This window comes from Sphingomonas sp. Leaf257, assembly GCF_001422185.1.
Lineage (GTDB): Bacteria > Pseudomonadota > Alphaproteobacteria > Sphingomonadales > Sphingomonadaceae > Sphingomonas > Sphingomonas yabuuchiae.
This window is the reverse complement of record NZ_LMMH01000001.1, coordinates 1-448,595: the sequence shown is the minus strand read 5'-3', so window position 1 is coordinate 448,595 and position 448,595 is coordinate 1. Positions and strand designations below refer to the sequence as shown.

At 65.6% G+C, this 448,595-nt stretch carries 453 protein-coding genes, 8 tRNA genes and 3 pseudogenes (1 of these 464 running past the window's edge); 248 read left to right on the top strand and 216 right to left on the bottom strand.

Going from position 1 to position 448,595, the window contains the following annotated elements:
• The 13 genes from ASF14_RS02225 to ASF14_RS02165 all read right to left on the bottom strand — a co-directional run.
• On the bottom strand, nt 1–2,540 hold the 5' portion of the coding sequence (locus ASF14_RS02225; RefSeq protein WP_056430787.1) for a M16 family metallopeptidase. 301 nt of this gene lie to the left of the window's left edge; only the first 2,540 of its 2,841 coding nucleotides appear in the window; its start codon is at nt 2,538–2,540; its stop codon lies beyond the left edge, outside the window.
• 27 nt (nt 2,541–2,567) lie between these two features.
• The gene (locus ASF14_RS02220; RefSeq protein WP_056430784.1) at nt 2,568–2,780 is read right to left on the bottom strand and encodes a hypothetical protein; all 213 of its coding nucleotides are present in this window, start codon (nt 2,778–2,780) and stop codon (nt 2,568–2,570) included.
• Between the two features lie 22 nt (nt 2,781–2,802).
• Nucleotides 2,803–3,933: a tRNA guanosine(34) transglycosylase Tgt gene (gene tgt / locus ASF14_RS02215; RefSeq protein ID WP_056430781.1), complete on the bottom strand. Its 1,131-nt coding sequence runs from the start codon at nt 3,931–3,933 to the stop codon at nt 2,803–2,805.
• Nucleotides 3,930–4,436 (bottom strand): EF-hand domain-containing protein, encoded by a 507-nt coding sequence (locus ASF14_RS02210; protein ID WP_056430778.1) that lies wholly within the window; start codon nt 4,434–4,436, stop codon nt 3,930–3,932. Before ASF14_RS02210 ends, tgt begins: the two co-directional genes overlap by 4 nt.
• A complete protein-coding gene (gene queA / locus ASF14_RS02205; protein WP_056430775.1) occupies nt 4,433–5,470 on the bottom strand; it encodes a tRNA preQ1(34) S-adenosylmethionine ribosyltransferase-isomerase QueA in 1,038 nt (345 codons plus the stop codon). Before queA ends, ASF14_RS02210 begins: the two co-directional genes overlap by 4 nt.
• The gene (locus ASF14_RS02200; RefSeq protein WP_056431388.1) at nt 5,467–6,249 is read right to left on the bottom strand and encodes a peptidylprolyl isomerase; all 783 of its coding nucleotides are present in this window, start codon (nt 6,247–6,249) and stop codon (nt 5,467–5,469) included. The genes queA and ASF14_RS02200 overlap by 4 nt, the downstream gene beginning before the upstream one ends.
• A gap of 274 nt (nt 6,250–6,523) precedes the next feature.
• A complete protein-coding gene (gene coaD, locus ASF14_RS02195) occupies nt 6,524–7,027 on the bottom strand; it encodes a pantetheine-phosphate adenylyltransferase (RefSeq protein ID WP_056430774.1) in 504 nt (167 codons plus the stop codon).
• Nucleotides 7,024–7,923, bottom strand: a complete 900-nt coding sequence (locus tag ASF14_RS02190; protein WP_056430771.1) for a polyprenyl synthetase family protein — start codon at nt 7,921–7,923, stop codon at nt 7,024–7,026. The genes coaD and ASF14_RS02190 overlap by 4 nt, the downstream gene beginning before the upstream one ends.
• A gap of 2 nt (nt 7,924–7,925) precedes the next feature.
• Nucleotides 7,926–8,165, bottom strand: coding sequence for an exodeoxyribonuclease VII small subunit (locus tag ASF14_RS02185; RefSeq protein WP_007406073.1), 240 nt, complete (start codon nt 8,163–8,165; stop codon nt 7,926–7,928).
• Nucleotides 8,166–8,212: 47 nt separating this feature from the next.
• Nucleotides 8,213–8,392 (bottom strand): hypothetical protein, encoded by a 180-nt coding sequence (locus tag ASF14_RS02180; protein ID WP_082442044.1) that lies wholly within the window; start codon nt 8,390–8,392, stop codon nt 8,213–8,215.
• Nucleotides 8,389–10,161, bottom strand: coding sequence for a sensor domain-containing diguanylate cyclase (locus ASF14_RS02175; protein ID WP_082442043.1), 1,773 nt, complete (start codon nt 10,159–10,161; stop codon nt 8,389–8,391). The genes ASF14_RS02180 and ASF14_RS02175 overlap by 4 nt, the downstream gene beginning before the upstream one ends.
• A 165-nt stretch (nt 10,162–10,326) precedes the next feature.
• On the bottom strand, nt 10,327–12,645 hold the full coding sequence (gene clpA / locus ASF14_RS02170) for an ATP-dependent Clp protease ATP-binding subunit ClpA (protein ID WP_056430765.1): 2,319 nt from the start codon (nt 12,643–12,645) through the stop codon (nt 10,327–10,329).
• A gap of 188 nt (nt 12,646–12,833) precedes the next feature.
• Entirely contained in the window at nt 12,834–13,028 is a 195-nt protein-coding gene (locus tag ASF14_RS02165) for a DUF1192 domain-containing protein (protein ID WP_056430762.1), read from the bottom strand.
• Between the two features lie 127 nt (nt 13,029–13,155).
• Between ASF14_RS02165 and ASF14_RS02160 the strand changes: the two genes are divergently transcribed.
• From ASF14_RS02160 to ASF14_RS02145, 4 genes are all read left to right on the top strand, one after another.
• The gene (locus ASF14_RS02160) at nt 13,156–14,163 is read left to right on the top strand and encodes an NAD(P)H-quinone oxidoreductase (RefSeq protein WP_056431385.1); all 1,008 of its coding nucleotides are present in this window, start codon (nt 13,156–13,158) and stop codon (nt 14,161–14,163) included.
• Between the two features lie 94 nt (nt 14,164–14,257).
• Nucleotides 14,258–14,962, top strand: a complete 705-nt coding sequence (locus ASF14_RS02155; RefSeq protein WP_056431382.1) for a hypothetical protein — start codon at nt 14,258–14,260, stop codon at nt 14,960–14,962.
• 157 nt (nt 14,963–15,119) lie between these two features.
• Nucleotides 15,120–15,797 carry a DUF1013 domain-containing protein gene (locus tag ASF14_RS02150; RefSeq protein WP_056431378.1) on the top strand — a complete coding sequence of 226 codons (678 nt, stop codon included), beginning with the start codon at nt 15,120–15,122 and terminating at the stop codon, nt 15,795–15,797.
• A gap of 114 nt (nt 15,798–15,911) precedes the next feature.
• Nucleotides 15,912–16,220 (top strand): hypothetical protein, encoded by a 309-nt coding sequence (locus ASF14_RS02145; protein WP_056430759.1) that lies wholly within the window; start codon nt 15,912–15,914, stop codon nt 16,218–16,220.
• Between the two features lie 192 nt (nt 16,221–16,412).
• Here ASF14_RS02145 and ASF14_RS02140 read toward each other — a convergent pair.
• A tRNA-Trp gene (locus tag ASF14_RS02140) sits at nt 16,413–16,488 on the bottom strand.
• A gap of 304 nt (nt 16,489–16,792) precedes the next feature.
• Here ASF14_RS02140 and rpsL point away from each other — a divergent pair.
• From rpsL to ASF14_RS02000, 28 genes are all read left to right on the top strand, one after another.
• Complete coding sequence (rpsL, locus tag ASF14_RS02135) at nt 16,793–17,164, top strand: 30S ribosomal protein S12 (protein ID WP_007406072.1); 372 nt, start codon at nt 16,793–16,795, stop codon at nt 17,162–17,164.
• Nucleotides 17,165–17,230: 66 nt separating this feature from the next.
• Entirely contained in the window at nt 17,231–17,701 is a 471-nt protein-coding gene (gene rpsG / locus ASF14_RS02130; RefSeq protein WP_042491196.1) for a 30S ribosomal protein S7, read from the top strand.
• A 147-nt stretch (nt 17,702–17,848) separates the two neighbouring features.
• Nucleotides 17,849–19,924: an elongation factor G gene (fusA, locus tag ASF14_RS02125; protein ID WP_056430756.1), complete on the top strand. Its 2,076-nt coding sequence runs from the start codon at nt 17,849–17,851 to the stop codon at nt 19,922–19,924.
• A gap of 132 nt (nt 19,925–20,056) precedes the next feature.
• Complete coding sequence (tuf, locus tag ASF14_RS02120; protein ID WP_056430753.1) at nt 20,057–21,250, top strand: elongation factor Tu; 1,194 nt, start codon at nt 20,057–20,059, stop codon at nt 21,248–21,250.
• Nucleotides 21,251–21,749: 499 nt separating this feature from the next.
• Nucleotides 21,750–22,058: a 30S ribosomal protein S10 gene (rpsJ, locus tag ASF14_RS02115; protein WP_007406109.1), complete on the top strand. Its 309-nt coding sequence runs from the start codon at nt 21,750–21,752 to the stop codon at nt 22,056–22,058.
• A gap of 284 nt (nt 22,059–22,342) precedes the next feature.
• The gene (gene rplC / locus ASF14_RS02110) at nt 22,343–23,077 is read left to right on the top strand and encodes a 50S ribosomal protein L3 (protein WP_056430750.1); all 735 of its coding nucleotides are present in this window, start codon (nt 22,343–22,345) and stop codon (nt 23,075–23,077) included.
• Nucleotides 23,078–23,080: 3 nt separating this feature from the next.
• A complete protein-coding gene (gene rplD / locus ASF14_RS02105; RefSeq protein ID WP_056430747.1) occupies nt 23,081–23,707 on the top strand; it encodes a 50S ribosomal protein L4 in 627 nt (208 codons plus the stop codon).
• Nucleotides 23,700–24,011 carry a 50S ribosomal protein L23 gene (locus ASF14_RS02100; RefSeq protein ID WP_042491181.1) on the top strand — a complete coding sequence of 104 codons (312 nt, stop codon included), beginning with the start codon at nt 23,700–23,702 and terminating at the stop codon, nt 24,009–24,011. Before rplD ends, ASF14_RS02100 begins: the two co-directional genes overlap by 8 nt.
• Nucleotides 24,012–24,015: 4 nt before the next feature.
• On the top strand, nt 24,016–24,867 hold the full coding sequence (gene rplB, locus ASF14_RS02095) for a 50S ribosomal protein L2 (RefSeq protein ID WP_042491179.1): 852 nt from the start codon (nt 24,016–24,018) through the stop codon (nt 24,865–24,867).
• Nucleotides 24,868–24,873: 6 nt separating this feature from the next.
• Nucleotides 24,874–25,152, top strand: coding sequence for a 30S ribosomal protein S19 (gene rpsS, locus ASF14_RS02090; RefSeq protein ID WP_037569384.1), 279 nt, complete (start codon nt 24,874–24,876; stop codon nt 25,150–25,152).
• Nucleotides 25,152–25,529, top strand: a complete 378-nt coding sequence (gene rplV, locus ASF14_RS02085; protein ID WP_042491177.1) for a 50S ribosomal protein L22 — start codon at nt 25,152–25,154, stop codon at nt 25,527–25,529. Before rpsS ends, rplV begins: the two co-directional genes overlap by 1 nt.
• On the top strand, nt 25,529–26,239 hold the full coding sequence (gene rpsC / locus ASF14_RS02080; protein ID WP_056430744.1) for a 30S ribosomal protein S3: 711 nt from the start codon (nt 25,529–25,531) through the stop codon (nt 26,237–26,239). Before rplV ends, rpsC begins: the two co-directional genes overlap by 1 nt.
• A 12-nt stretch (nt 26,240–26,251) precedes the next feature.
• Nucleotides 26,252–26,686: a 50S ribosomal protein L16 gene (gene rplP, locus ASF14_RS02075; protein WP_007406071.1), complete on the top strand. Its 435-nt coding sequence runs from the start codon at nt 26,252–26,254 to the stop codon at nt 26,684–26,686.
• Nucleotides 26,686–26,886, top strand: a complete 201-nt coding sequence (gene rpmC / locus ASF14_RS02070; RefSeq protein WP_007406063.1) for a 50S ribosomal protein L29 — start codon at nt 26,686–26,688, stop codon at nt 26,884–26,886. Before rplP ends, rpmC begins: the two co-directional genes overlap by 1 nt.
• A 12-nt stretch (nt 26,887–26,898) precedes the next feature.
• Nucleotides 26,899–27,171: a 30S ribosomal protein S17 gene (gene rpsQ / locus ASF14_RS02065; RefSeq protein WP_056430742.1), complete on the top strand. Its 273-nt coding sequence runs from the start codon at nt 26,899–26,901 to the stop codon at nt 27,169–27,171.
• 234 nt (nt 27,172–27,405) lie between these two features.
• Nucleotides 27,406–27,774, top strand: a complete 369-nt coding sequence (gene rplN, locus ASF14_RS02060; protein ID WP_007406105.1) for a 50S ribosomal protein L14 — start codon at nt 27,406–27,408, stop codon at nt 27,772–27,774.
• Nucleotides 27,774–28,091: a 50S ribosomal protein L24 gene (gene rplX, locus ASF14_RS02055; protein ID WP_007406132.1), complete on the top strand. Its 318-nt coding sequence runs from the start codon at nt 27,774–27,776 to the stop codon at nt 28,089–28,091. Before rplN ends, rplX begins: the two co-directional genes overlap by 1 nt.
• Nucleotides 28,084–28,665 (top strand): 50S ribosomal protein L5, encoded by a 582-nt coding sequence (rplE, locus tag ASF14_RS02050; RefSeq protein ID WP_042491169.1) that lies wholly within the window; start codon nt 28,084–28,086, stop codon nt 28,663–28,665. The genes rplX and rplE overlap by 8 nt, the downstream gene beginning before the upstream one ends.
• A 57-nt stretch (nt 28,666–28,722) precedes the next feature.
• On the top strand, nt 28,723–29,028 hold the full coding sequence (gene rpsN, locus ASF14_RS02045) for a 30S ribosomal protein S14 (protein ID WP_042491166.1): 306 nt from the start codon (nt 28,723–28,725) through the stop codon (nt 29,026–29,028).
• 12 nt (nt 29,029–29,040) lie between these two features.
• A complete protein-coding gene (gene rpsH / locus ASF14_RS02040) occupies nt 29,041–29,436 on the top strand; it encodes a 30S ribosomal protein S8 (RefSeq protein ID WP_042491163.1) in 396 nt (131 codons plus the stop codon).
• Entirely contained in the window at nt 29,436–29,969 is a 534-nt protein-coding gene (gene rplF / locus ASF14_RS02035; protein WP_042491159.1) for a 50S ribosomal protein L6, read from the top strand. The genes rpsH and rplF overlap by 1 nt, the downstream gene beginning before the upstream one ends.
• The gene (gene rplR, locus ASF14_RS02030; RefSeq protein WP_056430739.1) at nt 29,969–30,325 is read left to right on the top strand and encodes a 50S ribosomal protein L18; all 357 of its coding nucleotides are present in this window, start codon (nt 29,969–29,971) and stop codon (nt 30,323–30,325) included. The genes rplF and rplR overlap by 1 nt, the downstream gene beginning before the upstream one ends.
• 1 nt (nt 30,326) lies before the next feature.
• Nucleotides 30,327–31,046: a 30S ribosomal protein S5 gene (rpsE, locus tag ASF14_RS02025; RefSeq protein WP_082442022.1), complete on the top strand. Its 720-nt coding sequence runs from the start codon at nt 30,327–30,329 to the stop codon at nt 31,044–31,046.
• A gap of 6 nt (nt 31,047–31,052) precedes the next feature.
• A complete protein-coding gene (gene rpmD / locus ASF14_RS02020) occupies nt 31,053–31,229 on the top strand; it encodes a 50S ribosomal protein L30 (protein ID WP_042491154.1) in 177 nt (58 codons plus the stop codon).
• A 148-nt stretch (nt 31,230–31,377) separates the two neighbouring features.
• Nucleotides 31,378–31,908: a 50S ribosomal protein L15 gene (gene rplO / locus ASF14_RS02015; RefSeq protein WP_056430736.1), complete on the top strand. Its 531-nt coding sequence runs from the start codon at nt 31,378–31,380 to the stop codon at nt 31,906–31,908.
• A 158-nt stretch (nt 31,909–32,066) separates the two neighbouring features.
• On the top strand, nt 32,067–33,431 hold the full coding sequence (gene secY / locus ASF14_RS02010) for a preprotein translocase subunit SecY (RefSeq protein WP_056430733.1): 1,365 nt from the start codon (nt 32,067–32,069) through the stop codon (nt 33,429–33,431).
• A 44-nt stretch (nt 33,432–33,475) separates the two neighbouring features.
• Nucleotides 33,476–34,123: an adenylate kinase gene (locus ASF14_RS02005; RefSeq protein ID WP_056431372.1), complete on the top strand. Its 648-nt coding sequence runs from the start codon at nt 33,476–33,478 to the stop codon at nt 34,121–34,123.
• A gap of 319 nt (nt 34,124–34,442) precedes the next feature.
• Nucleotides 34,443–35,321 carry a tyrosine recombinase XerC gene (locus tag ASF14_RS02000; protein ID WP_056430730.1) on the top strand — a complete coding sequence of 293 codons (879 nt, stop codon included), beginning with the start codon at nt 34,443–34,445 and terminating at the stop codon, nt 35,319–35,321.
• Here the strand turns inward: ASF14_RS02000 and ASF14_RS01995 are convergent.
• Nucleotides 35,318–35,923: a DedA family protein gene (locus ASF14_RS01995; protein WP_056430728.1), complete on the bottom strand. Its 606-nt coding sequence runs from the start codon at nt 35,921–35,923 to the stop codon at nt 35,318–35,320. The genes ASF14_RS02000 and ASF14_RS01995 overlap by 4 nt on opposite strands.
• A gap of 127 nt (nt 35,924–36,050) precedes the next feature.
• Here ASF14_RS01995 and lepB point away from each other — a divergent pair, with 127 nt between their 5' ends.
• Nucleotides 36,051–36,869 (top strand): signal peptidase I, encoded by an 819-nt coding sequence (lepB, locus tag ASF14_RS01990; RefSeq protein WP_056431369.1) that lies wholly within the window; start codon nt 36,051–36,053, stop codon nt 36,867–36,869.
• Nucleotides 36,824–37,531, top strand: a complete 708-nt coding sequence (gene rnc / locus ASF14_RS01985; protein WP_082442042.1) for a ribonuclease III — start codon at nt 36,824–36,826, stop codon at nt 37,529–37,531. Before lepB ends, rnc begins: the two co-directional genes overlap by 46 nt.
• A 118-nt stretch (nt 37,532–37,649) precedes the next feature.
• Here the strand turns inward: rnc and ASF14_RS01980 are convergent, their stop codons facing one another.
• Nucleotides 37,650–37,871, bottom strand: a complete 222-nt coding sequence (locus tag ASF14_RS01980) for a hypothetical protein (protein ID WP_056430721.1) — start codon at nt 37,869–37,871, stop codon at nt 37,650–37,652.
• A gap of 138 nt (nt 37,872–38,009) precedes the next feature.
• On the opposite strand from ASF14_RS01980, the gene era reads away from it, so the two are divergent.
• Nucleotides 38,010–38,906 carry a GTPase Era gene (era, locus tag ASF14_RS01975; RefSeq protein ID WP_056430718.1) on the top strand — a complete coding sequence of 299 codons (897 nt, stop codon included), beginning with the start codon at nt 38,010–38,012 and terminating at the stop codon, nt 38,904–38,906.
• Between the two features lie 241 nt (nt 38,907–39,147).
• Here the strand turns inward: era and queG are convergent, their stop codons facing one another.
• On the bottom strand, nt 39,148–40,197 hold the full coding sequence (gene queG, locus ASF14_RS01970; RefSeq protein WP_056430716.1) for a tRNA epoxyqueuosine(34) reductase QueG: 1,050 nt from the start codon (nt 40,195–40,197) through the stop codon (nt 39,148–39,150).
• Nucleotides 40,198–40,238: 41 nt separating this feature from the next.
• On the opposite strand from queG, the pseudogene ASF14_RS01965 reads away from it, so the two are divergent.
• From ASF14_RS01965 to msrB, 3 genes and pseudogenes are all read left to right on the top strand, one after another.
• Nucleotides 40,239–41,149, top strand: a pseudogene (locus ASF14_RS01965) (ABC transporter ATP-binding protein).
• Nucleotides 41,146–42,372 carry an ABC transporter permease gene (locus ASF14_RS01960; protein ID WP_056430714.1) on the top strand — a complete coding sequence of 409 codons (1,227 nt, stop codon included), beginning with the start codon at nt 41,146–41,148 and terminating at the stop codon, nt 42,370–42,372. Before ASF14_RS01965 ends, ASF14_RS01960 begins: the two are co-directional and overlap by 4 nt.
• Nucleotides 42,373–42,537: 165 nt before the next feature.
• Nucleotides 42,538–43,032 (top strand): peptide-methionine (R)-S-oxide reductase MsrB, encoded by a 495-nt coding sequence (msrB, locus tag ASF14_RS01955; RefSeq protein ID WP_056430710.1) that lies wholly within the window; start codon nt 42,538–42,540, stop codon nt 43,030–43,032.
• 194 nt (nt 43,033–43,226) lie between these two features.
• Here msrB and ASF14_RS01950 read toward each other — a convergent pair whose 3' ends face one another.
• Together ASF14_RS01950 and ASF14_RS01945 are read right to left on the bottom strand one after the other, a co-directional pair.
• Nucleotides 43,227–43,739 carry a CHAP domain-containing protein gene (locus tag ASF14_RS01950; RefSeq protein WP_056431366.1) on the bottom strand — a complete coding sequence of 171 codons (513 nt, stop codon included), beginning with the start codon at nt 43,737–43,739 and terminating at the stop codon, nt 43,227–43,229.
• 206 nt (nt 43,740–43,945) lie between these two features.
• On the bottom strand, nt 43,946–45,802 hold the full coding sequence (locus tag ASF14_RS01945; RefSeq protein WP_056430706.1) for a M1 family metallopeptidase: 1,857 nt from the start codon (nt 45,800–45,802) through the stop codon (nt 43,946–43,948).
• Nucleotides 45,803–45,900: 98 nt separating this feature from the next.
• Here ASF14_RS01945 and ASF14_RS01940 point away from each other — a divergent pair, with 98 nt between their 5' ends.
• The gene (locus ASF14_RS01940) at nt 45,901–46,302 is read left to right on the top strand and encodes an HIRAN domain-containing protein (RefSeq protein ID WP_056430703.1); all 402 of its coding nucleotides are present in this window, start codon (nt 45,901–45,903) and stop codon (nt 46,300–46,302) included.
• A gap of 91 nt (nt 46,303–46,393) precedes the next feature.
• On the opposite strand, the gene ASF14_RS01935 is transcribed toward ASF14_RS01940, so the two are convergent.
• From ASF14_RS01935 to ASF14_RS01920, 4 genes are all read right to left on the bottom strand, one after another.
• Nucleotides 46,394–46,630 carry a hypothetical protein gene (locus ASF14_RS01935; RefSeq protein ID WP_056430701.1) on the bottom strand — a complete coding sequence of 79 codons (237 nt, stop codon included), beginning with the start codon at nt 46,628–46,630 and terminating at the stop codon, nt 46,394–46,396.
• 178 nt (nt 46,631–46,808) lie between these two features.
• A complete protein-coding gene (locus tag ASF14_RS01930; protein ID WP_056430697.1) occupies nt 46,809–47,429 on the bottom strand; it encodes a LysE family translocator in 621 nt (206 codons plus the stop codon).
• Nucleotides 47,429–47,809, bottom strand: coding sequence for a hypothetical protein (locus tag ASF14_RS01925; RefSeq protein ID WP_156360985.1), 381 nt, complete (start codon nt 47,807–47,809; stop codon nt 47,429–47,431). The genes ASF14_RS01930 and ASF14_RS01925 overlap by 1 nt, the downstream gene beginning before the upstream one ends.
• Complete coding sequence (locus ASF14_RS01920) at nt 47,806–48,480, bottom strand: EI24 domain-containing protein (RefSeq protein ID WP_056430694.1); 675 nt, start codon at nt 48,478–48,480, stop codon at nt 47,806–47,808. Before ASF14_RS01920 ends, ASF14_RS01925 begins: the two co-directional genes overlap by 4 nt.
• Before the next feature lie 128 nt (nt 48,481–48,608).
• Here ASF14_RS01920 and ASF14_RS01915 point away from each other — a divergent pair, with 128 nt between their 5' ends.
• Nucleotides 48,609–49,601, top strand: coding sequence for an adenosine kinase (locus ASF14_RS01915; RefSeq protein WP_056430692.1), 993 nt, complete (start codon nt 48,609–48,611; stop codon nt 49,599–49,601).
• A gap of 129 nt (nt 49,602–49,730) precedes the next feature.
• On the opposite strand, the gene ASF14_RS01910 is transcribed toward ASF14_RS01915, so the two are convergent.
• The 8 genes from ASF14_RS01910 to hisB form a co-directional block, all read right to left on the bottom strand.
• Nucleotides 49,731–51,269 (bottom strand): amino acid permease, encoded by a 1,539-nt coding sequence (locus ASF14_RS01910; protein ID WP_056430689.1) that lies wholly within the window; start codon nt 51,267–51,269, stop codon nt 49,731–49,733.
• A gap of 324 nt (nt 51,270–51,593) precedes the next feature.
• Entirely contained in the window at nt 51,594–51,971 is a 378-nt protein-coding gene (locus ASF14_RS01905) for a histidine triad nucleotide-binding protein (protein ID WP_056430687.1), read from the bottom strand.
• Nucleotides 51,972–51,988: 17 nt separating this feature from the next.
• Nucleotides 51,989–52,303, bottom strand: coding sequence for a phosphoribosyl-ATP diphosphatase (locus ASF14_RS01900; RefSeq protein ID WP_056430685.1), 315 nt, complete (start codon nt 52,301–52,303; stop codon nt 51,989–51,991).
• Nucleotides 52,304–52,335: 32 nt separating this feature from the next.
• A complete protein-coding gene (locus ASF14_RS21795) occupies nt 52,336–52,491 on the bottom strand; it encodes a hypothetical protein (protein WP_168371492.1) in 156 nt (51 codons plus the stop codon).
• Nucleotides 52,492–52,868: 377 nt separating this feature from the next.
• Complete coding sequence (gene hisF / locus ASF14_RS01895) at nt 52,869–53,630, bottom strand: imidazole glycerol phosphate synthase subunit HisF (RefSeq protein ID WP_056430683.1); 762 nt, start codon at nt 53,628–53,630, stop codon at nt 52,869–52,871.
• Complete coding sequence (hisA, locus tag ASF14_RS01890; protein ID WP_056430680.1) at nt 53,627–54,361, bottom strand: 1-(5-phosphoribosyl)-5-[(5-phosphoribosylamino)methylideneamino]imidazole-4-carboxamide isomerase; 735 nt, start codon at nt 54,359–54,361, stop codon at nt 53,627–53,629. Before hisA ends, hisF begins: the two co-directional genes overlap by 4 nt.
• A complete protein-coding gene (gene hisH, locus ASF14_RS01885; protein ID WP_056430676.1) occupies nt 54,358–54,963 on the bottom strand; it encodes an imidazole glycerol phosphate synthase subunit HisH in 606 nt (201 codons plus the stop codon). Before hisH ends, hisA begins: the two co-directional genes overlap by 4 nt.
• Nucleotides 54,960–55,547 carry an imidazoleglycerol-phosphate dehydratase HisB gene (gene hisB, locus ASF14_RS01880; RefSeq protein WP_056430673.1) on the bottom strand — a complete coding sequence of 196 codons (588 nt, stop codon included), beginning with the start codon at nt 55,545–55,547 and terminating at the stop codon, nt 54,960–54,962. The genes hisH and hisB overlap by 4 nt, the downstream gene beginning before the upstream one ends.
• Nucleotides 55,548–55,618: 71 nt before the next feature.
• On the opposite strand from hisB, the gene ASF14_RS01875 reads away from it, so the two are divergent.
• Nucleotides 55,619–56,104, top strand: a complete 486-nt coding sequence (locus tag ASF14_RS01875; RefSeq protein ID WP_042486441.1) for an SspB family protein — start codon at nt 55,619–55,621, stop codon at nt 56,102–56,104.
• 143 nt (nt 56,105–56,247) lie between these two features.
• On the opposite strand, the gene ASF14_RS01870 is transcribed toward ASF14_RS01875, so the two are convergent.
• Complete coding sequence (locus ASF14_RS01870; RefSeq protein WP_056430670.1) at nt 56,248–58,512, bottom strand: S9 family peptidase; 2,265 nt, start codon at nt 58,510–58,512, stop codon at nt 56,248–56,250.
• The gene (locus ASF14_RS01865; RefSeq protein WP_056431358.1) at nt 58,509–61,592 is read right to left on the bottom strand and encodes a glycoside hydrolase family 2 TIM barrel-domain containing protein; all 3,084 of its coding nucleotides are present in this window, start codon (nt 61,590–61,592) and stop codon (nt 58,509–58,511) included. The genes ASF14_RS01870 and ASF14_RS01865 overlap by 4 nt, the downstream gene beginning before the upstream one ends.
• Nucleotides 61,593–61,749: 157 nt before the next feature.
• On the opposite strand from ASF14_RS01865, the gene ASF14_RS01860 reads away from it, so the two are divergent.
• The 5 genes from ASF14_RS01860 (at nt 61,750) to ASF14_RS01840 (ending at nt 64,955) form a co-directional block, all read left to right on the top strand.
• Complete coding sequence (locus tag ASF14_RS01860) at nt 61,750–62,163, top strand: MerC domain-containing protein (protein WP_236696892.1); 414 nt, start codon at nt 61,750–61,752, stop codon at nt 62,161–62,163.
• Between the two features lie 16 nt (nt 62,164–62,179).
• Entirely contained in the window at nt 62,180–62,980 is an 801-nt protein-coding gene (locus ASF14_RS01855) for an acid phosphatase (RefSeq protein ID WP_056430667.1), read from the top strand.
• Nucleotides 62,981–63,057: 77 nt separating this feature from the next.
• Nucleotides 63,058–63,957, top strand: coding sequence for an ROK family protein (locus tag ASF14_RS01850; protein WP_082442020.1), 900 nt, complete (start codon nt 63,058–63,060; stop codon nt 63,955–63,957).
• A 192-nt stretch (nt 63,958–64,149) separates the two neighbouring features.
• Complete coding sequence (locus ASF14_RS01845) at nt 64,150–64,707, top strand: glycoside hydrolase family 108 protein (RefSeq protein WP_056430664.1); 558 nt, start codon at nt 64,150–64,152, stop codon at nt 64,705–64,707.
• Nucleotides 64,704–64,955 carry a 3TM-type holin gene (locus ASF14_RS01840; protein ID WP_056430661.1) on the top strand — a complete coding sequence of 84 codons (252 nt, stop codon included), beginning with the start codon at nt 64,704–64,706 and terminating at the stop codon, nt 64,953–64,955. The genes ASF14_RS01845 and ASF14_RS01840 overlap by 4 nt, the downstream gene beginning before the upstream one ends.
• Here the strand turns inward: ASF14_RS01840 and ASF14_RS01835 are convergent.
• The gene (locus ASF14_RS01835) at nt 64,949–66,181 is read right to left on the bottom strand and encodes an aspartyl protease family protein (protein ID WP_236696907.1); all 1,233 of its coding nucleotides are present in this window, start codon (nt 66,179–66,181) and stop codon (nt 64,949–64,951) included. The two genes, ASF14_RS01840 and ASF14_RS01835, sit on opposite strands and share 7 nt — an antisense overlap.
• Nucleotides 66,182–66,351: 170 nt before the next feature.
• Between ASF14_RS01835 and ASF14_RS01830 the strand changes: the two genes are divergently transcribed.
• Nucleotides 66,352–67,011, top strand: coding sequence for a SatD family protein (locus ASF14_RS01830; RefSeq protein WP_056430658.1), 660 nt, complete (start codon nt 66,352–66,354; stop codon nt 67,009–67,011).
• Between the two features lie 2 nt (nt 67,012–67,013).
• The gene (locus ASF14_RS01825) at nt 67,014–67,427 is read left to right on the top strand and encodes a hypothetical protein (protein WP_056430655.1); all 414 of its coding nucleotides are present in this window, start codon (nt 67,014–67,016) and stop codon (nt 67,425–67,427) included.
• 4 nt (nt 67,428–67,431) lie between these two features.
• Here ASF14_RS01825 and ASF14_RS01820 read toward each other — a convergent pair whose 3' ends face one another.
• Nucleotides 67,432–68,973, bottom strand: coding sequence for a CpaF family protein (locus tag ASF14_RS01820; RefSeq protein WP_056431344.1), 1,542 nt, complete (start codon nt 68,971–68,973; stop codon nt 67,432–67,434).
• A gap of 109 nt (nt 68,974–69,082) precedes the next feature.
• Here ASF14_RS01820 and ASF14_RS01815 point away from each other — a divergent pair, with 109 nt between their 5' ends.
• Together ASF14_RS01815 and ASF14_RS01810 are read left to right on the top strand one after the other, a co-directional pair.
• A complete protein-coding gene (locus ASF14_RS01815; protein ID WP_056430652.1) occupies nt 69,083–70,600 on the top strand; it encodes a S1C family serine protease in 1,518 nt (505 codons plus the stop codon).
• 493 nt (nt 70,601–71,093) lie between these two features.
• Nucleotides 71,094–72,650, top strand: a complete 1,557-nt coding sequence (locus ASF14_RS01810; protein ID WP_236696890.1) for a hypothetical protein — start codon at nt 71,094–71,096, stop codon at nt 72,648–72,650.
• A 276-nt stretch (nt 72,651–72,926) separates the two neighbouring features.
• Here the strand turns inward: ASF14_RS01810 and ASF14_RS01805 are convergent.
• From ASF14_RS01805 to ASF14_RS01755, 12 genes are all read right to left on the bottom strand, one after another.
• Nucleotides 72,927–73,002, bottom strand: a tRNA-Phe gene (locus tag ASF14_RS01805).
• 31 nt (nt 73,003–73,033) lie between these two features.
• A complete protein-coding gene (locus ASF14_RS20595; RefSeq protein WP_076714963.1) occupies nt 73,034–73,201 on the bottom strand; it encodes a DNA gyrase inhibitor YacG in 168 nt (55 codons plus the stop codon).
• Nucleotides 73,198–74,148 (bottom strand): hypothetical protein, encoded by a 951-nt coding sequence (locus ASF14_RS01800; protein ID WP_056430649.1) that lies wholly within the window; start codon nt 74,146–74,148, stop codon nt 73,198–73,200. Before ASF14_RS01800 ends, ASF14_RS20595 begins: the two co-directional genes overlap by 4 nt.
• Complete coding sequence (locus tag ASF14_RS01795) at nt 74,141–74,710, bottom strand: Maf family protein (protein WP_056430646.1); 570 nt, start codon at nt 74,708–74,710, stop codon at nt 74,141–74,143. The genes ASF14_RS01800 and ASF14_RS01795 overlap by 8 nt, the downstream gene beginning before the upstream one ends.
• Nucleotides 74,711–74,724: 14 nt before the next feature.
• Nucleotides 74,725–74,943, bottom strand: a complete 219-nt coding sequence (gene infA / locus ASF14_RS01790) for a translation initiation factor IF-1 (RefSeq protein WP_007403889.1) — start codon at nt 74,941–74,943, stop codon at nt 74,725–74,727.
• Between the two features lie 175 nt (nt 74,944–75,118).
• Nucleotides 75,119–77,095: an alpha/beta hydrolase family protein gene (locus tag ASF14_RS01785; protein WP_082442019.1), complete on the bottom strand. Its 1,977-nt coding sequence runs from the start codon at nt 77,093–77,095 to the stop codon at nt 75,119–75,121.
• An 82-nt stretch (nt 77,096–77,177) separates the two neighbouring features.
• Nucleotides 77,178–78,083: a thiamine-phosphate kinase gene (gene thiL / locus ASF14_RS01780; RefSeq protein ID WP_056430643.1), complete on the bottom strand. Its 906-nt coding sequence runs from the start codon at nt 78,081–78,083 to the stop codon at nt 77,178–77,180.
• 284 nt (nt 78,084–78,367) lie between these two features.
• The gene (gene nusB / locus ASF14_RS01775) at nt 78,368–78,823 is read right to left on the bottom strand and encodes a transcription antitermination factor NusB (protein ID WP_042490521.1); all 456 of its coding nucleotides are present in this window, start codon (nt 78,821–78,823) and stop codon (nt 78,368–78,370) included.
• A 163-nt stretch (nt 78,824–78,986) separates the two neighbouring features.
• Nucleotides 78,987–79,403 (bottom strand): aminoglycoside 6'-N-acetyltransferase, encoded by a 417-nt coding sequence (aac(6'), locus tag ASF14_RS01770; RefSeq protein ID WP_056430640.1) that lies wholly within the window; start codon nt 79,401–79,403, stop codon nt 78,987–78,989.
• Complete coding sequence (gene hisD / locus ASF14_RS01765; protein ID WP_056430637.1) at nt 79,400–80,695, bottom strand: histidinol dehydrogenase; 1,296 nt, start codon at nt 80,693–80,695, stop codon at nt 79,400–79,402. Before hisD ends, aac(6') begins: the two co-directional genes overlap by 4 nt.
• A complete protein-coding gene (gene hisG / locus ASF14_RS01760) occupies nt 80,692–81,354 on the bottom strand; it encodes an ATP phosphoribosyltransferase (protein WP_056430631.1) in 663 nt (220 codons plus the stop codon). The genes hisD and hisG overlap by 4 nt, the downstream gene beginning before the upstream one ends.
• A 182-nt stretch (nt 81,355–81,536) precedes the next feature.
• Nucleotides 81,537–82,250 carry a murein L,D-transpeptidase catalytic domain family protein gene (locus ASF14_RS01755; RefSeq protein WP_056430627.1) on the bottom strand — a complete coding sequence of 238 codons (714 nt, stop codon included), beginning with the start codon at nt 82,248–82,250 and terminating at the stop codon, nt 81,537–81,539.
• Between the two features lie 197 nt (nt 82,251–82,447).
• On the opposite strand from ASF14_RS01755, the gene ASF14_RS01750 reads away from it, so the two are divergent.
• The gene (locus tag ASF14_RS01750) at nt 82,448–83,050 is read left to right on the top strand and encodes a L,D-transpeptidase family protein (RefSeq protein WP_056430623.1); all 603 of its coding nucleotides are present in this window, start codon (nt 82,448–82,450) and stop codon (nt 83,048–83,050) included.
• A gap of 100 nt (nt 83,051–83,150) precedes the next feature.
• On the opposite strand, the gene ASF14_RS01745 is transcribed toward ASF14_RS01750, so the two are convergent.
• Together ASF14_RS01745 and ykgO are read right to left on the bottom strand one after the other, a co-directional pair.
• Nucleotides 83,151–83,810 carry an HAD family hydrolase gene (locus ASF14_RS01745; protein ID WP_056430620.1) on the bottom strand — a complete coding sequence of 220 codons (660 nt, stop codon included), beginning with the start codon at nt 83,808–83,810 and terminating at the stop codon, nt 83,151–83,153.
• Nucleotides 83,811–83,819: 9 nt separating this feature from the next.
• Nucleotides 83,820–83,945 (bottom strand): type B 50S ribosomal protein L36, encoded by a 126-nt coding sequence (gene ykgO / locus ASF14_RS01740; RefSeq protein WP_003046794.1) that lies wholly within the window; start codon nt 83,943–83,945, stop codon nt 83,820–83,822.
• A gap of 184 nt (nt 83,946–84,129) precedes the next feature.
• Here ykgO and ASF14_RS01735 point away from each other — a divergent pair, with 184 nt between their 5' ends.
• Both ASF14_RS01735 and ASF14_RS01730 read left to right on the top strand, forming a co-directional pair.
• Nucleotides 84,130–84,747: a DUF4136 domain-containing protein gene (locus ASF14_RS01735; RefSeq protein WP_056430617.1), complete on the top strand. Its 618-nt coding sequence runs from the start codon at nt 84,130–84,132 to the stop codon at nt 84,745–84,747.
• 4 nt (nt 84,748–84,751) lie between these two features.
• The gene (locus ASF14_RS01730) at nt 84,752–85,858 is read left to right on the top strand and encodes a M14 family metallopeptidase (RefSeq protein ID WP_056430614.1); all 1,107 of its coding nucleotides are present in this window, start codon (nt 84,752–84,754) and stop codon (nt 85,856–85,858) included.
• Nucleotides 85,859–86,003: 145 nt separating this feature from the next.
• Here ASF14_RS01730 and pgmG read toward each other — a convergent pair whose 3' ends face one another.
• From pgmG to ASF14_RS01715, 3 genes are read right to left on the bottom strand one after another with little or no spacing between them, the layout of a single operon-like run.
• Entirely contained in the window at nt 86,004–87,392 is a 1,389-nt protein-coding gene (gene pgmG, locus ASF14_RS01725) for a phosphoglucomutase/phosphomannomutase PgmG (RefSeq protein ID WP_236696889.1), read from the bottom strand.
• Nucleotides 87,382–87,651 (bottom strand): molecular chaperone DnaJ, encoded by a 270-nt coding sequence (locus ASF14_RS01720; RefSeq protein WP_056430611.1) that lies wholly within the window; start codon nt 87,649–87,651, stop codon nt 87,382–87,384. Before ASF14_RS01720 ends, pgmG begins: the two co-directional genes overlap by 11 nt.
• A 10-nt stretch (nt 87,652–87,661) precedes the next feature.
• Nucleotides 87,662–88,477 carry a division plane positioning ATPase MipZ gene (locus tag ASF14_RS01715; protein ID WP_056430607.1) on the bottom strand — a complete coding sequence of 272 codons (816 nt, stop codon included), beginning with the start codon at nt 88,475–88,477 and terminating at the stop codon, nt 87,662–87,664.
• 75 nt (nt 88,478–88,552) lie between these two features.
• On the opposite strand from ASF14_RS01715, the gene panC reads away from it, so the two are divergent.
• The 3 genes from panC to ASF14_RS01700 all read left to right on the top strand — a co-directional run bounded on the left by panC (nt 88,553) and on the right by ASF14_RS01700 (nt 90,090).
• Nucleotides 88,553–89,398, top strand: a complete 846-nt coding sequence (gene panC / locus ASF14_RS01710; protein WP_056430604.1) for a pantoate--beta-alanine ligase — start codon at nt 88,553–88,555, stop codon at nt 89,396–89,398.
• Nucleotides 89,399–89,473: 75 nt separating this feature from the next.
• Nucleotides 89,474–89,779 (top strand): hypothetical protein, encoded by a 306-nt coding sequence (locus ASF14_RS01705; RefSeq protein ID WP_056430602.1) that lies wholly within the window; start codon nt 89,474–89,476, stop codon nt 89,777–89,779.
• A gap of 71 nt (nt 89,780–89,850) precedes the next feature.
• On the top strand, nt 89,851–90,090 hold the full coding sequence (locus ASF14_RS01700; RefSeq protein WP_156360984.1) for a hypothetical protein: 240 nt from the start codon (nt 89,851–89,853) through the stop codon (nt 90,088–90,090).
• A 160-nt stretch (nt 90,091–90,250) separates the two neighbouring features.
• On the opposite strand, the gene topA is transcribed toward ASF14_RS01700, so the two are convergent.
• Nucleotides 90,251–92,854 (bottom strand): type I DNA topoisomerase, encoded by a 2,604-nt coding sequence (topA, locus tag ASF14_RS01695; RefSeq protein WP_056430597.1) that lies wholly within the window; start codon nt 92,852–92,854, stop codon nt 90,251–90,253.
• Between the two features lie 143 nt (nt 92,855–92,997).
• On the opposite strand from topA, the gene ASF14_RS01690 reads away from it, so the two are divergent.
• Complete coding sequence (locus tag ASF14_RS01690) at nt 92,998–93,522, top strand: hypothetical protein (RefSeq protein ID WP_056430594.1); 525 nt, start codon at nt 92,998–93,000, stop codon at nt 93,520–93,522.
• A gap of 6 nt (nt 93,523–93,528) precedes the next feature.
• On the opposite strand, the gene ASF14_RS01685 is transcribed toward ASF14_RS01690, so the two are convergent.
• The 3 genes from ASF14_RS01685 to plsY are packed head-to-tail and all read right to left on the bottom strand — an operon-like array spanning nt 93,529 to nt 95,712.
• Nucleotides 93,529–94,038 carry a GNAT family N-acetyltransferase gene (locus tag ASF14_RS01685; protein WP_056430591.1) on the bottom strand — a complete coding sequence of 170 codons (510 nt, stop codon included), beginning with the start codon at nt 94,036–94,038 and terminating at the stop codon, nt 93,529–93,531.
• Nucleotides 94,035–95,114 (bottom strand): DNA-processing protein DprA, encoded by a 1,080-nt coding sequence (gene dprA / locus ASF14_RS01680; RefSeq protein WP_056430587.1) that lies wholly within the window; start codon nt 95,112–95,114, stop codon nt 94,035–94,037. The genes ASF14_RS01685 and dprA overlap by 4 nt, the downstream gene beginning before the upstream one ends.
• Entirely contained in the window at nt 95,107–95,712 is a 606-nt protein-coding gene (gene plsY, locus ASF14_RS01675; RefSeq protein WP_056430584.1) for a glycerol-3-phosphate 1-O-acyltransferase PlsY, read from the bottom strand. The genes dprA and plsY overlap by 8 nt, the downstream gene beginning before the upstream one ends.
• A gap of 103 nt (nt 95,713–95,815) precedes the next feature.
• Between plsY and murI the strand changes: the two genes are divergently transcribed.
• Nucleotides 95,816–96,613 carry a glutamate racemase gene (murI, locus tag ASF14_RS01670; protein ID WP_056430581.1) on the top strand — a complete coding sequence of 266 codons (798 nt, stop codon included), beginning with the start codon at nt 95,816–95,818 and terminating at the stop codon, nt 96,611–96,613.
• A 97-nt stretch (nt 96,614–96,710) separates the two neighbouring features.
• Here murI and ASF14_RS01665 read toward each other — a convergent pair whose 3' ends face one another.
• Nucleotides 96,711–97,553, bottom strand: a complete 843-nt coding sequence (locus ASF14_RS01665) for a bifunctional transcriptional activator/DNA repair enzyme AdaA (RefSeq protein ID WP_056430578.1) — start codon at nt 97,551–97,553, stop codon at nt 96,711–96,713.
• A 221-nt stretch (nt 97,554–97,774) separates the two neighbouring features.
• On the opposite strand from ASF14_RS01665, the gene ASF14_RS01660 reads away from it, so the two are divergent.
• The 8 genes from ASF14_RS01660 to ASF14_RS01630 all read left to right on the top strand — a co-directional run bounded on the left by ASF14_RS01660 (nt 97,775) and on the right by ASF14_RS01630 (nt 103,837).
• A complete protein-coding gene (locus ASF14_RS01660) occupies nt 97,775–98,344 on the top strand; it encodes a F0F1 ATP synthase subunit delta (RefSeq protein ID WP_056431333.1) in 570 nt (189 codons plus the stop codon).
• Nucleotides 98,345–98,351: 7 nt separating this feature from the next.
• A complete protein-coding gene (atpA, locus tag ASF14_RS01655) occupies nt 98,352–99,881 on the top strand; it encodes a F0F1 ATP synthase subunit alpha (protein ID WP_056430575.1) in 1,530 nt (509 codons plus the stop codon).
• A 128-nt stretch (nt 99,882–100,009) separates the two neighbouring features.
• Nucleotides 100,010–100,885 carry a F0F1 ATP synthase subunit gamma gene (locus ASF14_RS01650; RefSeq protein WP_056430573.1) on the top strand — a complete coding sequence of 292 codons (876 nt, stop codon included), beginning with the start codon at nt 100,010–100,012 and terminating at the stop codon, nt 100,883–100,885.
• Nucleotides 100,886–100,911: 26 nt separating this feature from the next.
• Nucleotides 100,912–101,283 carry a hypothetical protein gene (locus ASF14_RS21200; RefSeq protein WP_156360983.1) on the top strand — a complete coding sequence of 124 codons (372 nt, stop codon included), beginning with the start codon at nt 100,912–100,914 and terminating at the stop codon, nt 101,281–101,283.
• Between the two features lie 50 nt (nt 101,284–101,333).
• Nucleotides 101,334–101,930, top strand: a complete 597-nt coding sequence (locus tag ASF14_RS01645; protein WP_056430570.1) for a hypothetical protein — start codon at nt 101,334–101,336, stop codon at nt 101,928–101,930.
• Nucleotides 101,930–103,402 (top strand): F0F1 ATP synthase subunit beta, encoded by a 1,473-nt coding sequence (atpD, locus tag ASF14_RS01640; protein ID WP_056431330.1) that lies wholly within the window; start codon nt 101,930–101,932, stop codon nt 103,400–103,402. The genes ASF14_RS01645 and atpD overlap by 1 nt, the downstream gene beginning before the upstream one ends.
• On the top strand, nt 103,402–103,584 hold the full coding sequence (locus ASF14_RS01635) for a hypothetical protein (protein WP_007405111.1): 183 nt from the start codon (nt 103,402–103,404) through the stop codon (nt 103,582–103,584). The genes atpD and ASF14_RS01635 overlap by 1 nt, the downstream gene beginning before the upstream one ends.
• Before the next feature lies 1 nt (nt 103,585).
• The gene (locus tag ASF14_RS01630; protein WP_056430567.1) at nt 103,586–103,837 is read left to right on the top strand and encodes an ATP synthase F1 subunit epsilon; all 252 of its coding nucleotides are present in this window, start codon (nt 103,586–103,588) and stop codon (nt 103,835–103,837) included.
• A 321-nt stretch (nt 103,838–104,158) separates the two neighbouring features.
• On the opposite strand, the gene ASF14_RS01625 is transcribed toward ASF14_RS01630, so the two are convergent.
• Together ASF14_RS01625 and ASF14_RS01620 are read right to left on the bottom strand one after the other, a co-directional pair.
• Nucleotides 104,159–106,330, bottom strand: coding sequence for a primosomal protein N' (locus ASF14_RS01625; protein WP_056430564.1), 2,172 nt, complete (start codon nt 106,328–106,330; stop codon nt 104,159–104,161).
• A gap of 249 nt (nt 106,331–106,579) precedes the next feature.
• Nucleotides 106,580–108,040 (bottom strand): sensor domain-containing diguanylate cyclase, encoded by a 1,461-nt coding sequence (locus ASF14_RS01620; protein WP_056430559.1) that lies wholly within the window; start codon nt 108,038–108,040, stop codon nt 106,580–106,582.
• 360 nt (nt 108,041–108,400) lie between these two features.
• Between ASF14_RS01620 and ASF14_RS01615 the strand changes: the two genes are divergently transcribed.
• The 9 genes from ASF14_RS01615 (at nt 108,401) to ASF14_RS01575 (ending at nt 117,042) form a co-directional block, all read left to right on the top strand.
• Nucleotides 108,401–109,093 (top strand): response regulator transcription factor, encoded by a 693-nt coding sequence (locus ASF14_RS01615; protein ID WP_056431327.1) that lies wholly within the window; start codon nt 108,401–108,403, stop codon nt 109,091–109,093.
• Nucleotides 109,090–110,445 (top strand): sensor histidine kinase, encoded by a 1,356-nt coding sequence (locus ASF14_RS01610; RefSeq protein WP_056430556.1) that lies wholly within the window; start codon nt 109,090–109,092, stop codon nt 110,443–110,445. The genes ASF14_RS01615 and ASF14_RS01610 overlap by 4 nt, the downstream gene beginning before the upstream one ends.
• Nucleotides 110,446–110,612: 167 nt before the next feature.
• On the top strand, nt 110,613–110,861 hold the full coding sequence (locus ASF14_RS01605) for a hypothetical protein (protein ID WP_056430553.1): 249 nt from the start codon (nt 110,613–110,615) through the stop codon (nt 110,859–110,861).
• Nucleotides 110,862–111,019: 158 nt separating this feature from the next.
• Nucleotides 111,020–111,388 carry a 30S ribosomal protein S13 gene (gene rpsM, locus ASF14_RS01600; protein ID WP_042486395.1) on the top strand — a complete coding sequence of 123 codons (369 nt, stop codon included), beginning with the start codon at nt 111,020–111,022 and terminating at the stop codon, nt 111,386–111,388.
• Nucleotides 111,389–111,483: 95 nt separating this feature from the next.
• A complete protein-coding gene (gene rpsK / locus ASF14_RS01595; RefSeq protein WP_042486392.1) occupies nt 111,484–111,873 on the top strand; it encodes a 30S ribosomal protein S11 in 390 nt (129 codons plus the stop codon).
• An 88-nt stretch (nt 111,874–111,961) separates the two neighbouring features.
• Nucleotides 111,962–113,026 carry a DNA-directed RNA polymerase subunit alpha gene (locus ASF14_RS01590; protein ID WP_056430549.1) on the top strand — a complete coding sequence of 355 codons (1,065 nt, stop codon included), beginning with the start codon at nt 111,962–111,964 and terminating at the stop codon, nt 113,024–113,026.
• A gap of 245 nt (nt 113,027–113,271) precedes the next feature.
• A complete protein-coding gene (gene rplQ / locus ASF14_RS01585; RefSeq protein WP_056430546.1) occupies nt 113,272–113,694 on the top strand; it encodes a 50S ribosomal protein L17 in 423 nt (140 codons plus the stop codon).
• 304 nt (nt 113,695–113,998) lie between these two features.
• On the top strand, nt 113,999–115,552 hold the full coding sequence (guaA, locus tag ASF14_RS01580) for a glutamine-hydrolyzing GMP synthase (protein WP_056430543.1): 1,554 nt from the start codon (nt 113,999–114,001) through the stop codon (nt 115,550–115,552).
• Nucleotides 115,553–115,776: 224 nt separating this feature from the next.
• On the top strand, nt 115,777–117,042 hold the full coding sequence (locus ASF14_RS01575; RefSeq protein WP_443025742.1) for a spinster family MFS transporter: 1,266 nt from the start codon (nt 115,777–115,779) through the stop codon (nt 117,040–117,042).
• Here ASF14_RS01575 and ASF14_RS01570 read toward each other — a convergent pair.
• Together ASF14_RS01570 and ASF14_RS01565 are read right to left on the bottom strand one after the other, a co-directional pair.
• Nucleotides 117,026–117,853 (bottom strand): undecaprenyl-diphosphate phosphatase, encoded by an 828-nt coding sequence (locus ASF14_RS01570; RefSeq protein ID WP_056430540.1) that lies wholly within the window; start codon nt 117,851–117,853, stop codon nt 117,026–117,028. The genes ASF14_RS01575 and ASF14_RS01570 overlap by 17 nt on opposite strands.
• A 93-nt stretch (nt 117,854–117,946) precedes the next feature.
• Nucleotides 117,947–119,875 (bottom strand): BCCT family transporter, encoded by a 1,929-nt coding sequence (locus ASF14_RS01565; protein ID WP_056430537.1) that lies wholly within the window; start codon nt 119,873–119,875, stop codon nt 117,947–117,949.
• Nucleotides 119,876–120,102: 227 nt separating this feature from the next.
• Between ASF14_RS01565 and ASF14_RS01560 the strand changes: the two genes are divergently transcribed.
• On the top strand, nt 120,103–122,856 hold the full coding sequence (locus ASF14_RS01560; RefSeq protein ID WP_056430534.1) for a TonB-dependent receptor: 2,754 nt from the start codon (nt 120,103–120,105) through the stop codon (nt 122,854–122,856).
• Nucleotides 122,857–122,920: 64 nt separating this feature from the next.
• Here ASF14_RS01560 and ASF14_RS01555 read toward each other — a convergent pair.
• Nucleotides 122,921–122,997 (bottom strand) — tRNA-Arg (locus tag ASF14_RS01555).
• An 81-nt stretch (nt 122,998–123,078) separates the two neighbouring features.
• Here ASF14_RS01555 and ASF14_RS01550 point away from each other — a divergent pair.
• The gene (locus tag ASF14_RS01550) at nt 123,079–123,813 is read left to right on the top strand and encodes a queuosine precursor transporter (RefSeq protein WP_056431324.1); all 735 of its coding nucleotides are present in this window, start codon (nt 123,079–123,081) and stop codon (nt 123,811–123,813) included.
• A 298-nt stretch (nt 123,814–124,111) separates the two neighbouring features.
• Here the strand turns inward: ASF14_RS01550 and purQ are convergent, their stop codons facing one another.
• From purQ to purC, 3 genes are read right to left on the bottom strand one after another with little or no spacing between them, the layout of a single operon-like run.
• Nucleotides 124,112–124,780, bottom strand: a complete 669-nt coding sequence (gene purQ, locus ASF14_RS01545; protein ID WP_056430531.1) for a phosphoribosylformylglycinamidine synthase subunit PurQ — start codon at nt 124,778–124,780, stop codon at nt 124,112–124,114.
• Nucleotides 124,780–125,010 carry a phosphoribosylformylglycinamidine synthase subunit PurS gene (purS, locus tag ASF14_RS01540; protein ID WP_042486357.1) on the bottom strand — a complete coding sequence of 77 codons (231 nt, stop codon included), beginning with the start codon at nt 125,008–125,010 and terminating at the stop codon, nt 124,780–124,782. The genes purQ and purS overlap by 1 nt, the downstream gene beginning before the upstream one ends.
• Complete coding sequence (gene purC / locus ASF14_RS01535) at nt 125,010–125,789, bottom strand: phosphoribosylaminoimidazolesuccinocarboxamide synthase (RefSeq protein ID WP_007405170.1); 780 nt, start codon at nt 125,787–125,789, stop codon at nt 125,010–125,012. The genes purS and purC overlap by 1 nt, the downstream gene beginning before the upstream one ends.
• Nucleotides 125,790–126,066: 277 nt before the next feature.
• Between purC and ASF14_RS01530 the strand changes: the two genes are divergently transcribed.
• The 3 genes from ASF14_RS01530 to ASF14_RS01520 all read left to right on the top strand — a co-directional run bounded on the left by ASF14_RS01530 (nt 126,067) and on the right by ASF14_RS01520 (nt 130,668).
• A complete protein-coding gene (locus ASF14_RS01530) occupies nt 126,067–126,456 on the top strand; it encodes a hypothetical protein (RefSeq protein ID WP_056430528.1) in 390 nt (129 codons plus the stop codon).
• 133 nt (nt 126,457–126,589) lie between these two features.
• Nucleotides 126,590–128,842 carry a DNA topoisomerase IV subunit A gene (gene parC, locus ASF14_RS01525; protein WP_056430525.1) on the top strand — a complete coding sequence of 751 codons (2,253 nt, stop codon included), beginning with the start codon at nt 126,590–126,592 and terminating at the stop codon, nt 128,840–128,842.
• Nucleotides 128,843–128,997: 155 nt separating this feature from the next.
• Nucleotides 128,998–130,668: a putative bifunctional diguanylate cyclase/phosphodiesterase gene (locus ASF14_RS01520; protein ID WP_236696888.1), complete on the top strand. Its 1,671-nt coding sequence runs from the start codon at nt 128,998–129,000 to the stop codon at nt 130,666–130,668.
• Here ASF14_RS01520 and ASF14_RS01515 read toward each other — a convergent pair.
• Genes ASF14_RS01515 through ASF14_RS01500 form a run of 4 tightly spaced genes read right to left on the bottom strand, consistent with a single transcriptional unit; the run spans nt 130,659 to nt 133,529 of the window.
• Nucleotides 130,659–131,819: a CCA tRNA nucleotidyltransferase gene (locus ASF14_RS01515; protein ID WP_056430522.1), complete on the bottom strand. Its 1,161-nt coding sequence runs from the start codon at nt 131,817–131,819 to the stop codon at nt 130,659–130,661. The two genes, ASF14_RS01520 and ASF14_RS01515, sit on opposite strands and share 10 nt — an antisense overlap.
• The gene (locus ASF14_RS01510; protein ID WP_056430519.1) at nt 131,807–132,400 is read right to left on the bottom strand and encodes a CoA pyrophosphatase; all 594 of its coding nucleotides are present in this window, start codon (nt 132,398–132,400) and stop codon (nt 131,807–131,809) included. Before ASF14_RS01510 ends, ASF14_RS01515 begins: the two co-directional genes overlap by 13 nt.
• Nucleotides 132,397–132,969, bottom strand: coding sequence for a DUF1285 domain-containing protein (locus ASF14_RS01505; protein WP_056430515.1), 573 nt, complete (start codon nt 132,967–132,969; stop codon nt 132,397–132,399). The genes ASF14_RS01510 and ASF14_RS01505 overlap by 4 nt, the downstream gene beginning before the upstream one ends.
• A 50-nt stretch (nt 132,970–133,019) precedes the next feature.
• Nucleotides 133,020–133,529, bottom strand: a complete 510-nt coding sequence (locus ASF14_RS01500; RefSeq protein ID WP_056430514.1) for a GNAT family N-acetyltransferase — start codon at nt 133,527–133,529, stop codon at nt 133,020–133,022.
• Nucleotides 133,530–133,640: 111 nt separating this feature from the next.
• Between ASF14_RS01500 and ASF14_RS01495 the strand changes: the two genes are divergently transcribed.
• Entirely contained in the window at nt 133,641–134,009 is a 369-nt protein-coding gene (locus ASF14_RS01495; protein WP_042486371.1) for a dihydroneopterin aldolase, read from the top strand.
• A gap of 5 nt (nt 134,010–134,014) precedes the next feature.
• Entirely contained in the window at nt 134,015–134,302 is a 288-nt protein-coding gene (locus ASF14_RS01490; RefSeq protein ID WP_056430511.1) for a Rossmann fold domain-containing protein, read from the top strand.
• Here ASF14_RS01490 and ASF14_RS01485 read toward each other — a convergent pair.
• The gene (locus ASF14_RS01485; RefSeq protein ID WP_236696887.1) at nt 134,278–135,171 is read right to left on the bottom strand and encodes a hypothetical protein; all 894 of its coding nucleotides are present in this window, start codon (nt 135,169–135,171) and stop codon (nt 134,278–134,280) included. The two genes, ASF14_RS01490 and ASF14_RS01485, sit on opposite strands and share 25 nt — an antisense overlap.
• Before the next feature lie 215 nt (nt 135,172–135,386).
• Here ASF14_RS01485 and ASF14_RS01480 point away from each other — a divergent pair, with 215 nt between their 5' ends.
• The 5 genes from ASF14_RS01480 (at nt 135,387) to ASF14_RS01460 (ending at nt 139,041) form a co-directional block, all read left to right on the top strand.
• Complete coding sequence (locus tag ASF14_RS01480; protein WP_042486331.1) at nt 135,387–136,070, top strand: energy transducer TonB; 684 nt, start codon at nt 135,387–135,389, stop codon at nt 136,068–136,070.
• Nucleotides 136,071–136,124: 54 nt separating this feature from the next.
• A complete protein-coding gene (locus ASF14_RS01475) occupies nt 136,125–136,919 on the top strand; it encodes a MotA/TolQ/ExbB proton channel family protein (RefSeq protein WP_056430507.1) in 795 nt (264 codons plus the stop codon).
• Nucleotides 136,920–137,019: 100 nt separating this feature from the next.
• On the top strand, nt 137,020–137,499 hold the full coding sequence (locus tag ASF14_RS01470; protein WP_042486325.1) for an ExbD/TolR family protein: 480 nt from the start codon (nt 137,020–137,022) through the stop codon (nt 137,497–137,499).
• A gap of 34 nt (nt 137,500–137,533) precedes the next feature.
• Complete coding sequence (locus tag ASF14_RS01465) at nt 137,534–137,959, top strand: ExbD/TolR family protein (protein WP_042486322.1); 426 nt, start codon at nt 137,534–137,536, stop codon at nt 137,957–137,959.
• A gap of 722 nt (nt 137,960–138,681) precedes the next feature.
• Nucleotides 138,682–139,041: a tetratricopeptide repeat protein gene (locus tag ASF14_RS01460; protein ID WP_056430504.1), complete on the top strand. Its 360-nt coding sequence runs from the start codon at nt 138,682–138,684 to the stop codon at nt 139,039–139,041.
• Between the two features lie 268 nt (nt 139,042–139,309).
• Here ASF14_RS01460 and ASF14_RS01455 read toward each other — a convergent pair whose 3' ends face one another.
• The 6 genes from ASF14_RS01455 to ASF14_RS01420 all read right to left on the bottom strand — a co-directional run bounded on the left by ASF14_RS01455 (nt 139,310) and on the right by ASF14_RS01420 (nt 146,474).
• Nucleotides 139,310–141,193 carry a helix-turn-helix domain-containing protein gene (locus ASF14_RS01455; protein WP_056430501.1) on the bottom strand — a complete coding sequence of 628 codons (1,884 nt, stop codon included), beginning with the start codon at nt 141,191–141,193 and terminating at the stop codon, nt 139,310–139,312.
• Nucleotides 141,190–142,182: an ATP-binding protein gene (locus ASF14_RS01450; protein WP_056430498.1), complete on the bottom strand. Its 993-nt coding sequence runs from the start codon at nt 142,180–142,182 to the stop codon at nt 141,190–141,192. The genes ASF14_RS01455 and ASF14_RS01450 overlap by 4 nt, the downstream gene beginning before the upstream one ends.
• A gap of 3 nt (nt 142,183–142,185) precedes the next feature.
• Nucleotides 142,186–144,351: a hypothetical protein gene (locus tag ASF14_RS21195; protein WP_156360982.1), complete on the bottom strand. Its 2,166-nt coding sequence runs from the start codon at nt 144,349–144,351 to the stop codon at nt 142,186–142,188.
• 20 nt (nt 144,352–144,371) lie between these two features.
• Nucleotides 144,372–145,271 (bottom strand): hypothetical protein, encoded by a 900-nt coding sequence (locus ASF14_RS01430; RefSeq protein WP_056430486.1) that lies wholly within the window; start codon nt 145,269–145,271, stop codon nt 144,372–144,374.
• 69 nt (nt 145,272–145,340) lie between these two features.
• On the bottom strand, nt 145,341–145,790 hold the full coding sequence (locus ASF14_RS01425) for a hypothetical protein (protein ID WP_056430483.1): 450 nt from the start codon (nt 145,788–145,790) through the stop codon (nt 145,341–145,343).
• A gap of 96 nt (nt 145,791–145,886) precedes the next feature.
• Nucleotides 145,887–146,474 carry a hypothetical protein gene (locus ASF14_RS01420; RefSeq protein ID WP_168371491.1) on the bottom strand — a complete coding sequence of 196 codons (588 nt, stop codon included), beginning with the start codon at nt 146,472–146,474 and terminating at the stop codon, nt 145,887–145,889.
• Nucleotides 146,475–146,558: 84 nt separating this feature from the next.
• Between ASF14_RS01420 and ASF14_RS01415 the strand changes: the two genes are divergently transcribed.
• Nucleotides 146,559–147,623 carry a hypothetical protein gene (locus tag ASF14_RS01415; protein WP_056430477.1) on the top strand — a complete coding sequence of 355 codons (1,065 nt, stop codon included), beginning with the start codon at nt 146,559–146,561 and terminating at the stop codon, nt 147,621–147,623.
• On the opposite strand, the gene ASF14_RS01410 is transcribed toward ASF14_RS01415, so the two are convergent.
• Together ASF14_RS01410 and ASF14_RS01405 are read right to left on the bottom strand one after the other, a co-directional pair.
• Nucleotides 147,603–148,610 (bottom strand): hypothetical protein, encoded by a 1,008-nt coding sequence (locus ASF14_RS01410; protein ID WP_056430474.1) that lies wholly within the window; start codon nt 148,608–148,610, stop codon nt 147,603–147,605. The genes ASF14_RS01415 and ASF14_RS01410 overlap by 21 nt on opposite strands.
• A 327-nt stretch (nt 148,611–148,937) precedes the next feature.
• Entirely contained in the window at nt 148,938–149,225 is a 288-nt protein-coding gene (locus tag ASF14_RS01405; protein WP_056430471.1) for an ArsR/SmtB family transcription factor, read from the bottom strand.
• 125 nt (nt 149,226–149,350) lie between these two features.
• Here ASF14_RS01405 and ASF14_RS21975 point away from each other — a divergent pair, with 125 nt between their 5' ends.
• The 10 genes from ASF14_RS21975 (at nt 149,351) to ASF14_RS20575 (ending at nt 158,577) form a co-directional block, all read left to right on the top strand.
• On the top strand, nt 149,351–150,109 hold the full coding sequence (locus ASF14_RS21975; RefSeq protein WP_056430464.1) for a hypothetical protein: 759 nt from the start codon (nt 149,351–149,353) through the stop codon (nt 150,107–150,109).
• A gap of 26 nt (nt 150,110–150,135) precedes the next feature.
• Nucleotides 150,136–151,014: a 3'-5' exonuclease gene (locus tag ASF14_RS01395; protein WP_236696906.1), complete on the top strand. Its 879-nt coding sequence runs from the start codon at nt 150,136–150,138 to the stop codon at nt 151,012–151,014.
• A gap of 497 nt (nt 151,015–151,511) precedes the next feature.
• Nucleotides 151,512–151,739 carry a DUF5818 domain-containing protein gene (locus ASF14_RS01390; protein WP_056430462.1) on the top strand — a complete coding sequence of 76 codons (228 nt, stop codon included), beginning with the start codon at nt 151,512–151,514 and terminating at the stop codon, nt 151,737–151,739.
• 128 nt (nt 151,740–151,867) lie between these two features.
• The gene (locus ASF14_RS01385; RefSeq protein WP_056430459.1) at nt 151,868–152,326 is read left to right on the top strand and encodes a helix-turn-helix domain-containing protein; all 459 of its coding nucleotides are present in this window, start codon (nt 151,868–151,870) and stop codon (nt 152,324–152,326) included.
• 28 nt (nt 152,327–152,354) lie between these two features.
• Nucleotides 152,355–152,702 (top strand): hypothetical protein, encoded by a 348-nt coding sequence (locus tag ASF14_RS01380; RefSeq protein WP_168371489.1) that lies wholly within the window; start codon nt 152,355–152,357, stop codon nt 152,700–152,702.
• A gap of 17 nt (nt 152,703–152,719) precedes the next feature.
• Nucleotides 152,720–153,160: a hypothetical protein gene (locus tag ASF14_RS01375; RefSeq protein ID WP_056430451.1), complete on the top strand. Its 441-nt coding sequence runs from the start codon at nt 152,720–152,722 to the stop codon at nt 153,158–153,160.
• A gap of 30 nt (nt 153,161–153,190) precedes the next feature.
• Nucleotides 153,191–153,580 (top strand): transcriptional regulator, encoded by a 390-nt coding sequence (locus ASF14_RS21185; RefSeq protein ID WP_168371488.1) that lies wholly within the window; start codon nt 153,191–153,193, stop codon nt 153,578–153,580.
• A gap of 109 nt (nt 153,581–153,689) precedes the next feature.
• Nucleotides 153,690–155,468: a VPA1262 family N-terminal domain-containing protein gene (locus tag ASF14_RS21180; RefSeq protein WP_156360979.1), complete on the top strand. Its 1,779-nt coding sequence runs from the start codon at nt 153,690–153,692 to the stop codon at nt 155,466–155,468.
• Entirely contained in the window at nt 155,465–156,871 is a 1,407-nt protein-coding gene (locus ASF14_RS21175) for a hypothetical protein (protein ID WP_156360978.1), read from the top strand. The genes ASF14_RS21180 and ASF14_RS21175 overlap by 4 nt, the downstream gene beginning before the upstream one ends.
• A 954-nt stretch (nt 156,872–157,825) precedes the next feature.
• Nucleotides 157,826–158,577 (top strand): IS5 family transposase gene (locus tag ASF14_RS20575; protein ID WP_443025743.1). Its coding sequence is split into 2 segments (ribosomal slippage): nt 157,826–158,156 and nt 158,156–158,577, totalling 753 coding nucleotides; the frame shifts between segments, so codons are not numbered across the junction.
• A gap of 13 nt (nt 158,578–158,590) precedes the next feature.
• Here ASF14_RS20575 and ASF14_RS21170 read toward each other — a convergent pair.
• Nucleotides 158,591–159,244 (bottom strand): hypothetical protein, encoded by a 654-nt coding sequence (locus ASF14_RS21170; protein ID WP_156360977.1) that lies wholly within the window; start codon nt 159,242–159,244, stop codon nt 158,591–158,593.
• Nucleotides 159,245–159,386: 142 nt separating this feature from the next.
• Between ASF14_RS21170 and ASF14_RS21790 the strand changes: the two genes are divergently transcribed.
• The 4 genes from ASF14_RS21790 to ASF14_RS22515 are packed head-to-tail and all read left to right on the top strand — an operon-like array spanning nt 159,387 to nt 162,746.
• Nucleotides 159,387–159,638 carry a hypothetical protein gene (locus ASF14_RS21790; RefSeq protein ID WP_168371487.1) on the top strand — a complete coding sequence of 84 codons (252 nt, stop codon included), beginning with the start codon at nt 159,387–159,389 and terminating at the stop codon, nt 159,636–159,638.
• Nucleotides 159,635–161,047 carry a His-Xaa-Ser system radical SAM maturase HxsB gene (gene hxsB / locus ASF14_RS01345; RefSeq protein WP_056430436.1) on the top strand — a complete coding sequence of 471 codons (1,413 nt, stop codon included), beginning with the start codon at nt 159,635–159,637 and terminating at the stop codon, nt 161,045–161,047. Before ASF14_RS21790 ends, hxsB begins: the two co-directional genes overlap by 4 nt.
• Nucleotides 161,044–162,126 carry a His-Xaa-Ser system radical SAM maturase HxsC gene (gene hxsC, locus ASF14_RS01340; RefSeq protein ID WP_056430433.1) on the top strand — a complete coding sequence of 361 codons (1,083 nt, stop codon included), beginning with the start codon at nt 161,044–161,046 and terminating at the stop codon, nt 162,124–162,126. The genes hxsB and hxsC overlap by 4 nt, the downstream gene beginning before the upstream one ends.
• Nucleotides 162,045–162,746 (top strand): peptidoglycan-binding protein, encoded by a 702-nt coding sequence (locus ASF14_RS22515; RefSeq protein WP_082442013.1) that lies wholly within the window; start codon nt 162,045–162,047, stop codon nt 162,744–162,746. Before hxsC ends, ASF14_RS22515 begins: the two co-directional genes overlap by 82 nt.
• Nucleotides 162,747–163,073: 327 nt before the next feature.
• On the opposite strand, the gene ASF14_RS01335 is transcribed toward ASF14_RS22515, so the two are convergent.
• The 5 genes from ASF14_RS01335 to ASF14_RS21785 form a co-directional block, all read right to left on the bottom strand.
• Nucleotides 163,074–165,332 (bottom strand): TonB-dependent receptor, encoded by a 2,259-nt coding sequence (locus ASF14_RS01335; RefSeq protein WP_168371485.1) that lies wholly within the window; start codon nt 165,330–165,332, stop codon nt 163,074–163,076.
• Between the two features lie 489 nt (nt 165,333–165,821).
• On the bottom strand, nt 165,822–166,709 hold the full coding sequence (locus ASF14_RS01330) for a hypothetical protein (protein WP_156360975.1): 888 nt from the start codon (nt 166,707–166,709) through the stop codon (nt 165,822–165,824).
• A complete protein-coding gene (locus ASF14_RS01325) occupies nt 166,706–167,080 on the bottom strand; it encodes a hypothetical protein (protein WP_056430425.1) in 375 nt (124 codons plus the stop codon). The genes ASF14_RS01330 and ASF14_RS01325 overlap by 4 nt, the downstream gene beginning before the upstream one ends.
• A 143-nt stretch (nt 167,081–167,223) precedes the next feature.
• Nucleotides 167,224–167,409, bottom strand: a complete 186-nt coding sequence (locus ASF14_RS21165) for a hypothetical protein (RefSeq protein WP_156360973.1) — start codon at nt 167,407–167,409, stop codon at nt 167,224–167,226.
• A gap of 540 nt (nt 167,410–167,949) precedes the next feature.
• Nucleotides 167,950–168,153: a hypothetical protein gene (locus ASF14_RS21785; protein ID WP_056430422.1), complete on the bottom strand. Its 204-nt coding sequence runs from the start codon at nt 168,151–168,153 to the stop codon at nt 167,950–167,952.
• Between ASF14_RS21785 and ASF14_RS01315 the strand changes: the two genes are divergently transcribed.
• From ASF14_RS01315 to ASF14_RS01295, 6 genes are all read left to right on the top strand, one after another.
• Nucleotides 168,140–170,329, top strand: a complete 2,190-nt coding sequence (locus ASF14_RS01315) for a S8 family serine peptidase (RefSeq protein ID WP_236696885.1) — start codon at nt 168,140–168,142, stop codon at nt 170,327–170,329. The genes ASF14_RS21785 and ASF14_RS01315 overlap by 14 nt on opposite strands.
• 38 nt (nt 170,330–170,367) lie before the next feature.
• Nucleotides 170,368–171,018 carry a hypothetical protein gene (locus tag ASF14_RS01310; protein WP_056430416.1) on the top strand — a complete coding sequence of 217 codons (651 nt, stop codon included), beginning with the start codon at nt 170,368–170,370 and terminating at the stop codon, nt 171,016–171,018.
• Nucleotides 171,015–171,143 (top strand): hypothetical protein, encoded by a 129-nt coding sequence (locus ASF14_RS22400; RefSeq protein WP_269083235.1) that lies wholly within the window; start codon nt 171,015–171,017, stop codon nt 171,141–171,143. The genes ASF14_RS01310 and ASF14_RS22400 overlap by 4 nt, the downstream gene beginning before the upstream one ends.
• Nucleotides 171,144–171,193: 50 nt before the next feature.
• Nucleotides 171,194–171,844, top strand: coding sequence for a hypothetical protein (locus ASF14_RS01305; protein WP_056430414.1), 651 nt, complete (start codon nt 171,194–171,196; stop codon nt 171,842–171,844).
• 11 nt (nt 171,845–171,855) lie between these two features.
• Nucleotides 171,856–172,287 (top strand): hypothetical protein, encoded by a 432-nt coding sequence (locus ASF14_RS01300; protein WP_056430410.1) that lies wholly within the window; start codon nt 171,856–171,858, stop codon nt 172,285–172,287.
• A 357-nt stretch (nt 172,288–172,644) separates the two neighbouring features.
• A complete protein-coding gene (locus ASF14_RS01295) occupies nt 172,645–173,370 on the top strand; it encodes a hypothetical protein (protein WP_056430407.1) in 726 nt (241 codons plus the stop codon).
• Here ASF14_RS01295 and ASF14_RS01290 read toward each other — a convergent pair.
• The 4 genes from ASF14_RS01290 to ASF14_RS01275 form a co-directional block, all read right to left on the bottom strand.
• A complete protein-coding gene (locus ASF14_RS01290; RefSeq protein WP_056430404.1) occupies nt 173,349–173,861 on the bottom strand; it encodes a hypothetical protein in 513 nt (170 codons plus the stop codon). The two genes, ASF14_RS01295 and ASF14_RS01290, sit on opposite strands and share 22 nt — an antisense overlap.
• A gap of 132 nt (nt 173,862–173,993) precedes the next feature.
• Nucleotides 173,994–174,782 carry a hypothetical protein gene (locus ASF14_RS01285; protein ID WP_156360971.1) on the bottom strand — a complete coding sequence of 263 codons (789 nt, stop codon included), beginning with the start codon at nt 174,780–174,782 and terminating at the stop codon, nt 173,994–173,996.
• A 207-nt stretch (nt 174,783–174,989) separates the two neighbouring features.
• Nucleotides 174,990–175,814 (bottom strand): hypothetical protein, encoded by an 825-nt coding sequence (locus tag ASF14_RS01280; RefSeq protein ID WP_056430398.1) that lies wholly within the window; start codon nt 175,812–175,814, stop codon nt 174,990–174,992.
• 5 nt (nt 175,815–175,819) lie between these two features.
• Nucleotides 175,820–176,536: a hypothetical protein gene (locus ASF14_RS01275; protein ID WP_056430395.1), complete on the bottom strand. Its 717-nt coding sequence runs from the start codon at nt 176,534–176,536 to the stop codon at nt 175,820–175,822.
• Between the two features lie 718 nt (nt 176,537–177,254).
• Here ASF14_RS01275 and ASF14_RS01270 point away from each other — a divergent pair.
• Genes ASF14_RS01270 through ASF14_RS01250 form a run of 6 tightly spaced genes read left to right on the top strand, consistent with a single transcriptional unit; the run spans nt 177,255 to nt 182,905 of the window.
• Nucleotides 177,255–178,685, top strand: a complete 1,431-nt coding sequence (locus ASF14_RS01270) for a hypothetical protein (protein WP_056430392.1) — start codon at nt 177,255–177,257, stop codon at nt 178,683–178,685.
• Complete coding sequence (locus ASF14_RS01265; RefSeq protein ID WP_056430388.1) at nt 178,675–179,511, top strand: hypothetical protein; 837 nt, start codon at nt 178,675–178,677, stop codon at nt 179,509–179,511. The genes ASF14_RS01270 and ASF14_RS01265 overlap by 11 nt, the downstream gene beginning before the upstream one ends.
• Nucleotides 179,511–180,785, top strand: a complete 1,275-nt coding sequence (locus tag ASF14_RS01260; RefSeq protein ID WP_156360970.1) for a hypothetical protein — start codon at nt 179,511–179,513, stop codon at nt 180,783–180,785. The genes ASF14_RS01265 and ASF14_RS01260 overlap by 1 nt, the downstream gene beginning before the upstream one ends.
• On the top strand, nt 180,785–181,753 hold the full coding sequence (locus ASF14_RS01255; protein WP_156360969.1) for a hypothetical protein: 969 nt from the start codon (nt 180,785–180,787) through the stop codon (nt 181,751–181,753). Before ASF14_RS01260 ends, ASF14_RS01255 begins: the two co-directional genes overlap by 1 nt.
• A 39-nt stretch (nt 181,754–181,792) precedes the next feature.
• A complete protein-coding gene (locus tag ASF14_RS22510) occupies nt 181,793–182,308 on the top strand; it encodes an SH3 domain-containing protein (protein ID WP_156360968.1) in 516 nt (171 codons plus the stop codon).
• A gap of 54 nt (nt 182,309–182,362) precedes the next feature.
• Complete coding sequence (locus tag ASF14_RS01250) at nt 182,363–182,905, top strand: thermonuclease family protein (protein WP_236696884.1); 543 nt, start codon at nt 182,363–182,365, stop codon at nt 182,903–182,905.
• Nucleotides 182,906–183,001: 96 nt separating this feature from the next.
• On the opposite strand, the gene ASF14_RS21970 is transcribed toward ASF14_RS01250, so the two are convergent.
• Complete coding sequence (locus ASF14_RS21970; RefSeq protein WP_056430381.1) at nt 183,002–184,243, bottom strand: SHOCT domain-containing protein; 1,242 nt, start codon at nt 184,241–184,243, stop codon at nt 183,002–183,004.
• 287 nt (nt 184,244–184,530) lie between these two features.
• Between ASF14_RS21970 and ASF14_RS01240 the strand changes: the two genes are divergently transcribed.
• The 3 genes from ASF14_RS01240 to ASF14_RS01230 all read left to right on the top strand — a co-directional run bounded on the left by ASF14_RS01240 (nt 184,531) and on the right by ASF14_RS01230 (nt 187,766).
• Nucleotides 184,531–185,445: an HNH endonuclease gene (locus ASF14_RS01240; protein ID WP_056430378.1), complete on the top strand. Its 915-nt coding sequence runs from the start codon at nt 184,531–184,533 to the stop codon at nt 185,443–185,445.
• Between the two features lie 104 nt (nt 185,446–185,549).
• Entirely contained in the window at nt 185,550–187,175 is a 1,626-nt protein-coding gene (locus ASF14_RS01235) for a methyltransferase (protein WP_082442010.1), read from the top strand.
• A gap of 189 nt (nt 187,176–187,364) precedes the next feature.
• Complete coding sequence (locus ASF14_RS01230; RefSeq protein ID WP_156360966.1) at nt 187,365–187,766, top strand: hypothetical protein; 402 nt, start codon at nt 187,365–187,367, stop codon at nt 187,764–187,766.
• 121 nt (nt 187,767–187,887) lie between these two features.
• Here ASF14_RS01230 and ASF14_RS01225 read toward each other — a convergent pair whose 3' ends face one another.
• A complete protein-coding gene (locus ASF14_RS01225) occupies nt 187,888–188,454 on the bottom strand; it encodes a hypothetical protein (protein ID WP_056430370.1) in 567 nt (188 codons plus the stop codon).
• Between the two features lie 53 nt (nt 188,455–188,507).
• Between ASF14_RS01225 and ASF14_RS01220 the strand changes: the two genes are divergently transcribed.
• Nucleotides 188,508–189,581 carry a hypothetical protein gene (locus ASF14_RS01220; protein ID WP_056430367.1) on the top strand — a complete coding sequence of 358 codons (1,074 nt, stop codon included), beginning with the start codon at nt 188,508–188,510 and terminating at the stop codon, nt 189,579–189,581.
• 62 nt (nt 189,582–189,643) lie between these two features.
• Nucleotides 189,644–189,850 (top strand): annotated as a pseudogene (locus ASF14_RS22505) (IS5 family transposase); the annotation flags it as partial.
• 175 nt (nt 189,851–190,025) lie between these two features.
• On the opposite strand, the gene ASF14_RS01215 reads toward ASF14_RS22505, so the two are convergent.
• Nucleotides 190,026–190,520, bottom strand: a complete 495-nt coding sequence (locus ASF14_RS01215) for an ImmA/IrrE family metallo-endopeptidase (protein ID WP_056430363.1) — start codon at nt 190,518–190,520, stop codon at nt 190,026–190,028.
• Between the two features lie 38 nt (nt 190,521–190,558).
• Nucleotides 190,559–190,879, bottom strand: a complete 321-nt coding sequence (locus tag ASF14_RS01210; protein ID WP_056430360.1) for a helix-turn-helix domain-containing protein — start codon at nt 190,877–190,879, stop codon at nt 190,559–190,561.
• Nucleotides 190,880–191,051: 172 nt separating this feature from the next.
• On the opposite strand from ASF14_RS01210, the gene ASF14_RS01205 reads away from it, so the two are divergent.
• The 7 genes from ASF14_RS01205 (at nt 191,052) to ASF14_RS01175 (ending at nt 198,605) form a co-directional block, all read left to right on the top strand.
• A complete protein-coding gene (locus ASF14_RS01205) occupies nt 191,052–192,182 on the top strand; it encodes a patatin-like phospholipase family protein (protein ID WP_082442009.1) in 1,131 nt (376 codons plus the stop codon).
• A gap of 11 nt (nt 192,183–192,193) precedes the next feature.
• The gene (locus ASF14_RS01200) at nt 192,194–193,231 is read left to right on the top strand and encodes a cyclic GMP-AMP synthase DncV-like nucleotidyltransferase (RefSeq protein WP_056430357.1); all 1,038 of its coding nucleotides are present in this window, start codon (nt 192,194–192,196) and stop codon (nt 193,229–193,231) included.
• Between the two features lie 19 nt (nt 193,232–193,250).
• Nucleotides 193,251–195,068, top strand: coding sequence for a ThiF family adenylyltransferase (locus tag ASF14_RS01195; RefSeq protein WP_056430354.1), 1,818 nt, complete (start codon nt 193,251–193,253; stop codon nt 195,066–195,068).
• A gap of 27 nt (nt 195,069–195,095) precedes the next feature.
• Nucleotides 195,096–196,529, top strand: coding sequence for a DUF2235 domain-containing protein (locus tag ASF14_RS01190; RefSeq protein WP_056430351.1), 1,434 nt, complete (start codon nt 195,096–195,098; stop codon nt 196,527–196,529).
• A 107-nt stretch (nt 196,530–196,636) separates the two neighbouring features.
• Nucleotides 196,637–197,350 carry a DNA/RNA non-specific endonuclease gene (locus ASF14_RS01185; RefSeq protein ID WP_168371484.1) on the top strand — a complete coding sequence of 238 codons (714 nt, stop codon included), beginning with the start codon at nt 196,637–196,639 and terminating at the stop codon, nt 197,348–197,350.
• Complete coding sequence (locus ASF14_RS01180; RefSeq protein WP_056430344.1) at nt 197,347–198,237, top strand: hypothetical protein; 891 nt, start codon at nt 197,347–197,349, stop codon at nt 198,235–198,237. The genes ASF14_RS01185 and ASF14_RS01180 overlap by 4 nt, the downstream gene beginning before the upstream one ends.
• Nucleotides 198,234–198,605 carry a hypothetical protein gene (locus ASF14_RS01175; RefSeq protein WP_056430340.1) on the top strand — a complete coding sequence of 124 codons (372 nt, stop codon included), beginning with the start codon at nt 198,234–198,236 and terminating at the stop codon, nt 198,603–198,605. The genes ASF14_RS01180 and ASF14_RS01175 overlap by 4 nt, the downstream gene beginning before the upstream one ends.
• Nucleotides 198,606–199,055: 450 nt before the next feature.
• Here ASF14_RS01175 and dcd read toward each other — a convergent pair whose 3' ends face one another.
• Nucleotides 199,056–199,610, bottom strand: coding sequence for a dCTP deaminase (dcd, locus tag ASF14_RS01170; RefSeq protein ID WP_042486309.1), 555 nt, complete (start codon nt 199,608–199,610; stop codon nt 199,056–199,058).
• Nucleotides 199,611–199,723: 113 nt separating this feature from the next.
• On the opposite strand from dcd, the gene ASF14_RS01165 reads away from it, so the two are divergent.
• A complete protein-coding gene (locus tag ASF14_RS01165) occupies nt 199,724–200,404 on the top strand; it encodes a MerR family transcriptional regulator (protein WP_236696883.1) in 681 nt (226 codons plus the stop codon).
• Nucleotides 200,405–200,904: 500 nt separating this feature from the next.
• Here ASF14_RS01165 and ASF14_RS01160 read toward each other — a convergent pair whose 3' ends face one another.
• From ASF14_RS01160 to ASF14_RS01150, 3 genes are read right to left on the bottom strand one after another with little or no spacing between them, the layout of a single operon-like run.
• Nucleotides 200,905–201,357 (bottom strand): cytidine deaminase, encoded by a 453-nt coding sequence (locus ASF14_RS01160; RefSeq protein ID WP_056430337.1) that lies wholly within the window; start codon nt 201,355–201,357, stop codon nt 200,905–200,907.
• Nucleotides 201,354–202,028: a GH25 family lysozyme gene (locus ASF14_RS01155; protein ID WP_056430334.1), complete on the bottom strand. Its 675-nt coding sequence runs from the start codon at nt 202,026–202,028 to the stop codon at nt 201,354–201,356. The genes ASF14_RS01160 and ASF14_RS01155 overlap by 4 nt, the downstream gene beginning before the upstream one ends.
• Nucleotides 202,028–202,510 carry a UPF0262 family protein gene (locus ASF14_RS01150; RefSeq protein WP_056430331.1) on the bottom strand — a complete coding sequence of 161 codons (483 nt, stop codon included), beginning with the start codon at nt 202,508–202,510 and terminating at the stop codon, nt 202,028–202,030. The genes ASF14_RS01155 and ASF14_RS01150 overlap by 1 nt, the downstream gene beginning before the upstream one ends.
• A 97-nt stretch (nt 202,511–202,607) precedes the next feature.
• On the opposite strand from ASF14_RS01150, the gene ASF14_RS01145 reads away from it, so the two are divergent.
• Nucleotides 202,608–204,101 carry a replicative DNA helicase gene (locus ASF14_RS01145; protein ID WP_056430330.1) on the top strand — a complete coding sequence of 498 codons (1,494 nt, stop codon included), beginning with the start codon at nt 202,608–202,610 and terminating at the stop codon, nt 204,099–204,101.
• A 29-nt stretch (nt 204,102–204,130) separates the two neighbouring features.
• On the opposite strand, the gene ASF14_RS01140 is transcribed toward ASF14_RS01145, so the two are convergent.
• From ASF14_RS01140 to ASF14_RS01105, 8 genes are all read right to left on the bottom strand, one after another.
• The gene (locus ASF14_RS01140; RefSeq protein WP_236696882.1) at nt 204,131–204,622 is read right to left on the bottom strand and encodes an STAS/SEC14 domain-containing protein; all 492 of its coding nucleotides are present in this window, start codon (nt 204,620–204,622) and stop codon (nt 204,131–204,133) included.
• Nucleotides 204,623–204,729: 107 nt separating this feature from the next.
• A complete protein-coding gene (locus ASF14_RS01135; RefSeq protein ID WP_056430326.1) occupies nt 204,730–205,467 on the bottom strand; it encodes a phosphoadenylyl-sulfate reductase in 738 nt (245 codons plus the stop codon).
• On the bottom strand, nt 205,460–205,918 hold the full coding sequence (locus ASF14_RS01130) for a DUF934 domain-containing protein (protein WP_056430324.1): 459 nt from the start codon (nt 205,916–205,918) through the stop codon (nt 205,460–205,462). Before ASF14_RS01130 ends, ASF14_RS01135 begins: the two co-directional genes overlap by 8 nt.
• On the bottom strand, nt 205,911–207,536 hold the full coding sequence (locus tag ASF14_RS01125; RefSeq protein WP_056430321.1) for a nitrite/sulfite reductase: 1,626 nt from the start codon (nt 207,534–207,536) through the stop codon (nt 205,911–205,913). Before ASF14_RS01125 ends, ASF14_RS01130 begins: the two co-directional genes overlap by 8 nt.
• A gap of 10 nt (nt 207,537–207,546) precedes the next feature.
• Entirely contained in the window at nt 207,547–207,843 is a 297-nt protein-coding gene (locus ASF14_RS01120; RefSeq protein ID WP_056430319.1) for a DUF2849 domain-containing protein, read from the bottom strand.
• Nucleotides 207,840–208,631 carry a uroporphyrinogen-III C-methyltransferase gene (cobA, locus tag ASF14_RS01115; RefSeq protein WP_056430315.1) on the bottom strand — a complete coding sequence of 264 codons (792 nt, stop codon included), beginning with the start codon at nt 208,629–208,631 and terminating at the stop codon, nt 207,840–207,842. Before cobA ends, ASF14_RS01120 begins: the two co-directional genes overlap by 4 nt.
• Nucleotides 208,632–208,693: 62 nt before the next feature.
• Nucleotides 208,694–210,124, bottom strand: a complete 1,431-nt coding sequence (gene astD / locus ASF14_RS01110) for a succinylglutamate-semialdehyde dehydrogenase (RefSeq protein WP_056430312.1) — start codon at nt 210,122–210,124, stop codon at nt 208,694–208,696.
• Between the two features lie 142 nt (nt 210,125–210,266).
• Nucleotides 210,267–211,643, bottom strand: coding sequence for a protein adenylyltransferase SelO family protein (locus ASF14_RS01105; protein WP_056430309.1), 1,377 nt, complete (start codon nt 211,641–211,643; stop codon nt 210,267–210,269).
• A 37-nt stretch (nt 211,644–211,680) separates the two neighbouring features.
• Between ASF14_RS01105 and ASF14_RS01100 the strand changes: the two genes are divergently transcribed.
• From ASF14_RS01100 to ASF14_RS01085, 4 genes are all read left to right on the top strand, one after another.
• A complete protein-coding gene (locus ASF14_RS01100; protein ID WP_056430306.1) occupies nt 211,681–212,541 on the top strand; it encodes an alpha/beta fold hydrolase in 861 nt (286 codons plus the stop codon).
• Between the two features lie 197 nt (nt 212,542–212,738).
• Nucleotides 212,739–213,875, top strand: a complete 1,137-nt coding sequence (locus ASF14_RS01095) for a glycosyltransferase family 4 protein (RefSeq protein WP_056430303.1) — start codon at nt 212,739–212,741, stop codon at nt 213,873–213,875.
• Between the two features lie 101 nt (nt 213,876–213,976).
• The gene (locus tag ASF14_RS01090; RefSeq protein ID WP_056430300.1) at nt 213,977–215,380 is read left to right on the top strand and encodes an NAD(P)H-dependent flavin oxidoreductase; all 1,404 of its coding nucleotides are present in this window, start codon (nt 213,977–213,979) and stop codon (nt 215,378–215,380) included.
• 6 nt (nt 215,381–215,386) lie between these two features.
• A complete protein-coding gene (locus tag ASF14_RS01085; protein WP_082442007.1) occupies nt 215,387–215,872 on the top strand; it encodes a hypothetical protein in 486 nt (161 codons plus the stop codon).
• A gap of 1 nt (nt 215,873) precedes the next feature.
• On the opposite strand, the gene ASF14_RS01080 is transcribed toward ASF14_RS01085, so the two are convergent.
• Entirely contained in the window at nt 215,874–216,065 is a 192-nt protein-coding gene (locus tag ASF14_RS01080) for a hypothetical protein (RefSeq protein ID WP_042486195.1), read from the bottom strand.
• 162 nt (nt 216,066–216,227) lie between these two features.
• On the opposite strand from ASF14_RS01080, the gene ASF14_RS01075 reads away from it, so the two are divergent.
• Nucleotides 216,228–216,590: a hypothetical protein gene (locus ASF14_RS01075; RefSeq protein ID WP_056430298.1), complete on the top strand. Its 363-nt coding sequence runs from the start codon at nt 216,228–216,230 to the stop codon at nt 216,588–216,590.
• 67 nt (nt 216,591–216,657) lie between these two features.
• Here the strand turns inward: ASF14_RS01075 and ASF14_RS01070 are convergent, their stop codons facing one another.
• Nucleotides 216,658–217,656 (bottom strand): 2-hydroxyacid dehydrogenase, encoded by a 999-nt coding sequence (locus ASF14_RS01070; RefSeq protein ID WP_056431302.1) that lies wholly within the window; start codon nt 217,654–217,656, stop codon nt 216,658–216,660.
• A gap of 123 nt (nt 217,657–217,779) precedes the next feature.
• Here ASF14_RS01070 and ASF14_RS01065 point away from each other — a divergent pair, with 123 nt between their 5' ends.
• Nucleotides 217,780–218,295, top strand: coding sequence for an SH3 domain-containing protein (locus tag ASF14_RS01065; RefSeq protein ID WP_082442039.1), 516 nt, complete (start codon nt 217,780–217,782; stop codon nt 218,293–218,295).
• A 167-nt stretch (nt 218,296–218,462) separates the two neighbouring features.
• Here the strand turns inward: ASF14_RS01065 and ASF14_RS01060 are convergent, their stop codons facing one another.
• Nucleotides 218,463–219,644 (bottom strand): acetyl-CoA C-acyltransferase, encoded by a 1,182-nt coding sequence (locus ASF14_RS01060; RefSeq protein ID WP_056430294.1) that lies wholly within the window; start codon nt 219,642–219,644, stop codon nt 218,463–218,465.
• Nucleotides 219,645–219,857: 213 nt separating this feature from the next.
• Between ASF14_RS01060 and ASF14_RS01055 the strand changes: the two genes are divergently transcribed.
• The 8 genes from ASF14_RS01055 (at nt 219,858) to ASF14_RS01020 (ending at nt 233,266) form a co-directional block, all read left to right on the top strand.
• Nucleotides 219,858–220,619 carry a prepilin peptidase gene (locus ASF14_RS01055; RefSeq protein ID WP_056430292.1) on the top strand — a complete coding sequence of 254 codons (762 nt, stop codon included), beginning with the start codon at nt 219,858–219,860 and terminating at the stop codon, nt 220,617–220,619.
• The gene (locus tag ASF14_RS01050) at nt 220,616–221,041 is read left to right on the top strand and encodes a hypothetical protein (RefSeq protein WP_056430289.1); all 426 of its coding nucleotides are present in this window, start codon (nt 220,616–220,618) and stop codon (nt 221,039–221,041) included. The genes ASF14_RS01055 and ASF14_RS01050 overlap by 4 nt, the downstream gene beginning before the upstream one ends.
• Before the next feature lie 99 nt (nt 221,042–221,140).
• On the top strand, nt 221,141–223,354 hold the full coding sequence (locus ASF14_RS01045; protein WP_236696880.1) for a BamA/TamA family outer membrane protein: 2,214 nt from the start codon (nt 221,141–221,143) through the stop codon (nt 223,352–223,354).
• Entirely contained in the window at nt 223,354–227,586 is a 4,233-nt protein-coding gene (locus ASF14_RS01040; protein ID WP_056430287.1) for a translocation/assembly module TamB domain-containing protein, read from the top strand. Before ASF14_RS01045 ends, ASF14_RS01040 begins: the two co-directional genes overlap by 1 nt.
• Nucleotides 227,587–227,627: 41 nt before the next feature.
• Nucleotides 227,628–228,797, top strand: coding sequence for an acetylornithine deacetylase (gene argE / locus ASF14_RS01035; protein WP_056430284.1), 1,170 nt, complete (start codon nt 227,628–227,630; stop codon nt 228,795–228,797).
• 301 nt (nt 228,798–229,098) lie between these two features.
• On the top strand, nt 229,099–230,412 hold the full coding sequence (locus tag ASF14_RS01030) for an EAL domain-containing protein (protein WP_236696879.1): 1,314 nt from the start codon (nt 229,099–229,101) through the stop codon (nt 230,410–230,412).
• Nucleotides 230,399–232,813 carry an ATP-binding protein gene (locus ASF14_RS01025; RefSeq protein WP_082442006.1) on the top strand — a complete coding sequence of 805 codons (2,415 nt, stop codon included), beginning with the start codon at nt 230,399–230,401 and terminating at the stop codon, nt 232,811–232,813. Before ASF14_RS01030 ends, ASF14_RS01025 begins: the two co-directional genes overlap by 14 nt.
• Before the next feature lie 66 nt (nt 232,814–232,879).
• On the top strand, nt 232,880–233,266 hold the full coding sequence (locus tag ASF14_RS01020; RefSeq protein ID WP_056430281.1) for a response regulator: 387 nt from the start codon (nt 232,880–232,882) through the stop codon (nt 233,264–233,266).
• Here the strand turns inward: ASF14_RS01020 and ASF14_RS01015 are convergent, their stop codons facing one another.
• Nucleotides 233,267–234,109, bottom strand: a complete 843-nt coding sequence (locus tag ASF14_RS01015; protein ID WP_201780515.1) for a class I SAM-dependent methyltransferase — start codon at nt 234,107–234,109, stop codon at nt 233,267–233,269.
• Here ASF14_RS01015 and ASF14_RS01010 point away from each other — a divergent pair.
• The 6 genes from ASF14_RS01010 to ASF14_RS00985 all read left to right on the top strand — a co-directional run bounded on the left by ASF14_RS01010 (nt 234,099) and on the right by ASF14_RS00985 (nt 238,633).
• Entirely contained in the window at nt 234,099–234,923 is an 825-nt protein-coding gene (locus ASF14_RS01010) for a ComF family protein (protein WP_236696878.1), read from the top strand. The genes ASF14_RS01015 and ASF14_RS01010 overlap by 11 nt on opposite strands.
• A gap of 31 nt (nt 234,924–234,954) precedes the next feature.
• Nucleotides 234,955–235,212 carry a glutaredoxin 3 gene (grxC, locus tag ASF14_RS01005; RefSeq protein ID WP_042486177.1) on the top strand — a complete coding sequence of 86 codons (258 nt, stop codon included), beginning with the start codon at nt 234,955–234,957 and terminating at the stop codon, nt 235,210–235,212.
• A complete protein-coding gene (locus tag ASF14_RS01000; RefSeq protein WP_056430278.1) occupies nt 235,209–236,033 on the top strand; it encodes a carbon-nitrogen hydrolase family protein in 825 nt (274 codons plus the stop codon). The genes grxC and ASF14_RS01000 overlap by 4 nt, the downstream gene beginning before the upstream one ends.
• Complete coding sequence (locus tag ASF14_RS00995; protein WP_056430275.1) at nt 236,030–236,461, top strand: DUF1178 family protein; 432 nt, start codon at nt 236,030–236,032, stop codon at nt 236,459–236,461. Before ASF14_RS01000 ends, ASF14_RS00995 begins: the two co-directional genes overlap by 4 nt.
• A gap of 69 nt (nt 236,462–236,530) precedes the next feature.
• Nucleotides 236,531–236,607, top strand: a tRNA-Arg gene (locus tag ASF14_RS00990).
• A gap of 142 nt (nt 236,608–236,749) precedes the next feature.
• The gene (locus ASF14_RS00985; RefSeq protein WP_330218770.1) at nt 236,750–238,633 is read left to right on the top strand and encodes a methyl-accepting chemotaxis protein; all 1,884 of its coding nucleotides are present in this window, start codon (nt 236,750–236,752) and stop codon (nt 238,631–238,633) included.
• 33 nt (nt 238,634–238,666) lie between these two features.
• Here the strand turns inward: ASF14_RS00985 and asd are convergent, their stop codons facing one another.
• On the bottom strand, nt 238,667–239,524 hold the full coding sequence (gene asd / locus ASF14_RS00980; RefSeq protein WP_236696877.1) for an archaetidylserine decarboxylase: 858 nt from the start codon (nt 239,522–239,524) through the stop codon (nt 238,667–238,669).
• 38 nt (nt 239,525–239,562) lie between these two features.
• On the opposite strand from asd, the gene ASF14_RS00975 reads away from it, so the two are divergent.
• Nucleotides 239,563–241,242, top strand: coding sequence for an aminotransferase class III-fold pyridoxal phosphate-dependent enzyme (locus ASF14_RS00975; RefSeq protein WP_056430268.1), 1,680 nt, complete (start codon nt 239,563–239,565; stop codon nt 241,240–241,242).
• Nucleotides 241,243–241,448: 206 nt separating this feature from the next.
• On the opposite strand, the gene ASF14_RS00970 is transcribed toward ASF14_RS00975, so the two are convergent.
• Complete coding sequence (locus ASF14_RS00970; RefSeq protein WP_056430265.1) at nt 241,449–242,072, bottom strand: hypothetical protein; 624 nt, start codon at nt 242,070–242,072, stop codon at nt 241,449–241,451.
• On the bottom strand, nt 242,069–242,722 hold the full coding sequence (locus tag ASF14_RS00965; protein WP_236696876.1) for a class I SAM-dependent methyltransferase: 654 nt from the start codon (nt 242,720–242,722) through the stop codon (nt 242,069–242,071). Before ASF14_RS00965 ends, ASF14_RS00970 begins: the two co-directional genes overlap by 4 nt.
• 553 nt (nt 242,723–243,275) lie before the next feature.
• Between ASF14_RS00965 and ASF14_RS00960 the strand changes: the two genes are divergently transcribed.
• Nucleotides 243,276–243,551 (top strand): hypothetical protein, encoded by a 276-nt coding sequence (locus ASF14_RS00960; RefSeq protein WP_056430258.1) that lies wholly within the window; start codon nt 243,276–243,278, stop codon nt 243,549–243,551.
• Between the two features lie 23 nt (nt 243,552–243,574).
• Nucleotides 243,575–243,829, top strand: a complete 255-nt coding sequence (locus tag ASF14_RS00955) for a hypothetical protein (protein WP_056430255.1) — start codon at nt 243,575–243,577, stop codon at nt 243,827–243,829.
• 49 nt (nt 243,830–243,878) lie between these two features.
• Here the strand turns inward: ASF14_RS00955 and ASF14_RS00950 are convergent, their stop codons facing one another.
• Complete coding sequence (locus tag ASF14_RS00950) at nt 243,879–245,030, bottom strand: hypothetical protein (RefSeq protein ID WP_056430252.1); 1,152 nt, start codon at nt 245,028–245,030, stop codon at nt 243,879–243,881.
• 132 nt (nt 245,031–245,162) lie between these two features.
• Here ASF14_RS00950 and ASF14_RS00945 point away from each other — a divergent pair, with 132 nt between their 5' ends.
• On the top strand, nt 245,163–246,257 hold the full coding sequence (locus tag ASF14_RS00945) for a fatty acid desaturase family protein (protein ID WP_056430250.1): 1,095 nt from the start codon (nt 245,163–245,165) through the stop codon (nt 246,255–246,257).
• A 209-nt stretch (nt 246,258–246,466) separates the two neighbouring features.
• Here ASF14_RS00945 and lptG read toward each other — a convergent pair whose 3' ends face one another.
• From lptG to hspQ, 15 genes and pseudogenes are all read right to left on the bottom strand, one after another.
• A complete protein-coding gene (lptG, locus tag ASF14_RS00940) occupies nt 246,467–247,564 on the bottom strand; it encodes an LPS export ABC transporter permease LptG (protein WP_056430247.1) in 1,098 nt (365 codons plus the stop codon).
• The gene (lptF, locus tag ASF14_RS00935; protein WP_172839621.1) at nt 247,561–248,760 is read right to left on the bottom strand and encodes an LPS export ABC transporter permease LptF; all 1,200 of its coding nucleotides are present in this window, start codon (nt 248,758–248,760) and stop codon (nt 247,561–247,563) included. Before lptF ends, lptG begins: the two co-directional genes overlap by 4 nt.
• Before the next feature lie 235 nt (nt 248,761–248,995).
• Nucleotides 248,996–250,915, bottom strand: coding sequence for an ATP-binding protein (locus ASF14_RS00930; RefSeq protein ID WP_056430244.1), 1,920 nt, complete (start codon nt 250,913–250,915; stop codon nt 248,996–248,998).
• A 75-nt stretch (nt 250,916–250,990) separates the two neighbouring features.
• Nucleotides 250,991–252,253 (bottom strand): serine palmitoyltransferase, encoded by a 1,263-nt coding sequence (gene spt / locus ASF14_RS00925; RefSeq protein WP_056430241.1) that lies wholly within the window; start codon nt 252,251–252,253, stop codon nt 250,991–250,993.
• A gap of 22 nt (nt 252,254–252,275) precedes the next feature.
• Nucleotides 252,276–252,521 (bottom strand): acyl carrier protein, encoded by a 246-nt coding sequence (locus tag ASF14_RS00920; protein ID WP_056430236.1) that lies wholly within the window; start codon nt 252,519–252,521, stop codon nt 252,276–252,278.
• Nucleotides 252,522–252,592: 71 nt separating this feature from the next.
• On the bottom strand, nt 252,593–253,489 hold the full coding sequence (locus tag ASF14_RS00915; protein WP_056430234.1) for an SDR family oxidoreductase: 897 nt from the start codon (nt 253,487–253,489) through the stop codon (nt 252,593–252,595).
• The gene (proB, locus tag ASF14_RS00910) at nt 253,486–254,586 is read right to left on the bottom strand and encodes a glutamate 5-kinase (protein WP_056430229.1); all 1,101 of its coding nucleotides are present in this window, start codon (nt 254,584–254,586) and stop codon (nt 253,486–253,488) included. Before proB ends, ASF14_RS00915 begins: the two co-directional genes overlap by 4 nt.
• Nucleotides 254,587–254,764: 178 nt before the next feature.
• A complete protein-coding gene (gene obgE, locus ASF14_RS00905) occupies nt 254,765–255,814 on the bottom strand; it encodes a GTPase ObgE (protein ID WP_056430224.1) in 1,050 nt (349 codons plus the stop codon).
• 61 nt (nt 255,815–255,875) lie between these two features.
• Nucleotides 255,876–257,480, bottom strand: coding sequence for a pilus assembly protein TadG-related protein (locus tag ASF14_RS00900; protein WP_056430220.1), 1,605 nt, complete (start codon nt 257,478–257,480; stop codon nt 255,876–255,878).
• Nucleotides 257,480–257,872, bottom strand: coding sequence for a TadE family protein (locus tag ASF14_RS00895; RefSeq protein WP_056430218.1), 393 nt, complete (start codon nt 257,870–257,872; stop codon nt 257,480–257,482). The genes ASF14_RS00900 and ASF14_RS00895 overlap by 1 nt, the downstream gene beginning before the upstream one ends.
• A 323-nt stretch (nt 257,873–258,195) precedes the next feature.
• Nucleotides 258,196–258,947: pseudogene (locus tag ASF14_RS20555) on the bottom strand (IS5 family transposase).
• A 362-nt stretch (nt 258,948–259,309) separates the two neighbouring features.
• On the bottom strand, nt 259,310–259,858 hold the full coding sequence (locus tag ASF14_RS00880; RefSeq protein WP_082442004.1) for a GNAT family N-acetyltransferase: 549 nt from the start codon (nt 259,856–259,858) through the stop codon (nt 259,310–259,312).
• Between the two features lie 180 nt (nt 259,859–260,038).
• Entirely contained in the window at nt 260,039–260,305 is a 267-nt protein-coding gene (rpmA, locus tag ASF14_RS00875; protein WP_042486007.1) for a 50S ribosomal protein L27, read from the bottom strand.
• Between the two features lie 43 nt (nt 260,306–260,348).
• Nucleotides 260,349–260,648 carry a 50S ribosomal protein L21 gene (gene rplU / locus ASF14_RS00870; RefSeq protein WP_007405484.1) on the bottom strand — a complete coding sequence of 100 codons (300 nt, stop codon included), beginning with the start codon at nt 260,646–260,648 and terminating at the stop codon, nt 260,349–260,351.
• A 147-nt stretch (nt 260,649–260,795) separates the two neighbouring features.
• On the bottom strand, nt 260,796–261,176 hold the full coding sequence (gene hspQ / locus ASF14_RS00865; RefSeq protein ID WP_042486005.1) for a heat shock protein HspQ: 381 nt from the start codon (nt 261,174–261,176) through the stop codon (nt 260,796–260,798).
• A 128-nt stretch (nt 261,177–261,304) separates the two neighbouring features.
• On the opposite strand from hspQ, the gene ASF14_RS00860 reads away from it, so the two are divergent.
• A tRNA-Ser gene (locus ASF14_RS00860) sits at nt 261,305–261,394 on the top strand.
• 250 nt (nt 261,395–261,644) lie between these two features.
• The gene (locus tag ASF14_RS22095) at nt 261,645–261,842 is read left to right on the top strand and encodes an Arm DNA-binding domain-containing protein (RefSeq protein ID WP_082442003.1); all 198 of its coding nucleotides are present in this window, start codon (nt 261,645–261,647) and stop codon (nt 261,840–261,842) included.
• Nucleotides 261,843–261,995: 153 nt separating this feature from the next.
• On the opposite strand, the gene ASF14_RS00855 is transcribed toward ASF14_RS22095, so the two are convergent.
• From ASF14_RS00855 to ASF14_RS00845, 3 genes are read right to left on the bottom strand one after another with little or no spacing between them, the layout of a single operon-like run.
• A complete protein-coding gene (locus ASF14_RS00855) occupies nt 261,996–262,718 on the bottom strand; it encodes a phosphocholine cytidylyltransferase family protein (RefSeq protein ID WP_056430207.1) in 723 nt (240 codons plus the stop codon).
• Nucleotides 262,715–263,812: an inositol-3-phosphate synthase gene (locus ASF14_RS00850; RefSeq protein ID WP_056430204.1), complete on the bottom strand. Its 1,098-nt coding sequence runs from the start codon at nt 263,810–263,812 to the stop codon at nt 262,715–262,717. Before ASF14_RS00850 ends, ASF14_RS00855 begins: the two co-directional genes overlap by 4 nt.
• A complete protein-coding gene (locus ASF14_RS00845) occupies nt 263,812–264,663 on the bottom strand; it encodes a CDP-alcohol phosphatidyltransferase family protein (protein ID WP_056430201.1) in 852 nt (283 codons plus the stop codon). The genes ASF14_RS00850 and ASF14_RS00845 overlap by 1 nt, the downstream gene beginning before the upstream one ends.
• 352 nt (nt 264,664–265,015) lie before the next feature.
• Here ASF14_RS00845 and ASF14_RS00840 point away from each other — a divergent pair, with 352 nt between their 5' ends.
• Both ASF14_RS00840 and ASF14_RS00835 read left to right on the top strand, forming a co-directional pair.
• Nucleotides 265,016–266,914 carry an AI-2E family transporter gene (locus ASF14_RS00840; protein WP_082442002.1) on the top strand — a complete coding sequence of 633 codons (1,899 nt, stop codon included), beginning with the start codon at nt 265,016–265,018 and terminating at the stop codon, nt 266,912–266,914.
• A complete protein-coding gene (locus ASF14_RS00835) occupies nt 266,911–268,053 on the top strand; it encodes a YihY/virulence factor BrkB family protein (RefSeq protein ID WP_082442001.1) in 1,143 nt (380 codons plus the stop codon). Before ASF14_RS00840 ends, ASF14_RS00835 begins: the two co-directional genes overlap by 4 nt.
• Nucleotides 268,054–268,224: 171 nt before the next feature.
• On the opposite strand, the gene ASF14_RS00830 is transcribed toward ASF14_RS00835, so the two are convergent.
• Complete coding sequence (locus tag ASF14_RS00830; protein WP_201780514.1) at nt 268,225–269,856, bottom strand: PAS domain-containing protein; 1,632 nt, start codon at nt 269,854–269,856, stop codon at nt 268,225–268,227.
• A gap of 349 nt (nt 269,857–270,205) precedes the next feature.
• Between ASF14_RS00830 and ASF14_RS00825 the strand changes: the two genes are divergently transcribed.
• From ASF14_RS00825 to ASF14_RS00795, 8 genes are all read left to right on the top strand, one after another.
• The gene (locus ASF14_RS00825; RefSeq protein ID WP_056430192.1) at nt 270,206–270,766 is read left to right on the top strand and encodes a sigma-70 family RNA polymerase sigma factor; all 561 of its coding nucleotides are present in this window, start codon (nt 270,206–270,208) and stop codon (nt 270,764–270,766) included.
• A complete protein-coding gene (locus ASF14_RS00820; protein ID WP_056430190.1) occupies nt 270,756–271,427 on the top strand; it encodes an anti-sigma factor in 672 nt (223 codons plus the stop codon). The genes ASF14_RS00825 and ASF14_RS00820 overlap by 11 nt, the downstream gene beginning before the upstream one ends.
• An 82-nt stretch (nt 271,428–271,509) precedes the next feature.
• The gene (locus ASF14_RS00815) at nt 271,510–272,061 is read left to right on the top strand and encodes a fasciclin domain-containing protein (protein WP_056430185.1); all 552 of its coding nucleotides are present in this window, start codon (nt 271,510–271,512) and stop codon (nt 272,059–272,061) included.
• Between the two features lie 210 nt (nt 272,062–272,271).
• Nucleotides 272,272–272,670: a VOC family protein gene (locus tag ASF14_RS00810; protein WP_056430181.1), complete on the top strand. Its 399-nt coding sequence runs from the start codon at nt 272,272–272,274 to the stop codon at nt 272,668–272,670.
• A 108-nt stretch (nt 272,671–272,778) separates the two neighbouring features.
• Nucleotides 272,779–273,231: a hypothetical protein gene (locus ASF14_RS00805; RefSeq protein ID WP_056430178.1), complete on the top strand. Its 453-nt coding sequence runs from the start codon at nt 272,779–272,781 to the stop codon at nt 273,229–273,231.
• A gap of 391 nt (nt 273,232–273,622) precedes the next feature.
• Nucleotides 273,623–273,784, top strand: coding sequence for a hypothetical protein (locus ASF14_RS21780; RefSeq protein ID WP_168371483.1), 162 nt, complete (start codon nt 273,623–273,625; stop codon nt 273,782–273,784).
• Between the two features lie 366 nt (nt 273,785–274,150).
• On the top strand, nt 274,151–275,779 hold the full coding sequence (locus ASF14_RS00800; RefSeq protein ID WP_056430175.1) for a hypothetical protein: 1,629 nt from the start codon (nt 274,151–274,153) through the stop codon (nt 275,777–275,779).
• A 112-nt stretch (nt 275,780–275,891) separates the two neighbouring features.
• Nucleotides 275,892–278,732 carry a TonB-dependent receptor domain-containing protein gene (locus tag ASF14_RS00795; protein WP_056431276.1) on the top strand — a complete coding sequence of 947 codons (2,841 nt, stop codon included), beginning with the start codon at nt 275,892–275,894 and terminating at the stop codon, nt 278,730–278,732.
• A 145-nt stretch (nt 278,733–278,877) separates the two neighbouring features.
• Here ASF14_RS00795 and ASF14_RS00790 read toward each other — a convergent pair whose 3' ends face one another.
• Nucleotides 278,878–279,549, bottom strand: a complete 672-nt coding sequence (locus ASF14_RS00790) for a prolyl hydroxylase family protein (RefSeq protein ID WP_056430172.1) — start codon at nt 279,547–279,549, stop codon at nt 278,878–278,880.
• Between the two features lie 118 nt (nt 279,550–279,667).
• On the opposite strand from ASF14_RS00790, the gene ASF14_RS00785 reads away from it, so the two are divergent.
• The 22 genes from ASF14_RS00785 (at nt 279,668) to ASF14_RS00680 (ending at nt 299,515) form a co-directional block, all read left to right on the top strand.
• Nucleotides 279,668–280,510 carry a type II secretion system protein N gene (locus ASF14_RS00785; RefSeq protein ID WP_056430169.1) on the top strand — a complete coding sequence of 281 codons (843 nt, stop codon included), beginning with the start codon at nt 279,668–279,670 and terminating at the stop codon, nt 280,508–280,510.
• Nucleotides 280,507–282,729 carry a type II secretion system secretin GspD gene (gene gspD / locus ASF14_RS00780; RefSeq protein WP_056430165.1) on the top strand — a complete coding sequence of 741 codons (2,223 nt, stop codon included), beginning with the start codon at nt 280,507–280,509 and terminating at the stop codon, nt 282,727–282,729. Before ASF14_RS00785 ends, gspD begins: the two co-directional genes overlap by 4 nt.
• Nucleotides 282,730–282,850: 121 nt before the next feature.
• A complete protein-coding gene (gene gspE / locus ASF14_RS00775; RefSeq protein ID WP_076717931.1) occupies nt 282,851–284,326 on the top strand; it encodes a type II secretion system ATPase GspE in 1,476 nt (491 codons plus the stop codon).
• 396 nt (nt 284,327–284,722) lie between these two features.
• Nucleotides 284,723–285,946: a type II secretion system inner membrane protein GspF gene (gene gspF / locus ASF14_RS00770; protein ID WP_056430163.1), complete on the top strand. Its 1,224-nt coding sequence runs from the start codon at nt 284,723–284,725 to the stop codon at nt 285,944–285,946.
• A 12-nt stretch (nt 285,947–285,958) separates the two neighbouring features.
• Entirely contained in the window at nt 285,959–286,414 is a 456-nt protein-coding gene (gene gspG, locus ASF14_RS00765) for a type II secretion system major pseudopilin GspG (RefSeq protein WP_082442037.1), read from the top strand.
• On the top strand, nt 286,414–287,022 hold the full coding sequence (locus ASF14_RS00760; RefSeq protein WP_191864573.1) for a GspH/FimT family pseudopilin: 609 nt from the start codon (nt 286,414–286,416) through the stop codon (nt 287,020–287,022). The genes gspG and ASF14_RS00760 overlap by 1 nt, the downstream gene beginning before the upstream one ends.
• Before the next feature lie 58 nt (nt 287,023–287,080).
• Nucleotides 287,081–287,536: a type II secretion system minor pseudopilin GspI gene (gene gspI / locus ASF14_RS00755; RefSeq protein WP_082442000.1), complete on the top strand. Its 456-nt coding sequence runs from the start codon at nt 287,081–287,083 to the stop codon at nt 287,534–287,536.
• A gap of 95 nt (nt 287,537–287,631) precedes the next feature.
• Nucleotides 287,632–288,312: a type II secretion system minor pseudopilin GspJ gene (gene gspJ, locus ASF14_RS00750; protein WP_082441999.1), complete on the top strand. Its 681-nt coding sequence runs from the start codon at nt 287,632–287,634 to the stop codon at nt 288,310–288,312.
• A 4-nt stretch (nt 288,313–288,316) separates the two neighbouring features.
• Nucleotides 288,317–289,294 carry a type II secretion system minor pseudopilin GspK gene (gene gspK / locus ASF14_RS00745; RefSeq protein ID WP_056430153.1) on the top strand — a complete coding sequence of 326 codons (978 nt, stop codon included), beginning with the start codon at nt 288,317–288,319 and terminating at the stop codon, nt 289,292–289,294.
• Entirely contained in the window at nt 289,294–290,376 is a 1,083-nt protein-coding gene (gene gspL, locus ASF14_RS00740) for a type II secretion system protein GspL (RefSeq protein WP_056430150.1), read from the top strand. The genes gspK and gspL overlap by 1 nt, the downstream gene beginning before the upstream one ends.
• Nucleotides 290,373–290,846, top strand: coding sequence for a type II secretion system protein GspM (gspM, locus tag ASF14_RS00735; RefSeq protein ID WP_056430147.1), 474 nt, complete (start codon nt 290,373–290,375; stop codon nt 290,844–290,846). Before gspL ends, gspM begins: the two co-directional genes overlap by 4 nt.
• Before the next feature lie 11 nt (nt 290,847–290,857).
• Nucleotides 290,858–291,568, top strand: a complete 711-nt coding sequence (gene gspN, locus ASF14_RS00730) for a type II secretion system protein N (protein WP_236696874.1) — start codon at nt 290,858–290,860, stop codon at nt 291,566–291,568.
• Between the two features lie 48 nt (nt 291,569–291,616).
• Nucleotides 291,617–291,693 (top strand) — tRNA-His (locus ASF14_RS00725).
• A 132-nt stretch (nt 291,694–291,825) separates the two neighbouring features.
• Nucleotides 291,826–292,872 (top strand): Glu/Leu/Phe/Val dehydrogenase family protein, encoded by a 1,047-nt coding sequence (locus ASF14_RS00720; protein ID WP_056430143.1) that lies wholly within the window; start codon nt 291,826–291,828, stop codon nt 292,870–292,872.
• A gap of 237 nt (nt 292,873–293,109) precedes the next feature.
• A complete protein-coding gene (locus tag ASF14_RS00715; RefSeq protein WP_056430140.1) occupies nt 293,110–293,565 on the top strand; it encodes an SUF system Fe-S cluster assembly regulator in 456 nt (151 codons plus the stop codon).
• Nucleotides 293,565–295,028, top strand: a complete 1,464-nt coding sequence (sufB, locus tag ASF14_RS00710) for a Fe-S cluster assembly protein SufB (protein WP_056430137.1) — start codon at nt 293,565–293,567, stop codon at nt 295,026–295,028. The genes ASF14_RS00715 and sufB overlap by 1 nt, the downstream gene beginning before the upstream one ends.
• A gap of 71 nt (nt 295,029–295,099) precedes the next feature.
• Complete coding sequence (locus tag ASF14_RS00705; RefSeq protein ID WP_056430135.1) at nt 295,100–295,510, top strand: endonuclease domain-containing protein; 411 nt, start codon at nt 295,100–295,102, stop codon at nt 295,508–295,510.
• 2 nt (nt 295,511–295,512) lie between these two features.
• Nucleotides 295,513–296,265: a Fe-S cluster assembly ATPase SufC gene (sufC, locus tag ASF14_RS00700; protein ID WP_056430133.1), complete on the top strand. Its 753-nt coding sequence runs from the start codon at nt 295,513–295,515 to the stop codon at nt 296,263–296,265.
• On the top strand, nt 296,262–297,341 hold the full coding sequence (locus ASF14_RS00695) for a SufB/SufD family protein (protein ID WP_056430131.1): 1,080 nt from the start codon (nt 296,262–296,264) through the stop codon (nt 297,339–297,341). Before sufC ends, ASF14_RS00695 begins: the two co-directional genes overlap by 4 nt.
• 139 nt (nt 297,342–297,480) lie before the next feature.
• Nucleotides 297,481–298,689, top strand: coding sequence for an aminotransferase class V-fold PLP-dependent enzyme (locus ASF14_RS00690; RefSeq protein WP_056430128.1), 1,209 nt, complete (start codon nt 297,481–297,483; stop codon nt 298,687–298,689).
• Nucleotides 298,686–299,159, top strand: a complete 474-nt coding sequence (locus tag ASF14_RS00685; protein ID WP_056430126.1) for an SUF system Fe-S cluster assembly protein — start codon at nt 298,686–298,688, stop codon at nt 299,157–299,159. Before ASF14_RS00690 ends, ASF14_RS00685 begins: the two co-directional genes overlap by 4 nt.
• A gap of 2 nt (nt 299,160–299,161) precedes the next feature.
• On the top strand, nt 299,162–299,515 hold the full coding sequence (locus tag ASF14_RS00680) for a HesB/IscA family protein (protein ID WP_056430123.1): 354 nt from the start codon (nt 299,162–299,164) through the stop codon (nt 299,513–299,515).
• Between the two features lie 205 nt (nt 299,516–299,720).
• Here ASF14_RS00680 and ASF14_RS00675 read toward each other — a convergent pair whose 3' ends face one another.
• Genes ASF14_RS00675 through thpR form a run of 3 tightly spaced genes read right to left on the bottom strand, consistent with a single transcriptional unit; the run spans nt 299,721 to nt 301,521 of the window.
• Nucleotides 299,721–300,383: an HAD-IA family hydrolase gene (locus ASF14_RS00675; RefSeq protein WP_056430120.1), complete on the bottom strand. Its 663-nt coding sequence runs from the start codon at nt 300,381–300,383 to the stop codon at nt 299,721–299,723.
• 10 nt (nt 300,384–300,393) lie between these two features.
• Nucleotides 300,394–300,930 carry a superoxide dismutase family protein gene (locus tag ASF14_RS00670; protein WP_056430117.1) on the bottom strand — a complete coding sequence of 179 codons (537 nt, stop codon included), beginning with the start codon at nt 300,928–300,930 and terminating at the stop codon, nt 300,394–300,396.
• A 39-nt stretch (nt 300,931–300,969) separates the two neighbouring features.
• Nucleotides 300,970–301,521, bottom strand: a complete 552-nt coding sequence (gene thpR / locus ASF14_RS00665; protein ID WP_056430113.1) for an RNA 2',3'-cyclic phosphodiesterase — start codon at nt 301,519–301,521, stop codon at nt 300,970–300,972.
• A gap of 123 nt (nt 301,522–301,644) precedes the next feature.
• On the opposite strand from thpR, the gene ASF14_RS00660 reads away from it, so the two are divergent.
• From ASF14_RS00660 to ASF14_RS00645, 4 genes are all read left to right on the top strand, one after another.
• A complete protein-coding gene (locus ASF14_RS00660; RefSeq protein ID WP_056430111.1) occupies nt 301,645–302,391 on the top strand; it encodes a Bax inhibitor-1/YccA family protein in 747 nt (248 codons plus the stop codon).
• Between the two features lie 76 nt (nt 302,392–302,467).
• Nucleotides 302,468–303,256: a transglutaminase-like domain-containing protein gene (locus ASF14_RS00655; RefSeq protein WP_056430108.1), complete on the top strand. Its 789-nt coding sequence runs from the start codon at nt 302,468–302,470 to the stop codon at nt 303,254–303,256.
• 54 nt (nt 303,257–303,310) lie between these two features.
• A complete protein-coding gene (locus tag ASF14_RS00650; protein WP_056430106.1) occupies nt 303,311–303,586 on the top strand; it encodes a hypothetical protein in 276 nt (91 codons plus the stop codon).
• A gap of 274 nt (nt 303,587–303,860) precedes the next feature.
• Nucleotides 303,861–304,418 (top strand): hypothetical protein, encoded by a 558-nt coding sequence (locus ASF14_RS00645; protein WP_056430102.1) that lies wholly within the window; start codon nt 303,861–303,863, stop codon nt 304,416–304,418.
• A gap of 72 nt (nt 304,419–304,490) precedes the next feature.
• Here ASF14_RS00645 and ASF14_RS00640 read toward each other — a convergent pair whose 3' ends face one another.
• From ASF14_RS00640 to ASF14_RS00630, 3 genes are all read right to left on the bottom strand, one after another.
• Nucleotides 304,491–305,222 (bottom strand): extensin-like domain-containing protein, encoded by a 732-nt coding sequence (locus ASF14_RS00640; protein WP_056430099.1) that lies wholly within the window; start codon nt 305,220–305,222, stop codon nt 304,491–304,493.
• The gene (locus ASF14_RS00635) at nt 305,222–305,980 is read right to left on the bottom strand and encodes an NUDIX hydrolase (RefSeq protein ID WP_056430096.1); all 759 of its coding nucleotides are present in this window, start codon (nt 305,978–305,980) and stop codon (nt 305,222–305,224) included. The genes ASF14_RS00640 and ASF14_RS00635 overlap by 1 nt, the downstream gene beginning before the upstream one ends.
• 58 nt (nt 305,981–306,038) lie before the next feature.
• Nucleotides 306,039–306,114 (bottom strand) — tRNA-Ala (locus ASF14_RS00630).
• Between the two features lie 248 nt (nt 306,115–306,362).
• Between ASF14_RS00630 and ASF14_RS00625 the strand changes: the two genes are divergently transcribed.
• Together ASF14_RS00625 and ASF14_RS00620 are read left to right on the top strand one after the other, a co-directional pair.
• The gene (locus ASF14_RS00625; RefSeq protein WP_056430093.1) at nt 306,363–307,661 is read left to right on the top strand and encodes a DUF2171 domain-containing protein; all 1,299 of its coding nucleotides are present in this window, start codon (nt 306,363–306,365) and stop codon (nt 307,659–307,661) included.
• Nucleotides 307,662–307,764: 103 nt separating this feature from the next.
• On the top strand, nt 307,765–308,748 hold the full coding sequence (locus ASF14_RS00620; RefSeq protein ID WP_201780512.1) for an NADP-dependent oxidoreductase: 984 nt from the start codon (nt 307,765–307,767) through the stop codon (nt 308,746–308,748).
• A 215-nt stretch (nt 308,749–308,963) separates the two neighbouring features.
• Here ASF14_RS00620 and ypfJ read toward each other — a convergent pair whose 3' ends face one another.
• On the bottom strand, nt 308,964–309,881 hold the full coding sequence (ypfJ, locus tag ASF14_RS00615) for a KPN_02809 family neutral zinc metallopeptidase (RefSeq protein ID WP_056430090.1): 918 nt from the start codon (nt 309,879–309,881) through the stop codon (nt 308,964–308,966).
• A gap of 130 nt (nt 309,882–310,011) precedes the next feature.
• On the opposite strand from ypfJ, the gene ASF14_RS00610 reads away from it, so the two are divergent.
• On the top strand, nt 310,012–310,797 hold the full coding sequence (locus tag ASF14_RS00610; protein ID WP_056430087.1) for a 3-hydroxybutyrate dehydrogenase: 786 nt from the start codon (nt 310,012–310,014) through the stop codon (nt 310,795–310,797).
• Entirely contained in the window at nt 310,794–311,408 is a 615-nt protein-coding gene (locus ASF14_RS00605; protein ID WP_056430085.1) for a DUF4893 domain-containing protein, read from the top strand. Before ASF14_RS00610 ends, ASF14_RS00605 begins: the two co-directional genes overlap by 4 nt.
• Here the strand turns inward: ASF14_RS00605 and ASF14_RS00600 are convergent.
• The 4 genes from ASF14_RS00600 to aceA form a co-directional block, all read right to left on the bottom strand.
• On the bottom strand, nt 311,360–312,004 hold the full coding sequence (locus tag ASF14_RS00600; RefSeq protein ID WP_056430082.1) for a hypothetical protein: 645 nt from the start codon (nt 312,002–312,004) through the stop codon (nt 311,360–311,362). The two genes, ASF14_RS00605 and ASF14_RS00600, sit on opposite strands and share 49 nt — an antisense overlap.
• Before the next feature lie 8 nt (nt 312,005–312,012).
• Entirely contained in the window at nt 312,013–312,972 is a 960-nt protein-coding gene (locus ASF14_RS00595) for a cation diffusion facilitator family transporter (protein WP_056430079.1), read from the bottom strand.
• Nucleotides 312,973–313,134: 162 nt separating this feature from the next.
• A complete protein-coding gene (locus ASF14_RS21775; protein WP_167345467.1) occupies nt 313,135–313,293 on the bottom strand; it encodes a hypothetical protein in 159 nt (52 codons plus the stop codon).
• Between the two features lie 25 nt (nt 313,294–313,318).
• Nucleotides 313,319–314,596, bottom strand: a complete 1,278-nt coding sequence (aceA, locus tag ASF14_RS00590) for an isocitrate lyase (protein ID WP_056431264.1) — start codon at nt 314,594–314,596, stop codon at nt 313,319–313,321.
• Between the two features lie 186 nt (nt 314,597–314,782).
• On the opposite strand from aceA, the gene ASF14_RS00585 reads away from it, so the two are divergent.
• Nucleotides 314,783–316,177 carry a helix-turn-helix domain-containing protein gene (locus tag ASF14_RS00585; RefSeq protein ID WP_056430077.1) on the top strand — a complete coding sequence of 465 codons (1,395 nt, stop codon included), beginning with the start codon at nt 314,783–314,785 and terminating at the stop codon, nt 316,175–316,177.
• 69 nt (nt 316,178–316,246) lie between these two features.
• On the top strand, nt 316,247–318,295 hold the full coding sequence (locus ASF14_RS00580; RefSeq protein ID WP_056430073.1) for a putative bifunctional diguanylate cyclase/phosphodiesterase: 2,049 nt from the start codon (nt 316,247–316,249) through the stop codon (nt 318,293–318,295).
• A gap of 28 nt (nt 318,296–318,323) precedes the next feature.
• On the opposite strand, the gene ASF14_RS00575 is transcribed toward ASF14_RS00580, so the two are convergent.
• The 3 genes from ASF14_RS00575 to ASF14_RS00565 form a co-directional block, all read right to left on the bottom strand.
• Entirely contained in the window at nt 318,324–318,683 is a 360-nt protein-coding gene (locus ASF14_RS00575) for a response regulator (protein ID WP_168371482.1), read from the bottom strand.
• A 69-nt stretch (nt 318,684–318,752) separates the two neighbouring features.
• A complete protein-coding gene (locus tag ASF14_RS00570) occupies nt 318,753–319,709 on the bottom strand; it encodes an aldo/keto reductase (RefSeq protein WP_056430068.1) in 957 nt (318 codons plus the stop codon).
• A 6-nt stretch (nt 319,710–319,715) separates the two neighbouring features.
• On the bottom strand, nt 319,716–319,913 hold the full coding sequence (locus ASF14_RS00565; RefSeq protein WP_056430065.1) for a hypothetical protein: 198 nt from the start codon (nt 319,911–319,913) through the stop codon (nt 319,716–319,718).
• Between the two features lie 101 nt (nt 319,914–320,014).
• Here ASF14_RS00565 and ASF14_RS00560 point away from each other — a divergent pair, with 101 nt between their 5' ends.
• Nucleotides 320,015–320,494, top strand: coding sequence for a DUF4126 family protein (locus ASF14_RS00560; RefSeq protein WP_082441997.1), 480 nt, complete (start codon nt 320,015–320,017; stop codon nt 320,492–320,494).
• A gap of 17 nt (nt 320,495–320,511) precedes the next feature.
• Here ASF14_RS00560 and ASF14_RS00555 read toward each other — a convergent pair whose 3' ends face one another.
• Nucleotides 320,512–320,964, bottom strand: a complete 453-nt coding sequence (locus ASF14_RS00555) for a nuclear transport factor 2 family protein (RefSeq protein WP_056430063.1) — start codon at nt 320,962–320,964, stop codon at nt 320,512–320,514.
• Nucleotides 320,965–320,990: 26 nt separating this feature from the next.
• Complete coding sequence (locus tag ASF14_RS00550; RefSeq protein WP_056431259.1) at nt 320,991–322,178, bottom strand: Gfo/Idh/MocA family protein; 1,188 nt, start codon at nt 322,176–322,178, stop codon at nt 320,991–320,993.
• A gap of 163 nt (nt 322,179–322,341) precedes the next feature.
• On the opposite strand from ASF14_RS00550, the gene ASF14_RS00545 reads away from it, so the two are divergent.
• The 9 genes from ASF14_RS00545 (at nt 322,342) to ASF14_RS00505 (ending at nt 331,189) form a co-directional block, all read left to right on the top strand.
• Complete coding sequence (locus ASF14_RS00545) at nt 322,342–322,695, top strand: c-type cytochrome (RefSeq protein ID WP_184104058.1); 354 nt, start codon at nt 322,342–322,344, stop codon at nt 322,693–322,695.
• Nucleotides 322,696–322,721: 26 nt separating this feature from the next.
• Nucleotides 322,722–323,762 carry a sugar phosphate isomerase/epimerase family protein gene (locus tag ASF14_RS00540; RefSeq protein ID WP_056431253.1) on the top strand — a complete coding sequence of 347 codons (1,041 nt, stop codon included), beginning with the start codon at nt 322,722–322,724 and terminating at the stop codon, nt 323,760–323,762.
• Nucleotides 323,763–323,831: 69 nt separating this feature from the next.
• Entirely contained in the window at nt 323,832–325,136 is a 1,305-nt protein-coding gene (locus tag ASF14_RS00535; RefSeq protein ID WP_056430057.1) for an MFS transporter, read from the top strand.
• Entirely contained in the window at nt 325,133–326,053 is a 921-nt protein-coding gene (locus ASF14_RS00530; RefSeq protein ID WP_056430056.1) for a hydroxypyruvate isomerase family protein, read from the top strand. Before ASF14_RS00535 ends, ASF14_RS00530 begins: the two co-directional genes overlap by 4 nt.
• A gap of 17 nt (nt 326,054–326,070) precedes the next feature.
• Nucleotides 326,071–326,892: a 3-keto-disaccharide hydrolase gene (locus tag ASF14_RS00525; RefSeq protein WP_156360959.1), complete on the top strand. Its 822-nt coding sequence runs from the start codon at nt 326,071–326,073 to the stop codon at nt 326,890–326,892.
• Nucleotides 326,889–327,473: a gluconate 2-dehydrogenase subunit 3 family protein gene (locus ASF14_RS00520; RefSeq protein ID WP_056430049.1), complete on the top strand. Its 585-nt coding sequence runs from the start codon at nt 326,889–326,891 to the stop codon at nt 327,471–327,473. Before ASF14_RS00525 ends, ASF14_RS00520 begins: the two co-directional genes overlap by 4 nt.
• Nucleotides 327,470–328,303, top strand: coding sequence for a sugar phosphate isomerase/epimerase family protein (locus ASF14_RS00515; protein ID WP_056430047.1), 834 nt, complete (start codon nt 327,470–327,472; stop codon nt 328,301–328,303). Before ASF14_RS00520 ends, ASF14_RS00515 begins: the two co-directional genes overlap by 4 nt.
• A 30-nt stretch (nt 328,304–328,333) precedes the next feature.
• Nucleotides 328,334–330,016 (top strand): GMC family oxidoreductase, encoded by a 1,683-nt coding sequence (locus ASF14_RS00510; RefSeq protein WP_056430044.1) that lies wholly within the window; start codon nt 328,334–328,336, stop codon nt 330,014–330,016.
• A gap of 144 nt (nt 330,017–330,160) precedes the next feature.
• Complete coding sequence (locus ASF14_RS00505) at nt 330,161–331,189, top strand: LacI family DNA-binding transcriptional regulator (RefSeq protein WP_056430041.1); 1,029 nt, start codon at nt 330,161–330,163, stop codon at nt 331,187–331,189.
• Between the two features lie 273 nt (nt 331,190–331,462).
• Here the strand turns inward: ASF14_RS00505 and ASF14_RS00500 are convergent, their stop codons facing one another.
• Nucleotides 331,463–332,482, bottom strand: a complete 1,020-nt coding sequence (locus ASF14_RS00500; protein WP_056430038.1) for a class 1 fructose-bisphosphatase — start codon at nt 332,480–332,482, stop codon at nt 331,463–331,465.
• Between the two features lie 238 nt (nt 332,483–332,720).
• Between ASF14_RS00500 and epsC the strand changes: the two genes are divergently transcribed.
• From epsC to ASF14_RS00460, 8 genes are all read left to right on the top strand, one after another.
• Nucleotides 332,721–333,677 carry a serine O-acetyltransferase EpsC gene (gene epsC, locus ASF14_RS00495; RefSeq protein ID WP_156360958.1) on the top strand — a complete coding sequence of 319 codons (957 nt, stop codon included), beginning with the start codon at nt 332,721–332,723 and terminating at the stop codon, nt 333,675–333,677.
• Entirely contained in the window at nt 333,674–334,414 is a 741-nt protein-coding gene (locus tag ASF14_RS00490; protein WP_201780511.1) for a gamma-glutamyl-gamma-aminobutyrate hydrolase family protein, read from the top strand. The genes epsC and ASF14_RS00490 overlap by 4 nt, the downstream gene beginning before the upstream one ends.
• Nucleotides 334,415–334,591: 177 nt before the next feature.
• On the top strand, nt 334,592–335,911 hold the full coding sequence (gene fucP / locus ASF14_RS00485; RefSeq protein ID WP_269083233.1) for an L-fucose:H+ symporter permease: 1,320 nt from the start codon (nt 334,592–334,594) through the stop codon (nt 335,909–335,911).
• Nucleotides 335,908–336,639: an SDR family oxidoreductase gene (locus ASF14_RS00480; RefSeq protein ID WP_056430035.1), complete on the top strand. Its 732-nt coding sequence runs from the start codon at nt 335,908–335,910 to the stop codon at nt 336,637–336,639. Before fucP ends, ASF14_RS00480 begins: the two co-directional genes overlap by 4 nt.
• Nucleotides 336,636–337,523, top strand: a complete 888-nt coding sequence (locus ASF14_RS00475) for an amidohydrolase family protein (RefSeq protein WP_056431240.1) — start codon at nt 336,636–336,638, stop codon at nt 337,521–337,523. Before ASF14_RS00480 ends, ASF14_RS00475 begins: the two co-directional genes overlap by 4 nt.
• A complete protein-coding gene (locus ASF14_RS00470; protein ID WP_056430032.1) occupies nt 337,520–338,548 on the top strand; it encodes an aldo/keto reductase in 1,029 nt (342 codons plus the stop codon). Before ASF14_RS00475 ends, ASF14_RS00470 begins: the two co-directional genes overlap by 4 nt.
• A complete protein-coding gene (locus ASF14_RS00465; protein WP_056430029.1) occupies nt 338,545–338,844 on the top strand; it encodes a UxaA family hydrolase in 300 nt (99 codons plus the stop codon). Before ASF14_RS00470 ends, ASF14_RS00465 begins: the two co-directional genes overlap by 4 nt.
• On the top strand, nt 338,841–340,076 hold the full coding sequence (locus tag ASF14_RS00460; protein WP_236696873.1) for a UxaA family hydrolase: 1,236 nt from the start codon (nt 338,841–338,843) through the stop codon (nt 340,074–340,076). Before ASF14_RS00465 ends, ASF14_RS00460 begins: the two co-directional genes overlap by 4 nt.
• Before the next feature lie 187 nt (nt 340,077–340,263).
• On the opposite strand, the gene ASF14_RS00455 is transcribed toward ASF14_RS00460, so the two are convergent.
• Nucleotides 340,264–341,388 carry a D-mannonate oxidoreductase gene (locus tag ASF14_RS00455; protein WP_056430026.1) on the bottom strand — a complete coding sequence of 375 codons (1,125 nt, stop codon included), beginning with the start codon at nt 341,386–341,388 and terminating at the stop codon, nt 340,264–340,266.
• Nucleotides 341,385–341,723, bottom strand: coding sequence for an L-rhamnose mutarotase (locus ASF14_RS00450; protein WP_056430023.1), 339 nt, complete (start codon nt 341,721–341,723; stop codon nt 341,385–341,387). Before ASF14_RS00450 ends, ASF14_RS00455 begins: the two co-directional genes overlap by 4 nt.
• Nucleotides 341,724–341,863: 140 nt before the next feature.
• Between ASF14_RS00450 and ASF14_RS00445 the strand changes: the two genes are divergently transcribed.
• Entirely contained in the window at nt 341,864–342,880 is a 1,017-nt protein-coding gene (locus tag ASF14_RS00445; protein ID WP_056430021.1) for a zinc-binding alcohol dehydrogenase family protein, read from the top strand.
• Nucleotides 342,881–342,956: 76 nt separating this feature from the next.
• Entirely contained in the window at nt 342,957–343,796 is an 840-nt protein-coding gene (locus tag ASF14_RS00440) for an IclR family transcriptional regulator (protein ID WP_056430018.1), read from the top strand.
• 6 nt (nt 343,797–343,802) lie between these two features.
• Here the strand turns inward: ASF14_RS00440 and ASF14_RS00435 are convergent, their stop codons facing one another.
• From ASF14_RS00435 to ASF14_RS00400, 8 genes are all read right to left on the bottom strand, one after another.
• On the bottom strand, nt 343,803–344,258 hold the full coding sequence (locus ASF14_RS00435) for a winged helix DNA-binding protein (protein WP_056430015.1): 456 nt from the start codon (nt 344,256–344,258) through the stop codon (nt 343,803–343,805).
• 77 nt (nt 344,259–344,335) lie between these two features.
• A complete protein-coding gene (locus ASF14_RS00430) occupies nt 344,336–345,523 on the bottom strand; it encodes an HlyD family efflux transporter periplasmic adaptor subunit (RefSeq protein WP_056430011.1) in 1,188 nt (395 codons plus the stop codon).
• The gene (locus tag ASF14_RS00425; protein ID WP_056430008.1) at nt 345,520–347,688 is read right to left on the bottom strand and encodes a type I secretion system permease/ATPase; all 2,169 of its coding nucleotides are present in this window, start codon (nt 347,686–347,688) and stop codon (nt 345,520–345,522) included. Before ASF14_RS00425 ends, ASF14_RS00430 begins: the two co-directional genes overlap by 4 nt.
• On the bottom strand, nt 347,685–348,938 hold the full coding sequence (locus ASF14_RS00420; protein WP_236696872.1) for a TolC family protein: 1,254 nt from the start codon (nt 348,936–348,938) through the stop codon (nt 347,685–347,687). Before ASF14_RS00420 ends, ASF14_RS00425 begins: the two co-directional genes overlap by 4 nt.
• A 196-nt stretch (nt 348,939–349,134) precedes the next feature.
• Nucleotides 349,135–360,600 (bottom strand): BapA/Bap/LapF family large adhesin, encoded by an 11,466-nt coding sequence (locus ASF14_RS00415; RefSeq protein WP_168371481.1) that lies wholly within the window; start codon nt 360,598–360,600, stop codon nt 349,135–349,137.
• A 183-nt stretch (nt 360,601–360,783) separates the two neighbouring features.
• The gene (locus ASF14_RS00410) at nt 360,784–361,761 is read right to left on the bottom strand and encodes a family 43 glycosylhydrolase (protein ID WP_056430000.1); all 978 of its coding nucleotides are present in this window, start codon (nt 361,759–361,761) and stop codon (nt 360,784–360,786) included.
• 49 nt (nt 361,762–361,810) lie between these two features.
• Entirely contained in the window at nt 361,811–363,193 is a 1,383-nt protein-coding gene (locus tag ASF14_RS00405) for a glycoside hydrolase family 27 protein (RefSeq protein WP_443025738.1), read from the bottom strand.
• Nucleotides 363,194–363,288: 95 nt separating this feature from the next.
• Nucleotides 363,289–365,574 (bottom strand): TonB-dependent receptor, encoded by a 2,286-nt coding sequence (locus ASF14_RS00400; protein ID WP_156360956.1) that lies wholly within the window; start codon nt 365,572–365,574, stop codon nt 363,289–363,291.
• 191 nt (nt 365,575–365,765) lie between these two features.
• On the opposite strand from ASF14_RS00400, the gene ASF14_RS00395 reads away from it, so the two are divergent.
• On the top strand, nt 365,766–367,253 hold the full coding sequence (locus tag ASF14_RS00395; RefSeq protein ID WP_056429997.1) for a sensor histidine kinase: 1,488 nt from the start codon (nt 365,766–365,768) through the stop codon (nt 367,251–367,253).
• Nucleotide 367,254: 1 nt separating this feature from the next.
• On the opposite strand, the gene ASF14_RS00390 is transcribed toward ASF14_RS00395, so the two are convergent.
• The 3 genes from ASF14_RS00390 to ASF14_RS00380 are packed head-to-tail and all read right to left on the bottom strand — an operon-like array spanning nt 367,255 to nt 370,129.
• Complete coding sequence (locus ASF14_RS00390) at nt 367,255–368,043, bottom strand: kinase (protein ID WP_082441993.1); 789 nt, start codon at nt 368,041–368,043, stop codon at nt 367,255–367,257.
• Complete coding sequence (locus ASF14_RS00385) at nt 368,033–369,004, bottom strand: 2-hydroxyacid dehydrogenase (RefSeq protein WP_056429994.1); 972 nt, start codon at nt 369,002–369,004, stop codon at nt 368,033–368,035. Before ASF14_RS00385 ends, ASF14_RS00390 begins: the two co-directional genes overlap by 11 nt.
• A 45-nt stretch (nt 369,005–369,049) precedes the next feature.
• Nucleotides 369,050–370,129 carry a PLP-dependent cysteine synthase family protein gene (locus ASF14_RS00380; protein ID WP_056431228.1) on the bottom strand — a complete coding sequence of 360 codons (1,080 nt, stop codon included), beginning with the start codon at nt 370,127–370,129 and terminating at the stop codon, nt 369,050–369,052.
• 64 nt (nt 370,130–370,193) lie between these two features.
• Between ASF14_RS00380 and ASF14_RS00375 the strand changes: the two genes are divergently transcribed.
• Together ASF14_RS00375 and ASF14_RS00370 are read left to right on the top strand one after the other, a co-directional pair.
• On the top strand, nt 370,194–371,258 hold the full coding sequence (locus ASF14_RS00375) for an SMP-30/gluconolactonase/LRE family protein (RefSeq protein WP_236696871.1): 1,065 nt from the start codon (nt 370,194–370,196) through the stop codon (nt 371,256–371,258).
• Between the two features lie 181 nt (nt 371,259–371,439).
• On the top strand, nt 371,440–372,285 hold the full coding sequence (locus ASF14_RS00370) for a fumarylacetoacetate hydrolase family protein (protein ID WP_056429992.1): 846 nt from the start codon (nt 371,440–371,442) through the stop codon (nt 372,283–372,285).
• A gap of 119 nt (nt 372,286–372,404) precedes the next feature.
• Here ASF14_RS00370 and ASF14_RS00365 read toward each other — a convergent pair whose 3' ends face one another.
• From ASF14_RS00365 to ASF14_RS00355, 3 genes are read right to left on the bottom strand one after another with little or no spacing between them, the layout of a single operon-like run.
• Entirely contained in the window at nt 372,405–372,671 is a 267-nt protein-coding gene (locus ASF14_RS00365) for a hypothetical protein (protein WP_056429988.1), read from the bottom strand.
• A 37-nt stretch (nt 372,672–372,708) separates the two neighbouring features.
• Nucleotides 372,709–373,497, bottom strand: coding sequence for an SDR family oxidoreductase (locus ASF14_RS00360; RefSeq protein ID WP_056429985.1), 789 nt, complete (start codon nt 373,495–373,497; stop codon nt 372,709–372,711).
• Between the two features lie 60 nt (nt 373,498–373,557).
• Complete coding sequence (locus ASF14_RS00355; protein WP_056429982.1) at nt 373,558–374,115, bottom strand: TetR/AcrR family transcriptional regulator; 558 nt, start codon at nt 374,113–374,115, stop codon at nt 373,558–373,560.
• Between the two features lie 98 nt (nt 374,116–374,213).
• On the opposite strand from ASF14_RS00355, the gene ASF14_RS00350 reads away from it, so the two are divergent.
• From ASF14_RS00350 to ASF14_RS00335, 4 genes are all read left to right on the top strand, one after another.
• Nucleotides 374,214–374,900 (top strand): DUF1349 domain-containing protein, encoded by a 687-nt coding sequence (locus tag ASF14_RS00350; protein WP_056429980.1) that lies wholly within the window; start codon nt 374,214–374,216, stop codon nt 374,898–374,900.
• A gap of 2 nt (nt 374,901–374,902) precedes the next feature.
• On the top strand, nt 374,903–375,454 hold the full coding sequence (locus ASF14_RS00345) for a sugar O-acetyltransferase (protein WP_056429976.1): 552 nt from the start codon (nt 374,903–374,905) through the stop codon (nt 375,452–375,454).
• On the top strand, nt 375,451–376,569 hold the full coding sequence (locus ASF14_RS00340) for an acyltransferase family protein (protein ID WP_056429973.1): 1,119 nt from the start codon (nt 375,451–375,453) through the stop codon (nt 376,567–376,569). The genes ASF14_RS00345 and ASF14_RS00340 overlap by 4 nt, the downstream gene beginning before the upstream one ends.
• Before the next feature lie 218 nt (nt 376,570–376,787).
• On the top strand, nt 376,788–378,869 hold the full coding sequence (locus ASF14_RS00335) for a TonB-dependent receptor domain-containing protein (protein ID WP_236696870.1): 2,082 nt from the start codon (nt 376,788–376,790) through the stop codon (nt 378,867–378,869).
• Between the two features lie 157 nt (nt 378,870–379,026).
• On the opposite strand, the gene ASF14_RS00330 is transcribed toward ASF14_RS00335, so the two are convergent.
• Both ASF14_RS00330 and ASF14_RS00325 read right to left on the bottom strand, forming a co-directional pair.
• A tRNA-Glu gene (locus ASF14_RS00330) sits at nt 379,027–379,101 on the bottom strand.
• A 123-nt stretch (nt 379,102–379,224) separates the two neighbouring features.
• The gene (locus tag ASF14_RS00325; RefSeq protein ID WP_056429965.1) at nt 379,225–380,598 is read right to left on the bottom strand and encodes a class II 3-deoxy-7-phosphoheptulonate synthase; all 1,374 of its coding nucleotides are present in this window, start codon (nt 380,596–380,598) and stop codon (nt 379,225–379,227) included.
• 195 nt (nt 380,599–380,793) lie between these two features.
• Here ASF14_RS00325 and ASF14_RS00320 point away from each other — a divergent pair, with 195 nt between their 5' ends.
• The 3 genes from ASF14_RS00320 (at nt 380,794) to ASF14_RS00310 (ending at nt 384,284) form a co-directional block, all read left to right on the top strand.
• Nucleotides 380,794–381,825 (top strand): M48 family metallopeptidase, encoded by a 1,032-nt coding sequence (locus ASF14_RS00320; protein ID WP_082441991.1) that lies wholly within the window; start codon nt 380,794–380,796, stop codon nt 381,823–381,825.
• Nucleotides 381,826–381,891: 66 nt separating this feature from the next.
• Entirely contained in the window at nt 381,892–383,748 is a 1,857-nt protein-coding gene (locus ASF14_RS00315; protein WP_056429963.1) for a methyl-accepting chemotaxis protein, read from the top strand.
• A 221-nt stretch (nt 383,749–383,969) separates the two neighbouring features.
• On the top strand, nt 383,970–384,284 hold the full coding sequence (locus tag ASF14_RS00310; RefSeq protein ID WP_056429960.1) for a hypothetical protein: 315 nt from the start codon (nt 383,970–383,972) through the stop codon (nt 384,282–384,284).
• Nucleotides 384,285–384,363: 79 nt separating this feature from the next.
• Here the strand turns inward: ASF14_RS00310 and cysS are convergent, their stop codons facing one another.
• Complete coding sequence (gene cysS / locus ASF14_RS00305) at nt 384,364–385,818, bottom strand: cysteine--tRNA ligase (protein WP_056429958.1); 1,455 nt, start codon at nt 385,816–385,818, stop codon at nt 384,364–384,366.
• Nucleotides 385,819–386,206: 388 nt separating this feature from the next.
• Between cysS and rpsU the strand changes: the two genes are divergently transcribed.
• Both rpsU and ASF14_RS00295 read left to right on the top strand, forming a co-directional pair.
• Nucleotides 386,207–386,413, top strand: coding sequence for a 30S ribosomal protein S21 (gene rpsU / locus ASF14_RS00300; RefSeq protein WP_007404630.1), 207 nt, complete (start codon nt 386,207–386,209; stop codon nt 386,411–386,413).
• A 144-nt stretch (nt 386,414–386,557) separates the two neighbouring features.
• A complete protein-coding gene (locus ASF14_RS00295) occupies nt 386,558–387,133 on the top strand; it encodes an FKBP-type peptidyl-prolyl cis-trans isomerase (protein WP_056429956.1) in 576 nt (191 codons plus the stop codon).
• Nucleotides 387,134–387,874: 741 nt separating this feature from the next.
• Here ASF14_RS00295 and ASF14_RS00290 read toward each other — a convergent pair.
• From ASF14_RS00290 to wecB, 4 genes are all read right to left on the bottom strand, one after another.
• Nucleotides 387,875–388,147, bottom strand: a complete 273-nt coding sequence (locus ASF14_RS00290; protein WP_236696869.1) for a hypothetical protein — start codon at nt 388,145–388,147, stop codon at nt 387,875–387,877.
• 161 nt (nt 388,148–388,308) lie between these two features.
• The gene (locus tag ASF14_RS00285) at nt 388,309–389,013 is read right to left on the bottom strand and encodes a metallophosphoesterase family protein (protein ID WP_236696868.1); all 705 of its coding nucleotides are present in this window, start codon (nt 389,011–389,013) and stop codon (nt 388,309–388,311) included.
• A gap of 126 nt (nt 389,014–389,139) precedes the next feature.
• Nucleotides 389,140–390,402, bottom strand: a complete 1,263-nt coding sequence (gene wecC / locus ASF14_RS00280) for a UDP-N-acetyl-D-mannosamine dehydrogenase (protein WP_056429950.1) — start codon at nt 390,400–390,402, stop codon at nt 389,140–389,142.
• A complete protein-coding gene (wecB, locus tag ASF14_RS00275) occupies nt 390,386–391,516 on the bottom strand; it encodes a non-hydrolyzing UDP-N-acetylglucosamine 2-epimerase (RefSeq protein ID WP_056429946.1) in 1,131 nt (376 codons plus the stop codon). The genes wecC and wecB overlap by 17 nt, the downstream gene beginning before the upstream one ends.
• A gap of 113 nt (nt 391,517–391,629) precedes the next feature.
• Here wecB and galU point away from each other — a divergent pair, with 113 nt between their 5' ends.
• Nucleotides 391,630–392,490 (top strand): UTP--glucose-1-phosphate uridylyltransferase GalU, encoded by an 861-nt coding sequence (gene galU / locus ASF14_RS00270; RefSeq protein ID WP_056429943.1) that lies wholly within the window; start codon nt 391,630–391,632, stop codon nt 392,488–392,490.
• Nucleotides 392,491–392,691: 201 nt separating this feature from the next.
• Here the strand turns inward: galU and ASF14_RS00265 are convergent, their stop codons facing one another.
• Genes ASF14_RS00265 through ASF14_RS00230 form a run of 8 tightly spaced genes read right to left on the bottom strand, consistent with a single transcriptional unit; the run spans nt 392,692 to nt 399,296 of the window.
• Complete coding sequence (locus tag ASF14_RS00265) at nt 392,692–393,048, bottom strand: hypothetical protein (RefSeq protein ID WP_056429941.1); 357 nt, start codon at nt 393,046–393,048, stop codon at nt 392,692–392,694.
• The gene (locus ASF14_RS00260) at nt 393,045–393,812 is read right to left on the bottom strand and encodes a HesA/MoeB/ThiF family protein (protein ID WP_056429939.1); all 768 of its coding nucleotides are present in this window, start codon (nt 393,810–393,812) and stop codon (nt 393,045–393,047) included. Before ASF14_RS00260 ends, ASF14_RS00265 begins: the two co-directional genes overlap by 4 nt.
• Nucleotides 393,809–394,252 (bottom strand): hypothetical protein, encoded by a 444-nt coding sequence (locus ASF14_RS00255; protein ID WP_056429936.1) that lies wholly within the window; start codon nt 394,250–394,252, stop codon nt 393,809–393,811. Before ASF14_RS00255 ends, ASF14_RS00260 begins: the two co-directional genes overlap by 4 nt.
• Nucleotides 394,249–394,698 (bottom strand): dUTP diphosphatase, encoded by a 450-nt coding sequence (gene dut, locus ASF14_RS00250; protein ID WP_056429933.1) that lies wholly within the window; start codon nt 394,696–394,698, stop codon nt 394,249–394,251. The genes ASF14_RS00255 and dut overlap by 4 nt, the downstream gene beginning before the upstream one ends.
• Nucleotides 394,695–395,882: a bifunctional phosphopantothenoylcysteine decarboxylase/phosphopantothenate--cysteine ligase CoaBC gene (coaBC, locus tag ASF14_RS00245; RefSeq protein WP_056429930.1), complete on the bottom strand. Its 1,188-nt coding sequence runs from the start codon at nt 395,880–395,882 to the stop codon at nt 394,695–394,697. Before coaBC ends, dut begins: the two co-directional genes overlap by 4 nt.
• Entirely contained in the window at nt 395,879–396,985 is a 1,107-nt protein-coding gene (locus tag ASF14_RS00240; RefSeq protein ID WP_056429926.1) for a hypothetical protein, read from the bottom strand. The genes coaBC and ASF14_RS00240 overlap by 4 nt, the downstream gene beginning before the upstream one ends.
• Before the next feature lie 15 nt (nt 396,986–397,000).
• On the bottom strand, nt 397,001–398,536 hold the full coding sequence (gene ubiB / locus ASF14_RS00235; RefSeq protein ID WP_056429923.1) for a 2-polyprenylphenol 6-hydroxylase: 1,536 nt from the start codon (nt 398,534–398,536) through the stop codon (nt 397,001–397,003).
• Between the two features lie 28 nt (nt 398,537–398,564).
• Nucleotides 398,565–399,296 carry a class I SAM-dependent methyltransferase gene (locus ASF14_RS00230; RefSeq protein ID WP_056429920.1) on the bottom strand — a complete coding sequence of 244 codons (732 nt, stop codon included), beginning with the start codon at nt 399,294–399,296 and terminating at the stop codon, nt 398,565–398,567.
• A gap of 79 nt (nt 399,297–399,375) precedes the next feature.
• Between ASF14_RS00230 and mutM the strand changes: the two genes are divergently transcribed.
• The 3 genes from mutM to dnaA all read left to right on the top strand — a co-directional run bounded on the left by mutM (nt 399,376) and on the right by dnaA (nt 402,546).
• Nucleotides 399,376–400,191 (top strand): bifunctional DNA-formamidopyrimidine glycosylase/DNA-(apurinic or apyrimidinic site) lyase, encoded by an 816-nt coding sequence (mutM, locus tag ASF14_RS00225; protein ID WP_056429918.1) that lies wholly within the window; start codon nt 399,376–399,378, stop codon nt 400,189–400,191.
• An 87-nt stretch (nt 400,192–400,278) separates the two neighbouring features.
• A complete protein-coding gene (rpsT, locus tag ASF14_RS00220; protein WP_042490304.1) occupies nt 400,279–400,542 on the top strand; it encodes a 30S ribosomal protein S20 in 264 nt (87 codons plus the stop codon).
• Nucleotides 400,543–401,019: 477 nt separating this feature from the next.
• Nucleotides 401,020–402,546: a chromosomal replication initiator protein DnaA gene (dnaA, locus tag ASF14_RS00215; RefSeq protein WP_056429915.1), complete on the top strand. Its 1,527-nt coding sequence runs from the start codon at nt 401,020–401,022 to the stop codon at nt 402,544–402,546.
• 129 nt (nt 402,547–402,675) lie between these two features.
• Here the strand turns inward: dnaA and ASF14_RS00210 are convergent, their stop codons facing one another.
• From ASF14_RS00210 to secB, 4 genes are read right to left on the bottom strand one after another with little or no spacing between them, the layout of a single operon-like run.
• Nucleotides 402,676–403,212 (bottom strand): hypothetical protein, encoded by a 537-nt coding sequence (locus ASF14_RS00210; protein WP_056429912.1) that lies wholly within the window; start codon nt 403,210–403,212, stop codon nt 402,676–402,678.
• Entirely contained in the window at nt 403,212–404,219 is a 1,008-nt protein-coding gene (trpS, locus tag ASF14_RS00205; RefSeq protein WP_056429908.1) for a tryptophan--tRNA ligase, read from the bottom strand. The genes ASF14_RS00210 and trpS overlap by 1 nt, the downstream gene beginning before the upstream one ends.
• Before the next feature lie 8 nt (nt 404,220–404,227).
• A complete protein-coding gene (gene murJ, locus ASF14_RS00200; RefSeq protein WP_056429906.1) occupies nt 404,228–405,805 on the bottom strand; it encodes a murein biosynthesis integral membrane protein MurJ in 1,578 nt (525 codons plus the stop codon).
• A gap of 13 nt (nt 405,806–405,818) precedes the next feature.
• On the bottom strand, nt 405,819–406,325 hold the full coding sequence (gene secB, locus ASF14_RS00195; protein ID WP_042490310.1) for a protein-export chaperone SecB: 507 nt from the start codon (nt 406,323–406,325) through the stop codon (nt 405,819–405,821).
• A gap of 488 nt (nt 406,326–406,813) precedes the next feature.
• Here secB and ASF14_RS00190 point away from each other — a divergent pair, with 488 nt between their 5' ends.
• From ASF14_RS00190 to ASF14_RS00180, 3 genes are read left to right on the top strand one after another with little or no spacing between them, the layout of a single operon-like run.
• Entirely contained in the window at nt 406,814–407,437 is a 624-nt protein-coding gene (locus ASF14_RS00190; RefSeq protein WP_056429903.1) for a Tim44/TimA family putative adaptor protein, read from the top strand.
• 17 nt (nt 407,438–407,454) lie between these two features.
• On the top strand, nt 407,455–408,822 hold the full coding sequence (gene mltA, locus ASF14_RS00185; protein ID WP_236696867.1) for a murein transglycosylase A: 1,368 nt from the start codon (nt 407,455–407,457) through the stop codon (nt 408,820–408,822).
• Between the two features lie 25 nt (nt 408,823–408,847).
• Nucleotides 408,848–409,375, top strand: coding sequence for a Smr/MutS family protein (locus ASF14_RS00180; RefSeq protein WP_056429900.1), 528 nt, complete (start codon nt 408,848–408,850; stop codon nt 409,373–409,375).
• Here ASF14_RS00180 and dapE read toward each other — a convergent pair.
• Nucleotides 409,353–410,468: a succinyl-diaminopimelate desuccinylase gene (gene dapE, locus ASF14_RS00175; RefSeq protein ID WP_056431217.1), complete on the bottom strand. Its 1,116-nt coding sequence runs from the start codon at nt 410,466–410,468 to the stop codon at nt 409,353–409,355. The two genes, ASF14_RS00180 and dapE, sit on opposite strands and share 23 nt — an antisense overlap.
• 111 nt (nt 410,469–410,579) lie before the next feature.
• Here dapE and ASF14_RS21135 point away from each other — a divergent pair, with 111 nt between their 5' ends.
• A complete protein-coding gene (locus tag ASF14_RS21135; RefSeq protein ID WP_156360954.1) occupies nt 410,580–410,750 on the top strand; it encodes a hypothetical protein in 171 nt (56 codons plus the stop codon).
• 100 nt (nt 410,751–410,850) lie between these two features.
• Here the strand turns inward: ASF14_RS21135 and ASF14_RS00170 are convergent, their stop codons facing one another.
• The 7 genes from ASF14_RS00170 to rpmH all read right to left on the bottom strand — a co-directional run bounded on the left by ASF14_RS00170 (nt 410,851) and on the right by rpmH (nt 418,179).
• On the bottom strand, nt 410,851–411,513 hold the full coding sequence (locus ASF14_RS00170; protein WP_056429898.1) for a glutathione S-transferase: 663 nt from the start codon (nt 411,511–411,513) through the stop codon (nt 410,851–410,853).
• A 98-nt stretch (nt 411,514–411,611) separates the two neighbouring features.
• Complete coding sequence (locus tag ASF14_RS00165) at nt 411,612–414,665, bottom strand: TonB-dependent receptor domain-containing protein (protein ID WP_056429895.1); 3,054 nt, start codon at nt 414,663–414,665, stop codon at nt 411,612–411,614.
• Between the two features lie 331 nt (nt 414,666–414,996).
• Nucleotides 414,997–415,671, bottom strand: coding sequence for a ribosome biogenesis GTP-binding protein YihA/YsxC (gene yihA / locus ASF14_RS00160; RefSeq protein ID WP_056429892.1), 675 nt, complete (start codon nt 415,669–415,671; stop codon nt 414,997–414,999).
• A complete protein-coding gene (gene yidC / locus ASF14_RS00155) occupies nt 415,668–417,365 on the bottom strand; it encodes a membrane protein insertase YidC (protein WP_056429889.1) in 1,698 nt (565 codons plus the stop codon). Before yidC ends, yihA begins: the two co-directional genes overlap by 4 nt.
• Nucleotides 417,366–417,383: 18 nt before the next feature.
• Nucleotides 417,384–417,596 (bottom strand): membrane protein insertion efficiency factor YidD, encoded by a 213-nt coding sequence (gene yidD, locus ASF14_RS00150; protein ID WP_042490341.1) that lies wholly within the window; start codon nt 417,594–417,596, stop codon nt 417,384–417,386.
• Between the two features lie 2 nt (nt 417,597–417,598).
• Complete coding sequence (rnpA, locus tag ASF14_RS00145; protein WP_428970642.1) at nt 417,599–417,985, bottom strand: ribonuclease P protein component; 387 nt, start codon at nt 417,983–417,985, stop codon at nt 417,599–417,601.
• A 59-nt stretch (nt 417,986–418,044) separates the two neighbouring features.
• On the bottom strand, nt 418,045–418,179 hold the full coding sequence (gene rpmH, locus ASF14_RS00140; protein WP_042490346.1) for a 50S ribosomal protein L34: 135 nt from the start codon (nt 418,177–418,179) through the stop codon (nt 418,045–418,047).
• 195 nt (nt 418,180–418,374) lie between these two features.
• Here rpmH and ASF14_RS00135 point away from each other — a divergent pair, with 195 nt between their 5' ends.
• Nucleotides 418,375–419,448, top strand: coding sequence for a YifB family Mg chelatase-like AAA ATPase (locus tag ASF14_RS00135; protein WP_269083231.1), 1,074 nt, complete (start codon nt 418,375–418,377; stop codon nt 419,446–419,448).
• A 303-nt stretch (nt 419,449–419,751) separates the two neighbouring features.
• Here the strand turns inward: ASF14_RS00135 and ASF14_RS00130 are convergent, their stop codons facing one another.
• Nucleotides 419,752–419,982 (bottom strand): DUF6771 family protein, encoded by a 231-nt coding sequence (locus ASF14_RS00130; protein WP_236696866.1) that lies wholly within the window; start codon nt 419,980–419,982, stop codon nt 419,752–419,754.
• A 228-nt stretch (nt 419,983–420,210) separates the two neighbouring features.
• Between ASF14_RS00130 and ASF14_RS21130 the strand changes: the two genes are divergently transcribed.
• Nucleotides 420,211–421,965, top strand: coding sequence for a calcium-binding protein (locus ASF14_RS21130; protein WP_156360953.1), 1,755 nt, complete (start codon nt 420,211–420,213; stop codon nt 421,963–421,965).
• Between the two features lie 17 nt (nt 421,966–421,982).
• Complete coding sequence (locus tag ASF14_RS21125; RefSeq protein WP_156360952.1) at nt 421,983–422,249, top strand: hypothetical protein; 267 nt, start codon at nt 421,983–421,985, stop codon at nt 422,247–422,249.
• 29 nt (nt 422,250–422,278) lie between these two features.
• Here ASF14_RS21125 and ASF14_RS20545 read toward each other — a convergent pair whose 3' ends face one another.
• The 5 genes from ASF14_RS20545 to ASF14_RS21115 form a co-directional block, all read right to left on the bottom strand.
• Nucleotides 422,279–424,471 (bottom strand): Calx-beta domain-containing protein, encoded by a 2,193-nt coding sequence (locus ASF14_RS20545; RefSeq protein WP_156360951.1) that lies wholly within the window; start codon nt 424,469–424,471, stop codon nt 422,279–422,281.
• Nucleotides 424,468–424,773, bottom strand: coding sequence for a hypothetical protein (locus ASF14_RS00120; RefSeq protein ID WP_056429882.1), 306 nt, complete (start codon nt 424,771–424,773; stop codon nt 424,468–424,470). The genes ASF14_RS20545 and ASF14_RS00120 overlap by 4 nt, the downstream gene beginning before the upstream one ends.
• Before the next feature lie 80 nt (nt 424,774–424,853).
• The gene (locus tag ASF14_RS21120; protein ID WP_156360949.1) at nt 424,854–425,030 is read right to left on the bottom strand and encodes a hypothetical protein; all 177 of its coding nucleotides are present in this window, start codon (nt 425,028–425,030) and stop codon (nt 424,854–424,856) included.
• Between the two features lie 130 nt (nt 425,031–425,160).
• Nucleotides 425,161–425,424, bottom strand: a complete 264-nt coding sequence (locus ASF14_RS00115; protein WP_056429880.1) for a hypothetical protein — start codon at nt 425,422–425,424, stop codon at nt 425,161–425,163.
• A gap of 17 nt (nt 425,425–425,441) precedes the next feature.
• A complete protein-coding gene (locus ASF14_RS21115; RefSeq protein ID WP_156360948.1) occupies nt 425,442–425,999 on the bottom strand; it encodes a hypothetical protein in 558 nt (185 codons plus the stop codon).
• Nucleotides 426,000–426,137: 138 nt separating this feature from the next.
• Between ASF14_RS21115 and ASF14_RS00110 the strand changes: the two genes are divergently transcribed.
• Together ASF14_RS00110 and ASF14_RS00105 are read left to right on the top strand one after the other, a co-directional pair.
• The gene (locus tag ASF14_RS00110) at nt 426,138–426,545 is read left to right on the top strand and encodes a lysozyme (protein WP_236696865.1); all 408 of its coding nucleotides are present in this window, start codon (nt 426,138–426,140) and stop codon (nt 426,543–426,545) included.
• Entirely contained in the window at nt 426,545–426,883 is a 339-nt protein-coding gene (locus ASF14_RS00105) for a hypothetical protein (protein ID WP_056429871.1), read from the top strand. The genes ASF14_RS00110 and ASF14_RS00105 overlap by 1 nt, the downstream gene beginning before the upstream one ends.
• A 47-nt stretch (nt 426,884–426,930) precedes the next feature.
• Here ASF14_RS00105 and ASF14_RS21110 read toward each other — a convergent pair whose 3' ends face one another.
• Nucleotides 426,931–427,878 (bottom strand): hypothetical protein, encoded by a 948-nt coding sequence (locus ASF14_RS21110; protein ID WP_156360947.1) that lies wholly within the window; start codon nt 427,876–427,878, stop codon nt 426,931–426,933.
• A 111-nt stretch (nt 427,879–427,989) separates the two neighbouring features.
• Between ASF14_RS21110 and ASF14_RS00100 the strand changes: the two genes are divergently transcribed.
• The 6 genes from ASF14_RS00100 to ASF14_RS00080 all read left to right on the top strand — a co-directional run bounded on the left by ASF14_RS00100 (nt 427,990) and on the right by ASF14_RS00080 (nt 431,023).
• Complete coding sequence (locus ASF14_RS00100; protein WP_056429868.1) at nt 427,990–428,253, top strand: hypothetical protein; 264 nt, start codon at nt 427,990–427,992, stop codon at nt 428,251–428,253.
• Nucleotides 428,250–428,600, top strand: a complete 351-nt coding sequence (locus tag ASF14_RS00095) for a hypothetical protein (protein ID WP_056429867.1) — start codon at nt 428,250–428,252, stop codon at nt 428,598–428,600. Before ASF14_RS00100 ends, ASF14_RS00095 begins: the two co-directional genes overlap by 4 nt.
• Nucleotides 428,600–428,758, top strand: coding sequence for a hypothetical protein (locus ASF14_RS21105; RefSeq protein ID WP_156360946.1), 159 nt, complete (start codon nt 428,600–428,602; stop codon nt 428,756–428,758). Before ASF14_RS00095 ends, ASF14_RS21105 begins: the two co-directional genes overlap by 1 nt.
• A gap of 263 nt (nt 428,759–429,021) precedes the next feature.
• Entirely contained in the window at nt 429,022–430,173 is a 1,152-nt protein-coding gene (locus ASF14_RS21100) for a hypothetical protein (protein WP_156360945.1), read from the top strand.
• On the top strand, nt 430,173–430,646 hold the full coding sequence (locus ASF14_RS00085; protein ID WP_056429861.1) for a hypothetical protein: 474 nt from the start codon (nt 430,173–430,175) through the stop codon (nt 430,644–430,646). The genes ASF14_RS21100 and ASF14_RS00085 overlap by 1 nt, the downstream gene beginning before the upstream one ends.
• Complete coding sequence (locus ASF14_RS00080) at nt 430,634–431,023, top strand: hypothetical protein (protein WP_156360944.1); 390 nt, start codon at nt 430,634–430,636, stop codon at nt 431,021–431,023. The genes ASF14_RS00085 and ASF14_RS00080 overlap by 13 nt, the downstream gene beginning before the upstream one ends.
• Here the strand turns inward: ASF14_RS00080 and ASF14_RS00075 are convergent.
• From ASF14_RS00075 to ASF14_RS00030, 13 genes are all read right to left on the bottom strand, one after another.
• Entirely contained in the window at nt 430,990–431,514 is a 525-nt protein-coding gene (locus tag ASF14_RS00075) for a hypothetical protein (RefSeq protein WP_168371479.1), read from the bottom strand. The genes ASF14_RS00080 and ASF14_RS00075 overlap by 34 nt on opposite strands.
• Before the next feature lie 57 nt (nt 431,515–431,571).
• Nucleotides 431,572–431,811 carry a hypothetical protein gene (locus ASF14_RS21095; RefSeq protein ID WP_156360943.1) on the bottom strand — a complete coding sequence of 80 codons (240 nt, stop codon included), beginning with the start codon at nt 431,809–431,811 and terminating at the stop codon, nt 431,572–431,574.
• Nucleotides 431,812–432,069: 258 nt separating this feature from the next.
• Nucleotides 432,070–432,291 carry a DUF5818 domain-containing protein gene (locus ASF14_RS22090; protein ID WP_082441989.1) on the bottom strand — a complete coding sequence of 74 codons (222 nt, stop codon included), beginning with the start codon at nt 432,289–432,291 and terminating at the stop codon, nt 432,070–432,072.
• 4 nt (nt 432,292–432,295) lie between these two features.
• Nucleotides 432,296–432,574 (bottom strand): helix-turn-helix transcriptional regulator, encoded by a 279-nt coding sequence (locus tag ASF14_RS00070; RefSeq protein ID WP_056429850.1) that lies wholly within the window; start codon nt 432,572–432,574, stop codon nt 432,296–432,298.
• Nucleotides 432,575–432,634: 60 nt separating this feature from the next.
• Nucleotides 432,635–432,934 carry a type II toxin-antitoxin system RelE/ParE family toxin gene (locus ASF14_RS00065; RefSeq protein WP_056429849.1) on the bottom strand — a complete coding sequence of 100 codons (300 nt, stop codon included), beginning with the start codon at nt 432,932–432,934 and terminating at the stop codon, nt 432,635–432,637.
• An 87-nt stretch (nt 432,935–433,021) separates the two neighbouring features.
• Entirely contained in the window at nt 433,022–433,501 is a 480-nt protein-coding gene (locus ASF14_RS00060; protein WP_156360942.1) for a hypothetical protein, read from the bottom strand.
• 1 nt (nt 433,502) lies between these two features.
• Complete coding sequence (locus tag ASF14_RS21090; protein WP_156360941.1) at nt 433,503–433,721, bottom strand: hypothetical protein; 219 nt, start codon at nt 433,719–433,721, stop codon at nt 433,503–433,505.
• An 87-nt stretch (nt 433,722–433,808) separates the two neighbouring features.
• On the bottom strand, nt 433,809–436,421 hold the full coding sequence (locus ASF14_RS00055; protein WP_056429847.1) for a right-handed parallel beta-helix repeat-containing protein: 2,613 nt from the start codon (nt 436,419–436,421) through the stop codon (nt 433,809–433,811).
• Nucleotides 436,418–437,173, bottom strand: coding sequence for a hypothetical protein (locus tag ASF14_RS00050; RefSeq protein WP_156360940.1), 756 nt, complete (start codon nt 437,171–437,173; stop codon nt 436,418–436,420). The genes ASF14_RS00055 and ASF14_RS00050 overlap by 4 nt, the downstream gene beginning before the upstream one ends.
• Nucleotides 437,174–437,253: 80 nt before the next feature.
• Nucleotides 437,254–440,541, bottom strand: coding sequence for a gp53-like domain-containing protein (locus ASF14_RS00045; RefSeq protein ID WP_056429837.1), 3,288 nt, complete (start codon nt 440,539–440,541; stop codon nt 437,254–437,256).
• Nucleotides 440,541–441,002 carry a DUF6950 family protein gene (locus ASF14_RS00040; RefSeq protein WP_056429833.1) on the bottom strand — a complete coding sequence of 154 codons (462 nt, stop codon included), beginning with the start codon at nt 441,000–441,002 and terminating at the stop codon, nt 440,541–440,543. The genes ASF14_RS00045 and ASF14_RS00040 overlap by 1 nt, the downstream gene beginning before the upstream one ends.
• A gap of 40 nt (nt 441,003–441,042) precedes the next feature.
• Complete coding sequence (locus ASF14_RS00035; protein WP_156360939.1) at nt 441,043–441,711, bottom strand: hypothetical protein; 669 nt, start codon at nt 441,709–441,711, stop codon at nt 441,043–441,045.
• Nucleotides 441,712–441,722: 11 nt separating this feature from the next.
• Entirely contained in the window at nt 441,723–442,325 is a 603-nt protein-coding gene (locus ASF14_RS00030; protein WP_056429825.1) for a hypothetical protein, read from the bottom strand.
• Nucleotides 442,326–442,410: 85 nt separating this feature from the next.
• Between ASF14_RS00030 and ASF14_RS21085 the strand changes: the two genes are divergently transcribed.
• Complete coding sequence (locus ASF14_RS21085) at nt 442,411–442,689, top strand: hypothetical protein (RefSeq protein WP_156360938.1); 279 nt, start codon at nt 442,411–442,413, stop codon at nt 442,687–442,689.
• 19 nt (nt 442,690–442,708) lie between these two features.
• Here the strand turns inward: ASF14_RS21085 and ASF14_RS00025 are convergent, their stop codons facing one another.
• From ASF14_RS00025 to tnpA, 4 genes are all read right to left on the bottom strand, one after another.
• Complete coding sequence (locus ASF14_RS00025; RefSeq protein WP_056429819.1) at nt 442,709–445,318, bottom strand: tape measure protein; 2,610 nt, start codon at nt 445,316–445,318, stop codon at nt 442,709–442,711.
• 821 nt (nt 445,319–446,139) lie between these two features.
• A complete protein-coding gene (gene tnpC, locus ASF14_RS00015; RefSeq protein ID WP_056429814.1) occupies nt 446,140–447,693 on the bottom strand; it encodes an IS66 family transposase in 1,554 nt (517 codons plus the stop codon).
• A 61-nt stretch (nt 447,694–447,754) separates the two neighbouring features.
• Nucleotides 447,755–448,102 (bottom strand): IS66 family insertion sequence element accessory protein TnpB, encoded by a 348-nt coding sequence (tnpB, locus tag ASF14_RS00010; RefSeq protein ID WP_056429811.1) that lies wholly within the window; start codon nt 448,100–448,102, stop codon nt 447,755–447,757.
• Nucleotides 448,099–448,461: an IS66-like element accessory protein TnpA gene (tnpA, locus tag ASF14_RS00005; RefSeq protein ID WP_236696864.1), complete on the bottom strand. Its 363-nt coding sequence runs from the start codon at nt 448,459–448,461 to the stop codon at nt 448,099–448,101. Before tnpA ends, tnpB begins: the two co-directional genes overlap by 4 nt.
• Between the last annotated feature and the right edge of the window lie 134 nt (nt 448,462–448,595).

Here is a 448,595-nt window from a genome sequence, read left to right as displayed (position 1 = left end):
GCCTGCCGCGTCGCCAGTTCGTCCTGCGGCACGGGCGCGGTGCCCAGCTTGCGCATCTCGGCATCGATCAGCCCGACGACGTCGGCGGCCGAGGGATTCTTGGTCTGGGTCCGCGCGGAGATCAGGCCGATGTCACGCCCCGTCGCCACCGAGCTGCCCGCGCCGTAAGCCAACCCGCGCTTGATGCGGATTTCCTGGTTGAGCCGCGAGGAGAAGCCGCCGCCCAGCACGGTATTCGCCACCGCCAGCGGGTAATAGCGGTCATCGGCGCGGCGGATGCCCGAACGTGCGACGACCACCCCGGCCTGTCCGGCATCGGGCATGTCGACGACGATGACGCGCGGCGCGGGGAAGGCGGGTTCGGGGGGCTTGGCCGTCGTCGCGGCGGCTCCGGCCACCTGCCAATTGCCCAGATAACGCTCGGCGACCTGTTGGGCCTGGGCGGGGGTCACGTCGCCGACCAGCAGCAGCGTCGCCTGACCCGGCTTCCAGCTGCGCGCATAGGCGGCTATCAGGTCGGCACGGGTCAGCCCCTTCAATGAGGCGGGCGTGCCCGACAGCGGCTGGCCATAGGGACGCGCGCCATAGACGACGCGGTCGGCGACCATCGCCGACAGCTGCGCCGGATTCTGCATGGCGACGTTCAGGCTGTCGATCGACTGGGTGCGGGCACGGTCGATCTCCTCCTGCTTGAACGCCGGGTTGGTCGCGACATCGGCCAGGATGGTCATCGCCGTGCCGAGCTGCGCCGAGGGGACGGTCAGGTCGATGGTCGCGCCGTCATCCGAGGCGCCCGCTGCAATCGATCCGCCCAGGCTTTCGACCGCGCGCGCGATCTCGGTCGCCGAGCGGGTCGTGGTACCCTTGGTCATCAGCTCGGACGACAGGCTGCTTGCGCCTGCCTTGCCAACCGGATCAGTCGCCGCACCGCCCAGCGCCACCAGCGACGCGGTGACGAGCGGCAAATCGTGCCGCTCGACCGTCACGACGCGCAGGCCGTTGGGCAGCGTGGTCGCAACCGGTTGCGGCAGGGTGGGGGCGATGGCCGCGCCGGGCGCGGGGGGCAGGATGCGCTGCCCCTCGGGGGCGGGCGTCACCACCTCGATATTGGCGGGCGGGGTCAGCGCCGCGGTCTGGACCGTCGGCGCGATCTCGATCGGCATCAGGCGGACATTCGCGGGGCGTTCGCTGTCGGGCAGGTAGCGGATGGTCGCGCTTTGGCTGTCCTTCAAATAGGCACGGGCAACGCGCTGGATATCGGCGGCCGTCACCTTCTGCACGGCGACGATCTGGCGGTCGGCGGCGCTGGGGTCGCCGTCGACGATGACGCTGTTGGCGATCAGACTGGCCTTGCCCTCGGCGGTCTCCCGCTGCTTGAGCGCGGCGGTCAGCAGCTCGTTCTTCGCCTCGGCCAGTTCGGTGGCGGAGACGGGGGCGTCACGCAGCCGGGCGACCTCCTTCTTCAACGCTGCCTCGCCCTCGGCCACCGGCTTGCCGCTCGCCATCATCGCATAGAGGACGATGTTGCCGGTCGACTGCTTGGTGTCGAGGAAGGTCGCGGCCGACTGGGCCAGCTGGTCGCGGTACACCAGATCCTCATACAGCCGCGAGCTCTCGCCCGCTGACAGGATGGCGTTCAACACCATCAGCGCGGGAGTATCGGCGCTGCGTTCGGGCGGGATATGATAGCTGATCAGGACAGCGGGCAGCGGCGTGTTGGGCTCGTAGACGGTGCGCGATACGGCTTGCGTCCGTGCCGGTTCCTGCACGGTGACGCGCGGGATCGCGGTCGCGGGCCGCTTGATGTTCGCGAAATACTGATCGACCCAACGGTTCAGCTGCGCGGGATCGAAATTGCCCGACACGACCAGCACCGCATTGTCGGGCCGGTAATAGGTGGCGTGGAAGGCGCGCACATCATCGATGCCCGCCGACTCCAGTTCTTCCAGGCTGCCGATACCCGGCCGCGCATAGGGGTGCGTCGTGTAGGCCAGCTTGGGGTAATAGATGGAGAACAGCTTGCCATAAGGCTGGGCGAGGGTGCGCTGGCGCAGTTCCTCCTTCACCACGTCGCGTTCGCTGGCGAAGCTCTTGGGCTCGACGACCAGCGCGGCCATGCGGTCGGCTTCCGCGAACAGCAGGCGCTGCAGATGGTTGGCGGGCACCACCTCGAAATAATTGGTGTAGTCGTCGGCGGTGGAGGCGTTGTTATAACCGCCGACATCCTCGGTCAGGCGATCCATCTGTTCGGGGACGAGGTTGCGCGTCGCCTTGAACATCAGATGCTCGAACATGTGGGCAAAGCCCGAGCGGCCCTTGGGATCGTCCTTCGACCCGACATCATACCAGACCTGGACCGAGACGTTGGGCGTCGTCGTGTCGCGAATGGCATAGACGCGCAGGCCGTTGGGCAGGGTGCGCGTGGCGAAGTCGATGGGCTTCACGCTTTCCGTGCGCGCCGGGCCTGGCGCGGTTTGCGCTCCTGCCAGCGAGGGAAGGGCGGCGACGCCGAGCAGAAGCGCGGCACGGAAAAGGCGCATGAAAACCCTCGTTTCAGTGGAAGCGGATTATTTGGACTTGTTGCGCGTGCCGTACAGCACCGCCGCCGCGATCGCGGCCGAACCGATGCCGACGCCCAGGCCGATCTTGCCCATCGGCCAGTTACGCGTCTTTTCCTTGATCGACGTGGCGGTCGCCTCAGCGGCGGCGGCGGCGTGATCCTTGGCCTCCTTGGCGGCGGCGAGGATTTCGTTGGGGGCGTCTTCGCTATGATCGGTCATGCTACTCTCCTACTCGACCCGATTATTCCTTGGCAGCGTAGCGCGCCCGGAAGTCGTCCGCAAAGGCCGTGAGGCGACCTTCGGCGATGGCGGCGCGCAGATCGGCCATCATCTGCTGATAGAACCAGATATTATGCTCGGTCATCAGCATCGCGCCCAGGATTTCGCCCGCGCGGACCAGATGGTGGAGATAGGCGCGGCTCCAGGTCGCGCAGACCGGGCAGCCACAGGCGGGGTCGAGCGGACCCTGATCCTCGGCGAAGCGCGCGTTGCGGATGTTGATCGGGCCGTTGCGGGTAAAGGCCTGCCCCGTGCGGCCCGAGCGGGTCGGCAGCACGCAGTCGAACATGTCGACGCCGCGCTCGACCGCGCCGACGATATCGGTCGGCTTGCCCACGCCCATCAGGTAACGCGGCTTTTCCACCGGCAGCTGGCCCGGTGCGAAATCGAGGCAGCCGAACATCGCCTCCTGCCCCTCACCGACCGCGAGGCCACCGATCGCATAGCCGTCGAACCCGATGTCGATCAGCGCGTCGGCAGAGGACTTGCGGAAACTCTCGTCCAGCGCACCCTGCTGGATGCCGAAGATCGCATTGTCCTCGGCATGTTGTCCGCCCGCGTCGAAGGCGTCGCGACTGCGCTTCGCCCAGCGCATCGAGCGCTCCATCGCGCTCGCCTGCACCTCGCGCGTCGAAGTCGTCGGGACGAGTTCGTCGAATGCCATGACAATGTTGGAGCCGAGCAGCCGCTGGATTTCGATCGAGCGTTCGGGGCTGAGCAGATGGCGGGTGCCGTCGAGATGGCTCTTGAACGCCACGCCGTCCTCGGATCGCTTGGTCAGCTCGGCCAGACTCATCACCTGATAGCCCCCCGAGTCGGTCAGGATCGGCCGGTCCCAGCCCATGAAGCCGTGCAGGCCCCCCAATCGGTTCACCCGCTCGGCCCCTGGGCGCAGCATCAGGTGATAGGTGTTGCCCAGGATGATGTCCGCGCCGCTTGCGCGCACATCGCCAGGCTTCATCGCCTTGACGGTGGCGGCGGTGCCGACGGGCATAAAGGCGGGGGTACGGATCTCGCCCCGCTTCATGGCGATGGTGCCGGTGCGGGCGCGGCCGTCGGTGGCGTGGATGGCGAAAGAGAAGCGGGCGGTCATTTTCTGTCTCGGGGTCGAAGCGGGCCGGTCGGGCCGTTGGCGTCAACGGGGGTGGTACGGATGGTCAGCGCCTCGGCGCGGCTGATCGCGCCGTCCTGGTCGCGGTCGAAGCGCGAGAACAGGCGCGAGAAATGGGCTTGGAGTTCGGCGAGGGTGATGCGGTTGTCGCTGTTCTTGTCGACATCGAACGGACTGGGCAGCGCGTTGCGATCCCCCAGCCAGCGCTCGGCCCAGTCGGCAAACTGGAGATAGCCGATCGACCCCTGATGCGTGGTATCGATCGCGTCATAGCTGCGCTTGACGCCCGCCTCCATCTCGGCGCGGCTGGTCTTGCCGTCGCCGTCGCTGTCGAGCGTCGCGATCATCATCGCCACAGGTTCGACCACCATGGTTGCGGGCGTCTGCGCAAAGGGTTTGGGCCGCGCGGTGACGACGACCGTATTGTCCGCCTCCTGTGCGGGGGACTGTGTCGCCTGCATCAGAAGCAGCGCGAACAGGATCATGCAGAGCGTTCCGGCAGCAACAGCGATGCGTCGCCATAGGAATAGAAGCGATACGCGTTCGCGATCGCATGGGCATAGGCCGCCTGCATCCGGTCCAGCCCCATTAGCGCCGAGACCAGCATGAACAGGGTCGAGCGCGGCAGATGGAAATTGGTCATCAGCCCGTCGATGCCGCGAAAGCGATAGCCCGGCGTGATGAAGATCGCGGTGTCGCCCTCGAACGGACGGATCACGCCGTCTTCGCCCGCCGCGCTTTCGATCAGGCGCAGCGAGGTGGTGCCGACCGCGATCACCCGGCCGCCGCGTGCCTTGACGGCGTTCAGCCGGTCGGCGGTGGCGGCGTCGATGCGGCCCCATTCGGCGTGCATCTTGTGGTCGACCGTGTCCTCGGCCTTCACCGGCAGGAAGGTGCCCGCGCCGACATGCAGGGTCAGCGTCGCATGCTCGATCCCCGCCGTTGCCAGTGACTCCAGCAGTTCGGGCGTGAAGTGCAGCGCCGCCGTGGGCGCGGCGACCGCACCCGGCTCGTTGGCGAACATGGTCTGATAGTCGTCGGCGTCCTTTTCGGTAACGCCCCGCTTCTGCGCGATATAGGGGGGCAGGGGCATGGTGCCCGCCCGCTCCAACAGCAGTTCGACGGGTTCCTCACCCGCGAAGTCGAGCGCGAAGCTGCCATCCTCGGCCCGGTCGCGCGCGGTGGCGGAGACGCCCGCGCCGAAGTCGATCACGTCGCCGTCGCGCAACCGCTTGGCGTTGCGGATGAAGGCGCGCCAGCGTCGCGTGCCTTCGCGCTTGTGCAGGGTCGCGCCGATCCGCGCCTCTCCCCGCACACCTTCCAACTGGGCGGGAATGACGCGGGTGTCGTTGAACACCAGAAGGTCGCCCGCGCGCAGGGCAGCGGGCAGGTCGCTCACCCGCTGGTCACGGGTGGCGTCACCGTCGAGAACCAGCATCCGCGCCGAGTCGCGCGGGGATGCGGGGTATAGCGCGATCCGCTCGGGCGGCAGCGCGAAGTCGAACAGGTCTACGTTCACTTGGTGGCCGTTGCCGCCTTCTTGGCCGGAGCCGCCTTGGGGGCGGGGCGGCGCGCCGGGGTGATGGTGACGGGCTTGGGCGCCGCGCCCGGCAGGGTCACGGGCGCACCCAGATTGGGGGCGGGGGCCTGGGGCATCGGCACATAGGCCGGGGGATTGTCCGCCGCGACATAGGCGTGAACGATCCGGCTCGGGTTCGCGGGCGGCTCGCCCCGCTCGATCCGGTCGACATATTGCATGCCGTCGATCACCCGGCCGAACACCGTGTACTTCTTGTCGAGCGCGAAGCGCGGCTGGAAGACGATGTAGAACTGGCTGTTGGCGCTGTTGGGATCGTCGGCGCGCGCGGCGGCCACCGATCCGCGGACGTGCGGCAGATAGTTGAACTCGGAGGGCACGTTGGGCAGGTCCGAGCCGCCGGTGCCGTCGCCCTTGGGATCGCCGCCCTGCGCCATGAAGCCGTCGATCACGCGGTGGAAGACGAGGCCGTCATAGAAGTGACGGCGGGTCAGCGTCTTGATCCGCTCGACCATCTTGGGTGCGACATCGGGGCGCAGCCAGATCGTCACGCGGCCGCCGGTCGACAGGTCGAGCAGCCAGAGATTCTCCTTGTCGGTGACGGGCGGCGGGGTGGCGCGGCCGGTGACATTGTCCTCCAGAACCTGCGCGGCCTTGGCGGGGGAGGTGAATTTCGGTTGGGCCTGGGTCTGAGCTTGCGCCTGCGCCGGAACGGCGATCGGGCTGGCCATCAACATGGCAAGAGCGGCGAGAACGCGCATCATATCTCTACGACAAGGGAAGGAATGGGGAGGCTGTAGAGCAAATCGCCCCTTGCGCCAATCTGAACCTTTGGATGTCGTCATCCTCCCCGGAACGGGGAGGGTGTGCGGGCTTTGACGTGCCCCCGGCACGTCAAGATGGTGCCGGGGGCACCATCTCGCTCGCACACATGCGCAGCATGGTGGAGGGGGCCGTCGGCTGGGGATGTCCTATGAGGAAGCCCCCCTTCCGTCAGGGCTTCGCTCTGCCACCTCCCCGCGAGCGGGGAGGATATCAGGAGCCCTTGCGGCCGATCTTCTCGACGCGCGCGACCACGTCCTCGCACACGGCGGGCGTCACGAACTTGGCGATGTTGCCGCCATACATGGCAATTTCCTTGACCAACCGGCTGGCGATGGGCTGCAGCGCGACATCGGCCATCAGGAAGACGGTCTCGACCCGCGGATTGATCTGCTGGTTCATGCCCGCCATCTGGTACTCATATTCGAAGTCGGCGACCGCGCGCAGGCCCCGGACGATGACTTTCGCGCCCTCGCGCTCGGCGAAATCCATCAGCAGCGAATCGAAGGCGACGACATGGATCTCGCCCGCGACATCGGCGACCTCGCGCCGGACCATCTCCATCCGCTCGTCCAGCGTGAACATGGGCGATTTGGACGGATTGGTGGTGACGCCGATCACCAGCCGATCGACCAGCTTCGCGCCGCGCCGGATGATATCCATATGGCCCAGCGTGACGGGATCGAAAGTGCCGGGATAGACGCCGATCCGGGTCATCGGTCACGCTCCACCACATAGGCCGCGATGGCGCGAAGCAGATCGGCCTCGGGGCCATAGTCGCGTAAGTGCGCGATCGCCTGATCGACCAGCATCCGGCATTGCTCCCGCGCGCGCTCGACGCCGAGCAGGCTGAGGAAGGTCGCCTTGCCCGCATCCTGGTCCTTGCGCAGCTTCTTGCCCGCCGCCGCCTCGTCGCCCTCGGCGTCGAGCAGGTCGTCGGCGATCTGGAAGGCCAGCCCCAGGTCATGGGCATAGCCGCGCAGATGGGTGCGACCCTCGGGCGGCACGCGACCCAGGATCGCGCCCGCCTCGACCGCCGCACAGATCAGCGCGCCGGTCTTCATCTGTTGAAGCCGGGTGACGGTGGCGAGGTCGAAGACCTGCCGCTCGGCCTCCAGATCCATCTGCTGCCCGCCCGCCATGCCGCTGGGGCCGGAGGCGCGCGCCAGGTCGAGGATCAGCTCGGAGCGGACAAAGGGATCGGCATGGGTCGACGGATCGGCCAGGATCTCGAAGGCCAGCGCATGGAGGCAGTCGCCCGCCAGGATCGCCGTCGCCTCGTCGAACGCCTTGTGCACGGTCGGCTTGCCGCGCCGCATATCGTCGTCGTCCATCGCGGGCAGATCGTCATGGATCAGCGAATAGACGTGGATCGCCTCCAGCGCGGTGGCGACCCATCCCGCGCAATCGCGGTCGACCGCAAACAGATGCGCGGTGGCGAAGACCAGCAGCGGGCGCAGCCGCTTGCCGCCGCCGATCGCGGCATGGCGCATCGCGGCATAGAGCGAGGCACGCGGATCGCCCGGATCGGCGAGCAGCTCGGCAAAGCGGCGGTCGATATCGTCTGCGACTTCGGCCAGGGCCTCGGGCAGGGTGGTGGCGGCGAGCGTCACCCTCAACCCGCCTGAAACGGGCGGGTGCCCGCGGCCTTGCCCTCGGCGTCGAGGCGGATCGCCTCGATCCGGGCCTGGGCGGCGTCAAGCCGTTCGGCGCAGCGTTGGCGCAGACGATCGCCGCGCTCATAGAGGCGGATCGATTCGTCGAGCGTCGCTTCGCCGCTTTCCAGTCGGCCGACGATCCTCTCCAATTCCTTGAGGGCGTCCTCGAACGTCAGTTCTTCGATGGGCGTATCCATGACGCCGCTATGCGTCACGCCCGGCGGGTTCGCAAGCAGCGTCGCGCTTAGCGCAGTCGGTTGACGGTCCAGGTGTAGAGAAACGAAACACCGAACAGGCCCAGGTCGAGCGCGGCCTGCACCCGGCGGGGCGAGCGGTCGGTGAGGTCGTGGGTGATGAGGCGGACATCGGCCGTGGGATGGCGATAGGCCAGCGCGATCAGCGCCAGCACCAGTCCAGCCATCATGATCCGCCGTTCGCGCACAGTCCCTTCCCCTTGCGCACCGTCTTACGATGCGGGCGGATTGCGGGCAATAGGCCGCTTGGCGGCGGCGCAAGGGGGATCGGGACACCCCAGCAGGCGCGGTCGCGCCCGCCGTCCTTGGCGGCGAACAGGGCCTGATCCGCCTCGCGGTACAACAGGCGCCAGTCCGATTCGTCGGCAATCGGGCCGGTGCACAGGCCGAAACTGGCGGTGACGGTCAGCCCCGAGGGATAGCTGGTGCCGCGCAGCCGGGCGAGCAGCGTCTCGGGGTCGGGCGCGCGTTCGGCATCGGCCAGCAGCGCGAACTCCTCGCCGCCGATCCGGGCGACCAGCATGTCGAGGCCCACCGCCTCGCCCAGCGTCCGGGCGAAGATGCGCAGCACCTCGTCGCCGCCGTCATGGCCCAGCGTGTCGTTGATCCGCTTGAAATGATCGATATCCGCCAGGATCAGCGTCTGCGGCCCGCTGCGTCCGATCGCCTGTTCCAGGAAGGCGCGGCGGTTGAACAGCCCGGTCAGCGGATCGGTATCGGCCAGACGCCGCGCCACCCGCTCGTCGGCGCGCGCCAGATCGCGCTCGCGGCTGAGCAGATAGATGCGATAGGCGACGCCCAGGCTGGCGATCAGCGCCTCGACGCCCATCGACAACACGGTCGACTGGTCGATCCAGGGCCGCCACTCGATCAGGTGCAGCGCATTGAGCACCCGGAACATCGCCAGCCCGATCGGCGTGCCCCAGGCGATGGCGAAGGCCCAGAGGAAATTGCTCCGCCGCCGCCAGGCCCGCGCCAGCACCGCGATCAGGAAGACCAGCAGCACCATGAAGCCCATCAGCACCGCCTGATCCAGCGCGATGATCCAGCGCGGGGCGAGCAGGGCGAAGGCGATGTTGGGAATGGCGATCAGGATGAAGCAGATCACCGCCATGCGGTCGAGCCAGCCTGCGAACACCTTTCGTTCGAAGAAATGGCGCGAGAAGATGACCAGGGTCATCGCGACCCCGCCCAGCATGATCGCGTTCCATCGATGTCGCTCGTTATTGTCCAGCCAGGGCAGCCACTGGCCGATCAGCCCCGAAGAGGACAGGGTATAGCCGGTGATGAAGAACAGCAGCAGGCAATAGACCGGCTGGAGCGGCTGGCGGAGCGCTGGCCACAGGGCCATGTTGTACACCGCCAGGCCGACCACGACGCCGATGATGACGCCATAGATCAGCCCGAGCGAGGACTCGACCGCCAGCATGTCGGCATGGATGCCGATCCGGGCGCCGCGCACGACGCCGCGCATATTGGCTGCTCCATGCGCCTCCCACAGGATCCGCACGGGCCGGGTCCCCTCATGGGGCAGGGGCACCGCGATCATCGGGCCGAGCAGCAGATAGGGGGCGGTCGTCGCGCTGGTGAAGGCGACGGTACGGATTTTCCCGTCGGCATACAGGATGTGCAGCGCCGTCGCGTCCTGCCAGGTGCTGGCGAAGCTGACGGCCAGGCGGTCGCGAAGGTCGCCCGCCACCGGCGGCAGCGGTTGCGAGAGGACCCAGAAATCGCCGACGCCATAGGCGGACTGGTCGCCGGTGCAGTCGAAACCCCGCGGCCGGGTCAGTTGCGTGCGGGCATCGTCGCCTGCCCGGATCGGGCGAATACAGGTGGTCAGGCTCTGGCCGACCTGGGCCTGGGCGTCCGCCAACGGCCACAGGACTGCCAGCACCGCCAGCAGCAACGCGCCTATCGTGATCGGCCAAGCGCCCTTCATGTGGTCCATCTGTCTGCGAAAGGCCGAAAATAGAGTTAACGGCGGCGTAACACAGTTTACATGTATCACCGCGCCTCATGGATGAGACAATCCAAAATGCACATGAAAAGGGCCGGGTGTCGCCACCCGGCCCTTCTTCAATCGTCACCATTTCGGTGCAGTCGATCAGCTTGCGTCGATCGCGGCGGGCTTGCCGCCCTTCTTGCGCGGCTTCTTGGGCGCGGCCGGTTCGATCGCGAAGGACAGCGCGCCGTCCTTCATCTTCACCGTCACTTCGCCGCCATGGACCAGCTTGCCGAACAACAGTTCCTCGGCCAGCGGCTGCTTGATCTTCTCCTGGATCAGGCGGCCCATCGGACGCGCGCCATACAGACGGTCATAGCCCTTTTCGGTGAGCCAGCTCTTCGCCGCCTCGTCCAGGCTGATATGGACGTGACGGTCGGCCAGCTGCAGTTCAAGCTGGAGGATGAACTTGTCCACCACCCGCGCCACGACTTCGGGCGGCAGATAGCCGAAGGGCACGATCGCATCCAAGCGGTTGCGGAATTCCGGCGTGAACATCTTCTGCACCGCCTGCTCATCCTCGCCCTCGCGGGTGAGGGTGCCGAAGCCGACCGTCTCGCGCGCCATGTCGGCGGCGCCCGCATTGGTCGTCATGATCAGGATCGTGTTGCGGAAATCGACCGTCTTGCCGTGGTGATCGGTCAGCTTCCCATTGTCCATCACCTGCAACAGGATGTTGAACAGATCGGGATGCGCCTTCTCGATCTCGTCGAGCAGCAGCACCGAATGCGGATTCTGGTCGACCGCATCGGTCAGCAGACCGCCCTGGTCATAACCGACATAGCCCGGAGGGGCACCGATCAGACGGCTGACCGAGTGACGCTCCATATATTCGGACATGTCGAACCGCTGGAGCGGAATGCCCAGGATCGTCGCCAGCTGGCGCGCAACCTCGGTCTTGCCGACGCCGGTCGGGCCGGTGAACAGATAGTTGCCGATCGGCTTGTCCGGATCGCGAAGACCCGCCCGGCTGAGCTTGATCGCCGAGGACAGGTTCTCGATCGCGGCATTCTGGCCGAACACCACGCGCTTCAGGTCGGTCTCCAGCGTCTCCAGCTGCTGGCGGTCGTCGGTCGACACGCTCTTGGGCGGGATGCGCGCCATGGTGGCGATCACGGCCTCGATCTCCTTGGGCGTGATCGTCTTCTTGCGCTTGCTGACCGGCACCAGCATCTGCATCGCGCCGACCTCGTCGATCACGTCGATCGCCTTGTCGGGCAGCTTGCGGTCGTTGATGTAGCGCGCCGACAGCTCGACCGCCGACTTGATCGCATCGGGGGTATATTTGACCTGATGGTGATCCTCGAACGCCGAGCGGAGCCCTGCCAGGATCTTGATCGTATCCTCGATCGTCGGCTCGTTCACGTCGATCTTCTGGAACCGGCGCAGCAGGGCGCGGTCCTTTTCGAAGTGATTGCGGAACTCCTTATAGGTGGTCGAGCCGATGCAGCGGATCGTGCCGCCCGACAAAGCGGGCTTGAGCAGGTTCGACGCGTCCATCGCCCCGCCGCTGGTCGCGCCCGCGCCGATGACGGTATGGATCTCGTCGATGAAGAGCACTGCGTGGGGCAGCTTCTCCAATTCGTTGACGACCGCCTTCAGCCGCTCCTCGAAATCGCCACGATACCGCGTGCCCGCCAGCAGCGCGCCCATGTCGAGCGAATAGATGACCGCGTTGAGCAGCACTTCGGGCACGTCGCCCTCGACGATCTTGCGCGCCAGGCCCTCGGCGATGGCGGTCTTGCCGACGCCGGGATCACCGACATAGAGCGGATTGTTCTTCGACCGGCGGCACAGGATCTGAACGGTGCGGTCCACTTCGGGCCCGCGCCCGATCAGCGGATCGACCTTGCCGATCTTGGCCTTTTCATTGAGGTCGACGGTGAACTGCTTGAGCGCGCTCTCCGCCTTGCCCTTCTCAGGCGCTTTGGCGGGCTTTTCCTCCTCGACGCCCTTGGGCGGGGTGGATTCGCTCGTCGCGCCGCCCTTGCCGACGCCGTGGCTGATGAAGCTGACGGCATCCAGGCGGCTCATGTCCTGCTGCTGCAGGAAATAGACGGCATAGGATTCACGCTCGGAGAACAACGCGACCAGCACGTTCGCGCCGGTCACTTCGTCGCGGCCCGAGGACTGGACGTGCAGGATCGCGCGCTGGACCACGCGCTGGAACCCGCTGGTGGGGGAGGGGTCGGTCGCCGCCTCGACCTTCAGCGCGTCGAGTTCGGTGTCGAGATACTGGGCCACCGTCGCCTTCAGCTCGCCCGTGTCGACATGGCACGCTTCCATCACCTTGGAAGCATGGTCGTCGTCGATCAGCGCGAGGAGGAGGTGCTCCAGCGTGGCATATTCGTGGCGCCGCACGGTCGCGGCTTCCAGCGCCTTGTGAAGCGTGGTCTCGAGCGCGGGGGCGAAAGATGGCATCTACGATACTCCTTCCGAAGCGTCATGGACTGACGCCTCGTTTCGACCAATGTCGGGACGGGGAGGCCCGGCATCAAGCGGGTGTAACGCGCGGCCGCTGAACAAAGCGTATCGCGCGAAGCAAAAAACATTGTGCGAAGAAGAGGGGACCGCCTCGGTGCGTGCGCGCCGGGTGAGGCCCATGCGCGTCACCGCTTGAAGAGCGCGTCGGCGCTGGCGCGGTGGAGCGTGGCGCGCTCCATGTGGCGGCGGGTCCGCGCGATCTCCTGCTCCAGCACCGCGATCCGCGTCTCCAGCTCGGCGAGCGACAGCGGATCGAGATCGGTCTGGACCAACGCGGCCAGGGCGTCGGGAAGGCGGATCGGAGAATCGTCCTGTTCCATAATGGGATGCAGCGTTGACCCGGTCGCCGCCGATGTCAATAACGGTGGGACGAGAGCCGATGATGGGGGATGGCAGCCGGTGCACGCATTTGGCGAGGGAATGGGGATCGGCGATATCCCGAAGACGATGACCGCCATCGACCCCGAAGGGGCGGGCGGTCCCGAGGTATTGGTGCCTGTCCGACGCCCGACGCCCCATCCGGGCGAGGGCGAGGTGCTGATCCGCGTCGCCGCCGCCGGGGTGAACCGGCCGGACGTCATGCAGCGCCAGGGTCTCTACCCGCCGCCGCCGGGCGCGCCCTCGATCCCGGGACTGGAGATTGCGGGCCAGGTCGTCGCGGTCGGTGAGGGCGTCGGACCCGAGATGCTCGGCCAGCCGGTCTGCGCGCTGATCGGCGGCGGCGGCTATGCCGAATATGCGGTGGCGGTCGCCGACCATTGCCTGACGGTCCCGCACGGCCTGTCGATGGTGCAGGCCGCCGCGCTGCCCGAGACGCTGTTCACCGTGTGGACCAACGTCTTCGAGCGCGCCTATGCCGACCAGGGCGACACGTTGCTGGTGCATGGCGGGACCAGCGGCATCGGCACCATGGCGATCCTGCTGGGTCGCCTCTTCGGGCTGACGGTGATCGTCACGGCGGGCTCGGACGAGAAATGCGCGGCGGCCGAGAAGCTCGGCGCGGCCAAGTCGATCAACTACAAGGCGGTCGATTTCGTCGAGGCGGTGAAGGACTTTACCGAGGGGCGCGGCGTCGACATCGTGCTCGACATGGTCGGCGGCGATTATGTGCCGCGCAACCTGAAATGCCTGGCCGAGGATGGCCGCCACGTGTCGATCGCGGTGCAGCGCGGCGCCAAGGCGGAAATCCCGATCTGGGAGATCATGCGCCGCCGCCTGATCCTGACCGGCTCGACGCTGCGCGGGCGGGACCGGGATTTCAAGGCGATGGTCGCCGACGAATTGTCGCGGCTGGTCTGGCCGCATGTCGAGGAGGGGCGGTTGCGTCCCGTCATCGACCGCAGCTTCCCACTGGTCCAGGCTGCCGAGGCACATCGCCGGATGGAAGCGGGCGACCATCTGGGCAAGATCGTCCTGACGATGGACGGGGCGGCGGACGGGGCCGCAGCCGACTGACCGGCAGGCCGGTCTTGATCCCGCTGCAAAAGATTGCAACGGATCGAGCGACCGGATCGGCCGTCTCCCCGTGCCGAGTCCATGGGGGATGGCGATGGTGCAGCATGGTGGCCGGATCGGGCTGGTTTGCATGGGTCTGGCGGCCGGATTGGCGATGGCGGCTCCGGCCCGGGCGCAATCGGCGCGCGAGCTGCTGACCCAGGCATCGTTCGGCGATTCCGACGAGGCGAGCGCGCTGCGCCGCGTTTCGAGTGCCTATACGGTGGCGGCCAACGCCCTGAAGCGGACGCCCGACGATCACGAGTCCCTGCTGATGCGGGCCACCGCGCTCGGCTACCGCGCCAAGCTGACCGGCAATCGCAGCGACGCGATCACCGCGCGCCGCCAGTTCGAGGCGCTGGTGGCGCAGAATCCGCGCGATGCCGAGGCGCAACTGGCACTCGGTGCCTGGCATATCGGCGCGGTCAAGAAACTGGGGTCGATCGTCGGCCGCGCGGCGCTGGGCGCGCAGCGGAGCGTCGGGTTCGCCTTGCTTGACCGGGCGATAGCATTGGGCGGTGACCGGGCGCTGTTTCCCGGGCTGTCGGCGCTGCTGCGGCTGGAGCTGGATCCCCGCGATCCGCGCGGCCGGACCCTGGCGGAGGCGGCGGTGCGAGCCGGGACGGTGACGCCGATCGACCGCATCCTGCAACGCGCCTGTGTCGCCGTCCTGGCCTCGCTGCGCGCCGGGGACGGGCCGAAGACGCGCGCGCTCGCCTCGCAATCGCTGCCTTTCGGGCGGTTCGACGACGACAACTGACCGGCTGGACGCGGGCGTCGCCAACGTCTATCGCGCCATGTCCCGGCAGTTTGTGGCAGCGCACCTTGCTCTCGGGGACGGCTTTCATTAGATTTGTCGCAGCTACGGCCGCTCCGGTGAGGGGCGGCCCTTTTATTTTCCGACTGGAGTGATCCCCGTGGCCCAGCCGCTCATGCCCCATGCGACCGCTTCCTGGCTGGTCGACAACACGTCGCTCTCGTTCGAGCAGATCGCGGATTTCTGCGGCCTCCACATCCTGGAAGTCCAGGCGATCGCCGACGACACGGCGGCGACCAAGCTGACCGGCCGTGACCCCGTGCGTGCGCACGAGCTGACCCAGAGCGAGATCGAGAAGGCGCAGGCCAACCCCGATTACCGCATGAAGATGACCAAGGGCCCCGAGCAGGTCCGCCGCACCAAGGGCCCGCGTTACACGCCGGTCAGCAAGCGGCAGGACAAGCCGGACGGCATCGCCTGGATCATCCGCAACCATCCCGAAATCTCGGACGGCGCGATCTCGAACCTGATCGGCACGACGCGCACGACGATCGCTGCGATCCGGGACCGCAGCCACTGGAACATCGCCAACATCACCCCGAAGGACCCGGTGACCCTGGGTCTGACCACCCAGCGCGAGCTGGACTCGGCGGTGGCGAAGGCGGCCAAGGCGACCGGCGGCAATGCCGATGCGCAGCCGACCGACACGCGCCTGGAGGGCGACCGCGAAGCCCTGCTCGCCTCGCTGCGCGCCGAGCGCGAGCAGCAGAGCCGCGACGTCGACTCGGTCGGCCATCATGACGATGTGATCGACCCGCACTCGCTGTTCCGCAGCTGAGCGCAGGCGACAGCCTGACGAAAAGGGGCGTCCACCTTGGCGGTGGGCGCCCCTTTTGTATTTGGGGGAACGGCGTCTCCCCAGCCCCGTTGAACGGGCCAAAGGAGACCATGCATGTCCGAGCAGGAAAAGCCCTTCGACCATGATCGTGGCCATAGCGGCCAAGCCTATCACCGCGACGACGAGCAGGCGATGGGGCGTGCCGAACCCTCGGGCAGCGTGACGACCACCCCGCCCGCACCGGGGGACGGCAATGCGGATACGTCGCTGCCGGACGACAATGGCAAGCGGGCCACCGTCGACTCGAAGACTGGTGAGGTGCATGGCAGCGGGGCAGGGGCCGGTGGCGGCAACCGCGGCGACGAGATCGACGAAGTGGACCCCGCGACTCCGCCGGGCGTGGGATCGCGACCGGTGAATTGATCAATCCTCCCCGCTCGCGGGGAGGGGGACCATGCGAAGCATGGTGGAGGGGGCGTGCCGCGAGGGGTGTCGCTTGTGGAAGCCCCCTCCGTCAGACCTTCGGTCTGCCGCCTCCCCGTACCGGGGAGGATAAATGCGCAGGTGCATTCGCCGCCTAAGCGGTGCGGGCAAATCCAACGATGTTAGGAAAAGTGGCAGGAGTGCACGGACTCGAACCGTGGGCCCTCGGTTTTGGAGACCGATGCTCTACCAACTGAGCTACACTCCTGCGAGGCGGCCGCCATTAGCCCGGCTGCGCCGTCGGGGCAATAGCCTGTTTTACTATTTTCGCGATTGGCATCGCCGACGCCCGTCGGCTCTTCCCGCGCCGACATTGACCATCGGCCGACTCCCGCGTATAGCCCGCCGCTGCACGAAGGGGATTTCTCGGGATTCGGGACTTATCCGTCGGGCAAGCTTGAACATTGCTGGATGCGAATAGGGCCGGGCGAAAGCCACGATGGCCCCTTTTTGTATTCCGAAGTGCTGTGATGGCTCCAGCAAAGTAACCTCATGGAAAGGTGAAGGCTTCAATGCCGACGATCAACCAGCTGGTCCGCAAGGGCCGCGAACTGCAGAAGGCCAAGTCCAAGGTCCCTGCAATGGAGCAGAACCCGCAAAAGCGCGGCGTTTGCACCCGTGTCTACACGACGACCCCGAAGAAGCCGAACTCGGCGCTTCGCAAGGTGGCCAAGGTCCGTCTGACCAACAGCCGCGAAGTCATTTCGTACATCCCGGGCGAAGGCCACAACCTGCAGGAGCACTCGGTGGTGCTCATCCGCGGCGGCCGTGTGCGCGACCTTCCCGGCGTGCGTTACCACGTGCTGCGCGGCGTTCTCGACACGCAGGGCGTGAAGGATCGCAAGCAGTCCCGCTCGAAGTACGGCGCGAAGCGTCCGAAGTAAGCCGGTCGGGCCTCAACTGAGGCTCCTCGACCATCAAAGGCTGAAGTTTTGTAAGGAAATACGAGAATGGCTCGTCGTCGTCGTCCCGAAAAGCGGGAAATTCTGCCGGACCCCAAGTTCGGAGATGAGGTCCTGTCGAAGTTCATGAATTCGGTCATGCTGGACGGTAAGAAGTCCGTGGCCGAAGCCATCGTTTACGGTGCTCTGGAAACCGTCGAGACGCGCGCCAAGCGCGATCCCATCGGCGTGTTCCACGATGCGCTGAACAACATTAAGCCGGGCATCGAAGTCCGTTCGCGCCGCGTCGGCGGTGCGACCTACCAGGTTCCGGTCGAAGTCCGTCCGGAGCGCGCCCAGGCTCTGGCCATCCGTTGGCTGATCGGCGCATCGCGCGCCCGTTCGGAAAACACGATGGCCGCCCGTCTGTCGGGTGAGCTGATGGACGCCGCGAACAACCGCGGCAACGCGGTCAAGAAGCGCGAAGATACGCACCGCATGGCGGAAGCGAATCGCGCCTTCTCGCACTACCGCTGGTAAGGGTCTTGCGGCGGACCGGATGTATGTCCGGTCTGCCGCAACCTTTTCAGGGTGCGGTGCCGGCGGTCTTCCGCTGGTCACGCAAACAGCCTATATAAGGGGGAGCCGGGCCAACCGGCTCCCCCCTACGCTTGAGGAAGATCGATCATGGCCCGCAGCCATCCGCTCGAGAAGTATCGCAACATCGGTATCATGGCGCACATCGATGCCGGCAAGACGACCACGACCGAGCGCATTCTTTATTACACCGGCAAGTCCTACAAGATCGGCGAAGTGCACGAAGGCACCGCCACCATGGACTGGATGGAGCAGGAGCAGGAGCGCGGCATCACGATCACGTCGGCCGCGACGACCTGTTTCTGGAATGACAACCGTATCAACATCATCGACACCCCCGGGCACGTCGACTTCACCATCGAAGTGGAGCGTTCGCTCCGCGTGCTCGACGGCGCGGTCGCCTGCTTCGACGGCGTGGCGGGTGTTGAGCCGCAGTCGGAAACCGTGTGGCGTCAGGCCGACAAGTACGGCGTGCCGCGCATGTGCTTCGTCAACAAGCTCGACCGCACCGGCGCCGACTTCTATTTCTGCGTGAACTCGATCATCGAGCGCCTGGGCGCGCGTCCGGCGGTCCTGTATCTGCCGATCGGCATCGAGGGCGGCTTCAAGGGTCTCGTCGACCTGGTCGAGAATCGCGCGATCATCTGGCTCGAAGAGTCGCTGGGCGCGAAGTTCGAATATCAGGACATTCCTGAGGAACTGGCCGAGAAGGCTGCGAAGTATCGCAGCGACCTGATCGAAATGGCCGTCGAGCAAGACGACGCCGCGATGGAAGCGTATCTGGAAGGCAATGAGCCTTCGGTCGCCGAACTCAAGGCGCTGATCCGCAAGGGCACGCTGGAAATGGCGTTCGTCCCCGTGGTCTGCGGCTCGGCGTTCAAGAACAAGGGCGTGCAGCCCCTGCTCGACGCGGTCATCGACTATCTGCCGTCGCCGCTCGACGTTCCGGCCATCAAGGGCGTGAAGCTCGACGGCGAGACGCCGGACGAGCGTCCTTCGTCGGACACCGAGCCCTTCTCGGCGCTGGCGTTCAAGATCATGAACGACCCGTTCGTCGGTTCGCTGACCTTCGCCCGCATCTATTCGGGCAAGCTCGAGACCTCGTCGCAGGTCCTGAACTCGGTCAAGGACAAGAAGGAAAAGATCGGCCGCATGCTGCTCATGCATGCGAACAGCCGTGAGGACATCCAGGAAGCCTATGCCGGCGACATCGTCGCGCTGGCCGGCCTCAAGGATACCACGACCGGTGACACGCTCTGCGCGCAGAACGCCCCGATCATCCTGGAGCGCATGGAATTCCCCGAGCCCGTGATCGAGCTGTCGGTGGAGCCGAAGACCAAGGCCGACCAGGAGAAGATGGGCGTCGCGCTCAATCGTCTCGCTCGCGAGGACCCCTCGTTCCGCGTGACCTCGGACGCCGAGTCGGGCCAGACCATCATCAAGGGCATGGGCGAGCTCCATCTCGAGATCCTGGTCGACCGCATGAAGCGCGAGTTCAAGGTCGAGGCGAATGTCGGTGCGCCGCAGGTGGCGTATCGCGAATACCTCAAGAAGCCGGTCGACATCGACTATACGCACAAGAAGCAGTCGGGCGGCACCGGCCAGTTCGGCCGCGTCAAGGTCAAGCTGACCCCGGGCGAGCGTGGTTCGGGCTTCGTCTTCAAGGACGAGATCAAGGGCGGTAACATTCCGAAGGAATATATCCCCGCGATCGAGAAGGGCTTCCGTGAAACCGCGGAAACCGGTTCGTTGGTCGGCTTCCCGATCATCGACTTCGAAGTCCTGCTGTATGACGGCGCGTACCACGACGTCGACTCGTCGGCGCTGGCGTTCGAAATCTGTGCCCGCGGCGCGATGCGCGAAGCGGCCCAGAAGTCGGGCATCACGCTGCTCGAGCCGGTCATGAAGGTCGAAGTCGTGACCCCGGAAGACTATCTGGGCGACGTCATCGGCGACATGAACAGCCGTCGTGGCCAGATCCAGGGCACCGACACGCGCGGCAACGCGCAGACGGTCGAGGCGATGGTCCCGCTGGCGAACATGTTCGGCTATGTGAACGCGCTCCGCTCGTTCACCCAGGGCCGTGCGCAGTACTCGATGCAGTTCTCGCACTATGACGAAGTGCCGCAGAACGTTGCGGACGAGGTCAAGGCGAAGATGGCCTAAGCGTCTCCCGCGCCCCCGGGCAACCAGGGGTGCGGACACGCTAGGGGCTGGCAATCGCTTCAAACACCCGCTATGGGGCCGCGTTCGCGTGGCCTCGGATGCGGCACCGAATTCGATTCAGAAGGTAGGAAAATGGCAAAGGCAAAATTCGAGCGGAACAAGCCGCACCTCAACATCGGCACCATCGGCCACGTCGACCATGGCAAGACCTCGCTGACCGCAGCGATCACCAAGGTTCTGGCTGACAACGTCGCCGGCAACGCGGCGGTGGACTTCGCGAACATCGACAAGGCGCCGGAAGAGCGTGAGCGCGGCATCACCATCTCGACCGCGCACGTCGAGTATGAGACCGAAGCGCGCCACTATGCGCACGTCGACTGCCCGGGCCACGCCGACTATGTGAAGAACATGATCACCGGCGCGGCGCAGATGGACGGCGCGATCCTCGTCGTTTCGTCGACCGACGGTCCGATGCCGCAAACCCGCGAGCACATCCTGCTCGCCCGCCAGGTCGGCGTGCCCGCGATGGTCGTGTTCATGAACAAGGTCGACCTGGTCGACGACGAGGAAATCCTCGAGCTGGTCGAGCTGGAAATCCGCGAGCTGCTCAGCTCGTACGAATTCCCGGGCGACGACATCCCCGTCGTCAAGGGTTCGGCGACCTGCGCGCTGTCGGGTTCGAACGACAAGTTCGGCAAGGATGCCGTTCTCGAGCTGATGAAGCAGGTCGACGAATACATCCCGCAGCCGGAGCGTCCGCTCGACAAGCCGTTCATGATGCCGATCGAAGACGTGTTCTCGATCTCGGGTCGCGGCACCGTCGTCACCGGCCGCGTCGAGACCGGCATCGTCAAGGTTGGTGAAGAAGTCGAGATCGTCGGCATCAACAACACCCGCAAGACGACCGTCACCGGCGTTGAAATGTTCCGCAAGCTGCTCGACTCGGGTCAGGCCGGCGACAACATCGGCGCGCTGATCCGTGGCGTGGCGCGTGACGAAGTCGAGCGTGGTCAGGTTCTGGCCAAGCCGGGTTCGATCACCCCGCACACCGACTTCCAGTCGGAAGTGTACGTCCTGTCGAAGGAAGAAGGCGGCCGTCACACCCCGTTCTTCGCGAACTATCGTCCGCAGTTCTACTTCCGCACGACCGACGTCACCGGCACCGTCGAGCTGCCTGAGGGCACCGAGATGGTCATGCCGGGCGACAACGTCGCTCTGGGCGTGAAGCTGATCGCTCCGATCGCCATGGACATCGGTCAGCGCTTCACGATCCGTGAAGGCGGCCGTACCGTCGGCGCGGGCGTCGTCAGCTCGATCGACAAGTAAGTCTTGGGCGAAAGCCTGAAACTTCTTTAGGAAAGGGCCGGCCCCGGCGACGGGGTCGGGCCGTAGGCGGGTGGGAAGGGTGAGGGTGTTCCGATTGCCCCCTCCGTTCGCACTGAGCGAAGTTGAAGTGCACGCCAGGCGGGCCGGTCAGAGCGTGGCCTTCGACTTCGCTCAGGCTGAAAGGAGGGTGGGTTTGCGGCAGTCGCCGCCCGGTTCCATCCCCTCCAACAAAAACCCGCATCCGCCCCTTGCGGCCCCCGGCCCATATGCGTATAGGCACACGCCTTGAGGGAATCGGCTGGCACCGGAAACACCGGAGTCGGCCTTTTGCTTTTAGTGAGGGCAGGGTGGTTCGCCGCTCCTGTCGTAACCCAGAGTTTGTTTCGGCCCAGGGTCGCCTTCACGGCGGACGGTCGGGTGCTTGGTCGGATAGCCGATCGCACTTGTCGTTCATCGTGACCGCGAGCCGAAAGCCCGCTCTTTCGCATCGGTAGGGATCATGGACAGCAATATCCGCATTCGTCTGAAGGCGTTCGACCATCGCGTGCTCGATCAGGCCACTGGCGACATCGCCGACACCGCGCGCCGCACCGGCGCCCTCATCCGCGGTCCGATCCCGCTTCCGACGCGCATCGAGAAGTTCACGGTCAACCGTGGTCCGCACATCGACAAGAAGTCGCGCGAGCAGTTCGAGGTCCGCACCTACAAGCGGATGCTGGACATCGTGCAGCCGACCCCGCAGACCGTCGATGCGCTGATGAAGCTCGACCTCGCCGCAGGTGTTGATGTCGAGATCAAGCTGGCGTAAGAGGGCCAGCGTTCCCGTGGTCGACGATTCCGTCCCACGGGATTTTGGCGTTTTCCGGTTCTGAAGCTACCAGGAAACGCGCCGAGGTCGCTCCCGCGATCCGGCACTCTTTAGGGATACCGCCCGGTGGTTTCGCGCAAGCGAGATGGTGCCGGGGCAGCGTCCCCCGTCTGACCGGCTTGCCGGTCGCCAGCCCGGGACGGGGGCTCGTTTCGCTTTAATCGGGCTGGATATGCCCCCCTTGAATGGTTCTTGGGGGCCTCTGTCGAGGAAGGAACAGGATCATGCGTACCGGCGTGATCGCGAAGAAGCTGGGGATGACCCGCCTGTTCCAGGACGATGGTCGGCACGTGCCGGTCACCGTTCTGGCGCTTGAAGGCGTACAGGTCGTCGCTCGCCGCGAGATGGATCGTGACGGCTACACCGCCGTCCAGCTTGGTGCAGGTGTCGCCAAGACCAAGAATGTTGCCAAGCCGCAGCGTGGCCACTTCGGCAAGGCCGAAGTCGAGCCCAAGCAGGTGCTGGTCGAGTTCCGCGTGAACGAAGACGGCCTGCTGGACGTCGGCGCGGAAATCTCCGCCGACCATTTCGTCCCCGGCCAGTATGTCGATATCCAGGGTCGTACCCAGGGTAAGGGCTTTGCCGGTGCGATGAAGCGCTGGAACTTCGGTGGTCTGCGTGCGACCCACGGCGTCTCGGTCTCGCACCGTTCGCATGGTTCGACCGGTAACCGTCAGGATCCGGGCCGCGTCTTCAAGAACAAGAAGATGGCCGGCCACATGGGCGACAAGAACCGTACGCAGCAGAATCTGGAAATCGTGTCGACCGACGTCGAGCGCGGCCTGATCTTCGTCAAGGGCTCGGTGCCCGGCTCGAAGGGTGGCTGGCTGATCGTCAAGGACGCGGTCAAGGTTTCGCGCCACGCGGACGCCCCGTTCCCCGCCAGCATCAAGGCGGCCGCCAACAACAATGCTTCTGCCGAGCCTGCTCCGGAAGCCACCGAGAGCCAGGAGGGCTAAGTCGTGAAGGTCAAGGTTCAATCCTTCGCCGGCACCGACGCCGCGGACATCGAGCTCAACGACGAGGTCTTCGGCCTCGATCCGCGCGCTGACATCCTGCACCGCGTTGTGACCTGGCAGCTGGAAAAGCGTCGCGCCACCGCGCGCGGCACCCGTGAGCGCGCCGATGTCGCGCGTTCGGGCAAGAAGCTCGGTCGCCAGAAGGGCGGCGGTGTCGCTCGTCACGGCGATCGTCGGGCCCCCGTCTTCATCGGCGGCGGTAAGGCGCACGGCGCCCGCGTCCGCGACTTCAACCCGGGTCTGAACAAGAAGGTTCGCGCTCTGGGTCTGAAGATGGCGCTGTCGAGCCATGCCAAGGCGGGTTCGCTGATCGTGATGAACGATCTGGCGGTCGCTGGTAACAAGACGAAGACGCTGCAGGGCGATCTGGCGAAGCTCGGCTTCGGCAAGACCGCGCTGGTCATCGATGGCGACGCCGTCGAGACGTCGTTCGCACTGGCCGCAGGCAACCTGAAGGAAATCAACGTCCTTCCGGCCGCTGGCGCCAATGTCTACGACATTCTGAAGCATGACACCCTGGTGCTGACGCGCTCGGCTGTCGAAAAGCTGGAGGCCCGTTTCCATGGCTAAGCAGCAGAAGGCGGTCGATCCGCGTCATTACGACGTGATCGTTGCGCCGCACATCACCGAGAAGGCGACGCTCCTGAGCGAGCACAACGCTGTGGTGTTCAAGGTCGCCCCCGGTGCTACCAAGCCCGAGATCAAGGCGGCGGTGGAAGCGCTGTTCGACGTCAACGTCACCGGCGTGAACACCATCGTCCAGAAGGGCAAGACCAAGAAGTGGAAGGGCGCTCCGTACCAGCGCTCGGACATGAAGAAGGCGATCGTCACCCTCAAGGACGGTCAGTCCATTGACGTGACGACGGGGATCTGAGCCGATGGCACTCAAGCATTATAACCCGACGAGCCCGGCCCGCCGCGGCCTGATCCTCGTCGACCGCTCGGCGCTCTGGAAGGGCGCGCCCGTCAAGGCGCTCACCGAAGGCAAGCGCAAGACCGGCGGCCGCAACAACAAGGGCCATGTGACCAGCCGCGGCATCGCGGGCGGCCACAAGCAGCGCTATCGCTTCATCGACTTCAAGCGTCGCCAGTGGGACGTCGAGGGCACCGTGGAGCGGATCGAATATGATCCCAACCGCACTGCCTTCATCGCGCTCATCAACTATGGCACCGACGAAGCCGGCAAGGTCGACCAGTCCTACATCATCGCGCCCCAGCGTCTCGCTGTCGGCGACAAGGTGATCGCGGGCAAGAAGACCGACGTGAAGCCTGGCAATGCCATGGAACTGGGCCAGATGCCGGTCGGCACGATCGTCCACAACGTCGAGATGAAGCCCGGCAAGGGCGGTCAGATCGCACGTTCGGCCGGCACCTATGTGCAGGTCGTGGGCCGCGACAAGGGCATGGTCATCGTCCGTCTGAACTCGGGCGAGCAGCGCTACATCCATGCGAACTGCATGGCGACCGTCGGCGCGGTGTCGAACCCCGACAACGGCAACACCAACCTGGCGAAGGCTGGTCGCAACCGTTGGAAGGGCCATCGCCCGCTGACCCGCGGTGTTGCGAAGAACCCGGTCGACCACCCGCACGGCGGTGGTGAAGGCCGGACCTCGGGCGGCCGTCATCCGGTCACCCCGTGGGGCAAGCCGACGAAGGGTGCGCGCACTCGTCACAACAAGGCGACGGACAAGATGATCATCCGTAGCCGTCACGCCAAGAAGAAGGGCTAACACGTAATGGCTCGTTCCGTTTGGAAGGGTCCTTTCGTGGACCTCCATCTCCTGAAGAAGGCCGAAGTGGCTCAGGATGCTGGCAACCGCGCAGGTCCGATCAAGACCTGGTCGCGTCGCTCGACCATCCTGCCGTCGTTCGTCGGTCTGACCTTCAACGTCTACAACGGTCGCAAGTTCGTTCCCGTCTCGGTGAACGAGGACATGGTCGGCATGAAGCTCGGTGAATTCGCGCCCACGCGCTACTTCCCCGGCCACGCTGCCGACAAGAAGGGTAAGCGCTGATGTCGAAGCCCGCATCCCCCCGCAAGGTCGGTGACAAGGAAGCGCTGTCGGTCGGCACGCAGATCCGTGGTTCGGCGCAGAAGCTGAACCTGGTTGCGGCGCTCATCCGCGGCAAGAAGGTCGGCGACGCGATGAACATCCTCGCCTTCTCGACGAAGGCGATGGCCGTCGACGCGCGCAAGATCCTGGCCTCCGCGATCGCCAATGCCGAGAACAACCACAACCTCGACGTCGACTCGCTCGTCGTCGCCGAGGCGTCGGTCGGCAAGTCGATCACCATGAAGCGTTTCGCGACGCGCGGCCGTGGCAAGTCCACCCGCATTCTGAAGCCGTTTTCGCGGCTCCGCATCGTCGTCCGCGAGCAGGAAGAAGCATAATGGGTCAGAAGAGCAATCCGATCGGCCTGCGTCTCCAGATCAACCGTACCTGGGACAGCCGCTGGTTCGCCGAAGGCCATGACTATGGCCGCCTGCTGCTGGAGGATCTGAAGATCCGCCAGTTCATCATGAAGACGCTGCCCCAGGCCGCGATCTCGAAGGTCGTCATCGAGCGTCCGGCCAAGCTGTGCCGCATCTCGATCTTCGCGGCGCGTCCGGGCGTGATCATCGGCAAGAAGGGCGCCGACATCGAAAAGCTTCGCAAGAAGCTGGGTTCGATGACCTCGTCCGACGTGTCGCTGAACATCGTCGAGATCCGCAAGCCCGAGATCGACGCCAAGCTCGTCGCTCAGGGCGTGGCCGACCAGCTGGAGCGCCGTATCGCGTTCCGCCGCGCCATGAAGCGTGCGGTGCAGTCCGCGCTCCGTCTGGGCGCCGAAGGCATCCGTATCACCTGCGGCGGCCGTCTGGGCGGCGCGGAAATCGCGCGTACCGAATGGTATCGTGAAGGCCGCGTTCCGCTGCACACGCTGCGTGCGAACGTCGACTATGCCGAAGCGCAGGCGCACACCGCTTATGGCGTGTGCGGCGTGAAGGTGTGGATCTTCAAGGGCGAGATCCTGGGCCATGACCCCATGGCGCAGGACCGGCTGATGATGGAGGCTCAGACCTCCGGCGTGCGCCCGGCGCGCGACGATCATCGCCGCTAAGGATCAAAGAACATGCTGCAACCAAAGCGCACCAAGTTCCGCAAGGCCTTCAAGGGCCGCATCCACGGCGATGCGAAGGGCGGCACCAGCCTGAACTTCGGTTCCTATGGCCTGAAGGCCATGGAGCCGGAGCGTATCACGGCTCGCCAGATCGAGGCGGCTCGCCGCGCGATCACCCGTCACATCAAGCGCCAGGGTCGTCTCTGGATCCGCATCTTCCCGGACGTCCCCGTCTCGTCGAAGCCTGCCGAAGTCCGCATGGGCTCGGGTAAGGGTTCGCCGGAATTCTGGGCCGCCCGCGTGAAGCCGGGTCGCATCCTGTTCGAACTCGACGGTGTCGACGGCCCGCTGGCCGCCGAGGCATTCGAGCGCGCGGCGATGAAGCTGCCCATCAAGACCAAGGTCGTTGCCCGCCTGGGCGACACCTCGCACCTCGGAGGCGAGTAATGGCCAAGACTGAATATACCGGCCAGAGCGACGACCAGCTCGTCGAGGCGCTGGGCAACCTGAAGCGTGAGCAGTTCAACCTGCGCTTCCAGGCGGCCACGAGCCAGCTCGAAAAGCCCAGCCGGGTCAAGGAAGTCCGTCGCGACATCGCGCGGATCAAGACCATCCAGGCGCAGCGCACCGCTGCGGCTGCCAAGTAAGGACCGAGACACATGCCGAAGCGCGTGCTGACCGGGGTGATTGTCTCGGACAAGACCGACAAGACGGTCGTCGTCAATGTGGAGCGGAAGGTTAAGCACCCCCTCTACGGCAAGATCATCCGTCGGTCGAAGAAGTACCACGCCCATGACGAGGCGAACGAGTACAAGGCCGGTGAGACGGTGCGGATCGAAGAGACCGCCCCGATCTCGAAGCTGAAGACCTGGAAGGTCGTCGAGCGGGTGGATACCCACATGACGCCGGAACGGGCCTCGGCCGAAGGCTGAACCCTTTGACTTCGGGCCCCGTCCCTCCGGATCGGAGGGGCGGGGTTCGGATTTGAAGGCGCCCTTCGGGGCAAAGAGCGGATTGGTCGAAAGCGGCGGGGCGACTCGCTTGCCTTTCGAGCCAGGAGTGGCTATGGGGCCTCTCCCCCTGGTGCGGACACCCGCGCCGGGGGTCGTTTTTTAAGGCGGGGTAGGGTCGGTATCCTCCCCCAGAAGAGAGAAGGAAGCGGATCCATGATCCAGATGCAGTCCAATCTCGACGTCGCTGACAACAGCGGCGCGAAGCGGGTGCAGTGCATCAAGGTGCTGGGCGGCTCGAAGCGCCGTACGGCATCGGTCGGCGACATCATCGTCGTCAGCGTCAAGGAAGCGCAGCCGCGTGGCCGCGTGAAGAAGGGCGACGTTCACCGCGCGGTGATCGTGCGTACCGCCAAGGACATCCGTCGCGCCGACGGTTCGGTGATCCGTTTCGACGGTAACGCCGCCGTGCTGGTCAACAAGAACGAGGAGCCGATCGGCACCCGTATCTTTGGCCCGGTCGTGCGTGAGCTTCGCGGTAAGAAGCACATGAAGATCATCTCGCTGGCGCCGGAGGTTTTGTAATGGCCGCTGCACGCATCAAGAAGGGTGACAAGGTCATCGTCCTGTCCGGCAAGGACAAGGGCAAGACCGGCACCGTGTCGCTGGCGATGCCGAAGGACGGCAAGGTCGTCGTGGACGGCGTCAACATCGCCACCCGTCACCGCAAGCCGACCCAGGCGAACCCGCAGGGTGGCCTGGAGCGCACCGCTGCTCCGCTGCACATCTCGAAGGTTGCGCACGTGACCGCCGATGGCAAGCCGACCCGCGTCCGTTTCGAGACGCAGGATGGCAAGAAGGTCCGCGTGGCCGTCAAGACCGGGGAGAAGATCGATGGCTGATTACAAGCCCCGCATGAAGGCTATCTATGATGATAGCATCGTCAAGGCGATGACCGACAAGTTCGGTTACAAGAACGTCAACGAGATCCCCCGGATCGAAAAGATCGTGCTCAACATGGGCGTGGGCGAAGCGACGCAGGACAAGAAGCGCGTCGACCAGGCCGCCTCCGAGATGGAGCTGATCGCGGGTCAGAAGCCCGTCATCACCAAGGCCAAGAAGTCGATCGCGCAGTTCAAGCTGCGTGAAGGCATGCCGATCGGTGTGAAGGTCACGCTGCGTCGCGAGCGCATGTACGAGTTCCTGGACCGCTTCATCACGATCGCGCTGCCGCGCGTTCGCGACTTCCGCGGCCTGAACCCGAAGTCCTTCGACGGTCGCGGCAACTATGCCTGCGGCATCAAGGAACAGATCATCTTCCCCGAAATCAACTATGACCGCATCGACAAGGTGCGCGGCATGGATGTGATCGTGACCACCTCGGCGAAGACCGACGACGAAGCGCGCGAGCTGCTCCGTCTGTTCGGCTTCCCGTTCCCCAAGGAAGACGCTGCCGACGAGAAGAAGGCGGCGTAACCGGACTGCCCCCTCTCCACGCCGGGGAGGGGGTCCTTACAGAAAGAGCTTAAGTCCATGGCGAAACTGAGTTCAATCAATAAGAACGAGAAGCGTCGCGCTCTCGTCAAGAAGTATGCGGGCAAGTACGCGAAGCTGAAGGCGATCGCGAACGACCAGAGCCTCGATGAGACCGAGCGTCTGATCGCGCGCCTCAAGATGGCCGAGATCCCCCGCAACGGCAATCCGACCCGTATCCGCAACCGTTGCGAGATCACCGGTCGCCCGCGTGCGTATTACCGCAAGTTCCGTCTCGCTCGCGTCATGCTGCGTGAACTGGCCAACAAGGGCCAGATCCCCGGCGTCACCAAGTCGAGCTGGTAAGGACCATTGGAGATGGCAGTGACCGATCCCCTGGGTGACTTGCTCACCCGCATCCGCAACGGCCAGCGCGCGCGCAAGGACTCCGTCCTGACGCCTGCGTCGAAGCTGCGCGTCCGCGTGCTCGACGTGCTTCAGCGCGAGGGCTATATCCGTGGCTACAGCGAAGAGCAGATGGGCCCCGCGGCCGGCATCCGCATCGAGCTGAAGTATTTCGAAGGCCAGCCCGCGATCAAGCATGTCGCGCGCGTGTCGAAGCCCGGCCGCCGTATCTATTCGGGCGCGCAGGACCTTCCCCGCGTTCGCAACGGCCTGGGCATCACCATCGTGTCGACGCCGCGTGGCGTTCTGTCGGACGCCGAAGCGCGTGAGCAGAACGTCGGTGGCGAAGTCCTGGCGGAGGTGTTCTGATGAGCCGCATCGGTAAGAAGGCGGTCCCGGTTCCGGCCGGCGTCACCGCGACCATCGCCGACAAGGTGCTGAGCGTGAAGGGTCCCAAGGGCACCCTCTCCATGCCGCTCGCCGACGAGATCACCTATGACGTCCAGGCGGACGCCATCGCGGTGCAGCCTGCCAACGCCACGAAGCGCGCCCGCGCGTTCTGGGGCATGCAGCGCACCATGGTGCAGAACCTCGTCACCGGCGTGACCGCAGGCTTCTCGAAGAAGCTGGTCATCACCGGCGTCGGCTACCGCGCCGCCGCGCAGGGCAAGACCCTGAAGCTGCAGCTCGGCTACAGCCACGACGTCAACATCGACGTGCCGGAAGGCCTCGAGGTGAAGACGCCGGACGCCACCACCGTCGAAATCAGCGGTGCGGACAAGCAGAAGGTCGGCCAGCTGGCCGCCGAGATCCGCCGCTGGCGCAAGCCCGAGCCGTATAAGGGCAAGGGCATCAAGTACGACGGCGAGTTCATCTTCCGCAAGGAAGGGAAGAAGAAGTAATGACCAAGGGTCTCTCTCTTTTCGAGAAGCGCCGTCGGCGCAACCGTACCGCGCTGCGTGCGCGTGCGGGCACCCGTCCGCGCCTGTCGGTGCATCGCTCGGGCAAGCACATCTATGCCCAGGTGATCGACGACGAGGCAGGTCGTACCGTGGCTTCGGCCTCGACGCTGGAAAAGGACGCACGCGGCCAGTCGGGCGCGAACGTCGCAGCGGCGACCGAAGTCGGCAAGCGCGTGGCCGAAATGGCCAAGGCCGCCGGCGTCACGCAGGTCGTTTTCGACCGTGGCGGCTTCCTGTTCCACGGTCGCGTCAAGGCGCTGGCCGAGGCGGCACGCGAAGCGGGATTGGAGTTCTAATATGGCTGACGAGAACAACGTGGCCGTTGCCGGTGCCGAAGGCGCCGCGCAGGACGCGACCCAGGGTCGTGGTCCCCGGGGCGGCCGTGGCCGTGGTCCGGGCGGTGGTGACCGCGGCCGTGGCGGCCGTGACGGCAACCGTGGTCGTCGCGACGACCGTCGCGGTGGACCTGAGGAGCAGGGCGAAGAGCTGATCGAAAAGCTCGTCCACATCAACCGCGTCTCGAAGACCGTGAAGGGCGGTAAGCGTTTCGGCTTCGCCGCGCTCGTCGTGGTCGGCGATGGCAAGGGACGTGCGGGCTTCGGTCATGGCAAGGCGCGCGAAGTGCCGGAAGCCATCTCGAAGGCGACGGCTGCCGCCAAGAAGGCAATGGTCCGCGTTCCGCTGAAGGACGGTCGCACGCTGCATCATGATGGCAACGGCCATTTCGGTGCGGGCCGCGTGACGGTGCGTTCGGCTCCGCAGGGTACCGGCATCATCGCCGGTGGTCCGATGCGCGCCATCTTCGAATCGCTCGGCGTTGCCGACGTGGTGACGAAGTCGGTCGGTACGTCGAACCCGTACAACATGATCCGTGCCACCTTCGAAGCGCTGGGCGAGCAGACCTCGCCCAAGTCGGTGGCGCAGCGTCGTGGCAAGAAGATCGCCGACCTGCTGGGTCGCGGTCACGGTGCCACCCAGCAGACTGCCGAGGCGGAAGCCGCGGCCGTCGTGGAGTAAGCGACCATGGCTACCATCAAGATCAAGCAGACCGGTTCGCCGATCCGCCGCACCAAGGACCAGCGCGCGACCCTCGTCGGCCTGGGCCTGAACAAGATGCACAAGGTCTCCGAGCTTCAGGACAGCCCTGAAGTCCGCGGCATGATCCGCAAGGTGCAGCACATGGTTCAGGTGGTGGACTGAGGCTTGTCGTAAGACAGACTTACATCCGTCACATTGAACAGTGACAAACACGGGGAAGGGGGCTATGCGGCCCCCTTCCTTTTATCTAGCGGCCGCGATTCTCAACGATCACGGCCATGCGCGAAACAAGCGAAAGCGAGTGCAAATCATGAAGCTGAACGAACTTTTCGACAACCAGGGTGCCCGCAAGTCCAAGATCCGCGTCGGTCGCGGTATCGGTTCGGGCAAGGGCAAGACCGGTGGTCGCGGCGTCAAGGGTCAGAAGAGCCGTGAGGGCGTGTCCATCGCGGGCTTCGAGGGCGGTCAGATGCCGCTCCATATGCGTCTGCCGAAGCGTGGCTTCAACAACATCTTCGCCAAGGACTATGCCGAGGTTAACCTGGGCGCGATCCAGAAGGCGATCGACTCGGGCAAGCTGAAGACCGACGGCACCATCGATCACGCCGCGCTGAAGGCCGCTGGCCTGGCGCGTGGCGGCAAGGACGGCGTGCGTCTGCTCGGCAAGGGCGAGCTGACCACCAAGCTGTCGTTCGTCGTGCAGGGCGTGTCGGCTTCGGCGCGTGAAGCGGTTGAGAAGGCCGGTGGTTCGGTCGACGTGCCGCACCTCGTGCCCGCCGCTGAGAAGGCCGCCGCGAAGAAGGGCCAGGCCCGCGCCGCGAAGCTCGCCGCCAAGGCCTGAACCGGATAGGATCCGCCGCTGTCGAACGGCTTTGCGCCGGGGTGACAGCGGCGGATTTTGCATCCGGGTTAGACAAGCGCGTCTTCGCGCCTATATGAGCGGCGGGGCGGTTCAAAACGCATCCCGCCGTTTTTCGTTTCCAGGATAACGCAACAGCTATGGCATCCGCAGCCGACCAGATGGCGCAAAGCATCAGCCTGGCGAAATTCGCCAAGGCCACCGACCTCAAGAAGCGGCTGTGGTTCACCATCGGCGCGCTGATCGTCTTCCGCCTGCTCAGCTATGTTCCGCTGCCGGGCGTCGACCCGACCGCGCTGGGCCTGCTGAGCCAGAAGACCACGGGCGGCGTGCTCGACTTCTTCAACACCTTCTCGGGCGGTTCGCTCAGCCGCATGTCGCTGATCGCGCTGGGCGTGATGCCGTACATCACGGCCTCGATCGTCGTGCAGCTCGCGACCTCGCTGAGCCCGCAGCTCGCCGCCATCAAGAAGGAAGGCGAGAGCGGCCGCAAGAAGCTGAACCAATATACCCGCTACGGCACGGTGCTGCTGACCGCGATCCAGGGCTATTTCATCGCCGTGGGTCTCGAGACGCTGGGCGCCAGCCAGGGCATCCAGGCGGTGATCGAGCCGGGCATGACCTTCCGCATCGCGGCGGTCATCTCGCTGATCGGCGGTACCATGTTCCTGATGTGGCTGGGTGAGCAGATCACCAGCCGCGGCATCGGCAACGGCGTGTCGCTGATCATCATGGCGGGCATCGTCGCGCATCTGCCGACCACGCTGGTCAACCTGCTTGAAGGCGGCCGTACCGGCAGCATCGATCCGGTCCGCCTGATCGGCATCATCGTTGCGGTCGTCGTCCTGATCCTGTTCATCTGCTTCATGGAGCGTGCGCAGCGCCGCATCCTGATCCAGTACCCGAAGCGCGCGACGCAGCGGGGCATGCAGGCCGATCGCAGCCACCTGCCGCTGAAGATCAACACGGCGGGCGTGATCCCTCCGATCTTCGCCTCGTCGCTGCTGCTGATGCCGCTGACCATCTCGCAGTTCGCGGGTCAGCGCGTCGCGGGCGAGAGCCGCTGGGGCGACTTCATCATCAGCCTGAACCAGTATCTGCAGCACGGCAGCCCCGTGTACATGCTGCTCTACGGCGCGGGCATCATCTTCTTCTCGTTCTTCTACACCGCGGTTGTCTTCAACCCGGAAGAGACGGCGGACAATCTGAAGCGCTATGGCGGGTTCATCCCCGGCATCCGTCCGGGCAAGAACACCGAGACCTATCTCGACTATGTGCTGACCCGCATCACGGTGCTGGGCGCGGCCTATCTGACGATCATCTGTCTGCTGCCGGAATATCTGGTCTCCGCGCTCCAGATCCCCTTCTATCTGGGCGGCACCAGCCTGCTGATCGTCGTCAACGTGACGATGGACACAGTGACCCAGATCCAGAGCCACTTGCTGGCGCATCAATATGGCGATCTGATCAAGAAGGCGAAGCTGAAGGGCGGTCGCCTGCGCTGAGGCGCAGGCGGATTTCAGGGTAAAGAGGGGAGAGAGACGTGGGCGTGAACATCATCCTGCTGGGACCGCCGGGCGCGGGCAAGGGAACCCAGGCGCAGCGGCTGGTGGCCAATCGCGGCATGGTGCAGCTGTCGACCGGCGACATGCTGCGCGCGGCGGTCAAGGCGGGCACCCCCGTCGGCCTCCAGGCCAAGGCGGTGATGGACGCGGGCGAGCTGGTGTCGGACGCGATCGTCTCGGCGCTGATCGGCGAGCGGTTGGACGCGGCCGAGGCGGAAGGCGGTGCGATCTTCGACGGCTATCCCCGGACTGAGGCGCAGGCCGAGGCGCTGGACGTGCTGCTGGCCGAGCGCGGCAAGTCGCTCGACCATGTCATCGAACTGGCGGTGGACGAGGATGCGCTGGTCGAGCGGATCACCGGCCGCTTCACCTGCGCGTCGTGCGGGGCGGGCTATCACGACAGCTTCAAGCCGACTCAGGTCGAGGGCGTCTGTGATGTCTGCGGTTCGACCGAGTTCAAGCGCCGCCCCGACGACAATGCCGAGACGGTGCGCACGCGCATGGCCGAATACCGCGCCAAGACCGCGCCGATCCTGCCGCTCTATGAGGCGCGCGGCATCGTGACGCGGGTCGACGGCATGGCGGCGATGAACGCGGTGGGGGCGGAGATCGACGCGATCCTCGATCGCTGATCCAAACCAGAATGTTTGAAGAGAGGCGTTCCCGAAAGGGAGCGCCTCTTTTTCCGTTCTGGGTGGGCGCGGAGCCGTACGCAAAGCCCCTCTCCCGGCAGGGGGGAGGGGTTGGGGGGGGCGAGGGCCCCAAGCCGAATGCTCGGTGAGACCCCGATGCCCTCCCCCATCCCCTCCCGCCTGCGGGAGGGGAGCGTTCCGAGGACAACGCGGGCCCCAGGCTTTTGACGAATGTCGCAGCCTGGCCTTCGACTACGCTCAGGCTGAACGGAAGGGGGAAGTGGTTCAATCGGCCGTGATAATCCCCTAGACCCGGCCCATGACCGCGCTGATCGCCGACTATTACCGCCACCTCACGGTCGACCTGCGCCGTTCCGACCACACGGTGCGCGCCTATGTCGCGACGGCGGAACGGCTCTGTGGTTTCCTGTCGGCCCATTGGGGCGAGGCCGTCGACGGGCCTGCGCTGTCCCGCGTAACCGCCGCCGACCTGCGCGCCTTTCTGGCCGCGCGCCGGGGTGAGGGGCTGACCGCCGCCTCCACCGCGCGGGAACTGTCGGCGGTGCGAACCTTCCTCCACTGGACCGGCGTCGAGCCGCCCCCGTTGAAAGGCCCCCGCCGCAAGCGGAGCCTCCCGCGCCCCCAGTCCCCCGCCGACATCATGGCCCTGGGCGAGGACATGGCGGAGAATGCAGCAGAGCCATGGATCGCGGCACGCGACTGGGCGGTCCTGCTGCTGCTGTACGGCGCAGGGCTGCGCATCGGCGAGGCGATGGCGCTGACCGCCGACATCCTCCCCCTGGGCGAGACGATCCGCGTGCTGGGCAAGCGCGGCAAGACCCGGATCGTGCCGCTACTACCCGAATTGCGTAGCGCGATCGAGGACTATGCCCGCCAGTCGCCTTATCCGTTGATTCCGGGTGAGCCGCTGTTCCGGGGTGCCAAGGGCGGGCCGCTATCGCCCGCGATCATCCGCCGATCGGTGCAGGGTGCGCGCGAGCGGTTGGGGCTTGGCGGGCGGACGACGCCCCATGCGCTGCGCCACAGCTTTGCCACGCATCTGTTGGGGCGCGGTGCGGATTTGCGTCAGCTACAGGAACTGCTGGGTCATGCGAGCCTCAGCTCGACGCAAATCTATACCGCGGTCGATGCCGCGCACCTGCTCGACATCTACCGCACCGCCCATCCGCGAGCCTAGCGTTCCCCGCGTGGCTTCCAGGTGAAGACGCGCCAGAGATAACCGCCGACCATCAGCACGGTCATTGCGATGGCCGCGGGGCCGACATAGCGGTTGATCGCCTCGAAATTGGCACCCAGCCACAGGCCCGCATAGGCGAGGATCGCGTTCCAGATCGTGCTGCCCGCAAAGGTCCAGATCAGGAACTTGGCCAGCGGCATCCGCGTGATCCCGGCGGGCAGCGAGATCATCGTGCGGAAGGCGGGCATGAAGCGGAACACGAACACCACCCATCCGCCATGCCGTACGAAGAACAGGTGCAACCGCTCGACGTCGCGCCACTCCATCGTCAGCCAGCGGCCATATTTGTCGACGAAGGGGCGGAACCGCTCATAGCCGATATAGCGGCCGACCGCGTACCAGGCGTAATTGCCGATCGTGGTCCCGGCCGTACCCCACAGGATCAGCGGGATCATCGCCATGTCGCCGCGCGCGACCGCCATGCCGCCCAGGCCCATGATGACCTCGGACGGGATGGGCGGCACGATATTCTCCAGCGCCATCAGCAGGAAAATACCGAAATAGCCGCCCCAGGCGATGAGGTTGAGGATGAAATCGGTCATGGGTGAAGGGATGTACCGATGAAGGGGAGGGCGGTTCCCCCTAAAGCTGCCCGGAGGGGAGGGAAAGAGGCCGGGCCGCCCGCTGGCGACACTTGACGACGGGGGCGGCTTGCGCGAACCCGACGCGATGGCCGACACCCCGCAAAAATCACCTGAAACGTCGCCGGAGAAGTCGGAGACGAAGGACACGTTGCGCTTCTTCCTGAAGCTGGCGCTGTTCGTCTTCATCCTGCGCAGCCTGATCGTCACGTCCTTCGTGATCCCGTCGGAATCGATGCTGCCGCGTCTGCTGATCGGCGATTATCTGTTCGTGACCAAGTGGAATTACGGCTATTCGCGCTGGTCCTTCCCCTTCGGCCTGCCGCTGCTGCCCGGCCGTATCCTGGGGCGCGACCCGGCACGCGGCGATGTGGTGGTGTTCCGCTCGCCCGAACCGGACGATCATGACGTCATCAAGCGGGTGATCGGCCTGCCCGGCGACACGATCCAGGTGCGTGAGGGGCAAGTGTTCCTGAACGGCCGTGCCATCCCGAAGCAGCGGATCGCCGACTTCATCCTGCCGCTGACCCCCAATTTCGATGCGAACAAGTGCGGGCCGTTCCTCGACACCGTCTCCGGCCAGCCGGTGTGCCGCTATCCCCGCTTCCATGAGACGCTGCCGAACGGCAAGAGCTATGACGTGCTCGACCAGGGCAATTTCCCTGAGGCCGATGATACCGGCGTCTATACCGTTCCCGCCGACCACGTCTTCCTGATGGGCGACAATCGCGACGACTCGGCGGACAGCCGCTTTGCCCCGCCGCGCGGCATGGGCATGATCCCGATGAACCGGCTGGAGGGCCGCGCCGCCGTCACCTTCTTCTCGACCGACGGCTCGGCCGAATGGATCAAGCCCTGGACCTGGGTGTCGGCCGCGCGCTGGAACCGGATCGGAGAAGGGTTTTGAGCGCCGTCGATGACTGGCTCGCCGGAATCCTGGGTCGCGCGCCGAGCGATGCGACACCCTTCCACCGCGCGCTGACCCATGGCAGCCAGGCCGCCGAGAATTACGAGCGGCTGGAGTTTCTGGGCGACCGGGTGCTGGGCCTGATCATGGCCGAATGGCTGTGGGAGCAGTTCCCTGCCGAGCCCGAGGGGCAGTTGTCTCGCCGCCTCAATTCTCTGGTGACGGGCGCGGTCTGCGCCGATGTCGCGCGTGACCTGGGTGTGCGCGAGCATCTGCGGCTGGGCAAGCAGGCGCGCGACGACGGCGCTTCGGACAGCGACAATGTGCTGGGCGACGTGATGGAGGCACTGATCGGTGCCTGGTATCGCGAGGCGGGGCTGGAAGCGGCGCGCGCCTTCATCCGCAAGGCCTGGGGCGACCGGGTGCATTCGCAGGGGAAAGCCCCGCAGCATCCGAAGTCGGCGCTTCAGGAATGGGCGGCCGCGCATAATCGCAAGGCGCCGGAATATGTGGTGGTGGACCGTTCGGGCCCGCATCATGCACCGCGCTTCACGGTGGCGGTGCGGATCGGCCGCACGGCGGAGGTGACGGCGACGGGGGCCAACAAGCAGGAAGCCGAGACGGCGGCCGCGAAGGCGATGCTGGCGAAGTTGAAGGCTTGAGGGATTCCCTTGGGCTTCGACTTCGCTCAGCCTGAACGGCTGTTGTCCATAATCCCCAAACCCCGTTCAGCCTGAGCGAAGTCGAAGGCCACGCCCCGACCTCGCCCAGTCACCGGACTCAACGCCCCTTGGCGGCCGCCGCTTCCTTCTTGGCCTGTACCTTGGCGCGGTGATGGCCGATCGCGCAGCCCGCGGCGGCACCCAGCACCGCATGGCCCTTGCCGACGAAATGCCCGCCGACGCCGCCCACGGCCGCGCCCTTCAGGCAACCCTTGGCCGAGGCGGGGCCCGCGACGGTCAACAGCGCCGCGGCCGACAGGGCGGTGAGAAGGGTCTTCATAACGTCTCTCCTTGCACGCGAAATCGTGGCCGGAAAAATGCGCGCGAAGCCGTGGCCGTTCCGTGATCCGACCATTACATTCCGTCCATGTGGGCCGGACGTTGCGGGAAGGGGGCGGGACCTGTACCGCTGGCGGTCATGACTGAACAACGTTGCGGCCTCGTGGCCGTCGTCGGCGCGCCCAATGCCGGCAAATCCACCCTCGTCAATGCCCTGGTCGGCCAGAAGGTCGCGATCGTCAGCCCCAAAGCGCAGACGACTCGGGCCAAGCTGCTCGGCGTCGCGATCGAGGGGGAGGCGCAGATCCTGCTGGTCGACACCCCCGGCATCTTCGAGCCCAAGCGCCGCCTGGACCGCGCGATGGTCGCCGCCGCCTGGGAAGGCGCGGAGGGCGCCGACATCCTGGCACTGGTCGTCGACGGCAAGGGCGGCATCGGCCCCAAGATCCACGCCATCGCCGAGTCGATCGCTCACCGGCCCGAGCCCAAGCACCTGATCCTCAACAAGGTCGACATTGCCGACAAGGCGCGCCTGCTGACCCATGCGGAAAAGTTGAACGAGGTCGTGAAGTTCGACGAAACCTGGTTCATCTCGGCGCAGACGGGGGATGGCTTGCCCCAGCTCAAGACCCGGCTGGCCTCGCTCATGCCGGAGGGGCCATGGCATTATCCCGAGGACCAGGTGTCCGACGCCACCGAGCGGGCCTTGGCGGCCGAGGTGACGCGCGAGCAACTCTATCTCCAGCTTCACGCCGAGCTGCCCTATGCCAGCGCCGTCGAGACCGAGGCGTATAAGGAGCGCGAGGACGGATCGGTCGAGATCCACCAGCAGATCCTGGTCGAACGCCCGACCCAGCGTGCCATCGTGCTGGGCAAGAACGGCGTGCGGATCAAGGAAATCGGCGCACGGTCGCGGGCGCAGTTGTCCGAGCTGCTGGGGCAGAAGGTGCACCTGTACCTGCATGTGAAGGTCAAGCCAGGCTGGGACGAGGATCGTTCGGTCTACAAGGATATCGGGTTGGATTGGGTGGATTGATTTTTGGGGTTGGGTCTCGGTGAGACACCGGTCCCTCCCCCATCCCCTCCCGCTTGCGGGAGGGGTGCGTTGTCGGGCGAACGTTAAGCGTAAACCGCGAAGTTAGGATGTGTTGAAGCGCACGTAGGTGCCGCTGGGCACACCCCTCCCGCAGGCGAGTTTCAGGTCGGTCATGCCCCCGGCATGACCTAAACGATGCGGGGCATCGTTTACCTGAAACTGGGATGGGGGAGGGCACGGGCTAGGCGATAGACCCGCCAAGCCGCCCCAAAGCCCACTCCGCCGCCTCGACGACCACCGGATCGCCGTCCCCCAGCAACCCCCGCAACACCGGCACCAGCTCCGCCGCTCCGCTATTCCCCGCCGCGATCGCGGCATTGCGCACCATCCGGTTGCGCCCGATCCGCTTGATCGGCGAGCCTGAAAATACCTGCCGGAACTCGGCATCGTCCAGCGACAGCAAATCCCCCAGCTCCGGCGCGGTCAGCTCGGCGCGGGGATGGAACGCCATGTTCGCCTGCGCCGCCGCCGCGAACTTGTTCCACGGGCACACCGCCAGACAGTCGTCGCAGCCATAGATGCGGTTGCCCATCGCCACCCGGAATTCCTCCGGGATCGGCCCGGCATGTTCGATCGTCAGATAGGAAATGCACCGCCGCGCATCGAGCTGATACGGCGCCGGAAACGCGTCGGTAGGACAGGCCCGCTGGCATGCGTCGCAGCGCCCGCACGTGTCGCGCGCCACCGCATCGGGCTCCAGCGCCAGCGTGGTGTAGATCGCCCCCAGGAACAGCCAGCTGCCATGCTCACGGCTGACCAAATTGGTGTGCTTGCCTTGCCAGCCCAGCCCGGCCGCTTCGGCCAGCGGCTTTTCCATCACCGGGGCGGTGTCGACGAAGACCTTCAGGTCGCACGCCGCCTCCTGCGCCAGCCAGCGGCCCAGCGCCTTCAGCTGGCGCTTCACGACATCATGATAGTCCGCCCCCTGCGCATAGACCGAAATGCGTCCAGTCCGCCCCTGATCCGCCAGCCGCATCGGGTCTTCGGCGGGGGCATAGCTGACGCCGAGCGAGATGATGCTCCTCACCTCGGGCCACAGGCTGGCGGGGCTCTGCCGTTGGTGTGCGCGGTCGGCCATCCAGATCATCGATCCGTGGCGTCCCTCGGCGAGCCATTGGTGCAGCCGCTCGACCGTCTTGGGGGCGGCATCGGCATGGGTGATGCCGATCGCGGCAAAGCCCAGTTCGGCCGCCTTTGCCTTGATCCGGGTTTCCAGCTTGTCTTGCGCCACATACGCCCGCTACCACAGGCGATCAGGGAGGGACAATCAGCGTGGATAATCAGTGGGCGGTCACCGCCTCGGGCCTTGCCAAGCGGTTCGGCGACCGGCGGGTCGTCGATGGCGTCGACATCGCCGTACCGACGGGGGCGGTGTACGGCGTGCTGGGCCCCAATGGCGCGGGCAAGACGACGACGCTGCGCATGCTGCTGGGCATCATCGAACCCGATGAGGGACAGCGCAGCCTGCTCGGCCATGCCCATCCGCGCGATGCCAGCGATCTGGTCGGCTATCTGCCCGAGGAGCGCGGGCTCTATCCTGCGATGAAGGCGCGCGATGCGATCGTCTTCATGGGCGCTTTGCGGGGGCTGGACCGCGCGACCGGGCGGGTGCGGGCGGACGAACTGCTCGAACAGGCCGGGCTCGGCCATGCCGCCGACAGCAAGATCCGCAAATTGTCCAAGGGCATGGCGCAGCTCGTCCAGCTGCTCGGCTCCGTCGTCCACCGCCCGAAGCTGCTGGTGCTGGACGAACCCTTTTCGGGGCTGGATCCGGTCAACCAGGAACGGCTGGAGGCGCTGATCCTCGGCGAGCGCGACCGGGGGGCGACCATCCTGTTCTCCACCCATGTCATGGCCATGCCGAGCGGCTTTGCGACCGGCTGGCGATCATCGCCGGGGGCCGCCGCCGGTTCGAGGGGACGGTGGACGATGCGCGGGGCACGCTGACCGCCCGTGTGCGCTATCGCCCGCGCGACCCGGAGCGGGTGCTGCCCGAGCTGTTGCCCGCCGATGCGGTGCGCGAAGGCGCGGACTGGCGCTTCCCGATGCCCGAGCAGGGAATCGAGCCGATATTGGGCCGCCTGCTGACGGCAGGGGCGGGCATATTGAACCTGTCGATCGAGCGGCCCAGCCTTCACGAAGCCTTTGTCCGCATCGTCGGCGAACAGGAGATGGCGGCATGAGCCAGACCCGCCGGTTGATCCGCCAGACGATGACGATCGCACGCCGCGATTTCATCGCCACCGTCTTCACCCCCATCTTCCTGCTGTTCCTGTTCGCGCCGCTGATCATGGTGGCGTTCAGCACCATCGGCGCACTGGGCGCGGCGCAGGCGGCGGACCATGGCGCCGACCGGGTGCGGATCGTCGCGATCGTGCCCGATGCGACGGCCACCGCCTTTGTCACCGCCGACCGCCAGTCGCGCACGATCTTCCGCCGGGACGAGGAGCCGCCCGAGCTGGTGACGCTGCCCCCCGCACGCGATCCGGCCGCGCAGGCGCGCGCCGCGTTCGAGTCGCCCGACTATGACGCGACCGCCGTGCTCTATGGCCCGCTCGACCGGCCCACCATCCTGTACGGCGCACGCGGGCAGCGGGCGGCGGATTATCTGGCGGTGCTGGCGACCGGCGCACTCTCGGCCGAACGGCTGGGTGGCGAACTGCCCAAGGTCACCCCCCGCAAGCTGGCCTTCTCGCGCCAGCGCGCGACGCTGGGCGGACAGAATCAGACGGCGTCGCTGGCGGTCTTCGGCGTGTTCTTCCTGACCCTGTTCCTGGCGGGACAGGTCGTCGGTACCATGGCCGAGGAACGGTCGAACAAGGTCATCGAGGTGCTGGCTGCCGCCGTGCCGCTGGAGGCGGTGTTCCTGGGCAAGCTACTGGGTATGTTCGGGGTGGCGGTGCTGTTCATCGGCTTCTGGGGCACGGTGCTGGGCCAAGTGGCGAGCCTGTTGCCACCCGCCTTTGCCGGGATGGTCGGCGAATTGTCGCCTGCCGTGGGCCTGCCGATGTTCGTCATGCTGTTCGTCGCCTATTTCACCATGGCGTATCTGCTGCTCGGCTCGGTGTTCCTGACGATCGGGGCGCAGGCCTCGACCATGCGCGAGATCCAGATGCTCTCGCTGCCGATCACCATCATCCAAGTCGGCATGTTCACCCTGACCTTGAGCGGGCTGTCGCAACCGGGCAGCTGGCTGGCGCTGGTGGCCGAGGTGTTTCCGCTCTCCTCGCCCTTTGCGATGGCGGGCGTGGCGGCGGCGAGCGATGCGCTGTGGCCGCATGCGGTGGCGCTGGCGTGGCAGGCCTTATGGGTCGCGCTGTTCGTGACGCTGGGCGCGCGGCTGTTCCGGCGCGGCGTCCTGCAATCGGGCAGCACGCGACCCTTTTGGCGACGCAAGGGAGCGTAAGATTTTTCCTCCCCTGTAAGGGGAGGTGGCAGAGCGAAGCTCTGACGGAGGGGTGTCCACACCAGCGGTGACACCCCTCCACCATCCTTCGGATGGTCCCCCTCCCCTTACAGGGGAGGAATGTTGAAGGCTTGCCGGTGCGGGCCATCTCCCTATCTTGGTTCGATGACCGCATCCCCTTCCGATCGCCGCCATTTTCTCTCGTTGATGGGACTTGGCACCTTAGGTGTCGGGCTGTCCGCCTGTGGCCGTCAGGCCGAGGCGGCGGAACGCTTTCCGGTGGCGATGAGCGATGCCGCGTGGAAGCAGAAGCTCGGCCCGGCGGCCTATGACGTCCTGCGGCGCGAGGGGACCGAACGGCCCTATAGCAGCCCGCTCAACAACGAGCATCGCAGCGGCGTCTTTTCCTGCAAGGGGTGCGCGCAGCCGCTGTTTTCGTCGAAGACCAAGTTCGAGAGCGGCACCGGATGGCCGAGCTTCTGGGCGCCGTTGCCGCGGGCGGTGGCGACGGAGTCGGATCGGTCGCTGATGATGGAACGGGTCGAGGTGCATTGCAGCCGTTGTGGCGGGCATCTGGGCCATGTCTTCGACGACGGGCCCAAGCCGACGGGCAAGCGTTACTGCATGAACGGCGTGGCGATGACGTTCCGGGCGGGGTGACGGCTGGTCCGTCGCTCCGGTGACGGTTTCCCTTGGCCTTCGACTGCGCTCAGGCTGAACGGAGGTTTGAGGGGCTTGTCTTGCCGTAGGCCAGGGGGGCAGGCGGGGTGCTTCGCCACGGTCGTTCACGCTGAACCAAGTCGAAGCGCACGTTCTGCGCTATGCGCTGGGCCTTCGCGCCGCCCGGCAGGAAATTACTGGATCGGCGCTGCGAAGGTCAGGATGCCGTTGACGCGGCCGCTGTCGCGCGAAGCGATCTGGGTGGCGGGCAGGTCGGCGACGCCGCTCTTGTGGCCCGAATAGATGAAGCCCTTGGTCGGATAGGCCGACGTGCCCAGGCCGCCATTGGGGCCGTACCAGACCTTGACCATCGACCAGTCGTTGTTCGGCGAGACGTCGACGGCGCGGACGTCGCGCTCGATGCCGCCGCGACGCGACCAGTTGGCATGGGTCAGGAGGACTTCGCGGTCGCTGACGACCTTGCTGACCATGGCGACATGGCCGACGCGCATCCGGCTGGTGGATTCGAAGGCGAGGACCGAACCCTGTTCCGGGGTGTGGCCGCGCTGGTAGCGGCCCTCGGCCTGGCCCCACCAGGTGTTGGCATTGCCGTGAAGATCGATGCCCGAAATCTCGCGGGCATAAGGGGCGCACTGCCAGAACTGCGCGGCAGCGGGGGTGGCCATCATCAGGCCGCACGTTGCCATCAGCGCGAATCGCACTGCGAATGCCTTGAACTTCACTGGACCCCCCGGTCGGAATGTCGGTGTGAGTGTCGATTAACCGGGGCTAAACATGTTGGAAAGCGCCGCGGGAACCATATCCGGTGAACGGTGTTTCGGCGGCGATGACCTGAAAAATCGGCGGCGAAACGAGTTTTTCGTTCCTCGTTTCGCCGCTCTCATGGCTCGGTTTATCGTCCGAGCAGGCGATCCACCGTGACCTGCGTCACTGCGTGATAGCCCGGACGCGCCTTGTCATAGATTCGCTTGGCCAGCGCCTGGCCCCATTCGCCCTGTCCCTGAAGCTGCTGAAACAGCGGCGCGACGAACTTGCGGCGGCCCTGCGAGGTCAGGAACTGCTCGGCTGAGGCCTCGGCGGGCGGATAACGATTGGCGAGCGCGAGGCGGAGCCAGGCAAAGCGGATTTCGCTATTGCCCGTCTCGTTCCAGTGGAACCGCTCGTCGAGCGCGGCAAGGCGTCCGGCCGATAGCTGGCGGGGCAGCTGGTCGAGGAAGCGGACATATTCCTGTGTCGTGACCTTGTCGGGCACCGCCGAGACGGGGCCGCCAGCCGCGAACGCCTTTGCCGCCGCGTCGATCGCGGGGAAGGCGTCGGAACGGACATGGACGGCGTTGGCGGGGATACCCGGCTGATAGACCCACTGGTCGACGCCGATCTTTGCGTCCTCGCCGGGCTTGAGCAGGTTCTTGCGCAGATCGGCCAGGAAGCCCGCGCTGGTCTGCGGCTGGAAGGCGTGGCGGTCGAAATAGCCGCGCAAGTAAGCATCCCAGCGCGCTCGGCCGACCACCGACTCGATGGTGCGCAGGAAGGTCGCGCCCTTGTCATAGGCGATCTGGGTCATGCCGTCGTCGGGATCGCGCTTGGCATCCAGATCGAGGTGCAGCTTGGTGTCGGGCGACTGCGGGCCGCCTGCCTCTTTCACCGCATTCATCATGTCGGTCCAGGCCAGGTCGGCCTCCATGGCGGCGCGGCGCTTGCCGTACATCGACTCCATGATCCGGTTCTCGAAATAGCTGGTGAAGCCTTCGTTCAGCCAGAAATCGTCCCAGGTCGCGTTGGTGACGAGATTGCCCGACCAACTATGCGCCAGTTCATGCGCGATCAGGCTGACGAGGCTGCGGTCCCCCGCCAGCACGGTCGGCGTCGCGAAGGTCAGCATGGGGTTCTCCATGCCGCCGAACGGGAAGCTGGGCGGCAGGACCAGCACGTCGTACCGGCCCCAGCGATAGGGACCGTACAGCCCCTCGGCCGCGGTGACGAACTTGTCGAGCCCGGCAAACTCCCAGGCCGATTTGTCGAGCATCGCGGGCTCGGTCCAGATGCCCGTGTTGGCGCTGAGCGGCTTGAACTTCAGGTCGCCGATGGCCAGCGCGATCAGATAGGGGGCGACGGGCTTGTCCATGCGATAACTGGCGGTGTGGCGGCCGTCATTGCACGGCGTCTCGCCGGTCCGCTCGCCGCTCATCACGACGGTCAGCGCGCAAGGGGCGTTGACCGTGGCGTCCCAGGTCTGGCGGATACCAGGCGAATCTTGGGTCGGAATCCAGCTGCGGTTGAGGATCGCCTCGCCCTGGCTGAATAGATAGGGCTGCTTTTTGCCCGCCGTCTGTTCGGGCGACAGCCATTGCAGCGCCTTTGCGCCAGGCGCCGAGGCATAGGCGATCTTGATCGTGCGGTTGCCGTTCAGCGTGATGGTCAGCGGCGCGCCATGCACCTTGTCGACCGCGCCGACCGTGTAGGGCAGGGGGCGGTTCTGCGCGTCGGTGACGGTGACGATGCGCAGGCCGTTATCGTCGACGATCAGCCGCTTGGCATCCGGTTTGGCATCGACCGACAGGGTCGCGATCCCGCGCATCACATGGGTGTCGAAATCGGCATAGAGGTTCAGCGAGACATGGGTGACCCGCGCTTCCAGGGGCTGCGCATAGCTGTGAACGTCACGCGCATCGGCGGAGGTCAGGACCGGCGCGACGTTCGGGGAGGGGGATTGGGCGGCGAGCAACATCGCCAGGGCGGCCAGGGACATGGGCACTCCGAATGGGACAGGATGATTGCACCATAGCCGGATTGCCGATGAATGGGAGGGCTCTGGACGCAGGGGCTTCGCATAACCAGTTAGGCGGCATGGACGAATTGACGCTGGCCGTGGTCGGAATCGACTTTCCCAATGAGGACAAGGCGCGGAGCAATCGGCGATTCGAGCTGCTCGCTTCGGCCATCGGCGATCCGGTGAGCCTGCGACCCGAGCCGCGCAACCGCCATGATCCCCATGCGATCGCCGTCTTCAGCGCCCGCGATGTGCAGGTGGGTTATCTCTCCGCCGAGCGAGCGCCGCTGGTCGGTGCGCGGATGCGGCGTGGGGAGGACGTACAGGCGGTATATCAGGGGCTGAAAGGCTCGGTGGCCTATATCCGGGTGCGTTTCGGCGGCGGTACACCGACCATCCCCCGTACGGCCGAGCCTCTGCCGGAGAAAGAGGAGGATGATTTCTTCCCCGATCCCGACGGCCCCGAATGGGGGGCCTGAAGCGGGCCACAAAAAAGGGAGCCGAAACCGGCTCCCTTTCCATCCGCCTGAGCGGTGATGGTCCGGGCGGGATTGCTCCCGCCCGCGACAATCAGTTGCTGTCCGCGCTGTCGTCCTTGACGACGGCGACGACGCCGATCGCGACGACGCCAGCGGCGATCAGAGCCGCCAGGATGCCGCCGCCGGCCAGCTTGTTGCCCTTGGCGGTCGGAGCCGAAGCGCGAACCGACTTCGAAACCGACAGGCTGGCAGCCGGGTTGGTCGGCGCAGCGGCGACCGGAGCAGCAACCAGAGCCGTAGCGGCGACAGCAGACAGGAACTTCATCATAATCAATCTCCCATGGCGAACGACCGCCAAGACGCGGTGGTGTTCATCGTCCCAATAGCGCAAAAGCGTGGCCGCGTAAATTTGTTCCCGCACTGCATCATTTTTTAGACGAGGGCGTGGAACAAATGTCGCAGTCGTTAATCAGGATGCGATCGTTTCTGGGCCTAAATGATCGGGATCAGTGACGAATGGCGGCCGTTGCCACTCCGGCGAAAATCAATGCTCCACCGCCTGCCCGCTGTGCCCAGGCTTGTGCCCGTGGCGAGCGCAATAGTCCGCCCGCGCTCGACGCCGCCCATGCATAGCAGCCGTCGGTCAGCGCCAGCACCAGCACGAACGTTACCACCAATATCCCGGCCTGGGACCAATAGGGGCGATGGGGGTCGATGAACTGCGGTGCGAAGGCGGCGAGGAACAGGATGGTCTTGGGATGGAAGGTGCCGACGCCCAGATTGCCCAGAAAGGCGGCGCGCGGCGAAATCAGGCGAGGGCGAATCGCCACCGCATCGGCATTGCGTGCGCGCCAGAGCCCTATGGCACCGACCGTGATCAAATAGGCGGCACCCGCCCATTTCAACAGCCCGAACAGAAAGGACGAGGCCGCCAGCACCGCGCCCATGCCCAGCAGGCTGGCGGTCGAGGCGGCCAGATTGCCGAGCATCAGCCCGCCGACCGAGGCAAAGGCGGTCCGCCGTCCCGATCCGATCGCATAGCCCAGGATCGCCGCGACGCCGGGACCGGGGATCAGCCCGATGACCAGGGTCGCCGCGACAAAGGCGAACCACAGGTCGGGGCGCATCAGCGTCCGCCGTCGCGCCGGGTCAGCGCCGCGACGCAGCTCGCCCGGTCGATCGAACTGCCATCGGGCTCGCGCGCGTCCAGATAGGTGACGCGCGGCTCGGCCCCGTCCTTGGGATAGAGATAGGCGTCGAGGACGCAGAAGCTGCCCAGGAACTGCAATTTGCGCGCGGCCCCTTCACGGACATCGGCATCGGGCGTGCCGAACAGCTTGGTCAGCCCGGCGGCGTCCTGTCCGATCACCCGCTCCAGCCCGACGCTGGTATAGGGGACCGGCACCGGGGCCATGCCACCGCTGCGCACCGGCGCGGCGGTCTGCGGCACCGTACAGCCCGCCAGCAATGTCAGGCCCAGCAGCGGCAGCGCGATGAGGCGGGTCACGCCTGTCTCCTGTGAAAGAAATGGGTCGCCATGCTCGCCCCCAGGACGGGCGCGAGTAGATTGAATCCCGGAACCACGAACAGGGTGGCGACGGCAAGCCCCAGCAGGAAGCGCGCAGGCCCGGTCGCCTTGCGCCAGCGACGCATGGCGGCGCGGTCCATGTGCCGCGCCGCCGCCATGTCGCCCAGGTCGCGCGACAACAGCCAGGCATTGACCAGCAGGAACGCCGCCGCCGTGCCGATGCCGGTTACGAGCAGCACGATGTACAGGGGCAGCAGGATCAGATTGACGGCAATGACCCGCGCAGCCGAACCCAGACCCATGGCCGTGCCGCGTGCGAAGGAAACCGGCCTGCCGCTCGCCAGCGCATGCGGGTAATGCCGCGCCTCGACCGCCGCGACGATATCGTCGGCGAACACGCCCACCACCGCCACCGCAACCGCGCGAAAGGCCAGCCACAGCGCCAGCAGTTCGACGACGAAGGTAAAGGCGGCCGACCAACCGTCCGCCTGTGCGCCCAGCCATCCGGTCAGCGCCGCGCGCATGCCATACCACAAGCCGACGCCCGCCAGCGCGAAGACGCCCAGCGTCACGCCCAGCGAACGGATCAGCACCCGGCGGATCGCCGGATCGCCCAACTGGGCGAGCGACAGGAAAAAGGCGCGGATCATGGCTCTTCGATGGCGCGGGCGGCATGGGCAAGTCAATGCGGTACGGGGCCATACGGCGGCTCCCTTGCGCAGGGGTAGCGTGCTGACTAGGGCGGCGACATCACAGCTTGTTTCCCGGAGTCCGTATCTTGACCAACCCCACTTACGACGTGGTGGCGATCGGCAATGCCATCGTCGACATTCTCAGCCCGGCCGAGGATGATTTCATCGCCGAGAACGGCATGACCAAGGGCGCGATGCAGCTCGTCTTTTCGCCGGAAGAAGCCGACGCGCTCTATGCCAAGATGGGTCCCGGTCGCGAGATTTCGGGCGGGTCGGCCGCCAACACGCTGGCGGGCATGGCCGCGCTGGGCGGCAAGACCGCGTTCATCGGCCAGGTCGCCGACGATCAGCTGGGCGAGGTGTTCAGCCACGACATCCGTGCGGCGGGCGTCAAGTTCGACACGCCGGTGCGTCCCGGCCAGCCGACCACCGCACGCTGCATGATCTTCGTCAGCCCCGATGGCCAGCGGACGATGAACACCTTCCTCGGCGCCTCGCACTATCTGCCCGCCGAAGCGCTCGACAAGGCGCTGATCGCCGATGCGGCCTATCTGTATATCGAGGGCTATCTCTGGGATCCGGAAGAGCCGCGCGCCGCGATGCGCGCCGCCATCGACGTCGCCCGCGCGGCGGGCCGCAAGATCGCCTTCACCGCCTCGGCCGAGTTCGTGATCGACCGCCACCGCGCCGATTTCCACGCGCTGATCGACGGCGGCATGATCGACGTGATCTTCGCCAACGAGACCGAGATCGTCGCGCTGACCGAAACGGCGGATGTCGAGGCCGCGATCGCCTCGCTGAAGGACAAGGTCGAGACGCTGGTCGTCACGCTCGCCGAAAAGGGTGCGCTGGCGCAGCGCGGGGACGAGCGCGTGACCGTGCCCGCCCATCCGGTCGACAAGGTGGTCGACACCACGGGCGCGGGCGACCTGTTCGCGGCGGGCTTCCTTTATGGCCAGACGCACGGCCATGACCTGAAGGCCTCGCTGACGCTGGGCGCGGCCTGCGCGGCCGAGATCATCAGCCATTTCGGCGCCCGGCCCCAGGTCGACCTGAAGGCCCTGGCCGCCAGCCTCTAATCCCGATCCTCCCCAAGCTTTGCTTGGGGAGGGGGACCATCCGAAGGATGGTGGGGGGGGCAGGCCCCAAAGCAAAAGGCCCGGAGGATCGCTCCTCCGGGCCTTTTTTGTGTCTCGGCGAAAGCCGGATCAGCGATCGAGCGGCTTGGCGACCTCCGGCTGCATCGCGGGATCGTCCACCACATCGACGATGCCACGCCCGACATGGCTGCGCTTGCGGCTGTAGAGGAAGTAGATCGCCAGACCCACCGCGCCCCAGCCGGGCAGGACCAGGATCGCGACCAGCGGCAGCGAGAAATACAGATACGCGCAACCGATCATCGCGGCGGGCGCGACGATGAACACGGCGGGGGTGCGGAACGGACGCTTGCGGGTCGGATCGGTCTTGCGCAGCACCATCACCGACAGCGCCACCATGAAGAAGGCGAACAGCGTGCCCGAGTTGGAATAGTCCGCCAGCTTGCCGACCGGCAGGAAGGCCGAGGCGAGCGTCGCGGCGATGCCGGTCACGATCGTAACCACGTGCGGCGTGCGATAGCGGGGATGCACCGAGGCCAGCTTTTCGGGCAGCAGGCCGTCGCGCGCCATGGTGAAGAACACGCGGGTCTGGCCGAACATCATCATGAGCACGACCGACGGCAGCGCCAGCGTGGCGGCTAGGCCGATCAGATTGCCGATCTTTTCCCAACCGATGGTGCGCAGGACATGCGCCAGCGCTTCACGCGAGCATGACAACGGCTCGGTCGCGCCGCTGGCGACGATCGCCTTGCACTGCGCGGCCAGTTCCGACGTGCCGGGCGACAGCACGACACCGGCGGCGTCGCGCACCGGCTGCGCGCCCAGCGGSGAGCCGATCGCGCCCGCCGACACCAGCAGGTAGAAGACCGTGCAGAACAGCAGCGAGGCGATCAGGCCGATCGGTACGTTGCGCTGCGGGTTCTTGGTCTCCTCGGCGGCGGTCGACACCGCGTCGAAGCCGACATAGGCGAAGAAGATCGATGCCGCGGCCCCCGCCACGCCGGTCAGGCCGGTCGGCATGAACGGCTCGAAATGCGCGCCGTTGATGACCGGCACCGACAGCGCGATGAACAGGGTCAGCGCGGCGACCTTGATCGCGACCAGGATCGCGTTGAACCGTGCACTCTCGGTGGTGCCGATGACCAGCAGCCAGGTGACGAGCAGCGAGATGATCACGGCGGGCAGGTTGATGTAACCGCCCGACGACGGGCCGTTGACCCATTCCATCGGTATGTCGATGCCCAGCAGGTTGCGGAGCTGCCCCACCACATAGCCCGACCAGCCGACGGCGACCGCCGACGCGCCGACCGCATATTCCAAGATCAGCGCCCAACCGACCATCCAGGCCAGCAGCTCGCCCATGACCGCATAGGTATAGGTATAGGCCGAGCCCGCGACCGGCACCATCGAGGCCAGCTCGGAATAGCACAAGGCCGCCACCGCGCAGACGAAGCCCGCGAGCACGAAGGACAACATCATCCCCGGCCCCGCCTTCTGCGCGGCTTCGGAGGTGAGAACGAAGATGCCCGTACCGATGACGGCGCCGATACCCAGCATGGTAAGCTGGAACGCGCCTAGCGATCGTTGCAGCCCCTTCTTCTCGGCGGTCGCCAAAATGGCGTCCAGAGGCTTAACGCGCCCGAAAATCATGAATGTCCAATCCCCCCGAGGGAAGGGCGGCCCCGACTTGGGACACGCCCGGCGTTTGGTGAATGATCCGGGAAGTTAGCTGCAATTTTATTACGCGCAATCCCTAAGGTGCGTGGGATGCGGTCGGGGGAGGAGAAAGGCGGTGATTGCCGCCACCTTCTACCGTCAGCACTGAGGAATGGGATCACCAATCCATCTCGCGGTAAGCCCCTCCCGTAAACGGGAGGGGTTTGGGGAGGGATGGGGTCTCACAGAGATCATCGCGCGTGGCTTTCCCTCCCCCATCCCCTCCCGTTTACGGGAGGGGAGCGGCCAGCGGCAAGGTCAGCGTGCGAGCATCGGGCCGAGCGGCTTGCCTGCCAGGATATGGACGTGGAGGTGCGGCACTTCCTGCCCGGCGTCCGGCCCGATATTGGCCAGCAGCCGGTATCCGGGCTCGACCGCGCCTGCCTCACGCGCGACATGACCGACGGCCCTGACGAAACCGGCGATCTCCGCCTCGCTGGCGCGGCCTGCGAAATCGTCCCACGACACATAGGGGCCGCGCGGGATCACCAGGATATGGGTCGGGGCGTGCGGCGCGATGTCGTGGAAGGCGACCGCCCATTCATCCTCATAGACCCGCCGGGATGGGATTTCGTCGCGCAGGATCTTCGCAAAGATATTCTGGTCGTCATAGGGCAGGGTGGCGTCGATCGGCATCGAAACTCTCCAGGGGGTCAGCGGGGCCGGGTGGCCTTTTCGTCATGGCCCGACACGCCCTCGCGCCGCGCCAGCTCGGCGCGAACGTCGTCGAGCGTGTGGCCGGTATCGGCGAGCAGGACGATCAGGTGGAACATCAGGTCGGCGGCCTCGGACACGATCTTGTCGGGCTGGGCCATGGCGGCGATGACCGTCTCTACCGCTTCCTCGCCCAGCTTCTGCGCGATCTTCGGTCGCCCCTTGGCGAACAGGCTGGCGGCATAGGAGGTGGCGGCATCGCCCGCATCCCGGCGCGCGCGGATCGTGGTTTCGAGGCGGTCGAACATGTCCATGACGGCGTGGGTGGCGCGGGGAAGCGCTGACGTCAATCCTTGCGGTTGCGGCGGCGCATCAGGTGGCGGAGCAGCCAGACCGCGCCGATCGCGAAGACGAACAGGCCGATGTCGGACCATTCGGGATGACGGCGCGGCTGCGGCGCTCCGGTGTGGGCGGTGGCGGCGGTCAGGATGGCGAGCGGCATGGAGGCGGTTTAGCAGCGTGTCGGGCTTGGGTCATTCGGGGGTTTTGATTCACGCGAGGCCGCGAAGAATTTGGGTTCGCGCGGAGGCGCGGAGACGCGGAGAGTCCGGTTGTGGGGTTGGCAATTGGCCGCCACACAGCCGGTTCAAGTCTTCCGCTCGCAACCTCCCCCCTTCCGTTAACGCTGAGCGAAGTCGAAGCGCACGCCCGGCGCTCTGCCCAGTGGCGCGGTTATCCCTTGGCCTTCGACTTCGCTCAGGCTGAACGGGGATTGGGGCGCTTGCCCTATCGATCGGGAGACGTTCTCCCGGTCAGATACGCAGGCCACCGTCCACCCAGCTACCAAAGCGTCCGCGTCTCCGCGCCTCCGCGCGAAAATCAATGCGCCCGAACCGGTACCCCCGCTGCCGCCAGCGCCCGATGCGCATCGGCGATCGACGCGTCGCCGAAGTGGAAGATCGACGCCGCCAGCACCGCCGAAGCGTGCCCGTCGCGCACGCCCGCGACCAGGTCGTCCAGCCCGCCGACGCCGCCCGATGCGACGACCGGCACGCTGGTCCGGTCGGCGATGGTACGGATGAGTTCCAGGTCGTATCCGCCCCGCGTCCCGTCGCGATCCATCGAGGTGACCAGCAACTCCCCCGCACCCAGTTCGGCCAGACGCAGCGCGTGTTCGACCGCATCGATCCCGGTCGCGCGCCGCCCGCCATGGGTGAATACCTCCCAGCCATCCGCTGTCCGCCGCGCATCGACACTGGCGACGCAGCACTGGCTGCCGAATCGCTCTGCGATGTCGGAAACGACCTCCGGGCGGCTGACGGCGGCGGAATTGACCGCCACCTTATCCGCACCGGCCAGCAGAAGCGCGCGCGCATCCTCCGCCGTGCGCACGCCGCCGCCGACGGTCAGCGGCATGAAGCACACCGCCGCCGTCCGCCGCACCACGTCCAGGATGGTGCCCCGCGCCTCATGGCTGGCGGTGATGTCGAGGAAGCACAACTCGTCCGCGCCCGCCGCGTCATAGGCGCGGGCCTGTTCGACCGGATCGCCCGCGTCGATCAGGTCGACGAAGTTGACGCCCTTGACCACCCGGCCATTGGCGACGTCCAGGCAGGGGATGACGCGCGCGCGGACGGTCATACGGCCGCCGCCACCGACAGCGCCGCCGCCAGATCGAGCCGCCCGTCATAGAGCGCGCGGCCGGTGATGACGCCTTCCACGCCGTCCTGATGATGAAGCGCCAGCATATGGATATCGCCGATCCCCGCCACGCCGCCGCTGGCGATGACCGGGATACGCACCGCCCGCGCCAGATCGACGGTGGCGGGCACGTTGCAGCCCTTGAGCATCCCGTCGCGGCCCACGTCCGTAAAGAGCAGCGAGGCGACCCCCGCATCCTCGAACCGGCGGGCGAGGTCCTCGACCGACACGTCGGACACATCGGCCCAGCCGCGCGTCGCGACCATGCCGTCCTTGGCGTCCACCGCGACGACGATGCCGCCGGGATAGGCCTTGGCCATGTCGCGCACGAAGTCCGGATTCTCCAGTGCCGCCGTGCCGATCACGACGCGCGAGACGCCCAGGTCGAACCAGCGCTCGACATTCTCCGGCTTGCGGATGCCGCCGCCCAGCTGGACATGGCCCGGAAAGGCTTTGACGATCGCCTGCACCGCCTCGCCATTGACCGACTCGCCCGCAAAGGCGCCGTCCAGATCGACGACATGCAGGTGCTGCGCGCCCGCTTCGGCGAACAGCATCGCCTGATGGGTGGGGTCGTCACCATAGACGGTGGCGCGGTCCATATCGCCCTCGGCCAGGCGGACGACCTGGCCGCCCTTCAGGTCGATGGCGGGGAAGACGATCAGGCTCACGGATGCCACTCCAGGAAACGGGTGAGAAAGGAGAGGCCATAACGCTGGCTCTTCTCGGGGTGGAATTGCGCGCCGACCACCGTGTCGCGGCCGATCGCGGCGGTGACGGGGCCGGCATGATCGGTGGTCGCCAGCACATGCTCGCCGGTAAAAGCATAGCTGTGGAGGAAATAGGCCTCGCCAGGCACGATCAGCGGATGATCGCGCAAGGGGCGGACATCGTTCCAGCCCATATGCGGCACCTTGGCGGCAGAATCGGCGGGGGCGAGTCGCGTCACCCGGCCGGGGATCCAGCCCAGGCCCCGATGCTCGCCCATCTCGTCGCCGGCGTCGGCGAGCAATTGCATACCGACGCAAATGCCCAGGAACGGCCGCGCGCGGGTGAGGGCGGCGTCGCGCAACGCCTCCTCCAGTCCGTCGACGGCGCGCAGGTTTGCCGCGCAGGCCCCGAATGCCCCGACGCCCGGCAGCACGATCCGGTCGGCCCTGGCGATCACATCCGGGTCGGCGGTGATGACCACATCGCTCGCCCCCGCCGCGCGCAGGGCATTGTCGACCGAGTGGAGATTGCCCGACTCGATGTCGATCAGCGCCAGCGTCACAGCATGCCCTTGGTCGAGGGAATCGCGTCGGCCTTGCGCGGGTCGATCTCCACCGCCATGCGCAGCGCGCGGGCCAGGCCCTTGAAGATGCTTTCGGCAATGTGATGGTTGTTGTGGCCGTGCAGCAGCTCGACATGGAGCGTGATGCCCGCCTCCTGCGCGAAGCTGTGGAACCAGTGCTCGATCATCTCGGTCTGAAGCGTGCCCAGCATCGGATTGGTGAACGGCACCTTCCACACCAGCCAGGGCCGCCCCGAAATGTCGAGCGCGGTGCGGGTGAGCACCTCGTCCATCGGCGACAGCGCCTCGCCGTAGCGGTAGATGCCGCGCTTGTCGCCCAGCGCCTTGGCGAAGGCCTGTCCGATCGCCAGTGCGCTGTCCTCGGTCGTGTGGTGCCCGTCGATATGCAGGTCCCCCTGAACCTTGACCGACAGGTCGATCAGCGAATGCCGCGACAGCTGGTCGAGCATATGGTCGAAAAACCCGATGCCGGTGGCGTTCTGATAGACGCCGGTGCCGTCGAGATTGACGGTGACGTCGATGACGGTTTCCGCGGTGGCGCGGTGGACAGTGGCGGTGCGCATGGCCTCCCCATAAACACCTATCCGTCCCATGCAATCTTGACCCGCGATCAAAGGCCGCTAGTCCAAGGGATATGACCGAAGGATTGCCCGACAGCCTCATCCCCTATGACGACATCGTGCAGGAGGCCCTGCGCGCCGTGGTGGGGCGTGTGCTCGGCCCGGTGGCGGAGACGGGGCACCTGCCCGGCACGCACCATTTCTATATCACCTTCAAGACGCAGGCGCCGGGTGTCGACATCCCGCAGCGGCTGGTCGAGCGATTCCCGGACGAGATGACGATCGTCCTGCAGAATCGCTTCTGGGACCTGACGGTGGACGAGAATCGCTTCTCGGTCGGCCTCAGCTTCAACCAGGTGCCGTCGAAGCTGGTGATTCCCTATTCGGCGATCACCCGTTTCCAGGACCCCGAGGTTCAGTTCGAACTCGGCTTCCACGTCGCCGACGATCCGCAGAGCGATCCCGATCCGCACGGCTCGGCCGAGAATGACGAGCCGGTCGCCAAGCCGGTAGAAGACGGCAGCAACGTCGTCGCGGTGGATTTCAAGCGGAAGAAGTAAGGGGTTCCCATAATTCCTCCCCTGTAAGGGGAGGGGGACCATCCGCAGGATGGTGGAGGGGTGTCCCCCTCTCGATAGCGGGACACCCCTCCGTCAGGGCTTCGCCCTGCCACCTCCCCTTAGAGGGGAGGAATGGGAGAGGATCACTCCTCCCCGCGCAACGCCTTCAGGAAAAAGGCATATTGCCGCCGCATGGCATAAGCCACCGGCCCGGTGCTGCGCCCCGCCGTATGCTCCCCGCCGGGGATGACCAGCAGGTCGAAATCCTTGTCCGCCTTGATGAGTGCATCCACCACCTGGGTCGTGCTGGCAGGGTCGACGTTGGAATCCTGTTCGCCGACGACGAGCATCAGCTTGCCCTGTAGCTGCTTGGCGTGGACCACGCCCGAGGCGTCGAGATAACTCCGGTCGACCGGATAGCCGAGCCACTGTTCGTTCCAGTCGATCTTGTCCATCCGGTTGTCGAAACACCCGGCATAGGCGACCCCGGCCTTGTAGAATTCGGGGTGGAAGAGCAGCGCATTGAGCGTGCTCTGCCCGCCCGCCGAGCCGCCATAGATGCCGACACGGGAAATATCGACGCCGGGGTCCCTGGCCGCCAGCGCCTTCATCCAGGCGATTCGGTCGGGAAAGCCGCTATCGGCCAGGTTCTTCCAGGCGACATCGTGGAACGCCTTGGAGCGATTGGCGGTCCCCATCCCGTCGATCATCACGACGACGAAACCGAGGTCGGCGAGCTGCTGCATCCCCATGACCTTGTCGCCGCCGGAGAAGCCGCCGAACGGCCAGAACGCCTTGGGCACGAAACTGTCGTGCGGGCCCGCATAGATATTCTCGATTACCGGATAGCGCTTGGCGGGATCGTAATCGCGCGGGCGGACGACGAGGCCGTAAATATCGGTCTTGCCGTCGCGGCCCTTGGCGGCGAAGCGTTCGGGCGGTCGGAATCCGGCGGCGGTCAGTGCGGTGATGTCGCCTTTTTCTAGCGTCTGGATCAGGCGACCGTCGCGCGCGTCGTGCAGTTCCATCGTTTCCGGCAGGTCGGTGCGCGAATAGACGTCGACATAGGTCGCCATGTCGGGGGCAAAGCGGACCTCGTGGGTCGCGTTCTCGGTTGTCAGGCGCGTCAGGTTGCGGCCGTCGAAATCGACCCGGAACCAGTGTTTATAATAAGGGTCCTCGCCGGGGACGAAGCCGCTGGCCGAAAACCAGATTTGCCGCTTCTCGTCATCAACGTGCACGATGTCGCGGACCAGCCAGTTGCCCCTGGTGATCTGGCGCACCACCCGGCCGGTCGCGCCGTCGACCAGATAGAGATGCCGCCAGCCGTCGCGCTCCGAGGCCCAGAGGATTTCACGGCCCAGACCCTTCACGTCATGCGACCAGATGCGGTCGCGGAAGACGAAGGTCTTGGCGGTCTCGGTCACGGCGGCGTGCGCCCGGCCGGTATCGGCATCGACCGCGATGATCTTCGTCTCGCCGAAGCCGCGCTTCAGGTCGTTGAAGGCGAAGCTCTTGGCGTCGGCGCGCCATTCGGGGGCGGAGAGGGTGTAAGCGCCCGCGAACAGGCTCGGGTCGATGTCGGTGCGCGTCCCGTCCGAAACGCGGAACAGCACGGGTGCTTCCTGATCAACGGCATCGCCGGGCTTGGGATAGAGTTGCTGGACGACTTGCGGCTGGACCTTGCCCGGCGGCGCGGCGAGCACACGCGTGACCATGCGGGCATAGCCGGGGCGGACGCGCTGAAGCGCGATGTGCTGGCCGTCGGGGCTCCAGGCGATGGTTTCGGGGTCGTAGAAATCGGCGGGGCTGCCGTCCTGGGACCGCCAGACCTCCTTGCCGCCATTCGCGGCCCGCACGACCAGATTGTCGTCGAGGACCAGCGCTTCCAGCCTACCGTCTGGTGACGGGCGGGGGTGGTTGTCGGCGGCTACGCGCAGGTCGCGCACCACGCCGAAGCCACGCGGACGGCTGGCGTTTTCGGGCGGGATGACTGCGCAGACCGGCTGGACGAGGGTGCAGCGATAGACGGTATCGTCATAGCCGATCGAGAAGCGGATCGCCGAACGGTCGGGCGTGTAGCTGAAATGCTCGAAGGGCAGGCGCAAGGGGGCCACGGACTCGCCCATGACCCTGGCGAGCGCGGGCGCCAAGGCGGCGGCGTCGAAGGCGGGGGCTTTTGCGCGGGTGGCGGCGTCCACATCGACGAATGCGAAACCCCCCGCCACGGTCTTGCGATAATGGAAATGCCGCCCATCCGCGTCCCACTCGGCGGGCGAGGCGATGTCGTGGGTCAGCCATTGCCATTGGTCGCGAAGCGCCAGCGACGTGGCGATCCGGTCGGGCACGGTCTGCGCGGCGACCGGCGTCGTGGTCAGCAACAGGGCAAGGGTGAACAGTCTCTTCAACGCGCCGCTCCGATGGTGAAGCTGTAGGTCAGCGGCTGGAGCGCGATACGGTAAGGCATATGCGCGCGGCCATCGAGGTTCCAGCCGGTATCGCCGCCGACCCCGACCTGGGCGGCGTCGATCAGCAGCGTACCGTTGCCATGCGGGCGGATGTCCGAGCTATGCGCCTGTGCGGGCGGCTTCATCGCGAGGTCACTGTACGGGAAGGGCAGGGCGTTGACCGACAAGGGCTGCGCGCCCGTGACGCGAAGACCCGTGCCGGTGCCGGTCAGCTGAATCCAGCGCACATCGGTCTTGTTGCCGCTCTCCTGCGGCCGGGCATAGTCATGGAATTGGTCCGCCAGCTTGCCGTCCCAGCGCGCGATCATCGCGCCGGTCTTGCGGTCGGCATAGCTTTCCCACGGACCGCGCCCGAACCAGCTGACCTGCGTGAATTCCTGTCCCGGCGTCGCGAAGGCGAGGCCGACGCGCAGCGGATCGGGAAGCGTCATGCGCAGCGGCACGAAGCGCACCGTCGCGGTCGCCGCGCCGTCGGGTGCCATGGTCCAGCGGGTCTGCATCTTGACCGATCCGACGCCCATGTCGTGATCGACGATAATGGCATTGCCCTCCTGCCGGATGGCGTCGAGGCGGCGATGGTCGGAGAAATATTGCCACATCGCATGGCTCTTGGGCACGCCCGCGCCCACGTCATTGTCGGTCGGCGAACGATAGAAATTGGGCGTGCCGCCGGTCAGCAGTGTCTTTCCGTCACGGGCGTAACGGCGGACGAGGCCGGTCGTCCGGTCAATCTCCAGCACGGCATTGCCGGCCTTCAGCGTCATCGCATCGGCGCTTTCTTCGGGGACGACAGACCCGGCAGGGATGGCGGCGAAGGCGGGGGCGGAGAGCGCGAACTGTTCCCAGCCGATGACCTGGCCTGCGGGCAACGGCGGAATCGCACCCGCTTTGGTCCGTGCGCGCAGGATCAGCGAGCGTTCGGCGGTGGCGTCCTTCGCAGGCGGCAGGGTGAAGGACAGCGGCGCGGTCTGGCCGGCGGCGACGGAGGGCGTCGCGATGCTGCCGCGCGCCGTCTCGACGCCATTCTCCAGCACCGTCCAGTCCAGCGTGAAGCGTGACAGATCGATATGGTCGTGGCGGTTGACCACCTGCCAGCCGCCGCCCTCATGAGTGAAGTGGATCGGCGACTGGACATGCGCCATCTCATAATATTCGGGATCGGGCGTCCGGTCGGACTGGATCACGCCGTCGCCCACGGGGCTGTCGTCGCCGTGCAGCCCGGCATCCTTGGGATCGGGATCATAGTCCAGGCCCTGCCCCCAATAGGGGCGCCCATCCTTGTCCTTCAGCATCATCGTCTGGTCGACCCAATCCCAGACAAAGCCGCCTTGCAGCTTGGGATATTTGCGGAAGGTATCCCAATAGCCTTGGAAGTCGCCCAGGCTGTTGCCCATCGCATGGGCATATTCGCACAGGATCAGCGGTTGGGTGAATTCGGGGCGGGTGGCATAGTCGGCCAGCTTCTCGACATCGTCATACATGGGGGCGAAGATGTCGACATAGGCGTTGGTCGGGTGCCGCCAGCCGCTCATGCTGTAGCCCAGGAAGTTGATCAGCCGCGTCTTGTCATGCGCGCGGACCCACTTCGCCGCCGCCTCGAAATTCGGTCCGACGCCGCTCTCATTGCCCAGCGACCAGAAGATGACCGAGGGGTGGTTGCGGTCGCGCTCGACCATCCGCTGCACCCGGTCGAGATGCGCGGCTGCCCATTCGGGCTTGTGGCCCAGGTTCAGGGTCGGATCGCCCTTTTCCTGGGTGAGGCTCAGATAGCCGTGGCTCTCGATATTGGCCTCGTCCATCACGTACAGGCCATATTCGTCGGCCAGATCATACCAGCGCGGGTCGTTGGGATAGTGCGAGGTGCGGACCGCGTTGATATTGGCCGCCTTCATCAACTCGATGTCCTTGCGCATCGTTTCCTCGGACACGATCCGGAAGGTACGGGGATCATGCTCGTGGCGATTGACGCCGCGGATCATGATTCGCTTGCCGTTCACCCGGACTTCGCCGCCCGCCACCTCGACGGTGCGGAAGCCGATGCGGCGGCTGGTCGCCTCGATCAGCTTGCCCTTGTTGTCGAGCAGCTCGACCAGCAGCGTGTAGAGATTGGGGTCCTCGGCGCTCCAGGGCTTCACGCCTGGCAATTCGGCGGTGATCGTCGCGCTGGTGCCGCTGGGAGTCGCGGTCCGGGTCAGGACCGTCCGTTTGCCGTCGAGCAGCGTCGCGCGCACGGCGGTCGCCTGTGCCGCACCCGCCAGATCGACCTGGGCCGCCAGCGTGCCGTCGCGATAGTCATGGGTCAGCCCGGCGTCTACGCCCAAGTCACGGATATGCGTCTGGGGCGCGGCATAGAGGGTGATCGACCGCTCGATCCCGTTGACGCGCCAGAAATCCTGATCCTCCAGATAGCTGCCGTCCGCATGGCGATAGAGTTCGATCGCGATGACATTCTTGCCCGGTTTGGCGGCGCGGCTGATGTCGAATTCGGTGGGGAGCTTGGAGTCCTCGGAATAGCCGATCTTCTGGCCGTTGACCCAGAGATAATAGGCCGCGCCCGCCGCACCGATGTTCAGCAGCAACCGGCGTCCGGCAAAATGCGCGGGCACCGTGAAGTCGCGGCGATAGGAGGCGACCTCGTTCAGCCGGTGCTCGATCAATGGTTCGTTGCGGGGAAAGGGATAGCCGCTGCCGACGAAGACCGGGCGGCTCAAACCCTGTGCCTGGAGGATGCCCGGCACCGCCACTTCGCGCCAGCTCGACACGTCGCGGGCCGGGTCTTCGAAGCCGAGCGGCCGCGCCTCGGGATTGGGGGACATATGCACCCGCCACAGGCCATCAAGCGAGAGGTGATAGCGTGACTTGGCCACGTTACCGGCCAGCGCGGCGGCACGCGACTCGAATCCGGCAAAGCTGGTGTGCATCGGTTCCGCGCCGATATGGTTGACGGCGGGGTTCTCCCAATCGGGCCGGGCGGGGGCGGCTTGGTCGGGGACGGCCTGGGCGGCCGCGGCTCCTGCCATCAGGACGGACATGCTCGTGCTCAGCCAAAGCCTGGTGCCTGTCTTCATCCTGTCCTCCTGTCCCGTATCGCGGGCAACGCTATATTATACGGAATACGAATGCAAAGCCTGGCAATGACGCCTTGCCAATTATGATACAATGTATCAATAGGCGCTCATGGTCGATGATGCACCCCTGTCTCGCAGCCATCACGGCCGGTTCCGGCATATGGATGCCCTGGCCATCTCGGCCTCGACCTTGTGCCTGATCCATTGTCTGGTTCTGCCAGTGCTGATCGCCTTTCTGCCCGCCATCGCCGAATGGGCCGATCTGGGCGAGGTGTTCCATATCGTCATGCTGGCGCTGGCCGTACCGCTCAGTGGCCTGACGCTGTTTGGCGGATGGCGGCGGCATCGGATCGTTTTTCCGATGATTGTGGGCATGTTCGGCCTGATCCTGCTAATGCTCGGGCTGGCGTTCGAGGGGCAGGGGATGGGAACCGCGCTGACCGTGGCGGGCGGGCTGGTGCTGGCCGTCGCGCATGTCGCCAATCTGCGCGCCACCAATCTTCACCGACTTATGACCCTGTAACGAGGACGTGGTGCCCATGTCGAAAGCCGTCGCCCGCGCCATCGCCGCCGCGTTGATTGCGGTAGCCTGTACCGCCGTCATGGCCCAGCCACGGGAAGGCGACGAGCCGTCCCGCTATCTGCCCGCCACCGGCTTCGACCTGCTGGCCATATTGCCGCCCGCACCTAGGCCGAACGATGCGCGGGGGCAGGCCGACCGGGCGATCTTCCGTCAGACCCGCCGGTTCGTCGGCTCGCCCCGCTGGGCGATGGCGACCAACGACGTGAAGCTGGGCGAGGCCGATATGGCGCGCGATTTCTCCTGCGCGCTGGGGATCGCACTGACGCCGCAGAACGCACCTGCGACGATGCGCCTGATCGACGGCGCAGGCTCCGACACCGCGCGCGGATCGGGCATCACCAAGCGTTATTACAAGCGCCAGCGCCCCTATCTGATCGATCGCGGCCCGACCTGCCAACCGGCGAGCGAGTTGCAGGGCAGCTACGACTATCCTTCGGGCCACACCACGGCGGGGTGGACCTGGGCGATGCTGCTGGCCGAGATCGCCCCCGACCGCGCCGCGCCGATCCTGGCGCGGGGGCGGGCTTTTGGGGAAAGCCGGATCGTCTGCGGCGTGCACAATGCCAGCGCGGTCGAGGCGGGGCGTCTGTCGGCCACCGTAACGCTGACCGCGCTGTCGCAGGGCCCGGCCTTCCAGCGCGACCTGGCCGCCGCGCGTGCCGAAGTCGACGCGCTGCGCCGCGACCCCGCCACCCCCCGCCCCGACGCCGCCGCCTGCCAGCGCGAGGCGGCCTTGGTAGCCCAACCGATTTTCTGATCCCCGCCCCTTGACCACCCGGCGCGGTTTCGCGCAGGCGCGCAGCGATTAAGCAAAGCGTCTGGCGGGAGAATGGAATGACCGAGGCACAGGATCGGATCGTCGCAGGGGTCGAATTGGGCGGTACGAAATCGATTGTGTTGATCGGGCGCGGGCGCGACATCCTGGTGTCCGAGCGCCTGCCGACCACGACCCCCGCCGTCACCCTGGCCGCTTTGCGCCAGCGCCTGACCGAATGGCACGAGCAATATAAGCCGGAGGCGCTGGGCATCGGCAGCTTCGGCCCGATCGCGCTCGACAAGACCGATACGGACTATGGCCATATGCTCGCCACGCCCAAGCCGGGCTGGGCGGGCGCGGACGTGGCGGGTGCGCTGTCCGAGGGCTTTGGCGAGCGCGTTGCGATCCATACCGACGTAACCGGCGCGGCGCTGGCCGAGGGGCAGTGGGGCGCGGCGCGCGGCTTGGCTGACCATGTCTATGTCACGGTCGGCACCGGCGTCGGCATGGGCATCATCGTCAACGGCCAGCCGGTGTCGGGCCGGATGCACCCCGAGGCGGGGCATGTCCGGGTCCGCCGTATGGCGGGCGACGATTTCGCGGGCGCCTGTCCGTTCCATGGCGACTGCCTGGAAGGATTGGTCGCAGGCCCCGGCATCGCGGCGCGCGTCGGCCGCCCGGCGCAGGAGCTGGCGGCGGACGATCCCGCCTGGACCTTCGTCGCGGATGCACTGGCGGAGAGCTTTGCCGGGCTGTTCCTGACGCTGGCCTGCGGTCGTATCGTGATCGGCGGCGGCGTGGGCGTGGGCCAGCCGCAGCTGCTTGACATGGTGCGTGCCGCGACGGTCGAAAAGCTGTCGGGCTATCTCCCCTTCGTCAACGCGGCGGAAGTCGCCAACCGCATCGTCCATGCCCAGCTGGGCGACCAGGCCGGGCCGCTCGGCACGCTGGCGCTGGCACGGACGGTGCTGGACTGACGCCATCATTCCTCCCCTGCAAGGGGAGGGGGACCAGCGAAGCTGGTGGAGGGGTGTCCCGCTATCGAGAGGGGGACACCCCTCCGTCGCGCCGCGCGCGCCACCTCCCCTTGCAGGGGAGGAATCTTAGAAAATGCTGTCCTACAACGAACCGATATGGTTCCTCCTTCCCCGTAACGGGGGGAGAGCATCATGGGGCAGGGGGACGAAGCACGCGTCGATGCGATGATCGCGCAGGTCATCGCGCGCGAGGGGGATTATAGCGACCATCCCGCCGATCGCGGCGGCGCGACACGGTTCGGCATTACCGAGGCGGTGGCGCGCGCCGATGGCTATGCGGGGCCGATGCGCCGCTTGCCGCTGGGCCGGGCCGAGGCCATTTATCGCCGCCTCTATTGGACCGCGCCCGGCTTCGACCAAGTGGCGGCGCGCGCTCCCCGGCTGGCGGAGGAGCTGTTCGACACCGGCGTCAATATGGGGCCGAACGTCGCGGCCGCGTTCCTGCAACGGGCGCTGAATGCGCTTAATCGCGGGGCGCGCGACTATCCCGATCTGACGGCGGACGGGCGGATCGGAGCGGTGACGCTGGCGGCGCTCGACGCCTTTCTCCGCCACCGGGGCGCTGCGGGCGAAGTCGTGCTGCTCAAGGCGGTCGAGGCATTGCAGGGCGAACGCTATCTGACGCTCGCCGAGCGACGTCCCGCCAATGAGGCGTTCCTCTACGGCTGGCTCGCGGACCGGCTGTCATGAGCGGCGAGCCGGACACCGACCTCTGGACCCGCCGGGCGCGACCGACTTTTCTTTATGTCATGTACGCGCTGCTGCTCTGGAGCATCCCGATGGGGCTGCTGGCGGGCGTGCGGCCGGGCATGGCGGCGGCGATGGTGCGCGGCATGGCACAGTATCTCGCCGCTATCCCTGAGCCGCTCTATGCGCTCTTCGGCACCGGCTATCTGGGCTATACCGTCGCGCGCGAATGGGGAAAGTCGCGTCAGTAGAAGCGCTTGAGCGTCAGCGTCCGGTCCTGTCCGTCACAGGTGCGTAAACGCACCACCGTGCCCGGCTTGCCCACCGTCCAGCGGGCGACGGGGCTGTCGACATAGTCGCGCGGAATGGGCTGTCCGTCGATGGCGCAGATCGTGTCGCCCTCACGCCAGCCGCTCGCCGCCGCCGGGCCGCCGCGCATGACGTGCAGCACGCGCAGGCGGTCGCCCGCTACGCCCATCAACAGCCCGGCGGTCGATCGCTGGGCGGGCATGTCGGCCTGGGGGCCGGGCTTCAGGATCATCCGGCCCGCGCCGGGGTCGAGCAGCACGCGATAGCGTTGCAGGAAGCCCGATCCGATCCGCCCGGCCGCGCCGACCGATTCGCTGAATCCCTGGGCCGGTTCGACCCTTACCTCCACCTCATGCGCGGTCAGGCTGCCCAGCCGCACGCTCGGCACGATGGCCAGGTCGTTGATCGTCGGCCCCGCCAGCCCGAAGCCGATCGCGGTGGTGGTCGGCAAGCCGGTCAGCTTCGCCGCCCGCCAGCCCGCCTGGGTAACGGTCAGCGCGGAGCCGTCGCCGGTATCGACGATGACCGGGGACAGCTTCGCCGCACCCAGGCCGACCATGCTCTCATAGACGCGCCGCTCGGTCGACACGGTCAGCGGGGCGGTCGCGCCCGTAAAGGGCATGCGACCTGACGGGATCAGGCGAAACCGCTTGGCGGCATAATCGATGTCGAGCGCGTGCGGCGCCAGCAGGTCGCGCCCGACCAGCAGGTCGACCGGCGTCGTATCCCCGGTCGCGAGCGCAGGCAGCGGCGCGACCACCACCCCGCCGCCCTTGCGGGTCAGCCCGCCCAGCGACAGGCTGCGCGTCGGCATCCACCCGATCGCCACCGCCCCGCCGATCGCGCTGGCCTGTCCCCCGGGGCGTATCTTGGCCTTGGCGGCGATGGGTGAGGCCTGGGACAGCAAGGTGAAGCTGACCCCGGTATCGAGGATCGCGCCGACCTTCTGCCCGTCGATGGTCATGGCGAAACGGATCTGGTTGCCCGGCGTCAGCTGAAACGGAATCCACCGCTCCTCGGCATCCGGCGCAAGCGTCGAAACCCCCGGATCGCGCGCGGCGGCGGCGACGACATCCTCCTGCGCAGCGGCCGCCTTGGGCTCGCGGGGCGCCATCATCGCGGCGGTCAGCAATAGGGGGACGGGAAGCAGATAGAGCAGGAAACGCATCACGCCCCAACGCCTAGCGAAGCGCGAAGCTGCGCGCGAGGTGGGCTCCTTCGTCGATAAGGAGGTGAACGCCTATTTTAACCCAATATCGGGCTAATATGGATTTTATCCCATTTCTGAGCTAAAGATGAGATTATCCCGATTTTGGGTGAAGGCTGCAGGAATTGGTTATGTCTTTCTTCGCCGTTCTGATGGGGGATCTGGTCGATAGCGAAGAATATGAGGACGCTCGATATCTCCATTCCGCCTTCAATAGCGCGGTTGAACGACAGAAGGCACTGCTGGCCGATGACATGGCATCGCCGCTGACGATCACCTTGGGCGACGAATTTCAGGGGCTGCTGCATTCGCTGGATGCTGCCGCTAAGGCCGCGCGGAACATTCGGTTCGACCTGATGCTTCACGATATCGATTGCCGGTTCGTCATCGGCATCGTTGATATTAAGACGCCGCTCAACTCGGAGCGGGCCTGGAACATGATGGGGCCGGGTTTCGCGGCCGCGCGCGAACGATTAGGCGAGAAGCGATCACCAAACCGCTACCGATTCTCCATTCCGCAGGACGCTCTTCTGGAAACGTTGCTGGAAGCCATCGGTGGAAGCTTGAGCGCCATAGAGCGCAAGTGGTCCAGGGTGCAACGCGACGTCATCATCACCTTGTCGGAAGACGTGTCGGTCGCGGAGCTGGCGCAGGCGCGAGACGTCGGGATCGCGAATATCTACAAGGTGCGCAGTGCCGGTGAATATGATCGCTACATGACCGAATGGGATGCGGTTCACACGGCGCTCGCGGAACTGGATATCCGCTACGGGCTGATGGGGGCGGACTGAGGATGCATGTCATTCTTTACACTGGCGTCGCGCTGATCGCGCTGATCTGGCTGGGCAACGAGATATGCCGCGGTATTTTCAGCCTGACCGGACTGAAGGATTCCATCGCCCATCTCCCCACGCCGGTGCATAGCGCGGGGCGCTGGATCGGAGCTCTGGAGCGGCTGATCCTGGCGGTCGGCATCATCGCGCACAGCTGGGAAATCCTGGCCGCCGTCATCGCGCTCAAGACGGTCGCGCGGTTCAAGGACATGGACGAGCGTGCCTTCGCTGAATATTTCCTCGTCGGCTCGCTATTCAGCATCGTCTGGACGATGCTCGTCACCAGCGCCTGGCTGGCCTATGATCACAAGGTCGGCGGCGACGTCCGCCACCATGCCGAGCAATGGATGGGGATCGAGTCCAAGAAGGATTGATCTTCTATAGACACGCCTCCAGCAGCGCCTTGTCGAAGCCGAACTGCTTGGCCTTGTCCAGCGTATAGGGGCGCAGGCCCGATGAGCGATATTCGCCGATGATCTTTCCGTCGGTGCCTTCGTCCAGATATTCGAAGGCGAACAACTCCTGCGTCACGATCACCGGGCCTTCCATGCCGATCACCTCGGTGATGTTGGTCACGCGGCGGCTGCCGTCACGCAGGCGCTTGACCTGGACGACCATGTCGACCGAGTCGGCGATCTGGCGGCTGATCGCCTCCTTGGGCACCTTGATGTCGGACATCATCACCATATTCTCCATGCGGGCCAGCGCCTCGCGCGGGGAATTGGAGTGGAGCGTGCACATCGACCCGTCATGGCCGGTGTTCATCGCGGCGAGCAGGTCGAAACATTCCGACCCGCGGATTTCGCCCAGGATGATCCGGTCGGGTCGCATGCGCAGGGCGTTCTTGACGAGGTCGCGGATGCTGATCTCGCCCTGGCCCTCAAGATTGGCGGGACGGGTTTCCAGCGGCAGCCAGTGCGGCTGTTGCAGGCGAAGCTCGGCCGCGTCCTCGATCGTCAGCACGCGCTCGCCCGGGTCGATCATCTTGGACAGGGCGTTCAGCATCGTCGTCTTGCCCGAGCCGGTGCCGCCCGAAATGACGATGTTGAACCGCGATGCCCCAGCTATCTTCAGCAGCGTCGCCATGTCCTCGCTCATCGATCCGCCGTTCGCCATCATGTCGAGCGTGATCGGCTTGGCGGAGAATTTGCGGATCGAGATGGCGGTGCCGCGAAGCGATAGCGGCGGCACGATCACGTTGACGCGGCTGCCGTCCTTCAGGCGGGCGTCGGCCAGCGGCGTGGTCTGGTCGACGCGGCGGCCGACCGAATTCACGATACGCTGCGCGACCTGGAACAGATGCTCCTCGTCGCGGAAACGGATACTGGCCAACTCCAGCCGACCCTTCCGCTCGACATAGGTCTGCTCGGGCCCGTTCACCATGATGTCGGTGATGTCGGCGTCGGCCAGCAGCTCCTCAAGCGGTCCCAGGCCCAGAAGCTCGTCGACCAGCACCTTTTCCAGCGCGAACTGTTCGCGCCGGTTGAGCGTCAGCTTCAGCTCGGCCAGCACCTCGCCGATGATCGGGCGGAATTCCTCGGCCAGCTCGTCCTTGCCCAGCGTCGCGGCGGCCTCCGGATCGACGCGTTCGAGCAGGCGGGGGAGGACCTGTTCCTTGATGCGGTGGATCGACGCCTCGAACCCTTCGCCGCGCGCCGGGGTCGGATCGATGGAAGCGGCCTGGCGCTCGGCGAGGCGCTGCATCGCGTCGGCGGCGGTGCCGGGCGCGGCGATCGCGCCTTCCAGTGCGGATAGCGGCGGGAATTGCGAGCCGCCGCCGACGGGGGCGGGCGAATCGGGATCGGGGCGCGTGGTGGAACCGGAATTTGGGCCGGGGCCGTGCATCGGACGCGCGACGCCGAAGGCCGGGCGCCCACCGCTTGCGCTTCCCAAACCCTGACGGCGACCGAACGCACTCATCCCGACATTCCCCATGGCATCCGGCGATTCCCTAAATGCCAAGATTTACCATATGCCTAACCGATCCCGGTTGCAGGCGGTGGAAAGGGCGGGATATGGCCCTGTCCCGATGCTCAGCCGGTTCGTCCTTGCCGTCCTCCTGACCCTGGTCGGACTGTCGCCCGCTCTGGCCGGGGCAGACGATATCGCCGCGACCGCGCGCGGCGTGGTGCGGGTCGTCACCATCGCGATGGTCGACGACCAAGTGGCCGGGTTCGGCCATGGCTCGGGCTTCGCGGTGGCGCCCAACCGCATCGTCACCAATGCGCATGTCGTCGAACTGGCCGAACGCTATCCCGACAATGTCGTGATCGGCGTCGTGCCGTCGGAGGGCAGCAAATCCTATCAGGGCCGGGTCATCGCCTATGACTCGCGCCGCGACCTGGCGCTGATCGAGGTCAGCGAGGCGAAGCTGCCGCCCGTCGCCCTGTTCACCGGCCCCGTGACCGAGGGGGATCAGGTCATCGCGCTGGGTTATCCCGGCAATGTCGACCTGGCCACGGCGCAGTCGGCAGCGGACTATATCCGCCCGCTGTCGCCCGTCCGGTCGCAGGGCGTCGCCTCGGGCCGTCGGGCGCTGACGGGCATCGAGGTGCTGCTCCACACCGCCAGCATCGCGCGGGGCAATTCGGGCGGGCCGCTGCTCGATCCGTGCGGGCGGGTGATCGGGGTCAATTCGGCGCTGACCCGCGCCGATGACGGCGATTCGACCTTCGGCTTCGCGATCGCCGATACCGAACTGATGGCGTTCCTGCGCGAGGCGAAACAGCCCTATGCCTCGGTCGGCGTTCCGTGCACCTCGATCGAGGAGCGGCTGCGCGAGGACAGCGCGGCGGATGCCCGCGCCGTGGTCGAGGCGGCCGCCGCCAAGCGCGAGGCGGCCAATGCGGCGGCGCTGCGCCGCGAGGAGGCGCTGAACGCCGCGCGCGGTGAGGCCGAGCGGCTGCGCGAGAATGTGATGGCGGTGGCGGCTTTGCTGCTGGTCGGCGGCGCGCTGGCGGTTGGTGGTGCCGGGCTGCTGGAGTCGCGCGGGTCGCGGCGGGCGGCGATCTGGACCGTGTCGGCGGGCGGCATCGCGATCGTCGCGGCGGTGGTCGTGTTCCTGCTGCGCCCCTCCGCCGAGATTCATCTGCCGCGCGAGACCTTGGTGACGGCCGCGAGCGCGAATGCGCCCGGCACGGCGATCGGCCCGATGATCTGCACGCTGATCCCCGATCGCAGCCGGATCACCGTCTCCTCGACCGCCGAGACGCGGCTGGACTGGGGTGCCAAGGGCTGTGCCGATGGCCAGGTCCAGTATCTGGAGGGCGAGGGCGGTTGGCAGAGGATCATCGTGCCCGAGGACGAGCCGACCGTGACCGTCGCTCGTTTCGATCCGGTCACGCGCACCTATACCCAGACCCGCTACATGCTGCCCGCCGCCACGATGGATGCGATCCGCAAGCTGCATCAGCCCAGCACGCCGAACGCCTGCGTGAAGACCGACAAGGCGCTCCAGAATCTGGAGGGCGAACAGGCCCAGATCCGCCAGCAATTGCCGCCGCTGCCCAACGAAAAGCTGGTCTATAGCTGCCGCTCGGCCCGCTGAGTGTTCAGGGCGGGATAGCATTCATCCCCGCCTCCTTCCGTCTCCCCTGGACAGGGGAGAGGGTTAGCAAAGCTTGCCAGCCTGCTGGTTAGACCGTGATGACATGAGATGGACTCACCCCTCCCCTTCAGGGGAGGGGCCGGGGGTGGGGCACCTCCGCAAGCACGCCGTCTGTGGCGAGGCCCCACCCCAACCCCTCCCCTGAAGGGGAGGGGCTCGGCTTGGTTCAACGCAATGTCATCACGGTCCAGCGCAGCCTGGGGTGAGGGGCCGAGCGAGCCATCAGCTTGCGCGCTCCGCGCTCCACCCCTCGCCCAGCTCCGACTAAGTCTTTGCTTTCGCAGAGACCAAGTCTGCGCAACCCTCTCCCCTCGTGGAGGCGAGAGGGAAAGGGGGAGGTATATGACTGCCGATAGGGCCGAAGAGGCTTGCGCCGCCGCCACCGTTTCGACGACATAACGACCCTGATCGATGCGGCTTGGGAGGGCCGGAGATGACCAAGGGGGCAATGGGCGCGCGCCGCTGGATGGCGGCCGCGACGATGACATGTCTGGGCCTGTTGGCGGCGACGCCCGCCCAGGCCGAATGGCGCGAGGCGCGGGCGAAGCATTTCATCCTCTACGGAAACATGTCCGAAGAGGCGATCCGCGCCATGGCGACGCGGCTCGAGCAGTTCGACGGTGCGCTGCGCTATCTCTACGGCAAGCCCGAGATCGACGGGCAGGAAAGCAATCCCGTCACCGTCTATGTCCTGCCCACGGTGTCGGCGGTGCGGCGGCTCTATGGCAAGGGCGGCGACCATATCGCCGGTTTCTATCAGGGCCGGGTTTCGGGCTCGGTCGCCTTCACGCCGATGCGGAGTGACGAAGAGGGCCCCAATGCCCTCCAGCCGCAACAGGTGCTGTTCCACGAATATGCCCATCACTTCCTGCTCGGCAATTCGCAGGTCGCCTATCCGGCCTGGTATTCCGAGGGCGCGGCCGAGTTCGTCGGGACCGCGCGATTCGAGCGCGAAGGAATCATGCTCGGCGTCGCGGCCCAGCATCGCGCCTATGGCCTGCTCGACGCCGCCAAGCTGCCGATCGAGACGCTGTTCGATTCGTCGCGCCGCAAGCTGAGCGATATGGAAACCGAACAGGTCTATGGCCGGGGCTGGCTGCTGACCCATTATCTGATGTTCGATGCGACGCGGGTGGCGAATTTCAACCGCTATCTGATCCTGCTCAATCAGGGGAAGCCCAGTATCGATGCGGGCAACGAGGCGTTCGGATCGCTCAAACAGCTGGATCGCGAGCTAGGTCGCTATTTGGGCCAGAGCAAGATTCCCGGCATGCTCGTCCGGTTCGAGCGGCTGCCCAAGACCGATGTGTCCGTTCGCGTGCTGAGCGCGGGCGAACAGGCGATGATCCCGTCCCGGATGCAGTCGGATCGCGGCGTCAATCGCAACACGGCGGGCGAGGTCTATGCGCGAGCTTCGACCGTGGCGGCGGCGTTTCCGCAGGACGCGGTCGCGCAGGGCTGGTTCGCCGAAATGGCCTATGACGCGGGCCAGGATCAGGCGGCCGAGGCGGCGGCCGATCGGGCGCTGGCGGTGAAGCCCGACCTGCAACAGGCGCTGCTCTACAAGGGGCTGCTCCATCTGCGTCGCGCCGCCAGCGACAAGAGCAAGGACCCCGCGCGGTGGAACGAGGCGCGCAGCTGGATCATCCGTGCCAACCGTGCCGATCCCAACGCGGCCGAGCCGCTGGCGGTCTTCTACAGCAGCTTCCGTATGGCGGGCGAGCGTCCGCGCGAATCGGCGGTGAACGGGTTGGAACGGGCCTTCGAGCTGGTGCCCCAGGATCAGGGGCTGCGCTTCATGCTGGCCAGCCAGCAGATTGCGGCCGGACAGATCGACCAAGCGAAGCGCACGCTACGCCCACTTGCCTATGATCCCCACGCGCGACCCGACAACCCGGCGGCGACACTGCTCGCGCTGCTCGACAGCGGCAATCAGGATGCGGTGAAGGCCGCGCTGGCCAAGGCATCGGGGGAGGACGGCAAGGAGTAGCGCGGTTTGCGTATCCGGCCCTCCGTTGCGCAGGCCGATCCATGTCCCTGGGGCGGCCTGCGCTGTGCCGATTTGGCTTCTCGCATATCGATCAACGGCTGCCGCGACGCGGGCGCCGACCTGGATGGTCTTGGCAAGTGTGCCGGTAGCTCTGCCTGACGCGGATCGATGAACCGGAAAGAATGGGCGTAGCGCAGAAAGCCACGGGCATAAGCCCGGCCAAATAAAACAGTCCGCCACAAGCGAGCCGTCAAAACACCATCAATGTAGGAAAAATGGTGCCCAAGGGCGGGATCGAACCACCGACACTGCGATTTTCAGTCGCATGCTCTACCAACTGAGCTACTTGGGCCCACACCGCGATTGCGATTGGAGGCGTGCCTTTACGGGTGGCTTTCTCCTATGTCCAGCCCTTCTTCATCATTTTCTTTGACCGGGATGCGATAACCTTCGCCCAGCCATTGCAGAAGGTCACGATCCTTGCACCCGCGCGAGCAAAAAGGGGCGTGGTCCGGGGCGGTCGGCTTGTCGCAAATCGGGCAGGTGGTCATGAGCGTTCCAGTTGCAGGGGACGGCCGGTGCGGCGCTCCAGCGCCTCGCGCCAGGCGGGATTGGCCATCAGGCGTTCATGGACGGCGCCGGATACGCGATAGGTCGGCGCGGGGCCGGGCGGCTCGCGCTCCCATTGCCGCAGCAGCGCGCGGGCACGGGCGCCGATGGGGTCGATGGCCAGACGCTCGGGGATCGAGGCGCGGGGGCGCGGGCGGACGATCTGGAGAAAGCCGAAGCCGTTGACCGCCGTCCGCTCGAAGGGGAGGGGGAGGGCGGCGTCCAGCGCCTCCGCCACCGCCTGGCGCGGGCCCTTGCCCTCCAGCGTGGGGAAGTCGATGCCGATCGACCCGCCGATGCCGTGGCGCAGGATGCTTTGCGCCACCGCGCGGGCCGCGGCGATCGACAGCGGTTCGTGCGGGGGGGATCCGTCGACGTCGAACAAGGTCATCGCCGGGGTCGGGGTCATGCGCAGTACGCCCGCACCGAAACCGATCTCGCCGGTCGCCGCCTCGTCGAGCAGTTCGGACCAGCCCGCCGCTTCGAGGTCGTCGGGTTGATGTGGCAGGATCTCACGCACGGGAAAGCCCGTCGCGGCGATTCGTGCGCGCAGATCGGGGCCGGGGGCGGCGCACGCGTCTTCGGGGGCGAGCTGTGCCTTGGGCAGCTTGGCGCGGCCGCGCTCGGGAATCGCCTCGCGCGTGACGATGACGGTCAGCGCCGCCCCCTGCGTCATGCCCTTCGGCACCGGCGACAGCAGCACGTCGCCGCCCTGATTCAACGTCACTCGCCCCTGTCGACCGGGGAGCAGCTCGACCAGCCGCCCCTCGGTCACCGTGCCGACGGTCAGTGTGCCGGTCAGCTCGGTCGCGGCCTGCACGATGCGGCCATCCTCGACCAGCGCGGCACGGGCCTCGCCGATCCCGGCCTCATAGAGCCATTCAGACAAGCGGCAGCCCGGCGGCCTTCAGCAGGGCGCGGGTTTCGAACAGCGGCAGGCCGATGACGCCGGAATGCGACCCTTGCAGGAAGCGCACGAACGCCTCGGCGCGGCCCTGGATGGCATAGCCCCCGGCCTTGCCCAGCCCTTCGCCACACGCGATGTATGCGTCGATTTCGTCGTCGGAGAGCGGCTTGAACGCCACGATGGTGTCGGCCAGCCGGGTGCGCGCCTTGCCGGTGGCGTCGATCACGCACACGGCGGACAGTGCATGGTGCCGCCGCCCGGACATCAGGCGCAGCAGCTTGCGCTGGACGTCCTCGGTCTCGGCGGGGGGCAGGATGCGACGGCCCAGCGCGATGGTGGTATCGCCCGCGACGACGATCTCGCCGTCCGCACGGTCAACCGCATGCGCCTTTTCCACCGCCAGCCGCAGCGCATAAACGCGGGGCAACTCGGCGGGGCGGGGGGCTTCGTCGATATCGGGCGAGGCGACTCGGTCGGGCACGACTCCCAGCCGCGCCAGCAGATCGCGGCGGCGCGGGGAGGAGGATGCAAGGACGAGCGGCATGTGGGGCCGGTCGCTCACTTGAAGCGGTAGGTGATCCGGCCCTTGGTCAGGTCGTACGGCGTCAGCTCGACGAGCACTTCGTCGCCGACCAGCACGCGGATGCGGTTCTTGCGCATCTTGCCCGCCGTATGCCCCAAGATCTCGTGATCATTCTCGAGCTGGACGCGGAACATCGCGTTGGGGAGGAGTTCCACCACGCGGCCGCGCATCTCGAGCAGTTCTTCCTTGGCCAAAAAATACCTCGGTTCGTCGTGTTATAGGGTATGTCGAAGAGGCGCCGCCATAGCCGCAATGGGCCGAAAAGGAAAGGCACGCCGAATCAGCCCTCGATATGGGGTTGGTGAGGGGGCGGGGGCAAGATGTTTGCCTCGCTCAATTCCTCCCCTTGCAGGGGAGGAATGAACCCCGTCACGCCGGGTTATATTTTTCCAGGAACGCGGCCATCGCCTTCAGGAATTCCAGCCGGTCCTCGGCGCGGGTGAAGTGGTGGTCGGCCAGCGGCTGTTCGATATAGTTCACCGGCTTACCCGCCGCCTTCAGCGCGGACACCATCATGCGCGACTGGTTGACCGGGACTCGTTTGTCCTCCTTGCCGTGGACGATCAGCAGGGGAATCGCCATGTCGGCCGCGCCGAAGCGGGGCGAGACGGCGTGATAGTCGGGGGCCTGTTTCTGCAGCCAGTCGGCACGCGTCTTGCCGAACAGGAAACGTGAGTCGTACCGCTTCATTGCCTGAAGATCGGACACACCCGCATAGGACACCGCACAGCGATAGAGCGCACTGTTGCGCTGGGCCGCACGCATCGCGGCATAGCCGCCATAGGAGGCCCCGACCATGCAGGCGCGCTTGGGGTCGGCGATGCCTTCCTTGGCCAGCCAGGCGACCGCATCGTCCAGATCGTCCTGCATCTTCAGGCCCCATTCGCCCTGCCCCTTCTTGGCGAAGGCGGTGCCATAGCCCGAGGAACCGCGATAATTGGGCTGGATCACCGCATAGCCCAGTTCGGCCAGATACTGGCTCCACCAATCCCAGCTTTCGGCGTCGCGGGCGAAGGGGCCGCCATGCGGCATGACGATCAGCGGCAGATTCCTGGTCCCGCGTCCGCGCGGCATGGTCAGGATCGCCTCGATCGAGGTGCCGTCACGCGCCGGATAGCGCAGGGTACGCACGGGCGACAACCGCTGGCCCTTTAACTGGGGATTGGCCCAGGACAGGAACTGCATGTTGCCGTAATCGGTATCCCAATAATAGAGCGACCCCGCCGAGGACGGGCTGCTGACCGTCACCAGGAAGCGGGTGCGGGCGGTGTTCCAGGACACGATCTCGGCGCGGCGCGGCGCCACCGATTTGTCGAGCGCCGCCTGCAATTCCTTGATCCGCGGATCGGTCCAGGCGTCGTGATAATATTGGTCGGTGTAGCGGATCGCCGAAATATCGTCGCCCGAAGCGGTCTTGATGATGCCGTCGATATCATAGCCGGTAACGGTGCTGAGCTTGCGACCCAGCTTCAGGTCGGGCAGCGAAACCTCGTACAGCGCGTCATATCCGTCGCTGTCATCGATCGCCAGCGCGGTGCCGTCGGTACGAAAGACGCTGGGCACCAGTACCGATTCGTCCTTGCGGCCATTGGCGCGGGCGATGGTGCGGAAGGGCTCGGCGTTGGACTGGCGATAGAGGATGCTCTTCTGACGGGTCTCGTCGCTATAGCGGACGCCCATGCGCAACTGGCCCTGGCCATCGGCATACCAGTCCCACACATCGGTCTGCCCGTTCGCGATCCGCTTGACCCGCCCGGTCGAGACATCCGCTTCGTACACGGAAGGATAGACCTCGGACATGGAATAGATGCCGGTCGATTTGGCGAACAGCAGGCGCGGGGTGCCGTCATGCGCGGTCCACAGCACCTCGTCGGCGCGGAAGCCCGAATTGTCCCAGTCGATCTTCACCATCTTCGTCATGTCGGCGCGGACGCCGATCAGGCGGGTGACATAATATTCCTCGCCCTGGATCGTGTCCTGGCTGCCCAGTCCGACGACCAGCCATTCGTCATTGACCCAGCGCCACCAATTGACGTCGACCTTGTCGCTGAGCGCGGCCAGCGCGGTCTTTCCCTGGCCTTTGATCAGCGGGGCGACCATCAGATATTGCTTGCCGTTCAGGGCGCGCTTGCCCGCGATGCGGGTGCCGTCGGGCGACAGGGCAGGCCCCTCGAACTCGGGCAGCGCGGCAAAGGCCTCGACCGACAGGGGGCCCGTTGCGGCGGTTGGGCTGGCAGGAGCGGGCGGTGGGGCGGCCGTTATTTGGCCCGCATCCTGCGTCATGCCCGTCAGCGTCATCAACGCGAGCGCCGTCACCGACGCGCCCAGCTTCCTTACCCCACGCATTCCCGATCCCCCCATGTCGGCACTACTCCCCAGGGGCCGAACCGATCCAGATTAACAGCGTAGCGAAGGGAGGAAAGGGGGTTCAGCGTTCGGGGCGGTGCTCATAGCCCCAACGGGGCGGCAGCGGGATCGGCTTTCCCGAGTCGGTCAGGGTCAGGCCATCGCCGGGCGCGAAACTGCCGACGCGCGTGGCGGCGACCGGCGGTGTGATCCCGGCGGGCAGGGCGAAGAGCAGTTCGTAATCGTCCCCGGCGGTCGCGGCGGCCAGTCGTGCTGCCCGGTCCGTGCCGCCGAACGCCCGCGCCTCTTCGGACAGCGGGACCGTATCGAGCGCGACCGTCACCGCCAATTCGCTGGCCCGCGCCATTCGGCCCGCGTCGATCAGCAGGCCGTCCGACACGTCCATCATCGCATGGACGACGGGGCCGAGCGCGCGGCCCTCGGTCAGGCGGGGATAGGGGCGGCGATAGGCGTCGCGCAGCGCGATCGGCCCATGGCCCGCCTGCGCGATCGCCAGGCCCAGACCGGCATCGCCGATCGTGCCCGTGACCCACAGCGCGTCCCCCGCTTTGGCGCCATCGCGGGCGGGGGCGGCGGCATCGCGACCGAAGGCGGTGAGCGTCAGGCTGCGCGGTCCCCGCTTGGACACCGTATCGCCGCCGATCAGCCGCGCGTCGAAATGGTTCAGGACCGCCGCCAGACCATCCAGAAAGGCGCGGTCCCAGACGGGATCACCCAGCGGATAGTTGAGCAGCACCCCCTCGACCAACGCCCCCTTGGCGGCCAGGTCGGACAGGTTGGTGGCGACCAGCTTCCACGCGATATCGGCGGGCGGGTCGTGGGGCAGGAAATGCACGCCTTCGACCAGCGTGTCGGTGGTGACCACCAACGGCGCGGCGGTCAGCACCGCACTGTCGTCGATCAGTCCGCGCGCACCGGGATGCAGCGGCATCCGGCGCAACGCGGCAATGAAGTCCGCCTCGTTCATCGGGGCGGTCGGGCGTCAGGGCATGATGGCATGGTTTTGACCCGTCGTGATTGCCCTGCGCCGTTCGTCGGCGAGGAGCGACGCGCGGCGCGGGCTGGTGGCCCGTGCAAGCGGCGTGACGACGTCCGGCGGGGGGCGCAGGGCAACCGCTCCGCGGCGGGCCGAAATTGGCCTGTAGCGTCGTCCCTCGTCAGTCACGGGGGCAAAGCCCCGCTCCTTCCTCGCTCCTACCCACAAGCCAATTTCGGCTCCGTCACGACGGGGCAAAGCCATGCCATCATGCCCTAGGCCCGCGCGACCTTGGCGATCGCGTCGAGCAGGCCGTTGACGAAGCCCGATTCGCGCTTTTCGTAGAAGGCGTGAGCGACATCGACATATTCGCTGATGACCGCGCCGACCGGCACGTCATGGCGTGCGATCAGTTCGTAGGTCCCGGCGCGCAGGATCGCCTTCATGGGCTTGTCGAGACGGTTGAGCGTCCAGCCCTTGGCCAGTTTGCCCTCGATCATCACGTCGATCTCGCCCAGGCGCGCCTGCACGCCCTTCACGACATCGTCGAAGAAATCGATATCGGCATCGGCATATTCGACATCCTCGATGGTCGCGCCGATGCGGTGATTGTGGAATTCGTGGAGCAAGGCCGCCAGCGGGGTCTGTTCCATGTCATGCTGATAAAGCGCCTGAACGGCGGCAAGGCGCGCGGCGGCGCGCGCCTGGGTACGGGCTGGAGGACGAGTCATTGGCGGGCCTTTACCGGGCTGTCGTCAATCCGTCACGTGTTTTGGGTGAGGGGGCGTGGACGTGGCCTTCGACTTCGCTCAGGCTGAACGGGGTTTTGGTATCCAGCCCGGTTCCCAACCTCCATTCAGCATAGGCGAAGCCGAAGGCCAAGGGCCGGACCTTTCACAATTCCCGACGGAAATACACCACCCGCTCGGTCTCCGCGAACCCCAGTGCCCGGTGCATCGCATAGCTGTCGACATTGTCGATCTCGGCATCGGAAGCAAATTCCGTATACCCTCGCGCCCGGCCCCAGTCCGCCACCGCCGCGACCAGCGCCCCGGCGACGCCCTGTCGGCGATGGTCGGGATCGACGAACAGCCCTTCCAGGAACAGCACCGGCGAGGTGTCGCAGCCATTGACGTAATCATGCCGGACCGCCGCCTCGGCAAAACCGATCACCCGGCCATCCTCCAGCGCGACGAAATTCCCGTCGCTTTCGGGCAAGTCCGCCGGATCACCCGCTTCCTTGCCCCAGAGCGCCGCCCGCAACGCCCGCCATCCTTCCCGATGCTCCGGCGCGGCGGGCGCGACGATCATCGATTGAGCCGCAGCCGCAGCGCCACCGACTTGGCATGGGCCGGAAGCCCCTCGGCATGGGCCAGCGCCACCGTCGCGGGGCCGAGTTCGTTCAGCGCCGTCTCGGTCAGGCCCAGGAAGCTCGTCCGTTTCATGAAGTCGAGCACCGACAGCCCGCTGGCGAAACGCGCGCGGCGGCCCGTGGGCAGGACGTGATTCGGCCCGGCGACATAATCGCCGATGGCTTCCGGCGTATGGCGGCCCAGAAAGACCGAGCCTGCGTGGCGCAGCCGGTCGAACAGCGCTTGCGGATCGTCCACCGCGAGTTCGAGATGCTCGGGCGCGAGTCGGTCGACCAGCGGCATGGCGGCCTCCAGCAAATCGACGACGATGATCGCGCCGTTCGCATCCCAGGCGGTCCGCGCGACGCTGGCGGTCGCCAGTTCGGGGATCTGCCGGTCGACGGCTTCGGCGACACGGGTCGCGAAGTCGGCGTCATCGGTGAACAGGATCGACTGGGTGACGGTGTCATGCTCGGCCTGGCTCAGCAGGTCGGCGGCGATCCAGTCGGGATCGTTCCGGCCGTCGGCGACGACGACGATCTCGGACGGGCCCGCCACCATGTCGATGCCGACCATGCCATAGACCTGGCGCTTGGCCTCCGCGACCCAGGCATTGCCGGGGCCGGTGACGACATCGACCCGCTGGATGCGCCCGGCGCCATAGGCCAGCGCGCCCACCGCCTGTGCGCCGCCGACGCGCCACACCTCGTCCACGCCCGCCAGATGCGCGGCGGCGAGGACCAGATGGTTGATCTCGCCCTTGGGCGTCGGGGTGACCATCACCAGTCGCTCGACACCGGCCACCTTGGCAGGAATCGCGTTCATCAGCAGCGAGGAGGGATAGGCCGCGCGTCCGCCGGGGACATAGATTCCCGCCGCATCCACCGCCGTCCAGCGCGCGCCCAGCCGGACACCCTGCGCATCGACATAGTCGGTGTCTGTCGGCTTCTGCTTTTCGTGATAGGCCCGGATGCGCGCGGCGGCGAGGTCGAGTGCGGCGCGCAGTTCGGGCTCCAGCGCCTCATAGGCCGCACGGCAATCGGCGGGCTCGATCCGCCAGCCGGTCTCGGCCAGGTCATGGCCGTCGAACTGCTTGGTGAAGGCCGCGACCGCCGCCTCGCCATCGTCGCGGACCGCGCGCAGGATCACCTGCACGTCGCGCGCGACATCGGCATCGCTTTCGCGCCGGGCATCGACCAGTTCGTCAAACGCGGCGGCGAAGCCCGGTTCCTGCGTATCGAGACGGATCATGCGGCGTGCCTTTCGGCCACGGCGCGGCGGAAGGCCTCGACCAGCGGCACGACCTGCGCGCGCGTCTTCATCGCGGCGCGGTTGACGACCAGGCGCGAGGTGACCTCCTCGATCACCTCCACCTCGACCAGCCCGTTTTCCTTCAGCGTACGGCCCGAGGACACCAGGTCGACGATGCGCGGCGCCAGGCCCAAAGTCGGGGCCAGCTCCATCGCGCCGTTCAGCTTGACGCACTCCGCCTGTACCCCACGCGCGGCGAAGTGGCGGCTGGTGATATGCGGATATTTGGTCGCGACGCGGACATGGCTCCACCCACGCGGATCGTCGCTCTCCGCCATCGCGGCGGGCTCGGCGACCGAGATGCGGCAATGGCCGATCTTCAGGTCGACCGGCGCGTAAAGCTCGGAATAGCCGAATTCGGACAGCACGTCCGATCCGACGATGCCCAGCTGCGCCGCGCCATGCGCGACGAAGGTGGCGACGTCGAAGGCGCGGACGCGGATCAGCTCGATGCCGGGGACATCGGTGGCGAAGCGCAGCGCGCGGCTGTCCTTGTCGGTGAAGGCCGGTTCGGGCCGGATGCCGGCGGCGGCGAGCAACGGCAGCGCCTCGGCCAGGATGCGTCCCTTGGGGACGGCGATGATCAGCGGTTGGGCCATGAGGATCGGGGGCTTAACCCCCGCCACCCGGGATCGCAATTCTTATCCTCCCCGGTACGGGGAGGGAGACCATCCGCAGGATGGTGGAGGGGGCGTGCCGCATAGGACGTCCTACGTGGCGATCCGCCCTCCGTCAGGCCTGCGGCCTGCCACCTCCCCGTGCCGGGGAGGATTTGAGACCGTTACACCTTGGCGGCGTAGATCATCCGGCCGGGGCCGAGATTGGCGAACACGCGGTCCAGGTCGTTCTCGCCGACCGCGAAGCAGCCCTGGCTGCGGCCCAGCATCCCGTGGCTGCGGATCATGTCGCGATTGGCGTACCAGGCCGAGTGGATCACGATCGCGCGGCCCAGCGCATTGTCGTTGGTGGGGTCCAGCCCGACCAGACGCTGCGACCGGCCATGCTTGCCGACATAATAATTGTCGGTCAGGAAGGCGCCCTCGCTGCTGGCGTTCGAATTGAACGCGTTGGAGAAGCGCTGGACATAGCCGCTGTGCGACGGGTCCGACCCGCTGCCGTGCGAGACGAGCAGCGAGGTGCTCTTGCCGCTGATCAGGTCGACCAGGTGGAGGCGCGGTTCGGACGAGCCGACCGCGAAATCGACGATCGCCATCCGGTCGCGCTGCCGCACCTGCGAACCATGTTTCTGCAGCGAGGCTATCGCCTGACGCAGCAGCGCCGGACGGACGACCCGCGACGAGGCCAGGATCGCCTGCGGCACTGCCGGAACGGTCGGACGGCTTGGGATCGGAGGCTGGCGCACCGGGCGAAGATCGCCCGCCGTCAGCCGTCCCCGGGCACTCACCGCCCCCGGAACCGCCAATGCCCCGGCGAGCACCAGCGCGTTCTTCAACAGCGCGCGCCGACCCGGCGCCGCGTCCAAATTATCGTGCATTTTGGTCCTTCAACCCCAGAATTCCCGCAAGACCTATGTAGCAAAGGTCAGGCCATTTTTCTGCCCATCGGCCCATCGGTTGATCGCTTGGTTCCATCGATTCAGCGAAAGTTCCGTCGCATCGCAAAAATTTTCGCTTGGCACCAATTGTTGCTTGACGGGTTTAATATTTTGTGAACTCGCCAAGGAAAAGGGATATGAAGGCTCTCGCTTTTGCCGCCCTGCTGGGTGCTACGACGCTGGGTTTCGCCGCACCGGCTCTGGCCGAGGACGGGCCGGGGACCGCCACGGTGGCGCAGGCCGCCGCCGCTCTTGCCCCCAATCGATTCGTCTGGGCCGACCCGCAGATGACAGCGGTCTATCCGATCGCGCAGCCGGTGACGGTGGTGGTCAGCATTCCGATGCAGCGCGCCTATGTCTATCGCGGCGACACGATGGTCGCGGCGGCGGCGGTGTCGACCGGCAAGGACGGCAAGGATACGCCCGTCGGCGTCTTCCCGATCCTTCAGAAGCGCGAGATGCATCGCAGCAACCTGTATAATTCGGCTCCCATGCCGTTCATGCAGCGCCTGACCTGGGATGGCGTGGCGCTTCATGCGGGCAACAATCCCGGTTTTCCCGACTCGCATGGCTGCATCCGGCTGCCTGCGGCCTTTGCGAAGAAGTTGTTTTCGATCACCTCGGTGGGGACGACTGTGATCGTCACCGATCAGATGGTCGGGGATCATTTCGACCCGGCGCTCATGGAGACGGAGGCCAGCCAGGCGAACGAGGCGCAATTGGCGTCGTTGTCGCGGTAAGGTTCGGGCGTGGCCTTCGACTACGCTCAGGCTGAACGGGACTTGGTATTAAAGGCCGTTCACGCTGAGCGAAGTCGAAGCGCACGGGCCAACTGGGCGGCTAGGTCACCAACCCCAATGCCCGAAGCTGAGGCCGAAGCGTCGCTTCGTCGGTGAAGTGCAGCGCATGAATGCCCAACGCCGCTGCCGCATCGATATTCGCACGATTGTCGTCGATGAACACCGCCTCCCCCGGCTCCAGCCCGAATCGGGCGAGCGCGAGGCGGTAGATGGCGGGATCGGGCTTCACCAGTTTTTCGTCGCCCGACACCACGATGTCGCGGAATCGATCGAACAGCACCGATTCGCGCGCACGGAAGGGCGGCCAAAATTCATGGCTGAAGTTCGTGATCGCGAACAGGGGCACACCCGCCGCATCCAGTTCGGCGACAAGTTCGTGCATCCCGGCAATCGGATCGCCGATGCTGTCGCTGAAGCGCGGGCCCCAGGCGGCGATCAGTTCCCGATGCTGCGGGTACAGCGCGATCAGCTCCGCCGAGGTGTCGGCGAAGTCGCGGCCCGCATCATGCTGGAAATGCCACTCGGTGGTGACGACATCGCGCACAAATGCATCGAGCGCCCGATCGTCTGCGATCAGGCGCCGATACAGGATCCGGGGATCCCAGTCGTAAAGCACACGACCGACGTCAAAGATGACGGCGGTCGGCCGATCGGCGCGCGTCACGGACTGTTCGTCCGTCACGTTCGATTCGATCGGCATCAGGGCTGATTAGCCCTGGCGCGCCTTGAAACGACGGTTGGTCTTGTTGATGACATAGGTGCGGCCGCGACGGCGGATCACGCGGTTGTCCCGGTGACGATCCTTGAGCGACTTCAGGGAATTGCGGATCTTCATGATCGATTCGCTTCTTTTGAACTGGAGGGTGATCTGGAAAGCGTCGCCGCCTAGTGGCAACCGGCACTTAAGTCAAGGTTCCGGCATGACGGATGGGTCATGATCGCCGCGCCCTCTTCCGCCGCCGGATCATCCCTCATATGTCATGCGTTGCCCATCCGTAACATCTCAAGGTCTTCGACGCATGAAAGCCCGCTCGCTCCTGATCCTCGCGGCTGCCGCCGGAACGCTGGCCGCCTGTTCCACCACGGGCGGGCGCCTGCCGCCGACCGAGGTAATCCGCTATCACCTGGGGCAGCCGATCGCGCGCGGCACCATCCGGGTCGAGCCGCTGTCGGCCACCGGCCCGGCCAGCATCGAGTTCAAGACCTATGCCGCCGCGGTCGAGACCGCACTTCTGCGCAACGGCTATTCGCTGGCGCAGGGCGATGCGCAGCCCGACTTCATCGCGACCGTGAACTTCACCCGCGCCAACCGGCTGGGCCCGCCGCGACCCTCGCCCTTCTCGATCGGTCTGGGCGGCGGCAGCTTCTCGGGCGGTCGTGGCGGCGGCGTGGGGCTGGGCGGGGGGCTGAGCTTCCCGATCGGCAAGAGCCAGCCGCAGGAGATCATCGGCACCGAATTGTCGGTCCAGATCAAGCGCCGCGTGGACCAGTCGCCCATCTGGGAAGGCAGCGCGCGCAACATCGCGCCGGTTCAGGCCCTCGCCAAGCTGGACGCGCAGGCGCAGGCCGCCAAGCTCGCCGATGCGCTGTTCACCAAATTCCCCGGCGAATCGGGCCGCACGATCGAGGTGAAGTAAGGCGATGACCCTGACCATCAATGCGTCCTTCGATGGCGGCAACATCCGCGTGGTGGCGATCGAGGGCGACCGGGTCGACCTGGAGATCGTCAAGGACAAGGATTCCGACTTTTACCAGTGGTTCTATTTCCGGGTCGGCGGCGCGAAGGGACGGACGCTGACCTTCCGCATCCTGAACGGGGCGGATTCGGCCTTCCCCGATGGCTGGCCGAATTATCAGGTCCGTGCCTCGACCGACCGGCAGGAATGGCGGATGACGCCGACCCGCTATGCGGGCGGCGTGCTGGAATGGCAGTGGACGGGCGAGTCGGACGTCGCGTGGTTCGCCTATTTCGAGCCCTATACGATGGAGCGTCACCACGATCTGGTCGCGCGAATCGCCGCGAAGGGCGTTCATCACGAAGAGATCGGCCAGAGCCTGGACGGTCAACCAATCGACTATTTCCGCTTCGGCTCCGGCCCGAAGCAGGTGTGGCTCTATGCCCGCCAGCATCCGGGCGAATCGATGGCCGAATGGTGGATGGAGGGCGCGCTCGACTGGCTGACCGGCCCGGCGGCCGAGTCGCTGCTGGCGGCGGCGACGGTCCATGTCGTGCCCAACATGAACCCCGATGGCACGCGACGCGGGCATCTGCGCACCAATGCGGCGGGTGTGAACCTCAACCGCGAATGGCACGAGCCGACGCCCGAGCGCAGCCCCGAAGTGCTGTGCGTCCGCAATCGCATGGACCAGACCGGCGTCGACTTCGCGATCGACGCGCATGGCGACGAGGCGATCCCGGCCAACTTCATCGCCGGGTTCGAGGGTATCCCGAGCTGGACCGAGGAACATGGCGCCAAATTCTATGAATTCGGCCGCCGCCTGGCCGCGCATACGCCCGATTTCCAGACCCAGATGGGCTATGAGAAGTCGAGCGCGGGCAATGCCAACCTCGCCATGTCGACCAACCAGCTCGCCGAGCGATTCGGTGCGGTGTCGGTGACGCTGGAAATGCCGTTCAAGGACCATGCCCCGAACCCGGACCGCGTCCATGGCTGGTCCGGCGAGCGTTCGGCCAAGCTGGGCGTGTCTTGCCTGGAGGTGCTGTCGGAGATGATCGGGGATATCTGATCGGGGTTTTGGGGAGCCCTTGCGATAGGGCTCCCCTTGGCCTTCGACTTCGCTCAGGCTGAACGGCGGTTGGGGCAAAAATGTAAACCCCCTCGCTCCGTTCAGCCTGAGCGAAGTCGAAGGCCACGTCCCGAGCCTCGCCAAATTACCGGCGTACCCCCTGCGCCGCCAGATAGCCGTCCAACTCCGCCAAGACCCGCTCCAGTCCGGCTCTATCCCCGGCCTCGGCGCGCACGGTCAGTGCAGCCTGCGTGTTCGACGCCCGTAGCAGCCACCAGCCGTCCGCCGTCCGCACCCGGACGCCATCGGTATCGTTGACCTCGGCTCCATCCCGAGCGAGCGCCGCCGCCACCCGGTCCACGATGGCGAACTTGTCCGCCTCGGCCACCGTGATCCGCGTCTCGGGAATGTCGACCATCAGGGGCATCGCGCCGCGCAGCTCGGTCATCGAACGACCCGCCAGATGGACGCTGCGGATCAGGCGGATCGCCGCATAATGGGCATCGTCGAATCCATACCATTCGCCCGCGAAGAACATGTGCCCCGACATCTCGCCGCCTAGCGGGGCTGCGGTTTCCAGCACCTTGGTCTTCATCAGGCTGTGGCCGGTCTTCCACATGACCGGCCGTCCACCCAAGCCCTCGATATGGTCGAACAGCGCCTGGCTGGCCTTCACGTCCGCGACGATCGGGGCGCCCGGATGCTCGGTCAGGGCAGGGCCCGCCAGCAGCATCAAAATCTGGTCGCCCCAGATCACCCGTCCCTGTCCGTCGATCGCGCCGATCCGGTCGCCATCGCCGTCGAAAGCGAATCCGAAATCGAGGCGTCTGTCCGCCACGAGTCGCTTCAGCGCGTCTAGATTGGCCTCGACCGTCGGATCGGGGTGATGATGCGGGAAATGACCATCCACATCGGTGAACAGCGTATGATGCTCACCCGGCAGGCGCTGGACCAGCTTTTCGATGACGGGGCCCGCCGCGCCGCTGCCGCAATCCCAGCCGATGCGGTATTCACCGCCCGCATAACCGGCCAGCAGCCGGTCGACATAGGCGTCGAGGATATCGACCTGCTCGACGCTTCCCGCACCCTCGGTCCAGTCGCGCGCCGCCGCCATGCGCGCCAGGTCTTGGACATCCTCGCCGAAAAAGGGGCGATGGCGCAGCACCATCTTGAAGCCGTTGTCGTCGCGGGGATTATGGCTGCCCGTTACCTGTACGGCGCCGTCCACCCCTAACGTCGCTTCGGCGAAATAGACCATCGGCGTGGGGCTCAGGCCGATGCGTACGACATCGACACCGCTGTCGGTCAGCCCGTCGACCAGCGCGGCCTCCAACATAGGGGAACTCAGCCGCCCGTCGCGCCCGACGACGACGCGGGTGCCGCCCGCCCGCCGGATCCGTGTGGCGAAGCCGCGCCCGACCGCATAGGCCGCGCCCTCGTCCAGCGTCTCGGGCACGGTGCCGCGCACGTCATATTCGCGGCAGGCGCTGGGGTGGATCGCAGCGATTCGCCCGGCCCCAGGATCAGGCGTCACGGCGCGCCAGCAACAGGTCGCGCGCGGCGTTCACCCGCCGCGTCAGGTCGGCCGAGCCGCCGCGATCGGGATGGACCTGCCCGATCAGGCGACGATGCGCCTGGCGAATCGCCTCGGCATCCGCGCCCGGCGGCAGGTCTAGAATCGCCAGCGCGTCCGCCTCGTCACGCGGCAGCCGGGGCGCGAGTTTCGGCTTGGTCGGGCGTGGCATGTAACGCCACACCAGCCAGATGACCGCCAGCGCGATCAGCCATTTCATGCGGCCCCCATCATGCGGCGGCGTCTGCCTCTTTGGCTCCTGCTTCCGCTCCGCCTTCGGGTAGTTGCAACGCGGCCATCATCTCGCGCAGTTCCTGACGCGCGGCGACATGGCCCAAGCCCATTGCGCCGAATTCCTTGGCGTCGATCATGGTCAGGCCGTTGGGGAACATCTCACGATAGATGACGCGCTCGCCCAGGCCGGGGATCACGCGAAAGCCGACGCGGCGCGACAGGTCGGTCAGCGCGTCCGACACGCGGCGCATGTTGCGCGCCTCGATATGCTGCAATCTGTTGCGCAGCACGACCCAGTCGATGGTGGTGCCGTCGGCGCGCGCCCGCTGCTTGCGCGCATCCCAGATCAGCTCCGAATAGAAGCTGGGACGCGTGACCTGGAACGTCTCCGGGTCGACCTGTCCGATCAGGTCGAAGTCGACGAAACTGTCGTTCATCGGCGTGACCAGCGTGTTGGACAGGGCCGCCGCCGTCCGCGCGAAATGATCGTCGCGCCCCGGCGTGTCGACGATCAGGAAATCGGCATCCTGCGACAGACCGAACCAGAGTTCCTCGAACCCTTCCTCGGTCTGGCTGGTATGAGTCGCATGGGCCGGCATGGGCAGCTTGTGCCCGGTGCGCTTGATCGTCTCGGCCCGATTGTCGAGATAGCGGCCCACCGTGCGCTGGCGATGATCCAGATCGAGGCACGCCACGCGTGCACCCTTGGCGGCCAGCGCGATCGCCACATGAACCGCCGTCGTCGATTTGCCTGTGCCACCTTTTTCATTGGCAAAGACAATCACGTGCGTTGAAGATAGCCGTTCCGGCAACTCGTCGCTTCCTTATTGATCCCCGTTGCCACCCTACATAGAAGCCCTCGGCGTGGGGAACGAGGGGTAAAATCAGTGCAAGTCATTCGGGATCGCGAAGCCTTGGTAGAGGCACTCGCCGCGTTGCGTGCCGAGGGCGCGCGCGTGGCGCTGGTGCCGACCATGGGCGCGCTCCACGCCGGGCATATCGCGCTCGTCGAAGCGGCGAAGCGGCCGGGCACCAAGGTCGTGGCGTCGATCTTCGTGAATCCCAAGCAGTTCGGCGCGGGCGAGGATCTGGGCCGTTATCCCCGGCGCGAACAGTCCGACATCCGTATGCTGACCGAGGCGGGCTGCGACCTGTTATGGATGCCCGGCGTCGAGGTGATGTATCCCGAGGGCCATGCGACCTCGATCCGCGTCGACGGCGTCAGCGAAGGGCTGGAGGGTGCATCGCGCCCGGGCCATTTCGACGGGGTCGCGACGGTCGTCGCCAAGCTGTTCAACCAGGTCGGCCCCGACGCGGCCTATTTCGGTGAGAAGGATTTCCAGCAGCTGGCGGTGATCCGCCGCATGGTCGCCGATCTCGACTTCCCCATCGACGTGGTCGGCGTGCCGACCCAGCGCGACGATGACGGCCTCGCGCTTTCGTCGCGCAACATCTATCTCGACGAGGAACAGCGGGCCAAGGCAGTCGCGCTGCCGCGCGCGCTGGGTGTCGCGGCCCGGGCCATCGGGCGGGGCGAGGACGCAGCGACCGTTTTGGGCGATGCCCGCGCGACCCTGACCGCCGCCGGGTTCGAGGTGGATTATGTCGAGCTGGTCGACGCGGTAACACTTTCACTCGATTGCACCGTAGAGCGCCCGCGCCGCCTGGTGGCCGCTGCCCGTATGGGATCGACCAGACTGATCGATAATATCGCTGTCACCGACCTGTCATGAGTTAACCAATTTGTGACCGTTATGGCCATACACCCAGTGTCGGACGCAGAGGGGGTCCGAACAGAGGGGCAGGATATGGCCAATAGCAGCAAATCCGCACAATTCCTGATGGAAAGCCGGTTCGCCGATCAGGTGGCGACCGACGATGGTGCGACGATGTACGACCTGGGGGTCGCCTATTCGACCGGCTCGGGGGGCAAGCGCCTGGACCTGGTCGAGGCGCACAAATGGTTCAACCTGGCGGCGGTCGCGGGCTTCCTGCCGGCGCAGATCGCCCGCGCCGAAGTGGCGGGCGACATGACCGCGCGCGAGATCGCCGAGGCGCAGCGCCAGGCACGCGCTTTCCTTTACGGCAACATGCCACAGATGCGCGCGGCCTGACACCACGCTAACGCAGCATGGCCATTGGTGGTCGTGATGACGGGATGTGTGGGACAATGACGGAACAAGGCGTGAGCGATGGCAAGGTGACCGTCAGCTTTTGGCGTCTCGCCGTTCACCTTGGGGTCACGATAGCCGTCAGCCTGTCTGTAACGATCATGCTCGAACGCTATGCTGGCTTGCCGCGCTGGATGGTAGCCAATAGCTCTCATGGCCGGTCACTGGCCGGAATCATCGGATTGGCCGTCGCGCTGCTCTTTCGTCGAGGTTTCGCCAAGCTCTTGCCGTTGGTGGAGCAGACGAACTCCTGAGGCGCGACATATATCGGGCGTCGAGACTGCCCTTGATATGTCAACCGCCACCAGGTTTGGTGAAAAGCGCCGGATAGACGCGGCCTGAACCGGCGGACCGCCGCGCGCTGATCCGCCCGAACGGGGCGGGCCGGGATCAGCTCACGGGATCATATTCGACTCAGGCTTCGCTCGCCTTCTTTGCCGGGGCTTTCTTGGCAGGTGCCTTTTTGGCGGGTGTCTTCTTCTCGGCGGTCTTCTTGTCGGCCGTTGCCTTGGCCTTGGCAGGCGCCTTTTTCGCCGCCGCCTTCTTCGCGGGCTTCTTGCGTGCCGGAGCGGCCGCCGCGCGCGCGTCGATCAGTTGCGCGGCTTCTTCCAGCGTCAGCTGATCCTTGTCGACCGTCTTGGGGATGGTCGCATTCGTCTCGCCGTCGGTGACGTAAGGGCCGTAGCGCCCCTCCATCAGCTTGATCTCCGCCTCGGTGCGCGGATGCTTGCCGAGCACCTTGAGCGGCTCGCGCGACGCAGTGCCCCGCGCGGCACGTCCGCCGCCCGCCGCCGCTTCGGCCAGCTTGACCACGGCGGCGTTCATGCCCGTCTCGAACACATCGGCGGTCGAGGTAAGGCGCGCATATTTGCCGCTATGCGCCAGATAGGGGCCATAGCGCCCGATCGACGCGGTGATCGGCTCGCCCGTTTCCGGGTGGTTGCCGATGGTGCGCGGCAGGCTGAGCAGCTTGAGCGCCCATTCCAGGTCGAGATCGACATCCTTGGGGATGGAAGCGCGCTTGGCGTCCTTGCCTTCGCCCAGCTGGATATAGGGGCCGAACCGCCCCGACTTGCGCTCGACGGGCAGGCCGGTTTCGGGGTCCTGGCCGAGCGTTTCCGGCCCGGTGTCCTCGCCAGCCCCTTCGCCGCCCTGGGCGAATCGGCGGGTATATTTGCACTCCGGATAGTTGGAGCAGGCGATGAACGCGCCGAATCGGCCACCACGAAGGGCGAGCTTGCCTTCGCCGCAATTGGGGCAGAGGCGCGGATCCGATCCATCCGCCTTCTCGGGGAACAGATAGGGTGCCAGGAACTGATCCAGTTCGGCGGTAATCGCCGAGGGCTGCTGCTCCATCACTTCCGAAGTGCGCGGCTTGAAGTCGCGCCAGAAGGCGTCGAGCACCGCCTGCCACTGGGCACGGCCGCCGGACACGTCGTCCAGTTCCTCTTCCAGCTCGGCGGTATAGTCGTAGCCGACATATTTCTCGAAGAAGCGCTCAAGGAACGCCGTCACCAGTCGTCCGCTCTCCTCGGCGAAGAAGCGGTTCTTCTCGACGCGGACATAGGCCCGGTCCTTCAGCGTCTTGATGATCGAGGCATAGGTGGACGGACGCCCGATGCCCAGTTCCTCCATCCGCTTGACCAGCGAGGCTTCGGAGAAGCGCGGCGGCGGCTGGGTGAAGTGCTGCTCGGCCTTCACTTCCTTCTTCGCAGGCGCATCGCCCTCGCGCAGGCGGGGGAGGCGGCGGGCTTCCTCGTCCTGGCTGTCGTCCTGGCCTTCTTCATACAGCGCCAGATAGCCGGGGAAGAGCACGACCTGGCCGGTGGCGCGTAAGGTATGGCGGCCGGTGCCGTCGGCCATGTCGATGGTGGTACGCTCCATCCGTGCCGACGCCATTTGGCTCGCCAGCGCGCGCTTCCAGATCAGGTCGTAGAGGCGGCCATGATCGCCCGAACCGGCACGGTCGCGGCTGAAATCGGTCGGGCGGATCGCCTCATGCGCTTCCTGCGCGTTCTTCGCCTTGGACTGGTACATGCGCGGCTTGTCGGGGACGTAAGACCCGTCATAGCGCTCGGCCACGGCCTTGCGCGCCGCCGAGATGGCCGATCCGTCCATCTGGACGCCATCGGTCCGCATATAGGTGATCGCACCGTCCTCATAGAGCTGCTGCGCGATCCGCATGGTGTGATCGGCCGAGAAGCCCAGCTTGCGCGCGGCCTCCTGTTGCAGCGTCGAAGTGGTGAAGGGCGGCGGCGGGTTGCGCGTCGCAGGCTTGGTCTCAACCGACTGGACCTGGAACCGGCCCGCCTCGACATCGGCCTTGGCGCGGGTCGCGTCGCCCTCGTTACCGATCGACAGGCGGTCGAGCTTCTTGCCATCCCACTGGACCAGGCGCGCGACGAAGGGCGTGCCGTCCTGTTCCATATCGGCCGTCACCGACCAATATTCCTGGGGCCGGAACGCTTCGATCTCGCGCTCGCGCCCGACGATCAGGCGCAGCGCCACCGACTGGACGCGGCCCGCCGACTTGGCGCCGGGCAGCTTGCGCCACAGCACCGGCGACAGGGTGAAGCCGACCAGATAGTCGAGCGCGCGGCGCGCGCGGTAGGCGTCGATCAGATCGGTATCGAGCTCGCGCGGATTCTGCATCGCGTGCAGGATGGCGGGCTTGGTGATCGCGTTGAACGTCACCCGCTCGACCTTGTCGGGCAGCGCCTTGCGGTTCTTCAGAACCTCCTGCACGTGCCAGGAAATCGCCTCGCCCTCGCGATCAGGGTCGGTGGCCAGGATCAGGCGGTCGGCCTTCTTCGCCTCGTCGGCAATGGCTTTGAGCTGACGCGCCTTGTCCGCGTAATTCTCCCACTCCATCGAAAAATTCTGGTCGGGGTCGACCGAGCCGTCCTTGGGCGGCAGGTCGCGGACGTGACCATAGCTCGCCAGGACGCGGTAGTCCGAACCCAGATATTTCTCGATGGTCTTCGCCTTGGCAGGCGATTCGACGATGACAAGCTGCATGAGTGGTAAAACTACGTCCCTTACGTGTGTACGCGAGGATGGGGAGGGGGCGGGGGGAGGTCAAGCCGCATAGGCAAGGCCGTCTTGTCGGCGTAACGATCAATGCCTAGCCGTGATCCGGGGATGGGACGAGGAGGGGTGTGATGATGATTCTGGCATTGTTGATGGGTGTGGCGGACGCCCAGCCCGTGACCGAACATATCGCGCCGCCAGTCCCATCCGATTTCGTCCTGGGCTTTGCCGGACGAGGCCCGGCGCCGATCCGCGAATATGTGCCACGCGGGCAGACGGTCGAACGCTGGACCCGGATGGTCACGGTCCTGCAACTGGGCTGGAAGCCGGGCATGGGGCCGCGCCGCTATGCCGAGCTCTGGGCTCAGTCGATGCAGCGGGCCTGTCCCGGCACGACGGTGGGCGAGATGCGGGATACGCCGCTGGCCGGGCATGAATCGGTGACCCTTCGCCTCGACTGTCCGCGCAACCCGCAGACGGGCCAGGCCGAAATGGTGATCGGGCGCTATGTGACTGGCGGCGAACAGCTCCACAATGTTCAGGCTGCCGTTCGGGGCCCCGTGACGCCGCAGGCCATTGCCTGGGCCGAAGCGCTGGTGGCCGCAGCGACGCTGTGCGCCACCGGCGATAGTAGGGCGCTTTGTGGCACGGACTGACGGTTGTCAGGGGCGGGCGCGGATCAGGCGATGGACCTGATGGTCGCGATATTGGGGTTCGTCGTGCGAGCGATAGCCCAGCTTCTCCGCCAGCCGGATGGATTGCTGGTTGGCGGGTGAGATCATGCACTGGGTCGCGGGCGGTGCATGATGCTCGTCCATCCAGCGATGCGCGGCGGCCGCCGCCTCATAGGCATAGCCCTTGCCATGGGCGGCGCTGGTGAAGACCCAGGCGGCCTCCGGCATACTGTCCAGCCTGGGCGCGACCTCTCGCCGGAAATCCATGAATCCAGTCTCGCCGATATATTGCCCGGTCGTCCGATCCAGAACGGCGAACATCCCGTGGCCGAACACCGACCAATAGCCGATGAAGCGCAGCAATCGCATCCACGCTTCCTCGCCGGTCATCGGCGCACCGGCGTGGCGGACCACCACCGGATCGGCGACCATCGCGGCATAGTCGTTGTAATCCCCAACCTCATAGGGACGCAGGGTCAGGCGTTCGGTCTGAATCATGTCAGCGCCACCCGCCCGCCCGCATGGCGCTCCAGCCGTCCGGCCAGTTCCAGCTCCAGCAGGATCGTCTGGACGATGGCGGAGGGGCGTCCGCTCTGGCGGATGAGTTCGTCGACCGTCACCGCGACCGGGCCGAGCAGATCGCTCACCCGCTGCCGGTCGCCATCGCTGGCATCTTGCGGCGGCGGGGGCGTGTAGCGGCTCTCGGGCGCGCGGACCATGCGGGCGTCGATGGGGCGAATTTGTTCCAGGATATCCCCCGCCGACTGGATCAGTGTCGCGCCCTCGCGGATCAGCATGTTGCAGCCTTGCGCGCGCGGATCGGCGGGGTGGCCGGGCACCGCCATGACCTCGCGCCCCGCCTCGCCTGCCAGCCGCGCGGTGATCAGCGAGCCGGAGCGCGGCGCGGCCTCGACCACCACCGTGCCTTGCGCCAGCCCTGCGATGATCCGGTTGCGCGAGGGGAAGTGGCGCGCCAGCGGCTGCGTGCCCGGTGGCTGCTCGGCGATCAGCAGGCCGCGCGTGGCGACCTCCTCCTGCAACCGGGCGTTTTCGGGTGGGAAGGCGATGTCGATGCCGCTGGCGATGACGCCGATCGTGCCGCCCTCGAGCGCGCCGATATGCGCCGCCGTATCGATCCCGCGCGCCAGTCCGGAGGTGACGGGCACGCGCTGCGCCGCGAGGTCCTGCGCCAGCCCGCGCGCGAAGCGGCACGATGCGGCCGAGGCGTTGCGAGCGCCGACCAGCGCTACGCCGCCGCGCTGTGCCAATCCCATGTCGCCGCGTATGATCAGTGCGGGCGGGGCGGTGTCGAGTTCGGCGAGCAGCGCGGGGTAATCGGGCTCACCCAGCATGACATGACGCGCGCCGAGCCGTGCGACCGCCTCGATCTCGCGCGCGATCCCCGCCGGGTCGGCGGCCCTGGGGGCTTCGCCGCCGCCGCGCCGGGCAAGGTGGGGCAGGGCGTCGAGCGCGGCCTGCGCCTCGCCGAATCGCGCCATCAATTGTCGCCAGGTGACGGGTCCGATGCCATGCGTCCGCAGCAGCCGAAGCTGCGCGAACCGGGCGTCAGTCACGCTTCTTGCCGATACGGGGTTCGGTCCCGGCCAGCAGGCGCTCGATATTCGAGCCATGCTTCCAGACGACGATCAGCGCGAGTGCGATCAGCAGCAGCACCAGATCGAACCGGCCCATCGCCGCCGCCGCCAGCGGTACGCTGACCGCCGCCGTCATCCCCGCCACGGCCGAGATGCGGATGGTGGCGAGCAGGCCCAACCAGACGACCGCATAGACGACACCCAGCGGCCAGTAGAGCGCGGTGACGACACCCATCAACGTCGCGACACCTTTGCCCCCGCGAAACTTCAGCCAGATCGGGTAGCAATGCCCGACGAATGCGGCCGCCGCCGCCAGCACTTCCTCACCGGGCAGCCAGTGCCGGACGAGCAATACGGCGGCGACACCCTTCAGCATGTCGAGGATCAGCGTCGCGGCAGCGAGTCCCTTGCGGCCGGTGCGCAGCACATTGGTCGCGCCGATATTGCCCGACCCGATGCTGCGCAGATCACCCGCCCCAGCGGCGCGGGTCAGGATGATGCCGAACGGAATCGACCCCAGCAGATAGCCGATCAGCAAGGCCCAGGTCGGCGGCCCCCAGATGATTTCGGTCGGCAATAGTCTTCCCCTGTGCTCCGGGACAGACATAGAACATGCGTGCTGGCCTGTCCAATCCGGCGCGGCTCTGGTTTCGGACGCGCACGGCGCTTATGAGGCGGGGATGAGCGATGCGCGTCCCATCCTGTTCTTCGATTCCGGTGTGGGCGGGCTGTCGATCGCGGGGCCTGCACGCGCCGCCTTGCCGACCGCGCCCTTCGTCTATGTCGCCGACAGTGCGGGCTTTCCTTATGGCGAGAAGACCGAGGCGGAGATTGCGGGCCGGGTGCCCGCGCTGCTCGGGAGACTGGCGGAGCGGTATCGGCCGCGCCTGATCGTGATCGCGTGCAACACGGCCTCGACCATTGCACTGCCCGCCGTGCGCGCGGCGCTGGACCTGCCGGTGGTCGGCACTGTGCCTGCGATCAAACCGGCGGCGGCGATGAGCGAGACGCGCACCATCGGCGTGCTGGGCACGCGCGCGACGGTGCGGCAGGCCTATGTCGACGATCTGGCGGCGCGCTTTGCCGGCGATTGTCGGGTGGTCCGGCACGGCTCGGCCGAACTGGTGGAACTGGCCGAGGCAAAGCTGCGTGGCGAGTCCCTTTCCTCCCGAGCCTTTGCGGCGGTGCTGGGCGGCTTGTTCGGGCAAGAGGGCGGCGACGCCATCGACGTCATCGTCAATGCCTGCACCCATTTCCCGCTGGTCGAGGCCGAACTGGCGGCGGCGGCCCCTCGGTCGATGCGTTTCGTCGACGGCGGGCCTGGCATCGCGCGGCGAATCGCGTTCCTGACAGAGGGACAGGACTGGCCCGCCTCGGCGGGCGAGGGCGTGGCGGTGTTCACGCGGCTCAGCGACCGGGAACATGCGCTGGCGCCCGGGCTGGCGGCGCGGGGGTTCACGCGGATCGAGGCTCTTTGACGGCCCTTCGTTCGCATTGAACCGACGAGGGGCGCGCGCCAAGCCCGGCTAACCCAAGCCAAGTCGGGGCGTAGATGACGTACGAACTCCCGGTCGGTCATGCCCCCAGCAGCGCCCGCGACACCGCCTCGATAAAGGCGGTACGCCGCGCGGGTTCGGCAAGCTGCGGGTCGGGAATGTCGGTCGCGGTGACGATCCGGGTGATCTGGTCGCGTCGGGGTTCGTCCGCCGGGCGGATATCGGCGGCGGGCAGCGACCGGACCAGCGCCTGTTCGTCCTCCTCGAAGGCGATCCGGGCGATGCCCCGGTCGGTCGTCGCGACCAGCAGCGGCCCCATCGGCGAAGGCGCGATGGTCCAACCGACGCTCACCCCTTCGCCGCCACGCCGCCATTGTCCCGGCGCCATACCCAGCCGCTGGTCGCTGTCCGCATAGAAACGGCTGGGGGCGGCATAGCCTGCCTCGTACAGTGCGGCGGTGATGCTGGGTTCGGCGGCCAGCGCCTGTGCGGCACGGGCCGAGCGACGTGCCCTGGCATAAGCGGCGGGCGTCACCCCGGTCGCGCGCTTGAACAGCCGGTGGAAATGATGCGGGGTATAGCCGACCTGCGCCGCCAGCGTTTCGAGCGACGGCGGGGCTTCCGCCGCCTCGATCAGGGCGATCGCCGCCGCCACCGCCTGCCGGTCGCGCGTCACGGCATCGGGCAGGCAGCGCAGGCAGGCGCGGAAGCCTTCCGCACGGGCGGCCTGTGGACTGTCCAGGAACCGGACATGCTCGCGTCTGGGGCGCCGGGCCGCACAACTCGGGCGGCAGTAGATGCCCGTCGTCTTCACCGCGACGACGAACCGGCCGTCGGCGGACCGGTCGCGCGCGACGAAGGTGGCCCAGGCGGTGTCTTCGTCGATGGCGTTGCGGGCGGGGGCGGGCGGGGTGTCGGTCATGGCCGGACGATTGTGGCAAAATCCATTGTGGCTTTCATCCCACGGCTTGCGGCCAAAGCTCTCACGCTTGCGTCACCAACCTGTCATAACATGTGCCACGCAGCTTGCATCCAAAGGTTCCCGATGCTAACCGCCCGCCAACCCATCGGAGGCGCGTTTTTCGCGCCCCGTTCCCCATGGGGCCAACCCGTTCGTTGTTCGAGGAATTCGCATCCGTGGAGATGTCCGGCGGTACTATAAGCGGCACAGGCGGCATCCAGGCGAGCCTGGGTGGACGTTATGCGCTCGCGCTGTTCGAAACGGCTGAACAGGGCCGTTCGATCGACACGATCGAGGCGAGCCTCGTGACCCTTCGCGATGCGCTGGCCGCCGATAAGGATCTGGTCGCGCTGACCAAGAGTCCGGTCGTGGCGCGCGGGGCCGCCGTCAAGGCGATCCTGGCGGTCGCCGACACGCTGGGCCTCGACGGGGTGACCAAGAATTTCCTCGGCGTCCTCGCCGAGAATCGGCGCCTCTCGGCGCTGCCGCAGATCATCCGTGCCTTCCGCCAGCTGGCCAGCCGCCATCGCGGCGAGGTCGCGGCCGAAGTGACGAGCGCCCACCCGCTGACGGAAGGACAGGTCGCCCAGCTGAAGCAGCAGCTGCGCACCCGCGTCGGCCGCGAGGTGTCGGTCGACCTGTCGGTCGATCCCGACCTGCTCGGCGGGCTTGTCGTCCGCATCGGTTCCCAGATGATCGATAGCTCGATCCGCACCCGTTTGAATGCGCTCGCCAGCGCGATGAAAGGCTGACGTTCCCATGGATATCCGCGCCGCAGAAATCTCCAAGGTCATCAAGGACCAGATCGCCAATTTCGGCACCGAGGCCCAGGTCAGCGAGACCGGCCAGGTGCTGAGCGTCGGTGACGGCATCGCGCGCATCTACGGCCTCGACAATGTCCAGGCGGGCGAGATGGTCGAGTTCGCCAATGGCGTGCAGGGCATGGCCCTCAACCTCGAAGCCGACAATGTCGGCGTCGTGATCTTCGGCTCGGACGCCGAGATCAAGGAAGGCGACACCGTCAAGCGCACCGGCACCATCGTCGACGTGCCGGTCGGCCGTGGCCTGCTGGGCCGTGTCGTGGACGGCCTGGGCAACCCGATCGACGGCAAGGGCCCGATCGAGGCGACCGAGCGTCGCCGCGTCGAGGTGAAGGCACCGGGCATCATCCCGCGCAAGGGCGTGCACGAGCCGGTGCAGACCGGCCTGAAGGCGATCGACGCCCTCGTTCCCGTCGGCCGTGGCCAGCGCGAGCTGATCATCGGCGACCGTCAGACCGGCAAGTCGGCCGTCGCGATCGACGCCTTCATCAACCAGAAGACGGTCAACGCCGGCACCGACGAGTCGAAGAAGCTCTACTGCATCTACGTCGCCGTGGGTCAGAAGCGCTCGACCGTGGCGCAGCTGGTCAAGACGCTCGAAGAGAATGGCGCGATGGAATATTCCATCGTCGTCGCCGCGACCGCGTCGGAGCCCGCCCCGCTTCAGTTCCTCGCGCCCTACACCGGCACCGCGATGGGCGAGTATTTCCGCGACAACGCGATGCACGCGCTGATCGTGTTCGACGATCTGTCCAAGCAGGCCGTCGCGTACCGCCAGATGTCGCTGCTGCTGCGCCGTCCGCCGGGCCGTGAAGCGTACCCTGGCGACGTCTTCTATCTGCACAGCCGTCTGCTGGAGCGTGCGGCCAAGATGAACGACGCCAACGGCGCCGGTTCGCTGACCGCGCTGCCGATCATCGAGACCCAGGCGGGCGACGTGTCGGCCTACATCCCGACCAACGTGATCTCGATCACCGACGGCCAGATCTTCCTCGAAACCGACCTGTTCTTCGCGGGCATCCGCCCGGCGATCAACGTCGGTCTGTCGGTCAGCCGCGTCGGCTCGGCCGCGCAGACCAAGGCGATGAAGAAGGTGTCGGGCTCGATCAAGCTGGAGCTCGCCCAGTATCGCGAAATGGCCGCCTTCGCGCAGTTCGGCTCGGACCTCGACGCCTCGACGCAGAAGCTGCTGAACCGCGGTGCACGCCTGACCGAGCTGCTCAAGCAGCCGCAGTTCTCGCCGCTGCCCTTCGAGGAGCAGACCGCGTCGATCTTCGCGGGCACGAACGGGTATATCGACAATGTGCCGGTGGCGCAGGTCGTCCGCTACGAAGCGGCGATGCTCGCCTATCTGCGCAACGATCACGCCGATGTGCTGGCGATGATCCGCGACACCAAGGATCTGGGCGACGAGGCCAAGGGCAAGCTCAAGGCCGCGCTCGACCAGTTCGCGAAGATCTTCGCGTAAGACGGCATGTAAGCCCTCTCCCCTCCGGGGAGAGGGTTGGGTGAGGGGCGCCAGACAGGCCGTCTCATCCGTGGCAGCCCCTCACCCCGGCCCTCTCCCCCGTGGGGAGAGGGAGAAGAAGGACTAAGATGGCGTCCCTCAAGGCCCTCAAGATCCGGATCAACTCGGTCAAGTCGACCCAGAAGATCACCAAGGCGATGAAGATGGTCGCCGCCGCCAAGCTGCGCCGGGCGCAGGACGCGGCGCAGAACGGCCGTCCCTATGCCGAGCGTCTCGAAGCGGTGATGGCCGGTATGGCCGCACGCGTCGGTGGCGTCGGTGCGTCGCCGCTGCTGGCGGGCACCGGCAAGGACGATGTCCAGCTGCTGGTCGTCGCCACCTCGGAGCGTGGTCTAGCGGGTGCGTTCAACACCAACATCGTCCGCGCCGCGCGCCGCAAGGCCGAAGAGCTGACCGCGCAGGGCAAGACGGTGAAGTTCTACCTCGCGGGCAAGAAGGGGCGCGTGCTGAAGCGCTTCTTCCCGAACGCGATCCTCGCCGATCACGACATGAGCGCGATCAAGGCGCCCAAGTTCGACGACGCCCGCGAAATCGCCGACGACCTGATCGCGCGGTTCGAGCGCGGCGAATTCGACGTGGCGCATCTGTTCTACTCGAAGTTCGTCTCGGCGCTGGTGCAGGACCCCGTCTCGCAGCAGTTGATCCCCGTGCCGATGCCCGCGCCCAGCAAGGGTGAGACCTCGGTCGAGGCGGTTGCCGAGTTCGAGCCGAGCGAGGAGGACATCCTCGACGCGCTGCTGCCGCGCAACGTCGCGGTGCAGATCTTCCGCGCGCTGCTGGAAAACCAGGCCGGTTTCTACGGTTCGCAGATGAACGCGATGGACAATGCCACGCGCAATGCGGGCGACATGATCCGCCGTCTGTCGATCCAGTATAACCGTACGCGTCAGGCCGCGATCACCACCGAGCTGGTCGAGATCATCTCGGGCGCCGAGGCGCTGTGACAAGCATTAAACCCATAGCGAGGGAGTTGAGGAAGCTCGGCATTCAAGCCGAGGTCGGCGTCTCGTCGCATGGGGACTATCCTGCGGTTTTCTTTGCGAACGGAGCGGTTAAGACCCAGCTTACGTTTTTGGTCGAGCAGGGCAGCGCTGAAGCATACGAGGGGTTTATCTTTGAGTCGCTTTTTCCAAATCCAGTTGGATTGGATGAAGTTGATGCAAACGACTGGAACTCCGAATTTTATTATGCCACGATGGCACTCGGTGATGGTGTAGTAAGCTTTTCCCGGATGTATCCGATACCTTCATCGGAAAATAGCATTGAATTGCTCGGTAAGCTTGTAGGTCATTGGATGGCATCTCATTCGGAAATGATCCGAGTGGTGCTTGGTAAAAGCTGAAAGAATAACGTGGATTTTAAGTATTCTTTTGCAACGGGTGGTTTGGCGCTGTGCTAAAGCGTGCGCTCCTTCTGGGCCTGACGGTCGCTCTGGCCGGATGCGGCCAGGCGTCCGACCAGCCGAAGGACGCGCCCAAGGCTTCGCCGACGCCGTTCGTGACAGGCGGCTGGGCGACCGTGTTCGCCCATGCGCCCGAGACGGTCAGCCTGCTCGACCGGATGGGCTTTCGCATGAGCGGTTACGCGCCCGTCCAGGGTGCTACCCGCGCGATCGCCCAAGCCACCCCGATGGCCGATCCGTCGGTGTCGCCGGTCAATATGGGCAATCTGATCGTCGAGGGCGACGCAGCGCGGCTGAATGAAGTCCGCTTCTCGCTCGACCTCGTCAATCTCGATACCAGCCCGTTCGCCAAGACGCAGTTCATCCGCTGGGTGACCAAGCCGATGGATCAGCTGGGTCTAGACGGCAAGGATGCGGTCACGGCCGCGATCCAGAATGAAAGCGCCACCACCGGCCACCTGACCGGCGCCGATTACCGTGTTACCCGTGACAAGATCGACGGTGGCCGCCGTCTGGTCGTAACCTTTACCCGCCCCGAAGCCCGCCCCGAAGCGATTTCGGGCTCTACCGAACCAAGGAAGCAATGATGGCAACCGCCGCTGAGGACATCCGGCCGACCACGGCCACCAACAATGTCGGCACGATCGCCCAGGTCATCGGCGCGGTCGTCGACGTTCACTTCCCCGATCACCTGCCCGCGATTTTGTCGGCGCTGGAGACGGACAATAACGGCACCCGCCTGGTGCTCGAAGTCGCGCAGCATCTGGGCGAGAACACCGTCCGCACGATCGCGATGGACACGACCGAGGGTCTGACCCGCGGCCAGACCGTGACCGACACCGGCGCGCAGATCCGCGTGCCCGTCGGCCCGGCGACGCTCGGCCGCATCCTGAACGTCGTCGGCGAGCCGATCGACGAGCGTGGCCCGGTCGCCACCGACCTGCGCGCGCCGATCCACGCCAAGGCGCCCGAGTTCATCGAGCAGTCGACCGAGAGCGCGATCCTGGTCACCGGCATCAAGGTCATCGACCTTCTCGCTCCTTACGCCAAGGGCGGCAAGATCGGCCTGTTCGGCGGCGCGGGCGTCGGCAAGACGGTTCTGATTCAGGAACTGATCAACAACATCGCCAAGGGCCATGGCGGCACCTCGGTGTTCGCGGGCGTCGGTGAGCGGACCCGCGAGGGCAACGACCTGTATCACGAATTCCTCGACGCGGGCGTCATCGCCAAGGACGCCGAGGGCAATGCGATCAGCGAGGGCTCGAAGGTCGCGCTGGTGTACGGCCAGATGAACGAGCCGCCGGGCGCCCGCGCTCGCGTCGCGCTGTCGGGTCTGACCATCGCGGAATATTTCCGCGACCAGGAAGGCCAGGACGTGCTGTTCTTCGTCGACAACATCTTCCGCTTCACCCAGGCGGGTGCGGAAGTGTCGGCGCTGCTCGGCCGTATTCCGTCGGCCGTGGGCTATCAGCCGACCCTGTCGACCGACATGGGCGCGCTGCAGGAGCGCATCACCTCGACCAACAAGGGTTCGATCACCTCGGTGCAGGCCGTGTACGTGCCCGCCGACGACTTGACCGACCCGGCGCCGGCCACCTCGTTCGCCCACCTGGACGCGACGACCGTGCTCAACCGTGCTATCTCGGAGCTGGGCATCTACCCGGCCGTCGACCCGCTCGACTCGACCAGCCGCGTGCTTGAGCCGCGCATCGTCGGCCAGGAGCATTATGAGACGGCCCGTGCGGTCCAGTCGCTGCTTCAGCGCTACAAGGCGCTGCAGGACATCATCGCGATCCTGGGCATGGACGAGCTGTCGGAAGAGGATAAGCTGACCGTCCAGCGCGCCCGCAAGATCCAGCGCTTCCTGTCGCAGCCCTTCCACGTCGCGGAAGTCTTCACCGGCATCTCGGGTAAGTTCGTCCAGATCGAAGACACGATCCGTTCGTTCAAGGCGGTGGTCGACGGCGAGTATGACCATCTGCCGGAAGCGGCCTTCTACATGGTCGGCGGCATCGACGAAGCCGTCGCCAAGGCCGAGAAGCTGGCGCAGGAAGCCTGATGTCCGCGCCGCGCCGCGAGGACGCGGTCAACGATGTCTGTCCCTGGTCGGGTAAGCCGATCAGCGACGACGGGTTGACGGTCTATCGCGGCGCGGTGGTCGGCTTCTGCAATCCTGGTTGCCGGGACAAGTTCGACGCGGCCATCACCGCGTTCGACCGCGCGATTGAAACGAGACCCTGACATGCTGCACTTCGAACTCGTGACCCCCGAAAAGCTCCTCCGCTCGGAGGAGGTGCATATGGTGGTCGTCCCCGGCACCGAGGGCGATTTCGGCGTGCTGGAAGGCCATGCGCCTTTCATGTCGACCGTTCGCGACGGCGCGATCCAGGTTTACCGCACCGAAAAGGGCGAGCCGGAATCGATCCAGATCCGTGGTGGCTTCGCCGAGGTGGGGCCCAAGGGCCTGACCGTGTTGGCGGAACATGCGGGGTAAGGGTGTTTCGCCTTTCTACCGGGTTTTGAGACGGTCGCGGCGGTAGCTGCGGCCGTTTTCGTTTGTGGTGAGGGCGGGGCGTGGCCTTCGACTTCGCTCAGGCTGAACGGGGCGAGGGGAACAGGGTCTTACACCAACATCCGTTCAGCCTGAGCGAAGTCGAAGGCCAAGGGAAAACCCGTCCCCATGCGGTAAGCCCCTCCCGCTTGCGGGAGGGGTTTGGGGAGGGCAGGGAGTCTCGCAGAGACTTACGCCCGCGGCCTTTCCCTCCCCCATCCCCTCCCGCTTGCGGGAGGGGCGTGTCTGGGGCGATCGGCGCGCTTACAAAAAGCTGTACGGATCCACATCCACCGCGACGCGCACCTTAGCCGACCATTCCAGCCCGCCCAGCCACTCGCGGATCACATCCTGCACCGCCAGCGCCCGCCGGGCATGGACCAGCAGCCGAAACCGATGCCGCCCCCGCAGCATCGCCAGCGGCGCCGGCGCGGGGCCGAAGACGTGCATCCCGTCGACCTTGGGCGCGGCCCGCGCGATCATTCCGGCCGCCGATTGGGCCGCGCCCTGATCCTCCGAGGACACGATGATCGCGGCATAGCGGCCGAAGGGCGGCGCATCCGCATCGCGGCGCGCCTCGGTCTCGGCCGTATAAAAAGCCTCCGCATCGCCCGTCACCAGCGCCTGCATCACTTGCGCCTTGGGGCTGTGCGTCTGGATGAAGACATGCCCCGGCTTGGCCCCGCGCCCGGCACGCCCCGACACCTGCCGGATTTGCTGGAAGGTCCGTTCCGCCGCGCGCAGGTCGCCGCCGTCCAGCCCGAGGTCGGCATCGATCACGCCCACCAGGGTCAGGTTGGGGAAGTGATAGCCCTTAGTGATCAGCTGCGTGCCGACGACGATATCGATATCGCCCGCCTCCATCCGCCCGACGAACTCGGCCGCCTTGGCGGGGGACCAGATGGTGTCGGAGGTGACGACCGCGATCTTCGCTTCGGGAAACAGCGCCGTCGCCTCGTCGGCGATCCGCTCGACGCCGGGGCCGCAGGCAACCAGCGTATCCTCGCCGTCGCATTCGGGGCAGGCGCGCGGCGTGGGCAGGACATGGCCGCAATGATGGCAAGCCAGCCGCCGGACCAGCCGGTGTTCGACCATCCAGGCGGTACAGTTGGGGCATTGAAACCGATGCCCACAGGTCCGGCACAAGGTCAGCGGGGCATAGCCGCGCCGGTTGAGATAGAGCAGCGACTGTTCGCGCTTCTCCAGCACCTCCTTCATCGCCGCGACCAGCTTGGGCGCGATCCAGCGGCCGCGCTCGGGCGGGTTCTGGATCAGGTCGATCGCCTCGATCGTCGGCATCTGCGCGGGTCCGAAGCGGCCTGGCAGCTTGACCTCGGTATAGCGGCCCAGCGCGACCTGCTGCCGTGTTTCGATGGCGGGGGTGGCGGAGGCGAGGATGACCGGGCAGGGCTCGAACTTGCCGCGCATCACCGCGACGTCACGGGCGTGGTAATGAACGCCGTCTTCCTGCTTGAAGCTGGTCTCATGCGCCTCGTCGACGACGATCAGCCCAAGATTGCGATAGGGCAGGAACAAGGCCGAGCGCGCGCCGACCGTCACCAGCCCCTGGCCGCTGGCGATGGCCCGCCAGGCGCGGCGTCGCTGCGACGAGCGCAGGCCCGAATGCCACGCCACCGGCTCGCAGCCGAAGCGGTCGTGGAACCGCTTGAGGAACGGCTCGGTCAGTGCGATCTCGGGAAGCAGGACCAGCACCTGCCGCCCCTCGGCAATCGCCTGCGCCACCGCCTCGAAATACACCTCGGTCTTGCCCGATCCGGTGACGCCGTCGAGCAGCACCGGCTGGAAACTATGCGCGGTGACGCCCGCGACCAAGATGTCCGCCGCCGCGCGCTGGTCCTCGGACAGGGCGGGGCGGTGATGGTCGGGATCGGGCAGTGGGAAGGGGCTGTCGATATCGACCTCGACGCCTTCGATCGCGCCGTTCTTCACCAGCCCCCGGATCACCGCGTCGGAGACATCGGCCATCGTCGCCAACTCGCGGATCAGACCCTGGCGGTCGCCGATCCGCTCCAGCGCCTGTGCCCGCTGCGGGGTCAGGCGGTCGGGGACATGGCCGGTGACGCGATATTCGGTGACGGTCCGTGCGCCCTCCAGCGCGGAGGTGGACGAAAGGGCCATGCGCACGACGGCAGCGGGCGGCGCGAGATAATAGTCCGCCGTCCATTCGATCAGCCGCCGCAGCGCATCGGGCAGGGGCGGCGCATCGGCGACGCCCAGCAGCGGGCGCAGGCGATTGTCACCGACCTCGGCGTCGGAGGGCATCCGCTCAGGCTCCCACACCACCCCGAGCAATTGGCGGGGCCCGAGCGGCGCGACGACGATCGACCCCGGCTCGACCGTCATCCCGTGCGGCACACGATAGTCGAGGGGGCCGAGCGCGGAGTTCAGGACGAGGACGCGGGCGCGCGAAGACATGGACCCGCTATATGGGGCGGCACGGTGGCGAGGGAAGGGGCCAGTGCTACGCGGTCCAGGGCGGATCGACATTTGAAGACACGTACTTCCCTCGCCCCTCGCAGAGGGGAGAGGGTTGCGCAGACTTGGTCTTTGCGCGAGCAAAGGCCTAGTCCCAGCTGCGATAGCCAGTAAACTGGCAAGCTCCGCTAACCCTCTCCCCTGTCCAGGGGAGAGGGGAGGATAAAACAAGACGCGTGCCGATTTGACCTAACCCGCCCGCCGCCGGTCGCCGCGTCGGCGTTCGCCCACCCGGTCGCGCTTGGCACCATAGAGGCGGCTATCGGCATGGTGCATGAAATCGCGGTTGGTCCGGCAATCCTCGGGGCGCAGCGTCACCGCGACCGTGCCAGCACAACTCATGGTCAGCTTGTCGATGGTGATCGTGATGGTCAGCAACGCCTCGATCCGCGCGCGCAGGGCGTCGATATCGGTCAGCAGCGCAGGGTCGCGGACGATCAGTCCGAACTCGTCGCCGCCCAGTCGCGCGACGAAGCTGCCGTCCAGCCAGTCGGAGCGCAGGCGTTGGCCGACGATGCGCAGCACCTCGTCCCCCGCCGGGTGGCCCAGCGTGTCGTTGATCAGCTTGAAGCCGTCCAGATCGATCAGGACCAGCGCCAGCGGCTCGCCCTTGCCGACGGACTCCGCGATCGCCGCCTCCAGCGTCCGGTCGAAGGCGGCGCGGTTGGCGAGCAGGGTCAGCGCGTCGGTATCCGCATTGCGGCGCAGCTGGGTTTCCAGCGCGTGGCGCTCGGTCACGTCTTGGAACATGCCGACCAGTCCGTGCGGCTCGCCGTCCAGCATCTCGCGCTCGCCCATCACGCGGACCCGTCGCTTGCGGCCCAGCGCGGTGATGAAGTCCAGCTCGATGTCGAACGGATCGCCGGTCCGCACCGTCTGCGCGATGGTATTGCGCAGCACCTCGCGCGCGGCGGGCGGGTAATAGGACAGGCCTTGGTCGACCGTGAAATGCTGGCCGGGGTTCAGTTCGTGAATGCGGTATACCCCCTCGGACCACATGGCCTGACCGTCAGCCAGGGTGATCCGCCACGATCCGATCATCGCCAGCCGCTCGACCTGGCGGACGGTGCGATCCTTGGCACGCAGATCGGCGGCCTGTCGCTCGCTGAGTTCGGCCATGGCGTTGGCACGTCGGGCGATGGCGCGGGCGGCGATCAGCGCCTCGGCCAGCCGCGCCAGATGGCGCAACGTCTGTTCCCCCGCCGGGCTCAGCGAGCGCGGCATGGCGTCCATGACGCAGAGCGAGCCGATCGCCTGGGGCGAGCCGTCCAGATCGGGCACACGGATCGGCATCCCCGCATAGAAACGCGTCCCCGCCTCGCCCGTCACGAACGGATTGACCACGAAACGCGGATCGCGGCTGAGGTCGGGGACGATCGTCACATCGCTTGAGTGGATGGTATGATCGCAAAAGGCGACGTTGCGCGGCATCTGTCGGGGCAGGTCGCCGATCGCCGACTTGACCCAGAAACGGTCCCGGTCCGCCAAGGTCAACGCCGCCACCGGGCAGCCGAGCATCTCGGCGGCCAGCGAGACGAGCGCATCGAACTCCGCCTCCGGCTCGCTGTCGAGCAGCGCATGCGCCTGGAGCGTGGCCAGGCGGCGTTCCTCGTCGAACGGCGCGGGGATGGTAAGGGGGGCTTCCATCATGATGTGCGGACCATAACCAAAAGAGTTTTCAGAACCTTAAAAATGGACGGAAGCATAAGAATTTATTCGGCTTTTTGTGTGATCGAAATTACAGAACGCGACCGGCCGAACCGCGGATGGGGTGGATGACGCATTTGTCACATTGTGGTCACCCCGGGGTATCCCGACGGGATGTAGCCCTTTGCCCCACGGAGTTCGAAGAGCTCGGCACCCGACACTCCCGGGGGTGCCGTCGCGGCCGGCGGGAAGAGCGCTTCCCGCCGGTCTTTCCTTGGCGGCAGCAGCGGTGAGCCGGGATCGAGCGACCTCGCGATGCCGCCGCAATGATGAATGTCGCCCAATGACGGAGCAGACGAGCCGATGAGCCGCAAAATCCTGATCGTCGAAGATGACGCCTCGACCGCCGCCTATGTCGCCAAGGGGCTGGCCGAGGCGGGTTATGCCGTCGAGCAATGCGGGGATGGCCGCGATGGCCTGTTCCTGGCGAGCGAGGGCATATTCGACCTCATCATCGCCGACCGGATGCTGCCGCGGCTGGACGGGCTGGCGATGGTCAGCGCGATCCGCGCCGCGGGTATCTCGACGCCGGTGCTCGTGCTCTCGGCGCTCGCCACGGTCGACGACCGGGTCGACGGGCTGAAGGCGGGCGCGGACGATTATCTGTGCAAGCCCTTCTCCTTCGCCGAGCTGTCGGCGCGGATCGAGGCGCTGGTCCGCCGCTCCGACCGCGCCGCGTCCGAGCCGACCCGCACCAAGCTGAGCGTCGGCGATCTGGAGATCGACCTGCTGGCGCGCACCGTGACGCGGGCGGGCAAGATCATCCCGGTCGGCGCGCGCGAGTTCAACCTCCTGGAGTTCCTGGCGCGTCATGCGGGCCAGGTCGTCACCCGCACGATGATGCTGGAGAAGATCTGGAACTATCATTTCGACCCGGGATCGAACGTGGTCGATGTCCATATCGGGCGGCTGCGTCGCAAGCTGGAAGAGGGGTTCGGCAGCCCGATCCTGCATACGGTGCGCGGCGCGGGCTATAGGCTGGCCGTCGAAGGGTGAAGCCCCGGCTGACGATCTCGGCGCGGATCGCGCTGCTGTCGATCATCCTTGCGCTGGTGTCCAATCTGGCGCTGGTCGGCTTCATCTGGAAGCAGACCAGTGCGGATGCGGTGGCGGCGCTTCACCGCGAGATCGTCGAACAGGCCGATGCCCTGCGCGCCGTATGGCGGACCGGGGCGCTGCCCGCCCTCGCCGATGCGATCAAGGAAGCGCGCGAGCCGGGTGACGTGTCGCTGGTGCTGGCGATCTTCGATCCGCAGGGGCACCGGATCGCGGGCTATGCGCCGCGCCATCTGGCCGTGCCGCTGGCCGACACGCCGTTCCGCATCGCGGTGCTGGGCCGCGACGGTGTGTGGAACGCGCGGGAGGCGGGGTATACGCTCCATCCCATCGGCCATGACTGGCTGCTGGTCGGGCGTCCGCTCGACCTGATCGAGGCGCAGCAGGTGGCGATCGAGCGCGCGCTGGCGCTGGCGGTGTTCCTGTCGCTGATGCTGGGGGTGGGCACTGGGCTGGTGCTGGCGCGCTATGTCACGGGGCGGCTCAATACTATCGTCGCGGTGATCGATGCGGCGGGCGAGGGCGACCTGACCCGCCGCGTGCGATTGGTCCGCGACGGCAATGACGAAGGCGACGCCTTCGACCGGCTGGCCGAGCGGCTGAATGCGATGCTCGGCAAGATCGAACAGCTGATGGCCGAACTGCGCGTCGTCACCGACAGCCTGGCGCACGACCTGCGCTCGCCGCTCGCCCGCCTGCGCACCAAGACCGAGCAGGCGGTGCTGATCGCCGACCCGGCGCAGCGCGAGGCGGCGCTAGGCGGTCTGCTGGTCGAGACCGATCTCATCATGCGGATGCTGACCATGGTGATCGAGATCAGCCGGTCCGAGTCGGTGACGCGCGACCGCTTTACGTTGGCCTCGCCGGTCGAGCTGGTCGAGGAGATCGGCGAACTCTACGCCCCGGTCGCCGAGGAGGCCGGATTGCGTTTCCTGATCGACGTGGAGGCGCGCCCTGCGCCCTTGCCGCTGCACCGCGAGCTGATGAGCCAGGCGCTGTCCAACCTGATCGACAATGCGCTGAAGCACGGCGCGTCGGGCGGTGAGGTGACGCTGCGGCTGCGCGAGGGGGCGGAGGGAATCATCTTCCAGGTCGAGGATCACGGCCCCGGCATCGCCGAGGCGGACCGGGCGCAGGCGTTGAAGCGCTTCGGGCGACTCGACACTGCCCGCACAACTCCGGGGGCCGGGCTGGGCATGGCGCTGATCGAGGCGGTGGCAAGGTTGCACGGCGGACGATTCGATCTGGCCGACAATGCGCCCGGCCTGATCGCGCGGCTGGTGATCCCGTAAGCTGTTCCTCCCCTTGCAGGGGAGGTGGCGCGCGCAGCGCGTCGGAGGGGTGTCCCCCTCTCGATAGCGCTACACCCCTCCGTCAGGCCTTCGGCCTGCCACCTCCCCTGCAAGGGGAGGAATTACTATGACTTGCCCCGCTGCCTCAGCGCTTTACACCCCGGCGCATGGACACGCTTTCCCTGTTCGGCCTGCTCGCCGTTTCCTTCACCTTGGTCTGCTATGCGATGGAATCGGGGTCGCACTGGTGGACGCTGGGCTTCTGCCTGGGGTGCGTCGCGGGGTCGGCCTATGGATTTCTCCAGGGCGCCTGGCCGTTCGGCGTCGTCGAGATCGTGTGGGCGGTCGTGTCCTTCCGCCGCTGGCTGACGCTCAAGCGGCTGCAATCGGCGAAGTTTGTGGAACCGATCGCTTGACAGGGTGTTGCGCGGGGCCTAACTGACCGTCCTTCCAACACCCCCGGTTGAACGACGCGCGCGTTACGTGCGTCGCCATTCCGCGTGGCGGAACCATCGCGTTGAGATGGAGCATGTGCGGCCATGCCATGCTCCGTGGAGCTAGGAGAACAAGTTTCATGGCACGTATTGCGGGTGTCAACCTCCCGACCAACAAGCGCGTATTGATCGCGCTGACCTATATCCACGGCATCGGTCCGGCCAAGGCGAAGCAAATCACTGCCAAGCTGAACATCGCCGCTGATCGTCGCGTCCAGGACCTTTCGGACCAGGAAGTGCTGCAGATCCGTGAGACCATCGACGCCGATCACACGGTGGAAGGCGATCTGCGTCGCGAAACCGCGATGAACATCAAGCGCCTGATGGACCTGGCCTGCTATCGCGGCCTGCGTCACCGCAAGGGCCTGCCGGTCCGCGGCCAGCGCACGCACACCAACGCGCGCACCCGCAAGGGCAAGGCTAAGCCGATCGCAGGCAAGAAGAAGTAATTCGTCCGGGGGACGAATTACTCCGCCGGAGGCAGGCTTGTGGCTGACCGCCCGCCGCTCTCCGCATCAGGATACTAGGTCAGGACTTTCATTCAATGGCACGTGAACCGCAGCGCATTCGCCGTCGCGAGCGCAAGAACATCACCGCCGGCGTCGCCCATGTGAACGCCAGCTTCAACAACACCATGATCACCATCACCGATGCCCAGGGCAACGCCATTTCGTGGTCGTCGGCCGGCATGATGGGCTTCAAGGGCTCGCGCAAGTCGACCCCGTATGCGGCGCAGGTCGCAGCGGAAGACGCGGGCAAGAAGGCCGCCGAGCACGGCGTCCGCACCCTGGAAGTCGAAGTGAAGGGTCCGGGTTCGGGCCGCGAGTCGGCGCTGCGCGCGCTGCAGGCGGTCGGTTTCCAGATCTCCTCGATCCGCGACGTCACCTCGATCCCGCACAACGGCGTGCGGCCTTCCAAGCGTCGCCGCGTCTGATGCTTCCCATGGCCGGCTGACGAGTCGGCCATGCCTCTCTCCATGGCTGGAACCGTCCCCGTTCCGGCCCACAACTCAGGGGAACCACGTGTCTGTCAACGCAAAGAACTGGCAGGAACTGAAGAAGCCCAACGCGCTCGAGAAAAAGGGTGGCGATGGCAAGCGGAAGGCGACGTTCGTTGCCGAACCGCTGGAGCGTGGCTTCGGCCTGACGCTGGGCAACGCGCTTCGCCGCGTGCTCCTGTCGTCGCTCCAGGGCGCGGCGGTGACCTCGATCAAGATCGAGAACGTGCTGCACGAGTTCTCGTCGCTCGCCGGTGTGCGTGAAGACGTCACCGACATCGTGCTGAACGTCAAGCAGCTCGCGATCCGCATGCAGGGCGAAGGCCCCAAGCGTCTCCAGCTGTCGGCGACCGGTCCCGCCACCGTCAAGGCCGGCGACATCGCCGTGTCGGGCGACATCGAGGTCATGAACAAGGACCTGGTGATCTGCCATCTCGACGAAGGCGCGACGTTCAACATGGAACTGACCGCCGACATCGGTAAGGGCTATGTCCCCGCCGCGTCGAACCGTCCGGCCGATGCGCCGATCGGTCTGATCCCCGTCGATGCGCTCTACTCGCCGGTCCGTCAGGTGTCGTACAAGGTCGATCCGACCCGCGTCGGCCAGGACCTGGACTATGACAAGCTGACGCTCTCGATCGAGACCGACGGCACCGTCACCCCGGAAGACGCCGTGGCCTACGCCGCGCGCATCCTTCAGGACCAGCTGGCGCTGTTCGTGCACTTCGACGACTCGGCGCTCACCCGCGCGGCCCCCGTGGGCCAGGCGGCGATCCCCGCCGCCGGTGGCGAGCCGCAGAGCGATGCGCAGCAGATCAACCGTTACCTTCTCAAGAAGGTCGACGAGTTGGAACTGTCGGTGCGTTCGGCGAACTGCCTCAAGAACGACAACATCATCTATATCGGCGATCTGGTCGGCAAGACCGAAGCCGAGATGCTGCGCACTCCGAATTTCGGCCGCAAGTCGCTGAACGAAATCAAGGAAGTGCTGTCGTCCATGGGTCTGCGCCTGGGCATGGAAATCCCCGGCTGGCCGCCCGAGAATATCGAGGAAATGGCCAAGAAGCTGGAACAGGAGATCATGGGCTGAGCCGCACGCGGATAGCGACGCTATCCGCGAGACGGCGCAAGCCCGGCCGGCGGGTCGCCGAAGGGCGACCCGTTCGACGTCAGGATCGCGGCTTTGCCGTGATCCGGTCCGGCTCTCCAGCAGCTTTGCTGACCCGCTCCCCGGTGAAAGCCGGAGGGCAACAAGACAGGCGAAGGTGACGGCCTTGACGGTCACCGGCTCTGGGGTTCCGTGACACGGCCCCTTAACGAACGAAGGAACTACCCATGCGTCATCGCGTCGGCGGCCGTAAGCTGCAGCGTACCTCGGCTCATCGTACCGCGCTTTTCCGCAACATGTCGGCCGCGCTCATCAAGCACGAGCAGATCACCACCACCGTCGCCAAGGCGAAGGAACTGCGTCCCTACGTCGAAAAGCTGGTGACCCTGGCGAAGAAGGGCGGTCTCTCGAACCGTCGTCTGGCCCATGCCCGCCTGCTCGACGACGCGCAGCTGGTGAAGCTGTTCGACGTTCTGGCGTCGCGTTATGCCGATCGTAACGGCGGCTATACCCGCATCATCAAGGCCGGCATCCGCGCGTCGGACGCCTCGCCGATGGCGATCATCGAGTTCGTCGATCGCGACGTCTCGGCGAAGGGCCAGGATTCGGGTCCGGTCATGAACGAGGAAGATTTCGACGAAGCTGCGTAATTTACGCGCTTCTCGAAGACCTTCGAGGAAGGGCCGCTCCAGCGATGGGGCGGCCCTTTTTCGTTGTCCCATTCCCTCATTCTCCGCTCCCCCTCCCGCAGGCGGGAGGGGGCCGGGGGGAGGGCAGGGTGTCTCACCGAGACCATCGCCTGTGGCATGCCCTCCCGCCTGCGGGAGGGGCGTGCCAAGTATCGCGTTCCGACGTAGCGACAGCGTTGCTAGCTTATTCATTGCCGCTATCCACACCACGCAAAACACGTCCGCCCCGGTAGCTTTTCGCAAAAGACATCGCTATCGGACCGCCATGGAGCACCCGGACAGCATCCTCATCGTCGATTTCGGCAGCCAGGTCACCCAGCTCATCGCGCGCCGCGTGCGCGAGGCGGGGGTCTATAGCGAGATCGTTCCCTTCCAATCCGCCGCAGAGGCGTTCGTGCGGATCAACCCCGCCGCGGTCATCCTGTCGGGCGGCCCCGCCTCGGTCGTCGACGAGAATAGCCCGCGCATTCCGCAGGCGATCCTCGACAGCGGCCTGCCAATGCTGGGCATCTGCTATGGCCAGCAGGCGCTGACTGAGCAGCTGGGCGGCAAGGTCGAAAAGGGCGACAGCGGCGAGTTCGGTGAGGCGTTCATCACCGTCGAGGGCGAATGCACCCTTTTCGACGGCCTGTGGGCGACGGGCGAGCGGCATCAGGTGTGGATGAGCCATGGCGACAAGGTCACGGCGCTGGCGCCGGGCTTCCGCGTGGTCGCGACCAGCCCTGGCGCGCCCTATGCGATCATCGCCAATGACGAGCGCCGCATCTATGCGATGCAGTTCCACCCCGAAGTCGTGCACACGCCCGACGGCGCCAAGCTGATCGCCAATTTCGTGCGCCATGTCGCAGGGGTCTCCGGCGACTGGACCATGGCCGAGTTCCGCGCCGCCAAGATCGCCGAGATTCGCGAGCAGGTTGGTGAGGGCCGGGTGATCTGCGGCCTGTCGGGCGGGGTCGACTCGTCGGTGGCCGCACTTCTGATCCACGAGGCGATCGGCGACCAGCTGACCTGCGTGTTCGTCGATGGCGGTATTCTGCGCCAGGGCGAGGCCGAACAGGTCGTCAGCCTGTTCCGCGGCCATTACAACATCCCGCTGGTCCATGTGGACGCGCAGGACCTGTTCATGGACGGTCTGGCGGGCGTCACGGACCCGGAGGCCAAGCGCAAGTTCATTGGCAAGACCTTCATCGACGTGTTCGAGGCCGAGGCCAAGAAGATCGGCGGGGCCGAGTTCCTGGCGCAGGGCACGCTCTACCCCGACGTGATCGAGAGCGTCAGCTTCACCGGCGGCCCGTCGGTGACGATCAAGAGCCACCACAATGTCGGCGGCCTTCCGGCGCGCATGAACATGAAGCTGGTCGAGCCGTTGCGCGAGCTGTTCAAGGACGAGGTCCGCGTGCTGGGTCGCGAGCTGGGGCTGCCCGACGTGTTCGTCGGCCGCCACCCGTTCCCCGGACCTGGCCTGGCGATCCGCATCCCCGGCGAAGTGACGCGCGAGCGTTGCGACATCCTGCGCAAGGCGGATGCCATCTATCTCGAAGAGATTCGCAAGGCGGGTCTGTACGACGCGATCTGGCAGGCCTTTGCGGTGCTGCTGCCGGTGCGCTCGGTCGGCGTGATGGGCGATGGCCGGACGTACGACTCGGTGCTGGCGCTGCGCGCGGTGACCTCGGTCGACGGGATGACCGCGCAGGCCTTCGACTTCCCCGGCGACTTCCTGCCGCGCGTGACGACCCGGATCATCAACGAGGTGAAGGGCATCAACCGCGTCGTGTACGACTATACCAGCAAGCCGCCCGGCACGATCGAGTGGGAATAACCAAGGCTCGCGGCCCCGCGGGGCGGGGCTGCGGCTTGGTTATTCGGTGCCGCAAGGCACCGCGGATGTAGAGGCCGTTTATTCCTCCCCTGTAAGGGGAGGTGGCAGGGCGCAGCCCTGACGGAGGGGTGTCACCATTCGCGAGGGTAGACCGTTCCCACGAACCGGGACACCCCTCCACCATGCTGCGCATGGTCCCCCTCCCCTACAAGGGGAGGAATGCAATGATGCCGATCATAACCCAATCCACCCGCCCTCGGCTTGTGCTGGCGATGCTGCTGGTCGTCTATATCTTCAACTTCGTCGACCGGCAGATCCTCGCGATCCTCGCCGCGCCGATCCAGCAGGAGTTGGGGCTGAGCGACCGGCAATTGGGGCTGCTCGGCGGGATCGCCTTCGCCCTGCTCTATTCGACGCTGGGCGTGCCGCTGGCGTGGCTGGCCGACCGGACGAGCCGGAGCCGGGTCGTCACGGGCTCGCTGATGCTGTGGAGCGGCTTTACCGCGCTGTGCGGGCTGGCGACCGGCTTCTGGCAGATATTCCTCGCGCGGCTGGGCGTCGGCATCGGTGAGGCGGGGGGCGTTGCGCCGTCCTATGCGATCATCAGCGAGTATTTCCCGCCGCGTCGCCGTGCGCTGGCGCTTTCCGTCTATTCGCTGGGGATTCCGCTGGGATCGGCGGCCGGTGTGCTGGCGGGCGGCTATATTGCCGCGCGGATCGACTGGCGGACGGCCTTCATCGCGGTCGGGCTGGCCGGGATGCTGATCGCGCCGCTGGTCCGGCTGATCGTTCGCGACAAGCCCAGGGCTGCCCCGGTGGCGAGCAAGCCCGCCTTCGCCACGGTCGCGCGCACCCTGGCGGGCAAGCCGTCCTTCTGGCTGTTGTCCTTTGGCGCGGCGAGCGGCTCGATGATCGGCTATGGCTTGGCCTTCTGGTTGCCCAGCCTGATGCGACGCAGCTTCGGGCTGGACCTGATCGCGACCTCGCATTTCCTGGCGGGGCTGCTGCTGATCGGGGGTGTGGGCGGCATCGTGGCGGGCGGCTGGCTGGCCGACCGGCTGGGCGCGCGGGATCGGGCGTGGTTCGGCTATGTCCCCGCCATCGCCTATCTGATCAGCATTCCGCTGTTCGCGGGCGGCATGCATGGCGGGGATGTGCGCATCGCCTTTGCGCTGTTCCTGCTGCCCCAGGCGCTGTCCTATGCGTGGCTGGGGCCGGTGCTGTCGGCGGTGCAGCATCTGGTGGCGCCGCCCGAACGCGCGACGGCCGCCGCGCTCTTCCTGCTGATCAACAATCTGATCGGGCTGGGCGGCGGCATCTATGCGCTGGGGGCGCTGTCCGACGCGCTGATCCCGCTCTATGGCAGCGACGCGTTGCGCCATGCGATGCTGGGTGGCCTCAGCCTTTACGCGGTCGCGGCGCTGCTGGTCGGGCTGGCGGGCCCGCATCTGCGCCGCGACTGGGTGGAGCCGCTCACCGCGCCGGAATGACGTTCCAGGCGAGCATCGCGAAGACCGTCGCACCCGCAACGATGCGATAGATCACGAAGGGTAGATAGCCGCGCGTCGATACCAGCCGCAGGAAGACGACGATCACGCCGTAACCGCTGACAAAGGCGATCAGGGTGGCGAGCAAGGTCGGCCCCGGTCCGAACGTCCCGAACCGTCCCCAGCTATCGGCCAGTTCGAACAGGCCCGACGCCAGCACCGCCGGGATCGCCAGCAAGAACGAGTAACGCGCCGCCGCCTCGCGCGTGTAACCCAGCAACAGGCCCGCGCTGATCGTCCCGCCGGAGCGCGACACGCCGGGGACCAGCGCCATTGCCTGCGCAAAGCCCAGGATCAGGCCGTCGCGCCATCCCAGCCGCTCCAGCGGCTTGCGCTTCGCCCCGATCCTGTCGGCCGCGCCCAGCACCAGCGCAAAGACGATCAGCATCGTCGCGGTGATGCGCAGGTCGCGCAGTCCCCCTTCGATCTGATGCTTGAACAACAGGCCGAGGACCGCGATCGGCATGGTGCCGAGGATCACCAGCCAGCCCATGCGCGCGTCGGGTGACAGGGTGGCGGGACGGCGGATCACCGAACCCAGCCAGGCCATGGCGATGCGCCAGATATCCTTGCGGAAATAGAGCAGCACCGCCGCTTCGGTGCCGATCTGGGTGATGGCGGTGAAGGCCGCGCCGGGATCGTTCCCGGAGGGGAGCAGGGCGCCCGCGATGCGCAGATGCGCGCTCGACGATACCGGCAGGAACTCGGTGATGCCCTGCAACAGGCCCAGGAACAGCGCTTCCAACCAAATCATTATGAGTACGAACCTTTATGTGCGGTGCCCGCCATAGGCCGGGGGACGATCAGGGGGCACCCCGAAAGTCGCGCGGCCCGTCATTCCGCCGGATCAGCCGTCCTTGCGAGGCGCCTCGGCCAGCCGCCAGCGCTCCAGCTGGGTCAGCACATCGTTCGCGATCTGCCCGACGGTAAAGCCGGTCAGGTCGCGGAAACCCGTTTCGCCATTGGTCTGCGCGGCCAGCATCCAGGCGAGGCTGCGGCGACGCTCGGGCGCCTCCAGCGCGGTATAGGCGGGCAGCGGGCGCGAGCGGGGGGACAGGCGATAGACGAACGGGCGACCGTCGCGCGCGGTGATCGTGAGTTCGACCTTGTCCTCCGCGCTGTCCAGCTGGCTGGCGGTCCAGCCTTCGGCCTCCAGCGCCTCCTTGACCGATTGCAGCGCCGGTTCGCCCTGCGCTTGAAGTTGCGCCAGGATGTCGGTGCGGCGGGCGGGCACGATCAACCGCTTGATCCGCTCGCTGATCGCCGGGCCGTCACCGGGCAACGTCACCCCCGCCAGATCGGCATTGGTCTGGCGCACCAGCCCCACCGCGAGCAACAGCATGATGAAGCAGAAGGGCAGGGCGGCCAGCAGGGTCGCCGACTGCAACGCGCCCAATCCGCCCGCGACCAGCAATAGCGTCGCCGTGGTGCCCAGCAGCACGCACCAGTACATACGCTGCCAGCGGGGCGTCTCCTCGGTGCCGCCCGAGGCCAGCGTGTCGATGACCAAAGCGCCGGAATCGGCCGAGGTCACGAAGAAGAAACCGACCAGGACGATGGCGAGCGTCGAGGTGACGCTGGCGGCGGGCAGATATTCGAGGAACTTGAACAAGGCGGTCGACAAATTCGCCTGCACCGCGTCCGCGATCCCGCCATGCGCACCGCCGAGATCCAGCGAGATCGCGGTGTTGCCGAACACCGTCATCCACAGGAAGGTGAAGGCGGTCGGCACGAACAGCACGCCGATCACGAACTCCCGGATCGTCCGTCCGCGCGAGATGCGGGCGATGAACATGCCGACGAAGGGCGACCAGGCGATCCACCACGCCCAATAGAACAGCGTCCAGTCCGCCATCCAGGCGCGCGGCTCATAGGCATAGAGGGTGAAGGTGCGCTTCACGAAATGATCGAGATACAAGCCGAAATTCTGGACCAGCGCGCGCAGCAGGAACAGGGTCGGTCCGACCGCCATCACGAACAGCATCAGCAGGACGGCGAGCACCAGGTTCAGCTCGGACAGGCGGCGAATGCCCCGATCCGCGCCGCTCAGCACCGACAGGGTGGCCGCGCCCATCACCAGCACGATGACCGCGATCTTGACGGTCAGCGTGTCGGGCACGCCATATTCGTAATTCAGCCCCGCCGTCATCTGCGACACGCCGAAGCCCAATGAGGTCGAGACGCCGAACACCGTGCCGCACACCGCGAAGATGTCGATCGCATCGCCCAGCGGGCCGTTGATCCTTTTGCCCAGGATCGGCGACAGGCCCGACCGCAGGGTCAGCGGCATGTCCTTGCGATAGGTGAAATAGGCCAGACTCATGCCAACCAGCGCATAGATGGCCCAGGCATGGACGCCGTAATGGTGGAAGGTGATCGCCATCGCCTCGCGCGCGGCCAGGATGGTGCCGCTGGGCGCTTCGGGTGGCGAGATATAATGCTGGATCGGCTCGGCGACCGCGAAATACATCAGGCCGATACCCATGCCCGCCGCGAACAACATGGCCAGCCACGACAGATAGGGAAAGTCCGGCTCGGCATCGTCCGGCCCCAGCTTCAGCTTGCCCGCAGGGCCGAAGCCCAAGGCCAGCACCACGACCAGGAACGCCGCGACCGCCGAGATATAGAACCAGCCGAACGTGTCGATCGCCCAGGCCTGCGCCGCCTTGAACGCGGCATCGGCGGTGCCCGGCATGGCCAAAGTCGTCACCAGCAGCAGCGCGATGATCCCGGAGGCGCCCCAGAAGACGCGCGGGTTGATTTCACTCTTCATCATATTAATGGGTTAGCATTGGTGGGCCGGAATGGCGAATGGGCGGCCCGAAGCAGGCACGGCCCGGGATCGGGCCACAGCGTGCGGCGACCGGGAGAAGAGGGTGGGGAGACAGCCATAATAACGGTCGAAATGGTCGTAAGTCCCTGTATCGGCGTCCGGCTTAACCGACCGGTATGATTGTTCCGTTATGCCCTGGATCAACGACATAAGATTCTGGGGAGTACGTCATGCGACTATGGGGGCTGCTGCTGGCATCGACGGCGGCGTTGGCGGTAACGGGAACGGGAACGGCTTCGGCCCAGGGTTTGCGCGGGGTGGCATCCGCGCCCGCGCCGAAGGACAAGCCGGACGAGAAGAAGCCCCAGGCCGAGTCGCCGAATAACGGGGATATCGTCGTCACCGCCACCCGCCGCTCGCAACGGCTGTCCAGCGTGCCGATCGCGGTCAGCGCCTATGGCACCGTCGCGCTGCAGAATTCGGGCGCGACCGATATCCGCCAGATGACCCAGTTGGCGCCCTCGCTGCTGGTCAGCTCGACCGGCTCGGAGGCGAATGCCACGGCGCGGATTCGCGGCATCGGCACGGTGGGCGACAATCCCGGCCTGGAAAGCTCGGTCGCGGTCTTCATCGACGGCGTCTATCGCAGCCGCACCGGCTCGGGCCTCAACGATCTGGGCGAGGTCGAGCGTATCGAGGTGTTGCGCGGGCCGCAGGGCACGCTGTCGGGGCGCAATTCCTCGGCGGGTGCGATCAGCATCTACACCAAATATCCCGCCTTCAAATATGGCGGCTATGGCGAGGTCAGCTACGGCAATTACGATGCCGTGCGCGTCGCAGGCGGCGTGACCGGTCCGGTCATCGGCGACACGCTCGCCTTCCGGATCGACGGCGTCTACAACAAGCGCGACGGCTTTCTGTACGACGTCGTCAACCAGACCGACTATAACGACCGCAAACGTGCGTTCGTGCGTGGCCAGCTATTCTGGAAGCCGACGGACGATTTCTCGATCCGCCTGATCGGCGACTATACGCACCGCGACGAGAAGTGCTGCGGCGCGGTCTATATCGACACGCGCGAGAAGGTCGATCCGACGCCGGGCGTGCCGGGCGATGCGGCGATCGCCCCGCAGAACCGCATCGTCAACATCCTGCGCAGCCTGGGCGGCGTCCTGCCCAGCGCGGGCGATCCCTATAACCGCCGGATCGCGCAGACGCCGGGCCACGCCTATTCCAACGTGACCGAGGATTATGGCGTGTCGGCCCGCGTCGGCTGGGACATCGGCAAGGTCCAGCTGATCTCCATCTCCGCCTATCGCGAATATAAGGCGGGCGGGGCGGGCGATGTCGACTATAGCAATGTCGACATCATCGATCGCCCGAATAACGGCCTGGCCTATCGCCAGTTCAAGACCTTCACCCAGGAAACACGGCTCAGCGGCTCGATCCTGAACAACCGGCTCGACTGGCTGGTCGGCGGCTATTTCGCGCATGAAGACCTTCAGGTGTCGGACAATCTGACCTTCGGCTCGCAATATGGCGCCTTTTCCGCCTGCCGCGTCGTCGCGACGATCAACCCGACGGCGGCGTTGCAGAACCCCGCCAATCCGGGCTGTCTCAGCGCGGCGGGGCGTGCCGTCCTGACCGGTGCATTGGGGCCGACGCTGGTCGGAACGATCGACCGGCTGAGCAGGATCAACAATGTCGGCTCGCTGCGCGATCTCTATGACCAGACCAGCACCAACTATGCCTTCTTCACCCACAATATCTTCCGTGTGACTGACACGCTGAGCCTGACCGGCGGCCTTCGCTACACCAACGAACGCAAGAGGCTGCGCGCGAGCTTCGAGAACAACAACACCGCTTGTCCGTTGCAGCAGGCCGCGCTTCATCCGTTCCTGCTGAGCGGCAATCCGACATTGGCCAATCTGGCCGGGGGCATCGTGACGTTGAGCTGCAACGGCAATTCCTCGTCCGCGCTGACCGGGCTGCCGCTGTCCGACTCGATCAGCGAGGGGCAGTTCACCGGCACTGCCGTGGTGTCGTGGAAGCCGGTGGCCAGCACGCTGGTCTATGGCTCCTATGCGCGCGGCTACAAGGCGGGCGGCTATAATCTGGAGCGGTCGGACCTGACCCCGAACGTGTTCGGGACGCCGACGGCGGCGTCGGTCACCAATTTGCGCTTCGACCCCGAAACGGTGAACGCCTATGAGCTGGGCGTGAAGTTCACCTCGCGCACCTTCACGCTGAACGCCGCCGCCTTCCGCTCGGAGTTCAAGAACTTCCAGCTGAACACCTTCAACGGCACCGGCTATATCGTCCAGAATATCAGCGCGTGCGGCAGCGACCTGGGCGGGGCCGACCGCGACGACTCGCCCAATACGGGGCGCTGCACCGGCAAGGTGAAGGCCGGTGTGGTGACGCAAGGGATCGAGCTGGAAGCGGGCATGTACCCGACGCGCGACGTCACCTTCAATCTGGGCTATACCTATGCCCATACCAACTATGCCCGCAACCTGGTCGGCAGCGACGCGGGCGAGCCGCTCAGCAACGCGCTGTTCCTGCTGCCCGGCAGCATGATGTCGAACGCGCCGCGCCATGTCGTGACCAGCTCGGCCAGCTGGACGCCGCCGATCGCCGGGACCGGGCTGACGGCGTTGTTCTATATCGATGGCCGCATGACCAGCGACTATAATACCGGCTCCGACCTGTTCGTCGAAAAGAAGCAGGACGGCTTCTTCCTGATGAATGCGCGCATCGGCCTGCACGGCAAGGACCAGCGCTGGGCGCTGGAATTCTGGGGCCAGAACATCCTCAACACCAACTATCAGCAGGTCGCCTTCAACATGCCCTTCCAGGGTTCCGGCAGCCTGTCGCAGGTCCAGCGTTTCGGCGCGCCGACCTATGCGACCGCCAATACGCTGTTCGGATCCTATCTGGCCGAACCGCGCACCTATGGCATGACGCTGCGCACGCGCTGGTGACGGCCATCCGGGGGGAGGGCGCGCGTGACGCTCTCCCGCCAGGGTTCGTCCAGTGATGGATGATTGGCGCGCCCGGAGGGATTCGAACCCCCGACCGAGGAGGTAGAAGCTCCTTGCTCTATCCAACTGAGCTACGGACGCGCGGATGGCGGTGTCCCTAGCGTGGTTTGCGTGGGTTGGGAATGGCGATAAATGTCGCCGCTCACGGTGAAAGGGATCGGTATGGGCGTGGAACGGGTGGTGGCGGACCGCGACATGGAACGCGGCGCGTTTCGCTGGTTCGACTTCGTCATGGCCGCGTTCGTGACCATCCTGTTGCTGTCCAACGTCATCGGCGCGGGCAAGGTGGCGGTCATCGAATTGCCGCTGGTCGGGCAGTGGCCGTTCGGGGCGGGCATCCTGTTCTTTCCGCTGAGCTATGTCATCGGCGACGTGCTGACCGAGGTCTATGGCTATGCCCGCGCGCGGCGGGTGATCTGGGCGGGGACGGCGGCGGTGTTGTTCATGGCGTTCATGAGCTTTGTCGTCGTGGCGCTTCCCCCGGCACCGACCTGGACCAATCAGGCCGCCTATGAGGTGATCTTCGGCCAGGTGCCGCGCATCGTGCTGGCCAGCGTCTGCGCCTTCTGGGCGGGCGAGTTCGTCAATGCCTATGTGATGGCGCGGATGAAGCTGTGGACCGGCGGGCGGCACCTCTGGTCACGCACCATCGGCTCGACGCTGGTGGGGCAGGGGGTGGACAGCCTGATCTTCTATCCGCTGGCCTTTTGGGGAGCCGAAGGCTGGACGACGCATCTGGTGGTCGTGGTGCTGTTCACGCAATGGGCGCTGAAGGTGGGCTGGGAAGTGCTGCTGACGCCGGTGACCTATCTGATCGTCGGCTGGCTGAAACGGGCCGAGGGGGTGGATGTGTTCGACGAGGGCACGGACTTCACGCCGTTTCGGGCGCGGGTTTGAGTTGGGTTCACGCGAAGACGCGATGACGCAAAGGGTTTGAGATTGGTTTGCGCAGAGGCGCGGAGAACGCAGAGGTGTCGTATCCGGCGGCAGCCGGCCTATGTCTGCCACCGGGCGCGGTAGAAGGGATAAGGTTTCCGCGAGGCCGGACACCTCCGCGTTCTCCGCGCCTCCGCGCGAACCAACATCTTCTTCGCGGCTTCACGTGAATAAAAAAGGGGAAGCGAGTTGCCTCGCTTCCCCTTTCCAAATGCCATCCCGTGGCCTTCGACGTCATTCGGGCTGAACGGGGATGGGGTCAGGCCCCCACCATCTCCAGCAGGCCTTCGAACAAGCGGCGGCCATGGTCGCCGCCGTGCGCGGCTTCGATGCGGCGCTCGGGGTGGGGCATCATGCCCAGCACGTTGCGCTTCTCGTTCAGCACGCCCGCGATGTTGCGGGCCGAGCCGTTGACGTCCTCGGCATAGCGGAAGGCCACGCGGCCTTCGCCTTCCAGGCGGTCGAGCGTGTCGGCATCGGCGAAGTAGTTGCCGTCATGATGCGCGACTGGGATGCGGATCGTCTCGCCCTGTTCGTACAGGCGGGTGAAGGCGCTGTCGGTGTTCGCCACCTCCAGGTTCACGTCGCGGCACACGAAGTTGAGCGAGCGGTTGCGCATCAGCGCGCCGGGCAGCAGGCCGGTCTCGGCCAGCACCTGGAAGCCGTTGCACACGCCGAACACCGGCGTGCCCTTGTTCGCCGACTCCACCACCGCGCGCATGATCGGCGAACGGGCCGCGATCGCGCCGCAGCGGAGATAGTCGCCATACGAGAAGCCGCCCGGCACGCCGATCAGCCCCAGCCCCTCGGGCAGTTCGCTGTCGCCGTGCCAGACCATGGCCGGCTTGACGCCCGTCACCGCCTCCAGCGCGACGGCGAGGTCGCGGTCGCAGTTCGAGCCCGGAAAGACGATCACGGCGGTCTTCATCAGGCGCGCTCCACCCGGTAATTCTCGATCACGGTGTTGGCGAGCAGCTGGCGGCACATCTCGTCGATCTGCGCGTCGGTCGTCGCGTCGGCGACTTCCAGCTCGATCAGCTTGCCTGCGCGCACGTCATTGACGCCCGCAAAGCCCAGGCTCTCCAGCGCATGGTGAATCGCCTTGCCCTGCGGGTCGAGCACGCCGGGCTTCAGGGTGACGAAAATCTTCAGCTTCATTACTTGCCCCGGCTCTTGCGGTGTTCTTCCAGATCGAGGACGGCGGTGTCGCCCCCCTCGGGCAGCAGGCCCAGACGGCGCGCCACTTCCTGATAGGCCTCGACCTCGCCGCCCAGATCCCGGCGGAACCGGTCCTTGTCCAGCTTCTCGTTGGTGGTCATGTCCCACAGGCGGCAGCCATCGGGGCTGATCTCGTCGGCCAGGATGATGCGACCGAAGTCGTTGTCCCAGATGCGGCCGAATTCCAGCTTGAAGTCGACCAGGCGGATGCCGATCGCGGCGAACATGCCCGACAGGAAGTCGTTCACGCGGATCGCCAGGTCGGCGATGTCGTGCATCTCTTCCTGGCTGGCCCAGCCGAAGCAGGCGATATGCTCGTCGGTGACCATCGGGTCGCCCAGCGCATCGTCCTTGTAATAATATTCGATGATCGTGCGGGGCAGCTTCACGCCCTCTTCGATGCCCAGCCGCTTGGAGAGCGAGCCGGCCGCGACGTTGCGCACCACGACCTCGATCGGCACGATCTCGACCTGACGGATCAGCTGCTCGCGCATGTTCAGGCGGCGGATAAAGTGGGTCGGAACGCCGATATGGTCGAGCATGGTGAAGACATGCTCGGAGATACGGTTGTTCAGCACGCCCTTGCCGTTGATCGTGCCCTTCTTCTGGGCATTGAACGCGGTGGCGTCGTCCTTGAAATACTGGATCAGCGTGCCGGGCTCGGGGCCCTCGTACAGGATCTTGGCCTTGCCTTCGTAGATTTGGCGGCGGCGAGCCATGCGGCGGTCCCCTGAAATGAGTACAGCCCCGGCGCCCCCATGCTGAGGCCCGAGGCGGGATGGCGCGCCTATAATGGAAGGGGCGCGGCGGCGCAATGGAGTTGGGCACCATATGGGCATGGCCTGATGGACGGTATCGCCAAGGATGACGGCGCCGTCATCCGCAATACATGATGAACAAATTTTGGAAGGTGGATTAAAGAATTTTAAGGTGGAAAGTAACGGAAACCGATCGGATAGATCACGGGTTCTGGCTATGCTTGCAAAGGAGGTAGTCATGAACAAGCTGATGATCGGTGTTGTTGGTGGAGCCCTGATGCTGACGGCGGGAACTGCCGTGGCGCGCCCCATGCATGCGGCGCACCAGCCGCAAATCTGGGAGCAGGCGCGTATCCCGCTCGCCAATGGCATGGAGGCCGTCGCGGTGGTGAAGAACGGTGACACGGAGCGCACGGTCGCCTGCCGCGATACGGCGGATGTCCTTGCGACCTTCCGTCCCGAAGTCGTCGCCTTCCAGCCGGTGCGTGGGCCACATGGCAAGGTGAAGACCGATGAGGATATCGCCGGGGTCGAGACCTTCACTCCCGTGGCCTTCCAGAACTGCACCGTGGCCGCGGGCGATCACTTCCAGCAGGATGTGACCCAGGCGCAGGCGAGCCAGGCGTGACCCCGGTCCATTTGCCGGAGAGGAAGCGGGCGTGATGAGAGTCGCGCCCGCTTTGCCGTATCGTTAGTAATCGTTCCCGATTTGATCCGCCCGATTGCCCCGGCCCCACGGGCTTGCTAGAAGCTGGGCTTCCATGGCGATCGATCTCCGCGACAATCCTCCCGTCGGCATTCTGGACGCGCCCTTCGACAGCGCATTGTCGGAGCGGTATCTCGTCTATGCGCTGTCGACGATCACCGCGCGCTCGTTGCCCGATGTGCGCGACGGCCTTAAGCCCGTTCACCGGCGTCTGCTTTGGGCGATGCGGCTGCTGAAGCTCGACCCGGCCTCGGGGTATAAGAAGTGCGCGCGCGTCGTCGGCGACGTCATCGGTAAATACCATCCGCATGGCGACCAGTCGGTCTATGACGCGATGGTCCGCCTCGCGCAGGATTTCGCGCTGCGGTATCCGCTGGTCGACGGGCAGGGCAATTTCGGCAATATCGACGGCGATAATGCCGCCGCCTATCGCTATACCGAAGCGCGGCTGACCCAGGTCGCGATCAACCTGATGGACGGGCTCGATGAGGACGCCGTCGCCTATCGCCCGACCTATAATGGCGAGGAGCAGGAGCCGGAGCTGTTCCCCGGCCTGTTCCCGAACCTGCTGGCGAACGGCGCGAGCGGCATCGCGGTCGGCATGGCGACCAGCATCCCGCCGCACAATGCCGCCGAACTGCTGGAGGCCGCGATCCTGCTGGTCGATCGGCCGGACGCCGATGACGATGCGATCCTGGCGCTGGTCAAGGGGCCGGACTTCCCGACCGGCGGCATGGTCGTCGATGCGCCCGCCATATTGCGCGAAAGCTATACGACGGGGCGGGGCGGCTTCCGCGTCCGCGCGCGCTGGGAGATCGAGCGCGAGAAGGGCGGCGGCTGGCAGATCGTCATCAGCGAAATCCCCTACGGCGTCGCCAAGGGCAAGCTGATCGAACAGATCGCGACGCTGATCAACGACAAGAAGCTGCCGATCCTGGCCGATGTGCGTGACGAATCGGATGCGCAGGTTCGCATAGTCCTCGAACCGCGCGCGCGCACCGTCGATCCGCAGGTGCTGATGGACGGGCTGTTCCGCTTCTCCGACCTGGAGACGCGGGTCAGCCTGAACCTCAACGTGCTGGACAAGGATCGCACCCCGCGCGTCATGAGCTTGCGCGAGGCGTTGGCCGCCTGGGTCGAGCATCAGTTCGTCGTGCTGCGCCGCCGCTCCGAACACCGTCTGGGCAAGATCGCCGACCGGATCGAGCTGCTCGATGGCTATCTGGTCGCCTATCTCAACCTCGACCGGGTCATCGAGATCATCCGCACCGAGGACGAGCCCAAGGCGGTGATGATCGAAGAGTTCCGCCTGACCGACCGGCAGGCCGAGGCGATCCTCAACATGCGGCTCCGCTCGCTCCGGCGGCTGGAAGAGTTCGAGATTCGCGGCGAGCGCGACAAGCTCGACAAGGAACGTGAGCAGCTGACGCTGCTGCTCGGCTCCGAACAGCGTCAGCGGACGCGGATGAAGAAGGATCTGGGCAAGATCCGCGACCGCTATGGCCCCGAAACCGCTTTGGGCGCGCGCCGCACGCTGATCGAGGAAGCCGCGCCGACTCGCGACATTCCCCTGGAGGCGATGATCGAACGCGAGCCGATCACCGTCATCCTCTCGCAGCGCGGCTGGATCCGCGCGATGAAGGGGCATGTCGACCTCGCCTCCGCCGACACCGCCAAGTTCAAGGAAGGCGACGGCCCGGCCTTTGCCTTTCATGCGCAGACCACCGACAAGTTGTTGCTGGCGGCGGCGAACGGGCGGTTCTTCACGCTGGCGGCGGACAAGCTGCCCGGCGGGCGCGGATTTGGCGAGCCGGTGCGCGCGATGATCGATCTCGACGGATCGATCGGGATCGTCGGTTTCCTGCCGGCGGCCCGCGCGACCAAGCTGCTGGTCGCGGCGTCGGACGGGCGCGGCTTCATCGTGCCGACTGCCGACACCATTGCCGAGACGCGAAAGGGAAAGACCGTGCTGACCCCGCGCGCCGGGTCCTTGTTGAAGGTCGTGCGTCCGGTCGGGGCCGAGGACGATTATGTCGCGGCGATCGGCGACAACCGCAAGCTGCTGGTCTTCCCGCTGACCGAGTTCGTCGAGCTGTCCCGCGGCACCGGCGTCCAGCTCCAGCGCTATCGTGACGGCGGGCTGTCGGATGCGACGACCTTCGTCTTCAAGGATGGGCTGAGCTGGCCGATGGGCGGCGATACCGGGCGGGTGCGGACCGAATCCGACCTGTCGGCCTGGCGCACCGCACGCGGGGCGGCAGGGCGGATGCCGCCGACCGGCTTCCCGCGCGACAATCGGTTCGATTGAGCCACCCGTACATCCTTCCCTGCGGGAAAGGGCGAAATCAGTCGCGGATCATGTCGATCCAACGGTGACGCCGGAGGACTCTGCCACACGACGTTAACCGTAAAATTCTTGGAATTTTAGGCGCTCTTAACGTTCGCGGGTTACGCGGATGAGTGATGGCAACGATCGCTCATCCGCTGCAACGCTCTTCGAACCGGAATTTCGGGTCGCTGACGTCGTGCGCGATCAGCATCATGGCAATTCCGGCGGCCGAAATCCTGATCGAGAAGGGCGTGCCGGTCGTGGCCGCCAGCAACGATGCCTATCGCCGCGCCGCACTGAACGACTCGCGGACCCAGGCTGGCCTGCTGGCCGAGGTGGCCAAGCGAATCGACGGGTTCCTGGCGTCGAACCAGGCCTCGATCGAGTTTCCGCTGGCCGTGGGCGAGGTCATCGACTGCCGCTATTTCCAGGCGACCCTGACCCACGCCGCCGAAGGGGATGGCGAAGGCTATGTGCTGATGCTGGTCGATCATACGGCACAGCACCACACCGAACGCAGCCTGCGTCGCGAAATGATGACCGACAGCCTGACCGGGCTGCCCAACCGACAGGGTTTCGGCGACCTGATCGAGGCGATGGTGGCCAACGGCCAGCGCCATGCGGTGCTGGTGATCGATCTGAACCGGTTCGGTCGGTTGAACGCCTGTATGGGCTCGCTGGTCGGCGATGAACTTCTGATCACCGTGGCACGCCGCCTGAAGGGAGCCCTGCGGTCCCGCGACTCGATCGGGCGGATCGGCGGTAACGAGTTCGGCATCCTGATGTTGATCGACGGCACCGAGGATGAGGCGCATATCCTTGCCGAACGGATCGACCGGGCCCTGCGTTCGCCGTTCCGGCTGACCGACTATGAGGTCAATGTCGAGGCCTCGGTCGGCATCGCCTTCAACCAAGGGCTGGACGAGGACGCCGAGGAGCTGATCCGGCACGCCCAGTTTGCGGTCAAGCATGCCAAGGCGGCGGGGCGGACCGAGGTCTATCATCCCCAGGCCTTCACCATCGCGCGCGCCCAGTTCGCCATGGAGACCGCGTTGCGCCGCGCGATCGAGCAGGAGGAACTGCACCTCGCCTATCAGCCGATCTGCGATCTGAGCACCGGCCGCATCGTCGCGTTCGAGGCGCTGGCCCGGTGGCGCGATGCCGAGGGGCGTGATCATTCGCCGGCCGATTTCATCCCCGTGGCGGAAGAATCGGGGCTGATCGTGCCGCTCGGTCGCTGGGCCGCGAACCAGGCGCTGCTCCAACTGGCGGACTGGGACCGGCGGGCGGGCGGGGACTGCGGCGTGCGCATGTCGGTCAACGTCTCGGCGATCCAGTTGCAGCGCGACGACATTCCCGCACTGATCGAATCGGCGCTGGCCAGGGCTGGCGTCGCGGGCGAGCGGCTGATCCTGGAACTGACCGAAAGCGCGATCGTGGGTGATCCCGACCGGGTCAGCGCGATCATGAATGCGCTGAAGAAACTGGGCCCCACCATCGCGATGGACGATTTCGGCACCGGTTATTCCAGCCTGGCCTATCTCCAGAAACTGCCGATCGACATATTGAAGATCGACCGCAGCTTCGTCTCCGGCATGCTGGCCGACCGCGACAAGATCGCGATCGTCCGCGCGATCCTGGGCCTGGCGCAGGCCTTGGGCATGAAGACCACCGCCGAGGGGATCGAGGCGGTCGAACTCGGGCAGACGCTGGCCGCCCTGGGGTGCAGCCATGGACAGGGCTATTATTATGCCCGCCCGCTCGATCCCGATGCCGCCTGGGCGATGATCGCCGATCAGGCCTGAGCCACCGCCTCGTCGGCGATGCGGCCGACTCGTTCGGCATCCGGAAAGCCTTCGGCGATCCACTGAGTCTCGATCCGGCGGAGCAGCCGCGCCACCTCCGGCCCCTTGCCGATCCCGCGTTCGACCAGTGCACCACCGGTCAGTGGCAGGGCAGGGGGCGTCCAGTCGCGAATCGGCTCGATCGATTCGCCCGCCAGCAACAGCCGGTCGATCGCGCTCACCAGCCCCGCGCGATAGGCCAGCGCCCGCGGTCCCTCGTCGCCCGATCCGGCGGTCGCGGCGATCAGCCGCTTGCGGTCGCTATTGGACAGTTTCAGCCGCGCCCCGACATTCTCGGCGGCTGGCGGAGGTAGCAGGGCGGCGAGTCGCCGGATCGCGTCGGGCGCGATTCCCGCTGCGTCTTCGCGCTCGGCCAGCCGGGTCAGCCGTTTCACGCCCTCTGCATCGATCTCGGGGATGACCGCGCGGAAGATGCCATGCTCGACCATCAGCGCGACCACCGGCACGGCGCGGGCGGCGACCAGCAGTTTCAGCAACTCCGCCGCGATCCGTTCGCGCGACAATGCCATAAGGTCGTTGGCGCGCGCGGCACAGGCGGCCAGCCCGGCCTCGTCGACCGCCTGGCCGAAGCGCGCATGGAAGCGGAAGAAGCGCAGGATGCGCAGATGATCCTCCGCGATCCGCTGCAACGGATCGCCGATGAAGCGCACCCGCCTGGCCTTCAGGTCATCCAGACCGCCGAAATAGTCGAACAATTCGCCGGTCGCGGGATCGGCATAGAGCGCGTTCATCGTGAAGTCGCGCCGCGCCGCATCCTCGCGCCAGTCATCGGTGAAGGCGACCACGGCATGGCGGCCATCGGTCGACACGTCGCGCCGTAGCGTCGTGACCTCGACCGGGCCCTCGGGCAGCACGGCGGTGATCGTGCCATGCGCGATGCCGGTCGGCACCGGCTTGAACCCGCTGTCGCGCACCCGGTCGATAACGGTTTCGGGCGACAGCGGCGTCGCCAGATCGATATCGGCAACGGCCAGGCCCAGCAGCATGTCGCGCACCGCCCCACCGACGAACCGCGCCTCCAGCCGCTCGGCCAGCGCGATCAATGCGGGTCGGTCGGCCCAGGGTGCGGTGCCGGGCGTCATGCCGCCCATTGCATCCGCCGCGACAGGTTGACGATCATCGCGGCAGTCGCGCCCCAGATGCGCCGGTCGTTCCATAGAATCTCATAGAAATGGCGGGTGCGACCGCGCCACGGCGCGCTGACCCGGTGGTGATGGGCAGGATCGAGCAGGAAGGACAGCGGCACCTCGAACAGGTCCGCCACTTCCGCCTCGGCGGGGGTCAGTGTCAGATCGGGCGGGATGACGCCGACGATCGGCGTCACCTCGAACCCGGTGACGGTGCGATAGCGATCGGCCAGCCCGACGACCGTGACGGTGGCGGGCGAAAGCCCGATCTCCTCCTCGGCTTCGCGCAACGCGGTCGCGACCAGATCCACGTCGCCGGGATCGGCGCGGCCGCCCGGAAAGGCGATCTGCCCGGCATGGTTGCGGAGCGTCTCGGTCCGCTGGGTCAGCAGCACGCCCGGCTCGGCGCGATCGGTCACGGGCACGAGCACGGCGGCGGCGGTGGGCGTCGCCATGATCTCATGCGGCTCGACGCCGTCGCCGGTCAGCAGGTCGGTCGCCGGTATCCGCGCCATCGCCGCTGCCAGCCTTTCGGCCAGCGTCATGCGGCGGGCGACGCCGTCAGGGGAAAAAAGACGCCGTCGCTCCACACGCCGGGCGCTTCGCCCTCGCCCGCCAGCGCGCGTTCGGCCAGTTCGTAATAGACCGGCCGCGCGATGAGCGCCTCCAGCCCGTCCCGGACATGCACATAGGGGCGGGGGCCGTCCTCGCCCTCCACGAAGCGCAGGCCATGGTGCGGCCCCGCCGCGACCAGTTCGCCGGTGTTGAGCTGGAATACCAGGCGACCGTTTTCACCCTGTCCTTCGGCCTTCAGCGCGGTGACGACGAAGGGTGCGTCCTCGACCGCGATGTCGAGCTTTTCGACCGGCGTGACCAGCACGTGACGGCCATCGGGCTCCCGCCGCAAGATGGTGGAGAACAGGCGCACCATGGCGGGCCGGGTGATCGGGCTACCCTGATGGTACCAGGTGCCGTCGCGCGCGATCCGCATCTCGCTGTCGCCGCAATGGCTGGGATGCCATTGCGAGACGGGGGGCAGCTTCTGCGCCTCCATCGCCTGGACGATTTCGGCCAGGCTCAGCGCGGACAGATCGGGGGGCGGTGCCATCGGCATGATAGACCCGAGTTAGGGATGCGGGGCGGGCAGGTAAAGGCCTGCGCGATTCAGACCTGCCCCGGATCGGGGCCGAGTATGCCCGCAAGCGTCGGCACATCCGGTCCGCGCGCCAGCAGCCGGTGCCGCTCGACCGGGCCGGGCAGTCGCCAATCGGCGGTGTGCTCGGCGGAGAAACCGAAGAAGCGGCCATAATATTCCGGGTCGCCGATCAGCATCATCGCGCGGTCCAGCCCCTGTGCCGCCGCCGCGTCCAGCATGTGATGCAGCAATTCGCGCCCGATCCCGCCCTGCTGGCGATCCGGATCGACCGCGACCGGACCGACCATCACCATCGGATGCACGCGACCATCGTCTTGGGTCAGCGCGACCGGCCAGCACTGGATCGACCCGATCAGCCGATCCTCCTCGACCGCGGCGAAGCACAGCGAGGCGATCGGCCGGACGCTGCCCCGCACCTTATAGGCGGTGCGCGCCTGCCGTCCGGGCGGAAAGGCGCGGTCCAGCAGTGCCTCGACCGCCTCGGGTGCGACCGCGTCGAGCGGGACAAGGGCGGTCATCACAGGCAAGGGGCGAAGTCCGGTGGTACGGGGAGGGGGACGCGCGCCCTTAGCGCGACGGCGGGGGGATGCAAGCTTTCCTTCGGCGTGCGCTCTGCTACAGGCGCAGGAATGGAAGACCGTCTCCAGCTCGAAGTCCACGACCTCGAAGTCCAGGTGCTGACCGGCATCTACTCCGAGGAAACGCACCTGCCGCAGCCGCTGCGCATCTCGCTGACCGTCGATCTCGACTGTCCGGCGCGCTACACGCCCGACAGCCCGCTGACCGAGTCCAAAAACTATCTCGACCTGAAACATGCCGCGACCCAGTTGCCCGAAGGCGTGCATTTCACACTGATCGAAGGGGTTGCCGACCATATCTGCGACACGCTGTTCCTTCAGGACAAGCGGGTCCGCCGCGTGCAGGTGAAGATCGTGAAGTTGGCCATCGCCGAGGATGGCGAGGCGATCGGCATCACCCTGGTCCGCCACCGGCGTTGAGCCACATGACGGCGCGACGAGTCGATCTGGCGCCCGACGCCGATATCGCGGGCGTCGTCGCCGGGTATCCTGGCGAGGATCTGGTGCTGGTGATCCGTCCCGGTCGCGACGCGCTATCACAGGCGATGGTCGAGGCGGCGATCGCCCCGCTTGCCATCGCGGCGGCGCCGGGCGCACGGATCAACGCGGTAATCCCGGCCGAGGGGGCGGCGGACGAAGCGGTCGCCGCGGCGGTCGATTATCTTGCCGCCGCGCACGCGGTCACGGGTCAGTCGCTGACCGTCGGCATCTGACGCTCGCGCCCGCACGGGCCGAGCTTCTGCAAGATGAACCGATAATCCTCGCGCGCGGCCTGGGCATTTTCCGGCCCCAGCGAGGCGGTGCTGCGATCGGGCAGCGATTCCGGCAGCGCGCAGGCCAGCCGATACCAGAGCAGCGTGTCGCGCGCCGGGGGCGCGGCGGATTCGTCGACGATCTCGCTCAGCGCCACGGCATAGCGCCGCTCCTCGCCGGGGCGACGCAGTACGGATAGCGAGACGGGCCGGTTGTTGGCGGTCGTCAGGAAAATTTGCGTCTCGCCTTCGCCGGGCAGGCTGCCGGGCACGTAAAAGGCATTGCCGACGCCGGTGATGACCGGCGGCGCGTCGGTGGACAAAGCGTCGCGGACGATGGTCCGGCTGCGTTGCTCGGTATCGGGCGTCCAGGGCAGCTGCGCATCGGGTGCGACGAGTTGAAGCTGGTCGGCGGCATTGGGCACCCGGCGGGCATAGATCAGCACCCGCATCTTCTTGAGCTTCGGCGCACGGCCCCGCGCATCGGTGGCGGCGTCGAACAGATAGCCGACCCGTGCGGGCAGGCCGCCCGCGCCGCGGATCAGTGTGCCGATATCGGCCTCTATATAGAAACGCTGATGGCCCGGAGCGACCCCGGCGGCCTCCGCGCCCTTGATCGCGGTCGCCGATCGGATGGTGGCATCGGCGATGACCGGGGCCGACAGCACCAGGTCGGCGAGGTCGGCATAGCCCGGTCCTGTTTGCGCTAACATCGAATCACCCGGCCGGGCCGACGGCGCGGTCGCCATCTGGGCGGGCAGGGCGGCGGCGAACAGGGGAATCGACAGCGTCAAAGCGCCAGCGCGAATGGCGTGGGACAGGGGATTCATAGCTTCGCGCTACTCCTTTGCTCATTAACGGTACAGAAATAATTTCGTCATGCGCAGGTTGTACGTTTATTACGTCCGACAAACTGATTGCACCGCGCCAGCCGTCACGATAGGGTCCAAGGCTCTGCCGCATGCCGAAAGAGCATGGCAGGAGTTTCCCACGTCCCCACGCTACGGCGAGGCGAAACTGGCAGACTGAGGAGTTTCGTTGCTGAATGGCCTATACTGACCAGAAGATGTCCGGGGGCAAGGTGGTCGCGATCGTTATCGTCGTGCTCATCCATGCTGCTCTGGGCTATGCCTTCGTCACGGGGCTGGCTTACCAGTACGTGAAGAAGGCGACCGAAAAGCTCAACACGTTCGACGTGCAAGAGCCGCCACCCCCACCCCCGCCGGAGGAACCGCCGCCCCCGCCGCCGCCGGAACAGCCCAATGTTCCGCCGCCGCCGACGACGGTTGTGACGCCGCCGCCGATCGTCAACGTGCCGACCCAGGCGCCGACGATCGCGACGACGACCGTGATTCCGCTGAGCCAGCCCACTGCGCCGCCGGCCCCGCCTGCGCCGCCGTCGCCGCCCGCCCCGCCGGCCCCGCCTGCGGTGTCGAAGGCTGCTGGCCTGAAGGGCAATCCGGGCCAGTTCTTCGGTCCCGACGCTTATCCGCCTTCGGCCCAGCGCGAAGGCGCGGAAGGTCGCGTGGTCGCCAAGCTGACGGTCGGTACCGACGGACGCGTCACCGATTGCGTCGTGACGACGAGCAGCAACAATCGTGCGCTCGACGATACGACGTGCCGGATCGCGAAGGCGCGCGTGCGCTTCTCGCCCGCGCTCGACCAGAACGGCAACGCGATCACGTCGTCCTACACGCTTCCGGTACGCTGGCAGCTGCCGCAGGAATAACGGCTCAGGCCACCTTTAAAAATTTAACGCTTTAGTCAGAGGACCTAACCAACCATGCTCACCACCATCCTCGCCGCGGGCGGCGCCGCGGCCGGTGCCGAAAACCCCTACGGTCTCGGCCAGGCTCTCAAGGAAGGCGGCCTCATCTCGCAGTCGGTGTTCACCATCCTCTGCTTGATGTCGATCGTGTCGTTCTACATCCTGTTCTCGAAGCTGTTCGAGCAGCAGAAGATCATCAACCAGGCGAAGCGCGTCCGTCAGGGCTTCTGGTCGGCGAACTCGCTGCGCGAGGGCTCGGCCAAGCTCGAGAAGAACTCGGCCTACAAGCAGATCGTCGACGACGGTCTGGCCGCGCAGGACCAGCACTCGAAGCTGACCGATCCGGTCGAAGCGCATGACTGGCTGCACGGCTCGCTGGCGCGTTCGGAAGCCGCGATCAACTCGAAGCTGGGCGGCGGTCTCGCCTTCCTCGCGACCGTCGGTGCGACCGCGCCGTTCATCGGTCTGTTCGGTACGGTTATCGGTATCTACCGCGCGCTCATCAAGATCGGCTCGTCGGGCCAGGCCTCGATCGACGCCGTGGCCGGTCCGGTCGGTGAAGCGCTCATCATGACCGCTCTGGGTCTCGTCGTCGCCGTTCCGGCGGTGCTCGCCTTCAACTGGCTGCAGCGTCGTAACAAGGGCATCGCGGAAGACCTGTCGTCGTTCTCGAACGACGTGCTGGGCTTCCTGGCCTCGAACGGTGCGGTTCGTCCGGCGGTTGCCGGTGCGGCCAAGCCGGCCGCCGTCAAGGCTCCGGCTGGCACCACCACCGCCGGTCAGGCCGGTGGCGTTCAGACCCGCGCCTGAGCTTAAGGGGGCGGGGCGGCGGTTTTCGGACCGTCGCTCCGCCACCCCCCGCCGTCCATTTCGGGGCGGCGCAAGAATGCATGGATAGGATAGCTCTCTCATGGCGATGAGCGTTGGCGGTGACTCCGCCGAGAAACCGATGTCGGAGATCAACACGACGCCCCTCGTGGACGTCATGCTGGTGCTCCTCATCATCTTCCTGATCGCGGTTCCGGTCGTGATTCAGACCGTTCCGCTGAAGCTGCCGAACGTCCGCTTCGATCCGACCACGACGAAGCCGGAAAACGTGTCGCTCTCGGTCACCAGCGAGAATGGCCAGTGCAAGGTGTACTGGAACCTGACCCCGGTCAGCTCGGACGAACTGCGCACCCGCGCGGTCGAAAAGCTGAAGGCCGAGGTCGAACGGCTGGGCGGTGTGGGTAACATCACGCCCGACCAGCTGCCCGAAGCGCATATCCGTGGCGACGTGAACACGCCGTACCGGTGCATCGGCGGCACCATCTTCACGATGCAGCAGGCCGGTTTCGCCCGGGTCGGCTTCATCTCCGAGCCGCCCCCCGGCGGCAACCCCCGCGCCTGATCGGCCGGGCGGACAGAATAGGAGTTAGCACGCCATGGCAATGAGCGCCGGATCTGATGATGGCGAGCCCATGATGGACATGAACACGACGCCGTTGATCGACGTCATGCTCGTGCTCCTCATCATGTTCATCATCACCATCCCGATCCAGACTCACGCGGTGAAGGTCGACCTGCCGGTCAACTCGAACACGCCGCAGACCGTCGTGAACACCGATAAGAACAAGATCGGTATCGACGCTGCCGGCACGGTCACCTGGAACGGTGCCCCGGTCGACGAGGTGACGCTGCGCCAGTTCCTGGACCAGAGCGCCGCGATGAACCCGGAACCGGAACTGCACTTCCAGCCGGCCCCCGACGCCAAGTACGCCAAGGTCGACGAGACCCTGGCCGTGATCAAGCGTTCGGCGGTGACGAAGCTCGGCTTCATCGGCAACGAGCAGTATCGCAACGACTTCTGATCCTTTCGATCAGGTCGGTGATGAAATGGGGCGGTCTCTCCGGAGGCCGCCCTTTTTCGTTTGTGGTGAGGTGGGGGGGCATGGTGATGGTGTCCCGTGGCCATCTACTGCGCTCAGGCTGGACGGAGGGTGGGCCTGTGGCTGATGTTAAGCCCACGCCCAAGCCCAAGCCCAAGCCCAAGCCCGAGCCTGAGCCTGAGCCCTAAGCGGGATGACGTGAGTTAGACCCACCCCTCCCCTTCAGGGGAGGGGCAGGGGTGGGGCGCTCCCGCGAGCGAGGCGTTCGTGGAAAGGCCCCACCCCAACCCCTCCCCTGAAGGGGAGGGGCTCACATTGACTTAAGGCTTTGCCATCGAAGCCTAAGCCTGTGCCCCACCCCATTGCATGGTTGATAGGATCGTACCCTACTTACGCTCAGCCTGAGCAAGTCTACGGCCAAGCCCCCCGGTACCCCCTCATTCGCAATGCATGATCATCGCCAGACGGGCGGGTCGCCGAGGCGTCCTTACAAACCAGCCCGTTTTGTCCTGAACCCGCACATAGCCAGGCACATCAAACGCAACGGGCGACCATCGCCCCCACTCGAGGCAAACGCTCCGCCTCCCAAAATGCGACCTCCCACCCACTTCCATCGCCCCAAAATTGCGCATCTTTCCCCGCTTGCGCACGTTTCACAAAAGTGACACTCTCAAGTCACAAAAGTGAAACATAGGAGATGAGATATGCGTGGAATGTTTTCGGTGTTGCTTGTGGCGGCGGCGGGCGTGGCAGCCCCGGCCATGGCCCAGGACTCATGGCCGCAGCGCACGGGGTTTCAGGAAATCGCGGCGGGCAATTTCACCGCCGCAGAGCGGACGCTTCTCGAGGAACGTCGCACCGATCCGAACAGTCCGGAGCTGATGCTCAACCTGGCCGCGGTCTATGCCAAGACCGGCCGCGCCGCCGATGCGCGCGCGCTGTATGACGCGGTGCTGCAGGAAAAGGCTATTGCGATGGATATGCCGTCGGGCGCGATCCTGTCGTCGCACACCGTGGCCCGCACGGGTCTGCGCCATCTGCCGCAGACGATCGCCTCGCGGTAAATCGATAAGGGCACGTCCGGATGCCGAGGCGTCTGGACATGCCCGACCGGCGTGGCGCGGACCGATAGGATACCGCGACAGCCCGCCTCTTACTAAATTCCCGCCTAAGAGCTGACAGGAACCATCTTCGGGCGGCTCGCGCTGTTACCGTTGGCACAACCTTGAAATGACATTGTAGGTTCGTAGAATCATCGATCCGTTGAGCACCGCTGACATGGGTATCGCTATCAAGCCCGTCACCTTAGCTCAATGGGCATGGTTTCCCCGATTATCGAATTTGAAACACGGCATCGACCGCCTCTGACCTCTGCCAAAGACCGTGAAGGTTGTTGAAGCCCTCCGCTTTAAGCCTGTTGTTTACGTGCTCGGGCGATGTGCGCGCGCGTCGCGCGATCTCAGCAGGAGAAACTCGCTCTCGCGCCAAGCGTTCGACCTCGATCCTCGGGATAGTCATCGCACGCAGGCCAGTAGAGCGGATCAGGACACCCGCTGATGCCAGCCGTACGACGTGACTCGGTATGACGTTGAGCAATTCAGCTGCGTCACTGGTCGACATCTCGTCGACGAATGAGCGATGGTCTGGCGAATTAGCTGTCAGGGGCAGGGCGACGAAGGCATCCAGACTTCCTCTCTCTACAAGCAGATGGTCAACATCCACGTTGCCGTTCAACCAGAACCGTATGCGGCCATTGAGCAGTTCCTGGAAAATGTCGGACCACGGCTTTGGTCCGCCCCCTATGCGGCGACTTTCCTGTCCGATAGGCACGGCGCTTTTAGGAACGGTACGCCGGGCTGCCCGGCGGTCAAGACGGCTGACGAACTCGTTGAAGATCGAGGCGATTGCCTGCGGTCTTCGCATCAGGACGGCGAGGACAGCATCTTCGTGACGGGCTAGCAGACGCGCTCCGATCAGCTGCTCGACTGCGTAGAACGGAAGCCGGAGTCGGCCAGCGATGGTGCTAACCGGCATCGCGTCAGCCCAGCATACCGCGGCGGCATCGATCTTGGCGGCAGGATAGATGTAAGATTCCATGATGCCGTGCGATGCGACGATCAGCCCTTCGACGATGCCAAGCGTTCGAAGCGCAACGGCAGCGGAGCGAAACCCAGGCAAAATGCGGTCTGCTTCTTTACCCGTATAGAAGCGCTGGTCGCCACCAGCCGTTCCCACCCGGGGCGGTTCGAAACGCGGGAATGCCTCTTGGACGAGATCGCGTTGATCCTCGAATCTAGAATCCCCCCAGGCGATGCGCTGAATCCTCCGTCGCAAATTGCGGCGGCCGATGTCTTCTTCGGAGGAGCGTTCAATCTGCTCCTCTGCCCACGCCGTTATGCCATGCGGCCAGCTTCGCAGGAGTTCAATTCCGCGGCAAGCTGTTCGAGCGAGTTGTTCGGCGGGAAGACGTCCGGCACGCGTTTGCCAAGCGCGCTTTCCTTGTTCGTCGCTACAATCCAAACCGCATCGCATGGCGAAGCGGGCCAGCGCTCCAGACGACATGTCTCGCAGGCGCGTTGGCATTGATAGGATGGCGTTCGTACGTTCCGCGGGTTGCATCGATAGGAGTGAGGCGAACAGGCGATAGTCGTCGGCAAGTTCGGGGAGAAGTGCAGGAAGTTCGCTCGGTGGGACGACCTCAAGGCAATGTTCGCAGCGATCGATGCCAGCACTTTGGATCCAACCGAGGGCCGCGCCGCATCCAGGACATTCGTCTATGATTCGTTCGAGCGTCTCGGGGCAGTAGGGTAACACCGACAGCATCCAATTCTGACGATGATAGTTCGCGATCTGAAGTCCGCCGGGAGCGATGCGCCTTCGCTTCAGTTCGAGATGACTGCTCGGCACGACAAGGCCATCGAAGTCGATGAAGTGCTGAAGTCGACGGTCGCCGGGCTCGATGAGACGACGTCCCGCCTGTGCGGTAAGCCTCTCCGGGGCACAGCGGAGCACGTGGGCGATGCTGCCGAGAGCAGACGTTGGCGCAAGCTGAGCAGCACCGGCGTATCTGCTTAGCCCGACCTCCCTCAGCACTACGTTGAGCCTGACGAGGTGGTTTTCCGCGATGGCCCGTGCGATCGCGCCGGGTACGCTTTCGTTCTCCGCCACTTCGAAGTCGAAGCGCAAGCGGCGCAGAGAGGGGTAGCTATCGGTCACGCGGGCTTCCGGGAGAAGGGGTCTTCGGTAATCCACCCGGCTCCGATCGCGAACTCCCTCGTTGCGCGGCTGAGGTCGTATGCCTCCACCCTGTCGGCACCGCGGCAGGCCGCATCCGAAGCGGCGATTCCGACGAGGCGCGAAACCCGACCGACGTGCCCCCCTGATACGGCGAGTAGCGCGTCGAGCGTGGCATGCTCGGCGAGATTCGATGTCAGGAGGAAGACGCCGCTCGACACGAGAAGGGCGTCGATGCCAACGCAGAACTTCTTGAAGAGCCTCGCGTCTCCCTTGCTGAGTTTCGGATCGAGCGGGGCCAGTTCGAGAGGTCGGCCGAGACGGGCAGCGAGCTTGCCGTTGGCGCGGAAGAAGGGGATCGAGTCCTCGTCGCCGACGAGGACGAGCGGAACGATGCCGCGGTCGAGGAAGACCTTGAGGCGATCGGTCACCTCGCCCGCATCGGTCGCCTTGCGCTTCAGGTGCTGCACCTCATCCGCGATCAGCAATTCGACGCCCAATCGACGGACGAAGTCGGAGATCCGATTCTCCAGTACCTTGGCGCTGACGTTCTCGTTCCAGAACTGATCACCCATGTTGCGGAGCACCTCCTGATAGAAGCCCTTCAGGGTCATCCGTCTGTCGAGTTCGACGATGACGACCTGATAGGGGTTAGGATCCAGTCCCAGCTCCTCGCGCTCTTTCGCCATCTCAGTCTTCAGGCGCGCCATCGTCCGGCTCTTGCCCGCCTGCGAGTACTGGCTGAGGCGCCTGCCGGAGAGGGGACGGCCGAGCCGGTCTCGGGTATCGTTGCGGTAGCGCAGGAGCTCGTCGATCACGGCTCGCTGTGGAGCGTGTTCGATCCACTCGTCCTCGAGCAACCGGGCCGCAAGCGACGACCGGCGCTGCACATCGGCGTCGCCGTTCATCGCCTGCCGCGATCCGGTGATGGGCTGGGGCGCAACGCCCAAGGGATCCCTCCTGGTCGCCATGCATCACTCCTCCTCGTTGTCGGACTCATCGTCCCAAATGCTCGTGGGGCGCCCTTCAGCATCACCCTCGCCGATGCCGGCACCGCGGTCGCCGATTGGATAGTGCGGATCCGAGCGGTTGGGCGCATGGACGTCGTCGTCTGGGTCGTCGTCCTGTCGTGCGCGTCGTTCGGCGGCCGTCTGGGGCGGTGCCCTCGGTACGTCCTCGCGATCCGCGCCGCTGGGCCCGGTCGGGACAGTAGCATCGAGCAGGTCGTCGTAGGCCTTCGACCGGCCGAGAGCGCCGGCCGCCACCCGCATCTCCTCGTGCTCCAGCAGCGCCACCGTCGCGGCCCGGGCGCGGAAGGCCATCTTGGGCATCGCGGTCGCCTGATCCCGCAGCAGTCGATTGCGGACGCGCAATCGGTCGACCGGGCGGCTACCGCCGCCCTTGCCGGAACGCAGCATGCGTTGATATTCGTGGTGCTCCCAGCGCGTCAGACCGGCGGAGTAATCCGGGTCCGTCGAATAAAGGCGATGATACTCGCGGTTTTCGGGATCATAGACGTCGATGTAGTCCAGGTCCGAATCCCATACGCGAGCGGCCATTTCACAGCGGCCGGTGACTTCGAGACGATCCGCGAAGGACACGCGTCGCAAGTTGGCGTTCAGCGCCCTTTCCACACCGCGCTCGTTCCAACGGTAGCGCAGGTTGTCGAATTCGATCCCGTTGGTCGTCAGCACGACACGTACCGTGCGACACAGATGTCGCTCGATCTCCTCAGTCGGCATGCCGCGCGACCGGCGAACAGCCAGACCCTCCAGCAGCACCTGCATGGGCGAGCGCCATCCTAGCGCCTTCTTCGGTCGCTCATTCCAGGCATGCCTGGCAGCTTCTATCATGAAGACGTACTGTGCTCTGGTAACGTCCGCGCTGGTCAGGGGGTCATAGCGAGGGTCCCGGGCCGGACCGGGACCAAGTATGCGACCTTTGAGGTGGGAAACGGCGCCGTGGAGGAAACGGTGGTAGCGCTCGTGCTTAGCCTTGGCGTCGCTGTGATACCCCTCCGGCAGTTCGAGATAGGAGACTATGTTGACGAGGCTCGGTACCATCGACGGTGGCAGCAGGGCCTTCTCGTTGTCGGGATGCAGCTGGCTCGGTATTCCGAAGCAAAGCGCGCGGTCGGGCTCTACCGCCAGCTCCTCTTCCGTAAGTTGCGGCTTCGCCATCAGACCGAGGAGTGCACGTTCGGTGGCCTCGGGACGGAACGGTCCCGTGAACACAGATCCCTTGAAGACGAAAGTACTGCGCCAATCCATGGCGAATACGCCCTTCATCCGGGCGGCGGGAATTTTCCAATCGTCGGAATACGTGCAGACGTGCTTGAAAACGACGCCGTCCAGCGTCACGCGCTCCATGACGTGCTCTGCGCCGACCGGCTCGCCAACTGCCCCGTAGTATTTTTCCGCGGCGAAATCTCCGTAGCGGGCTGCGTAGCTCCGTCGGTTCTGCAGAGCGTTTATACGGTTCCGCACGCATTCGAGTGAAGGTGGCTCATCGCCGATGTCGGTGGCACCGGACGCCTTCAGATCGTCCCAATCGGCCACGACACGTGCCGCGGCGTCTGACTTGAAGGCGTCGCGTTCCATCGTCCAGAATCCGGCTGCCTTTTCGTGGACGAGCAGGTCCACGCGCGTCGGCAACTGCGACGCCCCCCTTTCGCGGCCGGCAGTGGATACGAGATTGCCGATCCGTCGATAAGGATCCGCAAGGAGCAGTCCCATCCATCGTATGAGGGCACGCCACTTCGGGCGCGTACCGGAAGCCGGTGCTGGATCCTGCCTGATGAAGGCCTCGACGCTTTGTTGGCTCCGGGGAACGCCGGCTGCGATGGCCGCCGTCGCCCAAGCATGCCGCCACGCGGACTTCGGGTCGCGCGCGACGCAAGCGGCGCGGTCCAGTCCGAGAAACTGGGCCTTGGCACCACCGAGAACGGCGCGGGGATCGTCGACATCGCGCAGCCGTCCCGCCCGGTTCTCAGCGATCATCCAATCGATGTCAGGTGGCACGAGGAGGCCTGCGGGTCCGATCGGCAGCAGTACCGGCTCTCCGTCTTTGTCGACTATGTTAAGCGTCCAACCGCTCGTGCCGAGCAAGGTGAGTGCACGGTCCTCGTGCTCGAGCCGCATGGGGGACGGTAGGCCCAAGGTCATTCGTCACCGTCGCGACGAGCGTGATGCGCAAGGAACGCGCGGAGCCGAACAGGTGCGCGCACGGGGGGAATGTCGACCCCGGTGTCCGGCATCTCAGGGAGCACCGGATCGATGCGGACTATGCGCCGTACGCTCATCGCGTGAAGCCTCGCTTGAGCCAGGCGCTTCGGACCGCCCAAGGCCTCCAGTACGATGCCGAGGGGGGCGGTGCCGCCTTCGCGGAGGATGGCCTCGCGCGCGGCCGTGACGTCACGGACGTCATCGAACGTCGTGTTGCGATCGTCGAAAATTTCCTTGAGGGTGCGGTGGAGCCTGGTCCCGACGAGGTCGGATGCGACCTCGCGCCTGAGAACGACCCCATGGGCGACGAGCACTTCTTCCGCCTCGTCGAGGAGGTCGGCCGTGTCCGGCACGTCGAAGAACCTTCGGTGACCCTTGTATTCCGTGAAAACCACGGAATGGTCCTCCATCTCGAAGCCAGCATCCAGTGTGATTTGGCGGGTGCGGCCGTGATCCCGGCGCCAAATAACGCGCAGCGGTTGGAATTCGAGATCGAGACGTGACGTGAGCGCTTCGGCCTCGACCCATGCGGCCGTCTCGATGGGACCCTCATGGTAGACCGCGCGCTTGGATTTGGCGCTGAAGCCAGCGGTCTTCCCGAAGGGGCCACCGTAGTTGAACGCTATGCGCAGCTGTCCGACGTCCGGGGCCGCCAGTAATTGCGGATCGTGCCATTGCTCGACGATCGAGCGCTTCGGCTTCCGAGCGTCGTTAACCGGGGTGTGCGGGAGCCAGCGCGGTTCTCGCCGCGGACGTGGACGGCGGCATTCCCACGGGTGCGGAATCCGGATGCGAGGCGGAATGTCGTCGTATTCATCAGTTACGAACTGGCGCATCTCCGTCCTCCCTTCACATAGGCGGAGCGGACGTGACGTCCGCCCAGATGACACCGATCAGCGCGGCGATCAGTCGATCCCGTCGTCGGTCGACTCAGACGGGGTGGGGGCAACCCGGTCGGCCAGATGGCGGATGTACTGGGCACCGGTCATGAGCAGGCCGCGACGGCACAGCGCGACGATCTCCCGACGTTGCCAGAAATTTGTACGGCGCTTCTCTGCCGAGTTGTGATTTGCTTCGAAGGGATAAGGGCGGGAGGGCACCGTCGCTCTCGCAGCCGGTACGGGTTTCGGCTCGGCCAGGATGGTCACTTGACCGCACGCGATGGCCTTGATGAATCTCGCACGCTCGACGCGCAGCGTCCTTATGGATGAGACACCGTCGTGCAGCGGGATCTCGGCAAGCGTGATGGGGAGGAGGGACGACGTCGGGACGTCGATGCTGAAGAATTTTCCAACCGAGTGGCCGATGGATCCATTGGCGGGGAGGGTGTCGGTGATGATGTCGTCGTCGCTCATTCTGGCTTCCTTCCGGGCTGGGCGCGGGTCATCGTTCCGGCAGATGCGCAATGCTGCCGGCGTCGTCAGGTCACGTCATCTGGCTGTTCTGGACGGTCAGTCCGGAGGGTCGGGTGACGATGGGCGGGGCTGTGTCCCGCGGTTGCGCATTCGCCTCCAGCGCCGAAGCGTATGGGCGGAGTCGTGCGGTCCGTGCATGGCTACGAGATCGGGAGTCCAATGGCGATGGAGCCAAATCTCCATGCATTTGGTGCCCAGAGGGATATCCGCCGCGTCGAGCATGTCGCACTGAAGCGAAATGCGAGCCGCCTCGACATCGCGGGGATGGCACTCGGATCGATCTTCGCGCTCGGCCATTGGCATCACCTTGGCATGACCTGAGCGGGTCAGGTCGATCCAGAGCGAGAAGGGCGGCAGTCGCAGGTCGCCAGCGGCACCTTCTTCCACCAGATAGATCACATTGGTGCGGAGGTGCGCCATCATGAGCCGGCCATCGACATGGGCGAGCACCCGGTAAAGCTCGTCGTACAGACGGACCAGGCGTCCGGCCGCCGGAACAGCAGGAACCTCGGCTTCCAACGGTGCATTCGGGGAGAATATGACCGTCATCCTGGCGATCGTGTACCCGGGGACGGGCCACACCGGCTCGCCGGGAGAGGGTGTTGATGCAGTCGGATCACTCATGGTACGCGAGATCTATGAACGACTATAACCGAACACAATATCAAATCGTACAAAATTACAACCGAACACGAAGGTGGCTGCGACGTGGATGATACAGGACTGATCGATCGCCTCTGGCCCGACGGTATTTCGGACGAGGAGCAGGCTTTTCTCGCGAGCCTGTCGCCGCATCAGCGAGAGCGATTGATGGAACGCCTGCGGGCGATTGAAGCCGCGACACGCGAGGGTGCGGATCTGAACGCGATCGCTGGACGGCTCCCGATGGGACGCACCGCCTTCTACGAACTGCGGCGGCGATGGACGTCCGAGCGCAGTCTGAGGGTGGTCGCCCCTTGGGGGACACGGACACGCCGGCCGAAATTCGGCCTCCCGGCCAAGAGAAGCGACATCGCAGAGGGCGGAGAAGCTGAGGACGGCGACGGCGGCACGAACCGACCATCGCTACCTACCGCCCGTCGTCTCGCACGCGAGCGGACCAGAGCCCTTGCCAGCCGTCCTTCCGTCCTGCGGGCGAACTTCGGTCGTAACTTCGCTCTGGACGTGTCGGGTGTCGACATCATCGTGAAAGGTGAACGGGGGTCATCGTGGCTGACGTGCGCGTTTCTGCTAGAGTGCGCTAGCGGCCTTATCCTCTCGGCGGGTGCCGGATCTGCCGAGGCATCGCCTTCGCTGGCGAAGGTGGTGCGGAATGGCATGACCGTTGCGACCGAACTGCGTCTCGATGTGAAAGAGCCATCCTTCAGCGTCGTGATGCCGGAGCCGCAGGATGGGGAAATGTACCAGTGGCTTCAGAATCGGCTTCGACTATCCGAGATCTTGGGTGAGGACAGGCTCTCATTCACCGGACCGCGCCGCTTCGGTAACACTCTCCTTGAGGTGGTCGGCGATCGCATCGACAAACTGATGCTCAGGCCGCGGGCGGGCACCAGAAGCGGTGCGCCGACGGCGAAACAGGTCGCTAACACCCCCTCGCCAACGGCGGAGGAGATCGAAGTCCTTCTCGACGTGGCTGTAAGACGCCACAACCAGCCGATCGAGAAGCGCCTAAAGCGGCTTGGTCTGATCGGGAACGGCGATCCCAAGCCGTTGATAGATTTACTCAATCGGGCGTTTCCTGTTGCTCCAAACCTATCTGATGAGCGTCGATAGGTCGTCGTAAAGAGCATGACGCATCGAACGCGAGAGACGCGATAGGGGAGCATCGTCGCTGATAACGATCAGTTTCGATCTGAGGTGTTCCTCGGCGGCCCGCAGGTCGATCACGCCACCGCTTCCTCGACGCTTTTCCGGCGGCGTATGTATGGCGCGGGGTCTGAACCGCACGTCTTTCAAATCCTTTCCGAGGAGGTCTGTCGTGCGCGTTCCGCGCGGCATGGTCTTCAGATCGCGTCCCGAACGAATCAGGCCGTGCCGATCCAGGCGCGCGAACAGGTCCGGCCAGCCTATGTCACCGTCCCTGTCGATTGCGATCGGAAGAGCAACCGCCTTGGCATCGCTCGCTGCCGTTTCGCCGATGCGCTTCAGGCCGTCCAGCAAAGCCGCCGCCGTTGATGTCGGAGTCCCACCTACCGGATCCAAGGCGAGTCCGATCACCGCCCGATGCTCGAGATCCAGCAGTAGGGTCGCGATCGGCATCGTGTCGGTGCCCTTCCACGGAACGCGCATGTCGACTACGCAATGGTCGATGGCGAGGCCTGCGCCCGCGGGCAGTCCCTGCAGCCGGTGACGTCTGGCGGCCGCCAGGGCCGCTCTCACGGTGGGACGACTCGGCAATGCCGCACCCATTGTTGCCGCATGCTGGTAGATTCGGTTCAGAACCCGTTCGAGGATGGGTTCGTCCGCCATGCCAGCTTCCGTTCCGCGGACGAGGGCCAGCTGAGCGTCGTCGAGTCCCTTCGGATGCCGATACCCACCTCTGCGGCGGATCGCCCCCGCCAAGGCCTCCGGTGCCTTCCGCTCGCTCCAGACGCGAACAAGTCTGTAGAATTGTGTGACGCCGATTCCCAGTTCGGCCGCATGCGCTTCGGCAGATCGTCGGCCCGGCTCTTTCAAAAAGTTCTCTACTACTTCGATCTTACGTGCGATCTCAGTCCGACGATCCGGATCCACGAGACTCAGGTCGGGCGACGGCACCATCTTTACTCCAGCAAGCCGAATTGGCTGCCGCCCTCCTTCAACATTGGACGCCCCGCCGGGGCGTCGGTCACGAACACGTGTCAGTCCTTCATCACACCACCTACCAACCGACCCAACCGTCGAGCAAAGTCCCCGGCGGAACGCTGATGTCGGTTCGATCGTGCAGTCGTTTCTCGGATGGCGAGACCTGCGAAGGCATTCGCGCGTTTCGCCTCGCCATTTTCCACTTAGGCGGGTGGCGGGGGCCAAGTCTGATGAAGCATCCTGTCCCGAATGCGGGGCCGAGTGCCGCCGAATTTCACGCCTGTGGCGCGACGGACTAACCCGTCATGGCCGCAGGAGGGCTACCTTCTGAAAAGCCAGTGCGGTCTCTGCAAGCCGGTCGCTATCGATCGAGTAGACGACATCGCGACCGTGCTTCTGGCTGCGTACTAGGCCCGCCGCCACGAGGGGCTGCAGATGATAGCTGACCAGGGTGCGCTGCATGCCTTCGTCTTCGGCGAGCGCCGTCGGACCACGCCCTGATGCTCCCGCCCGGACCAGCTGCCGGAACAGAGCGAGCCTCGTCGGATGACCAAGGGCGGCAAGGCCGAAGCAAAGAGATTTATCATCCATGCGCCAGATATATTTGGCGTTTTACAAAATGCAAACGAGCGTAGAAGGAAAAATACGACAAGAAATCTTGACGCATTTTTGATCAGGCCTATCTTTCGGCGGCGGGTCCATACCACCCGCGGTAGGTGGAGATCGTCACGATGGTGATGCAGCAGATCGATCTGGTAGGGTCCAAAACGGCGACCACGAAGCCGTGGCATGACGTGATCAAGGCCCCCTTGAGCCGGTGGGACATCGATCCGCTGGAGGCGGACGCCGCTGACGACGAGGTGGTCGTGACGACCTGCCGCCGTCTCCTGCGCCTCTCCATCGCGGCGACCGAAGTGGGCGCGCGCTTCGCTCTGGACGGCATGGAGCATGATCCAGCGGCGTGGATGATGACTCCCCGCACGGTCTTCGATGACCGTTGCCCGATCGACGCGTGCCAGGATCTGGACGCCTTCAACCGCAACGTCGTCCTGCACGGTCTTGGTCTTGGCCTGGATGCCGATCCAAGCTACGTCGACGATCTTCTTTCGGACGACGACACGGGCGACATCAATGACCCGCGGATGGATGATGTAGTCATCCCGTTTCCGTCGTCCCGAAAATTCAAGCTGTTGACCTGTTGGGTCGACGCCCAAGTGGGCGACCGGCGGCTCCTCGCCTTCTGCGCGCTCGTGACCGACCGCGAAGACGATCTGGTGGAGCGAGTGGCCGATCGCTTCGGCACTTCGGCTGCTACGACTGCCAATTATCAAGTCGGCTTCGACCAGACCACGGCGCTGGCCACCGCCATGATCAGCCCCGCGATGGCGGACATGCTCCTGCTGGTAGCGCAGGATCCGTCCTCTTCCTTGGCTGCGGGGCTCGACGTGTGCCTGGAACAGCGTTTCGCCGCGTGAGGGCTCCCCGTTCCGACTTGATCGGCGTGCCGATCGAACCCGAAGTCATCGCGCGGGCGCTGGATCGGCACGATGACTATCGGGTCCTTCGCCGCATCAGGCGAATGGACCGGCGCCCGACCCGGATCGACAGGAGCAATTCGCTGGTCGGGGTGGCCATCGACGTCGAGACCACGGGGCTCGATCATTCACGACACGAGGTCATCGAACTCGCCATCCAAAGATTCCGTCTCGATGCCCAGCATCGGATCGTCGAGACCGGACGTCCGCGGACGTGGCTGGAGCAGCCGTCCGAGCCGATCCCGCCAAGTATCACCAAGGTCACGGGTCTTACGGACGCCGATGTGGCCGGACGGGCGATAGCCGACGGAGAAGCTGGCTGCATGATTCTGACGGCCGATTTCGTCGTCAGCCACAATGCGGCGTTCGACCGACCCTTCCTCGAAAAACGGCTCCCGATGGCGGCCGGGCGCCCTTGGGCCTGCACCCTGGCCGACGTCGACTGGAGGGAGCTGGGCTACGAGGGACGGACGCTGTCGGCGCTGCTGGGTCGGATGGGATGGTTCTACGACGCCCACCGCGCCGAGGTCGATGTCACCGCTCTGCTGCATCTCCTATCCCATCCGCTCGACGACTTCGGGGGCACGGTGGCTGGACGTATGATCGGCAATGCGAGGAAGCCAACGTGGATCGTCGACGCGCAGGACGCGCCGTTCTCCGCGCGAGAAGTGCTGAAGGAACGCGGCTACCGTTGGAATGCGTTACGGCGTGTCTGGTCGGCGCAGATCGCCGACGACCGCGCAAGGGAGGAGGCGGACTGGGCTTCCCTGATGCTGTATGGCGGTCGGCGAAAACCCGAGATGCGTAGGGTCACTTGGATCGAACGCTACGCGGCCGGTTCTTGACGTTCCCAGCGGGCTGCTTCGAAGGGGTCAGGGTCTTTGGGTATGCACGCAGTCATTTTCGTCGAAGACGATGCAGTAGCTGGAATGCGATCTTCGAGCACATCGAGGGAAATGATCAATGAGACTCCTCCTAATCATGGGAGAAGTGTGCCCAGCTCCACGATAGCCGATGATAGCACGATTAAAGTCATCGGCCGCTGATCTATCGCCACTTTCTGCATACAGATCCATTCTGCTGCGCAGAAATCCCCCGAAGGCCGGGGTGATCACGTAGGGGAAGAAGTCTTGGCGCCGCCGGGGAATGCTGAGCAATTTCATTTTTATCTCCGAGGAATATCAAGTGGCCTGGCTCTCATTCCGCCTTGTCTGATGATTGTTTTATTTGCCGGGGGCGTCGCGCATGATCGGGTGAGGTGGTCAGAATGTCCCGACGGACATTCGCATGTCCGTCGAGTTTATGGCAGATCATCTTCGCAGGGCTGTGCAGGGACGACAAAATGCCGATGGGAACCAAGTATCAGGTTGTCGGCCGGCTGAATTTCGACGCCGCTGGCTATCTTCTTCGTGTGGATGGCGGTGGCACGTGGCGTCTCGACCTCGGTTTGCGATCATGGTGGCTGGCGCGCCGCTGGGGCGGCGAGCGAGTGGTCGTCTTCGGGATGAGGGAGGGCTTCGATACGCTCAGCGTGAAGCGGATCGAACGATGCGATCCACGGCAATCTTAGAGAACATGGAAGAGGATGGATTATTGAGCGGTGTGCGAAGCGCCCGGAACGCCATCACGATCACGGTTACCCGTACGTGAACCAACCGAATCGGTGCTTTCCAAGTTCGTTACCGCTAAGCAGGACATATGCTTAACCGCCTCAGTGATCGCCAGAAGCAATGTCTAGTCGGCGTCGCCGCTCATAAAACGAGCAAGGAGATCGCGGCAGATCTCGGAATCTCTCCGAAGACAGTGGACGGCTACATCGCCGATGCGGTGGCGCTGCTCGGAGCGCGGAATCGTCAGCATGCGGCGACGACCTTTATGGAACTTTCTGAGGTAGTTAGTAATCCCGTAGTTTTACCGGGGGAACCGATCCGGGTTGAGCTGGACGAACCTCCGGTGTCAGCACTCGTCACACAGTCTGACGACGTCCGGGTCACATCCCGGGGTTTGGAGCGGCTCCGGCCCTTCCATCGCCTGGGTGTGATCATTGGCGTGGCGTTGGCGCTTTCCATGGGTCTCGGACTCAGCGCCATGGCTGTGGTCGGAGGGATCGCGATATACGATCCCGCCCGATCATCTGCTGATCGTTCGGAGCGTTGAGCTCCGACAGTATGTGACGGGGGATAATGTGGGGAACGAGGTAACAAGTGTTTTCTATGCGCGCCTCAAGGCGGCGGAATCCGCATCCGATGCCGCTCTGCAGGAATATGCACAGCTGTTGCTCGACGCACAGAGAGCCAGCGCGCAATTGGATCTGACCTTCGGCGAGCCGCAGTCGGTCTTCGCGGACATCAACGAGGCGATGGCGCATCATCTTCGAGGGCGTCATCATCTCGCGCGGGCGCACTCGAAGTCTCTGGAGATCGTCGAACGGAAGGGCCATTCCGTGACCTCCTGGGGCGATACAGTGCCGACCTACGACGAGGCGCGGGATGCGCCTGCTGGAACGGTCGTCGCGATCCGTTCGGCCGCCTGAACAGGACGACGGCGTCCATGCTAAACGTCGTCGTCTTCTATGCCGGTCTCATCGGGCTGCTCATCTATTCGATCAGATGCGGCGGGCGTCCCGAACGCTGGATCGCTGGAATTCTTGGAGCGTCGGCCATCGTCGACACGATGATGGTGAATGCCGGGCGGGGGGTGTTCGTCGCCCGAGAACCAGGGATTCTGCTTCTCGACGTCATCACGCTGACCGCGGTGACGGCCGTGGCACTGAGAGCAGAGCGGATATGGCCGATGATCCTCGCCGCATTCCTACTGGTGGGGGTCGAGCTTCAGATCGGCGTTTGGCTCGCCCCAGTGATACAGCGGCAGGTGTACAAACTCGCGCACGCCTACAGCGCCTATCCCGTCATGCTGATCCTTTTGATTGGCATCGTACGCCACCGTAACAGGACGCGCGATGTGCCGGAGCGGGATTGGACAGTTTTCTGAGAGCAAATTGACATGCGGAATGGAACGGAATTGCTCGACATGGCCAATCGCCTTCGCGCGATTGCCGGAGCCGGAACGACAGTGAACGCAGGTTCGTCACCATACGATGTGGCGACTACTTTGCTGGGCATCAGACGTCATCGCGATGCGGTGATCGGCAGCGGCTATTTCGGCGAGCCGTCATGGGACATCCTGCTCGATTTGTTCGTGAATGAACAGAAGGGCCGCCCCATCAGTGCAACATCGGCCTGCTTGGCGGGGGGCGTGCCGCCTACCACCGCTCTGCGACATCTCGTAAGGCTCACCACGGACGGATTGATCTGCTCGACCCCTGATCCTGCGGACGCACGTCGACGATACATATCGTTGACGAGGAAATCGCGCGAGATGATGCATTTCGTGCTGTCCGGGCAATCATAGAGGGGCGTTCCTGCCCGACACATGAATGAATGTGGGCTGAGGTTAGCCAAAGATGAGTATTGGCGGATCGACCCTTTTTTAAATAATTTTGATTAGAAATCGGGCATCATTGATCATCCCGAATGGCATGATTTGGGACTTAGCTGGCGTTCCGCAGCTTCGCGTCGAGCGTCTGATGTTGCCAGTAGGCGATATCAAGCATTTTTTCATTATGTTCATTTATCCGGGGGTGCCCAGACTCGTGACTAAAATTTCTCAGGCCAAAGGTGGTCTCCAAACGGCGCGCGTTGAACTAGAAAGGCTCCTTACTGGCGGGGTGGTCGGCGAATTCGACCATATTGAACTCATTGAGGTAATAGGGACACCAACCAAGAAATCGTCAATCAATGTCCTATCCATCGCTGTTCTTGGAGAGAAAGGGCACCTTAGCGGCAACGAACGTCCGGAGTTTCTGACCGGGCGCATCACTATTGAGGGCTTTTCTGGTTGGTCTTTTGGCGTTATCCGTACGTTGCGCTCGGTCAACGCGCTCGACGCAGCACTTGATCACCTCGCGTGCACCGGAGACTGGACATTAAGCGGCAAGAAGCTTTGTACGGGCGAGTTGAAGGCGGAGCCTCAGATGTTCGCCCCTCCGGATGGAAGCTTCGCAGTACCGCTTAATCGCGTTCTCAAAAACAATTTCTGGGCAGGATCACATGTGTTCCGCCTGCACGATTGTATAAAAGCACCTCTTGCTCCGTTTTTCCTAGATCGACGGCGCCTTCAAGCTTTGTCAGATGCGGTCGAAGCAGTCGTTCCTATCGCGTTCGCTGGACTTTCCGATCTTCTTGGTGACGTGCTAATCCAAGTCCCAGTCACGGGACTCGTCGCAGAATTTCGTTCGGGTGCCGGGGCAAGCGAATCGACCGCAACTGTCGACTGGCGTCCCGGCATACCGCCTCGCACGCTTGCCGCCGCAGCACGCACCCGCTGGGATGGACTGCTAACTGGGGCTGCGATCGCGCGCGAGTTCGATTGCGGCACGACCATGCCGATCGACGCTCACCGTCAACCGCTCGAAGGGGAGATCTGGGATGCTTCGACGGGTATGTTGCTGGCCGCATCCGCTCCAACATCGACACTCAAGAACGCCCATCTCGCGATCCACATCGTTGAGCACGAGCCTCGGGTCTTCGATTCGATGGATGCGGACGGGCAGCCGACGTCTGCCCGTATTACTCTGATCACGACCGAGAACAGCACCGTAGGAGATGTCGTGGACGCAGACGCCAACAGTTGGCTCGGTAAGCGACAAGATCTCGAAGAACGTCGGCGTCTCGATAACACGCGCGATTTCATACAATATCGACCCCGTGCGGGTTGTATCAAAGAGCGTGAACGCGGACTCGCTGACCTTCGCTTCCTGATCGACGAACATGGAGAAAAAGGTGTTGATCTTTGGGATCCCTATCTCACAGCGACTGACCTTCTCCAGACCCTGTTTTGGTGCAAACATGTTGGTGCACCACTTCGCGCGCTGACCGATGGTCGCGACCCACCACGTCTTAAGGCACCACTGATAGGCCCTCCAGCGCCCCAAGCGCCTCCTTTTCGCGACCGTCAAAAGGCAACGCTGATACGAGACAGCGGCAATCATCAAGGACTTCACTTGATATATAAGACGCGTCATGGCCCAAAAGGTTGGGCATTTCACGATCGCTTTCTGATTTTCCCTAATCAAGAAAGTGGCCCCCTTGCCTGGTCGCTCGGGACATCGATCAACAGTTTCGGGACCGCCCACCACATTCTTCAGCGAGTTTCGAACCCGGCGCTTATAGCAGGCGCGTTCGAGGACCTCTGGTCTGCCCTTAACGAGTCTGAACATGTTGTATGGAAATGCGGATGAGCGGATACGAGAAAGCAATTGGTCAACTTATTCGCGTTTGGGACGGGCAGGTGACGCAGCCGACCTCGCTTGAAGCACTGGTCGGGACTGTCAGCATCTCGAACGGATCAGGGTGGCTCTCCCAAGTCCAGGCCGCCTTGCTCGCGGATCTTGGCGACGTTCCGTCAGCAATCGCTGGGATGGCCTCAGCTGATGCTTCTGCGGTGCAGGCGCTGGCACGCCGGCTCGGTTGGACCATATCAGCGCTCGCAGACTGGGATAGCAGGGCGGCAAATCCTGCCGAACGGATCGAGATCGTGTTGGCTTCCGTGGCCGCTTGGGACCAAGACGGGGCATTCTGGCGAGCAATGCGTCCTCGCTTCGATCGCCATCCAAAACTTCGTGCCGCCTGTGAGGCCGTCTTGAACAGCCGAGCCACAGAAGTTCGATATTTGGATGGGGTGTCGATCTGGGAACGCGAACATTACGTGGCGCTCGTGAATTCAGAGCGACGGCAGGACTGGGCAGAGGTTGCCAGTCGGGCCGCCTCGTTCAGACAACTGCCGGTTCTGGATCCGGCCGCTCGAGAAGCCATTCTTGCGCTCTTCCATCTCGATCGGCCACGATTAGTACGATTGTCGCAAGGCATCGATAGCTGGATGCGGGCCCACGTTATTGGGGAACCACTGGTGCTGGCCGATGCTCTTCGCCTCGCCGCAGCAAGCCGAAACAGCTATTTACATTTTGCGATTTTGGATCGGATTGCCAATCGCGAGAAACGTCCTCTATCGACAGAGGAGACACAGTTACTTCGCAACTTTCTCCTTATGTTGGCACGTGACGGCATCGGCTGGCCGACTTGGCTAGCCGTCTGCAATCGTTATCCGGTGCGCCATGCCCATATCCATGCGGCAATCGCAGCAGCTCTGGCGCGCAGCGACAAGGCTGCATTGCGGGCATATGTGGAAAGTATCGAACTCGGGACCGTCGACGCAGATAGTCGGGCGATCGTCACCGCTTGCCTTACGCATTTCCGGCGGCTTGCGAACCCCACCAGACGTAGCCAATTGTGGCGCTACGCTCACGATCGTTGGCTGGCTTGGAATTTCGGAGAAAGCGAAGGACAGAACCTGACAGCAATTGCGCAATCCGTTCTTGATTACGCGGTCGTCGGATGGTTTGTGGAATGCGAAAAACCGGAGAATCCCGATTTAGAGTTCGCGCGCGGCCTAGCTGAAAGCGAGGTAAAATGGCATATTTCAGCCAGTGCGGCCGCCTCGCAGTTCTTCCGACTGCTCTCAAGGCATCATCTCGCCAGTCAGTCGCAAGGACGGTCGGCGGATGACTCGGTCTGGCTGTCCGACATCTCCCCGAGATTTCCTCCTGCGGCAGACGCCTTTGTTCGACGCCGTTATGGCACGTGAGCATTCAGATCCGTTGCGATCGCCCCCATCAGTCTTGGAAACATATAGGACCGCCTAGCTTCGGCACTCGCTGTCGGCCACCTGAACGGTGGCGATAGGGAACATCGCCGCTCGATCAAACGAATGGCCGATTGCGGTGCGACCAGACGCTACTGGTACAATATCGGAACGATGATGTGGTTGCTTGTTGACGTTTCGCGAGGTCATCACCGTGGCGTTCCCAAGGAGCATGCTGTACATTCAGATGGGTCAATAAACGACCCGAGGATAGCTTAAATGCTGAAGTCGATTCCCACCGCCATCGCGCTGGCTTCTGTGATGGCAATTCCCGCGAACGCAGCTCCGTGCCGTAACGCGAAGGGGAAATTTATCAAGTGCGACACGGCCAAGCCGAAGCCCATGAAGTGCAAGGACGCCAAAGGACGTTTCGCCAAGTGCGGTAGCGCAGGCGCTACACCCGTGAAATGAATCGGAGTGGGGAAAGCGGGAGTCAGTGCCGCTCTTTTCCTCCGTTCCAAACGCGATTTTCACTTGCAACAACTTACTGATGCGGCAGAGGCGATCCACGTCGTCATTTACGGTCGTGCTTGGGATGCGAGGGGTGCTTATCAGGGCGGCAGTTCTCGAAGGCGCGGGATTTTCCTGAGAGGGCTTTGTAAAGACCGAATGCATAGGGGAGGGGGCCAACCTCGATTTGGCGCGTTCGCTGATGACACGCGCATTGGACATCTTGGATCGGGCGGGAGATCTAAGGTGCGTACCGCATCTGCAGCACGCCCTCGACGTGCTGGACGGCGACACGATCCGTGAGCCGACGCATGATGAGATCGAGCGGATACTGGGAATGCCGAAGGAGGCATCCGAAATCTAGGGCCGATCGACATTCAGGATTCCCAAATGGCGTGAAGGCTGATTCATAGGGATCCGTGTTGTGGCGCAGGGCAGATGATGGGGATCAAGCGGTACGAGTTGAGCGAGGCGCAATGGTCGCGGATAGCGTCGCTGGTTCCCGGCAAGACCGCTGACCCTGGCCGGACGGGTGCGGACAACCGCTTGTTTGTGAACGGATGTCTTTGGGTACTGCGCTCGGGCGCACACTGGTGTGACCTCCCGGAGCGGTACGGCAAGTGGAAGACGGTCCATCGACGCTTCAGTCGCTGGTGCCACGCCGGCGTTTGGGAGCGGGTGTTCGAGGCGCTGACGGCTGACCGCGACAACCAGTATCTGATGATCGACAGCACCATCGTTCGCGCGCACCAACAGGCGGCGACCGGAAAAGGGGGGCCAAGGATCAGGCGCTGGGGCGTTCCCGAGGCGGACTGACCACCAAGATACACATGCTCGCCGACACGTTCGGCCGCCCCTTGCGCTTCCGTATTACGCCCGGCCAAGCCAGCGACATCGCTTCGGCATCAGGCTTGCTCGAAGGGCAGCGCGGCAAAGCGGTGCTTGCCGATAAGGCGTATGATGGCAACAAGTTACGTGGCCAGATCGCAGCGATGCACGCCGAGGCGGTGATCCCGTCCAAGCGCAACCGCAAGGTCGCCATCCCGCACGATGCGGGCATCTACAGGCATCGCAACCAGATCGAGCGATGCTTCAGTCGCCTCAAACATTTCCGACGCTTCGCCACTCGCTACGACCGCCGCACCATCCACTTCGTCGGCTTCGTTCATCTCGCCGCCGCCATGATCTGGCTACGATGAATGTCGATCGGCCCTAGGGGGCCTTTGCGTCTCCTCCTTCTCCGCCGTTCGTCACGGCACCATCTGGAACGGCGGAGGTATTGTCGATGTCCGGGCCATCAGCAGGGGCGCGCTTGGCCGGTGGCACTCGCCGCTGAATTTCTGCCAGCCGCGTGTCGGCATCATCGGCCGAAGCTCCGGCACCGGTCGTTGCTGCGAGATATCTGGCAGCCGCCACCTCGCTCTGGAAATAGGCGATCTCCTTCTCCATGCCGTTCACCTCGTCCTCCGGAACGGATGCGACGCCCTTCAGATCGGCGGCGCCGCAGGTGTCGAGCAGGCGCCAGCTGAAGGCATTAGACAGGGCGTCGTAGCAGTTCTGGCTGTAGATCATGGATCCCGACAAGCCCTCGGACGCGAAGGCCTTGCCCATCTCGGCGATACCTTCTCGTACTGCTGGCGAACTCAACGGCTGGACTGCGGGTGGAGTCTGAGCGGCCACGGAGGACGTCAGTGTCTTGATCGCAGGATCGGAGGCCGCGACTTCCGCCGGTGTCCGCGGCGAAGTCAAAGAGCATTTCGACACGTTCACCAAAACGACCAGCGTCCCGATAATGCCGATTGTCCATGCGACTCCACGGCTCGAGCTCTTCGCCGCCGCGCCGGTCGACCTTCGGTTCATCGCCATCCCCCACTGTCCTGACGATTGAACATACATGCTCTTCGGCGTGCCTCAACTCGCGGAATTATTTCGAAAATGGATGTGATGCTTATTGTGGTGCATCTTAGCTCGTCCTAGTCTCGTACGATCACGCCAAGGGGAGAGGGCGTTGCAGGGGGAAGTCCGCGTAGCGGAAATTCGGGTCGACATCATCGATCTGCCGGAAATGGCGCAGCATCGTCTCGCGACTATCGATCCATCGATAGCGATCGAGCGCGTCGATGGTGGCTTTGCGCTTCGTTCCGAGACGTCGACGCATGAGCGCATCGGGGATGCTTGGCTGTGCGTCATGACGAACGAACGCCTTCTTCAAGCGACTGCCGAAGCACGCCGCATCGTGTTGGCGGAACTCCTTTCATGACGTTCGCTCCAATTAGGGTCCGGCCAGCGAACGGAGAGGGAATGCTGCTCGTCGGTGATGCGGGCGATTTCGCGCTGGCCGAGCGGTCGATGGTCGAACGCCTGTGCGCCGACGCGCTGACGGACGATGATCGCGACGCCTTGAGCCGCGAGGGTCTTCTGATCGACGATGGCGATCCTCTGGGGCGGGTGGCACATGCCTACGGCGTCGCGGAACGGATAGGGCACGCCGGTGCCCTCGACTATCTGATCCTGGTTCCCACCCTCCGATGCAACCTCAGTTGCAGCTATTGTCAGGTCTCGCGTGTGGCGGAGCGCAGCACGGGCTTCGACTGGAACGAGGCGACGTTGGCTGCGGTCCTTCGCTTGATCGATGGCCTGGAGACCGAGCGGGTGAAGATCGAATTCCAGGGCGGTGAGCCGACCTTGAGGCCGGACCTGATCCGTGCAGTGATCGATCGATGCGAGCGGATTCCGATCCGGCAGTTCGTCATCTGCACCAATTTGCAGCGCATTGACGAGGAAGTGCTGGCACTCTTCGACCGGCCCGATGTCTTCATCAGCACTTCGCTGGACGGTGACGCCGCCACGCATGCCAGGCAACGGACCGTCGATGGAGCGACGACCGACGCATTTCTCGCCAATCTGCGTTTCGTGCTGGATCGGTACGGTCCGACCAAGGTTTCAGCGTTGCCCACGGTCGATCCCGCCCGCCTGCCGGACATGGACGGGCTGATCGACAGCTTTGCGGCCTACGGCATCGATGGAGTCTTCCTGAGGCCGATCAACTACCAGGGCTTCGCGCGCAAGCGTCATGCCGAGGTCCGGGAGCTGGACGCCGTCTGGCGTGATTATCACTCAGCCTTTGTCCGGCGGTTGATCGAGCGGAACTGGGAGGATCGAAGCCGGGTCCTCGAGGAGACCTATTTCAGCATATGCCTTCGGCGGGTGTTCCAACCGGGAGCCGACCGGCACGTTGATCTGCGTGATCCCAATCCCGTCGGGGTCGACTACGCCGTCGTCGATCACGATGGTCGGGTCTATCCCACTGACGAGGCGCGGATGCTGACGCGTTCCGGCGTGATCGACCTGGCGATCGGCGACGTCTTCGATGGTTGGGAGACCGAGGCCAGGGACCGTCTCAATGCGCACGCGACCAACCGTTTCGATCCGACCTGCATGGGTTGTGCATATCAGCCCTTCTGCGGACGCGATCTCGTCGACGATCTCTCGCGCTATGGGCGCATCGACTTGCCGCGCCACGAAACCGAGTTCTGTCGCAGGCAGCTCGCGATGTTCGACCTCGTCTTCGAGCTGATCTATTCCGCTAACCCCGCCGTCCGGTACTCGTTGGCACGCTGGCTCCGCTTGCCTGGCACGCCCGCCGAGTTCGGAGTGCGTCTGTCGTGATCCGCCTCACGCTCCCCGCGGCGTCAGACGCCGAAGCCCCCTATGTCGCTCGACTGAACACCGGCCGCGGCGGGGTGGAGGAAGCCGATGCGGCGCTCGTCGACGAGGATGCCGAAGGCGTGACGTATCTCGGACGTCACGGCGTATTGGCCATCGATGGTGCCTCGGCGACAGAGCTGGACGGCGACGTCGTCATCGTGGATCCGGTCGGAGGACGCGCGGAGCGGATCCTACGACGAGGATCGGGCCACAACACGCTGCTCGTGACTGAACGGTGTGACCAGCTGTGCCTGATGTGCTCTCAACCGCCGAAGAAGACGCACGTCGACCGGTTCGCACTCTTCGAGCAGGCCTGTCTTCTCGCCGAATCTGACAGCCTTATCGGCATCTCGGGGGGCGAACCGACACTCTACAAGGACGACCTCCTCGGCATGCTGGAACGCGTGCTGGCCGAGCGTCCGGACCTGGAGTTCCATGTTCTGACCAACGGCCAGTTCTTCGATGACGACGATGTCGCGCGCTTGCGGGATGAGCGGTACGCTCGCGTCAGTTGGGGCATTCCCATATACGCGGCCGACGCCGCGCTGCACGATCGTATCGTGGGCAAGGACGGCGCGTTCAGCAGGCTCGAGAAGAGCATGGCCGTGCTGGCACGAGCCGGCGCGCGCATCGAGCTGCGTACGGTGCTGGTTGCCGACAACGCGGACGCGCTGACCCGGCTGGCCAGGTACGTCGCCAAGCGGCTGCGGTTCATCGAGGTCTGGTCGATCATGCAGTTGGAGAACATCGGGTTCGCGCGTGCGCGATGGGCGTCGCTGTTCGTCGAGCATGCCCGAGACTTCGGTCCGATCGGCGACGCGATCGACCATGCCGCCCTTCACGGTATCCGCGCCCAGCTCTTCAACTTCCCCCGCTGCACCGTGCCGGAGCCCTGGCGGGATCTGGCACGCGCATCGATATCCGATTGGAAGCGCCGCTATGCGGACGCGTGTGCACCATGTCGCGAGCGGGACGCGTGCAGCGGGTTCTTCGAATGGCATCCCATTCAGCAGGCCGAGGACGGAGTAACACCGCTTTGAAACGCATCAGGTTCCTCATCCCCAGCCTTCTGGCCGCAGGGTTCGGCTACGGCGATCCGGCGCAGGCAATGTACGTCAGGACGACGTCGGGTCCGCGTGACGATCCTGACAGATCGTCGCTGCTGGACGTGTTCCGCCAAGATCATACGGTGATCCTGGCGGATCATAGAAGCCATCGCAGTCATTCCAGTCATTCAAGCCATCGATCCGGCTATGGCGGTGGTGGACACTACAGTCACACCAGTCACCGTTCGAGCACCGGGGGCAGTTACATCGGTGGCTCGGCCGCACCGGCGCGATCGATATACACGCCGCCGCCGGTTCGGTCGGAACCGATCGCCCCTCCGGCACCATCGCCCTTGTTCTCGCCTACCGAGCGGGCCGCCCCCGTCGAGGCTGAACCCAAGACACTATCGGGCAGGACTAAGCGGTTTGCCTCCATCGTCCGACGGGTACAGATCGCATTGATGGCACGGCAGCTCTACGATGGCGCCATTGATGGGGTTGTCGGTCCAAAGCTGAGGGCTGCGCTGCGCAAGTTTCAAGGGCAGCGCTCTCTCCCGGTGACAGGAACCATCACGCCACAGACACTGGATGCGTTGATGGTCTCAAGCGAATAGAGGCGGCGTCTTCGTCACTCTCTTGCATGACGCACTGGCAGGTGCTGGAAGTGTTGAAATAGAAGACATCTGCCCTGCTGGCACGTCATTCTAAGTGACGATGACGTACACGTCGCCTGATCGCTCGAGGGTCACGTCGGTCAGGGAACTACGTGTATCCGGAGGTCAAACGCTTCGCATTGTGTCGATGAATGACGTTGTAGTTAGAGTGCGCATGCTGGACTGGCTTCGTACGTTCTTCAGCCGCTAATTGACGATCCTACACACGGCATGAGGACGCATACACAGTGGTGGGAGCCGCGCCCGCAGACTTCTGCCACAGTAGCGCTAAAAGATTTTTCGAAGGCTGAACTTCAAGGAGCGACCAAGGGGTTCGAGGAAGCCAGGTTGGACGTTGAACGGTGTCGATCCGTTGTCGTCCCGCACGGCGGGCCTGCTGTTGAACAGATTATCGACGTTGAAGCCGATCCGTGCCCCCTTGAGCCAGCCCGGCGCGCTGGCGCCTCCGAACTGATCGGCGAGGTTCGCAAAAAGTTCGAGATCCATGCGGCCATAATCGGAGAACCGCAAATTCCCCGCCGCGCCGTCCGCCGTGGCGGCTAGGCCGCGCACATATGTCCCGCTCTGCCAAGTCGCCGTAATCCGCGCACCGAGTCCGCCTTTGAAGACGCCAGCCTGCGCCTGGACCTCGTGATGCGGCCGGCCACCGCGGTTGTCGATCGCAGACCCGTTGAGGAGGTCGAGTACCTGTGCACCCTCCCGGACGGTGATTTCGTCCCGGAAGCGCCATGTGTGATAGATGCTGAAGATCAAGCGGCTCGTCAGATTCTCTACACGCCGCGCTGCTGCGCTTCCGGCTTCTGGCCTGATAACCCTGGCGCCCGGCGGCAGTGCACCCTGCAGGCCCGCTTCGCCACCCCCTATCACCCGGACGTTCGCGTTCTGCAGCCCCGGGGGCACCGCTCCGAGCGGTCTTGTGAAGTTCAGGCCCCAGCGCATCTGATCCTGCGACGAACGTTCGAAGTTGAGCGGCCTGGTGTCGATCCGGAGCAACCTGCCGTCCGAGTCCCGGACGAACCGATCGGGAAGCGCCGCTTCGATGTCCGGCGTGACGATCGGAAAGACGGCGATCGGATCGTCAGTGCGTGTTCGGATATAGTTGATGCTGACGGTGAAGTCGGTCGCACGAAGTGGCTGGAGATTGAGCGCCAGCCTGGTGACATGACGATTGTCGGGGCGCAGCGCTGGATTTCCGCCGAATACGCGCGTCACATCGACCGCCTCGCGCCGCGTGAAATCCAGCGTGCGAACATTCGGCGTCACGACGAGCGGTGCGCCGAGTTGCTCGACCGTCGGCGCGCCGTCCTCGTCCGTCACCGATGCGATGAAACTGATCCCCCTGAGCGGCGACCAGTTAAGCCCATAGCCGAACGTTCGTAACATCCCGATGTCTGACAGGTCCTCGACTTCAAGATTGGCGTTGACGGAAAGGCTGCCGAGCCCATCCGCGCGTTTCGGCCGCGCACGGGTGATGGGAAGGTCGAGGCTCGCCTGCACGGCGGTCCGATCGCGCGAGAGCTTGGTCCGCCCGTCATTGCCCGACAGCGATGATCTGGCGCTGAAATCGCGAAACTCGACGCCACCCCGCACACTGAGCGACGCCGGGCCGGCCGGCAGCTTCAACGGGGAGCCGCTCACCAGCAGATCGGCGTTTGTGAAGGAATTGACCGAACGCGCCACGTCCCGCGTTCCCGCGATGCGGCCCGGATCGGTGAAGGTGTCCGCCGTTGCGCGATCGTAATTGCCGGTGAGGGTCCAGGACCATTGTCCAGCCGATCCGCTTGATACGGTGCCCAGATGGAAGACGCTTGCATCCGTGTCGCGGGTGAGGGGGCGGTCCCCGGCCAGACCGAAAAGGCTGCGGGTGTTGTTTGCCTGCAAGCGACCGTTGAGTGTCGACGACACGCCTTTCACGACGTTTCCGCTGACGGTGCCGGTCAGGGCGAACTGTTCGGTGCGGGGCAGCAGGGTTCGGAAACGCCCGTCGTCCACGATGCCGGGATCGCGCACGATGTCGCGCTGGCTTTCCAGCAACGCCGACGCGCGATTATATTCGCCGTTCAGATTGAACCGCGTGTCGTTCCTGATCCGAAGATAGGTTGCGTCGCCGCCCGAGGTGTCGCGCCCTCCGTCCGTCGACGTGGCGTGATCGATCTGGCCGACACCTGCGGCGTATCGCGCGAAGGTGACGACATTGACCACTTTCTGATCGGCCGGGAAGCCGTACCTCAGCGAAAGCTCCTCGGGAAAGATCTCCATCCTCTCGATCGCCTCGGTCGGGAACTTGGCGATCTCAAGGAAGCTGGAGATTCGCTTCCCGTTGAGCAGCACGACCGGGTCGCCATCCTCTCGCCCCCTGTCACTGCTGACCTGCGGTCGGATCGCTTCGAGGAGATCGCCGATGTTGTTTACCCCGAGCGCCCTTATGTCGAGCGGGCTGAACGATCGCTCCGGTGGAAGGCTGCCCAGTACCGATCCGCGTGCCCGCTGACCGGAAACAACTACGTCGCCGTCGGGGCCGTTCACCGCCTTTCGTTCGACGCTAGACTGTGGGGGCCGGGGCGGCGGGGTGGGGGCGGGTGGTAGAGGTTCCTTCCTCAGCTGCTCCATGACTTCGCGCTGGATTTCGGGTGACATCGCCCCGCCATCGGCACCGCGGAACTCGATCACGGGCTCGGAGCGTTCCGCTAGAGTTGCGCTTTCAGCCGGGACCGACTTGGATGACGAAGGAGTTGGTGGAGAAGATCCCTCCTGCGCCTCAGCGGGAAACGATGCCACGCTCGTGAGGAGTCCCGCAGCAAGGAGGCAGCGTCGCCGAGACGCGCCGCGCGGCAGACTGAATTGCATTACGCGTTGCTCAGGTGGCGAAGCATGTCGGGTGGCGCGGTCCATCATATTGTGCACGACGTTGGAGAGCGATCGCGACGTGCGGTCGAGAACGCGATCGCCATCGGGGTCTGCCAAACGGCGGCGCGACCTGTCGATCCGTTTCTGCTCATGAGACATGGTGATCTGTCAGCCGCCGTTCGGGCTACCAGTCGCAACGGCGTACCGGGCATCCGACTGGATCCAGCTGCGCAGATCGGCATCCAGGGCCCCGAGCGAGGCCGATCCGTTGCGCTGGCCGCTACGGGCCAGGACCCAAGCGTCCAGGCGCTCGCCCCTGCGGAAGGCATCTGCCAGTTTGGCGACGACGGCAGGCGATCCCGTTCGCGCTACGAGATAGTCATAGAAGGCGCGCGTCATGGCGTAGAAGCGAGGCGTGTCTGAAGAGGCGGCGAGTCTGATGCGGTATGCTGGGCCATCGGACGCGACGGCTGATGCCGGAGACTCTGTCAGTTCGGGATGGACCATGGTGAGGAAGCGATCCATGGGTATGAGCGACCCGCTCCTTGCAAGACGCGCAGCCTCGCGACGGCGCATCGCGGTCACGTCGGTGCCTTCGAAGGCGATGGCCGCCATCTCGTCGAGCCAGTCGGGCGCATCGCCTCCATATTGACCCTCCCTCGAACTCGGAACGAGGTGGCGAATGAAGAGATCATGCCCGATCTCGTGGCGCAAGGCGTGGCTCGGCGGGACAGGCCGGCCGCCTGGCGCGGTGTTCTCGAAGGCCCAGCTATAGATCGGTGATCCGTTGCTTGCGATGCTGACCCACCGCGCCTTCCCGTGCGATCGCGCCGTTATGCCGAAGCGCACATGCGGCAGGAGCAGCACGTCACGAGCGGCTGCCTGCGCCGCGCGACCCTCTCGGAGCGCGGTCTCGACAGCGGTTGCAGCCACCTCGACGTGACCGAACGATGCCTTCCTGATGACCATCGCGCCAGGCTGTGCGGCATGAGCCGGCGCGATTGACGGAGCCAGCGCGACCAGTGCGATAGCCACCCGCCCCAGGGTCATGGTCACGATTTCCGCGTCGCCGTGAATGGAAGGTTCTTGCCGAAGATCGCCACGTCGCCGGTCATGGCCTTGTTCGCCTTGTCGACCTCAAGGCGGAAGGCAACCGGCGGCTTTGCTTCGATGCCGAACCGCACCGTGTTTCCCGATACGGCCAAGGACTGCATCGGGACCCATTTGCCGCTTCTCGCCGACATGTATCGGCCCGACCAGCTGCCACCCTCATGCTTGAACTCAAAGGTCCACTCCGTGGAGGCGAAAGATCCCGCCCAAGTACCCTCCACCAAGCTGCCGGCATGATTTTGCGCCGCGACGGCCGACGCGGACCCCGCCAGGACGACCATGGCGGCCACAGGCGCGAGACACGACTTCGTGAACATGGGATGCTCCTCAGATGATCGCGCGCCGAACCATAATGCGTCGTCGATCGGAAAGGTGGAATGCGCCTGATGGAAGCAACCGGGACGATGGCGTTGCGCGCATCCGTCCCGGCGCCCGCTGATCCGCTGTCTAGCGGATCGGCTTAATAGTAACCGCCACCCAGGTCGGTGACCTCGTACACGTCATAGACGTGGCCACCGCTCTCGAAGGAGCCGATATATTCGACATAGGAGTGCTTGTTCTCGACTGCCGCAGGTGCGGCCTGCGCGGCAGCGAACGGCAGCACCGAAGAGAATACGAGGCTTGCAGCAAGTACAATACGCTTCATAATTTTTCTCCCGTGTCGGGATGCGTGGAAAGACATCTGTCACCGCCCGACATTGTGAAATCATCATGACGCAAGTATGACGTCAACGATAAAAATATCCGAATTGGAAATTATTACCCATGGTGTCACGTTGCGAGCAAAATGATCCATTTTGATTGCTTTTCATGTGATGATCTCGCTTTAAAGATGAGCGCGTAAGCAACCTGATTGATGCTCCTCCGACGTCCATGTGTTGTAGAAGAACTGTCGGAGAGCCAGCCGATTAGGTGCAGTTCGAGGGACGAGCCCCATTGATCACCGGTGACATGGCGTTCCGTGACCGTCAGCGGCGTGCGGTTACCAGGAACCGGCACATTGTCGTTCGAAAAGAGACTCGTGCCGTATCCTGTGGATTGATCGTGTTAACACTCTCCGGTTAGAGGGTGTCCGTTCGCCAGCAGGCGGACCGAGGCGTCAGAACCTCGCAACGACAGCCGATGCCCGGCCCGAATTCCATTCGGCCGGGGAGCGGGCGTGCATGTCCAGGGCTTCCTCGGAGGTCTAAAGACGCTCGCGCCTGTCTCGTTGCAGGTTCTGAATCCCCGGCTTTTGGGCCGGCACCGCCTCGTTAACAGGGGCGGTGCCGCCGGCTGGCAAGCCGATCGGCACCGACGCGAACGGGGACTCGCGCGTGGGTGAACTCATCGGATGCCGCAGCAGGCGGCTCGCCATCATCAGGAATTCGGCCTCCGTGACCACGGCCATGCTGCTCGCCGCTTGCGGTGGCGGTGGCGGCGTCAACTCGGCTGGCGGAGCTGCGCCGGCTCCCACCCCATCGGTGACGCCCACTCCGGTGCCCACACCCACGCCGACCTCGGCAGCGGATACGGCGGAGTACAGGGCATCGGGTGCCGTGGTCGGCATGAAGGCGGCCTATGCCTATGATCGGGGCATAACCGGCAAGGGCGTCACCATCGCGGTCATCGACACCGGCATCAACGTCGGCGAGGCCGAATTCAAGGGCCGCATCTCGGCGGACAGCAACTCGTTCGACCAGAAGATCGCCCGCTGCGGCACCTGCGACGCCGAGATCGTCCGCTACGACCTGAAGGACAACAACGGTCACGGCAGCGGTACCGCGTCGGTGGCTTTGGCGGCCCGCGACGCCAAAGGCATGCAGGGTGTGGCGCCGGAGGCGACCCTGCTCGCGCTCAAGATCGCGGGTCCGGACATGTCGAACGTCAGTCCGACGTCCGGCCCCGTTCCCGAGGGCGGCGGTCCGAACTCGGCGCTCATCGCTCCCGCGATCACTTACGCGGTCGAGAAGGGCGCGTTCGTCATCAGCATGAGCCTGAACGGCTTCGCAGGCGGCCAGATCGCCGTCGAACAGCGCAAGGCGATGGATATGGTGCGCACCAGCGACCGTCTGTTCGTCCAATCCGTCTCGAACGACGTCGGCCAGGACAGCTTCGCGGGTCAGGTCACCGAAAACATGGTCGGCACCGACATGACCAACAAGGATTGGTTCCTGTTCGGCATCCGCGTCGACCGGAACCTGCAGGCCCCCAGCGGCAACGGCACCCCCGGCGCACTGACGGATCGTACCCTCGCGGTCGTCGCATCGAACATCGACGTCGTGGGCAAGGACGGCTCCATCACGACCGTCACCGGCAACAGCTTCGCCGCGCCGGCGATCGCCGGTGCGGCGGCGCTACTCAAGCAATATTGGCCGCAGCTCGGCGGCAAGGCGATCAGTCGAATCCTGCTCGACACGGCCACCGATCTCGGCGCTCCGGGCGTCGACCAGCTATACGGAGTGGGGCTGCTCGACGTCGGGAAGGCGATGCAGGCGCAGGCGCCGGCCAGTTCCTTCGTCGCTGCGCAGACGGCGCTGGCGAAATTCTCCTCGGTGACCATGTCGGCACCGTTCGGCGGCACATCCGTGATCGGTCGCAGCGTCGGCGGCATGACCGTGTTCGACCGCTACGGCCGGGACTACCGGATGACGGCGGCGACCGGCGTCCGCACGCGCGGCACGGGGCTGCTGGCCGGCGGCATGCTAGCGCCGATCGACCCGCCGTGGCTGACGTCCGCCTCCACGGGCACCGACGCTCGTCTCGGCTTCACTTCCACCGTTCCGGACTATTGGCGACAGATCCGCCCGAACCGACCGGCGATGGTCTCGTTCTCGCCCGCCCCCGGCCAGTCGGTGACGTTGGGCGCGAACGTCGTCGTCGGCGGAAGCGGTGGCGTTGCCGGATCCCCGCTACGCGCGGTCGTCGCGGCCCCGGTCGGCATGTCCTCGGCCTGGTCCGGCAACGGCTGGTCCGCCGGATTCTCTTCCGGTTCGTCGCGCGACGGACTGGCATCGTTGCGCTCCGCCTCCTTCGCCATGCCGTCCGGCTTCGGCTTCGAACTTTCCCATCTTGCCGAACGCGGTCGCGTGCTGGGCATGAGCCAGGACGTCGGTGTTGGACAGCGTGGGGCGAGGACCACCATGGCCTCGCTTACGATGCGGCGCATGGTCGTCGGCATCCCCGTCTCCGCACGCGTCACCGCCGCCACCACCAAGGTGGAGGACGGATCGGACACGATGCGCTTCACCGGTCCGGTCATCGGCACCGCCTTCGCGGTCGAGGGTGCACACGGTCTGTTCGGCGGCACGGCGACGTTCGGCCTGTCCTCGCCGCTCCGCGTCGAACGCGCCCGCGTCATGATGCTGATGCCTGTCTCCTACGACCTCGTCTCCGGCACGCTGACGACCAGGACCGGGGCCGTCGATCTCACCCCGGACGCGCGGGAGCTGGACCTCGAGTTCGGATGGTCCCGTGCGCTGTCGCCGAACTCCTCGGTCCGGTTCGGCGTCGCCCATGCCTTCGATGCCGGACATGTCGCCGGTGCCGTCGACACCGCCGGCTTCGCGACCCTGACCATCCGCTGACCATACCCGATCGGAAAGGAAAACCACGTATGTCACCGATGAACCACACTCTCCCACCGCTCGTCGGCACGGTGGCGGCCGTGCTCGTGCTGTCCGCCTGCTCGGATACAAAGACGCCGAACGATGCGAACTTCCGCAAGGCGCTGGAACCGGTGGCGGGCGACATCTTCTGCCGCACGATCCCGATCCAGCGCATGAGCCTGAACGACGGCCTGACGCAGCCCTTTCCGATCATCGTGCCGGTCGCTCCCGTTGAGGGGGCCGACCCCGATGACGCCCGGAGCCGCACTTTGATCGAGGAGGCGGCACGCGACGGCCTGCTGACGCGCACCGAACTGAACGCACCGGCGAAGCGTGCCGACTTCACCCTGCCGCTGACCCGGCAGGCGCTGTTCAGCTACACGCCGACGGACCGGGGCAAGGCGTACTTCCGACCGGTCGAGGCGAAGACGTCGAGCGGCATGCGCGCGTTTCCGGGAGTCTGTGCCGCCAGGGGCGAGATCGTCGACGTGGTCCGCTGGACCGATCCGGCCGACGCCCTGGGTCGCACGGTGTCGCAGGTCACCTTCACCTATCGGGGTGTCGAACCGTTGCCGGCCCTGCCCGAGAACGTGCGCTCGAAGATCACTCAGCCCGAGGAACGGATCGTCACGCTCGTACGAACGAACGACGGCTGGGAGGCGCTGTGACGGACCGACGGGAAATGCCGACTGAGGATATCCCACGATGGTTCGGCACCGCCCGCGCCTCGGATGCTCGCCACGTCGCCGATCCCGCCGCCATCGTCTGCTCTGCCGCCCCGTTGATGCGCTGAAGCGCACCTCCTTCCGATCTTCATCCACCATCTTCCGAAAGAAGCACGCTATGATCCCCACCATCGCCGTCCTGCTCGCCGCTGCCATGCCGATGCCGCCGGTCGCGCCCATCAAGTCGGCGGCTACCGGTATGAGTCCGTTGAGGATGGACGTCGCGGGCGTCCGCCTGAGCATGCCGATTGAGCAGGTCCGGACCGCGCTCGCGTCCGCGAACTACACCTGCAAGCCGTTCGGCAACGAAGCCGACTTCGCCGCTCGCGTCGCCGCCGAAGTCAAGGACCGGACCCGTGCACGCGGTCCCGTTCCCTACACCACCGGCACGATGCAGTTCGATTGCCGTGGGCCGAATGGCGAGGGCCTGACGATCCACTTCGCTCAGGTGCAGTCGGGCTCCATCGTCGACGACTTCTCGCTCCGCATCGACGGCAGGACGGTGGATCTGCCGGCGTTGCGCAGGCAGCTGGCGGCCAAATTTGGACGTCCCATGGTGGGCACCGAGCTGCGGGGATCGTGGTGCGACGCGGGCTACCGCTGCGGCGAGAGCATCGTCTTCAGCGAGGGGCCGACGGTCATCATCGACACCTCGAACGCCGTCACGATCAACGCCGCCCGCGGCACCCGCGCCGAGAAGGCGGACGATGCCGCCGTCATGGCTGCGGCCGACCGGCTGGTGCCAAAGAAGACCGGCGCGGCGTTCTGAACGGAGGGAATATGCGTTTTAAGGCCCTGCTCATGACGATGGCATGCCTCGCTACGGCGGCAACGTCGATTGCCGCGAGAGTGAAGCGGAACGGACCGCTTCAAGCCACCACGATGCGCGATTGGCGTGCGGCGGGCATGGACGGGACCGGCTGCTACTGGTCGGCCCGACGGAACGGACCGGTCCTTTTCGCCGCCAACGGACGTAAAGGCATGACGCGAGTTGCCGGGCGCGTCGTCGTACTGGAACCCGCAACCCGCGCCCAAGAGCTTTTCCCTTTCACCTATGACGCTTGGAGGAGCCCCGGGCTAACCATCAGGGTTCTGGACACAGCCGTCGTCCGTACCATGGGTTACGAGACGGTGACCACGAACGCGACCCTAGTTGTCGATTTGCGGGGACGCATTACCCGCGCCAAGGGTTCGATGATTTGCGGTTCGTGAACAGGCATCTCCCTCCTCCAACGTTGTTGCGTTATGTGCAGCAGCGTCTTCGAACGTGCCCGACGCAACCATTCGCGTTGGTCAACCTCGCTTCAGTCCGGGCGTGTCGGTTCGCTTCCGGACCGCTCCGAACGACAGTTGACCCGGTTATCGATCGTTCGGCGTTCAAGGGATACGATCCGATCGGTGCGGCGCCGCTTCAATGCAGACACTATGATCGCCAGCACCAGCAATGCGCATAGCAGCAATGGAGATGATCGAAGCGCTCGACGTGGAGTTTGGTCGACGAACACTCGACAGAATGGATATCAGTCGACGATATGCAGTGGTTCAAAATTTCTAGGATCGGATCGGTGGATGCAGTATGCTGAGGTTCGCGGTCGGGAGATGTCGATCCGAGAGTTCTGCCACAAGCCCGAGGATTTCAGGAGCAATCCAGGAAAAATTTACTGCCTAGAGTGCCGCGTTGTCGTGACGGCCAAGGCGATCAACTCCTTGGCGGTTCCTGCGCACTTCTCCCATCCACCAAGCCCGCAGGGCCTGTCCGATCTTGACGATTGTTCTCGTGCGGCTCGAAGCCGTAGGTTGCGCTGGTTTGGAGAGGAGGATCGCGACAAGCAGCGCGGGCTTCGCGTCCGACGGGCCTTCTTCGAAGAGGGGGCGATAAAAGCGGCTTATGCTTTCTGTCGTAAGTGCGTCGGAAACGGAAACCTGCCGCTGATTAAGTTCGAGGAGATGATCCGTCGAGCGGATCGCCTCGACATCTGGAGCTATGCTGGAATCGAGGTCTGGTGCGTGCCCCACATCCTCCTTCTGCTAGCCGACTTCGCCGTCGATACGAACCAAGCATGTCATTTCGCGTTGGTGAAGACCTCGAAGATAAGCGCGATCTGGCACGATCCAAAGCCGGTCCGCATCAAGAAATTGTTCTCTGATAGTGGTAACCAAGCAGAGAAAATAGCGGGTCTTCCGAACCCTCATCCCATAACAAAGTGCGACGTAGCGAACGTCGATACTTCATGGATGAAATCAAATTTTTCGAAAAAATTGGTAGAGAGCGGTCACCGTCGGCGCTCGACTTGATCCCGGAACCGGTAGGCATCGAAAGGAGCGAAATCTAGTTGGTGGTTGGAGCTGGGCTGATCCGGCCACGCCGCCGACGGATCATAATTGACAATCATTTGGCAGAGAGCGTCTATGGCCTTGGTGAAGCTTGGAGCGTTGGCAGACGTCACGGAGTCACCCAGTGAATAGACCAAACTGTATCGATGTTCTTCCACAACGGCCTTTCGGAACGTCTTTAGGTTCGGCTCGTCGGAACCTTTGCTCACGATCGCATCCGAATGGATCATTAGGATCCGCCACTTTTTCGCGTCCTTGTCGAACATGACGTGGCCAAAAATGTGTCCGGGGTCGGCGTGCGAGATGGCGACGACGATTTCGGGTCGTTGCGACACTGGCGATGATGTGATCAACTGGACTATCATAGGATCCATCGTACATGCGGCATTCGATCGAAGGGCGGCTAAGATCAGCTCCTCAGCGCGCATCAACTCTTCTTGGGGGTCTTTCATCTCAAATCACCTCTCGGACACGAGAGTCACCCTTTATCTTCGTTGAATTCGCGGGGGGCGAACGGATCGAAGGAGATCTACGATCCGATTCGGACGAGAGGCCTTCCGCGAGACTGATCAGCCACCGCATCTTCAGCGTGACGAGGTGGACGAGGGAATGAGGACTGCGCCGTCTGGACGGATCGCGCAGCCTCGCAGATTTGCCATGTGGTCGCCCGGATCGCCAACATCTATGAAAGCGGTCGAGCCTATGGTGATGACGAGCCGGTCGGCCGGGCATTTTCCGTTCCAAGACGACACGTGCGTGTGGTCACCGACGATGCCGTCGATCGCATCGATCAGTTGCCTGCTCATACGACCGACACCGGACCGGCGTGTTCCCGATACGAAGTTCATTTCCGTCGATCCGCTCGCGTGGCCAGTGAGCCGAAGTTGAATGTGATGACGGCCGGTACCGCGCGACCGTACGATCGCCTGCGACCAGCGGTTGTCGAACTGCTGAGCCACGGCTCTGATCAGATGCGAGAGATCACGCCGTATGCCGGTCGCGTGATCGGTCGAGCCGATGGTCTCCGGATCGGACAGGCGGTCACGCCAGTGCTCAAGGCTGGACAGGACGTCGTCGACGCCGCTGACCAATGACGGAGATCGAGGGAGGAGAGGGCCGGTCAGCATCAACGTATCGGGGAGCGGTCCCTCGATCGCTCTTGCCGTTATCATGCACCATTCGCCGTCGATCGAGACGTGCACCTGTTCCAGTTCACCGCGCGAGCCGACCGCTCGGATGGCGATGGCCTCGAACCCGCACTGGATTCGCCCTACGATGCGGCAGTCATCGGCGATTGTCCGCCGTGCTTCCTCGATGACGCGCATCACTCGTTCGCGGGTCGTCTCGTCGATGTGCAGCAGCCATTTGCTCATGTCCGGCTCCCAGGTCGGTGTGACTCGTCGCGGTTGGGTGGATCTCGGCAGCGAGAGAGGTGCCCACATCCCGGCGACCGCGGCCTTGCGCTCCTGTATGAGGTATGTCGGACCGACCGGCTCGCAGAGGGCGTGAAGATCGCATTATGCCCTCTGCGAGCCGGTGGTCTGCATGTCGGGCGATGCAGTCATCGCCTCTTTCCCGGATCAGCTCGTCTCGTTGCGCCAGGGCCAGGTGACGAACGGTGCCTGATGGTCACGCTCTGCGATCCATTCCGTCATCACCGCGAGGAGCTTGTGCGTCAGCTTGGTCGAGTCGTATTGGCTTGCGAGATCACCCCAGGCCTGCCAGCGGTCGAGGTGCCGACAGAGCCAGTCGTAGAAGCCGTCACGCTGGTTCCTGGTCGAGAACCCAAGCGTCCATACCGTCTGCAGGACCGGCACCGGACCATCGCTACGTTTGGCGAGCACGATGGTCGGTCTGCCCGCCTCGTCGCAACGGAGGAAGGCGGCATCCCAGCGACGGGCCTCCCGCTCCAGCCGTTCGAGCCGCACTTCCCGATCCTCGGGGCCGAGGCCGAGTTCGCGGAGCATCGCGATCGTCGCAGCGGACGGCCGGTTGCGGCGGACATCGTAGGGCCGGGTCGCAGCCAGCATGAGCAGCACCGACCAGCCTTCAGGCGTGAGTTCACCTACGCCTTCACCATTCCGCGCCAGAACCGCTAGACCCGTCGATGCAAGCCAGAGGTGGAACATGCGCTGGAACAGCCTATTGCCTTCGAATAGATCGGCGAGCTGCTGACGGTATCCGGGCTCCCTTCGCACGGTGGCGGCGAGCACGGCGTGGACGAGTTCGAGCACTTCGGCCGGCGGCTCGCCGTTTTGGGTGGGCATGCCGAGGCGGCCGCACCACAGCGCGGCACGCAGCGATGGCCACGTCTCGCCCGTCGCGTCGTTGACGTAGACCGAGCCGGTCGATCTGCCTTCGATGCGATGCCAGTTGCCCCAGGGCAGTTCGGGATCGATGTCCATGATCCTCACCCCCTCGTCCGGTAGGGATCGTGGCTGGACGCCGACGGGCCGGGATCGGCATCGCGCGGATCGCGTCCCTCCTCGATGGCCTTCAGTTGGGCGGCGAGGCGGACGCATTCGCGATAGACGTAGGCTTCGGTCCTGTAGATGGGTTCCACGCCACCGATGAGCCGCTCCTGTCTCTTCTGGCGGTCGTAGCTCGCGTCCGGCAGAACGTCGCCGATCTGATTGCAGGAGAAGCCGAACCACCATGCGTCGGCGTGGCCCTTTGCAGCCTCGTTCTCGTAAACCGTCTGCCTGTGCGATCGCGATACGACGCGTTCGCGCTTCTCCCGGCCGGACGGATGGCAGATCGAAACCTCTTCCGGTTCGGAGGCCCGGCAGGCAGCGGCGTAGTCGATTCCGCCGTGCACGCCGATGAGGAGATCATTGAGGGAACCGGTGCCGCGACCGAACATCGGATGACCGGGCTGGACCGACACGTATCCGGCGAGATACTTGCCGAGCGGCGAACGGCGCATGATGCAGCCGTAGCCGGTGGGCATGTCGGTCCAGCTGATCTTGTCCGCCTCCTCGCTCCACGGTCCCGATCCGACGGGATGCACCGCCGGCACGTGGAAGACGGCATCGACCTGAACGAGGTCGCCGCCGCCCGCCATCGTCCGGGTCATGGACCGGGGGGCGTCGGTGATGGTGATCTCGTTGCGGCTCTTCTTCGGCATTGGCATGTCCTTCCATCTCGTTGTCAGGCTTCGACGAGATGTGCAGACGTGGCTTCTTATCCAAACGATAGAGCGGATCAGTTTGCCAGGAACGAGGATCAGTTTGTCGGCGCCGTCGCTCCGATCACGGACTTGGCGGATCGGCTTGGCTTTACCGCTATGATCGCGACTGAAAATTGTGAGGTTGTAAGCCGTCGCGGTCGGTAACCGAAAGTTTCGGTCGAACCCGGGAAACACTTTTCCGATCGATCCCGTGAGCGAAATCAGGGCCACCCTTTCGCAGGAGCACGCGCCGCGAGTTTGGAGACGGGCCGATCCAGGTCAAGCGGATGGCGATGCTCACGGGCGTCAACTCGCGCACGGTCAGGAAACAGCTGCAGTCGGCCAACGGCCCGAACGGCGCGGGGCTGGTCGTCCTTATGCGGCACTCCGAGCAGGTGACGAGCGCGGTGCTGGGCCTCGCGGACAGGCGCGAGACACGCCGCGGGTTGCGGAGGAAGGCATGCGGCGCCATCTGCGCGCTTCACTGCACGCGATTCTCGGCCACCTATGTCTGGACTGACCGCGATCTGGCCGCTGGCGGCCGATATCCCGCACTCGTCCGGATCGGGTGTGTCGATCTGACCAGTGGGGACACTTTGCAACCTTGCCGCCGGTCCGTCCTCTGCTATCAAAGACTTGCGGTCCGCGATGGGGGAATTGGCCGCGGGGGGATCAGGTGCTCGACAGAATCGGAGCGTTTCTGGGCCGGACCGGCGAGTCCAGCCATGCATACGACGTGTCCACGGAGACGTTCGTCCAGCCGCGTCTCGACCGGTTGGCGACCGACCTCCACCTCGAGCGCGACGGACTTTCCCGCGGTGCGGACGAGGAGCCCTCGAACGAACGCACGGAGTTCGACCTCGTGGAGACGCGGATCGTCGATAGGATCGAGAGGGAGCGCGCCAACGCGGACAACCAGTTCCGCGATATGATGAACACCTACCGCGACCGCATCTTCGATCTCGAGTTCGACACCAAGGTGAGCCAGATCCGTTCTGCGGCTGACATCGGCGTGGCGGCGATCGAGGGCGAGGCGGCGAAAGGCGTGGATCGGCTCAACCCGCTGCGTCGGGACATGCTCGAAGCGGAGCGTCATCTGACGACGTTCCGCCAGAAGCACGGAATTGATCGACCGGCCGACTATCCACGCACGTCGGGTCAGCGGTGGTTCCTGTATGGCGTCCTGTTCGTCGTGCTGATCGTCGAGATGCTTCTGAACGGCGTGTTCTTCGCCGAAGGCAGTCCGCTCGGGCTTGTCGGGGGCTGGTTCCAGGCGGCCATCTTTGCCGCACTTAACATCGGTATTGGTTGGGGGGGCGGCCGGGTCGGCACGACGCTCGTCTGGCATCGGTTCGTCGCACTGCGGATCGTCGGCTGGGCGGTACTGGCATCCTATGTCGCGGCGGCGACGTTCCTCAATCTCATGGTCGCTCACTACCGCTCGGCGTTCTCGGTCGATCCGGAACATCCAGGGGCCGTCGCGATGCGAACCATCCGGGACGGTGCCTTCTCCGGACTCGATGCGGCGTCGCTGACGATGTTCGCGCTGGGTGGCGCCTTCTCGATCATCGCCCTCGTCGATGGGCGTCGTATGGGAGACCCCTACTTCGGCTATGACCGCCCTTCGCGGGCGTTCGACGAGCGGCGTCAGGACTATCTCGACGACCGGCAGGACCTCCTCGACGCGATCCGCGCAGCCTACGAGGATGCCCACGACAGCATGAATTCCGAGCATGACGATCTGACACGCCGACGGTCGGAGAGCCGATCGATCCACGAGGCGATCGCCCGGACGACGCGCGGCTACGACGCCCATCTTGGTTTCCTCGAGCGGCTCGGAAACGATCTTCTCGGTATATACCGCGAGGCGAACCGGAGAGCCCGGTCGACGCCGGTGCCGGCGCACTTCAACCGCAGGTGGGAGATGCCGCGCGGCGCGTCGCCGTCCTATGGCGAGATCCGATATTCCGACGAGGAGGTTTCGCGCATCACTTCGGAAGCAAAGGCCGAGCTGGACGCGCAGTCCGATAGGCTCAACGAGGCGCACGAGCGGGCCATGACGCGCCTCCGTTCGCTTGACGACCTGGAGGCCTCGAATGTCCCGTGATCGCCGACCGCCGGCACGCAATCGGCGCAGAGAGCGCGAGACCGGCCAGTTCAGGCGGGGCGTCGCACTCTTCGTCGTCGGCGTTCTCGTCCTGCTCGGCATCGGCGGTCTCTACCTTTACGCTGGCCGGTCCAATCCGGCCCTGGATACCGATACGCTGTGTCCCTCGGGTGGCCCGACGGCCGTGACGGCCGTTGTCGTGGATGTGACCGATCCGGCGTCGAAGGTGACGCAGGCCGCGATCAGATCGCGGGTCCTCGCCGCGGCGGACGACCTGCCGCGATTCGGCATGCTCAAGATATTCGCGGCCGGGTCGGACGAGAGCGCCCTGCTCCAGCCGCTGTTCGCCAAATGTAATCCGGGCACGAAGGCCGACGTCGATCAGCTCACCTCTTCACCCGAACTCGTCCAAAAGCGTCATGACGAGCAGTTCGAGCGCCCGCTGGCGAAAGCGCTCGACGGCGTGCTCGACGTGCCGAAGTCGGATGCGTCGCCGATCCTGGAGGGGGTGCAGGCTGTGACGGTGGCGGCGTTCCCGCCGGCGACGTCGAGGCTGCCTCGCCGACTGCTGGTCGCGTCGGACCTGATCCAGAATTCGCGGGCCTACTCGATGTATGGTGGGCCGCTGGACGACCGGGCGGCAGAACGGGCCGGTGAGGCGATACCGGCGCAGCTGGAGGGGGTGAACGTCGAACTGCTGGTCATCAGGCGCGAGGCTCAGGACGCGCTGCAGGTGTCGCCGGCATTCGCGGACTTCTGGGAGGGGTGGTTCGGCACCTCAGGTGCGAGGGTGCGGCGGTCAACGCCGCTGCCGGGGAGGAACTGATGCGGATGAAGGTGGAGGAGGGCACCGCGACGGTGCAGGCGGGAGCCTTTCTCGCGGCGGCTCTGGCTGGCGCGGCGTCGATCATGCTGCTGAAGACGTTCGGCGTGAGGCAGATGTTTGTGACCATAGCGCCCTGCCTAGTGATGGCCGCATATGCCTCCCTGATCGTCCGTCGATACTACCGTGCGCGGGCCGACCAGATAGGCGACAACCTCTATTACTTGGGTTTCATCTTCACCCTAGTCAGCCTCTCGGTATCCCTCGCCCAGTTCTCAGCAGGGGGGACGGCGGAGGAGATCGTCGCGAACTTCGGCGTCGCGCTGGCCACGACGCTGGTCGGCGTGACGCTACGCGTCGTATTCAGCCAGATGCGCAGCGACCCTTTCGAGACGGAGAAGGAGGCGCGGCTGCAGCTCGCGGAGGCCTCGCGGCGACTGAAGGTGGAGATGATGAACGCGAGTGCGGAGTTCGGCATGGCCGCGCGGGCGAGCCGACAATCGGTGGCCGACGCCATCGAGGAGATGCGTGAGAAGCTGGGCGCGACGCTCGACGAGGCCGGCGGCAGACTGCGCGACGCGGTGTCGCAGAGCGCGGAAGGGCTTGCCGGAGCCTCGAAGGGACTGGAATCCCAGCTGGGCGGCGCAGCGGCCAGGCTGTCGGAGGCGAGCGATGCGCTTCGCGGTGCGCTCGATGCGTCTCAGTCCCGCTGGGACGACGGTCTGCGCGTCTCGATGGAGCGCAACACCGAGTTCAACACCGTCGGACGGCGCCTTTCCGCGGCGGTCGACCGGTTGGCCAAGCGCATGGAGGAGGGCGTCGGCCCCATCGACGGCGTGGAGCAGAGGTTCGCGGCGCTGTCTTCGGCGGCCGAGGGGCTGGAGGCACGCCTTGCGGGCGCGAGGGAGCAGCTGGACCGGGGCCTCGAGACAGTGGTCGCCATGGGCAGGGAGACGGTCGACGCCGGTCGGGTCGCGGCGGAGGCTTCGGCCGCGCTGCAGGCGCAGGCGGCGGGTCTCGAACGCGCCGTTGCGGCCATAGAGCGCGCGGAGATCGCGGCGGAAGCCATGGAGGCTCAGCCGGTGCGGATCAGCGAGGCGCTTGGCGACGTGGAGGAGCAGGTCCGGTCGGTGATCGACCGCGCGACAGCGGCGATGGAGCGGGTTGAAGCGGCGAATGCCGCACCGCCGCCAGCGGAGCCTTTGAACGATGAGGCTTCCCTCGTTCAGCCATACGTTCCGCCGGTGCACACCCTCCACGAACGGCCGCCCGCTTGATGGCGTTCGGAACCGACCGCTCCGTCGAAAGGGACAATGCGACATACCGCAAGGGTCTGGTGCTCGGCCTCACGCTGGCGGAGCTCGGCATCCTCGTCATCTTCGTCCTGCTTCTGGCATTCGGGGCAGCGCTGCTGGCGAAAAACCGCGAGATCGCCGGCCTGAAGCGCGCGGTGCCGGAGGAGCGTGCTGCGTCTCGAGTCGAGCGGATGCTGAGGGAGAAGGCGGCCGATCCCGCGGCTGCGCGGTCGCTGGCGCGCGAGCTGGTGGATACCGCCGTGCGGCAGGACGCGGTCGTGGAAGCCGAGCGTCGGTTGGGGCAGGCCTCCGCCGCAGTATCGAAGGCGGAGCAGGCCGCGAGCGAATCCGAAGAGACTGCTTCGCGGAGTGGGATCTCCGTGGCGGATCGGACCGATCCGGATCGCGACATGGAGCGGCGCGGAGAGGATCTGCGCCGTCGCATCGCGGACATCGCGGCCGAGCGGGATGCGCTCAAGGGGACCCTGGCGGATCTGCCCTCCGGCGAACGGGCGGTCGCAGACCGCGTGCTCTCGACCAGATTGGAGAACGAGCGCCTGAAGGGGAGCATGGCCTATGCCGCCAGACGCCTCGAGGCGCTCGGCAAGGGCTCGGAGAAGCCGGCCTGCTGGGCGACGCGCACGGGGTCACCGGAATACATCTTCGACGTGACCCTGACGTCCGGCGGAATCGTGACGCGGGACCGGGCGCTTCCGAACCGGCGCGCAGAGCAGGTGCGTCTCCCCCTTTCGAACATGGCCTATGGACGGGTTCTGCAGGGGCCTGGATTCCAGGCAATGACCAAGCCGCTCTTCGACTGGGGCGAGGCCCACGGTTGTCGTTTCTTCGTAATGGTGACCGACCGCACCGGCGCCTCGGAAAAGCGCCGCTACAAGACGCTTCTGCTGTGGGTGGAGGGGCATTTCTACAAGTATGAGAACCGGGCGTGACGTCCGGCATCGAGGGGACGCGCATGAGGGGCACTGCGAATGTTTCTGATGGCGACCGCACTGCTCTGGGCGGTCGGCGCCCACGCGGCTGTCGTCGGTGGGAACGACGTTAATTGCCGCATGGCGCCGCGGACAAACGCTATGGTCGTAGGGACGCTGCGGCGCGGAGAGGATGTGGCTGTCGTCTCGACCGAGGGCGCGTGGACCCGCGTCGACCCGCCGCGTCTTGCGGCGTGCTGGGTGCGAAGCGACCTGCTCGTCTCATCCTTGGCCACGTATGACACGTGGCCTGCTGCGCGAGCCGCGGGGCGGAAGTGGGCAGGCGCGAATATTGACCGCTCGTATGAGCGTGGTCTCGGCATCCATCGCGCCCCCAGGAGCCAGCACGTGGCGCGATCCGCCCGGTCCGCACGATCGGGAACGCGTTGCAGCCGATCCCGGGGGCTGTATGACGGCGGCGGCAGCTGTCCATGCGGCGGGGGTGGCGTCTGCGTCGGTCCCCGCGGCGGCCGCTACTGCATCACGAGCGGAGGCAACAAGCGCTATGGCGTCTGACGACACCCTCATCCTGCCAATCGATGTGGTTGCGCCGATCCCGGCGTCGAGCGTGTGAGCCGTGCCCTGCTGGCAATGGTGTTGATAGGCACCTTGTCGCTCGGCACCCTGATCGGCGTTTCGGTGCCGCAGGGCGTAGGTGGCGGACCGGCTGAGACTTCGATCGCGCCGCACGGGCCGTCGAGATCCCCTCCGCCCGTCGAGGCGGACCCGGCAGCTCCGATGGCCATGGTGGGGGAGGCGACGTCGGACGGCGCGAAGTTCACGATATGCCATGTCGGTGGCGGGACGAACTGCGTTGTGGACGGCGACACCGCCTGGATCGATGGGGAGAAGGTGCGGATCGCTGACATCGACGCGCCGGAGACGCATCCGCCAAGATGCGGGTCGGAGGCGGAGCTCGGCGACAGGGCGACCAGGCGCCTGGCGGAACTCATGAACGCCGGCCCGTTCGAGCTCCGCCGGTCGGACCGCGATGTCGATTTCTACGGGCGGCGTCTGCGCGTGCTTGTCCGCGACGGCCGGTCGCTGGGCGACCAGCTGGTCGGGGAGGGGCTGGCGCGACCGTGGGAGGGGCGGCGGCGTCCCTGGTGCTAATCGCGTCGATGGAATCTTACGCTCGTGCCCATCGGTCTCGCGGCCTGCGTCGACGCCGCCCCGATCACATCGCCCCTTATCTACGTACGATTCGGATCACGGCCTTGGTGCCGTCAGCAGCTTTGCCTTGGCAGCCTGGAACTCCTGTTCCGTCAGCGCACCGCTCGCCTTGAGCTGGGCGAGCTTCGCCAGCTCGTCGCTCAGCGAAGGCGCGGCCGCCAGCGACGACGGAGCGCCCGAAGGAAGCGTCGCGGTGGCGAACGAGGCCGGGGCCTGCGGAAGCAGCTTGGCGGAGTTGCCGCACTGAGCGGAGACGATGTCGTAGTCGCGTCCCGAACCCATGTCGGCGTAGAGCGTGCCGCCGGACTGGTCCATGACGACTACGAAGGCGGTCGATCCCGTGTAGCCGCCCATCCGGTTGCGTGCGTTGACGAGTCCGCACGTCCAATAGCCTTCGATGCGCTTGCTCAGAAGCGGCTTCCAAGTCCCGTAGAGGAAGCCCCGCGGCCATTCGATGCGTGCGGAATCCGGGTCGATGAGCCGAGCGCGAAGCGCCTGCTCGCCGTTGCGACGGAACAGGTCCCAGTCGGGTTCGGACTTGGCGAAGGTCGTCTCGTCGCCCGGCCACCGGCTCGCGAGATCGGCGATTTCCCGGAACCGCGTGGCACCCACGCTCTGCGTGATCGAGGCCTGCATCGCGCGAAGGTTCTGAGCGACGCGGACTCGTGATGCTGGAAGGTAGGTCGCATCCTCGACCGCCATGCGCATCGCCTGAAAGTTGGCTTCGCCGATCACGGTGTCGTCTGGCTTGCGGGACAGGGCCGCACACCGCGCGCGCAGCGCCGCTCCGCCGAATCCCAGGTTCACAGGACGCTCGAAGGTCGCGGCGCAATCATCGAACCTGCCGGCGGCCGCCTGGTCCAGCCCGAGCACGTATGCCTCCATGACGGGTCGGCTGTTGACGCAGGTGATCTGGATGGCGCGCGTGCCGCCGCCGCGGCTGACCGTTGCCGGAATGTTCGCGTCGGGCGCGACGGTGCGGAGCACGGCGATCACGTCGTTCGGGGTCTTGTCGGCAAGATCGACGCCGTTGACCGAAAGGACCCTGTCGCCCGGCACGAAGGAGGATCCCGGGAAGGTGCGCGTGACGACGTTCTCGCCTTGGATCTCGGCGTTCGTGGCGCAGCGGTCCTTGGGCTCGCCGGCGGCTCTAAGCAGCGCGACCGAAGACTTCGCCTCGGTCTTCAGCTGGTTCCTGTCCTGGGCGGTGGCCGCCGACGACGCGGCGATGGCGGACAAGGCGCATGCCGCTCCGAAGATGTTGATCGAACGTCGCATGTCGTCTCCCCCGTCTCGCCGTCCCCACGGCGAAGCCATGCAATCGCGGGTGGTGCAGGCGCTTGTCAACACGCGACTGACCGTTTGGCGTTTGCAAAGACGGCATCGCCGGGTTCTCGATGCCGTCGCATCCAACGAGCATGGTGCGCACGCTGAGCAGGCATCTTCGTTCTCGATCGCTCGGGCCTCGGTCCGGCCCGGATATCGTCCAGCTGCGAAGGTTGCCCTTGCGCGGCAGCTCCTCTTTGCCTGATGTTCTCGAATGATTTCGCTGGGAGGTGCGTCACGTGAAGGGGGTGTTCGAAATCAGCGGATCTTCGCGTTACGACGACCTCATCGCCGAGCGCTATCACTTCCCCAGCGTTTACCTGCGGGCTGCCACGGCCTGCGTGCAAGACTGGATCGTCTATCGCGAAACGGGTTCCGGCGGCGGTCGGAAGGCCTACGTCGCCACCGCATTCGTTGATCGGATCGACGCCGACGCCGCCTCAGCCGGCATGCACTATGCGCGCGTGTCGCGGTTCGTCGAGTTCGACCGGCCCGTTCCCTACCGCGATGACGGTGGGCGCTTCGCGGAGCGCATGCTGCGCGATCTCGAAAATCCGGCGTTTGCGGGACGGGCGCTTCGCGGTCGGTTCGTGCGACCGCTCGACGGGCCGGACTTCGCTGCGATCGTCGATGCCGGCCTATCCGACACTCTGTCTCCACAGCGCGCGGTTCGTCTGGAACTCGACGCGGATCATATCGACCCAGCCACCGCAGCGCTGCTGTCGTCCGAGCCTTCGGAGCGGCGGGTCGAGCAGATGCTGGTCAACCGGAAGATCAGGGATGCCGCGTTCCGCGCCCACGTGCTCCAAGCCTACGGCGACAGATGCGCGGTAACCGGTCTGCGCATGGTCAACGGAGGAGGAAAGGCCGAAGCGCAGGCCGCGCACATATGGTCCGTTGCGGACGGAGGGCCCGACGTCGTGCAGAACGGCATCGCACTTTCCGCGACGGCGCACTGGCTGTTCGACAGACATCTCATCAGCATCGGGGAGGGCTTCGACCTGCTGGTTTCCCATAACAAGGTGCCGTCGGAGCTCGTCCGGCTGTTCCCGTCGTCCGGCGTGCCCATCGGGTTGCCGGAGGATCCGAGACTGCGGCCGCACCCTGAATACGTCGCTCGGCACCGTGCTCGGTTCATGGGAGACGCCGTCTGAACGAGAGCGACCGTGTCATCGCCGCCTATGACGCGGCGGCCGGGGACCTTGCAGCCCGCTACGACGGGCTGGCAGGAGGCGCCTCGTTCAGCGGCATCAGCGCTTTGTTCCCATCGCGCGGCCTCGCGCTGGACGTTGGCGCCGGTTCCGGGCGTGACGCCCGATGGCTGCGTTCGCTCGGCATGTCGGTCGTCGCTGTCGAGCCGGCGGCCGGCTTTCGCCGACACGCCTCCGCAAACCCCGACGATGACATACGCTGGGTGGACGACCGTCTTCCCTCGCTGGACCGCGTCCACAGACTCGGGCTCGGCTTCGATCTGATAATACTGTCAGCAGTGTGGCAGCACGTCGCGCCAGCGGACAGGCAGCGCTCGTTCCGTAAGCTCGCGACCCTGCTGAAGCCGGGCGGCGTTCTGGCGATCACGCTCAGGTCGGGTCCGTCTCCTTCCGACCGCCCTATGCACGCAACGTCGGCCGCAGAAGTCGAGGGGCTCGCGCGATCGGTCGGTCTCGAGATCCTGAAGGTCGAGACCGCCTCAGACCTGCAGGGTCGAGCGGATGTGACGTGGTCGTCGGTGGCGATGCGCATGCCTGATGACGGAACGAGCGCGTTGCCGCTGATCCGCGGCATCGTGCTGGGAGACGACAAGTCGTCGACCTACAAGCTGGGCCTGCTTCGGGCAGTCGCCCGCGTGGCGGAACACGCCCCCGGTGCGGTGGCGCCCGTAGCCGGCCAAGCCGACGCCGTGGATCTGCCGCTTGGTTTGGTCGCGTTGTTCTGGATACGCATGTATCTCCCGCTCGTGCGGCTGGGGCTGCCGCAGGCCCCGAACAATCGCGGTCCCGACGGGCTCGGCTTCGCGAAGAACGGGTTTCGTCGGTTGCTGGCGGACGGCGTGGACGCGTCAGACCTTCGCGTCGGCGCCGTCTTCGATGCGGAGCGCGGTTCCGCGTTGGTGTCGGCGTTGTCGGAAGCCGCTTCGACGATTGCGAACATGCCCGCGAACTTCACCCGTTTCCCCAACAGCGATCGCCGCGTTTTCGAGGTGGTGCGTGGTGGTCGCTCGCGTGCGGGCGGGTCGGAACTGACAGTCGCCGGATTGCGGCGCTGGGGTGCGATCGTGGTCCCGGGAGGACTCTGGCGCGCGCTGTCGCGGCACGGACCCTGGATCGATCCAATGCTCGTAGCGGAGTGGGCTCGGCTGACGCGCGGCTATGCGGATCGGATGAGCATTCCAGTCGAAACGGGCATCGTCGAGGCGGCGCTGGAATGGCGGGAACCGGTTCGGACTACTGCGATCGCGCGACTGGCTGCGGATCGGATCTTGGCGGAGGGCCGGCAGATCGAGTGCGTCTGGACCGGCCGGCCGCTTTCTTCCGTCAGGCTCGATGTAGATCACTGCCTTCCTTGGGCCGCATGGCCTTGCGGCGACCTGTGGAACCTCGGGCCATGCGATTCCCGGGTCAATCGCCATGAGAAGCGGGACCGGCTGCCCTCGGCAGAGCTGCTTTCGCAGAGCCGTGAACGGATAATGCGCTGGTGGCAGGACGCCTACCTGTCGGATCCGGCACTCGCCGCGCGGTTCGGCAGGGAGGCGCTTGGCTCGTTGCCCGTGTCCGATGCTTTGGACGCCGCGGAAGTCTTCGCGGCTCTCGACTGGCGCCGACTGCGGCTCGCGCAGGACCAACAGCTTCCGGAGTGGTCTCGCCAGTTGCAGGATGTGACGTGAAGGCGGCGGGGCGCATGAGCATTTCGTGTGTTGCGGCTCAGGACGTCATCTCTGATCTGCGGTTTCGCAGCGGAGGCGGCGCCCGACGCGGGATGTGACAAGATCCTCCCAGGAACGTCGGATAGTTATGAAAAGCGAGGACATGTGGGAGATCATGATCCCACGACCGGGCAGGAAAAGGAGCTGACGATGCCGCGCACCTGGACGAAGACGGATGCGTTCGCGCATTTCGGCACGACGCTGACCAATGCACGATGGAGTTGGTCGGGCATCGCGCTTGACGGCTCGGTGGTTGCACTGGTCCTATGGCAGGACGTGGTGAAGGGGCGCGACGGCCGCTTGACCTATTTCGACAACGAGGATCTCGATGCCGAATGGCGGCGACGACCGGGACACACGGAACGGGTGCGTCATCTCGCGATCTGCCGGGACCGGCACGATGGTCGCTTCCGGGCCGTGATCGCTCGCGCCGTGGACGTCGCCGCAGACCCGCGCGACATCGCGTCCTGTCATCCGCAGGAGGGCGTGTGGTGGAGACTCGACGAGTTCGACGAAGCGACCGGCGCCTTCCGTGCGCACGTCGAACGCTGATCCAAGGGCAGCATCTCACCGCTTACCTGTGCGCTCCGCAACATTCGGTATCTCCGACACCCCATGCGTCGGTAAGCCGGGATACCGGGGCGACCGCCCATGCGGCAGTCCGTCGTCATGACTACTTGAACGGGTCTTTTGGAATGTGGGAAAAGCGATCGCGTTCACGCTGTTTGGCGGCTTCGTCACCGCGAAGGTAGGTCCAGCAGCGATTGAAGGCTTCCACGGCGGCGCCGGAACCCTTGAGGCTCAGGCTATCAACGGTCACCGCTCCCTTCGTCACCTTGAAGTTAGAGCTCTTCGCGAACAGCGGCAGGAATTCGCTAGCCGGGAACGCCGACATCAATCCCTTTCGGATCCTGTCCTCGGTGCCGATTGCCTTACGGTCGTAATACGATCCGCCCAACAGGTATTCGACTTCGTATTCCTCGTCCTTCTTGATCGACCAGTTGTAGTTGTCCACGATGACCACGATCATTTCGGGATTGCTGAGGTAGCGGAACAATAGCAGCCGCGTGTCGCCCGACCCCTCGTATTCCTCCAGCATGCCGCAGAAACCGCTGTTGGGTTTTTCCGCATCGCTTTCCTGAGCGGATATGTCGAAGCCGCCCGCGTTTCCGAAGTCGCGCGCCATCGCTGGCGACACGACAGTCACCGCCGCAACGGTCGCTGCCAGCCAAAACTTCATCTTTTCCAAGGTCTCTGCCCCACCCAAGAGTGAAGGCTCGCTATAGCAGGTAGTTGATCGGCCGCCAGAACTGGGCGATCATTCCTTTGAAGGGCTTTATGGGGTCGAGACTGGGGGATGTCGTGACGAGCAACAAGAATCTTGGATTGGCGGGCGCCGCAGTGCTGATCGTGGGACTGTTCTGCCCGATCGTCACGCTGCCGTTTCTTGGCAACGTCAACATCTTCAATGATGGCACGAACCTGATCGCGTTGGTGCTGCTCGCTATCGCCGTCATCGGCGGCGCCATGGCGCTCAACGGACGCGAACACGACACGTTGTGGCCCGGTGTCGCGGGAGCCGTGATACTCGTCTACCACTTTGCCACCCTGCAGTACCGATTGTCCCAGATGCGCAGCAGCATGGACGAGTTGAAGGACAATCCGTTCGCTGGCCTCGCTAAGACGGCGGTCGGCGCGATTCAACTTCAATGGGGATGGCTCGTGCTCGCAGCCGGCGCAGGCCTGCTGGTCTATGCGGGCATCAGGGCACGTCGGGAGCTGGAGCAGCCACTGACCGCGCTTCCGGACAGTCCGGCGAAGACGGTCGCCGGCATCTCGACCCTGCTGGCAGTCGGCGTGATCGGCTGGACCATCGCGGGGGGCAGCATCAAGACGGCAGGCAGCGATACCGGCCAGAATGCGTCAGGCCTGTCGAGCACGATATCGGATGGCGTGGGATTGCCAAGCGTCGAAGCGGAAGGGCCGGGCCCTGAGGAGGCTGCGTATATCCGGAACAATCTCAAGCTCTACGGCCTCGAGACCAAATACTATGAGAGCATGTTGGACGGACGCGTTCCCGGTGTGGATTTCAAGATCAAGAACAACGGTGGCCGCACGCTGAACCGGGTGAAGGTCAAGGTGGTGTTTCAGGATTCTCAGGGAAAGCCGATCGCAGAAGAGGAATACAGCCCGATATGGGTAGTTGAAAACAGCTATTCCAGCGATAACAATACGCCGCTGCGTCCGAACTACATATGGCAGAACGAGAAGGACCACTTCTACAACGCCAAAAGCGTTCCATCCGAGTGGGCGGAGGGGAAGGCCACAGCAACCATCACCGACATCGAGTTTGCGCCGCGTAAGTGACGACGTCCAAACTTGTCGATTTGCGGAGTCGAGCGTAAGCGGCTTCGAGGCACAGCGACGCTAATGGGCTGCGCTGGCGAGATGCGACCAGCGAGTATGGACCGAATAAGAAGCTGTATAAACGGTGGAAGCGTTGGGGCGAGGCTGGCGTGTTCACGCGAATGGTGTAAGGTCTAGCTACTGCTGGCGCCGAGCCGCAGACGGTCATGATCGATGCAACCTACCTAAAGGCATACCGCACGGCATCGAGCCTGCGAGTTAAAAGGGGGTTTTGGTCGCATGAAGGACTGGCGCCGCGTTGCCCCCCCCTACGACCGCTGCCCAACCGCCTTCTTCTCGGCCATCACCCTCGCTGCCACCGGTAACTTCTGGCTGTGATCAACAAGTCCTGACCCTATTAACGGCGACCTCCCATATACGGGCACGTTGCGCGCCGAAGGCTACTCAATACGGAGCGAAGCGGCGATAGACGTTGGCGAGGCGCAGGCTCATAGCATGGGCGCTTACGTTAAAGCGCGTCGCGAGCTGCTTCACCTGTTGATCATCATCGATCGCGTCGACCCCGCCGCAGGCGTCCAGCATGCGCTTGGGCATCAGTAGGGATGCGGCGAAGAAGTTCGCCTCGATCTCCTCGACGTCCCTCGCCAACGATGACGCGTCGTTGCGATAGTTGACGCGATACCCGTGATCCACGTGCTCCACGATCCCCTCATGCAGCAGGAAGTGGCCGAACTCGTGTGCGATGGTGAAGCGCTGCCTGACGGCCGGATGACTGCCGTTGACCCCGATGATGCTGCTACTTCCGTTCCGGACCAGAAGTCCTGAAACGTCTTCGAGATCGCCCTTCTGAAGACTGATCCCACGGCGGTGGATCATGGCCTCCACTGGGACCGGTGGCGCATCGCCGATGCCGTCCGCGTCAAGCAGTTCGTCGACCATCCGCTCGATTCTGCCGTAACGGGCGCGACGGAACGTACTCACCGCGAAACACTCCCGCCGATGGGTGTCAATCGTGACAGGAGCGCCGTTGCCCGTCCGTCCCCAACGCGTACATCAGTTCGAACGTCGTGCTCGCCATTCACGGCACCGGCGATCAGCAGTTCACACGCATCCGTCTTCAGCGCTCTCGCGACATCCACCAACTGGTGCAGCAGTATCGCCTGCCCACCGTTCTCGATATTCGTGATGGAACTTCTGGAAAGACCGGTCTCCGCAGCAAGCATGGCTTGCGTGAGCCCGACTACCCCGCGCCGCGCGCGGATGGCCGCGCCTACCCGGGCATAGATGTCAGCCGCCATGAACCATCTCCCGCATGCGGGGGTAATGAATCATGCCAAGGTGGAAGTCAAACACCTTGACGCGCCCGAAATCAACGAAATTGCTATCTTGGGCTGTAGTGGCGTTGCCAATCTGGTTGTCATTATTCTTAACATCGCGTAAATCCGACTGGGAAGCGGCAGGAGCGATTCGGTGGCTGAAGATCGGCAGGATGACACGAAGCGGCCCTATCGCGTGCTGAGCCTCGATGGCGGCGGAACGCGCGGGATCTACACCGCGGCGTTCCTCGACCGGCTCCTCGACCAGCATGCGCGGCGGACAGGACGAGGCCCACTTGATCTCGGCCTCGGCTTCGATCTCATCGTCGGTACCAGCACGGGAGCGATCGTCGGCTGCGCCGCCGCGGTCGGCGTTCCCATGGTGCAAGTCGTGCGCCTGTACCGGGAACACGGGCGAGCCATTTTCCCTCACCGCATCACCGGTCGCGCCAGCGTCCTCCACCGTGCGTTCGCCGGACGACGCTATGTGCGCGAAGGCGACAAGGCGCTGCGGCAGGCACTGACCGAGGTGCTCGGCACCACGACGATGATCGACGTCTACCGAGACCGTGGCATCTCGCTGTCCATTCCGGCCGTGAGGATGAGCAACCACAAGGCGTGGGTCTTCAAGAAGACCCCGCGCAGCGGCGTGAGGGACGACAACTATCCGCTCGTCGACGTCTGCCTGGCGACCAGCGCGGCACCCATCTATCGTTCGCTTGCTGAGATCGACGAGCCGAACGGCTCCGGCGTCAAACAGGTGTTCGCTGACGGTGGTCTATGGGCCAACAATCCCATCATGGTCGGTCTGACCGACGCGCTCACCGTCGCAGCACCCGATCAGCCTATCGAGATCTTCTCGCTCGGCACCTGCCCCCGCCCCGAAGGAGAGCATGTGACCGGCGATGCCGCGCATCGATCCATGATGGAGTGGCGATTCGGAGCGGACGTGGCGCCGCTCGGCATCGCGGCGCAGGAGTTCGCATACGACAACATGGCCAGGTTGCTCGCCAACGCGATGAGCCAGTGCGGCCGACAGGTTCGCCGCGTGCGCTTTCCCAATAGGGAGGTGCCGGCCGGAATGATGCCGTTCCTCGGTCTCGACGACGCCCGTGACGAGGCTATGGATCGCCTCGTCGCGCAGGCGCACACGGACGCGGATTTGACGCGCAGCAACTGCGACGATCCGCGGAACGGGGAGGGGGCAATGATCCGCGCCCTGCTCGACGATCTGCCCGATGCCGCCGGTCAGGCGCATCCTTCCCCCGCCCATGCGGCCAACTGAGGAATAGACCGGTGTTCGACTGCTCCAAGGACGTGCGCGCTTTCCACGACAAGCAGGTGGTCCTTTCGCAGGCGGAGCAGACCGCCATGCGTGACCGGCGCGATGCGAACCGCCGCCGCCTCCGCAAGGGACTGGCCGACAACGGCAACCCTGCGCCGATCGAGTTCGTCAAGCAGGGCAGCTACGCCATGAAGACGATGCTCCAGCATCCGCAGAACGATTACGACATAGACGACGGGGTGTATTTCCGGAAGGACGATCTGGTCGGCTCGCGAGGCGCCGCGATGTCGGCGCTCGACGCACGATGGATGGTGCGCGACGCATTGGACGACGGCAGCTTCAATGATGCACCCGAGGTGCGACCGAACTGCGTCCGGGTGTTCTATGCGGCCGGATTCCACGTCGACGTCCCCGTATATCGTCGCGTCGATACGAACGGATCCTATTCTTATGAGCTGGCGTCGGGGGCCGGGTGGCGACGGTCCGATGCTCGCGATGTCACGGCGTGGTTCGATCGCGAACTGAACGCCAGCGGGCAGACCTATCTGCTACGCCGGCTGGTGCGCCACGTGAAGAAGTTCGCGCGAAGCCGGTCGAGCTGGTCCGGACGCATCTTGAGTGGTTTCGGCATTACCGTGCTGGTCGTCGAGAACCGGCACCTCGACGTGGCGCGCGACGACCGCGCCGTCCACGAGACGATGCGCGCCATCAAGCAGCGGCTCGACTGGAACCTCGTCGTCTCCCATCCGGTGACGCCCGGCGACACCATCACCAGCGGCGATTCCGACGGTAAGGCTTCCTTCCTGCGATCCAAGCTGGACGAGGCCCTCGGCTGGATGGAGCCTTTGTTCGAGGCGGACTGCACCCGCGAGAAGGCGCTGTCGTGCTGGGACAAGGTCTACAATACCGATTTCTTCAGCGCCCGCTACAAGGAGGAACGCGCCGCGGCGTTCGCCTGTCGCGTCGGCATCGGGTCGGCCGCCCTCATGGCGCTGGAGGCCCCCACCGCCGCGGCGGTAGTCGGCGCCGGTGGTGGACGGCATGCCTGACAGAGGCGTCCGCGGCCAGATGACCTCCGATGTCGCCGTCCAGCTCGTCGATGAGAGGCTCGCCGCCGATCTGGGGATCGTCCCGGAGCGTCTCGATGCGGGTCGGCTGCGGGCGGCTTATCCGCGCCGGGCCTTCGTCGATGGGTGGCGAATCCCCGTGGACTGTTCGGACGGCCAGACGCGTCGGGTCGATCTTCTGATCGGTTCGGCATTCCCCGCAGCATATCCCCGCACCGCGCTGGTCGACCGTCCCGACGACCTGGAATGGCCTCACGTCGAAGGCGATGGCGTGATGTGCCTCCTGCCGATCCACGCTGAAGTGGATGCCGGTGATCCGGCGGCCGTCGCCGTCAATCTGCTCGCCCGATCCGCCCGACTGATCGAGGAGCTGCTTTCCGGCGACATCGTCGAGCGCGACTTCCGGGAGGAGTTCCTCACCTACTGGTTCTACGGATCGGACTTCGGAGCACCGAAGGTGCGCAGCCTGCTCCGCCCCGGCGGACCGTCCCGCATGGTGCGGGTGTGGCGCGATCGGGCAGGCGCGATGACGGTTGCGGAGGATGCGGCGACGCTCGAGCGCTGGCTCGCCAACCTTTCCGGTTCCCCGCATGCCCGCAAGACCTGTCGGCATGAACCCGCAGCGCTGGTCTGGCTGCCGACGCCTCCTGTGCCGGCCGACTACCCGATCATCGGTGCAGACGTTGTCACCCTCGCTGCCACCGCGGGTCCGGGGGCTTCGGGCATTGTGGAGGAGCTCGCGGCAGCCACGGTCGATAACGCGCTGGTCGTCTTCGGGGCGGAGGGTCGCGGCGGCGCAGGGCTGATCGCTGTGGAGACGACCGTGGCGCATAGGCGTAGCGGCGCACGCGGCGGCACCGAACATCCGTTGACCCAAGGGTTCAGGGCGGCGCCTCTCCCTGCCGGCGTGGCCGCCTCGCGCATGTTCTCCGCGGCGCCGGTGCGGCGCCTTCAGGTCGATCGCGCCGATGCGAGATGGATCCATGGACGCGGCAGGGATCCCAGGCTCGAACGGCTCATCGCGTCCACCGTCGTTGTGATCGGGTGCGGGTCGCTCGGCTCATCCGTCGCCGCCAGACTGGCCCGTGCCGGCGTCGGGCGACTGCACCTCGTCGACAACGACGCGCTGGCATGGTCCAATGTCGGTCGACACGAACTGGGTGCCGATTGCGTCGGGTTCAACAAGGCGAAGGCGCTCGCCGAACGCCTTCGTCGCGAGTTTCCGCACATGGATGTGGCGGGGCACGATTTGGGAATGCACGTACTGCTCTCCCACCACGAGCGGCTGCTGATCGATGCCGATCTCATCGTCGCAGCGACAGGAAGCTGGGGAGCGGAAGGCGCACTGGACAGGTGGCATGTGGCGACAGGACGCAACGTTCCGATCGTCTATGGTTGGCTGGAGGATCTCGCGCTCGCGGCGCACGCCGTGACCATATCCAAGACCGGTGGATGCCTGCGCTGCGGCTTCGGTCCAACCGGTGTTCCGCTCCTTCCTGCGTTGGATTGGCCATCGGGCCGCACCGAGCACGAGGAGCCGGCATGCGGCAATCACTACCAGCCCTACGGCGCGGTTGAGCTCGGTTTCGCGGTCGATCTGGTCGCGACGACATCCCTTAACGCGTTGCTTGAAAGGCCAGCGGAATCGGTCGAGCATGTCTGGCTGACCGCTCGAGCCAACGCGGTCGCGGCGGGAGCGACGCTGGCCGAGACGCTGACGCGCCGTTCAAATCAGGTGCCGCTCGGAGGCGGACTGGTGACCGCGCCTTGGCCGAAGGGCTGCGAGCACTGCACGAACGCTATCAATTTGGCGGCTTGAGACGAAAACAGAATGGAGGGGGCATCAATGCCGAAGAACATAGTGGTCTTCTCCGATGGCACGGGCCAGGACGGCGGCGTCCGTCCGGAGCAGCGGATGAGTAACATCTTCAAGATGTATCGCGCATCCAGGCCGGGACCCGACAGCTTGGTCGATCCCCGCGATCAGGTCGTCTTCTATGATCCTGGTCTTGGAACGGAAGCCGGGGCCACGGGGCTGACTTCGGTCCGTCGCTGGATCGCGAAGCTGCTGGCGTCGGTGACGGGACGCGGCATCACCGTCAACATCGCAGACTGCTATGAATTCATCATCAACCACTACCGTCCCGGCGACCGCATCTGGCTGTTTGGCTTCAGCCGCGGCGCGTACACCGCCCGCAGCGTGGCGACCGTCCTTCGACTCTGCGGCGTCCCTACCCGCATTCCGGAGGGGGACCTGCCCCGCTTCCGGCTGCGCGTGAGGGAGATCGCGGATCAGGCGGTCATCCGGGTGGCTGAGTATGGTGCGGGCCATCCGCGCGCGCGATACGAGGCCGAGCGCGAAGAACTCGCCCGTCGCTTCCGCATCGAACACGGATCGGACGTCAACGGCGAGGCGAACGCCGCGCCCTACTTCATAGGCGTATTCGACACTGTAGCCTCGCTCGGCGCGAAGGGGCCTTTGCGGATCGCGCTTGGTGCGGTTCTCGCGCTCTTGACGGCGGCTTCCGCCGCAGCGGCGGCGACGATAATCCATCGGCTGTTCGACACCGGTTGGACTGCCTCATTCATCGTCGCGGCCGCGATTATCGTCCTGGTCGGGGCTTGGCTTTATCTCCGGACAGCCCTCAAGACCTTCAAGCCGTCCGCAGCGGGAGGACGCAGGACCTTCCACTTGGCGCAATGGAGCGGACGCGACTACGACAAGCTGCTTGGCCGGGCGGTCGTCCATGCGCGACATGCGATCGCCATAGACGAGAACCGTGCGGATTTCCCTCGGGTGCCTTGGGGGCCCGGCAAGGGCGTGGAACGCCGCCCGGAAGTCGAGGGTGAACCGAAGCCGTTCGTCCAAATGTGGTTCGCGGGCAACCATTCGGACATCGGCGGCAGTTATCCCGAGGCGGAGTCGAGGCTGTCCGACATAGCGTTGGAGTGGATGCTGGAGGAGGCGCGCTCCGTGCGTCATCCGCTGATCGTCGACGATACCCGCATCCACCTGTTCCCTTCGGCGCATGGCGTCCAGCATGATGAGGTGGTGGGTATGTCCGACACCGTGCGAAGCCGCACACCGTTCTGGCTGCGTCGGCTCACGCGGTCGATCACCTGGAAGGTACAGCCGCGCGACCCGAAGGACACCGCCACGATGCATCCGAGCGTGTCCGAGCGCTTCGCTCTTGATGCCGTGCCCCGGCAGGGTGCCGATGGACCATATAGACCCGATGTGCTGCGGACGCACGAGCTCTTCCGGGATCATTACCTATGATAAAGTGGCCTTTTCGATCACATTCCGTAGGCAGGCCGCTCCTCCAGGCGAGATCGTGGATTGCGACGGCGGTCTTTCTGGTCGGGGTGACCGCATCGACCCCGACCATGGCTGGCCAGTCGGAACTGCACACCTTCCACTGTCTCCACGGATGCCCGATCGGAGCCGCCGACATCGACGACATCGTCGTGCGAGAAATCTACACCTTGGCATCCAACGACCTGACGAAGATGGCGGACTGGGTCGCCTACCGCGTGACTCCGTCCTCGATCGGACCGTCCGGTGAACGCAAGTGGACGGCGGATCCATGGCTCGATCCCGACGAGACGCTGGAACCGGGAGACTATGACGGCGCGCCCAAGGCGCTGGGAATTGACCGTGGGCACCAGGCGCCGCTCGCCGGCCAATCCGGCACGCCGTTCGCCGCCGACACCAACATCCTCTCCAACATCACGCCGCAGGGTGCGGCTTTGAACCAAGGGGCGTGGCAGCGGCTGGAGGCGCGGGAGAACGACCTCGCCCGCAAGGAGAACATAGGGGTCTACGTCCTGACGGGGCCGTTGTTCGAGCGTGTCCTCCCGCCGATGCCGAATGCCGACGAGCGTCATCGGGTCCCATCGGGCTACTGGAAGGTGATAGCGACGCAGGACGGTCGCCTCGCCGCCTTCATCATGGACACGGTCGCACCGAGGACGCTCGACCATTGCGACGCCAGGGTGACGCTGGACGAGGTCGAACTCCGATCACGCCTCGGTCTGTTCCCACGCCTCACGGCCCGGTCGTTCCGGAATCTCTCGTCCGAACTGGGGTGCGTACCATGATTTCGATCCCGTCCGGTGCGAAGCTCCGCATCGTCGTCTGCCTGCTGCTGCCGACGGTTCCGAGCGGCTGCGCGACGGCGCCTTCCGCCGACCTGACGGGATTCGGCCGCGCGGCATCGACCCTGCAGACGGACACGACCACGACCTTTGCGGAGGCCAATCGACTGACCCGATCGGTCGAAGTGGACCGCTTCGTCCGGTCCGGCGCGATCGGCCTGTCGGAGCGGCGCTTCCCGGCGGCTGTTCCACCCGAGGTCGCCGCCAAATGGCGCGGCGCACTCGGCGATCTCGCCCGCTACGGAAACCTGTTGGCGACCCTGACCGGGCGCGGGCGGGGCGGCGTCCAGACCGACGCCTTCCGCGAACTGGGTGTCCAGCTGAACGCGGGTCCGACCGCAGCCGGCCTCGATCCCGGCGTGTCCGCCGGATTCGTCACCCTAGCAGGCGCGCTGGTCGATCTCCGGGCGCAGTCCAGCGCTCGCGACATTCTTCGACGCACCGACCCGGAAGTCCGGACCCTTCTGACCGCGATGGCGGACGCCGTCGGCAGGAACGATTCCGAGGGGTTGCGGGGCACGGTCGCCTCGAACTGGGCGATGGCGCTCTCTGTGCATCAGCGCGCATACGCCGCTGCCGCCACGGAGAAGGCTGATGCCCGTCAGCGACAGATCGTGTCCGACTACCTTGCCGGCATCGACAGGCGGGACGCGCAACTCGCGGCACTCGCCGGGCTGCGCGCGTCGCTCCTTGGCTTGGCCGACGCGCACACCGCCGCCGCCAACGGTTCGCGGCGCCCGTTCGGTGAGGTGCTGAAGGACATCAACGATCGGCTGGATAGGACGGAAACCACCTACCGGGCGATCGAGAAGGCGGGAGACGCGAGATGAACAGCGATGATACCATGGCGGTCGGCCCCGGCGACAATCCCGACCTGCATGCGATGCACCGCGATCTCGTCGCCCTCGTCCGTCGGCTAGAGTGGGCGATCGATTCCGCCCCGGACGCTGCCGCGATCGTCGCCATCACCGAGCAGATGGCCGAGGTGAACGCACGCGTGACCTCGACGGGCCGGGTGCTGCTCGCGCGGCAGACGGATGAGATTGCACGTCATGCCAAGGCGTTTTCCGATGCAGTCCCCGAGATAGAGAGGGAGATCGACGCTCTCCGGGACTGCGAGCGCATGGTCGCGGCTGTGGCGGCGCTGCTCGGCACCGTCGACGAGGCGGTGCGCATCGCCAAGCTCACGTGCCGATGAGATCATCCAACGGCGCCGACGCCCCCTGAGGGCGGAGGAGACGAGAGAGGCGGCAAATACCCTATCCGTCATGATGGAGGAGGTTGACCCAAAGCACTTAGTGCGACTGAAGAGCCTTTGCAGCTGAACGCTCGAGCGAGGGCAGACCCGCATGGTCAAGTAATTCTGCCGCGACTAATTCCATGCTTTCGTCCGGTCCGAGCCGATGACGCATTGGCTCGGGAGTTCGCGCTTTCGGACTTCGCGCTCCACAAGACCCGTCACGCGCACGGCATACCGGCGCCTCGGCTTGGCTGGCGGGCGAAGCGTAAGTGTAGTCCACCACGCGTCGCGGACGGTAGTAAATCGGTTCGACGGCGCAGGACAGCCTCGAGCCGTATGAAAGTGGCGGAAATTCGCTGAATGTCAGTGTAAGGTTGTGCGAGTGTCAATGTAAGGTTGTGCGAATGGTTACAGCCGAGGCAACGTCACCCCGCGCTGGCCCATATATTTGCCCGCCCGGTCGGCATAGCTGGTCTCACAGGGCTCGTTACCCTTCAGGAACAGGAACTGGCAGGCACCCTCATTGGCGTAGATCTTGGCGGGCAGCGGCGTGGTGTTGGAAAATTCCAGCGTCACATGGCCTTCCCAACCCGGCTCCAGCGGCGTGACGTTCACGATGATCCCGCACCGCGCATAGGTCGACTTGCCGAGGCAGATGACCAGCACGTCGCGGGGCACCCGGAAATATTCTACCGTCCGCGCCAGTGCGAAGCTGTTGGGCGGGATGATGCAGCAGTCGGTCTTGCGGTCGACAAAGCTGTTCGACGCAAAGTCCTTCGGGTCGACGACCGCGCTGTCGACATTGGTGAAGATCTTGAACTCGTCCGCCACCCGCGCATCATAGCCATAGGACGACAGGCCATAGCTGATGCAGCCGTCGCGACGCTGGCTCTCGACGAAGGGTTCGATCATGCCTTGGGTCTGCGCGGCTTCGCGAATCCAGCGGTCGGACAGGATCGACATCTTCATTTCCTTCAGGTTTGGCCGCTCATCGCCGGATCGCGGGGGGAGGGCAAGCGGCAACCGCCAAAAAGGGTGTTGCGGTTGACGCAACGTCAAGCGGTACGGTGCGGCCCATGACCGCCATGCTCGACATTGCCGAGATTGCCCGTGCGACCGGGCTGACCAGCCGGGCGCTGCGCTTTTACGAGGCGCGCGGGCTGATCCGGCCGCTGCGCAGCGAGGGCGGGCGGCGGATTTTCGGCGCAGGCGAGTTGGAGCGGCTGCACGCCATCGTCGCGCTGAAACGCGCAGGCTTCACGCTGGCGGCGATCGGACAGATGCTCGACCGGCCAGGCGCGGCGCTGGGGCCGATGATCGCGGCCCAGGCAAAGGCGGTCGAGGCCGAACGTCGGGCACTGGCCGAGACCGCCGCGCTCCTGACATCCATCCAGTCCCGCATCGATGCCGGCGAGCGCATCGACGTCGCGACGCTGTGCTCGCTGATACGAAAAGGGAATGCCATGACGACGACACAATGGAAATCGGTGGTCGACCGCCATTTCACCGAGGAAGAACAGGTGCATTGGCCGACGCGGATGGAGGCACTCGGCCCCGACTTCGATCAAAAGGCCTATCAGGCGCGCTGGGCCGATCTGGGCCAGCGGATCGCGGCGGTGCTGCCGATGGACCCGGACTCGGAGGCGGCACGAGGCTTTGTGCGCGAATGGTTCGCGCTGCTGGCGCCGTTCCGCGCGGTGGCGTCACCGGAGATGTGGGCGGGCGCGACTCGGCTGCATGAGAATCGCGCGGATTGAGATGGACAGGCCGATCCCGGCTTTTCGGCCGATGTGTGGCAGTTCATTCAGGCCGCCGGTGCGGCGATGCGGGCGCGGGGCGAAGAGCCGGGGGGCTGAGGCGGTTTCTTCACGCGAAGCCGCGAGCCCGCGAAGAAGGATGATGTTCGCGCGGAGGCGCGGAGACGCGGAGGGGGCGTATCCGATCGTAAGCGATGCCGGTTATCGCCAAGGCTCGGGAGCCTGAAAATCTTCTTCTCCGCGCCTCCGCGTCTCCGCGTGAAAAAAATCTTCGCGTCTTCGCGTCTTCGCGTGAGAAATCAGCCGTGGCAGCAAGCTATGTGTTCGCGGGAAGCCGCCAGATTCCAAGATTGGTTCGCGCAGAGGCGCGGAGGCCGCAGAGAGGGAGTGTGAAGTTATTGGCGATGCCCAGCTATCGCTGAAAATAGAGGAGATCCAAACTTCTTCTCTGCGCTCTCTGCGCCTCTGCGCGAACAAGATATCCGCGCTTTCGCGCGAATTCAGCCGATCCCCAAATCCGCCGGACCGAACGCGTCGGGAAGCAGTTCCGACAAATGATAGGTCCGCACCGCGTCGCCCTCGGCCGCGCCGCAATGGACGGGCAGGTCGCGGCCACCCATCTGCGCGGCTTCGTTGATGACCTGGCGACAACGGCCACAGGGACTGACCGGGGTGGTGCCGGTCGGCACGCCCGCAGCGTCCATCGCGCCGCCGATCACGCCGACCGCGACGATCTCGCGCAGTCGCCCCGCCGCCGAGGCGGTGGCGATCGCGACGGTTTCGGCGCAGAGCGACAGGCCGTAGCTGGCATTCTCGAAATTGGCGCCCGTGATGACCGAGCCGTCCTCCATCAGCAACGCCGCGCCGACCGCAAAGCGGCTATAGGGCGCATGGGCGTTGCGCGCGGCGTCGCGGGCGGCCGTGATGAGGGCGTGAGGATCGATGGCATTCATGGTGTAACGACGTCCCAGTTGACGGGGCCTTCCACCCCCTCGACCCGGCGGAAATCGCTGGCACGCCACATGCGCCAGGGGCGCGCGGCATAATCGGGCTTGAACAGATTGCCGATCGCCCAGACCGAACGGTCGAGCGCGGTGGTGATGTCATATTCGCGCTCGAACGGTTTGGACACGCGCAGCATCACCGGCTTTCGCGTGTGCGTCTCGACCATCGCCACGAAGCGGGTCAGGTCGGCGACCAGCTGCGCACGCTCGGGCCGGGCGGCGCAATCGTCGTGAAAGGACAGGTCGATCGCGGTGGGCAGCGCATCGCCCGCGCGCGGCACGAAGATGTTGAAGGCGTCTGCCTGTGCCGCAGCAGGCTGGCACAGCGAATAGATATGGACCGCGCCGCGCCGCATCCCCGCCTCGGGCAGGGCGTCCCAATTGCCCTCGAACGACGGATCGCGCCGGTCGGTGCCCGAAGTGGCGACCAGATAGGCGAAGTCTGCGCCGTTCGCGCGCAGGGTGCGCCATTCGACGGCAGGCGGGTTCTCGGGCAGGTCGATGCCCTGCAGCGCATAACGCTCGGTCGGCGGCTGCCAATGGGTGGCCCAGTGCCGCCCGCCCGCGCTGATCGCGCCAAGGGCCAGCAGGCCCGCGCCGATTTTCCAGAGAATCGCCATCAGTTGCGGATATGCAGGACGCAGAGCAGCGTGAACAGACGGCGCGCGGTGTCGAAATCGACCTCGATCTTGCCGGTCAGCCGCTCCTTCAGCATCTGCGCGGCGTCGTTATGGATACCGCGCCGGGCCATATCGATCGTCTCGATCTGTTGTGGCGTGGCGGCACGGATCGCCTGGTAATAGCTGTCGCAGATCGCGAAATAGTCCTTGATCGGCCGCCGGAAACGCCCGAGCGCCAGCACCAGCGTCTCGATATGCGTGCCGTCCTCGCGGTGCATATGGATGCCGAGTCGTCCTTCTTCCGACTCCAGCTTGATGCGGTAGGGCCCGGCATAGCCATCCGCCTGCGGTCGCTGCGGCGCGAAGTAATTTTCCTCGATCAGGTCGAAGATCGCGATCCGCCTTTCCTGCTCGACATCGGCCGAGCGCCAGCCCAGGCTGCGCTCGTCGAGATCGATGGATATGATCCGGGGATCGGCCATGGGACGGGGATAGTCGCGAAGCGCGTGCGCCGCAAATCCCCCGCTGATCGACGCAATGCGTTTTGCTCCGACGCCACTCCGCGCTAACGCCGACGAAATGGCCACCCTCGCATTCCAGAACCCCGCTGCCGCCACCGAGCCGCAGCAGCTTCCCCGCAATATCGAGGCGGAGGCCGCGCTGCTGGGCGCGATGATGATCGACAACCGGCTGGCCGACGATCTGGTCGACCGGCTGGACCCGGAGCACTTCTTCGAGCCGGTGCATGGCCGTGTATTTTCCGCGATCAAGAATCTGCGCGCCACCGACATGCTGGCGACGCCGGTCACCCTGCGCCCCATGTTCGAGGCGGACGAGGGGATGAAGGCGCTGGGCGGCCCGTCCTATCTGGCGCAGCTGACGGGTTCCGGCGCGGGCCTGATCGGCGCGCGGCAGTTCGCGACGCAGATCTATGACCTGGCGATGCTCCGCGCGCTGGTGACGGTGGGCCGCACGTTGGTCGACCGGGCGATGGACACCTCCGAAGAGGTGAACCCGCGCGCCCAGATCGAGCTGGCCGAGAATGAGCTGTTCAAGGTCGCGGCGGATGGCGGTTCCGAGAATGCGGTCAAGAGCTTCTCCCAGGCCACCACCATGGCGGTCAAGAATGCCGAGCGCGCGCTCAATTCGGGCGGCCATGTCTCGGGCATCACCACGGGTCTCGACTCGGTCAATGCCAAGATCGGCGGTATGCACCGCTCCGACTTGATGATCCTGGCGGGCCGTCCGGGCATGGGCAAGACCTCGCTGGCGACCAACATCGCGTTCAATGCGGCGCGCCGCTGGATGCGCGACATGCAGGACGGCATCCCGCCGTCCGAGTCGGTCGGCGCCAAGGTCGCGTTCTTCAGCCTCGAAATGTCGGCCGACCAGCTGGCGACGCGTATCCTGGCCGAGCAGTCGGGGATCAGCTCCGAAGCGCTGCGTATGGGCAAGATCAGCCGCAACGAGTTCGCCCAACTCGCCGCCGCCGCCGCCGAGCTGGAGCAGTTGCCGCTGTTCATCGACGATACCGGCGGCCTGACCATCTCGGCGCTGCACACCCGCGTCCGGCGGCTTCAGCGGCGGCTGAACAACGAACTGGGTCTGGTCGTGGTCGACTATCTCCAGCTGCTCACCGGCTCGGGCAAGTCGTCCGAGGGCAATCGCGTGCAGGAAATCTCGGAGATTTCGCGCGGGCTGAAGACGCTGGCCAAGGACATGAACGTGCCGGTGCTGGCGCTGTCGCAGCTGAGCCGTGCGGTCGAGCAGCGCGAGGACAAGCGGCCGATGCTGTCCGACCTTCGCGAATCGGGCTCGATCGAGCAGGACGCCGACATGGTCTGGTTCGTGTTCCGCGAAGATTATTACATGATGCAGCGCGAGCCCAAGCGCCCGATGGAAGGCGATGACGGCAAGGTCTTCGAGGACCACGCGAAGTGGGCGACCGAGGTGGAGCGGGTGTACGGCCTGGCGGAACTGATCGTCGCCAAGCAGCGTCACGGTGCGACCGGCAAGGTCGTGATGAAGTTCGACCCGACGATTACGCGGTTCACGGATTTCGCGGGGTATTGAGCGGAGGCGGGTTAAATCCCGTCGTCCGTTCAGCCTGAGCGAAGTCGAAGGCCAAGGGAATCCCGCGCCGCTTGCTTTGGGGCGTGCACTTCGACTTCGCTCAGTGCGAACGGAGGCGGGGGCTGGGGTGACGTGAGGCGACGGCCCCCAACCTCACCCTGCGGCGCGAAGAGCCAGGCACGGGCTTCGTCCTTGCAGGTGAAGAAGCGGAATTCGTCGTGATCCTCGTTGGCGCGTACCGCCTGAAACTTCGTCAGCGCGCCTGAGGTGTAAACCGCGACGCGGCCCGACCGGACTGCGGGGTTTTGCATCATCCGGGCAAAGGCGGCGACGACTTCCTGACTCTGCACCATGGCGTTGGTCAGGTCGCACAGGCTGACGGGCGTGCGGCCGGCGGCGCGGATGCGGCGGACCGTCTGTTCCAGCTCGCGGGCGAAATCGCCCAGGGTGTCCAGGGTCCAGAACCCGTGCGTCGCAACCTCGAAATAGCCGCGTTCCAGGTTGACCGTCACGCTATACATCTCGTGCTCCTTCATCCTGTCCGGCGACCTTTGGTCGGGGCGCGGTTAAGAGAGGATGAGGGGAAATGGTTACTCCTGGCCGTTCCGCTCCACAAATGCCGGGCGTTTTATGCCGCCGAAACAGGCCGATGGATGCCGCACTCGATCTTGTCGAATCCGCGCCAGCGCCCCGCGCGCGGGTCTTCGCCGGGTTTCACCTTGCTGGTGCAGGGTGCGCAGCCGATCGAGAGATAGCCCTCCGCCTCCAGCGGATGGCGCGGCAGGTCGTACGCGGCGAAATAGCCGTTCAGCGCCGCCTTGTCCCAGTCCGCCAGCGGGTTGAGCTTCAATCGCCCGTCCTCGACCTCGAACCGGGGCAGCGCGCGGCGGGTGCCCGCCTGGAAACCCTTGCGACCCGAGATCCACGCCTCGAACGGCGCGAGGCCGCGCGCCAGCGGCTCGACCTTGCGCAGGTCGCAGCAGCCATCGGGGTCGTATCCGTGGCGGATGCCCTCCGGATCCTTGGCGGCCAACAGCGTGGCGTCGGGCTGGATGACGCGGACGTCCAGCAGGCCCAGCCGCGCGACCAGCGTGTCGCGGTACGCCAGCGTCTCAGGAAACATCTTCAGCGTGTCGGTAAAGACAACCGGCGTCGCGCGATCGGCGCTTGCGACCATATGCAGCAGCACGGCGGACTCGGTGCCGAAGGACGACACCGCCGCGATCTGCCCGTGCAACTCGCCGGTCAGCAGGGTGCGCAGCATGTCCGGCGCGGGCACGCCAGCGAAGCGCGCTTCATACGCCGCCGCATCCTCGTCCGTATAGGTCGGCCGCACGTCGATCCGGTCGAGTGCACGCTCAGCCATGGCGTAGCTTCCACACCGGCACGCGGGCGTCGGCGGCCTTCTGATAGGGCTGGGGGTAGAGCGCGAGCAGCTTGGTCAGCGTTGCCGCATCGACCGGCTTTTCGGGCGCGAAGCTGTCGAAGCCGCAGCGGCGCATGTGCGGGATCTGGTCGACCAGCACGTCGCCCGCCGCACGCAACTCGCCCTCGAACCCCGCCTCGCGCAGGATGCGCGCCGCCGAATAGCCGCGCCCGTCGCGGAAGGTCGGGAAGCTGATCTCGACCAGCGCGATCTGTCCCAGATGCTCCAGCAGCTCGCGCGCATCGTCGCCCGCCTCCAGCCGGACGGCGGTGGCGTTGGTCTGGCCCAGAAAGGCGTCCAGCGTCACCGCCGGTTCGTCATGCACCACATCGTCGCGGAAACGCAGCAGCGTCTCGCCCGCGTTCGTGTTAACGGTGATGGGATCAACCATAGATCGCTTCCTTGAACGGCTGCATGCCGACGCGGCGATAGGTGTCGAGGAAGCGCTCGCCGCCCTCGCGCAATGCGACATAGCGGTCGGTCACGCGCTCGATCGCGTCGACCACGCCGTCCTCGTCGAAGCCGGGGCCGGTGATCTTGCCGAGCGAGACGTCCTCCGCCCCCGATCCGCCGAGCAGCAGCTGGTAATTCTCGGTGCCCTTCTTATCGACACCCAATATGCCGATATGCCCGGCATGATGGTGGCCGCAGGCATTGATGCAGCCCGAAATCTTCAACTTCAACTCGCCCAGCTCGCGCTGCCGCCCGGCGAAACGCTCGCCGATCTTCTGCGCCAACGGGATGGAGCGGGCATTGGCCAGGCTGCAATAATCCAGGCCCGGACAGGCGATGATGTCGGAGATCAGGTCGAGGTTCGCCTCGGCCAGCCCGGCGTCGCGCAGCGCGGTCCAGATGGCGTACAGGTCGGCCTTGCGGACATGCGGCAGGACGATGTTCTGGGCGTGGGTGACGCGCAGCTCGTCATGGCCGTACCGCTCCGCCAGGTCAGCCATCAGGTCGATCTGGTCGGCAGACGCGTCGCCGGGGATGCCGCCGATCGGCTTCAGGCTGATCGTGACGATGGCATGGCCCGGCTGTTTGTGCGCCGCGACATTCTGATCGAGCCAGACCGCGAAATCGGGGTCGGTGCGGTCGACCGTGTCCGGCGCATCGCTGGCGAAGTCGGTTCCCGCGAACATGGCGGTGATCCGCTCCAGCTCGGCGAGCGGCGGGTCGATGCCGAGGTCGCTAATGGCGGCGAACTCCGCCTCCACCTGCTCGCGATAGGCATCGACGCCGATCTCGTGAAGCAGGATCTTGATCCGCGCCTTGTAGATATTATCGCGGCGGCCATAGCGGTTATAGACGCGTAGGCACGCCTCGAGATAGCTCATCAGATGGTCGGCGGTGATGAAGTCCTTCACCTCATGCGCGATCATCGGCGTACGACCCATGCCGCCGCCGACGAAGATCTTCGCGCCCAGCACGCCGTCGCGCGTCAGCAGCTGGATGCCGATATCGTGCAGCCGCATCGCCGCACGATCCTCGTCCGCCGCGATCACCGCGATCTTGAACTTGCGCGGCAGGTAGGTGAACTCGGGGTGGAAGGTCGACCATTGCCGCAGCAGCTCGGCCCAGGGACGCGGATCGGCGACCTCGTCGGCGGCCGCCCCGGCGAACTGATCCGACGAGATGTTGCGGATGCAATTGCCCGAGGTCTGGATGGCGTGCATCTGCACCGTCGCCAGTTCGGCCAGGATGTCGGGCGCATCGGCCAGCTTGATCCAGTTATACTGGATGTTCTGGCGCGTGGTGAAATGGCCGTAACCGCGATCGTATTTGCGCGCGATATGGCCCAGCATGCGCATCTGGCGGCTGTCCAGCGTGCCATAGGGCACCGCGACGCGCAGCATATAGGCATGCAACTGGAGATAGAGGCCGTTCATCAGACGGAGCGGCTTGAACTGATCCTCGGTCAGCGCACCCGACAGGCGGCGTTCCACCTGGTCGCGAAATTCCTCGACACGGGCATCGACGATGCTCTGGTCATATTCGTCATAGCGATACATGGCGGTTCTCTCAGATAACCCAGGCGCCGGCATCCGCGTCGGCGGGCTTCAGCGTCAGGTCGGGGCGCACGGTGGGGCCGAGCGCGCGGATACGGTCCTTGATATGGGCGGGGCGGGGGCCCTGTTCGGTCGCCTCGGCATCGATCAGATAGGGGACGTTGACCCGGCGCGCGCCTTCCTCGGCGCGAAGGATCGCCTCGCCTTGTCCGCCGACATCGACCGCGTCCTCGATATGACGCGACCAGTCGCGCCCCGTCCACCAGACGACATCGCCGGTACCCAAGTCATTGCCCGTCAACAGCTTCATGCGCTCATTCCTTCCGCCACGCGGGCCCAACGCGCGAGCTTGTCTTCGGCATCCGACAGGGTCACGACTTCGCCGACGACGATGATCGCCGGGCTCTGCACCGCCTCGCGCTCGACCATCGCGCCGAGATCGGCGAGCAAAGTGCGGATGGCGCGATGCCCCTCCAGCGTGCCGCGCTCCAGCACCGCGACGGGCATGTCGGGGGCGACGCCGTCGGCCATCAGCTTGTCGGCGATGCCATTCGCGGTCGCCACGCCCATATAGATGACCAGCGTGCGCCCCTGGCCCGCCAACCCGGACCAGTCCTGATCGGTCAGCCCCTTGCACTGGCCCGCGACGAAGGACACGGCCGAGCTGTGGTCGCGGTGGGTCAGCGGCAGCATCGCCTCTGCCGCGCAACCGAGCGCCGCCGACACGCCGGGGATCACCTCGACCGGCAGGCCGGCGGCACGCACCGTCTCCACCTCTTCGCCGCCGCGCCCGAAGATGAACGGGTCGCCGCCCTTCAGCCGTACGACGATCGCACCCGTCTTCACATGCGCGACGATCAGCGCGTTGATCGCGTCCTGCGACAGCGTATGCCGCGCGCGCCGCTTGGCCACCGAGATGCGCTGGGCCTGAGGCGGCGCGAGGTCGAGGACGCGGGGATCGATCAGCCCGTCATGCACGACGACATCGGCGGTCTTCAACGCCTCGACCGCGCGCACGGTCAACAGGCCCGGATCGCCGGGGCCTGCACCAACCAGGATCACGCGGCCACGCGCGGTGGGATCGAGAAGACTAGCCATGCTCCAAAGATGATCCCCCCGACCACAATCGACAACCGAGCGATGCTTGGGGCGGCGGTAGATCAGCTATGCGGGCGCAGGCCGATCGGGATCGTGGCGGCGGCGCTGTCGCTTTCGGCGCTGGCGACCGGATAGGCGCAGTAATCGGCGGCGTAATAGGCGCTCGGGCGGTGATTGCCCGACCAGCCGATGCCGCCGAACGGGGCGCTGGAGGCCGCGCCGTTGGTCGGGCGGTTCCAGTTGACGATCCCGGCGCGGATGCCGGTCCAGAAGGCGTCGTACCGCTCGCGCGAGGGCGAGATCAGCGAGGCGGACAGGCCGTAACGGGTGGCGTTGGCCTGCGCGATGGCGTCCGCGAAGTCGGATGCGCGGGAGACTTGCAGGACTGGGCCGAACAGCTCGTCGTCGGGACGCTCGGCGACGGTGCCGACGTCGAGGATGGCGGGGGTCAGAAGCGGCCGGTCGGGTGCGACTCGCTCTAACGGTCGGATGGTCTTCGCGCCGCTCGTCACCAGTTCCTCGACCCGCGCGAGCAAATGGTCCGCCGCGTCATTGTCGATCACCGGCCCCATGAAGGGCGCGGGCTCGTCATGCGGCGCGCCGAGGATCAGCCGGTCGACCAGCCCGGTCAGCGCCGTCATCAGCGGATCGAACAGCCGGTCCTCGACGATCAGCCGTCGCCCGGCGGTGCAGCGCTGCCCGGCGGTGGTATAGGCCGACTGGACGATCAGCGCGGCGGCGGCGTCGAGGTCGGGATCGTCCCACACGATGATCGGGTTGTTGCCGCCCATTTCCAGCGCCAGGATCTTTTCCGGCCGCTCGGCGAACTGGCGGTTGAGCGCCAGGCCCGTGCGCGCCGAGCCGGTGAAGAGCAGCCCGTCGATATCGTCATGCCCCGCCAGCGCACGGCCCTGATCCGGTCCGCCGATCAGCAGCCGCACGACTCCATCGGGCACCCCCGCCGCATGATAGCATTCGACCAGGAACGCGCCCGTCGCCGGAGTCTTCTCCGATGGCTTGAACACCACCGCATTGCCCGCCAGCAGGGCTGGCACGATATGGCCGTTGGGCAGATGGGCGGGGAAATTATACGGCCCCAGCACCGCCAGCACGCCATGCGGCCGGTGACGCAGCGCCATGCGCCCGCCGCCCGGCTGCTCGGTGAAACGCTCGCCCGCGCGCTCGGCTTGCGCGGTGATCGAGATCGCAACCTTGGCGATCACGGTGTCGACCTCGGTCCTCGCTTCCCAGAGCGGCTTGCCCGTCTCTCGCGCGATCAGGTCGGCAAAGGCGTCGGCGCGGCCCCGCACGATTTCGGCGAAGCGGCGCAGCGTCTCGATCCGCTTGGCCAGTGGCGTCGTCGCCCAACCGGCCCATGCCGCCCTGGCGGTAGCGACCTCCGTACTGGCATCGCCGATGGGAAGCTCGGCGATCAGCGCACCGGTCGCGGGTTCATGGGTCGATAGCGTTTCGATCGTGCGCGGTGATGACATGGCATGGATCCAGACAAGCCCCTCTCCTTCAGGGGAGGGGTTGGGGTGGGGCCTCTCCACCGATGCCAGGTCTGGGGCGGGCGCCCCACCCCCGGCCCCTCCCCCGAAGGGGAAGGGGGAGTCAGGCCCTTGTGATGCGATGCTAGGCTGCCGCAACCGGGTCGGCAAGCGCCCGCCCCATAGCGCGCACCCGTGCGACCTTGGCGTGGAGCAAGGTCCAGTCGTCATGCTCGGCGATGGGGCCCCAGATCGACTCGACCTCGTCGATCAGCATCGATTCCGGTTCGCCCTGCCAATAGGCATCGTCGCGCGCGCGGCGTGGGGCATAGGGCTCGATCAGGTCGCGAAGCGCGTTCCAGCTTTCGTCGTAATGATCCGGCACCTGTCCGCCGAACAGATCGAAATAGACACGGTCGAGGCTCGCCTGGCTGTCCCGCAACACGCGCTCGAAAGTCTGGACAAGCGCGCGGTCCTCGGTGCCGCCGCGCGGTGTCAGCCCCAGCCGCCAGAGGATCGCGGTCACGATCTCTGTCTGATAGGTCGTGGCAAAGCCTTCCAGCGCGGCGATCAGCGGATCGCTCTCGGCGATCAGGCGCAGGCTGGAGGCGAGTTGCATCACGTCCCACTGGATCGCCTCGGGCTGGCGGGCGAGCGCGTAGAGGCCGCTATGGTCGAAATAGGCGGCGGTGAACTCGGGGTCCCAAGTGGGGGCGAACCGCCAGGGACCATAGTCGAAGCTCTCGCCGGTCACGTTGATATTGTCGGAATTGAGCACGCCGTGGACGAACCCCGCCGCCATATAGCGCGCCGCCAGCGTCGCGGTCCGCTGCGCCACCAGGGTCAGCAGTCGGACGGGATCGTCCGAATCCTCGCCGTAAAAGTGGCGAAGGACATAAGCGACCAGCCGCCGCATTCCCGCTTCGTCGCGTTCGAAGGCCAGCCGCTGGAAACTGCCGATCCGGATATGGCCATGGCTCATCCGCACCATCACCGCCGAGCGGGTGGGGGAGGGTTCGTCGCCCCGGTGCAGCGCCTCGCCCGTCTCGATGATCGACAAGGTGCGCGAGGTGGGGACGTTCAGCGCCTCCAGCATCTCGGTCGCCAGGATTTCGCGGACCCCGCCCTTCAGCGTCAGGCGACCATCGCCGGAGCGGCTGTACGGCGTCTGCCCCGACCCCTTGGTGCCGAGTTCGAGCAACTGGCCATCGCGGGCCGTCATCTGCGCGAAGGTGAAGCCGCGCCCGTCGCCCAGATCGCTGTTGTAATGGCGGAACTGATGCCCGTGATAGCGCATCGCGAAGGGCCCCGGCAGCGTGCCGGGCAAGGGCTGGAACCGGCCGAGATGCGCGGCCCATTCCGCATCGGTCAGCGTCTCCAACCCGATCTCGGCCGCCGCCCGGTCGTTGCGGAAGCGGATGATCGTCTGCGGGAAATCGGCGGGCGTGACGGGATCGGCGATGAAATCGGCGATCCCGGTCAGGGCGGCCGAAGGGCGATAGGCTTGCGGGGATACGGGCATGCCGCGATATGGAGGCGGCACCGGAGGACCTTCAAGCATGATCCCTCATGAGAATCGATATTGGTGGTCGAAGGACGGCCTGCGGCTCCATGCACGGGATTATCCGGGGGACGATACGCTGCCCCCGGTCATCTGCTTGCCGGGCCTGACCCGCAATGCCCGCGATTTCGAGGGGTTGGCCGAGGCGCTGGACGGCCGCGCGCGGGTCATCGCGGTCAGCTTCCGGGGGCGGGGCGAGAGTGCCTATGCCAAGGACCCGATGAGCTATGTGCCGCTGACCTATGTGCAGGACGTCGAAGCGATGCTGGACGAGTTCGGCATCGGGCGCTTCATCGCGGTCGGCACCTCGCTGGGCGGGATCGTTACCATGGTGCTGGCGGCGACCGCGCGCGGGCGGCTGGCGGGCGCAGTGCTGAACGATATCGGGCCGGAGATCGAGGCGGCGGGGCTCGGGCGTATCCGCGGCTATGTCGGCAAGGGGCAGAGCTTTCCCACCTGGCTGCACGCCGCGCGCTGCGTCCAGGAGAATAACGAGGACGTCTATCCCGGCTGGGGCGTCGAGGACTGGCTGGCGATGGCCAAGCGCACGCACCGCCTGACCAGCGCGGGGCGGATCGTGCTCGATTACGACCTCAAGATCGCCGAGCCGTTCCGCGTGCCCAATACCGAGGGCGGGCCGGACATGTGGGCCGCCCTCGATGCGCTGAACGGCGTGCCGACGCTGGTGGTGCGCGGCGAGCGGTCGGATATCCTGAGCGCCAGTGTCGCCGAGCGGATGGTCGCCCGGCTGTCGCCGTCCGAACTGGTGACGGTGCCCGGCGTCGGCCACACGCCGCTGCTGACCGAGACCGAGGCGCTGGCGGGGATTGGCCGCTTGCTCGACACGGTGGCGGGGTAAGACCGGCAAATTCCTCCCCTGCAAGGGGAGGGGAACCAGCGAAGCTGGTGGAGGGGTGTCCCCGGTCGCGAGCGATCCCTAACCTCTCCAACCTTGACACCCCTCCGTCAGGCCTTCGGCCTGCCACCTCCCCTTGCAGGGGAGGAAAATGGCGCGGGCGGTTTTCATGTGGCCCGCCGCCCGCTAATCCGGCGGGCATGGCCCGTCCGCTGAACATCCTGCATCTCCACTCCTCCTTCTCGCTGGGCGGCAAGGAGGCGCGGGCGGTCGCGTTGATGAACGCCTTCGGCGATGCCGCCAGGCATACCATCGTCTCGGGACTGCCCGACGAACTGGGCGCGCGCGATGCCATCGCCAAGGGCATCCGCTACGAGATCGCGCAGGATGCGCCGCCGTTGACCGGCAAGCCCTCGGTCAAGCGGTACGAGGCGATTGCGGGTTATATGCGCCGCTTCGACCTGGTGCTGACGTATAATTGGGGTGCGATCGACGGGGTGATGGCACGCCGCGTCTATTCCAAGGGCGCGCCGCCGCTGGTCCATCACGAGGACGGTTTCAATGCCGACGAGGCGCGGGGCCTCAAGATCGAGCGCAACATCTATCGCCGCATCGCCCTGTCGGCGGCGGACGCGCTGGCGGTGCCGAGCCATATCCTGGAGGGCATTGCGCGCCAGACCTGGAAACAGCCCGCCGAGCGCGTGCATCGCATCCCCAACGGCATCGACACCCGGCTCTATGCCCGCGATCCCGATCCCAAGGGCATTCCCGGTTTCGTCCGCCAGCCCAAGGAGATCGTCGTCGGCGCGCTGGCAGGACTTCGGACGGTCAAGAACCTGCCAATGCTGGTCCGCGCGATGGGCGGCATACCCAACCGTTTCCGGCTGGTGATCGTCGGCGAGGGGCCGGAGCGGGCGAACATCATGCAGGCCGCCGCCGCCATGGGCATCGCCGACCGGCTGGTGATGCCGGGCTTCCTGGAGCGGCCGTACAACTACATCCGCCATTTCGACATCGTCGCCTTGTCCTCGCTGTCGGAACAGGCACCGATCGCGGTGCTGGAGGGGATGGCGGCGGGCCTGCCCATCGCCTCGCTGCCGGTGGGCGATGTGCCGATGATGGTGTCCGAGCCCAATCGCCAGTTCATCGCCGACGCGCCCAATGAGGTGCGCCTGCGCGACGTGATCCAGGCGCTGATCGCGCATCCCGAGTTGCGGACCCAGGCGGGGGCGGCCAACCAGGCACGGGTGCGTGCCGAGTTCGACCAGGCGCAAATGGTCGCGCGCTACAAGGCGCTCTACGAACAGGTGCTCGGACGGCCCGGCGCGCTTGGCTGAATGTCGTGGCGGAGCCCGGCACGGAGGGGTGCCGTTAATTCCCCTCGCATAGCGATCCTAACACGCTATATGAAACCCTTTCGGACCAGTAAGGTGAAGACGTGTTCAAAGGCCTAAGCCCCATCCTGTACAACGGCCGCGAGGTTTGGCCGCTGATCGAAGGCGGGAAGGGCGTTGCTGCGACCAATCACGCTTCTGCCGGTGCCTGGGCGGCGGCGGGCGGCGTCGGCACCGTGTCGGCGGTGAACGCGGACAGCTATGACGCCGAGGGCAAGATCATTCCCCAGATCTACCGCGCGCTGACCCGGCGCGAGCGGCACGAGGAACTGATCGAATACGCCATCGAGGGTGCGGTCCAGCAGGTGAAGCGCGCCTGGGACATTGCCGGTGGCAAGGGCGCGATCAATATCAACGTGCTGTGGGAAATGGGCGGCGCGCAGCGGGTGTTGGAAGGCGTGCTCGCGCGCACCAAGGGTCTGGTCGCGGGCGTCACCTGCGGTGCGGGCATGCCCTATAAGCTGTCCGAGATCGCGGCGCATCACCAGGTCAGCTATCTGCCGATCGTGTCGTCGGGCCGCGCCTTTCGCGCCTTGTGGAAGCGCGCCTATTCCAAGGCGTCGGAATGGTTGGCGGCGGTGGTCTATGAAGACCCCTGGCTCGCCGGTGGCCATAACGGTCTGTCCAACGCCGAAGACCCGTTGCAGCCGCAGGACCCCTATCCGCGCGTGAAAGCGCTGCGTGACACGATGCGCGAGGGCGGTATTTCGGACGAAGTGCCGATCGTGATGGCGGGCGGCGTCTGGTATCTTCGCGACTGGAACGACTGGATCGACAATCCCGAGCTGGGCAAGATCGCATTCCAGTTCGGTACGCGTCCCCTGCTGACCCAGGAAAGCCCGATCCCCGAAGAGTGGAAGCAGCGTCTGATGACGATCGAGCAGGGCGATGTCCTGCTCCACCGCTTCTCGCCGACCGGCTTCTATTCCAGCGCGGTGCGCAATCCCTTCCTGCGCAGCCTGGAGGCTCGTTCGGAGCGCCAGATCGCTTTCTCGACCCAGGAAGCGGGCGATCATGTCTTCCAGCTCGATGTGGGCGTGAAGGGCAAGAATTTCTGGGTGACGAAGGGCGACCTGCTGCGCGCGCGCGAATGGTTCGGCGCGGGCTTCACCATGGCGCTGAAGACGCCCGACAACACGCTGGTGTTCGTGACGCCGGAAGAGGCCAAGGAAATCCGCAAGGATCAGGCCGACTGCATGGGCTGCCTGTCGCAGTGCCTGTTCTCCAGCTGGGCGGACAGCGAAACCAATTCGACCGGCCGTCTGGCCGACCCGCGCAGCTTCTGCATCCAGAAGACGCTGCAGGAGATCGCGCATGGCGGGGATGTCGAGCAGAATCTGATGTTCGCCGGGCACGCAGCCTATAACTTTAAGCGCGATCCCTTCTACTCGAACGGGTTCGTGCCGACCGTGAAGCAGCTGGTCGACCGCATCCTGACCGGGGACTGATCCATCATGATGACGCCGGAACTCTGCGCGACGTTGCACAGCGTCGCAGGGGCGATGGCGTCATTCCCCGATGGCTGGTGGATCATCGGCAGCGCGGCGCTGACGTTGCACGGTATCGATGCCGGTCCGGTCGACGATGTCGAGCTGCTGATCGAGGCCGGGCTGGCCGATGCGGTGTTCGATCGGCTGGGTATCGTGCCGATCCTCTTGCCGCCTGATCCGCTGTTTCGCTCGACGGCCTTTGCGCGGTGGCAGGCCGCACCGGTTCCGGTCGAGGTGATGGCCGGTCTCGATGTCGCCGTCGCCGGATGCTGGCAGCGCGTCGAACCCCGCACGCGTCAGCGGATCATGAAATCCGATGGGCCCCTGTTCGTGCCCGACCAGCAGGAATTGCTCGCACTGTTCCGCCTTTTCGGGCGGCCCAAGGATGCGCCGCGTATCCGGGCGCTGATGGCAGAAGCGGCGGGGAAGGCCGCCGCTCCCGCACGATAGATTAGTCGGCGACTGTCCCGACGACCGCGCCCGCCGTGCCGCCGACCGCCGCGCCACGCTCGACACTGCCGCCCGTCGCCGCCGCCACGCCTGCGCCGCCCGCACCACCGATGGCGGCGCCCTTCAGCGTCGAGCAGGCCGAGATCGACATCGCCGCGGCCGCCAAGGTGAAGGTAATTGCTAGCTTTTTCATGGTGGTAGCTCCCGTTAAATGACAGGAGGGGAATGCAATCTCGAGGCAACGGTTCCGCATTGCAACAATTTGACATGGATCAGGGGCGGCTCTTCTCGGCAGCCTGTCACCATCGTCGAGTGCAAGGTTGATCCGGTTCATAGGCTGTGTCAGTCGCACGTCATGCAACCAGATATCCGCGCGATCATCGCCGCTTCGTCCCATGCGCTCGTGACCGGCAGGAAGGTGGCCGGTCTTTATGACCAGGCGCAGGACCGGCACCGCCGCATCGCGGCGGAGGCTCGGGGCGAGCATCTGCAGGGGCTGGACGGCGACCGGAACGTGAAGTTCGGCGGCACGCTTCCCGAACTGCGTGAAACCGGAACGGGGGCTGCGATCTATATGGAAATCGCCGATGGCGAGACGAAGGGCTTCGACCGCAGCAGCTCGGGCCACTTCACCTGCCGGATCGAGGATCAGGTCGTCCAGCTTTACGATCACGCCGACAGCGCATGGTTCACCTTCGTCGTGCAGGCCGCCGAATAATCCCAGTCAGCAATGCTCTCATCCCTTTCCCCTTTTGAGGGGAGAGAGAAAACAGTGCTGATCGCGTCTATAGCCACCCCTCCAGCACCTGATCCGGCGGGCGGTGGCCATCGGCCCAGCTGCGGATATTGGCGATGACCTTTTCGGCCGAGGCGATGCGGCCCTCCAATGTAGCCGAGCCCATATGCGGGGTCAGCACGACATTGGGGAGGGCGAGCAGGCGCGGGTCGATCTCGGGTTCGTGGCGCCACACGTCCAGCCCGGCCCCGGCCAGTTGCCCCTTTTCCAGCGCCTCGACCAGCGCGTCCTCGTCGACGATCCCGCCGCGACTGGCGTTGATGAGATAGACGTGGGCACGCATCAGCGCGATGCGGCGGCGATCGATCAGGTCGTGGCTGTCGGCGTTGAGCGGCGTATGGATCGACACGATGTCGACCGCGCCCAGCATCGCATCGAGATCGTCGTGCCAGGTCGCGCCCAATTCCTGCTCCACGCTGGCGGGCAGGCGGCGGCGGTTGTGGTAATGGATCGACAGGCCGAAGGCGCGGGCACGCCGTGCGACCGCCTGGCCGATCCGCCCCATGCCGACGATGCCCAGCGCCTTGCCGCCGATCCGGTGGCCCAGCATCCCACCGGGGCTCCAGCCTTTCCACGCGCCCGAACGGACCAGCTTTTCCCCTTCGGGCAGGCGGCGCGGCACCGACAGGATCAGCGCCATCGTCATGTCGGCGGTGTCCTCGGTCAGCACGCCGGGCGTGTTGGTGACGATGATGCCGCGCGCCCGCGCCGCCTTCAGGTCGATATGGTTCACGCCCGCGCCGAAATTGGCGATCAGCTTCAGGCGCGGTCCGGCATTCGCGATCAGGTCGGCATCGATCGGATCGGTGACGGTCGGGACCAGCACGTCGCAATCGGCCATGGCGGCGGCCAGTTGCTCGCGGCTGAGCTTTTCGTCGCTCTGGTTGAGCTGTGTCTCGAACAGCGCGGCCATCCGCTCCATCACGGGATCGGGCAGTTCGCGGGTGACGACCACCCTGGGGTTCAGGCAGCGGCGTGGATCGACCATGACCATCGGATTGCGGCAAGCCTGCGGGTCCGTCAACCGGCGATCGCGCGCCCGAACATGGTTGAAGCGGCCCCCCGGCTCGGCGTAGAGCAACGCGCAGGCGAGCAAGTAAAGGTACGGATGATGCGCAGGTCCATGGCCGGGCTGGCTGTTTTGGCGGCGACGCTGGCGAGCGGAATGCTGGCGGTGGGGCCACTTGCCCCGGTGGCGAAGGCCGCGACCGAGAAGCGGGCATTGCCCTATTATGGGTCGATCGGCGCATCGGTGGCGCGGATGCGGACCGGCCCGGCGCGTACCTATCCCGCCAGCTGGAATTACCGCCGCGCCGACCTGCCCGTGAAGGTCGTCGCCGTGTTCAAGGAATGGCGCAAGGTCCAGGACCCGGACGGCACGGAGGGCTGGATGCTGGCCGTCCTGCTGCGCAACACGCGCACCGCCATCGTGCGCGGCACCGAGCCGCTGCCGATGCGCTCGGCCCCGGATGAGGGCGCCAAGACATTGTGGCGCGCGGCTCCCGGCGTGGTCGGGCGGATCAGCGAGTGTAACGGCGGCTGGTGCCGGTTCGACGTGAAGGGGCAGGCCGGGTTCGTGCCGGTGGGCTCGATCTGGGGTGTCGAGCCGGGTGAGGTTCTACCGTAAGGCACTTGGCACGCCCCTCCCGCAGGCGGGAGGGGATGGGGGAGGGGACGGCCGCAGGCGATGGTCTCGGTGAGACTCCGTGCCCTCCCCCGACCCCTCCCGCCTGCGGGAGGGGAGTAAGAAGAAGGATGCCCTCCGGCCTGCGGGAGTGGAGAAAGAAGGGGAACTTACATCAACTCCACCGCCATCGCGGTGGCTTCGCCGCCGCCGATGCAGAGCGACGCGACACCGCGCTTGGCGCCCTTCGTCTCCAGCGCCGACAACAGGGTCGCCAGCACCCGCGCGCCGCTGGCGCCGATCGGATGGCCCAGCGCACAGGCGCCGCCATGGACGTTCAGCCGGTCGTGCGACAGGTCCATGTCCCGCATCGCGATCATCGCCACCGCCGCGAACGCCTCGTTGACTTCGTAGAGGTCGGCGTCGCCGGTCGCCCAGCCCGCACGCTCCAGGGCCTTGCGCATGGCAAAGACCGGGGCGGTGGTGAAGCGGGCGGGGGCATGGGCGTGGCCGGCCTGCGCCACGACCCGTGCGATCGGCGTCACGCCCAGCGTCTCGGCGACACTTAGACGCGTCATCACCAGCGCGGCCGCACCGTCCGAAATGGACGAGGCGTTCGCCGCCGTGATCGTGCCGTCCTTGGAGAAGGCGGGCTTCAGCGTCGGAATCTTGGCGGGGTCGCCCTTGGCGGGCTGTTCGTCGAGCGTGATCCGTTCCTCGCCCTTGCGGGTCTTGACCGTGACAGGCACGATCTCGCGATCGAATGCGCCCGAGCCCTGCGCCGCCTTGGCGCGTTCCAGCGAGGCGATGGCGAAATCGTCCTGCGCGCCGCGCGTGAACTGATATTCCTGCGCGGCTTCCTCGGCGAAATGGCCCATCAGGCGACCGCGCTCATAGGCGTCCTCCAGCCCGTCGAGGAACATGTGATCGTAGAGCGTGTCGTGCCCGATCCGCGCGCCGCCGCGATGCTTGTGGCTGAGATAGGGCGCGTTGGTCATGCTCTCCATGCCGCCCGCGACGATCAGGTCGGCCGATCCCGCCGCCAGTGCTTCCGCCGCCATGATCGCGGCCTGCATGCCCGACCCGCACATCTTGTTGACCGTCGTCGCCTCGACATGTTCGCCAAGGCCCGCAAAGATCGCCGCCTGGCGCGCGGGCGCCTGGCCCAGCCCGGCGGGGAGGACGCAGCCCATATGGATACGCTCGACAAGCGCGGCGTCCACGCCCGCGCGCTCGACCGCACCCTTGACGGCGGCGGCACCCAGCTGGGTTGCGGACAGGCCCGACAGGCTGCCCTGGAACGAGCCCATGGGGGTGCGGGCATAGGACAGGATGACGATGGGATCCGTCATGGCATACTCTCCGATTAGGTCTGTTTTGATGTCGTTGTTTGGCGCGCGCCTTACGCCTTTTGCCCGGGGCGCGCAAAGGGGTTAGGGGGCCATGGAAGCCCCTCCTCTTCGGGGGAGGGTTTGGGGCGGGGCGTCGCCACGCGCGTTGCGTTCGTGGAAGCGCCCCACCCCCGGCCCCTCCCCTGAAGGGGAGGGGAGATATAAGGGATCGGGATGACGTTCGGGGCGGCATCGGCTTTATGGGCTGCGATCTATGGCGTGGCGGGGGCGATTATCGGGTCGTTCGTCGCGGCGCTGGTGCTGCGCTGGCTAGACGAGCGGTCGGTGCTGACGGGGCGGTCGGCCTGCGACCATTGCGGCAAGACGCTTCGGGCATGGGAGCTGGTCCCGGTTGTCAGCTTCGTCGCGCTGCGCGGACGGTGCGCGCGGTGCCGCCAGCCGATCGATCCGGTGCACTGGCGGATCGAGGTCATCGCCGCGCTGATCGGCGTATCGGCGGGCTGGGTCGCGGGGCCGGATGGCTGGACGGGGGCGCTGTTCGGCTGGACTCTGCTGGCGCTGGGCGCGTTGGATGCGCTGGCCTTCTGGCTGCCCGACCGGTTGACCGTGTGGCTGGCGGGGGCGGGGGTGCTGACCGGGGTGCTCGGCCATGCACCGTTGCTGGTCGAGCGGATCATCGGCGGAGTGGTCGGCTTCGGCGCGCTCTGGGCGATTGCCGAGGGTTATCGCCGCTGGCGTGGGCGTGAGGGGATGGGGGGCGGCGACCCCAAGCTGCTGGGCGCGATCGGGCTGTGGCTGGGCTGGCGGATGCTGCCGGGCGTATTGCTGGCGGCATGCGTCATCGGGCTGGGCTTCGTCGCCATGCGGCATCTGCTGGGGCAGCGGGCGAGCGGGCAGGACATGGTGCCGCTGGGATCGCTGCTGGCCCTGGCGGCTTACCCGGCCTGGGTGTTGATGATAGGAATGGCCGCATGATGCTTCTGTCGATCCTCGCTTTGGCACAGGCGACCCCGACCGTGCCCGCGCCCCCGGTTCTGGATGCCCTGCCCAAACAGGCTCTGCCCCAGCGCGGCTGCGCGGCCTATCTCTGGGCGGTGCAGGACCAGCGTTTCGTTGCCATGGTCGAGCCGGGTCGGCTGCGCATCATGCTGGACGGCAAGCCGACCGACCTGACCGCAGCCGAGGCCGGGGGCGGCGCGACGCTGGGGCTGGCGAGCACGACCCGTTATGCCGGGGCGGGCGCCACCGCGACACTCGACATGACGATCACCCAGCGCGAAACCTTGCAGGATGGGGCGATCGTCTCCGATGCCAGTATTCGCCTAACGCGTCGAAATCAGGATGAAATCATCGTGCCCGTCGGCGGTCTGGTCGGGTGTGCGCCTGCCGAGCGGTGATCACCCGAGGGAACTTCAGGGCTTCTGTCGGCGTTATGGTGCGGTGGGGGATCATTCCGAATTGCGGAAGAGCCCTGTCGGAAAGGGGCTTTTGACGGCGTGGCGGAACGGATCGGCAGACACACCTGGCTTGCGTTCGCGCTGATCGCTCCCACCCTTTTTTCCTCCCCGGTATCGGCACAGCTGTCCAAACCCGGCACCGCCCCCGCACAAGGACCGAGCCTGCCGCAGGACCAGCGCGAGGGTAGCGCCGACCCGCAGGGCAATGCCCCGATCGTCCCCGATGCGCAGTTCAACGCCGCGCTGCCCCCGCTGAGCGGCGACATCAACGCACCGCTGGAGCCCATGTCGGCCATGGCGAAGGACCAGCTCCCAGCGCAGGCTATTCCTTCCCCGCAGACCGCGCCGCCGCTGCCGAGCGCGCAGACGAACCAGCCGCTGGCGACCGGCGAGACGATCGGCGCCATCGCGCCCGAAGACCCGCAACTCGCCCAGCCGCTGACCCCGTTGAGCGGCTTCGACACGACGCCGCTCGACACCATGGCCGATGCCAAGGGCCAGCGCGCGCCCGATATCCGTTATGACATGGAGGTGCGCGGGCTCGCCGAGCTGAAGCTGGACGACGAGTTCAAGGGGCTGTCGGCGCTGCGCGAGGGCAAGGGCAAGGCGGCGAACGCGACCCAGGTCTCGGCGCGGGCGCGCGAGGACGAGCAGCTGGCGATCCGGCTGATGAAGTCGCTGGGCTATTACGACGCCACCGCCATATCGACGCTTCAGCGCGAAGGGGCGGAGGACGGCGAGACCGGGCGCCTGAAGGTCGTGCTGACTGCGACGCCGGGGCGGCTCTATCGCCTGTCGTCGATCACGGTGAACGCGCAACCGACCGTGCCGACCGACCTGATCCGCTCCAACCTGCCGCTGAAGGTCGGCGACGCGATCGAGGCGGCGCGGATCGAGGGGGCGGAGGCCAATGTCAGCCTGGTCCTGCCCCAGCGCGGCTATCCCTTCGTCAAGGTGGGACAGCGCGACATCCTGCTGGAGGATCAGGGGCCGGAGCCGGTCGGCGCCTATACGCTGCCGGTCGATACCGGGCCGCGTTCGTCCTTCGGCAAGCTGACGACGGTGGGCGATACGGTCTTCGACCTGAATCACCTGAACGTCTTCCCGCGCTTCGACGAGGGGCAGCTGTACGACTCGCGGCTGACCGACGATTTGCGCAACGCGCTGGTCGCCACCGGCCTGTTCAACGGCGTCGCGGTCGAGCCGAAGCGGACCGGCCGGATGAATCCCGACGGTACCGAGCAGATCGATCTTCAGGTCACGCAGACCAAGGGGCCGAGCCGTACCCTGTCGGGGGAGGGCGGCTATTCGACCGGCCAGGGCGTGCGGTTGCAGGGCAGCTTCACCAACCGCAACGCCTTCCCGCCCGAGGGTGCGATCATCGCCTCGGTCATCGCGGGTACGCAGGAACAGGGCTTGAGCGGCACCTTCCGCCGTTCCAATGCCGGGCGGCGTGACCGGACCTTCCAGGTCATTGCCTCGGCGAGCCACCAGAATTACGATGCGTTCGATGCGTTCATCGGCACGGTCGCCTTCCGTTGGAGCTATGACTCGACGCCGATCTGGCAGAAGAAATTCACCTATGCCTTTGGCGGCGAGCTGACCGGCACCAACGAAAGCGTCTACGACTTCGCGCTCGGCGACCGGCGGCGCGCGACCTTCGGTATCGCGGCGATCCCCGGGCAGGTGGTGTTCGACCAGTCCAACGATCTGCTCAATCCGACGCGCGGCTATCGCCTGAAACTGAACCTCAGCCCCGAAACCTCGGTACGCGGGGCGGTGCGGCCCTATGCGCGGACCATGATCGAGGGGACCTTCTATTATCCCTTCAACGACAGCCTGGTGATTGCGGGTCGGGCGCGGGCGGGCGCGATCTTCGGGATCGACCGCGATGACCTCGCCCCGTCGCGGCGCTATTATGGCGGCGGCGGCGGGTCGGTGCGCGGGTACGGCTTTCAGCGGCTGGGGCCGCTCGATCCGCAGGGTAATCCGGTCGGCGGACGCAGCCTGAACGAGTTCGCGCTGGAGGCGCGCTATCGCTTCGGCAATTTCGGCATCGTGCCCTTCATCGATGCGGGCAACAGCTATGAAAGCACGCTGCCGACCGGCAAGGACCTGCGCTTCGGCGCGGGCATCGGCGGGCGCTTCTACACCAATTTCGGGCCGCTGCGCGTCGACGTGGCGACGCCGCTGAACCCGCGACCGGGTGACGGCAAGGTCGCCCTGTACATCTCGATCGGGCAGGCCTTCTGATGGCGGACGAACAGACCATGGCCGCCGAACCCGTCAACGAGACGGTCATCGTCCGTCGCCCCTTGTGGCAGCGCGTGCTCAAATGGATCGGCATCGCGATCCTGGGGCTGATCCTGCTGGTCGGGGCGATCCTGCTGGGCATCAACACCGATCCCGGCCGCCGCTTCGTCGCGGACCAGCTGGGCGGCTATACCACCGCCTCGGGCCTGAACATCAAGGTCGGGCGGATCGAGGGTTCGCTCTATGGCCGGATGAACCTGGTCGACCTGCGGGTCAGCGACCCCAAGGGCGTGTTCCTGTCGAGCCCGCGCCTCGCGGTCGACTGGCGGCCCTTTGCCTATACCAAGAACCATGTCGATGTCCGGTCGCTGACCGCGGACCTCGTCACGCTGGCGAGGCGGCCCGAGCTGAAGCCGACGCCCAGCGATCCCAACGCGCCGCTGCTCCCCGATCTCGACATCGATGTGAACCGTCTGGCCATCAAGCGCTTCGTGATCGGTGCGCCGGTGACGGGGCAGCGTCACATCCTGGCGATCGACGGCAAGGTGCATATCGCCGACCGCCGTGCGCAGGTCACGGCGAGCGCGGATGCGCTGCGCGGGCCCGGTATCGCGGGCGGCGACCGGCTCCGCCTGGTCCTCGATGCGGTGCCCGATGCCGACCGGCTGGCGGTGGACGTCAAGCTGACCGCGCCGACCGGCGGCGTCGTCGCCTCGATGGCGGGGCTGAAGGCGCCGATGACCGTGACCGTCGACGGACGCGGCGGGTGGAAAGCCTGGCAGGGGCGTGCCATCGCGACGCTGGGCGGCGGCGAGCTGGCCAATCTGAACGCCACGGCGCGCGATGGTCATATCGAGGTTCGGGGCGTGACCCGCCCCGGCCTGTACCTCGAAGGCCCGGTCGAGCGGCTGACCGCGCCTGCGCTCCAGGTCGCGATCGACACCACGCTGAACGAGCGGCGGGCGGACACGCGGATGAAGCTGCGTTCCTCGGCGCTGCTGGTCGATGCGGGCGGGCTGATCGATCTGGCCAAGAGCCAGTTCGGCAATTTCGCGGTCGATGCCAAGCTGCTGACGCCCGGCGCCATCGCGCCCAATCTGACGGGCCGCGACGTGCTGGCGCGCGTGGTGCTGAACGGGGCGTTTGCGACGCCCACGGTCGACTATAAGCTGCGCGCCGCCGCGCTCGGGTTCGGCGAAACCTCGGTCCAAAATCTCTATGCCGAGGGTCTGGCGAAGGTAAATGCCGACCGCATCCTGGTGCCGGTCAAGGCGCGGGCGAAGCGGATCGCGGGGCTGAACGCCGCTGTCGGCGGGTTGACCACCAATGTCGCGATCCAGGGCGATTTCGCGATCGCCATGCCCAATATCCTGTCGGACAATCTGCGCATCCGGTCGGACAATATCGATGCGACCGCGGTGGTCGTCGCGAATCTCAATACCGGCCGCTACACCGGCGCGCTGAAGGGCCGGGTCAACAATTACCGGGTCGAGAGCATCGGCATCATCAACCTGACGACCGACGCCAATCTGGTGGCGACACCGGGCGGCTTCGGGATGAAGGGCCGGGTGGTCGCCCGCACCTCGCAGATATTCAACGAGGGCGCGCGCAACTTCCTGGGCGGCAATGCGATCGTTCGCGCCGATGTCGAGTATAGCCCGCAAGGCATCGTGACCTTCAGTGGCCTGAGGCTGGCCGCGCCGCAATTCCGCGTGATGCGGGGCAGCGGGCGCTACAATCCCGCCAACGGCGCGCTGGCGGTCGAGGCGGATGCCTATTCCAACCAGTACGGCCCGATCACCGCACGGGTGACGGGATCGCAGACCAATCCGGTGATCGTGCTGCGCGCGGCCAGGCCGGGCGTCGGGGTCGGCCTGGCCAATCTCCAGGCGCGGGTCGTGGGGCAGAACGGCGCCTATGCCGTTAATGCCAGCGGTGACACCAATTACGGTCCCTTCACCGCCAATGTGCTGGTCAGCACCGGGCGGCAGCTGGCGGTCGACATTCGCAGCCTGGTCTTTGCCGGGATCAACACGACCGGGCGGCTGGTGCAGACGGCGGCGGGGCCATTTGCGGGGACGCTGCAATTTGCCGGGCAGGGGATTAACGGCCGCGCCCAGCTGTCCGATCAGGGCGGCAACCAGCGGGCCGATATCGCCGCACGGGCCTATAATGCCCGTGTGCCCGGCATGGTCGACTTCACCATCGGTCGCGCCATCGTCAACGCCAGCGTGGTCATGCTGCCGGGCGCGCCGCAGATCGTCGCCGACGCGCAACTGGCCGACACCCGCTATGGCGAGGTGGTGATCCAGTCGGCGCGGGCGAAGGTCAATTATACCGGCGGGCGCGGCACCGCGCAGGCGGTGCTGACCGGATCGTCGAGCATTCCGTTCAATATCGCGCTCAATGCGCAACTTGCGCCGAACAACTATCTGGTCGCGGCCAAGGGGCAGGCCAACGGCATCAATTTCCGCACCGCCAACCCCGCGCGCATCCAGAATGTGAAGGGCGAGTGGCAGGTGACGCCGACCCGGATCGACTTCGGGCGCGGGTCGGTGCTGGTCGCGGGGTCCTATGGCAATGGCCTGAAGGCGCAGGCGCGGCTGGACAAGCTGCAACTGTCGATCCTCGATGCCTTCGTCCCCAATCTGGGCATTTCGGGCGAGGCGAGCGGCGCGTTGGACTTTGCGCAGGCGCGCGACGCCAGCTTCCCCGCCGCCGAGGCGCGGCTGACCGTCGCCAATTTCCGGCGCACCGGTCTCGCCGCCGTGTCGGAGTCGGTGGACATCGTGTTCGCGGGTCGTCTGGTCCCCGATGGCGGCGAGGCGCGCGCGCTGATCCGGCGCGGGCAGATGGTGGTCGGCCGTATGGTCGCGAACCTGCGTCCGCTGCCGCCGGGGAATGGCGGCTGGGTCAACCGGCTGATGCAGGCGCCCCTGTCGGGTGGCATCCGCTATAACGGTCCCTCGGCGGTGCTGTTCTCCTTTGCGGCGCTTCCCAACCAGCAGTTGAGCGGCCCGATCGCGGTCGCCGCCGATTTCGGCGGGCGCGTATCGTCGCCGCAGCTCAACGGCCTGATCCGCGCCGACAACCTGACCTATGACAATGAGGCATACGGCACCCGCCTGACCAACATGCAGCTGGCGGGCCGCTTCAACAACGACCGGCTGGAGATCACCCGGTTGCAGGCCAAGGCGGGCGAGGGGACGATCCAGGCGCAGGGCTCGATCGGCCTTGCGGCGGACAGCGGCTATCCCGTCGACATCCGCGCGCAGCTCAACAATGCGCGGCTGGCCGACAGCGATGCGCTGGCCGCGACGACCAGCGGCACGATCCGCCTGACCCATGACCGCGACGGCGGGCTGATCCGGGGCGACCTGACGGTGCCCAATGCGCGCTATCAGATCATCCGCCAGGGTCAGGCCGAGGTGCCCGAGCTGACCGGCGTGCGCCGTCGCAGCGAGATTCGGACGCCGCGTCCGACCGACCGGCCCGCGCCCGCCGCACCGCCGGGGCTGTTCCGCCTCGACCTGCGGGTGCGGGCGGACAACCAGCTGTTCGTCTCCGGCATGGGGCTGGAGTCCGAATGGGAGATGGACCTGCGCATCGGCGGCACCAGTGCGGCGCCGACGATCAATGGCGGGCTCGACCTGGTACGCGGCACCTACAGCTTTGCCGGCAAGCGGTTCGAGGTGAATCGCGGCACGATCCGCTTCCGTGGCGGCGCGCTGACCGATCCGGACATCAACATCCAGGCGACGACGACGACCGACGGCATCACCGCGGTCATTAACGTTACCGGCACCGGCCAGCGTCCGCAGATCAGCTTCACCTCGACGCCGACCCTGCCACAGGATGAGGTGCTCAGCCGGTTGCTGTTCGGGACCAACCCCGAGAACCTGTCCGCGACCGAGGCGATCCAGCTGGCCGCCGCGCTCAATTCGCTGCGCGGGTCGGGCGGCGGCGGGCTGAACCCGCTGGGCAAGCTGCGCTCGGCGACCGGGTTCGACCGGCTGCGCGTGCTGGGTGCCGACGAGGCGACCGGCCGGGGCACCAGCCTGGCGGCGGGCAAATACATCACCGACAATATCTATGTGGAGATCGTCACCGACGCGCGCGGCTTCACCGCCACCCAGTTGCAGATCGCGCTGACCCGCACGCTCAGCCTGCTGACCCAGACCGGTTCGTTCGGCGGATCGGCGGCGAGCCTGCGCTACTCGCGGGATTTCTAAGCGGGGTTTCGCAGAACTGTAACATCCGGCAGGATGCTCGCATGACCCCCGAGCATCTTGCCGCCGAAGCTACCGCCATCCTGGCCGACCTGATCGCGATCGACACCACGTCGCGCGAATCGAACCTGGCGCTGATCGACTATGTCGAGCGGCATCTGGGTGGAATCGGCGTCACCGGGCGGCGGGTGTTCAACACCGATGGCGGCAAGGCCAATCTCTACGCCACGGTCGGCCCGATGGAGCCCGGCGGCGTCGTCCTGTCGGGGCATAGCGACGTGGTGCCGGTCGACGGCCAGCCCTGGACCAGTGATCCCTGGCGGTTGACCCGGCGTGGCGACCGGCTGTTGGGGCGGGGGACCTGCGACATGAAGGGGTTTCTGGCGCTGTCGCTGGCCTTGGCGCCGCATGTCGCGCGGGGCGGCATGACGCGGCCGCTGCATCTGGCCATTTCCTATGACGAGGAAGTGGGGTGCCTGGGCGCGCCGTCGATGATCGCCGAGATTGCGCGCGAGCTGCCGTCACCCGCCGCCGTGGTGGTGGGCGAGCCGACCGAGATGGTGGTGGTCAGCGGGCATAAGGGGATCGCGACCTGGAACGTCACGGTCACGGGGCATGAGGCGCATTCCAGCCTGATCCATCTAGGCGCCTCGGCCAACATGGTGGCGGTGCGGTTGATGCAGCAACTGGCCGATCTCGCCGACCGGCTGGCGGGGGAGGGCGATCCGCATGGGCCCTTCTGCCCGCATCACGCCACTCTGACCATCGGCCAGATGAACGGCGGTACGGCGGTCAACATCCTGGCGCGCGAGTGCCGCTTCGCCTTCGACTTGCGCACCCTGCCGGGGCAGGAGCCGGAGGCGATCCTGGCGCCCTTCTTCGCGGCGTGCGAGGCGGCGGATGCGGAACTGCGCGCCCGCTTCCCCGAAGCCGGGGTCCGGGTCGAACGACGGTCACGCACCCCCTCCTTCGCGCCCGAGCCAGATGGTCTTGCGGAGCAACTGGCGCGGCGCTGGGCGGGCGATAACGGCCCAGCGCGGGCGGTGCCCTATGCGGCGGAGGCCGGGCAGTTTCAGGGGGCGGGTTTCTCGACCGTGATCTGCGGTCCGGGCTCGATCGCACAAGCGCATCAACCGGACGAATATATCGAGGTGCAACAGATGGAACGCGGTGCCGCGTTCATGCTGCGGCTGGCAGATGATCTGATCCGTTAACGGACGCGATCATTACTTGGGTTAGTCAAAAATCATGAGGCGATCGACGGCGTTAACTCCGCCGCGATCGCCCCATGACTTAACTTGGATTACCAAGGACGCATCGTCTCGCCGTGAATCAGCGCCAGAATGAACTTCAGCATGGGTTTTCTCCCTCGAAAGCACCCTTTTGAGTGCCCTGAGATGGTTAATTCGGCATTAACCATTAAGCAATGGGTAAGCGACGAACGGACAAATAGTTGGATTGGCGGGGCTAACGGGGTTAACGCCTTGTTTAATCCCCGACCCTAGTGTCGCGGGCGTGAAGAACGGCCCTCCGTCCGCCGCGCCTGACGCGTCTCCGTCCACCACGGTGCCCGCCGCCGCCCATGGCGATTCCCAGTGGCAATCGCTGGTGCTGATCGGCATCGGCAACTTCACCCTGCTGCGCCGCCAATTGGGCCGCACACTGAGCGCCACGCTGGTCGAGGCGGTTGCCGAGCGGGTCGCCCAATATGTCCCCGACGCGATCGCCCGACCGACGGCCCCCGCCCAGGTCGAGGTCATGGTCCGCGCCGAGACCCGCGAGTCGCTGGATTCGCATCTGGTGACGCTTTCCGAGGTACTGGGGCATCCCTTCGCGCTGCCGGATGGCGAATGTCGAATCGAACCCGTGCTGGGCGCCGCCGTCGCCGCCGTGCCGCATGACGACGATATCCGCCTGCTCGAAGAGGCGGAGCAGGCCTTGGCCGATGCGCAGGTCGAGGGGCGATTGGTCGTGCGTGAAATGGCGGTCCCCACCGGACGGCTCGACCGCATCGCACTGGCGCATGAACTGACCGGCGCCATCGCCAGGGACGCGCTGTTCGTCGAATATCAGCCCAAGGTGCATGTCCGCCAACAGCGGGTCGCAAGCGTCGAGGCGCTGCTGCGCTGGCGGCACCCCAGCTATGGCCTGATCAGCCCGGTCGAATTCATCCCGGTCGCCGAAGAATCGCGGATCATCGGCCCGCTGACCCTGTGGATCCTGCGTCACGTCATCGCCGACCAGCGTCGTCTGGCGGCGGCGGGCCACCCGCTTCGCATCTTCATCAATATCTCGGGCATGTTGCTGGGCGACCCGCATTTCGTGCGCGAGGCCTGTGCGCTCGTCCTCGACAGCGGCGCATGCATCGGATTCGAGATCACCGAGACCTCGGTCATTCGCGATCCCGACAGCGCGATGGCCAATCTCCAGGCCTTTGTCGACATGGGCATCGCGGTGGCCATCGACGATTACGGCGCGGGGCTTTCCTCGCTGTCGTATCTGAAGCAGCTTCCGGCGTGCGAGCTGAAGATCGACAAGCTGTTCATCACGCAATTGACCAGCAGCAACCGTGACCCGCTGATCGTGCGCTCGACGATCGATCTGGCCCATGCGCTGGAGATGGAAGTGGTCGCCGAGGGGGTGGAGACGCCCGCGACGCTGGCGCTGCTCAGCGTCATGGGGTGCGACATGATCCAGGGTTACCTGATCAGTCGTCCGATCGGGCTGGAGGCGTTGATCCACTTCCTGGACGAACAGGCGCATCAGGCTGTGACGGAACTGGCCCGGCCGACGCCGTTGGCCCGGTTGGTGACCCGTGCGCGCGCTTAGGATCGCGCTGGTCATTGCCGGATTGCTGGTGGCGGCGGCGGAGGTCCGTGGCCAGAGCAACGCAACCGCCCTTCAGCCCGCCTTCGACCGGGCGGTCGATACGGCCAAGGCCGAGATGCTGCGCGATCCGGCGCGCGCCATGCAGGAGGCCGAACGAGCACGCCTGCTGGCCCATGGCATCGGCGATCCGGGGCAGCGATCGCTGGCACTCGCCACGGCCGACTGGCTGCGTGGCGAGGGGGCCAGCCGCCTCGGGCAGCATGAGGCGGCAAAGGCCGCCATCGCCGGTGCGTTGCGCACGGCCCGGCAAAGGGCGCCGCAATCCGACCTTTACGGCAATCTCCTGCTGTCCGCCGGGGGGCTGGACACCGATGGCGGCCGGATCGCCGACGCGCTGAGCACCTATCAGGCCGCCTTTCGCATCTTCCAGCATCTGAACGACATGCGCGGACAGGCGCGGGCGCTGGTCCAGATCGCCAATCTCTATCTCGACGCAAAGGATTATGTCTCGGCGTTGCGCTATCTGGAGCAGGCGCGTGCCATCTATCGCGGCGACGACGCGCTGCGCATGGTCATCCTGAACAACCGCTCGGTCACGCTGAGCGAATTGGGACGGATCGACGATGCCCTGGACCAGCTTCGCGAAGCGGCGAGCCTGGCCCGTAAGATGGACAGTCCGACATTGCTCGCACAGGTCTGGCGCAACATGGCGCGCTCGGAATTGCGCCGGGGCCATGTCGCGGCGGGGGAGGGGGCTATCGCCCGTGCCCGGCGCGCCGACCCGTCCGACCAACGCGCCCTGGATGCGATTGCCGCTCAGGCCGCGTTCCAGCGGGGGCGGGCGGCCGATGCGGCGCGGCTGATCGATCATAGCTTTGAAAGCGTCGATCTCACGGAAACCCCGGTGGCGCAGCGCGATGCGCATCAGAGTGCCTATCGCATCTATCAGGCGGTCGGGCGGACCGCCGATGCACTGCGCCATTTGCAGGCGCTGAAGCGGATCGACGACGAATCGACACGGCTCGCGACCTCGACCAACCTCGCCCTGATGGGCGCGCGCTTCGACTTCGCCAATCAGGAGCTGCGCATCGCGCGGATGAAGGCGGCGGACCTCCAGCGCAACATCGCGTTCGAGCGGGCGCAGTTGCGGACCGAGCGTTTCATCCTGATCGGCTCGGTCGCGGGCATCATCGTGGTCTTGGCGCTGCTCGGCATCTGGCTGGTGACGCTGGGCCGCAGCCGCAACCGCATCCGCGCCGCGCATGGCGAACTGGCCGTGACCAACGATCAGCTGGAAAAGGCGCTGGCGGTCAAGACCGAGTTCCTGGCGACGACCAGCCACGAGATTCGCACTCCCCTGAACGGCATATTGGGCATGACGCAGGTCATGCTGGCCGATGCCGCGCTGGCCAGCGAACAGCGCGAGCGGGTGGAGGTGATGCACGGCGCCGGGCTGACCATGCGTGCGCTGGTCGACGATCTGCTCGACGTCGCCAAGATCGAGCGCGGCAAGCTGACGCTGGAGCATACGCCCTTCGATCTGGCGATCACGATCCGCGACGCCTCCCGCCTGTTCGAGGGGCAGGCGGCGGCCAAGGCGATCGGCTTCGCGGTCGATCTGGACGATTGCCCCGCCACGGTGGTGGGCGACCCGGCGCGTATCCGGCAGATCGTGTTCAACCTTTTGTCCAATGCCCTGAAATTCACCAGCACCGGGCAGGTCCGACTGGTCGCGCGTCGGGACGCGGACGGGGTGTCGGTCAGCGTCATCGACTCGGGCATCGGCATCCCGCCGCACAAGCTGGAGGAGATATTCGAGGCGTTCCGCCAGGCCGATGCCAGCACTACCCGCCAGTTCGGCGGCACCGGGCTGGGGCTGGCGATCTGTCGACGGCTGGCGCGCGCCATGGGCGGCGACGTGACGGTGGAGAGCGAGCAGGGCCGGGGATCGCGCTTCATGCTGACCGTGCCGCTGACCGAGGTCGAGTCTGCGGCCCGGCCGGAGCGTCCACTGGTCCTGATCCTCGACCGCAACCCGATCCGCCGCGCCATGTGGAAGCAATTGTGCGCGCCGCACGCGCAGGTCGCCTTTGCCGCAACCGCCGGGGAGGCCGCGTGTCGGCTGAGTGACGGCGGCGTCACGCAGATGCTGATCGACGACAGCGCGATCCGGGATGAGGGCGTCATCGCCGCCCTGGCCCGGATCGTGACCGCCAGCGACCGCCCTATGCCCGTCCGCCTGTTGTGGCCGGAAACGGAACCGATGGAGGGGAACGAGTTCCTTGATGAGGGATTGATCGAAATCATCGTCAAGCCGATCACGGGGGCCGAGCTGATGCGGAAGATGTTCAACACCTCACCGCAAACCGCCGCCCAACCCCTTGTAACGCAAGCGGCATGATCGTTAGGGCGCCATAATGACCGCGATGACATATGCGATCCGGCGGGACGGGCGAAGGGGACGGGGATGAACGTCCTTTTCATCGAGGACGACCGGATGAATCGCCGCGTCGTGCGCGACATGCTGGACGTGGCAGGCGCGAGCATGGCGGAGGCGGAGAATGCCGAGCTTGGCCTGGAGATGATCGACCGCGATCACTATCACATGATCCTGATCGACCTGCGCATGCCGGGCATGGACGGCATCACCGCCATTCGCCACATCCGCGCGCGGGGCGACCAGAAGGCCGAGGTGCCGATCATCGTGGTGACCGCCGACAGCGGCGTCGACCTGCGCGAACGCTGCCTGAGCGCGGGGGCCGACGACGTGATCGTGAAGCCGGTCGCGATGGATCAGCTGTTCGAGGCGATGGGCCGTATCCTGGCGGGGGATCGCGGCGCGATCATCGGCTGATCATTTGCCCGCCTCGGGCTTGGGCTTCAGCGCCTCGGCCAGCGACGCGGTCGCGCTGCCGCGCTTGGCGGGCACCGGCTGCGACGGGTCGGGTGCCCAGCCGGTCAGGAAGACCAGGTTGAACTGTTCGGCCACGCGGCCATCGGGATCGGCCATCTCGGCAAAGGCCGCCGCCGCCGCCGCCAGCGCGTCCCGCCCGATCGAACGCCGCTCGGCCAGCAGGTTGCTCGCTCCCATGCCGCGCAGATCGCCCAGCAGCCGCCCGAAATCGCGATAGCGGACCGCCAGCGTCTCGATATCCGCGACCGGCAGTGTGAAGCCCGCACGCATCAACAGGTCACCGGCCGACCGCACATCGACCTGCGGATGGAGCCGCGCGACCGGCCGCTCCGACTCGGCGACGCGCAGCGCCGCGCGCAGGCGGGGCAGCGATCCGCCGCCGACGAACGCGCCCAGGAACAGGCCATCGGGGCGCAGTACCCGGCGGATCAGCGTCAGCGCGCCGGGCAGGTCGTCGATCTGGTCGAGCACGCCGGCACTCACCACCAGGTCGAAACTGCGATCGGCGAAGGGCAGGCGGTCCTCGTCGCCCTGCACGCCCCGCGCAGCGCGGGCAAAGGCGAAGCCGGGGTCCAGCCGCGCCACCCGCGCCCCCGGCGGGGGCGGGAAGCCGCCGTCGAAACAGCCCAGGTCCAATATGTCGTGGAATGGCCGGGTGACGGCATCCAGGCGCTCGGCAAGCCCGTCGAGCATCGCGGCGCGCAGGAAATCATGCTCGGCGAAATCGGGCTGGGCACGGTCGCGGCGCAGGCGGCGGGCGCGACGGTCGAAGATGGTGGACATGCTCACCCGCGCACTTGTGCGCGCTCGCGCGATCGGGGACAAGGCACAGCCGATGGGGGCGGGATCGAAACAGACCGGATTTGCGATGGAGCGGGGCCGCGCCGTGCTCGCCGCCCCGCTGCTGGCCCTGGCGCACTGGGCCTTGCCGCCGCGCTGCCCGGGCTGTGCCGAGCCGGTCGAGGCGGATCATCGTTTCTGCGGGCCGTGCTGGGGGCAGTTGCGGTTCCTGGACACGCTGGGCTGTACGGGTTGCGGAATGCCGCTGGGCGGGCTGACGGGGCGATGCGGGGCATGTCTGGCGGATCCGCCGCGTCATGCGGGCGTCCACGCGGCCGTCGCCTACGGCCCCATCGCGCGCGAACTGCCGATCCGGCTGAAACATGGCGGGCGGATCGGTGTGGCCGAGACGATGGCGGGACCGATGGCGCGGCGGATGCCGCCGGGGGCGAACCTGCTGATCCCCGTTCCGCTTCACCGTTGGCGCTTGTGGCGGCGCGGCTTCAACCAGGCGGTGCTGATTGGCGAGGGCGTGTCGCGGCGCAGCGGGGTGCCGATGGCGCGGCAGGTCCTCCAGCGGGTACGCGCGACGCCGCTGTTGCGCGGACTGTCCCCCAAACAGCGGCGCGCGGCGGTGACGGCGGCGTTTCGCGTCACCGACCCAGCGGCGGTCAAGGGGCGGCATGTCGTGCTGGTCGACGATGTCTATACCACCGGCGCGACGGCCGGGGCCTGCGTCCGGGTGTTGCTGGCGGCGGGGGCGGCATCGGTGGCGATCCTGTGCTGGGCGCGGGTCATCGAAGGGGCGGGCGATTGACAAGCGGCGTCGCGCGACACACCTGAAGGACATGGCAAAGGTCGAAATCTACACCAAGGCGTTCTGCCCCTATTGCACGCGGGCCAAGGCGCTGCTCGCCTCCAAGGGCGTCGAGCCCCAGGAATATGACATCAGCATGGGCGGGCCCCAGCGTGCCGAGATGATCCAGCGCGCGAACGGTCGCACCACCGTGCCGCAGGTCTTTATCGACGGACAGCATATCGGCGGCTCGGACGATCTGGCGGCGCTGGACAAGCGCGGAGGGCTCGACCCGCTTCTGGCGGCATGACCAAAATCGCGGTGTTGCAGATGACGGCGGGGATCGATCCCGCCGCCAATGCCGGGGTTCTGGAGCGTGCCATCGCCGAGGCGGCGGCGAAAGGCGCGGCGATGCTGTTCACGCCGGAGATGTCCGGGCTGATCGACCGCGATCGTGCGCGGGCGGCGGCGCATCTGGTGTCGGAAGGCGAAGATCCGGTGCTTGCCCGCGTGCGCGCGGCGGCGGCGGCGCATGGCCTGTGGGTCCATCTCGGCTCGCTGGCGGTGCGGCAAGCGGACGGGCGGTTGGCCAATCGCGGCTATGTCATCGACGAGCGTGGCGACATCCGCGCCCGCTATGACAAGATGCACCTGTTCGACGTCGACCTGCCCAGCGGCGAAAGCTGGCGCGAATCGGCATCCTATGCGCCGGGCGAGCAGGCCGTGGTGGTCGATACGCCGGTCGGTCGTCTGGGCCTTGCCATTTGTTACGACCTGCGTTTCCCGGCGCTGTTCGCCGCACTGACCGAGGCGGGGGCGACGATCCTGTCGGTGCCCGCCGCCTTTACCCGGCCGACCGGCGCGGCGCACTGGCATGTGCTGCTCCGCGCCCGCGCGATCGAGGCGGGGGTGCATCTGGTCGCCGCCGCCCAGACCGGCGAGCATCAGGACGGCCGCGCCACCTATGGCCATTCGCTGGTCGTCGGCCCCTGGGGCGAGGTGCTGCTCGACATGGGCGAGGCGGCGGGGCTGCGCTTTGCCGAGATCGATCCGGCGCTGGTCGAATCGGTGCGCGAACGCCTGCCCGCCATCCGCCATCGCCGTGACATTCCGCCGGTGGTGGTGGCATGATCGTCTTCGATCTGCGCTGTGCGGGCGGCCATGTGTTCGAGGTCTGGTTCGCCTCCTCGACCGCCTATGCCGAACAGCGCGACAAGGCGCTGGTCGAGTGCCCGCTCTGCGGCGACCGCAGCATCGAGAAGGCGGTGATGGCGCCGCAGATCGCCGCCAAGGGCAACAGCAAGCCCGATCTGCCCAGCCCGCAGGCGATGAAGGCTGCGCTCGAACATCTCGCCCAGGCGCAGGCGAAGATGCTGGAGACCTCCACCTGGGTCGGCGGTGCCTTTGCCGAGAAGGCACGCGCCATGCATGAGGGCGAGGCGCCCGTGACGCAGATTCACGGTCAGGCTAGCTTGGCAGAGGCCAAGGCGCTGATCGAAGAGGGGGTGCCGGTCGCCCCCTTGCCCTTGCCCGTGGTGCCGCCCAAGCTCGCCAACTGACCGGCCATCGTGCCCGTCAAACCGCTCTGGACCACGCCGCGCCCCGCCTGTATCACCCGGCCTGCATGGGGCCCCGTAGCTCAGCAGGATAGAGCATCAGATTCCTAATCTGAGGGCCACTGGTTCGAATCCAGTCGGGGTCACCATGCAAGATGTCGGCCGCGTCCGTGAAAAATCGGCAATCATAACGATTGCGAAACGGCTTTCCGGCAAGTCAATCGACAATCATGCCATGAAACGCGATCTTAAGAGGTCGATGCGATAACCGCCTCATATTCCGGGTGGTGCATGATGAAAAACCTCAAGATCAGCGGCAAATTGTTCGTGGCGTTCGGCATCCTTGCCACCGCCCTGGTCGTCACGATGGTGCTGTCCATCATGAGCCAGCAGCATCTGAACAGCGTAGCCGAGAATCTGGGGCGCGTTCGCCGCGACAAGCTGGTCGCCATTTCGCAGATCAACACCGCGACGTCCGACTACCGCGTCTCCGAGGCGACGGTCGTTCTTTCGACCGAACCCGATCAGATCGACGCCGCCTATCGCGACCTTCAGGAACGGTCGCAGATGATCGCCAAGAGCGAAGCCTTTCTGGACCGGGCTTTGTCATCGCCCAAGGCGATCGAACAATTCCGCAGCTTTCGAGACCATTGGGGTCAGTTCGAGCAGCAGTCGCGCAAGACGATCGATCTCGGCCGTCAGAATCTGAATACGGAGGCGCTGGCCAGTTTCCGGGCCAGCAAGCGTATGTATGATACGGCGAACAAGGACGCCTCCATCATGACCGACATTCAGGTCGCTTTGATGGACAAGGAAATGAACGAGGCGAATCAGGACTATATCTGGTCGCGTAATGCCTCGATCGCCATTTCGGTGCTGGTGCTCGCCCTGACGGCCTATCTGCTGATGACCCTGATCCGCGGTATCGCCAATCCGCTGGCGGCGATGACCACCGCGATGCGGCGGCTGGCGGCGGGGGATCTGAACACCAGACTGGAGGTCGAACCGCGTCGCGACGAAGTGGGCCAGTTGGCCGACGCGATGGTCTCGTTTCGCGACCAGCTTGTCGGGGCGGAGCGCGCCAAGGCCGAACAGACCAGCCTGATCGTCAGCAGCATCGGCAGCGGCCTCGACGCGCTGGCGCAGGGCGACCTGACCAAGCGGATCGAGGCGGACCTGACCGGGCCGTTCGCAAAGCTGAAGCAGGATTTCAACAACGCGATGGACTCGGTGTCCGCCACGCTGACCGCCGTGAACGCTAGCGCGCAGGGGATCACCAACGGCGCCGCCGACATCCGCGAGGCGTCGGACGACCTGTCGCACCGCACCGAGCAGCAGGCGGCCAGCCTGGAGGAAACCGCCGCCGCGATGCACGAGATCACCGAGACGGTGCGCGAGACGGCGGAAAACGCCAAGCGCGCCAATCAGGCGGTCACCGAAACCCGTACCGATGCCGACCAGTCCACGGACGTGGTGCGTAAGGCCGTCGAGGCGATGCATGGCATCGAACGCTCGTCGCATGAGATCAGCGAGATCATCGCGGTAATCGACGGCATCGCCTTCCAGACCAATTTGCTGGCGCTGAACGCCGGTGTCGAAGCCGCGCGCGCCGGTGACGCGGGCAAGGGCTTCGCGGTCGTCGCCTCCGAGGTGCGGGCGCTGGCGCAGCGTTCGGCCGACGCGGCCAAGGACGTGAAGGAGCGGATCACCGCTTCGACCCAGCAGGTCGATACCGGGGTGCAACTGGTCGCGCAGGCGGGCAATGCGCTGACCCGCATCACCGGGCGGATCGGCGAGATCAACGCGCTCGTCTCCGACATCGCCTCGGCCGCGGCGCAGCAGGCGACCGGCCTGCAGCAGGTGAACACCGCCGTCGCCGAGATGGACGGCGTGACCCAGCAGAATGCCGCGATGGTCGAACAGGCGACCGCCGCTGCTCGCAGCCTGTCCGAGGAAACCGGCCACATGACCCGCGAGGTCGGCCGCTTCCGCCTGATCGACGGCGGCATGGTCGCGCGGGCTCCGGCGCCGGTGGTCCATCACTCGCCGGTCCACCAGCTTCAGGCCCGGGTGGCGCAGGCGACTCCCCGCATCGCCCCCGCTCCGCGCGTCGCCCGCGCATCGAGTGCCGCCGCGGCGGTCGTGGTCGACGACGGCGACTGGTCGGAATTCTGATCCCCCCAAAGGGGGGGCGGCAAAGCCTGTTCGTTACAATTGCCCGACGATCGTCCCGGCGCGGATCGCTTGTCCCTCGACCAGCGATCCCGCCAGTGTCATGCCCCTGGGCAGGAACAGGATGATGGTCGAGCCATGCTCGAACCAGCCCATTTCCTCTCCCTTGCCGATGCGGGCGGAACAGGCGGTGCGGCCGGGGCCGTGGTCGCGGAGTGTCGCAACGGTATCCAGGCAGTGGAGGCGGATGCTCGCCACCAGGATCGCCGCGACCGGCACGATCAGCAGCGGCTGGCCCGAGATCAACATCCGCGCCTCGATCACCGCGCGTTCGTTGCGGCAGAACAGGCGCTCGACCCGTTTCAACGCGATCGGATTCACGTTCCAGCAGTCGCCCGACAGATAGGTCACGCCCTCCACCACGATATCCGTCGGCGCATGGAAACGATGATACATGCCGGCCGTCAGCCGCAGGGTCAGGAAGGATCCATCGCGGAAACGCTCCACTAGTTCGGGATCGGGGATCAGGTCACCCAGCGTATAGGGGAAGCCCTTTACCTGATAGAGCCGGTCGCCCTCGATCCGGCCATGTGCGCCGACCAGTGCGTCGCAGGGGGAGGCGATGGTATCGGGGTCGCTGTCGAAGACGCGCGCGCCGTCGCGCAAGGGGCGGACGAAACCGTCGCGCAGGGATTTGAACCGGGTCGTGCGCGCATCCGACAGGTCGACGCCTGCGAAGAATTTCCAAAGCGCCAGGCTGGGCCTGGCGATCAGCGGATGCTCGATCCGGGCAAGCCACCCGACCAGTTTCGTCGCGAATCGACGCGGCAGGCGGTTGGTGACGAGGAAATTGATGTCCTCGTTCAGGAAGAACCGCATGATGGGTCCGCGCATTGTCATGCCTCCGTCATGGGTACGCGGTCAAAGGCCGCATGAACCCGATTCTCACTGGCCTGCTGGCCGCTTCCGCCGGTGCCGTTGCCCTGACGAAGGGGCATCGGCGGCTGACCCTGTCGCGCGCCAAGCATCCGGGGCTGGGCGGGCATGTCCGCATGGCCAAGCGGATTGCCGGGCAGATCCCGTTCTACAGCTATGGCGAGGACCGCTTCTTCCGCGTCGACGATGCGCCGCACGCGATTGCCGACCAGCGGCGCGCGGGGTTCGAGCGGTTGGGCGCGCTCTTCGCCGAACGCTATGCGAAGACGCTGGCGCTGACCCGCGAGACGCGCGGCGGCCTCTCCGACCTGCAATTCACCGGCGCGTACCGCGTGCCGTTCCAGTTCCGCGAGAAGGTGCGCACGACGCTGGCCACGGGCGCCTTCTATCAGCGATCGGAAGGGCCGATGCTGGTCGATCTGGACGGCAACCGGCTGATCGACCTGACCGGCTCCTACGGCGTCAACCTGTTCGGCAACGGCTTCTACAAACGGACCATGGCCGAGGGGGCGGCGATGGTGGCCGATCTGGGCGGGGTGCTGGGGTCCTTCCACCCGGTCGTCGCCGACAATGTCCGCCGCCTGACGACCCTGACGGGCATGGACGAGGTGTCGTTCCACATGTCGGGCACCGAGGCGGTGATGCAGGCGGTGCGGCTGGCACGTTACCACACCAGGCGTCCGCGCCTGGTGCGCTTCGCAGGGGCCTATCATGGCTGGTGGGGCGATGTGCAGCCCGGCATCGGCAACCCGGTGCCCGCCGACCGGACGCTGACGCTGGCCGACATGTCCGAGCGCACGCTGAAGGTACTGGCGACGCGCAAGGACATCGCCTGCGTGCTGGTCAACCCGCTCCAGGCGATGCATCCCAATGGTTCGGCACCCTCCGACGGGCAACTGGTCGATGGCGGGCGCAAGGCGGGGGCGGACCTGGCCGCCTATCGCGAATGGCTGCACCGGCTGGCCGAGACCTGCCGCGCGAACGGCATCGTCCTGATCTTCGACGAGGTGTTCATGGGCTTCCGCCTGGCAAAGGGTGGGATGCCCGAATATTTCGGGGTGAAGCCCGACCTGATCACCTATGGCAAGACGCTGGGCGGCGGCCTGCCGGTCGGCGTGCTGTGCGGCCCGGCGCATCTGATGAAGCGCTGGCGCGAGGATCGCCCGGTCGACATCTGCTTTGCGCGCGGGACCTTCAATTCGCACCCCATGGTGATGGGGGCGATGAACGCCTTTCTCCAGCGGCTGGAAACGCCTGAGGTGGCCGCCTTGTATGACGGGCTGGACGAGCGATGGAATACGCGGGCCGCGATGTTCAACGCACGGATGGCGGAGGCGGGACTGCCTCTGTCGGTCGCGCATGTCCAGACGATCTGGACCATCCTCTATTCGGTCGCCTCGCCCTATAACTGGATGCTGCAATATTATCTCCGGGCGCACGGCTTGGCGTTGAGCTGGGTCGGGACCGGGCGGCTGATCTTCAGCCTCGACATCGACGACACCCTGTTCGCCGATATTTGCGACCGCTTCGTTGCAGCGGGACAACAGATGCGTGACGATGGCTGGTGGTGGACCTCGCCCGATGCACCGCAGGAGTTGAAGGCGGCGAACAAGGCGATCCGGCGGCGGATATTGAAGGAGTCGCTGGCGGTTAGGTTGGGGCGGGGGAAGGGCTGACCTCTCGCATCGTAAAAGCCCCTCTCCCGGCAGGGGAGGGGGTGGGGAGGGGCAAGGGCCACGGGAGTTGGTCTCTGTGAGACTCCGTGCCCTCCCCCAACCCCTCCCGCCTGCGGGAGGGGAGCGGCAAGAGGAGAGGGCTGGATACAAAATGGGCGGCAGTTCTTTGGAACCGCCGCCCTGTCCGTCAAAGCGAAAGCCGCGCGTTACGCTGCCTTCAAATCCTCGAAATCATCGACATCGTGATGATCCATCCGCTCGCCCTTCATCAGGCGGCGCGGCGCGCTCTTGTACATCTTGAAGTCGTTGAACGGGTCGGTGACGATCTTGGTGGCCCAGACCAGGCCGGTCTCCAGATCGCGCGCGACCCAGAGCTGCATCACCCGCACGAAGATTGCGCTGACGCCCAGGCCCAGCCAGCCGATGCCGACATGGCGCAAATAGCCCATGAAGCCGTCCGGATATTCCAGCGTGCCGAACAAAGTCGGCTGGATCAGCAGCACGACCGGGATCGCGCCCCAAATGGCCATCAGCACATATTTGCGCGCCAGATTGTAGCCGACCTTGATCTCTTCCTTATGCTCATGCGTCGCCTTGTTCACATGATCATAGCCCTTGGGTTCGAAGAAGAAGTGCCCCGCCTGGCGGCTGGTCATCGCCACGCCCCAGGCGAGCAGGCTGGCCACCGCCGGGTCGATGAACAGCAGGACATAGGCGGTCAGGAAGGTACAGGCGCTGACGAAGTGCAGGCTCTGATTGACCAGACTGTGATGATAATAACGATGATCGTCCCACCGCTGTTCGGCGAGCTGCGCGCGAAAACCCGTCATTGGACATGTCCTTGGAGGGAAGGCTGACGCTTGGCGAAGCGGACCAGCGAGAAATGGCCGAGCGGGGGCAGGGGGCGGCTTTCGACCAGCTCCACATCGCCGCGCGTCGCCGCCCAATTGGTGTAGCGCTCGAACGGAAAATCGGTGCGGAAGCCCAGGCGGCTGGTGATCGGCATCAACGTCTTTTCGATCCGGCCGCGCAGGCCATCGCCTGCACCCACCCGCGTCGCGATCACGATCTCGCCGCCGGGGCGACAGATGCGGGCGAACTCGTCCAGCGCCTTTTCCGGGTTCGGTACGGCGGTGATGACGTACTGCGCGACCACCACGTCGAAGCTGTTGTCGGCGAATTGCAGCGCCTCGGCATCGCCGTAAGCGATCTGCTCGACATGGGAGAGGTTGCCGCGCTTCACCCGTTCGCGCGCCTTATCGAGCATCGGCTCGGACAGGTCGACGCCGACGATACGGTTCGCCCGCGAATATTGGGGCAGCGAAATGCCGGTGCCGACCCCCACCTCGATGATGCGACCGCCGATGCGTTCGGCGGCGACGATGGCGGCGGAACGGCCTTTCTTGAAGACGGGGCCGAAGACCAGATCATAGACAGGCGACCAGCGATCATAGGCCTTGGTGACGCTGGCGGTACTCATCTGCGTTGCCATCGAAAGGGGCATCCCGTTGAACGACGATGCGATCCCTGTTTGCAGCAGGCGGTGACAGTTTCACGACAAATCAGGCTTCGCTTGCGAGATTTTCGCAATAGCGCAACGAATATGTCATCATTCGTGCATGAATATGTCGCACATGTTGGATAGAGGTTAACATAGAGGTGCTGTCTCCTTGTGACGGCGACCTGATCTAAACTGCACGCATGCCGCGGAATGCGGATGCCCTGATCCTCTATACTTGGTTGATTTGAATATATTTGGTGCTGCGACTCGGCTGTTCCGAGTTGGTGGGCCCATCCGCCAATGGTGACGGCGGCCCATCGTACGGCCATGGCGGCACGGGATGACCCGATTTTTCGGCAGGCCATAACGCATGGTGCGTTTTGCCATTCGCTTGGCGTTTTCTGCCACGCATTGGCATTACACACCGGTGCAAAAATTGCTAAGCCATTGAAAAGTGGTGTTTCATGTGTATGGCATGACTAATGCAGTAACTCACATGCCGGGGTGATCCGGCATAAAGGGAGTTACCACCATGTTGCTGACACTGCTGATCGCATCGACCCTGTCCGCCGCTCCGGCCCGCCCGGCCGTCGAGCCCGCGCCCATCACGCCGAACGCCGTCACGCTGAACACGGTCGCCGTCGCGACGAGTGGTGCGGAGCCCTCGGTCATGCCGTCCAAGGCGACGCGCTACTGCGTCGTCGCGCAGATCACCGGCTCGCACCTGCCGATCAAGGTCTGCCGCACCGCCGACGACTGGATCGCGATGGACGGTCAGATCCCCACCGGCCGCATCGCGCGTCGCTGATCCTCGAAAAGCGGAGACCCATCATGATGTTCGCCCTGCTCGCCGCCGCTGCCGCCCTGGCTGCCCCGTTGCCGCGCGAGGAAGCCGCCAGGCCCGCCGCCACCGCCGTCGAAACCGCAGCCTTGCCGACCGCGCCGACGGCCGCCGCCAAGCCGACCCGCTATTGTTTCCTGAATGTCGAGGAAGACCATATCATGCGCGGCAAGGTCTGCATGACGCGCAAGCAATGGCTGTGGCGCGGTGTCGACCCGCTGACCTATATCGGCCGCACCAAGTGAAGCACGGGAAAAGGGGCCGCCTTTCCAAGGACGGCCCCACCCGGCGCGATCAGACCAGATCGCGTGAATAGACGTTGTAGATCTTGTTGACGTCGCTCTTGATGGTCTCGGCGATCGAACGCATCCCCTGATTGTCGTCGAGGACCCAGCCGATCTCGCCGCGCGACGCGCCATATTTGGTGACCGAGGCCTGGCGGATATATTCGATCATCATGAAGGCGAGCTGGCCTGCCATGCGCGACGCCTGAAGCTCCTTGACCACGCCCATCAGCGGCACGCGCATCGTCCGCACCTTGGGCGCGCGCAGCCACAGCAGCAGCTTGGCCCAGCCGAAGGGGAGCAGGCTGCCCTTGAGCGGCTTGATCGCCTCGTTCAGATCGGGGAGCGTAATCATGAACGCCACAGGCTTGCCGTCCAGCTCGGCGATGCGGATCAGGTCGTTGAAGACGATCGGCTTCAGCTTGACGCCGACATCCTTGATCTCGGGCGGGGTGAGGGGGATGAAGCCCCAGTTATCCGACCAGGCATCGTTCAGGATGCTCAGGATGATCGCGGCCTCTTCCTCGAACTTGGCCTTGTTCACCTCGCGCACGCGAATGCGCTCGTTCTTTTCGCCCGACTTGATGATCCGCTGGACGATGGGCGGAAATTCCTGCGTGATGTCCAGCTCATAGGTGAAGAGCTGCTTGACGACGCCGTAACCGGCCGCCTCGATCCAGCCCTGATATTCGGGGCGCGCATGGCCCATCATGATCGTCGGGTCCTGGTCGAAGCCCTGGACCAGCAGACCTGGCTCTTCCCAGACCGATTGCGAGACGGGGCCGATCGCACGGGTCATGCCCTGCTCGCGCAGCCAGCCCTCGGCGGCGGCGAGCAGCGCCCGGAACACGTCCTGGTTCACCGCATCCATCAGGCCCCAGAAGCCGACGCCCGGCCCGAAGCCCTTGGACGGCTCCATCTCCAGCGCCAGCGTGTCGAGATGCGCCGAGATGCGGCCTACGACCTTGCCATTCTCCTCCGCCAGGAACAGCTGCGCCTTGGCATGGCTGTACCAGCCATTCTTCTCCGGCGTGATCAGTCCCAGCGCCTCGCCCTTCAGCGGCGGAACCCAGTGGGGATCGTCGGCGTAAAGGCGAAAGGGGAAGTCGACGAAGATCTTGCGATCCGACTTCGAAGAGATGGGGCGGATGGAAACGGTCATGGGGTGCGGTCCGGCAATGATTTTGCCATCGTTCCTAACCGTCCGCGTCGATCATAGCGAGTGAGGATTCCGTCATGGCAAGGCGTGGGAATGCCACCGTGTCGCCACTATGTGGGGGCAAAGGATAGAGCTATGGAATCGACGCTTTCTTTTGAACGGAGTGCGCAGGCCGTCGCAGCGGCCCCTTCCGTGCGTGTCCCGATTGCGGACGACAAGGCGATGCTGCGCGCCGCCGCCGAGCTGACCCGCGACCTGATCGCGCCGCGTCCCGGCCTGTACTGGGGCGACATGGTGGGCAGCGCACTGGTCGGTTATGCGGCGCTGGCCGTGGCGGTCATGGCATCGTCGACGGGCGTGGTCGTGGTGGCCTCGGTCGTGGCGGTGCTGGCGCTTTATCGCGCCTTGCTGTTCATCCACGAAGTCAGCCATATGAAGCATTCGGCGCTGCCGCGTTTCCGCGAAGGCTGGAACGCGCTGGTCGGCGTGCCGCTGCTGACGCCCGCCTTCATGTATGAGGGGGTGCACAACCTCCATCATGCCAAGACGCGGTACGGCACGGCGGATGATCCCGAATATCTGCCGCTGGCGCTGATGAAGCCGTGGACGCTGCCGGTGTTCATCCTGGTGTCGGCGCTGGCGCCGCTGGGGCTGCTGATCCGTTTCGCCATCCTGTCGCCGCTGTCCTGGGTCATCCCCGGCCTGCGCAAGATCGTCGTCGAGCGCTATTCGGCACTGGCGATCAACCCGCAGTTCCGCCGCCGCATGCCCGAGGGCGAGGCGCTGGTCCGCTTCAACCGCACCGATGCCGCCGCCTCGATCTGGGCGATCGCGCTGATCGCGATGGTTGCTACGGGCGTGATCCCGGTGCGCGGTTTTGCGATCGGCTTTGCGATCGGTTCGGCGGTCGCCGTGCTGAACCAGGTCCGCACGCTCGTCGCCCATCTCTGGGAGAATGAGGGCGAGCAGATGACCGTGACCGCACAGTATCTGGACTCGGTCAACGTGCCGCCACCCGCGCTGTTGCCGGGCCTGTGGGCGCCGGTGGGATTGCGCTATCACGCGCTGCACCACCTGCTGCCGTCACTCCCTTATCATTCGCTGGGCGAGGCGCACCGCCGGATCAGCGCGGCGCTGACGCCGGAATCGCCCTATCACAAGGCGAGCTACAAGGGCCTGCCGGGGCTGGTCGCGAAGATCGGCCTGAGCTCGATCCGCCGGGGGAAGTGATTTTTCCCCGCTGGGCGAAGGACGGGGCGTGCGCTTCGACTTCGCTCAGCAGGAACGGGTTTCGGGCTTTTTTCTCCCTCCGTTCAGCCTGAGCGAAGTCGAAGGCCAAGGGAATACCTCCGCCAAGCCGCTATGCCTGACCCGTGCACTTCGACTTCGCTCAGTGCGAACGGACGGTGGGATTGAGGCCGGCTAGCGAGCCTACGCCCCTATTCCTCGGTCCGGAACAGCACCGCTTCGCCGATTAGGAAGAACAGCAGGATCGGTGCCCAGGCCGCGAGGAAGGGGGGGTAGGCCCCCAGATCGCCCATCGCCATCGAGAAATTGTCCGCCACGAAATAGGCAAAGCCCAGCGCCATGCCGATCACGGCACGCACGAACAGCTTGCCCGACCGCGCGATGCCGAAGGCCGCGACCGCGCCGAGCAGCGGCATCAGCATAGCGGACATCGGCGCGGACAGCTTGTGCCACAGCGACCCCTCCAGCGACTTGGTCGGCCGTCCCGCTTCCTGCAGGTCGGTGATCGCGCTCGACAGCGCACCGAAGGACAGATTGTCGGCGCTGACGCTGGCCAGCGTCAGCTGCTCGGGCGACACGCCGCGCCCGACGATCAGTGAGGGATAGTTGGTGAGCTTGCCCGACTTCACCTCGAAGCGCGTCGCCGGGCCGATCTGCCAGCCATCGCCCGAGCGCATGCCGCGCGGAGCCCGCACGATCGCCTGAAGGCTGCCGCCCGCGCGGTCATACAGCGTCACGCCGCCCAGCTGGGTCTTGGCGCCCCGGCCCTGGATCAGATCGACCGAGATCAGGTCGTCGCCGTCACGCACCCAGACATTGGCCCGGTCGCCGCTGTCGATGGGCAGGGGGCCATATTGCACCTTCTGCCAGGCCGACAATGTCGCGCTGGCGCGCGGCACGATGCGGTCGTTGAACGCGAAGCTGAAAGCCGCCACGCCCGCGCTGGCGATCAGTAGGGGGGCGAGCACCTGATGCGCCGACATGCCCGCCGCCTTCAGTGCGATGACCTCGGAATTCTGGTTCATCGTGAAGAAGGTCAGGATCGTGCCGAGCAGCACCGAGAAGGGCAGCAGGAACGAGATGATCTGCGGCGCGCGCAGCGACACGTATCGCCACACCTGCGCCTGTCCGTTGCCCGGCGCGGCCAGCACCGCACCGGATTCGCTCAGCACGTCGAGCGTCTGGAGCACCAGCGCCACCGCGAACAGGATGGCGAAGGTGCGGATCAGGAACATCTTCGCCATGTAGATGGCGATCGTTCTCGACGGGAAAATGTTGGACAGGCTCATGCCGTATAGGCCTTTTTACGGCGGCGGCCGGGTATCCAGCGTCCGATCGCCTTGGCCAGCTTGGCCACCCCGCGCTCCAGCGCGCCGATCGGCTGGCCGCCGGGCACATAGGCGGTGACATAATACATCCACAGGACCAGCCCCGCGAACACCGCGAATGGCCCCCATAGCGCCAGGATCGGGTTCACCCGCCCCAGCGCGCCGATATCGGCGGCATATTGGTTCACCTTGAAATAGGTGACCAGCATCACGATCGACAGAAACACGCCCAGCGCCGAGGTCGATCGCTTCGGCGGTATGCCCAGTGATACCGCGAGCAGCGGCAGGAGGAACATCGTCACCACCTCCACCACGCGAAAATGGAATTCGGAGCGGCTGCCTGCGCGGGCCTCGGCACTCTGCGCCTCCTGACCGTGGCGGGCCAGTTCGGGCAGGGTGAACTCCAGGTCGCGGCCGCCGCGCTGGCGGAAATTGTCGAACTTGGGCAGGTCGATCGGCAGGTCATGGCTGGAGAAGGTCAGCACGCGGGGCGCCTTGAACTCGGGCCGGTTGTGGATCAGCGTGCCGTTGGTCAGGCGGAAGATGATGACGTTGGGGTCGTCGGTCGCCAGGAAGCGCCCGCGCGCCGCCGTCACGCCGATCCAGTCGCCCTTCGACGTGTTGGCGTGGACGAAGATGCCCGACAAGTCGCGGCCATTCTCGCGGCTTTCCTCGATGCGCAGGGTCATGCGGTCGCCCAGATGGGTGAACTCGCCGACCTTGATCGACGCCCCCAGCGCGCCGGTGCGCAGTTCGTAGCGCAAGCCCTCGTAATAATAACGCGCGACCGGCTGGATATAGCCGACGATCGCCAGGTTCAGCGCGGCGAGCACGATGGCGTACATGTACGGCACGCGCAGCAGCCGGGTGTAGCTCATGCCCACGCCGCGCATCACGTCCAGCTCGGACGAGGTGGCGAGGCGACGGAAGGCAAGCAGGATGCCCAGCATCAGCCCGATCGGAATGCCCAGCCCCAGATATTCGGGCAACAGGTTGGCGAGCATCCGCCACACCACGCTGATCGGCCCGCCTTCGGTCGCGACGAATTCGAACAGGCGGCGGATGCGATCGAGCACCAGCAGCATCGCCGAGATGAGCAGCGTCGCGAACAGCGGCAACGCGATCAACCGGGCCATGTAGCGATCGATAGATTTCATGCCGGGGACATCACTCGCGCGATAAAACGGCCATGGCTATACGGGGGTGGGCAGGGCGCGTCACCCCCTTCGTTTTTTGAGGGGTTTCCCTTGAGTTGGTCTTTGGTGTGGCGTGGGATTCCCTTGGCCTTCGACTGCGCTCAGGCTGAACGGAGGTGGTGTTTCGGTCTTGATACAAAAGGCCGTTCAACCTGAGCGCAGTCGAAGGCCACGCCCAACCCTCGCCCCAAACCTCTCAAGCCGCGGCGCTGACCGGCCCTTCCGCCCGCTTCAGCGCCGCCGCCACCGCGCGTTCCAGTCCGGCCAGCGTGAACGGCTTGCGCAACACCTCATGCCCCTCGAACCCCGTGGCCTGCGCATCGCCCGCAAAGCCGGTGACGAACAGCACCGCCAGATCGGGATGGCTCGGGCGGATCGTGGCGATCAGCTCGGGACCGGTCAGATGCGGCATCAGCACGTCGGACACGATCAATCGGATGCTCGGATGCCGCGCCAGCAGTCCTTCCGCCTCGCGCGGATCGTTGCAGGGGATCGGGTCGTGGCCCAGTTCGCGAAGCGCGCTCATCGTCGCGGCCAGCACGCGGGGATCGTCCTCGACCAGCAGGATGCGCAGCGCATCGTTCGCCTCGGCCTGGGTTTCGGCCGCAACCGGCGCGGCCTCGACCGGCAAGGCGGGGGCGGGGGCCGAGTGGCGGGGCAGATAGAGATTGACCGTCGTGCCCTTGCCCGGCGCGCTCTGGATGGTCACGTCGCCGCCCATCTGGCCGACCAGCCCGAAAATCTGGCTGAGCCCCAGCCCGGTGCCCTTGCCTGCGGGCTTGGTGGTGAAGAAGGGCTCGAACACCCGTTCGATGACCTCGGGCGTCATGCCCTCGCCGGTATCGGCGACCGACAGCACTACATAATCGCCCGCCTCGCCGCGCGGTAGGGCATGCGGCCCCATCTTCATCTCGGCGGTACGGATGGTCAGCTCGCCGCGCCCGTCCATCGCGTCGCGGGCGTTGACCGCCAGGTTCAGGATCGCATTCTCCATCTGGGTGCGATCGCCGAACAGCGTCCATCCGGTCGTCCAGTCCTGGATCGTCACCTTCACCCCGTCGCCCAGCGTCCGGTCGAGCAGGTCGCGCATCCCCTCGACCAGGCGGCGCGGTACCAGCGTTTCGGGGGCCAACGCCTCTTCGCGGCTGAACATCAGCAGGCGGCGGGTCAGCGCGGCGGCGCGGTGCGCGCCTTCGGTCGCGCTTTCCAGATGGCGCGCCATGTCGTCCGGCGATCTGGTCCGGCGGGCCAGTTCGAGCCCGCCCAGCACGACCGCCAGCATGTTGTTGAAGTCGTGCGCGATCCCGCCGGTCAACTGGCCCAGCGCGTCCATCTTCTGCGCCTGACGCAGCTTGGCTTCCTGAACCTTCAGTTCCTCTGTCGCGACTTCGACCGCGCTGGCCAGTTCCTCGGCCCGGGCGCGTTCGGCGCGCGCTTCGGCATGGGCCTTGGCTCGCTCGCTGACCGCGCCGACGATGATCCAGGCCAGCGCGATGCCGCCCAGCACCAGCACGATGCCGAATACCACCAGCCCGCCCGCGATCCGGTTCGAGTGCTGGATCGTCTCCTCGGCAGCTTCGGAGCGTTGTTGCAGGAGCACCCGCTCGCCATCGGTCAGCCGGGCGAGCAGATCGTTGATCTTCAGCAGCGCCTCGGCCTGGCGGGCCTGGTAATAGAGACCATAGGCCTGACGGTTGAGGTGATAGGTGGTCGACAGCGCGATCGTCGACAATTCACGGCCGCGCGCGCCATAGGCCTGGCGAAGCTGGTCCATCAGGCGTTGCTGCTGCTGGTCCTCGATCATCCGGTCCAGCCGGTTGAGCTGTACCCCCGCCGTCGTCCATTCGTCCTGATAGAGCTGGCCCAGCTTGCGGTCGCCCGAGATGACGTAGCGGCCCAGCGACGCCTCGGACCGGGCGATGGTGCCCGCCAGCGTGCGGGCGGCGATCATCACGTCATAGCTGTGGCTCTGCCGTTCCAGTGCGCGGTCGCGCTCGCGATTGGCGTGGCCCAGCGTGACGACGAGCATGGCCAACGTCACCGCACCCGCCACCGCCATCGCGATCAGCGCAAAGGTCCGCCACCGGCCGACCCCGCCAAGCTCGTCCTGATCCATCACGGGCGCGACGCTATCCTCGACGGTCGGATATTGTAAAGTCGGGCCGACACTGCACTCGGCCCGACCATGGGGTCAGGCGATGACGCCGACCGCCTGACCGGCGGCGCGGAACATGCCCAGCACCGTCTGGATCTGTTCCGGCATATGCTCGGCGCAGATCGAGCAGCGCAGCAGATAGGTGCCCGCCGGGGTCGCGGGCGGACGCGCCATGTTCACATACAGCCCGCCATCGAGCAGCGCCTGCCACATGATGACTGCCTGTTCCTGATCCTCCAGGATGACGGCGACGATCGCGCTGTCGCAATTCTCGGTGCCCAACTTGAAGCCCATCGCCTTCAGCCCGCCGTGCAGCGCGCGCGCATTCGACCATAGCCGCTCGCGCTTTTCGTGCGCGGTCATCAGCTTGCGGATCGAGGTCGCGGCGGTCGCCACCACCGAAGGCGGCAGCGAGGCGGTGAAGATGTACGGGCGGCAGGCCAGGCGAACCGCCTCGAACTTCGGATGGTTGGACACGACGAAGCCGCCGACCGTCCCGACCGACTTGGAGAAGGTGCCGACGACGAAATCGACCTGGCCTTCCAGCCCCTGCGCCTCGTACACGCCGCGCCCGTTGGGGCCGAAAAAGCCCATCGAGTGCGCCTCGTCGACCAGCACCATCGCGCCATGCTTCTTGGCGACGGCGACCATCTCCTTCAGCGGGGCGATGTCGCCCAGCATCGAATAGACGCCCTCCAGCACGACCAGCTTGGCGGGTTCCTTGGGCAGCCGGCCGAGCCGCTTGTCGAGATCCTCGACCGAATTGTGGCGGAAGCGAACGATCTCGGCATTGCCCTGCTGGCAGCCGTCATAGATGGACGCATGACTGTCGGCGTCGAGGATGACATATTCACCCTTGCCCGCCAGCGTCGAGATGATGCCCAGGTTCGCCATATAGCCGGTCGAGAAGACGATCGCGCCGGTCGTGCCGTAGAACTCGCGCAGCGCCTGTTCGACGTCCATATGGTCGTGGAAGGTGCCGTTGAGCATCCGGCTGCCGTTCGTGCCCGAGCCGAACTTCTCCAGCGCGTCCTTGCCCGCCGCAATGACGTCGGCGTCGAAGGTCATGCCCATATAATTATAGGTGCCGAGCAGGATCGTGTCCTTGCCCCGGATCACGGCCTCGGTCGGCGACTTCACCTGTTCCATCACGATCGCGAAGGGATCGGTCACGCCTGAGTCGAGTAGCTTCTGCCGCTCGGCGATCAGGCCGTCGAACTTGGAGAGCAGGTCACGCTCGGGCGCGATTTCGGGCGCTTCGGCGGGCAGGGCGTGGGGCTGGGCAGCGGCTTCGGTCATGTCGGTGTCCGTTTGAAGGCGATCAGGCTTGCTTCAGCTTTTCGACCGCGTCGACCAGCTGGCCGACATTCTCGATCTCGGCCTGCATGTTCATCGTGATGATGATGTCGAACTCGTCCTCGATCGCGGCGACGAAATCCATCACGGTCAGGCTGTCCCACTCCAGGTCGCCCTGGAAGGTCGTCGCCTCGGTCAGCGCGACGCCCTTCTTGTTGAAGGGCGCGATCTGGGCCGCGACGGTGTGGAAAATGGCTTGGCGGTCGCTCATGATGATCCTTTCAGTCGGGCGCCCAGTGGCACCCAAATGCGGCGGCTTTTCGACCACCCATATGTTCGCTGCTATAGCAAGCCGTTGGCGCGATACCACCGTGCCGTATCCGCCAGCCCCTTGGCGAGCGGTATGGCGGGTTCCCACAGCGCCGGGTCGGGGCGCAGCGCGGGGTCGGCGGTCCAGTCGGGGTGGCAGAGATAGCCGACCCGGTCGGCGGTCAGCTTGGCGCCATTCCCGCGCAGCTTGCGGTCGATCTTGGCGCCCAGGCTCAGCAACCCCTTGGGCAAATGCAGCGTCATCACCCTCCGCCCTACCGCCGCACCCATCGCCTGGGCGAGTTCGGCATGGGTCAGGACCTGGCCGTCATCGACCTCCAGCACCGCGCGGGGGCCATCGGTGGCGACCAGCGTGGTCAGCAGCCGCGCGAAATCCTCGACCGCGATCAATGACAGCTTGCCCGGCGGCGGCATGAAGGCGAGGCCGAGCCTGGCGGTGCGGAACACGTCCAGCCACTCGGTATCGTGCGGGCCATAGATGCCGCTCGGCCGGACGATGGTCCAGTCGAGGCCGCTCCCCGTCACCACATCCTCGGCCTGTCGCTTGGACCAGCCATAGACGGACAGATCGGGCTCCCGCGCCGACAGCGAGGAAACATGGACGAAGCGCTGGATCCCGGCTGCCTTCGCCGCCTCGACCATCGCGCGCGTGCCGTCGATATTGCCCGCGACAAAGCCTTCGCGGTCGGGCGCGTTCACCACGCCCGCGATGTGCAGCACGGCGTCGGCCCCCTCGACCAGCGTGGCGAGGCTGTCGGGCTTGTCGAGCGCCCCTGCGATCCAGGTGATCCCGGCGCGCGACGGCTGCGCCCGGCGGGTCAGCGCGCGCAGGGTCAGGCCGGACCCGGCGGCACGGTCCACCACCGCGCGACCGACAAAGCCGGTCGCTCCCGTCACGGCGACGATCATAGCAGGGCCAGATGGTTGCGATGGATCAGCGCGGCGCGCGGGGCGTGACCCAGTATCTCGGCCTGCTGGTCCGAGCGGGTGCCGATCAGCGCGCGCGCCTCGGTCGAGTCATATTCGCTGAGCCCCCGTGCGATGGTGCCGTTCGGCCCCTCGATGGTGACGAGGTCGCCGCGCGCGAAATGGCCCTGCACGGCCGTGGCGCCTGCCGCGAGCAGGCTGTTGCCCTCGGCCAGCGCCCTGGCCGCGCCCGCATCGACCGTGATCGCGCCGCGCGCGGTCAGCCCGCCCGCCAGCCACGCCTTGCGGGCAGGGGCGCTTTTCTCGGCGACGAAGATGGTGTGGCGCGCAGGCGTCGACAGCGGATGGTCGATCCGCCCCGATGCGATGGCGAGATGCGCGCCAGCGCTGACCGCGATCCGCGCGGCGGCGATCTTCGACACCATGCCGCCCGATCCCATGCCCGAGGCGGAGCCGCCATCGGCCATGCCGCTGACCGCATCGATCCGCTCGACCCGCTCGATATGGCGCGCATCCGGGTTGGTGTGCGGGTTCGAATCGTACAGCCCGTCCACGTCGGAGAGCAGCAGCACGCCGTTCGCGCCCGCCGCCTGCCCGACCCGTGCGGCGAGCCGGTCATTGTCGCCGAAGCGGATTTCCTCGGTGGCGACGCTGTCATTCTCGTTGATGACCGGCACCACGCCCAGACCCAGCAGCCGGTTCAACGTCGCGGCGGCGTTCAGATAACGGCGGCGATCCTCCAGATCGTCGAGCGTCACCAGCATCTGCGCGGCGGTCAGGTTTTCCGCGTGCAGCAGTTCCGCCCAGGCCTGGCTCAGCGCGATCTGGCCGGTCGCGGCGGCGGCCTGCGCATCCTCCAGGCTCGCCCGGCCGCCCTTGGGCAGGCCCAGGCGACGCGCGCCCAGCGCGATTGCGCCGGACGAGACGATCGCGATCTGCTGCCCGGCGCGTACCCGTGCGGCGATGTCGGCGACGAGTCCGGTCAGCCAGTCGCGACGGACTTCGCCCTCAGGCGTGACGAGGAGGGCCGAGCCGACCTTGACGATCAGCCGCTGGCAGATGGTGGGGGGGAAGATCATTGTGGGGCGGAGTGCCACGATTGTCGGTCTCTGCGAGGCTCTTTTCCCTCCCCCGGCCCCTCCCGCCTGCGGGAGGGGAGAAGAAAGCGCGAATAGCTCGCCAAGTATCGCTCCCCTCCCGCAAGCGGGAGGGGATGGGGGAGGGCAGGGTGTCTCACCGAGCCCGCCACCCGACGCATCAGCCCAGCGGCGACCACGTGATCTCGTCCTCGCCCTGGTCGTTCTCCGGCACCGCATCCGCCCCCGGACCCATCTGCTCCAGCAGCTTGTCGAGCACCCAGTCGACACCGATGCCCGCCGCGCCCGACAGCGGGATCACGTCCGCGCCGCTCGCCTCGGCCAGTTCGGCCGACAGCGCCTCGATCAGTTCGTCGTCGAGCGTGTCGATCTTGTTGAGCGCGATGATGTGCGGCTTGTCGATCAGGCCCGCGCCATAAGCCTCCAGCTCGTCGCGCACGATGCGATAGCTTTCGGCCACGTCCGCGTCATTGGCGTCGACCAGATGCAGCAACACCCGGCACCGCTCGATATGTCCCAGGAAGCGGTCGCCGATCCCGGCCCCGTCCGCCGCACCCTCGATCAGGCCGGGAATGTCGGCAACCACGAACTCGCGCTCGCGATGCCGCACCACGCCCAGCTGCGGCCGGGTGGTGGTGAAGGCATAGGCGCCAACCTTGGCCTGCGCGTTGGTCACGGCGTTGATGAAGGTCGACTTGCCCGCATTGGGCAGGCCGACGAGCCCCGCATCGGCGAGCAGCTTCAGGCGCAGCCAGACCCATGCCTCTTCGCTGGGCCAGCCGGTGCCATGCTGGCGCGGCGCGCGGTTGGTCGAGGTCTTGTAGGTGGCGTTGCCGCGCCCGCCGTCGCCGCCGCGCAGGAACACCTCGCGCTGGCCGACCTTGGTGAAGTCGAGCAGCACCTCTTCCTTGTCCTCGGACAGGACCTGGGTGCCGACCGGCACCTTGATGACCAGGTCGTCGCCACCGCCGCCGGTGCGGTTCGAGCCCGATCCGCCATGCCCGCGCGGCGCCCGGAAATGCTGGGTGTAGCGGAAGTCGATCAGGGTGTTCAGGCCCGCCACCGCCTCGAAGACGATGTCGCCGCCCTTGCCGCCGTTGCCGCCGTCGGGACCGCCATATTCGATGAACTTTTCACGGCGGAAGGATACGGCGCCGGGGCCGCCCGCGCCGGAACGGACGAAAATCTTGGCCTGATCGAGAAAATGCATGGCGCCGCCTTTACCGCTGACCGCGCCGACTGACCAGCCCGGCCGTTTATGACGGGGACGATCAGGCGACCAGCGTGGCCGCGCCGCATCGCACGCCGTTGACCGTCACATCCGCCTGGCCGACACGCAGGCCCAGCAACTCGCTCACATCGCCGATCAGCGTATCGAGTATCGGGGCGACCGGCGTCAGCGCCGCCCCGACGATCCCGGTCAGCCCCGACAGGTCGAACCCCTCCAGCCGCAACGTCACCTGCTGGATCAGCGACGCGGCGATCCCGCGCACCGCCGAATTGGCGGTGACGGTCCTGGTCGTCCGCTGGCTGATGTCGTCCTGATCGAAACGAACCTGTTGCCACGCGCTGTCGCTCGCCAGATCGAGCTTGGCATAGCCCCAGACCCGCGCCAGCAGCAGCTGGAGCAGCACGGTCTGGCCGGTGATGGGCGAACGGCTCATATCGTCGAAGCGGTTCTGGTCGACCTGGGCGATGGCCAGCGTGCCGGGGGAGGGAAGGGTGTCGATCGTCACCGTCTGCACGGGACCAGCGCAGGAGACACTGTTCAACCGGGCCTTGGCCGCGGCGGTTTCGACGAAGATCGGCAGGCGGATATTGGCGAGCAGGGGAACGCCGATCTCGCTGTCGATCAGGAATCGTTGCTGCGCGGTCCGCACGATGGTCGAGCCGTCCTGCGCCACCGCCAGCCATGGCGTACTGGCCGGGCGCTCGCCGATCGCCACCAGGATCCTGGTCGACAGCAGCCCCTTGATCGAACCGCCCAGGTTCAGCGCGACCTGTCGCTGCCCGTTGGCGACCGACAGCGATTCGCGCAGCATCACATAGGCGTCGACCCCGATCAGATTGCGCGACGGCACCCTGGACGTATTCCCCATCGGCCCCAGGTCGATCAGCCGGGTCAGCGGGACCTTCGATCCCGGTACGCGCAGCGCTATCCGCCGCAATATGCCCGCTGCATCCGGCTTGCCGGTCGCATCGGCCATCGCCCCCAGCAACTGCGGCAGCGTGACGTCGGCGGCCAGAATCGTGTCGAAACTGGCGCCGGTCAGGCCGATCTTCGTGCCCAGCCCCTGAATCATGGGCAGCAGGTCGACCTGTGCGCCCACCAGCGCCTGATAATCGCCGATCGACAGCGACAGGTCGCTGCCCGCCAGTCCGTTGAGCAGCGCACCGGGCAATCCGCCTGACACGTTGACCAATCGGGTGCCGAGCGAAAAGGCGGCCATGTCGATTCGCCGCGCCACCGCTCTGGCGGAGACGGGCGCGGTGTTGCGCCCGGTGAGTACTCGCCCGAAGAATAAGGGGACGGGGCGGCTGAGCACGACACGCAACGCTCCGGCATCGGCGCCCGGCATGAATCGGTCCTGCGGCGCGATCGCGGCATCCGCGCGGTAGCGACCCGGCGTGATGGTGCTGGTCACGTCGCTCAGCCCATTGGCGGCGAGCAGACGGCGAATCGCTTCATCGCGCCGATCGGGGCTGGAGGAGGCCGCCGCCAAAGCACCCTCGTCGGCGATGCCCTGCAAGCGGCGCTGCGACAGGGTCAGCATGCCGATATCGACCCCCAATGCGGAAAAGCCGATCAGCGCCATGGTCATGATCGCGGTCAGGATGCTCACCGCGCCGCGCCGATCGCCCCAAAGCCTGCGCATCACAGCCCGCCGATCATCGCGATACCCTTGGCGGTCATCGTGCGGCCCGGGGTGGGGACGAAGGGCAGGTTGAGCAGCGGATCGGACGTGGCGTCGTAGCGGATCGACACGGTCATCATATTGTCGACCTCGACCGCGTCCACTTGCCCCCGGCTGCTGCGCAGAATGCCGGTCGAATCGATCATCCGCTTGGCGGTGTCGACGGCGATGCCCTTGCGCTCGGTGGCGCTCATGCCCGCCAATGCGGCGCGGGCGGCGTCGTTCGCGGCCTGCTGAACCAGATGCGCGGTCAGGAAATATTCGCCGAAGCTGACGATCCCCATCAGCATCGTGAGCAGGATCGGCAGGACCAGCGCAAACTCGATCAGCGCCGCCCCCCGTGGGTCACGCAAGACTTGGGGCCGAACGACGCAGCAACGGTGCGACACGGACCGGGCGATAGAACAAAACACCGAAGGTTCCCCTTCCTGCGGTAGAATTCAAGTTCTGCCCAAGTAGAGTGCTGAATCCTTATCGGTCTATTACCATGTCGTATGGGCCATCAATTTCGACATTATAATGTGGATCAGTGGCCATATTGGCCTGGTACAGGCGGTTCCATTATTTGGTCATGACCGATATGGGCATGACGCTGGCGTAACGAAATCAAGAGGCCGCGAATCGCGGCTTTCGACCGCAATGCTGTGATCGACCTGAAATTAGGGCTGAGACTCAATCAGAGCCAGAAAGCGATCGCGGTTGCGATGGCTACGCCTGAGAGGAAGTTGTCGGCGAGTTTGTCGTAGCGTGTGGCGACACGGCGGAAGTCCTTGAGGCGACAGAAGGCGTTTTCGATCAGGTGGCGACCGCGGTATCTGTCCTTGTCGTAGCGGATGGTGCGTTTTCGGTTTCGTCGTCCGGGAATGACGGGAACGGCTCCGGCGTCACGTAGCGAACGGCGCAGCCGGTCGGCATCATAGCCTTTGTCAGCAAGGAGGTAACGCATTCGGCCGGCCCGTTCGAGAAGCGTCGGCGCCGCCTTTACGTCGCTGACATTGCCGGCCGTCAGCATCAACGCATAGGGACGGCCGATAACGTCGGTGAGCGCATGGATCTTGGTCGTCCACCCGCCACGCGAGCGACCGATCGCCTGGATCTGGTTCCCCCTTTTCCACCGAAGGCCGCGCGCTGCGCCTTGATGTAAGTGCTGTCAATCGCGGTGCTTTTCGTCACCACGCCAGCATTCACCAGCGCGTCGAGCAGCTTCAGCCAGAAGCCACGGCGCGACCATCGATTGAACCGGTTGTAGATCGTGGTCGACGGCCCGTAATCGGCCGGGCAGTCACACCAGCGGCAGCCGACCTTCAGCACATGCACGATCCCGGAGATCACCCGCCGGTCGTCCACCCGTCGCGCGCCGGGCTGGTTCTTCGGCAGATGCGGCTCGATCGCCGCCCACGCCTCATCCGACAACCAGAACAGCGCCATGCCTCACTCCTCCTGATCCACGCGCCAGTGAATCAGGAAAACCATTATTCCTCAAGATGCTGATTGGGTTCAGGCCATAATTGGGATCAATGGCGCCCGAATGTCGGGAGTTGTCGAGCATGATTGTTCGTTGTGCGCCTCGCACAAGCGCGGCTGTCATCTCCACACCCCGGACGCCGATCCTTGGGCCGTGTAAAGCAAGCGGGTGGCAAGGTTCGGGCTGCCTGGCCGGACATATCCGGCCAGCCGCAAATCATATGACGCCATCTCGTGGCGACGCCGCGCTGGCGGCCAGCGACTTGGTTGTCCCGGCTCTGCCCGAATCCCTCCCTTCAGGAGCGGGGATTCGGGCAACGCGTCATTCAGGCTGCGAGCGGCATCGCGGGATTTCGCTCGTCTTCCAGGTCCAGCGCATAATGGAGACTGGGCGACAGCGTGTTGCGCCCGGCCGAGGCGCGGGCCATGCGGTGGCCGGTGGGACGGAAGCCGAGCTTGGTCAGCACCCGGCCCGAGGCAGGATTGTCGGCAAAGTGCCACGCCCCGAGTCGCGCGATGGGCAGGGCATGGCGCGCCATGGCGATGACCGCATGACCTGCCTCGGTCGCATAGCCGCGACCCCAGGCCGCCGGTGTCAGCCAATAGCCGAGTTCATGGCCGGTATCGCCCGCGATGATCGCGATCCCGCCGATCAATTCGGGCGCGCCGCCACGATCGAGCGCGGTGATCAGGAATTGCGGTTCGGTCGGGCCGCAGGGCCGGGCCAGCCACTGTTCGGCATCGCCGATGGTATAGGGATAGGGAACGCGCGCCGCCATGCGGGCGACGGCTTCATGGCCGATGGCCTGGGTCAGGGCGGCGGCATCTTCCGGCCAGGCTGGCCGTAACAACAATCTTGGGGTCCGCGCGAACATCACTCGACAACTCCTCGTCGCGTCGGGCGCTTGCCACACGCCCATGACGGGACGGCGACATTGGCCCAAACGGTGGAGGGAGCATGAAAAAAGGGAGCCGGGGTGACCCGTCTCCCTTTTTTGCTGGTTCCTGCGCGGAACCCGGGTCACCCTGGTGGGCAACCCGGCGCGGTTGCCCGATTATTCGGCCGCTGCGGCCAGTTCGACCGAGCAGAATTTACGGCCGAGCTTGCCTTCGTGGAACGCGACGCGGCCATCGACGAGCGCGAACAGGGTATGGTCCTTGCCCATGCCCACGTTGCGACCCGGATAGAACTTCGTCCCGCGCTGACGCACGAGGATGTTGCCGGCGATGGCTTCCTGGCCACCGAACTTCTTCACGCCAAGGCGACGGCCGGCCGAATCACGACCGTTACGCGACGAACCGCCTGCTTTCTTATGTGCCATTGCGAACTACTCCTGGATTTCGTTGGGGTGGCGCGGCTGAAATTCAGGCGCCGACCGACACGATCTTCAGGATCGTGTGCTGCTGACGATGGCCGTTGCGACGACGATAGTTGTGGCGACGACGCTTCTTGAAGACGATGACCTTGTCGGCCTTCGCCTGAGCGATGATCTCGGCGGCAACGGTGATGCCGTCGACGGCCTTCAGCTCCGAGCCTTCGCCCGCCAGCAGAACGTCACCCAGCGTCACCGACGCGCCGGCTTCGCCCTCGATCTTTTCGACGACGATCTTATCTCCGGCGGCGACGCGATACTGCTTGCCGCCCGTGCGCACGACTGCGAACATGGCTGTTATCACTTCCCAAATACATGGCTCCCGCGCGGGAATGCCCGTCGGGAAAGAACGGCCAGCTAGGCAAAGGTGGCCGGATTGTCAACCGGGGATTCGCATTTTCGGGCCACGAACCGGCCCCGCCAGCACGCCCGAAAGGCCTTAGTGCCGGTGTTCGCGCTTCAGCAGATAGCGGCCATCGGCATAGCCCGTGAACAGGCCCGCAATGGCGGGGTGCTCGATCGGTTCGTCGCTGTCGTCGTGCAGCAGGTTCTGCTGGCTGACATAGGCGACATAGCTCGATTCGGCATTCTCGGCGAGCAGGTGATAGAAAGGCTGGTCCTTGGCCGGACGAATCTGTTCGGGGATCGCGTCATACCATTCGTCGCTATTGGCGAAGACGGGGTCGACGTCGAAAATGACGCCGCGAATATCGAACATGCGATGCCGCACGACATCCCCGATCGCGAACCGCGCGGTTGCGATCATCGGAGCCTCCACGTCCAGGCGCGAGGTGAGGGGGAGGGTGTCGGTCAGGTCCATGCCCCATGATTTAATGTCTTTGTCGCGCCGCACAAGTTTAGGCGCTTGCAATGCGCAAAAAGCTGATCTAACAGCGCGCCTCCAATCGATCAGCCCCGGCGGTTTCCCACCGCCCGGATCGTCCTCGCGGAGAGGTGGCAGAGTGGTCGAATGCACCGCACTCGAAATGCGGCGTACCGGCAACGGTACCGAGGGTTCGAATCCCTCCCTCTCCGCCATTGACGCCCCCTCAGCGGCTCGCAAAAATTCTCTCAGATCCGCTAGAAAAAGCCGAGAATCCACCGGCTTTTCGTTCCGCTGAATTCCATGTGATCCCACGCCATTCCGCGAAATGTGTGGGGTAATGTGGAGCGTCGTGCGATGGGGAAGCTCACCGCAACCAACGTCCGGGCACTGAGTGAACCGGGTCGATATTCCGATGGCGAAGGCCTGTTTTCCAAACGGAACGGCCAGGAGTAGGGCCGCTGGCTGCTTCGAGTGCAATCTGGAGGCCGGCGCAGGGATATCGGCTTGGGCTCGTTGCAAGCCGTTTCGCTTGCTGATGCCCGAGAGGCAGCGCTCCTGATCCGGAAGAAGATCGCGCAAGGCATCGACCCCGTCGCGGAGCGGAAGCGGGGGCGACAGGTCATTCCGACGCTCCGAAAACGCCCCTTGACCGCTGCATGATAGAAGCCACCAACTTTGCGGTTGGATAGACAATTTCAGCTTTGGTGCTTGGGGGCGGGCTATCCGAGTGCCCTGCGCTCGCGCTTCCTTTGTCCTTTCGTCACATCCCGGATGCGGCGGGCGGCTTGGCGGTAGCCGCTATTCGCGCCGATTTTAGGCGTCGTCTGTGCCGCCACGACTTGTGGTGAGCCATGTTTCTGCGATGCGCCATGCCCGTTCGTCGTCCACATCGATCCATCCAAGATCGCTGCAATCGCGGATGCCAGCAGCTTGGTCGGATGCCAGGCACCGCATTCCTTCGGTCAGAGAGGGTTTTTCCAATCCGCGGAGTGCGTCGAACAGACCCTTGCCGACAGCGAAGACACCCGTATCGAAGCAATCATATACCGCGAGGCCCTTGCCAATGCCGGTCAAGCGGTCGCCATCCGTTTGAGCGCACGTCACATCGTCCAGATCGATCCAATCGTGATCGATTCGACGGTCGATTCCGAGCGACGCACCACCCCCCGTATCGGCGTGGATCATTCGCCGATAGAATTCCGGTTCGACCAGATGGTCGCACATCGCAAGGATCGCCTCCTCACCGTGCAGCAGTGGTTCCGCTGCGAGCAACGACGAGCCGTTGGGATAGCGATGATCTTTTACCCGTACTGTTTCGACTTTGATCGGCCAGTCTTCCGCCGCGACATAGGCTTCGATCGTCTCTGCTTCATAGCCGACGACCACGACCGTTCTGGCCAGCCCCGCCTGCGCCATGCCAAATACGGCATGGGCAAGCAGTGTCCGCCCGCCCACGCGGCAGAGCGGCTTGAGTGGGGCGACAGCGCGAAGGCGGGAGCCTTCGCCTGCCGCGAGAACAATACCGGTTTCGATCATTCCGCCGCTACGGCAATGAATTCGTCGACCGCCTGCGCCGCAAGGTCATCGGTCATCTGAATACGCGGATGCTTGCAGAAATAGGCCGAGGCCGCGTCGATCGGTCCCGCCAAGCCGCGGTCCTTTGCCAGCTTGGCGCACCGGATCATATCGATGGCGACGCCCGCACTGTTCGGGCTGTCCTCGACGGACAGGCGCAACTCCAGGTTCATCGGCACACCGCCGAACATCGTGCCTTCCATCCGCAGGAAGCAGATCTTGTTGTCATTTTGCCAAGGCACATAGTCGGACGGGCCGATATGAACATTGTCGTCGTCCAGCCGCTCCGCAGCGACCGACTGCACCGCCTCGGTCTTCGAGATTTTCTTCGAGGCAAGACGGCGATGATTGGACATGTTGAGGAAGTCGGTATTGCCGCCGGTATTAAGCTGGTAGGTCCGCTCCAGCTTGACGCCGCGCTTGGCGAATAGATCGGTCAGCACGCGGTGAACGATGGTGGCGCCGAGCTGCGCCTTGATGTCGTCGCCGATGATCGGGACACCAGCCTTGGTGAAGCGGTCCGCCCATATGGGGTCACTGGCGATGAATACGGGAATGTTGTTCACAAACGCCACACCCGCCTCGAGCGCGCATTCGGCGTAGAACTCACTGGCGGCCTGCGAACCCACTGGCAGATAGTTCATCAGCACATCGGTCTTGGTCTCGCGCAGGGCCGCGACCACTTCCGCTTTGGACGCCTCCTTTTCATGCGCGAGCAGGAATGTCCGATGATCGTCATAATCCGACATATGTTCGGCGACGCCGTCAAGAACATGCCCCATCTGCACCTTGGTCCCCGTGGGAGGCACGGCTTCGCAAAAGACGGTGGTGCAATTGGGCTTGGCGAAGATTGCCTCTGCTACGTCCTTGCCGACTTTTCGTTGGTCAATATCCCAAGCTGCAACGACTTGGATATCGGTCGGCTTATACCCGCCCAAGTCCCAATGCATGAGACCGACCGTTTCGTTTGCACCCTCGCGATAATAGGAAAGCCCCTGCACGAGAGAGCTGGCGCAGTTGCCTACCCCGACAATGGCAATATTAATGGCCGGCATTAGCTTTTGCTTCCTTTTATATCTGGGAAATAGTTTTCCGGCACTGTGAGGCGATTTTCGACGGTGCGATGCTGGAAAAGTCCAAGGATGAGGATGATGTTCAGTGGGATAAGCTCAAACCACCAGAACAGGCGTGGATTACCAAAAAGACAGGCAAGGAAAATGGCATAGACCCGCACATTGGCGGACAACAGACTCATCAGCCGCATGGGCCTGACGGCCAGGGTGGCATAGGTCGCCGCGAGCTCAGAGGGAGCTTGGTGCTGCCCCAGCGCGTGGTCGAACCGCGCCGCCACGCGATCCAATAATCCCCAGCAATGATCATAAAGTTGGACAAGCGGATTGCGGCTCGGTGCAGGGCTGACGATCTTTGCCACCGCATCCCGGCGCCGGTGAAAGCGGGCTCGCTCGCTCTCGTACATATTGGATTGGACCATATGTGCGATGCCTGCGGCGACCGCCAAGGCCCAAGCTTCCAACGTGCCGATGGAGAAGGCCAGCGAGACATAGATCAGGACGAAAACGCCATGGTCGCACAACCCATCCAGCGCGCGTCCGAGCGGACTGGCTGTGCCTGTGGCCCGCGCGATCATCCCATCCATCCCGTCGGAGACAAGCCAGCAGACGGACAGCAGCAGGCCGACAACGGCAAAAGGCCATATTTCCCACTGGCTGTAGGCCAGCGCAGCCGATGTGCCCAAAGCCAGCCCGGCCAGCGAAACGGCGTTGGCGGAGATTCCACGCTTGATGAACCAGGGCACAAGAAATCGTGCCGCTGGATGAATAACCCAGAGATTTGTCGGATCTTCTATCCGACGGTCCCGTGACGTGTCAGGGATGGCAAATGTCATTAACTCGTAATGTATGAGCTTAGGTGCCTGACTTGCAAGCGATTTGCAACGAGCCCGTCACGCGTCCGATCAGGCCGGTCGTTGGGGCGGGCTGGGGTTGGCGGTCAGCTCTGCGGTACAAAGGCGGGCCCGATGGATGGCGCCGTCCTGCCGTCCCTAGCGGAACAAGCAGCGGCCGGTCTGCGATCGATGAAAGCCCGCTTGCCGGGGGCGGTTGGGGACCTCCAACCGTAATCGGGTCTTCACGCCGTGTCAGGGGCAGAGATAAAGATGTCGTTTTCCCAGGCCCGATTGACGATCTCGCGGACCGAACCATGCCAGCGTGAGTTTGCCCATTCCGAAGGGAATGCAAATGGGAATCGGGACGGGGAAGGCGGTAGAGGCAAGCGGCGTCGCTGCGGCGAAGGTACCCAGCAGGGATGGATTGTTCGGCCTCGCGGTCGCCGTGGTGGTGGTCGCTGGGCTATTCCTTGCGAAAGGCGTTCTGGTTCCCATCACCCTGGCGATCCTGTTGTCTTTCGTTCTGTCGCCGATCGTCCTGTTGCTGCGTCGTTTGCGGGTGCCGAAGGGTTTCGCGATTTTCGTGGCTGTGCTGAGTGCCTTGGGGGCGCTGGGCGGGATCGGCACGTTGGTCGGTACCCAGGCCGCGTCACTGGCCGACAAGGCACCGAGCTATGTCGCGACAATTCAGACCAAGATCGATGGCGCTAGCGGGTATCTGACGAAGCGCCTCCCGTTCCTGCGCCCGACGACCACCCCGGCGGTGGCGGCCGCCGATCCGAATGTCCAGCGCGGGACCAAAAGCCATCCCGTGAACGTCCGTGTCGTCGAAGAGCAGACGCCGGTCCTGGAGGAGGTCGGTGCCTATCTGAGCCCGGTGATGGCGCCGTTCGAGACGTTCGTGATCGTGCTCGTCGTTGCCGTCTTCATCCTCATGCAGAAGGAAGACTTGCGCGACCGCCTGATCCGATTGTTCGGCTCGTCTGATCTGCATCGTACAACAGCGGCAATGGATGAGGCCGGGGCGCGCCTGAGCCGCTACTTCCTCTCGCAGCTTGCCGTGAATGCCAGCTTCGGCCTGACGGTGGGCATCGGCCTGTGGCTGATCGGCCTGCCTGTACCGGCGCTGTGGGGCATCTTGGCGGGCGTATTGCGCTTCGTGCCCTATATCGGGGCGTTGCTGGGCGCGGCGCTTCCCTTGGCTGTGGCGGCTGGTGGGGACCCGGGCTGGTCTACTATGCTCATGGTCGCGGCGCTGTTCCTGACGCTCGAACCGCTGATCGGCTATGTCATCGAACCGCTGCTTTACGGCCACTCTACTGGCCTGTCGCCGTTGTCGGTCGTGTTGGCAGCCGTGTTCTGGACCTGGATCTGGGGACCGGTTGGTCTCGTGCTGTCAATGCCGCTCACCTTGCTGCTGGTCGTGCTGGGCCGACACATTCCGAGCCTTGAGTTTCTGGACGTGCTGCTCGGCGATCGTCCAGCGCTTACACCGGTGGAGCGTTTCTATCAGCGCATGCTCGCAGAAGACCCCGACGAGGCGCTGGAACAGGCGGAGAGCCAGCTCGCGACCCGCTCGCTCACGGCCTATTATGACGAGGTCGCACTGGCGGCTCTGAAAATGGCGGCCGCGGACGTCGAACGTGGTGCGATTACGCGCGATCGCGCCACGAGGGTCGTCGATTCGATGCTCGTGCTAGTCGACGAACTCCAGCAGCAGGACGATACCGCCGCCCCTCCCAAGGCGGGTGGCGGCCTGCTGACCCCGCTGCCCAACAGCGACGCGGGGTTTCAAGAGACGGCGCCGCCCATGCTCCCCCGTGCGCCGGCAGCGTGGCACGCCGACGGGAGTATCCTGTGCATCGCCGGCCGCGGCGTCCTCGACGATGCGGTCACGGCTATGCTCGAGCAATTGCTCGCCAAGCGCGGCTTTGGCGTCAACCGCGTTTCGCACGAAGCAGGATCCCGGGCCAATGTCGACCGGCTCGATGCCTCGCAAGCACGCTTGGTCTGCATCTCCTACCTCGAGATCGGCGGATCCCCCTCTCACCTCCGCTATCTGGTCCGTCGGATCCGATCGCGGGCGGGCAACGTCCCAATCCTCGTCGGCCTTTGGCCGGAAGGCGAGGCGGCGCTGACCGATGAAGAGATTCAACGAACCTTGGGTGCAGATTTGTATGTCGGCAGCCTCGGCGCTGCGGTGGAAGCGTGTCTTGATCATGCCGGCAGCCATCTGGAGCAGGCAGCATGACCGCGCCGAAAGCACGCGCTGGCCGGGGCGCGCGGTCGCCATTGGAAGTGCCGGCGAACGGATGGCTCGCGATCGCGCAACGCACTTGGAAGGAAATGGACGAGGACAATATCGGTATCATCGCAGCCGGCATCGCCTTCTATGTCTTCGCCGCGATTGTTCCGACGCTAGGCGCGGTCGTCCTGAGCTACGGGCTGTTCGCCGACGCGGAGACGGTGCGGCAAAATGTCGAGGCGGTCTTTGCGTCACTGCCGCGTGATGCCGCCTCGATCATCACCGATCAGCTGCTGACGGTGTCCGATAGTGCGAAGGACAAGCAGGGCATCGGCTTGATCATCGCGTTGGCCTTGGCTTGGTACGGGGCGACGAAAGGTTCGTCTGCGATCATAACGGGCCTAAACGTCGCCTATGATACGGAAGAAACCCGCGGTTTTGTCCGGATTAACCTGCTCCGTCTCGGGATTGTCGCGGGCGGCGTGCTAATGATTTTCCTCGCGGTCGGAACGACCACGCTGCTCGCATTCCTCGGGGGCTTGGTCCCTGACGCGCCGGGAGTGATGCTGGTGATAATCCGGATCGCGGGGTATCTCGTGCTCGCGTTGCTCGTCGTGACGGCGTCTGCGGTGCTCTTCCGCTACGGTCCCGACAATCGCCAACCTCGCTGGGTCTGGCTGTCCCCAGGCTCAATCGGCGCGACGCTGCTATGGCTGGCCGGGACTGCGGCCTTCGGCTTCTACGTATCGCGTTTCGGTAACTATGGGGCGACGTACGGGTCGCTAAGCGCCGTGATCGTAACGCTCACATGGCTCTGGCTGACCGCCTATGTCTTTCTGTTGGGTGCCGAACTGAACGCAGAGCTTGAACGACAGGTCGAGGGCGAGCCTGTTGCGGGCCAGTTCGTGAACGACGACCGTACCGACTTGTCGTCCAATCGCGCGAGCCTCGCGACGCCAAAGGACGAAGGCTTTGAAGCGGTTAAGCCAGGCAGCATTTCTGTTGCCCCCCGGGAGGGCCGGAGGGAGGCGCATATGGGGTCCGGTATGCAAGGCAATACCAGATTGCTTACGTTGGCTGTCGTAGCAGTTGCCGCATTTGCGACATGGCGGCGAGGGGGCCGCACGGTGGCAGGCCGTCATTAGATCATGGGGTTGGCGGTAGCGCATACCGTCATCTCTTTTTCTGCGATCGGCCTATTCCATCCAATGCGCGACGATATGCGCCGGTGAGTGCTTTAGGTCGGCACAAAGTTGGGTCTAAACGTCTGCTCAGGGGTCCGTTTTTCATTCAACATGTTGGATTGATGCCGCAGGCTAATCCCCGCCGGACGCGCTGCCGCGGTTGAGCGCCTGACGAACACGGTCGAGCAGGTCGCTTCGTCGGTACGGCTTTCCAAGAACGTCTATGCCAGCGCGCATCGGTCCTTCGGCCACGAGCTCCTCATTATATCCCGTCGTCATCAGAACGGGTAGATTTGGTGCGCGTCGTGCGACCTCTCCAGCCAAAACGATCCCGTTGATGCCGCCCGGCATGATCAGATCGGTGAATAACAGATCGAGCGTCCCGGACGGCATCCCCTCAAATAGTTCGAGCGCAGCCTCACCGGTTTCGGCGGTCGATACACGGTAGCCCACACCCTCGAGGATCTCGCGTGCCAGCGCGAGCACCTCGGCGCTGTCTTCGACGATGAGAATATGAGCACCGGAACGGGCGTCGTCCGTGTGAGCCGAAATGGTCGCGTGCTTTGTGCCGGGATTCTCCGGCTGATCTCCGGTTGCCGATGGGAACAGCATCCGTATCGTCGTCCCCTTACCAGGGGTGCTGTCGATCTCGAGCCGTCCCCGAGACTGCTGAACGAAGCCGGAGGCCATGGCGAGGCCTAGACCGGTACCTTTACCGGTTCCCTTCGTCGTGAAGAAGGGCTCGGTCGCGCGATCCGCCACATGCTGGGGCATGCCCTGACCCTGGTCGCGGATCTCGACGACGACATAATCGCCTGGGGAGAGTTCACGGGCGGCGGCATCGCCGTCGAGTTGCAGCTTGCTGGTGACGATGTCGATCAGTCCACCGTTCGGCATGGCGTCGCGAGCATTGATCGCGATGTTCAGCACCGCCATTTCGAATTGCTCGGGATCGAGGACGGCCCGTGGTAGGCCGCGCCGCAGCGTCAACTGCAGTTCGGCTTGCTTGCCGAGCGAACTCTCTAGGACATCGCAGAAGCCGTTGATGGTGGCGTTGATGTCGACCGGTCGCGGATCGAGGCGGGTCTTTCGGGCGAATGCCAGCAGCTGTCCCGTCAGCTTGGCACCTTTCTCGGCCGCCGTCCGGGCGCTTTGAATGTAGCGACACAGGCGATCATCTTCAGCGCGTGCGGCAGCCAGCTCCAAGTTACCGTTCACGACCTGAAGGAGGTTGTTGAAATCATGTGCAAGCCCGGCAGTCAGCTGGCCTACGGCCTCCATCTTCTGCGTTTGCAGCAGCGTCCTGTCGTTTTCCCGGCGGCGGGTGACGTCGATCTGACTGGCAAAGAAGTAAAGCAGCTTGCCGGAGGCGTCGTGGATGGGACCAATGAACACCGCATTCCAGAACGGGGTGCCGTCGCGCTTGTAGTTGAGCAGTTCGAGCGCGATGGACTCCTGGGCTTCGATCGCGTCCCTCAACTTTGCGACTTCGCTGCGGTCGGTCTGCGCGCCTTGCAGGAAGCGGCAGTTGCGCCCCACTACCTCCTCCTTCTCGTACAAAGTGAGGTCGAGAAAGGCGTTGTTCGCGAAGACGATCGGGTTGTCGTCCTGGTGCGGGTCCGTGATAACCATCGGCATACGCGTCATTTCGATGGCCGCAAAGAAGACGTTGCCACGGTCGTCGAGGCCGGGGCGGGTTATGGTGGCTTCCTGCCAGTGATGCACGCCAGAGGTTTCGATCGGCTCACGCGCGCCGACGTCCATGCTACCGTCCGCAGGCGTGCCGGCACTTTGACCCTTGCCCTCCCCGTTTGCCTCATTGGCTAGATCGTCTCGGCCCACCACCTGCTCCCACCTCTGTCCCTCGATCCGGAAACAATCCGAAGGCAAGTTAGGGTCCCTAGCGACGGACTGTAGCAGAGCGGAGGTCGGCCTGCGCTTCCAATCGCGAACGGTTAGCCTTTTCTACCCTTCGAACGAAATGGTAACGAAGGCGTAGGCTGCGACCGGTCGACCACCGCGTCGCGCATGATCGGCGAGCGGCACGGTATCCTCGATCCGAACCACGCGGTTGCTTGCGGATGAGCGCTTCGGTATCCCGTCAGCAGTGACGATGAACCAACCTGACGCTCGGCAGGAGCTTGTCAAAGCCCTGGTCGCAACCGGGCGCGAGGATCGTGCCGCTTTCCGCGAACTTTATGCCCTCACGTCCGCGAAGCTTTTCGGCATCTGCCTTCGTATATGTCGAGAGCGACAAGCGGCGGAGGACGTTCTGCAAGAGGTCTACGCCATCATCTGGCGACGTGCCGGTGCCTATGAGCCGGGGCAGACCAGTCCGTTTGCCTGGCTTGCCACGATCGCCCGCAATCGCGCGATCGATTATCACCGGGCCCTTGGTCGGCGCCCGACCGCGCCGTTGGACAACGTCGCCGAGCCCGTCGCCCCAAATCGTCTGGCACTCGAGAACATGCTGCTCGACGAGGAGGAGCGCAAACTGCACGGCTGCATGGATCGCCTGAGTGAAACGCAGCGCGACGCCATTCGAACGGCCTTTTTCGAAGGGATCACCTATGCCGGGCTCGCCGATGTCCTCGGGGTTCCGACGAGTACCATAAAAAGCCGGATCCGGCGCGGCCTCGAACGGCTCAAGGAGTGTCTCGACGATGACATCTGACGAGACCGATCTGACCGCGGCCGAACTGGCGCTTGAGGTCCTCGACGGCGACGAGCGGAGCGCTGCGTTGCGTCGGATGCTGGACGATCCGGCCTTTGCACGGGATGTCGCCCGGTGGAGACGGCATCTGGCCGCCTTGTATCTCGAGGTCGAGCCGGTCGCGCCAAGCGCCGATCTGGAACGCCGGATCCTGGCGGTCGGCGACAATGACAATCACCGTACCGGACCTTGGCGGGCGATCGCGGGCATTGCCGGTCTGGCGGCTGTGATCCTGCTGACGGTCGTCGTAACCCGTCCCGATACGCCAACGGCCGTACCGCATGCCAGCAAGCCTGCTCCCTTGCTCTTCGCCGTCCTCACGCCCGAGCGTGCCGCGCCGATCACGATATTCTTCGATCCGGCCACCCGCACCCTGAAGCTGCGCGACGCGCCGTCCGTGAAGAGCGGGCAGGATGCACAGCTATGGGCGATCGGGGGCGACGGGGTACCCCGCGCAGCGGGCCTGCTGCCTCGTGGAGGCGGGCCTGCCCTGAAGATCGCTCCGCAGGTCGCGGTCGTTCCCGGGACCACATTGGCGATATCGATCGAGCCGCTCGGGGGATCGCCGAAGTCGACACCGACGGGGCCGGTGGTGGCTGCCGGGAAGCTGGCCGAAATTTAAGGGGTCGCGCCGCGTCGCTGCGTCCAACGGGCTGTTGGCGTCGTAATCCGAAAGCCGCGCTCCATGCGGCTGGAGAGATCTGATGACCCTGATGATCCGTGGTGCGATGATGGCTGTCGCGCTCAGCGTCGGTGCCGCCGCCGGTGCTGCCCCGCGCAACCCGATGGTCGGCGGTGCGGCGATGTACCCCACGAAGACGATCGTGGAGAACGCCTCGCAGTCGAAGGACCATACCACCCTGGTCGCCGCGGTGAAGGCGGCCGGCCTTGTCGACACGCTTTCCGGCTCGGGCCCTTTCACCGTGTTTGCGCCGACAAACGCGGCATTCGCAAAACTGCCCGCTGGCACCGTCGACACCCTGGTGCGGCCCGAGAACAAGGATAAGTTGACGTCGATCCTCACCTATCACGTCATACCCGGCCGGATTACCGCAAAGGATATTGCCGCCAAGGCAAAGGCGAATGGCGGGACGGCGACCTACACCACCGTTGAGGGCCAGCCGATCATGTTCAAGAAGGCGATGGGCGGCTGGGCCATCATGGACGCCAAGGGCGATACCGGCCGCATCACCACTGCCGATGTCATGCAGTCGAACGGCGTCGTGCATGTAATCGACACGGTGATGATGCCATAAGGGCGGCAGATCATTCCCATGGGTGGGGCGGCACATGGTCGCCCCACCCATGCGACGGAGGGGCAGTCTGTCACGCCGGCTCGAAGGCGCGAATTAGCCCTCATCGCTTATGCACTCGAACGACGGCGCAGGTGAAGGTGCTGGTCAATCTTGCGCGCATGGACCAACATTTTCGTCGCAGGCCACTGGCATACCGGTAGGAGACGATACGTGCTGTTTCACACGATGATTGGTTCGAACGACATTGAACGGTCGAAGCGCTTTTACGATACTGTGCTGGGAACGCTCGGCATTGGGGAGCCGATGCGGAACGTGGCCGATAGCGGCCACATCCGACTGATCTATCGGGGTGAGAGCGGAACCGCCTTCATCGTCACGCAGCCGATCAATGACGAACCGGCGACCGTTTCAAACGGCAGCACGGTCGCCTTCCAGTGCGATTCTCCCGAGCAGGTCAGACAGTTTCACGATGTCGCCGTGGCAGCCGGGGGTATGTCGATCGAAGCGCCGCCCGGTCCTCGTCATACGGCATCCATGGGAACGATCGAACTGGCCTATGTTCGCGATCCGGACGGCAACAAGCTTTGCGGCATTCACTTTCCGGGGTGATCGATAGGGCATTTGGCTTGCCACGAATGTCGACGGCGAGCCCATGTCCCAGCAGATCTTCCCTTTCCTCAGGCAAGGAAACCGCCATGACACATGGAAACATGCCCGATGTTTTCTAATCGACATTTCAACTTGCAGCGCGTGGGATTCGCCAGGCTGGTCGAGGACCATATCCTTATCGAGTCGAGCATATCGGCCCTGCTGGACGATTTGAGGGACGAGGCCGCATCCCCCCACGAACTATCGGTTCAACTTGACGCCCTGGCCGTCATCATCCGCAAGCACCTGCGTGAAGAGTCCGACGTCATTCAGAATATACGCCTGGAAACATTACCCGATACATGGCGAGCGACCTGGATCGAAGGTGAGGCCGCTCTCCTGCAGCTGAAGGTCGATTGGAGTGATTTCCTCGATCACTGGACCGAATGCCGTATTGCCAACGATATGCCGGGGTTTTCGGATGCTGCGAGTGCGATCCTGGCCCGATTGAGCGATCGCGTCAAAACCGAAACCCAATGCTTTTACAAAACGGCCTTGTCCACCGGCGGTATCGAATACTAATTCTGAAGTTCTTGAATACGGTTTTATTCCGCCGATCATCGACGAAGCCATCCTTTCCCCGCGCTTGTTTTCAGCGGGGTTGGCGACCATCGGCTCTGACATGGTCGATGACAGAATCGCGCAGCTATCACGTTCGCTGATCGCTACCGGTCATAGCGGGTGGCGACGCGGTGCCAGTCCCCGGCCTTCGCCGGGGCAGGGTCTTGAGGCGGCCGAACATGATCTCGATGCGGCTGCCGCGCCGGTAGCCTTCCAATCTCCATCGACGCCCCAGACAAAGCTCGGTTTCGTCCTGGGTCGCACACGGGCGACCCGTACCGTGCTGAAGACAAGGGATGTTCCGGAACGTGCATACCGCGTCGCGCATTGGCTCTCTCATAGGAGAGCAACCATGGCCGACCCGATCAAACCGACGACCGAGACCCGCGATCCCAATCTGTCGACCGAGCATCAGCGCGACGGCGATGCCCGCCGTCCCAGCGATACGCTCGACCGCGGCCAGCCCAGCACCGAGGGGCAGGATGCGCCGAAGCGAAAATCCTCGCTGACCTGATTCTTCGGGAAGGGGCAAAGGGACGCCCCGTTCATTCCGTAGTGACACAGTGCCTGAACGGGGCGCCGAGGACGTGCGGAAGCTCGACCTCTCAGGCCCAGTAACGTGCTTTGGTGACAAAAGCTGCGCCTTCCTTTGCGCCGAGCAAAATAAAGCGGCCGGGAAAGGGTGTGGCAACCTGTTGGATGACTGCCGATGTCACGAAAGTGACTCATATCTGTCACGGAAGTTTCTCTCAAACTGCATCTTCGCGTCATGAGACGCGCCTAACGCCCGGGCCGGGATCGACAGGGGGACTTGTCTTGAGTCGGTCATCGGGCGGCGTTCGCCCGGCTTAGCAACGATAAGATCGGGAGTTTTTCGGCGATGAGCAGCTTCAAGCGCTTCGGCCTCATTCTCATGACCAGCTCGGCCTGTGCGGCCCTTTCCGCATGCGGCGGAGCCGACAGCGTGGCCTCGCCCGGCGCGGGCGAAATCGTGATCGTCCAGCCGACGCCGACGCCTGCCCCGTCGCCGACCCCCACGCCGACCGCGAACATCACCGCCGCGCAGTTCGCCGCCGTGACCAAGGTCAACGACTTGACGATCACGGCCGACGAGCAGCTGGCGATCGTGAACGCCGGGTCCAACAACAACGTCAACGGTACCGGGGCTGCGCTGAACGGCATCTATCCGACGAGCAGCACCTCGCTGGTGACCGCGACCGACCCGTCGACGCTGAACAGCTTCTTCACCTCGACCAACTATGTCGGCGCGCTCAACGGTCCGTCGGACACCGCCTTCCAGGGCTGGACCTGCAACTCGACCTCGGCCGAATTCGGCGGCTCGGGCGCACGCTGCACCGCGGTTCCCTCAATCGGCACCTATGCCGCGGCGACCTCGGTCTGCCCGACCGGCACCACCGATGACGGCACCAACAGCTCGTCCTCGCCGACGCTGCGTTACTGCCGCCTGCCGCAGAACATCACCGCCGACCTGACGCTGCCGAAGATCGCCGGTGTCGTATACCGCCTGCGCGGCCAGACCGAAGTCGGCACCGATCTGGGTTCGACCGGCGGCACCGGCGTCACGCTGACCATCGCGCCGGGCGTCGTGGTCGCGGCGGACTCGTCGGAGGCGACCAACGACCTGCTGCTCGTCAATCGTGGCTCGAAGATTTCGGCGGTCGGCACGCGCGATGCGCCGATCATCTTCACCTCGCAGCAGAATCTGGCGAACAACGGCGTGTCCGACGCAAGCCAGGGCCAGTGGGGCGGCATCATCCTGCTCGGCCGCGCGCCGACCGCCGTCTGCGCCACCGGCACCGGCCCGAACAATGCATCGGGTTCGTCGACCACCTGCCAGCTGGCGATCGAGGGCGTGACCGGCCGCTTTTATGGCGGCGCCAACCAGGCCGACTCGTCGGGTCAGATGTCCTATGTCCAGATCCGCTATTCGGGCATCGCCATCTCGGACGGCAACGAGTTGCAGGGCCTGACCCTGGGCGGCACCGGTTCGGGCACGGTCCTGGATCATATCCAGAGCCACAACTCGGCCGATGACGGCATCGAGATCTTCGGTGGCACGTCGAACCTGAAGTACATCGCGATCACCGGCGCGGACGATGACGGCTTCGACATCGACAATGGCTATCGCGGCTTCATGCAGTTCCTGGTCGCGGCGCAGCGGACGATCGGCGCGACCGCCGACAGCTTCTCGACCGAGATCGACTCGAACAATGCCGAGGACCTGCTGCCGCGCACCTTCGGTCGTTACGCCAACTTCACCTTCGTTCAGACCGCGCTCGCGCCTGCCGCGATCCGTCTGCGCGGCGGTGCCGACATGACCTTCATCAACGGCATCGTGAAGGCGCCGTCGAACGTGGCCTGCATCAACCTGATCGCGGGTGAGGGTTCGGGCTCGGGCCGCACCACGATCCGCGCTGCCGACTCCTCACTGCAGGATGTCGGGCCGCCGGTCTTCACCTCGGTCTATTTCAGCTGCAACGGCCGCTAAGGCCCCGCTGACCATGCGTCCGGCATCGTTCGGACGCTCTCGGCAGGCCGGGGTGGCGATCATCGCCGCCCCGGCTTTCCTCCATGAAAATCTGATACGGGATGACCCGGCCATGCAGCGACGCCTCGCTTATGCCTCCCTCCTTCTGCTGACCTCGCAACTCGTCGCGCCCGCTCTCCTGGCGCAGACGGCGGGCGGGGCGACGCCAGCTCCGGCGCAGACCAGCACCACCGCGACCAGCCCGGACGGGCAGGCCACCCCGCAGAGCCAGACGCCCACGGGCCAGGACGGTCAGGCCGCGGAAGAGCCGGTCGAAATCTCCGCCCCCGGCATGGACTCCACGGCGGGCAACGAGATCGTCGTCGTCGGCCGCAACATCCCCAACACCATCCGCGCCACGCCGCAGATCGTTTCGGTCCTGTCGGCCGCCGACATTGCGCGCACGGGCGAGGGTGACATTGCGGGCGCGCTGACCCGCGTGACCGGCCTGTCGGTCGTGGGCGGCGGCTTCGTCTATGTCCGGGGTCTGGGCGACCGTTACTCCTCGTCGCTGCTCAACGGCTCGCCCTTGCCCAGCCCCGAGCCGCTGCGCCGTTCGGTCCCGCTGGACATCTTCCCGACCACCATCGTCGGCTCGGCGCTGGTCCAGAAGACCTATTCGGTGAACTATCCGGGCGAGTTCGGCGGCGGCGTCATCAACCTGACGACCAAGGCGATCCCGGCCAAGAACTTCATCTCGGGCGGCTTCACCGTTGCGGCCGACGATGCGACGACCAGCGAGCTGGGTTATACCTATGCGGGCGGCGATGCCGACTGGCTGGGCTTCGACGACGGCACGCGCGGCGTGCCGCAGTTCGTGCGCGACGTGCAGGCGGGCAAGGGCTCGGGCATCGTGCCCGCCGCGCAGGTGGCGGGCCTGTCCAACGCCTCGACCACCCTGCTCCAGCGCAACAATCAGTTGCCCGCCAATCTGTCGGGCGAGCTGTCGGCGGGCTCGGTGTTCGACATCGGCAGCGACCGTCTGGGCGTGATCTCGTCGCTCTCGCTCTCCAACACCTTCCGCACCCGCTCGGCGATCCAGCAGGACTCGGTGTCGGCGGACGGGACGATCCGCAACGATTTCCGCACGCTGCTGACCGACAACCGCATCGTCGCCAATGCGCTGGTCGGCCTGGGCTATGAGTTCGGCGACAACACGGTGCGCTGGACCAACGTCTATATCCACGACACGCTGAAGCAGGCGCGCGGCTCGGCGGCCGAGGTCTATAACAACGCCAGCGGTCTGCGCTTCCAGCAGAACACCAACTGGTTCGAACGTCAGCTGATCGAAAGCCAGCTGGTCGGTGAGTTCAAGCTGACCGACGCGCTGAAGTTCGACGCGCGTGGCGCCTTTGCCAACTCGAAGCGCAACGCGCCCTATGAGCGCCAGTTCGACTATCTCTGCTCGAACCGCACCACCACGGGCCTGCCGATCAGCTATGACGGCGGCAACGGCGCGGGCGGGTTTCAGTGCAACGGCGCCTATCAGGTGACGCAGCGCTTCACCCCCTTCGCCTCGATCATCTTCTCGGAACTGAACGAGAATCTATATACGGGCCAGGCGGACCTCTCCTACAAGATCGACGGAGATCGTCCGATCACGTTGAGCACCGGCTATTTCTACCAGGGCACGGACCGCTATTCGAGCCGTATCCAGTTCAACTACCAGACCAGCGACGGTGCGGGCACCGCGCCGGGCTTCCCGTACAATCTGTACCGCCCCGACTATCTGCTGAGCCCGGGCGTCATCAACAATGCCTGTCCGTTGCGTGGGCAGGGGGCATGTACGCTCCAGCTCCAATTCTCGACCCAGGCCGGTGCCTATGCGTACGACGCCAAGCTGAACGTCCATGCCGGTTACGTCCAGGCCGAGGCGGAAGTCGCCAATGGCCTGCGCGCCGTGGCGGGTGTCCGCTATGAAACGGCGGTCGAGACGGTGACGCCGGTGCAGAGCGCGACGACGCGGTTGAAGAACGATTACTTCCTCCCCGCCGGCACGCTGACCTGGAATTTCGCCGCCGACATGCAGCTTCGCGCGAGCGGTGCGAAGACGATCTCGCGCCCGCAGTTCCGCGAATTGGCGCCGCAGCAGTTCCGCGACCCGGACTCGGACCGCCTGTTCTTCGGTAATCCGAACCTGCGCGACAGCGAGCTGTGGAACCTCGAGGCACGCTACGAATGGTTCTACGCGCGCGACCAGCGTTTCACGCTGGCGGGCTTCTACAAGCGGATCAAGAACCCGATCGAGCAGGTCGGCTTCTACACCGGCGCGGACGACCGGTTGCAGACGGGCTTCACCTATCTGCCTTCGGCGACGCTCTATGGCGCGGAAGTCGAGTTGCAGAAGTACGTGCCGCTGGCCGGGATCGGCGGCGACTTCTTCGCCACGCGCCGCCTCGTCGCCATCGCGAACTACACCTACACCAAGTCGCAGATCAACGCGGACGCGTCCTGCGTGCCCAACCCGGCGGCGGCGCAAGGCTCGCCGGGTCTGGCGGGCTGCGCCTCGGGCTTCGGCCCGGCGCGGCTGCTGTTCCGCGACGGCGCGTCGCTGACCGGCCAGTCGGACCATCTGGTCAATCTGCAGCTGGGCATGGAGGACACCGCCGCGCTGTCGCAGATCACGTTGCTGTTCAACTATGCCAGCAATCGCGTGACCAATCGCGGTCCGTCGAACCTGTCGGGCACCGGCTTCCAGCCGGACATCGTCGAAGTGCCGGGCATCCGCCTCGACCTCGTGGCGCGCCAGGGCTTCGAGCTGATGGGCGGCAAGTTCGAACTGAAGGCCGAGGCCCGCAACCTGACCCGCACGCGGTATAATGAGCGGCAGGACTTCGGGAATGGCCGGTTCGTCTATCTGAACCGGTATAATCTGGGCCGCATATTCTCGCTGGGGATCAGCACGACCTTCTGATCCTTTTTGCGGGATGGCGTAAGGGGCCGTCGTCCGGGTGATCCGGGCGGCGGCCTTTTCGTTTGGGGAGAGGGTAGGGCGTGGCCTTCGACTTCGCTCAGTCCGAACGGATGTCGGGAAAGGGGGCAGGGCCGGGAGGAGATCGTCACCCCCGCCACGGCAACTCCCGATACCATTTGGTAATCACGTACTTCACCCCCGCCCGCACCTTCATCGCCTGATGCAGGGTCGCGGCATTGGTCGAGCCGTCCGTGCGCCGGTTGCTCCAGGCGACCATCTTGCCGAGTTCGGGCTGGATCATCTTGTCCACCACCTTGAACCGCGTCGCGCCGCCCGCTTCCGGTGTGTTCAGGTATAGCATCACCGTCCAGGTCCGGTTGCCCGACAGCGCGCAATAGCGGTGATAGTCCAGCCCCCTGGGCTCGAAATAATCGGTATGCTGCTTGAACTCCTGGCCGACGGCATAGCGTTGCCCCTGGATCGGCTCGCCATATTCGCCCGACAGGCCGGTCAGCATCGCGATGCGGCGTTCGGTGTCGATCACCGCCGGATCGTCGGCGGGCAGATCGCCCGTCTCGCTGGTGCGATAGGCATGGTCGCCATTGGCGTCGGCGATGGTCGAGGGGCGGCGCACCGCGTCGATTCGCGCGATCAGCGCCGCGCACAGTTCGGGCGGCAGCACGTCGCGCTTCACGAACAGGGTCAGCTTGGGACTGGGCAGCCGCTGGACGCCCGGCGTCGCGGCAAGCCGCGCGATGATCGGGGTCGGATCCAGGCCATTGCCCAGCCTGGGCACGTCATCGGTCAAGGCTTGCATCCGGCTCTCCCATCCTGTCCCTCATGTGAAACCGATATGACCAACATGTTTCAGGGCTTTGACGCCGTGCTGTAACATGCCATGCCTAGAGCCCGAAAATGCGTACGGGGTGGGTTTCATGCGGTTGAGGCTCGACGCGCGCGGACGTCGCTGGTTACGACGCCTGCCGGTCGTGAATGTCTATTCGGTGGCCGAACTGGCGCTGATGGCGGTTCTCGCCGTTCAGGGCGCGCGGCTGCTATGGGTGATCGTCACCCCCGTCTCGCCGCTGGGCGAGTGGCGGCCGCTGGCGCCTGCCATTGCGGGTTCCCCTGCCGCCATCCTCGAAGGCTTCGACCCGTTCTTCCGCTTGCAGGGGCAGCAGGCCGCGCCCGCCGCCGTCACCACGCTGCAACTGACGCTGTTCGGCACCCGGCTGGACGAGGCATCGGGGCGCGGCTCGGCGATCCTGGCCGGGCCCGACGGGGTGCAGCGCTCGGTGTCGGTCGGCGAGGAAATCCAGCCCGGCGTCACGCTGAAGGCGGTGGCCTTCGATCATATCACCATCGATCGCGGCGGCGCGACCGAGGACCTGTATCTCGACCAGTCCGATGCGCCGCCCGCCGCCGCCGGAGCACCCGCTCCGGGCGCGCCGTCCGTGCAAGCGCCCGGATCGGTGCCCCCGGCGGGCGGCGTGGCGATCGCGCAGTTGCGCAGCGACATCGGCTTCATCCCCAGGCTCGACGGCGGGCGCGTCTCGGGCCTAGTCGTGCGGCCCCAGGGTTCGGGCGCGGCATTCCGGGCGGCGGGCCTGCGCGAGGGCGATATCGTCACCGCGCTCGGCGGGCGTCCGGTGACGGGGCCGGGCGATCTTGACCGTCTGGCGGCGGATTTCGCACAGGGCGGTTCTCTTTCCATCACGGTCGAGCGGGGCGATCAGACGCTGCCGCTCTCCCTTCAGATTGCGGCACCACGGCCATGAAGAAGCTCGTCCTCGGTTCGGTTCTGGCGCTTGCACTGGCGGCGGGCGCTCACGCCCAGACCACGCTCAACGTCCGCGACGCCGATATCCGCGCGTTCATCGCCGATGCCGCCAAGGTGACGGGGCGGACCTTCATCATCGACAGCCGGGTCAACGGCAAGGTGACGGTCGTGACCGACCGGCCGCTGTCCCGGTCCGAATATTTCGAGATTTTCCTGTCGACCCTGCGCTCCAACGGGCTGGTCGCGGTGCCGACCTCGGGGGGGGCGTTCCGGGTGCAGCCGGTGGATAACGCCGCGTCGCAGCCGAGCCGGATCGGGTCGGCGGGCGCGAACCGCAATTCCTACGTCACCGAGATCATCCGCCTGCGCGCGATCGACGCGAACAGCGCGCTGGAGACGGTGCGTCCGCTGGTCAGCGCGCAAGGGTCGGTGACGGCGAACCGCGGGGGCAACAGCCTGGTCGTGGTCGACTTCGCCGACAATATCCGCCGTATCCGCGAGGTTGTGCGCCGGATCGACGCCGACAACGCCTCGACCCGCGTGATCGCGCTGCGCAATGCGGGCGCGCGAGAGATCGCGACGGCACTCCAGACGCTAGCGGGCGGCGGTGGCGGCGGGCAGGGCGGTACGCCCGCGCAAGGGGCGACCGGCGTGTCGGTGGTCGCCATCGACAGCTCCAATTCGATCGCGCTGCGCGGCGATCCGTCGAGCGTGGCGCGCTTCGCCCAGATCGCGATCGATCTGGACAACAAGGCGAAGAGCGGCACCGAAATCCGCGTCGTCTTCCTCGAAAACGCGGACGCCGAGCAGCTTTTGCCCGTGCTCCAGCAGTTGGTCGGCCAGCAACCCGACCCGGTGCAGGAAACCACCCTGTCGCGCGGCAGCTTCACCCAGACCAACAGCCAGTCCGGCTCGGCGGCGGGCACCTCGATCGCGCAGCGTATCCAGCCGGTCGCCCAGCCCCAGGCGGCAGGCGCGCCGGGTGCCGGTGGCCAGAACGGCCAGCCGCCCGCGATCAGCACCCAAGGCGGCCGCACGGCGGCGGTCGTGACCCGCTTCACCGGCGCGAACGCCATCGTGATCGCCGGACCCGCCGACATCCAGCGCCAGATCGGCGAGGTCATCCGCCAGCTCGACGTGCGCCGCGAACAGGTGCTGATCGAGGCGATCGTGGCCGAAGTCTCCGACCAGACCGCGCGGCGGCTGGGTGCGCAGTTCCTGCTCGGCAGCCTGTCGGGCGGCGCGTTCGCCGCCTCGACCTATGGCAACACCGCGCCCAACATCCTGCAGATCGCAGGGGCGGTGGGCGCAAACACGATCGGCGGCACGACGACGACCGTCGTCGCCCCCGATGGCACCCGCACCACGACCAATGTCCCCAACCAGGCCTATAGCCAGCTCACCCAGTCGGCGGTGCAGTCGATCCTGGGCACGACGGGTGGCTTTGCGGGCTGGGGTGGCAAGATCGGCGACACGGTGTTCGGCGCGATCATCAACGCGGTGAAGAGCGACACGACCTCCAACCTGCTCCAGGTCCCGCACATCATCACGCTGGACAACCAGCAGGCACACAGCCTGGTCGGTCAGGAAATCCCGATCACGACCGGCCAGGCACTGTCACCCAATTTCGACAATGCCTTCCGCACGGTGCAGCGTCAGAATGTCGGCATCCAGCTGGACGTGAAGCCACAGGTCAATGCGGGCGGCTCGTTGAAGCTCTATGTCCGCCTCGAAGTCAGCTCGATCGCAGGACCTGTGTCGAGCAACAATAGCGAGTTGATCCTCAACAAGCGCGCGTTCGAAAATGTCTTTACCCCCGATGACGGCCAGATCACGGTCATCGGCGGTCTGCTCGACGATAACGAGCGTCGCACGATCGAGAAGATCCCTTTCCTGGGCGACATTCCCGGCCTGGGCGCGCTCTTCCGGTCCAAGGCGCGCAGCCGGTCGAAGACGAACCTGATGGTCTTCATCCGCCCGACGATCCTGCGCACGCCCGAGGACAGCCGCCGCGTCACCGAGCAGCGGTACGGCTATCTCCGCCAGCTTCAGGGCTATGCCCAGCCCGGCGTCGAGCCCTCGATCGACGAGCTGGTCCGCGATTACATGAACGCCGCGCCGCCGATCCCGCACGCACCGATGCCCGGCAATATCGAGGACCCGCGCATCGCCGTCCCCGTCGCCAAGTCGGTCGAACCGATCAAGCGCCGTGACTGACGACGCGCAGCCCCTCCCCACGGGCGACACCGTCCCCCTGCCGCTGGGCACGCCCCTCCCGCAGGTGGGAGGGGATGGGGGAGGGCCACCCGCTCTCCCGCTCCCCACGCCCGACGAAGCGCTGGAGCTGGTCGCCCCGCTGACCATTCCTTACGCCTTCGCGCGCAAGTTCGGCACGGTCGTCCACACCGCCGACCCGCTGACCATCGCCCTTCGCGAAGGCGCCGACCCGCGCGCGCTGATCGAGCTGCGCCGCCATATCGGCCGCCCCTTCGCCATCGCGCGCGTGGAAGGCCCCGCCTTCGACCGGCTGTTGTCCGACGCCTATGCGATGGACGGACAAGCGACCGCCATCGCGGCGGTGGGCATGGGCGACGAGCTGGACATGCTGGCCGACGGTATTCCGACCGCCGAGGATCTGCTCGACACCGCCGACGACGCGCCCGCGATCCGGCTGATCAACGGCATCATCGCCGACGCCGCGCGCAACGGCGTGTCGGACATTCATATCGAGCCGTACGAGACCGGCCTCGTCGTCCGGATGCGGATCGACGGCGTGCTGCGCGAGACGCTGCGCATGCCGCCGCATGTCGCCCCCGTGGTGGTCAGCCGTATCAAGGTCATGGCCCGGCTCGACATCGCCGAGCGGCGGGTGCCGCAGGACGGGCGCATGGCGCTGACCCTGGGCGGCAAGCTGCTCGACGTGCGCGTCTCGACGCTGCCCAGTCGCGCGGGGGAACGCGTAGTGCTGCGTATCCTCGACAAGGAGAATGCGGGCATCGACCTCGACGCGCTGGGCATGAACCCGGCGATGTACGCGCTGCTGCGCGAGGCGCTGAGCGAACCCAACGGGATCATCCTGGTCACCGGCCCGACCGGCTCGGGCAAGACGACCAGCCTCTATGCGGCGCTGCGCCTGCTGAACGATGGCAGCCGCAACATCCTGACCGTCGAGGACCCGGTCGAATATGCGGTCGAAGGCGTGGGCCAGACCCAGGTCAACGCCAAGGTCGGCCTGACCTTCGCGGCGGGCCTGCGCGCGATCCTGCGCCAGGATCCGGACGTGGTGATGGTCGGCGAAATCCGCGACCGCGAGACGGCCGAGATCGCGGTGCAGGCCTCGCTCACCGGCCATCTGGTGCTATCGACCGTCCACACTAATGATGCGGTCGGGGCGATCACCCGGATGCGGGACATGAAGGTCGAGCCGTTCCTGCTCGCCTCTACCTTGCGCGCCGTGATCGCGCAGCGGCTGGTGCGGCGGCTGTGCCCGGCGTGCAGGCGCCCGGTCGAGGCGAAGGAAACCGTCGCGCCGCTGCTGGGCATCGATGCCCATGCCACCGTGTATGAGGCAGTCGGTTGTCCGCAATGCAACGGCAGCGGTTACAAGGGGCGGACCGGCGTCTATGAAGCGGTGCGCGTCGACGACACCATCCGGCGGTTGATCAACGAAGGCGGCGACGAACAGGCGATCGCCGCGCACGCCTTTGCCAGGCAACAGCCGTTGGCGGCAGTGGCGCGGACGCTGGTGCTGGACGGCGTGACCACGGCCGAGGAAGCCATCCGCGTATCCCGCCGCGACTCCGACGCGGGGTGAGGGGGATGGTCGTATTCCCATCTTCAGCCGCCACCCCGGCGAAGGCCGGGGTCCAGTTGTCATGCCGTTTGTGGTTGGGAACGGACGGCGGCTCAAAGCTCTTGGGTTCACGCGGAGACGCGGAGACGCGGAGAGATAATGAGTTCGCGCAGAGGCGCAGAGGACGCAGAGACGTCGTACCCGCCGCGCCAGCGGCCCTCTTGCCTCTGCCGGTTATAGATGCAGTGCGCTGCCGCGCACTAGACACCTCTGCGCCCTCCGCGCCTCTGCGCGAACATCTCTTTCTTCTCCGCGTCTCCGCGTCTCCGCGTGAAATAGAATGGCGATCCCGCATGCCTCGAAGCCACTGGGCCCCCGCCTTCGCGGGGGAACAGGGGTGTGGGGAGGGGCACTGACATGGCCGGGTTCGACTATGTCGCCATCGACACCAAGGGCGCGGAGAAGCGTGGCTTCATCCCCGCCGAAACCGCCGACGCCGCCCGCGCCGCGCTGGAGAGGCAGCGCCTTTACGTCGTCTCGGTCAAACCGGGCAGCGGCGACACCGCCGAGCGCCGCCCGCTGTTCGGGCTCAAGCTCGGCCGAGCGCGCATGTCGGTCAAGCAGTTGACGTTGTTCACCCGCCAGCTCGCCACGCTCAACCGCGTTTCGCCGCTGGAGGAGTCCCTGCGCACCATCACCCGCCAGACCGAGCAGGAGCGGGTGCGTGCCATCGTCGCGACGGTGCACCAGGGCGTCACCGAAGGCCGCCGCCTGGCCGATGCGATGGCGCGCGAGCCGAAAAGCTTCCCCCCGCTCTACCGCGCGATGGTTGCGGCGGGTGAGAGTTCGGGGACGCTGCCGACCATCCTCGAACGGCTCGCCGCGCTGCTGGAGCGGCAGGCGGAGATTCGCGGCAAGCTGATCACCGCGCTCGCCTATCCGACGATCCTCGCGGTGGTCGCGCTGGGCGTCGTCACCGCGCTGATGATGTTCGTCGTGCCGCAGGTGGTCGAGCAGTTCGATACGGTCGGGCAGGAGCTGCCCTTCCTGACGCGCATGGTCATCACCGTGTCGGACCTGTTGGTCGGCTGGTGGTGGCTGATGGCGGGGATCGTCGTTATCGCGGGGGTCGGTTTCTGGCGCGCGCTGAAGGTGCCGTCGATCCGGCTGTCCTTCGATAGCTGGCTGCTGAAGCTGCCGCTGCTCGGCCGGTTGCTGCGCGACCTGCACGCGGCGCGGATGGCGCGGACTCTGGGGACGATGGTGGCGAGCCGGTTGCCGTTGCTGGAGGGGCTGACGCTGACCGCCGGGACGATTCACAACCGCCGTCTGCGCGTGGCGTCCGACGCCATCGTCGATTCGATCCGGGGTGGTGGCAGCCTCTCGGCGGCGATGCGGCGCGCGGGCGTGTTCCCGCCCTTGCTCACCTATCTGGCCGCCAGCGGCGAGGCGGCGGGGCGGCTGGACGAGATGCTGGAGCGCGCCGCCGATTATCTGGAGCGCGAATTCGACCGCTTCACCGCCACCGCGCTGTCGCTGCTGGAGCCTGCGATCATCGTCGTGATGGGCGGCGTGGTCGCCACCATCGTGCTATCCATCCTGCTGCCCATTCTCCAGCTCAACACGCTGGCCGGTCAATAAGAGGACATGTTGATGCGTAACCCCCACCGCCGTCCAATCCGCCGCAAGCGTCCGGCCAACGGCTTTACTCTGGTTGAGCTGATGGTCGTCATCGTCATCATCGGCCTGCTGGCGACGATCGTGGCGCTGAACGTGCTCCCCTCGGGCGACACGGCCAAGATCCAGAAGGCCAAGGCCGATATCTCGAACATCGAGACGGGGCTGGAGATGTACAAGCTCCAGAACCTGACCTTCCCGACCACGGCACAGGGGCTGCCCGCGCTGGTGTCGATGCCCGCCGGACTTGCCGATCCGTCGCGCTACCAGAAGGGTGGTTATCTTAAGAAGCTGCCCGACGATCCCTGGGGCCGCCCCTATCTCTATGCCTCGCCCGGCCAGCATGGTGAGGCGGATATCTGGACGTACGGCGCCGACGGTAAGGAAGGCGGCGAAGGCGTCAACGCGGATATCGGCAACTGGGATAAGTGATGACGCGGCCCCGCCTCGATGCCGGGGACGGAAGCGGGCGGGGCCTGCTTGGCGAGGACGAAACGTGGCCTTCGACTTCGCTCAGGCTGAACGGGACGGAGGATCCGTACTCAACCTCCGTTCGCACTGAGCGGAGTCGAAGTGCACGGGCTGACCTTACCCCAAGGCGCGCTACCGGCTTCACCCTGGTTGAACTGATGATCGTCATCACCGTGATCGGCCTGGCCTCGGCGGTGGCGGTGCTGTCGCTGCCCGACCGGCGGGGCCGCGTGACCGACGAGGCGTTGAAATTCGCCGCCCGCGTCCGCGCCGCGCATGACGTGGCGGTGGTCGAGGCGTCGCCGGTCAGCATCTGGGTCACGCGCGGCGGCTATGGTTTCGACCGGCGGGCGGACGGTGCGTGGAGCCCTATGACCGCCAAACCCCTGCGCGTCGCGCAATGGGAGGACGGCACCCAGGCGACGATTCCCGACGCAAGCGGCCGGGTGCGGATCACCTTCGACGTGACGGGCTTGGCGGACCGCCCGGTCGAGCTGCGGCTGACGCGCGAGCGGGCGAGCAGCATCGTGCGGATCGGCGCGGACGGTACGGTGCGCGTCGATGGGTGAGACATCCCAAATTCCTCCCCTGCCAGGGGAGGGGGACCATGCGCAGCATGGTGGAGGGGTGTCCCGCTATCGAGAGCGCGACACCCCTCCGTCGGGCCTTTGGCCCGCCACCTCCCCTTGCAGGGGAGGAAAGGAATCGGGCTTCACCCTGATCGAGATCATGGTCGCGCTGGCGGTCTTCAGCCTGGCGGCGATGGCGCTGGTGAGGCTGGAGAGCGCGACGATCCGCGGTGCGTCGATCCTGGACGAGACCGTCGTGGCGCAGATGGTCGCCCGCAATGTCGCCATCGCCGCCGTCACCGACCCGCAGGCTCCGGCGCTGGGTCGGACGACGGGCGCGGAGGTCAATGGCGGGCGCAGCTGGAAATGGACCCGGATCGTCAGCGGCACGGGCGACGCGCGGGTCGTGCGGATCGATGTGGCGGTGGCGAATGCCGGCGGCCGGATCACCGGGCGGATGACGATGGTCCGCCCGCCCATGGCCGCGCCGCCGATTGGGGTGGCGGGGTCGTGACCTGCCGTTCAAAGGGCAATCCGTTCCCCGGCGGAGGCCGGGGCCCAGTTGCCACGAACCCAAGGGGTAGGGGTGAACGTCACTGCTCTCCTCGAATGACATCGCAACTGGGCCCCGGCCTACGCCGGGGAACAAGGGCTGGGTGCCCTAACGGCTTCACCCTGGTTGAGGTGATGGTCGCGCTGCTCATCTTCTCGATGCTGGCGGCGGCGGCCGTCGCGATCCTGTCGCTCAGCGTCCGGGCCCAAGGGGTGACGGGGCAGAAGCTCGACGCGATGGCGGCGGTCAGTCGGACGACCGCGATCCTGTCCGCCGATCTGGCGCAGGCGGTGGACCGCCCGACGCGCGACGAGGGCGGCGTCCTGACGCCCGCCATGGTGGCGGGGCCGGATGCGATGCGGCTGGTGCGCGGCGGCTGGAGCAATCTCGACAATGCGGCGCGTCCTTCGGTGCAGAAGGTCGCCTATCGCCTGAACGGTGACGTGCTGGAGCGGGTGGCATGGCCGCTGCTCGACGGCGCCGCACCGATGGAGCCCGCCGCACTGATGGACCATGTCCGCGAATTGCACCTTCGTTATCGCTTCAATGGCGCGTGGCTCGACCAGTGGCAGGGGCAGCCCGGCGTCGCCCTGCCGCAGGCGGCCGAGGTCACGATCGTGCGCGACGACGGCATGATCTATCGCCAGCTGTTCCTGGTCGGCACCGGCTATGTCGGCGTCCCGAACCTGCCGAATCCTACGCCGACGCCCAGCCCCACGCCGACTCCCAATGGCTAGACCCATGCCGCCAGCGGGCGAGCGCGGGGCCGCGCTGCTGACCGTCCTGATTCTGGTCGCCGTCATCGCGGTGCTGGCCGCGACCGCGCTGGAAAAGCTGCGCCTGTCGACGCGGCTCGGCGGCAATGCGGTGGCGATCGAGCAGGCGCGCGGTTTCGCCTATGCCGCCGAAGCGCTGGCGATCATCCGGATCGGCGATCTGCTGGAGCGCGCCCAAGGCAAGGTGTCGCTGCTCGGTGGGTGGAGCGACCGGCCCTTCGCATTGCCGCTGGGCGAGGTCGCGGGCGGAAGCAGTGCCGTCGCGCGGGTGACGGACGGAGGCAATTGTTTCAACCTGAACGGCCTGGCGCAGGACCTGCCCGGCCAGCCCGGCACGCTGATCGGCAATGCGGTCGAGGTCGCGCATTTCGCCAAGCTGATGCGGCTGCTGAACGTGCCCGGCCAGGTCGCGCAACAGGTCGCGACCGCGGCGTCCGACTGGATCGACAGCGACCAGAACCCGCAAGGGGGCGGCGCGGAGGACCCCGTCTATCTGGCGCGTGATCCGTCCTATCGGACCGGCGGCGCGATGATGACGGATGTCAGCGAGCTGCGCATGGTCAGCGGCGTCACGCCCGAACTCTATGCCCGGCTTCGCCCCTGGCTCTGCACCCTGCCCGAGGCGAAGCCGACGACGGTCAACATCAACACGCTGGCCCCCGAACAGGCGCCTTTGGTCGCCATGGCGCAGGCCGATACGATTTCGCCCGGCGCCATCGCCCAGGCCCTTTTGCGCCGCCCGCCGCAAGGCTATGCGGACGTGAGCGCCTTCTGGGCGCAGATACCGGGGGCGAGCGGGGGCGGCGGCGTGGCGGTGACGACGCGCTGGTTCAACTTGCGGATCGATGTCGGTCTGGGCAGCGTGACGGTGCAGGAACGCGCGCTGGTCGACGCCACGCGACAGCCGCCGCGTCTGGTGGCGCGGATTTGGGGGGAAGAGTGATGACTGCAACCAACCTCCTGTTCCTGCCGCCGGGCGAGGGCGGCGACTATCGCTGGATGCGGATCGAGGACGAACGCGTCGCCGCCGCCGGAGAGGGCCTGCCGCAGGGGGATGGCGACGTCGTCGCGGTCGCACCCGCCGATGCGGTGTCGCTGCACTGGGCCGAGATTCCCGCCCGTTCGACGGCACAGGCCGCCGCCGCCGCGCGGCTGCTGGCGGCCGAGGTGAGTGCCGCGCCGATGGACGAACTGCACGTCGCGGTCGGCGAGGACGAGGCAGGCAGCCGCCCCATCGGCATCGTCAATCGCGGCGCGATGGCGGGCTGGCTGGCGCGGCTGGGCGCGGCGGGGGTCGATCCGGTCGCGGTCGTGCCCGCACCGCTGCTGCTGCCGCGCCCCGAAGAGGGTTATGTGCGTGGCGACCTGGCCGGGCAGGGCGTGGTGCGCGGGCGGGCCTCGGGCTTTGCCGACGAGCCCGGCTTTACCGAGATCGTCACGGGTGACGCGCCGCTCGACGAGCTGGACGATGCGGCGGTCGCGGCCGCGCTGGGGGCGGTGGCCGCCGCGCCCGCGCTCGACCTGCGGCAGGGGCCGTTCGCGCGGCGGCGGGGCTTTTCGATCGACTGGCGGCTGGTCAAGCGCCTGGCATGGCTGGGCGTCGCCATCGTCGTCGCCACGCTGGCGATCGATTTCGTGCGCTGGACCAAGTACAGCTTCGCCGCCGACGCGACCGAGGCGAAGATCGAGCAGATCGCCCGCACCGCCCTGCCGCGTGGCGAGACCTTGGTCGATGCCGACCGCCAGCTGACCGAGCGATTGTCGGCGGTGCGCGGGCCGGGGCAGGGGTTCAGCCGGACGGCGGCGGCGGTGTTCGCGGCCGTGCGCGCGGTGCCGGGCACGGAGCTGACCGCCCTCGATTTCCAGCCCAATGGCGACGTCCGGCTCGGCGTCGCGGTCGACCGCGAGGCGCTGGCCACCGATCTTAAGCGCGCGATCGAGGTGGAGGGTTTCACCGTCCAGCCCAGCACCTTCGTCGCGGCCAATGGTCGGATCACGGGAGAATTCACGGTGCGCGCACGATGAAGGCGCTGAAACTCTGGTTCGATGGCCGCTCCCTTCGCGAGAAGCGGCTGCTGCTGGTCATGGGCGCATTGCTGGTCGTGACGCTCCTCTGGGGCGCGATATTGCGGCCGCTGGGCGATGGCCTGTCGAGCGCGCGCGAGCGTCATGCCGATGCGGTGATCCGACTGGGCGAGGCGCAAGCCGTCGCCGCCGAGTTGAGTCAGCGCCGCCGCCGTCCGCCCGCACTTTCGGGCACCCTGGCCGATACGGTGCGGCTGTCGGCGGAACAGGCGGGCTTCAGCCTTTCCACCCTGACCGAGGACGGCCCCGGCCGGGTGCGGGCGCAGATCGCCTCCGCCAGACCCGCCGCGCTGACGCCGTGGCTGGCGCGGCTGGAGCGGGGCGGCGTGCTGGTCGAGCAGGCGACCCTGACCGACAATGGCGACCGGACGGTGGGCGTCGCCCTTCTCTTGCGGACACGGGTGTCCTGATGCGGCTGCGGATGACCACGCGGCCTTCGGTGCTGTTCGCCGCCATGCTGGTCGTGGCGCTGATCGTCTTCCTGCCGATGCGGCTGGCGCTGGGCGCGACGGGGCTTGCCGATCAAGGGCTGACCGCGCGGCGGGTCGGCGGCACGATCTGGGGCGGCAGCATGAACGAAGCGCGGTTCGGCGACGTGGCGCTGGGCGACCTGCGCGTGTCGCTGTCGCCGCTGGCCCTGTTGCTCGGCCGGGCCAGGCTGGCGTTCGAGGGAGCCGGGGCGGATGGTCGCCCGATCGCCGGGTCCGCGACGATCAGCCGCCATGCGATGGGCATCGACGGCGTGACCGCCAGCCTGCCCACCGCCACGCTCTTTGCGCCGCTGCCGGTCACGACGCAGACGCTGGAGGATGTGACGGTCCGCTTCCGAGACGGCGTGTGCGAGGAAGCGGCGGGCCGCGTCCGCGCGACCGTGGTGGGTGAGGCGGGCGGCCTGCCGCTGCCGCCGATGATGATGGGCACCGCACGATGCGAGGCGGGCGCGCTGCTTCTGCCGATGACGGGGCAGGGGGGCACCGAGGGCGTCAACCTGCGCATACGGCCCGATGGCCGCTACACCGCCGACCTGGTCCTGACGCCGGGCGATCCGGCGGCGGCGACGAAGCTGGAGCAGTTGGGTTTCGTCGCCGGTACGGGCGGCGGATACCGACTTTCCGTAGAAGGACGATTTTGACCGCTTGACGAAAGCGGGTGATCCCGTTTAGGGGCGCAAGCCTTCGCGGCGACCGTAGTTCAATTGGTTAGAGCGCCGGCTTGTGATGCCGGAAGTTGCGGGTTCAAGTCCCGTCGGTCGCCCCATTCTTCTCCGGCCATATCCTGGCCACGGCACCGGCCCCTTTCTCGCCCGTGTCCCCCCTCAATCCTCGCCGATAGGGTGGCCGGGTCGAAAGTCTCGGTCCGGTTCCGCTTTTGTCGGACCGAAGGACGAGCATGACGAACTGGGGCTTTCCCGATTTCGACGCGCATGAAGGCGTGCACCTGTTCACCGATCCCGCTTCGGGTCTGCAGGCGGTTATCGCCGTGCACTCGACGCATCTCGGCCCGGCGGCGGGCGGGGCGCGCTTCTGGAACTATGGCACGCCCGCGCTTGCCATCACCGACGCGCTGCGCCTGTCGCGCGGCATGAGCTACAAGAACGCGATGGCGGGGCTGGCGCTGGGCGGCGGCAAGGGCGTGGTCCTGGCGGCCAAGCCGGGCGACGTCATCACCACCGCACAGCTGGAAGCGTTCGGCCGCGCGGTCGAGTCGCTGGGCGGTCGTTACGTGACGGCCGAGGATGTCGGCATGTCCGAGGAGCGGATGAAGGTCATCGCGACCCAGACCCGCTATGTCTCCGGCCTGCCGGTGGCTAGCGGCGCGGCGGGCGGCGACCCCGGCCCCTACACCGCGCACGGCGTCTATCTGGGCGTGAAGGCCGCCGCCAGCCGTGGTCTGGGCGCGACCGACATGAAGGGCGTGCGGGTCGCGATCCAGGGCGTCGGCTCTGTCGGTGGCGGTCTGGCCAAGCTGCTGGCGAAGGACGGCGCGGTCCTGACCATCGCCGATGTGAACCAGGCGCGCGCCGAACAGATGGCGGCCGAACTGGGTGCCAGCGTCGCCCCGGCGGACGAGATCCTGTTCGCCGATGTCGATCTGGTCAGCCCCAACGCTTTGGGCGCGGTGCTGAACGCCGATTCGATCCAGCGGCTGAAGGCGAAGGTGGTCGCAGGCGGCGCCAACAACCAGCTTGCGACCCGCGAAGACGGCGCGCGCGTGGCAGAGGCGGGCATCCTCTATGCCCCCGATTACGTCATCAACGCGGGCGGCATCATCAATGTCGGGCTGGAATATCTGGGCCAGGGCGACGAGGCCGAAGTCATGGCGCGCATCGCCAAGATTCCCGAGCGTCTGGAACAGGTCTGGCAGCGCTCGGCCGAGACCGGCCATCCGGCCTCGGACGTCGCGGATGAAATCGCGCAGGGCCTGATCGGGCGTTAATTGAGTCTCACGCCCCTCCCGCAAGCGGGAGGGGATGGGGGAGGGCAAGGAGTCTCACCGAGACCATCGCTTGTGGCATTGCCCTCCCCAAACCCCTCCCGCCTGCGGGAGGGGCTTAAGAAGAGTGTGAGGCCCCCTCACTCACACCCATCGAAATTCCCGCACCGAAACCCGGTTGACGAACCGCCCCCTCGCGCCCATTTGCCAATCGGACCAAATCCATCCGATTGGGAGATCATGCGCCTTTCCAGCCTAGCCGATTATGCGGTCGTGATGATGACCGCCGCCGCGCGCGAAGGTGCCGGTGGGCGGAGCAACGCGACCCTGCTGGCCGGGCAGACGGGCGTGCCTTTGCCCACCGCGCAGAAGCTGGTCAGCCGTCTGGCGGGCGCGGGCCTGATCGAGAGTACGCGCGGCACCGGCGGCGGCATCCGTCTGGCGCGCGACGCCGATACGATCAGCCTGGCCGATATCGTCGAGGCGGTGGACGGCCCGATCGCGCTGACCGCGTGTGTCGATGGCGCTGCGCACGATTGCGGCCTGGAAATGCAATGTCGTGTCCGGCCGCATTGGCATGTCGTCAATCAGGCGGTACGCGCCGCCTTTTCCGGGGTGACGCTCGCAACGCTCGCCGCCGATCCTGTTGAATCGCAAGTGATGGACGCCTCCCCGCGTCCGGGGGTATTCGCCTGATGGCCACGAAGAATGCAGAGGCGCTCGCCGCCGCCAACAAGAAGTATGAGTGGGGCTTCGCCACCGAGATCGAGCAGGACTTCGCGCCCAAGGGGCTGAGCGAGGATACGGTCCGCTATATCTCGGCCAAGAAGGGCGAGCCGGAATGGATGCTCGACTGGCGGCTGAAGGCGTTTCGCCTTTGGCAGACGCTGGAGAGCCCGGACTGGGCCAAGCTGAACATCCCGCCGATCGATTATCAGGACGCGTATTATTACGCGGAGCCCAAGCAGAAGAAGACGATCGCGTCGCTGGACGAGCTCGACCCTGAGATTCGCCGCACCTACGAAAAGCTGGGCATCCCGATCGCCGAGCAGGAAGTGCTCGCGGGCGTCGAGGGCGCGCGTAAGGTCGCGGTCGATGCGGTGTTCGACAGCGTCTCGGTCGCGACCACCTTCCGCAAGGAGCTGGAAGCGGCGGGTGTCATCTTCCGCTCGATCTCCGAGGCGATCAAGGAATATCCCGATCTCGTCCGCAAATGGCTGGGCAAGGTCGTGCCGCAGCGCGATAATTATTTCGCGACGCTCAACTCGGCGGTCTTCTCGGACGGCACCTTCGTCTACATCCCCGAGGGCGTTCGCTGCCCGATGGAGCTGTCGACCTATTTCCGCATCAACGCGGAGAATACCGGCCAGTTCGAACGCACGCTGATCGTGGCGGACAAGGGGGCCTATGTCTCCTATCTCGAAGGCTGCACCGCGCCGATGCGCGACGAGAACCAGCTGCACGCCGCCGTCGTCGAGCTGGTCGCGCTGGACGATGCCGAGATCAAATACTCGACCGTCCAGAACTGGTATCCGGGCGACGAGAATGGTGTCGGCGGCATCTACAACTTCGTCACCAAGCGTGCGCTGTGCCAAGGCAAGAACAGCAAGGTATCGTGGACGCAGGTCGAAACCGGCTCGGCGGTGACGTGGAAATATCCGTCCTGCGTGCTGGCAGGCGACGGCTCGGTCGGCGAGTTCTACTCGGTGGCGGTCACCAACAATCGCCAGCAGGCCGATACCGGCACCAAGATGATCCATCTGGGCAAGAACACCCGCTCGACCATCGTGTCGAAGGGGATTTCCGCCGGGCGCTCGGACAACACCTATCGCGGGCTTGTCCGCGTGGCGGCGACCGCCGAGAATGTCCGCAACTTCACCCAGTGCGACAGCCTGTTGCTGGGCGACCAGTGCGGCGCGCATACCGTGCCGTACATCGAGGTGAAGAATCCCAGCGCGCAGATCGAGCATGAGGCGACGACCAGCAAGATCAGCGAGGACCAGCTCTTCTACGCGATGAGCCGTGGGTTGGATCAGGAAGCGGCCGTCGCGCTGATCGTCAACGGCTTTGCGCGCGAGGTTCTGCAGCAGTTGCCCATGGAGTTCGCGGTCGAGGCGCAGAAGCTGCTGGGGATTTCGCTGGAGGGTTCGGTCGGGTGATGCTGACCCCGCGCGACGATGCACGACGCCTCGACACCCCTCCCCTTCAGGGGAGGGGCCGGGGGTGGGGCATGTCCGCGCGGGCTTTGGATCGTTTGTCGGGTCACGCGCGCCAAATGCGTCGCGAACCGACCGAGCCGGAGAAGCGGCTTTGGGCGTATTTGTCGCGATCGCAACTGGGCGGTTTCAAATTCCGGCGGCAAAGCGTGATCGGCCATTACATCGTGGACTTCCTCTGCCTGGCGACAGGCCTGATCGTGGAAGTCGATGGTGATACGCATGTCGACGCGCAGCGAGATTTCCGACGCGATGCAGCGCTGGCGGAATTGGGTTTTAAGATCGTTCGCATCGGTAACACGGATGTGATGCACAATATCGAGGGTGTTTTGGCGCACCTGCTCGGCACGCTGCAAGCGATGCCCGCGCGGCGGACGCCCCACCCCAACCCCTCCCCTGAAGGGGAGGGGCTGACAGGGATATGACAATGCTGAAAATTGAAAACCTCCACGCCGAGATTGACGGCAAGCCGATCCTCAAGGGCCTGACGCTCGAGGTGAATGCGGGTCAGGTCCATGCGATCATGGGGCCGAACGGCGCGGGCAAGTCGACGCTGGGCTATGTGCTGGGCGGGCGTCCCGGTTACGAGGTGACCGAGGGTTCGGTGACGTTCGACGGCGTCGACCTGCTCGAACTGGAGCCGAACGAGCGCGCCGCGGCCGGTCTGTTCCTGGGCTTCCAGTATCCGGTCGAGATTCCCGGCGTGTCCAACGTCCAGTTCCTGCGCGAGAGCCTGAACGCGCAGCGTGGGCAGCGTGACGAAAAGCCGCTGTCGGGTGGTGAATTCCTGAAGCTGGCGCGCGCGCAGGCCGACGGGCTGGGGCTGAACCAGGACATGCTCAAGCGTCCGGTCAATGTCGGCTTTTCGGGCGGCGAGAAGAAGCGCAACGAGATGGTCCAGATGGGCATCCTGAACCCCAAGTTCGCCATCCTGGACGAGACGGACTCGGGCCTCGACATCGACGCGCTGCGCATCGTTGGCGACGGCATCAACCGGATCATGCGCGCCCCCGACAAGGCGGTGCTGCTGATCACCCATTATCAGCGGCTGCTCGACTATGTGCAGCCCGACCGGGTGCATGTGCTGGCCGATGGCCGCATCGTGCGTTCGGGTGGCCCCGAACTCGCGCTCGAACTGGAGCGGGAAGGCTATGCAGGCGTCGAGGGAGCGGCGGCGTGACGACCACGCTGGAACTCCCCTCGACCCGCGAAGAGGCGTGGCGCTGGGCCGATATCGACGCGCTTCGCCGCGCGGCGGAGAGCGAGCGGGCAGTGCCGGTCGCGGGCGCGGATCGTTTCCTCGATCTGCCGGGCGCACGGTTGCTGTTCGTCGACGGCGTGCTGGATGAAAGCGCCAGCGATCTCGGCCCGGTGCAGCTGACCCAGATCGACGCGAGCGACCATCCGCTGGGCAAGCAGGCGCTGGGGCGCGGCTGGTCGTTGCGGCTGGATCGCGATGCGGTCGCCGAGCCCGTGCAGATCGTCCATGTCGCCAGCGGTGCGGCCAACCACCTGCCCGCCGAGATCGTGCTGGCCGAGGATGCGGCGGCGCAGGTCTATGAGACCTATGTCGGGCGCGGCTGGACCAACCGGCTGACGCGGGTGAAGCTGGCGGCGTCGGCGCGGCTGATGCGCGCCGTGCGATTGTTGCAGGACGATGGCTTCGTGTCGCTGCGTGAGGAAGCCGAACTGGGCGAGGGCGCGAGCCTGACCGCGACCTTCCTGGCGGCAGGAACGATGGGCGCGCGGATCGACGGCGGCATTACCCAGACCGGCGACGGCGCCTATGCCGAGTTCGGCGGCGCGTTGCTGACCAAGGGCGAACTCAAGCAGGAATGCGCTGTCGCCCTGCGCCATGCCGCGCTGAATGGCCAGAGCCATCAGCTGTGGCGTGCGGTCGCCGCCGATCGCAGCCAGGCGAGCCTCGCCGCACGGGTCGAAGTGGCGCGCGATGCGCAGAAGACCGATGGCGAGCAGAGCTTGCGCGGTCTGCTGCTCCAGCGGACGGCGACGGTGAATTTGAAGCCCGAGCTGGAGATATTCGCCGACGACGTGAAGTGCGCGCATGGTGCGACCGTGGGCGAACTCGATGCCAAGGCGCTGTTCTACATGCAGAGCCGGGGCATCCCGAAGCCGCGCGCGCAGGCGCTGCTGACCCGCGCCTTCGTGGCGGACGCGATCGACCGGATCGGCAACGAGGTGGTGCGCGAGGCCTTTGCGGCGGACGCGGACGCCTGGCTGGAGGCGGCGCTTTGAAAGCCATGACCCAAATCCTCCCCATCACCGATGGGGAGGGGGACCGCCGCGAAGCGGTGGTGGAGGGGCTGGTCGGGCGCTGCCCCTCCACCATGCTGCGCATGGTCCCCCTCCCCAAGCATAGCTTGGGGAGGATTTGATGGTTGCGATGGCATCCCCCCTCGACCGGGTGGCGGATTTTCCGGCGATCCCGGACGGCTGGGCCTATCTCGACACCGCCGCGACCGCGCAGAAGCCGCAAGCGGTGATCGACGCGATCACCCGCGCCTATGACACGAGCTATGCCACCGTGCATCGCGGCGTCTATCAGCGCTCGGCCGACATGACGGTCGCGTATGAGAAGGCGCGCGAGGCGACGGCGCGGTTCATCGGGGCGGGCTCGGCGAACGAGATCGTCTTCACGCGCGGCGCGACCGAGGGGATCAATCTGATCGCGCAGTGCTGGGCCGCGACCAACCTCAAGGCGGGCGACCGCATCCTGTTGTCGATGCTGGAGCATCACTCCAACATCGTGCCGTGGCAGATGGTCGCCGAGCGGCTGGGCGTCGCGATCGACGTGCTGCCGTTGACGGCAGACCACCGCATCGACCTGGATGCGATGGAGCGGATGCTGACGCGTTCGCACAAGCTGGTGTCGCTGGGCCATGTGTCGAACGTGCTGGGCTCGGTGCTGGATACACGCCGTGCGGCCGATCTGGCGCATGGCGTGGGTGCGAAGATCCTGCTCGACGGGTGCCAGGCGGTGCCGCGCATCGCGGTGGACGTGAAGGCGCTGGATTGCGACTTTTACGTCTTTTCCGGTCACAAGCTTTACGGCCCGACCGGTATCGGCGTGCTGTGGGCGCGGCCTGAGTTGTTGGAGGCGATGCCCCCCTATCAGGGTGGCGGGTCGATGATCGACCGGGTGAGCTTCGAGAAGACCACCTATGCCCCGCCGCCCGGCCGGTTCGAGGCGGGGACGCCGCATATCGTCGGCGCACTCGGGCTGCATGCTGCGATCGACTATGTATCGGCGATCGGGCTGGACGCGATCCATGCGCATGAGGCGGCCCTGGTCGCCCAGGCGCGCGAGGGGCTGTCGGCGATCAATTCGGTGCGGTTGCTGGGGCCTGAAGACTCGGCGGGAATCGTCAGTTTCGTGGTCGAGGGGGTTCATCCCCATGATATCGGCACCATATTGGACGAGAGCCGGGTGGCGATTCGCGCAGGCCATCATTGCGCCCAGCCGCTGATGGACGCGCTCGGCCTGCCCGCCACCGCGCGGGCGAGTTTCGGCGTGTATAACGGACCCGATGACGTCGCGGCGCTGGTGGATGGCGTCCGGCGGGTCACGAGGATTTTCGGATGAGCGATTACAAAATCGAGGAAGTGGACAGCGTCGCATCGCCACCCAAGGCGCGTGTGCAGGACGTAGTCGAGGCTCCGGCGGCCGAAGCTGTGACGGAACGCCAGCGTGATTATCTGTCGGGCTTCCTCTCGCAAAAGCCGACCGCCGACGACCCGACCCAGCCGGGCGGGGCGCTGTATGACGGCATCATCGACGCGCTGAAGGATATTTTCGACCCCGAGATTCCGGTCAATATCTATGACCTGGGGCTGATTTACGGAGTCGAGGTGACCGAGGGCGGCCATGCGGTCGTCACCATGACGCTGACCACCCCGCATTGCCCGGTCGCCGAGTCGATGCCGGGCGAGGTGGAACTGCGCGTCTCGGCGGTGCCGGGGATCGCGACGGCGGACGTCAACCTCGTCTGGGATCCGCCCTGGGACCCGCAGAAGATGTCGGACGATGCCAAGCTCGAACTGGGGATGCTCTGACCATGGCGACCACCTTGCGCCCGCGTCCCGCCGCACTGAACCTGACGCCCTCCGCCGAGGCGCGTGTCGCCGAGCTGATGGCGCGCGCGCCGGAGGGGGCCATCGGGGTGAAGCTGTCGACGCCGCGTCGCGGCTGTTCGGGGCTGGCCTATTCGGTCGATTATGTCACCGAGGCCAAGGCGTTCGACGAGAAGATCGACACGCCGGGCGGCACGCTGTTCGTCGATGGCGGCTCGATCCTGTACCTCATCGGCTCGACCATGGACTGGGTCGAGGATGACTTCACCGCCGGGTTCGTGTTCCAGAATCCCAACGCCAAGGGCGCGTGCGGGTGTGGGGAGAGCTTCACGGTTTGAGGGGGAGGTTGTCCCTTCGACTTCGCTCAGGCTGAACGGGGGTAGGGGAGGGCAACCTTTCCATAAGCTGTTCCCCGGCGAAGGCCGGGGTCCAGTTTCTTTTCGGTCGAGATGGCGGGGTACCGCCGCGTGGGAGGCAAAGGTCCCGCGTCCCCCGAAAATGAACCGCAACTGGGCCCCGGCCTTCGCCGGGGAACAGTTGGGATCAGACCCGGTGCTCCAGCTTCAGGCTGGCGCCATCCCACTCCACCGCCAGGTCGCGATAATCCGCCACCGTCGCATGGGGGGTATCCATCGCCCCCCGATGCGTCTCGGTAATCACCACCACCGTCATCCCCGCCGCCTCGGCCGCCGCGATCCCGGCGGGGGCGTCTTCGAAGGCCAGGCAATCCTCCGGCGCGACGCCCAGCCGCTTGGCCCCGAGCAGGAAGCCATCGGGCGCGGGCTTGCTCCGCTCCGCATCCTCCGCCGTCACGAACACGCCGGGTAAAGGCAGCCCCGCCGCCTTCAGCCGTACCTCCGCCAGCCGCTTGGGCGCAGAGGTGACGATGGCCCAGCGATCCGGGGGCAGCGCGGCCAGGAACGCGGCCGCGCCGCCGATCGGCACCACATCGTCGACGTCCAGCATCTCCGCCTCGGTCAGCGCATGCGCTTCCGCCACCGGATCGACGCCGGGCAGGTTCAGCCGCCGGATCGTCTCGACCGACTGAACCCCGTGGATGGTCGGCAGGAACGCCGCAACGTCCAGCCCCTGCCGTGTCGCCCAGACGGTCCAGGCGCGTTCTGCCGAGGCGATGGAACTCAGAATCGTCCCGTCCATGTCGAACAGGAAGCCGCCAAAGGCGCGCGTCGGCAGGGGGGTGATCATCGGCTGAGGATCAGTTGGCCTGGAACACGCCGCAGGCGATGCGGCCGCCGCTATTGCCGCTAGGATCGGTCTTCAGGTCGTCGGCGGCGGCATGGATCACGATCGCCGAGCCGTCCGCATCGAGCAGGCCCGCCATGGTGGCCCCCGGCAGCACGACGCCCAGCGTGCCGCGCCCGTCATTGCCGACGGTCATGTTAGGCATGTCGCCCTCATGCGGCCCCTGCGGGTTCAAGCTGCCATGCTGGCGCTGGGTGGGGTTCCAGTGGCCGCCCGCCGTGGTGAAGTCCGGCGCGTCGCAGCGGCCGACCGTGTGGACATGGACGCCGTGCATGCCCGCCGGCACGTTCATCGCGTCGAGGGTGATGCGCAGCCCCCCGGCGACTTCGGTCGCGGTGGCGCGGCCCGCATCCGCACCGGTGCCGGTCCGCAGGCTCGCGGTCGCGCTGGCGCCGTTCGGCGTGGGGGAGCCCGTCTCCATCTTCGTCTGATCGCAGGCCCCCAGGCCCAGCGCGACGGTGCCGATGGTCAACAGCGTGAGATATTTCATGACGCAAGCTCCCTGTTCGATACGCGTAGTTGCGGCGTGTTACCCGCCGGTTTCAAGCGGCCAACGCATTACGGGTTCATAGGATGCGCCGCCATGCCCCAGATGGCTCTGGTAGAGGACCAGATGCCTCATGGTAAAAGGCTCGCTCGAAAGGCCCGCATGGACCGCGCGCCATCCCTCGATCTCGGGCGCGCGTCCCGCCGAGCCGGGCAGGCGGGCGAGCGTGATGTGCGGCAGATAGGCCCGCGATTCGGGCGACAGGCCGGCGCGGAGACAGGCCTGGTCGACCTTGCGATGGAGATGGGCCAGCGCATCGTGCGGCGTGACGCCCGCCCAGAGCGTGTCGACCCGCCCCCTGCGATCAAAGGCTCCGACGCCCGAAATCCGAACGATTGGCGCGGGAGCATGAACCTGGCCCAGTGCGGCGGCGATGTCCTCCGCCACGGGGCGATCGACCTCGCCGATGAAGCGCAGGGTCAGGTGCAACTGGTCGTCATCCTGCCAGCGCGCCTGGGGAACGCCGTCCATCGCATCGGCAAGCATGTCGCGGATGGCGGGCGGCGGGCGGAGGGCGACGAACAGGCGGACCATGACAAAATATGTCTATCGCATTCCGTCGCGCCCACGGGAACCTCCCCCGCTTGAAAAGCGTCCCCAACAGAGCGATATTTCGCTTAACCGGCATATGGCCGGGCAAAGGAGCAATAGTTCACCATGGCAAACTGGTCTGATCCACGGCCGAGCGCCGCGCCGTTCGGTACCACAGCCACCACGGGCTCGACCGCCTATGATGCGGGTCTGCGTTCGTACATGCTGTCCGTCTACAACTACATGACGTCGGGCGTGCTGCTGACGGGTATCGTCGCGCTGCTCTTCGCATGGGGTGGCCGCGACAGCATGGCCGCGCAGGTCTTCCTGAACGGCGGCGCGCTGAAATACGTCATCATGTTCGCGCCTCTGGGCTTCGTGTTCGCGCTGAGCATGGGCGTGAACCGCATGAAGACCTCGACGATGCAGCTGCTCTTCTGGGCGTTCGCGGTCGTCATGGGCCTGTCGATGTCGACCATCTTCCTGGTCTATAGCGGCGGTTTGATCGCGGGGGCGTTCTTCGCGACCGCAGCGGGCTTCGCGGCGCTGAGCCTCTATGGCTACACCACCAAGCGAGACCTGTCGGCGTTCGGCACCTTCCTGATCATCGGTCTGGTCGGCCTGATCGTCGCCAGCATCATCAACATCTTCCTCCAGTCGGGGACGATGGGTCTGGTGATCAGCTTCGTCGGCGTGCTGCTGTTCGCAGGCCTGACCGCCTATGACACGCAGCGCACCAAGTCGCTCTATTACGAAGTGCGCGGCACCAGCATGCAGGACCGCGTGGTCATCATGTCGGCGCTGAGCCTGTATCTCGACTTCATCAACATGTTCATGTTCCTTCTGCGTCTGACCGGCTCCAGCCGCGACTGATCGGATCGACAGAGCCAATCCAACGGGCCCGGCGGGATATCCGCCGGGCCTTTTTTCATGAGAAGGGGATGCGGCCATGCGCCTGTCGATCGACGTGACGCTCGACTATGTCCTGAAGCAACCGGCCGATATCCTGCTCCAGATCGAGGCGGCGGCGACCCCCGACCAGCGGCTGGAGCATCAGTCGCTGACCATCTGGTCCGATCATCCCGTGGCGGCGGTGCGCGGCGAGGACGGGATCGGGCAACGCTGCTGGATACGTGCCGATCATGGCCTGCTCGCGCGCTATGAGGCGGTGGTCGTGGTCGAACGCCCGGTCGTTCGGCTGGAGGGGCTGGCGGCGACCCCGGCCAGGGGGCTCTCGGGCGACCTCATCCCCTATCTGCTGCCCAGCCGTTACTGCGAGTCGGACCGGCTGGAGGGCTTTGTCCGCCAGCGTTTCGCGGGGCTTTCCGGCGGCGCGATGGCGGCGGCGCTGGCCGATTGGGTCGCGACCCGCATGACCTATCAGTCGGGCGGGTCGAGCGGCGTCACGACCGCGCTGGATACCTTCGGTTCGCGCAGCGGGGTATGTCGCGACTATACCCATTTGCTGGTGGCGCTGGCGCGGGCGGCGGAGATTCCGGCGCGCTGTGTCGCGGCCTATGCGCCCGGCGTCGACCCGCCCGATTTCCACGCCGTGGCCGAACTGTGGCTGGAGGGCGGCTGGCATCTGGTCGACGCGACCGGCATGGCGCAGGCCGACGAGATCGCGCGGGTGTGCGTCGGCCGCGATGCGACCGATATCGCCTTCATGACCGTGTTCGGCGAAGCGCAGCTTTGCGATCAACGGGTTACGGTGCGGCGGTTGGACGGATCGGCTTAGGAACGCTTGTCCGATCTGGCTCGTTGATCCTGTCCACTATGATGGGGAAGTGACATGAACGACAGCATCGACGATCGCGCGCTGGACAGCGTCTCGGTCGCGCCGGGCGGCGAGCAGGCCGAGCAGGGCAACCGCCCGCGTCCCCCCGAACAGGATGCCGGGCAGGATCCCGCCATCACCGAGGATCTGCAGAAGAATCCGGAGGATGTCGACGCCCAGCTCGACGAGAGCCTGGACGAATCGATGGACGCCAGCGATCCGCCCTCGATCACCCAGCCCGGCCGCGATGGCCCGGCTGAGTCGTCGGGCTATAGCGAAGAAGATCGCTGATCTGCATTGCATGACGGGGGGCGGGGGTCGGAAAAGGTTCTCGCCCCTACTTCTTTCATACGGAATTCGCCTGCCGTTGCGCAATCACAACAAACTTGCCGAATATGTCGGAGATGGGCGTCCTTCGGGAAATTGATTGCCGCGATGGCCATTCGTCGCAATCTATGTTGCGGCACGGCGTTTTTCATGTTCGTCTGTCCTGGCTCGTTCAGCGTTGCGTTAACCAAATGGGCGCATGATGATCGGGTCAGTTTCGATTGGGCGGGGTGATGATATGGGATCGAGGAGCAGACCGGCCGAAGGCGCGATGACCTTGGCGGAAATGAAGGAATTTGCAGGCTTCGCGGCGGCAACGCAGCGTTATATCCGGCGGTCGCTCGATATCGGGCTGGACCGTGAAGACGCGATGACTCGCTGGTCGCGCGACGTGGTCGAGGCGGCAAGCATCCGCGCCCAGGCCCGGCTGTACCGCAATCTGCCGGAAATCCGACACCTGATTCCGGTCGATAGCGGCCTCGAGGCGCTGGAGCCCTTCATGGCGCCGTTCGTCACGATTGCGGCCTTCGATCTGGGGCAGGGACGACTGACCAGCTTTTCGGCCTTCCGGTTCCTGTATGAGCGGCTGATCGGTGCCGAGGTGCGGCCATGGCTGCCCTCGATTTTCTGCGCGGCGGCGGCCTTGCCGCATCTGCACCCCGAATTGCGGCGGCAGCTTCTCCAGTCGATCAGCGAGGCGGCTGCTACTGCGGCGGGCTGGTCGAGCCGTCAGCCTGCCTTCTTCCCGCACTGGGTCGAAAAGGTCGACACCAACGGGACGTCGCTGGCCAACTGATGATGCGCGATGGCGGGCCGGGGGGCTCCGCCATCGTTGCTGTTGCTCCCCTTGCAGGGGAGGAATTTACCCTCACCGGCACGCGCGCCAGCCCATCGGCCCGCGATAGGCCTGGTCCAGATGGAAATGGTCGGCATGCGCGGCATTGTAATCAGGCGATAACGTGGTCGCGAACAGATCGCAGGCGCGGTCGCGGACGCGGCGCAGGAATTGGCCCTTTGCACCTTGGTCTTTCCAGTCACGCAGTACGCTGATCCGCCGCCCGTCGTTCAGGCGAAAGCCCGTTATGTCGACCGCATTGGCGCGGGCATGCTCGCTCCAGTCGCTGGTGCTGCGGCCGCTGATCCGGCGGCAATTATAGCTGCCCAGATGATCGACCGCGACGACCTCGCTGCCCAGCAGATCGCGCGCGGCGGGCTGGACCGCATCCCATTCCCACAGCGCGAGCGAGGCCGCGACCGGACACGACACGCCCAGGGTCGCAGGGCGATAGCCGATGGCCCTTGCCCCACCCACCGTAAAGCGCACCGCGTCGTCATACCCGCATTGCGTGCCGTCCGACCGAGCAGGCAGTGCGGTGTAGCGGATGCCTGCACGATCGAGCAGTCCAAGGCATTGTGGTCTGTCCTGGGTCAGTGCGGTCAGCTTGCGCCCAGTGAACATCCCGACCGGCTGGCCCAGATCGAGCGGTGCCCAGGGCACATCCTGCGGGTTACGCCGCGCCCAGCCCCAGAGTAGCAGCGCGAGCATCGCCAGTCCGGCGACCACGACCAGTACGGTCGTCCATCGCCGGAGCGCCCGCATCAGCCGCGTCTCGCGCTGGCGACGGGTTCCGCCGTGATCGGATAACCCAGATCGTCGGGGATGCAGATACAAGCCACGCCGTCACGCTCCGCCTGAAAAGGGATGATCCGTCGGATCGGCCAGGCCCTCGCGTCGGCGGTGGCCGAGGAGAAATCGCGGTAGAGCGCCAATCGTTCCAGCGTTCGCCGGGTGGGAAGGATGATGCGGATCGCCCCGCCGTCCGCTGCCGCCAGCGCGTCGCGGGCGGTCATCCACACGGCCCCGACCGTTTCCGAACCGTCGATCATGGGGTTCGACGCCTCACGCGCGATCGCCGCCAGATAGAAACGGGCATCGAAGCGGCGGACGGGCACATGTTCGGGGCACCAGCGGGCAAAGGGCGTCAGCGCTTGGGTGTCGATCGTCAGGCCGTGCTCGGCGAGTGCGTCGGCAAAGGATCGTCCCGCCGCCATGGTCGCGCGCAAGCGGGTCAGCGTCGCCGCATCGGGGGAGGGCGACAGGCCGATGCCCAAGCCCACTTCCTCGATCGTCTCGCGGATCGCGGCGATGCGGGCGGCGGTTTCCTCCCGGTCGGGGGCGTCGGCGGGGACCAGCGCATGATCGCCCGGATCGACCCGCCCGCCCGGAAACACCATCGCACCGCCCAGAAAGGCCAGTGCCGCGCCCCGCTCGACCATCAGGATTTCAGGAAGCGCGTCGGCGTCCGGCCCCTCGCGCATCAGGATCAGGGTGGCGGCAGGGATGGGATCGGGAATCATCGCACGGACAACGCATCAAAGGCGTCGGCGGGTGTCAGCGATGAAAGGGAAGGCGGGGTGGTGGAGCTGAGGGGAATCGAACCCCTGACCTCTGCAGTGCGATTGCAGCGCTCTCCCATCTGAGCTACAGCCCCGCCCCGTAACCCGACCATGGTCGGGAGCGACGCCATTAACCCGTGATCCTGGGCGACGCAACACCGCTTTGACGGCCCGACCCAAAAATTTTGGCCTGCTTTCGGCCTTTCGCATCACTCCATCCGTCGCGGCTGGGACCTCGCCAACGGAACCTGTCTTGATCTGCCTCATTGAAACACGCGGAAGGCACGGCCCGCCAGACGAGCGGCGTCGGCCCCCGCAGGATCGAAATTCAGGAGGGTTTAGGATGGCTTACGACCGCTATTCCCGCGACGCCAACCGTGGCGACCGCGACTTCGACTATGGCCGGGACTACGGCTCGGGGCGCGACTACACCTATTCCAGCGCCCGTGACTATGAAGCCGCCGGTGCGTTCGACGACGACCGCAACGACAGCCGGAACGACAGCCGCCGTGGATACGGCGCGCGCGATTACGGCAACCAGGGCTATGGCCGTCAGGGCTATGACCGCGACAACTATGGCGCGTCTCGCCAGGATTTCGGGCGCCAGGACTTTGGCGGCCGCCAGAATGAAGGTCGATACGGCGAAGGCCGCTCGGGCAATTATGGCGCCTATCGTGGCGGCGAGAACCGCTACGACCGCGACTCGGGTCGCGAAGGCTATCGCGGCACGTCGAGCTACGGCGATTCGTCGCGTGGCTATGGCTATACCGGCGACCGTTACGGCCGCGACGACCGTCAGGGCCGCAGCGACTATGGTCGTTCGGACTATAATCGTTCAGACTATGGCCGTCAGCAGCAGTCCGGCCGCGACTATGGTCGCCAGCCGCAGGGCTATGATTACGAGGATCGTGGCTTCTTCGCGCGCGCCGGGGACGAAGTCCGCTCGTGGTTCGGTGACGAGGATGCCGAGCGTCGCCGTGAAGCCGATGCGCGCTTCGACGAGCGTTATTACGCCCAGCAGGACCATGACTATAACCACTGGCGCTCGGGCCAGATCGCCGCACTCGACCGCGACTATGACGAATATCGCAGCGAGAACCGCACCAAGTTCCAGAACGAGTTTTCGAGCTGGCGCACCGAGCGCGAAGGCCAGCGCGGCCTTCTGCCCAAGGTGAAGGAACATCAGGAAGTCGTCGGCTCGGACGGCAGCCATGTCGGCACCGTCGACAAGGTGCGCGGCGACCGCATCCTGTTGACCAAGAACGACAAGGATGCGGGTGGCCAGCACCACTCGATCCCTTCGCGCTGGCTGAAGTCCGTCGAGGACAAGGTCACGCTGACCAAGACCGCCGAGGAGGCCAAGGCCCAGTGGCGGGATGAGGAAAATGCGCGCGCCATGTTCGGCGATCGCACCAACGAGAACGACCGCTACGGTCAGGCCAATCGCTATGGTCAGACCGGCACGGGCGGCCAATCGGGCGGTTACGGCCAGAGTGCGACCGGTACGACCAGCTCGGCACAGAATAGCAGCAGCACGACGGGTGCGACCTCGACCACCGGTACCACGACCGGCACGGGGACCAGCACCACCGGCATCGGCACCACGTCGGGCAGCACCTCGGACACCAGCCGGGGTTATTGATAAAGAAAAACGTCACTGAATGGTGACTTTTCTTGAAGGGCTCGGGTGGACATCACCCGGGCCCTTTCCCATGTCCGCAAACATCGATGAAAAGGATATGACGATGAAGGCTTGGACCCTGGCGGCCCGCCCCAAGGGCACCCCCGTGACGGAGGATTTCGCGCTGGTCGAGCGCGAACTGCCCGCCCTGAATGAGGGTGAGGTGCGGGTCGCCAATCGCTGGCTGTCGGTCGACCCCTATATGCGGGGCCGGATGAACGACACGAAGAGCTATGTCCCGCCCTTCCAGCTCGGCGAGCCGATGCAGGGCGGCGCGATCGGTGAGGTGGTCGAGAGCCGCGCGGACGGCATCGCGGTCGGCACGCTGGTCAGCCACATGGCGGGCTGGCGCGACGAGGCGGTACTGTCCGCTGCGCATGTCCAGCCGCTGCCCGATCTGGGTGTCGATCCGCAGGCCTTTCTGGGGCAGTTCGGCATGCCGGGCATGACTGCCTATTACGGCCTGCTCCAGGTGGCCGAGGCCAAGCCGGGCGAGACGGTGTTCGTCTCGGCGGCGGCCGGGGCGGTGGGCTCGACGGTGGTTCAGATCGCCAAGGCCAAGGGCATGACGGTCATCGGATCGGCCGGTGGCGCGAAGAAGTGCGACTGGGTCCGCTCGCTGGGGGCGGATGCGGTGATCGACTATAAGTCGGGCCAGTCGGTGGTCGAGGCGCTTGGCGAAGCGGCGCCCGACGGCATCGACGTCTATTTCGACAATGTGGGTGGCGATCACCTGGACGCTGCGCTGGCCCATGCCAGGCAGAATGCGCGTTTTGCGATCTGCGGCATGATCGACATTTATAACGACGCCAAGCCGACGAGCCTGAAATATCTCGCGCGGATGATCGGCAACCGCGTGCGGATTCAGGGCTTTATCTTCGGCGACTTCAAGGACCACGCGGCCTTTTATCGCGATATGGCTGCGATCCTGAAGGATGGCGGTTTGCAGCGCGAAGAGACGGTGTTCGAGGGTCTGGACAAGACGCCCGAGGCGTTTCTTGCGCTGTTCACCGGCGGTAACAAGGGCAAGATGCTGGTGAAGCTGTAAGGGGAGGCCTTCCCTCTTCTACTCCCCTCCCGCAGGCGAGTTTCAGGTCGGTCATGCCCCCGGCATGACCGAAACGATGCGGGGCATCGTTTACCTGAAACTGGGCTGGGGGAGGGCGGTACGTCGAGCGGCGTCGCTTGGGGCCTACCCTCCCCCCGGCCCCCTCCCGCTTGCGGGAGGGGGAGCGTAAGCAGCGGAGTTAGTCGCGAAACCCCTCAGATCGCGCCCGAAAACGTACCGCACTGGGCCGGATCGCCGGTCTCGATACCTCGGCGCAGCCAGCGCATCCGCTGCTCGGAACTACCATGCGTAAAGCTGTCCGGCACGACCCGGCCCGTGGCTTCGCGCTGGAGCGTGTCGTCGCCGATGGCGCGGGCGGCGGTCATGCCTTCCTCGACATCGCCGGGTTCCAGCCGGTCGCGGTTCTTCGCGGCCCAGACGCCCGCATAACAGTCCGCCTGCAATTCCAGCCGGACCGACAGGGCATTGCCCTCCGCTTGGCCTGCCGCCTGCTGCGCCTGGCGCACCTTGTCCGAGGTGCCGAGCAGCGTCTGGATGTGATGGCCGAACTCATGCGCGACGACATAATAGCGCGCGAAGTCGCCCTTCGCGCCGAAGCGGTTGGCGAGCTCGTTGAAGAAGTTGGTGTCGAGGTAGATCTTGCGATCGGTCGGGCAATAGAAGGGGCCGACCGCCGATTGCGCGACGCCGCACCCCGACTGGGCGCTGTTCGCATCCGGCTTGAAGAAGCGCAGGCCCGGCGCCTGGAAACGCTGACCCGACTCCGCGAAGATCTTTTCCCAGGTGTTGTCGGCATTGCTGAACGCGCGGCAGGTATCGCGGCGCTCGGACGAGGCTTCGCAAATTTGGCGGACGCTCTGGCCCGAGGATGAGTCCGCCGACCGGGTGACGGGGGCGTTGCCGCCGCCGCCTCCGCCGGTCAGCAGGCCTAGCGGGTTCATGCCGACCACCGCCAGAATGATGAGCACGACGACGATGCCGCCGCAGCCGAAGCGGCTGCCGATCAGCGGCAACAGCCCGAACAGCAATCCGCCGCCGCCGCCGCCAAAGCCGCCGCCACCGCTCTGCGCCTCGCCGACATCGATATTGTTGTCATAATCGTCGAGCCGCATCGTCTCACCCCTTTGTCATAGTGCCCGCCTATGCGGGTCTTCGCCGGATGGTTGAACCCGCAAAGCCTTCCGGCGGTTGCACGGGTCGGTATCTGATCGCATGGTGCGGTGCATAGCACGGGAGAATGGCATGTTCCTGAAGGGCAAGACGGCGGTGATCTCGGGTTCCACCTCGGGCATTGGCCTGGCCTATGCCAAGGCGCTGGCGGCGGAGGGCGCGGCGGTCGTGCTGAACGGCTTTGGCGAGGCGGATGCGATCGAGGCGAACCGCGCCGCCCTTGAACAGGTCAGCGGTGCGGCGGCGCTTTACGACCCGGCCGACATGACCCGGCCCGACCAGATCGAGGCGATGATCGAGCGCGCCGCGAAGGAAACCGGCTCGGTCGATATCGTCATCAACAATGCCGGTATCCAGCATGTCGCCCCGATCACCGAGTTTCCGGTCGAGAAATGGGATGCGATCATCGCGATCAACCTGTCCTCGGCCTGGCACATGATGCGCGCCGCGATCCCGCATATGCGGCAAAAGGGCTGGGGGCGGATCATCACCACCGCCTCGGCCCACAGCCTGGTCGCCAGCCCCAACAAGTCGGCCTATGTCGCGGCCAAGCATGGCGTGGTCGGTATCACCAAGACCGTGGCGCTGGAGGTCGCGACCGACGGCATCACCGCCAACTGCATCTCGCCCGGCTATGTCTGGACGCCGCTGGTCGAGAACCAGATTCCCGACACGATGAAGGCGCGGGGCCTTAGCCGCGAGCAGGTGATCGACGATGTCCTGCTGAAGGCGCAGCCGACCAAGGAATTCGTCACCATCGAACAGGTCGCGGCCCTGGCCCTGTTCCTCTGCCGCGACGAAGCGAAGTCGATCACCGGCGCCAACCTGTCCGTCGATGGCGGCTGGACCGCGCAGTGAGGTGGCCGCTGGTCCTGCTCGGCACGGCACTGGCGGCGGGCGGCGTGGCGGCCGCGCAGGCGCAGCGGGTCGAAGAGGCCAATGACTGGCGACTGGCAGCGACCGAGGATGACCGTATCCGCCTGCGCGGCTGGCGCAGCGCCTGGGTCAAGGGGCTGGCACAGGCGCGGGCGGGCGGGGCGACGGCCGAGATCGCCGCGCTGGGGCAACTGGCCGATCCCGACTATTCGATCGCAGACCCCAAGCTGCCCGATGGCGATTATCGCTGTCGCACGATCAAGCTGGGGTCTCAGGGGCGCGCGACGCTGACCTATGTCGCCTATCCCTATTTCCGTTGCCGCGTGGCGGGCGGTGGCCAGCAGCTTACCAAGATCGACGGGTCACAGCGGCTGACCGGGCGTCTCTATCCCGATACCGATGCGCGCAGCATCTTCCTGGGCACGATGATCCTGGGGGACGAGGAGCGGTCCTATGCCTATGGCCGCGACCGGGCGCGCGACATGGCGGGCGTGGTGGAGCGGGTCGATGCGACCCACTGGCGGATCGCCTTTCCCTATCCGGCTTATGAATCGGTGGTCGACATACTCGAACTGGAGCCGTTGGCACCCTGAACCGGGGCGGGAGACGGCGTGACCGGCGCGGCGGGCAGCGGCGGGAGCGAGGCGAGATACTCCTTGCCATGCTGGCCGATCGGCGTGACCCGGCCGGCATTGGCCTGTGCCACGGCCTTCAGATAGGAACGCGGCTTCTTCATCAGTTCGGGATGGTCGAGCCCGACCAGGCCCAGCCGCCGCGCTGCTTCCTGCACGAAATGCACGCAGTTGCGATCGTTCAGATTGTAATGCGAGTCGCCCGTCTTCTCGTCCCAGGCCGCGACCAGCGCCAATATGTCGCCATATTGGGCATCGGTCATGACATAGGAAAACTGCGCGTCGCTGGTCGAGACGTAGAAGGGCTTGGAGATGTCCAGCCGTCCCTTGACCGTGCCCATCAGGATGGCGGGTGACACCGACCGGGCGGTGAAGCCGTAATTGGCGTCGACCGGCTGGCCCGTCGCATCCACCGTGCCGCGCAGCGAGAAAAAGGCATGGGGGAAGCTGTTGCCCAGTTCATGGCTCCAGAAGGTGATGGTGACCGCCGCCTGCGCGGGCAGCGCACAGCCGAACGTCAGGGCCAGGGCCATTGCGAGTCGCAGGAACATCGTCATGACTGCCCTCATAACCTAGGTTGCGGGATCGCCGCAGCCGCATTCTCGTATTTTTCGGGCCGGATATAGATGGACGACAGGCTGGGCACGGCACGCCGCAGATCGTCCTCCAGCCCCTCGATCATCGTCTCCGCCGCACCCATGGGCAGGCTGTCGACGAAATCGGCGCTGATCGCGGCGAAGATGCTGTCGGGCGCGGTGTGGATCGTGCGGACATGATTGACATGGGTGATCCAAGGACGCGCGGCGACGATGCCGCGGATCGTCTCGACCACCTCCGGGTCGGCACGCTCGCCGATCAGCAACCCCTTGGATTCGCGCGCGAGCAGGATCGCGACCAGCCCCAGCACCAGCCCGATCAGGATCGAGGCGATTCCGTCGATCCGGGCGTCGCCCGTCTCGTGCGACAGCCAGACGCCGAGCGCCGCGATGACGAGGCCCGCCAGCGCCGCCGAATCCTCGAACAGGACGATGAAGCCCGGCGGGTCCTTGGAATCATGGATGGCGCGCCACCACCCGCTATTGCCCTTGGTGCGGGAGAATTCGCGCACGGCGATGGCCCAGCTCGCCCCCTCCAGTGCGAAGGCGATGGCGAGGACGATATAGTTGACGGTGGGATCACGCAGCGGCTCGGGCGACTTGATGTGCAGCCAGCCCTCATAGATCGAGATGCCGGAGCCCAGCGCGAAGATCAGGATCGCGACGACGAACGCCCAGAAATACAGCTCTCGCCCATAGCCGAAGGGGTGGATCGCATCGGGGCCGCGCTTGGCGCGCCTCTGGCCGTAGAGCAGCAGAATCTGGTTGCCGCTGTCGACCACCGAATGCACGCCCTCGGTCAGCATCGAGGAGGAGCCGGTGATCCCGGCCGCCACGAACTTGGCGACGCCGATCGCCAGATTGGCCGCCAGCGCGCCGTACAGGACGATATTCTCGCGGATGCGTGCGGTCAGGCCGGTGTCGGGCATGGCCGGTACAGCGTGCGATGGGGGCGGTTGTTCCTTGGGTCGGCAGCCCTGTTTGGCAGAGGGACCGGCGTGCACTTCGACTTCGCTCAGTGCGAACGGGGGTGATGAGCTTGGTACCGCCCGCCGTTCAGCCTGAGCGAAGTCGAAGGCCAAGGGATTACCTCAGGACGCGATCCGCCCCAGCCGGTGGTAGAGATGCGCGAACTTGATCGAGCGGGGGTCGTCGGCGACGCGCTTGACGTGTTCGGCGATGGCTTCCTTCATCAGCGCGAAATCCTCGGTGGAGAAGACGGCGCGGCTGCGTTGCGGTTCGGTCGGCATGGCATATTCTCCTTCGTTATGGGTGTCAGGCGGCCTGGACGAACTGGGCGGCCTCGGTGGATTCGGCGAGCGCGGTGGTCGAACTGTCGCCGCCCGCCGCGATCTGCGCGATCAGGTCGAAATAGCCGGTCCCCACCTCGCGCTGGTGGCGGGTCGCGGTATAGCCGTTGGCCTCGGCGGCGAACTCGGCCTGTTGCAGCTCGGAATAGGCGGCCATGCCGCGATCCCGATATCCGCGCGCCAGCTCGAACATGCCGTAGTTGAGCTGGTGGAACCCGGCGAGCGTGACGAACTGGAATTTGTACCCCATCGCCCCGATCTCGCGCTGGAAACGCGCGATGTCGTCGCGGTCCAGATTGGCCTCCCAGTTGAAGCTGGGCGAGCAATTATAGGCCAGCACCTTGTTCGGATGCTCGCGCCGGATCGCTTCGGCAAAGCGGCGTGCGTCCGCCAGATTGGGCTTGGACGTCTCCCACCACAACAGATCGGCATGCGGCGCGAAGGCCAGGCCGCGCTGGATGCAATGGTCGACACCGGTGCCCGGCTTCAGGCGGAAAAAGCCCTCCGCCGTCCGCTCGCCGGTCAGGAATTCATGGTCGCGCTCGTCCACATCCGAGGTGATGAGCCGGGCGCTCTCGGCGTCGGTGCGCGCGCAGATGACGGTCGGTACGCCCGCCACGTCCGCCGCCAGCCGCGCGGCATCCAGGTTGCGGATATGCGCCTGTGTCGGGATCAGCACCTTGCCGCCCAGATGGCCGCACTTCTTCTCCGAGGCCAGTTGGTCCTCGAAATGCACGCCCGCCGCCCCTGCCGCGATATAGGCCTTCATGATTTCATGGCAGTTGAGCGGCCCGCCGAACCCGGCCTCGGCGTCGGCGACGATGGGCGCGAACCAGTCGCGCGTCGCGCCGCCCTCGGCATGTTCGATCTGGTCGGCGCGGGCCAGCGTCGCATTGATCTTCCGCGCCAGTTCCGGCCCGGCATTGGCGGGGTAGAGCGACTGGTCGGGATACATTTGTCCGGCGGTGTTGGCGTCTGCCGCGACTTGCCAGCCCGAGAGGTAGATGGCCTTCAGCCCGGCGCGAACCATCTGCATCGCCTGATTGCCCGACAGGGCGCCGAGTGCCGGGACATAATCCTCCGAATGGAGCAACTCCCACAGCTTCAGCGCACCACGCCGGGCCAGCGTATGCTCGACCGTGATCGATCCGCGCAGCCGTGCGACATCGGCGGCGGTGTAGGGACGGGCGATGCCGTCGAACCGTCCGGCGGGGGCGGGGATCAGATCCTGGAAGCTCGGCATCGCATCGTCCTTTACAATTTGACTGTTCTTGACCGAGAGATTGCCGCGAGGATCATCGTTCCAGAAGGGGTGGTGCGCGTCCCACCGCGTCGTGCCGTCGCCGATCCTGCCATCTTGCAATGTTGCCTTGTAAAGAATTGACAGTCTCCCGAACGCGGCGCAGCTTGGTGTGCAAGGAGAGCGGCGATGAGCGGAGCCAAGGTCATTGCGGGCCATGCCGTGCGGCGGCTGCGGCGGCAGAACGGCCTGTCGCAGGCGGCGATGGCGGAGATGCTGGATATCTCGCCCAGCTATCTGAACCTGGTCGAGCGCAACCAGCGGCCCGTTTCGGCCGCGTTGCTGGTCCGGCTGGTCGAGACGTTCGATTTCGATCCGCGCGCGCTGACCAGCGGCGCGCCGGGCGGCGGCGCGGCGGCGATGCGGCGGCGGCTGGCCGATCCGCTATTCGCCGATCTGGAGATCGACCGTGCCGAGCTGGAGGAATGGCTGGCGGCCGCGCCGGGCGGGGCGGAGGCGTTTGCGCGCGCGTTCGACCGGCTCGCCGGGGCTGGCGGTGGAGGAACGGAGGCTCCGGCAACCCCCGACCCGACCGTGAGTGTCCGGCGCGAGATCGAGCGGTGGCGCAACCATTTCCCCGATCTGGACGCCGCCGCCGAGGGGCTGGCCGACGAACTGCGCATGGGGGCAGGCGATCTCTATGCCACGCTGGCCGAACGGCTGCGCGTCCGCCATGCGCTGACCATCCGTATCCTGCCGATCGACATATTGCCCGAACTGTTGACCCGGCTGGACCTCCATGCGCGCCAATTGCAACTGTCCGAGATGCTGGACGGTCCGGCGCGGGTCTTTGCCCTGGCGACGCAACTCGCCCAGCTGGAGGCGCGCGCCGAGATCGAGGCGCTGGCGCGCGGCGCGGCCTTTGGCGATCGGCTCGCCGAGCGGCTGTTCCGGCGGTATCTGTACCGCTATTTCGCGGCCGCGCTGGTCATGCCCTATGCCCGGTTCCTGCGGGCGTGCGAGGCGACCGGCTATGATCTGGAGATCCTGGCGCGGCGCTTCGGCGTGTCGCACGAGCAACTGGCCCATCGGCTGACGACGCTGGGACGGGTCGGCGCGCGCGGGCTGCCCTTTTTCCTGATGCGGATCGACCGGGCGGGGCAGGTGTCCAAACGCTATGCCGGGTCGGCGAATGCGGTGCTGGTCGAGGCGGATGGGCGATGCCCGCTCTGGCAGGTCTTTGCCGCGTTCGAACGGATGGGGGAGGCGATATTCCAACTGGTCGAGATGCCGGACGGCAGCCGCTTTGCGACGATCACCCGCGCGCAGGAGCGGGCCGGGCGTGACGCATCCGGGGTGCGGGCACGGTTCGCCATCGTCCTGGGTGTAGAGGCCGGGCTCGCGGGGCAGGTAGCGGCGGCGCGCGGCCACCCGCTGACCGAGGCGGCAACGCCGATCGGCCCGGGGTGTCGCCAGTGTTCGCGCCCCGCCTGTCCGCAACGATCCTTGCCGATGAACGGCCGGGTCTTGACCGTCAACGAACGGGACCGACCGATCAATACTCTGGTCTTCGCGCAGGACTGAACCAGAATTGGGCAGGCTCGCCGTGATTGCTTCACCTATTTTAAGAGGAAACTGTATACGCGACTGACCATGATCTGGCTTCGTCGTCGCATCCAATCCCTGGAATTCCGTTTCGCGACGATGCTGACGATCGTGCTGGGCGTCAGTCTGGCGCTGGGTGGATGCGGACTTCTGCTGAACAACCAGTTGCTTAGCATGGTCCGGTCGACCCATGAGATTGCGTCCCTGCTGGACCAGCATGACAAGAGGGACGCGCGACTTCGCGACTTCCGAATCCAGGTCGGCGACCTGACGCGTCGGTCGGAAAGGGGACAAAGCGTAGCTGCCGAGCGCTGGCAGGGGCTGGATGCGACGGCGCGGACATGGCTGGCGGAGCCGGTGGTCCGCAACGACCGGATGTCGCCCCCGATCCGCTCGGCCCAGCTTGCGGCGGTGTCGGCGGAACGACGCTTCCTGCACAGCGCGCGGCGCGTGATCGCCGAGGCTGCGGCCGACCCGGCTTTGCTGAAGCGGACCATGCCGCTGTTCATCGCCCGGCTGCACGACATGGAGCATCATCGCGAGATGGTGCACGGAAAGCTTAGCCGCCGCCTGACCTGGCAAACCCGTGAGGTGGAGGCACTGGCGCGGCGGGTGCTGGCCCAGATGATGCTGGCCGGACTGCTCCTCGTCATCCTGGTCAGCGGGCTGATCCTCTGGCTTCGCATCCGGGTGATGCGGCCGCTGATGGACATCGTTGCGGGGATGCGCGCGATGAGCACCGGAAAGCCGCTGGTGCCGTTATGGCTGCATCGCCGCGACGAGCTGGGCGAGCTGGCGCGGGGCATGGACATGCTGGCCCGCGCCGCCGAGGAACGCGAACGTATCCAGCGTCAGGTCGAGTATCTGGCGCATCACGATTCCCTGACCGGGCTGGCCAACCGCGTCGTTTTTGCCGACCGGCTGGATGCCGCACTGCAGGCGGGCCGCAGGATCGCGTTGCTGGCGATCGATCTCGATGGGTTCAAGGGGGTCAACGACACGCTTGGCCATGCGGCCGGCGACATCCTGCTCAAGCGCGCCAGCGACCTGTTGGCGGCGTCGGTCGGTCGCGACGACACGGTCGCGCGCATCGGTGGCGACGAGTTCGCGATCATCCATCATCTGACCACCGAAGAAGAGGATGCCGAGGCGCTGGTGCGTCGCATCTATGCCGTCATCGCCGAAGATCTCGCGAGCCCGGCGGTGCGGATGAGCATCGGCGTCGCGCTGTCGCCCCGCCACGGGCTGGAGGCCGACGAGCTTCAGGCCTGCGCCGACATCGCGCTATATCGGGCCAAGGCCGATGGTCGTCACTGCGCCCGCCGTTACGACATGGCGATGGATGAGGAGCGGCGGCAGCGCCACTGGCTGGCGCATGAACTGCACGAGGCCGTCACGCGCGGCGAACTTCATCTGGTCTATCAGCCGATCGCCGACTGCGCGTCGCGCCGGATCATCGGGCAGGAAGCGCTGGCGCGTTGGGATCATCCGGTGTTGGGGCCGGTCAGCCCGGATGTGTTCATCGGTCTGGCGGAGGAAAGCGGCCTGATCGGCGAGATCGGGCAGCGTCTGTTTGTCGATGCGCTGGCCACGGCGCGGGCCTGGCCCGCCGAATGGATGCTGGCGATCAACCTGTCGCCGGTACAGCTTCGCGAACCGAACCTCGCCCAGCGGATGCTGGCCGCCACCGCTTCCCAGGGCATCGACCCCTGCCGGATCGAGGTGGAAGTGACCGAAGGCGTGCTGATCGACAATCGCGAGGCCACCACCGCCAATCTGGCGACGCTACGCGCAGCGGGCGTCGGAATCGTGATGGACGATTTCGGCACCGGCTACGCTTCGCTCAGCAGCCTTCAGCAATTTCCGTTCGACAAGATCAAGATCGACCGCAGCTTCATCCAGGCGATGGACCAGGACGGCCCGGCCCTGTCGATCGTTCGCGCCTCGATCGGGCTGGGGCGCAGCCTGAACATCCCCATCGTGGCGGAGGGGCTGGAGACCGAGGCGCAATACCGGACGCTATGCGATCTGGGATGCGATCAGGTGCAGGGCTATTTGATCGGTCGCCCGATGGCGTATCTAGCCGAGGCGGCGTGATCCGGAACGGAGGTGGCCAAGCCCGTGGTCAGCTGACGCATTCTCCGATCATGCGGATGATGTCGTGCCCGGTATAGGGTTTGGGTACGAACTGGACCCCGGCGGGCAGGTCGGCCGCAACATGACGTTGTTCGCCCGACGTGACGATGATCGACACATGGGGATGCGACTTGTGGGCCTTGGCCGCGAGTGCGGCGCCGTCGATCGAACCGGGCATCGCGACGTCGGTGAACATCGCGCAAATTTCCGGGTGACGATCCAGGGCGAGCAGCGCCTCATCCGCGCTGTCCGCCTGGATCACCACATAACCCGCATCTTCGAACGCGAACTGCACGTGCATCAACAGAAGCGGCTGGTCATCGACGATCAAAATGGTCGGGGCCTTCATATAACGTGCATTAATTCTGCGCCGCCGCATCTGTTCCGAAAAAGGTGTAATTTTGCGTTCATTCGATTGTCAGGCGCCACTGTCCGTCAGCTGGGCCAGCTGAGTGTCCGACAGGGACAGGCGCATGGCGGGCGTCAGCTCGGACAGCTGCTTCACGCTCGTCGCGCTGGCGATTGGCGCCGTGACCCCCGGTTGCGCCATCAGCCAGGCGAGCGCGACCTGCGCCGGGGTGGCCCCAGTCTCCTCCGCCACCGCGTCCAGCGCCGCCAGTACCGCAGCCCCCTTGCCCTGCAATAGCTCGCCCATTTTCGCACCGCGCACGCTTTGCGACAGGTCGGCGTCGCTGCGGTACTTGCCGGTCAGGAATCCGGCTGCCAGCCCGTAATAGGGGACGACGCCGATATTCTCGGTGACGCAGTAATCCTGCAACTCGCCCTCGAACTTGTGGCGGCTGACCAGATTATATTCGGGCTGCAGGACATGATAGCGCGGCAGCCCGGCGTCGCGGGCGGCCTCGTTCGCGGACTTCAGCCGCGCGGCGTGGAAGTTGGAGGCGCCGATCACCCGCACCTTGCCCGCCTCGACCAGCTTGGCAAAAGCCTCCATCACCGCGTCCTGCGGCTGGTCCTCGTCGTCCTGATGCGCGAAGTAGAGGTCGATCCGGTCGGTGCCGAGTCGCTTCAGCGATGCCTCCGCCGCTGCCGCGATCCGGGCGGGGGCCAGCTTCTCGCCGCCTTCGCCGGGCAACATCCCGACCTTGGTCGCGATCAGCACCTGGTCGCGCTTGCCGCTGGCCTTCAGCCATTCGCCGATCATGGCCTCCGATTCACCGCCCTGGTGCCCGTCGACCCAAGCGGAATAGACGTCCGCCGTGTCGATCATCACGCCACCCTGATCGACAAAGGCGTCGAGCACCGCAAAGCTCGCCGCACGGTCGGCCGTCCAGCCAAAGACATTGCCGCCCAGTACCAGCGGCGCGATCATCAGGTCGGTCGAGCCCAGGCGGCGAAGCGGCGTGTCGGTCATGGCGTATCAGCTTTCGTTATCGATGGGATTTTCGTCCTCAACGTCCGAAGGCGCCATCGCGTTCAGATCGACCGCATTGGCATCGAGCATGGCGGCGGCATCGTTCAGCTGATCATTCTCGGCTGCGCTCAATCCCTTGGGCTGGTCGTTGGAGGAACAGGCGGCCAGCGTCAGCAGCGCGGCGGTCATCAGGATACGGATCATGTCGCCATCATGCCAAAAGCGGGGGGCGGTGGGGAAGGGGGAACCCGGCGGCGGGGTGGGCGCGTTGTCGCGGCCTGGATTTCGATCATGAGGTCAATGCGATGCCTGTTTCCCGATACGCCATGCTGCTCGCCCCGTTCAAAATGGGCCTGGTCGGCGGACAGCGCGCCATGACGCCGCTAGCCGCCGTGTCGATTGCGGCAGCGCGCGGGCAATTGCCGGTCGGCAAGGGCGTGCTCCGCTGGCTGGCCAACCCCGTTGTTGCGGCGGGCACGCTGGCGCTCGCGATCGGCGAGATGGCGGGCGACAAGCAGAAGACCGCGCCGGATCGCGTCGTGCCCATCGGCCTGGCGGCGCGCTTCACGACCTCGGCGATTGCGGGCGCAGCGCTGGCCAGCCCGAAACAGCGCTGGCTGGGCGCGGCGATCGGCGGCGTGACGGCGGTGATCTCCTCCTATCCCGGCTGGCGTAGTCGCATGGCGGCGCTGGGGCGCTATGGCCAGACCAAGACGGGCTTTGCCGAGGATGCGGCGGTTCTGGCCGGTGCGATCGGCGTGGTGCGAGGACGCGCATCGGGCTGAGGCGATGCGGCCTCCGATCAGGAGGCGGGCCGGGGTGGCTGAATGCCGGTATATTGGACCGACATCATCTTCCACTCCCGGCCGATCCGCTGCTCGACATAGGTCACCCGGACGCTGCGCGTGACCGTGCCACCATTGGGATTGGGCAGCGTATAGTCGACCGAGCCGATGACGATCGCGCTATCGCCATGTCGGCGCACGTCCTGTGTCTGAAAGTTCATGGGCGGCACCTGCCTCGCCTTTTCGGGCGCGTAGAAGGTGAGGACCGCCGGCCGCCGGTCGATCTCCCCCAGCGGAGAGACCTCAATATAATCCGCCGCCAGCAGGCCATCGAGCGCCTTCGCATCGTAGCGGTTGCGCGCCTCGTTGAACGACTGGACAAGCTTCAGGATCGCCGGATCGCTTGGCCCTTGCGCCGACGCCGTGCCTGCGAGCAGCGCCAGACCGGCGACGATGTACCAAGACCGCATGTTTCTTTCCCCCCAATGAGGGGAAGCTATCCGCGAAGCATCGCCACGTCTACCGCAGGAAACGTCGTCCACTTCTCCTGCGATCGTGCGCTTTCCAGTACGGCCTCGACGAACGCCATGGTGCGCAGGCCCGGCTCCAGGCCCGGATACCAATTCGCCTCGCCCGGGGCTTCGCCATTGGCCGGACCACCAGCGCGCAAAGATCCCGCCACCGCGCGATAGAGGTTCCCGAACGCCTCGATATAGCCCTCCGGATGGCCCGAGGGGGTGCGCAGGCGGGGCAGGGTGGTGGGGCTGAGCCCCGGCCCACCCGCGCGGACGATTTCGGCGGGGCGGTCGAGCCAGCGCAGGGTCAGCGTGTTCGGTTCCATCTGCGACCATTCCAGCCCGCCCGTCTCGCCATGGATGCGGATACGCAGGCCATTCTCCTCGCCCGCCGCCACCTGCGTCGCGCGCAGCGTGCCGCGTGTGCCTTCGGCAAAGCGCAGGAGTACGTTGACATCGTCGTCAAGCATCCGCCCCGCGACATGAGTCGTCACATCGGCCGACAGCGCCTCGACCTTCAGGCCCGTAACATGCTCCGCCAGTTGGAAGGCATGGGTGCCGATATCGCCCAGCGCCCCGCCAAGCCCTGCGCGTGCCGGATCGGTGCGCCATTCGGCCTGCTTGTTGCCCTCCCGGTCGAGCGCGGTGCTGAGCCAGCCCTGCACATATTCGACATGGACCAGCCGGATGGTCCCGAAATCGCCGCGCGCGACGCGTGCCCGCGCCTCCTCGACCATCGGATAGCCGCTATAGGTGAAGGCCAGGCCATAGAGCTGACCCGAAGCGCGCGCGGCGTCGGCAATGGCACGCGCCTCTGCCAGATTCATCGCCATCGGCTTTTCGCTGAACACCGGGAAACCGGCGTTCAGCGCGGCGATCGCCATTGGTGCGTGGAGGTGGTTGGGGGTGACGATGGCAACCGCATCGATCCGCTCGCCATCGGGCCGCGCGCGTTCGTCGGCAAGGAGGGCGTCGATGGTGGCGTGGACCCGGTCGGGGGACAGGCCAAGTTGCTCGCCGCTACGCCGATTGCGCTCGGGATCGCTGCTGAAATTGCCCGCGACCAACTCCCACTCGCCGTCCAGCGCCGCCGCCATCCGGTGCACGCCGCCGATGAACGCGCCCTCGCCGCCGCCCGCCATGGCCAGCCGCAACTTCCGTCCCGCCATCATCCTCTCTCCTGTCATCCCAATCGCTTATAACGCGATATTCGGTGCTTGCATGGCATCGGTTTAGCGGTAAACTCCGGCAACAACCAGCGAGTCTGGGTAAGAAAATTTCGGGAGAGAAAGGATGAGGCAGCTGATCGGGCTGGCCGCCGCCGTACCGGCCATGGTCGCCGGTATCCTGGCCGTGCAGGCACCGTCTACCGCGCAGACCGCCCCCGCCGCGGGTGCGCAGGCCTTTGCTGCGTGCCGGGCCTGTCACACGCTTAACAAGGGCGGGCGCAACGGTGTCGGCCCCAATCTGAACGGCGTATTCGGGCGGCAGGCGGGCTCGGTCGCGGGCTTCAACTATTCGCCCGCGATGAAGGCGTCGGGCCTGAAATGGGACGACAAGACGCTGGACGCGTTCATCGCCGCGCCGATGAAGAAGGTGCCGGGCACCCGGATGCCGATCGGCGTCGCCGACCCCGCCAAGCGCGCCGCGCTGATCGCCTATCTCAAGGCCGAGACCGCCAAGTGACCGCTGCCGGAGCCTCCTCGTCGGCGATGCGCGGCCCGGGTATCTTCCTGGCGCAGTTCATGGGCGACGCCGCACCGTTCGACACGCTCGACTCGGCGGCGCGCTGGATGGCGGAGGCGGGCTATGAAGGCGTGCAGATTCCGACCTGGGATGCGCGCTGCATCGACCTGAAGCTCGCCGCCGAAAGTCAGGATTATTGCGACGACCTAGCCGGGCGCTGTGCCGAGGCGGGTGTCGCGATCACCGAATTGTCGACCCATTTGCAGGGGCAACTGGTCGCGGTCCACCCGGCCTATGACGCCGCCTTTGATGGCTTCGCGCCGGAGGCCGTTCGGGGCAAGCCGGCCGAGCGGCAGCAATGGGCGGTTCAGCAACTCCGTTACGCCGCCAAGGCCAGTCGGCGGCTGGGCTTGAGCGCGCACGCGACCTTCTCCGGCGCGCTGCTCTGGCCCTTCGTCTATCCCTGGCCGCAGCGACCCGGCGGGCTGGTGGCGGAAGGCTTTACCGAGCTGGGAAAGCGCTGGCGCCCGATCCTGGATGCGTTCGAGGAGGAGGGCGTCGACCTCTGCTACGAGCTGCATCCCGGCGAAGACCTGCACGACGGCACGACCTTCGAGCGCTTCCTGGATTCGGTCGGCGGTCATCAGCGCGCCAATATCCTCTACGACCCCAGCCATTTCGTGCTGCAGGCAATGGATTATCTGCAATTCATCGACTTTTACCACGACCGCATCCGCATGTTCCACGTCAAGGATGCCGAGTTCAACCCGACCGGCCGGGCGGGCGTCTATGGCAGCTATAGCGACTGGGTCGACCGGCCGGGGCGTTTCCGTTCGCTGGGCGACGGGCAGGTGGATTTCGGGGGCATTTTCTCGAAGCTGACCCAATACGGCTATGCCGGTTGGGCGGTGCTGGAATGGGAATGCTGCCTGAAGCACCCGGAAGACGGCGCGCGGGAGGGGGCGCCCTTTATCGCCGCGCACATGATCCGCCGGGCGACACGCGCCTTCGACGATTTCGCGGGTGGCGGCGATCCGGCCGCCAATCGGCGCTGGCTGGGACTTTAACGATTGCAAGGACTTGACCATCCGCCCCGGAAGGTAAAGTCTGACAAAAAACATAAGCGGGAGAGGGGCATGGAAGCGATACCGGACAATCGGTCGCGTCTGTTCTGGCTGAGCGTGCTGGCGCTGTTCACGGCCGCCGCAAGCGCGGCCTTGCGCGCGGCGGTGGCGAGCAGCCTGAAAGCGCAATGGATCGACCCCATCGCGCCGGTCGAGGCGGGCGAGTTGATCGGATCGGCGCTGGGATCGGCATTTCTCGGCTTTGCTGCGACCCTGTTCGTGGCGAGTGCGCTGCTCGATCGGATCGGCGCGCGGCAGATGCTGATCGGCTGCGGCCTGTGCTTCCTGGTCGGCACCACCGCAATCATCGGGGCAGGCCATGTCGCGACCGGCATGGGCGTTTATCACATCGTCTGGGGCGGGATGCTTTTGAGTGGCATCGGCTGGGGGCTGGCCGAGGCGTCGATCAACCCGCTGACCGCGCGGCTTTATCCGGAAGAGACGACGCACCGGCTGAACGTGCTCCACGCTTGGTATCCCGGCGGACTGATCGTCGGCGGGCTGGCGGGCGTGTTCCTGGCCGAAATCCTGTCGTGGCAGGCGATCATGGCGCTGGTGCTGATCCCCGCGCTCGGCGTGCTGGTGATGGCGGCGACGACGCATTTCCCGCCGGTGCCGCGCGAAGTACGCGACGTCGGCTTCGGCGGCATGATCGCGGAAGTGTTCAAGCGGCCGAGCTTCTTCGTCTGGTTCGCCGCGATGTTCCTGACCGCCGCGTCCGAGTTGGCGCCTGGCCAGTGGCTCGACGTGGCGCTGAGCAGCCGGGTCGGCATGCGTGGCATCCTGCTACTCGTCTATGTCAGCGCGCTGATGTTCGTGTTCCGCCATTTCGCTGGGCGGATCGCGGGGCGGCTGTCCAATCCGGGGCTGCTTTGGGTGTCGAGCCTGATGGCGGGCATCGGCCTGTTCCTGCTGTCGCGGGCGCAGTCGCCGGTGGCGGCGATCCTGGCCTCGACCGTGTGGGGGCTGGGCGTCTGCGCGATGTGGCCGACCATGCTGGCTTCGGTCGCCGAGCGTTATCCGCGCGGCGGCGCCTGGGCATTGGGGCTGGTCGGATCGGCGGGCGCGCTGTCCAGCTTCTTCGTCTTGCCGCGACTGGGCGCGATGTTCGACGCCGCCAAGGTCGAACTGGCCGGTGGGCCGGAGGCGTTCAAGCGGCTGACCGGCGAAGCGCTGCGTCAGGTCGAGGATGCGGCGGCGTCGCAGTCCTTTGCGCGGCTCGCCATCGTGCCGGTGATCCTGTTGTTCGTCTTCGGCGGCATCTGGCTGGCCGAGCGCCGCCGCCCCCGTCGCCCCGTTGCGGAGAGTGTCGCATGAGCTGGTCGCGTCGCACCGTCATGGGTGGCCTTGCGGCCGCCGTGCCCGCCGCTGCGCTGGGGGGGCAGAAATCGGGCCGATCGTCCAACGCCGCGCGCTTCACCCTGGGCTTCGCACCGCATCTGGGCAGCTTCGCCAGCCGGGGCGACAGCTCGGTCGAGCAGATCGCCTATGCCGCCGATCAGGGCTTCTGGGCGTGGGAGGATAATGAATATCGCCTCCGCCCCGTCGCGGAGCAGGAGGCGATCGCCAAGGCGCTGCGCGACCGCAAGATGACGATGGGCGTGTTCGTCGCGTCCATGCCCAAATGGTCGGAATCACGCCCCTTGCTGGGCGGTGACGACGATGCCGAGCGGCAGGCTTTCCTGGCCGATGTGACCAGCGCGGTCGATGTCGCCAAGCGGGTCGGCGCGACGCGGATGACCGTCGTCACCGGCTTCATGGACAAGCGTCTGCACCCCGCGATCCAGATGGGCCGGATCATCGACGTGATGCGTCGCGCGGGCGATATCGTCGCGCCGCATGGGCTAGCGCTGGTGATGGAGCCGCTCAACACCCGGACCAACCATCCGGGCGTGTTCATGCAGTCCATCGCGGAGGGCTATGCCGTGGCGCGCGGGGCGAACAGTCCGGGCGTGAAGGTGCTGGCCGACCTGTATCACGAGCAGATCCAGTCGGGGAATCTGATCCCGACGATGAAGCTCTGCTGGGACGAGATCGGCTATATCCAGTTCGGCGACAATCCCGGCCGCAACGAGCCGGGCAGCGGCGAGATCAACTACGCCAATGTCTGCCGTTTCCTGAAAGCGCAGGGCTACACGGGCGTGATCGGCATGGAGCATGGCAATTCGATCAAGGGCCGCGCGGGCGAAGACAGGCTGATCGCGGCGTACCGCGCGATCGATCCGAGAATATGAGGAGGGGAGCGATGCGGATGATACCGTTAATCGCATTGGCCGTGGCGAGCGGTGCCACGGCGCAAGAGCAGAAAGCTGACAAGCCCGGCATGGGCTTTCGCGATACGCCGATGTTGCCCGGCAGGAAATGGCATGTCCATGATCCCGACCGGCCCGCACCGAAGGTCGTCACCCCCGCCGCGGAACCCGGCGGCGCGCCGTCCGATGCGGTGGTGCTGTTCGACGGACGCTCGATGGAGGCCTGGACGCCCAGCGGCAAGCCTTGGGTGCTGAAAGACGGCGCGATGACCGTGCCCGCGCGCGACGGCAAGGCCGAGAGCGTGCTGGTCAGCAAGCAGAGCTTCGGCGACGTGCAGCTTCACCTCGAATTCCGCTCGCCCAACCCGCCGCGGAAAGCGTCGCAGGACCGGGGCAATAGCGGCATCTGGTTCATGCAGCGCTATGAGGTCCAGATCCTCGACGGGTATGACAACCCGACCTATGCCGATGGCCAGGTCGGCGCGGTCTATGCCTGGAAGCCGCCGCTGGTGAACGCCGCGCGCAAGCCCGGCGAATGGCAGAGCTATGACATCGTCTTCGAGCGGCCGCGCTTCGCGGCGGACGGCAAGCTGCTCCGCCCCGCCTATGTCACGGCGTTTCTGAACGGCGTGGTCGTCCAGAATCATCAGGCGATGCTGGGCACCACCATCTGGCGGCAGGTCGAGAAATATCAGGCGCATGGCGATGCCGCGCCGATCCAGCTTCAGGATCACGACTCGCCCGTCTCGTTCCGCAATATCTGGGTCCGCCCGCTGCCGCCCGAGGCGATCGCGCAGGACCTGCCGGAGGATGCCCGATGACCCCCCATATCGACCGCAGACACGCCCTGGCGGGGATCACCGCCATGTTCGGCTCCGCGCTGTTCGCGCCCATCGCGCGGGCGGCGGGTGCGGTGGAGCAGGCGCGCGGCACCATCCCCGTCATCTCGGATGGGCCGCCCAGCGTCGCGGTCTTTACCCCCGTCCAGCGCGCGACGATGACTGCGCTGGCGGAGCGCGTGCTGCCGACCACCGACACGCCCGGCGCGATCGCGGCCGGGGTGCCGGCGTTCATCGAGAAGATGCTGGCCGACTGGTCGCTGCCCGCCGACCGGGTGCCGATCATAGCCGGACTGAACGCGATCGAGGCGCGCAGTCAGAGCGTCAACAAACTGGCCGCCGCCAAGGCGACAGCGGCGCAACAGGACACGTTGCTGACCGAGGCGATGGAGGGCGTGCTGCCGGAGGGGCGGGCGTTCTTCGAGCCGTTCCGGCAGCTGGTCATCACCGGCTATTACACGTCGGAGATCGGCATCACGCAGGAACGCGAATATCTGCCGGTGCCCGGCGAATATGACGGCGCCTATCCCTATTCCAAGGTCAACAAGGTGTATTCGGCATGATCGATCGTCGTTCGCTGATGGGCGCAGGGCTGGGCCTGGGCGCGGCCGCGCTGCTGCCGGGCATGGCGCAGGCCGCGCAGCTCGGGGCCATCGGGCTTCAACTCTATACGATCCGCGAGCTGTTCGCGGCCGATCCGGTCAAGACCTTGGAGGCGGTGGCCAGGATCGGCTATCGCGAGGTCGAATATGGCGGGGGCGGTTATGACGCGATGGATCATGCCATGCTCCGCCACACGCAGGACCGGCTGGGCCTGAAAGCGCCGTCGATCCACGTCCCTTATGAGTCCCTGCTCGGCAAGTTCGATGCGTGCGTGACCATGGCGAAGACGCTGGGTGCCGATACCGTCATCCTGCCCTATATGACCGACGAGCATCGGACCGAGGCGGGCTGGAATGCGGCTTTGCCCAACATCAACCGCTTTGCCGCGCAGTTGAAGAAGGCGGGTCTGGGCTTTGCCTATCACAATCACGACTTCGAATTCACCAACAAGCCCGGCGGCATCAGCCTGTACGACCGGCTGCTCAAGGGCACCGATCCGGCGCTCGTGAAGCTGGAGATCGACCTCTATTGGGCGATCCATGCGGGCGAGGATGCCGCGGCGCTGATCCGGCGGCTGGCCGGGCGAATCTATGCCTATCACGTCAAGGATGCGCGTGCCGATGGCAGCATGACGGCGGTGGGTGCGGGGCAAATCGACTTTGCCGCGCTCTTCAAGCTCAACCGGCTGGCGGGCGTGAAGCATTTCTATGTCGAGAATGATCAGGCGCCCGCGCCTTATCTGCCCGACATCACGACCAGCTACCGGACGCTGCAAGCGCTTCGATTCTAAAACGATAAGACAGATATAGGGAGGACAGCCATGGCGGCGACGAACCGTTTCGACGCGATCGTGATCGGGTCGGGGATCAGCGGCGGGTTCGCCGCCAAGGAACTGACCGAAAAGGGCCTGCGCGTCCTGATGCTCGACCGGGGCGTCATGGTCGAGCATGGCGAGGGTTATCCCTATGACGGCAAGCCCGCCTTCGAGGTCCCGGCGCGCAACATCATGCCCAAGCCGTTGCTGGACAGCGATTATTTCATCGCCAAGCAGGGCTATGTCGCGCCCAGCAACCAGAAATTCTACAATGACGACCGGCTGAACCCCTATGCCTATGACGAGGGGAGCAAATTCTACTGGATCCGGCCCGGTGCGGTTGGCGGCAAGTCGCTGATCTGGGGCCGCTGGTCCTTCCGCTGGAGCGCCGACGATTTCGAGGCCAACAAGCGTGAGGGCGTCGCCGCCGACTGGCCGATCCGGTACGACGATGTCGCGCCCTGGTATTCCTATGTCGAGAAATACATCGGCGTCTCGGGCTCGCGCGAGAACCTGCCCTATCTCCCCGATAGCGAATTCCAGCCGCCGATGCCGATGAACGTCGCGGAAAAGTGGCTGAAGGAACGGCTGGAAAGCCAGTTTCCGGGGCGCAAGCTGATCCACACCCGCCTGTCCAACATGACCGAGGACAAACCCGACCAGAACCGCACCAAATGCCAGTTCCGCAACCAGTGCGGCAATGGCTGCTCGTTCGGCGCCTATTTCTCGACCCAGGCCGTGACCCTGCCCGCCGCGCGCGCGACCGGGCGACTGACGCTTCAGTCGGATGCGGTGGTGACGGGGATCGACTATGATCCGGCGAAGAAGAAGGTGACTGGCGTCCGCTATGTCGATGCCAAGACCGGACAGTCGCAGACGGTCAGCGCCAACCTGGTCTTCGTCTGCGCCTCGGCGATGGGGTCGGTGCAGATCCTGATGAACTCGCGGGCGCCGGGTTCGGAGCGAAGCCATTTCGACAGCAGCGGGACGCTGGGCCGCTATGTCATGGACCATATCTTCCGCGTCGGCGTGTCGGGCGAGATTCCCGGCATGGACGACCTGATCGAATATGGCCGTCGTCCGGGCGGCGTGTACGTCCCGCGCTTCCGCAACCTGAAGGGCGATGAGGGGCTCGGCTTCCGGCGCGGCTATGGCTATCAGGGTTCGGCCTATCGCAACGCGGCCAAGCCGGTCGGCTTCGGGGCGGAGATGAAGCATGGCATGCGCCGCTATGGCCCGTGGCAGTTCAGCATGGGCGCGTTCGGCGAATGCCTGCCCTATGAGGATAATCGCGTGTCGCTGCATTCGAGCAAGGTCGATCGCTTCGGCGTGCCGCTGATGAAGTTCGACGTGACCTTCCGCGACAATGAGCTGAAGATGATGGCCGATGCCCGGCGCGAGGGCGAGGCGATGCTGCGCGCGGCGGGCATGAAGAACGTGACCAGCGGCGAGTCCGAGCATGTCCCGGGCGATGCGATCCACGAGATGGGCGGCGCGCGCATGGGTGCGGACCCGCGCCAGTCGGTACTCAACAAATGGAGCCAGGCGCATGACGCGTCGAACCTCTATGTCACGGACGGGGCGCAGATGGCGTCGGTGTCGTGCGTGAACCCCTCGCTGACCTTCATGGCGCTGACCGCACGCGCGGCGGATCATGCGGTCAAGGGGCTGAAGGCGGGGGCGGTTTGATCTATGGCGTGATCCTCATTCCTCCCCTGCAAGGGGAGGTGGCAGGCCGAAGGCCTGACGGAGGGGTGTCCCGCTATCGAAAGGGGGACACCCCTCCACCATCCTTCGGATGGTCCCCCTCCCCTTACAGGGGAGGAATAGGGAATGGCGACTAACGTCGGCAAACGCCCCGAAGGTGTCACCATCCGCGCGGTCGGTGAACGGGCGGGGGTGTCGGCGATGACCGTGTCCAACGTCATCAACGGCGCTGGCCGGGTCAGCCCGACGACGCGCGCGGCGGTGCTCGCGGCGATCGAGGCGCTGGGTTATGTCCCCAATGTCGCGGCGCGGCGACTGGCCAAGGCGCGCGCGACGACGCTGGGGCTTTTGTACAGCGACAAGGGCACACCCTTCATCGACTCGGTGCTGCTCGGCGCGCTGCGGGCGAGCAATGCGCGCGGCCTGCAATTCATCGCGCAAGGTGAGGAAGGACTGACCCGCGAAGCGGCCGAGGCGGCGCTGCGCACGCTGGTGCAGAGCGGCGCGGCGGCGGTGCTGCTCCTGCCCCCCTTTGCCGAGTTGCTGAGCGGGTCGGGACTGTTCGAGGAACTGGGCGTCGCGGCGGCGGCGATCGCGACAGGGCAGACCATGCCCGACATGGCGACCGTCCGGATCGACAATCGCGCGGCGATGGCGGCGATGACCGCGTATGTCGTGCAGGCCGGGCATCGCCGCATCGGCTTTTTGGCGGGGCCGCAGCATTTCTCCGTGGCCGATGAGCGGCTGGCGGGGTTTCGCGACGGGCTGGCGGCGAACGGACTGGATTACGACCCGTCGCTGGTCGTGCGCGCCGGGTTCGATCCGGCGGCGGGCGCGGCGGCGGGCCGGGGGCTGCTCGACCGGCCCGACCGACCGAGCGCGATCCTGTGCAGCAGCGACGACATGGCGGCGGGGCTGATCGGCGAGGCGTCGCGCCGGGGCCTGCGCCTGCCGGACGAACTGGCCGTCACCGGGTTCGACGATACCGCGATCGCGGCGCGGCTTTGGCCGCCGCTGACCGTGATCCGCCAGCCGGTCGGCGACATGGCCTTCCGCGCGGTCGAGCAGGTGCTGGCGGCGCTGCGCTCGCGGGTGGTGGAGGACCAGGTGGTGGATTTCGAACTGGTGGTGCGGGAGTCGGTGGGGCGGGGATAAATCCCTGAACCGTTCGCACTGAGCGAAGTCGAAGTGCACGCCCTGGCGCTACCCGAATCCCTTGGCCTTCGACTTCGCTCAGGCTGAACGGGGGAGGGGGATGGGCGTTTCACAAACCCCCGTTCCCCGGCGAAGGCCGGGGCCCAGGCGCCATCAAGCGTGTGGAGCGCACCGCGAGGCGGGGGAGGCCAATCCACCCCGCCCCCGATCATTCACTGCAACTGGGCCCCGGCCTTCGCCGGGGAACTGATAGGAGAAGGAGGGCGACCGGGTTTACCCCGTCCGGCCATAATCCGCGACCAGCGCTACCTCTTCGGGATCGCCCAGCACCACGCCGACGCGCTGGTGCAGGCCGACCGCCTCGACATCCATGATCGGGATCGCGCCGTCGATCGACGCGCCGCCCGCCTGTTCGATCAGGAAGCTCATCGGGTTCGCCTCATAGAGCAGGCGCAGCTTGGCCTTGCCGTCCTTGCGGTGGTCGCCCGGATAGAGGAACACCCCGCCGCGCTTGAGGATACGGTGCACGTCCGCCACCATCGAGGCGGTCCAGCGCATATTGTAATCCTCGCCCAGGGGCCCTTCGGTGCCCAGGATACGCTCCTCGATATAACGGGCGATGCCGGGCGACCATTGGCGGCGGCGCGCCATGTTGATCGCAAATTCCTTGGTGCCGGTGGGGATACGCATCGGCCCGTCGGTCAGCCGCCACGATCCGATCTCGCGGTCTAGCGTGAACTCGTAGACGCCGGTGCCGACCGTCAGGACCAGCAACGTCTGCGGTCCGTAAATGGCATAGCCCGCCGCCACCTGTGCGCGGCCGGGCTGGAGGAAGTCCGCCTCGGTCACTTCCCGGCCCGCGCAATCCTCGGGCGCGCGCAGGACCGAGAAGATGGTGCCGACCGACAGGTCGACATCGACATTGCTCGATCCGTCGATGGGATCGAACAGCAGCAGATATTCGCCGCGCGGGAAGCGATTGGGGATTCGGTGGATCGTCTCCATCTCCTCCGACGCCATCGCGGCCAGATGCCCGCCCCATTCATTCGCATCGAGCAGCAGGTCGTTGGCGATCACGTCCAGCTTCTTCTGGACCTCGCCCTGCACGTTTTCGCTGCCCAGGCTGCCGAGCACATCGCCCAGCGCGCCCTTGGAAATCGCCTGATTCACCGCCTTGCACGCGCGGGCGACGGTTTCGATCAGCAGGCGCAGCTCGGCGGGGCAGGTCTCTTCGGAGCGGCGCTGCTCCTCGATCAGGAAACGGGTCAGCGTCGTCTGGCGCGGTGTCGTCATCGTCGCGAATGCTCCCAGAAGGGCCGGGGGATGGGCCGGGAAATGATCGGCCCCGCAGGCTCCCTCCCGCCGGGCCAAGCCATGGTGGCGGGCGGACCATGGACCGGCCTCCGCCCGCGCGCAACCTGACGTTAAGCAAAGCTGGCGCTTTATGGGACCGTAGCAAATCTGTTATATCCCACTCCACAAATGGGATATGATGGAAGTCGGAGGATCGCATATGACGACCGGACGGCTGATGACGGACACCCCCGTGCAGGGTCATGCCCCGACGGGCATTGACGGCATCGTATCGGGCTTGCGCACCGCCCGGCATGGCTGGCGGGTGCGGCAGGATGCGGGCCGCGATGTCGAGCGTTTTCCGTCGCGCAGCGGGGTCGAGGATGTCGTCGCGCTGGTCGCCGCCGCGCTCTATCCGCGCCGCCTGGGTCATTTCCGGGGGGCGGCGCAGGAGGAGGATCGCTTTGTCGCGGCCAAACTGCTCGCCGCGCTGACCGCGCTGGAACGCGAGATCGGCGCCGAGCTGGCCTATTGGCAGAAGGATGTCGACGCGGCCTTTCCGCCAGAACAGGCGGCGCTGGTGTCGCGGCTGTTCGGCGCGACGCTGCCGCAGGTGCGCGAACTGATCGACAGCGATGTCGAGGCGGCGTTCCTGGCCGATCCCGCCGCGCGCAGCGTCGACGAGATCCTGCTCTGCTATCCCGGCGCCATCGCCAGCCTGCATCACCGTATCGCGCATGAGCTGAACGAACTGGGCGCGCCGATCGTGGCACGGATGATCTCCGAACTCGCCAATGAGCGGACCGGCATCGACATCCATCCGGGCGCGACCATCGGGCGGCATTTCTTCATCGACCATGGCACCGGCGTCGTCGTCGGCGAGACCGCGATCATCGGCGAGCGGGTGCGGGTCTATCAGCATGTGACGCTGGGCGCGCGTTCGGCGCTGGGTACCGCGCCGCGTTCGCCGCGCGACCGCTTCTCGCGCCATCCCATCGTCGAGGACGATGTCATCATCTATGCGGGCGCGACGATATTGGGGCGGGTGACGATCGGGGCGCGCTCGGTGATCGGGGGCAATGTCTGGCTGTTAACCGATGTCGAGCCGGACAGCGTGCTCGTCCAGCCCGAGGCGCTGGCCCTGCCGCGCGCGGACGCACGGGCGCTGCGGCAGGAATTGGAGGGGACGGCATGAAGCAGGGACGCAAACCGGTCATCGGCCTGATGTGCGGCAACGAGGTTGCGAACCGCCCGATCCAGGCGGTTGCGACGCGCTTCATCGAACCGCTGGTCCAGCTGTGCGGCGCGAGCGTCCTGATCGTCCCCGCCGTGCCCGAAGCGGTCGACACCGCATTGATGGCGGACATGCTCGACGGGCTGCTGCTGACCGGCGGGCGCTCGCATGTCGCCCCTGCGCAATATGGCGACTGCGCCCAACTGGCGCCGCAAGCCTGCGACCCGCAGCGGGACTCGGTTGCGCTGGCGCTGGCCGGGCGGATGATCGAGCGCGGCAAGACGGTGTTCGGCATCTGCCGGGGGATGCAGGAGATCAACGTGCTGTTCGGCGGCTCGCTGACCTGCCTGGGCGGCCTGCCGCGTCATCATCGCGGATCGTGGGAAGGCGATTACGACACGCTGTTCGGCCATCATCATCCGGTCGACCTGATGCCTGGCGGCGCGCTGGCCGGGCGCAGCGGGCATCGCCGGGTCGAGGTCAACTCGGTGCACCAGCAGGGCGTCGACCGGCTGGGCTATGGCCTGGTGGTCGAGGCGCGCGATGCCGAGGACGGATTGATCGAGGCGTTCCGCGCACCCGGCTGCGGCGCGGACGTACTGGCGGTGCAGTGGCATCCGGAATGGGACATCGCCACCTGCGGCGTGGCGCGCGGCTTCTTCACCATGCTGGGCGAGTCGGTGCGCGGCCACGCCTGACCGCCACTTTTTCCCGGCCCTCCATCGATTGTCGCACGGACGGTTCGCGCCGTCCGATAGCGCTTGCCTTCGGCGCTTCGCTCGCCGTACATTTGCGCTCATAAAATAAGACTTTCATGGAGAAGGAGTCGTGATGGCGACAGTCGGCACGGGACGGCATAAGCGAGGACATGGCTGATGGCGCTGCCTGTCGATCTACCCCCCATGGCCATGACAGGGCGGGGCGGTGACGCCGCAGGCCATGGCGATACGGTCGCGCGCGGCTATCTCCCTGCGCTCATCATCACGGTCAGCCTGTTCTTCCTGTGGGGGATGGCGAACAACCTGAACGACATCCTGATCGCGCAATTCCGCAAGGCCTTCACGCTCAGCGATTTCGGGACGAGCTTTGTCCAGCAGGTCTTCTATCTCGGCTATTTCCTGCTCGCGGTGCCCGCCTCGATGGTGATGCGCCGTTATGGCTATAAGGCGGCGATCGTGCTGGGGCTGACGCTCTACGGCACCGGCGCGCTGCTCTTCTATCCGGCGGCGGCGGCCAGCCTGTACCAGCTGTTCCTGCTCGGCCTGTTCGTGATCGCGGCGGGCCTCGCCTTCCTGGAAACATCCGCCAATCCGCTGATGGGCGATCTGGGCGATCCGGCGGGGGCGACCCGGCGGCTTAACTGGGCGCAGGCGGCCAATCCGCTGGGCGCGATCACCGGCATCCTGATCGGCCGCTTCTTCATCCTGTCGGGCATCGAACATGACGAGCGGGCGCTCGCCACGATGGACGCTGCCGCGCGCACCGCCTTCTACAAGGCCGAGGTGCAGGCCATCGCGCCGCCCTATGTCGCGATCGCGATCGTCGTCCTGCTGTTCGCCGTGGCGGCCGCCTTGGTCCGCTTCCCCAGCGGCACGCCGGTGCGTGCGGAGGAAGGGCGCAGCGGTCGCTTCGTGGACGTGTTCCGCCAGCCGCGCCTGATGGGCGCGGTCGTCGCGCAGTTCTTCTATGTCGGTGCGCAGGTCGGCGTGTGGAGCTATACCATCCGTTATGCGCAGGCCAATGTCGGCCTGAACGAGCGGGGCGGCGCGGATGCGCTGTTCGTCTCGCTGGTGCTGTTCGCCGCCGGGCGTTTCCTGGGCAGTGCGCTCATGGGTCGCGCCGCGCCGGTGAAGCTGCTGGCGCTGTTCGCAGGGCTGTCGGTGCTGCTGACCGCCGTGGCGGCCGTGCTGGGCGGCTGGCCGGGGCTGATCGCGCTGGTCGCGGCGAGCTTCTTCATGTCGATCCAGTTCCCGACGATCTTCGCGCTCGGGATCGAGGGGCTGGGGCCGCTGCGCCGGGCGGGGGCGTCGCTGATCGTGATGGCGATCATCGGCGGCGCGGGGCTGACCGCGCTGATGGGCTTGGTGTCCGACCATGCCGGCATTACCAGCGCCATGCTGGTCCCGACCGTCAGCTTTGTGGTCGTGACACTCTTCGCCCTGATGCTGGGCCGCCGGAAGGAGATGAAGGAATGAACCGTCTGCAGGGTAAGCGGGCGATCGTGACGGGCGCCGGACAGGGCATCGGCCGCGCCGCCGCCGAGCTGTTCGCCGCCGAGGGCGCGCAAGTGATCGCGGTCGATCGCAATGCCGACGCGCTGGCCAGCCTTCTGGGCTGCACGACCGAGATACTGGACCTGACCGACCCGGCGGCGATCGCGGCGTTCGGCGAGCGGACGGGGGCGGTCGATGTGCTGTTCAACTGCGCGGGCTATGTCGATGCGGGCGATCTGCTGGCCACGCAGGACGGGGGATATCGCCTGTCCTTCGACCTGAACGTCCATGCGATCACCCATATGCTCCAGGCGTTCGTGCCCGCGATGATCGCGCAAGGCGGCGGCTCGATCGTCAACATGGCCTCGGTCGCGGGGGCGCTGATCGGCGTGCCCAATCGCTATGCCTATTGCGCCTCCAAGGGGGCGGTTGCGGGGATCACCCGGTCGGTCGCGCTCGACTATGTCGGCAAGGGCATTCGCTGTAACGCGATCTGTCCCGGCACCGTCCAGTCGCCCAGCCTCGACGAACGTCTGGCCGCGACCGGCGATGCGGAGGCGGCCCGCGCCGCCTTTGTCGCGCGCCAGCCCATGGGGCGGCTGGGCCGCGCCGAGGAGGTCGCCGCACTCGCGCTCTATCTCGCCTCGGACGAGAGTGCCTATACCACCGGCCAGATGCACGCCATCGACGGCGGATGGACGATGGCGTGACGCACGCGCGCCCGCCTTTCGTCGACGCGCATTTCCATCTGTGGGATCACGCGGTGCTGCGCTATCCATGGCTGGATGCGCCCGAGACGGCGCCGATCGCCGCAAGCTATCGCATCGCCGATTACCGGGCGGAACTGGCGTCATGGAATCTGGCGGGCGCGGTGCATGTCGATGCGGGCGCGCATCCCGATCAGGGTGCGGACGAAACGGTCTGGCTGAATAAGGTTGCGGATGAGGACGGCCTGCCCAGCGCGATCGTCGCGCGGGTCGAACTCGACCATCCGGCGGTCGAGGCGCAACTGGTGTGGCAGGCGGCGCAGCCACGGGTGAAGGGCATCCGCCACCTCATCAACTGGCATCCGACCGACCCCGCGCGCCGCGCCTATGAGCGTGATCTGACCCGCGATCCACGCTGGCGCGCGGGCTATGCGCTGCTCGGTCGTTATGGGCTGAGCTATGATTTCCATGGCTTTCCCGCACAGCTGTCCGGACTGGCCGAAGTGGCGGCGCAGCATCCCGAGGTGCCGGTCATCCTCAACCATCTCGCCTTGCCCATCCCGGCGGACGGGTTGGAGGAATGGCGCGCCGGGTTGATCGCCTTTGCCGCCATGCCGCATGCCGCGATCAAGCTGTCCGGGGCGGGTTTTGTCGGGCCGCGCTTCGATCCCGCCGGTTTCGCCGATATCGTGGCCGAGGTGATCGATCGCTTCGGCACTGACCGGGTGATGGTCGCGACCAACTTTCCGACCGACCGGCTCGCCGCCGATCTCGACCATACGCTCGGCGCTTACGAGGCGTTGCTGACCGGCTTTTCCGATGACGAGCGGCGCGACCTGTGGGGACGCAACGCCGACCGGATCTACCGACTGGGCCTGAAGCTATGACCGATATTCCCCGTCGAAAGATGGGCCGGACCGACTGCCTATTGCCCGAGCTGGGCTTCGGCGCGGCGGCGATGGGCAATCTCTATACCGCGATCGACGATGCCAGCGCCGCCGCGACGCTGGACGCCGCGCTGTCGGCGGGTTTCCGCTATTTCGACACCGCGCCGCATTATGGCCGGGGGTTGAGCGAGCGGCGGCTGGGCGATGGCTTGCGCGGGCGGGGCGACGTGATCGTCTCGACCAAGGTCGGGCGGTTGATGGACCCGGATGCCAGCATCACCGACGACCGCGAGCGTGACGGCTTTCACACCGCCATGCCGTTTCGTGCCCGCTACGACTATAGCTATGACGGCATCTTGCGCAGCCATGAGCACAGCCTGCAACGGCTGGGCCTGGCGCGGGTCGATATGCTGTTCGTCCATGACATCGGCCGGGTCACGCATGGCGAGGCGGATGCACAATATCGCGAGCAGCTGATCGGGGGCGGGGGCATCCGGGCGCTGGAGAGCTTGCGCGATCAGGGCGCGATCTCCGGCTTCGGGCTGGGCGTGAACGAGGTCGAGGTCTGCCTGGACCTGATGCAGGCGGCGCGGTTCGACGTGATCCTGCTCGCCGGGCGCTACACGCTGCTGGAACAGGGCGCGCTCGATGCGCTGTTTCCGACGTGCGAGGCGGCGGGTACGTCGATCGTGGTCGGCGGCCCGTATAATAGCGGCATCCTGGCGACCGGCAGTGCGGCGGCCGGGCGTTACAATTACGCGCCCGCGCCCGAAACCGTCCTCGCCAAGGTCCGCGCGCTGGAGGCGGTGGCCGCGTGCCACCAGGTCTCGCTGCCCGCCGCCGCGCTTGCCTTCGTGCTGGCCCATCCACTGGTCGCCAGCGTCATTCCCGGTATCGCCGATCCGCAACAGGTATCCGACACGATGCGCCTCTACGCCGAACCCATCCCGTCCGCCTTCTGGACGGACCTGCGTGGCCAAGGGCTGATCCGCCCCGACGCGCCCCTGCCGGGTGAGCGCGCATGAGCGTCGCCGCCATCCGGCTGACGCCGACCGACAATGTCGCCGTCTGCTGCCGCACGGTCGAGCCGGGCGAGCAGATCCTCGTCGACGGCCATGCGCTGACCGTGACCGAACGCGTCGCGCTGGGCCACAAGCTGGCGGTCGTGCCGCTGGCAACCGGCGACAAGGTCATCAAATATGGCATGCCGATCGGATCGATGACGCATGACGCGCCTGCCGGAGGCTGGGTCCATATGCACAATATGCAAAGCGACTATATCCCCGCGCATCTGCGCGACGCGCATGGAGACCATGCATGACCTTGGGCATGAATACGGGCCTGACCGAACGGAGCTGGCAGGCCTGGGCGCGCCCCGACGGGCGCAAGGGCATTCGCGATGCCATCGTCGTCGTCTACCTCGTCGAGTGCGCGCATCACGTCGCGCGGCGGATCGTCGACAGGATGGACGATCCCCGCGTGCAGCTGATCGGCTTTCCCGGCTGCTATCCCAATGACTATGCGCTGGCGATGATGAAGGCGCTGACCACGCATCCCAATGTCGGCGGCGTCGTCCTGTTGTCGCTGGGCTGCGAAAGCTTCAACCGCGAGGCGCTGGCCGCCAACGCGCGCGAGCAGGGCCGCCCGGTCGAGACGATCGTCATCCAGCAGTCGGGCGGCACACGCGGTGCGATGGAGGCGGGGATCGCCGCCGTCGAGCGCGTCCGCGCGGCGGCGGATGCGCAAGGAGTGCGCGTGCCGATGACCCTGTCGGAGCTGGTGATCGGCACCATCTGCGGCGGGTCGGACGGGACCAGCGGCATCACCGGCAACCCGGCGGTCGGCCGCGCCTTCGACACGCTCTATGACGCGGGTGCGATATGCATCTTCGAGGAAACCGGCGAGATGATCGGGTGCGAGGGCCATATGGCCGAGCGCGCCGCGACGCCCGAGGTCGCGCAGGACCTGATCGCCTCGGTCGCGCAGGCCGAGCGTTATTACCGCGCCATGGGCTATGGCAGCTTCGCGCCGGGCAATGCCGAGGGCGGCCTGTCGAGCCAGGAGGAAAAGTCGGCGGGCGCCTATGCCAAGTCGGGCAGCCGTCCGATCACCGGCGTCATCCTGCCCGCCGAACAGGCGCCGGGGCCGGGGTTGTACCTGCTCGACGTGGTGCCCGCGGGCGACCCGAAGTTCGGCTTCCCCAACATCGTCGACAATGCCGAGATCGGCGAACTGATCGCGTGCGGCGCGCATATCAACCTGTTCGTGACCGGGCGCGGCTCGGTAGTCGGATCGTCCATCTCGCCGGTGATCAAGGTCGCGGCCAATCCGGAAATGTATGCCCGGATGGAAGGCGATATGGACGTGAATGCCGGGCGCATCCTGTACGGCGACGCGACGCTGGACGAGGTGGGGGCGGAGATCGTCGACCTGATCGTCGCGGTGTCGGGCGGCGCGCAGACTAAGTCGGAAGCGCTGGGGCATCAGGAATTCGTGCTGACCTACAAGGCGGCGGGGGCGAAGGGGCCGGGCTGTCTGCCCAACGCGGCGTAAGGAGGACTGAATCTCCCCTCCCCTTCAGGGGAGGGGCCGGGGGTAGGGCGTCGCCGCAAATGCGACGCTGGTGGACAGGCCCCACCCCAACCCCTCCCCTGAAGGGGAGGGGCTCGCATTGATCCAGGGCAACGTCATCTTACTATAGCCTTCAACTTCGCTCAGGCTGAACGGAAGCGGGGAAGGTTCAGCGCTGCTGTCCGGCCAGTGCACGCAGCTCCGGCATCTCCACCGTCTGGCCCGAACCATCGACCCAGCGGACGAACCCACCGACCCGTTTGTCGATCTTGGCCGCGTGCCCCTGGAAGATGTCCGACAGCCGATGGTCGAGGAACGGATTGGCGAAGCGTTCCAGCGTCGTGGCGCCATAGGCCCGCGCCTCCTCCGCCATGCCGTGCGTGGCAAAGCCCGGCAGCACTTCCTGCGCCATCACCCGTTCCAGCGCCGCGCGGGTGTCCGCATCCGCCAGCGCCTCGCGGACCGTCAGGTCCGCCGCGCCGCCGCCGTCATGCGATCGCGCCGCCAGCCAGCTATGGCCGAGATTGAGGATGTGCAGCTTCAGCCGCTCATACCGGTCCAGATCGTCGGTCAGCACGATGTCTGGATGGGTGAAGGGCAGGGCCAATGGTGTCTGGCGCTCGATCGCCCAGAGCGCATAGGGCTCGGCGACGGCACCGGCCGGATGGAGCGGCTCGCTGACGATGCGGTCGACCAGGGTGTTGGCCCAGACGCATTCGCGCTCCAGCCAGTCGAGGAACGCCGCCTCGCGCCCCTGATCCCGCGCAAGCCCCCGGATCGCGGCCCGAAGCACGTCGCCGTTGCGCACCACCAGTTCGCAGGGCAGCAGCGTGACGCCCGCGCCCCCCGCCTGCCAGCGCCGGTGCAGCAATTCGGTCAGCATCCCGCAAAAGCTTTTCGGCACCTGACCATGGGAGGGCGCGGTCTGGTCCTCGTCGGGGATGGCATAGCCGCTGTCGCCGGTGTTGGAGACGATATGCGTTGCCGCCCCGACCGCCAGTTCGACCAGTCGGTCCCAGTCGCCCGCCGCGCTCAGTCCTTCGCGCACGCTGCGCACCTGGATGGTCCGCTCATGGCGCGCGCCGTCGCGCAGGCCACGAAGGATGACGGGAAAGCCCGCCGGGTCGGCGAAACCGGCCAGCCGCCGCGCCCGTTCGGCATCGCGGGTGGTCTGGACGATGACGATCGGCGGCACCGCCTGTCCGGCCGCGCGGGCTTCCTCGGCGAACAGGTCGACATGGGCTTGCAGGAAGCGGCTGGTGCCGAATTGCAGGATGACCGCCGCTTCGCTCATTGCGCGTCCAGCGAGAAGATGCGGTCCATGCCCACCCATTTCTCGCCCGGCGCGGCATGGGGCAGGACCTTCTGGAAACGGTCCATCGTCGCTTCCCACCGGGCGTCGACCGCCGCCAGCTCGACCGGAATGGCACGCGGAAAGTCGTCGGCCACCTCCGCGATCATGAACAGCCGGTCGCCGGTGCGCCAGATTTCCATCGACAGGAAGCCTTTGGCCCGGATCGCCTGGGTCACTTCGGGCCAGGCCGCGCCGGGGGCATGGGCCTTTTCATATTCGGCGATCAGATCGGCGTCGGCGACCAGATCCAGGGCAAAACACAGGCGTCGGGCCAAGTGGGGCCTCCTCTCTTAAAAGGCGGCAGGACCCATTCTTCGCGTCCCATCCGCCGGAGGGTGTTTTAGCGTTCCCATCCCCAGCCATCAATGGCATATGTGAGAGTGAAATCGCATATGGGAATCTGGAGAGGGTCGCAATGAAGGCACTGGTCTGTGTCCAGCCGCATGACATCCGCGTCGAGGATCGACCCGTGCCGGTGCGGGGAGAGGGCGAGGTCCTGATCAGGATGCGCCGGGCCGGGATCTGCGGTACCGACTACCATATCTATGGCGGCAAGCATCCGTTCCTGGAATATCCCCGGTTGATCGGGCATGAGCTGGCCGGGGAGATTGCCGAGGTTCCAAAGGGTTCGGCCTTCACGGTCGGACAGGTGGTGACCGTGAACCCCTATATCGCATGCGGCACCTGCCGCGCCTGCCGCCGGGGCAAGCCCAATTGCTGCGCCCGGATCAGCGTGCTGGGCGTGCACGGCGATGGCGGCATGTGCGAGCTGTTGGCGGTGCCCGAAAGCGCGGTGATCGATGCGGTCGGCCTGTCGCTCGACCAGGCGGCGATGGTCGAGTTTCTGGCGATCGGCGCCCATGCGGTACGCCGAGCCGGCGTTACCGAAGGGGAGAGCGTTGCGGTGATCGGGGCGGGGCCGATCGGCGTGGCGGCGGCCTTGTTCGCGCGGATCGCGGGCGCGGGCCGGATCGTGCTGGCCGACACGCGCGCGCCGCGCCTGGCCTATGCGCGCGACTATCTGGGCTTTGTGGAGGGCGTGGTCGCCGACGATGCGCTGGGCGCGACGCTGTCCGAGATGACCTCGGGCGAGATGTTCGACCATGTGTTCGACGCCACCGGCAACATCCACGCGATGCGCGCCGGGCTGAACTGGGTCGCGCATGGCGGCAGCTATACGCTGGTGGGCGTGTGCAAGGACGATCTGGTCTTCCCCGATCCCGAATTCCACAAGCGCGAGACGACGCTGATCGCCAGCCGCAATGCGCTGTCGGTGGATTTCGACCATGTCATCGCCAGCATCCGCAGCGGCGCGGTGCCGACCGACGCGATCCGTACCCATACGCTGACGCTGGACGACGCGCCGACGCGCCTGCCCGAACTGATCGACGAGGCGGATTCGGTGTTGAAGGCGATCATCACCATCGCTTGAGCGGACGGGCGGCTCCGGGCAACATCGCTTGCCCGTGGCGGTCCATCGCCCTAATCGTCGATGGGTGAGGGACGATATGACGGGCGACGGGGTCAGGACCAGCGAAGGACGGACGCGCAAGGGCAGCTATGCCGCACCCGCGCTGGACAAGGCGTTCCTGATCATCGAATTGCTGGCCAACCATCCGGGTGGGATGCTGGTCAGCGAGATGGCGACGGCGCTGGGGCGTTCGCTGGGCGAACTGTTCCGCATCGTCGTGGTGATGGAGGAGGCGCGCTACCTCGAAAAGTCGCCGATCGACGATCGTTACCGCGTCACCTACAAATTCCTCGACATCGCGTACCGCGCCACGCCTGCCCGGCAACTGACTGCCGCCGCACTGCCCGAGATGCAGTCGCTAGCGCTGCGTGTCGGCCAGTCCTGTCATCTGGTGGTGATCGAGGGTGGGGCGGGGCTGGTCATCGCGCGCGAGGAAAATCCCGGCACGCGCGGCTTCGCGCTGCGTATGGGCGCGTCGATCGATATCGTGGCGAGCTGTTCGGGCAAGGTGCTGCTCGCCTTTGCCGCGCCGGCACAACTGGGCCGCATCCTCGACCGGGCGGAGGCGGCGCAGGGCCGTGTCATCGACCGTGCGCCCTTGGCCGAGGAACTGGAGCGGGTGCGCATTCAGGGGCATGGCCTGCGCGAAAGCCCGATCACGCGCGGCGTGACGGATATCAGCGCCCCGGTCTTCGGTTTCGGCGGCGACTGCATGGCGGCGCTGACCATCCCCTTTCTGGAGACGATCGACGGATCGCAGCAATGCTCCATCCCGGAGGCGACGCAGATCCTGGTCGAAACCACCGCCCGCATCTCGCAGGCGCTCGGCTATCGTGGGGACGATGCGGGCAACGGGCTGCCCGCATCGCACGGATAGGGCCGGTCAGTCGGGGCGTGTTTCCGCGCCCCGGTTCGTCCCGTTGCCCATCGTCAGATACAGGTGCTGCAACATCGCCGTCATCGCGTTGATGCCCCGATCGGTCAGGGTGACGGCCAGCCGCCGGTGATCCGCCGGGTCGGTGCGCCGCCGCAGCAGTTCCGCCCCCTCCAGCCGATCGATCCGGCGCAGCGCGCTGGTGGCGCTTTCGCCCGAAACCAGGATCAGTTCCTTGACGCAGATCGGCCGGTTCTGCTGGTCGGCGATGAACAGCTCCAGCATCATGTCCCAGGCGGAATCGCGGAACACGTCGCGGGGAAAGAATTGCGCGGTCGAGGCGCGCATCAACTGCGTCTGGCGGGCCAGATCGAGCAGGCTGGGGGCGGTGACTTCCCGCATCGCGGGCGGCCGGATTCCGCGATGGGCCGGGGGATGATAGAAAGCGGCAAGATCCTTGGGCATGAGGTGATCCTTGGCTGAGGGCAATGGACGGTCATGTCCATGGCATGGCGGCGGATGGGAGGAGCGGGGCTGGCCGGTCATCGTTCGCGCAATCCTTCGCGGGCGCGGTTGAGCGGCTTGAGGAGATATTGCAGCACGGTCTTGCTGCCGGTGTGGATGTCGGCGGTGGCGATCATGCCGGGCACGATCGGAAAGCGCTTGCCCGCCTTGTTGACCAGCGAGTCTGCGGTCGTGCGCACGAAGACGCGGTAATAATAGACGTCCGGGTTCACCTCGTCGCGGATCGTGTCGGGCGAGATGCTGCTGACCTTGCCCTCCAGCCCGCCATAGATCGCATAGTCATAGGCGGTGATCTTGACGCTGGCGCGCTGGCCGGGGCGGATGAAGGCGATATCGCGCGGCTGGATGCGCGCCTCGACCAGCAGGCGTTCGTCGAGCGGCACGATCTCCATGATCTTGCCGTTCGGGGGGACGACGCCGCCGATGGTCGACACCTCGATATTCTTGACCACGCCGCGCACCGGCGAGCGCAGGGTCAGGCGTTGCAGCGTGTCGGAGCGGCCGCGCACGACCGGGGCGAGCGCCTCCACCTCCTCGCTGACCTTGGCCAGGTCCTGCCGCGCCTCGACGATATATTGCGAGCGCAGGTCGGACTTCTTCAGGTCCAGGTCGGCGCGCTGGCGCTTCAGGCGCAGCACCTCGACATTGCTGGCGGCACCGACCTCGATCAGTGACTCGCCGATGCCGACCTCGCGCCCGATCAGCGCGAGCGACTCGTCGATCAGCCCGATGGAGCTGGCAAGGCTGCGGCGGCGCGCGTCATAGAGCCGCTGCTGCTCGGCCTTGAGCCCGGGGAAGGCGTCCAGCTCGCGCGAGAAGGTCAGGGGGGTGCCGTTCACCTCGGCCTGCAACCGCGCCTGGGCGGCCAGCGCGGCGCGATATTTGGCGGCGCTTTCCTCGACGGTCGATCCGGCCTGGGTCGGGTCGAGCTGGGCGAGGATCTGGCCGGGCTTCACGATATCGTCCTGGCGAACGAGCATCTTGGCGAGGATGCCGCCCTCCAGCGATTGCAGCACCTGTTCGCGGCTGGTCGGCACGACGCGACCGGTGCCGGTCGCCACCTCGTCGAGCTTGGCGAACCAGGCCCAGACCAGCAGGACGACGAACAATGCGGCGAGCGCCCAGTTCATCCGCTTGGCCGCGAGCAGCGGGGCTGCGCCCTCATCGGCGAAGGGCAGGTCGGCGGGATGGGTGAGCGCGGTCATGCCGCCTGACTCCGGCCAGTCTGACTCCGGGCCGCCCCCTGCATCGTCGCGAGCGCGGCGGCCTTGGGCTGGTCGAGCAATATCTGGCCCTGATCGATGACGATGATCCGGTCGACCAGTTCGAGCACGCGCATCCGGTGCGTCGCGACGACAACGGTGCGGCCCTGTCCCCAGCTGCGGAAGCGATCGATGAACAGGCGTTCGGCGGCCTCGTCCATCGCGGCGGTGGGTTCGTCGAGCAGCATGACCTGCGGCTGGCGGATCAGCAGCCGCGCGAGCAGCAGCGCCTGTTGCTGGCCGCCCGACAGGCCGAGGCCGCCTTCGAGGACGACATGCTCCAGCCCGTCGCGCAGCCGCCGGATGAAGTCGATCGCCCCCACCATGTCGAGCGCGGCGAGGATCGTCTCGTTGCTCGCCGTCACCGCGCCCATGGTCAGGTTCTCGCGCAGCGTGCCGTGGAACAAGCGGCTATTCTGGGTCAGCAGCGCGACGTCGCGACGGACATCGGCGGGGTCGATCTGGTGCAGCGCCAGGTCGTCGAGCAATATCTCGCCCGACACCGGCTGCAACATGCCCGACAGCCCCTGCAACAGCGTCGACTTGCCTGCGCCGTTGCGGCCGAGCAGCGCGATCTTCTCGCCGCTCGCGATCTCCAGCTTGGGCACGGTCAGCGCGGGCGGGGCATTGGGGTCGGCATAGGTGAACACCGCGCCGCGTAAGGAAAAGCGTCCGTCGGCCGAGGGCAGGGGAATGCGATGCTCGGCATCCGGATTGTCGACCGGCAGGCCCATGATCTGGTCCAGGCTGTTCGCCGCGACCTTGGCATGTTGATAGCGGCCGAGCAGATGCGACACCTGCCCCATCGGTGCCATCATCCGGCTGGCCAGCATCGAGGTGGCGACCAGTGCGCCGATCGTGATGTCGCCTGCGATCACCATCGGCGCGCCGACGAAGATGACGGTGGCATAGACCGCATTCTGCACGCTCTGCGCCCAGGTCGACAGGCTGGCGGTCAGGCCGCGAAGCCGCAACTGCGCTTCGCCCGCCACCGCATTGCAATGGTTCCACTGGCGCTGGAAACGCTCCTCGGCCTGAAGGGTCTTGATGTCCTCTATCCCCTGCACCGATTCAATCAGCAGGGCGTTGCGCAGGGAGGTCTCGCGCATCGACTCGGTCGCATAGGCGCGCAGGCGGCGCTGGGCGAGCAGGCTGGGCAGAAGCAGTGCAATCAGCGCCACCACCGGCACCAGCGCCAGCGAGCCGCCGATAAAGGCCAGGATGACCAGGAACAGGAAAAAGAAGGGCAGGTCCGCCACCGCCGCGACGGTGGTGGAGGTGAGCATGTCGCGCACCTGATCCAGATCGCGGAGCTGCGCGATGAAGGTGCCCGTCGAGGTCGGCCGCGCCCGGTTGCGCACGCGCAGGGCATGGCCGAACACCACGTCCGACAGACGCAGGTCGGCGCGCTTGCCCAATATGTCAGTGATCCCGACGCGCAGCCGCCGCAACACGAAGTCGAACCCCGTCGCCAGAATGACGCCGATGAACAGGATGTAGAGCGTCGGCATCGACTGGGCAGGGACGACGCGGTCATAGACCTGCATCGAGAAGAGTACCCCCGCCAGCCCCAGACAGTTGGTCACGACCGAGGCGATGGCGACATGGCCATAGCCCTTCATGTCCTGAAGCAGCAGGCGGCGAAGCCAATGCTCCTCGAAGGGGCGGATATAGCTGTCCACCCGAACATCCTTGGCCGAGCGGGCGGGGCGGGGGACTACGAACATTCGCGTCTGTTCGACCAGGGTGGACAGCGGGCGCTGCGCGCTTTGCCCTTCCTCGCCTGCAACCGAGAAGACCGCCTGGCCATCGGCGTCGATGCCGGTGATCAGCGCCAACTCGCCGTCATTCAGCCATGCGATGACCGGCAGCCGCCAACTGGTCAGCCGCATCGCGCCCGGCACCACGAAGCGGACCGACAGGCCGCTTGCCCGCGCCAATGCACGGACCCGCGCCTCTTCATCGCCGCCGCCCTGCCACAGCGTCGTCAGCCGCGCGCGCTGCTCGGCAAAGGGCATGCGGTAATGACGTGCGACCTGGCCCATCATGTCGATCCAGGCGAGCGGATCGGTCTGGGGCTGGGTCTGGGTCTGGGTCGGGCCGCTCACAGCGTCACGCCCCGGATCGAGGTGCCGGTCAGCCCGAAATCGTCACGCGCCCGGCCCGAATAATAGAGGCATTCGATCGCCAGCCGCCGCAAGTCGTGGGTGGTGTTGACCGCATCGAAGCGCGCCTGCTGCAATTCCTGTTCGGCGTTGAGCAGGTCGACCAGCGTGCGGGTGCCCATGTCGAGATATTGCAGGCGATAGAGCTTGCCGGTCTCGACCATATTGTCCTGTCGCTCGGCCAGCGTGCCGAGCAGCTGCGACAGCCCGGCGATCTGCTGCTGCGTGGCGGCCAGCGCCTGTCCCACCTCGTTGCGTGCGGCCTGTTCGGCGGCCTGGGCGGCGCGGACGCCGTAATCGGCGCTGCGCGCGCGGGCGCGCACGGCATTGCCGCCGAACACGTCGCTGCTGACGTTCAGCCCGAAATTGTAAAGGCTGCGGTCGGAAAAGGGGGAGGCGACATCGGTCGCCGCATCGCCCGCCAGCGCGATGGTGGGCAGGCGGGCGGCATGAACGCGCCGACTCTCCGCGCTGGCCTGTTCATATTGCGCCCGCGCGCGCATGATCGCGGGGATATCGGCCCATTCGACGGTGGCGGCGCGGGTGCAGCTGGCCATCAGCCAGTCGGGCACCGCCGGATCGACCGCAGGCGACGTTTCGCGGCCGAGCAGAAAGGCCAGGCTGGTGGTCCAGCGCCGTTGCTCCGCCTCGATCCGGGTCAGCGTGGCCTCGGCGGCGGCGACGCGCGACTGGGCCTGAAGCGCGTCGGAACGGGTCGTCGCGCCCTTGCCGAACCGCCTGTCGACCAGCGCGCTGATCTCGCGGATGCGGCCCAGCTGTTCCATCGCGATCCCGCGCAGCGCGGCATTGCGCTGCACCTCGACCAGCGCGAACCCGGTGTCGCGGATCAGCCCGTCGACCGCCAGCAACAGGTCCGCCCGGCCGATCCGGGTGCCTGCGCGCGCGGACTCGACCGCGCCCGCGACCTTGCCGAAATCATAGACCATCTGCGAGGCGGAGACTTGCGGACGGGGCCGCCAGGCACTGCCCAGCCGGTTGTCATAGCCGCTGCCGACGCCCGCGCTGATCCGGGGCAGATAGCCCGCCCGGGCAACCTCGATATCCTCGGCCCGCGCCTCGATGGTCGCCGTCGCCTGGTCGACCGAAGGGTGCCAGGCCAGGACCTCGTGCATCGCACTTTCCATCGTCACGACGGCGGGTTCTGCCGCTGCCGTTGCCGTGATGGCGCTCATGGCGATCATCACCCTCCCGAACCGTACCGATCGCTTCTGGTAGCGTTCTCGCCACTCTCGCTTCATCGACCGCATTTTGGACCTCTCCTGACAAAGAGGCTGACTAAACTATTTAAACAAAAAGGGATTAGACGCCGAAGGGAAACCCCTTCGGCGTCCGAAATCAACTCCGCTTTCGGATGTATGCGCAAGATGGTCAGGCCAGATGCAGGGTTGCCAACCTTTCCTGTTCGGGATCGACCGAAACGGTCAGATAGCCCAGCGGATCATGCGTCACCGGGTCCTGGGCGCTGATGTCCGAAGCGCTTGGCATCACGGCAAAATCACCCGTGTCGGCAAGAGATTCGCTTGGTAGCGGTTCGGCTGCCGGGCTCTGCGCGTCGAGATAGCGGGACAGCACATCCTCGACGCTGCCCTGGTCCTCCATCAGCGACAGCGCGATCTTGGCATCCGCCTGGTCCAGGGACAGCGGCGCCGCGTCATGACCGACCGCCAGCGTCATCGGCACCACGTCGCTGTGCAGCTGCACCGGATCCTCCAGCGCGAAGGCGGTCAGCGTCGTCGGGAAGACGGGGGCGACGCCGTTGTTGATGTCGATCGCCACGTCCAGCCGCGCGGTCGATACCTGCCCGTCGGGCTGCACGATCTGATAGGTGAAGCGGTCGATCGGATCGGTCGCGGCATAGCCCAGGTTGGCGAAGGGTCGGTAGGTGTACTGCCCGATCTCGCTGATGGTCAGCGTGCCATAGGTGCCGGTCAGGGTGCGGCCCGCATCGCCGATGTCCACGAACGTGCCGCCGACCAGCATCTTGATGCCCAGGAAATCGCTGCCCAGCGTATCGTTGGCGAGCAGATTGCCGCTAGTCGGCGTGGTTCCCGACAAGGTGAACTGATCGAGATGGGTGATCGTCCCGCCGACATAGACGTCGGTGGTATAGCCCAGCCCCACCGTGTTGGTGCTGGTGACGGTGTAGTTGTACGTGCCCGAGGGCAGGTTGTTCATCGTCACGCTGATGCCCGAGCCAATCAGTCCGCCAACCCCGGCCAGCGCGGTGCCGGTCTGGGAGCCGACGACGGTCCCGGCCGCATTGGTGACGGTGATGGTGAAGCTGGGCACGACCGACAGGCCCGGCGCAATCACGGCGGACAGGGTGATGTTTCCGCGGCTGTTCGCATCGACCGTGAAGCTGTCGGTGATCTGACCGGTCCTCGAACCGGTCAGCACGGCGGCCGTCGGGGTCGCGAACGATGAGTCGACCGTGGGGGTGCGCGTTTCCACCACATTGACGAAGGTCGCAGCGGCGGTCGCCACGTCGTTGACCGCGACCGGCGCGCCGGTGATGTCCGGGCTGCCGATCGAGATGGTCAGCGTCGCGCTCTCCCGCTCGCCATCGCTGGCGTCGAACAGGGTGTAGGTGAAGCGGTCGGTCTTGCCGAGCACGGCGGCATCGGCATTGGGGGTGTAACTGTACCGGCCGTCGCTGCCCATGATCAGCGTGCCCCATTGCCCGACCACCTGCGTATTGCCGGTAACGACGGTCGTCACCCCGTTCAGCGTGACGCTTTCGACGCGGGTCTGCGGGCTGACCGCGTCGACCTGACCCAAGGGGCCGGGATCGGTGATGACATTGCCGTTCGTCACCAAGGGCACGATCTGGCCGACATCGGTAAAGTCCGAGTCGACGCCGGTGACGCTGAGCCCGCCGAGCAGACCGACGCCCGCCGTATTGTCGAAGGTGACGAAGGCCCGGTACTGGCCCGGCGCCAGATCATCGGCGGTGGCGACGAGATTGCCGCCGAGCAGGCTGACCTCCAGCAGCGAAGAACTGCCGCCGCCGTTCACCGCGACCCAGCTGGTGCCGTTGAACCGCTGGAGCACCACCGAATAACCGCTGGCGACACCCAGCGACAGGGTGGCGTCATAGGTGAAGGTCGCATCCAGCGTATGGCCCTGTTGCACCGTGAACTGGACATTGGGGATGGCCAGCACCTGGGCATTCAGATTGACCAGCCCGAGCGAGACGAGCGCCGTGTAATTGGCGTTGCCCAGGGTTTCGTTGGTCTGCACGGGGACGAGGTCGACCTGTGCGGCGGCGACATTGTCAAAGGCGCTGATGTCGAAGGGCGCGATGACCGTGACCGTGCCGGACACATTGCCCGTCCCGTCACGGAGACCGATGTTCAGCGTCTCCCCTGCAAGCTGCGGCGTGGCGAGCGTGACGGCATAGGTGCCGCCGCCCGCCACGGTGCCGGTGCCGATGACGGTGCCGCCCGCGTTGCGCACCTCCACCGTGGTACCGGCTTCGCCCGTGCCGGTGACGATCGTCCCCGTGGCGTTGATTGCGGCGGTGGGGGGCGCCGGGGGCGTGATGTCGGGTGCGGCCAATGGTGCCTGTGGCGAGACATTGCCCGCGGCGTCCGCCTGCGTGACGGTCAGCGGCTGGCCATTGGCCTGTGGGATGATCAGCGTGGCGGTATAGGCGCCGTTCGCATCGACGATCGCACTGCCGACCAGCTGTCCCTGTGCGCCGAGGATGCGCACCGTCGCGCCGGGCTCGCCCGAGCCGGTGACGATCGTGCCGGTGCCGTTGATCGTGGCGATGGGCAAGGCCGGTGGCGTGATGTCCGGCGCGATCAGCGGGCTGGGCAGGGAGGTGTTGCCCGCCGCATCGGCCTGCGTGACGGTCAGCGTCTGGCCATTGGCCTGCGCCGTGGTGAGCGTGACCGTATAGCTGCCGTTCGCCGCGACGATGGTGGTGCCGATCGGGTTGCCGCCCGCGTCGCGCACGGTGACGGTCGCGCCCGCCTCACCCTGACCCGTCACCAGCGTGCCGACGCCGTTTATCGCGGCGGTCAGCCCAACGGGCGCGGTGATGTCGGGCGTGCTGGCCTGGGCGAGGGGCGAGACATTGCCCGCCGCATCGACCTGGGTCAGCGTCACGACCTGCCCATTGGCCTGGGCGGGGTTCAGCGTTGCGGTGAAGTTGCCGTTGGCGTCGACCAGCGCGGTGCCGATGACCACGCCGCCCAGACCCCGGATGGTGACGGTCGCACCCGCCTCGCCGGTGCCGGTCAGGGTGGTGCCGTTGCCCGACACGGTGCCGATGGGTGCGAGCGGGGCGGTCAGGTCCGGTGCGATAACGGTGGCGGGCGTCGAGACATTGCCCGCCGCATCCGACTGGCTCACCTGCAGCAGCTGGGCATTGAGCTGCGCCGGGGTCAGAGTCGCCGCATAGCTGCCATTCGACGCCACGATGGTAGTGCCCAGCACCGTGCCGCCGGGATCGCGGATGGTGACGGTCGCGCCCGCCTCGCCGGTGCCGGTCATGACGCTGCCCGTCCCGTTGATGACGGCGGTCAGGCCGACGGGTGCGGTAATGTCGGGCGCGGCGGCCTGGCCGAGGGGCGAGATATTGCCGGCCGCATCCGCCTGGGTCAGCGTCACGATCTGGCCATTGGCCTGGGCCGGGGTCAGCGGAGCGGTGAAATTGCCGTTCGCATCGACGATGGCGGTGCCGATGACCGCGCCTCCGACACCCCGGATGGTGACGGTCGCGCCGACCTCACCGGTGCCGGTCAGGCTGGTGCCGTCGCCCGACACCGTGCCAATGGGCGCGAGCGGTGCGGTCAGGTCTGGTGCGATGACGGTGGCGGGTATCGAGGCATTGCCCGTCGCGTCCGCTTGGGTCACCTGCAAGACCTGTGCATTCAACTGCGCCGGGGTCAGGATCGCGGCATAGGTGCCGTTGGCGGCGACGACCGCCGTGCCCAGCACCGTACCGCCCGCGTCACGGATGGTGACGGTAGCACCCGCCTCGCCCGCGCCGGTGACCAGATTGCCCGCGCCGTTGATCGCGGCGGTCAGGCCAATGGGCGCAGTGATGTCGGGCGCGATGGCCTGAGCAAGGGGCGAGACATTGCCCGCCGCATCCGCCTGGGTCAGCGTCACGATCTGGCCATTGGCCTGGGCCGGGGTCAGCGGAGCGGCGAAATTGCCGCTGGCGTCGACCACGGTGGTGCCCAGTACCGTACCGCTCAGGCTGCGGATGGTGACGGTCGCGCCGACCTCGCCGGTGCCGGTCAGGGTGGTGCCGTCCCCGGATACGGTGCCGATGGGGGCGAGCGGTGCGGTCAGGTCCGGCGCGATGACGGTGGCGGGTGTCGAGACATTGCCCGCCGCATCGGCCTCCGTGACCTGCAAGACCTGCGCATTGAGCTGCGCCGGGGTCAGGATCGCGGCATAGGTGCCGTTGGCGGCGACGACCGCCGTGCCCAGCACCGTGCCGCCCGCGTCGCGGATGGTGACGGTGCCGCCAGCCTCGCCGGTGCCGGTGACCAGGTTCCCTGCGCCGTTGATCGCGGCGGTCAGGCCGATGGGCGCGGTGATGTCGGGCGCGGTGGCCTGCGCGATGGGCGAGACATTGCCCGCCGCGTCCGCCTGGATCAGCGTCACAAGCTGGCCGTTCGCCTGCGCCGGGGTCAGTGGAGCGGTGAAATTGCCGTTCGCATCGACGATGGCGGTGCCGAGTACCGCACCCCCTGCGCCCCGTATGGTGACGGTCGCGCCGACCTCTCCGGTGCCGGTCAGACTGGTGCCGTCACCCGACACGACCCCTATGGGCGCGAGCGGCGCGGTCAGGTCGGGCGCGATGACGGGGAATGCGGGTGAGCCATTGCCCGCCGCGTCGTTCTGCACGACGGTCAGCGGCTGGCCGTCGACTTGCGGCGTGACGAGCGCGGCCACATAGGCGCCGTTCGCGCCCACAATGGCGGTGCCGAGCGTCGCACCGTTGGCGTCGAGGACCCGCACCGTCGCGCCGACCTCGCCGGTTCCCATGACCAGCGAGCCGGTCGGATCGATCATCGCGGTGGGCGCATCGGGGGCGGTCAAATCGGGGGCGATGACGGTCGCGGGGGGCGAGACATCGCCCTCGGCATCGGTCTGGGTCACGCGCACCGTCTCGCCGTCACGCTGCGGCGTGGTCAGCGTCGCGGTGTAGGTGCCGTCCCCGGCGACCTGCGCATTGCCGATCACCGCGCCATTCGCATCACGCACGATGATCGCGGAGCCGACCTGTCCGGTGCCCGAAACGCTCGCACCGTCGAGGGCGATGATCGCGGTCGGGGCGCCGGGCGTGTCGTTGAGGATCAGATCGGGTGCGGTCGCAGTACCGGCGGCGGAGACATTGCCCGCCGCATCCGCCTGGGTCAGGGTCAGCAGCTGTCCGTTGGTCAGCGCGGTGGTCAGCGTCACGCTGAAGCTGCCGTCCGGGTTCACCGGCACGGTGGCGAGGACCAGCCCGACCGGGTCGGTGATCGTCACCGTCGCACCGATCTCGCCCGAGCCGCTGACCACGGTTCCGTCGGCCGACACGGTCGCCACCGGTGCGTCCGGGGCCGTGCGGTCGAGCGCGGTCACGGTGGTCGCGAGCGATCCGTTGCCCGTGGCGTCCGCCTGAGTAACGCGCAGTATCTGGCTGTCGAGCTGGGGCGCGGACAGGATGACGGTGTAGGCGCCCTGCGGCCCGACGATCCCGGTGCCGAGCACGGCACCGCCCGCGTCGCGCACCGTGACGGTCGCGCCGACCTCTCCCTGGCCTGTGACGATGGAGCCCGTCGCATCCAGCGTCGCCACAGGGGCCGCGGGTGGGGTGATGTCGGGGGCGGCGACAATGGCCGGGATAGAGACATTGCCCGCCGCATCGGTCAGCGTCGCGCTGACCGTGCCGCCATCGGCCTGGGCGGGGTTGAGCGGCACGTTGAAGCTGCCGTCCGCGCCGACCTGGCCGGTGCCGATCACCGTGCCGCTGGCGTCCCGCAGGGTAACGGTCGCGCCGACCTCGCCGCTGCCGGTGGCATTGGCGCCGGTGCCGTCGAGCGCGAAGACGGGGCCGAGCGGTGCGGTCAGGTCGGGCGCGGTGGCGGGGCTGGGCGGGGAGGTGTTGCCCGCCGGATCCGCTTGCGTCACCTGAAGCACCTGGCCGTTCAGCTGCGGGGTGGTCAGGGTCAGCGCATAGTCGCCGGTGGCCGCCGCCGTGCCGGTACCGATGATCGTGCCATCGGGCGCGCGCACGGTGATGGTCGCGCCCGCCTCCGCCTGGCCGCTGACGATGATGCCGGTGGCGTCGACGCTGGCGGTCAGCCCGATCGGCGCGGTGGTGTCGAGCGCGGTCAGCGCCAACGGCGGCGAGACATTGCCCGCCGCATCAGCCTGAACGACCGACAGGATCTGGCCGTTGAGCTGTGCGCTGGCCAGCGGGACCGAGAAGCTGCCGTCCGCAGCGACCTGCGCCGTGCCCAACACCTGACCGGCGGCGTCACGCACCGTGACGGTCGTACCCGCTTCACCCGTACCCGTCACCAGCGTTCCGTCGGCCGAGACGGTGCCCAGCGGGGCGAGCGGCGCTGTCAGGTCGGGCGCGGTGGCGGGGCTGGGCGGGGAGGTGTTGCCTGCTGCATCGCCTTGGGTCACCTGAAGCACCTGGCCGTTCAGCTGCGGGGTGGTCAGGGTCAGCGCATAGGCACCACCGGCACCCGCCGTTCCGGTGCCGATGATCGTGCCATCGGGTGCGCGGACGGTGATGGTCGCGCCCGCCTCCGCCTGACCGCTGACGATGATGCCGGTGGCGTCGACGCTGGCAGTCAGCCCGATCGGTGCGGTGGTGTCGAGCGCGGTCAGCGCCAGCGGCGGCGACACATTGCCCGCCGCATCGGCCTGGACGACCGATAGGATCTGACCGTTGAGCTGTGCGCTCGCCAGCGGGACCGAGAAGCTGCCATCGGCGGCGACCGTGGCCGTACCGAGCGGCTGACCGGCGGCGTCACGCACCGTGACGGTCGCGCCTGCTTCACCCGTGCCGGTCACCAGCGTGCCGTCCGCCGAGATGGTGCCGACGGGTGCAAGCGGTGCGGTCAGGTCTGGTGCGACGGGCGCGAGCGGCAGGGAGACATTGCCCGCCGCATCGGCTTGCGTCACCTGCAGCGTTTCGCCGTCGATCTGCGCAGGGATCAGCGGCGCGGCATAGCTGCCGTTCGTGCCGACCACGGCGGTGCCGATGACCGTGCCATCGGGATCGCGGACGGTGACGGTCGCGCCGACCTCGCCCACGCCGGTCACGAAACTGCCGTCGCCGCTGATCGTGGCGGTCAACCCGGTCGGGGCGGTAATGTCGGGGGCGGTCACCGCGACGATGGGCGAGGCGTTGCCCGCCGCATCGGTCTGGACCAGCTGAAGCGCCTGGCCATTGGCCTGGGCGGGGTTCAGCGTCACCGCGAAACTGCCGTCCGGGGCCACCAGACCGCTACCCAGCAGCGTGCCGTCGGCGGCGCGGATGATGACGGTCGCGCCCGGCTCGCCGGTGCCCGACAGGGTCGCGCCCGCATCGACGACAGATCCGGTCGGCGCAAGCGGCGGGGTGGTGTCCGGTGCGAGGACGCTAGCGGGCGCAGAGACATTGCCCGCCGCGTCGGCCTGGGTCACCTGAAGCGTTTCGCCATTGATCTGCGGCGTGGTCAGCGTCGCATTGTAGATGCCGTTGGCGGCGACCGTGGCGGTGCCCAGCACCGCGCCGTTCGCATCGCGGATGGTGACGGTCGCACCCGCTTCGCCCGAACCGGTGACGATCGCGCCGTCACCGCTGATTGTGGCGGTCAGGCCGGTGGGGGCCGTGATGTCGGGCGCGGTCAGCGGCGTGGTGGGGGACAGATTGCCGCCGCGATCCGTCTGGTCGAGCGACAGCGCCTCGCCATTGGCCTGGGGCGGCGACAGCGGGGTGGTGAAGCTGCCGTCCGCGCCGACCGTCACCGTCGCGATCACCAAGCCATCGGCAGCGCGCACGCGGACGGTGGCGAAGGGCTCGCCGGTGCCGGTCACGCTGGTGCCGTCGGCGGCGATGGTCGCGATCGGGGCCGGGGGCGCGGTCAGGTCGGGCGCGGCGACGGTGGCGGGCTGCGACGGGTTGCCCGCCGGATCGGTCTGCGCCGCCGACAGGGTCTGGCCGCTGGTCTGCGGCGGGGTGAGGGGCAGGGTATAGCTGCTGTCCGCCGCCACGACCGCACTGCCGAGCAGCGTGCCATTGCCGTCGACGACCCGCACCGTCGCACCCGGCTCGCCATTGCCATAGACCGCCGAGCCGTCCGCCGACAGGATGGCGACCGGCGGAGCGGGGGGCGTGATATCGGGCGCGGTGACGGTGGCGACGGGCGAGACATTGCCCGCCGCATCGGCCTGCGTCACGGACAGTGTTTCGCCATTGGCCTGCTGCGTGGCGAGCGGCGCGCTGAAGCTGCCATCGGCGGCGACGGTGACGGTGGCAAGCACGCTGTTGTCGGGCGCGCGTACGATCAGGGTCGCGCCCGGCTCACCGGTGCCGCTGATGCTGGTGCCGTCCGCGCTGACCGTCGCCACGGGGGTGGCGGGGGCGGCGAGATCGGGCGTGACCGTCGTCGTTGCGGGCGAGGCATTGCCCACTGCGTCGGTCTGGATCGCCGAAAGCGTCTGGCCGTTGGCAACGCCGATGGGCAGGGGCAGGCTGAAGCTGCCGTCGCTGCCGACCGTCGCGGTGCCGACCGGCTGGCCGCCCGCATCGACGACCTGCACCGTGGCGCCCGGCTCACCCGTGCCGGTCAGTTGCGTGCCGTCCGCGCTTACGGTGACGACCGGCGCGGCAGGCGCAGTGATGTCGGGCGCGCTGACGCTGGTGGCGGACGAGATGTTGCCTGCGGGATCGCTCTGCGTGACGGTCAGGGTTTCGCCATTGGCCTGCGGCGTGGTCAGCGGCAGGGTGTAATTGCCCTGCGCGTCGACCGTGACAGTGCCGAGCGGCTGGCCAACCGCGTCGCTGACGGTGACGGTCGCACCGGGTTCGCCGGTGCCGGTGATGCTGGTGCCGTCGCCCGCGATGGTGGCGGTCGGGGCGGCGGGTGCCGTGATGTCAGGGGCGGTGACCGTCGTGGCGGGGGAGGTGTTCCCCGCCGGATCGCTTTGCGTGACGGTCAGCGTCTCGCCATTCGCCTGCGGCGTGCCCAGCGGCAGGCTGTAGTTGCCCTGCGCATCGACCGTGGCGCTGCCGAGCGGCTGTCCGGCCGCGTCGCTGACGGTGACGGTCGCGCCCGGTTCGCCGGTGCCGGTGATGCTGACACCGTCACCAGCGACGGTGGCGGTGGGGGCAGCGGGTACGGTGATATCCGGTGCACTGACCGATGTAGCGGGGGAGGTGTTGCCCGCCGGGTCGCTCTGCGTGACGGTCAGCGTTTCGCCATTGGCCTGCGGCGTGGTCAGCGGCAGGGTGTAGTTGCCCTGCGCGTCGACCGTGACAGTGCCGAGCGGCTGTCCGGCCGCGTCGCTGACGGTGACGGTCGCACCGGGTTCGCCGGTGCCGGTGATGCTGGTGCCGTCGCCCGCGATGGTCGCGGTCGGGGCGGCGGGTGCCGTAATGTCAGGCGCGGTGACCGTCGTGGCGGGCGAGATGTTCCCCGCCGGATCGCTTTGCGTGACGGTCAGCGTCTCGCCATTCGCCTGCGGCGTGCCCAGCGGCAGGGTGTAGTTACCCTGCGCATCGACCGTGGCGGTGCCGAGCGGCTGGCCAGCTGCATCGCTGACGGCAACGGTCGCGCCGGGTTCGCCGGTGCCGGTGATGCTGGCGCCGTCGCCCGCGACAGTCGCGCTGGGGGCGGCGGGAGCAGTGGTATCGGGTGCGCTGACCGAGGCAGCGGGCGAGGTGTTGCCCGCCGGATCGCTCTGCGTGACGGTCAGCGTCCCGCCATTGGTCTGGGGCGTGCCCAGCGGCAAGGTGTAGTTGCCTTGCGCATCGACCGTGGTCGTGCCGAGCGGCTGACCAGCGGGATCGCGCACGGTGACGGTCGCGCCGGGCTCACCGGTGCCGGTGATCGCGCTGCCGTCCTCGGCGATGGTCGCGGTGGGCGCGGCCGGGGCGGTGAAGTCGGGGGCGGTGAGGGTAATGGTGGGGGAGACATTGCCCAGCGTGTCGCTCTGCACGACAGTCAGGGTCTCGCCATTCCCCTGTGGCGTGGCCAGCGTCAGGCTGTAATTGCCATTTGCGTCGACCGTCCCCTGGCCGATCGTCTGACCGGTCACGTCGCGCACGATCACCGTCGCACCGGGCTCACCGGTGCCGCTGACCGTCGTCCCCTGCGCATCGATCTGGGCGGTGGGCAGCGGCATGGTGCCGGTATCGACGGCGTCGATCTGCGTGGTGGGCGAGACATTGCCCGCCGCGTCCGTCTGGGTCACGACCAGCACGCCGCCGCCCGTCTGCGCGGTGGTCAGCGTCACCGTATAGCTACCATCGGCGGCGACGATGGCGGTGCCGATCTGCTGGCCGTCCGGGCCGATGACGCGCACGGTCGCGCCGGGCTCGCCCGATCCGGTCACGGTGGTGCCGTCTGCGGACAGGGTCGCGGCGGGTGCGGCGGGCGGCGTGATGTCGGGCGCGGCAAGGGTGACGGCGGGCGAGACATTGCCCGCCGGGTCGCTCTGCGTGACGGTCAGGGTGCCGCCATTGGCCTGTGGCGTGGTCAGCGGCAGCGTATAGCCGCCCTGCGCATCGACGATCGCGGTGCCCAGCACCTGCCCGGCGGCGTTGCGCACGGTGACGGTCGCGCCCGCCTCGCCGGTGCCGGAGATGCTGGTGCCGTCGCCGTTGATGCTTGCGGTGGGCAAGGCGGGCGGGATGGTGTCGGGCGCCGTCAGGGTGGTGGCGGGGGAAACGTTGCCCGCCGGATCGGCCTGGCTGACGGTCAGCGTGCCGCCATTCGCCTGGGGCGTGGTCAGGGTCAGCGTATAGGCGCCCTGCGCACCGACGACGGCGGTGCCCAGCACCTGTCCGGCGGCATTGCGCACCGTCACGGTCGCGCCGGGCTCGCCGGTGCCGCTGACCGTGCGGCCGTCGCCCGTGATCGTCGCGGTCGGGGTGGCGGGCGGCGTGATATCGGGCGCCGCCGTCGTGGCGGGGGGCGAGACATTGCCCGCCGCATCGCTCTGCACGACGGTGACGGGCTGGCCGTTGGTCTGGGGCGGGTTGACCGGGATGGTGAAGGTGCCGTCGGCGCCGACTGTGCCGGTGCCGATCACATTGCCCGCGCCGTCGGTCACGCGGACGGTCGCGCCCGCCTCGCCGGTGCCGCGGACGCTCGAGCCGTTGGCCGTAAAGCTGGCGGTGGGAATCGCGGGCGGCTGGGTGTCGACAGTGGGGCCGCCGGGCTGGTTGCCGCCATTGCCGCCGCCGCCAGACACCGCCGCGACCAGACCGCCGACCCCGGCCACGCCCAAGATGGCGGGCAGGATGAAGGACGAGCCGCCGCCCTCGCCGGTCGCCGCCGCGCCTATCAGGTCGTCGAGATCGGTGATCGCCCGGAACCGCCCCGCACCGCTGGCGGAAGGATTGGTGAGCCACTGGCTGCCCTGATCGTCGCGCAGCACGAGGTCGCTGATCTTGCCCTCCTGCTGGTCATAGAAATGGTCGATGCGAATGGTCTGGCCATCGGTCAGGCGGATGATCAGGTCGTTGCCCTCACGCTCCATCGTCGCGACCTGCGACCGGTCGATATTGAGCCGAACGACGCTGGGCGCGCTCAATTCGATGACGTTGGCGCTGGTCGTGGTGGTGGTGCCGGTCGCCTTTGCGATGATCTCGGTCTGCATGGCCTGTTCCTCCCATTGCATGTCGTCATGCCCCGGCACGCGGTGCCGGGCAGGGGGGCGCGGTCATGGCTGTCCTTGCGCAGACACGCGGCCTCCCCTTGCGCAAATCCTAACCGCGAAGAGGAGGCAGTGATGCGAGCGGACCGATTTCGGAATTAATTCAGATGGTTAATGGTTGTTAACTTATTTTGTGCGGAAAGGGCGTGCGGGCAGGACCGGCGCGTCGTTATCCGTCATCCGCACGGGTCGGATACGGCCATCGGAGGCATAGGTGATGTGATCGATCGCCACGACCCGCTCGCCTTGGAAAGGACCGGGGCCGGGTGCGCGGTCCCAGCGGTGATAGACGATCAGCCAGCGGCCGTCTGGCAGCGTGACGAAGCTGTGATGCCCCGGCCCCTGATGCCGCGCATCGCCGGTCAAGATCGCACCGCGATAGCGCCACGGCCCGGTGGGCGAGGGCGCGGTGGCGTAGTGGACCGAATAATCGGGGCCGTTGAACCGGCCATGGCTGTAGGACAGGTAATAGGTACCGCCGCGCTCGTGCATGAAGGCGCCTTCGGTGAAGTTCGGCGGGGTCGCGACCTTCACCTCCCCCGCGATGGTGACCATGTCGGGTTGCAGTTCCCAGACGCGCAAGGTTCCCCCTGCGCTGCCGCCTGCATAGAGATAGGTCTTGCCCGACCTGCGATCGGTGAAGACCATCGGGTCGATCGCCTCGAACCTTTTGTCACCGGTGATCAGCGGGCGGCCGCTGTCGCGATAGGGGCCTTCGGGCCGGTCGGCGACGGCGACGCCGATGCGGCTGGGCGTGGGGTTCTGCGGCCCGACCGAGTAATAGAGGTAATAGCGTCCATTCCGGGTCGCGACGCCGGGGGCCCAGAGGAAATGCTCGGGCGCGCCGTCATCCTTGATCCAACCGATCTGGTCGCGCCGGATCAATTCGCCGCGTGGCCGCCAGGTCTTCAGGTCCCGGCTGGAAAAGGCGCCGAAACGGTCGGCCGCCCAGCTTCCGCCAGGCCCTCCGGTCGGGAAGATCCAGAGTTCGTCGCCGATCATCATCGCATGGGGATCGGCCCCCTCGAACTGCGGATTGCGGGCGATCCCCGCCGCCGCGACGGTCAACGCCAGCCCGGCGGCGAAGGCGCTCAGTGTCTTCATGGTCGTGGTCCTCCATGTTCGGGGCAGCCCATGCGGTAGCTTAATGGGCTCAGCGCGCCCGAAGGCGGTACAACCCGGCACCATGCGGCGGCAGCGTCTGCGCGAAGCGGTCTTTCGCCCGGGTGAGCGAAGCACCGCTCCACAGATCGGTCACGCCGACTTCCCCCGACAGCCCTAGAGAGTGGAGCGCCAGCCCCACTTCCTTGGGCTTGTCGCCGGTGTTGAACAGCGCCAGATAACGGTCCTGGGCTGCGCCCTCGGGTTTGGCGGACCAGATTCGCGCGCCGTCCTGAACGAAATGCGGCTGGTTGTCGGTCGAGGCCTGGTTGACCGCGATGACCGCGCGGTTGGTCAGCAGCGCCAGCGTGGGGGCGTCCAGATAGCGCAGGTCGCCGCCCATGATCAGCGGCGAGCGCGCGATCGACCATAAGGACATCAACGTGCGCTGTTCGTCGGGCGTGAACTTGGTGTCGCGCTTGCCCAGCGCCAGCCGACCGAGCGGCAGCATGTCGGCATCGGGCCAGGAACCCGGCCCGCGATAGGGCGTCCAGTTCTCCAGCCGGGTGAACTGCGCCTCCAGCATCGACCATTCGTCCCAGAAATCGTCCGAGATGCGCCACATCTGCGCAAAGCGGCGGACATGAGGACCTCGGATCACCGGCGTTTCGCCGGGTGACAGGCTGAGGATGATCGGGCGGCCGCTGTTTTGGATCGCCTTGTGCGCCGCCTCGATCTCGGGCGCGTGCGCGTCATAGGGGCGGCTCATATCGTCCATCTTGACGAAATCGACGCCCCAGGAGGCGTAGAGCGCGAACACGCTGTCATAATAGGCCTGCGCGCCGGGCTTGGTCATGTCGACGCCGTACATGTCCGGGTTCCAGGTGCAGATGCTGGACGTGTCGGCGATGTCGGCGGCGCGGTAGCGGGTGCCGAGGATCGGCAGGTTCTTCTTCACTGCCAGCCGGGGGATGCCGCGCATCAGGTGGATGCCGAACTTCATGCCCATCGCATGGACGTCCGCCGCCAGCCTGGTGAAGCCCGATCCGTCCGCGCTGGACGGAAAGCGGTTCGGCGCGGGGATCAGCCGGCCATGGCCGTCCATCGCAGGCACCGGCGCGGCGTTATAGGTATAGCTGGACGCCTCGGGCTCATACCATTGGATGTCGACGGTGAAGACGTCATAGCCGAAGGGCAGCAGCTTGGCCCGCATGATCGCGGCGGTTTCGCGCGCCTGCGCCTCGGTGATGGTGGTCGCAAAGCTGTTCCAGCTGTTCCAGCCCATGGGCGGGCGCGGCGCCAGCGTGCCGGAGCGTTCCGCCGCCGTCGCGCCCTGCACGCCACCCAGGGCCAGTCCGCCGGTGATCGCCGCGCCGCCGGCCCCCATGCCGACCAACGCCTGTCGACGGCTGATCCCGCCCCCGGTCTTGCTCATCCATCCACTCCCGTTTTCTTGTCGAACAGGTCTACGGGGTGTCACGCGGATGGCAAGGCGGCGGGGGCTTTATATGTCTGACAATCGAATGCGGCTCAGAAGCGCCCCTCGAAGCTCAGGCCCAGGATGCGCGGCGGCGACATGGTGCCGCGGACCCGCCCGTCGAAATCGGTGAAGAAGGAGGTCGGCTGCTGCCGGTCAAAGATATTGCTGGCGAGCAGATAGGCCCCGAAATGCCGCCCCTGCCAGCCCAGCTTGGCATTGACCAGCGTGATCGGGCGGATGTCGCGCACGGTTTGGTCGATGGTGCTCTGGAACACAGCATCGCGATAGGTGGCGTTGAGATTGGCGAACAGTCCGCCCGCGCTGCGCCAGGTGCCGCCCCATGACGCGGTCCAGCGCGGCGCGTTGGCAAACTCGTTGCCGGTGGCCGACCATTTCGCGGTGCCGATCGGCACGGTGAAGTCGAGGAACTCGGTCCGGCTGTGCCCAATGCCTGCGTAAAGATCGAGGTGACGCGTCGGCCGCCCGCGGAGCTCCGCCTCGAAGCCATAAAGGCGCGACTTGCCCGCATTGACGACCTGGCTGTCGAACACCGCGCCGGGGGTCAGCTGCACCGATACCTGCTGGTCGCGCCAGTCGATATAATAGGCATTGGCGTTGAAACTCAGTCGGCGGTCGAACCAGTCTGAGCGCAACGCGACCTCGTAATTCCAGGTATATTCGGGCGCATAGGTGAAGCTCTGGCCGCGCTGCTGATTGATCCCGGCGCCCCCGGCGCGATAGCCGCGCTGCGCCGTCGCGCTCAGCGAGGCATCGGAGGTCACGTCCCAGGTCAGGCCCAGCTTGGGCAGCCAGGCGTCATAGGTGATGGCGCGTGTCGGATCGACGCTGGTCGCCCCCGCCGCCGTCGCCACCAGCAGCGCATTCAGCCGGGTGACGATGGGGGCGAGGGCGGGCACGGGCAACCGGGCCGGATCGGGCAGCGTGCCGTTCAGCGCGACCGACTGGCTCGCCCCGCGCATTTGCCGTTCATTGTCGTAGCGCAGCCCTGCGCGCAGTTTCAGGCGGGTGGTCAGCGGGAAGGTCAGGTCGGTGAAGCCCGCCAGATTGCGCGTCAGGCGCGGCTGGGTCAGCAGGTTCCTGATCGGAACCACGCCGCCATAAAGGCCCAGCACCATGTCCACCATCGGCTGCGACAGGCCCAGTGCCAGCAGCTGGCGATCGACGCCCAGCCGCGTCAGGTTCATATTCTGCGTCGCCTCGAACCGATAGTCGCGATTGTCCTCGCGCAGATAATAGGCGCCGATCAGGCCCTGCACCCAGGGCAGGTCGATACCCAGCCGCACTTCCTGCTGCACCGTCCTGGCGGGGTCGCTGGTGCGGCTCAACTGGCCGGGGGTGGGGTTGCGATCCGGGTCGGCGATGTAGAGCGCGCGCACATTGGAATAGTTGGTGATCGAACTCAGGTCGAAGCCGCCGCCCAGCGTATAATGCGCCTCCAGCGTGGCGATGTCGCTCAGCGCGCGGGTGTTGGTCGCCACATCCTCGGTGACGATGCGATCCCGGCGGGCATAGGGCGGATCGAACTCGGAGGAATAGGCGCCGCGCACATGGCGGTCGTGCATATAGGTCGCGATGATCCGCAGCCCCGGCACCGCGTCGGGGGTGAAGAGCAGCTTGCCGCGCAACGTCTCCGACTGGCGGGGATCGGCGTCGCGGTGCAGCGTGGTGTTGTAGAGCAGGCCGTCCGACCGCGCGATCTCACCGGCCAGGCGAAACGCGATCTGGTCGCCCAGGATCGGCCCGCCCAGCGCGGCGGCGGCGCGACGCTGTCCGTCGGGGCCGGTGAGCATCACTCGGGCCTTGCCGTTCCATTCGTAGACGGGGTCAGTCGTGCGGATGACCACCGCCCCGGCCAGCGCGTTGCGGCCCTGTACCGTGGATTGCGGACCGCGAAACACCTCGACCTGCGCGATGTCGTACAGGTCGAGCGGCCCGGTGTTCAGCGCCGCGCGCGGCAGGACCGCCCCGTCGAGATAGACGCTGGCCAGCGCCCCGTCGCCCGCGCCCGACACGTTGAAGGCATCGATGCCGCGAATGGTGAAGCTGGTCCGGTCGGCATTGATCGCGACATTGGGCGTGCGTTGCAGCACGTCGTACATGTCGATCAGATTTTGGTCGGCGATGGTCTGTCCGGTCGTCACCGCGACGCTGGCGGGCGTGTCGCGCAACGTCCGGTCGGCTTTCTCGCCCATGACCACGATGTCGTTGCCCGCCTCCGTCGACGCCGTGTCATGGCCCTGCGACGTCATGCTTTGCGCCAGACAGGGTGCCGCCACCGAAGACAGCATCATGGCCAGCGCCGCCCGAACCCACATGTCATACCCCCCAATTCGTTGCGGGGGCGGACTAATATCCGTGATTATGCGAGTCAATTGCAATATAGGCAGTGTCGGCTCAGGAGCGGTGCTGGCTTCACGTCGCGCAGTGGCAAATCGACGCCATGATCGTTACGTTAGGCGCGGCGGCGGAGCGGCTGCCATCCCGGATCGGGAAGGATGAGCGAGCGATGCACGGACGACATGTCGAGTTCCAGCCCAGCCACGAATTGCTGCAGGCGACGATGGACGCGTCGACCGACATGATCCAGGTGTTCGAGGCGATCCGCGACGAGGCGGGCGGCATCGTCGATTTCCGCTGGGTGCTGAACAACCACACGTCCGAACGCAAATATGGCGAGGTGCGCGGCGAAAGCCTGTTGCAGCGCAATCCCGGCGTCATCGAAGAGGGTATTTTCGACACCTTTTGCCGGGTGACCGAAACCGGTCTGCCCGAACAGGCCGAGCGTCATTATGTCCATGAGCAGTTCGACGGCTGGTTCTTCCAGACGGTCGTGAAGCTGGGCGACGGTGTCGCCACCACCACGCGTGACATCACCGAATGGAAGGAATCGCAGGCCGAGGTCGTTCGACTTCGCGAAGAGGTGGTGAAGGTCAAGCTGGCCGAGACCGAGGGACAGCTTGCGGCGATCTTCGCCACCGCGCCGATCGGTCTGTCGGTCCTGTCGCTCGACGGGCGCTTCCTGCGCGTCAATGACGAGCTGTGCCGCATTCTGGGCCGTTCGCGCGAGGCGGTGCTGCACTTGCGCGTGCCCGATGTGACGCATCCCGACGACCTGCCGCCCAGCCTGGTGGCGATCGAGGAAGCGGTGTCCACCGGCCGTCCGGCGACCCTGGACAAGCGCTATTCGCGCCCCGACGGCTCGCTGGTCTGGGCGAGCAGTACGCTGTCGGTCCTGCCCAAGGGGGACGGCCAGCCCGACCGGCTGCTGGTCGTGACGGCCGACCTGTCCGAGCGGCGCAAGGCGGACGAGGCGCTGCGCCGAAGCGAGGCGTTGCAGCGCGTGCTGATCGCCGAATTGCAGCATCGCACCAGCAATTTGCTGGGCGTGGTCCGTTCGATCGCGGAGAATACGGCGCGTGGCTCGGCCAGCCTGCCCGATTTCCGGGCGCGGTTCGATGACCGGCTCGACGCGCTGTCGCGGGTGCAGGGGCTGTTGTCCCGGCTGAACGAGCAGGACCGGGTGACGTTCGACGGACTGCTCCATGCCGAACTGATCGCGATGGACGGGCGGGCCGATGCGGTGACGCTGAGAGGCCCGACGGGTGTGCGGCTGCGCTCCTCGACCGTCAATACGCTGGCCATGGCGATCCATGAGCTGGCGACCAATGCCATGAAATATGGCGCGCTGGGGCAGGGCGGGGGACGGCTTGCGATCAGCTGGGCGCTTCAGGCGGAAGGGCCGAACGGCAAGCCTTGGCTGCACATCGACTGGCGCGAAAGCGGCGTGCGGATGCCCGAAGGGGCATGGCCCACGGGCACGGGACAGGGCCGGGAACTGATCGAGCGCGCGCTTCCCTATCAGCTGGGCGCGCGGACGACGTACCGCTTGGGCGAGGACGGCGTGCATTGCACCATCGCCATTCCTGTATCGACCACGGTCGGCGCGGACGAGCGCGGTTCGGCGAACGGCGACGAGGTTGCGACGGCGGCCTAGGTCACGCCGCCAGGGTGCGATCCTCGGCCAGCGTCAGGCACAGATCGGCACGACCGGGCATTTCAGCCCATATGTGGCGGGTCAGCCGCTCATAATGGCTGACGAAGCGGGCAAGCTGCGCATCGTCCATCACACCCGCGCCGGAGCCGCGCGTGCGGCGCAGCGCCTCTTCCTGCTGGGTGCGCCAGCGCAGGACGGTGGACCAGTCGGGCGGAATCATCAGCACCAGCGCATTGATGGGGGCGAACAGGCGCGGATAGTCGGTCGCCAGCGCGGTATTCACATGTCGCCGCCAGACCTCCTCGGCATCCTCCAATGCTTCCAGTGCGTTGAGCGGTGCGACCAGTGCGGCCTCGTCCTCTGCCCGCGCGCCGACGCACCATCCCTCGAAGATCAGCAACTCGCATCCCTCCGGCGCGCAGGGCCAGGTCGATTGCGGCGCGCGGTCGTCGATCGCCTTGTCGAAACGCGGCAGGGGAACGGCCTCGCCCCGTGCGACCGCCGCGATCGTCTCGACCCCCAGCGCCACGTCATGCGTGCCCGGCACGCCGCGTGTCGCGAACAGCGGATGCACCGCGCGCGCCAGCTTCTGCCGTTCGGCACGGGTGAGGTAGAGATCGTCGAGTGACAGGATCGCGCTGCGCTCGACCTGCTTCGCCAGTCGCGCGGCGATGGTCGACTTGCCGCTTCCCTGCGCCCCGCAAAGCCCCAGGACCAGCGGCGGGTCGCCGGACCGCCGCCGCGCCAGCCGATCCGCGACCAGCGCCGCGATGGCGGTTTCAGGCGACACGATCGGCCGGTTCCTCGCCGCAAGCAAAGGCGGCGAGATTGGCCGCCGCGCGCATGCCCATCGCGGTTCGCGCCTCGATGGTGGCGCTGCCCAGATGCGGCAGCAGGACGGCACGCGGATGCGCCAGCAGGCCCGGATGCACCTTGGGCTCGTGTTCATAGACGTCCAGCCCGACGCCGCCGATCCGCCCCTGATCCAGCGCCTCGACCAGCGCGCCTTCGTCGATCACCGGCCCGCGCGCGGTGTTCACGACGATCGCATGGGGCTTCATCCGGGCCAACAGGGCGGCATCGATCATGTGCCGGGTCGCGTCGCCGCCGGGAACGTGCAGCGACAGAATATCGCATTCCGCTGCCAGGGCTTCGAGCGATTCCGCCCGCGTGGCGTCGAGCATGCGTTCCACCTCGGGCGCGGCGGCGGAGCGGCTGGCATAGCGCACCCGCATCCCCAGCCCGCGCGCCTTGACCGCCGTCGCCTGCGCGATGCGGCCGAAGCCGACCAGCCCCAGCGTCTTGCCCGACAGCCCCTGTCCGATCAGGTGCGAAGGGCGCCAGCCGGTCCATGCGCCGCTGCGCAACTCGCGTTCGCCTTCGCCCGCCCGGCGTGCGGTCATCAGCATCAGGAGGATCGCGATCTCCGCCGTCGCCTCGGTCAACACATCGGGCGTGTTGGTCACGACCAGCCCGGCGGTGCGCGCGGCGGTCAGATCGACATGATCGACCCCCGCTCCGTAATTGGCGAGGATGCGGACCCGGCGGCCCGGCGTCGCGATCAGATCGGCATCGATCCGGTCGGAGATCGTCGGCATCCAGGCGTCATATTCGGTCATCGCCCTGGCCAGCGCGTCGCGGTCCAGCGGCCGGTCGTCGGCGCTGAGCGTCGTATCCCAGCTTTCGGACAGATGCCGTTCGACATCGTCCGGCAGGCGGCGGGTCACGAGCAATTTGAGCCTGTCGGTCATGATGATCGCTCCTTCTCCGCCTCGTTCGCCCCGCGCCAGCGCTGATCAGGCGCCGGCGAGCAGCGCCGCCATTTGCGCGGCATGGGGCCGCCAATCGATGCCGCGCGCGTCCAGCCACGCATCGTCATAATAGGTGCAGCCATATCGCTCGCCCCCGTCGCAGAGCAAAGTGACGATCGAGCCGCGCTCCCCCGCCGCCGCCATTTCGGCGATCAGCGTGGCGCAGGCGATCAGGTTGGTGCCGGTCGACCCGCCGACCCGCCGTCCCAGCCGTGCTGACAGCGCGCGCATCGCGCCGATGCTGGCGGCATCCTCGACCGCGATCATCCGGTCGATTACGGAGGGGATGAAACTGGGCTCGACGCGCGGCCGCCCGATCCCCTCGATGCAACTGCCGCAACCTTCGGGCAGCGACAGTGCCCGGCGGTCGGCGAAGTGCCGGTGGAAGACCGAATGGACCGGGTCCGCGACGCAGAGCCGGGTGCCGTGCCGCTGATAGGCGATGTACCGCCCGATCGTCGCGGAGGTGCCGCCCGTTCCCGCGCCGCAGACGATCCATTCGGGGACGGGATATTCCTCCGCCGACATCTGCGCAAAGATACTCTCGGCGATGTTATTGTTGCCGCGCCAGTCGGTCGCCCGCTCGGCATAGGTGAACTGGTCGAGATAATGACCGCCCGTCTTCGCAGCCAGGGCGTTGGAGACGTCGTACACGGTGCGCGGATCGTCGACCGTGTGAATCTCGCCGCCATGGAAACGGATCGCGTCCAGCTTGGGCGCAGCGGTCGAGGCGGGCACCACCGCGATGAAGCGCAGGCCCAGCATCTTGGCGAAATAGGCTTCGCTGACCGCCGTCGAGCCGGAGGACGATTCGATCACGCAGGTATCCGGCCCGATCCAGCCATTGCACAGCGCATAGAGGAAGAGCGAGCGCGCCAGCCGATGCTTCAGACTACCGGTAGGATGGCTGCTCTCGTCCTTTAGATAGAGCGTGATCCCAGGATAGCGCGGCAGGTCGACCCGGATCAGATGCGTGTCGGCCGAGCGGTTATAGTCCGCCTCGATCCGTCTTATCGCTTCCATGCGCCACGCGCACAGATCGGCCTTGCTCCGCTCGACAGTCATGCTTGCCCCATTCGTCCCCATCGCGCGGCTCTTAGTCGCGAATGGCCGCTTTGGGAAAGATGGCATGCCCGCGCCGCGGCTTGCGGGCGCGGATGGCTTGGCCCATGCTGGCCCCATGATCGCCTCTCGCCGCTCCGTCCTTGCCGCCGGTCTCGCTCTGGTCGCGGCCCCTACCCTTGCCGACGCGGCGGAGACGACGCCGCGCCTTCGTCGCCTGTCGCCGGGGCTTGACCGGATGATCGCGCCGGGCACCGAACCGGAAGTGATCGCCACCGGCATACGATGGGCGGAGGGGCCGGTCTGGGTGCCGAGCGGAGACTATCTGCTGTTCGCCGATCCGCCCGCCAATATCGTTCGCCGCTGGCAGCGGGGGCGGGGCGTGTCGGTGGTGCTGAACCCCTCCGGCGCGGCGGGAACCGATCCGGCGCTGGTCCGCGAACCCGGCGCCAACGGGCTGGCGCTGGACGCCAAGGGCGCGCTGCTGATCGCCAATAGCGGCGGGCGGACCATCGACCGGGTGGACCTGAAGACCGGCCGCCGCACCGTGCTGGCCGATCGTTATGCGGGCAAGCGGTTCAGCAGCCCCAACGACCTGCACGTCGCGAAGGACGGTGCGATCTGGTTCACCGACCCGCCTTATGGTTTCAAGGATGGGGATACATCGCCGCTGAAGGAACAGGCGGTCAATGGCGTCTATCGGCGGCGGCCCGATGGCAGTGTCGACCTGATCGACGGCACGCTGACCCGCCCCAACGGCATCGCGCTGTCACCCGACGAACGACGTCTTTATGTGTCAGTGTCGGATGAAGCGGCTCCCGCGATCATGGTCTATGACGTCGATGCGCGGGGGCAGGTCGGCAATCGCCGCATGCTGCTCGATGCGCGTGCGATGCTGGCGGCCGGAGGGGCTGGCCTGCCCGACGGGATGAAGGTCGCGCGCGACGGCACGCTGGTCTGCTCCGTCCCCGGCGGCATGATGCTGATGACCCCCGAGGCCGAGCCGCTGGGCCTGATCGAGCAGGGGGCGCCCATCGCCAATTGCGCGTTCGGCGAGGCGGGCCGCGCGCTGTTCATGGCCGCGAACGACCGGATCCTGCGCATCGCGCTCCGTCCCGGCTGGCAAGGCTGATCGGCGGATCAATTATAGGCCGGGATGTCGGGACGGCGACTCTGATAGCGCTAAAAAGAGCGAGCCGGTAGGGAAGGGGGCATGGCGCAGTCCGCCTGGCCCGTTCGCGCCCTACCGGGTGCTGCGCAAGATTTATAGCCACCACGCTGCGTGGCGGCGTCACGCATAAGGAGACGGATCGATGAAGTTGTTGCGTTATGGCGAAATGAACCGCGAGCGGGCCGGGCTGCTGGACGATCAGGGCCGCATCCGGGCGCTGCCCGAGGCGCTGGGCGATCTGGCGGGCGACCGGCTGACGCCGCAGGGTCTGGCGGAGATCGCCGCGCTCGATCCCGACACGTTGCCCGTCGTCGAGGGCAATCCGCGCCTGGGCTCGTGCGTCGCACGTCCCGGCAAGTTCATTTGCATCGGCCTGAACTATCGCGCGCATGCCGCCGAAAGCAATCTTCCCATCCCGGCCGAGCCCGTCGTGTTCGGCAAGTGGAGCAGCGCCGTCGTCGGCCCGAACGACGATGTCGAAATCCCGCGCGGATCGGAAAAGACCGACTGGGAAGTCGAACTGGGCGTCGTGATCGGCACGCGCGGCCGTTACCTCACGGAAGCCGAGGCGCTGTCGCATGTCGCGGGCTATTGCGTCGTGCATGACGTGTCGGAGCGTGCGTTCCAGATGGATCGCGGCGGCACCTGGGACAAGGGCAAGGGCTGCGACACGTTCGGCCCGACCGGCCCGTGGCTGGTCACGGCGGACGAGGTGGGCGATCCGCAGAATCTGCGCCTGTGGCTGGAGGTCGACGGCAAGCGCTATCAGGACAGCAGCACCGCCGACATGATCTTCACCGTGGCCGAACTGGTATCCTATGTCAGCCAGTTCTGCACGCTGGAGCCGGGGGACATCATCTCGACCGGCACGCCCGAGGGCGTCGGTCTGGGCCAGAAGCCGCCGGTCTATCTGCGCGCGGGCCAGACGGTGAAGCTGGGTGTCGAGAAGCTGGGCGAACAGACGCAGCGCATGGTCGCGGCGGGCTGAACCTGAATCACCCCTCCCCTTCAGGGGAGGGGCAGGGGGTGGGGCGCCTCCGCAAGCGCCGTGCCGGTTGAAAGGCCCCACCCCGACCCCTCCCCTGAAGGGGAGGGGCTAATGGCCGATCAATTCTCCGCGTCGATCTCGCTGTCGACGCTGTCCATGAAGTCGCGAGCGGCTTCGCGGTCTTCCTCGTCGTCAAAGGCTTCGTCGATGTCGGGCGCGACGCCGATCATATAGGCCAGGCACCACAGCGCGAAGCGGCGGCCGCTGTCGCGCTCCAGCCCGAACTGCACGCGCAGCCGGTCGATCCCCGCGCCGAGCTGTTCGGGGGTGAGGTCGGCAATCTCTTCGGTGCCGAAGAAGCGGATAAGCAACTGGTCGAAATCCATGGCCGTCCATAGCCGACCCGCCGCCCGTTCCCAAGCCTCAGTTGCCCGACTGGATCCGATCGCCCGCCGCCCGCTGCTCGGCGGCGCGCTTCGTCAGGGTCTTCAACGTCTCGTCGAACTTGCCCTCGCGTTCGGCCATGCGGAATGGGCGCACCTCGTCGACCAGGATTTCCGAGGGCGTCGGGGTCTGCGCGAACTGCGCCGCGACCGCATCGGCGAAATCCTGAAGCGGCACATAGCCCGGACGATGCGCCTGGCCCGGCGTCAGGTCGGTCTGCACGCCCGGCGGGGCCAGCTCGATCACCTCGACCTTGCCCTCCAGCTGGGTGCGTAGCGACACGGTATAGGAATGGATCGCCGCCTTGGTCGCCGAATAGGTCGGTGCGGCGACCAGCGGCACGAAGGCCAGGCCCGAGGTTACGTTGACGATCGCGGCGTCGGGCTGCTGGGTCAGATGGTCGATCAGCGCATTGGTCAGCCGGATCGGACCCAGGATGTTGGTGGTCAGCGTCGCCTCGGCATCGGCCAAGTCGCGGTGGCCGGTCAGATCCTCGAACTTCATGATGCCCGCATTGTTGAACAGCACGTTCAGCGCGGGGAAGTCTGCGACGATCTGCCTGGCGAAGGCGTCGACCGCCGCCGCATCCTCGACGTCCAGCGTGACGACATGGATGCGCTCGCGCCCTTCCGCCGCCTTTTCCAGTGCCTCGCGGCGGCGCCCGGCGATGATGACGGTGTCGCCGCGATCATGGAAACGATGGGCCAGCGCCTCGCCGATACCGCTGCCGCCGCCCGTCATCAGGATCGTGTTGCCGCTGGTCTTCATCGATGCGTCTCCGGGTCGGGTGGAATGATCCTCCGCACAATGATCGCGACCGGCTTTCGTTCACGCCGCGTCGCCGGTGATCCGATGCACGATGTCGCTGATCGCATTTCGGTCCAGGGGGGCGGGGTCGATCGAGTTGTGGATGCCGATCCCCTCGACCAGCGCATCGAGCGCACGGGCGGTCAGCGGATCGAAGAACCGCTCCAGCGCGGCGCGGCTGTTGTTCATCCACCCCTGCATGACGGTCGAGACCGAGGGGTGGCGCGCGGCGAAGGCATAGAGTTCGTAACTGAGCAGCAGCGTGCGCGGTTCGGCCCAGACCGACCCTGCGATGATGTCGATGATCGCCTCGCGCGCATCGTCGCGGCTCTGGGCCTGGGCCATGCGCGTGGCGAAGGCGTGCGACGATTCCTCCGCCAGTTGCGTGAAGGCATCGGTCAGCAACGCTTCCAGCGAGGTGAAATAATAGGTGACCGAACCCAACGGCACCCCCGCCGCCGCCGCGATCCGGCGATGGGTGGTGGCGGGCACGCCATGTTCCGCGATCACCTCCAGGGCGGCGGCGATGATTCGTTGCCGACGCTCCGGGTCGTTTCGTCGCGCGGATCGGTCGGCCATGCAAAAACTCCGTTGCATCGAATATGTACAAATGTACACATGCTGTCGAGAAAGTCAGCAAACGGCTCTGCCGTAGCGCGAAACGGGAAAGAAGAACCATGGACGAACCGCAATTGTCCCGCCGCACGATCCTGGGCAGCGCGGTGGCGTTGACCGTGCCCCAGATAACGATGGCGGCGGGGGCTCCGGTCGGGACGGCCGTGCTGGGACGAAAGGACGGCGTCTGGCTGAATGCGCCCAAGGTCTGGCGGGCGGAGGCAAATGGCGATCTGGTGATGACCACCGATCGCGGAACCGATTTCTGGCGCGAAACCCATTATGGCTTTACCCGCGACAGCGGCCATTTCCTGGGCTTCCCGACCGGTGACGCCTTCACCGCGCAGCTGCGTATCCGGGGGCGCTATGACAAGCTGTACGATCAGGCGGGGATCATGGTCCGCGTCGACGAGCGGCGCTGGGTCAAGGCGGGAATCGAGCTGTCCGACGGCCGTGCGATGCTGAGCAGCGTGCTGACCGACAGCCGTTCGGACTGGGCGACCGGCCCCTATGAGGGCAATGCGGCCGATTTCTGGATGCGCGTGACGGTCGCCAAAGGCGTGCTGCGCCTGCAGGTGTCGGCGGACGGCAAGCACTGGCCGCTGGTTCGGCTGGCGCCGTTTCCGGTCGCGCCAGGCTATCGGGTCGGGCCGATGGCCTGTACGCCCGAGCGGGAAGGGCTGGAGGTGCGCTTCTCCGACCTGCGCATCACCGCGCCGCTCGGCAAAGACCTGCACGATCTGAGTTGAGCATGACCAGTCAGAAACAGAGGATGCTGGCGGGCGAATTGTACATCGCCGACGATCCCGAGCTGGCGGCGGATGCCGCCCGCGCGGCGGCGTGGATGGTCCGCTACAACGATTCGCTTGGCCAGGATGCCGCCGATCGGCATGCGTTACTGGCCGAAGGGCTGGGGCGGGTGGGGGCGGGGGCGGTGGTCCGGCCGCCCTTTCACTGCGATTATGGCTATAACATCATGCTGGGCGAGCGGGTCTTCCTGAACTTTGCCTGCGTGATCCTGGACGTGGCGCGGGTCGAAATCGGCGCGGGCACGCAGATCGGGCCGGGCGTTCAGATCCTGACCGCCGACCACCCGCGCGATCCGGCGCTTCGGGCGCAGGGGTGGGAGTGCGGACGACCGATCCGCATCGGCGCCAATGTCTGGATCGGCGGCGGCGCGCTGATCCTGCCGGGGGTGACGATCGGCGACGATGCCATCATCGGCGCGGGCAGCGTGGTGACGCGCGACGTGGCGCGGGGGCAGACGGTGGTCGGCAATCCGGCGCGCGGCCTCGCTCGATGACGACGCCCGACACCACCCGGCGGGGCAAACCGCATTTCGAGGTGCTGGACGGCCTGAGGGGTACGGCGGCGCTGCTGGTGGTGGCGTTCCATATCCAGGGCATCACCGTGTTGTTCGAGGCGGACCGGCTGTTGCTGCCCCATGCCTATCTGGCGGTGGATTTCTTCTTCGCGCTGTCGGGTTTCGTCGTCGGCTATGCCTATGACGATCGCTGGGGCGGGATGCGTGTCAGGGGTTTTCTGGCGCGGCGTCTCGTCCGGCTGCATCCGTTGGTCGTGCTGGGGGCGGTGTTGGGATTGGCGAGTTACCTGCTCGATCCCTTTGCCGGGGATCGGCAGCATGCGTCGCCATGGCTGGTGGGACTGGCCTTTGTCGCGGCGCTGCTCGCCTTGCCCTCTGCGCCGCTGCCCAATCGGCTGGGGGACAGCCATCCGCTGAATGCGCCCGCCTGGACGCTCTTGCAGGAATATATCGCCAATCTGGCCTATGCCCTGGTCCTGCGCCGCCTGGACCTGCGGGCGCTGGTCGCGTTGGCAGGCCTGGCGGCGATTGCATCGGCCGCGACGGCACTGACGCTGGGGTCCTATGACACCGGCTGGGGGCTGCACAATTTCTGGGGAGCGCCGGTGCGTCTGGCCTATCCGTTCCTGGCCGGGTTGATCCTCTACCGTCTGGGCGACCATTTGCCGCGCCTGCGGCTGGGGTTCCTGCCGCTCAGCCTGATCCTGTTGCTGCTGTTCGCCGCGCCCGTCCTGCCCGAAGTCGGCGGGGTGAAGTGGAACGGCGTGTATCAGGCAGTCTGCGTGCTGATCCTGTTCCCGCTGATCCTGATCGCCGGGCGGCATTCGGCGGGCAGCGTCACCACGCTGCGCTTGTGCAAGGCGGCGGGGCGATTGTCCTATCCGCTGTACATCACCCATTATCCGTTCGTGTACGTCTATATGAACTGGGTGGCGAACGGCCCGGAAACGGACAGCAAGACGGCGCTGGTTGCGGTTTCGCTCTATCTGTTCACGCTGGCCTTCGCCGCGGCGGCGTGGCGCTTCTGGGACGTGCCGATCCGCGCACGCTGGGCCGCATGGCGTAATCCGCCTTTCGGCACGCAGCGTCGCTGAAGGCGGATCGGCGCAACCCCGCTTGGGGCGGTGGAACACGTCCGACCGTGTCACCGCCGTCATTACGTTTCCACACCATTACATTTCTTGTCTGCCTCCCCGTCGGGTTGACCATGGACACCCCAATATCGCAGTCGGCCCGCGAATGCTAATCACTCGCAAGAGTAACAGGGGGCGTAATGGTGGTACGAATGGGGGCAGCGGTTTCGGCATTGGCCATGGCATGGGCCGTGGCGATCGCTCCGGCGGGCGCGCAGACGCAGGCGGGGACCAGCGACACGGGCGAGACGGCGGCAGGTCATGAGGTGGTCGTGACCGCAGCCGGTTACGAGCAGCGCATCATCGAGGCCCCGGCGAGCATCACCGTGCTCGACCGCGCGAACCTGGAGGAAAAGCGGTTCGGCAGTCTGGCGGAGGCGTTGCAGGACGTGCAGGGCATCGATGTCGGCGGCGAGGCGGGCAAGACCGGCGGGTTGAACATCTCCATCCGTGGCATGCCCAGCGACTATACCCTGATCCTGCTCGACGGGCGTCGCCAGAATGCGCCGGGCGGGGTCACGCCCAATGGCTTCGGCGAAACCGCCACCAGCTTCCTGCCGCCCTTCTCGGCAATCGACCGGATCGAGGTCGTGCGCGGGCCGATGTCGACGCTTTACGGGTCGGATGCGATGGGCGGGGTCATCAACATCATCACCCGCAAGGTCGGCAGCCACTGGGTCGGCACCGCCACCGCCGAAAGCACGGTGCAGGGGGATGACCGGTTCGGCAACATCCAGTCGGTGAACGGCTTTGCGCAGGGGCCGGTGATCCGCAACCTGCTTGGCCTGACGCTGCGGGGCAGCGTGTTCCACCGCGAAGGTTCGGACATTCCGATCCCCGGCGATCCGGCGCTGACGCTCGGCCGGAACCCGGTGCGCTCCGACATCTATAATTATGGCGGCCGCCTGTCGCTGACGCCGCATACCGATCACGATCTGTGGATCGAATATGATCGGAACACGCAAAGCTATGACAATAGCGAAGGGCGGCTCGGCACGCTGGGGTCGGGCGGCTATGCGCCGGAGCAGCGCTTCAACCGCTCCAACTATGTCGTCGCGCATAGCTGGCGGACCGGGCTGGGCACGCTCGACACGACTCTGACCCGCAACGAGACCGAGACGATCGGTCGCCTGATCCCCCGAGGCACGCCGGGCAAGGTGCCGGGCAGCCCGCGCGAGTTGCAGGCGCGCAACGACATCGTCGACTCCCGGTTCGCAGGCAAGCAGGGGCCGGTCGCCTTCACCCTGGGTGGCCAATATTGGCGCGCGCGCATGGTCGAGGGGGTCGCGCCCGAGCCCTTCGCCTTCACCCAATGGGCCGGGTTCGCCGAAGCGACCGTGACCCTGACCGAGGGTTTCAACCTGACCGGCGGCGTGCGCTATGACGATCACTCGACCTTCGGCAACAAATGGTCGCCGCGCGCCTATGCGGTGTGGAACATCAACGACGCGCTGACCGTGAAGGGCGGCGTCAGTCGTGGTTTCAAGACGCCGCGCGTCGAACAGATCGCCGAGGGGATCATCGGTTTCGGCAATCAGGGGCGCACGCCGCTGCTCGGCACGCCGAACCTCATTCCCGAAACCAGCACCAGCTATGAAGCCGGTGTCTATTATGACGACAAGGGCCTGTTCAGCGGCAACGTCACGCTGTTCAACAACGACTTCACCGACAAGATCGCCGCCGGGCCGGGCATTCCCAACTGTCGGTTTGCCGGCAATCCGAACCGGCCGAACTGCCTCGACGTCGGACCGTTCCCGGCGGTCGACCTGTTCAGCCAGTCGGTGAACATCGACAAGGCGCGGGCACGCGGCATCGAAGCAGCGGGCAAGATCGCGTTCAGCCGCGCCGTCTCGCTGACCGCCAACTACACCTATACCGAAACCGAACAGCTGAGCGGCGCGGATCAGGGGCGACCGCTGATCGGTATTCCCAAGCACATGCTGAACGGCAATCTGCGGTGGAAGGTGACGGACAAGGCGAACCTGTGGACCCGCGCCGAAATCCGGTCGAGCCGGTATCGCGGCAACAACGACCAGCAGCGCGCGCTCGGCGATTTTCGCGGTTACGAGCTGTTCCACATCGGCGGCGCGTATCAGGTGACGGACGCATTCCGCCTGTCGGCGGCGATCTACAACATCTTCGACACCGATTATGCCGTGTACGAATCCTATCGCAGCGGCGCGAACACCATTTTCACGCCCGCCTATGCGATCAACCAGGAAGGCCGCCGGTTGTGGCTGTCCGCCAATGTCGATTTCTGACAGGCGGCGATCGACGTTCGTTGCACCCCATTCTCCCCTGGACAGGGGGGAATGGGCGTATCTGAAGGTCGGCACGACCCAAGTCGCAGACCGATCAGCTTTCCAGAATTTTAAGATTTCCACCGACTTCATCGAACTTCGCGACGTATCGCCGAAGTGGTGACCCCTACGAGAATCGAACTCGTGTTTTCGCCGTGAGAGGGCGACGTCCTAACCGCTAGACGAAGGGGCCGTGCAGTGGAGGGGCGCTATTAGCGGGGGTGGGGTAGGGCGTCAAGCGCTTCCCCGCCGAAACCTTGATAAAAGTGAAAGGGGCGGGGCGGCATGATGTCGTCCCGCCCCTTTCCGGTATCGATCAGGCGGCGTCCTTGCGGCGCTCGGCCATTTCCTCGTTCAGCATTTCGGCCAGCAGGAAGGCCAGCTCCAGGCTCTGGCCCGCATTGAGGCGTGGGTCGCAATGGGTGTGGTAGCGGTCGGCCAGCGACTGCTCGGTCACGTCGATCGCACCGCCGGTGCACTCGGTGACGTTCTGGCCGGTCATCTCGGCATGGATGCCGCCCGCATGGGTGCCCTCGGCGCGATGGACGGCGAAGAAGCCGCGCACTTCGGCCAGGATGCGGTCGAAGGGGCGGGTCTTGTAGCCGGTCGCCGCCTTGATCGTGTTGCCGTGCATCGGGTCGCAGGACCAGACCACCGGATGCCCCTCGCGCGTGACGGCGCGCACGAGCTTGGGCAGGTGCGCCTCGATCTTGTCATGGCCGTAGCGGGTGATCAGCGTCATGCGGCCGGGCACGCGGCCCGGGTTCAGCGTGTCGAGCATGCGCAGCAGCGCCTCGGGCTCGAGGCTGGGGCCGCACTTCACGCCGATCGGGTTGCCGATGCCGCGCAGGAACTCGACATGCGAAGAACCCTCGAACCGGGTGCGGTCGCCGATCCACAGGAAATGGGCCGAGGTGTCGTACCAGTCGCCGGTCAGCGAGTCCTGACGCGTCAGTGCCTGCTCATAGGGCAGCAACAGCGCTTCATGGCTGGTGTAGAAGCTGGTCTGCGCCAACTGGGGCACCGACGCCGGGTCGATGCCGCACGCCGCCATGAAGTCCAGCGCCTCGCCGATCCGGTCGGCCATCTCGCTATACTTCTGCGCCCAGGGGCTGCGGCCCATGAAGTCATGCGTCCAGCGATGCACCTGATGCAGATTGGCATAACCGCCCTGCGCAAAGGCGCGCAGCAGGTTCAGCGTCGCCGCCGACTGCGCATAGGAACGCAGCATCCGCTGGGGATCGGGCACGCGCGCTTCGGGGGTGAAGGCGATGTCGTTGACATTGTCGCCGCGATAGCTGGGCAGTTCCACGCCACCCACGACCTCGGTATCGGCCGAGCGCGGCTTGGCGAACTGGCCCGCCATGCGACCCAGCTTCACCACCGGCAGCTTCGAGGCGAAGGTCAGGACGACCGCCATCTGCAGGATGACGCGGAACGTGTCGCGAATGTTGTTCGCACTATGCTCGGCAAAGCTCTCGGCGCAGTCGCCACCCTGGAGCAGGAAACCCCGGCCCTCGGCCACCTCGGCCAGCTCGGCGGTCAGGCTGCGCGCCTCGCCCGCAAAGACCAGCGGCGGATAGGTCGCCAGCGTCTTGGTCGCGGCATCCAGCGCATTCTGGTCGGGATAGCGGGGAAGCTGGCGCGCTTCGGCGTTGGTCCAGCTGTCGGGGGCCCAGTTCGCGGCCATGATCGTCCTGCTCTTTCGTCTTCTTTGGTTTCGAGCATCGCCCATGCGCCGATTTGACCCCATACGCAATGAAGTTGGCGTTTGAGGCCCCCAAGTCGCGTGCTTTGTTGCGCCTGATACGAATTTGCGCCGAACGGTGGCCGATTGCGGCGACCGGCTTTGCGGATTCGGGGCAGAGGCGGTAGCGGAGGCGGGATGTCGCGTGCCTCCATCCTGTCGTCGGCGGTCGTCGCCCTGTCCGCCTTCCTGCTGTCGGTGCCGGACCAGGCGCCCGCGGCCCCCTTGGTGTTGGTCGAGAAGACCGACGACACCGCCTTGTTCGGGGCGATGCGGGACGCCGATCTGCGGCTGGCGACGATCGCGTGGAAGCTGGCGACGGCCAACGCCGCAATCTGTCCCGACCGGGCACCGACCCCCGGTATCGTGATCCACGCGATCGACCAGTACGACCCGGGGGTGCGCAAGGACCTGCCCGCGATCTTCGGCTTCGAGGGGCCGGTCGCGGTCGAGGCGGTGGTGCCGGGCAGCGCGGCGGCCAAGGCCGGGGTGCAGGCGAACGACACGATCGAGGCGGTCGACGGCAAGCCCTTCACGGTCAATCCGGCGGGTGCGTCGCAGGCGAACACCGCGACCCGCGATGCCGCGCAGCGCCAGATCGCCGCGGAGCCCGCTGACCGGCCGCTGCGCCTGACCCTGCTGCGCCAGGGTCGAAAGCGCGACGTGACGGTGGCGGCCCAGCCCGGTTGCCGGTCGCGTTTCGAGATGCTGATGGGGCCGGGGCTGACCGCATCGGCGGACGGCGATATCGTCCAGATCGGATCGCGCTTCTTCGAGCGGTTCGACGACCGGATGATCGCGGTCGTCGTCGCGCATGAATTCTCGCACAACATCCTGCACCATCGCGACCGGCTGGACGCAGCGGGCGTGAAGCGCGGCATCCTGTCGGAATTCGGGCGTAACGGGCGGCTGTTTCGTCAGACCGAAACCGAGGCGGACCTGCTGGGCGTCAACCTGATGCGCAACGCGGGTTACGATCCGCAGGATGCCGTGCGCTTCTGGCGCGAGCATGGCGGCGAGGTCGATGGCGGCATCTTTCGCAGCCGCACGCATCCGTCCTCCTCGGCGCGGGCCGATGCCGTCGCGGCCGAGATCGCGGCCATCCCGGCGGGTGCGCCGACACCCTATCGCCCGCCTCTGCTCGATCGAACAGGGACGGCATTACAATAGGTTGGAAGTGTAGGCATTTAACCAACCGTTTGCAGTTGGGGCCTATGCCCGATCGAAATCGCCGGCATGACAGCCCGCGACGTGTCGGGAATCGCCATGCTTTCATCCTTGCCCATACCGAAGAAGATCGGCCTGTCCTTCGCGCTCGTCATCATGACGGTGTTCGTCATGATCGGCGTGCTGTGGTGGGCGTTTGCCCGCATTCAGGCGACGACGACGGAAAGCAGCCATGCCCAGGACATCTATGGCTATACGCTGGAGATGGAGGGCGGGGTCCAGCGCGAAAACAGCCAGATGCGCGGCTTCCTGATCACCTCCGACGAAGCCTATCTAAAGCAGTATTTCGAGTCGCGCGCCACCGAGATACAGTCCGCGTCCAAGCTCGACGCGCTGCTGGACAATGATCCGAAGGCCCGCGCGGAGGTCGCCCGGTCACACGAGCATATGCAGGAATGGCGCCGCACGATCGGTGATCCGCTGATCGAGCGCAGTCGCACCGACCGCGAGGGCGCACAGCAATGGCTTCGCGACAATAGTGAGCGGGTTCGGGTCACCTCGGTCCTTCAGGCGCTGCGCGATGTCCGGGCGCAAACCGTCGCGGAATTGAAGAGCGTGCGGGCCGCACGGAAGACGGCGCTGCTGACCGGGCAATGGAGCCTGGCCGTCGGGGCGGTGGTGATGATCGGTGTCGCGGCGGCGATGGCGATGCTGTTGTCGCGCGCGCTGGGGCGGCCGATCGTCCGGCTGACCGGGATCATGGAAGCCTTGTCGCGCGGTCGCAACGATATCGCCGTTCCCGATGCCGACCGGGGCGATGAATTGGGCAGCATGTCGCGCGCCGTCGTCGTCTTCCGCGACGCGGCCGTCGCCAAGGCGCGAGCGGATGCCGAGCAGAATGAGGTGGTCGACCGGATCGGCGGCGCGCTGGGCCAGTTGGCCGATTCGGACCTGACGGCCCGGCTTTCGGGTTTCCCGCCTTCCTATGCGGCGATCGAGCGGGACTTCAACACGGCCGTCTCGCGTCTGTCGGGCTCGCTGGGCGCAGTACGGGTCAATGCCGCCGGGATCAGCAGCGGTGCGGTGGAGATGAACGAAGCCGCCGACGACCTGGCCCGCCGTGCCGAGCAGCAGGCGGCGAGCATTGAGGAAACCTCGGCCGCGATGAACGAGATCGCCCAGTCGGTGACAGCGGCGGCGACCAAGGCCCAGTCTGCCGAGGGCATCGTCCGCAAGGCGAGCAGCGACGTCGCCAATAGCGAGGCGATCGTCCGCCGCACCGTCTCCGCGATCGGCGATATCGAACGTTCGTCCAATGAAATTGCCGAGATCATCGCTGTGATAGACGGCCTGTCCTTTCAGACGAACCTGCTGGCGCTGAACGCGGGCGTCGAGGCGGCGCGGGCGGGCGATGCGGGCAAGGGCTTTGCCGTCGTCGCCTCGGAAGTGCGCGCGCTCGCCGAACGCTCGGCCGAAGCGGCGCGCGACATCAGCGCCCGCATCACGACCACGGTCGAACGGGTGCGCAGCGGCGTGGAACTGGCCAACAAGACCGACGAGTCGCTGCGCCTGATCGCTACGGGCATGCATGACATCAGCGGGCTGGTCGAATCGATCGCGGGCGGGGCGTCCGAACAGGCGACGAGCATTCAGCAGGTCAATCTGGCGATCAACGACATGGACGGCGTGACCCAGGCCAATGCTGCGATGGTCGAGGAAGTGACCGCCGCCGTCCGTGCGCTGTCCGCCGAAGCCCGTGCGCTGGAGGTGCAGGTCAACCGCTTCCGCGTCGACGAGACGGTGATGGCACCGGCCGCGTCGGTCGCTCCCATGCGCCGCGCGCCCGCCCCGGTGCGCCGTGCGCCGAGCCCGGTCCAGGGCAATCTTGCCGTGAAGCAGGATGACGACGACTGGAGCAGCTTCTGATCACCGACTGACATCGCCGCATGGCCAGGGGACCGATTGGCATTCGACCGTGCCCTTCTTCCCTCGCCCCTCATAGAGGGGAGAGGGGAGAAAGCGGGGCAGCCTGATAGGTCCACGATCCCACTCGACAGGTCGCGGGCTTTCTTACATTTCACCGCGGAGCAGGGGCCCCATGCGGCGCGGGGATTGTAAGTCGGGTCCTGCCGGGGCAAGCGGCGGCCATGGATATTCCCCAACGCTATGCCGATTTCATCCAGTGGATCGGTGACGGCACCGGCATGGCCGACAGCCTGTTGCACGTTCATGCAGGCATGGCGGTGCTGTTCCTGGCGCGCATCCTGACCCGCAAGTCGCTGGCCACGCCGATCCCGCTCGCCTGCGTCGCGCTGGCCGAGGCGGCGAACGAAATCCTCGACCGGCTGCATTACGGATCGTGGCGCTGGACCGACACGCTGGGCGACATCGCCAACACGATGTTCTGGCCGACCGTGCTGTTCATCGGCCTGAGGATGCGATCCCCGCGCGGACGACGTTGAGCGGTATTTCTACAATTCCTCCCCTGAAAGGGGAGCCTTCGGCCTGCCACCTCCCCTGCCAGGGGAGGAATAGGTCTTATCAACCTTCCGGCAGCACCGGCTTCCAGTCCCAGCCCAGCGGGTCGCCGTCCATCACCTCTACCCCGGCGGCGAGCAGCGTATCGCGAATCGCGTCGCTCCTGGCGAAATCCTTGTCCGCCCGCGCCGCGCGACGCTCGACCAGTTGCGCCTCGATCTCCGACTCGTCCAAGGTGGCGGTCCTGGGCCGGGTGCGCAGGTCGGCGCGGGTCAGCGTCGTCAGTTGCAGCCCTAATGTCGCATCGAAATCGGCCAGCGCGGCGAGTCGCAGGCCGGGCGACAGCTTCTTGTCGCCCAGCATCTCGTCCAGCACCGGCAGCGCGCGGGGCGTCGCCAGATCGTCGGACAGCGCACTGTCCAGCCGCTCGCGATAGGAGGCCGCATCGCCCTTCTCGGGCGCGTCGGCGCGGGCGCGAAGCCCCTCGACCGTCTGGACGAGGCGCTTGAGCCGCACCTGCGCGGCCGCCAGGCCATCCCAGCCGAACTCCATCTCCGACCGGTAATGCGCCTGGAGGCACATCAGGCGATAGGCGAGCGGGTGGAAACCGCGATCCATCAGCGCCTGGAGCGTCAGGAACTCGCCCGACGACTTGGACATCTTGCCGGTGCGGTCGACCAGGAAATTATTGTGCATCCAGATATTGGCGCCGCTATCGGGGGTGCAGCTATGCGCCTGATTCTGGGCGATTTCGTTCGGATGGTGAATCTCGCGGTGGTCGATGCCGCCGGTATGGATGTCGAACTGGGCACCCAGATACTGCTTGCTCATCACCGAGCATTCCAGATGCCAGCCCGGCGCGCCCGGACCCCAGGGGCTGTCCCATTCCATCTGGCGATTCTCGCCCGGCGCGGAGGCGCGCCAGATGGCGAAGTCGGCCGGATGGCGCTTGCCCGCAACCGGATCGATGCGGCTCTCGCCCTCGTCATCCTGATGCCGGGCGAGGCGGCCATAATCCGGCACCGTCGTCACGTCGAAATACAGGCCGTCGGGCAGGCGATAGCAATGCTTCGCCTCGATCGCCTTGGCGAAGTCGATCATCTGCGGGACGTGCTCCGTCGCCAGCGGGAAGCGGGTGGGCTCGGCAATGCCCAGATCCTTCAGATTGCGCTTGAAGGCGTCGGTGTAATGCGCGGCGATCGCCCAGATGTCCTGGCCACTCTTCTTGGCGGCGGCCTCCATCTTGTCGTCGCCCGCATCGGCGTCGGAGGTCAGATGACCGACATCGGTGATGTTGATGATGTGGGTGAGGGGCCAGCCCTTCCACCGCAGCACGCGCGACAGCGTGTCGGTGAAGACATAGGCGCGCAGATTGCCGATATGCGCATAGTTGTAGACCGTCGGCCCGCAGGAATAGACGCGCACATTGGCCGGATCGATCGGCCGGAACGTCTCGGCCATGCGGGTCAGGCTGTTGTACAGGGTCAGCGGCGTGGCGGGGGAAGCGGGGACGGTCATGGCGCTTGCCTTAGCCATCTCGGCTCCGGCCCGAAAGAGGCCCCGGTCCGGCGGGTACCGGACCGGGGCTGGCGCGGTGACAGGGGAGGCACCGTGCCGTTTCGTTCCTGAGCCTGAAAGGCCCGTGAACATGTCAGGGTGCCCGGCATACGGGAGTTAGCCGGACAGCGACGCTTCTAGGGGGCGGGGGATCACCGCAGCATGGCCGCCACATGACAAGCGCGTTCATATCCGGCACTTCGGCGCCGAGCGGAGGATGCCGTGCGGCAGAGCGATTTGCGATCCAACGGGTTGTAATCGGACGACCGCGCTGCTAGGAGCGCCCGACGATGCGGCCACAGTTGTTCTGCGGCCGCTTTATCCTGTTTTGCCGGAGCAATTCGTTTTTATGCAGATCATCGTTCGCGACAACAATGTGGATCAGGCCCTTCGCGCGCTCAAGAAGAAGCTGCAGCGGGAAGGCGTGTATCGCGAAATGAAGCTCCGTCGCCACTACGAGAAGCCCTCGGAAAAGCGCGCTCGTGAGCGTGCCGCGGCCGTACGTCGTGCCCGCAAGCTGGAGCGCAAGCGCGCCGAGCGCGACGGCGCACGGTAAGCGTCTCGCCGGGCGGCCGTGACCCTTTCGCATCTGGCGGAGGGCGCGGTGCGGCCCGGCACCGGCTGAATCGCATGAGGCGAATCGGCCTGCGCTTCGAGCGCCGCATTCCCTGAACGCCCACGCACAGAGCGAGAAACAGGCATGTCCGTAACCGCTGTTCCCCTTCGTCCCGTCCGGCGTTCCTATCTGGTCTGGATATGGGTTGCGGTGGTGGCGGCCGTGATCGCCGCTGCCTTGCTGGCGCGTCAGGGCGATGCCGCCCTGGTGCGTGAGGCGCGCGGCGCCGGCGTCACGACGACTGCGTCTGGTCTTCAGTACAAGGTGATCGAGCCCGGTCAGGGCGGGGCGCACCCGACCGCGACCGACGTGGCGCTGGTCAACTATACCGGCCGCCTGATCGACGGCACCGTCTTCGACGCCTCGAAGCAGCCGACCCCGATGCCGCTGTCGAGCGTGCTGCCCGGCTTTGCCGAAGCGCTGAAGCTGATGCCCAAGGGTTCGAAGTATCGTTTCTGGCTGCCTGCCAAGCTCGGCTATGGCGACCATGCGAACGGCCCGATCCCGGCCAATTCGGAACTGGTGTTCGATGTCGAGATGATCGACTTCATCCCCGAATCGGTCCTGCGCCAGATGCAGGCGCAGCAGTCGATGATGGGCGGCGCCGGTGGTCCTGGCGGGATGCCCGGCGGTGCTCCCGGCGCACCGTCGCCCCGCTAAAGCGCACGCTGAACCTCAAGCGTTTCCAATCGGATCGAGATCGCCGGAGCCCCACAGGGTTCCGGCGATTTTGCGTTTCAGGCTTGACCTGGGACCACGGCATGCCAAGCGAGCGACGATGTCGCCCACAACCGGCGTGCATCTCCAGGGTTTGGCCTTAGGGGGCTTGCTGCAATAGCCGGATATTCGCCCCGTACGCTCGATCCGGCGAAGCTTGTGGTGGTTCCTACCGAAGTTGTTACCGCCGATTCCGCTTATTCTGTGAGGGAGATGGCAGTAATCGGGCTCGATCGTCTGCGTCGCGCGGGCAGGGGGGGCATATGACCAGCGCTCATGGGGAAGTTCTGCCCTGATCTATCCCTGAGAGAGAGGCTTACTCCCATCAAGGCCAAGTCATCGCGCCTGTCAGAAGCCAACCGATGGCTTGTGTCTCATACAAGGCGTCAGTGAGGGAGCATGCTTGGCGGATAACCCTGATGCTTCGTCCGCCCCAGACAAGTCCTGCACCCAGCCATGCACCGATACCCAACGCCCTTGATAAGCAGATCATCATATCCGTTCAGCATTGAATGCGTAGGTCAAGGCCGACCGCGCGTCGGTGAGAGCCTCAGCGGTCTCGATATGCCCGTCTTGCATATCAGGCCGTATCTCACCGATGAGGCAAACGCACCCCATCTCCACCAGACAAAAAAATAGCGGCCCGAAGGCCGCTATTCCTTTCAGCCGTGAGGCTGAAGCAACTTAGTTGCTGTCGGCCGAGTCGTCCGAGTCGGCAACAACAACGATGCCGGCGACGACGGCAGCAGCCGCCAGAACGGCGACGAGGATGCCACCGCCGGCCAGGCCGTTCTTCTTGGCAGCCGGAGCCGACGCGCGGACCGACTTCGAAACCGAAAGGCTGGCAGCCGGGTTCGCAGCCATTGCCGGAGCAACGGTCATCGAAACGGCGGCAGCGGCGACGAGAAACTTCCCAAGACGCATGTCTAACTCCCTTAAAATTGTCAGCAGGCCCATGGCACGCAGGCCGTCCCAAGGCAACCCCACCAACGAGTATGGGGCAGTTATGCTCCCACACTGATGCGGCAATGCAACATTACTTTACCGCCCTGCGGCTATACGTTGCTTTACCGCTCAACGGAATGCCCCCGAAAACGTTTCGCCTCAGTAAAGAGACATCAGGTGGAAAAAATCTCTCGTGCCTGATCTTCCAGCATCAGCGCGGTCAGTCGGTCGCTCTGATAGGCACCAGTGTCAATTCCGATGCGATGTGGCAGAATTTCTGCCTCTTCGACGACCGTATGGCCATGCACGACCATCTTCTCCAAAGGCGCGCGGTGATCCAGAAAAGGATCGCGAATCCAGCGCGTTTCGGTCAGCTTCTGTTCGGCGATCGGGATACCGGGGCGGATTCCCGCATGGACGAAGGCATAGTCGCCCAGAACCATGATCTCCTTCAGGTTCGACAGGAACAACTGATGCTCATGCGGCACCACGGCCTTCAACCGTTCGGCGACCTCGTTGTAATCGAGCCGCTCATAATCCTCACTCGAGACGCCGTAGCTGAGCATCGTCTCGCGCCCGCCGATTCGGCAGAAGAGGCGCAGCGCCTTGTCGTCGCCATCGATCGCGCGGAGGAAAATCTCCTCATGATTGCCCATCAGGCAGTGGACGCGGCGATCGCTGGTGCCAAGCTGGCGGATGCGCTCCACGACTCCGGCCGAATCGGGGCCGCGATCGACCAGGTCGCCCAGGAAGATGATGTGACGTTCGGCGGGTGGACGCCCGGCGTGATCCGCCTCGATCCGGGTCAGGATGGCGTCGAGCAGGTCCAGTCGTCCATGGATATCGCCGATGGCATAGACCCGAAGACCGGGCACCATGGCGGGTACGAAATCAGGAACGCGCTTTCGTAGATTCAACAGCTTGGCAAGCATGGATGGTCTGATATCCGCTATAGGCGGTTGTGCTTAGTCCCGACCATGCGCTCGCGCAATGCGACGTGGGCCTCAGCTCTGGTCGGGCCATAGCCCGCGCGTGTCCAGAACGGTCTTGCCCCGACGCTCGTCGAGCGGGACGGATCGGAAAATGTCGTGGTCGACTAGAACGATCATCGCCTCGCAAGTTTCCAGCGCGGTGTCGATATCGATCAGCCGTGCGCCCGTCCCGTCAAAGGCGCGGGGCAGGGTCGTGGCATAGGGCTCGACGATATGGACGCGCTCACCGAACCGAGCGGCGAGGGCGGCCGCGACCCTCAGCGCGGGACTTTCGCGGAAGTCGTCGATATTGGCCTTGAAGGCGAGGCCCAGACAGGCGACCGGCCCGTCCTGCGCCTCGATCATAGCGGCGGCGCGGGCGATGATATGGTCGGTCTTGCCGTCGTTCACTTCACGCGCGGTGCGGATCAGCGGCGTGTTGGCTGGGTCGGCCGCGACCAGGAACCAGGGATCGACCGCGATACAATGTCCGCCGACTCCGGGGCCGGGCGACAGGATGTTGACGCGCGGATGGCGATTGGCCAGCCGGATCACTTCCCACACATCGACCCCCAACGTGTCCGCCACCAAGCTGAGTTCATTGGCGAAGGCGATGTTGACGTCGCGAAAGGCGTTCTCGGTCAGCTTGGTCATTTCGGCCGCGCGCGCGGTGGTGGTGACGCACGCGCCACGCACGAAGCGCCGGTAAAAGGCCAGCGCCTTGCGCGCGCAGCGCGGCGTGATGCCGCCGATGACGCGGTCGTTGTCGATCAGCTCGACCAGGATACGCCCCGGCAAAACGCGTTCCGGGCAATAGGCGATGGCGAGATCGGCCTGCTCGCCGGGGCGGGTGGCGCCCGGCAGCTTCAGGTCCGGGCGTTCGCGCGCGATCAGGTCGCGGACCTGCTCGGTCGTGCCGACGGGCGACGTCGACTCCAGGATCACCGTGTCGCCGGTCTTCAGCACCGGTGCGATCGCCCGCGCGGCATCGAGGACGAAGGTGATGTCGGGCTGGCGATCCTCGGTGAAGGGAGTCGGCACCGCGATGACGAAGACATCGGCCGGGGTGACGGTCAGCGAGGCTTTCAGGCTGCCGCGCGCGACCACGCCCGATACCAGGCCGTCCAGATCGACCTCCTCGATATGGACTCGGCCCGAATTGATCGTCTCGACGACCGAGGGGGTGACGTCGACCCCGGTCACCATCGCGCCGGTCCGCGCGATGATCGCGGCGGTTGGCAGGCCGATATAGCCCAGCCCCATCACCGTGACCGAGAGTTCAGAGTCTAAGGGCATGGGTCATGATCCTGTTGATCTGCTCGGCGGTATTCCCTGCGCCGAACGGGTTGTGCGCGCGCGCCATGGCGGCATAACGGTCTGTATCGTCGAGCAACGCGAAGACTTCCGCGGCGATCCGGTCCTCGTCGGTGCCGATCAGCCGGGCCGTGCCCGCCGCTACGCCTTCGGGACGTTCGGTCGTCTCGCGCATGACGAGCACCGGCTTGCCGAGCGCAGGGGCTTCCTCCTGCACGCCGCCCGAGTCGGTCAGCACGATATGCGCGGCGTCCAGCGCACGGACGAATTGCGGATAATCGAGCGGCGCAATGCGCGCGATGGCGGGATGGTCGCCCAATATCTCGTCCATCACCGCCACGACATTGGGGTTGGGATGCATCGGGAAGAGGATGCCGACATCCTCCCGCTCGGCGATCCGGCGCAGTGCACGGGCGATCGCGGCCATGCCGTCACCGAAATTCTCGCGCCGATGGGTCGTGACCAGCAGGATCCGCTTGCCCGCGAGCCGCGTCAGTACGGGATCGAGGCCCGACGCCAGCATCGGATCGGCGGCGATCCGTGCCCTGGTCCAGTGGAGGGCATCGATCACGCTGTTGCCCGTCACATGGACCCGGGCCGGATCGATCCCCTCGGCGCGCAGGGCGGCGGCGGCGGTTTCGGTCGGCGCGAAGTGCAGTTCGGCGATCGGAGCGATCATCCGCCGGTTCACCTCTTCGGGCCAGGGCTGATAGATATCCCCCGAGCGCAGCCCCGCCTCGACATGGGCGACCGGGATCTTGCGGTAATAGGCGGCCAGCGCACCGGCCATGGCGGTCGCGGTATCGCCCTGCACGACGACCATGGCGGGACGCTCGCTATCCATCACCTCGCCCAGCCCGGTCAGCAGCCGCGCGGTCAGCCGGTCGAGCGACTGGCCCGGTTCCATCAGGTCCAGATCGTGATCCGGGACGAGCCCGGCGATATCCAGCACCTGGTCCAGCATCCCGCGATGCTGCGCGGTCACGCAGACCCGGACCGGCACCGCGCCCGAATCACGCAAGGCCCTGACAACAGGGAACAGTTTGATCGCTTCCGGCCTTGTGCCGAAGATGATGAGGATCGGGGGGCGCGTCATCGTGCGATTCGTAACCTGTCGCTTTTAAGGACATCCTAACCGCATCCCGCTGGCGCGAGGCTATGTTGCGCTGCACGATGCGGCTAGAAGCAGATTGATTCAGGGAGTGTTTCATGACGATCAAGAAGGTTCGCAAGGCTGTTTTTCCGGTGGCCGGTCTGGGGACGCGCTTTCTGCCCGCGACCAAGTCGATGCCGAAGGAAATGCTGACCGTCGTCGACAAGCCGTTGATCCAGTATGCCGTCGAGGAAGCGCTGGAAGCGGGGATCGAGCAGATCATCTTCGTCACCGGCCGCGGCAAGGGTGCTCTGGAGGATCATTTCGATATCTCCTACGAACTCGAAGCCACGATGAAGGCGCGCGGCAAAAGCCTCGCCGTGATCGAGGGCATCCGCCAGAAGCCGGGCAGCCCCGTCTATGTCCGCCAGCAGGAACCGCTGGGCCTGGGCCATGCGGTGTGGTGCGCGCGTGAGATCGTCGGCGACGAGCCCTTCGCGGTGCTGCTGCCCGACGAACTGATGGTCGGCGGCTTCATGAAGCAGATGGTCGAGGCCTATGACCAGGTCGGCGGCAACGTCATCGGCGCACTGGAAGTGCCCGACAGCGAAACGGACAAGTACGGCATCATCTCGCCGGGCAAGCAGGACGGTCGTCTGACCGAAGTGACCGCGCTGGTCGAGAAGCCCAAGGGCAAGGCGCCGTCGAACCTGATGATCCCCGGCCGCTACATCCTGCAGCCCGAGGTCATGGAGATCCTCGACGCGCAGGAGCCGGGCGCGGGCGGCGAAATCCAGCTGACCGACGCGATGGCCAAGCTGATCGGCAACCAGCCCTTCCATGGCTTCACCTTCGACGGGCAGCGTTACGACTGCGGCGACAAGGCGGGCTGGCTGACGGCCAACCTGGCGCTGGGGCTGGCGCGCGAGGACATCGGTCCGGCGGTGCGCGAGTTCGCGACGAAGCTGCTCGGCTGATTTCAGTTTTTCGAGTTGACGAAGGGGGCGGGGCCGAAAGGCCACCGCCCCTTTTTCATTCCTCCCCTGCAAGCGGAGGGGGACCAGCGAAGCTGGTGGAGGGGTGTAGCCGGTTGCGAGTGAGACCCGCTCTTGCCGAGCGGGACACCCCTCCGTCAGGCCTTCGGCCTGCCACCTCCCCTGCAAGGGGAGGAATGAGCATTAACGCTCCCGCCCGTCACCCCGCCGCGCGAGCCAGCCGAAGGTCAGCAGGATCACCGTCGGGCATAGCATCGTGTTCCAGATGTCGAACCAGCTGGCGGGCAGATTGCCTTCATCCGTGGCGTAGAAGGGCTGAAGCAGGTCATAGGCTTCGTTGACCGTCTCGATCACCAACACGGTCAGCCAGCAGCGCCAGTCCCAGGGCTTGCGCCGTAGGACCAAGGCCGAAAGAGTGAGGATCGCCATCCCTGCATAGGCGTGGAGCGTACTGTCGGGCAGGCCGGTGACCTGCCCGATCCAGCCTTTGTCACCCGTCCAGTCGAGCCAGCCCGACGGCGGCGTCGGCCGCGCGCTCATGCCGCCACCGCGACCATGTGAGCGCAACGACAGCCGGGGTCCTTGGGCAAGGCGAGCGTCCGGAAGCGCATGGTCAGCATGTCGGCGATCAGGATGCTTCCCGCACTGTCCCGCCCGAACGGTGCGGCGGCGCGTAGAGCCTCCAGCGCCGCAAGGCTGCCCATCACCCCCGTCACCGGCCCCAGCACGCCGTCATCGGCGCAGGTCAGCCCGGCCTGGTCGGCCGCCTCGCCGACGAAGCAGCGATAACAGGGCTTGTCCGCTTCCCAGCCGCGATAGACCGCCAGCTGCCCCTCGAACTGCCCGACCGCCGCCGAGACGAGCGGGATGCGCAGGGCCAGCGCGGCATCGGCCACCGCCAGCCGGGTCGCGAAATTGTCGCAGCCGTCCAGCACCACGTCAGCCCCCTCGATCAGGGCGGCGGCATTGTCCGGCGTCACCCGCGTGCGGTGCACGGCCACGGCGACATGCGGGTTCAGCCGCGCGACATGGGCGGCGGCGGCTTCGACCTTGGGCGTGCCGCGATCCTGGGTGGTGAAGATGGTCTGGCGTTGCAGGTTGGACGGCTCGACCACATCGTCGTCGATCAGCACCAGCGATCCGATGCCCGCTGCGGCCAGATACTGGATGGCGGGGGAGCCGATGCCGCCCGCGCCGATCACCGCGACCTTGGCCTCTTTCAATTTCAGCTGCCCGCCGCCGCCGAACTCGCGGAGGACTATGTGGCGGGCATAACGGGCGAGTTCGTCGTCGCTCAGGATCATCCCGGCCCCGTACCCGGCCAAGTATAGGTGATGACCGTCCGATACCAGCGATCGCCCGGGATCATGGTGCGGTGCGCCAGGTGGCGCACCATTCGCTGTGCCGCGCCCGCGCTGAACTGTTCGACCGTGGGACAGCCGATAGCGAGCGGCACCACGCTGTCGGCGTTGCCGTCAGCGCTGATCCGGATGGCAAGCGGCACGACCAGCACCATCTGCGCGTCGTCCTGCCGGGCGCGGGTGCAACGCCCTGCCGCCACTTCGTCACGGACGAAACGGACCATATCCGGTCCGGCAGGCGGCAGGGTGAGCACGCCGAGCGTCGACCAGTCATGCGGCGGCTCGGCCGGGCCGGGGGCGGCCAGCCGGGGTATGGGCGTCACCGGCGACGCGGGCGCGATCGCCTGAGTCGTCGCGGCGGCGAGGATCAGCGCCACGATCACCGCCCGGTCGATCCGAAGCCGCCATCTCCCCGCTCGGTCGAGTCGAGTTCGTCGACCCGGGCCAGGGTTGCGCGCTGGACGGGGGCGGGGACGAGCTGGGCGATGCGCTCGCCGCGCACCACCTCGAACGGCTGGTCGCCCAGATTGGCGAGGATCACCTTCACCTCGCCGCGATAATCCTCGTCGATCGTGCCGGGCGTGTTGAGGCAGGTGATGCCGTGCTTCAGCGCCAGACCGGAGCGCGGGCGCACCTGCACCTCGTAGCCCGGCGGGATCGCGATGGCGAAGCCGGTGGCGATAGCGGCGCGTTTGCCGGGCTCCAGCGTCAGCGTCTCGGCGGCGACCACGTCCATGCCCGCCGCGCCGGGGGTGGCATAGGCGGGCAGGGGAAGACCCTCGCCATGGGGCAAATATTTGATGGCAATGGAGATTGGTGCGGTCGTCATGACCGTGCTTGTAGCGCATCCGCGATACGTTGCGCGAGCCCCCTGGCCACCGCGTCCTTGCCCATCCGTTCCCAACTCTCGACGCCATCGGCGGTGACGAGGTGGACGCGGTTCGCGTCGCCGCCGAACACGTCGCCCGATACGTCGTTGGCGACGATCCAGTCGGCGCGCTTGCGCAGGCGCTTGGCGACGGCATGGTCGATGACATGCTCGGTCTCGGCCGCGAAGCCGACCACCAGCGTTGGGCGGTCGGGCGCGGCGGCGACGGTGGCGAGGATATCGGGATTCTCGACCAGCGTCAGTGCAGGGGCGGCGGCGCCGTCCTTCTTCACCTTTTGCCCTGCCGCCTCGACCCGCCAGTCGGCGACGGCGGCGACCATGACGGCGGCATCGGCGGGGAGCGCCTGGGCGACGGCCTGCGCCATGTCGCGTGCGGTTTCGACATTGACCCGGTCGACGCCCGGCGGGGTGGGCAACGTCACCGGCCCGGCGACCAGCGTCACCCGCGCGCCCAAGGCTGCCAGCGCGCCCGCCACCGCAAAACCCTGTCGCCCCGAGGAGCGATTGGCGATGTAGCGGACCGGATCGATCGGTTCGTGAGTCGGGCCCGCCGTCACCAGCACATGCCGCCCCGCCAGCGGGCGATGGGCGGGCGTCAGCTTCGCCTCGATCGCGGCGAGGATCGCAGGCGGCTCGGGCAGGCGGCCGGGGCCGAACTCGCCACATGCCATCGCGCCTTCATCGGGTGCCATCACCTCGACCCCATCGGCACGCAGCTGCGCCACATTGCGCTGGGTCGCGGGGTGCAGCCACATGCGGACATTCATGGCGGGGGCGACCAGCACCGGCGTATCGGTGGCGAGCAGCAGCGTCGTCGCCAGATCATCGGCATGGCCGTTCGCCATGCGCGCCATCAGGTCGGCGGTGCCCGGCGCCACGACGGCCAGATCGGCCTCGCGGCTGAGCTGGATATGGCCCATCTCCGCCTCGTCCTTCAGGTCCCAAAGCGTGGTGAATACCTGGTTCTCCGACAGCGCGGCCAGGGTCATCGGCGTGACGAAATGGCTGCCCCCCTCGGTCAGGACGCAGCGCACGCTGTGCCCGGCCTTGCGCAGCAGGCGGATCAGCTCGCAACTTTTGTAGGCGGCGATCCCGCCCCCGACGATCAACAGGATATGGCTCATCGCACGACTCGCGTCACGGTAATGCGTCGCCGGTCGCGCGCGGCGGCGATCAGCTCGCGGACCGCATCGGGGGCGAAGACGACGCCGAGGAAGATAAGCGGCGCGATCACTAGCGCAAAGGCGGGCGCACCGGTCAGAAGGCCGAACAGCGTGTAGGCGGCAAGCGTGATCCCCGCCCGCCGGGCCACCGGCTGCCGCCAATGCGCCCAGCCCAGCGCGGCGAGCACCGTCAGCGGCAGCGCGATCGCCATGGGCAGCACCCCGACTCCGCTCGCCGAGGCGATTGCCGCCAGCCATGCACCTGGCGACTGGAACGCGATGGGCGAGGCGATGGCGGGGTCGATCGGGCCGACCATCGCATTCAGCCTATGGGCATGGGCGGCATAGAGGATCATCGCAACGGCGGTCGCTCCGATCCACCCCGTCGCCTCACGCTCGGCCCCTGCGCGCCAGGCGAGAAAACCCATCAGCAACGCGTGAAGCAAGGCGACGGGGCTGAGGATCATCGCCGCTAGCCCCAGCGCGACAGCGGTCGGCATGGCGTCGGGCCGCCGCTGGACCAGCGACAGCGCGATGAGCAGCGCGGCCCAGACCTCGGGCACCGACACCATTGTCCGGTCGAGCGCGGGATAAAGCCCGGCGACGAGCAGGATGATCGCCAATGCGCGGGGGCCGCGCTCCTCGAACAGCGGCCAGCAGCGCCGTGCCCAGCCCGCGACGACGGCCAGGCCCAGCAGGATGAGCAGCAACTGACCGACCAACGGCGGCATCAGCGCCAGCGTCACGGGTAGCGCGGGTAGCGGCACCGCCAGCAGCACGGGGCGCAATGGCCGCCCATTCTCGCGCAGGGCGTCGATCGCGGCCGCGTAGAAATCCTGCCCGTGCCGCACATGGTCGAGGATCGCCGCCGACACTGGCGTCAGGCGGTCGGCCACCGGATCGGCATCGCCGCCGGTCCAAAGCAGCCCCGCGATCAGCACGAACAGCAGCGCTAGCATCCCGATCGCGACCGGTGACGTCATACCCGACAACCGCCCCGGCTGGCTCAGCCAGAGCGGCCGCGAGATGCGACGCAGGGGGACGGGGGGCGCGCTGCCCGGCATGCCTATCCCAGCATCCTATCGAAGCACGGCGATGGTGGCCGCGACCCCGGCAGCGGCCGACAGCATCGAGATCAGCGCATAACGCCAGCCGCCGCCGATCCGCACGACCTCGATCTGCTTGAGCGGCGGCGCGGGCGGCTCGCCACCCGGCGCGGGGTAACGCGCTTCGATCCGGCGGACCAGTTCGGGCAGGCGGGCGAGCGTCTGCACATCCTCGATCAGCCGGTCGGCGATCTTGGCCTCTGGCCCCAGCTCGGTGCGAATCCATTCGCGCACGAAGGGCGCGGCCGAGTCCCACAGGTTGATGTCGGGATCGAGGCTGGTCGCCACGCCCTCGACCATCACCATGGTCTTTTGCAGCAGCAGCAAATGCGGCTGCGTCACCATGTCGAAATCGCGGGTGATCGAGAACAGGCCGTCCAGCATCATGCCGATCGACATGTCCTTGACCGGCAGGCCCCGCATCGGCTCGCCGACCGCACGCAGGGCGGTGGCGAACTCGGCGACATTATGGTGGGCGGGGACATAGCCCGCCTCGAAATGGATTTCCGCGACGCGCTTATAATTGCCGGTGATCAGGCCATAGAGGATCTCGGCCAGCCACACCCGCGCGCGCCGGTCGATCCGGCCCATGATGCCGAAGTCGATCGCGGCGATCTTGTTGCCGGGCAGGGCGAAGAGATTGCCCTGGTGCATGTCGGCGTGGAAGAAACCCTCCGCGATCGCCTGGCGCAGGAACGCGCGTACCAGGGTCTGCGCCAGATGCGGCAGGTCGTAGCCCGCCTCGACCAGCGCCTGCCGGTTGGACAGCTTGATCCCGTCGATCCACTCGACCGTCAGCACCTTTGCGGTGGACCGTGCCCAGTCGATCTGCGGCACCATGAAGTCCGGCTCGGCGGTCATCGCCTCGGCCAGTTCGGAGGCCGAGGCCGCCTCGCGCCGGAAGTTCAGCTCGCGCAGCGTCCAGCGGCGGAAATTCTCGACGGTCAGGCGCGGGCGCAGGCGCGCGGCCTCGCCGCTCATCCCCTCGACCTGCGCGGCGGCCCATTGATAGGTGTCGATGGCGCGGGCGAAGTCTTCCTCGACGCCGGGGCGCAGCACCTTGACCGCGACCGTGCGGCCATCGGTCGTCACCGCACGGTGCACCTGCGCGATCGAGGCGGCCCCCACCGGCACCTCCTCGATCGAGGAGAAGAAGTGCGAGGGCGGGCGACCCATGCTCGCCTCCATCGCGGCGCAGATCGTCGCGAAGGGGACGGGGGGCAGCTGGTCCTGAAGCCGCAACAGGTCGTGCGCGGCATCGTCGCCGACCAGATCGGGCCGAGTCGCCAGCGTCTGGCCCAGCTTGATCGCCGCCGGGCCGATCGCCTGGAACGCATCGGCATAGGCAGGCTTGGCGGGTACGCGCGCGCCGAAGCGGGCCACACGCGCCAGCCGCCGCACGGGCGCGGGCGTGTTGGGATCGCGCTCGATGCCCTTCAACGCGCCATGCCGTGCCAGCGTCCGCCCCCATTTGAGCAGACGCCAGAGATGCACCACCGGCTGGGTCACAGGGCGTTTCCGCCCATGCCTGCCGGCATCAAATCTTCCAGCCCGAATGGATCGCGACCAGGCCGCCCATGATCGGTTCGACCTTGGTCTCGACGAAACCGGCTTCGCGGATCATGCCTTCAAAGGTCGGCATGTCGGGGAAACGACGGATCGACTCGATCAGATAGCGATAGCTGTCCGCATCGCCCGCCAGCATCTGGCCCAGCTTGGGCACCAGCTTGTGCGAATAGGCGTCATACACTTCCGAGAAGCCCGGCCAGACGGTGGTCGAGAATTCCAGGCAGAAGAACCGCCCGCCGCGCCGCAGGACGCGGTGCGCTTCCTTCAGCGCGGCCGGGATGTCGGTGACGTTCCGAATGCCGAACGCGATCGTATAGGCGTCGAAGAACTTGTCGGGGAAGGTCAGCTGCTCGGCATTGGCCTCGGTCCAGACCAGCCCGTCCAGCCCGCGCTCGGCCGCGCGCTTCATGCCGACCTCCAGCATCGCCGGATTGATGTCGGCCACCGTGATGCTGGCGCCCGAATCGGCCAGGCGGAACGCGATGTCGCCGGTGCCGCCCGCCATGTCGAGGATCTGGTCGCTGGCGCGCGGCTTCACCCGGCGCACGAAGCGGTCCTTCCACAGGCGGTGCATGCCGCCCGACATGGCGTCGTTCATCAGGTCATATTTGGCGGCGACATTCGTAAACACGCTGCCGACACGGGCGACCTTTTCGTCGCGGGGCACATCTTCATAGCCGAAGGAGACGGTATCGCTCATGGGGATGCCCTAGCCCGGCCTTGCTGGCGGGGCAAACGCTACCTAGCTGTTTGCCTAAGGAAACCCAGACAGAGAAACGATGCCCGAACTTCCCGAGGTCGAAACCACGGTCCGCGGCCTGACCCCGGTGCTGGCGGACGCGCGGCTGACTTTGGTCGAGCCGCGCCGCCCCGACCTGCGCCATCCCTTTCCGGCCGACCTGCGTCAGCAGATGACGGGGGCGACCGTCATATCGCTGGGTCGTCGTGCGAAATACGGCCTGATAGATACCGATCGCGGCGATACCATGGTCTTCCACCTCGGCATGTCGGGGCGCTGGCGGATCGATCCCGGCGAGCCGCAGACGCATGACCATCTGCTCTTGGAGACGGCGGCGGGGCGGCGGCTGGCGCTGAACGATCCCCGGCGATTCGGTTTCGTCGATCTGTGGCCGACCGCCGACCTGGCAAGCTACCCGCCGTTCCTCGCCATGGGGCCGGAGCCGCTGGGACCGGACTTCACCGCCGCCTATCTGGCCGAGGCGCTGGAAGGGCGGGCTGCGCCGATCAAGGCGATGCTGCTCGATCAGCGGATCGTGGCGGGCCTTGGCAATATCTATGTGTGCGAGGCGCTGCACATGGCGAGAATCACGCCGGGCCGGGCGGGAGGGCAGATATCGAAAGCGCGACTCGCGCGGCTGGTCGAGTCGATCCGCGCCGTACTGGAGGCCGCGATCCTGGCGGGCGGTTCGTCGCTTCGCGATTATGTGCGGCCGGACGGCGAACTGGGCTATTTCTCCAAGGAGTGGCGCGTCTATGGTCGCGAGGGCGAGCCGTGCGAATGCGGCACCATGGTCCGGCGGCGAACCGATTCGGGGCGCTCGACTTTCTGGTGTGCGACCTGCCAGCGTGGTTGACGCCAAGGCCGTCAGCCGGTAAGGGCGGCGGCTTCAAAGCTGGTGCGTCGCGCCGCTATCCCTTTTGATCGAGATTTAGAGGTTTTCATGGCGAACACGCCGCAGGCCAAAAAGCGTATCCGTCGCAACGAGCGTCGCGCCGTCATCAACGGCAACCGCGTCAGCCGCATCCGTACCTTCGTGAAGAAGGTCGAAGCCGCCCTGGCCGCCGGTGACAAGGAAACCGCGACGGTCGCTCTGGCCGCGGCGCAGCCGGAAATGGCCCGTGGCGTCGCCAAGGGCGTGCTGCACAAGAACACCGTCTCGCGCAAGTTCTCGCGCCTGACCAAGCGTATCGCCGCACTGGCCTAAGCCTCTCGGTTTCGCGACGAATGAAACCCGCCGGGGGCGGTCCCCCGGCGGGTTTTTTCGTGCGCTCGCCATCCATTCATTAACGCTTCGCGGAACGTGATCCGTGGGAACAATCCCGCGTTTCGCGCAACGCCAGCTTTGCCCGCGATTCGAGAGATTCGACTTTCGGAACGATGGCGCGCGCCTTGGTTAATATCCAACGATTTCAATCACTTGTGAGATAGTTGGACGGGTTTCTGCGGGCTTTTGGCTGTCAATCCGGTTTATTTCAGATTTATGGCCGGACATGGTCTTGATCAGACCCCGTCATCGCTCATAATCGGTTTCCCAGCGGCGGTGCTTCGTGCCCCGCGTCATGGACATCGCGAAGTGACAGACCGGGTCGAATCCGTTTGATTCGCCGATGGGCTACGTGTCGCCAAGTGGAATAGGGGCTCGACCGCCCATCATGGGGGTCGGCAGAAGTGGAGTGCGCGGGTGACGAATTGGCAGGCAACGCGACCGACGACGGACCAGGCCCGTGCCTGGGCGCGCGTCCGCGCGAACCTGCGCGAATCGGCAGGAGCCCGGCTGTTCGACCAGTGGCTGAAGCCGATGGAGCTGATCGAGGGTGACGAGCCCGATACGGTCCGTCTGGCGCTCCCCTCGGCCTTTGCGACCAACTGGGTGCGCAGCCATTATGCCGACCGCCTGCACCTGGAATTCAAGGCCGTGCTGCCCGAGGTCCGCTCGGTCGTCATCGAGACCCGTGCGCCCAGCAAGGTCGCGCGCCTGACCAGCGTCGAGACCTTCGATGCCACGCCCGCTCCGCGTGCCGTGGCTGCGGCTCCGATGCAGCCGGTCGAGGCGGACGAGCAGCCCTCGCTGTTCGGCGGGCCTGCACTGACTCCGGCCCCTGCGCCGCGTCAGACGCGCGCCAAGGCGGCGGCTCCGGCCCCGGTGGTGGCCGCTCCGGCGCCCGCACTGCGCGTTCCCGCCGACCGGCCGCCGCTCGACCCGCGCCTGACCTTCGATCGGTTCGTGGTCGATTCGTCGAACCGGGTCGCCTTCAACGCCGCGCTGTCCCTGGCCGAGCCGGGCCCGCCGCGTTTCAGCCCGTTGTTCCTCCATGGCGGCACGGGGCAGGGCAAGACCCACCTGATGCACGCCATCGCCCATGCCTTTCTCGAATCGCATCCCGAAGCGGTCGTGCTGTGCATGTCGGCCGAGCGGTTCATGTTCGATTTCGTCGCCGCGATGCGCGCGCGCGACACGCACAGCTTCAAGTCGCGGCTGCGCTCCGCCGATCTGCTGCTGATCGACGATCTTCAGTTCATCGCGGGCAAGGATTCGACCCAGGAAGAATTCTTCCACACGGTCAACGAACTGGTCGGCGCGGGCAAGCGGCTGGTCATCTCGGCCGACCGCTCGCCCCAGTCGCTGGACGGCGTGGAGCCGCGCATCATCGGTCGTCTGGGTGCCGGCCTGGTCGCCGACATCAAGGCGCCCGACCTGACGCTGCGCCGCACGATCCTGAATCGCAAGGTCGCCGATCTTCCCGAGATTCAGGTGCCGATTGATGTACTCGATCTGCTCGCGTCACGGATTCGCGGCAATATCCGCGAGCTGGAAGGCGCGCTGAATCGCGTGGTCGCCTATGCGCAGCTGACCGGCGACAAGATCGACATGGAATTCGCCGTCGCCACGCTGGGCGAGGTGCTGCGGGGCGCGCAACGTCGAATCACCATCGACGAAATCCAGAAGCTGGTCAGCCGTCATTTCGAGCTGAAGCCGCTCGACCTCGTTTCGGCCCGCCGGGCGCGCGCGATTGCCCGCCCGCGCCAGATCGCCATGTACCTCGCCAAGCGCCTGACCACCCGCTCGCTGCCAGAAATCGGCCGCAAGTTCGGCGGGCGCGATCACTCGACGGTGATCTATGCGGTGCGCAAGATCGAGGAACTGCGCGATACCGACCGCGATATCGACAATGCGGTCCGCGTGCTGATGAAGGAACTGGAGGGCTGAGGGCCTTCCTGGCGGGGGCGGGGCGTGGGCTTCGACTTCGCTCAGCCTGAACGGGGTTTTGGATAGAACCCCATTCCCTCACGCCGTTCAGCCTGGGCGTAGTCGAAGGCCAAGGGAATCTGCCCGCCCCTAATCCGCCAGCATGCGCAGGAGCGGCGGTGTCCCATGATAGCGGATCACCCGATCCTCCACCTCCGCCAGCACCCGCAATATCCCCGGCCGCACCGCCCGTTGCCAGTGCCAGCAATAAAGCAGGAATTCTCGGTCCAGCCGCTCCGGGCATCCCGGTGCACTGTCGGGGCGCTGCTGCCCATGGTAGCGGGCCACGCGCCGCAGGACGCGTGGGATCGTGATGCGGCGGGGTAGGTCGAGAAGGATGATCCGTTCGGCACGGGCGAGCCGGTCGGTGATTGCGGGGCCGTAATGCGCGCTGGAATAATTGCCGTCGATCACCCAGGCGGGCCGGGTAGCGAGGGCGGCCATGTCGGCGATGAAGTCTTCGCGCGGGCGAGCGACCCAGCCGGGGCCATGGAACAGAGCATCGGCGTGCCAGACGGGCAAATCCAACTGCTCGCCCAGCATCCGGGCCAGCGTCGACTTGCCGCTGCCCGGTGGCCCCATCACCATGATCCGGGTGGGGACCTTGGTGACGGGGCGGGTGGTCATCAGATCTGCAACCCCATGGTCCGCTGCACGTCGAGCAGCAGCGGCGCGGCCAGATCGCGCGCCTTTTCCGCGCCGCGTTCCAGAATACGGCCGACTTCGCCGCGATCGTCCAGCAACCGGGTCAGTCGTTCGCGAATCGGACCCAGCGTGGCGACCGCCAGATCGGCCAGCTCGGGCTTGAACGCGCCGAAGCCCTGGCCCGCGAACTGCGCCAGCACGTCCGCCGGTTCGCGGTCGGCCATCGCGGCATAGATGGTGATCAGGTTGCGCGCCTCGGCGCGGCCGTCCAGCCCCTCCATCGTGTCGGGCAGGACGTCAGCATCGGTCTTGGCCTTGCGGAACTTCTCGGCAATCTGGTCATCGGTGTCGATCAGCTTGACCAGCGACATTTCTGACGGGTTCGACTTGGACATCTTCGACGTACCGTCGCGAAGCGACATGATGCGCGGCGCCGCCTTGCTGATGAACGGCTCGGGCAGGGTGAAGAGCTCCCGGCCATAGTCGTTGTTGAACTTGGTCGCGATGTCGCGGGCCAGCTCCAGATGCTGCTTCTGGTCCTCGCCCACCGGCACATGCGTGGCGTTGTAGAGCAGCACGTCGGCCGCCATCAGCACGGGATAGTCGTACAGCCCGACGCTGGCGCCCTCGCGGTTCTTGCCCGCCTTGTCCTTGAACTGGGTCATACGGTTCAGCCAGCCGACGCGTGCGACATTGTTCAGCAGCCAGCCAAGCTCGCTATGCTGGGGAACGCGCGTCTGGTTGAACAGGATCGAGCGTTCGGGATCGATTCCGGCCGCGATCAGCGTCGCGGTCATCTCGATGGTGTTGGCCGCCATCGCCTCGGGCGCGATCCATTCGGTCAGGCCGTGCAGGTCGGCGATGAAGTACATCGTTTCGCCGCCCTGGGCCTGGATGTCGTCCTGCATCGCCACCCACTGCTTCACGGCGCCCAGATAATTGCCGAGATGTAGGTTGCCCGTGGGCTTGATGCCGGAAACGACGCGCATGATGGTCCTCAACTGTTGCGGCGAACGAGCCGCTTGATATCCCCGAGACGGAAGGCGCCCGTCGCGAAGGTGGCGACCGCATAGACCAGCATCCCCGTCGCGACCAGTATGATGAGCGCGCCCCACCGCTCGACGTTGGTGCCGGTGACATAGGGCTGGAACCGCGCATTGAGCAGCGCCATCGCCCCGCCCATCAGGAGCGCGGCGACCAGCATCCGCCAGCTGCGCCGTCGCAACTGCGCGTCCGCCACGAAATGCCCGCGCCGCGCCAGCGTGCGATAGAGCAGCACGACATTGACCGTGGAGGCGATGGCGGTGGCCAGCGGCGGCCCCATATGGCCCAGCCACCAGATGAAGATCAGGTTGAGCCCCAGATTGACCAGCATCGACCAGGTCGCATAGCGCACCGGCGTCCGGGTATCGGCGCGCGCATAATAGCCGGGCGTCAGCACCTTCACGAGGATATAGCTAGGCAGGCCGATCGAGAAGGCGGCGAGTGCCTGCGCGGTGTAATAGCTGTTGGTGGCGGTGAACTTGCCATGCTCGAACAGCGCGGCGACGATCGGCTGGCCACAGACGATCAGCGCGACCGTGGCGGGCAGGGTGAGCAGCAGCGCCAGCTCCATGCCCCGGTTCTGCGTCTCCATCGCCTCGACCTCCTTGCCCGCACCCAGCAGACGCGAGACGGTGGGCAAGAGGACGGTGCCGAGGCCGATGCCGATCAGCCCCAGCGGCAACTGGTTCAGCCGGTCGGCGGCATAGATATAGGACACCGACCCTTCGGGCAGGAAGCGGGCGGCCAGCGCGGTCGAGATGACGAGGTTGATCTGCACCGCGCCCGCCCCGGCGGCGGCAGGCAGGATCAGCTTCATCAGGCGCTTCACGTCGTCATTGATCACTGGCCGCTTCAGCCGGAGCCGGACGCCCGCGCGGCGGCACGCCCACCAGAGCCAGACGAACTGCAATATCCCCGCGACCGTGACCGCGATCGCCTGATTGCGGGCGGTCGCCATCGGGTCATGCGTGTGGAAGAACAGCAGGGCGACGATCAGCGTCAGGTTGAGCAGGATCGGCGCAGCGGCATTCACCCAGAAGCGGTGCAGCGAATTGAGGATGCCGCCCAGCAGCGACACCAGGCTGATGAACAGCAGATAGGGAAAGGTCAGCCGATTGAGCAGGACGATATAGTCGAACTGCGCAGCCGTGCCCTTGCCGTAACCGAAGGTCTGGACCCAGGTGACGGGCCATGCGGCCAGCTCGACGATCGCGGTCATGACGATCAGCACCGGCAGCAGGACCGAGAGCGCATTTTCGGCAAAAGCCAGGCCGTGCGCCAGGCCCGTGCCCTCCGCCGCCTTATCCCCTTCTGCGACCTTGCGGTTGAACATCGGGATGAAGGCGGCGGAAAAGGCGCCCTCCGCAAAGAGGGCGCGGAACATGTTGGGCAGGCGAAACGCGATCTGGAACGCGTCGGAGGCGAAGTTCGCGCCTACGAAGCGGAAGAACAGCGAGTCGCGAACCAGACCAAGCACGCGGCTGGCCAGAGTCAGCCCGCCGACCGAGCCCAGCGCCTTGGTCAGGTTCATCTGTCAGTCCGGATCAGGCGTGGCCGGTTTCCGGGGTGTTCGGCTGCGCACCCGCCTGGGCATCGGCCTGCTGCAGGTAGAGCTGCGCAAAGTCGATCGGCTCGAGCATCAGGGGCGGGAAGCCGCCGTCGCGCACCGCATCGGCCAGAACGCGGCGGGCGAAGGGGAAGAGCAGGCGCGGCGCTTCGCCCAGCATGAAGGGCTGGATCTGGTCGGCGGGCACGTTGCGGAAACCGAAGAGACCGGCATAGCTGAGGTCGACGATGAAGGCAGTCTTGCCCTCGGACTCGGCGCGAACCTCGATCTTCAGGGTCAGTTCGTGGACTTCCTCGCCGACCTGCGCCGCCGAGATGTTAAACTGCACGTCGATGCCGGGGGCGGTCTGCGCCTGATAGATGGCGGGCGCGTTCGGGTTCTCGAACGACAGATCCTTCACATATTGCGAGATCATACCGGCGGCGGGGCCGGCATCGTCGCCGTTCGGCGCTTCAAAGCCCTGCGGCAAACCCTGTTCGTCCATCGTCGCTACCTTCTTACGTGAGATCAAAGGGGGTAGGGTCTATACTCAATCAGGACGGGGATCGTGATCGCCCGCTGGAAGGCGCTGGCAAGGAGCGCGGCGCGGCAGGTAGCGGCGCTACCTGCAAGCAAGCGACGCCGACCAGCGCCTTCCAGCGGGCGACCGCCAAAGCGGCGGGCCGATTTTGGCCCAGGGCGACGTCGCTCGTCGGTCACGATGCGATTGCATCGCTCCGCTCCTCGCTTCTTGCCCTGAACCAAAATCGGCTCCGTCACGACCCCGTCCTGATTGAGTATAGACCCTCAAGGGACCGAAACGGCATGTTCACGCGTTCGGCCATATAGCCGTTGCGCGTAGCAGCGGGTCGGCACGGTTTCAACCTTGCCCACCTCGTCGGGAGGCCGGGTTTTCATTGTCGGCTCGTACGCCTATATCGGTCACGATAGTGAAAGGCGCCTGTGTTGTTATTCTACGTCGTTCTTCTCGCGATGGTCGCGCTCTTCCTCGCACTGCGGCTGTACAGCGTGCTGGGCAAGCGCACCGGCCATGAACAGCAGCCGCTGGCGCGCAGCGCCGATGACCGGCCGCTGCCCGTCACGCTGCCCCGCGCGACCGAGGCGGCGCAGGCCTCTGCGCCCGTCGCCAACCGCAACATCGATCCGCGTGCCGAACAGGGCCTGCGCGCGGTGATCGCGGGCGAGGCGGGCTTCGACGTGGCGCAGTTCCTGAACGGCGCGCAGGCGGCCTATCGCATGACGCTGGAAGCCTTTTGGAAGGGTGACGAGGACGCGCTGGCCGATCTGGTCGAGCGCGACGTGCTGGCCGCTTTCGCCGAGGCGATCGAGCAGCGGCGCGAGGCGGGCCAGACGCTCGACAACCGCTTGATCCGGGTCGAGAGCGCGAAGATCGTCGATGCGCAGGTCGAGGGGCGCGAGGCGCGCATCACCGTCCGCTTCGACGCCGATATCGCGGCCGTCACGCGTGATGCCGAGGGCCATGTCATCGCCGGTTCGCTAAGCGACGCGGTCGAGACGCATGACGTCTGGACCTTCGCCCGGACGCTGAAAAGCGGCGATCCGAACTGGAAGCTCGTCGATACCGACGAAGCCTGATCCGGTCTGACGGGGGAATGATCGCATTGAGGGGGTATCGCGTCGCGACCATGGTCGCGCTTTCGGTCAGCCTGTCGGCCTGTGCCGGGCGGATCGTCCCGCCGGGCACATCGGCCCCCTATCCGTCACGTGGGGAAGCACAGCCCCAGCCCAAACCGCAACCCCGCCCCCGGCCGGGCGGCTCGTCCGTGCAGCCCAGCGGCCCCAGCGTCTCGCGCGTGGCCGATGGTCCGGTGCGGATCGTGGCCACGACGCCGTTGCCAGCTACTCCGGTCGCGGCGATCCCCGGCGCGGCCTCGGCGGCACAGGCAGGCATTCTGGCCGGACCGCCCGTCGCCGCCCTGCCGATCACCGAACCGCAGGCGGAGGCGGCGCGTGCGGCCTTCCTGCTGTCCTGTCCCGGCCTGATGCGCCGCACCGACGGCAGCGGCCTGACGCAAGGCGCCGACTGGCAATCCGCTTGCCAGGCCGCCGCCAGCGTGCCGCGCGGGGGTGCCCGCGATTTCTTCGCCCGCTATTTCGAGGCGGTGCAGGTCGGCGACGGCCGCTCGCTGGCGACCGGCTATTACGAGCCCGAGATTGCGGGTTCGCGCGACCGGCGCTCGGGCTATGAGGTGCCGATCTACGCCCGGCCGCGCGACCTGATCGATGTCGATCTTGGCGCCTTCACGACCGACCTGAAGGGCAAGAAGATACGCGGCAAGTTGCAGGGCACCAACCTTGTCCCCTATGACGACCGGACCGCGATCGAGCAGGGGTCGCTGGAGGGGCGTGCGCCGATCCTCGCCTGGGGCGCAGACCCGGTCGAGGTGTTCTTCCTTCAGATCCAAGGCTCGGGGCGGCTGCGGTTGCCCGATGGCGGGATCATGCGGATCGGCTATGATACGCAGAATGGCCGCGACTATACCGGCATCGGCGCGCTGATGAAGTCGCGCGGACTGCTGGGGCCGGGGCAGACCTCGATGCAGGGGATCGTCGCCTGGCTGCACGATCACCCCGAGGAAGGTCGCGCGATCATGCGCGAGAATAAGAGCTTCGTCTTCTTCCGCGAGTTGAACGGCGCGCCGCAGGGGGCGATGGGCTATGCGGTGACGGGGCAGGTCAGCGTGGCGGCGGATCCGAAGTTCGTGCCGCTGGGCGCGCCCGTCTTCCTGTCGATGGACCGGCAGGATGCGACCGGCCTGTGGGTGGCGCAGGACACGGGCGGCGCGATCAAGGGATCGAACCGCTTCGACACCTTCTGGGGTGCGGGCGATACGGCGCGGGCGGTCGCGGGCGGCATGTCGGCACGGGGCACGGCCTTCCTGCTGCTGCCGGTCGGGACGCTGGCTCGCGCCGGGATTACGGCTCCTGTCGGGACGGTCGGTGCGATCCCTCAACCCTGACGAAGCGCATCTCTGGGCGCGGGTGATGGAAACGGTGCGTCCCTTACGCGCCGCCATCGTGCCCGCCAGGCCCGCGCCGCCCCCGCCGACCATGGAGGCGGTGTTCCAGGAAACGCCCGGCGCGCCCAAGGTGCGGGTGAAGGGCCGCGTGCCGCCGTTGCGCCAGCCCGCAGCGCCTCCGCCTGCGCCGAAGAAGGGGCCGGGCGAGACGCTGGATGGCGGCTGGGACAAGCGCCTGTCGCGGGGCAGCGTCATGCCCGACAGCTCGCTCGACCTGCATGGCCATACGCTGGCGTCGGCGCATGCGTTGCTCGACCAGGGGCTGGGCCGGGCGATCGCTCGGGGCGACCGGGTGCTGTTGCTGGTGACGGGCAAGCCGCCGCGGCCCGAAAGCGAGCGCCCCCATGCGCGCGGTGCGATTCGCGCGGCGATCAGCGACTGGCTGGGCGCCTCGCGCCATGCCGATTCGATCGCGGCGATCCGGGGTGCCCATCCGCGCCATGGCGGGCAGGGCGCGCTCTATATCGTGTTCAGGCGCCCGCGCGAGCGATGACGCCCGCATAGATGCGAGTCAGCGCGTAAAGGTCGTCGACCGCCACCGCCTCATCGACCTTGTGCATCGTCGCGTTGAGCAGGCCGAACTCGACCGTCGGGCACAGCTTCGACAGGAAGCGTGCGTCCGAGGTGCCGCCGGTGGTCGAGAGCTCGGGCTCGATCCCCGTCTCGGCACGGATGGCGTCGGCGATCATGGCGGAGAAGGCACCCGGCTGGGTCAGGAACGCCTCGCCCGAGATGCGGCCCGTCACCTGGGCGGCGGGGGCATGGGTGCGGGCGATCGCGGTGATCCGCTCGACCAGCGCCGCGCCGTTCTGTTCGTCGTTGAAGCGGATCGACAGCCGCGCCTGCGCCGCGCCCGGAATGACGTTGGTCGCCGGGTTGCCGACATGCAGGTCGGTGATCTCGATATTGGACGGCTGGAACCAGGCATTGCCAGTGTCGAGCGTGATCCCCTCGATCTCGGCCAGCATCGCGACCAGCGGGGTGATCGGATTGTCGGCCAGATGCGGATAGGCGACATGGCCCTGCCGCCCCGGCACGGTGATCCAGATATTGACCGAGCCGCGCCGCCCGATCTTCATCATGTCGCCCAATCGCTGCGCCGAGGTCGGCTCGCCGACCAGGCACAGGTCGGGGCCCACCCCTCGCCCGGCCATCCGATCGATCAGCGCGCGGGTGCCATAGACGGCGGGGCCTTCCTCGTCGCCGGTGATGATCAGCGACAACGGGATGGTCGGTTCGGCCGGGATCGCGGCGACGAAGGCGGCGACCGCACCCTTCATATCGACCGCGCCGCGCCCGAAGACCAGGCCGTCGCGCACCTCGCCGGAAAAGGGCGAACCCTGCCAGCCGTCACCGGCGGGCACGACATCGACATGCCCCGCAAAGGCCAGATGCATGCCCGTTCCGCCGCGCGTGGCCAGCAAATTCTCGACCGGACCGTCGGGCTCCTCGCCGATGGTAAAGCGATCCACGGCGAAGCCCAGCGGCACCAGCGCGGCCTCCAGCACGTCGAACACGGAGCCACGCGCGGGCGTGACGCTGTCGGCCCGGATCAGGGCCTGGGTGAGGGAGAGAGTGTCGGTCATGCCGCGCGGCATAGGCAGCGCGGGCGCGGACGGCAATCACGCGATTGACGACGCTCACGGAGCCGATGCGCCCCGACATCGTTCCAACTTCTGCGTAACAGGAGTGATGTGATGAACGACCCCGATTCCAACGGCAACAAGGCCGGAAAGCGACTGCTGCTCTGGTTGCTGATTGCACTCGGGATCGCCGGGGTGCTGCTCTACACCTTCACGTCGCGCGTCGCCGAACCGGCGGCCGACCAGCGGGCGCCCCTGAACGACGTTCCGCCGGCCGCGCGGTAAGTGGGCAAAGGGGGCGTGGCCTTCGACTTCGCTCAGGCTGAACGGGTTTTAGTACCAACGTCCGTTCAGCCTGAGCGAAGTCGAAGGCTAAGGGAGACCCTCACCCCACCGGCTGTTCGAACCTCTCGATCACCCATTCCTCTTCCTGCGCGCCTGCGATCCAGTCCTGCATGAAGGGGTGGCGCAGCACCGCGTCCATATAGGGCACGGCGAAGCGTGCGACGGGCAGTTGATAGGTGACGATCCGCGTTACCACTGGCGCGAACATGATGTCCGCCGCGCCGAATTCTCCGAACAGGAAATCGCCGCCTCCGCCGAAGCGCGCCCGCGCCTGCGCCCACAACTCCATCATGCGCTTCAGGTCGACGATCACGTCGTCATCGGGCATCCGGGCGGGATAGACCTGACGGATGTTCATGCTGTGCTTGCGGCGCAGCGCGACGAAGCTGGAGTGCATCTCGGCCGCCATCGACCGGGCCATGGCGCGCGCGGCATCGTCGGCGGGCCAGAAGCGGTCGCGTCCGACCTTGTCGGCGAGGAAGTCGATGATCGCCAGGCTGTCCCAGACCACCGCCTCGCCGTCCCACAGGATCGGCACCTTGCCCGACGACGGCGCGAACTCCGCGCCCTCACGCCGCTTGTCCCAGTCGGCGTCGTAAAGCGGCACGACCACCTCCTCGAACGAAAGTCCCGACTGCCGACAGGCGAGCCAGCCGCGCAGGGACCAGGAGGAATAGGCCTTGTTGCCGATGATGAGCTTCATGGACCAAGGGGTAACGGCCCCGCCGGGCGGCCGCAACCGAACAAAAAAAGGCCCGCCCGGGGAACCGGACGGGCCTTTCGCTTCCAACGAACGCCGGATCAGAAGCGGGCGGTGGCCGCCACGCGGAAGAAGCGACCAATCAGACCCGAGAAATAGGGCTGGGTGCCACCCGGCACCGCCGTGGCGGGGAAGGGGGCGGTCGCGTTGAAGACATTGTCGACGATGAAGCGCAGGTTGAACTGGTCGTTCACCTTCACGCCCACCGTGGTGTTGAACACCACCCAGTCGGTCAGGCCGCTGATGTTGCGGGCATTGGGGGCTTCGTCCAGGTTGAACTTCACCTTGCCGGTGTATTGACCCTGGAACAGGATGTTGAAGGTGTTGCCCTCATAGGTCAGGTTCGCGGTGCCCGAGTGGCGCGGATAGCCGATCTCGCCCGCGTCATGGTTGATGTCGCCCACACCCACCTGGGTCTGCAGCTTGTCGCGGTAGAAATAGTTGACCGACAGGCCGACCGTACCTGCATTCTCCAGTCCAACGCGGCTAAGCGGCAGGCGGTACGCAATGGTCGATTGCAGACCGGCCATCTCATAGGATGCTGCGTTGTAATAGCCCTGGCGGATCGTGGTCAGCTGGCCATCGGCACCGCGAGTGAACAGCCCGCAGAACTGGTTGGGATAGTTGCTCGAATCATAGCAGGCATTCAGGATGTCGGTGCCGTCCAGCGAGCGGATGGCATCATTCAGCTTGATGTTGACCCAATCGACCGCGACCGACAGGCCGGGGATAAAGCGCGGCTGTGCGATGGCGCCTACGGTCCAGCTATTGGCCTTTTCGTTGCGCAGATCGGGGTTACCCGCGATCGTCACCGGAATGGTGAAGTTGCTAAAGTTCGAATCGAACGTCGCGGGGTTGATCCCGGCCGCGACGCAATTGGCACGACGCGTCGCGGGGTTGGGGCCATTGCCGACATAGCGTGCGTCGCACGGATCGAGACCCGAATTGAACGCCCGCGACGTCGGGTTGAACACCTCGGTGATGGCGGGCGAGCGGATCGAGCGGGTGAAGTTGCCGCGGAAGGTCAGCCCCTGGAAGAAGCCGACACGGCCGCCCGCCGTCCAGGTCACGTCGCCGCCCGACAGCGAGTTGTCGACATAACGCGCCGCGCCGTCGAACTCGAGCGTCTTGAGCCAACTCAGCTCGTTCTTGCTCGACACGAACGGCACGACGACTTCGCCGAACACCTCGTTGGTGTGGAACTTGCCCCGGATCGGGTCGATCGGGATGGTGCGGCCATATTGCACGCGGCTGCCGTCCGCCTGGGGTTCGCCGAAATAATAGGCGCCGGGATCGAACTGCGTCTTTTCCTCGCGATGCTCGTAACCCAGCGACAGCGACACGTCGTTGCCGAACAGCTGGAAGACGGGGCCGTTGATGTTGGCGTTGAACACCAGCTGCTCATTGGCCGAACGCGGCGTGGCGACCGTGAAGATGTAGTCGCGCGCCGCCTGGCTGGCCTGGCCGATGCCGAAGATGTTGAGCGGGGCGCAAGCGCCGCCACCGATCGACGGGATGGTCGCGTTCACCACGCCCGGACGGCAGGTGATGTTGCCCGAAGCGTCGCGCACCGCGTCGATGGCGTTGGCGAAATTCTGCTGGATCAGCTCGAAGTTGCGGCCATTGGTGATCGACTTGCCATAGACGGCCGAGGCCTCCCACTTGAAGTCGCGACCCAGCAGCGGCACCGTGCCGTCGAAGCCGCCGACGAAGCGGTACGTCTCGACCGTGGCTTCGGCGCGGCCCGTGGTCAGGTCGGCCAGCGCGCGGCCGACATAGAACTGGTTCTGACCAGCGGGCAGATTGGCCGCGATGGTCGCGCGGTCGGTGGCCGACAGATAGGGATTGTCGAGGCTGAGCAGCAGGTTGCCATCGGCTGTCCCGGCATCGTCGAACAGCGCGGTGTTGTAGTTGGGCTGATCGATCAGGTTCGTGCCCTTGCTGCGGACATACCATGCCTCGCCGAAGAAGCGGATGCGGTCGCTGAACTGATAGCTGGCCTGTGCGCTGGCGATATAGCGTTCGGAGGTCGTCAGCAGGTTCGACTGGAGCGGCAGGTTGTAGCCGTTGCCGCCGCTGCTGATATAGCCCTGACGCATCGGCGTGCCGAGGTCGAGCGGCACCAGCGTGCCGTTCGCGCCGAACTGAAGCAGCTGGCCCGCCGCATTGCGGATGCCCGAGCGGCTGGCGAGGAAGTCGTCCGCGCTGAACGGAACGCCGCCGATGGTGAAGGCGCTGTAGCGCTGGTTCGGGTAGAGGACGCGCTGGAACTCGCCCGCGGTGGCGGGGGTGCCGAAGAAGTAACCGGCGGCGGTGATGTCGCGGTCGGCGGCGGTCAGGCCGGTGACGCGGTTATACTCGCCCGAGATGGTGATGTTGCCGCGACCATCGGCGAAGTTCTTGCCCGCCAGCAGGCTGAGGCGTTGATCGGGGGCATCGCCCTTTTGCGACACGCCCGCCTGGCCCTGGAGCTGAAGCCCGTCGAAATCGCGCTTCAGGATGATGTTGACGGTGCCTGCGATCGCGTCCGAACCATAGATCGGCGCGCCGCCGATGGCGACGGTCTCGACCCGCTCGACCAGGCTGGTCGGGATGTTGTTCAGGTCGACCTGCGTACCGGCCGACACAGGGCCGAAGATGCTGGCGGTGTTCGACGACACGAAGCGGCGGCCGTTGACCAGCACCAGCGTGCGCTGCGTGCCGAGGCCGAAAAAGTCGACAAAGGTCTGGGCCGGGCCGAAGGACGACTGTGCGCCGACGCCGCTATTGCCCGGAGGACCGAAGGCCGGAATTTCGCTCAGCACCTGGCCGACATTGGTATAGCCGCGATTGGCGATCTGCGCCGCACCGACGACCTGGGTCGGTTGCAGCGTCTCGAACTCGGGGCGGGCAATGCGCGAGCCGGTGACGACGACGTCCTGGCCGCCCGCCGCGCTCTGATCCGCTGCGGTGTCCTGCGCGGTGCTTTCCGGCGCGGTGGCGTTTTCCGGCGCGGTCGGCGGCAGGGTCTGGGCGGCGACCGGGGCCGCAAGGAGGGTGAGCAGCGCAACGGCGCTGACGTCGCGCAGCGCGCGCGAGCGGATATTCCGGGACATGATACGCTTTCCCCAATTTTATCTATTTGTATTCATGGGGCTATTCCTGAGCATGTCAGGACGTCAACAAAAGCGTCATATGTGCTGACATTTGTGGAGTGATGCGACCTTTATACAACAACATCAGTTGGTTGGCGGTGAATCAGCTGGGTATGGCGAAGTGGCGAGAGACACCTGTGTGTCTTCGCTGCAACCGCGTTTGCGAGATGCCAGAACCCGCACGGATTGCGCCGGTTCCTCAACAGTTTGTCGAAATTTGGAGACGCGTTTTTACGCGAATCGATAAAGGCGGGGACTCGGCGCACGACGCCCGAGTCCCCGCCGCAGCGGCTTAGCCGATGGCTTCGAGCACGGCGGCGCGCAGGTCGGCAATCCCCATGCCGCCCTCACTGGATGTGGCGAGAATTTCGGGGTGCGCGGCGGCGCGCTTGCGGGCCTCGACCTCGGTGCGGGCGATGACGTCGGCGAGCTCGGTCGCCTTCACCTTGTCCGCCTTGGTCAGGACGATGCGATAGCTGACCGCCGCACGGTCGAGCATCTCCAGGATCTCACGATCCACTTCCTTGATGCCGTGGCGCGAGTCGATCAGCACCAGCGCACGCTTCAGGGCTTGGCGTCCGCGCAGGAAGTCGTTCACCAGGAAGCGCCACTGCTTGACCATGTCCTTGGGCGCCTTGGCAAAGCCATAGCCAGGCATGTCGACGAGGCGCAGCAGCGGGGGCGTGCCGACGTCGAAGAAGTTCAGCTCCTGCGTCCGCCCCGGCGTGTTCGACGTGCGCGCCAGCCCGTTACGGTTGGTCAGCGCGTTGAGCAGCGACGACTTGCCGACGTTCGACCGCCCCGCGACCGCGACTTCCGGCACGATCGGATCGGGCAGGAATTTGAGCGCAGGCGCGGACTTCAGGAAGGTGACCGGCCCGGCGAACAGCTTGCGCGCCGACTCGACCAATTCCTCCGAGAAGCCTTCGGGCGTCTCGGAGGGGGCAGGGGTGGGAAGCTCGCTCACTTGGCGACCGGCTGCTTCAGGCCCGGATGACGGGCGTAGAGCAGACGCTGCTGCAGGATCGAGATGCAGTTGGTCGTGATCCAGTAGACCTGCAGGCCGACCGCGAACGGCGCCATCACGAACATCAGCACCCAAGGCAGGATCGCAAAGACCTGCTTCTGCGCATCGTCCATCGGCTGCGGGTTCATCTTGAACTGGAAGTACATCGAGATGCCCAGCAGGATCGGCACGACGCCGATCGCGATGAAGTGCGGCGGCACGAAGGGCAGCAGGCCGAACAGGTTGACCGGGGTCAGCGGGTCGGGCGCGGACAGGTCCTTGATCCAGGCGACGAACGGCTGGTGCCGCATTTCGATCGTCAGCATCAGCACCTTGTACAGTGCATAGAAGATCGGGATCTGGATCAGCGTGGGCAGGCAGCCCGCCAGCGGATTGACCTTCTCCTGCTTGTAGAGGGCCATGACCTCCTGCTGCATTCGGACCTTGTCGTCCTTAAACCGCTCTTGCAGCGCCTTCATCTTGGGCTGCACCGCCCGCATCGCCGCCATCGAGGCGAACTGACGCTGCGCGATCGGGAACATCAGCGCACGAATGGTGACGGTCAGCAGGATGATCGCGACGCCGAAATTGCCGACCAGGCGGAACAGCCAGTCGAGATAATAGAAGATCGGCTTTTCGAGGACGCGCAGATAGCCCCAGTCCAGCGCGTAATCGAGCTTCGTCGCGCCTTCCTTGTCGGTATAGCGGTCGAGCAGCGCCACTTCCTTGGCACCCGCGAAGAAACGCGTGGTCTGGGTCAGCTGCTTGCCAGGGGCCAGCGTCTGCGGCTGAAGCGTATAGTCGGCCTGATAGGTCTGGCCTGCACCGGCGCGGAACTGGCCGTCGAACGCCTTCGCCTGATCGGGGATCAGCGTCGCCAGCCAATATTTGTCAGTGAAGCCCAGCCAGCCGCCGGTCGTGGTGAAGCGGGTCGGGGCCTTGTCGAGATCCTTCCAGTTCGGGCCGTAATTGGCCGAGCCGTTGTTGACCGACATCGGGCCGACATGGATCGTCCAGGTATCGGGATCGGCCGAGATGCCACGATTGACATAGCCGTAGGCCGCGACCGGCACGGCCGCATTGCCGCCATTGGCCACCGTCTGCTGGACGGTGAACATGTAATCCTTGTCGACCGACAGGGTGATCTGGAAACGCTGGCCGGTGGCGTTGGCGGCGCTCAGCGTGACCGGCTGGCCCGGACGCAGCACCGGCGCGCTGGCGGTCCAGACGGCATCGGCGGCGGGCGGGTTCAGCCCGTCGGTGCGCCAGCCGAAGCCCGCGAAATAGGCACCCTCGGCACCCGCCGGCGACAGCAGGCGGATCGGCGGCGAGTTCTTGTCGACCGTCTGCTTATAGTCGAGCAGGACGAGGTCATCGATCCGTGCGCCCTTCAGGTTGATCGAACCCTTCAGGCGCGGCGTGTCGATCGCCACGCGTGGGCTTTCGGCCAGCACGACCTTGCGGTCGCGAATCGCGGTCGGCGTCGTGGCGGTCGGGTTGGCCGTGCTGTTGGCCACGGGCACCTGCTTGCCGCCCTCGATCTTGGTCGCGGGCGGATTGCTCGGGAAGAACTTGCTCTGGATGAGCGGCCATCCGAACAGGATCAGCGCCGCGATCACCGCGAACACGACGAAATTCTTGCGGTCTTGGTTCACGTGGAAACCCCGTTAGTGTCAGGGGACCGGGTCGGGTCCGTGCCCGCCCCAGGGATGGCACCGCGCAATGCGCTTGAGCGCCAACCAGCCCCCTTTGACCGCGCCATAGCGGCCAATGGCCTGTATTGCATAGGCCGAACAGGAGGGTTGATAGCGACAAGTGGGCGGCAGGATCAGCGAAGGGCCGAGTTGCCAGCCTCGCGCGATCAGGATCAAGGCCCGCGCGAACAGGGTCACGCGGGCTCTTGGGTCGGCGATGCGGGCTGGCGGTGCGCGCCGCCGCGGGGGCTGCGCCCCTTGCCACGGCCATGATGCACGCGCGGTTCGCGGGGCTTGTCATGGCCGCCGGTATCGGGCGAGGCGGCGCGGGTCAGCGCCTTGGCCAGCTCGGCGGTGAGCGCCTGATAGTCGCGCTCGATCCCGCCTTGCCGTCCGATCAGGACATGGTCGGCGCCCGCTATGCCCTTTTCCGGCAACAGATCGCGCGCGAGCGCCCGCAATCGGCGTTTCATCCGATTGCGAACGACTGCGTTTCCGATCTTCTTGGTGACGGTGAAGCCGACGCGAATCGCAGCGTCACCGTCATCCCGCGGGCGAACCTGCAGCACGAAGCCGGGCATCGCCACGCGTCGCCCGCCATTGGCCGCGAGGAAATCGCGGCGGCGGGTCAGCGTCGTGATTACGCCGACAGCTTCTTGCGGCCGCGTGCACGACGCGCGCGGATCACGGCACGGCCGCCCGGCGTGGCCATCCGCGAACGGAAGCCGTGACGGCGAGCGCGCACCAGATTGCTCGGCTGAAAGGTACGCTTCATCGTTCATTCCTTGGATACGTCTGAATAAAAACGGCCGCCACGAGGACGGCCTTGGTGGCAAGCCGCTTACGCAAAGCGGGCTTTCAAGTCAATCCGGTGTGCACGCCCGACACGCGCCTATGCCCCTTGCGGTCGGCCGGCATCCTTTGCAGGAAGCATAAGCGGGCAGGGGAGCGCCCGTACAGGGGGATTTGCATGGCGACGATCGTGTCCACGGTGGCCTATCTGGGGCTGGAGGCGCGTGCCGTCGAGGTGCAGGTGCAACTGATCGCGGGGCTGCCCGCCTTCAATCTGGTCGGGCTGGCCGACAAGGCGGTGGGGGAGAGCAGGGAGCGGGTGCGCGCCGCGATCGCCGCTATGGGCCTCGCTTTGCCGCCCAAGCGGATCGCCGTGAACCTGTCGCCCGCCGACCTGCCCAAGGAGGGATCGCATTTCGACCTGCCCATCGCGCTCGCGCTGCTGGCGGCGATGGGGGTGGTCGATGCCGAGTTGCTCGCCGATCATGTCGTCGTCGGCGAACTGGCGCTGGACGGCCGGATCGGCCCGTCGCCGGGCGTGCTGCTGGCGGCGATCCATGCCGGATCGGTCGAAAAGGGGCTGATCTGTCCCGCCGCGCAAGGGGCGGAGGCGAGCTGGGCGGGCGGTGGCGCGGTGATCGCGGCGCCCGACCTGCTCTCGCTGATCAACCATCTGAAAGGTCATTCCGTCCTGCCGACTGCCGAGGGCGGACTGGTGGAGGAGGGCGTGCCCGGCCCTGACCTGTCGCAGGTGAAGGGGCAGGAAAACGCCCGCCGCGCGCTGGAGATCGCGGCGGCTGGCGGCCATAATTTGCTGATGAGCGGTCCGCCGGGGTCGGGAAAGTCGCTGATGGCCGCCTGCCTGCCGGGCATCCTGCCGCCGCTCGATGCGGCCGAGGCGCTGGAAGTCTCGATGGTCCAGTCGGTGGCCGGGACGCTGGCCGAGGGGCGTCTGACCCGCACGCGACCTTTCCGCGCGCCGCATCATTCGGCCTCGATGGCCGCGCTGACCGGCGGCGGGTTGAAGGCCAGGCCGGGCGAGGTGAGCCTCGCGCATCTGGGCGTCCTCTTTCTCGACGAACTGCCCGAATTCCAGCGTGCCGTGCTCGATTCGCTGCGCCAGCCGCTGGAAACCGGCACGGTCAGCATCGCGCGCGCCAACGCGCATGTGACCTTCCCCGCGCGGGTCAAGCCTGCAATGCACGTAAACCGAAGCGCCGGGTGCAAAGCGCGCGCATTTGCGAGGTTTTAGCCACGCAAGCGTCGCACCAACGATTTCCATTCATCCTCTGTTTCGGGTAGGAAGCGCGGGGCGTTGGGCAACTTGCGACATGGGCCTATGCGACTGGGACGGCGGCGGCATCGGATGCAGTAGAGGCGGCGGTAGACATACTGGATGTCTGTACCGCAGCGCATACACAGAAAATACCGCCCCAGCTTTTCTACGTCCAGCGCGGTGCATCTCCTACAGTTGGCGCAAGCGGCGTATAGATTGGCCTTTCGCAACGTGAAAAATTTCAGGTCGTCCCGTTTCGGATTTCCATGATGGCCGACATCAAAGCGGAAGGGCCAACTGGTTGCGATCAGGCACGCGCGATGGATCGAGCATTTCGCAGATCGTCAGCGCCAGTTCCTTTGCCGCTTGCTCGCGGATGCGTTGAACGGGAGCCGTTAGGCCAATGCGCGCCCATCCTGCCGAATTAAGCAGCGCATCACTGATTTGCTGAGGGTCGATGCGTTCCATGTACACATGAGAACAAATGGCGAACGATTCGGCAAGCGTCATTTTTGTGGCAGGACGAAAGGGGCGCCGGCCTATCCATATTAAGGCGAAATCCCTGACGGGGCAAAAAGCTCGCCATCGCTGCCCTCTTCAAATCAGAGCTTGATGTCACTTAGTTACAGCGGTGTCACATCAAATTCATTCTAACGTCATGATAGTATATCAGGCTTGGGACTGGGGAAATTTCCGCCCCTTTGAGTAGCTAGTGGCTACTGGTAGAAAGGATGGCAAATGTCGGCCTGTTCGGAACGAGAGCTTGCTAAGTTTCAGTACCAAAGCTTTGGGGGTATGCAGAGCGCGGCGGGCACGATAGCCTTCGGCTTGGGTCTGGGTGCTAAAGTCGCCCCTCATCCTGGCGTCAAGGCCGCATTCGCCGTTCTTGGGGGAGTGTCTGGTGCGGCTGGTTTAGCATTTGGCTATGCGGAAAACCATTTTCGTGCAAAATATGATGGCTTAGAAGAAGCGTGTCAGCGCGAGAAAGCTCAGCAAAATAATAACGTTCCAAAAGTTGAAGCTCCGTCTGGGGGTGGCGGCGGAAGCTATTATGGCGGATCTTCTGGTGGCTATATGCCAAGTTCTTCCTTCTCATACTATTATGAGAGAGGACATTCCTATACGGACTCACAAGGAACTATTCATGTGCAGCCTGGGCACTGGGTAAAGCGCATGCATCCAATAACCATCGACCTCGATCTGGATGGTTCGACGTTTACAAATGCTAAGTCGCATTCGGCCGATCTGGATGGTGATGGTCGGTTCGAGCGCTATACGTTGCCGGGATCAAGTGACGGTGTGCTTGTATACGATCACAATCAAGATGGCATTGGTCAGACTAACGAATGGGGCCTCACCTCATTCGTGCCCGGTGCAAAGTCAGATTACGAAGCCCTTTTGGCATTCAATAGTAATGGCAACAATAAAATTGATCGCGGTGATCAGGAATTCGAGAAGTTGAAAATTGGCATTGATGCTAATGGGAACGGAAAATTCGATGCGGGTGAACTTCATAGCATCGAAGAGTTTTTTGACTCTATCCAGGTCGTGACAAATATCGGTAATAATCTCAATGAGGAAATGTTGCCCGGAGTGATCCGCCAGGATACCGGGTGGACGAAAGTTGGTGGAAATGATGACTATTCGTCTTGGGACGGGGTGGCCCTAGGTATTGAGGCATCGTACAATTCAATCTACGGCGATGGAAACGCTGACGTCGTTAATTTAGGTGATAAAAACGCTTTGGTATGGAAGACCGATAACGCCGCTACCATAAATCTTTCCAACCTAAATTATGGCGGCAGTAGCAACTTTTCCGACGCATATATGGGCGGAGGATCTGATCAAATTTACGGATCCGAAGGTAACAATATCATCAGCGGTGGAGATGGTGCCGATGTTATCTTAGGTAATGGTGGGGATGACATTATTGTTGCCGATCGTGCCGACTTCGAATCGGGCAATGTGAATGGTGGTTCTGGCTACGACGTTTTGATGCTTGCCGAGAATGTTGGTCAGAGGATCTATCTAAACGCGCGGGGTTTTGAGGCCGCTATCGGTAGCGAGGCGTCAGATACGATCGACGCAAGTGGGCTTTCGTCCTCTGCTATATATGCAAGCGCTGGTGACGACATTATTTTTGGCAGCGGCGGCAGAGACGTCATCGCTGGAGGAATCGGCAATGACTACATGGCTGGCGGAGATGGTGATGATGTTTACCTGTTTGACTCGCCGCCAAATGTAGAAAATGCAGGAATCCAGCATGATGTAGTGTATGATGCCGGTGGCTTCGATACGCTACACTTCCTCAATCATGCTCGCTCTGATTTGAACGATATCTATAAGAATGGGAATGACTACATTGTTCGTTTCAAAGATGGATCCGACGTCAGAATAGTAGGAAGTGGAGGGGGTGTCCCCATAGAGCAGATGTCGTTTAACGACTCCACTGTGTCCTATGACATGTCTGTCCTGTACAATGTAATCGTTTGATTTTTAGGGAAAATGGAATGGCTATCGAAACCGTAATAAGCTCACTTTTGCTATTCATGATTTCAATGGTAGCTTTGGGTGGCAATAGGAGGGCGTATTTGCAGATCTCGATAGCCATTATTAGTTTTGCAGTTTTTGTATATTTGAAAGTTTATCAGCCGTTAGACGGCGTAATAAACTATTATGCGGGTGCGGCAGTCATTGCGTTTTGTTTCTTAACCGTAGCCATAAAAGTTTTTGTTGATGTGAGAGGAAACATGCGAAGCGATTCAGGTAGCATGTAGGAAAATAATGTAGTAAAAGGCATATACTGTTAAAGAAATGAAATACGCGACTTAACTGATCGAACCGTTTCAGCCCATATTTCATGGACCACACTTTCAGGATGAGTCCAGTCTGTCGAAGGCGCCGTGGCAAAAGCGGCGCCTTCATTGTGAGAAAAACTCAACGTAATGGGAGCGGCCAGCCCACACGTAAAGCTGCCGTCGCCATTATTAGAAACCCTCGAAATAGTGCCTTTAATTTCTGCTGATGCCGTCCCAGGTTCGAAATAGCAGGCGCTGCCTACCGCCGGGCCTATGCCGGCAAAAATTTTGATCGTAGCGGTGGCTGTGCCCGCCATGAGAGGGGTGGATAGTCGGCCACCGCCAGATTTAACAAATTCGAGCTGTGCCCAGACTGGCGCTTGCCCAGGGAATTGCGTATCAGCGCGCAATTCGCGCTGACCTTTTCGGAGGTCCACCGCCATAGCCAATGGTGCGGGCGTTGTCATAAGCCAATCATTCCACAGCTCCAGAGCAACGCCAGCTGTGAATGGCCGCGGCTCTTGGGACTCTAACAAAGTGTAATTGATGCCGGGAGCATTGGTAACACGAGTGCTTACGGTGGACTGGATGATAGGAATGCCAGGGAAAGTCTGGGCAAGGAACGTCCACCACGCCAAAGCGCGCTGCTTCATTAGGACGAGGGCTTCGTCTGGCGTGGTCGGCGAGGCAAAGCCCGAGAAGTCGTTCCTCAGCCCTTGCGACCAAATGTGGGTAAAGGGCCATCTGCCGCCGTTGAGGTTGTCCTTGACGTGCTTGAGCAGGGCGAAGCGTTGGCTGAACCGGCAACTGCCGGTGCTCACGTCCATGAAATCTTCCATGGCCGCGCCGTGATGGCCCAGGTTGCCGAGACCGAAGGAGCCGTTCACCGGACTACCCAGGCCCTTGGCGATACCGCCAACCAGCATCCTTGCGTCGGGCAGAATGTCGTTTTGCGCGGTGATGCTGTCGCCGATCAGCAGGACCGAAGGCGTTGCTCCGTCGTGCGGAACGAGCACGCCGTGAGGCTTGTAACCGCGAAGGTTGTCAGGTGCGCTGCCGGGAATGGCCCCACTTGTGGCGGCAGCTGAATTAGTGGTGGAGGATCGGCGGCGGTACTCACCAAAGGTAGTGTCTGCGTTCCATCCCGTTGGTCTCTTGCCCCCACTGGGCGTGGTCAGCGATACGCGATGGAAGCCGCCGGGAAAGGCAGGGCGGCTATCCTCAATTGCAAATCCGCCGTTCGCCATCGTGTAGGAGGTCGCTCCTCCAAACGTGGCTTGCTGGCGGGTTCCTGTGCCGTTGGCTCCAGTGAATGTCACGGAGTAGTCGATTGTGTTTGTGTTGCCAGGGAGGACTTCAAGCGCAGTGGGGCCAGCGCTGTCCGCGCTGTTGAAGCCAAAATTTAAGTACACAGTTCGCCAACCCTCAGGCTGGCGCGTCATGAAGTTGTCGGCTGTTTCGTTAAGGAAGCCGCTCGCGGGCGAGTATGCAACTGTCGTATTGCCGTTGCCCAAGGTGCGGTACGGCGAAAGGCCAAATACTAAATCACCGGCCTTGGGGCGATAAACATCATTGTCGACAATCTGGATATTCGCGGTTGCCGTTGCGAAGGGATAAGCGGACAGTGAGGCGCTGATCGAGATTATTTCGTCAGCTTCCAGTGCTGCGTCATCGATGATCGACAGTGGAAAAGAAGTGCTGTTCTGACTCTTTGGAATGGTAACGCTTTTAGGCGGTGACTGATAATCCGTGCCATTCGTAGCTGTGCCTGCGAAGCCCAATAGAACACGAAGGTCGCCATAGGCACCGTTGCGTTGAACCGTCAGGCCAACGTTAGTGCTTCCGGCCTGTTCAGACAGGACAAGCGCGGGGGTGTCGAAGGTCAGGGTTGGGACGGCATTCATAGATGCCGTGATGGTTTGGAGAGCGGTCTCTGCGTCCGACTTGGCCTGTCGGGTATCTGCTAGGAGTTGCTGTAACGCTGGTGTGACGTCTCCGGGATCACCCTTCGGACCTGGAGGACCGATTTCGCCCCGAGACCCCTGTGCCCCTTGAATGCCTCGCTCACCCTGCGGCCCCCTAATACCGCTGGGCTTCACGGTAATAGTGTTCGACGATTTGTTCGCGACGCGAAGCACGCTCGGCGCACCGCGCATTACAATCAACGTCTGTTGAACCCTCCGGACGGTCAGGCTGCTCATACGGCGAAGCCCTCCGCACTGATGGTGCCGCCACTGACAAGAACGTCAGGCACGCCGTTGACCACCTCACGAATGATCCATTCATACTCTTTGTTTTGAAGCGCTACCGCGTGGGCGGGTGTGAAAGTGAAGTAGAGCTTTCCATTCGCCGCTGTCGGCGTGAGCGAAAAGACCTTGTCCACATAGAGGGTGATGTTCGAATTCGTCAGGTTGATCGGCGAACCGTTCTCATCCTGATAGTCGAGCGCGAAGGTGAACGTGTCGGCCCTGTTAAGGGTGATGTTTCCAGTAGCATCCAGCATCACTTACTTAGCAAATGTGGGTGGTGCTCGAAACTGACGACCATGGCCGGGGATAAGCCCAGTCATGTTCTGTACAAGGATTAGTTCAGGTCCGCTAGCGCCTGCCTAAAAAAGCTGGCCAACGGATGGTGGGGGTCGAGTTTGAGGAAGTGGATGATCGTTTCGCGGAGGATGTCGCGCTGTTCATCAGCCGTAAGCGCGTTCCGCAGCTCAGGGCCGTCGTTCATGGGCGCGGCCTGTTGAATGGAAGTTGCCATCTGGGGCGCTTGGCCCGTTGTGCGCGCATTGCGGAAGCCTCTGCCTCATGGTTCGCTAGTCGATCCTCAAGCTTCTCGATGGCAGCAAGTGCCTGACTGATCGCGTCTTTGAGTGCGGTGAGATCGGTCTTCATCGACGGCCACCGCGTTTAGCCTGCTTAAGCGCAGCGGCTTGGATCGTTGGCATGGCTTCCATCACCTGCTTGACGACCTGATTGCCGTATTCCTCGCTCGTCATGTGGTCGGCTTCATCAAGGCGCGCTGTTAGTGTGTTAACGACGCAGCGGAGGTCAGCGATTGCACGGTATGCGTCGTTGAGGCGGGCGGTGATATTCGATAGCGCCAGTGCGGTTAGGCGATCTTCAGCAGGTTTGTTCTTGTCGTCGTATTTCATCGGGAGTTTCCCTCCTCTTATAGATTGGGTTGGTTCTTGCGGGGCTTACCGTGTGGGTTGCGCATAATCGGGCTTAGAACGTCCTCTAGCTTCCATCCTCGCTGTAGCCGCTGGATGATCGTGCTAGTGTTCAGTCCTGTTTCTTCGGACCATCGCTTGACGGTCTGGCGTTTGCCGTCAAACTCGATGTTTGGCGAAAAGCAGACGCGCGCGTGTCCATCTGAGCTGATGGTTTGGAACTGCCCGACGCCCCACCCAAAGTCGCGAGCTTTGGCCTTTGGCTTGCGGCGGTTTAGCTGATTATCTCTGCGCGACACCCACGCCTGATTGTTGGCCTCATAGCCCTTGTCGTTGGACACTCGTTCTAAGGTAAACGATGGGTCGGGCTTTTTGCCCACATCCACCAACCAACTGACAAAGCCCGTAACAGGGCATATAAACTCGTCAGCGACCTTTATGCCGCGACCGCCATAATCATTATACTGGGGATGCGACTTCCGCTCGCACCGGTCGATTGCGTTCTTCCATGCGCAATACTCTGCCCGGAACTTAGTTTTAATCGATTTTGGCTTCATCCGTACCCCTAGCTGTGAGAGCCTCTTTTTTCTCTACGCAGATACTTATCGGGCTACGGATCGATTAAAATGAGCACTTAACCGACAGCGGTAGTCAGTTTTGATAGATAGTTGATGGTAACATCAACTAGGGCTGGCTTGGGCCTCATCAAGCAATTCGAGGGTTGTAAGCTATCCGCTTATCTGTGCCCTGCGGGCATCCCCACTATCGGCTATGGCCGCACCACCGGCGTCAAGCTGGGACAGACTATCACGCAGACGCAAGCTGACGCCTGGGTAGTTGACGAGTATGACGCCTTTGAAGCGAGGGTGCGCAGGATCGTCACCGTCCCACTAAGCGCCAATCAGCTGGGCGCGCTTGTGAGCTTCGCCTACAACTTGGGTGTGGGCGCACTTGCGTCTAGCACGCTCCTCAGACTGCTCAATGCGGGCGACTACAAGGGTGCCGCTGCGCAGTTTGCCCGATGGAACAAGGCCGGTGGCAGGGTACTCACAGGGCTAACAAAGCGCCGTGCGGCCGAAGCTGCGCTGTTTGTGAAGCCCTGATGGCTATCTCGACGGCAGCGGCCAAAGCCAAGGGGCGCAACCTCCAGAAGAAGGTGCGTGACGCAATTCTGGCGAAGCATCCTACTTTAACTGAGGACGACGTTCGCTCATGCCCCATGGGGAGCAACGGAGAGGATATCCAGCTTTCAACCGCTGCGAAGGCGGCATTTCCCTACAGCGTCGAGTGTAAGGCGCGAGCAAAGATCGCGCTTGTGTACGATGCTCTGGAGCAAGCGCGTTCACAAAATGACCTTACGCCGGTCGCCGTCATCAAAGCAGACAGGAAGGAAGCGCTTGTGGTAATGACGCTGGACGATTTTATGAGGCTGGCTAAGTAAAGTTACACCGCAACAGGTGCTCACATGGGCTGCTCAATCCCGTAACATTAGTTGCCCTGTTCCACAATTAAACCTGTGGAACGGGGCTTCATTCGTTTGCCGTACGTAGCTTCATCGACATTCATTCTGTGCTTGACGGCTATCCGCATGTCACCCCAGTCCACCGATGTGGCGTGATCGAGTTTTCTGTAAGAGGGAAAGCAACCTCTTGCAGCATTCTCAGCGATTAGAATCGCGCGTGACACTGCGCGGCTCGTCAGCACTTTTAAGGCTGCGCAATCGTCGGGCTGATCGTTAGTTTCTTGCTTTACCACGGCTCTAAGGCGATTGCTGTATGTCGAGCTAAGGTTTGCATAGACGCCAACACGCCATAACGGCATCTTTGGAAATTGAGCTCTCACCCATACGCACATCACATATCTAAACAGGCTTTTGCTATCCAGCTTTTGTCCATCAAGACGATATTTTGGTAGCATCGTGTTTGTTAGACGATCTGCTTCGGGGTACTTGGCTATCCACTGCAGAACCTGTCGTGTCACCTGGGCTTTAGTCAAGCCCAAGGGCACCGAAAGCACCACCGACGTGGGTTCGCCTTGCCGGTTCCAAAGATCGTCCAGGTACTTTTGCATGTTCCGGAATTGCTGCTGAGCCTGTTCGTTCGCATTGTGGCGCAGCGTTCCGAGACGGGCAACGGACGGCTTTAAACTTCGATAGCCAAAGAAATTGACCGCCGTCTGCTGCCACCAGTCCTGGAAGTTCAGCGCGCGTATGTCGCCAAGGTCATCATAGACATCGAGGACGCGATCAAAGTCCGCTGGCTTTCGCGCTTCATCGGCAGGCGACCACGATCCAGCGCGCAACCGTCGGGCAAGCTCGTAGCTGGGGCTGATTTTCAAAAACTCGAACCACAACAGATAGAACCCTTTGTCGCGGCTCCTAGCCCAGCCGCCGTTAGGGCGCGGAGATACCGTATTCTGCGCTTGGTTGTCGCTCAAAGGTTGTCTCGTTAGCTGTCAAACCATCTGGACAATCACGTACCGGGATAACCTCAGCATATCAATTCCTCACCAGGAAGCGAAACGCGATCCTGAAATGAGGAGTGTAAAATGCAAAACTTTATTGAAAGCTCAACCGTCGACGGGCTGGTTCCGCTGCTTAACGAGCAGGTCAATTTCGGCGACGGCACGGTTGCGCGCCTGGGTCATTACCCGCTCGTCCACATCTTGTACCTCGCGCAGGAGTGTGGCCGGGAAGTTCGGTCGATCATCGAGCTCCTGGAAAACGACGCCTTGAAGCCCGACCAGTTTGGTCACCTGCTCGGCGGCTATACCGTCAAGGGTCGCGCTGACGATGCGGAGGGCGAGGCATGAGCCAGACGGAAATCCGGCCGGATGGAAAGCTGCACCTCTTTGGCACCAAGGCAGGCATCAAGAAGGTCAAGGAAAAGGGCGTTAAAGTCGCTGTCCCTCAGGACGTGCCGTTCATGGTCATCACCGAGGCAGCGGGTCTTTTCCTGACTCACGGCCCGGTTGGCGGCAGCAAGGTGCCCTATCAGTTGATTGAGTGGGCCTACCGTAATGCGCCCGCCTTTGGCGTCTCGATTGAGCCGACGAACGGCATCAATATGCCCGTGATTTGGCTCCCAAGCCACCATGCCGCGAAACGGGCGGTAGCATCACTGAACGGAGCATCGCTCGCCTCAACGGGGACGCAGTGATGGACCGCGAACTCCAGCACCCGATGGCCGACCTCCTCGCGAAGCTCGCGGACGAGTGGTTCCGCTTCTACGGCGACACCGAGACGCAACTCGCAGAAATGCGGGCTGTCATCGAGTTCGTGGCGCGGGATCGTCTTGGAATGGACCAGGAGGAGTGAGCGGCTCAAGGCCGCTGCGCGTATCTGAGCGGCCTTGACGGTCTGGGGGTGGGAAGGGTCGCACTTGGCCCACCCCCAAATCGAAAATCTCGAATAATGACGCCCTTTAGGGGGTGATCGTATAAGTATATGGTGAGCAGCAGGGTCCAAAAGCTGTCGCTCATGACAGCGGATACCTGATGCTCTTCCCATCACGAAGAACTCTGACCCGCTTGTGCATTGGACCCGCACAAGCGGGTTCTTCTTTGATGAGGAGAAAAGAGATGGCAAAGAACGCCACACCTTGGCCCAAGATGATCCGGGCCGTCTACGACAGCTTCGATACTGGCCGACATCAGGGCGATGCAACTGCGCGCCGCGTGATGGATCGCATCGTCAGTTGGTTGACCGCTGGGCTGAGCCTTAGCCCGCGTCTTCAGGAGCGGTTGGTCGACAACATCAACATGAGGACCGGCTTCACCGTCGAGGCTCCTGCCGCACCTGTTCGCCTTACCCGCAACCAGATGGCCTATTGCCGCAAAACCAACCCCGAATGGTTCGACCTGGGTTTGGCTGGGCAGGACGAGCCTGCTGAATTGCCGCTGAAAAGTGCCGATCTTTCAGCAACCATTCCGCTTGACGGTTCAGCCTTTCAGCAGGTTTTCAGCAGCCTTTCAGCGAGTATTCAGCACTTTTTCAGAAGCTTTTCAGCACTCTTTCCGCAGCAAGCCCTAACGCTTGCACAAGATCTTGTGTCTTTTGCCGCACAAAACTGCGGTTCTGGCACAACATCTTGTTCTGCTGAAAACCCTAAAGTAATGGAAACGGAAGTAAACGAAGTTAATCATGAACCTGACATGATCTTGGCTTCGCCCGCCCTGGCATTCCATGACCAGGAAGTAGCTGACGCAGCATTACATGCGCCCCAGGCGGATGAAGATCAAGGCGCTTATCGCGATGGGGGCGGTTCGCATTGCCTGGACGGCAAAGCTCACCGAGACGATCATGTCGCAATATCCCGCCGCCCTGCGCTGACGCTGTGGGTCAAAGCCGACCAGCGCGGAGACCTGCACGCCACCGGCTACTTCGACCGCGACGACGACAAGTTCGCTCTGCGCTTTACCCGCTTCGATCACGCCCTGGAGCGGATCGGTGCTGGTGATGCGGAGTGGCACAGTTTTGCCAATCGCCAAGTTGGGCCGACGATCCTGCCCGAAGAGCGCAGCGCAACCGGCATCGCCGCCAACGCCACGTTCTCCGGCCTCTACAGTCGCAAGGACACATGGGCGCGCAAGGAGCCTCTGTTCCAGAACAAGGCTGTTGCCCTGACCTGGGATGGTGACGTGCCGACCAGCGCATTTTTGATCGAGGGCAAGGAGATCACGGAAGTGACCCTGCGCCGCGAAACCGACGAACGTTTCAAGGGAACAATGTGATGAAGGAATATGAATTTAACGAGCGGCATAGCCGCGTGACATTCTCGGCCAGGGACGTGCTGAACATCCGCCCCGTGCTGGCCAAGCTGTCGAACACCCATCCTACCTTCCTAGCGATCAGGCAGGTATTTGACGCGGAGACGGTGAACATATCGTCCAAACAGGCAGAGGTGCTGAACCGCGCGCTGTCGTTCGATGGTCAACCCAACCTGACGACCTTGACTGCGCGCAACCCGTTTGCGGGCCTGATGGAATATCGGGGATCGCCGGAAGCGGCAGTCCGCATCATCATGGCGCACCTGGAATGCGGCAGCTACGGCGACTGGACGTACAACGCCGACTTTGCCGACCTGCCGGGTGGTATGAAGGTGCTGGAGGTCAGGGCCAGCGATACGGTCTTCGTCGCGTTCCGTGATGCTCGTGACCTCGATACCGCGATGATCGCGTTGGAAAACCCAGGGTGGCTGATGTGAACGCGGCTGACGCTATCCGTGATTTTCTCGCTAGGGGTGGCCAGGTAACGCGCTGCGCGACAGTCGTGCCGAAAGCCCTACGGGGCATCGTACAGGTTGAGAGGACGCGAAGCGACATTGAGCGCGAACCCGCTGACCCTGCGTTCCTCGACACGCTGCTGGCCCGTTTTGAAGCCCTACGAAGCGAGATCCCCGACGCGGCGCAGCGAGATGCGGATTGGTGGGCCGCATACGAGATTGGTCCGGTCGATCCGTTCCGGCCGATCGCGGAAGCCGCTGCTGAATACGTAATTGCCAGGGACGAGGGAAAGGAAAGCCACCAACTCTTCCGCAAAGAGCTTTGTCAAACTGTCGCTGCCTTCTTGCCCTTCGGCTGATGGTTCTGCGCGGGGCGTGGATTAACGACAGTCAGTAGCCAGTCCTCAACGCTCGAATGGCTGGGGATCATATGCCCCATGAAGGGCACGGGCGGAGGCTTGAGGGCGTAGATATGGACGCGAGATCCACTCCGCAGTTTGGGCCAGAGCGCTTTGGCGTGAGCCGATCCCTTTCCTTTGCCTGTGAATCCTCCCTCATGCTCTCGGCACCGCTGTTTAAGCGTCGTGCCGACCTTGCCTATATACAGGACCGTCAGCGACCCGTTCGGCTCCTCTTCCGCCCAAGCGTAAACGCACGGGCCGTCATTCTCGAGCTTCACGTTGGCGTGTAGCCAGTTCAAGACCAAACCGGGATTGTCGTTGTTTATAAGGCTCGCTTCGGTCGTGAGTGTAATTTCCCCGACGCGATGCATCATTGCCAGAACGTCGCGGTGCGTTAGCTTCTCCATCAGCAGGGCATAGCCGCCGCCACTGACGTACGAAAGGCCCACCCTCTTACTTGCGCTTGTCCTTGCAGAAGTCGGTGGCTTGGATGAAGCCTTGTAGCGTTAAAGCCCGTGCTTAGCGTAGACTATTGCTGCAAGCGCCAGCGCGCGCAGCGGCAATCGCCAGACTAGTAGGGCCGCAAAAGCCATCCATGGATGGCCCGATGTCAAAAAAATCTTCACCGTTTCCACTTCTTTGAAGCGGGTTTGATGTGCGGGGCGAAAGGGATGGCGAATGGTCATGACGCTTCTTTCGGCTTTCCCAATCTGGTTTTCCTCTTGTGGGATTTCCTGATTGGGCATGGGCATGACGCTATTGTCGCGCGCACCAAGCAATAGGCCAACCTGCGGCGCCGGTTGGGGCCCTTGTCTTCACTGCTGATGACCGCGTTGGCGGGTAAGAATTCTAGGCCAGTCGGTTCGATATTGAGGTGAGCGGACGATACCCGTGTTACACGGGATCGCTGGGAAGGGGAGCAGGCCCTGGGTTGCGCTAACAGCTACCAGGTATGCCGAAATGACCAGATGGCCCTGTAGGACGCCCGTAGGGAAAGTGAGGGCCTATCCGGCATCCGGGGGCGTTATGGCTTGAACTGCCAGCAGATCGAATTCGTCACGTATGCCGGTGACGCAGACGCGCTTGCCGATCAGGTGACGGCATCGCCAGCGGGTCAATAGGCCAACGTCCAGACGCCAACGGCCTCCGCCATCTGGCCGGAGTACCAGTCGTCCCGCGTCGATGTTGAGCCAGCCCGTTACAGTGTGATGGGAGCCGGTCCGCACTGGCTCAACGGTTTTCGTCGTATGTCCGCTGCCAGCGAAGCACAACTTCAGCGAACTGACCGCCAAACAGAATGCCGAGCCGATCCGCGACGTCAGGGGTTACGGGAGACTGGTCCTGAACGATTTGGCGCAGCGCATCGTCGGCGACTCCGATCCGGTCGGCAGCTTCCTCGACGGTGTAACCTTCTGCCTCAATCTCTCCGGCGATCATCGAGCCGGGATGGATCACCCCTGCGGTGTCCTGAACGAGCATTTCGGCGGGGTCGGTAATCTTGTAGCCCATAGGAACCTCCAGGGCGTTTATAGCAAGTCTGAGGGCAAAGAGCGAGGGGCGCGAAGCCCCTCAGTGATAATCCTCATAGTCCAAAACAGTAACTTCCTGCCGCTCGACATGCACAATAAAAGTCAACCGATAGTTGCGCGTTACTACAAGGGACCAGCTATCGGGGCGGCTAGGGGCCAAATCATGCGCTTTCCAGCTAGGAATTGCTCGCAACTGGTTAGGGTGCGTCATCACCTTAATAGCAGCAATCATTTCAACAATTTTGCGCGTTTCAAGCGCGTCGAGCCCCTTAACGCTAGTCCGGCCGGGATTTTCAACAAGTGCCTTAACCCGCTTGTCCTTCACGCTAACGATCTTCATTTGCTGTCTCCTGCTTACAAGGAGACGATACGTTCTCTGTACAGTTCTGCGACCAGAAGGAGACGCAGTTCGTCGCATAGGTGATCGTCAATCGTCGGATAGCTTGTTCTTTCCAACAATCAGCTTTTCCATACGATTGAAGCCGTCGCGCATATCGCGCTCGATGCGATCCTGTCCCTTTTCGATATTTGCAATCGTCAAGTCTACTTTCGCGGCCCAGCGATCAGCTTCCTGGCGCTTGTGATCTAATGCCACGATCTGTTGAAGGCCGCCTTTCAGGTCATGCCGTAAATCATCGACTTCGCGCATGATCGCGGCTTTGTCGTTGGCCAGTTCGTCTTTGGACTTGAAGGTCGAGATTGCCGTTTCAATCGGGATAAAGCGCCCATCGAGCGCCTTTTCGGCAAGTGCCCGTGCGGCCTCCTGTTCCTTCCGGGTTTCGCGTCCTTCAGACTTCACCTTAAACCAGAACGTCACCGCACCAACGATGCCGGTTAGCATGATGCCGAGCGATCCCGCTGTGACGTTTAGACCTGCGATGTCGATGATCGTTGCGGGATCACTCATGTTAGTTGCCCAGCGCCTTGTCGCCGACTGCCAGCGCGATAGCACCAACGATGCCAGCCTGTGCCAGACGTGTTCCTATCATCGAACGGATGAAGGGGATGCTCCAAACCCACTTGGCGGCAACCCAGCCCTTACCCGCCAGAGCGCCCGCTTTTGCCAACTTGCTAACGGGCTTCGTATCAGTTCGTGCAGCCTTATCGACCGTCTCGTTATCGTTCATTCTAGTCTCCTGCTGGAGTGGTGTTGACCGGCTAGGCGCATTGTCTCGTCAGCTTCGCTGTTACTTACCCTGAAACTCTCTGGTGCCTCATTGGAGAGTATTGTTGACGAGTGCGATAAGCGGCTCGCCCGGTGGACCTGATGTGACTCTTACATCATAGTTCTTATTCGCGACTTTGATGGTGTTGCGTTCAAACATGCCGCTCGTTGGGCGGTCCACAAAGAGAGCAGTCCCACAATTCTCAATGAGGTTGTTGATTACTTTGATGTTTGACCTGTTTTGAAGGCGCGCAATGCGACCACTCAGGGTCAGCGTCGATCCGCCTATGCCGGATAGGTTGATACCCCTGGCGCAGTTCCTCATGACGTTGCTGTATATCTCGACATTGGCACAGTCGAAGTCGGTACCGATGCCGATGGCCCATGAGTAATCGTACAGAGTGGAGTTGTAGCAGACATTCCACCTCACGACGGCATAGGTCATGGAGTTGAAGCCGATACAGAAGTTGTTGCCCTCGACAACATTGCCTTCAATAAGGCAGGACTCCGTTAGGCAGACAATCGCTCCTTTGCCGCCGCCCTTGTACGCGGCCACCCGATTGTCTCGGATGATCGCATGGGCGGGACGGGCGACGTAAAGGCGACTGCTTCTACCGATTTGAATGCAGTCGGCGGCAACACCGAGAGGTGGCGGGACTAAGTTTCCAATAATGCCACAAATGCCGCCAACGCCTTCGACGTAGATAGCATCGCCAGCCGCACGACCGACATTGTCGTGAACGTGATTGTTCTCGATCCACACGTCTTCGGCCAACGCATTGGTGGGAAGCGCGATGTCTGCAAACGCCTTATTGCGGATTTTAACGACATCCCCGACTGTGGCCGTGCCAGACAGAGTGAACTTGATGCCGCCGCCAGAGAATTCGGTGCCGCCAATTGCTGTGTCGATGATCGAGCCATCAGGGCGCTTGGCTTGCCATCGTGCATCCGCTCCGCTGCCACCTACGGTACAGGTGATGACATATTCGCCCGTCAGACCTGCTTCAGTTGTCGCGTACGCATTGACCGTTACATCAGCGGGGGCCGCGATCAATTCAGCTTCGGCCTTGCGGGTATTGCCGCGTATCGCGATGGCAATCGCATTGTCGTCTTTCAGCGAACCGCAGTTCGAGACTTCGTTATTGTCCAGGATGACGCCGGATGCGCCGTAGCAGTTTACGCCGCGTGATCTCGCGGCATAGAAATGAAGCCCGGTGACACGGAAGTCGTTCGCGGCATTCTCGTCCAAGCCATACTGCTGACCGACGCCAATGCGAGGTGCTGCGCCGCTGCCATATGGGCGATAGGTACATTTGTTGGTGGGTAGCAGGGTTTCAGCCCATGTGCCGCCGCGCTCAAAGTAGAAGTGCGTACCCGGCCAGAACTGGAGCGGGTCGCGGACATTGGCCATTGTCTTCCACGGCGTCTGGACCGTGCGGCCGTCGTTGGTGTCGTCGCCATTGGGGCTGACGTATCGGCGCGTCTCGGGCAGGAATGCATCAGCTGGGCCAGCCGTGATCGCTTCCAGCTTGTCGTTCGCTACCTCAGCGACCAGTTTGATCTCACGTATCCAGCCAGTGAGAGGCAATGACCCGTCACGGCGCGAACCGATGGTCAGCTTGTTCAGGCTGGAAGGGACCGGCACATAGGGCGCATGGCCGCTGATGCCCGCGCCAGCGATGGAATGACCAAGTGTTCCGACCCGGTGGGCCACGCGAAATTTACCTGGGCCGAGCAGGCGAGGGACGCAGGGCTTTTTGTACCCGCCAGTGAGATTGGCGGTTAGCGCGCCATCGGTAGTGCGCGAGACGACGAATGCCTGTCCACTATCGTTGCTCAGTTCGCATAGGGTCCGCTCGATGTTGTTTTGGAGCGCAATCTCACCCTCGATGATGAGCGTGTGAGGCTTACCCAAAATGTTAGGGCTGGTGATGACGGGCTTGTCCGCCACTCGCGTAACTGGCGATCCCTTGAGGATGATGGGACTGGTAATCCGGTCCGGCTCTGCCTGCGCGAGGATCACCAAAACGGTAGAGCTGGGCTTGACGATGATACGGCCCTGCGTACCCCCGGTATGGACGCGCCCGACCCGCTGCCATTGGCTATTCGTGAAGGTGTCGCCTACGCCGCCGCCGCCGGTAACAGCCAGGTATCCCGCGCCAGCGATACAACGCACGTAGGCGCTGAACCCAAACCTGGCGCTCGATGCGTCAAACATAGGAATTGCGAACTCGGTCGTCGTGCTCGGGTTATCGAGACGGATCACCTTTCCCGACATTATCCCCTTCGTCAGAAGGTCATCGAACAGACCCGAGGCGCGCAGTGCCGTGGTGTCGTCCACAAGTGTGATAGTTGCGCCCGATGGGCGGCTGTTGAGTAGCGTCCACCCACTCGTGCTGGTGGGTGCGACATTATCCATGCCGTCGAGAACGTTCCTGGCCGATGGCTCAACGAGGAGTCCGAAGCTGGGGATGATGCGTGGTTGACCAGCCGGGACCACGGACAGCGCGCCCGTGGGAGCGACCGCGATCCCACCCGGTGACACGAAACTCAGTTGAGGGATTTTGGTTGGATCGCTCGTTCGCAGGCGATCCCAGGAATACGAACCTGTGGCGAACGAAAGGGTGGCGTACTCGCTCTGCTTTGGGGCCTGTACGATCATGCGTAATTGCCCGTGAAGGTCACACGCAGGCCCTGCGCATTGACGCCGGGGGCTAGAACGTCGACGATCAATTCAGCGTCGTCGGGAATATCGGTGATTGTAGGGTAGGGCTGCGTTGCGCCTACCACTGCGCTCGTGGTCGATCCCTGGGGGATGACAATGGGCTGGCTGAGAATGGTTTTGCCGCGCAGCTTCACGTCCAATCGCACGCCACCAGCTTCACCAGCGCCCTGGCTCGCTGCGAATAGTGAGGCGCGAATGCCAGTCAGCTTGAGTGCGCGTGGGGCGCGAAGCGCGGCAACTTTGCTGCCGACCGCTACGATGCCATCATCGGCAAAGCATTGGATGATGAGGTCAATGAACTGGCCGGGAGGACCAACAGCCACTCCGGCATCGATCAGTTCGCCGTTGGTCTTGCGGACCATCAAGTGGCTAGTGGTCTGGTCAATATAGGCCGTCGAGATGCCGACGCCTGGATTGCCCGGATCGCCCTTGGGGCCGTTGAGGACCGTCGAATTGGCCAATTGACCCGTAGCGGTGATGAGGCCCAAAACCTTCTTGGCCAGATCATAATTTTCATTGGTGATCGGCAGCAGAAAGTAGGTAAGTTGGGATGCCGTCTTGCCCGGATATGGTTCGACCAGGGTCAGTCTAGTTGGACTATCCACACTTGCGATAGGATAGGTCGCGCCAGCGATATTAAGTGCGAGACCATTATACCCTGCCAGCCAAGCTGAGCCGCTTCCCGTCACTGCACGAGAGCCTTGAGTTACGCTGATAGTGCCGCTTTGTTCAAACGCTGTAGTTCCCATCAACTACTTATGCGGAGGGACTATTTGCCTACGGCGAACCAGTTGAAGCCGTCCAATGCGGCAGAGCCCTTGTAGCCCTGAGTATAGATCGTCGCTCCGCTCACAGTGGCATCGCCAACAACCTGAATGTAAAGGTCGCGGGCATTGGATGCGTAGTTGATGTAGGGCGTCGCAGTGAAGCTCAGGCAGATGTTTGGGAAGGAGATTGGAAATTGAACCGTGATTGATCGCTCTTCAGCGATGTAGGCCCGATACTGTCCCCACATCAGCCACAAGCCACCGGGGAGAGCCTGATAGCCACTTGCGGGATTATCCATCGACTGCCGGTTCAGGAACTCAAAGTCGATGGCTCCGGCTTTGAGTTTGTCAACGCGGACGTTGGGCATGTAAACGCCGTCTGCGTCAGCGAAAAACAACTGCCGTGAGGCTTCACCCGGCGTGACAATCCGAAAGCTGTCAGCAGAGAATGCGATAGCTGACACGCCATTCTCAATGGCAATGCCCATGCCAGCGATGTACTTCTGACCGTTCTGGTCCGTTTGAACTTTCAGCGTATACTGACTTGAAACACCAGAAACCTTGTCAGCTACAGTTTTGAACGCTTCTTCAATTGTCGCACCGCCGACATCATCCATGCGGGAAGCGAGTGTCTTCACGCTTTCCGCGACGGTGCCAGTCGCAGTTTTGTACGACGTGTCGATGGTCTGGATCGCGGATTCCAGCGTCACCGGCTTTCCACCGAAATTGACGGTGATGCGCGTACCCAGGCCTTGAATACGCTGAGCGATTAAGTTGCCGTCCTTGTCGATAAGGATTTCCCGCAAATCCTTAATCGCTGCCTCGCGAACTGTGCCCTCCTTGGTCACGCGGGCACCCACTTCGTCGACAGTTTTTATAACTGCACTATCGGCGTCGACCCGAGCCTTTTCCTCCTGGACCTGCCAAGCGGATACGTTCTCGCCATATTTGGCGATTTTCTTATCAACGGTCTCGACGCTGGCGTAATTGGCATTAGCGATTGTTCTGCGAAGTTCTGTTAGGCCAGCTTCGATGTCACCCTTGACATTGATACCTGCTAGTTTCTTCTCGCTCTCGTCCAGGCGACTGGTGAGTTGTAGGAAGTCCTCGGCAACCTTGTCGCCGTTATCATCAATACGGGTTTGGAGTGTCTGGATCGCAGTAAGATTGGTGTTAGCTAAAGCGCTTGCGGCACTGATTGCGGCTGCACCATATTCGATGCTGAGTGCGGCCTGTTCGTCAATCTTCGACAGCAGAAGGTTTGTTAGCTTGGAGCCTACCAAGTTCCTGGTGATCGCGTCGGCCTTGCCGTCTGCCGTGTTTGCCGTGCCCTGTGCCACGTCGGCTTTATCAGCAGCGTTCTTGGCATTCTCACGGGCGCTGTTGTCGACCGTTTCTACAGGCGCCGTTGTGACGCCAGTCGTGATCCAAGGGCCGTAAACCGCGCTCGACATGCGGAAGCGCGCACGCACCTCAATGTCGATGCCGGGCGCATTGCTGGTGAAGATGAATGAGCCAGTGCGCGCGTCGTGGAGCGCAGCTTGCTCTGTCCAGGCATCGACCCCAACGGGGCGGCTGTAAATTTGGATGCCGGTGACGCGGCCGCTGGTCTCGGGTGTCCACCCCACATGGACTTCTGAGACGTTGTAATTGTTTGCCCCCTGATAATTTTGGCTGGTGACAATGAATGCTGCGGGGGAGAGCGTGTCGTTGGGGTCGTAGCCGGTCGGACGGATATTGGCGGGGAGGGGCTTTTCCTCGCGGTCCCACGCGTAGACGGCCGCGCTCTCTTCACGCAGCGTCATCTGATAGAACATGTCGTGGGTTTCGGCCTGCTCTTCGACGCGGAACAGCTTGGCGTTCCAACCCAACTGCGGAATGGTCAGCGTGACGATGCTGCCAACCTGTGCCGCAAATGCATTTGGGCCGAACGTCGCACTGAACTTGCCGGGGGTCAGGTACTCCCTCAGCAGGAATTGCTTGGCGATGCGCTGGCACGTTTCGGGTCGCGATACGCATCCCAGGTCCAAGTTCATCGTGCGCGGCACGTCATCGGCAAGTGTAGGTTGCTCGATGGGGTCGCCCCAATCGCTGAGCTGGTAGAGGTTCGACGGATCGGCAAAACGACCGCGGACGATATTGAAACGCTCGCGTGACGCCGGAGCGGGAAGCCAGATGTAAGGCGTGCTGGAGCCAGCTGCGCCAACAATGTCACTGAGGGTTAGGCCGACCTTGGGACCTGCCGTGTCGTCATAACCCCCAATGAGCGTGTATGCGCCACCGACATCGACCATCTTGGTCGATCCCATCGCGGCGGTGATGGCGTTAATTACGGTATCGTGCGCGTCAGCGGTGCTGAAAATGCCGTCGCAGGTATACCGTTGGACGGAGCCTCCGCCTTGGGTCGCAACCTGCTCCTCGCAGATATTCGCGTAGGTCTTAAAGCTGTCGAAATCGATGTTGGCGGCAGGAATACCCATGCCCCAAACGAGCTTGCCGTTGATCTTCCAGCCGATGAGGTAGGTGAGCAGCGCAAGCGCGGGATTGCGACCAATCTCCGTGCTGCCATTGCGCCAGCCCCAGGTGCTCTGGTTGTCGATGCGATGCGAACCGGAGCCGCCGCGTGCGCTGTCCAAGCGCGGGTCATAGACCGGGCAACCCTCAACAACGGTTCGGGCGCTCGCTGGAATGCCACTGGGCCAAGCATCGTTGCTGAGCTTCCAGGTGATCGCGATGTAGGCACAGCCTGTAAAGCAGGCCGACGACTTCCAATAGGCACCCGAGCCGATTGCGAAGCCATTACCGGGGCGGCCTTCGGGAACCGCGCGAATGCTCTCAATGCCGTCGCTATGGCTGACGAGCGTCGAGCCGTTCCAGGCAAGGTCATTCTCAACATAGAAGCCGCGAATGGCATTAATGCGATGCGATGCGAGAGCGATAGCCTGGACGTAGCGGTCCTTCTTGTTGCCGTAGGTTTCGAAGAACCGGACATCGTTACCGGCGGCGGTCAGGCCAAAGACGATCTTGCGCGGTGCGGTTGGGTTGACGGAGGTGCTGAGCCTGTCCGCCATCGAGTTGGACATGCTGGGCGCTTTTCGGAACAGCGTCATCGAGGCGGTCAGCGCCGTCGTGATCGCCATGCCGACAAGGTAGCTGGCGATGGCCGAGCCAGTGACCGTTATGCCTAGGGAGCCAGCCACGTGGGCGAGGGCGGCGCCGATCGCAGGGGCAAAGACGACGACAGCAACCGCAACGGCGACGATTGCTACGACTTTGAGGACCTTGGACATTAGCGGCCCTCCACGTCGGAGAGCGCTACGAACGGCACCGTGAAGGCGCGAGTACAGTCGGAGGTTGGAAGGAAGACTAGACCAGCCTGACCGTGTTCCTCACCAACAAAATAGGAATAGGCACCAACACAGACGCCCAGTGTGGAGCGGTCGCGCATAACGATGTCGCCGCGCTTGGCCTGGCTGACGTGCTTAGGGGCTCCAAGCCATGCGGTGACGGTCTTGAGCAGCGTGCCTTGGCCATGCTCGCGAAGGGCTGCGGCCGAGCCGGTGCGGCTGTCATATTGATCGCGAAAGGCTGCGCCTGGATCCACACCCGTCATCGCGCGGATCGCTGATGCCGCGTGGAGGGCGCAGTCGTGAGAACCCCAGACGAAGGGTTCTTCGGCAACGCGATCTAGATATGTGGAAAGACGGTCTTCCCAATCGGGAGCGCGGACAATCTGAGGTGTGCTGGACATCTCATACTTAGCGCGTCGGGGGTCGCGCTAAGATGGCAGCTCATTGCTGATCCATGTTCCAACTCTGGCCGTCGTATGACACGCCCGCGCTACCAAATCCCCACGTTCCGGGCAGGGTAGCCTTTGTGGGGGCAGGTGAACCGTTTGCGCAGGTTAGAACATAATCCTGGCTGGTGTCCGAGGGGTCGATTGCTTTCTGGGTCTGGTAGCTTTGATTGGTCGCCCCGCTGATAAGGCCAGCATGGCCTTCAATGCCCAGAATGAACTTGCTGCTTGTACCGTCGTCGGAGATTTCCAGTGTATCCATGCGACCCGTGCGGATGCGTCTGAATGCCCAGGTGGCTGGGGCGCCGGGTGTGGGGCTGGTGATCATAATTGCGCGCCAAAGCGTTGCCTGACGTGCCTGATATTCGTCAGGATAGACCATTGCCGCTGTGATCGAGACGCTAGGGTCGTTGGGGATGCCAAGCGCGATTTTGAGCGCATCGCTGCCGCTCATGCTCATGTTGTTCTCACCAATGTCGAGAACCACACCGTGAACTAGCGGTTCGAAAGTTTGGTTGTTGAGCAGGCTATCCGCGCTGCCCTGAACAGTCAGGCTTTCCGCGCCAGTCCAGATACACACCGTATCGCTCTTAAAATCGAGACGACCGAGAATTGCGGTGGTGATGCCCTGCGCAGCCAATGCGGCAAGCACTTCGCTGTTCATGCCTACGCGCATTAGAAAGCCTCCTTTGCCTGGATGGTTGGGAAGCTAGGCTGGCGGTCAGGGTCGAGCGTGAAGGCATAGCTGTCGGCGCTGGTGAAGCGGAACATGCCCTTGGGATTTTGGAATTCGACGGTGGTGCCAACAGCCTTCGTTTTCCTGATCTGCGGGACCACTTCGACCAAACAGCGACCGTTCGCATCGGCATTCGCAGGGGCGGAGACAATTCGATGCAGGCGTTCGCCGATCTGGCAATATTGCCCCAGAGACAGCCCTGAGACGCCCTGTGCGGCCCATCCCGTAAGGCTGACAGTGCTGCTGTAGCTGTAGGCGATCTGGGCTACGGTAATCCCTTGCAGGGAAGATTTGGCGCTACTGCGGGGCGTATAAGTGAACGTACCCAGTTGGCCACGAAGGCTGTCGATCCAGGCCGCAATGCGTTCGGCTTCGCTGTGGCTCATGCGCGGCCATTGAAACTCCAGGAGCCAGTGATCGGCTTTACTGACGGTCTGTTGTGCGAAGGTGTGAGGGCTTTCCATCGCGGCTTGCTGAAAAGCAACCCGAAGGATTTCCTGCGTGGGTGCCCGCGTCGGGAAGGGGATGGGGTAGATAGCCATCCCATACTTAGCAAAAAATCATCTGCTTGAATAATTTGGCGTTTGATTTGATGATGGAATATCGAATCGCCGAGTCGAGGTCTTTATGCCGACTAATAAGCGGACTATTCCTGAAATTCGTGCTCGTCTTCGTCAAATCGCTGATGAGTATGGTTTGGATGAGCTGCATGATTTAGCTGATGAGACCTACCGGGCTTCACCTATCAAGCGTGCATCAAATCGCAGTGCGGCTTTGACGCCCGAGCTAGCCGAGGAAATCAGAAATTTTGCAACGCGAAATCCCCGGCTTCATCAACGTGACGTGGCACAGCGATTCAATGTGAATCCAGGTCGGGTTTCTGAAGCATTGAACCACCATATCTAATTGCAAAGAAAAAGCGCATTCACATGCGCGGACGACGTAATTCGGCCATCGTCGCGTTCTTGGAATTCTGCGTGAGCATGGGGGCCATTTCGGCAATCGCCTGCATCGCCATCGCTTTCACGGCTGCTGGTTCATTGCTGGTGATCGCGCCGAACGTGACGTTGATGCTGCCGGAGCCAGAGCCACGCACGGCGTCCAGCTTGTGGTTCGGGGTGACATGGTATGGTCCGCCCATATCCAGCACCTCCGGTCCATGCTCACCGACGAGGACGCGACCACGATTGCCCATGCCCCCGTTGGCCTTGCCAACCTTGGGCGACAGAAGCTGGGTCAAGCCCTTCGTAAGGCTGCCAAGCAAGCCGGTGCTGCCATTGTCGCCACTGCCGAACAGAAAGTTGCCCAACGGCTTAATGAGCATCTGCTGGATGGCGATGTTGAGCAGTCCGTCGATCACGGTGTCCGCCATGCTGGAGAATGCATCACCCAGGCTGTGAACTCCCTTGATCGTATCGACCAAGCCGCTCTGGAGGTTGCGCAGTCCATCTACCTCAACGTTTTGCAGGCTCTCATTAATCTCGTCGGCGGTACGCGGGATTGTGTTGAGGAACTGGCCCAGCGGCCCCTGATTTTGCTCATTGATCTGCTTGGTCGCGCCAGCCTTCAGTGTGGGAATAAGGGCAAGGCGACAACGCGCGATTTCCTTTTCGGCTTCGGTGGCGTCACGGGAAGCGATGATTGCCTCCAAGGCCAACTTCTCCTGCTGCGTGCGTAGACCGAGCAGTCGGAGTTCGCTGGCGCGGCGGTCCTTCGCGGTGCGGGCCAGACTCCCTTCCAGAGTTGCCACTTCCTCGGCATTCGCGAGGCCCGCACTTTTTAGCTTCAACTCTTCCTGTGCGTTAAATTCGGCTTCTTTGAACGTCAATGCCTGCTTGCGGTTGGCAGTGATGCGCTCCTCAATTTGCTTTAGCTCTTCGACCTGAGCGGCATTGTAACGCTTGTTGCCGTTGGGACCGTCCTTATCAATTTGGTCGAGGCGGCTCCTGCGGTCTTGGTCTATAGCCTTACGTTCGAAGTCGAAGCGTTCCTCGGCGGTAGCAGCCAGAGCGGCGCGGCTATCTAGCTCATCGGCTTGTGAGCGGTTCTTGTCGGCAATGAAGGCTTCCTGATTGCGACGATCACGAGTGGCGTCGCGCTCCGCTTCACGCGCGGCTTTCTCCGCCTCGCGATCAGCTTTCTTCTTCGATACCGCTGCCTCCTTTTCCTTCTTGGGGTCTTTGGGAGTGTATGTGCGGCGTCCAGAGCCAGCCGTAGGGCCAGCAATCTTCATCGTGCGAGAATGATCCAACAATTGCTGGTCAGACATCCCCTTCCCGTCAAATTTCTTATCCGTGCCATACTGGCGGATGTTGCGGATCAGTTTCTTGCGAGCAGAGGTAATGCGAGACTGCTGGTAGCCTTTGTCGAAGTCGTCACCCATGTGCCAATCGGCGATCAGGGGCGTCTCTTTGAGGTGCGGCATGTTCTTGCCGCCAGCACGATCCTGAGCGCGGTTGAGTCCACGCTTAAAGCCATTCTCAATGCGGGTGCCGAAATTGTCGGCGGCGGCGTATGCGTTGTGCGCCTTGTCGATAAAGCGGAGCAGGTTGCCGATGGTTTCGCGCGTGTAGTCGCTGTCCTTGCGGATAGCGTCGAATACGGAGGCTGCGCCCTCGCCAAGCGGATTGAACGCATTGTCCAGACCGGCGAAGGTAGCGCGAATATCGACACCTGCTTCCTCTGCGGCCTTGACCAAATCGTCCATCATGGTCGTGCCTTCGCCCAGGCCCTCAGCTATTGCGTCGCTGATGCCCGCGCCACGGTCGAACGCACCAATGAGGTCCGTTAGGCTGTTCTCCATGAGGGTTTTGGCCTGCTCGAACGTCGTCGGCAGTTCTTTAAACTCAGCATCAATGGAAGCGGTGAAGCGGGGATCAGTCAGGGCTTTGAACAGCACGTCGCTGGTCAGCTTCCCCTCTTCGGCCATCTTACGGAGCGCGCCAACGGGCTGACCCATACTCTCTGCGAGCAGGCGCATGATGCGGGGGGATGCCTCGTTGACGCTGTTGAATTCGTCACCGCGCAGCACGCCGGAAGCCAGCGCCTGACCAAACTGTAGGGTAGCAGATGCGGCGGCATTCGCGTCCGCGCCACCGATCTTGAGCGCCTTGCCGAACGTCTCGGTAGCGCGAGCGGCATCCGTTTGGCCCTTGCCCAGGTCACGGGCAGCGGGAAGGAATTTGGCGTAGAGGTCGACAGTTTCCTGTAGTCCCGCGCGAGTTTCTTTGGCGATGTCGTGAACGTCGCGTTGCGCTGCGCCCATGTTGCCCATCTGGGCAGTGGCGAGCTTTAGCTGCGCCTCCATCTTCTTGGCAGCGTCCGCGAGTTCGAGATACCGCTTTGCGCCATCGATAGCCTTGTCGGCAGCATAGACCGCGACAAAGCCCTTAACTGCGGCTCCGGCGCGGCCTAGTCCCTTTTCGATTGCAGTGCTTGCGCGATCAGTAGCCTTGGTGGCGCGCTCAAGTCCGTTGATGAAGTTGGCACTCTCCAGCGTCATGCTGGCATAGAGTGACCCGATTTGTTGAGCCATTGCGCCTCCCGGCTAAGTGTTGCTCACTACTTAGCTGGGGGGCTTCGGATCGACGGTTTCGCTGCGCTTCCCGCCCTTATCGGAACGGGTCTTACGAGGCTTTTTGGCAGGAGCGGATGCTACCTTGATGGTCTTGCCCATGAAGAAGTCCCGAATGTTCTCTTCTGTCTCTTCCGGCGTCGGTCCTACTTCCACACGGCGTTCGCCCCGATCAAACCACTGAGGGTGTTTAGTTCCGGGTTTGCTATTGATTGCATAGAGGAGGTCTAGGCCGGTGGCGGCGCGCTGATCCTCAACGGGACAACTCGTCCTTGTCGATGGCCTCAATCTCAGCAAGGGTCTTCCCCAGGCCCAGTGCCAAGCGGAATTGGAAGCGGCGAACGCTATCAGTTATTAATCTTTTTTTTCGGCCTCTACCTGCTCGCTCATGCTGCGATCATACTCGTTGAGTTCAATGACCGTCTCGTAGATGCGGGTGACTGCGTTGTTGGACCATGTGCTGAACAGGGGCATATCCCTCTCCGCAAACATGAATTCGCCCTTTTCATCAATGACGCTATAGATGATTGCCAGTACACCAACATCGAGGTCAGCCGGCTTTTGGATGCCCTTTCGTTCGGCTTCGGGCAAAAGCTGATCGTCCTCATAAGCCAACTCGGCGTTACGCTGCTGGCGAATGCTCTCCAGGTAGTTGGCGGTAAGCGTGGTGTGGAGGCCGCAGATTATGCGGCTTGCGCGATTGGCCGATCTGCCGACGGCATCCAGTTCCAGGGCATGAGTTCGTCCCATTGGTNCGGTAAGCGTGGTGTGGAGGCCGCAGATTATGCGGCTTGCGCGATTGGCCGATCTGCCGACGGCATCCAGTTCCAGGGCATGAGTTCGTCCCATTGGTTGGCAGGCCAGTCGCCCGCGACTTTGGCGATGACGTCGGCGATGTAGGCGTGAGGGTCGATGCCGTTGGCCTTGCAGGTCTGGATGACGGTGTAGAGGGCAGCGGCCCGTTCGCCACCTGGGCGAGAGCCGGCGAACAGCCAGTTGCGCCTTCCCACGGCTATACCGCGCAGCGCACGTTCCGCGATATTGTTGTCGATCTCGAGGGAACCATTATCGAGAAAGCGCGACAGCGCCGGCCAGCGCTTGGTGCCATAGGCGATGGCCCGAGCCATGTCGGATTTGGGTGAAAGACGGCGCAAGGCTGCATCCAGAACCTCACGCAAGGTGTCGACCAGCGGCCGACTTTTCTCCTGTCGGGCTCGACATCGCACGTCGGGTGGTTGACCGCGTACCTCGGCCTCGACAGCGTAAAGCGTGCCGATCCGCTCGAGGATGTCGGTGGTCAGCGGCGTGGGCGACCGCTCGTGAAGGTCGAAGACCTTGCGCCGAAAGTGTGCCCAACACGCGACTTCGGTCACGCCGCTGCGGTAGAGTCCGTCATAGCCGGCATAGGCATCGGCCTGGAGGAAGCCGCGAAAGCCGGTGAGATGGGCCAGCGGGTGCGCCGCGGTGCGGTCGGGCGTGAAGCGATACCAGATCGCACGCGGTGTCGTCCCGCCGGATGCCCGGTCGTCGACGGCGTAAACCCACAGCCGCCCGGTCGCGGTCTTGCCCCGGCCGGGGTCGAGTACCGGCACCGGCGTGTCGTCGGCATGGATTTTGTCGGCCTTGAGGACTTCGTCGCGGATGCGGCTGACGATGGGGTCGAGCAGCGCTGCAGCCTGTCCGGTCCAGCCCGCCAGCGTCGAGCGGTCGATGTCGAGCCCTTGCGCTGCCATCATCTCTGCCTGGCGGCAGAGCGGCAGATGGTGGTCGAACTTGGAGACGACGATGTGCGCTAGCGTGGCGAAGGTCGCCTTGCCGCGCGCCACGGCGCTGACCGGTGTCGGTGCCTGGACGATCTTGTCACAGGACCGGCAGCTGTATTTGGGGCGGATGTTGCGCATGACGCGCCAGCGCACCGGCACGATGTCGAGCATCTCGTGCGCGTCCGCTCCAAGCGGACGCAGCGCGCCGCCACAGTCCGGGCAGGTGCAGGCACCCGACGCCGGCTCATGGACGACCTCCTCGCGCGGCAGATGTCCGGGCAGACTGCGGACGGGCACCGGCCGAACCGCCACGCCAGGGCCAACCATCTCAGGCCCCGGCGCATCGCGCTCGGTCTCGAGTTCTTCCAGCGCCAGTTCGAGCTGCTCGATCTCACGGCCGAGCTTCTCGGACGACGCGCCGAACTGCATCCGCCGCAGCCGGGCGATCTGCCCGCGCAGGGTATCGATGAGCAGGTCGCGGGCAGCCAGTGCGGCATTGGCCCGGGCGAGCGAAGCCTCCAGCGCGGCGATCCGCGCGGTGGCATCAGCAGGGGAAACAGGCGCTTCCGACACACTGCCTCCATAGCAGATTGCAGGTCGGCGAGCGAGAGAAAGTGGCGCAAAACCGCCGTTTTCATCCCGCCAGCGTCGGCGTGAACGTCCGCTCGGGGCGCCGCCAGTCGATGCCCTCCAGCAGCATCGACAATTGCGCCGGCGTCAGCGTCACCGTGCCGGTCGCTGTCACTGGCCAGACGAAGCGACCCCGGTCGAGGCGCTTGGAAAACAGGCACAGGCCCTGCCCATCGAACCACAGCAGCTTGACCAGATGCCCGCGCTTGCCCCGGAACGCGAACAGCGCACCCGAATGCGGGTTCTGCGCCAGCACCTGTTGCACCAGCACCGCCAAGCCATCGAACCCCTTGCGCATGTCGGTCACACCGCACGCCAGGAACACCCGCGTCGGCAGCGGCACCGGGTTCACCGCAGCACCGACAGCACCCGTGCAAGCGCGTCCGCATCCACGCCCGCGTCGACATTCACCCGCACGCCGCCCGGCAGTTCGATCTGGATCAGCCCCGATGAACATGGTGCCGGCTGTGGCGCTGGCACGACCGGTTCCGCCACCTGCACTTCGGCAAACACCGGCAACGACGGCACCGCGCACGCCAGCTTGCCCTCCCGCAACTGCTTGCGCCACGTGTAGATCAGGCTGCTCGACACCTCGCGACGGGCGATAACGTCGCAGACCCGCATCCCCGGCCGGAACGCCTCGGCTAGGATCTCCAGCTTCTCCGCATCAGACCATCGCCGTCGACCCGACACCCGGCCGACCACCTCCATCCGACCAGTCATACGAGCACTCGTATGACTGGTCGTAGAACCTACAACTTCCCGCACCGCCTGCGCCCTCGTCAAAGGCCGCAAGCATCTCAGCCACAGGCCCTACCGCAAGGCGGCCTGCCGACCACGCTTAC

Excerpts from the sequence above, each read along its gene's own strand:
- ASF14_RS02220 (WP_056430784.1), bottom strand. The coding sequence starts at position 2,780 with ATGACCGATCATAGCGAAGACGCCCCCAACGAAATCCTCGCCGCCGCC.
- tgt (WP_056430781.1), bottom strand. The coding sequence starts at position 3,933 with ATGACCGCCCGCTTCTCTTTCGCCATCCACGCCACCGACGGCCGCGCC.
- ASF14_RS02210 (WP_056430778.1), bottom strand. The coding sequence starts at position 4,436 with ATGATCCTGTTCGCGCTGCTTCTGATGCAGGCGACACAGTCCCCCGCA.
- ASF14_RS02200 (WP_056431388.1), bottom strand. The coding sequence starts at position 6,249 with ATGCGCGTTCTCGCCGCTCTTGCCATGTTGATGGCCAGCCCGATCGCC.
- coaD (WP_056430774.1), bottom strand. The coding sequence starts at position 7,027 with ATGACCCGGATCGGCGTCTATCCCGGCACTTTCGATCCCGTCACGCTG.
- ASF14_RS02185 (WP_007406073.1), bottom strand. The coding sequence starts at position 8,165 with ATGGATACGCCCATCGAAGAACTGACGTTCGAGGACGCCCTCAAGGAA.
- ASF14_RS02180 (WP_082442044.1), bottom strand. The coding sequence starts at position 8,392 with ATGATGGCTGGACTGGTGCTGGCGCTGATCGCGCTGGCCTATCGCCAT.
- ASF14_RS02175 (WP_082442043.1), bottom strand. The coding sequence starts at position 10,161 with ATGAAGGGCGCTTGGCCGATCACGATAGGCGCGTTGCTGCTGGCGGTG.
- clpA (WP_056430765.1), bottom strand. The coding sequence starts at position 12,645 with ATGCCATCTTTCGCCCCCGCGCTCGAGACCACGCTTCACAAGGCGCTG.
- ASF14_RS02165 (WP_056430762.1), bottom strand. The coding sequence starts at position 13,028 with ATGGAACAGGACGATTCTCCGATCCGCCTTCCCGACGCCCTGGCCGCG.
- ASF14_RS02160 (WP_056431385.1), top strand. The coding sequence starts at position 13,156 with ATGACCGCCATCGACCCCGAAGGGGCGGGCGGTCCCGAGGTATTGGTG.
- ASF14_RS02155 (WP_056431382.1), top strand. The coding sequence starts at position 14,258 with ATGGTGCAGCATGGTGGCCGGATCGGGCTGGTTTGCATGGGTCTGGCG.
- ASF14_RS02145 (WP_056430759.1), top strand. The coding sequence starts at position 15,912 with ATGTCCGAGCAGGAAAAGCCCTTCGACCATGATCGTGGCCATAGCGGC.
- rpsL (WP_007406072.1), top strand. The coding sequence starts at position 16,793 with ATGCCGACGATCAACCAGCTGGTCCGCAAGGGCCGCGAACTGCAGAAG.
- rpsG (WP_042491196.1), top strand. The coding sequence starts at position 17,231 with ATGGCTCGTCGTCGTCGTCCCGAAAAGCGGGAAATTCTGCCGGACCCC.
- fusA (WP_056430756.1), top strand. The coding sequence starts at position 17,849 with ATGGCCCGCAGCCATCCGCTCGAGAAGTATCGCAACATCGGTATCATG.
- tuf (WP_056430753.1), top strand. The coding sequence starts at position 20,057 with ATGGCAAAGGCAAAATTCGAGCGGAACAAGCCGCACCTCAACATCGGC.
- rpsJ (WP_007406109.1), top strand. The coding sequence starts at position 21,750 with ATGGACAGCAATATCCGCATTCGTCTGAAGGCGTTCGACCATCGCGTG.
- rplC (WP_056430750.1), top strand. The coding sequence starts at position 22,343 with ATGCGTACCGGCGTGATCGCGAAGAAGCTGGGGATGACCCGCCTGTTC.
- ASF14_RS02100 (WP_042491181.1), top strand. The coding sequence starts at position 23,700 with ATGGCTAAGCAGCAGAAGGCGGTCGATCCGCGTCATTACGACGTGATC.
- rplB (WP_042491179.1), top strand. The coding sequence starts at position 24,016 with ATGGCACTCAAGCATTATAACCCGACGAGCCCGGCCCGCCGCGGCCTG.
- rpsS (WP_037569384.1), top strand. The coding sequence starts at position 24,874 with ATGGCTCGTTCCGTTTGGAAGGGTCCTTTCGTGGACCTCCATCTCCTG.
- rplV (WP_042491177.1), top strand. The coding sequence starts at position 25,152 with ATGTCGAAGCCCGCATCCCCCCGCAAGGTCGGTGACAAGGAAGCGCTG.
- rpsC (WP_056430744.1), top strand. The coding sequence starts at position 25,529 with ATGGGTCAGAAGAGCAATCCGATCGGCCTGCGTCTCCAGATCAACCGT.
- rplP (WP_007406071.1), top strand. The coding sequence starts at position 26,252 with ATGCTGCAACCAAAGCGCACCAAGTTCCGCAAGGCCTTCAAGGGCCGC.
- rpmC (WP_007406063.1), top strand. The coding sequence starts at position 26,686 with ATGGCCAAGACTGAATATACCGGCCAGAGCGACGACCAGCTCGTCGAG.
- rpsQ (WP_056430742.1), top strand. The coding sequence starts at position 26,899 with ATGCCGAAGCGCGTGCTGACCGGGGTGATTGTCTCGGACAAGACCGAC.
- rplN (WP_007406105.1), top strand. The coding sequence starts at position 27,406 with ATGATCCAGATGCAGTCCAATCTCGACGTCGCTGACAACAGCGGCGCG.
- rplX (WP_007406132.1), top strand. The coding sequence starts at position 27,774 with ATGGCCGCTGCACGCATCAAGAAGGGTGACAAGGTCATCGTCCTGTCC.
- rplE (WP_042491169.1), top strand. The coding sequence starts at position 28,084 with ATGGCTGATTACAAGCCCCGCATGAAGGCTATCTATGATGATAGCATC.
- rpsN (WP_042491166.1), top strand. The coding sequence starts at position 28,723 with ATGGCGAAACTGAGTTCAATCAATAAGAACGAGAAGCGTCGCGCTCTC.
- rpsH (WP_042491163.1), top strand. The coding sequence starts at position 29,041 with ATGGCAGTGACCGATCCCCTGGGTGACTTGCTCACCCGCATCCGCAAC.
- rplF (WP_042491159.1), top strand. The coding sequence starts at position 29,436 with ATGAGCCGCATCGGTAAGAAGGCGGTCCCGGTTCCGGCCGGCGTCACC.
- rplR (WP_056430739.1), top strand. The coding sequence starts at position 29,969 with ATGACCAAGGGTCTCTCTCTTTTCGAGAAGCGCCGTCGGCGCAACCGT.
- rpsE (WP_082442022.1), top strand. The coding sequence starts at position 30,327 with ATGGCTGACGAGAACAACGTGGCCGTTGCCGGTGCCGAAGGCGCCGCG.
- rpmD (WP_042491154.1), top strand. The coding sequence starts at position 31,053 with ATGGCTACCATCAAGATCAAGCAGACCGGTTCGCCGATCCGCCGCACC.
- rplO (WP_056430736.1), top strand. The coding sequence starts at position 31,378 with ATGAAGCTGAACGAACTTTTCGACAACCAGGGTGCCCGCAAGTCCAAG.
- secY (WP_056430733.1), top strand. The coding sequence starts at position 32,067 with ATGGCATCCGCAGCCGACCAGATGGCGCAAAGCATCAGCCTGGCGAAA.
- ASF14_RS02000 (WP_056430730.1), top strand. The coding sequence starts at position 34,443 with ATGACCGCGCTGATCGCCGACTATTACCGCCACCTCACGGTCGACCTG.
- ASF14_RS01995 (WP_056430728.1), bottom strand. The coding sequence starts at position 35,923 with ATGACCGATTTCATCCTCAACCTCATCGCCTGGGGCGGCTATTTCGGT.
- lepB (WP_056431369.1), top strand. The coding sequence starts at position 36,051 with ATGGCCGACACCCCGCAAAAATCACCTGAAACGTCGCCGGAGAAGTCG.
- ASF14_RS01980 (WP_056430721.1), bottom strand. The coding sequence starts at position 37,871 with ATGAAGACCCTTCTCACCGCCCTGTCGGCCGCGGCGCTGTTGACCGTC.
- era (WP_056430718.1), top strand. The coding sequence starts at position 38,010 with ATGACTGAACAACGTTGCGGCCTCGTGGCCGTCGTCGGCGCGCCCAAT.
- ASF14_RS01960 (WP_056430714.1), top strand. The coding sequence starts at position 41,146 with ATGAGCCAGACCCGCCGGTTGATCCGCCAGACGATGACGATCGCACGC.
- msrB (WP_056430710.1), top strand. The coding sequence starts at position 42,538 with ATGACCGCATCCCCTTCCGATCGCCGCCATTTTCTCTCGTTGATGGGA.
- ASF14_RS01950 (WP_056431366.1), bottom strand. The coding sequence starts at position 43,739 with ATGGCAACGTGCGGCCTGATGATGGCCACCCCCGCTGCCGCGCAGTTC.
- ASF14_RS01945 (WP_056430706.1), bottom strand. The coding sequence starts at position 45,802 with ATGTCCCTGGCCGCCCTGGCGATGTTGCTCGCCGCCCAATCCCCCTCC.
- ASF14_RS01940 (WP_056430703.1), top strand. The coding sequence starts at position 45,901 with ATGGACGAATTGACGCTGGCCGTGGTCGGAATCGACTTTCCCAATGAG.
- ASF14_RS01935 (WP_056430701.1), bottom strand. The coding sequence starts at position 46,630 with ATGATGAAGTTCCTGTCTGCTGTCGCCGCTACGGCTCTGGTTGCTGCT.
- ASF14_RS01930 (WP_056430697.1), bottom strand. The coding sequence starts at position 47,429 with ATGCGCCCCGACCTGTGGTTCGCCTTTGTCGCGGCGACCCTGGTCATC.
- ASF14_RS01920 (WP_056430694.1), bottom strand. The coding sequence starts at position 48,480 with ATGATCCGCGCCTTTTTCCTGTCGCTCGCCCAGTTGGGCGATCCGGCG.
- ASF14_RS01905 (WP_056430687.1), bottom strand. The coding sequence starts at position 51,971 with ATGCCGATCGACGCCACCCTGCCCTATGACGACCAGAATATCTTTGCG.
- ASF14_RS01900 (WP_056430685.1), bottom strand. The coding sequence starts at position 52,303 with ATGGACATGTTCGACCGCCTCGAAACCACGATCCGCGCGCGCCGGGAT.
- ASF14_RS21795 (WP_168371492.1), bottom strand. The coding sequence starts at position 52,491 with ATGCCGCTCGCCATCCTGACCGCCGCCACCGCCCACACCGGAGCGCCG.
- hisF (WP_056430683.1), bottom strand. The coding sequence starts at position 53,630 with ATGACCGTCCGCGCGCGCGTCATCCCCTGCCTGGACGTCGCCAATGGC.
- hisB (WP_056430673.1), bottom strand. The coding sequence starts at position 55,547 with ATGCGCACCGCCACTGTCCACCGCGCCACCGCGGAAACCGTCATCGAC.
- ASF14_RS01875 (WP_042486441.1), top strand. The coding sequence starts at position 55,619 with ATGACCGAAGGATTGCCCGACAGCCTCATCCCCTATGACGACATCGTG.
- ASF14_RS01865 (WP_056431358.1), bottom strand. The coding sequence starts at position 61,592 with ATGGCAGGAGCCGCGGCCGCCCAGGCCGTCCCCGACCAAGCCGCCCCC.
- ASF14_RS01860 (WP_236696892.1), top strand. The coding sequence starts at position 61,750 with ATGGTCGATGATGCACCCCTGTCTCGCAGCCATCACGGCCGGTTCCGG.
- ASF14_RS01855 (WP_056430667.1), top strand. The coding sequence starts at position 62,180 with ATGTCGAAAGCCGTCGCCCGCGCCATCGCCGCCGCGTTGATTGCGGTA.
- ASF14_RS01850 (WP_082442020.1), top strand. The coding sequence starts at position 63,058 with ATGACCGAGGCACAGGATCGGATCGTCGCAGGGGTCGAATTGGGCGGT.
- ASF14_RS01845 (WP_056430664.1), top strand. The coding sequence starts at position 64,150 with ATGGGGCAGGGGGACGAAGCACGCGTCGATGCGATGATCGCGCAGGTC.
- ASF14_RS01840 (WP_056430661.1), top strand. The coding sequence starts at position 64,704 with ATGAGCGGCGAGCCGGACACCGACCTCTGGACCCGCCGGGCGCGACCG.
- ASF14_RS01835 (WP_236696907.1), bottom strand. The coding sequence starts at position 66,181 with ATGCGTTTCCTGCTCTATCTGCTTCCCGTCCCCCTATTGCTGACCGCC.
- ASF14_RS01830 (WP_056430658.1), top strand. The coding sequence starts at position 66,352 with ATGTCTTTCTTCGCCGTTCTGATGGGGGATCTGGTCGATAGCGAAGAA.
- ASF14_RS01825 (WP_056430655.1), top strand. The coding sequence starts at position 67,014 with ATGCATGTCATTCTTTACACTGGCGTCGCGCTGATCGCGCTGATCTGG.
- ASF14_RS01820 (WP_056431344.1), bottom strand. The coding sequence starts at position 68,973 with ATGAGTGCGTTCGGTCGCCGTCAGGGTTTGGGAAGCGCAAGCGGTGGG.
- ASF14_RS01815 (WP_056430652.1), top strand. The coding sequence starts at position 69,083 with ATGCTCAGCCGGTTCGTCCTTGCCGTCCTCCTGACCCTGGTCGGACTG.
- ASF14_RS01810 (WP_236696890.1), top strand. The coding sequence starts at position 71,094 with ATGACCAAGGGGGCAATGGGCGCGCGCCGCTGGATGGCGGCCGCGACG.
- ASF14_RS20595 (WP_076714963.1), bottom strand. The coding sequence starts at position 73,201 with ATGACCACCTGCCCGATTTGCGACAAGCCGACCGCCCCGGACCACGCC.
- ASF14_RS01795 (WP_056430646.1), bottom strand. The coding sequence starts at position 74,710 with ATGCCGCTCGTCCTTGCATCCTCCTCCCCGCGCCGCCGCGATCTGCTG.
- ASF14_RS01785 (WP_082442019.1), bottom strand. The coding sequence starts at position 77,095 with ATGCGTGGGGTAAGGAAGCTGGGCGCGTCGGTGACGGCGCTCGCGTTG.
- thiL (WP_056430643.1), bottom strand. The coding sequence starts at position 78,083 with ATGAACGAGGCGGACTTCATTGCCGCGTTGCGCCGGATGCCGCTGCAT.
- nusB (WP_042490521.1), bottom strand. The coding sequence starts at position 78,823 with ATGACTCGTCCTCCAGCCCGTACCCAGGCGCGCGCCGCCGCGCGCCTT.
- hisD (WP_056430637.1), bottom strand. The coding sequence starts at position 80,695 with ATGATCCGTCTCGATACGCAGGAACCGGGCTTCGCCGCCGCGTTTGAC.
- hisG (WP_056430631.1), bottom strand. The coding sequence starts at position 81,354 with ATGGCCCAACCGCTGATCATCGCCGTCCCCAAGGGACGCATCCTGGCC.
- ASF14_RS01755 (WP_056430627.1), bottom strand. The coding sequence starts at position 82,250 with ATGCACGATAATTTGGACGCGGCGCCGGGTCGGCGCGCGCTGTTGAAG.
- ASF14_RS01750 (WP_056430623.1), top strand. The coding sequence starts at position 82,448 with ATGAAGGCTCTCGCTTTTGCCGCCCTGCTGGGTGCTACGACGCTGGGT.
- ASF14_RS01745 (WP_056430620.1), bottom strand. The coding sequence starts at position 83,810 with ATGCCGATCGAATCGAACGTGACGGACGAACAGTCCGTGACGCGCGCC.
- ykgO (WP_003046794.1), bottom strand. The coding sequence starts at position 83,945 with ATGAAGATCCGCAATTCCCTGAAGTCGCTCAAGGATCGTCACCGGGAC.
- ASF14_RS01735 (WP_056430617.1), top strand. The coding sequence starts at position 84,130 with ATGAAAGCCCGCTCGCTCCTGATCCTCGCGGCTGCCGCCGGAACGCTG.
- ASF14_RS01730 (WP_056430614.1), top strand. The coding sequence starts at position 84,752 with ATGACCCTGACCATCAATGCGTCCTTCGATGGCGGCAACATCCGCGTG.
- ASF14_RS01720 (WP_056430611.1), bottom strand. The coding sequence starts at position 87,651 with ATGAAATGGCTGATCGCGCTGGCGGTCATCTGGCTGGTGTGGCGTTAC.
- ASF14_RS01705 (WP_056430602.1), top strand. The coding sequence starts at position 89,474 with ATGGCCAATAGCAGCAAATCCGCACAATTCCTGATGGAAAGCCGGTTC.
- topA (WP_056430597.1), bottom strand. The coding sequence starts at position 92,854 with ATGCAGCTTGTCATCGTCGAATCGCCTGCCAAGGCGAAGACCATCGAG.
- ASF14_RS01690 (WP_056430594.1), top strand. The coding sequence starts at position 92,998 with ATGATGATTCTGGCATTGTTGATGGGTGTGGCGGACGCCCAGCCCGTG.
- ASF14_RS01685 (WP_056430591.1), bottom strand. The coding sequence starts at position 94,038 with ATGATTCAGACCGAACGCCTGACCCTGCGTCCCTATGAGGTTGGGGAT.
- murI (WP_056430581.1), top strand. The coding sequence starts at position 95,816 with ATGAGCGATGCGCGTCCCATCCTGTTCTTCGATTCCGGTGTGGGCGGG.
- ASF14_RS01665 (WP_056430578.1), bottom strand. The coding sequence starts at position 97,553 with ATGACCGACACCCCGCCCGCCCCCGCCCGCAACGCCATCGACGAAGAC.
- ASF14_RS01660 (WP_056431333.1), top strand. The coding sequence starts at position 97,775 with ATGTCCGGCGGTACTATAAGCGGCACAGGCGGCATCCAGGCGAGCCTG.
- atpA (WP_056430575.1), top strand. The coding sequence starts at position 98,352 with ATGGATATCCGCGCCGCAGAAATCTCCAAGGTCATCAAGGACCAGATC.
- ASF14_RS01650 (WP_056430573.1), top strand. The coding sequence starts at position 100,010 with ATGGCGTCCCTCAAGGCCCTCAAGATCCGGATCAACTCGGTCAAGTCG.
- atpD (WP_056431330.1), top strand. The coding sequence starts at position 101,930 with ATGGCAACCGCCGCTGAGGACATCCGGCCGACCACGGCCACCAACAAT.
- ASF14_RS01635 (WP_007405111.1), top strand. The coding sequence starts at position 103,402 with ATGTCCGCGCCGCGCCGCGAGGACGCGGTCAACGATGTCTGTCCCTGG.
- ASF14_RS01630 (WP_056430567.1), top strand. The coding sequence starts at position 103,586 with ATGCTGCACTTCGAACTCGTGACCCCCGAAAAGCTCCTCCGCTCGGAG.
- ASF14_RS01625 (WP_056430564.1), bottom strand. The coding sequence starts at position 106,330 with ATGTCTTCGCGCGCCCGCGTCCTCGTCCTGAACTCCGCGCTCGGCCCC.
- ASF14_RS01620 (WP_056430559.1), bottom strand. The coding sequence starts at position 108,040 with ATGATGGAAGCCCCCCTTACCATCCCCGCGCCGTTCGACGAGGAACGC.
- ASF14_RS01615 (WP_056431327.1), top strand. The coding sequence starts at position 108,401 with ATGAGCCGCAAAATCCTGATCGTCGAAGATGACGCCTCGACCGCCGCC.
- ASF14_RS01605 (WP_056430553.1), top strand. The coding sequence starts at position 110,613 with ATGGACACGCTTTCCCTGTTCGGCCTGCTCGCCGTTTCCTTCACCTTG.
- rpsM (WP_042486395.1), top strand. The coding sequence starts at position 111,020 with ATGGCACGTATTGCGGGTGTCAACCTCCCGACCAACAAGCGCGTATTG.
- rpsK (WP_042486392.1), top strand. The coding sequence starts at position 111,484 with ATGGCACGTGAACCGCAGCGCATTCGCCGTCGCGAGCGCAAGAACATC.
- rplQ (WP_056430546.1), top strand. The coding sequence starts at position 113,272 with ATGCGTCATCGCGTCGGCGGCCGTAAGCTGCAGCGTACCTCGGCTCAT.
- guaA (WP_056430543.1), top strand. The coding sequence starts at position 113,999 with ATGGAGCACCCGGACAGCATCCTCATCGTCGATTTCGGCAGCCAGGTC.
- ASF14_RS01575 (WP_443025742.1), top strand. The coding sequence starts at position 115,777 with ATGATGCCGATCATAACCCAATCCACCCGCCCTCGGCTTGTGCTGGCG.
- ASF14_RS01570 (WP_056430540.1), bottom strand. The coding sequence starts at position 117,853 with ATGATTTGGTTGGAAGCGCTGTTCCTGGGCCTGTTGCAGGGCATCACC.
- ASF14_RS01565 (WP_056430537.1), bottom strand. The coding sequence starts at position 119,875 with ATGATGAAGAGTGAAATCAACCCGCGCGTCTTCTGGGGCGCCTCCGGG.
- ASF14_RS01560 (WP_056430534.1), top strand. The coding sequence starts at position 120,103 with ATGCGACTATGGGGGCTGCTGCTGGCATCGACGGCGGCGTTGGCGGTA.
- ASF14_RS01550 (WP_056431324.1), top strand. The coding sequence starts at position 123,079 with ATGGGCGTGGAACGGGTGGTGGCGGACCGCGACATGGAACGCGGCGCG.
- purQ (WP_056430531.1), bottom strand. The coding sequence starts at position 124,780 with ATGAAGACCGCCGTGATCGTCTTTCCGGGCTCGAACTGCGACCGCGAC.
- purS (WP_042486357.1), bottom strand. The coding sequence starts at position 125,010 with ATGAAGCTGAAGATTTTCGTCACCCTGAAGCCCGGCGTGCTCGACCCG.
- purC (WP_007405170.1), bottom strand. The coding sequence starts at position 125,789 with ATGGCTCGCCGCCGCCAAATCTACGAAGGCAAGGCCAAGATCCTGTAC.
- ASF14_RS01530 (WP_056430528.1), top strand. The coding sequence starts at position 126,067 with ATGAACAAGCTGATGATCGGTGTTGTTGGTGGAGCCCTGATGCTGACG.
- parC (WP_056430525.1), top strand. The coding sequence starts at position 126,590 with ATGGCGATCGATCTCCGCGACAATCCTCCCGTCGGCATTCTGGACGCG.
- ASF14_RS01520 (WP_236696888.1), top strand. The coding sequence starts at position 128,998 with ATGGCAACGATCGCTCATCCGCTGCAACGCTCTTCGAACCGGAATTTC.
- ASF14_RS01515 (WP_056430522.1), bottom strand. The coding sequence starts at position 131,819 with ATGGGCGGCATGACGCCCGGCACCGCACCCTGGGCCGACCGACCCGCA.
- ASF14_RS01510 (WP_056430519.1), bottom strand. The coding sequence starts at position 132,400 with ATGACGCTGGCCGAAAGGCTGGCAGCGGCGATGGCGCGGATACCGGCG.
- ASF14_RS01505 (WP_056430515.1), bottom strand. The coding sequence starts at position 132,969 with ATGCCGATGGCACCGCCCCCCGATCTGTCCGCGCTGAGCCTGGCCGAA.
- ASF14_RS01500 (WP_056430514.1), bottom strand. The coding sequence starts at position 133,529 with ATGACCGCCCTTGTCCCGCTCGACGCGGTCGCACCCGAGGCGGTCGAG.
- ASF14_RS01495 (WP_042486371.1), top strand. The coding sequence starts at position 133,641 with ATGGAAGACCGTCTCCAGCTCGAAGTCCACGACCTCGAAGTCCAGGTG.
- ASF14_RS01490 (WP_056430511.1), top strand. The coding sequence starts at position 134,015 with ATGACGGCGCGACGAGTCGATCTGGCGCCCGACGCCGATATCGCGGGC.
- ASF14_RS01485 (WP_236696887.1), bottom strand. The coding sequence starts at position 135,171 with ATGAATCCCCTGTCCCACGCCATTCGCGCTGGCGCTTTGACGCTGTCG.
- ASF14_RS01480 (WP_042486331.1), top strand. The coding sequence starts at position 135,387 with ATGGCCTATACTGACCAGAAGATGTCCGGGGGCAAGGTGGTCGCGATC.
- ASF14_RS01475 (WP_056430507.1), top strand. The coding sequence starts at position 136,125 with ATGCTCACCACCATCCTCGCCGCGGGCGGCGCCGCGGCCGGTGCCGAA.
- ASF14_RS01470 (WP_042486325.1), top strand. The coding sequence starts at position 137,020 with ATGGCGATGAGCGTTGGCGGTGACTCCGCCGAGAAACCGATGTCGGAG.
- ASF14_RS01465 (WP_042486322.1), top strand. The coding sequence starts at position 137,534 with ATGGCAATGAGCGCCGGATCTGATGATGGCGAGCCCATGATGGACATG.
- ASF14_RS01460 (WP_056430504.1), top strand. The coding sequence starts at position 138,682 with ATGCGTGGAATGTTTTCGGTGTTGCTTGTGGCGGCGGCGGGCGTGGCA.
- ASF14_RS01450 (WP_056430498.1), bottom strand. The coding sequence starts at position 142,182 with ATGGCGACCAGGAGGGATCCCTTGGGCGTTGCGCCCCAGCCCATCACC.
- ASF14_RS21195 (WP_156360982.1), bottom strand. The coding sequence starts at position 144,351 with ATGCGGCTCGAGCACGAGGACCGTGCACTCACCTTGCTCGGCACGAGC.
- ASF14_RS01430 (WP_056430486.1), bottom strand. The coding sequence starts at position 145,271 with ATGCGCCAGTTCGTAACTGATGAATACGACGACATTCCGCCTCGCATC.
- ASF14_RS01425 (WP_056430483.1), bottom strand. The coding sequence starts at position 145,790 with ATGAGCGACGACGACATCATCACCGACACCCTCCCCGCCAATGGATCC.
- ASF14_RS01420 (WP_168371491.1), bottom strand. The coding sequence starts at position 146,474 with ATGAGTGATCCGACTGCATCAACACCCTCTCCCGGCGAGCCGGTGTGG.
- ASF14_RS01410 (WP_056430474.1), bottom strand. The coding sequence starts at position 148,610 with ATGGTGCCGTCGCCCGACCTGAGTCTCGTGGATCCGGATCGTCGGACT.
- ASF14_RS01405 (WP_056430471.1), bottom strand. The coding sequence starts at position 149,225 with ATGGATGATAAATCTCTTTGCTTCGGCCTTGCCGCCCTTGGTCATCCG.
- ASF14_RS01390 (WP_056430462.1), top strand. The coding sequence starts at position 151,512 with ATGCCGATGGGAACCAAGTATCAGGTTGTCGGCCGGCTGAATTTCGAC.
- ASF14_RS01385 (WP_056430459.1), top strand. The coding sequence starts at position 151,868 with ATGCTTAACCGCCTCAGTGATCGCCAGAAGCAATGTCTAGTCGGCGTC.
- ASF14_RS01375 (WP_056430451.1), top strand. The coding sequence starts at position 152,720 with ATGCTAAACGTCGTCGTCTTCTATGCCGGTCTCATCGGGCTGCTCATC.
- ASF14_RS21175 (WP_156360978.1), top strand. The coding sequence starts at position 155,465 with ATGAGCGGATACGAGAAAGCAATTGGTCAACTTATTCGCGTTTGGGAC.
- ASF14_RS21170 (WP_156360977.1), bottom strand. The coding sequence starts at position 159,244 with ATGGCGATGAACCGAAGGTCGACCGGCGCGGCGGCGAAGAGCTCGAGC.
- hxsB (WP_056430436.1), top strand. The coding sequence starts at position 159,635 with ATGACGTTCGCTCCAATTAGGGTCCGGCCAGCGAACGGAGAGGGAATG.
- ASF14_RS22515 (WP_082442013.1), top strand. The coding sequence starts at position 162,045 with ATGTCGCGAGCGGGACGCGTGCAGCGGGTTCTTCGAATGGCATCCCAT.
- ASF14_RS01325 (WP_056430425.1), bottom strand. The coding sequence starts at position 167,080 with ATGTTCACGAAGTCGTGTCTCGCGCCTGTGGCCGCCATGGTCGTCCTG.
- ASF14_RS21165 (WP_156360973.1), bottom strand. The coding sequence starts at position 167,409 with ATGAAGCGTATTGTACTTGCTGCAAGCCTCGTATTCTCTTCGGTGCTG.
- ASF14_RS21785 (WP_056430422.1), bottom strand. The coding sequence starts at position 168,153 with ATGGCCGTGGTCACGGAGGCCGAATTCCTGATGATGGCGAGCCGCCTG.
- ASF14_RS01310 (WP_056430416.1), top strand. The coding sequence starts at position 170,368 with ATGAACCACACTCTCCCACCGCTCGTCGGCACGGTGGCGGCCGTGCTC.
- ASF14_RS01305 (WP_056430414.1), top strand. The coding sequence starts at position 171,194 with ATGATCCCCACCATCGCCGTCCTGCTCGCCGCTGCCATGCCGATGCCG.
- ASF14_RS01300 (WP_056430410.1), top strand. The coding sequence starts at position 171,856 with ATGCGTTTTAAGGCCCTGCTCATGACGATGGCATGCCTCGCTACGGCG.
- ASF14_RS01295 (WP_056430407.1), top strand. The coding sequence starts at position 172,645 with ATGCAGTATGCTGAGGTTCGCGGTCGGGAGATGTCGATCCGAGAGTTC.
- ASF14_RS01290 (WP_056430404.1), bottom strand. The coding sequence starts at position 173,861 with ATGAAAGACCCCCAAGAAGAGTTGATGCGCGCTGAGGAGCTGATCTTA.
- ASF14_RS01285 (WP_156360971.1), bottom strand. The coding sequence starts at position 174,782 with ATGAGCAAATGGCTGCTGCACATCGACGAGACGACCCGCGAACGAGTG.
- ASF14_RS01280 (WP_056430398.1), bottom strand. The coding sequence starts at position 175,814 with ATGGACATCGATCCCGAACTGCCCTGGGGCAACTGGCATCGCATCGAA.
- ASF14_RS01275 (WP_056430395.1), bottom strand. The coding sequence starts at position 176,536 with ATGCCGAAGAAGAGCCGCAACGAGATCACCATCACCGACGCCCCCCGG.
- ASF14_RS01265 (WP_056430388.1), top strand. The coding sequence starts at position 178,675 with ATGTCCCGTGATCGCCGACCGCCGGCACGCAATCGGCGCAGAGAGCGC.
- ASF14_RS01260 (WP_156360970.1), top strand. The coding sequence starts at position 179,511 with ATGCGGATGAAGGTGGAGGAGGGCACCGCGACGGTGCAGGCGGGAGCC.
- ASF14_RS01255 (WP_156360969.1), top strand. The coding sequence starts at position 180,785 with ATGGCGTTCGGAACCGACCGCTCCGTCGAAAGGGACAATGCGACATAC.
- ASF14_RS22510 (WP_156360968.1), top strand. The coding sequence starts at position 181,793 with ATGTTTCTGATGGCGACCGCACTGCTCTGGGCGGTCGGCGCCCACGCG.
- ASF14_RS21970 (WP_056430381.1), bottom strand. The coding sequence starts at position 184,243 with ATGCGACGTTCGATCAACATCTTCGGAGCGGCATGCGCCTTGTCCGCC.
- ASF14_RS01230 (WP_156360966.1), top strand. The coding sequence starts at position 187,365 with ATGCCGCGCACCTGGACGAAGACGGATGCGTTCGCGCATTTCGGCACG.
- ASF14_RS01225 (WP_056430370.1), bottom strand. The coding sequence starts at position 188,454 with ATGAAGTTTTGGCTGGCAGCGACCGTTGCGGCGGTGACTGTCGTGTCG.
- ASF14_RS01215 (WP_056430363.1), bottom strand. The coding sequence starts at position 190,520 with ATGGTCGACGAACTGCTTGACGCGGACGGCATCGGCGATGCGCCACCG.
- ASF14_RS01210 (WP_056430360.1), bottom strand. The coding sequence starts at position 190,879 with ATGGCGGCTGACATCTATGCCCGGGTAGGCGCGGCCATCCGCGCGCGG.
- ASF14_RS01195 (WP_056430354.1), top strand. The coding sequence starts at position 193,251 with ATGACCTCCGATGTCGCCGTCCAGCTCGTCGATGAGAGGCTCGCCGCC.
- ASF14_RS01190 (WP_056430351.1), top strand. The coding sequence starts at position 195,096 with ATGCCGAAGAACATAGTGGTCTTCTCCGATGGCACGGGCCAGGACGGC.
- ASF14_RS01185 (WP_168371484.1), top strand. The coding sequence starts at position 196,637 with ATGGCTGGCCAGTCGGAACTGCACACCTTCCACTGTCTCCACGGATGC.
- ASF14_RS01180 (WP_056430344.1), top strand. The coding sequence starts at position 197,347 with ATGATTTCGATCCCGTCCGGTGCGAAGCTCCGCATCGTCGTCTGCCTG.
- ASF14_RS01175 (WP_056430340.1), top strand. The coding sequence starts at position 198,234 with ATGAACAGCGATGATACCATGGCGGTCGGCCCCGGCGACAATCCCGAC.
- dcd (WP_042486309.1), bottom strand. The coding sequence starts at position 199,610 with ATGTCGATCCTGTCCGACCGCTGGATTCGCGAAGCCGCGCAGACCCAA.
- ASF14_RS01165 (WP_236696883.1), top strand. The coding sequence starts at position 199,724 with ATGACCGCCATGCTCGACATTGCCGAGATTGCCCGTGCGACCGGGCTG.
- ASF14_RS01160 (WP_056430337.1), bottom strand. The coding sequence starts at position 201,357 with ATGAATGCCATCGATCCTCACGCCCTCATCACGGCCGCCCGCGACGCC.
- ASF14_RS01155 (WP_056430334.1), bottom strand. The coding sequence starts at position 202,028 with ATGGCGATTCTCTGGAAAATCGGCGCGGGCCTGCTGGCCCTTGGCGCG.
- ASF14_RS01150 (WP_056430331.1), bottom strand. The coding sequence starts at position 202,510 with ATGGCCGATCCCCGGATCATATCCATCGATCTCGACGAGCGCAGCCTG.
- ASF14_RS01145 (WP_056430330.1), top strand. The coding sequence starts at position 202,608 with ATGGCCACCCTCGCATTCCAGAACCCCGCTGCCGCCACCGAGCCGCAG.
- ASF14_RS01140 (WP_236696882.1), bottom strand. The coding sequence starts at position 204,622 with ATGTATAGCGTGACGGTCAACCTGGAACGCGGCTATTTCGAGGTTGCG.
- ASF14_RS01135 (WP_056430326.1), bottom strand. The coding sequence starts at position 205,467 with ATGGCTGAGCGTGCACTCGACCGGATCGACGTGCGGCCGACCTATACG.
- ASF14_RS01130 (WP_056430324.1), bottom strand. The coding sequence starts at position 205,918 with ATGGTTGATCCCATCACCGTTAACACGAACGCGGGCGAGACGCTGCTG.
- ASF14_RS01125 (WP_056430321.1), bottom strand. The coding sequence starts at position 207,536 with ATGTATCGCTATGACGAATATGACCAGAGCATCGTCGATGCCCGTGTC.
- ASF14_RS01120 (WP_056430319.1), bottom strand. The coding sequence starts at position 207,843 with ATGAAGCTGTTGACGGGCAATGACTTGGGTACCGGCGATGTCGTCTGG.
- cobA (WP_056430315.1), bottom strand. The coding sequence starts at position 208,631 with ATGGCTAGTCTTCTCGATCCCACCGCGCGTGGCCGCGTGATCCTGGTT.
- astD (WP_056430312.1), bottom strand. The coding sequence starts at position 210,124 with ATGTCATCACCGCGCACGATCGAAACGCTATCGACCCATGAACCCGCG.
- ASF14_RS01105 (WP_056430309.1), bottom strand. The coding sequence starts at position 211,643 with ATGCCCGTATCCCCGCAAGCCTATCGCCCTTCGGCCGCCCTGACCGGG.
- ASF14_RS01100 (WP_056430306.1), top strand. The coding sequence starts at position 211,681 with ATGATCCCTCATGAGAATCGATATTGGTGGTCGAAGGACGGCCTGCGG.
- ASF14_RS01095 (WP_056430303.1), top strand. The coding sequence starts at position 212,739 with ATGGCCCGTCCGCTGAACATCCTGCATCTCCACTCCTCCTTCTCGCTG.
- ASF14_RS01085 (WP_082442007.1), top strand. The coding sequence starts at position 215,387 with ATGATGACGCCGGAACTCTGCGCGACGTTGCACAGCGTCGCAGGGGCG.
- ASF14_RS01080 (WP_042486195.1), bottom strand. The coding sequence starts at position 216,065 with ATGAAAAAGCTAGCAATTACCTTCACCTTGGCGGCCGCGGCGATGTCG.
- ASF14_RS01075 (WP_056430298.1), top strand. The coding sequence starts at position 216,228 with ATGCAACCAGATATCCGCGCGATCATCGCCGCTTCGTCCCATGCGCTC.
- ASF14_RS01070 (WP_056431302.1), bottom strand. The coding sequence starts at position 217,656 with ATGGTCGATCCACGCCGCTGCCTGAACCCCAGGGTGGTCGTCACCCGC.
- ASF14_RS01065 (WP_082442039.1), top strand. The coding sequence starts at position 217,780 with ATGCGCAGGTCCATGGCCGGGCTGGCTGTTTTGGCGGCGACGCTGGCG.
- ASF14_RS01060 (WP_056430294.1), bottom strand. The coding sequence starts at position 219,644 with ATGACGGATCCCATCGTCATCCTGTCCTATGCCCGCACCCCCATGGGC.
- ASF14_RS01055 (WP_056430292.1), top strand. The coding sequence starts at position 219,858 with ATGACGTTCGGGGCGGCATCGGCTTTATGGGCTGCGATCTATGGCGTG.
- ASF14_RS01050 (WP_056430289.1), top strand. The coding sequence starts at position 220,616 with ATGATGCTTCTGTCGATCCTCGCTTTGGCACAGGCGACCCCGACCGTG.
- ASF14_RS01040 (WP_056430287.1), top strand. The coding sequence starts at position 223,354 with ATGGCGGACGAACAGACCATGGCCGCCGAACCCGTCAACGAGACGGTC.
- argE (WP_056430284.1), top strand. The coding sequence starts at position 227,628 with ATGACCCCCGAGCATCTTGCCGCCGAAGCTACCGCCATCCTGGCCGAC.
- ASF14_RS01020 (WP_056430281.1), top strand. The coding sequence starts at position 232,880 with ATGAACGTCCTTTTCATCGAGGACGACCGGATGAATCGCCGCGTCGTG.
- ASF14_RS01010 (WP_236696878.1), top strand. The coding sequence starts at position 234,099 with ATGGTGGACATGCTCACCCGCGCACTTGTGCGCGCTCGCGCGATCGGG.
- ASF14_RS01015 (WP_201780515.1), bottom strand. The coding sequence starts at position 234,109 with ATGTCCACCATCTTCGACCGTCGCGCCCGCCGCCTGCGCCGCGACCGT.
- grxC (WP_042486177.1), top strand. The coding sequence starts at position 234,955 with ATGGCAAAGGTCGAAATCTACACCAAGGCGTTCTGCCCCTATTGCACG.
- ASF14_RS01000 (WP_056430278.1), top strand. The coding sequence starts at position 235,209 with ATGACCAAAATCGCGGTGTTGCAGATGACGGCGGGGATCGATCCCGCC.
- ASF14_RS00995 (WP_056430275.1), top strand. The coding sequence starts at position 236,030 with ATGATCGTCTTCGATCTGCGCTGTGCGGGCGGCCATGTGTTCGAGGTC.
- ASF14_RS00985 (WP_330218770.1), top strand. The coding sequence starts at position 236,750 with ATGATGAAAAACCTCAAGATCAGCGGCAAATTGTTCGTGGCGTTCGGC.
- asd (WP_236696877.1), bottom strand. The coding sequence starts at position 239,524 with ATGCGCGGACCCATCATGCGGTTCTTCCTGAACGAGGACATCAATTTC.
- ASF14_RS00975 (WP_056430268.1), top strand. The coding sequence starts at position 239,563 with ATGAACCCGATTCTCACTGGCCTGCTGGCCGCTTCCGCCGGTGCCGTT.
- ASF14_RS00970 (WP_056430265.1), bottom strand. The coding sequence starts at position 242,072 with ATGACGGGTTTTCGCGCGCAGCTCGCCGAACAGCGGTGGGACGATCAT.
- ASF14_RS00965 (WP_236696876.1), bottom strand. The coding sequence starts at position 242,722 with ATGAGTACCGCCAGCGTCACCAAGGCCTATGATCGCTGGTCGCCTGTC.
- ASF14_RS00960 (WP_056430258.1), top strand. The coding sequence starts at position 243,276 with ATGTTGCTGACACTGCTGATCGCATCGACCCTGTCCGCCGCTCCGGCC.
- ASF14_RS00955 (WP_056430255.1), top strand. The coding sequence starts at position 243,575 with ATGATGTTCGCCCTGCTCGCCGCCGCTGCCGCCCTGGCTGCCCCGTTG.
- ASF14_RS00950 (WP_056430252.1), bottom strand. The coding sequence starts at position 245,030 with ATGACCGTTTCCATCCGCCCCATCTCTTCGAAGTCGGATCGCAAGATC.
- ASF14_RS00945 (WP_056430250.1), top strand. The coding sequence starts at position 245,163 with ATGGAATCGACGCTTTCTTTTGAACGGAGTGCGCAGGCCGTCGCAGCG.
- lptG (WP_056430247.1), bottom strand. The coding sequence starts at position 247,564 with ATGAGCCTGTCCAACATTTTCCCGTCGAGAACGATCGCCATCTACATG.
- lptF (WP_172839621.1), bottom strand. The coding sequence starts at position 248,760 with ATGAAATCTATCGATCGCTACATGGCCCGGTTGATCGCGTTGCCGCTG.
- ASF14_RS00930 (WP_056430244.1), bottom strand. The coding sequence starts at position 250,915 with ATGGATCAGGACGAGCTTGGCGGGGTCGGCCGGTGGCGGACCTTTGCG.
- spt (WP_056430241.1), bottom strand. The coding sequence starts at position 252,253 with ATGACCGAAGCCGCTGCCCAGCCCCACGCCCTGCCCGCCGAAGCGCCC.
- ASF14_RS00920 (WP_056430236.1), bottom strand. The coding sequence starts at position 252,521 with ATGAGCGACCGCCAAGCCATTTTCCACACCGTCGCGGCCCAGATCGCG.
- ASF14_RS00915 (WP_056430234.1), bottom strand. The coding sequence starts at position 253,489 with ATGATCGTCGCCGTGACGGGAGCGACCGGCTTTGTCGGTCGCGCGGTG.
- proB (WP_056430229.1), bottom strand. The coding sequence starts at position 254,586 with ATGATCTTCCCCCCCACCATCTGCCAGCGGCTGATCGTCAAGGTCGGC.
- obgE (WP_056430224.1), bottom strand. The coding sequence starts at position 255,814 with ATGCATTTTCTCGATCAGGCCAAGATTTTCGTCCGTTCCGGCGCGGGC.
- ASF14_RS00900 (WP_056430220.1), bottom strand. The coding sequence starts at position 257,480 with ATGCGCAGGCTTTGGGGCGATCGGCGCGGCGCGGTGAGCATCCTGACC.
- ASF14_RS00880 (WP_082442004.1), bottom strand. The coding sequence starts at position 259,858 with ATGTTCGCGCGGACCCCAAGATTGTTGTTACGGCCAGCCTGGCCGGAA.
- rpmA (WP_042486007.1), bottom strand. The coding sequence starts at position 260,305 with ATGGCACATAAGAAAGCAGGCGGTTCGTCGCGTAACGGTCGTGATTCG.
- rplU (WP_007405484.1), bottom strand. The coding sequence starts at position 260,648 with ATGTTCGCAGTCGTGCGCACGGGCGGCAAGCAGTATCGCGTCGCCGCC.
- hspQ (WP_042486005.1), bottom strand. The coding sequence starts at position 261,176 with ATGGACCTGACCGACACCCTCCCCCTCACCTCGCGCCTGGACGTGGAG.
- ASF14_RS00855 (WP_056430207.1), bottom strand. The coding sequence starts at position 262,718 with ATGATCGAAACCGGTATTGTTCTCGCGGCAGGCGAAGGCTCCCGCCTT.
- ASF14_RS00850 (WP_056430204.1), bottom strand. The coding sequence starts at position 263,812 with ATGCCGGCCATTAATATTGCCATTGTCGGGGTAGGCAACTGCGCCAGC.
- ASF14_RS00845 (WP_056430201.1), bottom strand. The coding sequence starts at position 264,663 with ATGACATTTGCCATCCCTGACACGTCACGGGACCGTCGGATAGAAGAT.
- ASF14_RS00840 (WP_082442002.1), top strand. The coding sequence starts at position 265,016 with ATGGGAATCGGGACGGGGAAGGCGGTAGAGGCAAGCGGCGTCGCTGCG.
- ASF14_RS00835 (WP_082442001.1), top strand. The coding sequence starts at position 266,911 with ATGACCGCGCCGAAAGCACGCGCTGGCCGGGGCGCGCGGTCGCCATTG.
- ASF14_RS00830 (WP_201780514.1), bottom strand. The coding sequence starts at position 269,856 with ATGGACGTCGGCGCGCGTGAGCCGATCGAAACCTCTGGCGTGCATCAC.
- ASF14_RS00825 (WP_056430192.1), top strand. The coding sequence starts at position 270,206 with ATGAACCAACCTGACGCTCGGCAGGAGCTTGTCAAAGCCCTGGTCGCA.
- ASF14_RS00820 (WP_056430190.1), top strand. The coding sequence starts at position 270,756 with ATGACATCTGACGAGACCGATCTGACCGCGGCCGAACTGGCGCTTGAG.
- ASF14_RS00815 (WP_056430185.1), top strand. The coding sequence starts at position 271,510 with ATGACCCTGATGATCCGTGGTGCGATGATGGCTGTCGCGCTCAGCGTC.
- ASF14_RS00805 (WP_056430178.1), top strand. The coding sequence starts at position 272,779 with ATGTTTTCTAATCGACATTTCAACTTGCAGCGCGTGGGATTCGCCAGG.
- ASF14_RS21780 (WP_168371483.1), top strand. The coding sequence starts at position 273,623 with ATGGCCGACCCGATCAAACCGACGACCGAGACCCGCGATCCCAATCTG.
- ASF14_RS00800 (WP_056430175.1), top strand. The coding sequence starts at position 274,151 with ATGAGCAGCTTCAAGCGCTTCGGCCTCATTCTCATGACCAGCTCGGCC.
- ASF14_RS00795 (WP_056431276.1), top strand. The coding sequence starts at position 275,892 with ATGCAGCGACGCCTCGCTTATGCCTCCCTCCTTCTGCTGACCTCGCAA.
- ASF14_RS00790 (WP_056430172.1), bottom strand. The coding sequence starts at position 279,549 with ATGCAAGCCTTGACCGATGACGTGCCCAGGCTGGGCAATGGCCTGGAT.
- ASF14_RS00785 (WP_056430169.1), top strand. The coding sequence starts at position 279,668 with ATGCGGTTGAGGCTCGACGCGCGCGGACGTCGCTGGTTACGACGCCTG.
- gspD (WP_056430165.1), top strand. The coding sequence starts at position 280,507 with ATGAAGAAGCTCGTCCTCGGTTCGGTTCTGGCGCTTGCACTGGCGGCG.
- gspF (WP_056430163.1), top strand. The coding sequence starts at position 284,723 with ATGGCCGGGTTCGACTATGTCGCCATCGACACCAAGGGCGCGGAGAAG.
- gspG (WP_082442037.1), top strand. The coding sequence starts at position 285,959 with ATGCGTAACCCCCACCGCCGTCCAATCCGCCGCAAGCGTCCGGCCAAC.
- ASF14_RS00760 (WP_191864573.1), top strand. The coding sequence starts at position 286,414 with ATGACGCGGCCCCGCCTCGATGCCGGGGACGGAAGCGGGCGGGGCCTG.
- gspJ (WP_082441999.1), top strand. The coding sequence starts at position 287,632 with ATGACATCGCAACTGGGCCCCGGCCTACGCCGGGGAACAAGGGCTGGG.
- gspK (WP_056430153.1), top strand. The coding sequence starts at position 288,317 with ATGCCGCCAGCGGGCGAGCGCGGGGCCGCGCTGCTGACCGTCCTGATT.
- gspL (WP_056430150.1), top strand. The coding sequence starts at position 289,294 with ATGACTGCAACCAACCTCCTGTTCCTGCCGCCGGGCGAGGGCGGCGAC.
- gspM (WP_056430147.1), top strand. The coding sequence starts at position 290,373 with ATGAAGGCGCTGAAACTCTGGTTCGATGGCCGCTCCCTTCGCGAGAAG.
- gspN (WP_236696874.1), top strand. The coding sequence starts at position 290,858 with ATGACCACGCGGCCTTCGGTGCTGTTCGCCGCCATGCTGGTCGTGGCG.
- ASF14_RS00720 (WP_056430143.1), top strand. The coding sequence starts at position 291,826 with ATGACGAACTGGGGCTTTCCCGATTTCGACGCGCATGAAGGCGTGCAC.
- ASF14_RS00715 (WP_056430140.1), top strand. The coding sequence starts at position 293,110 with ATGCGCCTTTCCAGCCTAGCCGATTATGCGGTCGTGATGATGACCGCC.
- sufB (WP_056430137.1), top strand. The coding sequence starts at position 293,565 with ATGGCCACGAAGAATGCAGAGGCGCTCGCCGCCGCCAACAAGAAGTAT.
- ASF14_RS00705 (WP_056430135.1), top strand. The coding sequence starts at position 295,100 with ATGTCCGCGCGGGCTTTGGATCGTTTGTCGGGTCACGCGCGCCAAATG.
- sufC (WP_056430133.1), top strand. The coding sequence starts at position 295,513 with ATGCTGAAAATTGAAAACCTCCACGCCGAGATTGACGGCAAGCCGATC.
- ASF14_RS00690 (WP_056430128.1), top strand. The coding sequence starts at position 297,481 with ATGGTTGCGATGGCATCCCCCCTCGACCGGGTGGCGGATTTTCCGGCG.
- ASF14_RS00685 (WP_056430126.1), top strand. The coding sequence starts at position 298,686 with ATGAGCGATTACAAAATCGAGGAAGTGGACAGCGTCGCATCGCCACCC.
- ASF14_RS00680 (WP_056430123.1), top strand. The coding sequence starts at position 299,162 with ATGGCGACCACCTTGCGCCCGCGTCCCGCCGCACTGAACCTGACGCCC.
- ASF14_RS00675 (WP_056430120.1), bottom strand. The coding sequence starts at position 300,383 with ATGATCACCCCCCTGCCGACGCGCGCCTTTGGCGGCTTCCTGTTCGAC.
- ASF14_RS00670 (WP_056430117.1), bottom strand. The coding sequence starts at position 300,930 with ATGAAATATCTCACGCTGTTGACCATCGGCACCGTCGCGCTGGGCCTG.
- thpR (WP_056430113.1), bottom strand. The coding sequence starts at position 301,521 with ATGGTCCGCCTGTTCGTCGCCCTCCGCCCGCCGCCCGCCATCCGCGAC.
- ASF14_RS00660 (WP_056430111.1), top strand. The coding sequence starts at position 301,645 with ATGGCAAACTGGTCTGATCCACGGCCGAGCGCCGCGCCGTTCGGTACC.
- ASF14_RS00655 (WP_056430108.1), top strand. The coding sequence starts at position 302,468 with ATGCGCCTGTCGATCGACGTGACGCTCGACTATGTCCTGAAGCAACCG.
- ASF14_RS00650 (WP_056430106.1), top strand. The coding sequence starts at position 303,311 with ATGAACGACAGCATCGACGATCGCGCGCTGGACAGCGTCTCGGTCGCG.
- ASF14_RS00645 (WP_056430102.1), top strand. The coding sequence starts at position 303,861 with ATGGGATCGAGGAGCAGACCGGCCGAAGGCGCGATGACCTTGGCGGAA.
- ASF14_RS00640 (WP_056430099.1), bottom strand. The coding sequence starts at position 305,222 with ATGCGGGCGCTCCGGCGATGGACGACCGTACTGGTCGTGGTCGCCGGA.
- ASF14_RS00635 (WP_056430096.1), bottom strand. The coding sequence starts at position 305,980 with ATGATTCCCGATCCCATCCCTGCCGCCACCCTGATCCTGATGCGCGAG.
- ASF14_RS00625 (WP_056430093.1), top strand. The coding sequence starts at position 306,363 with ATGGCTTACGACCGCTATTCCCGCGACGCCAACCGTGGCGACCGCGAC.
- ASF14_RS00620 (WP_201780512.1), top strand. The coding sequence starts at position 307,765 with ATGAAGGCTTGGACCCTGGCGGCCCGCCCCAAGGGCACCCCCGTGACG.
- ypfJ (WP_056430090.1), bottom strand. The coding sequence starts at position 309,881 with ATGCGGCTCGACGATTATGACAACAATATCGATGTCGGCGAGGCGCAG.
- ASF14_RS00610 (WP_056430087.1), top strand. The coding sequence starts at position 310,012 with ATGTTCCTGAAGGGCAAGACGGCGGTGATCTCGGGTTCCACCTCGGGC.
- ASF14_RS00600 (WP_056430082.1), bottom strand. The coding sequence starts at position 312,004 with ATGACGATGTTCCTGCGACTCGCAATGGCCCTGGCCCTGACGTTCGGC.
- ASF14_RS00595 (WP_056430079.1), bottom strand. The coding sequence starts at position 312,972 with ATGCCCGACACCGGCCTGACCGCACGCATCCGCGAGAATATCGTCCTG.
- ASF14_RS21775 (WP_167345467.1), bottom strand. The coding sequence starts at position 313,293 with ATGCCGACCGAACCGCAACGCAGCCGCGCCGTCTTCTCCACCGAGGAT.
- aceA (WP_056431264.1), bottom strand. The coding sequence starts at position 314,596 with ATGCCGAGCTTCCAGGATCTGATCCCCGCCCCCGCCGGACGGTTCGAC.
- ASF14_RS00585 (WP_056430077.1), top strand. The coding sequence starts at position 314,783 with ATGAGCGGAGCCAAGGTCATTGCGGGCCATGCCGTGCGGCGGCTGCGG.
- ASF14_RS00580 (WP_056430073.1), top strand. The coding sequence starts at position 316,247 with ATGATCTGGCTTCGTCGTCGCATCCAATCCCTGGAATTCCGTTTCGCG.
- ASF14_RS00575 (WP_168371482.1), bottom strand. The coding sequence starts at position 318,683 with ATGAAGGCCCCGACCATTTTGATCGTCGATGACCAGCCGCTTCTGTTG.
- ASF14_RS00570 (WP_056430068.1), bottom strand. The coding sequence starts at position 319,709 with ATGACCGACACGCCGCTTCGCCGCCTGGGCTCGACCGACCTGATGATC.
- ASF14_RS00565 (WP_056430065.1), bottom strand. The coding sequence starts at position 319,913 with ATGATCCGTATCCTGATGACCGCCGCGCTGCTGACGCTGGCCGCCTGT.
- ASF14_RS00560 (WP_082441997.1), top strand. The coding sequence starts at position 320,015 with ATGCCTGTTTCCCGATACGCCATGCTGCTCGCCCCGTTCAAAATGGGC.
- ASF14_RS00555 (WP_056430063.1), bottom strand. The coding sequence starts at position 320,964 with ATGCGGTCTTGGTACATCGTCGCCGGTCTGGCGCTGCTCGCAGGCACG.
- ASF14_RS00550 (WP_056431259.1), bottom strand. The coding sequence starts at position 322,178 with ATGGCGGGACGGAAGTTGCGGCTGGCCATGGCGGGCGGCGGCGAGGGC.
- ASF14_RS00545 (WP_184104058.1), top strand. The coding sequence starts at position 322,342 with ATGGTCGCCGGTATCCTGGCCGTGCAGGCACCGTCTACCGCGCAGACC.
- ASF14_RS00540 (WP_056431253.1), top strand. The coding sequence starts at position 322,722 with ATGCGCGGCCCGGGTATCTTCCTGGCGCAGTTCATGGGCGACGCCGCA.
- ASF14_RS00535 (WP_056430057.1), top strand. The coding sequence starts at position 323,832 with ATGGAAGCGATACCGGACAATCGGTCGCGTCTGTTCTGGCTGAGCGTG.
- ASF14_RS00530 (WP_056430056.1), top strand. The coding sequence starts at position 325,133 with ATGAGCTGGTCGCGTCGCACCGTCATGGGTGGCCTTGCGGCCGCCGTG.
- ASF14_RS00525 (WP_156360959.1), top strand. The coding sequence starts at position 326,071 with ATGATACCGTTAATCGCATTGGCCGTGGCGAGCGGTGCCACGGCGCAA.
- ASF14_RS00520 (WP_056430049.1), top strand. The coding sequence starts at position 326,889 with ATGACCCCCCATATCGACCGCAGACACGCCCTGGCGGGGATCACCGCC.
- ASF14_RS00515 (WP_056430047.1), top strand. The coding sequence starts at position 327,470 with ATGATCGATCGTCGTTCGCTGATGGGCGCAGGGCTGGGCCTGGGCGCG.
- ASF14_RS00510 (WP_056430044.1), top strand. The coding sequence starts at position 328,334 with ATGGCGGCGACGAACCGTTTCGACGCGATCGTGATCGGGTCGGGGATC.
- ASF14_RS00505 (WP_056430041.1), top strand. The coding sequence starts at position 330,161 with ATGGCGACTAACGTCGGCAAACGCCCCGAAGGTGTCACCATCCGCGCG.
- ASF14_RS00500 (WP_056430038.1), bottom strand. The coding sequence starts at position 332,482 with ATGACGACACCGCGCCAGACGACGCTGACCCGTTTCCTGATCGAGGAG.
- epsC (WP_156360958.1), top strand. The coding sequence starts at position 332,721 with ATGACGGACACCCCCGTGCAGGGTCATGCCCCGACGGGCATTGACGGC.
- ASF14_RS00490 (WP_201780511.1), top strand. The coding sequence starts at position 333,674 with ATGAAGCAGGGACGCAAACCGGTCATCGGCCTGATGTGCGGCAACGAG.
- fucP (WP_269083233.1), top strand. The coding sequence starts at position 334,592 with ATGGCGCTGCCTGTCGATCTACCCCCCATGGCCATGACAGGGCGGGGC.
- ASF14_RS00480 (WP_056430035.1), top strand. The coding sequence starts at position 335,908 with ATGAACCGTCTGCAGGGTAAGCGGGCGATCGTGACGGGCGCCGGACAG.
- ASF14_RS00470 (WP_056430032.1), top strand. The coding sequence starts at position 337,520 with ATGACCGATATTCCCCGTCGAAAGATGGGCCGGACCGACTGCCTATTG.
- ASF14_RS00465 (WP_056430029.1), top strand. The coding sequence starts at position 338,545 with ATGAGCGTCGCCGCCATCCGGCTGACGCCGACCGACAATGTCGCCGTC.
- ASF14_RS00460 (WP_236696873.1), top strand. The coding sequence starts at position 338,841 with ATGACCTTGGGCATGAATACGGGCCTGACCGAACGGAGCTGGCAGGCC.
- ASF14_RS00455 (WP_056430026.1), bottom strand. The coding sequence starts at position 341,388 with ATGAGCGAAGCGGCGGTCATCCTGCAATTCGGCACCAGCCGCTTCCTG.
- ASF14_RS00445 (WP_056430021.1), top strand. The coding sequence starts at position 341,864 with ATGAAGGCACTGGTCTGTGTCCAGCCGCATGACATCCGCGTCGAGGAT.
- ASF14_RS00440 (WP_056430018.1), top strand. The coding sequence starts at position 342,957 with ATGACGGGCGACGGGGTCAGGACCAGCGAAGGACGGACGCGCAAGGGC.
- ASF14_RS00435 (WP_056430015.1), bottom strand. The coding sequence starts at position 344,258 with ATGCCCAAGGATCTTGCCGCTTTCTATCATCCCCCGGCCCATCGCGGA.
- ASF14_RS00430 (WP_056430011.1), bottom strand. The coding sequence starts at position 345,523 with ATGACCGCGCTCACCCATCCCGCCGACCTGCCCTTCGCCGATGAGGGC.
- ASF14_RS00420 (WP_236696872.1), bottom strand. The coding sequence starts at position 348,938 with ATGAGCGCCATCACGGCAACGGCAGCGGCAGAACCCGCCGTCGTGACG.
- ASF14_RS00415 (WP_168371481.1), bottom strand. The coding sequence starts at position 360,600 with ATGCAGACCGAGATCATCGCAAAGGCGACCGGCACCACCACCACGACC.
- ASF14_RS00410 (WP_056430000.1), bottom strand. The coding sequence starts at position 361,761 with ATGAAGACACTGAGCGCCTTCGCCGCCGGGCTGGCGTTGACCGTCGCG.
- ASF14_RS00405 (WP_443025738.1), bottom strand. The coding sequence starts at position 363,193 with ATGAGCAAGACCGGGGGCGGGATCAGCCGTCGACAGGCGTTGGTCGGC.
- ASF14_RS00400 (WP_156360956.1), bottom strand. The coding sequence starts at position 365,574 with ATGTGGGTTCGGGCGGCGCTGGCCATGATGCTGTCTTCGGTGGCGGCA.
- ASF14_RS00395 (WP_056429997.1), top strand. The coding sequence starts at position 365,766 with ATGCACGGACGACATGTCGAGTTCCAGCCCAGCCACGAATTGCTGCAG.
- ASF14_RS00385 (WP_056429994.1), bottom strand. The coding sequence starts at position 369,004 with ATGACCGACAGGCTCAAATTGCTCGTGACCCGCCGCCTGCCGGACGAT.
- ASF14_RS00380 (WP_056431228.1), bottom strand. The coding sequence starts at position 370,129 with ATGACTGTCGAGCGGAGCAAGGCCGATCTGTGCGCGTGGCGCATGGAA.
- ASF14_RS00375 (WP_236696871.1), top strand. The coding sequence starts at position 370,194 with ATGCCCGCGCCGCGGCTTGCGGGCGCGGATGGCTTGGCCCATGCTGGC.
- ASF14_RS00370 (WP_056429992.1), top strand. The coding sequence starts at position 371,440 with ATGAAGTTGTTGCGTTATGGCGAAATGAACCGCGAGCGGGCCGGGCTG.
- ASF14_RS00365 (WP_056429988.1), bottom strand. The coding sequence starts at position 372,671 with ATGGATTTCGACCAGTTGCTTATCCGCTTCTTCGGCACCGAAGAGATT.
- ASF14_RS00360 (WP_056429985.1), bottom strand. The coding sequence starts at position 373,497 with ATGAAGACCAGCGGCAACACGATCCTGATGACGGGCGGCGGCAGCGGT.
- ASF14_RS00355 (WP_056429982.1), bottom strand. The coding sequence starts at position 374,115 with ATGGCCGACCGATCCGCGCGACGAAACGACCCGGAGCGTCGGCAACGA.
- ASF14_RS00350 (WP_056429980.1), top strand. The coding sequence starts at position 374,214 with ATGGACGAACCGCAATTGTCCCGCCGCACGATCCTGGGCAGCGCGGTG.
- ASF14_RS00345 (WP_056429976.1), top strand. The coding sequence starts at position 374,903 with ATGACCAGTCAGAAACAGAGGATGCTGGCGGGCGAATTGTACATCGCC.
- ASF14_RS00340 (WP_056429973.1), top strand. The coding sequence starts at position 375,451 with ATGACGACGCCCGACACCACCCGGCGGGGCAAACCGCATTTCGAGGTG.
- ASF14_RS00335 (WP_236696870.1), top strand. The coding sequence starts at position 376,788 with ATGGCATGGGCCGTGGCGATCGCTCCGGCGGGCGCGCAGACGCAGGCG.
- ASF14_RS00325 (WP_056429965.1), bottom strand. The coding sequence starts at position 380,598 with ATGGCCGCGAACTGGGCCCCCGACAGCTGGACCAACGCCGAAGCGCGC.
- ASF14_RS00320 (WP_082441991.1), top strand. The coding sequence starts at position 380,794 with ATGTCGCGTGCCTCCATCCTGTCGTCGGCGGTCGTCGCCCTGTCCGCC.
- ASF14_RS00315 (WP_056429963.1), top strand. The coding sequence starts at position 381,892 with ATGACAGCCCGCGACGTGTCGGGAATCGCCATGCTTTCATCCTTGCCC.
- ASF14_RS00310 (WP_056429960.1), top strand. The coding sequence starts at position 383,970 with ATGGATATTCCCCAACGCTATGCCGATTTCATCCAGTGGATCGGTGAC.
- cysS (WP_056429958.1), bottom strand. The coding sequence starts at position 385,818 with ATGACCGTCCCCGCTTCCCCCGCCACGCCGCTGACCCTGTACAACAGC.
- rpsU (WP_007404630.1), top strand. The coding sequence starts at position 386,207 with ATGCAGATCATCGTTCGCGACAACAATGTGGATCAGGCCCTTCGCGCG.
- ASF14_RS00295 (WP_056429956.1), top strand. The coding sequence starts at position 386,558 with ATGTCCGTAACCGCTGTTCCCCTTCGTCCCGTCCGGCGTTCCTATCTG.
- ASF14_RS00290 (WP_236696869.1), bottom strand. The coding sequence starts at position 388,147 with ATGGGCCTGCTGACAATTTTAAGGGAGTTAGACATGCGTCTTGGGAAG.
- ASF14_RS00285 (WP_236696868.1), bottom strand. The coding sequence starts at position 389,013 with ATGGTGCCCGGTCTTCGGGTCTATGCCATCGGCGATATCCATGGACGA.
- wecC (WP_056429950.1), bottom strand. The coding sequence starts at position 390,402 with ATGCCCTTAGACTCTGAACTCTCGGTCACGGTGATGGGGCTGGGCTAT.
- wecB (WP_056429946.1), bottom strand. The coding sequence starts at position 391,516 with ATGACGCGCCCCCCGATCCTCATCATCTTCGGCACAAGGCCGGAAGCG.
- galU (WP_056429943.1), top strand. The coding sequence starts at position 391,630 with ATGACGATCAAGAAGGTTCGCAAGGCTGTTTTTCCGGTGGCCGGTCTG.
- ASF14_RS00265 (WP_056429941.1), bottom strand. The coding sequence starts at position 393,048 with ATGAGCGCGCGGCCGACGCCGCCGTCGGGCTGGCTCGACTGGACGGGT.
- ASF14_RS00260 (WP_056429939.1), bottom strand. The coding sequence starts at position 393,812 with ATGATCCTGAGCGACGACGAACTCGCCCGTTATGCCCGCCACATAGTC.
- dut (WP_056429933.1), bottom strand. The coding sequence starts at position 394,698 with ATGACGACCGCACCAATCTCCATTGCCATCAAATATTTGCCCCATGGC.
- coaBC (WP_056429930.1), bottom strand. The coding sequence starts at position 395,882 with ATGAGCCATATCCTGTTGATCGTCGGGGGCGGGATCGCCGCCTACAAA.
- ASF14_RS00240 (WP_056429926.1), bottom strand. The coding sequence starts at position 396,985 with ATGCCGGGCAGCGCGCCCCCCGTCCCCCTGCGTCGCATCTCGCGGCCG.
- ASF14_RS00230 (WP_056429920.1), bottom strand. The coding sequence starts at position 399,296 with ATGAGCGATACCGTCTCCTTCGGCTATGAAGATGTGCCCCGCGACGAA.
- mutM (WP_056429918.1), top strand. The coding sequence starts at position 399,376 with ATGCCCGAACTTCCCGAGGTCGAAACCACGGTCCGCGGCCTGACCCCG.
- rpsT (WP_042490304.1), top strand. The coding sequence starts at position 400,279 with ATGGCGAACACGCCGCAGGCCAAAAAGCGTATCCGTCGCAACGAGCGT.
- ASF14_RS00210 (WP_056429912.1), bottom strand. The coding sequence starts at position 403,212 with ATGACCACCCGCCCCGTCACCAAGGTCCCCACCCGGATCATGGTGATG.
- trpS (WP_056429908.1), bottom strand. The coding sequence starts at position 404,219 with ATGCGCGTCGTTTCCGGCATCAAGCCCACGGGCAACCTACATCTCGGC.
- murJ (WP_056429906.1), bottom strand. The coding sequence starts at position 405,805 with ATGAACCTGACCAAGGCGCTGGGCTCGGTCGGCGGGCTGACTCTGGCC.
- secB (WP_042490310.1), bottom strand. The coding sequence starts at position 406,325 with ATGGACGAACAGGGTTTGCCGCAGGGCTTTGAAGCGCCGAACGGCGAC.
- ASF14_RS00190 (WP_056429903.1), top strand. The coding sequence starts at position 406,814 with ATGGTCGCGCTCTTCCTCGCACTGCGGCTGTACAGCGTGCTGGGCAAG.
- mltA (WP_236696867.1), top strand. The coding sequence starts at position 407,455 with ATGATCGCATTGAGGGGGTATCGCGTCGCGACCATGGTCGCGCTTTCG.
- ASF14_RS00180 (WP_056429900.1), top strand. The coding sequence starts at position 408,848 with ATGGAAACGGTGCGTCCCTTACGCGCCGCCATCGTGCCCGCCAGGCCC.
- dapE (WP_056431217.1), bottom strand. The coding sequence starts at position 410,468 with ATGACCGACACTCTCTCCCTCACCCAGGCCCTGATCCGGGCCGACAGC.
- ASF14_RS21135 (WP_156360954.1), top strand. The coding sequence starts at position 410,580 with ATGAACGACCCCGATTCCAACGGCAACAAGGCCGGAAAGCGACTGCTG.
- ASF14_RS00170 (WP_056429898.1), bottom strand. The coding sequence starts at position 411,513 with ATGAAGCTCATCATCGGCAACAAGGCCTATTCCTCCTGGTCCCTGCGC.
- ASF14_RS00165 (WP_056429895.1), bottom strand. The coding sequence starts at position 414,665 with ATGTCCCGGAATATCCGCTCGCGCGCGCTGCGCGACGTCAGCGCCGTT.
- rnpA (WP_428970642.1), bottom strand. The coding sequence starts at position 417,985 with ATGCCCGGCTTCGTGCTGCAGGTTCGCCCGCGGGATGACGGTGACGCT.
- rpmH (WP_042490346.1), bottom strand. The coding sequence starts at position 418,179 with ATGAAGCGTACCTTTCAGCCGAGCAATCTGGTGCGCGCTCGCCGTCAC.
- ASF14_RS00135 (WP_269083231.1), top strand. The coding sequence starts at position 418,375 with ATGGCGACGATCGTGTCCACGGTGGCCTATCTGGGGCTGGAGGCGCGT.
- ASF14_RS00130 (WP_236696866.1), bottom strand. The coding sequence starts at position 419,982 with ATGACGCTTGCCGAATCGTTCGCCATTTGTTCTCATGTGTACATGGAA.
- ASF14_RS21130 (WP_156360953.1), top strand. The coding sequence starts at position 420,211 with ATGTCGGCCTGTTCGGAACGAGAGCTTGCTAAGTTTCAGTACCAAAGC.
- ASF14_RS21125 (WP_156360952.1), top strand. The coding sequence starts at position 421,983 with ATGGCTATCGAAACCGTAATAAGCTCACTTTTGCTATTCATGATTTCA.
- ASF14_RS20545 (WP_156360951.1), bottom strand. The coding sequence starts at position 424,471 with ATGAGCAGCCTGACCGTCCGGAGGGTTCAACAGACGTTGATTGTAATG.
- ASF14_RS00120 (WP_056429882.1), bottom strand. The coding sequence starts at position 424,773 with ATGCTGGATGCTACTGGAAACATCACCCTTAACAGGGCCGACACGTTC.
- ASF14_RS21120 (WP_156360949.1), bottom strand. The coding sequence starts at position 425,030 with ATGGCAACTTCCATTCAACAGGCCGCGCCCATGAACGACGGCCCTGAG.
- ASF14_RS00115 (WP_056429880.1), bottom strand. The coding sequence starts at position 425,424 with ATGAAATACGACGACAAGAACAAACCTGCTGAAGATCGCCTAACCGCA.
- ASF14_RS21115 (WP_156360948.1), bottom strand. The coding sequence starts at position 425,999 with ATGAAGCCAAAATCGATTAAAACTAAGTTCCGGGCAGAGTATTGCGCA.
- ASF14_RS00105 (WP_056429871.1), top strand. The coding sequence starts at position 426,545 with ATGGCTATCTCGACGGCAGCGGCCAAAGCCAAGGGGCGCAACCTCCAG.
- ASF14_RS00100 (WP_056429868.1), top strand. The coding sequence starts at position 427,990 with ATGCAAAACTTTATTGAAAGCTCAACCGTCGACGGGCTGGTTCCGCTG.
- ASF14_RS00095 (WP_056429867.1), top strand. The coding sequence starts at position 428,250 with ATGAGCCAGACGGAAATCCGGCCGGATGGAAAGCTGCACCTCTTTGGC.
- ASF14_RS21105 (WP_156360946.1), top strand. The coding sequence starts at position 428,600 with ATGGACCGCGAACTCCAGCACCCGATGGCCGACCTCCTCGCGAAGCTC.
- ASF14_RS21100 (WP_156360945.1), top strand. The coding sequence starts at position 429,022 with ATGGCAAAGAACGCCACACCTTGGCCCAAGATGATCCGGGCCGTCTAC.
- ASF14_RS00085 (WP_056429861.1), top strand. The coding sequence starts at position 430,173 with ATGAAGGAATATGAATTTAACGAGCGGCATAGCCGCGTGACATTCTCG.
- ASF14_RS21095 (WP_156360943.1), bottom strand. The coding sequence starts at position 431,811 with ATGCCCAATCAGGAAATCCCACAAGAGGAAAACCAGATTGGGAAAGCC.
- ASF14_RS00070 (WP_056429850.1), bottom strand. The coding sequence starts at position 432,574 with ATGGGCTACAAGATTACCGACCCCGCCGAAATGCTCGTTCAGGACACC.
- ASF14_RS00065 (WP_056429849.1), bottom strand. The coding sequence starts at position 432,934 with ATGAAGATCGTTAGCGTGAAGGACAAGCGGGTTAAGGCACTTGTTGAA.
- ASF14_RS00060 (WP_156360942.1), bottom strand. The coding sequence starts at position 433,501 with ATGAGTGATCCCGCAACGATCATCGACATCGCAGGTCTAAACGTCACA.
- ASF14_RS21090 (WP_156360941.1), bottom strand. The coding sequence starts at position 433,721 with ATGAACGATAACGAGACGGTCGATAAGGCTGCACGAACTGATACGAAG.
- ASF14_RS00055 (WP_056429847.1), bottom strand. The coding sequence starts at position 436,421 with ATGATCGTACAGGCCCCAAAGCAGAGCGAGTACGCCACCCTTTCGTTC.
- ASF14_RS00045 (WP_056429837.1), bottom strand. The coding sequence starts at position 440,541 with ATGTCCAAGGTCCTCAAAGTCGTAGCAATCGTCGCCGTTGCGGTTGCT.
- ASF14_RS00040 (WP_056429833.1), bottom strand. The coding sequence starts at position 441,002 with ATGTCCAGCACACCTCAGATTGTCCGCGCTCCCGATTGGGAAGACCGT.
- ASF14_RS00035 (WP_156360939.1), bottom strand. The coding sequence starts at position 441,711 with ATGAACAGCGAAGTGCTTGCCGCATTGGCTGCGCAGGGCATCACCACC.
- ASF14_RS00030 (WP_056429825.1), bottom strand. The coding sequence starts at position 442,325 with ATGGCTATCTACCCCATCCCCTTCCCGACGCGGGCACCCACGCAGGAA.
- ASF14_RS21085 (WP_156360938.1), top strand. The coding sequence starts at position 442,411 with ATGCCGACTAATAAGCGGACTATTCCTGAAATTCGTGCTCGTCTTCGT.
- ASF14_RS00025 (WP_056429819.1), bottom strand. The coding sequence starts at position 445,318 with ATGGCTCAACAAATCGGGTCACTCTATGCCAGCATGACGCTGGAGAGT.
- tnpA (WP_236696864.1), bottom strand. The coding sequence starts at position 448,461 with ATGGAGGTGGTCGGCCGGGTGTCGGGTCGACGGCGATGGTCTGATGCG.